The 440,975-nt window shown below is 48.1% G+C and carries 388 protein-coding genes, 7 tRNA genes, 7 pseudogenes and 1 riboswitch; of the genes and pseudogenes, 258 read left to right on the forward strand and 144 right to left on the reverse strand.

Going from position 1 to position 440,975, the window contains the following annotated elements; translation table 11 throughout:
* Nucleotides 1–100 precede the first annotated feature (100 nt).
* Complete coding sequence (gene hemH, locus JYJ62_RS06155; RefSeq protein ID WP_205341336.1) at nucleotides 101–1,120, reverse strand: ferrochelatase; 1,020 nt, start codon at nucleotides 1,118–1,120, stop codon at nucleotides 101–103.
* Nucleotides 1,121–1,244: 124 nt separating this feature from the next.
* Nucleotides 1,245–1,886, reverse strand: a complete 642-nt coding sequence (locus tag JYJ62_RS06160; RefSeq protein ID WP_205341337.1) for a TetR/AcrR family transcriptional regulator — start codon at nucleotides 1,884–1,886, stop codon at nucleotides 1,245–1,247.
* Between the two features lie 89 nt (nucleotides 1,887–1,975).
* Between JYJ62_RS06160 and JYJ62_RS06165 the strand changes: the two genes are divergently transcribed.
* The 16 genes from JYJ62_RS06165 (at nucleotide 1,976) to JYJ62_RS06240 (ending at nucleotide 20,293) form a co-directional block, all read left to right on the forward strand.
* Complete coding sequence (locus JYJ62_RS06165) at nucleotides 1,976–3,076, forward strand: efflux RND transporter periplasmic adaptor subunit (RefSeq protein WP_205341338.1); 1,101 nt, start codon at nucleotides 1,976–1,978, stop codon at nucleotides 3,074–3,076.
* A gap of 5 nt (nucleotides 3,077–3,081) precedes the next feature.
* The gene (locus JYJ62_RS06170) at nucleotides 3,082–6,147 is read left to right on the forward strand and encodes an efflux RND transporter permease subunit (RefSeq protein ID WP_205341339.1); all 3,066 of its coding nucleotides are present in this window, start codon (nucleotides 3,082–3,084) and stop codon (nucleotides 6,145–6,147) included.
* Between the two features lie 71 nt (nucleotides 6,148–6,218).
* On the forward strand, nucleotides 6,219–7,262 hold the full coding sequence (gene waaF, locus JYJ62_RS06175) for a lipopolysaccharide heptosyltransferase II (protein WP_205341340.1): 1,044 nt from the start codon (nucleotides 6,219–6,221) through the stop codon (nucleotides 7,260–7,262).
* Between the two features lie 4 nt (nucleotides 7,263–7,266).
* Complete coding sequence (gene waaC / locus JYJ62_RS06180) at nucleotides 7,267–8,325, forward strand: lipopolysaccharide heptosyltransferase I (protein ID WP_205341341.1); 1,059 nt, start codon at nucleotides 7,267–7,269, stop codon at nucleotides 8,323–8,325.
* Nucleotides 8,325–9,446: a glycosyltransferase family 4 protein gene (locus tag JYJ62_RS06185; RefSeq protein ID WP_205341342.1), complete on the forward strand. Its 1,122-nt coding sequence runs from the start codon at nucleotides 8,325–8,327 to the stop codon at nucleotides 9,444–9,446. Before waaC ends, JYJ62_RS06185 begins: the two co-directional genes overlap by 1 nt.
* On the forward strand, nucleotides 9,443–10,249 hold the full coding sequence (gene rfaP / locus JYJ62_RS06190) for a lipopolysaccharide core heptose(I) kinase RfaP (RefSeq protein WP_205341343.1): 807 nt from the start codon (nucleotides 9,443–9,445) through the stop codon (nucleotides 10,247–10,249). The genes JYJ62_RS06185 and rfaP overlap by 4 nt, the downstream gene beginning before the upstream one ends.
* The gene (locus tag JYJ62_RS06195) at nucleotides 10,249–10,983 is read left to right on the forward strand and encodes a lipopolysaccharide kinase InaA family protein (RefSeq protein ID WP_205341344.1); all 735 of its coding nucleotides are present in this window, start codon (nucleotides 10,249–10,251) and stop codon (nucleotides 10,981–10,983) included. The genes rfaP and JYJ62_RS06195 overlap by 1 nt, the downstream gene beginning before the upstream one ends.
* Nucleotides 10,980–11,729, forward strand: a complete 750-nt coding sequence (locus tag JYJ62_RS06200) for a lipopolysaccharide kinase InaA family protein (RefSeq protein WP_205341345.1) — start codon at nucleotides 10,980–10,982, stop codon at nucleotides 11,727–11,729. The genes JYJ62_RS06195 and JYJ62_RS06200 overlap by 4 nt, the downstream gene beginning before the upstream one ends.
* Nucleotides 11,726–13,168 (forward strand): lipopolysaccharide kinase InaA family protein, encoded by a 1,443-nt coding sequence (locus JYJ62_RS06205; RefSeq protein WP_205341346.1) that lies wholly within the window; start codon nucleotides 11,726–11,728, stop codon nucleotides 13,166–13,168. The genes JYJ62_RS06200 and JYJ62_RS06205 overlap by 4 nt, the downstream gene beginning before the upstream one ends.
* 15 nt (nucleotides 13,169–13,183) lie before the next feature.
* On the forward strand, nucleotides 13,184–14,935 hold the full coding sequence (locus tag JYJ62_RS06210) for a carbamoyltransferase (protein ID WP_205341347.1): 1,752 nt from the start codon (nucleotides 13,184–13,186) through the stop codon (nucleotides 14,933–14,935).
* A gap of 4 nt (nucleotides 14,936–14,939) precedes the next feature.
* Entirely contained in the window at nucleotides 14,940–16,031 is a 1,092-nt protein-coding gene (locus JYJ62_RS06215; RefSeq protein ID WP_205341704.1) for a glycosyltransferase, read from the forward strand.
* The gene (locus tag JYJ62_RS06220) at nucleotides 16,024–16,773 is read left to right on the forward strand and encodes a CatB-related O-acetyltransferase (RefSeq protein WP_205341348.1); all 750 of its coding nucleotides are present in this window, start codon (nucleotides 16,024–16,026) and stop codon (nucleotides 16,771–16,773) included. Before JYJ62_RS06215 ends, JYJ62_RS06220 begins: the two co-directional genes overlap by 8 nt.
* The gene (locus tag JYJ62_RS06225; RefSeq protein ID WP_205341349.1) at nucleotides 16,770–17,657 is read left to right on the forward strand and encodes a DUF6625 family protein; all 888 of its coding nucleotides are present in this window, start codon (nucleotides 16,770–16,772) and stop codon (nucleotides 17,655–17,657) included. Before JYJ62_RS06220 ends, JYJ62_RS06225 begins: the two co-directional genes overlap by 4 nt.
* Complete coding sequence (locus tag JYJ62_RS06230) at nucleotides 17,650–18,789, forward strand: glycosyltransferase (protein WP_205341350.1); 1,140 nt, start codon at nucleotides 17,650–17,652, stop codon at nucleotides 18,787–18,789. The genes JYJ62_RS06225 and JYJ62_RS06230 overlap by 8 nt, the downstream gene beginning before the upstream one ends.
* Nucleotides 18,782–19,663: a glycosyltransferase gene (locus JYJ62_RS06235; protein WP_205341351.1), complete on the forward strand. Its 882-nt coding sequence runs from the start codon at nucleotides 18,782–18,784 to the stop codon at nucleotides 19,661–19,663. The genes JYJ62_RS06230 and JYJ62_RS06235 overlap by 8 nt, the downstream gene beginning before the upstream one ends.
* Before the next feature lie 9 nt (nucleotides 19,664–19,672).
* The gene (locus JYJ62_RS06240) at nucleotides 19,673–20,293 is read left to right on the forward strand and encodes a CatB-related O-acetyltransferase (RefSeq protein WP_205341352.1); all 621 of its coding nucleotides are present in this window, start codon (nucleotides 19,673–19,675) and stop codon (nucleotides 20,291–20,293) included.
* On the opposite strand, the gene JYJ62_RS06245 is transcribed toward JYJ62_RS06240, so the two are convergent.
* Nucleotides 20,265–21,455, reverse strand: coding sequence for an O-antigen ligase family protein (locus JYJ62_RS06245; protein WP_205341353.1), 1,191 nt, complete (start codon nucleotides 21,453–21,455; stop codon nucleotides 20,265–20,267). The genes JYJ62_RS06240 and JYJ62_RS06245 overlap by 29 nt on opposite strands.
* A 462-nt stretch (nucleotides 21,456–21,917) precedes the next feature.
* Between JYJ62_RS06245 and JYJ62_RS06250 the strand changes: the two genes are divergently transcribed.
* Nucleotides 21,918–23,846, forward strand: coding sequence for an acyltransferase family protein (locus JYJ62_RS06250; RefSeq protein WP_205341354.1), 1,929 nt, complete (start codon nucleotides 21,918–21,920; stop codon nucleotides 23,844–23,846).
* A gap of 52 nt (nucleotides 23,847–23,898) precedes the next feature.
* Here the strand turns inward: JYJ62_RS06250 and JYJ62_RS06255 are convergent, their stop codons facing one another.
* Nucleotides 23,899–24,468 (reverse strand): toluene tolerance protein, encoded by a 570-nt coding sequence (locus tag JYJ62_RS06255; RefSeq protein ID WP_205341355.1) that lies wholly within the window; start codon nucleotides 24,466–24,468, stop codon nucleotides 23,899–23,901.
* A gap of 46 nt (nucleotides 24,469–24,514) precedes the next feature.
* On the reverse strand, nucleotides 24,515–25,399 hold the full coding sequence (gene rfbD / locus JYJ62_RS06260; protein WP_205341356.1) for a dTDP-4-dehydrorhamnose reductase: 885 nt from the start codon (nucleotides 25,397–25,399) through the stop codon (nucleotides 24,515–24,517).
* A 183-nt stretch (nucleotides 25,400–25,582) separates the two neighbouring features.
* Here rfbD and JYJ62_RS06265 point away from each other — a divergent pair, with 183 nt between their 5' ends.
* Together JYJ62_RS06265 and JYJ62_RS06270 are read left to right on the forward strand one after the other, a co-directional pair.
* Nucleotides 25,583–26,482 carry a GNAT family N-acetyltransferase gene (locus JYJ62_RS06265; protein ID WP_205341357.1) on the forward strand — a complete coding sequence of 300 codons (900 nt, stop codon included), beginning with the start codon at nucleotides 25,583–25,585 and terminating at the stop codon, nucleotides 26,480–26,482.
* Entirely contained in the window at nucleotides 26,482–27,885 is a 1,404-nt protein-coding gene (locus JYJ62_RS06270; RefSeq protein ID WP_205341358.1) for a PIG-L deacetylase family protein, read from the forward strand. Before JYJ62_RS06265 ends, JYJ62_RS06270 begins: the two co-directional genes overlap by 1 nt.
* A gap of 25 nt (nucleotides 27,886–27,910) precedes the next feature.
* On the opposite strand, the gene JYJ62_RS06275 is transcribed toward JYJ62_RS06270, so the two are convergent.
* The 7 genes from JYJ62_RS06275 to rsxA are packed head-to-tail and all read right to left on the reverse strand — an operon-like array spanning nucleotide 27,911 to nucleotide 34,287.
* Nucleotides 27,911–28,585, reverse strand: coding sequence for a DUF1294 domain-containing protein (locus JYJ62_RS06275; RefSeq protein ID WP_205341359.1), 675 nt, complete (start codon nucleotides 28,583–28,585; stop codon nucleotides 27,911–27,913).
* A gap of 10 nt (nucleotides 28,586–28,595) precedes the next feature.
* Nucleotides 28,596–29,309: an electron transport complex subunit E gene (locus JYJ62_RS06280; RefSeq protein WP_205341360.1), complete on the reverse strand. Its 714-nt coding sequence runs from the start codon at nucleotides 29,307–29,309 to the stop codon at nucleotides 28,596–28,598.
* Nucleotides 29,306–29,950: an electron transport complex subunit RsxG gene (gene rsxG, locus JYJ62_RS06285; protein WP_205341361.1), complete on the reverse strand. Its 645-nt coding sequence runs from the start codon at nucleotides 29,948–29,950 to the stop codon at nucleotides 29,306–29,308. Before rsxG ends, JYJ62_RS06280 begins: the two co-directional genes overlap by 4 nt.
* Before the next feature lie 2 nt (nucleotides 29,951–29,952).
* Nucleotides 29,953–30,984 (reverse strand): RnfABCDGE type electron transport complex subunit D, encoded by a 1,032-nt coding sequence (locus JYJ62_RS06290; protein ID WP_205341362.1) that lies wholly within the window; start codon nucleotides 30,982–30,984, stop codon nucleotides 29,953–29,955.
* Nucleotides 30,985–31,037: 53 nt separating this feature from the next.
* Nucleotides 31,038–33,134 (reverse strand): electron transport complex subunit RsxC, encoded by a 2,097-nt coding sequence (gene rsxC, locus JYJ62_RS06295; protein ID WP_205341363.1) that lies wholly within the window; start codon nucleotides 33,132–33,134, stop codon nucleotides 31,038–31,040.
* Nucleotides 33,131–33,706: an electron transport complex subunit RsxB gene (gene rsxB / locus JYJ62_RS06300; RefSeq protein WP_205341364.1), complete on the reverse strand. Its 576-nt coding sequence runs from the start codon at nucleotides 33,704–33,706 to the stop codon at nucleotides 33,131–33,133. The genes rsxC and rsxB overlap by 4 nt, the downstream gene beginning before the upstream one ends.
* Nucleotides 33,703–34,287 (reverse strand): electron transport complex subunit RsxA, encoded by a 585-nt coding sequence (rsxA, locus tag JYJ62_RS06305; protein ID WP_205341365.1) that lies wholly within the window; start codon nucleotides 34,285–34,287, stop codon nucleotides 33,703–33,705. Before rsxA ends, rsxB begins: the two co-directional genes overlap by 4 nt.
* Before the next feature lie 307 nt (nucleotides 34,288–34,594).
* Between rsxA and JYJ62_RS06310 the strand changes: the two genes are divergently transcribed.
* The 10 genes from JYJ62_RS06310 to JYJ62_RS06355 all read left to right on the forward strand — a co-directional run bounded on the left by JYJ62_RS06310 (nucleotide 34,595) and on the right by JYJ62_RS06355 (nucleotide 42,864).
* Nucleotides 34,595–36,241, forward strand: a complete 1,647-nt coding sequence (locus JYJ62_RS06310) for a HAMP domain-containing methyl-accepting chemotaxis protein (protein ID WP_205341366.1) — start codon at nucleotides 34,595–34,597, stop codon at nucleotides 36,239–36,241.
* A 475-nt stretch (nucleotides 36,242–36,716) separates the two neighbouring features.
* A complete protein-coding gene (locus JYJ62_RS06315) occupies nucleotides 36,717–37,025 on the forward strand; it encodes a DUF485 domain-containing protein (RefSeq protein ID WP_205341367.1) in 309 nt (102 codons plus the stop codon).
* Nucleotides 37,025–38,692: a cation/acetate symporter ActP gene (actP, locus tag JYJ62_RS06320; RefSeq protein ID WP_205341368.1), complete on the forward strand. Its 1,668-nt coding sequence runs from the start codon at nucleotides 37,025–37,027 to the stop codon at nucleotides 38,690–38,692. Before JYJ62_RS06315 ends, actP begins: the two co-directional genes overlap by 1 nt.
* A gap of 236 nt (nucleotides 38,693–38,928) precedes the next feature.
* A complete protein-coding gene (locus tag JYJ62_RS06325) occupies nucleotides 38,929–39,300 on the forward strand; it encodes a DUF6746 family protein (RefSeq protein ID WP_205341369.1) in 372 nt (123 codons plus the stop codon).
* A 118-nt stretch (nucleotides 39,301–39,418) separates the two neighbouring features.
* Complete coding sequence (locus JYJ62_RS06330; protein WP_205341370.1) at nucleotides 39,419–39,856, forward strand: MarR family transcriptional regulator; 438 nt, start codon at nucleotides 39,419–39,421, stop codon at nucleotides 39,854–39,856.
* Nucleotides 39,846–41,267 carry a DHA2 family efflux MFS transporter permease subunit gene (locus JYJ62_RS06335; protein WP_205341371.1) on the forward strand — a complete coding sequence of 474 codons (1,422 nt, stop codon included), beginning with the start codon at nucleotides 39,846–39,848 and terminating at the stop codon, nucleotides 41,265–41,267. Before JYJ62_RS06330 ends, JYJ62_RS06335 begins: the two co-directional genes overlap by 11 nt.
* A 103-nt stretch (nucleotides 41,268–41,370) precedes the next feature.
* Nucleotides 41,371–41,697, forward strand: a complete 327-nt coding sequence (locus tag JYJ62_RS06340) for a BON domain-containing protein (protein ID WP_205341372.1) — start codon at nucleotides 41,371–41,373, stop codon at nucleotides 41,695–41,697.
* Between the two features lie 50 nt (nucleotides 41,698–41,747).
* On the forward strand, nucleotides 41,748–41,945 hold the full coding sequence (locus tag JYJ62_RS06345; RefSeq protein ID WP_205341373.1) for a CsbD family protein: 198 nt from the start codon (nucleotides 41,748–41,750) through the stop codon (nucleotides 41,943–41,945).
* Between the two features lie 406 nt (nucleotides 41,946–42,351).
* On the forward strand, nucleotides 42,352–42,621 hold the full coding sequence (locus JYJ62_RS06350) for a BON domain-containing protein (protein ID WP_232365741.1): 270 nt from the start codon (nucleotides 42,352–42,354) through the stop codon (nucleotides 42,619–42,621).
* A gap of 45 nt (nucleotides 42,622–42,666) precedes the next feature.
* The gene (locus JYJ62_RS06355) at nucleotides 42,667–42,864 is read left to right on the forward strand and encodes a CsbD family protein (RefSeq protein WP_205341375.1); all 198 of its coding nucleotides are present in this window, start codon (nucleotides 42,667–42,669) and stop codon (nucleotides 42,862–42,864) included.
* A 66-nt stretch (nucleotides 42,865–42,930) separates the two neighbouring features.
* On the opposite strand, the gene JYJ62_RS06360 is transcribed toward JYJ62_RS06355, so the two are convergent.
* The 5 genes from JYJ62_RS06360 to JYJ62_RS06380 all read right to left on the reverse strand — a co-directional run bounded on the left by JYJ62_RS06360 (nucleotide 42,931) and on the right by JYJ62_RS06380 (nucleotide 49,620).
* Entirely contained in the window at nucleotides 42,931–43,401 is a 471-nt protein-coding gene (locus JYJ62_RS06360; RefSeq protein ID WP_205341376.1) for an RNA methyltransferase, read from the reverse strand.
* Between the two features lie 140 nt (nucleotides 43,402–43,541).
* Nucleotides 43,542–45,065 carry a fumarate hydratase gene (locus tag JYJ62_RS06365; protein ID WP_205341377.1) on the reverse strand — a complete coding sequence of 508 codons (1,524 nt, stop codon included), beginning with the start codon at nucleotides 45,063–45,065 and terminating at the stop codon, nucleotides 43,542–43,544.
* 190 nt (nucleotides 45,066–45,255) lie between these two features.
* Entirely contained in the window at nucleotides 45,256–46,170 is a 915-nt protein-coding gene (locus JYJ62_RS06370) for an acyltransferase (protein ID WP_205341378.1), read from the reverse strand.
* Nucleotides 46,171–46,318: 148 nt separating this feature from the next.
* Nucleotides 46,319–48,409 carry a phosphate acetyltransferase gene (pta, locus tag JYJ62_RS06375; RefSeq protein ID WP_205341379.1) on the reverse strand — a complete coding sequence of 697 codons (2,091 nt, stop codon included), beginning with the start codon at nucleotides 48,407–48,409 and terminating at the stop codon, nucleotides 46,319–46,321.
* 17 nt (nucleotides 48,410–48,426) lie between these two features.
* A complete protein-coding gene (locus tag JYJ62_RS06380; RefSeq protein ID WP_205341380.1) occupies nucleotides 48,427–49,620 on the reverse strand; it encodes an acetate kinase in 1,194 nt (397 codons plus the stop codon).
* Nucleotides 49,621–49,828: 208 nt separating this feature from the next.
* Here JYJ62_RS06380 and JYJ62_RS06385 point away from each other — a divergent pair, with 208 nt between their 5' ends.
* The 14 genes from JYJ62_RS06385 to JYJ62_RS06450 all read left to right on the forward strand — a co-directional run bounded on the left by JYJ62_RS06385 (nucleotide 49,829) and on the right by JYJ62_RS06450 (nucleotide 60,307).
* Nucleotides 49,829–50,314: an FKBP-type peptidyl-prolyl cis-trans isomerase gene (locus tag JYJ62_RS06385; protein WP_205341381.1), complete on the forward strand. Its 486-nt coding sequence runs from the start codon at nucleotides 49,829–49,831 to the stop codon at nucleotides 50,312–50,314.
* A gap of 215 nt (nucleotides 50,315–50,529) precedes the next feature.
* A complete protein-coding gene (locus JYJ62_RS06390) occupies nucleotides 50,530–51,339 on the forward strand; it encodes an ABC transporter ATP-binding protein (protein WP_205341382.1) in 810 nt (269 codons plus the stop codon).
* Complete coding sequence (gene mlaE, locus JYJ62_RS06395; protein WP_205341383.1) at nucleotides 51,340–52,137, forward strand: lipid asymmetry maintenance ABC transporter permease subunit MlaE; 798 nt, start codon at nucleotides 51,340–51,342, stop codon at nucleotides 52,135–52,137.
* Complete coding sequence (mlaD, locus tag JYJ62_RS06400; RefSeq protein ID WP_205341384.1) at nucleotides 52,137–52,598, forward strand: outer membrane lipid asymmetry maintenance protein MlaD; 462 nt, start codon at nucleotides 52,137–52,139, stop codon at nucleotides 52,596–52,598. Before mlaE ends, mlaD begins: the two co-directional genes overlap by 1 nt.
* A gap of 5 nt (nucleotides 52,599–52,603) precedes the next feature.
* Nucleotides 52,604–53,236, forward strand: coding sequence for an MlaC/ttg2D family ABC transporter substrate-binding protein (locus JYJ62_RS06405; RefSeq protein ID WP_205341385.1), 633 nt, complete (start codon nucleotides 52,604–52,606; stop codon nucleotides 53,234–53,236).
* Nucleotides 53,233–53,547 carry an STAS domain-containing protein gene (locus JYJ62_RS06410; protein WP_205341386.1) on the forward strand — a complete coding sequence of 105 codons (315 nt, stop codon included), beginning with the start codon at nucleotides 53,233–53,235 and terminating at the stop codon, nucleotides 53,545–53,547. Before JYJ62_RS06405 ends, JYJ62_RS06410 begins: the two co-directional genes overlap by 4 nt.
* A 79-nt stretch (nucleotides 53,548–53,626) precedes the next feature.
* Complete coding sequence (locus JYJ62_RS06415; protein WP_205341387.1) at nucleotides 53,627–53,866, forward strand: BolA family protein; 240 nt, start codon at nucleotides 53,627–53,629, stop codon at nucleotides 53,864–53,866.
* A gap of 20 nt (nucleotides 53,867–53,886) precedes the next feature.
* Nucleotides 53,887–55,152, forward strand: a complete 1,266-nt coding sequence (gene murA, locus JYJ62_RS06420; RefSeq protein WP_205341388.1) for a UDP-N-acetylglucosamine 1-carboxyvinyltransferase — start codon at nucleotides 53,887–53,889, stop codon at nucleotides 55,150–55,152.
* A gap of 4 nt (nucleotides 55,153–55,156) precedes the next feature.
* Nucleotides 55,157–55,786 (forward strand): ATP phosphoribosyltransferase, encoded by a 630-nt coding sequence (gene hisG / locus JYJ62_RS06425; protein ID WP_205341389.1) that lies wholly within the window; start codon nucleotides 55,157–55,159, stop codon nucleotides 55,784–55,786.
* A gap of 127 nt (nucleotides 55,787–55,913) precedes the next feature.
* Complete coding sequence (hisD, locus tag JYJ62_RS06430) at nucleotides 55,914–57,227, forward strand: histidinol dehydrogenase (protein ID WP_205341390.1); 1,314 nt, start codon at nucleotides 55,914–55,916, stop codon at nucleotides 57,225–57,227.
* Nucleotides 57,228–57,319: 92 nt separating this feature from the next.
* Nucleotides 57,320–58,375, forward strand: coding sequence for a histidinol-phosphate transaminase (gene hisC, locus JYJ62_RS06435; protein WP_205341391.1), 1,056 nt, complete (start codon nucleotides 57,320–57,322; stop codon nucleotides 58,373–58,375).
* Nucleotides 58,376–58,425: 50 nt separating this feature from the next.
* Nucleotides 58,426–58,968, forward strand: coding sequence for an oligoribonuclease (gene orn / locus JYJ62_RS06440; protein WP_205341392.1), 543 nt, complete (start codon nucleotides 58,426–58,428; stop codon nucleotides 58,966–58,968).
* A 237-nt stretch (nucleotides 58,969–59,205) separates the two neighbouring features.
* Entirely contained in the window at nucleotides 59,206–59,856 is a 651-nt protein-coding gene (gene erdR / locus JYJ62_RS06445) for a response regulator transcription factor ErdR (protein ID WP_205341705.1), read from the forward strand.
* An 82-nt stretch (nucleotides 59,857–59,938) separates the two neighbouring features.
* Nucleotides 59,939–60,307, forward strand: coding sequence for a diacylglycerol kinase (locus JYJ62_RS06450; RefSeq protein ID WP_205341393.1), 369 nt, complete (start codon nucleotides 59,939–59,941; stop codon nucleotides 60,305–60,307).
* Between the two features lie 23 nt (nucleotides 60,308–60,330).
* Here the strand turns inward: JYJ62_RS06450 and metR are convergent, their stop codons facing one another.
* Complete coding sequence (gene metR / locus JYJ62_RS06455) at nucleotides 60,331–61,251, reverse strand: transcriptional regulator MetR (protein ID WP_205341394.1); 921 nt, start codon at nucleotides 61,249–61,251, stop codon at nucleotides 60,331–60,333.
* A 115-nt stretch (nucleotides 61,252–61,366) separates the two neighbouring features.
* Between metR and metE the strand changes: the two genes are divergently transcribed.
* Nucleotides 61,367–63,658: a 5-methyltetrahydropteroyltriglutamate--homocysteine S-methyltransferase gene (gene metE / locus JYJ62_RS06460; RefSeq protein WP_205341395.1), complete on the forward strand. Its 2,292-nt coding sequence runs from the start codon at nucleotides 61,367–61,369 to the stop codon at nucleotides 63,656–63,658.
* A 237-nt stretch (nucleotides 63,659–63,895) separates the two neighbouring features.
* On the opposite strand, the gene JYJ62_RS06465 is transcribed toward metE, so the two are convergent.
* A complete protein-coding gene (locus JYJ62_RS06465; protein WP_205341396.1) occupies nucleotides 63,896–64,741 on the reverse strand; it encodes an ABC transporter substrate-binding protein in 846 nt (281 codons plus the stop codon).
* 88 nt (nucleotides 64,742–64,829) lie between these two features.
* Here JYJ62_RS06465 and JYJ62_RS06470 point away from each other — a divergent pair, with 88 nt between their 5' ends.
* From JYJ62_RS06470 to JYJ62_RS06510, 9 genes and pseudogenes are all read left to right on the forward strand, one after another.
* Nucleotides 64,830–67,472, forward strand: a complete 2,643-nt coding sequence (locus JYJ62_RS06470) for an EAL domain-containing protein (protein ID WP_205341397.1) — start codon at nucleotides 64,830–64,832, stop codon at nucleotides 67,470–67,472.
* A gap of 716 nt (nucleotides 67,473–68,188) precedes the next feature.
* Nucleotides 68,189–68,626, forward strand: coding sequence for a hypothetical protein (locus JYJ62_RS06475; RefSeq protein WP_205341398.1), 438 nt, complete (start codon nucleotides 68,189–68,191; stop codon nucleotides 68,624–68,626).
* Nucleotides 68,627–68,709: 83 nt separating this feature from the next.
* Nucleotides 68,710–69,458, forward strand: a pseudogene (locus JYJ62_RS06480) (SDR family NAD(P)-dependent oxidoreductase).
* A 151-nt stretch (nucleotides 69,459–69,609) separates the two neighbouring features.
* The gene (locus JYJ62_RS06485) at nucleotides 69,610–70,395 is read left to right on the forward strand and encodes a DUF1329 domain-containing protein (protein ID WP_232365732.1); all 786 of its coding nucleotides are present in this window, start codon (nucleotides 69,610–69,612) and stop codon (nucleotides 70,393–70,395) included.
* A gap of 678 nt (nucleotides 70,396–71,073) precedes the next feature.
* Nucleotides 71,074–71,967 carry a LysR substrate-binding domain-containing protein gene (locus JYJ62_RS06490; RefSeq protein WP_205341399.1) on the forward strand — a complete coding sequence of 298 codons (894 nt, stop codon included), beginning with the start codon at nucleotides 71,074–71,076 and terminating at the stop codon, nucleotides 71,965–71,967.
* A 127-nt stretch (nucleotides 71,968–72,094) separates the two neighbouring features.
* Entirely contained in the window at nucleotides 72,095–73,102 is a 1,008-nt protein-coding gene (locus JYJ62_RS06495; protein WP_205341400.1) for a TRAP transporter substrate-binding protein, read from the forward strand.
* 233 nt (nucleotides 73,103–73,335) lie between these two features.
* Nucleotides 73,336–73,764, forward strand: a complete 429-nt coding sequence (locus JYJ62_RS06500; RefSeq protein ID WP_269751406.1) for a TRAP transporter small permease subunit — start codon at nucleotides 73,336–73,338, stop codon at nucleotides 73,762–73,764.
* A 15-nt stretch (nucleotides 73,765–73,779) separates the two neighbouring features.
* Nucleotides 73,780–75,087, forward strand: coding sequence for a TRAP transporter large permease (locus JYJ62_RS06505; protein ID WP_205341402.1), 1,308 nt, complete (start codon nucleotides 73,780–73,782; stop codon nucleotides 75,085–75,087).
* A 22-nt stretch (nucleotides 75,088–75,109) separates the two neighbouring features.
* Nucleotides 75,110–75,601, forward strand: coding sequence for a universal stress protein (locus JYJ62_RS06510; RefSeq protein ID WP_205341403.1), 492 nt, complete (start codon nucleotides 75,110–75,112; stop codon nucleotides 75,599–75,601).
* Between the two features lie 65 nt (nucleotides 75,602–75,666).
* Here the strand turns inward: JYJ62_RS06510 and gloA are convergent, their stop codons facing one another.
* Nucleotides 75,667–76,077, reverse strand: coding sequence for a lactoylglutathione lyase (gene gloA, locus JYJ62_RS06515; RefSeq protein WP_205341404.1), 411 nt, complete (start codon nucleotides 76,075–76,077; stop codon nucleotides 75,667–75,669).
* A gap of 233 nt (nucleotides 76,078–76,310) precedes the next feature.
* Between gloA and JYJ62_RS06520 the strand changes: the two genes are divergently transcribed.
* The 7 genes from JYJ62_RS06520 to JYJ62_RS06550 all read left to right on the forward strand — a co-directional run bounded on the left by JYJ62_RS06520 (nucleotide 76,311) and on the right by JYJ62_RS06550 (nucleotide 83,578).
* Nucleotides 76,311–77,534, forward strand: a complete 1,224-nt coding sequence (locus tag JYJ62_RS06520; RefSeq protein WP_205341405.1) for an aromatic ring-hydroxylating oxygenase subunit alpha — start codon at nucleotides 76,311–76,313, stop codon at nucleotides 77,532–77,534.
* A 101-nt stretch (nucleotides 77,535–77,635) separates the two neighbouring features.
* The gene (locus JYJ62_RS06525; RefSeq protein ID WP_205341406.1) at nucleotides 77,636–78,616 is read left to right on the forward strand and encodes a PDR/VanB family oxidoreductase; all 981 of its coding nucleotides are present in this window, start codon (nucleotides 77,636–77,638) and stop codon (nucleotides 78,614–78,616) included.
* Between the two features lie 38 nt (nucleotides 78,617–78,654).
* Complete coding sequence (locus JYJ62_RS06530; RefSeq protein WP_205341407.1) at nucleotides 78,655–79,530, forward strand: NAD-dependent epimerase/dehydratase family protein; 876 nt, start codon at nucleotides 78,655–78,657, stop codon at nucleotides 79,528–79,530.
* Between the two features lie 37 nt (nucleotides 79,531–79,567).
* Nucleotides 79,568–80,179, forward strand: coding sequence for a hypothetical protein (locus JYJ62_RS06535; protein WP_205341408.1), 612 nt, complete (start codon nucleotides 79,568–79,570; stop codon nucleotides 80,177–80,179).
* A 38-nt stretch (nucleotides 80,180–80,217) separates the two neighbouring features.
* On the forward strand, nucleotides 80,218–81,402 hold the full coding sequence (locus JYJ62_RS06540) for a DUF1116 domain-containing protein (RefSeq protein ID WP_205341409.1): 1,185 nt from the start codon (nucleotides 80,218–80,220) through the stop codon (nucleotides 81,400–81,402).
* Nucleotides 81,399–82,694, forward strand: a complete 1,296-nt coding sequence (locus JYJ62_RS06545; protein ID WP_205341410.1) for an amidase — start codon at nucleotides 81,399–81,401, stop codon at nucleotides 82,692–82,694. Before JYJ62_RS06540 ends, JYJ62_RS06545 begins: the two co-directional genes overlap by 4 nt.
* The gene (locus tag JYJ62_RS06550) at nucleotides 82,691–83,578 is read left to right on the forward strand and encodes an isocitrate lyase/PEP mutase family protein (RefSeq protein WP_205341411.1); all 888 of its coding nucleotides are present in this window, start codon (nucleotides 82,691–82,693) and stop codon (nucleotides 83,576–83,578) included. Before JYJ62_RS06545 ends, JYJ62_RS06550 begins: the two co-directional genes overlap by 4 nt.
* Before the next feature lie 159 nt (nucleotides 83,579–83,737).
* Here the strand turns inward: JYJ62_RS06550 and JYJ62_RS06555 are convergent, their stop codons facing one another.
* Nucleotides 83,738–84,814 carry a substrate-binding domain-containing protein gene (locus JYJ62_RS06555; RefSeq protein WP_205341412.1) on the reverse strand — a complete coding sequence of 359 codons (1,077 nt, stop codon included), beginning with the start codon at nucleotides 84,812–84,814 and terminating at the stop codon, nucleotides 83,738–83,740.
* A gap of 82 nt (nucleotides 84,815–84,896) precedes the next feature.
* On the opposite strand from JYJ62_RS06555, the gene JYJ62_RS06560 reads away from it, so the two are divergent.
* From JYJ62_RS06560 to JYJ62_RS06600, 9 genes are all read left to right on the forward strand, one after another.
* Nucleotides 84,897–85,433, forward strand: coding sequence for a formate dehydrogenase subunit gamma (locus JYJ62_RS06560; protein WP_420042820.1), 537 nt, complete (start codon nucleotides 84,897–84,899; stop codon nucleotides 85,431–85,433).
* 15 nt (nucleotides 85,434–85,448) lie between these two features.
* The gene (locus JYJ62_RS06565; protein WP_205341413.1) at nucleotides 85,449–87,008 is read left to right on the forward strand and encodes a formate dehydrogenase beta subunit; all 1,560 of its coding nucleotides are present in this window, start codon (nucleotides 85,449–85,451) and stop codon (nucleotides 87,006–87,008) included.
* A 1-nt stretch (nucleotide 87,009) separates the two neighbouring features.
* Complete coding sequence (gene fdhF / locus JYJ62_RS06570; protein ID WP_205341414.1) at nucleotides 87,010–89,931, forward strand: formate dehydrogenase subunit alpha; 2,922 nt, start codon at nucleotides 87,010–87,012, stop codon at nucleotides 89,929–89,931.
* The gene (fdhD, locus tag JYJ62_RS06575; RefSeq protein ID WP_205341415.1) at nucleotides 89,912–90,799 is read left to right on the forward strand and encodes a formate dehydrogenase accessory sulfurtransferase FdhD; all 888 of its coding nucleotides are present in this window, start codon (nucleotides 89,912–89,914) and stop codon (nucleotides 90,797–90,799) included. Before fdhF ends, fdhD begins: the two co-directional genes overlap by 20 nt.
* Nucleotides 90,792–91,019 carry a formate dehydrogenase subunit delta gene (locus JYJ62_RS06580; protein WP_205341416.1) on the forward strand — a complete coding sequence of 76 codons (228 nt, stop codon included), beginning with the start codon at nucleotides 90,792–90,794 and terminating at the stop codon, nucleotides 91,017–91,019. The genes fdhD and JYJ62_RS06580 overlap by 8 nt, the downstream gene beginning before the upstream one ends.
* A 345-nt stretch (nucleotides 91,020–91,364) precedes the next feature.
* Nucleotides 91,365–91,793, forward strand: coding sequence for a DUF3429 domain-containing protein (locus tag JYJ62_RS06585; RefSeq protein ID WP_205341417.1), 429 nt, complete (start codon nucleotides 91,365–91,367; stop codon nucleotides 91,791–91,793).
* Between the two features lie 32 nt (nucleotides 91,794–91,825).
* Nucleotides 91,826–93,109: a DUF2254 domain-containing protein gene (locus JYJ62_RS06590; protein WP_269751397.1), complete on the forward strand. Its 1,284-nt coding sequence runs from the start codon at nucleotides 91,826–91,828 to the stop codon at nucleotides 93,107–93,109.
* A 153-nt stretch (nucleotides 93,110–93,262) separates the two neighbouring features.
* On the forward strand, nucleotides 93,263–93,559 hold the full coding sequence (locus tag JYJ62_RS06595) for a 4a-hydroxytetrahydrobiopterin dehydratase (RefSeq protein WP_205341419.1): 297 nt from the start codon (nucleotides 93,263–93,265) through the stop codon (nucleotides 93,557–93,559).
* Between the two features lie 51 nt (nucleotides 93,560–93,610).
* Nucleotides 93,611–94,153, forward strand: a complete 543-nt coding sequence (locus JYJ62_RS06600) for a DUF488 family protein (RefSeq protein WP_205341420.1) — start codon at nucleotides 93,611–93,613, stop codon at nucleotides 94,151–94,153.
* 104 nt (nucleotides 94,154–94,257) lie between these two features.
* Here JYJ62_RS06600 and JYJ62_RS06605 read toward each other — a convergent pair whose 3' ends face one another.
* Complete coding sequence (locus JYJ62_RS06605; RefSeq protein WP_205341421.1) at nucleotides 94,258–94,671, reverse strand: carboxymuconolactone decarboxylase family protein; 414 nt, start codon at nucleotides 94,669–94,671, stop codon at nucleotides 94,258–94,260.
* A 495-nt stretch (nucleotides 94,672–95,166) separates the two neighbouring features.
* Between JYJ62_RS06605 and JYJ62_RS06610 the strand changes: the two genes are divergently transcribed.
* The 4 genes from JYJ62_RS06610 to JYJ62_RS06625 all read left to right on the forward strand — a co-directional run bounded on the left by JYJ62_RS06610 (nucleotide 95,167) and on the right by JYJ62_RS06625 (nucleotide 98,249).
* Nucleotides 95,167–95,910 carry an FAD-dependent oxidoreductase gene (locus JYJ62_RS06610; protein WP_205341422.1) on the forward strand — a complete coding sequence of 248 codons (744 nt, stop codon included), beginning with the start codon at nucleotides 95,167–95,169 and terminating at the stop codon, nucleotides 95,908–95,910.
* Between the two features lie 20 nt (nucleotides 95,911–95,930).
* Complete coding sequence (locus JYJ62_RS06615; RefSeq protein ID WP_205341423.1) at nucleotides 95,931–96,281, forward strand: DUF488 domain-containing protein; 351 nt, start codon at nucleotides 95,931–95,933, stop codon at nucleotides 96,279–96,281.
* 289 nt (nucleotides 96,282–96,570) lie between these two features.
* On the forward strand, nucleotides 96,571–97,359 hold the full coding sequence (locus JYJ62_RS06620) for a zinc-dependent peptidase (protein WP_205341424.1): 789 nt from the start codon (nucleotides 96,571–96,573) through the stop codon (nucleotides 97,357–97,359).
* A 134-nt stretch (nucleotides 97,360–97,493) separates the two neighbouring features.
* Nucleotides 97,494–98,249: a ZIP family metal transporter gene (locus JYJ62_RS06625; RefSeq protein WP_205341425.1), complete on the forward strand. Its 756-nt coding sequence runs from the start codon at nucleotides 97,494–97,496 to the stop codon at nucleotides 98,247–98,249.
* An 84-nt stretch (nucleotides 98,250–98,333) separates the two neighbouring features.
* Here JYJ62_RS06625 and JYJ62_RS06630 read toward each other — a convergent pair whose 3' ends face one another.
* Nucleotides 98,334–99,077, reverse strand: coding sequence for a class I SAM-dependent DNA methyltransferase (locus JYJ62_RS06630; protein WP_205341426.1), 744 nt, complete (start codon nucleotides 99,075–99,077; stop codon nucleotides 98,334–98,336).
* A 172-nt stretch (nucleotides 99,078–99,249) separates the two neighbouring features.
* Here JYJ62_RS06630 and JYJ62_RS06635 point away from each other — a divergent pair, with 172 nt between their 5' ends.
* From JYJ62_RS06635 to JYJ62_RS06645, 3 genes are all read left to right on the forward strand, one after another.
* Nucleotides 99,250–100,419: a TMEM43 family protein gene (locus JYJ62_RS06635; RefSeq protein WP_205341427.1), complete on the forward strand. Its 1,170-nt coding sequence runs from the start codon at nucleotides 99,250–99,252 to the stop codon at nucleotides 100,417–100,419.
* 181 nt (nucleotides 100,420–100,600) lie between these two features.
* Nucleotides 100,601–101,185 (forward strand): DUF1415 domain-containing protein, encoded by a 585-nt coding sequence (locus tag JYJ62_RS06640; protein ID WP_205341428.1) that lies wholly within the window; start codon nucleotides 100,601–100,603, stop codon nucleotides 101,183–101,185.
* 251 nt (nucleotides 101,186–101,436) lie between these two features.
* Nucleotides 101,437–102,012: a YceI family protein gene (locus JYJ62_RS06645; protein WP_205341429.1), complete on the forward strand. Its 576-nt coding sequence runs from the start codon at nucleotides 101,437–101,439 to the stop codon at nucleotides 102,010–102,012.
* A gap of 149 nt (nucleotides 102,013–102,161) precedes the next feature.
* On the opposite strand, the gene JYJ62_RS06650 is transcribed toward JYJ62_RS06645, so the two are convergent.
* Nucleotides 102,162–102,593, reverse strand: a complete 432-nt coding sequence (locus JYJ62_RS06650) for a GlcG/HbpS family heme-binding protein (protein ID WP_205341430.1) — start codon at nucleotides 102,591–102,593, stop codon at nucleotides 102,162–102,164.
* A 218-nt stretch (nucleotides 102,594–102,811) separates the two neighbouring features.
* Here JYJ62_RS06650 and JYJ62_RS06655 point away from each other — a divergent pair, with 218 nt between their 5' ends.
* Nucleotides 102,812–103,345, forward strand: coding sequence for a hypothetical protein (locus JYJ62_RS06655; RefSeq protein WP_205341431.1), 534 nt, complete (start codon nucleotides 102,812–102,814; stop codon nucleotides 103,343–103,345).
* Between the two features lie 226 nt (nucleotides 103,346–103,571).
* Here the strand turns inward: JYJ62_RS06655 and JYJ62_RS06660 are convergent, their stop codons facing one another.
* A complete protein-coding gene (locus JYJ62_RS06660; protein WP_205341432.1) occupies nucleotides 103,572–104,951 on the reverse strand; it encodes a sigma-54-dependent transcriptional regulator in 1,380 nt (459 codons plus the stop codon).
* Complete coding sequence (locus tag JYJ62_RS06665; RefSeq protein ID WP_205341433.1) at nucleotides 104,948–106,468, reverse strand: sensor histidine kinase; 1,521 nt, start codon at nucleotides 106,466–106,468, stop codon at nucleotides 104,948–104,950. Before JYJ62_RS06665 ends, JYJ62_RS06660 begins: the two co-directional genes overlap by 4 nt.
* Before the next feature lie 163 nt (nucleotides 106,469–106,631).
* On the opposite strand from JYJ62_RS06665, the gene JYJ62_RS06670 reads away from it, so the two are divergent.
* The gene (locus tag JYJ62_RS06670) at nucleotides 106,632–107,015 is read left to right on the forward strand and encodes a DUF4168 domain-containing protein (protein WP_205341434.1); all 384 of its coding nucleotides are present in this window, start codon (nucleotides 106,632–106,634) and stop codon (nucleotides 107,013–107,015) included.
* A gap of 132 nt (nucleotides 107,016–107,147) precedes the next feature.
* Here the strand turns inward: JYJ62_RS06670 and JYJ62_RS06675 are convergent, their stop codons facing one another.
* Nucleotides 107,148–108,320 carry an RtcB family protein gene (locus JYJ62_RS06675; protein ID WP_205341435.1) on the reverse strand — a complete coding sequence of 391 codons (1,173 nt, stop codon included), beginning with the start codon at nucleotides 108,318–108,320 and terminating at the stop codon, nucleotides 107,148–107,150.
* Between the two features lie 346 nt (nucleotides 108,321–108,666).
* Here JYJ62_RS06675 and JYJ62_RS06680 point away from each other — a divergent pair, with 346 nt between their 5' ends.
* The 9 genes from JYJ62_RS06680 to JYJ62_RS06720 all read left to right on the forward strand — a co-directional run bounded on the left by JYJ62_RS06680 (nucleotide 108,667) and on the right by JYJ62_RS06720 (nucleotide 127,732).
* Complete coding sequence (locus JYJ62_RS06680) at nucleotides 108,667–109,692, forward strand: universal stress protein (protein WP_205341436.1); 1,026 nt, start codon at nucleotides 108,667–108,669, stop codon at nucleotides 109,690–109,692.
* A complete protein-coding gene (locus tag JYJ62_RS06685; RefSeq protein ID WP_205341437.1) occupies nucleotides 109,689–118,124 on the forward strand; it encodes a GH36-type glycosyl hydrolase domain-containing protein in 8,436 nt (2,811 codons plus the stop codon). The genes JYJ62_RS06680 and JYJ62_RS06685 overlap by 4 nt, the downstream gene beginning before the upstream one ends.
* Before the next feature lie 266 nt (nucleotides 118,125–118,390).
* A complete protein-coding gene (locus JYJ62_RS06690; protein ID WP_205341438.1) occupies nucleotides 118,391–118,987 on the forward strand; it encodes an HPF/RaiA family ribosome-associated protein in 597 nt (198 codons plus the stop codon).
* A 245-nt stretch (nucleotides 118,988–119,232) separates the two neighbouring features.
* Nucleotides 119,233–121,062 carry an ATP-dependent zinc metalloprotease FtsH gene (gene ftsH, locus JYJ62_RS06695; RefSeq protein ID WP_205341439.1) on the forward strand — a complete coding sequence of 610 codons (1,830 nt, stop codon included), beginning with the start codon at nucleotides 119,233–119,235 and terminating at the stop codon, nucleotides 121,060–121,062.
* A 135-nt stretch (nucleotides 121,063–121,197) separates the two neighbouring features.
* Entirely contained in the window at nucleotides 121,198–123,933 is a 2,736-nt protein-coding gene (gene mgtA, locus JYJ62_RS06700) for a magnesium-translocating P-type ATPase (RefSeq protein ID WP_205341440.1), read from the forward strand.
* A 314-nt stretch (nucleotides 123,934–124,247) separates the two neighbouring features.
* Complete coding sequence (locus JYJ62_RS06705; RefSeq protein ID WP_205341441.1) at nucleotides 124,248–125,366, forward strand: hypothetical protein; 1,119 nt, start codon at nucleotides 124,248–124,250, stop codon at nucleotides 125,364–125,366.
* 309 nt (nucleotides 125,367–125,675) lie between these two features.
* Nucleotides 125,676–126,365, forward strand: a complete 690-nt coding sequence (locus JYJ62_RS06710) for a VIT1/CCC1 transporter family protein (RefSeq protein WP_205341442.1) — start codon at nucleotides 125,676–125,678, stop codon at nucleotides 126,363–126,365.
* Nucleotides 126,366–126,526: 161 nt separating this feature from the next.
* Nucleotides 126,527–127,048, forward strand: coding sequence for a nucleoside deaminase (locus tag JYJ62_RS06715; protein ID WP_205341443.1), 522 nt, complete (start codon nucleotides 126,527–126,529; stop codon nucleotides 127,046–127,048).
* Between the two features lie 234 nt (nucleotides 127,049–127,282).
* Entirely contained in the window at nucleotides 127,283–127,732 is a 450-nt protein-coding gene (locus JYJ62_RS06720; RefSeq protein ID WP_205341444.1) for a PAS domain-containing protein, read from the forward strand.
* 171 nt (nucleotides 127,733–127,903) lie between these two features.
* Here JYJ62_RS06720 and JYJ62_RS06725 read toward each other — a convergent pair whose 3' ends face one another.
* A complete protein-coding gene (locus JYJ62_RS06725) occupies nucleotides 127,904–128,269 on the reverse strand; it encodes a thiol-disulfide oxidoreductase DCC family protein (protein ID WP_205341445.1) in 366 nt (121 codons plus the stop codon).
* 361 nt (nucleotides 128,270–128,630) lie between these two features.
* Between JYJ62_RS06725 and JYJ62_RS06730 the strand changes: the two genes are divergently transcribed.
* The 3 genes from JYJ62_RS06730 to JYJ62_RS06740 all read left to right on the forward strand — a co-directional run bounded on the left by JYJ62_RS06730 (nucleotide 128,631) and on the right by JYJ62_RS06740 (nucleotide 130,436).
* Nucleotides 128,631–128,945 (forward strand): high-potential iron-sulfur protein, encoded by a 315-nt coding sequence (locus JYJ62_RS06730; RefSeq protein WP_205341446.1) that lies wholly within the window; start codon nucleotides 128,631–128,633, stop codon nucleotides 128,943–128,945.
* A 214-nt stretch (nucleotides 128,946–129,159) separates the two neighbouring features.
* A complete protein-coding gene (locus tag JYJ62_RS06735) occupies nucleotides 129,160–129,795 on the forward strand; it encodes an SOUL family heme-binding protein (protein WP_205341447.1) in 636 nt (211 codons plus the stop codon).
* A 200-nt stretch (nucleotides 129,796–129,995) separates the two neighbouring features.
* Nucleotides 129,996–130,436 carry a hypothetical protein gene (locus tag JYJ62_RS06740; RefSeq protein WP_205341448.1) on the forward strand — a complete coding sequence of 147 codons (441 nt, stop codon included), beginning with the start codon at nucleotides 129,996–129,998 and terminating at the stop codon, nucleotides 130,434–130,436.
* A 65-nt stretch (nucleotides 130,437–130,501) separates the two neighbouring features.
* Here the strand turns inward: JYJ62_RS06740 and JYJ62_RS06745 are convergent, their stop codons facing one another.
* Complete coding sequence (locus tag JYJ62_RS06745) at nucleotides 130,502–131,155, reverse strand: pseudouridine synthase (RefSeq protein WP_205341449.1); 654 nt, start codon at nucleotides 131,153–131,155, stop codon at nucleotides 130,502–130,504.
* A 241-nt stretch (nucleotides 131,156–131,396) separates the two neighbouring features.
* Here JYJ62_RS06745 and JYJ62_RS06750 point away from each other — a divergent pair, with 241 nt between their 5' ends.
* From JYJ62_RS06750 to thrC, 4 genes are all read left to right on the forward strand, one after another.
* A complete protein-coding gene (locus tag JYJ62_RS06750; protein WP_269751398.1) occupies nucleotides 131,397–131,816 on the forward strand; it encodes an SDR family oxidoreductase in 420 nt (139 codons plus the stop codon).
* A gap of 158 nt (nucleotides 131,817–131,974) precedes the next feature.
* Nucleotides 131,975–132,703 (forward strand): DsbC family protein, encoded by a 729-nt coding sequence (locus JYJ62_RS06755; RefSeq protein ID WP_205341450.1) that lies wholly within the window; start codon nucleotides 131,975–131,977, stop codon nucleotides 132,701–132,703.
* A gap of 96 nt (nucleotides 132,704–132,799) precedes the next feature.
* Entirely contained in the window at nucleotides 132,800–134,104 is a 1,305-nt protein-coding gene (locus JYJ62_RS06760; RefSeq protein ID WP_205341451.1) for a homoserine dehydrogenase, read from the forward strand.
* Between the two features lie 33 nt (nucleotides 134,105–134,137).
* A complete protein-coding gene (thrC, locus tag JYJ62_RS06765; protein WP_205341452.1) occupies nucleotides 134,138–135,547 on the forward strand; it encodes a threonine synthase in 1,410 nt (469 codons plus the stop codon).
* A 280-nt stretch (nucleotides 135,548–135,827) separates the two neighbouring features.
* Here the strand turns inward: thrC and rpsT are convergent, their stop codons facing one another.
* Nucleotides 135,828–136,103 (reverse strand): 30S ribosomal protein S20, encoded by a 276-nt coding sequence (gene rpsT, locus JYJ62_RS06770; protein ID WP_205341453.1) that lies wholly within the window; start codon nucleotides 136,101–136,103, stop codon nucleotides 135,828–135,830.
* A gap of 257 nt (nucleotides 136,104–136,360) precedes the next feature.
* Here rpsT and murJ point away from each other — a divergent pair, with 257 nt between their 5' ends.
* The 7 genes from murJ (at nucleotide 136,361) to JYJ62_RS06805 (ending at nucleotide 145,062) form a co-directional block, all read left to right on the forward strand.
* The gene (gene murJ, locus JYJ62_RS06775) at nucleotides 136,361–137,926 is read left to right on the forward strand and encodes a murein biosynthesis integral membrane protein MurJ (protein WP_205341454.1); all 1,566 of its coding nucleotides are present in this window, start codon (nucleotides 136,361–136,363) and stop codon (nucleotides 137,924–137,926) included.
* A gap of 69 nt (nucleotides 137,927–137,995) precedes the next feature.
* Nucleotides 137,996–138,937, forward strand: a complete 942-nt coding sequence (gene ribF / locus JYJ62_RS06780; protein WP_205341455.1) for a bifunctional riboflavin kinase/FAD synthetase — start codon at nucleotides 137,996–137,998, stop codon at nucleotides 138,935–138,937.
* 19 nt (nucleotides 138,938–138,956) lie between these two features.
* Nucleotides 138,957–141,788, forward strand: coding sequence for an isoleucine--tRNA ligase (gene ileS / locus JYJ62_RS06785; protein ID WP_205341456.1), 2,832 nt, complete (start codon nucleotides 138,957–138,959; stop codon nucleotides 141,786–141,788).
* Between the two features lie 30 nt (nucleotides 141,789–141,818).
* Nucleotides 141,819–142,340 (forward strand): signal peptidase II, encoded by a 522-nt coding sequence (lspA, locus tag JYJ62_RS06790; protein WP_205341457.1) that lies wholly within the window; start codon nucleotides 141,819–141,821, stop codon nucleotides 142,338–142,340.
* Nucleotides 142,333–142,776 (forward strand): FKBP-type peptidyl-prolyl cis-trans isomerase, encoded by a 444-nt coding sequence (gene fkpB / locus JYJ62_RS06795; protein WP_420042821.1) that lies wholly within the window; start codon nucleotides 142,333–142,335, stop codon nucleotides 142,774–142,776. Before lspA ends, fkpB begins: the two co-directional genes overlap by 8 nt.
* 18 nt (nucleotides 142,777–142,794) lie before the next feature.
* On the forward strand, nucleotides 142,795–143,742 hold the full coding sequence (gene ispH, locus JYJ62_RS06800) for a 4-hydroxy-3-methylbut-2-enyl diphosphate reductase (RefSeq protein WP_205341458.1): 948 nt from the start codon (nucleotides 142,795–142,797) through the stop codon (nucleotides 143,740–143,742).
* 198 nt (nucleotides 143,743–143,940) lie between these two features.
* Nucleotides 143,941–145,062 carry a beta-ketoacyl-ACP synthase III gene (locus tag JYJ62_RS06805; protein WP_205341459.1) on the forward strand — a complete coding sequence of 374 codons (1,122 nt, stop codon included), beginning with the start codon at nucleotides 143,941–143,943 and terminating at the stop codon, nucleotides 145,060–145,062.
* Nucleotides 145,063–145,116: 54 nt separating this feature from the next.
* Here JYJ62_RS06805 and JYJ62_RS06810 read toward each other — a convergent pair whose 3' ends face one another.
* Nucleotides 145,117–145,347, reverse strand: a complete 231-nt coding sequence (locus JYJ62_RS06810) for a DUF2798 domain-containing protein (protein WP_205341460.1) — start codon at nucleotides 145,345–145,347, stop codon at nucleotides 145,117–145,119.
* 92 nt (nucleotides 145,348–145,439) lie between these two features.
* Here JYJ62_RS06810 and JYJ62_RS06815 point away from each other — a divergent pair, with 92 nt between their 5' ends.
* From JYJ62_RS06815 to accC, 5 genes are all read left to right on the forward strand, one after another.
* Nucleotides 145,440–145,751 (forward strand): NGG1p interacting factor NIF3, encoded by a 312-nt coding sequence (locus JYJ62_RS06815; RefSeq protein WP_205341461.1) that lies wholly within the window; start codon nucleotides 145,440–145,442, stop codon nucleotides 145,749–145,751.
* Between the two features lie 121 nt (nucleotides 145,752–145,872).
* Nucleotides 145,873–147,156: an OprO/OprP family phosphate-selective porin gene (locus JYJ62_RS06820; RefSeq protein ID WP_205341462.1), complete on the forward strand. Its 1,284-nt coding sequence runs from the start codon at nucleotides 145,873–145,875 to the stop codon at nucleotides 147,154–147,156.
* A 158-nt stretch (nucleotides 147,157–147,314) separates the two neighbouring features.
* The gene (gene aroQ / locus JYJ62_RS06825; protein WP_205341463.1) at nucleotides 147,315–147,752 is read left to right on the forward strand and encodes a type II 3-dehydroquinate dehydratase; all 438 of its coding nucleotides are present in this window, start codon (nucleotides 147,315–147,317) and stop codon (nucleotides 147,750–147,752) included.
* A 28-nt stretch (nucleotides 147,753–147,780) separates the two neighbouring features.
* The gene (gene accB / locus JYJ62_RS06830; RefSeq protein ID WP_205341464.1) at nucleotides 147,781–148,230 is read left to right on the forward strand and encodes an acetyl-CoA carboxylase biotin carboxyl carrier protein; all 450 of its coding nucleotides are present in this window, start codon (nucleotides 147,781–147,783) and stop codon (nucleotides 148,228–148,230) included.
* Nucleotides 148,231–148,247: 17 nt separating this feature from the next.
* Nucleotides 148,248–149,591, forward strand: a complete 1,344-nt coding sequence (gene accC / locus JYJ62_RS06835) for an acetyl-CoA carboxylase biotin carboxylase subunit (RefSeq protein ID WP_205341465.1) — start codon at nucleotides 148,248–148,250, stop codon at nucleotides 149,589–149,591.
* 91 nt (nucleotides 149,592–149,682) lie between these two features.
* Here the strand turns inward: accC and mutL are convergent, their stop codons facing one another.
* The 4 genes from mutL to JYJ62_RS06855 are packed head-to-tail and all read right to left on the reverse strand — an operon-like array spanning nucleotide 149,683 to nucleotide 154,292.
* Nucleotides 149,683–151,560, reverse strand: a complete 1,878-nt coding sequence (mutL, locus tag JYJ62_RS06840) for a DNA mismatch repair endonuclease MutL (RefSeq protein WP_205341466.1) — start codon at nucleotides 151,558–151,560, stop codon at nucleotides 149,683–149,685.
* On the reverse strand, nucleotides 151,560–152,966 hold the full coding sequence (locus tag JYJ62_RS06845; RefSeq protein WP_269751401.1) for an N-acetylmuramoyl-L-alanine amidase: 1,407 nt from the start codon (nucleotides 152,964–152,966) through the stop codon (nucleotides 151,560–151,562). Before JYJ62_RS06845 ends, mutL begins: the two co-directional genes overlap by 1 nt.
* Before the next feature lie 19 nt (nucleotides 152,967–152,985).
* Entirely contained in the window at nucleotides 152,986–153,453 is a 468-nt protein-coding gene (gene tsaE, locus JYJ62_RS06850; protein WP_205341468.1) for a tRNA (adenosine(37)-N6)-threonylcarbamoyltransferase complex ATPase subunit type 1 TsaE, read from the reverse strand.
* Complete coding sequence (locus JYJ62_RS06855) at nucleotides 153,441–154,292, reverse strand: NAD(P)H-hydrate dehydratase (protein ID WP_205341469.1); 852 nt, start codon at nucleotides 154,290–154,292, stop codon at nucleotides 153,441–153,443. The genes tsaE and JYJ62_RS06855 overlap by 13 nt, the downstream gene beginning before the upstream one ends.
* Before the next feature lie 60 nt (nucleotides 154,293–154,352).
* Here JYJ62_RS06855 and queG point away from each other — a divergent pair, with 60 nt between their 5' ends.
* From queG to JYJ62_RS06870, 3 genes are all read left to right on the forward strand, one after another.
* Entirely contained in the window at nucleotides 154,353–155,411 is a 1,059-nt protein-coding gene (queG, locus tag JYJ62_RS06860; protein ID WP_205341470.1) for a tRNA epoxyqueuosine(34) reductase QueG, read from the forward strand.
* A 151-nt stretch (nucleotides 155,412–155,562) separates the two neighbouring features.
* Nucleotides 155,563–156,042 (forward strand): MFS transporter, encoded by a 480-nt coding sequence (locus tag JYJ62_RS06865; protein ID WP_205341471.1) that lies wholly within the window; start codon nucleotides 155,563–155,565, stop codon nucleotides 156,040–156,042.
* 11 nt (nucleotides 156,043–156,053) lie between these two features.
* Nucleotides 156,054–156,824: a class II glutamine amidotransferase gene (locus tag JYJ62_RS06870; RefSeq protein WP_205341472.1), complete on the forward strand. Its 771-nt coding sequence runs from the start codon at nucleotides 156,054–156,056 to the stop codon at nucleotides 156,822–156,824.
* 183 nt (nucleotides 156,825–157,007) lie between these two features.
* Here JYJ62_RS06870 and JYJ62_RS06875 read toward each other — a convergent pair whose 3' ends face one another.
* Together JYJ62_RS06875 and JYJ62_RS06880 are read right to left on the reverse strand one after the other, a co-directional pair.
* Nucleotides 157,008–158,186: a vWA domain-containing protein gene (locus JYJ62_RS06875; protein ID WP_205341473.1), complete on the reverse strand. Its 1,179-nt coding sequence runs from the start codon at nucleotides 158,184–158,186 to the stop codon at nucleotides 157,008–157,010.
* Between the two features lie 73 nt (nucleotides 158,187–158,259).
* The gene (locus JYJ62_RS06880; RefSeq protein ID WP_205341474.1) at nucleotides 158,260–159,102 is read right to left on the reverse strand and encodes an AAA family ATPase; all 843 of its coding nucleotides are present in this window, start codon (nucleotides 159,100–159,102) and stop codon (nucleotides 158,260–158,262) included.
* A gap of 216 nt (nucleotides 159,103–159,318) precedes the next feature.
* Here JYJ62_RS06880 and cysK point away from each other — a divergent pair, with 216 nt between their 5' ends.
* The 7 genes from cysK (at nucleotide 159,319) to tadA (ending at nucleotide 169,252) form a co-directional block, all read left to right on the forward strand.
* The gene (gene cysK, locus JYJ62_RS06885; RefSeq protein WP_205341475.1) at nucleotides 159,319–160,293 is read left to right on the forward strand and encodes a cysteine synthase A; all 975 of its coding nucleotides are present in this window, start codon (nucleotides 159,319–159,321) and stop codon (nucleotides 160,291–160,293) included.
* Nucleotides 160,294–160,371: 78 nt separating this feature from the next.
* Nucleotides 160,372–162,090 (forward strand): bifunctional isocitrate dehydrogenase kinase/phosphatase, encoded by a 1,719-nt coding sequence (gene aceK, locus JYJ62_RS06890; RefSeq protein WP_205341476.1) that lies wholly within the window; start codon nucleotides 160,372–160,374, stop codon nucleotides 162,088–162,090.
* Between the two features lie 111 nt (nucleotides 162,091–162,201).
* A complete protein-coding gene (gene guaB, locus JYJ62_RS06895; RefSeq protein WP_205341477.1) occupies nucleotides 162,202–163,674 on the forward strand; it encodes an IMP dehydrogenase in 1,473 nt (490 codons plus the stop codon).
* Nucleotides 163,675–163,760: 86 nt separating this feature from the next.
* Nucleotides 163,761–165,341, forward strand: a complete 1,581-nt coding sequence (guaA, locus tag JYJ62_RS06900; protein ID WP_205341478.1) for a glutamine-hydrolyzing GMP synthase — start codon at nucleotides 163,761–163,763, stop codon at nucleotides 165,339–165,341.
* A 375-nt stretch (nucleotides 165,342–165,716) separates the two neighbouring features.
* Complete coding sequence (locus JYJ62_RS06905; protein ID WP_205341479.1) at nucleotides 165,717–167,315, forward strand: GMC family oxidoreductase; 1,599 nt, start codon at nucleotides 165,717–165,719, stop codon at nucleotides 167,313–167,315.
* A gap of 739 nt (nucleotides 167,316–168,054) precedes the next feature.
* Nucleotides 168,055–168,459, forward strand: coding sequence for a RidA family protein (locus tag JYJ62_RS06910; RefSeq protein WP_205341480.1), 405 nt, complete (start codon nucleotides 168,055–168,057; stop codon nucleotides 168,457–168,459).
* Between the two features lie 319 nt (nucleotides 168,460–168,778).
* Nucleotides 168,779–169,252: a tRNA adenosine(34) deaminase TadA gene (tadA, locus tag JYJ62_RS06915; protein WP_205341481.1), complete on the forward strand. Its 474-nt coding sequence runs from the start codon at nucleotides 168,779–168,781 to the stop codon at nucleotides 169,250–169,252.
* Nucleotides 169,253–169,256: 4 nt separating this feature from the next.
* Here tadA and mltF read toward each other — a convergent pair whose 3' ends face one another.
* Nucleotides 169,257–170,735 (reverse strand): membrane-bound lytic murein transglycosylase MltF, encoded by a 1,479-nt coding sequence (gene mltF, locus JYJ62_RS06920; protein WP_205341482.1) that lies wholly within the window; start codon nucleotides 170,733–170,735, stop codon nucleotides 169,257–169,259.
* 188 nt (nucleotides 170,736–170,923) lie between these two features.
* On the opposite strand from mltF, the gene purL reads away from it, so the two are divergent.
* Entirely contained in the window at nucleotides 170,924–174,820 is a 3,897-nt protein-coding gene (gene purL, locus JYJ62_RS06925) for a phosphoribosylformylglycinamidine synthase (RefSeq protein WP_205341483.1), read from the forward strand.
* A 230-nt stretch (nucleotides 174,821–175,050) separates the two neighbouring features.
* Here the strand turns inward: purL and JYJ62_RS06930 are convergent, their stop codons facing one another.
* Nucleotides 175,051–175,551, reverse strand: coding sequence for a L,D-transpeptidase family protein (locus tag JYJ62_RS06930; protein ID WP_205341484.1), 501 nt, complete (start codon nucleotides 175,549–175,551; stop codon nucleotides 175,051–175,053).
* Nucleotides 175,552–175,753: 202 nt separating this feature from the next.
* On the opposite strand from JYJ62_RS06930, the gene JYJ62_RS06935 reads away from it, so the two are divergent.
* Genes JYJ62_RS06935 through purT form a run of 4 tightly spaced genes read left to right on the forward strand, consistent with a single transcriptional unit; the run spans nucleotide 175,754 to nucleotide 178,300 of the window.
* Entirely contained in the window at nucleotides 175,754–176,356 is a 603-nt protein-coding gene (locus JYJ62_RS06935) for a CoA pyrophosphatase (RefSeq protein ID WP_205341485.1), read from the forward strand.
* A gap of 25 nt (nucleotides 176,357–176,381) precedes the next feature.
* Nucleotides 176,382–176,915 (forward strand): gamma carbonic anhydrase family protein, encoded by a 534-nt coding sequence (locus JYJ62_RS06940; RefSeq protein WP_205341486.1) that lies wholly within the window; start codon nucleotides 176,382–176,384, stop codon nucleotides 176,913–176,915.
* Entirely contained in the window at nucleotides 176,899–177,102 is a 204-nt protein-coding gene (locus JYJ62_RS06945; RefSeq protein WP_205341487.1) for a DUF1289 domain-containing protein, read from the forward strand. Before JYJ62_RS06940 ends, JYJ62_RS06945 begins: the two co-directional genes overlap by 17 nt.
* Nucleotides 177,103–177,118: 16 nt before the next feature.
* Nucleotides 177,119–178,300 carry a formate-dependent phosphoribosylglycinamide formyltransferase gene (gene purT, locus JYJ62_RS06950; protein WP_205341488.1) on the forward strand — a complete coding sequence of 394 codons (1,182 nt, stop codon included), beginning with the start codon at nucleotides 177,119–177,121 and terminating at the stop codon, nucleotides 178,298–178,300.
* Nucleotides 178,301–178,323: 23 nt separating this feature from the next.
* Here purT and JYJ62_RS06955 read toward each other — a convergent pair whose 3' ends face one another.
* Nucleotides 178,324–179,580, reverse strand: coding sequence for an HlyC/CorC family transporter (locus JYJ62_RS06955; RefSeq protein ID WP_205341489.1), 1,257 nt, complete (start codon nucleotides 179,578–179,580; stop codon nucleotides 178,324–178,326).
* A gap of 12 nt (nucleotides 179,581–179,592) precedes the next feature.
* Nucleotides 179,593–180,393: a cytochrome C assembly family protein gene (locus tag JYJ62_RS06960; RefSeq protein ID WP_205341490.1), complete on the reverse strand. Its 801-nt coding sequence runs from the start codon at nucleotides 180,391–180,393 to the stop codon at nucleotides 179,593–179,595.
* Nucleotides 180,394–180,580: 187 nt separating this feature from the next.
* On the opposite strand from JYJ62_RS06960, the gene JYJ62_RS06965 reads away from it, so the two are divergent.
* The 13 genes from JYJ62_RS06965 to JYJ62_RS07025 all read left to right on the forward strand — a co-directional run bounded on the left by JYJ62_RS06965 (nucleotide 180,581) and on the right by JYJ62_RS07025 (nucleotide 190,722).
* Nucleotides 180,581–181,108, forward strand: a complete 528-nt coding sequence (locus JYJ62_RS06965; RefSeq protein ID WP_205341491.1) for a YceD family protein — start codon at nucleotides 180,581–180,583, stop codon at nucleotides 181,106–181,108.
* A 12-nt stretch (nucleotides 181,109–181,120) separates the two neighbouring features.
* Entirely contained in the window at nucleotides 181,121–181,303 is a 183-nt protein-coding gene (gene rpmF / locus JYJ62_RS06970; protein WP_205341492.1) for a 50S ribosomal protein L32, read from the forward strand.
* Nucleotides 181,304–181,306: 3 nt separating this feature from the next.
* Nucleotides 181,307–182,320: a phosphate acyltransferase PlsX gene (plsX, locus tag JYJ62_RS06975; RefSeq protein ID WP_269751402.1), complete on the forward strand. Its 1,014-nt coding sequence runs from the start codon at nucleotides 181,307–181,309 to the stop codon at nucleotides 182,318–182,320.
* A 131-nt stretch (nucleotides 182,321–182,451) separates the two neighbouring features.
* Nucleotides 182,452–183,390 (forward strand): ACP S-malonyltransferase, encoded by a 939-nt coding sequence (gene fabD, locus JYJ62_RS06980; RefSeq protein ID WP_205341493.1) that lies wholly within the window; start codon nucleotides 182,452–182,454, stop codon nucleotides 183,388–183,390.
* A 13-nt stretch (nucleotides 183,391–183,403) separates the two neighbouring features.
* Nucleotides 183,404–184,147, forward strand: a complete 744-nt coding sequence (gene fabG / locus JYJ62_RS06985; RefSeq protein WP_205341494.1) for a 3-oxoacyl-ACP reductase FabG — start codon at nucleotides 183,404–183,406, stop codon at nucleotides 184,145–184,147.
* Nucleotides 184,148–184,359: 212 nt separating this feature from the next.
* Nucleotides 184,360–184,596 (forward strand): acyl carrier protein, encoded by a 237-nt coding sequence (acpP, locus tag JYJ62_RS06990; RefSeq protein ID WP_151183787.1) that lies wholly within the window; start codon nucleotides 184,360–184,362, stop codon nucleotides 184,594–184,596.
* Nucleotides 184,597–184,697: 101 nt separating this feature from the next.
* Nucleotides 184,698–185,939, forward strand: coding sequence for a beta-ketoacyl-ACP synthase II (gene fabF, locus JYJ62_RS06995; protein ID WP_205341495.1), 1,242 nt, complete (start codon nucleotides 184,698–184,700; stop codon nucleotides 185,937–185,939).
* A 2-nt stretch (nucleotides 185,940–185,941) separates the two neighbouring features.
* Entirely contained in the window at nucleotides 185,942–186,757 is an 816-nt protein-coding gene (pabC, locus tag JYJ62_RS07000; RefSeq protein WP_205341496.1) for an aminodeoxychorismate lyase, read from the forward strand.
* A 5-nt stretch (nucleotides 186,758–186,762) separates the two neighbouring features.
* On the forward strand, nucleotides 186,763–187,806 hold the full coding sequence (gene mltG, locus JYJ62_RS07005; protein WP_232365746.1) for an endolytic transglycosylase MltG: 1,044 nt from the start codon (nucleotides 186,763–186,765) through the stop codon (nucleotides 187,804–187,806).
* A 10-nt stretch (nucleotides 187,807–187,816) separates the two neighbouring features.
* On the forward strand, nucleotides 187,817–188,452 hold the full coding sequence (gene tmk / locus JYJ62_RS07010; RefSeq protein WP_205341497.1) for a dTMP kinase: 636 nt from the start codon (nucleotides 187,817–187,819) through the stop codon (nucleotides 188,450–188,452).
* A complete protein-coding gene (locus tag JYJ62_RS07015) occupies nucleotides 188,442–189,425 on the forward strand; it encodes a DNA polymerase III subunit delta' (protein WP_205341498.1) in 984 nt (327 codons plus the stop codon). Before tmk ends, JYJ62_RS07015 begins: the two co-directional genes overlap by 11 nt.
* Nucleotides 189,426–189,522: 97 nt before the next feature.
* The gene (locus JYJ62_RS07020) at nucleotides 189,523–189,879 is read left to right on the forward strand and encodes a PilZ domain-containing protein (protein WP_205341499.1); all 357 of its coding nucleotides are present in this window, start codon (nucleotides 189,523–189,525) and stop codon (nucleotides 189,877–189,879) included.
* A gap of 54 nt (nucleotides 189,880–189,933) precedes the next feature.
* Nucleotides 189,934–190,722: a TatD family hydrolase gene (locus JYJ62_RS07025; protein ID WP_205341500.1), complete on the forward strand. Its 789-nt coding sequence runs from the start codon at nucleotides 189,934–189,936 to the stop codon at nucleotides 190,720–190,722.
* 153 nt (nucleotides 190,723–190,875) lie between these two features.
* On the opposite strand, the gene cmoB is transcribed toward JYJ62_RS07025, so the two are convergent.
* The 3 genes from cmoB to JYJ62_RS07040 form a co-directional block, all read right to left on the reverse strand.
* Nucleotides 190,876–191,835, reverse strand: a complete 960-nt coding sequence (gene cmoB, locus JYJ62_RS07030) for a tRNA 5-methoxyuridine(34)/uridine 5-oxyacetic acid(34) synthase CmoB (RefSeq protein ID WP_205341501.1) — start codon at nucleotides 191,833–191,835, stop codon at nucleotides 190,876–190,878.
* Entirely contained in the window at nucleotides 191,832–192,575 is a 744-nt protein-coding gene (gene cmoA / locus JYJ62_RS07035) for a carboxy-S-adenosyl-L-methionine synthase CmoA (RefSeq protein WP_205341502.1), read from the reverse strand. Before cmoA ends, cmoB begins: the two co-directional genes overlap by 4 nt.
* Nucleotides 192,576–192,640: 65 nt before the next feature.
* On the reverse strand, nucleotides 192,641–193,540 hold the full coding sequence (locus JYJ62_RS07040) for a DNA-3-methyladenine glycosylase 2 (protein WP_205341503.1): 900 nt from the start codon (nucleotides 193,538–193,540) through the stop codon (nucleotides 192,641–192,643).
* 303 nt (nucleotides 193,541–193,843) lie between these two features.
* On the opposite strand from JYJ62_RS07040, the gene JYJ62_RS07045 reads away from it, so the two are divergent.
* Nucleotides 193,844–194,776: a ketoacyl-ACP synthase III gene (locus JYJ62_RS07045; protein ID WP_205341504.1), complete on the forward strand. Its 933-nt coding sequence runs from the start codon at nucleotides 193,844–193,846 to the stop codon at nucleotides 194,774–194,776.
* 186 nt (nucleotides 194,777–194,962) lie between these two features.
* Here JYJ62_RS07045 and JYJ62_RS07050 read toward each other — a convergent pair whose 3' ends face one another.
* Together JYJ62_RS07050 and pbpC are read right to left on the reverse strand one after the other, a co-directional pair.
* Nucleotides 194,963–196,960, reverse strand: coding sequence for a peptidase U32 family protein (locus tag JYJ62_RS07050; RefSeq protein WP_205341505.1), 1,998 nt, complete (start codon nucleotides 196,958–196,960; stop codon nucleotides 194,963–194,965).
* Between the two features lie 122 nt (nucleotides 196,961–197,082).
* The gene (pbpC, locus tag JYJ62_RS07055) at nucleotides 197,083–199,404 is read right to left on the reverse strand and encodes a peptidoglycan glycosyltransferase PbpC (protein ID WP_232365735.1); all 2,322 of its coding nucleotides are present in this window, start codon (nucleotides 199,402–199,404) and stop codon (nucleotides 197,083–197,085) included.
* A 380-nt stretch (nucleotides 199,405–199,784) separates the two neighbouring features.
* Between pbpC and pilB the strand changes: the two genes are divergently transcribed.
* The 3 genes from pilB to JYJ62_RS07070 all read left to right on the forward strand — a co-directional run bounded on the left by pilB (nucleotide 199,785) and on the right by JYJ62_RS07070 (nucleotide 203,809).
* Nucleotides 199,785–201,479 carry a type IV-A pilus assembly ATPase PilB gene (gene pilB / locus JYJ62_RS07060; RefSeq protein WP_205341507.1) on the forward strand — a complete coding sequence of 565 codons (1,695 nt, stop codon included), beginning with the start codon at nucleotides 199,785–199,787 and terminating at the stop codon, nucleotides 201,477–201,479.
* A gap of 3 nt (nucleotides 201,480–201,482) precedes the next feature.
* Nucleotides 201,483–202,700 (forward strand): type II secretion system F family protein, encoded by a 1,218-nt coding sequence (locus tag JYJ62_RS07065; protein ID WP_205341508.1) that lies wholly within the window; start codon nucleotides 201,483–201,485, stop codon nucleotides 202,698–202,700.
* A 239-nt stretch (nucleotides 202,701–202,939) separates the two neighbouring features.
* Entirely contained in the window at nucleotides 202,940–203,809 is an 870-nt protein-coding gene (locus tag JYJ62_RS07070; protein WP_205341509.1) for a prepilin peptidase, read from the forward strand.
* A 268-nt stretch (nucleotides 203,810–204,077) separates the two neighbouring features.
* Here JYJ62_RS07070 and JYJ62_RS07075 read toward each other — a convergent pair whose 3' ends face one another.
* The 3 genes from JYJ62_RS07075 to JYJ62_RS07085 all read right to left on the reverse strand — a co-directional run bounded on the left by JYJ62_RS07075 (nucleotide 204,078) and on the right by JYJ62_RS07085 (nucleotide 206,082).
* Nucleotides 204,078–204,266 (reverse strand): PA3496 family putative envelope integrity protein, encoded by a 189-nt coding sequence (locus JYJ62_RS07075; RefSeq protein ID WP_205341710.1) that lies wholly within the window; start codon nucleotides 204,264–204,266, stop codon nucleotides 204,078–204,080.
* A gap of 106 nt (nucleotides 204,267–204,372) precedes the next feature.
* Entirely contained in the window at nucleotides 204,373–205,011 is a 639-nt protein-coding gene (nth, locus tag JYJ62_RS07080) for an endonuclease III (protein WP_205341510.1), read from the reverse strand.
* Nucleotides 205,012–205,242: 231 nt separating this feature from the next.
* Nucleotides 205,243–206,082 carry a mechanosensitive ion channel family protein gene (locus JYJ62_RS07085; RefSeq protein ID WP_205341511.1) on the reverse strand — a complete coding sequence of 280 codons (840 nt, stop codon included), beginning with the start codon at nucleotides 206,080–206,082 and terminating at the stop codon, nucleotides 205,243–205,245.
* 195 nt (nucleotides 206,083–206,277) lie between these two features.
* Here JYJ62_RS07085 and rlmF point away from each other — a divergent pair, with 195 nt between their 5' ends.
* Nucleotides 206,278–207,231: a 23S rRNA (adenine(1618)-N(6))-methyltransferase RlmF gene (gene rlmF, locus JYJ62_RS07090; protein WP_205341512.1), complete on the forward strand. Its 954-nt coding sequence runs from the start codon at nucleotides 206,278–206,280 to the stop codon at nucleotides 207,229–207,231.
* Nucleotides 207,232–207,276: 45 nt separating this feature from the next.
* Here rlmF and rdgC read toward each other — a convergent pair whose 3' ends face one another.
* Entirely contained in the window at nucleotides 207,277–208,197 is a 921-nt protein-coding gene (gene rdgC / locus JYJ62_RS07095) for a recombination-associated protein RdgC (protein WP_205341513.1), read from the reverse strand.
* Between the two features lie 500 nt (nucleotides 208,198–208,697).
* On the opposite strand from rdgC, the gene JYJ62_RS07100 reads away from it, so the two are divergent.
* Nucleotides 208,698–208,773, forward strand: a tRNA-Val gene (locus JYJ62_RS07100).
* Between the two features lie 17 nt (nucleotides 208,774–208,790).
* Nucleotides 208,791–208,867: transfer RNA gene (locus tag JYJ62_RS07105), tRNA-Asp, on the forward strand.
* Between the two features lie 190 nt (nucleotides 208,868–209,057).
* Here the strand turns inward: JYJ62_RS07105 and JYJ62_RS07110 are convergent.
* A complete protein-coding gene (locus JYJ62_RS07110) occupies nucleotides 209,058–209,681 on the reverse strand; it encodes a glutathione S-transferase family protein (protein WP_205341514.1) in 624 nt (207 codons plus the stop codon).
* A 354-nt stretch (nucleotides 209,682–210,035) separates the two neighbouring features.
* Between JYJ62_RS07110 and JYJ62_RS07115 the strand changes: the two genes are divergently transcribed.
* Nucleotides 210,036–210,620, forward strand: a complete 585-nt coding sequence (locus JYJ62_RS07115) for a TetR/AcrR family transcriptional regulator (protein WP_205341515.1) — start codon at nucleotides 210,036–210,038, stop codon at nucleotides 210,618–210,620.
* Between the two features lie 417 nt (nucleotides 210,621–211,037).
* The gene (locus JYJ62_RS07120; protein WP_205341516.1) at nucleotides 211,038–212,162 is read left to right on the forward strand and encodes an alkene reductase; all 1,125 of its coding nucleotides are present in this window, start codon (nucleotides 211,038–211,040) and stop codon (nucleotides 212,160–212,162) included.
* A 103-nt stretch (nucleotides 212,163–212,265) separates the two neighbouring features.
* On the opposite strand, the gene JYJ62_RS07125 is transcribed toward JYJ62_RS07120, so the two are convergent.
* The 6 genes from JYJ62_RS07125 to JYJ62_RS07150 form a co-directional block, all read right to left on the reverse strand.
* Nucleotides 212,266–214,266, reverse strand: a complete 2,001-nt coding sequence (locus tag JYJ62_RS07125; RefSeq protein ID WP_205341517.1) for a TRAP transporter permease — start codon at nucleotides 214,264–214,266, stop codon at nucleotides 212,266–212,268.
* The gene (locus JYJ62_RS07130; RefSeq protein ID WP_205341518.1) at nucleotides 214,244–214,681 is read right to left on the reverse strand and encodes a DUF1850 domain-containing protein; all 438 of its coding nucleotides are present in this window, start codon (nucleotides 214,679–214,681) and stop codon (nucleotides 214,244–214,246) included. Before JYJ62_RS07130 ends, JYJ62_RS07125 begins: the two co-directional genes overlap by 23 nt.
* A gap of 43 nt (nucleotides 214,682–214,724) precedes the next feature.
* Nucleotides 214,725–215,759, reverse strand: coding sequence for a TAXI family TRAP transporter solute-binding subunit (locus JYJ62_RS07135; RefSeq protein ID WP_205341519.1), 1,035 nt, complete (start codon nucleotides 215,757–215,759; stop codon nucleotides 214,725–214,727).
* Nucleotides 215,760–215,945: 186 nt separating this feature from the next.
* Nucleotides 215,946–216,470 (reverse strand): GNAT family N-acetyltransferase, encoded by a 525-nt coding sequence (locus JYJ62_RS07140; RefSeq protein ID WP_205341520.1) that lies wholly within the window; start codon nucleotides 216,468–216,470, stop codon nucleotides 215,946–215,948.
* Between the two features lie 16 nt (nucleotides 216,471–216,486).
* A complete protein-coding gene (locus JYJ62_RS07145; protein ID WP_205341521.1) occupies nucleotides 216,487–217,548 on the reverse strand; it encodes an NAD(P)H-dependent flavin oxidoreductase in 1,062 nt (353 codons plus the stop codon).
* Nucleotides 217,549–217,741: 193 nt separating this feature from the next.
* Nucleotides 217,742–218,539, reverse strand: a complete 798-nt coding sequence (locus JYJ62_RS07150) for an SDR family NAD(P)-dependent oxidoreductase (RefSeq protein WP_205341522.1) — start codon at nucleotides 218,537–218,539, stop codon at nucleotides 217,742–217,744.
* A gap of 542 nt (nucleotides 218,540–219,081) precedes the next feature.
* Here JYJ62_RS07150 and JYJ62_RS07155 point away from each other — a divergent pair.
* Both JYJ62_RS07155 and JYJ62_RS07160 read left to right on the forward strand, forming a co-directional pair.
* Nucleotides 219,082–219,351 carry a DUF1778 domain-containing protein gene (locus JYJ62_RS07155; protein ID WP_205341523.1) on the forward strand — a complete coding sequence of 90 codons (270 nt, stop codon included), beginning with the start codon at nucleotides 219,082–219,084 and terminating at the stop codon, nucleotides 219,349–219,351.
* Nucleotides 219,348–219,878, forward strand: a complete 531-nt coding sequence (locus tag JYJ62_RS07160) for a GNAT family N-acetyltransferase (protein WP_205341524.1) — start codon at nucleotides 219,348–219,350, stop codon at nucleotides 219,876–219,878. Before JYJ62_RS07155 ends, JYJ62_RS07160 begins: the two co-directional genes overlap by 4 nt.
* A gap of 19 nt (nucleotides 219,879–219,897) precedes the next feature.
* Here JYJ62_RS07160 and JYJ62_RS07165 read toward each other — a convergent pair.
* Nucleotides 219,898–220,056, reverse strand: a pseudogene (locus tag JYJ62_RS07165) (transposase); the annotation flags it as partial.
* A 380-nt stretch (nucleotides 220,057–220,436) separates the two neighbouring features.
* On the opposite strand from JYJ62_RS07165, the gene JYJ62_RS07170 reads away from it, so the two are divergent.
* The 13 genes from JYJ62_RS07170 (at nucleotide 220,437) to JYJ62_RS07230 (ending at nucleotide 235,282) form a co-directional block, all read left to right on the forward strand.
* The gene (locus tag JYJ62_RS07170; RefSeq protein ID WP_205341525.1) at nucleotides 220,437–221,492 is read left to right on the forward strand and encodes a virulence RhuM family protein; all 1,056 of its coding nucleotides are present in this window, start codon (nucleotides 220,437–220,439) and stop codon (nucleotides 221,490–221,492) included.
* A gap of 894 nt (nucleotides 221,493–222,386) precedes the next feature.
* Nucleotides 222,387–223,913 (forward strand): tyrosine-type recombinase/integrase, encoded by a 1,527-nt coding sequence (locus JYJ62_RS07175; protein ID WP_205341526.1) that lies wholly within the window; start codon nucleotides 222,387–222,389, stop codon nucleotides 223,911–223,913.
* A complete protein-coding gene (locus tag JYJ62_RS07180) occupies nucleotides 223,900–224,373 on the forward strand; it encodes a hypothetical protein (RefSeq protein ID WP_205341527.1) in 474 nt (157 codons plus the stop codon). The genes JYJ62_RS07175 and JYJ62_RS07180 overlap by 14 nt, the downstream gene beginning before the upstream one ends.
* An 87-nt stretch (nucleotides 224,374–224,460) precedes the next feature.
* On the forward strand, nucleotides 224,461–224,670 hold the full coding sequence (locus tag JYJ62_RS07185; RefSeq protein WP_205341528.1) for an AlpA family transcriptional regulator: 210 nt from the start codon (nucleotides 224,461–224,463) through the stop codon (nucleotides 224,668–224,670).
* A 157-nt stretch (nucleotides 224,671–224,827) separates the two neighbouring features.
* Nucleotides 224,828–225,760 carry a PriCT-2 domain-containing protein gene (locus JYJ62_RS07190; RefSeq protein ID WP_205341529.1) on the forward strand — a complete coding sequence of 311 codons (933 nt, stop codon included), beginning with the start codon at nucleotides 224,828–224,830 and terminating at the stop codon, nucleotides 225,758–225,760.
* Nucleotides 225,757–226,968 (forward strand): AAA family ATPase, encoded by a 1,212-nt coding sequence (locus JYJ62_RS07195; protein WP_205341530.1) that lies wholly within the window; start codon nucleotides 225,757–225,759, stop codon nucleotides 226,966–226,968. The genes JYJ62_RS07190 and JYJ62_RS07195 overlap by 4 nt, the downstream gene beginning before the upstream one ends.
* 2 nt (nucleotides 226,969–226,970) lie before the next feature.
* Nucleotides 226,971–227,396, forward strand: a complete 426-nt coding sequence (locus tag JYJ62_RS07200) for a hypothetical protein (protein ID WP_205341531.1) — start codon at nucleotides 226,971–226,973, stop codon at nucleotides 227,394–227,396.
* Nucleotides 227,397–227,454: 58 nt separating this feature from the next.
* Nucleotides 227,455–228,048: a hypothetical protein gene (locus JYJ62_RS15810; RefSeq protein WP_232365736.1), complete on the forward strand. Its 594-nt coding sequence runs from the start codon at nucleotides 227,455–227,457 to the stop codon at nucleotides 228,046–228,048.
* A gap of 373 nt (nucleotides 228,049–228,421) precedes the next feature.
* Nucleotides 228,422–229,888 carry an N-6 DNA methylase gene (locus tag JYJ62_RS07210; protein ID WP_205341532.1) on the forward strand — a complete coding sequence of 489 codons (1,467 nt, stop codon included), beginning with the start codon at nucleotides 228,422–228,424 and terminating at the stop codon, nucleotides 229,886–229,888.
* On the forward strand, nucleotides 229,888–231,048 hold the full coding sequence (locus JYJ62_RS07215) for a restriction endonuclease subunit S (protein ID WP_232365747.1): 1,161 nt from the start codon (nucleotides 229,888–229,890) through the stop codon (nucleotides 231,046–231,048). The genes JYJ62_RS07210 and JYJ62_RS07215 overlap by 1 nt, the downstream gene beginning before the upstream one ends.
* Nucleotides 231,048–232,199 carry a Fic family protein gene (locus tag JYJ62_RS07220; RefSeq protein ID WP_232365737.1) on the forward strand — a complete coding sequence of 384 codons (1,152 nt, stop codon included), beginning with the start codon at nucleotides 231,048–231,050 and terminating at the stop codon, nucleotides 232,197–232,199. The genes JYJ62_RS07215 and JYJ62_RS07220 overlap by 1 nt, the downstream gene beginning before the upstream one ends.
* Before the next feature lie 160 nt (nucleotides 232,200–232,359).
* Nucleotides 232,360–234,870, forward strand: a complete 2,511-nt coding sequence (gene hsdR, locus JYJ62_RS07225) for an EcoAI/FtnUII family type I restriction enzme subunit R (protein WP_420042826.1) — start codon at nucleotides 232,360–232,362, stop codon at nucleotides 234,868–234,870.
* Between the two features lie 40 nt (nucleotides 234,871–234,910).
* Nucleotides 234,911–235,282 (forward strand): hypothetical protein, encoded by a 372-nt coding sequence (locus tag JYJ62_RS07230; RefSeq protein WP_205341535.1) that lies wholly within the window; start codon nucleotides 234,911–234,913, stop codon nucleotides 235,280–235,282.
* Between the two features lie 71 nt (nucleotides 235,283–235,353).
* On the opposite strand, the gene JYJ62_RS07235 is transcribed toward JYJ62_RS07230, so the two are convergent.
* The 6 genes from JYJ62_RS07235 to queD form a co-directional block, all read right to left on the reverse strand.
* Nucleotides 235,354–235,755 (reverse strand): hypothetical protein, encoded by a 402-nt coding sequence (locus JYJ62_RS07235; protein ID WP_205341536.1) that lies wholly within the window; start codon nucleotides 235,753–235,755, stop codon nucleotides 235,354–235,356.
* A gap of 451 nt (nucleotides 235,756–236,206) precedes the next feature.
* Nucleotides 236,207–236,283: transfer RNA gene (locus JYJ62_RS07240), tRNA-Pro, on the reverse strand.
* A gap of 102 nt (nucleotides 236,284–236,385) precedes the next feature.
* On the reverse strand, nucleotides 236,386–236,733 hold the full coding sequence (locus JYJ62_RS07245; RefSeq protein WP_205341537.1) for a YdbL family protein: 348 nt from the start codon (nucleotides 236,731–236,733) through the stop codon (nucleotides 236,386–236,388).
* A 10-nt stretch (nucleotides 236,734–236,743) separates the two neighbouring features.
* Nucleotides 236,744–236,935, reverse strand: a complete 192-nt coding sequence (locus tag JYJ62_RS07250) for a YnbE family lipoprotein (protein WP_205341538.1) — start codon at nucleotides 236,933–236,935, stop codon at nucleotides 236,744–236,746.
* Nucleotides 236,936–236,949: 14 nt separating this feature from the next.
* Nucleotides 236,950–239,088: an intermembrane phospholipid transport protein YdbH family protein gene (locus JYJ62_RS07255; protein WP_205341539.1), complete on the reverse strand. Its 2,139-nt coding sequence runs from the start codon at nucleotides 239,086–239,088 to the stop codon at nucleotides 236,950–236,952.
* Nucleotides 239,048–239,404 carry a 6-carboxytetrahydropterin synthase QueD gene (gene queD, locus JYJ62_RS07260; RefSeq protein WP_205341540.1) on the reverse strand — a complete coding sequence of 119 codons (357 nt, stop codon included), beginning with the start codon at nucleotides 239,402–239,404 and terminating at the stop codon, nucleotides 239,048–239,050. Before queD ends, JYJ62_RS07255 begins: the two co-directional genes overlap by 41 nt.
* 192 nt (nucleotides 239,405–239,596) lie before the next feature.
* Between queD and JYJ62_RS07265 the strand changes: the two genes are divergently transcribed.
* The 4 genes from JYJ62_RS07265 to JYJ62_RS07280 are packed head-to-tail and all read left to right on the forward strand — an operon-like array spanning nucleotide 239,597 to nucleotide 242,209.
* Entirely contained in the window at nucleotides 239,597–239,905 is a 309-nt protein-coding gene (locus JYJ62_RS07265) for a PepSY domain-containing protein (protein WP_205341541.1), read from the forward strand.
* Entirely contained in the window at nucleotides 239,905–240,216 is a 312-nt protein-coding gene (locus JYJ62_RS07270) for a PepSY domain-containing protein (RefSeq protein ID WP_205341542.1), read from the forward strand. Before JYJ62_RS07265 ends, JYJ62_RS07270 begins: the two co-directional genes overlap by 1 nt.
* Nucleotides 240,216–240,890: a response regulator transcription factor gene (locus JYJ62_RS07275; protein WP_205341543.1), complete on the forward strand. Its 675-nt coding sequence runs from the start codon at nucleotides 240,216–240,218 to the stop codon at nucleotides 240,888–240,890. The genes JYJ62_RS07270 and JYJ62_RS07275 overlap by 1 nt, the downstream gene beginning before the upstream one ends.
* A 38-nt stretch (nucleotides 240,891–240,928) precedes the next feature.
* Entirely contained in the window at nucleotides 240,929–242,209 is a 1,281-nt protein-coding gene (locus JYJ62_RS07280; RefSeq protein WP_205341713.1) for an ATP-binding protein, read from the forward strand.
* A gap of 25 nt (nucleotides 242,210–242,234) precedes the next feature.
* On the opposite strand, the gene JYJ62_RS07285 is transcribed toward JYJ62_RS07280, so the two are convergent.
* On the reverse strand, nucleotides 242,235–242,996 hold the full coding sequence (locus tag JYJ62_RS07285) for a sulfite exporter TauE/SafE family protein (protein WP_205341544.1): 762 nt from the start codon (nucleotides 242,994–242,996) through the stop codon (nucleotides 242,235–242,237).
* A 211-nt stretch (nucleotides 242,997–243,207) separates the two neighbouring features.
* Complete coding sequence (locus JYJ62_RS07290; protein WP_205341545.1) at nucleotides 243,208–243,774, reverse strand: Tll0287-like domain-containing protein; 567 nt, start codon at nucleotides 243,772–243,774, stop codon at nucleotides 243,208–243,210.
* Between the two features lie 102 nt (nucleotides 243,775–243,876).
* Here JYJ62_RS07290 and JYJ62_RS07295 point away from each other — a divergent pair, with 102 nt between their 5' ends.
* Both JYJ62_RS07295 and JYJ62_RS07300 read left to right on the forward strand, forming a co-directional pair.
* On the forward strand, nucleotides 243,877–244,485 hold the full coding sequence (locus tag JYJ62_RS07295; protein WP_205341546.1) for a tRNA-uridine aminocarboxypropyltransferase: 609 nt from the start codon (nucleotides 243,877–243,879) through the stop codon (nucleotides 244,483–244,485).
* Between the two features lie 102 nt (nucleotides 244,486–244,587).
* Nucleotides 244,588–244,995, forward strand: coding sequence for an acyl-CoA thioesterase (locus JYJ62_RS07300; protein ID WP_205341547.1), 408 nt, complete (start codon nucleotides 244,588–244,590; stop codon nucleotides 244,993–244,995).
* Between the two features lie 66 nt (nucleotides 244,996–245,061).
* Here the strand turns inward: JYJ62_RS07300 and ychF are convergent, their stop codons facing one another.
* The 8 genes from ychF to JYJ62_RS07340 all read right to left on the reverse strand — a co-directional run bounded on the left by ychF (nucleotide 245,062) and on the right by JYJ62_RS07340 (nucleotide 251,955).
* The gene (ychF, locus tag JYJ62_RS07305) at nucleotides 245,062–246,162 is read right to left on the reverse strand and encodes a redox-regulated ATPase YchF (RefSeq protein ID WP_205341548.1); all 1,101 of its coding nucleotides are present in this window, start codon (nucleotides 246,160–246,162) and stop codon (nucleotides 245,062–245,064) included.
* 27 nt (nucleotides 246,163–246,189) lie between these two features.
* A complete protein-coding gene (pth, locus tag JYJ62_RS07310; protein ID WP_205341549.1) occupies nucleotides 246,190–246,774 on the reverse strand; it encodes an aminoacyl-tRNA hydrolase in 585 nt (194 codons plus the stop codon).
* A gap of 39 nt (nucleotides 246,775–246,813) precedes the next feature.
* Nucleotides 246,814–247,461, reverse strand: a complete 648-nt coding sequence (locus JYJ62_RS07315) for a 50S ribosomal protein L25/general stress protein Ctc (RefSeq protein WP_205341550.1) — start codon at nucleotides 247,459–247,461, stop codon at nucleotides 246,814–246,816.
* 104 nt (nucleotides 247,462–247,565) lie between these two features.
* Nucleotides 247,566–248,507, reverse strand: a complete 942-nt coding sequence (locus JYJ62_RS07320; protein WP_205341551.1) for a ribose-phosphate pyrophosphokinase — start codon at nucleotides 248,505–248,507, stop codon at nucleotides 247,566–247,568.
* An 87-nt stretch (nucleotides 248,508–248,594) separates the two neighbouring features.
* Nucleotides 248,595–248,669, reverse strand: a tRNA-Gln gene (locus tag JYJ62_RS07325).
* A 32-nt stretch (nucleotides 248,670–248,701) separates the two neighbouring features.
* A complete protein-coding gene (ispE, locus tag JYJ62_RS07330; protein WP_205341552.1) occupies nucleotides 248,702–249,601 on the reverse strand; it encodes a 4-(cytidine 5'-diphospho)-2-C-methyl-D-erythritol kinase in 900 nt (299 codons plus the stop codon).
* A 4-nt stretch (nucleotides 249,602–249,605) separates the two neighbouring features.
* Nucleotides 249,606–250,223: a lipoprotein insertase outer membrane protein LolB gene (gene lolB, locus JYJ62_RS07335; RefSeq protein WP_205341553.1), complete on the reverse strand. Its 618-nt coding sequence runs from the start codon at nucleotides 250,221–250,223 to the stop codon at nucleotides 249,606–249,608.
* 4 nt (nucleotides 250,224–250,227) lie between these two features.
* On the reverse strand, nucleotides 250,228–251,955 hold the full coding sequence (locus JYJ62_RS07340) for a tetratricopeptide repeat protein (RefSeq protein WP_205341554.1): 1,728 nt from the start codon (nucleotides 251,953–251,955) through the stop codon (nucleotides 250,228–250,230).
* Between the two features lie 236 nt (nucleotides 251,956–252,191).
* On the opposite strand from JYJ62_RS07340, the gene hemA reads away from it, so the two are divergent.
* From hemA to recX, 9 genes are all read left to right on the forward strand, one after another.
* Nucleotides 252,192–253,457: a glutamyl-tRNA reductase gene (hemA, locus tag JYJ62_RS07345; RefSeq protein ID WP_205341555.1), complete on the forward strand. Its 1,266-nt coding sequence runs from the start codon at nucleotides 252,192–252,194 to the stop codon at nucleotides 253,455–253,457.
* On the forward strand, nucleotides 253,457–254,539 hold the full coding sequence (gene prfA / locus JYJ62_RS07350; protein ID WP_205341556.1) for a peptide chain release factor 1: 1,083 nt from the start codon (nucleotides 253,457–253,459) through the stop codon (nucleotides 254,537–254,539). The genes hemA and prfA overlap by 1 nt, the downstream gene beginning before the upstream one ends.
* A 5-nt stretch (nucleotides 254,540–254,544) precedes the next feature.
* Complete coding sequence (prmC, locus tag JYJ62_RS07355) at nucleotides 254,545–255,384, forward strand: peptide chain release factor N(5)-glutamine methyltransferase (protein WP_205341557.1); 840 nt, start codon at nucleotides 254,545–254,547, stop codon at nucleotides 255,382–255,384.
* A gap of 13 nt (nucleotides 255,385–255,397) precedes the next feature.
* Nucleotides 255,398–256,153: a molybdopterin-synthase adenylyltransferase MoeB gene (locus JYJ62_RS07360; protein ID WP_205341558.1), complete on the forward strand. Its 756-nt coding sequence runs from the start codon at nucleotides 255,398–255,400 to the stop codon at nucleotides 256,151–256,153.
* Nucleotides 256,146–256,940, forward strand: a complete 795-nt coding sequence (gene murI, locus JYJ62_RS07365) for a glutamate racemase (RefSeq protein ID WP_205341559.1) — start codon at nucleotides 256,146–256,148, stop codon at nucleotides 256,938–256,940. The genes JYJ62_RS07360 and murI overlap by 8 nt, the downstream gene beginning before the upstream one ends.
* Before the next feature lie 32 nt (nucleotides 256,941–256,972).
* On the forward strand, nucleotides 256,973–257,491 hold the full coding sequence (locus tag JYJ62_RS07370) for an acyloxyacyl hydrolase (protein ID WP_420042827.1): 519 nt from the start codon (nucleotides 256,973–256,975) through the stop codon (nucleotides 257,489–257,491).
* Nucleotides 257,491–258,039: a CinA family protein gene (locus tag JYJ62_RS07375; protein ID WP_205341561.1), complete on the forward strand. Its 549-nt coding sequence runs from the start codon at nucleotides 257,491–257,493 to the stop codon at nucleotides 258,037–258,039. The genes JYJ62_RS07370 and JYJ62_RS07375 overlap by 1 nt, the downstream gene beginning before the upstream one ends.
* 72 nt (nucleotides 258,040–258,111) lie before the next feature.
* Nucleotides 258,112–259,167 (forward strand): recombinase RecA, encoded by a 1,056-nt coding sequence (gene recA / locus JYJ62_RS07380; RefSeq protein WP_205341562.1) that lies wholly within the window; start codon nucleotides 258,112–258,114, stop codon nucleotides 259,165–259,167.
* A 73-nt stretch (nucleotides 259,168–259,240) separates the two neighbouring features.
* The gene (recX, locus tag JYJ62_RS07385) at nucleotides 259,241–259,708 is read left to right on the forward strand and encodes a recombination regulator RecX (RefSeq protein ID WP_205341563.1); all 468 of its coding nucleotides are present in this window, start codon (nucleotides 259,241–259,243) and stop codon (nucleotides 259,706–259,708) included.
* Between the two features lie 101 nt (nucleotides 259,709–259,809).
* Here the strand turns inward: recX and JYJ62_RS07390 are convergent, their stop codons facing one another.
* Complete coding sequence (locus JYJ62_RS07390; protein WP_205341564.1) at nucleotides 259,810–261,525, reverse strand: proline--tRNA ligase; 1,716 nt, start codon at nucleotides 261,523–261,525, stop codon at nucleotides 259,810–259,812.
* A gap of 184 nt (nucleotides 261,526–261,709) precedes the next feature.
* On the reverse strand, nucleotides 261,710–263,002 hold the full coding sequence (locus tag JYJ62_RS07395) for an OprD family porin (RefSeq protein WP_205341565.1): 1,293 nt from the start codon (nucleotides 263,000–263,002) through the stop codon (nucleotides 261,710–261,712).
* A gap of 244 nt (nucleotides 263,003–263,246) precedes the next feature.
* On the opposite strand from JYJ62_RS07395, the gene JYJ62_RS07400 reads away from it, so the two are divergent.
* Both JYJ62_RS07400 and JYJ62_RS07405 read left to right on the forward strand, forming a co-directional pair.
* Complete coding sequence (locus tag JYJ62_RS07400; RefSeq protein WP_205341566.1) at nucleotides 263,247–263,681, forward strand: HIT domain-containing protein; 435 nt, start codon at nucleotides 263,247–263,249, stop codon at nucleotides 263,679–263,681.
* On the forward strand, nucleotides 263,678–263,881 hold the full coding sequence (locus tag JYJ62_RS07405) for a SlyX family protein (protein WP_205341567.1): 204 nt from the start codon (nucleotides 263,678–263,680) through the stop codon (nucleotides 263,879–263,881). Before JYJ62_RS07400 ends, JYJ62_RS07405 begins: the two co-directional genes overlap by 4 nt.
* Before the next feature lie 94 nt (nucleotides 263,882–263,975).
* On the opposite strand, the gene gap is transcribed toward JYJ62_RS07405, so the two are convergent.
* From gap to JYJ62_RS07440, 7 genes are all read right to left on the reverse strand, one after another.
* Nucleotides 263,976–264,974 (reverse strand): type I glyceraldehyde-3-phosphate dehydrogenase, encoded by a 999-nt coding sequence (gene gap, locus JYJ62_RS07410; RefSeq protein WP_205341568.1) that lies wholly within the window; start codon nucleotides 264,972–264,974, stop codon nucleotides 263,976–263,978.
* A 42-nt stretch (nucleotides 264,975–265,016) separates the two neighbouring features.
* Nucleotides 265,017–265,664: a COG3650 family protein gene (locus JYJ62_RS07415; protein ID WP_205341569.1), complete on the reverse strand. Its 648-nt coding sequence runs from the start codon at nucleotides 265,662–265,664 to the stop codon at nucleotides 265,017–265,019.
* A 258-nt stretch (nucleotides 265,665–265,922) separates the two neighbouring features.
* Nucleotides 265,923–265,996, reverse strand: a tRNA-Cys gene (locus JYJ62_RS07420).
* A 42-nt stretch (nucleotides 265,997–266,038) separates the two neighbouring features.
* A tRNA-Gly gene (locus JYJ62_RS07425) sits at nucleotides 266,039–266,114 on the reverse strand.
* Nucleotides 266,115–266,181: 67 nt separating this feature from the next.
* Entirely contained in the window at nucleotides 266,182–266,742 is a 561-nt protein-coding gene (gene pgsA, locus JYJ62_RS07430) for a CDP-diacylglycerol--glycerol-3-phosphate 3-phosphatidyltransferase (protein WP_205341570.1), read from the reverse strand.
* 40 nt (nucleotides 266,743–266,782) lie between these two features.
* The gene (gene uvrC / locus JYJ62_RS07435) at nucleotides 266,783–268,609 is read right to left on the reverse strand and encodes an excinuclease ABC subunit UvrC (RefSeq protein WP_205341571.1); all 1,827 of its coding nucleotides are present in this window, start codon (nucleotides 268,607–268,609) and stop codon (nucleotides 266,783–266,785) included.
* A 9-nt stretch (nucleotides 268,610–268,618) separates the two neighbouring features.
* Nucleotides 268,619–269,266 carry a response regulator gene (locus JYJ62_RS07440; RefSeq protein ID WP_205341572.1) on the reverse strand — a complete coding sequence of 216 codons (648 nt, stop codon included), beginning with the start codon at nucleotides 269,264–269,266 and terminating at the stop codon, nucleotides 268,619–268,621.
* A 153-nt stretch (nucleotides 269,267–269,419) separates the two neighbouring features.
* On the opposite strand from JYJ62_RS07440, the gene rnd reads away from it, so the two are divergent.
* The 3 genes and pseudogenes from rnd to JYJ62_RS15955 form a co-directional block, all read left to right on the forward strand.
* Nucleotides 269,420–270,544 carry a ribonuclease D gene (rnd, locus tag JYJ62_RS07445; RefSeq protein ID WP_205341573.1) on the forward strand — a complete coding sequence of 375 codons (1,125 nt, stop codon included), beginning with the start codon at nucleotides 269,420–269,422 and terminating at the stop codon, nucleotides 270,542–270,544.
* Nucleotides 270,541–270,834, forward strand: coding sequence for a YcgL domain-containing protein (locus JYJ62_RS07450; protein WP_205341574.1), 294 nt, complete (start codon nucleotides 270,541–270,543; stop codon nucleotides 270,832–270,834). Before rnd ends, JYJ62_RS07450 begins: the two co-directional genes overlap by 4 nt.
* Nucleotides 270,835–271,026: 192 nt before the next feature.
* Nucleotides 271,027–271,164, forward strand: a pseudogene (locus tag JYJ62_RS15955) (hypothetical protein); the annotation flags it as partial.
* A 264-nt stretch (nucleotides 271,165–271,428) separates the two neighbouring features.
* On the opposite strand, the gene JYJ62_RS07460 reads toward JYJ62_RS15955, so the two are convergent.
* The gene (locus tag JYJ62_RS07460) at nucleotides 271,429–271,641 is read right to left on the reverse strand and encodes a cold-shock protein (RefSeq protein ID WP_205341575.1); all 213 of its coding nucleotides are present in this window, start codon (nucleotides 271,639–271,641) and stop codon (nucleotides 271,429–271,431) included.
* A gap of 327 nt (nucleotides 271,642–271,968) precedes the next feature.
* On the opposite strand from JYJ62_RS07460, the gene dcd reads away from it, so the two are divergent.
* Nucleotides 271,969–272,535, forward strand: a complete 567-nt coding sequence (gene dcd / locus JYJ62_RS07465) for a dCTP deaminase (RefSeq protein WP_205341576.1) — start codon at nucleotides 271,969–271,971, stop codon at nucleotides 272,533–272,535.
* Between the two features lie 124 nt (nucleotides 272,536–272,659).
* Here the strand turns inward: dcd and JYJ62_RS07470 are convergent, their stop codons facing one another.
* From JYJ62_RS07470 to JYJ62_RS07490, 5 genes are all read right to left on the reverse strand, one after another.
* On the reverse strand, nucleotides 272,660–274,489 hold the full coding sequence (locus JYJ62_RS07470; RefSeq protein ID WP_205341577.1) for an SLC13 family permease: 1,830 nt from the start codon (nucleotides 274,487–274,489) through the stop codon (nucleotides 272,660–272,662).
* Between the two features lies 1 nt (nucleotide 274,490).
* Nucleotides 274,491–275,285 carry an ABC transporter ATP-binding protein gene (locus JYJ62_RS07475; RefSeq protein WP_205341578.1) on the reverse strand — a complete coding sequence of 265 codons (795 nt, stop codon included), beginning with the start codon at nucleotides 275,283–275,285 and terminating at the stop codon, nucleotides 274,491–274,493.
* A 1-nt stretch (nucleotide 275,286) separates the two neighbouring features.
* Entirely contained in the window at nucleotides 275,287–276,177 is an 891-nt protein-coding gene (locus JYJ62_RS07480; RefSeq protein WP_205341579.1) for an ABC transporter permease, read from the reverse strand.
* Nucleotides 276,178–276,250: 73 nt separating this feature from the next.
* Nucleotides 276,251–277,228, reverse strand: coding sequence for an ABC transporter substrate-binding protein (locus JYJ62_RS07485; protein WP_205341580.1), 978 nt, complete (start codon nucleotides 277,226–277,228; stop codon nucleotides 276,251–276,253).
* A gap of 74 nt (nucleotides 277,229–277,302) precedes the next feature.
* Nucleotides 277,303–280,152, reverse strand: coding sequence for a valine--tRNA ligase (locus tag JYJ62_RS07490; protein WP_205341581.1), 2,850 nt, complete (start codon nucleotides 280,150–280,152; stop codon nucleotides 277,303–277,305).
* A gap of 338 nt (nucleotides 280,153–280,490) precedes the next feature.
* Nucleotides 280,491–280,653: riboswitch (FMN riboswitch) on the forward strand.
* Between the two features lie 119 nt (nucleotides 280,654–280,772).
* On the opposite strand from JYJ62_RS07490, the gene JYJ62_RS07495 reads away from it, so the two are divergent.
* The 8 genes from JYJ62_RS07495 to ribD all read left to right on the forward strand — a co-directional run bounded on the left by JYJ62_RS07495 (nucleotide 280,773) and on the right by ribD (nucleotide 286,882).
* Nucleotides 280,773–281,435: a riboflavin synthase gene (locus tag JYJ62_RS07495; RefSeq protein WP_205341582.1), complete on the forward strand. Its 663-nt coding sequence runs from the start codon at nucleotides 280,773–280,775 to the stop codon at nucleotides 281,433–281,435.
* Between the two features lie 15 nt (nucleotides 281,436–281,450).
* Complete coding sequence (gene ribBA, locus JYJ62_RS07500) at nucleotides 281,451–282,557, forward strand: bifunctional 3,4-dihydroxy-2-butanone-4-phosphate synthase/GTP cyclohydrolase II (protein WP_205341583.1); 1,107 nt, start codon at nucleotides 281,451–281,453, stop codon at nucleotides 282,555–282,557.
* Nucleotides 282,558–282,613: 56 nt separating this feature from the next.
* Nucleotides 282,614–283,090: a 6,7-dimethyl-8-ribityllumazine synthase gene (ribE, locus tag JYJ62_RS07505; RefSeq protein ID WP_205341584.1), complete on the forward strand. Its 477-nt coding sequence runs from the start codon at nucleotides 282,614–282,616 to the stop codon at nucleotides 283,088–283,090.
* Complete coding sequence (gene nusB / locus JYJ62_RS07510; RefSeq protein ID WP_205341585.1) at nucleotides 283,087–283,581, forward strand: transcription antitermination factor NusB; 495 nt, start codon at nucleotides 283,087–283,089, stop codon at nucleotides 283,579–283,581. The genes ribE and nusB overlap by 4 nt, the downstream gene beginning before the upstream one ends.
* A gap of 45 nt (nucleotides 283,582–283,626) precedes the next feature.
* The gene (gene thiL, locus JYJ62_RS07515; protein ID WP_205341586.1) at nucleotides 283,627–284,592 is read left to right on the forward strand and encodes a thiamine-phosphate kinase; all 966 of its coding nucleotides are present in this window, start codon (nucleotides 283,627–283,629) and stop codon (nucleotides 284,590–284,592) included.
* A 13-nt stretch (nucleotides 284,593–284,605) separates the two neighbouring features.
* Nucleotides 284,606–285,091, forward strand: a complete 486-nt coding sequence (locus JYJ62_RS07520; RefSeq protein ID WP_205341587.1) for a phosphatidylglycerophosphatase A — start codon at nucleotides 284,606–284,608, stop codon at nucleotides 285,089–285,091.
* Between the two features lie 202 nt (nucleotides 285,092–285,293).
* Nucleotides 285,294–285,776 (forward strand): transcriptional regulator NrdR, encoded by a 483-nt coding sequence (nrdR, locus tag JYJ62_RS07525; protein WP_205341588.1) that lies wholly within the window; start codon nucleotides 285,294–285,296, stop codon nucleotides 285,774–285,776.
* On the forward strand, nucleotides 285,773–286,882 hold the full coding sequence (ribD, locus tag JYJ62_RS07530; protein WP_205341589.1) for a bifunctional diaminohydroxyphosphoribosylaminopyrimidine deaminase/5-amino-6-(5-phosphoribosylamino)uracil reductase RibD: 1,110 nt from the start codon (nucleotides 285,773–285,775) through the stop codon (nucleotides 286,880–286,882). The genes nrdR and ribD overlap by 4 nt, the downstream gene beginning before the upstream one ends.
* Here ribD and JYJ62_RS07535 read toward each other — a convergent pair.
* Entirely contained in the window at nucleotides 286,879–287,259 is a 381-nt protein-coding gene (locus tag JYJ62_RS07535; protein ID WP_205341590.1) for a putative zinc-binding protein, read from the reverse strand. The genes ribD and JYJ62_RS07535 overlap by 4 nt on opposite strands.
* Nucleotides 287,260–287,604: 345 nt before the next feature.
* Nucleotides 287,605–289,752, reverse strand: coding sequence for a DNA helicase RecQ (gene recQ / locus JYJ62_RS07540; RefSeq protein WP_205341591.1), 2,148 nt, complete (start codon nucleotides 289,750–289,752; stop codon nucleotides 287,605–287,607).
* 154 nt (nucleotides 289,753–289,906) lie between these two features.
* Between recQ and JYJ62_RS07545 the strand changes: the two genes are divergently transcribed.
* Nucleotides 289,907–290,491, forward strand: coding sequence for a YecA family protein (locus JYJ62_RS07545; protein WP_205341592.1), 585 nt, complete (start codon nucleotides 289,907–289,909; stop codon nucleotides 290,489–290,491).
* A gap of 9 nt (nucleotides 290,492–290,500) precedes the next feature.
* A complete protein-coding gene (locus JYJ62_RS07550) occupies nucleotides 290,501–290,899 on the forward strand; it encodes a YbaN family protein (RefSeq protein ID WP_205341593.1) in 399 nt (132 codons plus the stop codon).
* A gap of 30 nt (nucleotides 290,900–290,929) precedes the next feature.
* Here JYJ62_RS07550 and JYJ62_RS07555 read toward each other — a convergent pair whose 3' ends face one another.
* Nucleotides 290,930–291,520 carry a Maf family protein gene (locus JYJ62_RS07555; RefSeq protein ID WP_205341594.1) on the reverse strand — a complete coding sequence of 197 codons (591 nt, stop codon included), beginning with the start codon at nucleotides 291,518–291,520 and terminating at the stop codon, nucleotides 290,930–290,932.
* A 176-nt stretch (nucleotides 291,521–291,696) separates the two neighbouring features.
* Between JYJ62_RS07555 and ffh the strand changes: the two genes are divergently transcribed.
* The 6 genes from ffh to xerD all read left to right on the forward strand — a co-directional run bounded on the left by ffh (nucleotide 291,697) and on the right by xerD (nucleotide 296,419).
* Nucleotides 291,697–293,076 carry a signal recognition particle protein gene (gene ffh, locus JYJ62_RS07560; RefSeq protein WP_205341595.1) on the forward strand — a complete coding sequence of 460 codons (1,380 nt, stop codon included), beginning with the start codon at nucleotides 291,697–291,699 and terminating at the stop codon, nucleotides 293,074–293,076.
* 125 nt (nucleotides 293,077–293,201) lie between these two features.
* Nucleotides 293,202–293,456 carry a 30S ribosomal protein S16 gene (gene rpsP, locus JYJ62_RS07565; protein WP_205341596.1) on the forward strand — a complete coding sequence of 85 codons (255 nt, stop codon included), beginning with the start codon at nucleotides 293,202–293,204 and terminating at the stop codon, nucleotides 293,454–293,456.
* Between the two features lie 6 nt (nucleotides 293,457–293,462).
* The gene (gene rimM, locus JYJ62_RS07570; protein ID WP_205341597.1) at nucleotides 293,463–293,999 is read left to right on the forward strand and encodes a ribosome maturation factor RimM; all 537 of its coding nucleotides are present in this window, start codon (nucleotides 293,463–293,465) and stop codon (nucleotides 293,997–293,999) included.
* A 12-nt stretch (nucleotides 294,000–294,011) separates the two neighbouring features.
* Nucleotides 294,012–294,755, forward strand: coding sequence for a tRNA (guanosine(37)-N1)-methyltransferase TrmD (trmD, locus tag JYJ62_RS07575; RefSeq protein ID WP_205341598.1), 744 nt, complete (start codon nucleotides 294,012–294,014; stop codon nucleotides 294,753–294,755).
* A 48-nt stretch (nucleotides 294,756–294,803) separates the two neighbouring features.
* Nucleotides 294,804–295,157 carry a 50S ribosomal protein L19 gene (gene rplS / locus JYJ62_RS07580; RefSeq protein ID WP_205341599.1) on the forward strand — a complete coding sequence of 118 codons (354 nt, stop codon included), beginning with the start codon at nucleotides 294,804–294,806 and terminating at the stop codon, nucleotides 295,155–295,157.
* A gap of 356 nt (nucleotides 295,158–295,513) precedes the next feature.
* Complete coding sequence (gene xerD / locus JYJ62_RS07585; protein WP_205341600.1) at nucleotides 295,514–296,419, forward strand: site-specific tyrosine recombinase XerD; 906 nt, start codon at nucleotides 295,514–295,516, stop codon at nucleotides 296,417–296,419.
* Between the two features lie 65 nt (nucleotides 296,420–296,484).
* On the opposite strand, the gene fadD1 is transcribed toward xerD, so the two are convergent.
* A complete protein-coding gene (gene fadD1 / locus JYJ62_RS07590) occupies nucleotides 296,485–298,182 on the reverse strand; it encodes a long-chain fatty acid--CoA ligase (RefSeq protein WP_205341601.1) in 1,698 nt (565 codons plus the stop codon).
* Nucleotides 298,183–298,614: 432 nt separating this feature from the next.
* On the opposite strand from fadD1, the gene JYJ62_RS07595 reads away from it, so the two are divergent.
* The 3 genes from JYJ62_RS07595 to speA all read left to right on the forward strand — a co-directional run bounded on the left by JYJ62_RS07595 (nucleotide 298,615) and on the right by speA (nucleotide 302,273).
* On the forward strand, nucleotides 298,615–299,577 hold the full coding sequence (locus JYJ62_RS07595) for an alpha/beta hydrolase (protein WP_205341602.1): 963 nt from the start codon (nucleotides 298,615–298,617) through the stop codon (nucleotides 299,575–299,577).
* Nucleotides 299,578–299,591: 14 nt separating this feature from the next.
* Complete coding sequence (locus JYJ62_RS07600) at nucleotides 299,592–300,062, forward strand: MaoC family dehydratase (protein ID WP_205341603.1); 471 nt, start codon at nucleotides 299,592–299,594, stop codon at nucleotides 300,060–300,062.
* Between the two features lie 297 nt (nucleotides 300,063–300,359).
* Nucleotides 300,360–302,273, forward strand: coding sequence for an arginine decarboxylase (gene speA, locus JYJ62_RS07605; protein ID WP_205341604.1), 1,914 nt, complete (start codon nucleotides 300,360–300,362; stop codon nucleotides 302,271–302,273).
* 83 nt (nucleotides 302,274–302,356) lie between these two features.
* Here the strand turns inward: speA and JYJ62_RS07610 are convergent, their stop codons facing one another.
* From JYJ62_RS07610 to mnmC, 8 genes are all read right to left on the reverse strand, one after another.
* Complete coding sequence (locus tag JYJ62_RS07610; protein ID WP_205341605.1) at nucleotides 302,357–302,770, reverse strand: SufE family protein; 414 nt, start codon at nucleotides 302,768–302,770, stop codon at nucleotides 302,357–302,359.
* Complete coding sequence (locus JYJ62_RS07615; RefSeq protein ID WP_205341606.1) at nucleotides 302,767–303,969, reverse strand: aminotransferase class V-fold PLP-dependent enzyme; 1,203 nt, start codon at nucleotides 303,967–303,969, stop codon at nucleotides 302,767–302,769. Before JYJ62_RS07615 ends, JYJ62_RS07610 begins: the two co-directional genes overlap by 4 nt.
* A gap of 108 nt (nucleotides 303,970–304,077) precedes the next feature.
* Nucleotides 304,078–305,067, reverse strand: a complete 990-nt coding sequence (locus tag JYJ62_RS07620; protein ID WP_205341607.1) for a 2,3,4,5-tetrahydropyridine-2,6-dicarboxylate N-succinyltransferase — start codon at nucleotides 305,065–305,067, stop codon at nucleotides 304,078–304,080.
* Nucleotides 305,068–305,117: 50 nt separating this feature from the next.
* Nucleotides 305,118–305,471, reverse strand: a complete 354-nt coding sequence (locus tag JYJ62_RS07625; RefSeq protein WP_205341608.1) for an ArsC family reductase — start codon at nucleotides 305,469–305,471, stop codon at nucleotides 305,118–305,120.
* A gap of 22 nt (nucleotides 305,472–305,493) precedes the next feature.
* Complete coding sequence (locus tag JYJ62_RS07630) at nucleotides 305,494–305,661, reverse strand: hypothetical protein (RefSeq protein ID WP_205341609.1); 168 nt, start codon at nucleotides 305,659–305,661, stop codon at nucleotides 305,494–305,496.
* Nucleotides 305,662–305,672: 11 nt separating this feature from the next.
* Nucleotides 305,673–308,381, reverse strand: coding sequence for a [protein-PII] uridylyltransferase (locus JYJ62_RS07635; protein WP_420042822.1), 2,709 nt, complete (start codon nucleotides 308,379–308,381; stop codon nucleotides 305,673–305,675).
* A gap of 84 nt (nucleotides 308,382–308,465) precedes the next feature.
* Complete coding sequence (map, locus tag JYJ62_RS07640; protein WP_205341610.1) at nucleotides 308,466–309,248, reverse strand: type I methionyl aminopeptidase; 783 nt, start codon at nucleotides 309,246–309,248, stop codon at nucleotides 308,466–308,468.
* 102 nt (nucleotides 309,249–309,350) lie between these two features.
* The gene (gene mnmC, locus JYJ62_RS07645; RefSeq protein WP_205341611.1) at nucleotides 309,351–311,381 is read right to left on the reverse strand and encodes a bifunctional tRNA (5-methylaminomethyl-2-thiouridine)(34)-methyltransferase MnmD/FAD-dependent 5-carboxymethylaminomethyl-2-thiouridine(34) oxidoreductase MnmC; all 2,031 of its coding nucleotides are present in this window, start codon (nucleotides 311,379–311,381) and stop codon (nucleotides 309,351–309,353) included.
* Nucleotides 311,382–311,515: 134 nt separating this feature from the next.
* Between mnmC and JYJ62_RS07650 the strand changes: the two genes are divergently transcribed.
* The 8 genes from JYJ62_RS07650 to JYJ62_RS07685 all read left to right on the forward strand — a co-directional run bounded on the left by JYJ62_RS07650 (nucleotide 311,516) and on the right by JYJ62_RS07685 (nucleotide 322,665).
* Nucleotides 311,516–312,787 carry a sensor histidine kinase gene (locus JYJ62_RS07650; protein WP_205341612.1) on the forward strand — a complete coding sequence of 424 codons (1,272 nt, stop codon included), beginning with the start codon at nucleotides 311,516–311,518 and terminating at the stop codon, nucleotides 312,785–312,787.
* Nucleotides 312,784–314,247 (forward strand): sigma-54-dependent transcriptional regulator, encoded by a 1,464-nt coding sequence (locus JYJ62_RS07655; protein ID WP_205341613.1) that lies wholly within the window; start codon nucleotides 312,784–312,786, stop codon nucleotides 314,245–314,247. The genes JYJ62_RS07650 and JYJ62_RS07655 overlap by 4 nt, the downstream gene beginning before the upstream one ends.
* Nucleotides 314,248–314,617: 370 nt before the next feature.
* A complete protein-coding gene (locus JYJ62_RS07660; protein ID WP_205341614.1) occupies nucleotides 314,618–315,280 on the forward strand; it encodes a GntR family transcriptional regulator in 663 nt (220 codons plus the stop codon).
* Nucleotides 315,281–315,283: 3 nt separating this feature from the next.
* A complete protein-coding gene (gene smc / locus JYJ62_RS07665) occupies nucleotides 315,284–318,775 on the forward strand; it encodes a chromosome segregation protein SMC (RefSeq protein ID WP_205341615.1) in 3,492 nt (1,163 codons plus the stop codon).
* A 181-nt stretch (nucleotides 318,776–318,956) separates the two neighbouring features.
* A complete protein-coding gene (locus tag JYJ62_RS07670; RefSeq protein WP_205341616.1) occupies nucleotides 318,957–320,117 on the forward strand; it encodes a GGDEF domain-containing protein in 1,161 nt (386 codons plus the stop codon).
* Nucleotides 320,118–320,270: 153 nt separating this feature from the next.
* Nucleotides 320,271–320,915 carry a tellurite resistance TerB family protein gene (locus JYJ62_RS07675; RefSeq protein ID WP_205341617.1) on the forward strand — a complete coding sequence of 215 codons (645 nt, stop codon included), beginning with the start codon at nucleotides 320,271–320,273 and terminating at the stop codon, nucleotides 320,913–320,915.
* 127 nt (nucleotides 320,916–321,042) lie between these two features.
* Nucleotides 321,043–321,300, forward strand: coding sequence for a DUF6489 family protein (locus tag JYJ62_RS07680; protein WP_205341618.1), 258 nt, complete (start codon nucleotides 321,043–321,045; stop codon nucleotides 321,298–321,300).
* Nucleotides 321,301–321,450: 150 nt separating this feature from the next.
* Entirely contained in the window at nucleotides 321,451–322,665 is a 1,215-nt protein-coding gene (locus JYJ62_RS07685; protein WP_205341619.1) for a serine hydrolase domain-containing protein, read from the forward strand.
* Between the two features lie 111 nt (nucleotides 322,666–322,776).
* Here the strand turns inward: JYJ62_RS07685 and JYJ62_RS07690 are convergent, their stop codons facing one another.
* The 4 genes from JYJ62_RS07690 to JYJ62_RS07705 form a co-directional block, all read right to left on the reverse strand.
* The gene (locus tag JYJ62_RS07690; RefSeq protein WP_205341620.1) at nucleotides 322,777–323,403 is read right to left on the reverse strand and encodes a PqiC family protein; all 627 of its coding nucleotides are present in this window, start codon (nucleotides 323,401–323,403) and stop codon (nucleotides 322,777–322,779) included.
* Entirely contained in the window at nucleotides 323,400–325,040 is a 1,641-nt protein-coding gene (gene pqiB / locus JYJ62_RS07695; RefSeq protein ID WP_205341621.1) for an intermembrane transport protein PqiB, read from the reverse strand. The genes JYJ62_RS07690 and pqiB overlap by 4 nt, the downstream gene beginning before the upstream one ends.
* Nucleotides 325,040–326,464 (reverse strand): paraquat-inducible protein A, encoded by a 1,425-nt coding sequence (locus JYJ62_RS07700; protein ID WP_332461633.1) that lies wholly within the window; start codon nucleotides 326,462–326,464, stop codon nucleotides 325,040–325,042. The genes pqiB and JYJ62_RS07700 overlap by 1 nt, the downstream gene beginning before the upstream one ends.
* 233 nt (nucleotides 326,465–326,697) lie before the next feature.
* Nucleotides 326,698–327,183 carry a hypothetical protein gene (locus tag JYJ62_RS07705; RefSeq protein ID WP_205341623.1) on the reverse strand — a complete coding sequence of 162 codons (486 nt, stop codon included), beginning with the start codon at nucleotides 327,181–327,183 and terminating at the stop codon, nucleotides 326,698–326,700.
* A gap of 402 nt (nucleotides 327,184–327,585) precedes the next feature.
* Between JYJ62_RS07705 and JYJ62_RS07710 the strand changes: the two genes are divergently transcribed.
* The 3 genes from JYJ62_RS07710 (at nucleotide 327,586) to JYJ62_RS07720 (ending at nucleotide 328,916) form a co-directional block, all read left to right on the forward strand.
* Nucleotides 327,586–327,771 carry a hypothetical protein gene (locus JYJ62_RS07710; RefSeq protein WP_205341624.1) on the forward strand — a complete coding sequence of 62 codons (186 nt, stop codon included), beginning with the start codon at nucleotides 327,586–327,588 and terminating at the stop codon, nucleotides 327,769–327,771.
* Between the two features lie 141 nt (nucleotides 327,772–327,912).
* Entirely contained in the window at nucleotides 327,913–328,608 is a 696-nt protein-coding gene (locus JYJ62_RS07715; protein WP_205341625.1) for an AzlC family ABC transporter permease, read from the forward strand.
* A complete protein-coding gene (locus JYJ62_RS07720; protein ID WP_205341626.1) occupies nucleotides 328,605–328,916 on the forward strand; it encodes an AzlD domain-containing protein in 312 nt (103 codons plus the stop codon). Before JYJ62_RS07715 ends, JYJ62_RS07720 begins: the two co-directional genes overlap by 4 nt.
* Before the next feature lie 31 nt (nucleotides 328,917–328,947).
* Here the strand turns inward: JYJ62_RS07720 and JYJ62_RS07725 are convergent, their stop codons facing one another.
* From JYJ62_RS07725 to JYJ62_RS07745, 5 genes are all read right to left on the reverse strand, one after another.
* Nucleotides 328,948–331,755, reverse strand: a complete 2,808-nt coding sequence (locus tag JYJ62_RS07725; protein ID WP_205341627.1) for an FAD-binding and (Fe-S)-binding domain-containing protein — start codon at nucleotides 331,753–331,755, stop codon at nucleotides 328,948–328,950.
* Nucleotides 331,752–332,417, reverse strand: a complete 666-nt coding sequence (locus tag JYJ62_RS07730; RefSeq protein WP_205341628.1) for a LutC/YkgG family protein — start codon at nucleotides 332,415–332,417, stop codon at nucleotides 331,752–331,754. The genes JYJ62_RS07725 and JYJ62_RS07730 overlap by 4 nt, the downstream gene beginning before the upstream one ends.
* Complete coding sequence (locus JYJ62_RS07735; RefSeq protein WP_205341629.1) at nucleotides 332,414–333,862, reverse strand: LutB/LldF family L-lactate oxidation iron-sulfur protein; 1,449 nt, start codon at nucleotides 333,860–333,862, stop codon at nucleotides 332,414–332,416. Before JYJ62_RS07735 ends, JYJ62_RS07730 begins: the two co-directional genes overlap by 4 nt.
* Nucleotides 333,859–334,695: a (Fe-S)-binding protein gene (locus JYJ62_RS07740; RefSeq protein ID WP_205341630.1), complete on the reverse strand. Its 837-nt coding sequence runs from the start codon at nucleotides 334,693–334,695 to the stop codon at nucleotides 333,859–333,861. Before JYJ62_RS07740 ends, JYJ62_RS07735 begins: the two co-directional genes overlap by 4 nt.
* 88 nt (nucleotides 334,696–334,783) lie before the next feature.
* Nucleotides 334,784–336,475, reverse strand: coding sequence for an L-lactate permease (locus tag JYJ62_RS07745; RefSeq protein WP_205341631.1), 1,692 nt, complete (start codon nucleotides 336,473–336,475; stop codon nucleotides 334,784–334,786).
* A gap of 299 nt (nucleotides 336,476–336,774) precedes the next feature.
* On the opposite strand from JYJ62_RS07745, the gene JYJ62_RS07750 reads away from it, so the two are divergent.
* On the forward strand, nucleotides 336,775–337,542 hold the full coding sequence (locus JYJ62_RS07750; RefSeq protein ID WP_205341632.1) for an FCD domain-containing protein: 768 nt from the start codon (nucleotides 336,775–336,777) through the stop codon (nucleotides 337,540–337,542).
* 36 nt (nucleotides 337,543–337,578) lie between these two features.
* Here JYJ62_RS07750 and JYJ62_RS07755 read toward each other — a convergent pair whose 3' ends face one another.
* The 5 genes from JYJ62_RS07755 to JYJ62_RS07775 all read right to left on the reverse strand — a co-directional run bounded on the left by JYJ62_RS07755 (nucleotide 337,579) and on the right by JYJ62_RS07775 (nucleotide 343,553).
* On the reverse strand, nucleotides 337,579–338,580 hold the full coding sequence (locus JYJ62_RS07755; protein ID WP_420042823.1) for an amidohydrolase family protein: 1,002 nt from the start codon (nucleotides 338,578–338,580) through the stop codon (nucleotides 337,579–337,581).
* A 250-nt stretch (nucleotides 338,581–338,830) separates the two neighbouring features.
* Nucleotides 338,831–339,484, reverse strand: a complete 654-nt coding sequence (locus tag JYJ62_RS07760) for a peroxiredoxin (protein ID WP_205341633.1) — start codon at nucleotides 339,482–339,484, stop codon at nucleotides 338,831–338,833.
* A 228-nt stretch (nucleotides 339,485–339,712) separates the two neighbouring features.
* Nucleotides 339,713–340,564 carry a universal stress protein gene (locus tag JYJ62_RS07765; RefSeq protein ID WP_205341634.1) on the reverse strand — a complete coding sequence of 284 codons (852 nt, stop codon included), beginning with the start codon at nucleotides 340,562–340,564 and terminating at the stop codon, nucleotides 339,713–339,715.
* 10 nt (nucleotides 340,565–340,574) lie between these two features.
* Nucleotides 340,575–342,059 carry a SulP family inorganic anion transporter gene (locus JYJ62_RS07770; RefSeq protein WP_205341635.1) on the reverse strand — a complete coding sequence of 495 codons (1,485 nt, stop codon included), beginning with the start codon at nucleotides 342,057–342,059 and terminating at the stop codon, nucleotides 340,575–340,577.
* A gap of 348 nt (nucleotides 342,060–342,407) precedes the next feature.
* A complete protein-coding gene (locus JYJ62_RS07775) occupies nucleotides 342,408–343,553 on the reverse strand; it encodes a cytochrome P450 (protein WP_232365738.1) in 1,146 nt (381 codons plus the stop codon).
* 256 nt (nucleotides 343,554–343,809) lie between these two features.
* Here JYJ62_RS07775 and phoB point away from each other — a divergent pair, with 256 nt between their 5' ends.
* Together phoB and phoR are read left to right on the forward strand one after the other, a co-directional pair.
* Nucleotides 343,810–344,499, forward strand: a complete 690-nt coding sequence (gene phoB / locus JYJ62_RS07780) for a phosphate regulon transcriptional regulator PhoB (RefSeq protein WP_205341636.1) — start codon at nucleotides 343,810–343,812, stop codon at nucleotides 344,497–344,499.
* Between the two features lie 24 nt (nucleotides 344,500–344,523).
* Entirely contained in the window at nucleotides 344,524–345,822 is a 1,299-nt protein-coding gene (gene phoR, locus JYJ62_RS07785; RefSeq protein WP_205341637.1) for a phosphate regulon sensor histidine kinase PhoR, read from the forward strand.
* A gap of 52 nt (nucleotides 345,823–345,874) precedes the next feature.
* On the opposite strand, the gene phoU is transcribed toward phoR, so the two are convergent.
* The 5 genes from phoU to JYJ62_RS07810 all read right to left on the reverse strand — a co-directional run bounded on the left by phoU (nucleotide 345,875) and on the right by JYJ62_RS07810 (nucleotide 352,754).
* Nucleotides 345,875–346,621 (reverse strand): phosphate signaling complex protein PhoU, encoded by a 747-nt coding sequence (gene phoU / locus JYJ62_RS07790; RefSeq protein WP_205341638.1) that lies wholly within the window; start codon nucleotides 346,619–346,621, stop codon nucleotides 345,875–345,877.
* Between the two features lie 196 nt (nucleotides 346,622–346,817).
* A complete protein-coding gene (gene pstB / locus JYJ62_RS07795) occupies nucleotides 346,818–347,654 on the reverse strand; it encodes a phosphate ABC transporter ATP-binding protein PstB (protein WP_205341639.1) in 837 nt (278 codons plus the stop codon).
* Nucleotides 347,655–347,686: 32 nt separating this feature from the next.
* On the reverse strand, nucleotides 347,687–349,363 hold the full coding sequence (gene pstA, locus JYJ62_RS07800; RefSeq protein ID WP_205341640.1) for a phosphate ABC transporter permease PstA: 1,677 nt from the start codon (nucleotides 349,361–349,363) through the stop codon (nucleotides 347,687–347,689).
* 33 nt (nucleotides 349,364–349,396) lie between these two features.
* Nucleotides 349,397–351,673, reverse strand: a complete 2,277-nt coding sequence (locus tag JYJ62_RS07805) for an ABC transporter permease subunit (protein WP_205341641.1) — start codon at nucleotides 351,671–351,673, stop codon at nucleotides 349,397–349,399.
* A gap of 112 nt (nucleotides 351,674–351,785) precedes the next feature.
* On the reverse strand, nucleotides 351,786–352,754 hold the full coding sequence (locus tag JYJ62_RS07810) for a PstS family phosphate ABC transporter substrate-binding protein (RefSeq protein ID WP_420042828.1): 969 nt from the start codon (nucleotides 352,752–352,754) through the stop codon (nucleotides 351,786–351,788).
* Between the two features lie 462 nt (nucleotides 352,755–353,216).
* Here JYJ62_RS07810 and JYJ62_RS07815 point away from each other — a divergent pair, with 462 nt between their 5' ends.
* From JYJ62_RS07815 to JYJ62_RS07825, 3 genes are all read left to right on the forward strand, one after another.
* A complete protein-coding gene (locus JYJ62_RS07815; RefSeq protein ID WP_205341642.1) occupies nucleotides 353,217–354,734 on the forward strand; it encodes a diguanylate cyclase domain-containing protein in 1,518 nt (505 codons plus the stop codon).
* A 287-nt stretch (nucleotides 354,735–355,021) separates the two neighbouring features.
* The gene (locus JYJ62_RS07820; RefSeq protein WP_205341643.1) at nucleotides 355,022–355,657 is read left to right on the forward strand and encodes a c-type cytochrome; all 636 of its coding nucleotides are present in this window, start codon (nucleotides 355,022–355,024) and stop codon (nucleotides 355,655–355,657) included.
* Between the two features lie 10 nt (nucleotides 355,658–355,667).
* Nucleotides 355,668–356,588, forward strand: a complete 921-nt coding sequence (locus tag JYJ62_RS07825) for a c-type cytochrome (protein ID WP_205341644.1) — start codon at nucleotides 355,668–355,670, stop codon at nucleotides 356,586–356,588.
* Between the two features lie 139 nt (nucleotides 356,589–356,727).
* Here the strand turns inward: JYJ62_RS07825 and JYJ62_RS07830 are convergent, their stop codons facing one another.
* Nucleotides 356,728–357,108, reverse strand: coding sequence for a BON domain-containing protein (locus JYJ62_RS07830; protein ID WP_205341645.1), 381 nt, complete (start codon nucleotides 357,106–357,108; stop codon nucleotides 356,728–356,730).
* A gap of 207 nt (nucleotides 357,109–357,315) precedes the next feature.
* Here JYJ62_RS07830 and JYJ62_RS07835 point away from each other — a divergent pair, with 207 nt between their 5' ends.
* The 3 genes from JYJ62_RS07835 to JYJ62_RS07845 all read left to right on the forward strand — a co-directional run bounded on the left by JYJ62_RS07835 (nucleotide 357,316) and on the right by JYJ62_RS07845 (nucleotide 360,599).
* A complete protein-coding gene (locus tag JYJ62_RS07835) occupies nucleotides 357,316–357,636 on the forward strand; it encodes a DUF883 family protein (protein ID WP_205341646.1) in 321 nt (106 codons plus the stop codon).
* Nucleotides 357,637–358,665: 1,029 nt separating this feature from the next.
* Nucleotides 358,666–360,066 carry a Fic family protein gene (locus tag JYJ62_RS07840; RefSeq protein ID WP_205341647.1) on the forward strand — a complete coding sequence of 467 codons (1,401 nt, stop codon included), beginning with the start codon at nucleotides 358,666–358,668 and terminating at the stop codon, nucleotides 360,064–360,066.
* 374 nt (nucleotides 360,067–360,440) lie between these two features.
* The gene (locus JYJ62_RS07845) at nucleotides 360,441–360,599 is read left to right on the forward strand and encodes a hypothetical protein (RefSeq protein ID WP_205341648.1); all 159 of its coding nucleotides are present in this window, start codon (nucleotides 360,441–360,443) and stop codon (nucleotides 360,597–360,599) included.
* Between the two features lie 240 nt (nucleotides 360,600–360,839).
* Here the strand turns inward: JYJ62_RS07845 and JYJ62_RS07850 are convergent.
* The 6 genes from JYJ62_RS07850 to JYJ62_RS07875 form a co-directional block, all read right to left on the reverse strand.
* Nucleotides 360,840–360,916 (reverse strand) — tRNA-Met (locus tag JYJ62_RS07850).
* Between the two features lie 98 nt (nucleotides 360,917–361,014).
* Nucleotides 361,015–361,767 carry an SDR family NAD(P)-dependent oxidoreductase gene (locus JYJ62_RS07855; protein ID WP_205341649.1) on the reverse strand — a complete coding sequence of 251 codons (753 nt, stop codon included), beginning with the start codon at nucleotides 361,765–361,767 and terminating at the stop codon, nucleotides 361,015–361,017.
* Nucleotides 361,768–361,939: 172 nt separating this feature from the next.
* Nucleotides 361,940–363,130 (reverse strand): saccharopine dehydrogenase NADP-binding domain-containing protein, encoded by a 1,191-nt coding sequence (locus tag JYJ62_RS07860; RefSeq protein ID WP_205341650.1) that lies wholly within the window; start codon nucleotides 363,128–363,130, stop codon nucleotides 361,940–361,942.
* 69 nt (nucleotides 363,131–363,199) lie between these two features.
* Complete coding sequence (locus JYJ62_RS07865; RefSeq protein WP_205341651.1) at nucleotides 363,200–364,558, reverse strand: NAD(P)/FAD-dependent oxidoreductase; 1,359 nt, start codon at nucleotides 364,556–364,558, stop codon at nucleotides 363,200–363,202.
* Nucleotides 364,559–364,673: 115 nt separating this feature from the next.
* A complete protein-coding gene (locus tag JYJ62_RS07870) occupies nucleotides 364,674–365,846 on the reverse strand; it encodes a helix-turn-helix transcriptional regulator (RefSeq protein ID WP_205341652.1) in 1,173 nt (390 codons plus the stop codon).
* Nucleotides 365,847–365,877: 31 nt separating this feature from the next.
* Nucleotides 365,878–367,176: an MFS transporter gene (locus JYJ62_RS07875; RefSeq protein WP_205341653.1), complete on the reverse strand. Its 1,299-nt coding sequence runs from the start codon at nucleotides 367,174–367,176 to the stop codon at nucleotides 365,878–365,880.
* Nucleotides 367,177–367,335: 159 nt separating this feature from the next.
* On the opposite strand from JYJ62_RS07875, the gene JYJ62_RS07880 reads away from it, so the two are divergent.
* On the forward strand, nucleotides 367,336–367,983 hold the full coding sequence (locus JYJ62_RS07880; protein ID WP_205341654.1) for a hypothetical protein: 648 nt from the start codon (nucleotides 367,336–367,338) through the stop codon (nucleotides 367,981–367,983).
* A 54-nt stretch (nucleotides 367,984–368,037) separates the two neighbouring features.
* Here JYJ62_RS07880 and JYJ62_RS07885 read toward each other — a convergent pair whose 3' ends face one another.
* The 7 genes from JYJ62_RS07885 to JYJ62_RS07915 all read right to left on the reverse strand — a co-directional run bounded on the left by JYJ62_RS07885 (nucleotide 368,038) and on the right by JYJ62_RS07915 (nucleotide 375,852).
* The gene (locus JYJ62_RS07885) at nucleotides 368,038–369,357 is read right to left on the reverse strand and encodes a serine hydrolase domain-containing protein (RefSeq protein ID WP_205341655.1); all 1,320 of its coding nucleotides are present in this window, start codon (nucleotides 369,355–369,357) and stop codon (nucleotides 368,038–368,040) included.
* A gap of 562 nt (nucleotides 369,358–369,919) precedes the next feature.
* A complete protein-coding gene (locus JYJ62_RS07890; RefSeq protein WP_205341656.1) occupies nucleotides 369,920–371,266 on the reverse strand; it encodes a spinster family MFS transporter in 1,347 nt (448 codons plus the stop codon).
* 5 nt (nucleotides 371,267–371,271) lie between these two features.
* Nucleotides 371,272–372,303 (reverse strand): 4-hydroxy-2-oxovalerate aldolase, encoded by a 1,032-nt coding sequence (gene dmpG / locus JYJ62_RS07895; RefSeq protein ID WP_205341657.1) that lies wholly within the window; start codon nucleotides 372,301–372,303, stop codon nucleotides 371,272–371,274.
* A 10-nt stretch (nucleotides 372,304–372,313) separates the two neighbouring features.
* A complete protein-coding gene (locus tag JYJ62_RS07900) occupies nucleotides 372,314–373,210 on the reverse strand; it encodes an acetaldehyde dehydrogenase (acetylating) (RefSeq protein ID WP_205341658.1) in 897 nt (298 codons plus the stop codon).
* Nucleotides 373,211–373,235: 25 nt separating this feature from the next.
* On the reverse strand, nucleotides 373,236–374,030 hold the full coding sequence (locus JYJ62_RS07905; RefSeq protein WP_420042824.1) for a fumarylacetoacetate hydrolase family protein: 795 nt from the start codon (nucleotides 374,028–374,030) through the stop codon (nucleotides 373,236–373,238).
* 24 nt (nucleotides 374,031–374,054) lie between these two features.
* Nucleotides 374,055–374,828 carry an SDR family NAD(P)-dependent oxidoreductase gene (locus JYJ62_RS07910; protein ID WP_205341659.1) on the reverse strand — a complete coding sequence of 258 codons (774 nt, stop codon included), beginning with the start codon at nucleotides 374,826–374,828 and terminating at the stop codon, nucleotides 374,055–374,057.
* Between the two features lie 19 nt (nucleotides 374,829–374,847).
* The gene (locus tag JYJ62_RS07915; RefSeq protein ID WP_205341660.1) at nucleotides 374,848–375,852 is read right to left on the reverse strand and encodes a flavin reductase; all 1,005 of its coding nucleotides are present in this window, start codon (nucleotides 375,850–375,852) and stop codon (nucleotides 374,848–374,850) included.
* 214 nt (nucleotides 375,853–376,066) lie between these two features.
* Between JYJ62_RS07915 and JYJ62_RS07920 the strand changes: the two genes are divergently transcribed.
* From JYJ62_RS07920 to JYJ62_RS07970, 11 genes are all read left to right on the forward strand, one after another.
* A complete protein-coding gene (locus JYJ62_RS07920) occupies nucleotides 376,067–377,497 on the forward strand; it encodes a coniferyl aldehyde dehydrogenase (RefSeq protein WP_205341661.1) in 1,431 nt (476 codons plus the stop codon).
* Between the two features lie 81 nt (nucleotides 377,498–377,578).
* The gene (locus JYJ62_RS07925; RefSeq protein WP_205341662.1) at nucleotides 377,579–379,252 is read left to right on the forward strand and encodes a methyl-accepting chemotaxis protein; all 1,674 of its coding nucleotides are present in this window, start codon (nucleotides 377,579–377,581) and stop codon (nucleotides 379,250–379,252) included.
* A 122-nt stretch (nucleotides 379,253–379,374) separates the two neighbouring features.
* Nucleotides 379,375–380,565: an acyl-CoA dehydrogenase family protein gene (locus JYJ62_RS07930; RefSeq protein ID WP_205341663.1), complete on the forward strand. Its 1,191-nt coding sequence runs from the start codon at nucleotides 379,375–379,377 to the stop codon at nucleotides 380,563–380,565.
* Nucleotides 380,566–380,640: 75 nt separating this feature from the next.
* The gene (locus JYJ62_RS07935) at nucleotides 380,641–382,356 is read left to right on the forward strand and encodes an FAD-binding protein (protein WP_205341664.1); all 1,716 of its coding nucleotides are present in this window, start codon (nucleotides 380,641–380,643) and stop codon (nucleotides 382,354–382,356) included.
* Between the two features lie 10 nt (nucleotides 382,357–382,366).
* On the forward strand, nucleotides 382,367–383,119 hold the full coding sequence (locus JYJ62_RS07940) for a glucose 1-dehydrogenase (protein WP_205341665.1): 753 nt from the start codon (nucleotides 382,367–382,369) through the stop codon (nucleotides 383,117–383,119).
* A 2-nt stretch (nucleotides 383,120–383,121) separates the two neighbouring features.
* Nucleotides 383,122–384,156, forward strand: coding sequence for a ferredoxin--NADP reductase (locus tag JYJ62_RS07945; RefSeq protein ID WP_205341666.1), 1,035 nt, complete (start codon nucleotides 383,122–383,124; stop codon nucleotides 384,154–384,156).
* A 120-nt stretch (nucleotides 384,157–384,276) separates the two neighbouring features.
* The gene (locus JYJ62_RS07950; RefSeq protein WP_205341667.1) at nucleotides 384,277–385,890 is read left to right on the forward strand and encodes a DUF1302 domain-containing protein; all 1,614 of its coding nucleotides are present in this window, start codon (nucleotides 384,277–384,279) and stop codon (nucleotides 385,888–385,890) included.
* Nucleotides 385,891–385,906: 16 nt separating this feature from the next.
* Nucleotides 385,907–387,286: a DUF1329 domain-containing protein gene (locus JYJ62_RS07955; RefSeq protein WP_205341668.1), complete on the forward strand. Its 1,380-nt coding sequence runs from the start codon at nucleotides 385,907–385,909 to the stop codon at nucleotides 387,284–387,286.
* Nucleotides 387,287–387,995: 709 nt separating this feature from the next.
* Nucleotides 387,996–389,186, forward strand: coding sequence for an acyl-CoA dehydrogenase family protein (locus JYJ62_RS07960; RefSeq protein WP_205341669.1), 1,191 nt, complete (start codon nucleotides 387,996–387,998; stop codon nucleotides 389,184–389,186).
* A 9-nt stretch (nucleotides 389,187–389,195) separates the two neighbouring features.
* On the forward strand, nucleotides 389,196–390,344 hold the full coding sequence (locus JYJ62_RS07965; protein WP_205341670.1) for an acyl-CoA dehydrogenase family protein: 1,149 nt from the start codon (nucleotides 389,196–389,198) through the stop codon (nucleotides 390,342–390,344).
* A gap of 10 nt (nucleotides 390,345–390,354) precedes the next feature.
* Entirely contained in the window at nucleotides 390,355–392,028 is a 1,674-nt protein-coding gene (locus tag JYJ62_RS07970) for a class I adenylate-forming enzyme family protein (protein WP_205341671.1), read from the forward strand.
* Nucleotides 392,029–392,156: 128 nt separating this feature from the next.
* Here the strand turns inward: JYJ62_RS07970 and JYJ62_RS07975 are convergent, their stop codons facing one another.
* From JYJ62_RS07975 to JYJ62_RS07985, 3 genes are read right to left on the reverse strand one after another with little or no spacing between them, the layout of a single operon-like run.
* Complete coding sequence (locus JYJ62_RS07975; RefSeq protein ID WP_205341672.1) at nucleotides 392,157–394,283, reverse strand: FAD-dependent oxidoreductase; 2,127 nt, start codon at nucleotides 394,281–394,283, stop codon at nucleotides 392,157–392,159.
* 41 nt (nucleotides 394,284–394,324) lie between these two features.
* Nucleotides 394,325–395,161 carry an alpha/beta fold hydrolase gene (locus JYJ62_RS07980; protein ID WP_205341673.1) on the reverse strand — a complete coding sequence of 279 codons (837 nt, stop codon included), beginning with the start codon at nucleotides 395,159–395,161 and terminating at the stop codon, nucleotides 394,325–394,327.
* Between the two features lie 13 nt (nucleotides 395,162–395,174).
* Nucleotides 395,175–396,524, reverse strand: coding sequence for a spinster family MFS transporter (locus JYJ62_RS07985; protein ID WP_205341674.1), 1,350 nt, complete (start codon nucleotides 396,522–396,524; stop codon nucleotides 395,175–395,177).
* A 231-nt stretch (nucleotides 396,525–396,755) separates the two neighbouring features.
* Here JYJ62_RS07985 and JYJ62_RS07990 point away from each other — a divergent pair, with 231 nt between their 5' ends.
* The 3 genes from JYJ62_RS07990 (at nucleotide 396,756) to JYJ62_RS08000 (ending at nucleotide 404,618) form a co-directional block, all read left to right on the forward strand.
* Nucleotides 396,756–398,636 carry a long-chain-acyl-CoA synthetase gene (locus JYJ62_RS07990; RefSeq protein WP_232365739.1) on the forward strand — a complete coding sequence of 627 codons (1,881 nt, stop codon included), beginning with the start codon at nucleotides 396,756–396,758 and terminating at the stop codon, nucleotides 398,634–398,636.
* Entirely contained in the window at nucleotides 398,633–399,118 is a 486-nt protein-coding gene (locus JYJ62_RS07995; RefSeq protein WP_205341675.1) for an MBL fold metallo-hydrolase, read from the forward strand. Before JYJ62_RS07990 ends, JYJ62_RS07995 begins: the two co-directional genes overlap by 4 nt.
* 85 nt (nucleotides 399,119–399,203) lie before the next feature.
* Complete coding sequence (locus JYJ62_RS08000) at nucleotides 399,204–404,618, forward strand: hypothetical protein (RefSeq protein WP_205341676.1); 5,415 nt, start codon at nucleotides 399,204–399,206, stop codon at nucleotides 404,616–404,618.
* Nucleotides 404,619–404,625: 7 nt separating this feature from the next.
* Here JYJ62_RS08000 and JYJ62_RS08005 read toward each other — a convergent pair whose 3' ends face one another.
* Nucleotides 404,626–405,495 carry a hypothetical protein gene (locus tag JYJ62_RS08005; RefSeq protein WP_205341677.1) on the reverse strand — a complete coding sequence of 290 codons (870 nt, stop codon included), beginning with the start codon at nucleotides 405,493–405,495 and terminating at the stop codon, nucleotides 404,626–404,628.
* A gap of 413 nt (nucleotides 405,496–405,908) precedes the next feature.
* Here JYJ62_RS08005 and hsdR (JYJ62_RS08010) point away from each other — a divergent pair, with 413 nt between their 5' ends.
* The 8 genes from hsdR (JYJ62_RS08010) to JYJ62_RS08045 all read left to right on the forward strand — a co-directional run bounded on the left by hsdR (JYJ62_RS08010) (nucleotide 405,909) and on the right by JYJ62_RS08045 (nucleotide 420,186).
* Nucleotides 405,909–408,335 carry an EcoAI/FtnUII family type I restriction enzme subunit R gene (hsdR, locus tag JYJ62_RS08010; RefSeq protein WP_205341720.1) on the forward strand — a complete coding sequence of 809 codons (2,427 nt, stop codon included), beginning with the start codon at nucleotides 405,909–405,911 and terminating at the stop codon, nucleotides 408,333–408,335.
* An 82-nt stretch (nucleotides 408,336–408,417) separates the two neighbouring features.
* The gene (locus tag JYJ62_RS08015) at nucleotides 408,418–409,893 is read left to right on the forward strand and encodes an N-6 DNA methylase (protein ID WP_205341678.1); all 1,476 of its coding nucleotides are present in this window, start codon (nucleotides 408,418–408,420) and stop codon (nucleotides 409,891–409,893) included.
* Nucleotides 409,894–409,895: 2 nt separating this feature from the next.
* The gene (locus JYJ62_RS08020) at nucleotides 409,896–411,536 is read left to right on the forward strand and encodes a restriction endonuclease subunit S (protein ID WP_205341679.1); all 1,641 of its coding nucleotides are present in this window, start codon (nucleotides 409,896–409,898) and stop codon (nucleotides 411,534–411,536) included.
* A gap of 443 nt (nucleotides 411,537–411,979) precedes the next feature.
* Nucleotides 411,980–413,167, forward strand: a complete 1,188-nt coding sequence (locus tag JYJ62_RS08025; protein WP_205341680.1) for a hypothetical protein — start codon at nucleotides 411,980–411,982, stop codon at nucleotides 413,165–413,167.
* Nucleotides 413,164–415,344: a hypothetical protein gene (locus JYJ62_RS08030; protein WP_205341681.1), complete on the forward strand. Its 2,181-nt coding sequence runs from the start codon at nucleotides 413,164–413,166 to the stop codon at nucleotides 415,342–415,344. The genes JYJ62_RS08025 and JYJ62_RS08030 overlap by 4 nt, the downstream gene beginning before the upstream one ends.
* A gap of 287 nt (nucleotides 415,345–415,631) precedes the next feature.
* Nucleotides 415,632–416,282 (forward strand): hypothetical protein, encoded by a 651-nt coding sequence (locus JYJ62_RS08035; protein WP_205341682.1) that lies wholly within the window; start codon nucleotides 415,632–415,634, stop codon nucleotides 416,280–416,282.
* The gene (locus tag JYJ62_RS08040; RefSeq protein ID WP_205341683.1) at nucleotides 416,279–418,207 is read left to right on the forward strand and encodes a hypothetical protein; all 1,929 of its coding nucleotides are present in this window, start codon (nucleotides 416,279–416,281) and stop codon (nucleotides 418,205–418,207) included. The genes JYJ62_RS08035 and JYJ62_RS08040 overlap by 4 nt, the downstream gene beginning before the upstream one ends.
* Nucleotides 418,171–420,186 (forward strand): hypothetical protein, encoded by a 2,016-nt coding sequence (locus JYJ62_RS08045; protein ID WP_205341684.1) that lies wholly within the window; start codon nucleotides 418,171–418,173, stop codon nucleotides 420,184–420,186. The genes JYJ62_RS08040 and JYJ62_RS08045 overlap by 37 nt, the downstream gene beginning before the upstream one ends.
* A gap of 108 nt (nucleotides 420,187–420,294) precedes the next feature.
* Here JYJ62_RS08045 and JYJ62_RS08050 read toward each other — a convergent pair.
* From JYJ62_RS08050 to tnpB, 4 genes and pseudogenes are all read right to left on the reverse strand, one after another.
* Nucleotides 420,295–420,624 (reverse strand): annotated as a pseudogene (locus tag JYJ62_RS08050) (integrase core domain-containing protein); the annotation flags it as partial.
* A gap of 15 nt (nucleotides 420,625–420,639) precedes the next feature.
* Entirely contained in the window at nucleotides 420,640–420,789 is a 150-nt protein-coding gene (locus tag JYJ62_RS15960) for a transposase domain-containing protein (protein ID WP_420042825.1), read from the reverse strand.
* A gap of 10 nt (nucleotides 420,790–420,799) precedes the next feature.
* Nucleotides 420,800–421,726: pseudogene (tnpC, locus tag JYJ62_RS08055) on the reverse strand (IS66 family transposase); the annotation flags it as partial.
* 205 nt (nucleotides 421,727–421,931) lie between these two features.
* Nucleotides 421,932–422,126, reverse strand: coding sequence for an IS66 family insertion sequence element accessory protein TnpB (gene tnpB, locus JYJ62_RS15965; RefSeq protein ID WP_205341685.1), 195 nt, complete (start codon nucleotides 422,124–422,126; stop codon nucleotides 421,932–421,934).
* Between the two features lie 159 nt (nucleotides 422,127–422,285).
* Here tnpB and JYJ62_RS15815 point away from each other — a divergent pair.
* The 8 genes and pseudogenes from JYJ62_RS15815 to JYJ62_RS08095 form a co-directional block, all read left to right on the forward strand.
* Nucleotides 422,286–422,393: pseudogene (locus tag JYJ62_RS15815) on the forward strand (transcriptional regulator); the annotation flags it as partial.
* Nucleotides 422,394–422,638: 245 nt separating this feature from the next.
* Nucleotides 422,639–424,573 (forward strand): TonB-dependent receptor domain-containing protein, encoded by a 1,935-nt coding sequence (locus JYJ62_RS08065; protein WP_205341686.1) that lies wholly within the window; start codon nucleotides 422,639–422,641, stop codon nucleotides 424,571–424,573.
* Nucleotides 424,573–428,415 (forward strand): cobaltochelatase subunit CobN, encoded by a 3,843-nt coding sequence (gene cobN, locus JYJ62_RS08070; RefSeq protein ID WP_205341687.1) that lies wholly within the window; start codon nucleotides 424,573–424,575, stop codon nucleotides 428,413–428,415. Before JYJ62_RS08065 ends, cobN begins: the two co-directional genes overlap by 1 nt.
* Entirely contained in the window at nucleotides 428,412–428,900 is a 489-nt protein-coding gene (locus JYJ62_RS08075) for a MotA/TolQ/ExbB proton channel family protein (protein WP_205341688.1), read from the forward strand. The genes cobN and JYJ62_RS08075 overlap by 4 nt, the downstream gene beginning before the upstream one ends.
* Nucleotides 428,888–429,196, forward strand: coding sequence for a DUF2149 domain-containing protein (locus tag JYJ62_RS08080; protein WP_205341689.1), 309 nt, complete (start codon nucleotides 428,888–428,890; stop codon nucleotides 429,194–429,196). Before JYJ62_RS08075 ends, JYJ62_RS08080 begins: the two co-directional genes overlap by 13 nt.
* Before the next feature lie 576 nt (nucleotides 429,197–429,772).
* Nucleotides 429,773–430,009 (forward strand): helix-hairpin-helix domain-containing protein, encoded by a 237-nt coding sequence (locus tag JYJ62_RS08085; RefSeq protein WP_205341690.1) that lies wholly within the window; start codon nucleotides 429,773–429,775, stop codon nucleotides 430,007–430,009.
* 109 nt (nucleotides 430,010–430,118) lie between these two features.
* Nucleotides 430,119–430,328 carry a hypothetical protein gene (locus tag JYJ62_RS08090; RefSeq protein ID WP_205341691.1) on the forward strand — a complete coding sequence of 70 codons (210 nt, stop codon included), beginning with the start codon at nucleotides 430,119–430,121 and terminating at the stop codon, nucleotides 430,326–430,328.
* An 87-nt stretch (nucleotides 430,329–430,415) separates the two neighbouring features.
* Complete coding sequence (locus JYJ62_RS08095) at nucleotides 430,416–430,754, forward strand: tRNA-binding protein (protein WP_205341692.1); 339 nt, start codon at nucleotides 430,416–430,418, stop codon at nucleotides 430,752–430,754.
* A gap of 144 nt (nucleotides 430,755–430,898) precedes the next feature.
* Here the strand turns inward: JYJ62_RS08095 and JYJ62_RS08100 are convergent, their stop codons facing one another.
* On the reverse strand, nucleotides 430,899–431,381 hold the full coding sequence (locus tag JYJ62_RS08100) for an HPP family protein (protein ID WP_205341693.1): 483 nt from the start codon (nucleotides 431,379–431,381) through the stop codon (nucleotides 430,899–430,901).
* A gap of 99 nt (nucleotides 431,382–431,480) precedes the next feature.
* On the opposite strand from JYJ62_RS08100, the gene JYJ62_RS08105 reads away from it, so the two are divergent.
* Nucleotides 431,481–432,062, forward strand: coding sequence for a TetR/AcrR family transcriptional regulator (locus tag JYJ62_RS08105; protein WP_205341694.1), 582 nt, complete (start codon nucleotides 431,481–431,483; stop codon nucleotides 432,060–432,062).
* 224 nt (nucleotides 432,063–432,286) lie between these two features.
* On the opposite strand, the gene JYJ62_RS08110 is transcribed toward JYJ62_RS08105, so the two are convergent.
* Nucleotides 432,287–433,771 (reverse strand): PLP-dependent aminotransferase family protein, encoded by a 1,485-nt coding sequence (locus JYJ62_RS08110; RefSeq protein ID WP_205341695.1) that lies wholly within the window; start codon nucleotides 433,769–433,771, stop codon nucleotides 432,287–432,289.
* Between the two features lie 168 nt (nucleotides 433,772–433,939).
* Between JYJ62_RS08110 and JYJ62_RS08115 the strand changes: the two genes are divergently transcribed.
* The 8 genes and pseudogenes from JYJ62_RS08115 to JYJ62_RS08150 all read left to right on the forward strand — a co-directional run.
* Nucleotides 433,940–435,142, forward strand: a complete 1,203-nt coding sequence (locus tag JYJ62_RS08115; RefSeq protein WP_205341696.1) for a benzoate/H(+) symporter BenE family transporter — start codon at nucleotides 433,940–433,942, stop codon at nucleotides 435,140–435,142.
* A 66-nt stretch (nucleotides 435,143–435,208) separates the two neighbouring features.
* A complete protein-coding gene (locus JYJ62_RS08120) occupies nucleotides 435,209–436,384 on the forward strand; it encodes an aspartate aminotransferase family protein (RefSeq protein ID WP_205341697.1) in 1,176 nt (391 codons plus the stop codon).
* A 9-nt stretch (nucleotides 436,385–436,393) separates the two neighbouring features.
* Complete coding sequence (gene glyA, locus JYJ62_RS08125) at nucleotides 436,394–437,671, forward strand: serine hydroxymethyltransferase (RefSeq protein WP_205341698.1); 1,278 nt, start codon at nucleotides 436,394–436,396, stop codon at nucleotides 437,669–437,671.
* A 5-nt stretch (nucleotides 437,672–437,676) separates the two neighbouring features.
* Entirely contained in the window at nucleotides 437,677–438,876 is a 1,200-nt protein-coding gene (locus tag JYJ62_RS08130) for an MFS transporter (RefSeq protein WP_205341699.1), read from the forward strand.
* A gap of 29 nt (nucleotides 438,877–438,905) precedes the next feature.
* Nucleotides 438,906–439,364: a GNAT family N-acetyltransferase gene (locus JYJ62_RS08135; protein ID WP_205341700.1), complete on the forward strand. Its 459-nt coding sequence runs from the start codon at nucleotides 438,906–438,908 to the stop codon at nucleotides 439,362–439,364.
* A gap of 176 nt (nucleotides 439,365–439,540) precedes the next feature.
* On the forward strand, nucleotides 439,541–440,041 hold the full coding sequence (locus JYJ62_RS08140) for a GNAT family N-acetyltransferase (RefSeq protein ID WP_205341701.1): 501 nt from the start codon (nucleotides 439,541–439,543) through the stop codon (nucleotides 440,039–440,041).
* Nucleotides 440,042–440,061: 20 nt separating this feature from the next.
* Nucleotides 440,062–440,406 (forward strand): hypothetical protein, encoded by a 345-nt coding sequence (locus tag JYJ62_RS08145; RefSeq protein WP_205341702.1) that lies wholly within the window; start codon nucleotides 440,062–440,064, stop codon nucleotides 440,404–440,406.
* Between the two features lie 290 nt (nucleotides 440,407–440,696).
* Nucleotides 440,697–440,897 (forward strand): annotated as a pseudogene (locus tag JYJ62_RS08150) (aspartate racemase); the annotation flags it as partial.
* Nucleotides 440,898–440,975: the final 78 nt, after the last annotated feature.

Consider the following 440,975-nt stretch of genomic DNA (forward strand, 5'->3'; position numbering starts at 1 on the left):
CTTTTTTGTTCATCGTCTGTCTATCCTTCCCGTTAGGGGTCAATGATAAACAGTTACACAGATTTAATTACAGTCTCACCACGCTCTATTTATTTCGCTCTTAATCGGTGGTGTTTTCACAGATCTGAGTCAATGCCTGTGCCCAATGTTGTTCGGCATTTAAGCAGGGAATCAGCACAAGTTCTTCGCCGCCAGCTGCGAGGAATTCTTCACGGCCTTCAATACCGAGTTCTTCTAGAGTTTCGATACAATCTGCAACAAATGCGGGAGACATGACCAACAGTTTTTTCACCCCGCGCGCAGCAAGCTCTTTCAAGGTGGCGTCGGTGTAAGGTTCGATCCATTTGTTACGACCTAAGCGTGACTGAAACGCGACTGACCATTGCTCAGGGCGCAGACCCGCTGCTTGGGCAAATAACTCAGCGCTGCGCATGCATTGCGCGCGATAACAGGTATCGAGCACGGCTTGACTGGCGGTGGCGCAGCAGGACTTATCACTTAAGCAATGCGAACCAGTGGGGTCGAGTTTTTTCAGATGGCTCTCAGGTAAACCATGAAAACTTAGCAACAGGTGATCAAAGTCTTTTTGCAACTCAGTTTCAGCGCTTTTTGCTAGAGCTTTGATATAGATAGGGTCAGCATAAAAAGGCTTAACGATATTTAATTTAAGCGCTAAGTTATTCTTTTTAATGCAGTGCTCAGCTTCTTTAATCGCAGTGGTGATCGTGCTGTCGGCAAATTGCGGGTACAGCGGAGCAAAAGTAACTGTTTTAACCCCTTGTTTGGCCAGTTCCAATAAGCGCGTACTAATCGATGGCTCACCATAACGCATGGCTAAGCTGACTGGACCATGTGGCCATAAGGGGCGCACGGCATCGGTTAAACGTTGACTGATGACGACCAGAGGTGAGCCTTCTGGCCACCAAATTGAAGCATAGGCTTCGGCTGATTTGGCTGGGCGGTTGATCAAAATTAAGCCCACCAATAAGCGCCGCAGCGGCCACGGAATATCGATCACATACGGATCCATTAAAAACTGGTTCAGGTAACGGCGCACATCATTGACTGATGTTGAGCGCGGTGAACCAAGATTCGCGAGCAGTAGGGCGTGATCAGACATGGTAAATATCCAGTTCTTGAAAGGCAAAGTGCTGCATTGTAAGGGGTTGCGGCTGAAAAAGAACCCCCTAGCACAGGCAGTCTGAGCGTACAGCTAGAGGCAAATAGTCTGTGTTAAGGCTTTATCAGTGGGCTTGGTAAGCTTTAATAAATAAATCGACGACATCCTCAACATGCTGATGCACATTGGCATTGATACTCTCGGGTTGATAGCCAACCAGCAGTTGTAAATTACGAGTGCCTTTGAGCAAGCTGAAAAAGTGCTCTGCTGCTTGCTTGGTATGGGTGATCTCAAGCTGTTTGGCGTTATTGATGGTGTTCAGCAGTTGCTCCATCTTATTGATAATGCGCAGCGCTGTTGCTTCATAAAATAAGTGTGACAAAGCCGGGTTGCTTAGGGCATGACTAATAATAAGCCGATGCATGGCAAGAGATTCAGGGCTGTCGACTAAAGTTTGGAAGCTATGGGCAATGGCCAATAAACACTCGCGTAGATTGTCGGGAGGTGTATCTGTGGAACTGACAAATAACTGACTCAGTTGTGTTTCACATTTGGCTTCGATGGCTGCACAAAATAAAGTTTCTTTATCAGTGAAATGATTATAAACGGTTAGTTTCGAGACATTCGCTTCTTGCGCGATAGCATCCATGCTGCTGCCTTCATAACCCTGACGTAGAAATAAGACTTGAGCCGCATCCAGAATGGCCGCGCGCTTGCTTAGATTTTTCGGTCGGCCTGGGCCTGCTTTCGGTATTTGTGAGGGCATAGAAAATAAATAGTGAACTGATGAGTGTAGTATTTTACTATACTTCTTCAATCATGTATTCCCGCCGCTGCATTGAAGGTCAATTCGTTATGTCGCATCGCATTGTTTATCTATGTATTTATCTGTCATTGGCTGTGCTCAGTGCTTGCAGCAGTGAAGAACCTGTCGCCAGTATTACGCGTCCGGTGATGGTGGTTAAACCACAACCGTCTAAAGATCTGACGGTAGCTTTTCCTGGTGAAGTGCGAGCACGTTTAGAACCCGAGTTAGCCTTTCGCTTAGGCGGCAAAGTCATTAAGCGGTTAGTTGATGTCGGTGCCAAGGTCACTACTGAGCAAGTCCTCGCGCAACTGGATCCGGAAGATGTGCGCCTGCATTTGGAGGCGATGCAGGCACAAGTATCGGCGGCGCAAGCTAATCTGCAGCTGGTTAAAGCGGAACTGGATCGCTATAAAACGCTGCTGGATCGACAGTTATTAAGTCGGTCACATTACGATAACGCGCAAAATCAATTTAAAGCCGGTGAGGCGCGCCTGCGTCAGGCTCAAGCAGAATTAGATGCTGCAAAAAACCAAGCCAACTATACCCAGTTACGCGCACCTTATTATGGCGTGATTGCGCAAGCACGGGTTGAAGCGGGACAGGTGGTTGCTGCTGGACAGACCGTTTTTGTCTTAGCTGTGGATGGTGAGCGTGAAGTCGCGATTAACTTGCCTGAGCAGGCAATTGAGCGCTTTAAAGTCGGGCAACCAGTTGAAGTGTCATTGTGGTCACAGCCTGACCGGCGCTTTGCCGGTGAAATTCGTGAGATTGCCCCTGCGGCGGATTCGCGCTCACGTACCTATGCAGCGCGGGTAGCTTTTCGCACGGCAACTATAGCTGCTGAGCTAGGGCAAAGCGCTAAAGTCTATATGAGTTCCAGTACCGATGCGCAATACGCTGTGCCGTTATCGTCAGTGACTGCTGAAGTGGGTCAGGCGTATGTCTGGGTGGTTGATCCCCGCACCTCAACAGTACAGCAACGTAGCGTTGAGTTGGGTGCTTTTGGGCAAACACAGGTACCTGTCCTGCAAGGTTTGCAGGGCGATGAGTGGGTCGTGGTGGCTGGCGTGCATCTCTTGCAAGAAGGGCAAGCGGTGCGTCCAGTTGATCGTAGCAATCAACCTGTGTCATTAAGCGCTAAGGAGTAAGACTGATGCGCTTTAATCTTTCTGCTTGGGCCTTGAATAATCGGCCCCTAGTATTATTTAGCATGGTGTTACTGGCTATTATTGGTAGCATGTCGTACCGCACTTTGGGGCAAAGTGAAGACCCGCCCTTTACCTTTAAAGCGATGGTGATCAATACCGTTTGGCCAGGCGCCACTGCTGAAGAAATGGCGCAGCAGGTCACCGAGCGTATTGAAAAGAAACTGATGGAAACCGGTGAGTTTGACAAAGTAATTTCGTTTTCACGCCCGGGTGAATCGCAAGTGACCTTTGTTGCACGTGATTCGTTGAGTTCCAAACAAGTTCCCGAGCTCTGGTATCAAATACGGAAAAAAATCAGTGATATTCGGCATACCTTGCCACCTGGTGTACAAGGTCCGTTTTTCAATGATGAGTTTGGCACCACGTTCGGCAATATTTATGCGCTGACCGGACAGGGTTTTGATTACGCCGTTCTCAAAGACTATGCCGACCGCGTGCAGTTGCAATTGCAGCGAGTTAAAGATGTCGGCAAGGTCGATATTTTAGGTTTGCAGGATGAGAAGATTTGGGTCGAATTATCCAATACACGACTGGCCAGCCTGGGCTTACCACTGCAGGCGGTGCAGCAAGCACTCTCAGAACAAAACAGTGTTTCGGCGACCGGCTTTTTTGAAACTGCGACAGATCGCGTGCAACTACGAGTCAGTGGCCGCTTTGATAGTGTGCAAGAAATTCGAGAGTTCCCGATTCGCGTCGGTGAGCGTACCTTTCGTTTAGGTGATATCGCGCAAGTGCGCCGTGGCTTTAATGATCCGGCAGCGCCTCGGGTACGCTTTATGGGCGATAACGCTTTAGCGATTGCCGTAGCGATGCGTGATGGCGGTGATATTTTAGTGCTGGGTAAAGCCTTAGAGGAAGAATTCTCGCGCTTACAGAATACTTTGCCGCTGGGTATGCAGTTGCGTAAAGTCTCCGATCAGCCTGCAGCAGTGAAAGAAAGCGTTGGCGAGTTTGTCCAAGTCTTGATTGAAGCTCTGGGCATTGTCTTGTTGGTGTGTTTTTTCTCGTTAGGCTTTCGTACCGGCCTGGTGGTGGCGTTCTCCATTCCGCTGGTGTTGGCCATGACCTTTGCCTTAATGCATTACTTTGGTATTGGTTTGCATAAGATTTCTTTAGGCGCGTTGGTGTTGGCGCTGGGCTTGATGGTCGATGATGCCATTATCGCCGTAGAAATGATGGCGATTAAAATGGAGCAAGGGATGGATCGCTTTAAAGCGGCCAGCTTTGCTTGGACCAGTACAGCCTTCCCAATGCTGACCGGAACTCTGATTACCGCCGCTGGATTTTTACCGATCGCTACAGCGCAATCAGGGGTAGGTGAGTACACGCGTTCTATTTTCCAAGTGGTGGGGATTGCGCTGATTGTCTCGTGGATTGCTGCCGTAGTCTTCGTGCCCTATTTGGGCGATAAGCTATTGCCGGATTTAGCACGACTGAAAGCCGCTAAGCATGGCAGTCAAGCAGGCGAGCACGACCCTTATGCCACGCCTTTGTATCAGCGTATTCGTACGGTGATTACTTGGTCTGTAACGCATCGAGTGCTCGTCATTATCGTTACGGTATTGTTGTTCGCCGGTTCTATTTTCAGTTTTCGTTATGTGCCTAAGCAGTTCTTTGCTGACTCTAACCGTCTGGAATTACTGTTGGATATCAAGCTCGCTGAAGGTGCCTCATTAAAAGCCACACAAGCCAGTGTGGAGAAAATTGAAAGCTTGCTGAAAGAACATTCCGGTATTGAAAACTATGTGACCTATATCGGCTCCGGCTCGCCACGTTTCTACTTGCCATTGGATCAACAATTACCCGCGACCAGTTTTGCTCAGTTTGTGATGGTCACTACCAGCCTTGAGGCGCGTGAAGAGGTTCGTTCTTGGCTGATCAGTGCGATGCAAGAGCAATTTCCTGATCTGCGCTCGCGGATTACCCGCTTGGAGAATGGCCCACCTGTAGGGTATCCGGTGCAGTTTCGTATCACCGGCGAGCATATCCCGCACGTCCGTGAGTTGGCGCGTCAGGTGGCGGCGGTGGTGCGCGACAATCCTCATGTTAGTAATGTGCATTTGGACTGGGAAGAGCCCAGCAAAGTGGTACATCTGCAGATTGATCAAGACCGCGCGCGGGCGATGGGTGTTAGCACAGCCAGTATTTCGCAGTTTTTACGAGGTGCTTTATCTGGCGCGAGCGTTGGCCAGTTTCGTGAAGGCAACGAGTTGATTGAAATTCTACAGCGTGGCACGTTAGACGATCGTGAGGACTTAGCCAGTTTAGGCAGTTTGGCGATCCCCACTGAGAGTGGTACCAGCGTCTCCTTGTCACAGGTGGCTAATTTAGAATATGGCTTTGAAGAGGGCGTAATTTGGCACCGTAACCGCTTGCCTAACGTCACCGTGCGCGCGGATATCTATGGTAAGAGTCAGGCGGTAGATGTGGTGCAAGAAATCTTGCCGCAGTTGCAAGCAGTTCGTGAGGCGCTACCGGATGGTTACTTGCTGGAGGTGGGCGGTACCGTTGAGGATTCTGGGCGCGGACAACGTTCAGTGGTTGCCGGTGTACCGTTATTCTTGCTGGTAGTCTTGACCTTGTTGATGATTCAGTTGCGCAGTTTTTCCCGTGCCGTATTGGTGTTTCTCACTGCGCCGTTGGGACTGATAGGCGTCACTTTATTTTTATTACTGTTTAATCAGCCCTTTGGCTTTGTCGCGATGCTCGGTACCATTGCATTATCAGGTATGATTATGCGCAACTCAGTGATATTGGTTGATCAAATTGAAACCGATATCGGTCAGGGACATACGCCTTGGCAGTCTGTCATTGATGCAACTGTGCGACGTTTTAGACCGATTATGCTCACCGCCTTAGCCGCTGTGTTGGCGATGATTCCATTGTCTCGTAGTGTCTTTTTTGGGCCGATGGCGGTGGCGATTATGGGTGGATTAACCGTTGCCACAGTACTGACGTTGTTATTCTTACCGGCACTCTATGCCGCATGGTTTCGTGTGCGCAAAGAGTAAACTACAGGCAAGTGTTGGCTTTTTTATGCCAACACTTGCCGCGCTTGCTTAGATGCTTGAAACTCTGCACTATGAATATATTGATTATTGGCCCAAGTTGGGTTGGCGACATGGTGATGGCGCAGACATTGTTTATCTGTCTGCAGCAGCAACACCCTGATTGCAACATTGATGTGCTCGCGCCTGACTGGAGTCGGCCGATCTTGCAACGTATGCCAGAAGTGCGCCAAGCGCTCAGCTTTCCGCTGGGTCATGGTGTGCTGGATATTGTTGCACGACGTAAAATTGGTAAGCAGCTGTCAGGTCAGTATGACCAAGCTATTTTATTGCCCAACTCATTAAAATCAGCGTTAACACCGTTCTTTGCCGGCATCCCTCTGCGTACCGGCTGGAAAGGTGAGATGCGTTATGGCTTGCTGAATGATTTGCGTATCCTCGATAAACAGCGTTATCCGCTGATGATCGAACGTTTTATGGCGCTGGCTTATTCGCCCGATGCAGAGCTGCCTAAACCTTATCCACGACCGAGCTTACAGATTGATACTGCCGAACGTGAGAGTGCTTTGGCCGCTTTTGCGCTGAAAGTAGGCGATCGCCCGGTGTTGGCGCTGTGTCCAGGCGCTGAGTTTGGTGATGCCAAACGCTGGCCGGCCAAGCATTATGCGGTCGTTGCCGAAGCAAAAATTCGTCAAGGTTGGCAAGTGTGGATTTTTGGTTCGAAAAATGATCACCCAGGTGGTGAAGAAATTCGTGATTATTTGATTCCCGGTTTACGTGAAGAAGTCTATAACCTCGCCGGTGAGACCTCGTTAGCGCAGGCAATCGATTTGATGTCCTGTGCAACGGCGGTGGTGTCGAATGACTCCGGCTTAATGCATGTTGCGGCCGCGTTGAATCTGCCGCTAGTCGCGGTTTACGGCTCTACTTCACCGGAGTTTACCCCGCCATTAGCTGACCAAGTCGCCATGGTCCGCACCGGCATTGACTGCAGTCCATGTTTTGATCGTACCTGTCGTTTTGGGCATTATGATTGTTTGCGTTTGCTTAAACCGACGCAGGTGATTGACGCTTTAACCGATTTAGTGGGTACTCCTCTTTCGCTGCAAGAGTTTTAGTCCAGTGCGTGTATTGTTAATTAAAACCTCTTCATTAGGGGATGTGATTCATACCTTGCCTGCGCTGACAGATGCCATGCGCGCTAATCCGAAAATTCGTTTTGATTGGGTGGTGGAAGAAGGTTTTGCAGAAATCCCGCGCTGGCATCCGGCTGTCGATCAAGTGATTCCTGTCGCGATTCGTCGTTGGCGTAAAAACCTGCTGCAAACTTGGCGCAATGGCGAGTGGCATGCGTTTAAGCAACGTATACACCAGCAAGAATATGATCTAGTGATTGATGCGCAAGGGCTACTGAAAAGCGCGTGGTTAACCCGCGGCTTTAAAGCACCGGTAGCAGGCTTTAATGGTAAAAGTGCGCGTGAGCCACTTGCTAGTTTTTTTTATGATAGAAAAATTGCTGTTGCTCAAGGACAGCATGCTGTTGAGCGTACGCGCCAATTGTTTTCCCAAGCCTTGGGTTACTCCTTACCTTTGGAGATGGGTGCCTACAGTTTGCACCGTGAGCGCTTAGCCACTACCGAGCAGCATGCGCCTTATGTGTTGTTCTTGCATGGCACCACCTGGCCGAGTAAGCACTGGCCACAAGCAGAATGGCGGGCACTGGCGCAGCAACTGTCGGCTGAAAATATTGCTGTACGAATTCCGTGGGGCAATGCCAGCGAAGAAGCACGCGCGCATGCGATTGCCGATGGGCTGTCGAACGTGCAGGTATTACCGCGTCTGAACTTAAGCGGTGTTGCCGCGCAGATTGCTGGCGCGCAGGCCTGTGTCGCGGTGGATACTGGTTTGGGACATTTGGCTGCTGCGTTAGATGTGCCGTGTGTGTCTTTATATGGACCAACTCTGCCGGGACGAGTCGGGGCTTATGGTCAAGGTCAGGTGCATCTCTGTGCGAGCGGCCCGAATGCGGGTTTAGGTGATCGCCAGTTGCCTTGTTTTGATAGTTTGCATGCTGAGCAGGTGCTTATAGCACTGCAACCGTTACTCGCTATGAATGCAGGTATTGCCCAAGCGGTAGTGCATAGTACAGAACAGGCTTTAGCCGATGAGGGCACGCTCTGATGCAGTTAGCGTTTATTCTGTACAAGTATTTCCCTTTTGGTGGTTTGCAGCGCGATTTTATGCGCATTGCTTTAGAGTGCCAACAACGTGGACATCAGATTCGCGTCTATACGCTGATTTGGGAAGGTGAGATTCCTGAAGGCTTTGATGTGCGCATTGGCCCTGATAAAGCCTTTGCTAATCATCGGCGTAATGAAAAATTCTACCGTTGGCTGCAAGCGGATATGCAACAGCAGCCCGTCGATCGAGTGATTGGCTTTAATAAAATGCCTGGTCTTGATGTCTATTATGCTGCGGATGGCTGCTATGAAGACAAAGCACAAACCTTGCGCAATCCACTCTATCGCTACAGCAATCGTTATCGTCACTTTGCTGGCTATGAGCGTGCCGTGTTTGCCGCTGATTCGTCGACGCAAATTTTAATGATCTCTGAAGTGCAGCAGCCCCTATTTGTCAAACATTATAAAACCCAAGCGGAGCGCTTCCATCTGTTGCCTCCTGGTATTGCTAAAGATCGTCAAGCACCCAGTAATGCGGCTGAGGTTCGTGCTGGCTTTCGCTCTGAGTTTAATCTGCAAGATGAACACTATTTGCTGCTGCAAGTGGGTTCCGGTTTTAAAACTAAAGGTCTTGACCGCACCCTTAAAGCTCTAGCCAGCTTGCCAACAGAACAGCGCGAGCGTACTCGTTTGATGGTGATTGGTCAGGATGATCCTAAACCGTTTATTGTCCAAGCGGCTGCTCTCGGTATCTCGAAGCAGGTCAAGATTTTTAAAGGACGCAGTGATATACCGCGCTTCTTACTGGGCGCTGATCTATTAATGCATCCTGCGTATAATGAAAATACTGGCACGGTGTTATTAGAAGCCTTAGTTTCGGGTTTGCCCGTAGTGGTCACTGATGTCTGTGGTTATGCACATTACATTGCCGATGCCGGTTGTGGACAGGTGCTTAGCAGTCCCTTTCAGCAAAAACAACTGGACCACGCTTTGAGTACTATTTTAGCTGATCCGCCTTTGCGTGCACGCTGGTCGGAAAATGCACTGAACTATGCTAAAACAGCCGACCTTTATTCAATGCCACAGCGCGCAGCCGATATTATTTTAGCGGAGTCACCATGAAGCTTAAGTTAGACGAACCCTTTGCCAGCCTCTGGGCAGGACAAGATGCGTTTGTCGCTGTCGAACAATTGCAAGGTGAAGTGTATCGGGAGCTCGAAGCACGCCGTACGCTGCGCACTGAAGTAGCTGGACGTGGTTATTTTGTCAAAATCCACCGAGGCATTGGTTGGGCAGAAATCTTTAAAAACTGGCTGACCGCCAAAGCGCCAGTATTGGGTGCTGAGCAAGAATTGAAAGCCATTGAGCGCCTGCAACAAAGCAATATTGCCACCATGACGGCAATCGGTTTTGGTGCGCGTGGTTGTAATCCGGCGCAGCAGCATTCTTTTATTATTACTGAAGAGTTAGCGCCCACCGTTAGTCTGGAAGATTACTCCATCAACTGGCGTACACAGCCACCTGAGCCACGCTTAAAATGGGCGTTGATTAAGCGTGTCGCGCAAATGGTTGGTGGTATGCACCGTGCTGGCGTCAATCACCGCGATTGTTATATTTGCCATTTTTTATTGCACACCGATCAGCCCATTAGCGCCGACTCGTTTCGATTGTCAGTGATTGATTTGCACCGTGCGCAAACACGTGAGCAAACACCGCAACGCTGGCGCAATAAAGACTTAGCTGCGCTATATTTTTCTGCGTTAGACATCGGTTTAACCCAGCGCGATAAACTACGTTTTCTACGTGAGTACTTTCAGCAGCCGCTGCTGGAAATTTTGCACGATGAGGCTGTGTTATTGGCCTGGTTAGAGAGCAAAGCAGCGAAACTCTATGCGCGTAAAATACGTTATGGAGATGCGTTGTAATGTCGAGTTGGCGTTTGACAGCAGACTATCAAGCGTTGCATGCCGACTTTGGTAGCCTAGAAAAGGTGTTTGCTTTAGACGGTGAGCGCATCACTCATGATCCTTTATCTGAATTGATTCGGGTAAAACGTGACGGTGTTGAGTATTACGTGAAACGCTACCGCAATGCCGGTAAAGGCTTGCGCCGTTATGCTGCCAGACCTCGAATTAAGGCAGAATGGCAAAATCTTAAGCGCTTTGCCAAATGGGGTATTCCAACGGCGGAAGTGATCGCTCAAGGTTTAGAGCGGCAAGCAGGTGCTTTTGTGCGTGGCGCGATGATTACCCGAGAAATCCCCAATAGCTATGATTTAGCTGCCTTAGCCCATCAACAGAGCCCTCTTTTGCAGGATGCTATTTGGGTGCAGCAAGTCAGTGCGCAAGTCGCCCGTGCAACACGAATTATGCATGCACACCACTTTACCCACAATGATTTGAAGTGGCGTAACTTGCTGGTGGATGATCAAGGCAAAGTGTACTTAATTGACTGCCCTGCCGGTACCTTTTGGTGGGGGCCAATGTTGCGTTATCGGATCATTAAAGATTTGGCCTGCTTAGATAAAGTAGCTAAGTATCATCTGCGCAATACTCAGCGTTTACGCTTTTATTTAGAGTATTGTCAGCGCGCTCGGCTTAATGCCCAGGATAAAAAACAGATCGTAAAAATCGTACGATTTTTTGAGGGGCGTGAATGAACGACTTTATTGATCCAGTCATCGCTGATGTGCTTGAACAACATCAACTCAATAGTTTTAGCGCCTTGTGGAATTTACAGCTCGATGCTGTGGATGAGCCTAATACCGAACGTGGTGGCTGGAGTAGTGTTGCGAAGCTGACCTTAGGTGAGCAGACATTTTATTTAAAGCGGCAAATCAATCATTTGACTCGCAGCCTGCAAAAACCTTTTGGTGAACCCACCTTTGCCCGCGAAATGCGCAATATTCAGCGCTATCAACAGTTGGGTATTCCCGCATTGCATGCCGCGTACTTTGCTCAGCGTAAAGAGCTGGATGAACAACGCGCGATATTGATGACTTATGCATTAGAGGGCTGGCAAGATTTAGATTATTGGCAGCAACAATGGCATGAACTGTCGAATCAGAAACAGCAAGGCATTGTGCAAGCCTGTGCCAAACTTGCGCAAACCTTGCACAATGCTGGGCAAATTCATGGTTGCTTTTATCCTAAGCATATTTTTTTACAAGAACAGACCGATGGTTTTACTGCCCAGTTGATTGATCTTGAAAAAACGCGTCCATTACTGTTCGGTCGACGTGATCGGATTAAAGATTTAGAGCCATTATTTAGACGTTCGCGTCATGTTTGGGGTCGAGAGCAAACACAGCTGTTTTTGCTCAGCTATCTGGAAAAACCGAGTCATGCTGCACACTGGTTGCAGCGTTTAGACGCGCGTCGTCGTAACAAGGAGGCGCGTTCGTGAAACTGAGTGCATTAAGCGGTCGTGCCCCACAGTTGCCGCTGACTTTAGCGCTGGATAATGGTCAGCTCTTGGTGATTGAGCAATGGCTGCGTGTTCTGCCTGGGCAGCGTTATGTTGGTAAAGCGCAATGGCAAGGCCGCAGTGTCTTAGCAAAAATTTTGCTTGGCAGCAAAACTGCACGTCAGTTTCAACGAGAGTTGGCTGGCGCACAATTATTGAGCGAACAGCACATCGATAGCGCTAAATTACTTGATGCCCAGCAGCAAGCCGATGGCAGTGCTTATTTGCTATTTGAGTTTATCGACAACGCACAAAGCCTCGCTGCTGCTTGGCAAGAATGCGCTGCCGATCTGCCACTCAGTGAGCAACAAACAGCTGTACTCGGTCGCGCGCTGAGCGCTATTGCGCAGATGCATTTGCGCGGTCTTTGGCAAAGTGATTTGCATCTCGATAATGTATTACAGCAAGGCGAGCAGCTCTATGTCGTCGATGGTGGTGGTGTACAAAGTGAGCAAGCTGGGCAACCGTTATCATCCGACAAAGTGATCAGCAACTTAGCGGTATTCTTTGCACAGTTACCCAGTGCTTTTGATGCACACCTTGAAGAGTTACTGATTCATTATTTAATGGCCAATGGCGAGCATGCCCTGCGTTTAGAAAGCCTGCATAAGCAAATACTCAGCATTCGCCAATGGCGAGTCAAAGATTACCTCAAGAAAGCCGGCCGTGAGTGCAGTTTGTTTAGTGCCAATATCAACCCATTTGGTTTGCGCGTGGTTTGGCGCGCTGCACTCAGTGAACTTGAGTCCTTATTGGCAGCACCTGATGCTGCGATTGCCACAGGGCATATCTATAAAACCGGTGGTGCTGCGACTGTCGCTCGAGTTGAGCAGGATCAACATCAGTTCGTGGTTAAGCGCTATAACATTAAAAACATATTGCATTGGTGTAAGCGTTTTTGGCGTCCGAGCCGTGCTTGGCAGAGCTGGCGCGAAGGGCATCGACTTAGCGTGTTAGGTATTGCTACGCCGCAACCGTTGGCTGTATTAGAAAACAGATGGTGTGGGTTGCGTGGTAGCGCTTGGTTAATTAGTGAATATTGTGGTGAGCAGGATATAATCGACCGCTTGTCTAACTATCAAGACGATGGTGTCGTACCTGAGGCTGAGATCGTCGCGTTAGTTGAATTGTTGAACGCGTTGATTCGTGAAAAAATCAGTCATGGTGATTTAAAAGGTCACAATATTTTATGGCATCAACAACGCTGTTATTTAATTGATTTAGATGCCATGCAACAGCACCACAACATGCGCAGCTTTACTCGCGCGTATTTAAAAGATCGCAATCGTTTATTACGCAATTGGCCGCAAGGCAGTCCGTTGCATACATTACTTGATCAGCGTTTACCGCAGTTGCCCAGCAGCTGCCCTGAAGACTAAGAGGCAAAAAGACCCATGGCACTTACTATTCTCGGCCTATCTGGCGCACTCAGCCATGATCCCTCGGCAGCGTTATATATTGATGGAAAATTGATTGCTGCTGTTGAGGAAGAGCGTTTAGTTCGCGACAAGCATGCAAAAAATCGCATGCCCTACGAATCTGCTAAGTTTTGTTTAGAGCAGGCAGGTATTACCCCTGCCGATGTTGATGTGGTTGCCATTCCTTTTGCCCCGATCAGCATCTTTAGCAAAGCCCGCTGGCATTATGCTCAGCGTTATTGGTATGCGCCTGATCGTGCTTTAGATGCGATTTTAATGGGCAATCGTCGTTACAAACGCTACTACAAAAAAATCCAATGGTGCTTGGAACAGTTAGGTTTTGATCTGAAAAAAGTCAAAATTGAGCCGGTTGAACACCACTTAGCGCACGCCGCCAGTGCCTACTTGTGTTCAGGCATTAAAGAAAAAACGGCGATTATGGGCATTGATGGTAAAGGTGAGTACGCCACAACCTTCTTTGGTTACGGTGAAAACGGCAAAATCCATAAAATTAAAGAATTTTATGATCCTGATTCACTCGGCGGCCTGTACGGTGCAATGACCGAGTTTTTAGGCTTTGAAATGCTCGATGGCGAATTTAAAGTGATGGGGATGGCGCCTTATGGCGACCCTGATATTTATGATTTATCGCGCTTAGCTAAATTTGAAGACGGCGAGTTAGTGATTAACACCGAGTACGCTAACGTTGTCGGTCTACGCCGCTATAAAGAAAAGGGTAAAGGATTCTACTTCACGCCTAAGCTGATCGAGTGGCTGGGTCCAAAACGTGAAGGCGATATTGCCGATGATCCTTATATTCACTACGCCGCCAGCGTACAAGCGTTGTTTGAGAAACTCTCTTTAGAAATGATGGATTACTACCTCGGTGACATTCTTAAAGAAACCGGGCGTATTGCTTTTGCGGGTGGTAGCGCACTTAACGTTAAGCTCAATCAAAAAATTATTGCTCGTGATGAAGTCAAAGAACTCTTTGTTCAACCGGCAGCCGGTGATGCCGGTACTGCAGTCGGTGCTGCGGCATATATTTCACAAAAACGTGGTGTACCGGTTGAGAAGATGGAACATGTCTATCTCGGCCCGTCCTACACTAATGAAGAGGTGATTGCTGCCTGTGCTAAACACCCAGGTCAGCCACAGTGGCAAAAAATCGATAATGTGCCTGAGCATATCGCCAAAATCATGGTCGATGGCAATCCTGTGGCTTGGTTTCAAGGCCGCATGGAGTTTGGTCCGCGTGCGCTAGGTGGTCGCTCGATTATTGGTTGCCCAAGCATTCCAAAAGTAGCTGACTTGATTAACGCACAAATCAAGTTCCGCGAACGCTGGCGTCCATTCTGCCCATCGATGCTGGATACAGTGGCAGAGAAAATGCTGAAAGTGGATCACCCATCGCCCTTTATGACTTTCACCTTTGAAGTCAGTGATGAGTGGAAAGCCCGTGTACCTGAAGTGGTGCATGAGGATGGTACTTCACGTGCGCAAGTGCTGGAGCGTCAATACAATCCGCGCTGGTATGACTTGATGCTTGAGTTAGAGAAGCTTACCGGCAACGGCGTATCGCTGAATACCTCACTGAACCGCCGCGGTGAAGCCATGGTCTGTTCGCCAAAAGATGCTTTGGATATGTTCTATGGTTCAGATCTGCAATATCTGATTATGGAAGATATTTTAGTCGTTAAGGATGATCAGGCTGATGACAGCAACTAAGGCTGTGCAAGCCACTGCAGAGCAATGGGTTCTGCAGTTTAGTCATGGTTATGACGGGCCTTTTCTAGATTGTGCACGTCAGTATGCAGTGCTGTTTAAAGACACTGACTATAAGGTTTGTACAGTGTATTTAACCGGCAAGCCGAGTGATGAAGTAACGCAAGGCAGCGCTTCAGATGACGTTATTTTTTTAAATTACAGTAGCAAGCAAGTGCGAGGTCTCAAACTTGCAGCCATTGCTGACTTTAAGAAAATCGTTGCCAGTCGTAACTTTACGTTGTGTATCGCTCATCGATTTAAGCCGATTTATATAGCATTGTTTGGCTCAAAACTCCCAGTGATTGGCGTGCATCACGCCTTTGGCGATTATAAACGTCGCTCAAGACAGTGGCTGGCCAATCACTTCCGTGACCGGCTACGCTTGCTTGGCGTGTCCAATGCGGTACGTGATGATATGCGCGCCTGCTTGCCCAAGTTTAAATTTGAACATATTCAAACGCTGTATAACCGTATTGATGTTGATGCCGTGCAAGCCGAGCAAGTCAGCCGTGAGCACGCACGTCAGTTGCTTGATTTACCGTTGGATGTCTGGATTGTCGGTAACGTCGGACGCTTGCATCCCGACAAAGACCAAACCACGCTGATCAAAGGCTTTGCCAAAGCGCTGCCAGAGCTACCGGCAGGCAGTCTGCTGGCGATTATGGGTAGCGGTCGCTTAGAGCAACCGCTCAAACAACTGGCGATTGATCTTGGCGTGGCAGATAGCGTGCGCTTTCTTGGGCAAGTACCTAACGGTCGCCGTTATTTTAAAGCATTCGACCTCTTTGCCCTTAGTTCAGACCACGAGCCGTTTGGCATGGTATTACTCGAGGCCATGGCGGCGGATGTACCTGTTATCGCTACCAATTGCGGTGGAGCAAAAGAAGTAGTCAGTGATCCTCAATATTTATTTGAACTGGGCAGCGTTAAAGAACTAGCAGACTTAATGACTCTAATGAGTCAGCAACAGCATAAGAAAATATTTGATTTAAGTGAGTTTTCTGATGACCGTGCCATAGGTCAGTACAGAGAAATAGAGGCTGTGTTTTTTGATTAGTTTTATTAATAAAAAAATTCGACGCTTAATTAAGTCTGTAACAGGTTTTGAAGAAAAACTAACGCAAGCAAATCTAGTTATAAAATTTAGTGGAAAAGAGATTTCCAAAAAAACACATATTTTCATGGAAGAAAAGAGCACCCTCGGCAGAATAGAAGTGGCTTCGGTATCGTTTAAAATAGGGGCATATAGTTTTTTTAGGAGTGGAGTGGTTTCTTCTGATCTAACGATTGGACGATTTTGCTCCTTAGGCGAAAATATCCATATTGGTGTGAATGCACAAGCGCATCCTGCTGATTGGGTCAGTACCAACCCTTTTCAATATGATCAGTCATTTAAGAATACGCCGATACAACTCTCTTATAAAATAGCGCAGAGTGAAACATCCATTGGTAATGACGTATGGATTGGTGAGGGTGTTTTGATTATGGAAGGCGTCAGTATTGGTGATGGTGCTATCGTTGCAGCGAGGGCAGTGGTTAACAGGGATGTTGAACCCTACACCGTGGTTGGCGGTATTCCTGCTCGACTTATAAGAGATCGATTCTCAGAGTCAACTGCTAAAGAGCTGTTAGATACTCAATGGTGGAATTACTCTTTAGACAATATGATTGGCTTTAGCTTTGATAAACCACAAGAGTTTATTAAACAGTTCAATAGGCATGAAATGATAAGAGCTGACTATAAAATATATTCTGTAGTTAGGGGCAAAAGGAATTTAAAAGTAAGAGAGTTCGTATGAGTGATCGTAATAAATTATCAACCATCGCTATACTCATGCCCTATTTTGGGACATGGCCCTTTTGGATCGAGCTATTTATAGAAAGTTGTAGAAATAATGCAACCATTGATTGGTATTTTTTTAGTGATTGCGGTGTTTTAGAGAGCTTTCCTGCGAATGTAAAATATCAAGAAATGAGTTTTGATCAGTACAAGGCGCTCGTTTCTTCTAAGCTCTCAATAAATTTTGAGCCTGATAATGCCTATAAAATCTGTGATATTCGCCCCGCCTTTGGATTTATTCATAAAGAATTAATAGCCTCTTATGATTTTTGGGGATTTGGCGACTTAGATTTAGTGTACGGTGATTTACGCGCTCTCTACACGCGTGAATACTTAAGTAACTGTGATGTGTACTCTAATCATGCTACGCGAATATCTGGGCATCTCTGTATTTTTAGAAATACAGAGAAAATGCAACAGGTGTTTCAGAAAATACCCAATTGGCAAGATAAATTTTCCAATCCCTTGCATTTAGCCGTTGATGAAAGAGCGTTTAGCAAGCTTTTTGTTAAGCATAAGAACTTTCCAAAAAAGACACGGACTCTATTAAAGAGTATATATCCACTTTCACGCAAAGGATGCTTTGTAGAAAACCATACAACACCCAATGGTTGTATCGCATGGAAAGATGGCAGTTATAATTTTCCAAAAAAATGGTTTTGGAAAGAGGGTGTCATTACCAATGATTTAGATAAAGAGGCCTATTATCCATATTTTCATTTTGCGATTTGGAAGAAAAATAACTGGCTCAATCATGATCCTGTTCGGTTAGAAACGATTAACCCAGGCTGTTGCTATGAGTTTTCTGCTGAAGGTATTAAAGCGGTGGTGAGCGGTGAGTAAAATTAAAGTTCTGCAATTACACCCTAGGTACAACATTAAAAAGATTGATATTTCTGATCTGGGAGAGCAAATATTCAAAGCGCTACCTCAAGATAGGTACACTACTGTAAGTGGCTTTTTTGCAGGAAAGCCTACAGGTGAGGAGGCTATCAGTTGTGCCGATCAGTCTATTTATTTTGAGTTCACAGACAAACAGCTTAAAGGCTTAAGAATTACTGCTTTGTGGACGTTGTATAAGTATTTAAAGAAAGAACAGTTTGATGTAGTGATTTGTAATCGATATAAGCCGGTTAATATGCTGTTAACGTTATCGCGTTTTTTGAATATTCCTTTATGCATTGGTATTGTCCATGGCTTTGGTGATTATGACCGTGCATATAGACGTAAACAAGTTAAAAAAAGAATAAGTAAAAGCTGGAAATTTGTAGGGGTTTCTCCTGCAGTAAAAAATTACTTATTGAATTTAAAGTGCGGTTTTACAGAAAAAAATACACTATCAATTACTAATGCGATTGATACTGAAAAAGCTGAAGAAATTATTCTTGATAAGTCTACGGCTAGAGCAGCGCTAAAGCTTGAGCAATCGAGTCAAGTGATCGGGGCATTAGGGCGTTTAGTACCTTTAAAAGGACACGCTAATCTAATAAAAGCCTTTGCATCGATTAGTATGGATTATCCTAATGCACACTTGGCGATTATTGGTGATGGGCGTGAAAAAAATAATCTTCAGAGTTTGATTTTAAACTTGAATCTTGACGGGCGCGTGCACTTATTAGGCTTTCAGCCCGATGCGATAAGGCTGGCAAAAGCATTTGATATTTGGGTTATGCCTTCTTTTAAGGAGGGCTTAGGTTTGGCTCTATTGGAAGGGATGTGTGCGAAACTTCCTATTATTGCTTCTAATGTTCCAGCTATGCTGCCTTTAACCGAGGGCGCGGGCGGTATTGTAATTGATCCTCATAATATTGAAGACATCGCAGCTGCACTGAAGAACTATTTAGATAAAAGCACTCAGGAAAGAGTAGAGCTAGGCCGGCATGCTTATACGTACTTAGTTAATAATCATAGTATAAAAGAGTTTAAGGTGCAGTATCTTGAGCTTATAGAGAATGGATTGAAAAATAATGAGTAATGAGAGCCCTTTGGTTTCAGTAATAGTTTCTTGTTACAATCATGAGAAGTATATTGAAGAATGTATACTTAGTGTTATTAATCAAGATTATAAAAACATAGAGCTTTTAGTCGTTGATGATGGCTCTCGTGATGCGAGTGTCGAGATTATTAATCGACTAAAAGAGACCTATGGGTTTTATTTTTTAGCGCAAAAAAATAAAGGTCTAACTAGAACTTTAAATGAAACAATTGCCAAGTCAAAGGGCGAGTATATTATTCCTTTTGGCTCAGATGATGTCATGCTCCCGCACAGGGTTTCCGCTCAAATTGAATATATTAAAGACAAACCTGAGGTGGGGATTTGTGGCGGTAATATTGAGCTGATTGATTCCGATGGAGTGCTGTATCCGGAAAAAAGACAAAGTCGAGATACGCCTTTTCGTCGATTGAATTTTGAAGATGTTTTTCTCGAAAGAAAGCCTTATGTGCCTGCTACAACCCTGCTCATTAGAAGGGACGCGCTAGAAAAGGTTGGTGGTTTTGATGAGGATAATCGCTTAGAAGATCTTATGATTGAGCTTAAAATAACCAAGGCAGGCTATTATATTGACTGCATTCCAGTTGTTCTGGCTCAATATAGAAAGCATGCTACCAATACCTATAAAAACCACAAATTCATGATTGATAGCATTTTAGACACCTATGCCCGTTTTTCCGATCACCCAGACTATGAGTTTGTTAAGTACAAGTTTTTAAATTCTATGTTTTTAAAAGTAGCGAACAGAGACCGTCGCTTGGCTCGGTCGCTATTAAAAGAGATTCCGTTTAGTCAGTGGAACAAAAAAACTTGGAGAGGCTTGCTTCGGTTGTATTTCTATCCTTTAGAAAAGTGAGTATTTTGTATGCGCCTTTTAAAATATTTCTCTGATAAAAAAGAAAAGAAGAGAATTCGAGCTTTGCCTAAGCTCGAGCGAGGTGTCGCAAAGTTTAAAAACAAATACCCTCGTTATGACATGGGCCGTGGAAGTTATGGTATTCCATTGGTACATGACTGGAAGGAAGGTTCGACTTTAAGAATAGGTGCTTTTTGCTCTATTGCTGAGGATGTGAATATTTTTTTAGGCGGGCATCATCGCTCTGATTGGATTACAACATTTCCTTTCCCCGCTTTTATTAACACTGCAGAGCCTATTGAAGGTTATGCCTTTAGTCGTGGTGATGTTGTTATTGGCAATGATGTGTGGTTATGCACGGGTGCTGTTATTTTGTCAGGTGTGAATATCGGTCACGGTGCTGTGGTGGCTGCGGGTGCTGTAGTGACGAGGGATGTTGAACCTTACTCTATTGTTGCAGGTAATCCAGCGCGTTGTGTACGCTATAGGTTTACAGAGACTGAGCGTCAGGAGTTGTTAAAGTTAGAGTGGTGGAACTGGCCAGAGGCGTTGATTGTACAAGCCGTTCCTCTTCTTTGCAGTGGCGATATTGTTGGGCTACTTACGTATGCTCAACAAGAGAATCTTTAGCTTTTAATTTTTTATTTGTTAATAAAGCCGATATAAAAGCGAGCGGAATCCAAGTTATAAACCAATGCTCTTTAGGCCGAGGTAGTAAGCCTCCTCCTTCAGTCATGCCGGCGGTTATTCCATAGACGAGTAATGCACTGGCTATTACAAATAATACATCTGCTTTATTCTTCCAGCATGCCCAGAGTGCATACATATGCATTGCACACCATAAACTAAAGCCAGCGATACCCGTGAAGTATAAAATACTTAGATGGATGTTGTGAGGTTCACGAAAATTAGTCTCCAGTGAACTTATATAAAAACCTGAGTTTGAATCAAAACCATAGCCAATTATTGGCTTTAGAAGTATTTTGTTTATAGCAATACTCCATAGCTCTGGTCGATATGATAAACCCCTGCTAAGAATTTCCTCTGAATAGAGTATGTATACGAAGGCTAATACTATTGTTGAGAAAAGTATAGTAAGTATTGATTTTTTATTATTTAGTATAAGTGCGATCCATATTACAACAGCAATTAGAGCGACTAAAGGTGTGCGTGACTCTGTCCTGAACGTTGTAATAATTAGTATGCTAGCAAGTAAAAAATAAATAAATTTATAGCTTGTTTCTCTAGATGTTATTGTTATTGCTATAAATAATGCTGAGAATATACCGAATACATGAGAGCTCAATAAAGGATTGCTTAACGCTCCTGTGCCGACAAGACGAGAGTCAGATAAGTGTAAAGGCTGTAAAGCATACAAGCTATAGATTGCTGTTAGAGTAATTGCAAAGCCAGAAGCAATAAATATTTTTAATATATCGTCCTTGTTGTTATTCGTAATTATTGAAAATGAAATAAATAATGATAGTGTATAAATAGATCTTTTTATGGGGGCTGAAATATCATCATGAGTGTCACTCCATAATATAGAGAGAGACGACCATATAGAAAATACAATAAATAATTTTGTTATATTTGATATCTGTCCAATGACTGCTCTAGGGTAAATAGCAGAATGGAAGAGCACAGGGGTCAGCATTAATACATAAAAAAAAGTATGGTAGTTTGATACTTTTGGCAGTATTGGTAAACCGGCCAAAATAAAAAACACCCCTAAAGCTAGTATTTTTTCGAATCCGCCTTCAAGAGTGTTCTTTTTAAAATTGATTGGCATTTTAATTTCCGTTTACTTAACCGCTCAAGCTATTGTTTTCTGACATGTTGTACTGAGTTTTAGGTTGGAGGTATTGGCCGCTCATGTATCATCTTAATGGAGGAGGACGGCATTGTAGTCGTAAGTATATACTGTGGCTGTAGATATTTACTACAAACGCGGTAAGATTCCTGACTAAATTGGTTCAGCCCTTGATGCCATAACTGCGTTGTTGGCGTATGACTAGACCTCACAGCGGATGGAAATGTAAAACACTACGATGAATACGTATACTTAAGCCTTTGTGAAGATTTTTAAAATGAATCCCATCTTACAGATGCTGCGCTTATCATTAAGAGTATTTTGATCTGGGGCTTCTGTTTAGAGATATAGGTAATATATCTTGTAGTATTTTATTTTGATTTAATGTTTTATAAAAATTAATAAATTTCAGATTGTATTTTATAAGCGTTAGGGGATGGCATGAGCGTTACTCTTTTTAGAGCAGAAATTAATGGACTTCGTGCTATTGCAGTGATCTCTGTGGTGTTGTTTCATTTCGGCGTTTCTGGTTTTTCGGGTGGTTTTGTTGGCGTTGATATCTTCTTTGTCATTTCAGGATTCTTAATGACATCGATTGTTATAAGAGGCGTTAATAAGAATAATTTTAATTTTATTGATTTTTACTTAGCAAGAGCTCGACGTATTATTCCTGCTTTGTTTTTTCTGGCTGTGGTGTTGCTTGTTATTGGTTGGTTCTACCTTTCTCCAGATGATTATTTTAATCTCGCCAAAGAAGCGGATCGATCGTTATTATTTTTATCGAATAATTATTTTTTTAAGAAATCTGGCTATTTTGATCCAAGTTCTCATGAGCGCTTATTGCTACATACATGGTCACTATCGGTAGAGTGGCAGTTTTATATTTTATATCCTATTTTGTTGTTGTTTATTTCTAAATTTAGTATTAGGTTGCTGCCTCGTGCTATCTTTGTTTTATTTGCACTTTCTTTTTTTTATTCTGTTTATAAAAGTTATGCAGATCCCAGTTACGCATTTTATATGCTGCCTTCCCGGGCTTGGGAAATGTTTTTAGGTGGGCTCGTATATTATGCTATTACTTATGAACGTTATAAGCTAAGAAAAGAATGGTGTGGCTATTTAGGATTGTTTTCTATTGCGCTCTCTATTTTGATCTATAGCCCTGCCACTGTTTGGCCAGGCGTTGCTGCATTATTACCAACGATAGGTACAGCATTAATTATTTATTCAGGTAAAGATACTTTTATCACCAGTAATTTCTTTTCTCAGAAACTCGGAGATTGGTCTTATTCAATATATCTTTGGCATTGGCCGTTAGTTGTTGCTATCTTGTTATTTGATATCGAACAGACGATAGTGGTTAATGTTATTTTGATATCTTTATCTGTTATTTTAGGTGCTCTGTCTTATTTTTATATCGAGAATCCTACTAGAAAATATTTGACCTCTAATAATCGTTTCTTTGTATTTCTATTGATTCTCATACCTCTTGTGGCTGTCCTAGGTGCAGCGAAGATGATCAGGTATAACAAAGGTGTTATTGATAGATTGCCTGATGAGGTTTTTGCAGTTTTTAATCAAGCTAATAATAAGTTTGATGAGATGAAAAGATGCCAAGCTACAAGAGATAACAGTGACTGTGTTTATGGGGACGGAGATTTAGACGTTATAGTTGTTGGTGATAGTCATGCAATGGCTATAATCGGAAGTGTTGCTAGCACTTTAGAGGAGTCACGAGTCTTAGACTGGACGCAAAGTGGATGCCCGACAATTAATAATATTAAAGCAACCGGAAGCAAGCCATCGAGGTGTAATGATTTTTTATCACCAAGGTTAAATAAATTGTCTGAATATTCAGATATGCCTATTTTAGTCGCGAATAGATTTTCAGCTCACTTTCTTGGCCCTAATGAAAAAACAGAAATAGTTGAATCGCCAGGACTGTATTTAACCCAGCCCTATCATGGTTTTTCAGCGCCCTATATTGATGAAATGTATAGTGGTTATGTTGAAACGCTGTGTGCTTTAGCAGAAAATAATGCTGTTTATGTGCTGAAGCCTATACCCGAGCTTAAGCTGAATATTCCTAATATGATGGGGCGTGCTCTTCTTGTCAGTGGTGAGCAGAAAAGAATTTCTATTAGCTTGGCTGAGTATGAAGAGCGCAATCAAGTCGCGCTGCGCCTCTTGGATGAGGTCGCGAGCAGGTGCAATATCACCTTGCTCGATCCCATACCTTATCTATGTGATGGCGAGCGTTGTTACGGAGATATTGATGGTTTACCAATATTCTATGATGATGATCACTTGAATATGCGTGGGTCAGATTTACTTAAGCCGTTATTTAAAAAAGTATTTTTAAAGGAGTAGCGGTGGAAACTACTGAGTGGATTTCAATCTATCGTTTTAATTTAGATTAAGCCTATTTTAAAATTGTATTGAGCCACTCTTTATCTGCTGCATCCTTGGTCATATGCACAAGGTTTCTTTCTCTTTGCCATTTACTCAGTGGGCGACTTTGAGTTTTCAGATCGGAGATGTCTATTAGGCCGATTTCACCTTGCGGAGTGAGAACGACGTTGCCGAGATGGATAGAACGGAAGTAAACACCAAGGTTATGAATATGTGTGACAAATGAGGCAAAACGCTCAAGTAGATCATCCGGGTATTCGGCTTCGCCATCGCGCAGTTGACGCAAGGTCAGCCCAGGTAACGGATGATAATGCACGGCATCGCGCTTAATACTAGGGATGCGGTAGACCTGAATGATTTTCGGACAGGGAATACCCAACTCTTCCAGTTTTTTTGCATTATCGGCAAAACGCTGAGCATAAGGCCAGATTGCGGCTGAGGTAATTAATCGCTTACGACGAAACAGTTTTAAAAATGTGCCGTCTTCTAAAATTAGCACTTTATCGCCAAAACCATCTTGCTCAATCACTTTACAGTTCGCGCGCAGGGCTAAATAGTCGTTATGGTCGAGCTTTTGCATGCAATGGCCTTAAATAGTTGAACGGAGAATCTTACCTGAAACAGCACTATTGGGCATCTTTGAGTGCGCGTAACATGATGTTCAATTCGTTTTTCCAGTCGCTTTGCGCAATCTTAAGTTGCTGAGAGATTTTACTGTTATCTAGCACCGAGTAAGCGGGACGCTGCGCCGGCGTAGGGTAGTCGCTGGTATTGATTGGCTTTAGTGTAGGGCTGCGTTCAATTAATTTGAGTGCAGAGGCTTGAGTGAAAATCTCGTTAGCAAAATCGTACCAACTGCAGGTGGGTGCGCCGCTGAAATGGTAGGTGCCCCAAATACTGTTACCGCTGGTCTTATACTGCTCAGCAATCTGCCATAGAGCGTGTGCGATGCTGCGTGCTGAAGTGGGACCGCCGACTTGATCGCTAACAATGCTGAGGGTATCCCTTTCTTGACCAAGGCGTAACATCGTTTTGACAAAATTGTTGCCGTGTAGACCGAATACCCAACTGGTGCGCAAGATAATATGGCGTTTGCAGCAGCTAGTAATCGCTTGCTCTCCAAGCCATTTGCTTGCGCCGTATACGCTGCTAGGTGCCGGTACGTCTTCTTCTGTATAAGGCTTAGCGTGTTGGCCGGCAAAGACATAGTCAGTGGAAATATGCAGTAGAGGGCAATCTACTTGCTGTGCTGCTTTCGCTAAATTCTCAGCGCCGAGATGATTGACTGCATGGGCACGCTGGCTATCAGTTTCTGCTTTATCTACTGCAGTATAGGCGGCAGCGTTAATAATGAGCTGTGGTTGTAAGGACTGCAGCACAGCTCTAACTTGTTGCGCATCGCTAATATCCAGCTCACTAGAACCGAAGCCAGATACCTGCCAATCGTGTGGTGCAGAGAGCATCAACTCCTGACCTACTTGTCCTCGCGCCCCGGTAATTAAAACTCGCATAATCGCCTAACCTCTATGAGTCATCTGATGAGCGCTGATCACTCAACTCAGTGGATAAAAGATAAAACAGTTTATCAGAACTGATGTTGCGCTGGGTTAGCTTCAGCCGCGATCGGCGCAAAGCCTTGCGGTGGGCTGTGCTAGAATTAGCTTTTATTGTGCGGCAGTGGAGCCACTGGGATTATGTTGAGCTATTTTCGTCTGTACCGTGAGCATGGCTGGCATCCCATCAGTGCTGAAGAGTATCGCGCGGCGTGGTTACGCTGGGGTGGTAGTGTTGCAACGCATCCTGATGTGGTTGCACGCTTATCTGATTTAGCGGGAGTTGCTGTGCGTTATCTAGGCTGCTCTGAAAAGGGCGAGTTACAGGCGGCGATACCGACTTGGGGGCGGCATTTGGCCTTGGCTAAAGAGGTACTCAAACAACAGAAAAAACGCGGTATGTTTGACTTAGGTAATGCTGAAATTATTCTTCCACAAGCGTCTGACAGCGTGATCGCTTTGCGTCATAAAGCACAGTATGTGTCTGAACTACACGTGCAGCGTATCGCCACGTTGAAAGAACAAAAAGAAGGCCTCGCATTGGCTCGTGAGCCTGAGCAATACAGTAAAAAGTTTCGTTATAATCAGCGTCGTGAACAGCGTCTACTAGAAGAGCAGGGCGGCGTGATCATCTCTGTGGACAGTCTGTCAGCGGCAGAGCAAGCTCAGATCTATACTAAATTATTTGAGAAACGCTGGGGCTTTGCGGTACCGGGTAAAGAGTATCTAGCAGAGGTCTTTAGTCTGCTAAGCGAGTTCATGACCGGCAGCTTTATTACTATTAATGATGTGCCGGTGGCATTTCAAGTGTTGTATCGCGTCGCAGCGCCAGACTGGATCAGTCTTGAATACATCAATGGCGGCGTCGATACGGATTACAACTCACTCAGTCCTGGTAGTGTCTTAAGTTTTGTAAACACGCAAAACGAGTGGCAGTATGCGCGCGAGTTAGGTAAGCCTTTGCGCTATTCTTTCGGCCGTGCAGATCGTGAGTATAAAGACCGTTGGTGCAATCGAGTTGCCGTGTATAAGGTGTCCTAATGTCAGTGCGTAAGCAGCAGTTACTGAAACAACATCGTCGCACTAAGCGCATCGTCATGCTCGCTATATTAGCCGGACTGCTTGTGCTTAGTTTTACTGCGCCACTTTGGCTGTTGCCGCTAGCGTTATTGCTGCTCTGGATTGGGCATGAAGCGTGGTTTGCTGACCATTTATTTTATTCCCCGCAAGAAGACTATCAGTACCGTTTTCCAGAATCGATTCAGCCCATTAAAGTGACTGCGTTAAATGGCCGCTGGCAGTTGGCTGCTGAACTCTTACCACAAGCGCAGCAAGCAACACTCATTGCTAAGGTGCAGATGACCAGTACTTGGTTGGGGCGTTGGTTTGATCCGAGGATCTGTGTCGGCAATGATCAGCAAACCTTTGAGCGCGGTGCGCAAGGTTTGCGTTATCTTAATCTAACGGGACAGGCTGAGGCGTTAGGCGCTGAAGGCTTATCCATACGCGGCCGTTTTTGTACTGTTGCGACAGATGTGGATTTGTATGTTTTTACTCCACCAAGTCCACTGACTGAGAATATAATGATTCTCGCACCGCATGCCGATGATGCTGAGTTGGCCGCATTTGGACTGTATAGCAGTGCTCAAACTGTCAGCATTGTGACGCTGACGCAGGGTGAAATCGAAGCTGAATATTATCAACGTTTAGGCTTATCACCGCAGCAGGCAGCGCAGCTAAAAGGTCGTTTGCGTACGTGGGATAGTATGGCAATTGCGCTGTGGGGTGGTGTGCCGCAAGCCAACTGTGTGCAACTGGGTTATTACTGCATGCAGTTGTCTAATATGGCCAAGCAGCCTGATTTACCGTTTGCTTCTAAGCAATCAGATCAATCCGATATTCGTAGCGCGCGCCAGTTCAACGCTGTGCAGTTGCCGGCTGATACGACAGGTTTGCCAACTTGGCAGAATTTAGTCGCTGATTTAGCGGCGTGCTTAATGCACTTTAAACCTGATGTGGTGGTGATGCCGCACCCGGAAATTGATCCACACGCTGATCATATTGCGACCACGCAAGCGTTATTTCAGGCATTAGAGCAGAGTGACTGGCGGCCGCAGCGTTTGTTTCTGTATGCCAACCATCTTCACGATAATGATCGCTGGCCGATGGGCAATGCCAATACTGGTGTGGCGCTGCCACCGGCGATGCTTGAATTGCCTGCCGATCAGCTGTTTAGCTATGTACTTAGTGAGCAGCAGCAGCTAGATAAAGCTATGGCCTTATTGATGCAACATGATTTACAGCCAGCCCAGCCGTTTAAAAAACGTGTGCGTCGGATGATTCAGCAGCTGTTCACTGGACGCCGTTGGCCGAAGACCGGTGACAATGAGTTTTTGCGCAAAGCCGTGCGCAAGCATGAATTGTTTTGGGTGCGAGAGTTGTAAGCCGTAAGTCTATGCGATGTGGTGATTATAGTGTGCTGCGCAGTTGCTGCAGTAACTGACCACTAAAGCCTAGCTGATCCAGCCAATACGCTTGATGGATTAAAATAATCAACCAGAATACGCCTTGGTATGAAGCTTTTTGGGTTTTGTGGCGCAGCAGTTGTTGCGCTAAGAGAGCACCAGGCCAGCCGCCGAGCAACTCCACGGCATGCAATTGTTTTTCAGGCGTACGCCACTCTCCGTTTTGCGCATTTTGCTTATCGTGCCAGTACTGAAAAATACTGAGCATGCTCATGCCAGCGTAAACCAGTAAAGGCCAGAGTGTACCGTTGCGCTCAAAGAGTTGCCAGGCACCCATCAGTGGTGCCGCGCAGACACCCGTCAGTAGGATCAGTGTGCGCTTGATATTAGGCTGTGCCTGACGTCTTGGCCGATAAGTAGCCTGATTAGGTTGCGCTGCCGTTGTAGGCTTACGGCGTATCGCTGGACGATCAATACTGAGTGCCGCACCGCGCATATGCTCGGCACGTAAACGGTTTTTTTCATCTTTACCGGCAACGAAGAAAACTGTTTCGCCTTGCTGTGGACGCTGTTCGCCGCGCACACTGGAAATATGCACAAAGTAATCGCCATCAGCGCCGCGAATAAAGCCAAAGCCTTTATCGTCATTCCAGCTGCGTAATACGCCTTGTTGTTCCATCTTTGCGACCTTAATCAACCACGCCAGTCACGCGGACACGACGGCTCACAGCAGGCGCTGTAACCTCTGCGGTGCTAGCGATATGTTCAGCATAGTACTGATCAATCCAGTTTTTTAAGGCGATCAGCAGGCCCAATACTAAGAACGCGCCCGGTGGTAAAATAGCCAGTAAAAAGCCTTTGTAGTCTTCAAACACAACAACTTGCCAGTGTTCAGCAATGCTGCCAAATAATAAATGCATATTAGTAAACAGCATGCCAGTCCCCAGCAGTTCACGGGTTGCACCGATGGCGACCAGCACCAAAGTAAAACCTAAACCCATCATCAAGCCATCGTAGCTGGAGCGCGCTATCGAGTTTTTTGCTGCAAAGGCTTCAGCGCGGCCAAGGATCACGCAGTTGGTGGTAATCAGAGGAATAAAGATACCAAGAATTTGAAACAGCTCGTAGGTGAAGGCTTGCATCAGCAATTCAATGCAGGTGGTGAGTGCAGCAATAATCATTACAAAAACCGGCAAGCGCACGGCGTTAGTCACGGCGTTACGGATCAGCGATACTGCGGCATTGGAGCAAATCAGTACCAGAGCCGTGGCGATCCCTAAACCTAAGGCGTTCACTGTAGAATTACTGGTGCCGAGCAGTGGGCATAAACCGAGCAGTTGGACTAAGCCAGGGTTATTTTTCCACAAACCATTAATAGTGATGTCGCGAAATGATGGGTTCATTGGCTCACCTCTGTCGTTTTTAAATGAGCAAATAATTGGGCATGGTTTTGATCAAAATACTGTAAGGCTTTGTGCACAGCAGTAACGACAGCCCGAGGAGTGATAGTGGCGCCGGCGAACTGATCAAAATCCCCCTGATCTTTTTTCACTGCCCAGCCTCGTTCTTCTGGATTATTCAGACTTTTGCCATCAAAGCTTTTAATCCACTGGCTTTTCGCTAATTCAATCCGATCGCCTAAGCCTGGGGTTTCTTTATGATGAATGACCCGCACTCCGCTGAGTGTGCCGTCGGCCATAATGCCAATCAGCAAACTGATGGTGCCGCTGTAACCGTCTGCTGCATTGGCTTGTAAAATCACCGCGGCGGGTTGTCCTTCTACGCTGGCAATATAAGTTGGAGTGTCTGTGCGGTGCCCGAGTAAAGATTCATTGAGGTAAATCACGCTATCAAGCAGCGCATTGTCATAGCTGTGCGCCGGCAAAATTTCACCCAGCGCGCGAATTTGTGCCGCACGTTCTTCTGTAGCAATGCGTGATTCAGTGGATTGTTGGGTGATCGCAACCACCGCTACGGTTACTGCAGCGAATAGCGCTAAGAGCAAACTGTTTTTAATCACTGAGCGACTGATTTCTGGCAGCATTTTTATTCTCCCGTCTTAAAGCCGCGCTTGGCTGTTTGATGTCCATAGGTGCGTGGACGGGTAAAGTAATCAATCGTGGGTGCGCAGAGGTTCATCAGTAAGATGGCAAACGCGACACCGTCAGGGTAGCCACCCCAAGCACGAATAATATAGACCAAGATGCCAACGCCGACGCCAAAGATCAAACGGCCTTGTACGCTGGTGGCGCTACTGACGGGGTCAGTGACAATAAAAAAGGCGCCCAGCATGGTGGCACCACTGAGTAGATGAAAGAGTGGCGAGCCGTGCGAGTCTGAGCCGCTGCCATTCCAAAACACTAAACTCATAATAAACAGTGCCGCGAGCATGCCCACGGGAGCGTGCCAGCTAAAGAGTTTTTTACGTAGTAAAAACAGGCCGCCCAGTAAAAACGAGAGGTTAACCCATTCGCTGCTGTAGCCGGCAAACAGCCCAAAGGCGGGGTTACTGTCCCAGAGTTCTTGTAAGGTTAGATTGCTGTTGGTTTTTAAGCTGTCGAGCACTGTGGCTTGGCTCCAGCCATCAGGCAAGGCTTGGCCAAAAAATACATATTGCAAACCAGCAGCAACATCGATGCTATGCGCGGCAGGCCACGCGGTCATCTCGACCGGGAAAGAAATCAATACCACCACATAACCCAGCATCGCTGGGTTAAATGGGTTCTGACCGAGCCCACCAAATAACTGTTTGCCAAAGACCACAGCAAAACCGCTGGCCACAGCAATTAACCACCACGGCGAGTAGGGTGGTAGTGCTAAAGCTAAGAGCAGGCCGGTGACCAACACGCTGCCATCTTTAAGGAAGAAGGCAACAGGGCGTTGACGTAACGCGAGAATAGCCGCTTCAAAGAGCAGAGCAAAACTGCAAGCTAGAGTAATATTAAGCAGTGGGCCAATACCAAAAAAATAGCTCAGCACAAGAATGCCTGGCACAGCGGCGGCCATCACCAACAGCATAACGCGCTGTGTGCGATTAGCGCCTTTGGCGTGTGGCGAGGTAATGCGAGGCAGAGTCATCGGTGCTCCAAGTGTGCTGCAAAAGCTGAGCGTGATTATACGCCTGCTTGTGATTAATTAAGTTCAGCTAAGCTTTGCTCAGCTTGGGTCAGTTCTGTTTGTAGTGCTGCTAAGCTCTCTGCATCGGCTTCAGCCCGTTCTGCTTTACGCAGCGCAGCACGCTTCATGGCCACTTCAATCTTGGCTTTTTTCAATGCTTGTTCAGCCGCGCTCAGTTCTGGCTTGGCAGCTTTTTCAGTTACGCCAGCGGCTTCGACTGCTGTCGGAGCCGCCGCCGTCGCTGCGTCTAACGCGTGCTTGGCTTGCTCTGCGTTGACGCGTAGTTGCTCAACCTGTGTTTGTAACTCTTCAGTATTATGAGTTGCTAACTGCTTCTCAGCTTTGCGCAATGTGACTTGTGCCATGCTGGCGGCAATTTTTAAGCGTTTTAGATCATCATCTACCGGTTTGCTTGGCGCGGGAGTTGGGGCCGCTGCGTTGATTGCCGCTAGAGCTTGTTTGGCTTGTTCGGCAGTGATACGTAGCTGTTCGATTTGGCTTTTGAGCTCTTCAGTATTATGTGTCTCTAGTTGCTTTTCGGCTTTACGTAGAGCCACTTGTGCCATGCTGGCGGCAATTTTTAAGCGTTTCACATCGTCGTCTGCAGTGCTTGCTTGCTGACCCGCTGCCTCTGCTTGCGCCGCTTTTTTCGCTTGATCAGCTTTAGTCTTAGCTAAACGTTCAGCGCGAGCTTGGCGCTCAGCTTCTTTGCGTTCCTCTTCAAGACGTAAACGTTCTTGGCGGAATTCAAAGCGCTCTTTGGCGTGTTCAGACTTGACTTGTTTTTGCTCCAGCTCGCGAATATCGGCTTTAGCAGCACGATAATATTGCACTAAAGGAATGCTCGACGGGCAGACATAAGCACAAGCGCCGCATTCAATGCAGTCAAACAAGTTGTGCGCTTGCAGTTGCGGATGGTCATCACCGAGGGCATAAAAGTGCAATTGCTGAGGCAGTAAGTTAGCGGGGCATACTTCAGCGCAGTCGCCGCAGCGAATGCAGGGCATCGCTGGGGGCGGTGCCGGTAACTCTTCTGCAGTTGCTGCTAATAAACAGTTGCTGGTCTTAATGATTGGCGCTGAGAGAGCGTTTAAGGTGAAGCCCATCATCGGACCGCCAGCAATCAATCGACTCATTTTAGCCTGTTGTAGACCAGCAAATTCGAGCAGCTCAAGCACCGGTGTGCCGACTAAACATTCAACATTCATTGGGGTTCGTAAGGCTTGCCCAGTCAGCGTGGTAATCCGTGAAATAAGTGGCTTACCCTCAATGATGGCATCATGCACCGCGACAACCGTACCCACGTTTTGACACAAAATGCCCAGCTGCGCCGGCAACTGCGCTGCCGGAACTTCTTTACCGGTGAGAATCTGGATCAGTTGCCGCTCGCCGCCCGATGGATAGATCGTCGGAACGGCAACAACATAGTAATTACGCTGCTGTAACGCAGAACGTACGCAGGCAAGCGCTTCTGGTTTATTGTCTTCAATGGCAATCAGGACGTTTTCTGGCTGCAGAATATGCACCAGAATATCAATGCCCAGCATCAGCTGCGTGGCTTTCTCACGCATTAAAACATCATCAGCGGTGATATAAGGTTCGCACTCAGTACCGTTGATAATCAGGGTTTTAATCGATTGATCAGCTTTCGGTGACAGCTTAACCACGGTTGGAAAACCGGCACCACCTAAGCCGCTAATACCGGCTTGACGAATTTTCTCCAGTAACTCAGCAGCAGTCGCCTCTTTAAAGTTTGCTAGAGGCTCAAGCGGGCACCAGCGGTCTAAACCATCGGTATCAATCACGATGGCGTCGAGTAGCTGACCAGACGTATGCGGGTAAGGTTGTGGGCCGATAAAGCTGACCGTACCCGAGCTGGGAGCGTGCACCGCAGCGCTGATGAAGTGCTTGGAATCCGCGATCAGCTGACCTTTGAGCACGTCATCACCCACGCTGACCAGCGCTTGTGTGCTACAGCCTAAATGCTGCAATAACGGTACAATCAGCTGCTTAGCTAAGGGCGCGGTTTGGATGGGTTGCTGATTAGACAGTGTTTTACATTCAGGTGGATGTACGCCGCCACGCAACGGATGAATAGGCCAAATATTCATTTTAAAGCCTCCCGATCAGTTGCAATCAAAGTGCCGGGAGGTAAGGGATGCTCCCACTTCCAGCTTTGTAAGGTACCCGCGACCGGAATCATATCAATACAGTCCACAGGGCAAGGCTCAACGCAGAGATCGCAACCCGTGCATTCGCTGACAATCACCGTATGCATCTGCTTGGCTGCGCCTAAAATGGCATCTACTGGGCAGGCCTGAATACATTTTGTGCAGCCAATGCACTCAGCTTCACGAATAAAGGCCACCATTTGTGGCTTTTCACCTTCGACGGCATCCAGAGGTTCTGGCTCGACATCGAGTAATTCAGCCAGCGCTTGAATAGTAGCTTCGCCACCGGGTGGGCATTTGTTGATTTTTTCCCCAGACGCAATGGCTTCTGCATAGGGTTTGCAGCCGGGGTAGCCGCATTGGCCACATTGGGTTTGCGGCAGTAGCGCGTTAATTTGTTCAGCAATCGGGTTGCCTTCGACGCGAAAGCGTACGGCAGCAAAGCCTAAGATTGCGCCGAAGACTAAGCTGAGTAAAACCAGTGCAGTGACTGCGATAAACACCATGCTCATAGCTTGATTAAACCACTAAAGCCCATAAAGGCTAACGACATAAGTCCAGCGGTTAGCATGCCAATCGCTGCGCCTTGAAAGGGCTTAGGTACATCAGCGATAGCAATCCGCTCACGCATGGCCGCAAATAAAACCAGCACTAAAGAAAAGCCAATGCCTGCGGCGAAACCATTAACGCTGGCTTGAATAAATGTGTATTCGCTGCGATTAGCATTCAAGAGAGCGACACCGAGGACGATACAGTTGGTAGTGATCAAGGGTAAGAAAATCCCTAGTACCCGATACAGCATAGGGCTGGTTTTATTGACCACCATTTCAGTGAACTGCACTACCACCGCGATCACTAAAATAAAGCTAATGGTGCGTAAAAACTCTAAATCAAAAGGTTTAAGAATGTATTGCTGTACGAGGTAGCTACAAATCGACGCTAAGGTCAGCACAAAGGTTGTTGCTAGCGATAAGCCGATGGCCGTTTCAACCTTTTTGGAGACCCCCATAAACGGGCACAAACCCAGAAACTGAACCAATACAAAATTGTTCACCAAAATGGCACTGACCAAAATAAGTAAGAGTTCGCTCATAGGAGATCGTAGGGGCACAAGGCGTTGTTAATAAGATCCTTATTATCCTGCAGGTCGATATAGCGTACAAGTCGGATTTGTAGCTTCTTTAAGTACTTTTTGATCTAAGTCTATGGTTTCTTGACTGAAATGCCGAAAGTGGCAGTATTTTTCGTCAGTAATGTGACGTTATGCCACGTCTTGCAAGGATCAAGGCATAATGCCATTGGCTGGTTAATAAATACGCTAAGACGCCGATATATTTAATGGTGGTTTGGTTTTTAAACTTGAATTGATGCGCTGTCAAAACTCTGTAAAGGAACACTCTATGCTGAATAAAATATCCCTCAAAGCGCGACTTATCGTGCTAACAAGCATCGCTTTTTTGCTTTTTTTGCTGGTTGGTACTGTGGGCTTGCTAGGGATCAGTACGTTGAATAAATCCTTAGAAAAGGTTTATCAGGAAAATATGGTTCCGGTGAAGTTATTAGATAATATTTTTACCGATATTAATAGCACACGCACTGAGTTGTTATTAGCGTTGCAGCATGCGCCTGACTCGCCTTTTGTAGATTTACATAACCATCCTTTAAGTCAGCATATTGATAATATTGAAAGCAATCGTGCGCGTAATCAGCAGGCGTGGGGACAATTGGATGCATTACAGTTTGCCAGCGCAGAGAAGCAGCAGCTAAAAGACTTACAAGATGATGTTAAGGCCTTGCGCGGACAAGTTGAGCCTGTATTACAAGCGATCAATCAGCAGAATTTTTATTTAGCTAATCAATTGGTTTTAACCCAAGTGAACCCTGCAGTCGCTCAGGTGCGAAAGTCGATGACGCAACTCAGTGATCAGCTGATGAATCGTGCGCAAGAAGAATTTAATTTAGGTGAGCAGCGTTATCAGCAAACGCTAACGTTATTTGCCTTTATTTTAATTATTGGCGGCGCGTTGATTGTGTTGCTGGCTGTGCGGGTTATTTCAAGCATTCAAAATGCGGTTAAGCTGTTGCGTGAAGCCTCGGAGAAAATTGCTGCAGGTGATACCCGAGTTCGAGTGACCTATCCTGGTAATGACGAATTGCGTGCCGTAGCCCTCGCTTTCAATCATATGGGTGAGCGCTTTCAAGCTGCATTGCATGATGTTGGTCGCTCAGCAGAGCAATTGGCCTCTGCCAGTGAAGAAACATCGGTGGTGACAGAAAACACCAGTGAAAGCATGCGTAAGCAGCAAAGCGAAATTTCTCAGGTAGCGACAGCGATGAATGAGATGCACGCAACGGCCAGTGAAGTGGCGCGTAGCGCAAGTCTGGCTGCAGAGGCCGCGCATTATGCTGACCAAGAAGCGATTGTCGGGCGTGATGTTTCACTACAAACCATCGAAGCGATTGAGAGTTTAGCCTCAGCAGTTGAGCATGCTACTGCCGTGATTGAGTCGTTGGCGAAAGACAGTGAAGATATTGGCAGTGTATTAGATGTGATTCGTAGTATTGCCGATCAAACTAACCTGTTGGCATTAAATGCTGCTATTGAAGCGGCGCGTGCGGGTGAGGCAGGGCGGGGCTTTGCCGTGGTCGCTGATGAGGTTCGTACTTTAGCGTCGCGTACGCAAAAATCGACCCAAGAAATTAATGATATGGTCGAGCGCCTACAGCGCGGTGCGGTACAGGCTGTAGATGCCATGGCTACTGGACGTAAGCAAGCCCTAGCAGGTGTTGAGCAAACGCTGAAGACTACCGCTTGTTTAGAGTCTATTGTGAATGCCATTAGCACCATCAATGATATGAATGTGCAAATTGCTAGTGCTGCTGAAGAGCAGAGTGCTGTCAGTGAAGAAATTACTCGCTCGGTGGTCGCCATTAATGATTTAACAACTGAAACCACTGAAGGTGCTTTACAAACAACACAAGCCAGTCATGAAGTGGCGCGTCTCGCCAGTACTTTGCAAGAGTTGCTGAGTCGTTTTCGGACTTAACAAACTTTTCTTTTAAAGCATTCGATGCCAAACCTAGGCGTTGTAGATCGCTGCCTCGTCTAGGTTTGTTTTTCGTTTGTCACTCTTTTATGTGATCTGTATTGCAATTATGTCATTAGATATTGTTATTATTTGTAATAAAAGCAGTGATTTAGACGAAGGTCGGTTGTTCCTCTGCGTCACAATCTTTACATTAGCGGCCCTTGTATACAGCACTTAACAGTTGGAACTGGATGCTGAGTACAATCTTTTTTGCTAAGGATGGTGTTCGAAAGTGTTTTAGGGCTTGGCGTTCTGTGTTTTTTACGCTCATTCCTAAAGTCAGATAAAAATGTCAAAACAATCACAATAAGTGTATGCGCTCAATGCTTAGCGATAAGCGGTATTGGTCGTATCCTGCATGTAAGTGTTAACAATAAAACATGCTCAAGAGTACGTGGCTTTATGCGTGTTCGGTTGAGTAGGAGAAATATCTATGCAAGATACAATTGTTGAGAAGGTGCTTAAGCACCCAAAATATGCTGAGCTGGTTCAGCGCCGAACTCGAGTAAGTATGGCGTTTTTCGCAGTGGCTTTAGTTATTTATTCTGGGTTTATTTTGACTTTGGCCTATATGCCAGAGGTATTTGCACAGCCACTAGGTCCAGATTGGACGATGAGTGTGGGTGTTTTGACCGGGATTTTAGTTGTATTCAGTGCGGTTATTATGATTTCACTTTATGTCTATTTCTCAAACAAGATTTTTGATCCATTGCTGGATGCTATTGTAAGGGATGTAGAGTAATGAAAAAGTTTCTACTGAACACAGCCTTGTTGTCGATGATTGCACAGCCTGCATTCGCTGCAACAGGACAAGCCAATACCTCTGCTATTGTGATGTTCCTAGTGTTTATTGCAGGGACTATGGTTATTACTTGGTGGGCTGCGCGTAAAACGCAAACCACATCAGACTTCTATACCGCAGGTGGTGGGATTACAGGTTTCCAGAATGGTTTAGCCATTGCTGGGGACTATATTTCTGCCGCATCCTTTTTAGGTATTGCTGGTATGGTCTACGTCAGTGGTTTTGACGGTATCATTTACGCCATTGGTTTCCTCTTTGGTTGGCCGGTGGTGATGTTTTTAGTTGCTGAGCGCTTACGTAACTTGGGACGCTTTAACTTTGCTGACGTGACCGCATTCCGTTTAGAACAAACCCCTATGCGTATTCTGGCGGCAAGTGCATCGTTGTTAATTATTGCTCTGTACTTGATTGCACAGATGGTGGGTGCGGGTAAGTTAATCGTGCTGCTGTTTGGTCTTGAGTATAAAATTGCAGTGGTAATCATCGGTACATTGATGATGATTTACGTGTTCTTCGGTGGTATGACGGCGACGACGTGGGTACAAATCATTAAAGCGGTACTGATGCTGGCGGGTGGTACTTTATTAGCTGCTCTTGTATTGATGGCCTTTAACTGGAACCCAGATGCAATGCTGGCTGAAGCAGTTAAAGTACACCCATCGGGTGCAGAGTTGATGGCGCCGGGTGCTGCGGTCAGTAGTAACCCCTTGAACGCACTGTCACTTGGTTTGGCGTTAGCCTTTGGTACTGCAGGTTTGCCACATATCCTGATGCGCTTCTTCACGGTATCGAGCGCAAAAGAAGCTCGTAAATCTGTGATCTGGGCCAGTAGTTTTATTGGCTACTTCTACCTGTTGACCTTTATCATTGGTTTCGGTGCAATTGCGCTACTGGTTCGTCACCCAGAGTTCTATAACAACTTAGATCTCAGTGCAGGCAGCAACAATATGCTGACTGCGCTCATTGGTGGCACTAACATGGCAGCGGTGCACTTATCCAATGCTGTTGGCGGTAGCTTGCTGTTAGGCTTTTTGGCCGCAGTAACCTTTGCAACCATCGTTGCAGTGGTCGCAGGTTTGGCGCTAGCGGGTGCTGCAGCGATTGCGCACGACTTGTATGCCAACGTGATTGCTCGTGGACGTTCAACTGAAAAGCAAGAAATGCGTATTTCTAAGATCTCTACTCTGGTACTAGGTGTCTTGGCTGTACTGCTGGGTATTGTTTTTGAAGATCAAAACGTTGCCTTTATGGTGGGTTTAGCCTTTGCGATTGCAGCAAGTGCTAACTTCCCAGTATTGGTACTATCGATCTCATGGCGCGGTTGTACAACTCGCGGCGCAACCATTGGTGGCTTCTTAGGCTTAACCTTTGCAACACTGTGGGTGGTTCTGAGTAAGACAGTTTGGGTCGATGTATTTGGTAACGCTGAGCCAATCAGTCCGTTCCCTAATCCAGGTATCTTCTCGATCCCATTAGCGTTCTTCTCGATTTGGTTCTTCTCAGTCACTGATAAGAGTGCACGGGCTGTTAAAGAGCGTGATGCGTTCACTGCATTAACTGTACGTAGTCAAACGGGTATCGGTCGTTCTGGCGCGCAAGATCACTAAAACGTGACATTGTGATGGTTAGCTGATCATTACTATTAAAATACCCCGACTGGTTCGGGGTATTTTTTTGCCTTTTAAAAGTTATTGATAAGTCATGCAATATTACCGAGAGAGTGCTGATCAGTTCAGTTGCTCCTGAGGTATTTTGTCACAGGTAGCACTTAATGATAATGATTGCCATTCCGGTAATGCTCTGTTAGTTTTGTCCGCATATTAATTCTCTATCAGGGTTCGTTATGAAAAATATATTTAAAGGTGCAGTGTTCGCAGTGAGCTTGGTCGTTGCGGGAAGTGCGATTGCCGATGAAAGCACGGCGCACTTTAAAGGCTTAGCTGCGCCAGACTTGCAAACTGCAGTCGCTAATTTCTCTGAGTACAATAAGCGTTTAGAAGATGTGCTCAGTGGTGAGTTAACTGATATGGATCTGGTGAAGGTGCATGAGTTGACCTACACCTTGGAAAACGCCCTAGAGAAAATTAATGTTGATTTAGAAGAGCTCGCCAATACGTTAGAAAAAGTACATGTTGCCTCAGAAACCTTTAACCGTGATGCGCTAAAAGAGGCTGCACCAGCCTATTTAAATACTGCACGTATTATCGTTAAGTAAATGCGTGTGATCGCCCGTCTTGTCGTTTGCGCGATATAAGACGGGGTTCTGTTCTAGCAGGTTGTTTGAATATTGGTATACTTAGCCAGCTAAATACTAGCTTGGAGACTGCGTAGCCATGTACGAACAGCACCGTTTTGGAATGCAACTCACGCATTTATCACGCGCATGGCGTGCTGAACTGGATAGACGTTTAGTTGAGCTTGGTTTATCACAAGCACGCTGGTTGGTCTTATTGCATCTCGCTCGTGATAAGCCATTGCCCACACAAGGTGAGTTAGCCTGCAGTGTTGGCGTTGAAAATCCAACGTTAGCGCGACTGCTGGACGCCCTCGAAGCTCAGCAGCTGATTGAGCGCCAACCTGATCTAAATGATCGTCGTGTTAAAAAAATTGCGTTAACACATGCGGCGCGAGATCTTATTGAAAAAATTGAAACCATCGCCACAACTTTGCGCACAGAAATATTTGCCGGAGTGTCCGAAGATGATATCCAGCAGTGCCAAAAGATCCAAGCGCACATGTTGGCTAATTTAGAAAAAATATATGAAGCGTGATCTAGCCAGTCTAAATGCGCGTTTTGGTGCACTTTATCGTGTCTGGTTATTAGGTGTATTAATGCTGGGCAGTATGGTGATGGTACTGTCATCTACCAGTATTAACGTAGCATTGCCGGCGATTATGGATGAGTTTGCCATGGGTCGGCCGTTGGCGCAGTGGTTGGCGACGGGCTTTTTAGCCGCGATGACTTCTGGGCTATTATTGGCTGCTTGGGCGCAAGCTAAGTTTGGTTCACGTTTAACAGTACAGGCCAGTATTGGTTTGTTTGTGCTGTGTTCAATTGCTGCGTTGATGGCTACTGAAGGCTGGCAATTGATTGTTTTGCGTATTCTGCAAGGCGCGTCGGCGGGGATTATTCAGCCACTGGCTACCGTATTGATTTTTCGTGTGTATGCGGGAGGTGGGCGTGGTGCCGCGCTAGGTGTATACGGCCTCGGGTTAATGATTGCGCCCAGTGTCGGCCCTACCGTTGGCGGTTATCTGATTGATCATTTCGGCTGGATGTCAGCATTCTGGCTGCCTTTGCCGGTGTGTTTTGTATTGATGGTAGCGGGGCACTGGCTGTTGCCTGATGAAGGTAATCCAAATGCTAAACGCTTAGATGTGTTGTCATTTGTCACCTTAACTATGGCTATCTTCGCAGGCCTCGCAGCCATTTCTGAAGCACAACGTTATGCTTGGGGTGATTGGCGAGTGACTGCTTTGGCGTTGATCACTGTCGTTTGCAGTGCAATTTTTTTTCGGCGCACATTAAACAGCAAGCAACCTATTTTATCCTTACGCTTATGGCGCTTAGCCGCATTTAGACGAGCCAGTTGGGTGGCTTTAGCTTTGGGCTTGGGTCTTTATGGCTCAACGTATTTAATTCCTTTGTTTTTACAAACTATTAGTGGTTACAGCGCAGGTCATGCTGGGGTTTTATTGTTGCCCGCTGGGATCTTACTGGGCCTTGCGTCTTTTGCCAGTGGTTGGCTGTGTGATCGAATAGCTATTGTTTGGCTGCTCTGCGCGGGTTTGTTTTTATTCGCATTTTCCGCCGTATGGTATGGCATTTGGGGTGCGAGTAGCGGTTTTCTTTGGTTATGTGTGATTGCTGCAGTAGGGCGTATGGGGATTGGTTTGATTATGCCTGCGCTCAGCACCGCTTCGCTGGACAGCCTCACCGTAGATGAGCTGCCTTATGGTGCTGGCGCTGTGACTTTTGTGCGCCAGTTGGGTGGGGCTTTTGGGATTAATTTGTTAACGGTTTTTCTCGAATGGCAACACCACTCTTTGGGTGGTGACTTTGCCGCCGAAACACGAGCTTTTGAGCGTACTTTTATAGTGCTAGGTCTCGCTTTTTTATTAGCGCTATGGCCGGCTTGGCGATTGCGCAAGCTCCCTAAGCCAATAAAGAAAACACATTGACCGCTGGTCATCTTAGTTGAACTAAAGTCCCGTTAAGTCCTCTACTGAGTGTGCATGAATAGTAAGCTAACTTAAGCTTTTCACATGTGCGGAGGACATAATAATGAAAATATCGACCCGTAAATACGCAGGACTCGTTGTTCTGACGGCTCTTTTAGGTATGCCGCTGACCCATGCTGTTGCTAACGAAACCGTGACTGAGGCTCAGGAGGTTATTTCTGATAGTTGGATCACCAGTAAGGTGAAATCGGTTTTTTTAAGTAACAAGAATATCAGTGGCCTGATTATTAACGTTGAAACCGTTGACGGCGTTGTTGCTCTGACTGGTGAAGTACCGACAGCCGTTGAGCGTGATTTAGCAATTGCTAAAGCCAAAGAGATTAAAGGCGTTAAAGGCGTTGCTGCGGATGGCTTAAAAGCTAGCCATTAAGTGCAGCGAGTTTTGAGTTTAATAAATATTTTTTATATACAAGGTGATTTATGAATAAGGATATTTTTGAAGGTAAGTGGACGCAGCTGAAAGGCCAAGTAAAAACTCGTTGGGGCAAGCTCACCGATGATGACCTTGATGTGGTTGAAGGCCATAGCATGTATTTATCTGGCAAGCTACAAGAGCGTTACGGCTTGACCAAAGAAAAGGCTGAAGAGGAAATTGCAGAGTTTCATCGCAAACTGTAATTTTCCAGCCTAAACGGCCTGAGATGGATGTTTAAATACGTTCTTCTCAGGCCGTTTTTTTATATCTTTTTTTTATAAAAGTACAGCCTCTTGGTGGTCTTTAAGCAGCAGTTTTACATTGCTGATTAGTGCTTTGTCTGGCGAGAAAATTGACAGTCCTACTGTTAAATATATACAGCTATCAAGCCCTACTTTTCGTCAGTTATGGACATCTTAGTGGCTTTAATCTATGTGAAAGTAGAATAAAGTATTTTAAAAAATATTGAACAAACAGATTATAGCGTCGTCTATTAAGTGTGCTTATTAAGATAAGCCATTCATAAAAACAATGTGTACGGAGTGCATAACGATGAAAACATTAACCCGTAAATACGCTGGACTTGCAGTTCTAACGGCTCTTTTAGGTATGCCATTAACACACGCAGTGGCCAACGAAACCATGAGTGAAGTTCAAGACGTTGTCTCCGATAGCTGGATCACCAGTAAAGTGAAGTCGGTTTTTTTAAGTGACGTTAATATTAGCGGCTTAGATATTAAAGTTGAAACTGTTGACGGTGTTGTTGCGCTGTCCGGTGAAGTGCCAACTGTCGCCGAGCGTGATTTAGCAATCGCTAAAGCCAAAGAGATTAAAGGTGTTAAAGGTATTGCTGCGGATGGTTTGAAAACCAGTCGTTAAGCTTAGCCAGTTATTAATTAAACTTTTAAAAAACTAAGGTGTTTTATGAATACGGATATTTTTGAAGGTAAGTGGAAACAATTTAAAGGTCAGATTAAAACCCGTTGGGGCAAGCTCACCGATGATGACCTTGATGTGGTTGAAGGCCATAGCCTGTATTTATCTGGCAAGCTACAAGAGCGTTACGGCTTGACCAAAGAAAAGGCTGAAGAGGAAATTGCAGAGTTTCATCGCAAACTGTAATTTTTCCAGCCTAAACGGCTTGAGGAGGGTGTTTAAACGCGCTGTCCTCAAGCCGTTTTTTATTGACTATTTAAAAAGTGGCCCTGAGCGAGTATTGAGGCCTTTCGCCAGGCGGTCGTACAGCACCACATTCACCGTTGCCGCTAAATTCATGCAGCCGTTGGTGGGTATATAGACAACATCCTCACACCAGTCACGGATGTCTTTATCCAGTGAGCCATCTTCAGGGCCGAAAATATACAGCGCTCGATCAGGGTGAGTGTATTCCGGTAATGGACGAGCCCCCTCAACCAGTTCAATCGCGACCGGCGTACAACCTAGCGGTAAAATCTTGCGCAAATCATCAATATTAATCAGTGGCACATCTTGATGGACTTTCTTGGTGTCAGTAATAAAGTCTTTGGCGCGATCGTAGCGGGTGCCAGTATAAAACACGCTATTGACCCCATAACAGCCGGCTGCACGCATGATTGAACCGACATTGGTGGGGGATTTAGGGTTGCTTAAGGCGATGCAGCTGTAACGACGATTGGCCACTATATGCTCACAAAAGATTCAGTTGATACCGCGCCGTGGAGAGTGCTGCTCGACTCGGTATGGGTAAAAAGAACGGAATAAATAAAAAGGCCGAGAGCTGAGTCTCGGCCTGGGTTACGGCGCAACAGTGCTGTTGTGGATTAGTTAATCTCAACCGCTAAGCTGTCGGCAATCTTTTTCTGCCACAGGGCAGGGCCAGTGATATGCACTGACTCACCTGTAGTATCGACGGCAACAGTGACTGGCATATCTTCCACTTCAAACTCGTAGATGGCTTCCATACCCAGCTCAGCAAAAGCCACCACGCGTGATTTCTTAATGGCTTGAGCCACCAAGTACGCCGCGCCACCGACAGCCATCAGGTACACGGCTTTGTTATCTTTAATCGCTTCAATGGCGATTGGGCCGCGCTCAGATTTGCCGATCATACCCAGCAAGCCTGTGCTTTCGAGGATTTGACGAGTGAACTTGTCCATGCGCGTAGCGGTGGTTGGGCCTGCAGGTCCAACCACTTCTTCGCGGACTGGATCAACTGGGCCAACGTAGTAGATAAAACGGCCTTTAAGATCAACCGGTAATTCTTCACCGTTATTGAGCATATCGACCATACGCTTGTGTGCTGCATCACGGCCAGTCAACATTTTACCGTTGAGCAACACCGTTTCACCTGGCTTCCAGCTTTGTACATCTTCTGGCGTAATAGTGTCGAGATTGACCCGGCGCGCTGAAGGACCGGCTTCCCAAACGATATCTGGGAAGGCCGACAAGGGTGGTGCGGCGAGTACTGCAGGACCTGAACCATCCAAGACAAAGTGTGCGTGACGTGTCGCTGCACAGTTTGGGATGATACATACCGGTAAAGACGCCGCGTGAGTTGGATAATCCATGATTTTTACATCAAGGACTGTGGTTAAACCACCCAAACCTTGCGCACCAATACCCAACTGGTTAACTTTTTCAAACAACTCTAAGCGCAGCTCTTCAATACGGTTTTGTGCACCGCGCGCTTGCAGTTCATGAATATCAATAGGGTCCATCAGCACTTCTTTAGCCATTACTGCAGCTTTTTCTGCAGTACCGCCAATACCTATACCGAGCATGCCCGGTGGACACCAGCCCGCACCCATTTCAGGAACAGTTTTCAGTACCCAGTCAACGATGGAGTCAGACGGGTTGAGCATGGCCATTTTGGCTTTATTTTCCGAGCCGCCGCCTTTCGCTGCGACATCAAATTCAACTGTGTTACCGGGCACGATGGAGTAGTGGATCACTGCTGGAGTATTGTCTTTAGTGTTACGTCGCGCGCCGGCTGGATCAGCCAAAATTGATGCGCGGAGGATGTTATCTGGCAGGCCGTAAGCACGACGCACACCTTCGTTGATCATGTCATCGAGGCTCATGCTCGCTCCATCCCAGCGCACATCCATACCAACACGTACGAAAATAGTCACGATGCCGGTGTCTTGGCACAGTGGACGATGTCCGGTAGCACTCATGCGCGAGTTAATCAGAATTTGCGCAATGGCATCTTTCGCCGATGCAGATTCTTCACGCAAATACGCCTCGTGCATGGCTTCAATAAAGTCGAGCGGATGGTAGTAAGAAATAAATTGCAAGGCGTCAGCAACGCTTTGGATCAAATCATCTTGCTTAATAACGGTCATGAAACGCTCCTCTAATGCGAAGGGAACATCAAGTGCTTTTAACCAGCGGACTCGGTGTAGATGAGCAGACAGTAGGTGCGCTAAATTAGGCTCAGCGCACAGTACAGATGCTTAATAAGCCGGTAAGTATAGCGCGCATCACTGCTAAACGAACAGTCACGGACTATCGACTATGGTGGCAAAGAATGTTTTAACGGATTTGATTCATACGTTCGACAGCCATTAACTGCTCGAGTTGTTGATCTTTTTCTTGCCACAACTGATTAACCCACTCTTGGAATTCGGCGCGATACAGCATGTTTTGATCATAACTTTGGCCAATAAATTGCTCAGGGATTGGCATAGTTTCGATGCGCATGACAATGCGTTTGATCTGTCCGCTGAGCAGATCCCATAGTTTAGGACGGCCTTCTGGGTAATACAGGGTAACGTTGACCAAACCATGCAGTTGTTCGCCCATCGCATCCAGCACAAAAGCAATACCGCCCGCTTTGGGTTTGAGTAAATGCTCAAATTGAGAGTTTTGCTGGTCATGCTTTTCTGGGGTGAAACGTGTCCCTTCGAGAAAATTAAATACTGAGACAGGGTTGGTTTTATAGCGCTCACAGGCTTTGCGAGTGGTGGCTAAGTCTTGGCCTTGTTTTTCTGGATGTTTAGCGAGGTACGCTTTGCTGTAACGTTTCATAAAAGGAAACTCCAGTGCCCACCAGCATAGACCAATCACCGGCACCCAAATCAGCTCTTGCTTTAAAAAGAACTTTAACAACGGCAGGCGACGATTGAATTGGTATTGCAGTGCCAGAATATCCACCCAACTTTGGTGGTTACTGGTGACTAACCATGAGTGGGTCAAATCGAGTTTTTCTAAGCCTTCAATATCCCAATCAGTGTGTTGTACTAAGCGCATCCAAAACGAGTTGACTGCAATCCATGACTCGGCAATCCAATGCATGGCGAAACGTAAGCCGCGCTGTACCACAGGGAAGGGCAGGATTAGTTTTAATAAGGCCAAGGCAAAGAGTGGCCAGCACCAAAAGAGGGTGTTTAGAGCCAGCATAAGAGAGGCAATAATGCCCCGTAACAAGGACGGTAGAGAGTGCAGCATATAAGCAATACCTCAAGACAATGCGCCTAGCGCAGCAAGAATCTATTTTTTTGTCTGGATAGGGTTATCGTTTTCGCGGGGGAGTGCAAGTCTTGCGTGATACTCAAGAGTCACTGCGCACTGCGCGACAGTGACTCTGAGAGCGGTGTTACTTCGGTTGGTTGGCAGCTTGAATTGCAGTCAGCGCGATGGTGAAGACAATGTCATCAACCAATGCACCACGTGACAAGTCATTAACCGGCTTACGTAAGCCTTGCAGCATTGGACCAACGCTGATCACGTTGGCACTACGCTGTACCGCTTTGTAGGTGGTGTTACCGGTGTTTAGATCGGGGAAGATAAACACGGTAGCTCGACCAGCAACTAAGCTATCTGGTGCTTTCGAACGGCCTACGCTTTCGATACTGGCGGCGTCATATTGTAACGGGCCATCGATAGGCATATCGGGATTGCGCTCACGAGCAATACGTGTCGCTTCGCGAACTTTCTCTACTTCCGCACCGGTACCTGAATCACCAGTTGAATAGCTGATCATTGCCACTCGCGGATCAATACCGAAAGCCTGAGCTGATTGCGCACTTTGCAGAGCAATTTCAGCCAGTTCAATTGCGCTTGGATCAGGGTTCACAGCACAGTCACCGTAGACCAGTACTTGGTCCGGCAGCAACATAAAGAACACGGATGAAACTAAGTTGTAACCCGGTGCAGTTTTGAGCAACTGCAGAGCAGGGCGAATGGTGCTGGCGGTGGTATGTACCGCGCCAGATACTAGGCCGTCCACTTCATCTTCAGCCAGCATCATGGTGGCTAAAACAACGGTATCTTCCAGTTGTACTGCCGCCAGTTGCGGGGTTAAGCCTTTGTCTTTACGCAGTTCAACCATCGGTGCGATAAAGCGCTGGCGGATAGACTCTGGATCGATAATTTCTAAGTCGGTTGGTAAATCAATACCCTGTGCTTTAGCAATCGCATGCACTTCTTCAGGTTTAGCCAGCAGTACGCAGCGGGCAATCCCTCGTTTTTGGCAAATCGCGGCAGCTTGAATGGTGCGTGGCTCGTTACCTTCTGGCAGAACGATGCGTTTGTTGGCTGCTTGCGCACGTTTCACCAACTGATGGCGGAACGCTGGTGGCGACAACAATAACTCTCGTGTAGTGCTGCAACGTGCAGCGAGCCAGTCTTGATCTAAATGACCAGCGATGTAGTCTGTCACTGCTTTGGCGCGCTCGGTATCACTGATCGGAATACCTTTGTACAAGCGCGTTAGGTTGTAAGCCGTGTCGTATGAGCCAGTAGCAACGCTCATCACCGGTAAGCCGCCTTTAAGGGCACGCTCACCAATATCCATAATGCTTGGGTTGGGCGTGAGGTCGCCGGTTAGCAGTAAACCTGCCAACAGTACGCCATTCATTTCCGCCAAGCTGGTGGCTAAAATAATATCATCGCGGTCACCTGGGCACACCACCAGCACACCAGGTTGCAACAACGGTACGATATTGGCCACGGTGCGCGAGCATAAAATAACTTTTTGTACTCGACGATGTTCAATATCGCCACTGTTGTGCACTTTAGCTTTAATCAGCTGAGCAAAATCACTGGTGCGTGCATTGTTCAGTTCTTCTTTGGCGGCAATGCAGCCAATCAGGTGTAGATCGCCTTTACGCAGGGCTGGTAAATGGCTTTTTAAGCGCTCAATGAAACCAGTAATAGGCGTATCACTGACTTTGTTGATAATTACGCCGAGCACTTTAGGGTCTTTTGTGCCTCCAAACAGTTGCGCTTGCATTTCGATACGATCGGACAGGACATTCAGATCATCGCTGTCTGGCGCACTGACTAAGATAACTTCAGCGTCCATGGTTTTTGCTAGATGTGCGTTGATACGCTCAGCATAGTTGGCTTGGCGCGATGGCGTCATGCCTTCAACAATAATAATGTCGTACTCAGCTTGGATTTGCTGGTGCATGCTGACGATTTCTTCCATCAGCTCATCCAGTTGACCATTACCGATCATACGCTCGACATAGGCCAAAGACAGGGCTTTGGGCTGGCGAATGCCGTGAGCAGCTTCCATCAGTGCGCTGGAGCGCTCTGGGCCAGTATCATCAGGGTGCGGCTGAGCAATCGGCTTAAAAAAGCCGACTTTCAAGCCTGAACGTAATAGCGTTTGCACTACGCCTAAACTAACAGAAGATAAACCAACACCAAATCCGGTTGGAGCAAGTAAAAAAGTATGCATGTATCAAGCGTCCTGTATTAAGCGTGAGCGTCGATTAAAGCCAGTGTTTCAACAGCGATCTGGCGTTCTTCGTTGGTTGGTACAACCAAAACACGCGGATGATTGTCGGCACTGATCATACCGCCTACACCGCGAACACACTTCAGGTTTGCTGCTTCATCGAGTTTAAAATTGAACAAACGCAGGTAATCAAGGGTTTTGCTACGTACTAAGCTGGCGTTTTCACCGATACCACCGGTAAAAATTAAACCGTCCAGTTTAGGCAGTGCGCAGGCCATCCCGGCCAAAGATTTAGCTAAACGGTAGCAGAATACTTCAATGGCTAGTGTTGCACGCTCGTCACCTTTTTCACGGGCTTCGATCAGGGTACGCATATCGTTAGAGAGACCGGATAAGCCTAGTAGGCCACTTTCTTTGGTCAGTACTGTTTCAATGCGCTGAGTATCCCAGCCTAAAGTACGTGCTAAGTGATTGTGCAGGCTTGGGTCGACATCACCACTGCGAGTGCCCATGACTAAGCCTTCCAGTGGTGTTAAGCCCATGCTGGTGTCTAAGCTCTCGCCATTCACCACCGCAGCAGTGGAGCAGCCATTACCCAAATGAGCGGTTAGCCAGCAGCTGTCTTCTACTGGGAGACCGGTCATGGCCGCTGCTTTGCGGCTGACATACATGTGGCTGGTGCCATGGAAGCCGTAACGACGGACGTTATGATCGGTATATAGGTGTTCAGGCACAGCATAGCGATACGCATGTGGCGGCATCGTTTGGTGGAACGCCGTGTCAAATACAGCCACTTGCGTCAGTTCAGGATACAGCGCCATCGCTGCCTCAATGCCGATTAGACCTGCTGGGTTGTGTAATGGCGCCAGTACCGCGGCGCGACGAATCACATCAATGACTTCACGGTTCAACGCAGACGCTTCAGTAAAATGCGCGCCACCGTGGACCACGCGGTGACCAATACCGGTCAATTGGCCATGGCTGGCTTTTTGTACGAGCGGCAGTAAGCGGGCAAATGCTTCTTTATGGTCGGCACCATGCAATTGCGCAACATGCTTTTCATCACCCAATTGCCAGTTAAGAACGGCTTCGCTGCTGCCTAAGCGCTCAGCTAAACCTTGGATCAGAAATTGTTCGCTGTCTTCATTCACTAATGCGAATTTAATAGAAGAACTGCCGCTATTAATAACCAATACGTTTCGAGACGACATTGAAGATCCTTTTACTGCATAAAATGAAAAATTGGATGCGACCCAATGTAACAAAATAAAGGCCGGACCATATATAAGGTTTCCCAATCTTCGTGTGCTAGATAGAGTTAGGTCAAGTACGCATTAGTCTATTTAATCTAAAGTCGCATTACAGCTCAGGTGCAGGTAAACTTTCGCTTACATTCATTTTGATAAAGGTTCTTATTTTATGCTGATCGCCAATCAACACGTTGTCGCCATTGACTACACACTCAGTAACGACGCTGGCGAAGTAATTGACAGTTCTGCTGGTGCGGAGCCGTTGGTTTATTTGCATGGTGCAGGCAATATTATTGCTGGTTTAGAAAATGCATTGCTCGGCAAAACTGTCGGCGATGAGCTGGAAGTAAGCATTGAGCCGGAAGATGCCTACGGTGAGTACAGCGTTGAGTTGATCACCAGTTTGGGTCGTGAAATGTTTGAAGGCGTTGATGAGCTGGAAGTGGGTATGCAGTTCCATGCCTCCGCGCCCGATGGCGGTATGCAAATTGTGACTGTCCGCGATATTGATGGTGATCAAGTCACTATTGATGGCAATCATCCTTTGGCTGGCCAACAACTTAATTTCAAAGTTAAGGTCATCAGTGTCCGTGCGGCGAGCGAAGAAGAGCTGGCGCATGGTCATGTCCACGGTGAAGGTGGTCATCAGCATTAATTGCTAAACTGCGTGCATACACTATAAAAAGGCACTTTAAGTGCCTTTTTTGCGTAAAGAGGCTATGTGAGGGACGGCACTGTTTTGTGCAACCGCTCTCCTTGTCTATTGGGTGTCTGCTCTGACAGTGCTATATTGCTCGGTTTATTGCATGCTAAAACAATGTGCAGATGACTTATGTTTCAGCAAATCTATGTTATTTAGCGGGAGTTTATATGTCGGCTGACGATGCTTTCGCCGTAGAGCTAAAAGCTGTGACCTTTCAACGGGGTTCACGGAAAATCTTTGATAATGTTGATATCCGCTTCCAGCGTGGCAAAGTGACTGGCGTGATGGGTCCATCGGGTTGCGGTAAAACAACATTATTGCGTCTGATGGCGGCACAGTTAAAGCCTGAAAAAGGTGAAGTGTGGGTCAACGGACAGAATCTGCCGAGCTTATCGCGCAGTGATTTATTTGATATGCGTAAGCAATTTGGCGTGTTGTTTCAAAGTGGGGCGCTCTTTACTGATTTAAATGTCTTTGAAAACGTCGCTTTTCCACTGCGCGTGCACACTAAGCTGCCCGAAGAAATGATTCGCGATATTGTTTTAATGAAGTTGCAAGCCGTCGGTTTACGCGGTGCAATTGATCTGATGCCGGATGAGCTGTCCGGTGGTATGAAACGTCGTGTTGCTTTAGCGCGAGCGATTGCTTTAGATCCGGATATTTTATTGTATGACGAGCCCTTTGTTGGTCAAGATCCGATTGCTAAAGGTGTCTTGGTACGTTTGATTCGCTTGCTCAATGATGCATTAGGCATCACCAGTGTGGTGGTTTCTCATGATCTCGCTGAAACCGCGAGTATTGCTGACTATTTGTATGTTCTGGGTGATGGTCAAGTGTTAGGGCAAGGTAAGCCTGACGAGTTAATGAACTCAGACAATCCACGTATTCGGCAATTTATGCAGGGTATTCCAGATGGTCCGGTGCCGTTTCACTTTAATGCTCGCGATTATCGTGACGACTTACTAGGAGGTCGCTAAATGGCGCGCAAGTCGTTATTGGATCGTATTGCATTGCTGGGCCGCTCAGGGCTGGACATCGTGCAAGCGTTGGGCCGTTCGCTGATATTTTTATGGCATGTGTTGGTCGGACGCGGTGGTGCCGGTACGGGTGTGCATTTATTGGTTAAGCAGTTGTATTCAGTTGGCGTGTTGTCGCTGGCGATTATTATTGTTTCAGGTTTGTTTATTGGCATGGTGCTGGCGTTGCAAGGCTATAGTATCTTGGTTGACTTCGGTTCCGAACAAGCCGTTGGGCAGATGGTTGCGCTAACTTTATTGCGTGAATTAGGACCGGTGGTGACTGCATTGTTGTTTGCTGGACGTGCTGGCTCTGCTTTAACCGCAGAAATTGGCAATATGAAATCCACTGAGCAATTGTCGAGTCTGGAGATGATTGGGGTTGATCCACTTAAGTATATTGTTGCGCCACGTTTATGGGCTGGCTTTATTTCGATGCCCTTTCTGGCAGCGATTTTTTCTGTAGTGGGTATTTGGGGCGGCGCTATGGTCGCCGTTGATTGGTTGGGCGTTTATGAAGGTTCGTATTGGGGCAATATGACCAACAGTGTCGACTTTTATAGTGATGTGCTCAATGGTGTGATTAAAAGTGTGGTGTTTGCTTTTGTGGTCACTTGGATCGCTGTATTCCAAGGCTACGACTGTGAGCCAACCTCAGAAGGTATCAGTCGTGCCACGACGCGTACAGTGGTCTATGCCTCGTTAGCGGTGTTAGGTTTGGACTTTATTTTGACCGCTTTAATGTTTGGAGATTTCTGATGCGAATCCGCGCCGTAGAGATTAGTGTGGGTGTGTTTTTGTTGGCAGGTATTCTCGCGTTACTGTTGTTGGCTCTGAGAGTCAGTGGCTTAACCGTTGCCACAAGTACCGATACCTATAGATTGACCGCTCATTTTGACAATATTGCTGGTTTAACCACGCGAGCTAAAGTAACTATGGCTGGGGTGACCGTGGGCAAGGTGGTTGCCATTGATTTTGACACCGAAACCTATACGGGTCGGGTTACGATGGAAGTGCAGCGCAGCGTTAACAATTTGCCAACCGATACCACTGCATCGATTTTAACTGCAGGTTTGCTGGGTGAAAAATATATCAGCTTCAGTGTCGGCGGCGAAGATGACATCTTAAAAGATGGTGATGTTATTTATGATACGCAATCCTCTTTGGTACTCGAAGAGCTGATTGGTAAGTTCTTAATGAATACAGTTAATCAGGATTAATCGTTATGTTGGCTATGTTACGTCATGCTTTACTATTTACCCTGTTAGCCTTTACTGGTATCAGCGTTGCTGCAACGGATGCGCACACGGTGGTTGAGCAAACCACCAATAGTCTGTTGGCTGATTTAAAAGCCAATAAAGATAAATACCGCACTGACCCCACTGCTTTTTATAATGCTATGGACTCTATTTTAGGTGCTGTAGTCGATGCTGATGGTATTTCCAGAAGTGTCATGACAGTACGTTATTCGCGTCGCGCGACACCTGAGCAGATGCAGCGTTTTCAGGAGAACTTTAAACGCAGTCTGATGCAGTTTTATGGCAACGCCTTGTTGGAATACGATAATCAAAGTATCCGTGTACTACCTGGCAGCGTCGCACAAGGCGATCAACGCAGTGAAGTGCGGATGGAAGTGACTGATCATAAAGGTGTTATTTATCCGGTGTCTTACACCATGGTTAAAATTAATAATGATTGGCGTATGCGTAATGTGATTATTAATGGCATCAACCTCGGTAAGCTGTTTCGTGATCAGTTTGCCGAAGCCATGCAGCGTAATGCGCAAGATCTTGATCGGGTGATTGACAACTGGGTTGAGACCGTCGCTAAAACACGTGTTGCGCAGGAGGGCGTGTGAGTCAGTCACAGGCGAGTGTCACTATTGATGAACTCGGTGTTCTGCACATTAAAGGTGTGTTGGATCACAGCAGTGGAGCGCTTTTACGTCAACAAGGCGAAGCCCTAATCCGTGCGAATACGGCGAAAAAATTACAATTGAATTGTGCTGAGGTAGAGAAATCCAGCAGTGTTGGATTGGCTTTATTATTAGCCTTTATGCGCGATGGCGAAAAGTACGGTAAAACCGTTGAAGTGAGCCAATTACCTGAAGATATGCGTAAAATTGCCGAAGTCTGTGGCTTAACCGATATCCTCGGTATTGAGCCCTGATCTTGTCTGTGCAGTAACGACTGAATAAGTGCTAATGTAGCGGCCGCAAAGATGCTGACCGCTGTTAATGAGGTTAACTATGCAAGCTGTAGCAGTAAAACAACTGTTAGAAGAAAAACTATTAAACACACAGGTTGAAGTTGAAGGCGAAGGCTGTAATTTCCAACTGAATATAGTCAGTGACGACTTAGCAACATTAAGCCCTGTTAAGCGTCAGCAACAGGTTTATGCAGTGATTAATCCTTGGATTGCGGATGGCAGTATTCACGCGGTTACGATGAAGTTTTATACTCGCACGGCTTGGGCCGAACGCTCTTAAAGCAACCAAACGAGATTCTAATGGATAAGCTAATTATTAGCGGAGGTCATCGTTTAGACGGTGAGATTCGTATTTCAGGCGCGAAGAACGCTGCGTTGCCTATTCTTGCGGCAACTTTATTGGCCAGCGCGCCGGTGACTGTGTGCAACTTACCGCACCTGCACGATATTACCACGATGATTGAGTTGTTTGGCCGAATGGGCATTGAACCGGTTATTGATGAAAAGCTGAGTGTCGAAATTGATCCGCGCACGATTAAAACGCTGATTGCACCCTATGATTTAGTGAAAACCATGCGTGCGTCTATCTTGGTACTTGGACCGATGGTTGCGCATTTTGGCCAAGCTGAAGTGGCTTTGCCTGGTGGTTGTGCGATTGGTTCACGTCCAGTTGATTTACACATCCGCGGTTTAGAAGCTTTGGGTGCGATCATTACTGTAGAAGATGGTTATATTAAAGCTAAAGCACCGGAAGGTGGTTTGCGTGGCGGTAACTTCTTCTTTGATATTGTCAGCGTGACCGGCACTGAAAATATTCTAATGGCGGCGACTTTAGCTAAAGGCCGCACCACGCTAGAGAACGCTGCGCGTGAACCAGAGATTATTGACTTAGCCAACTGCCTGATCGCCATGGGTGCAAAAATTCAAGGCGCAGGTACTGATACCATTATTATTGACGGTGTCGAAAAGCTGGGTGGCGCGCGTTATCATGTGATGCCTGATCGTATTGAAACTGGCACATACTTGGTTGCAGCAGCGGTTACAGGTGGTCGCGTTAAGCTGAAAGACACTGATCCAACTATTCTTGAAGCGGTGCTCTCTAAGCTGCAAGAAGCCGGTGCAGAAATCACCACTGGGGACGATTGGATTGAGCTGAATATGCACGGCAAGCGTCCGAAAGCAGTCAGTGTACGCACCGCACCATATCCTGCGTTTCCAACCGATATGCAAGCGCAATTTATTGCCTTGAATGCATTGGCGGAAGGTACGGGCACCGTGATTGAAACCATCTTTGAAAACCGCTTTATGCACGCGTTAGAAATGCAGCGCATGGGTGCGAAAATTCAAATTGAAGGTAATACCGCGATTGTCACAGGCATCCCTATGCTGAAAGCTGCGCCTGTCATGGCGACAGATTTACGCGCTTCAGCCAGCTTAGTGATTGCTGCCCTGATGACCGAGGGTGACACTCTGATTGACCGCATTTATCACATTGACCGTGGTTACGAATGTATCGAGGAAAAAATGCAACTCCTCGGTGCGAAAATCCGTCGAGTACCGGGCTAGTCTTATGTTAACTATTGCATTGTCAAAAGGTCGGATTCTGGACGATACCTTGCCGCTGTTAGAGCAAGCGGGTATTGTGCCGACCGAAAATCCAGAAAAAAGTCGTAAATTGATCATCCCTACCACACGTGATGATGTGCGTTTACTGATCGTACGTGCCACCGATGTGCCAACCTATGTTGAGCTGGGCGCCGCTGACTTAGGTGTCGCTGGTAAAGACGTACTACTTGAGTACGGTGGTCAAGGTTTGTATGAACCACTCGACTTACAGATTGCTAAGTGTAAGTTGATGACTGCCGGCCCTGTTGATACGCCTGAGCCAACGGGCCGTTTACGCGTCGCAACTAAGTTCGTTAATGTGGCTAAACGCTACTATGCTGAGCAAGGTCGCCAAGTTGATATCATTAAGTTGTACGGCTCTATGGAGCTGGCGCCGCTAGTGGGTTTGGCTGATAAAATTATTGATGTGGTTGATACGGGTAATACCTTGCGCGCCAATGGTTTGGAGCCGCAAGAACTGATCGCACATATCAGTTCGCGTTTAATCGTCAATCGTGCCTCGATGAAGATGAAGCACGCGGATATTCAAGCGCTAATTAATACCCTAAGTGCTGCGATTAACGCACGACACTGATAGTAATGTCTGCTTGTGTGCTGATGCACACGACCTATCTGCGTCATAGCCGAATTGATCGGGTGCCCGCGCAGAAGGTTTGCTAGTCTGGCGGCGCCCGAATGTTTGTTTATTATAGAGGCCCGCTATGACTGCAGTGACTATTGTTCGACGTTTAAATGCCCAAGATGCAGATTTTAACACCCAACTTGATCAGCTATTAAGCTGGGAAAGCGTTTCTGATGCCAGCGTTAATCAACGCGTACTGGATATTATTGATAATGTGCGTACGCGTGGTGATGCTGCATTAGTCGATTATACCCGTCAGTTTGATGGTCTTGATGTCGCGCAGATGAGTGATTTGATTCTGCCACGCGAGCGTCTTGAGTTGGCGTTAACTCGTATTACTCCTGAGCAACGTATTGCGCTGGAAACCGCGGCTGAACGTGTGCGTCTGTACCATGAGCGTCAGGTGCAAGACTCATGGCGTTACCAAGAAGCTGATGGCACCGTGCTGGGCCAAAAAATCACCCCTCTGGATCGCGCGGGTCTTTATGTGCCTGGTGGTAAAGCATCCTATCCTTCTTCTGTATTGATGAACGCCATTCCTGCGAAAGTGGCTGGCGTACCTGAAGTCGTGATGGTGGTGCCTACCCCGCGTGGCGAAATTAACGAGTTAGTACTGGCTGCCGCGGCGATTGCTGGTGTCGATCGTGTCTTTACCATTGGTGGTGCGCAAGCTGTTGCTGCGTTGGCCTACGGTACTGAAAGTGTACCGCCGGTGGATAAAATTGTTGGTCCTGGCAATATCTATGTGGCCACGGCTAAGCGCCACGTATTTGGTAAAGTCGGCATCGATATGATCGCTGGACCTTCCGAGATTCTAGTGGTGTGTGATGGCAAAACTGATCCTGATTGGATTGCCATGGATTTGTTTTCACAAGCGGAGCACGATGAAGACGCACAATCCATTCTGCTCAGTCCTGATGCGGACTTTCTCGACCGCGTTGAGGAAAGTATGCAGCGTTTATTGCCGACCTTAGAGCGTGAAAGTATTGCCCGCGTGTCACTGCGTGAGCGTGGTGCATTGATTCATGTTGCTGATATGACGCAAGCCATTGAAGTGGCTAACCGTATTGCTCCAGAGCACTTAGAGTTGTCGGTAGAGAACCCAGAAGAACTGCTACCGTTGATTCGTCATGCGGGTGCGATCTTTATGGGCCGTTACACTGCTGAAGCTTTAGGTGATTACTGTGCCGGGCCGAACCACGTGTTGCCGACATCTGGCACCGCACGCTTTTCGTCACCGTTAGGGGTGTATGACTTCCAGAAGCGTTCGTCGATTATTTACTGCAGTCCTGAAGGTGCCTCTGAGTTGGGTAAAACAGCATCAGTTTTGGCGCGCGGTGAGTCATTAACGGCGCATGCGCGATCAGCAGAGTATCGTATTAAAGCGGATTAAAATGATAGTTTAATCGCCCCCAAGGGCGGTTGTTGAGCATTTAAATCGTCAGACATGGGTGTGACGATTGACCCAGTTTAGGAGCGCAACACGTGAGTAAGTTTTGGAGTCCTTTTGTTAATAGCCTCGTGCCTTATGTGCCTGGCGAACAACCGAAGATTGATCGTTTAGTGAAGCTCAATACCAACGAGAATCCTTATGGACCCTCGGCTAAAGCGATCGCTGCGATGCAGGCGCAAATGAACGATGATCTGCGTCTGTACCCTGATCCCAATAGTGATCTACTCAAACATGCCGTGGCTGATTACTACTCGGTGGGTCCGCAGTACGTGTTCGTCGGTAATGGTTCCGATGAAGTGCTTGCGCATGCTTTCCATGCTTTGTTTCAGCATGACAAACCGCTGTTGTTTCCGGATATCAGCTATAGCTTTTATCCCGTGTATTGCGGTTTGTATGGTATTAAACAGCAGGTCGTTGCGTTGGATGAAAACTTCCAAATTCGTGTGGCTGATTATCAGCAGCCTAATGGCGGCATTATCTTTCCTAACCCGAATGCACCGACGGGCTGCTTGTTAGAACTCGATAAGATTGAGCAGGTTTTAACAGCCAATCCTGATTCAGTGGTCTTGGTGGATGAAGCTTATATTGATTTTGGTGGTGATTCAGCGATCAGCTTGGTAAAAAAATACGATAACTTGTTGGTCACGCAAACCTTGTCAAAATCACGTTCCTTGGCCGGTTTACGGGTTGGCATTGCTGTGGGCCATCCTGATTTGATCGAAGGTTTGGAGCGCGTGAAAAATAGCTTTAACTCCTATCCGCTCGATCGTGCTGCTATTGCCGGTGCCGCCGCTGCTTTTGCTGATGCAGATCACTTCCACTTCACCCGCAATAAAGTTATTGCTAGTCGTGAGTGGGTGGTTGAAGCATTAAGTGCGCTAGGTTTTGAAGTGCTACCGTCTGCTGCCAACTTTGTCTTTGCACGCCATAAGAGCCGTGATGCACAAGAGTTGGCTGCGCAATTGCGAGAGCAAGGCGTGCTGGTACGTCACTTTAAACAGGAGCGTATTGAGCAATTTTTACGCATCAGCATCGGTACTGATGAGCAGAATCAAATATTGATTGATGTCTTAAAAAACTGCATTTAAACCACCCGTCTGTCGCGGTGTCGGCAGGTTGCATAACGTTGAGGTGAGCCATGTACAGTGCACAAAACTTAATTTGGATTGATTTGGAAATGACCGGGTTGGATACCGATAATGACCTGATCATTGAAATGGCCACTATCGTGACCGATAGCCAGCTCAATATCCTCGCAGAAGGCCCTGTACTGGCGATTCACCAGTCGGATGAAGTGCTTGCTGGTATGGACGAGTGGAATACGCGTCAGCACGGCGGCAGTGGTTTAACTCAGCGTGTACGTGAGAGTCGTATTACTGAAGCTGAAGCTGAAGCTGAGACCATTGCTTTTTTAGAAAAATGGTTACCGGCCAATGCTTCGCCTATTTGCGGCAATAGTATTTGCCAAGATCGCCGTTTTTTATACCGATATATGCCTAAGCTTGAAGCCTATTTCCACTACCGTAATTTAGATGTCTCAACGGTTAAAGAGCTGGCTGCGCGCTGGGCACCAGAGATTCGTGATGGTTTTAAAAAAGGTGAGGCGCACTTGGCTTTGGCAGATATCCAAGACTCAATCGCCGAGCTGAAGTATTACCGCGAACACTTTATTCGTTACTAATACTCAATATGGCACTATGCCATTGAATAATGAGATTTTTTCTTCGTAATATAAGACCTTTGGCTAGGTTTTCTGTACTATGAGTCGTAGATTGTAAGACAAAATACATTAGCATATATGCTTGTGATTACCTGTATAGACGTGAGGGCGGTACGTTATGGTCTTATATGTGGCCGCTTCGACACTGAACGGTAAGGTACACAGCGCTACTATAATAAAGAAACAGGATCCTAAATGATGGCTGCCTATGAAATACTGATTACAGATGACCACCCATTATTCAGAAGTGCTTTGCGTCAAGCACTGACGCTGAGTTTGGGGAGTGCTGTACGTTTAGTCGAAGCAGAAAATATTGCGCAGCTTGAAAGTTGTTTGCAAGAAAAATCAGATTGGGACTTAGTGTTGCTGGATTTAAATATGCCAGGCGCACATGGTTTTTCTGGGTTGGTGTTACTGCGGGGGCAGTATCCACAAATTCCAGTGATGATGATCTCAGCACAAGAAGAATCTACAGTAATGGCTCGTGCACGTGAGTTTGGTGCTAGCGGTTTTATTCCAAAGTCCAGCGCATTAGAAGATATTCAAAAAGCCGTACAAGTTGTTTTAGATGGCGATGTTTGGTGGCCTGCACAAACAGCTGCCACCGCTGCAGTGACCGCAGACGAAAAAGCTGCCAGTGCAGGCTTAGCTAGCTTAACGCCACAGCAGTTCCGTGTTCTGACGATGGTTTGTGATGGTTTGCTCAATAAGCAAATCGCTTACGACTTAAACGTGTCAGAGGCAACTGTCAAAGCGCATGTTACCGCAATTTTCCGTAAGCTAAATGTACGTACACGTACGCAAGCTGCTTTATTGTTGCAGCAAATGGAATCTATTCCACAAAGCTAAATAGTCCTTACGTCAGTAGTGTGATTGGGCAAGGACGCCATGCTGATGTTGTTCGTTGTGTCACTGCTTAGAAAAGGTATTTATGTCATCGCCATTTAAAGGCCAAGCCGGTGTTCGGCGTATTGTTAATGCTGCTGGCTATTCATGGGCTGGCCTACGTGCCGCGTTTGTTGGTGAGGCTGCGTTTCGTCAACTGCTGTTACTCAACGCTATTTTAATTCCGATCAGTTTCTTTCTCGATGTGTCTCGTGGCGAGCGAGCCTTAATGGTGGCGGTGTGTTTACTGTCGTTAATAATCGAACTGTTTAACTCAGCGATTGAAGCCGCGATTGACCGTATTTCCTTAGAGCGACATCCTCTGTCTAAAAATGCTAAGGATATGGGTAGCGCCGCGCAAATGGTTGGCATGAGCGTCATTGCCGTAGTCTGGGCAATGATCTTGCTGGGCTAGCCACGCATGAGTCTGTAGTGCGGTTATTCTTTAACCGCACTCACACCGGCTAATGTGGTAAATGATGTGTCTTTAGCCGTCAGTAAAAAATCCTTCATAAACGCAGCATCGAGCATATCGGTACGCACCGCTGCATAGAGAGTCGAGAACAGACCGTCTTCACCTAAGCGACGAGCACTGACATAGCCCTTAGAGCTGTATTCATGCATTGCCCAGTTCGGTAAGCAACAGACCCCGCGGCCACTGGCCACCAATTGCATCATCATCACCGTGAGTTCAGAGGTGCGTACTTGTGCCGGCTCGACATCGGCGGGCTCTAAAAAGTGATTGAAAATATCCAAGCGATCGTGATCGACTGGGTAGGTGATCAGCGTCTCATTACGTAAATCTTCAGGTTCTACATAGGCTTTCTGCGCCAGAGGATGCTGTTTTGCCACGGCTAACAGGGCTTCATAAGTAAACAGTGGGATATAGCTGATACCGGTGAGCTCAACAGGATCAGACGTCACCACTAAATCCAGATCGCCACGCGCTAATGCTGGTAACGGCGCAAAAGAGAAGCCTGAGGCCAAATCCAATTCTACTTCCGGCCAAGCATCACGAAACTGATCAATGGTCGGCATCAGCCATTGAAAACAACTGTGGCATTCAATGGCCATATGCAAACGTCCAGCCGAGCCACCTTGTAAGCGCGTAATATCACGCTCCGCCCCGCGCATCAGCGGTAACACTTCATCGGCCAATCTGAGTAAACGTAAGCCGGCACTGGTAAAACGTACCGGTTTGGTCTTACGCACGAACAGTTGCATATCGAGGCGCTCTTCCATTTCTTTAAACTGGTGGGAGAGGGCTGATTGGGTGAGGTGCAGACGTTCTGCTGCCTCGACTAAGCTGCCTGCATCACGTAAAGCGCCGAGCGTCTTGAGGTGGCGAATATCCAACATGAGAATTCCTTAAGTGGCAACATGAATAAAACTATTGATCATCGATAATATTTTGAGTTTGTCTCATTCACGCTCGACCATGACAATAGCGCCATTAACTTAGAGGAGAGCAATCATGGCCGTAGCACATAACTTAGGTTTTCCCCGCATTGGTGGCGATCGCGAATTAAAAAAAGCAGTTGAAGCGTATTGGAAAGGCGACATTAATGTAGACAGTTTACGTCAAGTGGGCCGTGAATTGCGTGCTAAGCACTGGCAGATTCAGAAAGATGCCGGTCTAGACTTAGTACCGGTCGGGGACTTTGCTTGGTACGACCAAGTCTTGACTCACTCACTGACTTTCGGTGTCGTTCCAGAACGTTTTGTTAAAGCGGGCGAAAAACCAACGCTTGATACCTTATTTGCCATGGGCCGTGGTGTTGTAGAGAGCAGTTGTTGTGGCGGTGCTCACGCTCAAGAAATGACCAAATGGTTTGACACTAACTACCACTATTTAGTACCCGAGCTGACTGCAGACCAAGAGTTTTCTTTAAGCTGGGAGCAGTTGTTTGAAGAAGTTGACGAAGCTTTAGAGCTGGGTCACAACGTTAAACCTGTGGTGATCGGTCCATTGACTTGGTTATGGTTGGGGAAAGTGAAAGGCGAAGAGTTTAACAAACTAGACTTACTCGATAAATTACTGCCAATCTATGGCGAAATTTTTCAGCGCTTGGCTGCACAAGGTGTTGAGTGGGTACAAGTTGATGAGCCGATTCTGAGCCTTGATTTACCACAAGAGTGGAAAAATGCGTTTGAGCGAGCCTATAACTTGCTACAACGTGAGCCGATTAAGAAGTTAGTTGCGACGTATTTCTCTGGTCTAGAAGATAACCTCGGTTTAGCCGCAGCATTACCTGTTGATGGCTTACACATCGACCTCGTACGTGCACCAGAACAGTACCCAACGATTTTAGACCGTCTACCTGCTTATAAAGTGTTATCACTGGGTGTCGTTAACGGCCGGAATGTATGGCGCTGTGATCTGGAGAAAGTATTAGAAACGCTTAAGCATGCGCACGAGCGTTTAGGCGACCGTTTATGGGTGGCACCATCCTGTTCATTACTGCACAGCCCGGTTGATTTAAACCGTGAAGATCAGCTCGATGAAGAATTAAAAAGCTGGCTCGCCTTTGCTGTACAAAAGTCAGCAGAAGTGGCCATCTTAGCTGAAGCACTGAACAACCCAGACAACCCAAAAGTTAAAGCCGCACTGGCTGAGAGCCGTAAAGTGCAAGAGAGCCGCGCCAATTCACCTCGTATTCACAAGCCCGAAGTACAGGTGCGTTTAGCGGCAGTTACCGCAGCAGACAGCCAACGTAAATCAGTCTTTGCTGAACGTATCAAGCTGCAACGTGAGCGTTTGGATTTACCACTGTTCCCAACCACCACGATTGGTTCGTTTCCACAGACCGCTGAAATCCGTGGGACACGTTTAGCGTTCCGTCAGGGCAAACTGAACGAAGCAGACTACAAACATGCAATGCAGAAAGAAATCCAGCACGCAGTTAAAGTGCAAGAAGAGCTAGACCTTGATGTGTTAGTACACGGCGAAGCCGAGCGTAACGATATGGTTGAATACTTTGCTGAGCAACTGGACGGCTACCTGTTCACCCGTTTTGGTTGGGTACAGAGCTATGGTTCACGTTGTGTAAAACCGGCGGTGATCTTCGGTGACTTAACCCGTCCGAAAGCGATGACCGTTGAGTGGATTGAATATGCACAGCAGCAGACGAATAAAATCATGAAAGGTATGCTGACCGGTCCCGTGACCATGCTGATGTGGTCGTTCCCGCGTGAAGACGTTTCACGTGAAGAACAAGCACGTCAATTGGCCCTCGCGATTCGTGATGAAGTGGTTGATCTGGAAGCCGCGGGCATCAAGATCATTCAGATTGACGAAGCGGCATTCCGTGAAGGTTTACCATTGCGCAAAGCTGAGTGGAAAAACTACTTGGATTGGGCCACTGAAGCTTTCCGTCTCACCGCCAGTGGCGTACGTGATGAAACGCAGATTCACACCCACATGTGCTACAGCGAGTTTAACGACGTGATCGACTCCATCGCAGCGATGGACGCGGACGTTATTACCATTGAAACTTCACGTTCAGATATGGAGTTGCTAGAAGCCTTTGAAACATTCCACTACCCGAACGACATTGGTCCAGGTGTGTACGATATTCACTCACCACGCGTGCCAGATAGCGAAGAAATGGCTAACTTGCTCCGTAAAGCAGCCAAGCGCATTCCAGTTGAGCACCTGTGGGCCAACCCCGATTGCGGTCTAAAAACTCGCGGCTGGCCAGAAACCAAAGCGGCCTTAGAGCACATGGTGGTCGCCGCTAAGCAGTTGCGTGAAGAGTACGCATAAAGCTTAAATGGGCTGGTCAGGTTGATTCGCTTGGAAATAAAGAAGACGCACAGTTGCGCAAGGGCTGTGCATTTTTTGGCAGGGTAGTGTGCATGTCGTTAGTAAGGTAGACGGCATGCACACTACAACTAATCAGGACCTTATCGGGTGGGGGAGTTGCATCCGTTGTTGCTGAGAGACGCTTAAAGTACTGTCCAGAATGAATGAGAGGGTCACTTGCGCTAGTACGAGGAGAAATTAGCCTTTAATTAATGCAATAGGAAGTAAGTTATTTTTTTGTGCAGCACGCTCAAGACGGCCGTCAATTTTGATTGCTTGTACAAAAATATTAATTCTTTCTAGCCATTCAGGTTGTCCTTTTTTAATGGCGTAAGCGTACTGAGTCTGCTCTGTCGCTTGCTTTGGCGTTAAGAGTTTTGCCCAGTCGTACATTTGCAGCATTTTTTGACCATAAGGATAATCTGTGATGAAGACATCGGCACGACCCGAGCGCACTTCAATCTCCCTTTGACTATTTTGTGTCACCGTCATGAGCTCGGCATTCTTTAAACTCTTGCGCATCGCTCCTTCCATATAAGTGCCCTTTTGCACACAGACGATAACATCAGGCTGATCCATCGATTCCCAGCTTTCAAGAATAGGGTTTGTTTTACTGGCAACACCATACATACTGCTACTTAGATAAGGTTCGCTATACTCGATTTTTTTAGCGCGTTCCTCTGTGATACCTACACCAAACATAGCGATATCGCATCGCTCTTGCTGTAGATCACTCATGAAAACGCCAAAGTGAGTGACGACATATTCAACCTCAACCCCCAAGTCCTTGGCCAGCTCTTGTGAGAGATCGATATCAATGCCTTCTAACTGGCCTGTTTTTTTGTTTTTGTAAGAGATAGAAAAATAATCAGGCCAGATACACACCTGTAATTTGCCCGATTGTTTGATTTTTTGTTCTGTGTCCGACACAGCAAAGGCGTTGTGCTGGAAGACTACACTGATCAAACATGAAAAGATAAAGCTCAGTAGTCGACGATTGAGGCGATTGTTTGTTAAAAAAATAAGTCTGGACTGTCGTCTCATATAGAATACCCACTGCTGATAGTCATGTTGGATAATAATGTAATGAGTTGTTGTATTGCTTCTTTATTCTATGGAATCTATTTGACCTGTGTTAGCTGATATCGTTTCTTTATTGAAAAATGCTGCTTTTCGCCAAAAGTGGGTTTTTCTTGCAGGATTATTCCTTTTGCTCTGTTTTTGGGGGGCACTGCAATATATTGCGCGTCAAGGTGACGCAAGAAGTCTCGCTGAGCAGGATACAAGCAATGCGGTCTTGCTGCATGCGCTTGAAGATACGGTCGTGCGGTCGTTTCAGTCGGTCAATAGCTCAATGCAAACGCTTGCTGAAAGTTTATCTGCACAAGCTTCTAGCTTGGATATTAATAATGTATTGCATGATCAATTACGTATTTCTCTACAGCTCAGAGCAATTGATCTGCTCGATACTGATGGAGTAGTGATTGCGTCTGTAACAAAAAGTAAGGGCAGTAACGGAGCTTATTCTTGTCTTGCTGTGCTTAAGAATGAACCATTGACGGAGTTTGTGCTTGAAACTCCGCGCAAGGGTCGTTACCCCAATGATCCTTTTGCCGCGCAGTCGGCCCATTCTTATATCCCCTTCTGTGTGCCTGTGCGTGATGCACAGGGTCAGTTATCACGGGTGCTGGTCGCCTCAATCAATCCTCAGTACTTTTACAATCTTTTCACCTCGGTTACTGAATCTTTTGGCTCGTATATCCACTTGTATCGCTACGATGGTGAAGAGCTCCTCGCATCGGGTGCAGTTGCGCCTGATTCTGCTTTCATCTTAAAGCGTGTTAAAGGAAAAAGTTGGGGGCAATTTCGTACAACCATTACTGAGCGTGAGTACTTGGTGAGCTATCGCTCGACGTCCTTGTTGCCGTTAATCTTGGTGTTAGTGTCTGATGAAGCGTTAGCGCTTGCTGCTTGGCGGCATGACGAGAGAATAATGCGCTTATTTTTGCTGGTTATTTCAATTATTACTCTTGTTGTGACGTTAGTGATTGCCATCCTACGTGAAAAACGCTGGCAAGCTCTTGGCGATATACACTTGCTAAGCACTGCTATTAGAAGTACGGCGAATGCCGTTTTTATTACGAATAAACAGGGTGAAATTCATTGGATTAACAACGCATTTACCGTGTTGACTGGTTATTCTTTTGCCGAGGTCAAAGGAAAAAATCCTAGGGTTTTAAACTCAGGCTATCAACAGAAAGATTTTTATAGTGCGTTATGGATGACCATTTTGTCTGGTCAAAGTTGGCGAGGCGAAGTCATTAACCGGCACAAGCTAGGCCATACTCTGATGGTTGAGCAGACGATTACACCTATTTTTGATGAACATAATAATATTGAGCATTTTATTGCCGTTCAGGAAGATGTCACTGCGCGTAAAAAAGCTGAGCAAAAAGCTTTGTATATCGCTGATCATGATTCTTTAACCGATTTACCGAATCGACGCTACTTTGAGCGACGCTTACATCAGGACTTTGCAAACTCCGAGCAAATGAACATGGCTGTTATATTTATCAATCTTGATCGTTTTAAAGATGTAAATGACACCATGGGCCATGCAGCAGGTGATGAGCTCTTAATCCATACCACAGCTAATCTGCAGAGCTTAATGAATGACAACTACTTACTGGCCCGCTTGGGTGGTGACGAGTTTGCGATATTAGTCAAAGAAGTAGAGAGCCAACAGCAGTTAACAAGCTTTGTTAGCAAGGTTGTTATGGCTATTACGAAGTCTTTTCATTTCGGTGATGGTGTGTTTAATATCACCTGCAGTGCTGGCGTTGCAATCGGTAATAGCAAAACATCCGATGCATCGAATATGTTACGCCAAGCAGATATGGCGATGTATCGTGCTAAGCATGCCGGTAAAAATACGTTTCGCTTTTTTGATGAGGGGATGGATGCACTGGTAAGACGACGTGTCTACCTTCAGCAACAGCTAGAAATAGCGTTGCGCTCAGAAACAGCCCTTAGTTTGCGTTACCAGCCACAGATTGAGACGACTACGGGGCATCTTTACGGTGCAGAAGCCCTGATGCGTTGGCAGATCGCTGATGGAGAGTGGGTCTCACCGAGTGAGTTTATCGCTCTAGCTGAGGAGACGGGGCAAATCCTAGACATAGGCGTTTGGCTAATGAAGAATTTATTTCAGCAAATGGCCGAATGGAATCGTCGTGGTGTGGCGTTTGGTAAGATTTCTATGAATATTTCTGCACTCCAGCTGGCCAGAGATTCTTTAGCTAAGCGCCTGTTGGGCATGATGAAGAGCTTTTCTATCCCCGTTGCACAGCTCTCTGTTGAAATTACAGAAACAACCCTGATGACCAATTCCGACAGTGTGATGGATAATCTGAAACAGCTTAAACAAGCGGGTGTCAGCTTATCGATTGATGACTTTGGTACGGGCTATTCGTCGATGAGCTATTTAAAGGCGCTTGATGCGAACCAATTAAAAATAGATCGTAGCTTTATTATTGGTATTGGTGGAGACGGTTCTGATGAGCATATTGTTCGTGCGACTATCGCATTAGCACACAATTTAAACCTTAAGACTGTGGCTGAAGGTGTTGATAGTGAAGAGCAACTCGCATTTTTAAAAGCGCTGTCCTGTGATTATATCCAAGGTTATCTTTTCGCTAAGCCTTTAACAGTCGAAGATTTTGAACGGTTTATTGCAGAGCGGCGCCCCAGAGATATAGCAAAGGATAATACGTAAGGTTGTATAAACACGCGGTGTCAATCGCACACGCCGCATAAGGTTAACCAGACACCACTTCAGATAAAATTTCCGCTCTAATATTGCTCTCAGTGCATGATATTCTGTCCAGTTGAATATCAGTGCGTCGCATGATGTCATCGATGCGTAAAGTACATAACACTTCTCCCATCCGAGCCGCAAAGGTTCACGGCGTACGCCATCACCATCTAATGCATTAATCACGCAAAGTGGCACATTCAGCATCCGACCACTCCACAGCGAGCGCGTCGCGGCTTAGTTTCAATAACAAATCGATTGTTATGCGACTAAAATCTAGTGCGTGTCCAGAGGGTTTATTGAGTTGTGTATTCCTTCTTCTTGATGCCGGTCACAGCGTCCTGGCTGACGATAATCACCATCGTTTTGAGAATCATACGTCGTCTGTATGGACGTGGCTTAGCGCGGCTAAAGTCGCTATTCGGCAGTGACTTCTCACTCTTTTATTTGTCTTAAAAATGCGTTTTTTGAGGTTGGGAAGCACCTGAGAGCGCCTTTTAATCATCGTCTCGACAGACGAGGAAATATCGACAAATAAGTCTTAAGTTGTTGACCCTTGCAGGCCGTAGAGCGGGTATTAACCTACCGTTGCTCACTGGGCTGCGCTATGACGCTGGTCGCCATAAATATCTTGTACCGGCGTATTTTAACAACAACGACTGAGGTGTGATGCAACGATGAATAACATGACAACGTGGTTTGAGAACGCAACTAAGTTCTTTCATCAGTGTGAATCAGCCAAAGGCTGGGAAAGTTGTAAGCAGTACGTGGCTGACGATGCTGAGTTTATTTGTCAGTCAGGTACCTATGCCGACGTGCATACAGTTGAAGGTTACGTGAGCAAAATTGCTGAGGTGTACTACGCTATTTTTAGAGAGGGTACCGACTATGTGCTGGAAGACGTCACTCATAATGAGAAGGGCACGATCGCTTTTTTTGGCACCAGTATTATTAAACATACAGGCCCCGACGGCCCAGTGGCACCGACCGGTAAAGTAGCAAAATCACACTTTGCTTATTTCCTCAGCCCTGATGAAAACGGCAAAGTGGCACGGATGATTAAAGTGTACGACGAGGCACAAACGCGCAGTCAATTGGGTTGGCCTGCAAAGTAATTCGTTGTGATCGTCGCAGCCTTGCTCGGTGCGGACTCGTTTGCGTACCGACTTAATAACAACAAGAGAAACTATTGATGACTATGCTTAAAGACAAAGTTGCATTGATTACCGGTGGCGGTCAAGGCGTCGGACAGGGGATTGCTTATGCCCTTGCCGCAGAGGGTGCCAAGGTTGCTGTTGCCGGTCGTACCCTGGCCACGTTGGAAGAAACTTGTGAAGAAATCCGTCGTCGCGGCGGCACAGCTATGGCAGTGATCTGTGATGTGATGAGCCAAGATGATATTGATCGCTGTGTTGCCGAGGTGGTCGAAGCCTTTGGTGGGCTGCAGATTCTGGTCAATAACGCACAGGTTGTACCTTTAGGGCGTCTGCTGGATGTCAGCGATGAAACCTTTATGAAGGGCATTGACTCTGGACCTTTGGCGACTCTGCGGATGATGCGCGCTGCTTATCCGCATCTCAAGGGGGATGGTGCGGTGATTAATCTGGCGTCCTCAGCTGCTGTGCGTTGGGACGCGACCGGCTATAGCCTATATGGGGCAACCAAAGAAGCCATACGCTCCATCAGTCGTGGCGCTGCTTGCGAGTGGGCGTGGATGGGATTCGCGTTAACGTGATTGCTCCGCATGCTTTATCTCCAGGCCTGAAAGGCTGGATTGATAGCAACCCGACTGAAGCAGAAGCGTTCTTCAATAGCATTCCATTGCGTCGCGTAGGTGAGTGTGAAGAGGATATTGGTCGCACCGTGGCTTTCCTCGTCAGTGATAACGCTCGTTATTTAACCGGAGCCACAATACCACTCGATGGCGGTCAAGCGTATTGGGGTTGATACCCTTATCCCTAGCAAGCACTTCATCAAGAGCCTGAGCTCACTTCAGGCAGAGAGATACTCAACACGAGTAACAGGACAATAATAATATGCAGTATCGATATTTACCCAGGCGCTGCCTGGCGATAGCTATGGCGTCAGTAACTGAAAGGTGAGCTGGGGGCGCGTTGCGACTCGTGCGCTGGCACCCGGTAATGAGCCAGGAAAAATTAAGCATACCCGCACAACAGAAAAATCGTCGTACTACATGAACGAAACAATACTGCCATTGCGTGACAGTGGTGAGGTACTCACTGGCTTGAATGCGTGGGACTACAGCACGTCGCCATTACAGAGTTGGCGCTATGATCCTGGCACTCGACGCGTACGACTGTCGCCGGGCTATGGTTATGACATGGTTTATCCTGGTACGGGTGGCTCCATGACTGTTGATGAAGTGAGGATCTATAGTAATAGTGGGCACCGTTACGATTGGAAGATAATCGGCAAGAAGGAACTATACATTCCTTACAATAACTACGGTATTCACTCTGAAAAATTAAAATACGATGACATCCTGAGCACAGGCCACATCAAACCCGAGGTGATGCGCTATGAACTGCATCGTGTTTGGGTTATTCGAGGAGAGCTTAAACCAGGATACCGCCATCTGTATGCCACGCGAGATATCTATGTTGATGAAGATAGCTGGTTTGCCATTATGGGTGACAATTACGACAGTCATGGCGAATTATGGCGCACCTCAGTGTTGAATTATATCCATCTCCCCGAGTTGCAAGGCTGGTTTTCTGGGGTTGGCTTATATCATGACTTGCTGTCGGGCGATTATTTAGCCTTTAACCTGATCAATGAGCGACCCACAGGTTATACGGTAAACAAAGGTGGACTTACTCCAAATAACTTTGGTCCTGATGCTGCTCGCCGTGCAGGCCGCTGATGCAAAATAATACTTAAGTCATAAAGCTAAATAAGGGACGGCTTACTATGTATCCCTTATCTTTAGTTGTATAGCTAAATCAGTATTAGCTGAATAATTAAAAAACGCGCAGTTTCGTAAGGAACTGCGCGTTTTTTAATACTTATTGATGAGTTGCTAAGTGACTAAGCATGAATTCTGCAGAGCGAATAGGTTTAAACTACAAGCATAACTTATCTATTAGCCTATGATTGCCTGAGACGAGTTTTGATCAACCCTCAGTCGAGACATAAAGCGTAATAGCGACGCTGTTGAACAATACATTGTCTGTTAAACACAGCAATCTCAATGCCAGCATCGTTGTGGTTTGACGCAGTCAGAGAACTGATATGGTTAGGCTTCATCTACGTTCGTCTGACCTTGAAGATTGACCTGTGTTCAAGCCTACAGAAAGCTATTTAATTAAGAGCAAAGTCAATCGTTCAGCCATGGGACAGGGGTGCTGCTGGTCCGTTACTACTGATCGCGATCAGAACTGTAAATGCTCCAGCGACTTTAGTTGTTAAGGTTTTAGTGCTGCCTTAAATCGTATGCCGATACCGCCATTACCGCTGTGCTTCTCATTGCTCTAGGCCGCGAGGAAGCAATAAGAATAGCAATGGTTTGATTTGCTTGTATCTGTCAAAAGGAACAAAAACTATGTTACATCTGCCTTTACTTAATGCGTTAAAAACCTTTGTAGTTGCCGCAGGACACCTCAACTTTACTCGTGCAGCAGACGATCTTTTGGTCTCACCGTCAGCAGTCAGTCACCAGATTCGAGTGCTTGAGGACTATCTTGAGGTCAAACTGTTTATCCGCCAGAACCGTGCCTTGTCGTTGACTCCAGAAGGTCTGCGTTTATATCAAGCCCTAAAACAGCCCTTTGATCAGATCGCTCGTGCCATTCAAGATACTGTCCGTAATCGCGATTCTGATTCTTTGCGCATAGCCCTGCGGCCGTTTTTTTCCGGTGGCTGGCTGGCGCATCGACTGAATGGCTTCTGGGGCAAGTGGCCGCAAATTAGGATTGATCTGATTCACACCATTAAAATAATGGACTTCAATACGGAAAATATTGATCTTGAAATTATCTGGGGCAAGGGTGATTGGCCTGACCTACAGTCTCATCTGTTAGTGCCAGGTAATTTGACACCGATTTGCAGTGCCGAATTCATCAAGGAACAGGGCCGTCCCTCCACGCCGGCGGATCTAGCTAAATATGTCCTCATTCATGACGAGGACCATTCTGCTTGGGATGCTTGGGTAGAGAAAGCCAACGCTGGCCCAGTGAATTTATCGGCGAACTTGACCATTGATGACACTAACGTTCGATTACAATCCATCCTTAATAATCAGGGCATTATGCTGGGGTGTCCGACTCTTTTGAAAGCATACCTTGCCGACGGCAGATTAGTGCAGCTCTTTGACATCTGCTTAGATACGTATTCGTACTATCTGGTCTATCCGAAAGACCTACAACTAACTAAAAATATGCAGATTTTTGTGGACTGGTTAATAGCCGAAGCGGGTATTGAACAAACAATGAGGTGAACTCATACAAGCGTGAGTACAGCTTCATTCTTGTTGTGTTTGTTTGTGACAATATATAAAAAAGCCGTGAGTGTTCATCACTGCTTTCTAATTACAATAATTATGCGCAAGCGAGTGGAGAAAAATAATGATAAAAACAACAAGTGCTATTTTAGGTCTTTCGCTAACTTTGTCCTTGACCCATGTCAATTCCGTAGTCGCGGCTGAAATGGTTTGGGATATGCCAAACGAATATCCATCAACCTCAGTCCAAGGACGAGGAGATAAAACCTTCTCGACGCTGTTGAAAGAGAAAAGCGCTGGTCAAATTAAAATTTCCCACCACTTCGGTGGTGCTTTGGGTTTGAAATCCAAAGATCAGCTGGATGCGGTAGGTGATGGTATCGTTCAGGTTGCTAATACCTTTATTCCTCCACTGGGTGGCGTTGATCCGATTTTCTTATTGTCATCTCTGCCGTTTCTGAGCTCTAACGCTGATGAAGCGCGTAAATTGTTTGACGCTGCTCGCCAGGACTATGATCGCGTACTCGCCAAGTTTAATCAGCGTTTGTTGTATTCTTCTCCATGGCCATCAAGTGGTATCTGGGGCAAGGAACCACTGGTGAGCCATAGCACTATCGATAACCTGAAAATGCGCACCTACGATGCCAATGGCACCATGGTGTTCCGCAGTATGGGTTCCGCACCTATCCAATTGAGTTGGGCCGATATTGTTCCACAGTTAAGTACGGGTGGAATTAATGCGGTACTGACCTCTATTGAGTCTGGACTGAGCTCTAGCTTCAACGATTACGTCACGCACTTCACTGCGATTAACTACGACAGCACCATCAATCTGGTTACGATGAACAGAGATGTTTGGGAGGATTTGACTCCGGAACTGCAAGCAGCAGTAACCGCTGCAGCCAAGGAAACCGAAGACCAGCTGTGGAGTAATGCCAATGAAGTTATCCGTAAAAGCTATGAGGAAGCAGAGCGTCGCGGTGTAACAATCGTGAGCGAGGTTCCAGAAGATTTCCGTAAAGAAATGAAGGATGCAGCAATTCCTGTCATTGAGTCTTGGACTAAAAAAATGGGTCCTAATGGTCCTAAGATCCTAAGCGCTTATCAAGATTCTATCAGCACTGCTCAATAAGCTTAGAGCCTGATGTGACTCTGGATAAGATTCGTCCAGTCTGCTGTTAATGGCGGGAGAGTCGAGTCCAGAGCGCATCAAAATGATCTTTTGTGATTGTTAATAAACGGGATGACCAAGTTATGAATAATCTCTTTATGAAATTCTTATGCACATTTGCATCTGGATTTTCTGTTGTTGCGAGTCGGCTTTCAACGGCTGGGGCCATTGGCGCTGTCATCCTTATGATCGGGATGACTTTGCATATTATGACAGAGATAGCACTTCGATATTTCTTCAGTACATCGACTTACGTACTGGATGAGTTTGTTGGTTATGGTGTTGCCGCCATGACCTTTTTAGCCTTGGGTCATACCTTTGAAAATAATGTACTGATCAGAGTGAACTTTGTCCTGCTTAAAATTCGTAGCAACATTCTACGTAAATTAGTAGAAATTAGCTGCGTGGTCATTACCTTGGTGATGTGCTCTTTCGTAGCCAGCTATTTCTGGAAAAGTGTAAGTCGTAACTTTGAGCGCGGTTCAACCAGTGAAACGATTGCTCAAGTCCCATTATGGATTCCTGAATCATTAGCCTTAATCGGTCTGATTATATTTGTTATTCAGATGTTGGCTTATGTATTGCGCTTGGTGTCTGGCAGCAAATTAATGTCTGAACAATAAAAAAGGTAAATGACTATGGACGTTCTATTAAGTATGGGCTTCATGCTGTTGCTGATTATACTTTTCCTTGGTCTTGGGATTTGGGTGTTTTCAGGGTTAATACTGGTTTCAATCGTTAGTCTGGCAGTCCTTGTCGACTTTCCGATGGACCGTATTGGGATTATTGCCAAATCTATTATGTGGCGCAGTTCCAGTGCTTGGGAGTTGTCAGCTATCCCGTTATTTATATGGATGGGCGAGATTATTTTCCGTACGGATATCTCCGACCGTCTGTTCCGTGGTTTAGCGCCATTGGTGCAATGGATGCCGGGCCGTCTTCTGCACACTAATATCTTGGGTTGTACGTTGTTTGCGGCGGTGAGTGGTTCTACATCGGCGACCACTGCTACGGTTGGGAAGATCACCACCTCTGCGCTGCGGGAGCGTAACTACAGTCAATCTCTGTCTATTGGTTCGCTGGCCGGTGCAGGTAGTCTTGGCTTGTTGATTCCGCCTTCAATCGTCATGATTATTTACGGTGTGATGGCTGAAGTATCCATTGCCAAGCTTTTCGCTGCAGGTATTTTGCCTGGATTGCTGGTGGCGTTTGTTTACTCCATGTACATCATTATTCGTTGTGTTATTAATCCATCGTTGGCACCCCGAGATGCTGAGCCGTTTAGTATTAAAGAGTGCATCAATGGATTGGGTAACCTGTTTCCGATTGTCGTTCTGATTGTAATGGTGCTGGGTAGTATTTATGCGGGTATCGCTACGCCATCAGAAGCCGCAGCAGTGGGTGTTGTGGTAACTATTCTGTTAACGGTTTTCATGCGCAGCTTCTCATGGAAAATCATCATTGACGCAGCTATGGGTGCTATCCGTACGTCTTGTATGGTGTGTTCTATCCTGATTGCAGCGGCACTGTTGTCAACCACCATTGGCTATTTGCATATTCCTGCTCAGTTAGTTGTGCTGATTGAGGGTATGGGGCTTTCTCCGTACGGACTGTTGCTGATTCTAGCGTTATTCTATGTCGTTCTTGGTTTCTTCCTGGATGGTATCTCTATCATCGTAATGAGCTTACCGATCACTCTGCCGCTGATTTTGTCTGCAGGCTTTGATCCGATCTGGTACGGCGTGTTTCTTGTATTGATGATTGAGTTGGCGCAGATGACACCACCAGTAGGGTTTAACCTGTTTATTCTTCAAGGACTAACGGGCGAACCAATCGGCACTATTGTGAAGGCTGCATTCCCGTTTTTCTTGCTGATGTGTCTCGTCGTTTTGCTGGTCAGCTTGTTCCCAAGCATTGTTCTGTTCTTACCGCAGCTGATGTCATGATGATCAATAGAGGACAAACCTTATGAATATGCCAAAAATTAACACGGTGCTGTACACCACATCTCTCGGCCCCTATACACGGCATGTGTATCGTTACGCGCTACAGTTGGCATACATTAATAATGCCGAGTTGATTATGTTACATATCATCAAACCTGTTGGGCTTATGGGTGAAGCGCTGATTAAGGAGTATTTACCTGCAGAGCTTATTGAAGAGGTTCATGATAAAGGTGTGAGTCGAGTCATGGAGAAAATGAAGGCACGAATTCATGACATCATGAGCGACGAAAGTAAAGAAATGGATCGATACAGCGGAGTGGTTATACGCCAGCTTGTGGTAACCGGACGTTACGATGAGACGATTCTGGAAGTTGCTGTCAATGAGGGGGCGGATGTGATCGTGATGGGCAGCGAAAACCGTGCCGGCATGCAAAGTGCTAAAACACAGCGCGTGATTCGAGGTTCAAAGATCCCTGTGTATGTTGTGCCGACAGGAAAACATTACCCGCAATAAAAATATATTCTGAATACGCACAGTGACAACAGTATAAAAACAGCGATCATTGATCGCTGTTTTTTTTATTGGGATATAGGCTCGTTTAACTCGATGATATAACCGTCTGGATCATAAATAAAACCTAGCATACGTGTGCCGTGGTTCATCGGTTTAGCCGGGCTGCGGATAGTAACCCCTTCCGCTTCGAGGTAGGCCATTGCGTCTTTTACGTTATCAACATTAAAAGCAATGTGCCCATACCCCGCGCCTTTTTCATAGGGTGCGTTGGTGTCCCAGTTATAGGTCAGTTCCAGTGTCGTGGTTTCATTCTCAGGACCATAGCCAATAAAAGTGTTGGTGAAGCGGCCTTCTGAATACTCATTCTGCCGTAAAACTTTCATACCCATAATACGAATATAAAAATCCAGAGACTTTTCCAAATCAGATACCCGAATCATGATGTGATCAAGTCGGAACAGTTGCTTTTTACTCATAGTCTGACAGCCATTTCTTGTTAATTATTCGAGACTTACGGTACCACAATCTATTTGTGAGCCAATATCGATGCATGCTGAGGTTTACTCACTCAGCCTTGAAATCTACTTGCTTCTCCATGCGTCGACGCTCTGACAATATGACATATGACAAGAATGAACGTTGTTAAGAGCCATCTGGTTGTGAAAAAAACTAATAAGAAAGCGTTGATCCTCACGGGAGTTTAATTGATATGAATATTAAAAAAACAATAAGTCCGATTCCAATGGAAGAGTTCAATATAAGTTATCCTGACGAAAAAGGTACGCCAATTTTTTCTTTGCCTCCTGAGTTGTATTGGTCTAAAGAGTTTTATGAATTTGAGTTAAATGCTGTTTGGCGCAGTGACTGGATTTGTGTTGGTCGCGCGAATGAAATTCCTAATGCGGGTGACTACAACACTATTACCATTGGCAATGATCCGTTGATCGTTATTCGTGATCGTAGTGGTGCTGTCAACGTAATGTCTAACGTGTGCCAGCATAAAGGCATGTTGATTCTTGAAGGTCGTGGTAATACCCGTCGTCTGCAGTGTCCATTGCACGCATGGGTATACAGCACTAAAGGTGATTTAGTTACAGCACCAGGTTTGAGTGATGTTGAAGAAGATTTCGATGTAAAAGACGTGTGCTTGCCCAAGATTCGCACTGATATGTGGGAAGGGTTTATTTTCATAACCTTTGATGAAACGATTCCATCGCTGCAAGATCGTTTAGGCCATCTGGGTGAGCAGATCAAAAACTATGGTTTGGCAGAGATGCGCGGTCCAGAGCCATTGGAAATGCAAACCTTTGACTGGAACTGGAAAATTTTCAACGACGAGTGCTACCACTGCGGCTATCTGCATGCCTCATCGTGGGGAGAGATGTACCCGCTACCGCCTTCAGCAGTAGACGAGGCCTCGATTTATAACGATGGCTCAAAAGGTATCGTTTCGTATGACTTGCTCAGTACTCATATCGATGCAGCACCGACCAATACAGGCACGATTCTGCAGCCACCATTACCAGGGCTGACGGACGAAGAGCGTAAGCGTCTCAGTTATATTACCGTCGCACCTAATATGTTTATCGTCGCTATGCCCGATAAGGTTAAATATTTTATCTGGTTACCTGCGGGTCCAAAACAGACCTTTTACGGAGTTTCTTGGTTGTATCCTGAAAGTACTCTAGCGCGCGATGATTTCAAGAAAAACTACGAGCAGGAACATACCGACCTGTGGCCGGTTATGGAAGAGGATCTGTTTGCGTGGAGAAGAACTCAGGCCGGAATGGAGTCTAGTTTTGCTACGCGCGGTCGTCTGACGTCTAAAGAGCAAGTTATTCATCGACTACAGAAGTGGCTGATTGATAAATACCGTGCTGAGGATGCGGCTGTACGAGCGCAGGACACTTCTGCATCAGCCAAGGTTGGCTAACAAAGCTATTAAGCAGGCTCGTTTAATCTGCGAGTCTGCTTAATTGTTACCCCCAGAATCAATGGTGTCTTTGCAGTGTTTACGGCACCCGGAGTGTGTTTATGGCTAATAACAAACAAATCACAGTCAAAGTGGCTGGCCGAAAACAGCTGAACGAAGACATTGTCGGATTAACGCTGGTTACTCTAGACGGTTCGCCACTACCGGACTGGAAGCCTGGTGCACACGTTGAAGTACAGCTGAATACAGGCAGCGGTACCGATCAGGACGCCGTTATGTTGCGTCACTACTCTTTGTGCGGTGACTACACCTGTACGGATAACTGGGAGTTGGCCATTTTGCGAGAGCAAAAGGGTCGTGGTGGTTCCCAATATATTCATGAAAAAATCAAAGAAGGGGATGTGGTTCAGGTTTCTATACCGCGTAATCATTTCCCTTTCAAATCTGATAAAAAAATACTGTTTATCGCCGGCGGTATTGGTATTACCCCGATTCTACCGATGATTCAACAGGCAAATAACGAAGGTCTTGACTGGCGCCTGGTGTATTTATCCAGAGAACGTGGCCGTATGGTGTATCTGGATCGATTTACCGGATACGACAGCAGTCGGATACGTCTGAACGGCGATGTTGAAGATGGTTACTGTGATCTGAATGAATTGTTAAGCACTTGCGATTCGGAAACAGCCGTCTACTCCTGTGGTCCGAAACCATTACTCGATGCCTTGGAAAAAATTCATGCTGAACAGAAAGATGCTGGCTGGAGTTTAACCATTGAGCGTTTTGCCGCCAGCGATGCCGCGCTTGACCAGAGTGGTTCTTTCGACGTAGTGATTAATAGTACCGGCGAGCGTATTCATATAGCGGAAGGGCATTCTATCCTTGAGACCTTGAGAGATAAGGGCATCAGAATAAAGTGTTCCTGTCGCGATGGTGTGTGTGGCACGTGTGAAACCGGCGTGTTGTCAGGCATTCCAGATCACCGTGACTCTGTGCTCTCTGAAGAAGAACGAGCGGACAATAATTACATGATGGTCTGTGTATCGCGAGCGTTTACCGACGAGTTGGTGCTGGATCTCTGAGGCCGGATGTACGTAATGAATTATCTGGAGAAAAACTAATGTCAATTAAGCGAGTAGTAGTAACCGGTGGATCTGGCCGGGTTGGCAGTTACGTCGTGCGCCAGCTATTAAAAGATTATGACGTGGTGATTGCCGACCTAGTGGCTGGTAATGCAGAGGCTGAATACGTTCAAGCCAACGTGATGGAACTTGATGAGTTGCGAGCTGCTTTTAAAGGCGCTGATGCTGTAGTGCACTTGGCTGCGATTGATTTTGACTGGAAGGCGCCAGACGAGCAGTACATTAATATTAACGTGCGCGGTACTTGGCACGTGCTGCAAGCTGCTGCTGAGATGGGCGTTAAAAAAGTGGTGCTGTGTTCTAGTATTTCTGCCTGCGGATTGTCCGAGATGCGCATTGACTGGACGCCGGAGTATCTGCCGGTAAATGAGCGTCATGACAATAAGCCTGTACAGGCCTATAGCGTTAGTAAGCTGGTTATGGAGCAGATGGCGAAGAGCTTTGTCGACGGTACCGATATGGACGTTATCTGTTTACGACCTCTTGCTGTGGTACTGAACGAAACGCTTGATGATTACATTAAGTTCGTCGACGCTGCTGATCGCCATTGGCTTTTTTACTATGTGACTGGCGAGGATGTTGCGAGCGCATTTGACGCCGCATTGAAAACTGAAGGATTGCGTTACGGGACTTTCTTCCTGAGTGCCGACGATACCTCACACCCTAAGCCAACTCTAGAGTGGTATCAAGACGTGATCGGACCATTGCCAACCATTGCTAATCCGCGCTTGTATCAGCAAAACCCACGAGCATCTATTTTTAGCAATCGTGATGCTAAAGAACTGTTGGGCTGGCAGCCAACGTCCAATTTTGATGAGTTACGAGCCCAAGCAAAGAACAGTCAAAATAAGTAACTAAGAATTATTAATAAAAATGGTAGGAGTATCTGAAATGAAATCTATACGTACTGGTAAAGTCGATTGGACCGGTGATAACCCCTTCATTTATATGAAAACCGATCCCGAAGGAGATTGGACATCATTGTCTGTATATTTCCGTATCGCCGCATCGGATTACGGTCGTGGCGAAGCTATTATTGTTCTTGAAAACCCATATCAGCTTGAAGATGCCAACGCCATTCGCGTATGTCTGACTGATAACCTGGAATTGTCTCGTTATTTGGTTAAAGACTTCCTCTCGCACTTCGCATTATTCCGTAAAGCCGTTTCTTTGCAGAACATGGAATACATTGCAGACGCTACCTTTAAGACCGAAGCAGACTATCCGAAGCAGCATATCGAATCGGCTCATTCCACGAGCAAGAATATAACCGTTAACCTGGTCTGGGAAGGTCTTAACGAGCCATTTGCTGTGGCGTTGCCACCGGCTGAGACGCAGACGGGTAAGCATGAAATGTTCTGTGTGTTCCAAGCTGCGAGCAGTGCTCGAGTTGAGGTGAATGGAAAAGCGCTGGAAGGTCAGCCAATAGAACGTGACTTCCTTGATCGCCGTGCTCTTTCAGCTGCCTTGGCGAGCAGTGAAAGCTGGGTGCAGATGTCCTGAAACCTTTTATCTAACTAATAACTATAGGTATAACAATAATGTTAAATAATCGTGCTGATTCAGTGGCGTTTGACAAAGTTGCAGCGTGTGAGCCGCAATGGATAGGTTTGTGCCAGGTGCAAGATATACTGGGAAAAACGGGTAAAGTTTTGTTGCACGCTGGGCCTCCGTTCAGTGATGTAGAGCATATTCCAGAGCCGGTTTTAAACTCACTGTGTATCGGCGCGATTTACGAAGGCTGGGCCGCAGAGCGGTCTGACGCCTTGGATCTGATTATGAGCGGCGCGATTACGGTTGCCGCAGCACAAGATCACAATATTGTTGTACCGTTAGCCGGTGTGGTATCGCCCTCTATGCAATTGTTGGTGGTGAGCGATGCCCGTAACCCCGAGGCACGTAAGTATTCAGTGTTTAATGAGGGCATGGTGCATTGCACCCGTTTGGGTGTAATGAATCCGCAACTGCCCCGTCATTTGACCTGGCTCAATACCGAGTTTGCGGATTGGGTCGGTAAGCGTTTGCAAAAACCGATGCTCTTGTTGCCGATTATTAAGGCAGCTTTGGCGCAAGGGGATGATTGTCATGGCCGTACTATGGCCGGATCGGCATTGATTGCTACCGAGTTGCGACAGCAGTCAAAGGATGCAATCCCTGACGATATTGATGCATTTTTAAACGAGTCACTCGCCTTCGCGCTGAATGTGTGGATGGCCGCATGCAGCCTGATGATGGCTGCTGCAGAAGGTGTTGCCGGATCTTCGCTGATTACGCGTGCTGGCGGTAACGGTATTGAGTTTGGTGTTCAGGTAGCCGCGCAGCCGGGGCAGTGGATTATTACTGCCGCGCCTGCTCTACAGGGTGCTATTGAAGCTGCTCATGCTGGACGCACAGCACTCGGCGCGATTGGCGACAGTGCGGTGGTGGATTTTATGGGGCTGGGCGGCCAAGTGTTGAATACCGCCGAGCAATCCTTTGCGAATCTTAAAGCATACTTACCAGACGATGCGTTGACGCGGCCTGAAAAAGTATTATCAGGCCCTATCACGGGTTTTGGTGGGCGTGCTGGTGCGACTAATGCCCGTTCGGCTGCGGCCAATGCCAGTAGTCCTCTTATTTTGTTAGGCATGATTGAAACAACAGGAGAAGCTGGTCGAATTGGTGGCGGAGTCGTCGATATTCCTGCCGCCTTTTTTGAGCAGGTGCTGAGCGAGGCAGGATTATGACAGACAAACTCTTGAATCAACTCAGCTTGGTCGAAGCCATTAAAGCTATTGAAAGTGGTGACAGCACTGCAGAAGCGATTATTAATGCCTGCTACGATCAGATCGACGCTCGAGAGCCACAGGTTGCTGCATGGCAGTATTCGTTAACGCGTGAGCAGTATTTGCATGCGTACCATGCCAATGAAGCCTTCTTTAAAGGCAGTCGTCTGAAAGGTTTGCCGGTGGGTATCAAAGATACAATTGATACTGCTGCTATGCCGACTGAAATGGGCTCTAGGCTCCATGTAGGACGCCAACCGGTCGACGACGCCAGTTGTGTAGCGTTGCTTCAGCAGGCTGGTGGTGTTGTGCTAGGTAAAACTGTCACTACCGAATTTGCCTATTTTCAGCCGGGCGTGACGGCTAACCCGAAAAACCTTGGACACACACCGGGCGGATCATCCAGTGGTTCGGCGGCGGCGGTTGCCGATTATATGGTTCCTGCGGCTCTCGGGTCGCAAACCGCTGCTTCAGTGATTCGTCCAGCAGCCTATTGCGGTACCGTTGGTTACGTGGGCAGCTACGGAGAGTTTTCATCCCGAGGTATCCAGCCACTCTCGCAATCGTTAGATTCACTGGGGGTTTTCGCACGCTCGGTGGATGACATCGTGTTGTTGCGTTCGGTATTGCTGAGTAATACCGATGTGAATAGCGATGAGCCGATGAAGCCTAAGCGCATTCTGGTCTGTCCTGGCAGTAATGTGGGAGATACTGATGAGGATATGAATGCGGCAATGGCTGAGCTGGTTGCGCAATTACAACAGCAAGGTATCGAAACCCCAGAACTGGACAGTTGCGATCTGATCAAACGTTTAGTGGGTAACCATGAAACGGTTATGGCCTATGAGGTGTACCGTAATCTAGCAACTGAACGCCAACACCCAGAAACCTTAAGTGAGTCTTTCTGCGGTCTGTTGCATGAAGGTGCCAACATTTCACGAGCTGACTACCTTGCGGCGTTGCTTAATATTAGTAAGACTGCACGTTGGTTGTGGCATCAAGATCCAGATATCGACGCCATCCTCGCTCCCGCAGCCCCCGGAGCTGCGCCAGTAGGATTGGCCGCTACCGGTAAACCTTATATGAGCCGCCCTTGGCAAGCGATGGGTTTGCCGGTGGTTACTTTACCGGGTCTAACCAACGCAGCAGGATTGCCACTGGGTGTTCAGCTTATTGGCAAAGCCCGTGATGATGATTCGTTGTTGCAAACGGCGCGTTGGCTTCAGAGCCATGTTAAAGGACTGTCACTATGAGTATCTCTCGGGAAAAGCTCAGAGCAGTACTTGAGGGCAGTGTGTGCAGTCCTTGTGCGTCGGTATTTGATCCGTTATCCGCTCGAATGGCAGAAAATATTGGTTTTAATGTTGGCATTCTTGGAGGCTCGATCAGTTCGTTAATGCAACTGGGAGTTCCGGATATTTCCCTACTGACGCTGAGCGAACTGGTCGCTCATGCTCAACGTGTTTGTCGTGCGTCTGCATTGCCGGTGATCGTGGACGGTGATAGTGGTTACGGTAATGCTTTGAATGTCACACGATTGGTGCAGGAACTGGAGTTTGCTGGCGCCGCCGGGATCACCATTGAAGATACGGTTTTGCCCAGCCCCCATCATCCTCTAGCGTCTATGGTTTCGGTTGCGGAAGCGACCTGTAAGCTCGAAGCCGCGTTAAGTGCTCGGCAAGATAACAGTATGGTGGTGATTGCCCGTACACCAACCGACGACAGCCAGCCATTGACTGCGATTCTTGGGCGTGTGAAAAGTTATACCCAAGCCGGAGTTGATGCTATTTGTGCCTTCGGTCTGACCAACCCCGCAACGTTAGCCGCTATTCGAGAGGTAACGACTGTACCGGTTATGATCATCAGTTATGGTGATAATCAGTTAGGTGGTTACGACGCATTAGCGGCGCGTGGTGTGCGGGTGTATATGCGTGGTCATACGCCTTTCGAGAAAGCTGTCAGCGCGACCTATCAGTCCTTACTTGATACCTATAAGGAGCATTCAGCGTTAGCTGCACCCACACTCATCGATAAGCATATTATTTCTACTTTTTCTCATCGAGATCATTTTGATCAGTTGGCTCGGCATTATACGGGTCCAACAGCGGCAGACTCTTTAGTGAGCAACACTAGATAGGACTTGCATTGGCGTTCTGGATTATGAGCAAAAATGTGTTCATAAAACGTACTCCAAGCTTTTAAGGCGTATGACTTTGTTGAATAAGAACACTGTACATTTAAAGCACTCATCAGGGCATGATCAATACAAAGGTTCTGGCGTTGTTGTGCTGAACACTCAGGTGTCTTCGGCGATGAGTTGCTCAAACGTAGTGATCTCACCAGGGTTGTCAGGTGCGTAACCGGCAATGTTGCCGATGCGTTCAATAAAAGGCTGTGAGCGTATTAGCTTGAGCAGTGGTGCGAGTGTATCGGCTGGCAAGCGATCTTTGCGGAACAGTAATAAATAGTGTTCGCGAGCCAGTTCGATAAAATTGAGACCAAATTGGTCGGCAGCTGTTTGGATACCAAAACCCACATCAGCCATACCCGAGGCCACAAATGCAGCGATTGCCGTGTGGGTATACTCCTGTTGTGACGAGCGGTTGATGCTGTCTTCGCTTAGGCCTTGTTGTTTGAGCAGTAGGTTGAACAGGAGACGGGTTCCTGAGTCGCGATTACGGCCAATAAAACTCAGTCGTGAAGCACTTAAGTCTTGCAAGGTACGCACATCGTCATGACAGCCCTTGCGTAACATCAGCCCTTCACTGCGGGTGACAAAGCGGATCACCTGATGTTGGTTGTCGGCAAGAAAATGTTGATAGTGACTGAGAATCTGCTTAGCTAGGAGTGGGTCGGTGGGCACATGGAAGCTGGCCAGGTCGCACTCGCCACGGTTCAGTGCTGATAGAGCCTCTTTAGGGTTGCGGTACTGTAGATTGATTTTGATCTGTTCAGAAAATTCTGGCAGCAGAGCAACGGAATAGCCGTGACTGGCGTGTAAACGCAGCATCGGCTGAGTACCAACCATCAGCTGGCGTATCTGATCATTCAGCTCGGAGGCCATGCTCTCAAGTTCTGGTCCCAGACGTGCTTTGACTCGCTGATCTGCCCACAGTAGTTTTTCACCCAGAGTGGAAAGAGTCGAACCATGACCTTTGCGCATCTCAACGAGGGGTAGACCAAAGATATCGGCACCACGTTTAAGGAGGTTCCAAGCATGGCGGTAGGATATTCCAGCGGCTGCTGCTGCGTGGGTGAGTTTTCCGCTGTCACGAATGTTTTCTAGCAGATGCAACAATATCGGCTCGAAGAGTTCATCGGTATCGGTTCGGAAAATCCATGCAGGAGATATGGTCAGTTTCTTGTTATGCATGATAGTTCATATTCCGTGGCTGTGAATGAGGTGCTAACTTAGCGCCATTACTGTATCAGAATAAAAATAGGTAGGAATAGATATGCATATGTCAGAGAGCGTTAGCCATCAAGTGGCCGCTATGCCCGTTACCGGCGGTGGGGATTGGAACCCTGACATGATCCGGCATGAAGTGTCTGCATTGAAACACAAACCCGGTGCTCTTTTGCCCATCCTGCACGCCATTCAGGACCGGATTGGTTACATACCGGAAGGCGCGGTACCAATTATTGCGCAAGAGATGCAGCAAACCCGTGCTGATGTGCACGGTGTCATTAGCTTCTATCACCACTTCCGGACGCGTCCAGCCGGTAGCCATGTCTTGCAAGTCTGCCGTGCTGAAGCTTGTCAGGCCCGTGGTGGTCGCGCTCTGGAAAGCCATATTCGGGAGAAACTGGGTGTCGATTATCACAACACCACTGCTGATTATGAATTTACTCTTGAGCCGGTTTACTGCTTAGGAAATTGTGCTTGTGGACCGTCAATCAGTGTGGATAACACCGTTTACGGTCGTATGAGTCCACAAAAATTTGATCAGTTAGCGGACAGACTGACCACTACCGTTATCGAGCTGAAATAAGCGCAGGAGCAAACCATGACAATAACAATTTATGTGCCCTGTGATACTACTGCCCTGTCTTTGGGTGCTGATCAAGTCGCGCAACAGATCCGCGATCACGCGAGCAAACAGGGGACTGACATCAACATCATCCGTAACGGTTCTCGCGGTTTATTTTGGCTAGAACCGCTGGTGGAGGTCATGACGGCTGAGGGGCGTGTTGCCTACGGCCCGGTAGAGCCAGAGCAGATAACAGAGCTGATTGCAGCCGGCATGCTTGAGGGTAAGTCTGGGCATCCACTGTATTTAGGCGTGATTGAAGATCACCCTTATCTGAAGCGACAGCAGCGCCTGACTTTTTCGCGCATTGGTATTACTGACCCTGTTTCTCTTGAAGATTATCTCGCCCATGATGGCTTTTCCGGTCTGAAAAATGCCGCTACCTTGACCCCGCAGGGCATTGTCGATGAAGTGAAGACCTCCGGATTACGAGGTCGTGGTGGTGCAGCATTCCCTGCAGGTATCAAATGGCAGACCGTGCTGAATGAGCCGCACAATCAACAAAAGTACATTGTTTGTAACGCTGACGAGGGCGACTCGGGTACTTTTGCTGACCGCTTAGTCATGGAGTGTGATCCTTACATGTTGATTGAGGGTATGGCCATCGCCGGTCTGGCAGTGGGTGCTACTCAGGGCTATATTTACGTGCGCTCTGAGTATTTGTTATCGCAACAGATGCTCAACGAAGCCATTCGTCGTGCCGAGGCTGCCGGTTATCTTGGCGATAATATCTGCGGTAACGGCCGAGCCTTTCATCTTGAGGTGCGATTAGGCGCAGGCGCGTATATCTGTGGTGAAGAAACCTCTTTATTGGAAAGCCTAGAAGGTAAGCGTGGATTGGTGCGCTCGAAACCGCCATTACCCGCGATCAAAGGTTTGTTTGGCCAGCCGACGGTCGTCAACAATGTCCTGTCGCTGGCGGCGGTACCCTTCATCATGGCTAACGGCGGTAAAGCCTATGCTGATTATGGCATGGGCCGCTCCCTTGGTACGTTGGCTATTCAGTTGGCCGGTAATATCAAACAAGGCGGGCTGATTGAGTTGGCTTTTGGCGTTACTCTGCAAGAAGTTTTGCAAGATTTTGGTCAGGGTACGTTCACTGAGCGACCCATGCGAGCCGTGCAGGTTGGTGGTCCGTTAATGGCTTATATGCCTGAAGAACAGTGGGACACGCCGATGGATTACGAAGCGTTCGCCAAACTGGGCGCTGGTATCGGTCACGGTGGTGTCGTGGTGTTTGATGACACTGTGGATATGGGTGAGCAAGCCCGTTTTGCGATGGAGTTCTGCAGCGTTGAATCCTGCGGAAAATGCACCCCTTGCCGTATCGGCTCGGTGAGAGGGGTGGAAGTGATTGATCGCATCCGCGCCGGTGAAAATCGTGATGATAATCTGGAGCTTCTGGCTGAGCTGTGCGAAACGATGGTGGACGGCTCGCTTTGTGCTATGGGGGGGATGACGCCTTTCCCAGTGCAGAGTGTGATGAAGTACTTTCCCGAAGACCTGATGGCCAGCCCGCGCCCAGTGGAGGCATGATATGTTGCATTATTATAATCCGAACACCCAAGATTACCAGCCAGGCACAAGCGCTCTGAACCCTGATTTTGACTATGGTACTGCGGCCAGTGTCTCGCAAACTCTGGTCTCGATTGCCGTTGATGGCCGTGCGATTACCGTTCCAGAAGGCACCTCAGTATTACGTGCCGCGGCACTGGCGGGCATCAATATTCCCAAGCTCTGTGCTTCTGATAATCTCGAAGCTTTCGGTTCCTGTCGTCTCTGTGCGGTTGAGATTGAAGGCCGTCGTGGCTATCCAGCCTCCTGCACCACACCCGTGGCGGAAGGCATGGCAGTCACCACACAAACTGGAAAATTAGCAAAACTGCGCCGCAATATTATGGAGTTGTACATCTCTGACCACCCACTAGACTGTTTGACTTGCCCAGCCAATGGCAACTGCGAATTGCAAGACGTGGCCGGGGTGGTGGGTCTGCGCGAAGTGCGCTATGGCTTTGAGGGTGAAAATCATCTGCATGCTGAAACTGACAGTTCCAATCCCTATTTTAGTTTTGATCCCAGTAAGTGCATTGTATGCTCCCGCTGTGTGCGAGCTTGTGAGGAAGTACAGGGCACTTTTGCTTTGACCATCGAAGGCCGAGGCTTTGCTTCAGTCGTGTCGGCGGGGCAGAGTGAAGACTTTATGGACTCCGAGTGTGTCTCGTGTGGTGCCTGCGTACAGGCTTGCCCGACCTCATCATTGATGGAGAAAAGCGTCATCGATGCCGGTCAGCCCGAGCATAGCGTCGTCACCACCTGTGCTTATTGTGGTGTTGGTTGCTCGTTCAAGGCTGAGATGAAAGGTGATCAGGTGGTGCGTATGGTGCCGTACAAAGGCGGCGACGCTAACCATGGACACTCCTGTGTTAAAGGCCGCTTCGCCTTCGGTTACGCCACTCACAAAGATCGCATCAAAGAACCGATGATCCGCGACTCGATTAATGACCCGTGGCAAGTCGTGTCTTGGGATGAAGCGTTAACGTTTGCGGCGAACAAGCTCAAAAGCATTCAGGCCCAGTACGGCCGTGAAAGTATTGGGGGTATTACGTCTTCGCGCTGTACTAACGAAGAAACCTATCTGGTCCAGAAGTTAGTACGGGCAGCATTCGGCAACAACAATACCGATACCTGCGCGCGGGTTTGTCACTCACCTACCGGTTATGGTTTGAAAACTACGCTGGGTGAATCTGCGGGTACGCAAACATTCGATTCAGTCATGAAAGCTGACACCATTGTGGTGATCGGTGCCAACCCCACCGATGCACACCCCGTATTCGGGTCACTGATGCGCAAGCGTTTGCGTCAGGGTGCCAAGTTGATCGTGATTGATCCGCGTCGTATCGATGTCCTTAATACGCCGCATGGTGGTGAAGGTCTGCATCTGGCCCTGCGTCCAGGTACCAACGTAGCCATTGTCAACGCGCTGGCCTATGTGATTGTCAGCGAAGGGCTGGAAGATCAGGATTTTATCACCAGCCGTTGTGATAATGAGGCGTACAACACATGGCGTACGTTTATCGCTGAAGAGCGAAATTCACCAGAAGCGACAGAAGGGGTGACGGGTGTACCGGCAGAAAAAGTACGCGAAGCAGCGCGGATTTATGCCCAAGCAGGTAACGGCGCGATCTATTACGGCCTTGGCGTGACCGAGCACAGCCAAGGTTCGACCATGGTGATGGGTATTGCTAATCTGGCGTTAGCCACCGGTAACATTGGTCGCGAGGGCGGTGGTGTTAACCCACTACGTGGGCAGAATAACGTGCAAGGTTCCTGTGATATGGGCTCCTTCCCGCATGAGCTGCCGGGTTATCAGCATGTCAATGATTCAGAGGCACGTCATCGCTTTGAAGCAGTCTGGGGCGTGACTATTGACGACGAGCCAGGTCTGCGTATTCCGAATATGTTTGATGCAGCCATTGCTGGTACCTTCAGAGCACTGTATGTACAAGGTGAAGATATTGCTCAATCAGACCCTAATACGCATCACGTCGAAGCGGCGCTGAAATCTCTCGACTGCCTGATTGTGCAAGATATTTTTCTCAACGAGACAGCCAAGTTCGCTCACGTGCTGCTGCCCGGTTCGACCTTCTTGGAGAAAAACGGTACCTTTACTAACGCCGAACGTCGCATTAACCGCGTGCGTAAAGTGATGCAGCCGATCGCTGGTATGGAGGACTGGGAAGTCACTATGGCGTTGTCCAATGCCCTCGGTTACCCCATGCATTACAATCATCCATCGGAAATTATGGATGAAATTGCTGTGCTGACGCCGACATTCACTGGTGTCAGTTACGATAAGCTGGAGCAATTGGGCAGTATTCAATGGCCTTGTAATGACGAGAATCCAGACGGTACACCCACCATGCACACGATTGATTTCCCTATCGGTAAAGGTCGGTTTGCAGTGACTGAGTACTTGGCCACTGAGGAACGCGCCACGCGCAGGTTCCCATTGCTGCTGACGACTGGACGTATTCTGTCCCAGTATAACGTCGGCGCACAGACTCGGCGCACCAGTAATAGCGATTGGCACGAAGAAGATCTGTTGGAACTGCACCCTAGCGATGCTGAGTTGCGCGGAGTAAAAGACGGTGATTGGCTGGGTATCAGCAGTCGCGTTGGTCATACTGTATTGCGTGCCAAAATCAGCGAACGCATGTTACCCGGGGTGGTTTACACCACCTTCCATCATCCGGGTAGTGGTGCCAACGTGATCACCACCGACAACTCAGACTGGGCCACGAACTGCCCTGAGTACAAGGTGACTGCCGTGCAGGTGGAAGTTGTTAGCCAACCGTCGGAATGGCAACGCGATTTTAAGAGCTTCGACAAGCGCCAGCAAGCGTTGTTGGCACCGGCCATGCAGAATAGGGATAACGCCCATGCAGCATCTCTTAAATAACGTGGAACTGGCGACCATGGCCACTGCACCCACGGGCGACAGTTTACCGTCGCCCGTGTGTGAGCTACCGGTGGATGTGCGTGGTGGCATTCAGGACGCACCTTCTCATGACCGCGATAGCATCGCCGAAGAGATCCCCGTGGCTATGGTTTACAACGGCGTATCCCACGCGGTGATGATGGCGTCGCCTTGCGATCTGGAAGACTTCGCTATGGGCTTCAGTCTGACTGAAGGTATTCTGCAGCGCCCAGAGCAGCTGTTCAGTATTGACGTGCAGCCGCAGGATCATGGTATCGCCATCAATATGCATATCGCTGGTGATTGTTTCGTGCGTTTGAAAGAACAGCGACGCAATATGACCGGCCGCACCGGTTGTGGGCTTTGTGGCACCGAGTCTCTTGCTCACGTGGTACGAGCCATACCTCAGGTCGCGCCGCAGCCGCTACCGTCTGATGAGGTGATTCAGCGTGCTTTGCGTCATTTGAAAAAACATCAACCCTTGCAAATACAGACTGGTGCCACCCACGGTGCGGCGTGGTGCACTAACGATGGTGAGATTGTATTGGCGCGTGAAGATGTGGGTCGCCATAACGCCTTAGACAAGCTGATCGGTGCGCGCATTGCTGCACAGGCTGATCAGCCCTTTGCGCAGGGCTTTGCGCTGATTTCCAGTCGGGCCAGTTTTGAGATGGTGCAGAAAAGCGCCAGTGTCGGTATTGGCACCTTAGTCGCGGTGTCTGCGCCTACCGCATTGGCTATCCGTGAGGCCTGTCATAGTGGTATGAATCTGATCGGCTTTGCCCGGCTCGGGCGCCACGTTATCTACACCCAGAGTGGTGAGTGTTCTGAGGAGAACGATTGTGAGTGATCAGCAACTAAACAACTTAATTAAAATGCTCGAGCAGATCATTGCCAATAACCTGCACCAGGGTGACAGCGAACACGTTGCGGCGGTTGCTGCTGACCACCTGCACAAGTTTTGGGCGCGCAGCATGAAGCAAATAATTGTTACCTATGCCAATGAAAACCCCACAGGACTGTCCGCCATCGCTAAACGGGCAATCGCGCAACTGGATGTTAAAGTGTAAAACTATCCAGTCTGTATGTTGGGCATCATAACCGAGTGCCAGTGCGTTATGATGCCCAAAAGTCATAGAGGATCGATGCGATGATTTCTTGTGGTCAGCATGACCCGCTAGAAATAGTGTGCATGTTTCGATTTTCTACTCAACGAACGATGAGGTCGGCTGTGGTTATTGAGCCTGTGAGCCGAGCCTGTAAATAACTCTATGTAACTCGCCATTTGTGCCTGCTTCCACTCACGACGTCAATGCGTCATAAAATAAAACAATCTCATTCATTTGCTTGATTGCTTGGGCACGCTGCAATCAAGTACGCTGCGATAACTGAAGAGCTTCGCTGAGTGTGACCTTATGAGCCATTCAAACTTGATTAAATTGTTGACCTACTTGGGCACCTCTCCATTCTTTTTAGCCATTTACATCAGCATATCCAATCAGCTCTTTTTAGGCGTTGATGGTACTCAATGGTTCTTAACCTATGGATTGGTTATCTTAAGTTTTATGGCCGGCACCTTGTGGGGCCAAGTGATGAGGGATAGCCTCAAGGTTAAACGCATTGCGTTGGCTACCAATGCTATAACACTGGCTGCTTGGTTTGCCTTTCTATTAGCTGCTCCGTCTATCGCATTACTGATCGTCGCGTTGGGGTTTATCGCGCTTTATGTGCTGGAGTTATTTGTGCTGAGTCATATCAGTCGGCCTGATTATTATATTGGCTTGCGATTAAGAGTGACTGCGTTAGTGTTGGTTGCGCATGGGGTGATGTTCTTGCAGGTTTAAGGCGGTTACCATTGATAATCGAGGAAGGAAAAATGGGTGATCGATTAAGGTTTTTTATAAACCGTATACGCGAACGGTTATGGATTAAACCGCTTGTGATGTCTGTGTTGTCAGCCGTTATCGTATTCCTTGTAAAGGTATTGGATATTGAAGAAATCGGTCAATTTGTTCCGAGAGTGACTCAAGACTCCATAGAAACATTGCTGACGATTCTCTCCGGCAGTATGTTGATGATCGCCACTTTTGCCGTCGGTTCGATGGTTGCTGCCTATTCTTCTGCGAGTAATAACGCGACACCACGTGCGTTTTCTTTGATTATCTCCGACGACGTTTCCCAGAATGCTCTGTCCACCTTTATTGGTGCTTTTATCTACAGCGTTGTCGCACTTATTGCGATGAAGAATGGTTACTACGGTACAGCTGGACGTTTCGTACTCTTTGTTTTGACGGTGCTTATTCTCATCATTGTGATTGTGACCTTTGTCAGGTGGGTTGATCGTATTGCTCGGCTTGGGCGGCTCAAGGGAACAATTAATAAGGTTGAGGCGGCAACCGCTTCCGCATTTAAGCGCAGGCGTCACGCACCCACTCTGGGCGGTGTGCCTGCTTGGCGACAACCTACGCATGGCAGTCAGGTTATTTATGGGACGACCATTGGCTCTGTGCAACAGGTCAATGTTACGGCCTTACAGGCCTGTGCCGAAAAACTACAAGTACGCATCACTTTGACAGCTTTGCCGGGTACATTTTCCGCTCCGGGACGGGCGTTAGCTTTTATTACTCGAGATTCTAGCGGCGCGGCGGATCTCGATATCAGTCAGATCGCCAAAGCTTTTCTTATCGGTGATGATAGAAAATTTGAGGAAGACCCTCGTTTTGGTCTGGTTGTTCTTTCTGAAATCGCCGGACGAGCTTTGTCACCCGCGGTGAATGATCCAGGCACCGCAATTTACATTATTGGCGTTTTTGTGCGACTTTTTGCGTTGTGGTGCGAGCCGATTGAAGAAGGTGACCGACAAGAGGGTGACAATGATCGCGTCGAGGTACCGGAGATATCTGTACAGGACATGTTTGATGATGCCTTCACCGCCATCGCTCGTGACGGAGCCAGTACCGTAGAAGTAGCGGGTCGCCTGCAAAAGGCATTTGAATCACTGGCATTTGTTGGCGATTCTGCGATGCGTGATGCCGCACTGCGTCATGCCCGTATGGCATTGGCCAGAGCAGAAAAAGCCTTGCAACTTCCCGAAGACCTGCAGATCGTAAGAGAACTGGCTGGTTTTGCTAATGAAGTTCAGCTGCATGAGCGACTGTAATGGCTGCTCTCACACTGGCGTAAGTCCGCAGAGCTTGGCGATCTAGGCTCGCTTGTTTATTGAGAGAGGCGGCTGAGCTGTTGCACTGTAGGGGTATGGACGGTGCTGAGTGGATGGTCTATAGGTTGATTGGATGGTTTTTAGGAGATTGCTATGATCGAAAAATACAGTCAAAGCGCGATAAGTACGGCGCTTAAAGAGCTCAATAAAGAGACTGATAATTCGTGGAGTATTAAGGACGAAAAGTTATTCAAAGCGTTCAAGTTCTCTGATTTTGTCTCAGCATTTGCTTTTATGACACAAGTAGCGTTGCTGGCGGAGAAGGCCAATCATCATCCGGAGTGGAGCAATATCTATAACAAGGTATTTATAAGTTTAACCACCCATGATGTTGGTGGATTATCAAAGAGAGATTTTGAGTTAGCAGATGAAATATCAAAATTAATTTAACCATAGACTCAACTGCGCTGACAGAGTCTGCGTTTACTGAGGAGCGAAATAATGCTTCCTTTTTATACCGTAGGTCATTCGACACGCACGATCGAAGCGTTCGTCGAACTGCTGCAGGCCGCCGATGTGACACTTGTCATCGACATCCGCACAATTCCAAAATCTCGTACCAATCCACAATATAACCAAGACAGGTTACCTGAGCGCTTGGCCGCGTTCAAAATCGATTATGAATATATAGCAGAGTTAGGCGGTCTGCGTAGCAAGAGCAAAGCGGTTCAGGCAGATTTAAACGGTTTTTGGAATAATCAGAGCTTTCATAATTATGCTGATTACACGCTGACGGAGCCGTTTCGTAACGGTCTCGCACAGGTGATTCGGTTGGGGCGGCAGCAGCGCTGCGCGATGATGTGTTCCGAGGCGGTGTGGTGGCGTTGCCATCGACGAATCGTTGCCGATCATCTGCTTGCGCGTGGCGAGAGCGTCTTTCATCTGGTGGGTAAAGACAAAATTGATCCGGCAAAACTAACTGAAGGTGCACGAGTCGAGGATGATGGTGCGGTGATTTATCCGGCTGATACAACAGAAAAGTAAGCGATTGAAGACCGCTCATGACTCGTCATTATCTGCTTAACTCAATGCGCGCCTAACACACAGAACGCCAACGGCAGAGCACCGTTGTCGCCTGTCTGTTTTTTCTATTTAAAGGCTGATGTATCAACTGTTATGCCTTGCTCTTTGAAAATCTCTTTGGCAACGCTTAACGCATTCAACACGCTGGGGAATCCGGTATAGGGGATCAGGTGCATTATGCAACCGACGATCTCCTCCGGTGTTAAGCCGACTGTCAGCCCTGTCTTAATATGCATCCCAACTTGAGGTCGGCCTTGAGCAACCAGTGCTGTAATAGTAGTCAGCACTTTTTGTTTGTTGTCCAAGCCTGGGCGTGAATAAATTTCGCCAAAAGCAAACTCAACAACATATTTGCTTAAATCAGGTGCAATGTCTTTAAATGCTTCACCGATATCCATTGCGCCGGTTGGATTATCATCAGGTGAGGCGGTCAACTCTTGAATTTTGTTGATGCCTTTTTGGTACAGATCGTCTGCCACTTTAAAGTTTCCCCTGGTTTTTTGATTGTGATGCTGAAGAGCGTGGTTAAGGCTCGATCAGTCAATGCTGATCAGCAGACTACCTAAAAAATATGCGCTTTTATAGGGTCGAGGATTTAAGCATGCCATGCTGACCCATCGGATAGTTAAGTTGAAAGATGTTGGCTGACGCACAGCCCGCTTATTCGTGGTTTTTTCTTGAGCCATGTCACTGAAGGTTACTGGGTTGATATTAATCAAGTGAGCGGCGTGCTGAGTACAGAATAAATCTATCTTCTCTTGAGTTTTCTCTGGGTTTGCAGTACTTCTATTCTTAGCAGTACAGTAAAAAAACCTCGGGAAGACAGCTGTCTCAGTAGAAAGGGTTGATACACCCTCAGCTGGCTGCATTTCCCTCAGGTCAGTTGCACTATTAATGGCTCGCAAGGCGTTCAGACCGGTTTTACCGGTTGGCTTGGTTCAATGTTCGGTCGCTTTGTAGGCTATAACTACAACATGAGCAAAGAGGATTTGACCATGCCAGTCTATACCGTAAAATTAGTAAGCAGAGAAGAAATCGCTGATGGAACCATGGCGTTCTATTTTGAAAAGCCGCAAGGGTTTAGCCATAAAGCAGGCCAATATGCTGATCTCACTCTGATCAATCCTAGCGAAACCGATTCTGAAGGTAACATTCGTACCTTTACCCTGGCGAATGCGCCTTATGAAGATGCGCTAATGTTTGCTACGCGGATGCGAGATAGCGCATTCAAGCGCGTATTAAAAACCATGCCGCTTGGCACTGAAATCACCTTAGATGCTCCGCACGGTTCGTTTACTCTGCACAATAAAGACAGTGTTCCCGCTGTGTTTCTTACTGGTGGCATCGGACTGACGCCGGCTAGAAGTATTATTCTGCAAGCCGCACGGGACAAACTTGCGCATAAGATCTTTCTCTTCGACTCCAATAAAAGACCGGAAGATGCCGTGTTTTTAGATGAGTTGTTGGACGCCCAAAAGACCAATCCCAACTACACCTTTGTGGGCACGATGACGCAGATGGATAAATCAAATTGCGCTTGGGAGGGAGAGACGGGATTTATCAACGAAGACATGCTGTTGAAATACATTGATGATCTGACGGTTCCCATTTACTACCTTGCCGGCCCGCGAGCAATGGTGCATGCGATGCTGGAAATGCTGATGAAAGCCGGTGTCGACGACGACAATATCCGCACTGAGGAGTTTTCCGGCTATTGAGGTTAAGTTAGGGGTGTGACATGGACATCAAAATAAAACGAGTCTATGCCGAGCCGAGCGACGAGGATGGGCGGCGCATTCTCGTTGATCGGCTTTGGCCGCGAGGTCTGACCAAGGAAAAAGCTCGTGTTGACCTGTGGCTCAAAGAGATTGCGCCCAGTACCGAACTGCGTAAATGGTTTGCTCATGACCCAAGCAAATGGGACGAGTTTCAGAAACACTACCTAAGCGAACTTAAAGAGAATAAAGACGCCATCCAAGCCTTAAAAGACGCGCTGAAAAAAGGCAGAGTTACCCTGGTCTATGGCGCCAAGGATCAAGAGCATAACGATGCAGTGGTGATCCAGAAAAATAGCGGGTTATTTACTTAGTCAAAGAACGAGGTACCTACAAAAGATAGGCGAAAGTTTAGGTCTGCTCCCTGGTAACGAAGGTCGCTAAGGTCGAATATCATGTTCAGTGGGCTTGTCCTGCTCTCCATGGACGCTTTAGATTGCCAGCTCGCGGCGCATAAGTAGCCACAGTCAAAACACTAACGATGATGCTCATCATCTGCGCGCCGTTGTTTGCCTGAACATTAAAAATGAGTTGCTATATAGTTCACTCAATCTGAGTTCTGTCATTTTGACTGTTAGGCAATCTACTGGGTGCGAGTTAAATATGTTTAAGCGATTTCGTAATTGGCGAGAAAACAAACGTATTAAAAAAATGGGTTTTACTGCTGAACAGTGGGAAACAGCCATTGCTGACTGGCCGGTAATGCAGCGCTATCAGGGTGCCGAGCGGGATCAGTTGCGCGATATGAGCTTACGTTTTTTGGCGCGCAAAAGTTTTGTTGCCGGCGGTGGGTTTGAGTTTACCGATGCCATGTGTTTGAAAATTGCCACGATGGCCTGCGTGCCTGTTTTACGGCTTGGCTTAGATTGGTACGACCGTTGGTATACGGTGATTCTTTACGAGGGAGGCTTTGTACCCAATCGCCCTTATCGTACTAACGATGGCATCGTGCATGCTAAAGGACCTGGCTTGAGTGGTGAGGCGTGGTTTCGAGGCCCTGTGATTTTTTCGTGGGATGCGGTGTGTAATAGCGGTGCGCATGTTAGCTTTGGTAAGGCCAGCAATGTGGTGATTCATGAAGTAGCGCACAAGCTCGATATGCTGCGGGATGGTGCTAACGGCGCGCCGCCCATGCACCCTGATATGCGCTCTGGTGAATGGCACGCTATTTTTACTGCAGCATGGGATCGTTTGCAGAATGACTTACAGCAGAATCGCACCCTACCGATCAATGATTACGGCCTGACCAGTCCGGCAGAATTTTTCGCAGTATGCAGTGAAACGTTTTTTGAAGCGCCCAAGCATATGCAAGAGCATATGCCTGAGGTTTATCGGTTGTTATGTCAGTTCTATCGCCAGCAGCCAGCAGCCAGCGCCGTTGCTAGCGCCTAATATATAAGCCGCAACATACTATAAATGCGCTGCTGAATGAGCAGTACTAAGTGTTTTTTTACAAAGACTATCCTTCCTCTTGTACTGGTGTTCGCTTTACTCTACATGTGATGGTGATTTCTAAGGAGCGCGCTGTGAATCTAGGATTTGAGGCAGCATTTTGGGGTGGTGTCGGGGGTGGTGCGCTGATCCTCGGCGCAGCGATAGGTTATCTGGTTACCGTGCCGACCCGCGTGATTGCCGGAGTGATGGCGTTTGGTAGTGGAGTTTTGATTTCTGCTCTGTCGTTTGAGTTGATGGCCGAAGCATTCAATGGCGCAGGGATAACAGCGACGGCAGTAGGGTTTCTATTGGGAGCAGTCTTTTATGCCTCAGCAAACCGGGTGCTGGTTATTTATGGGGCAAAACATCGTAAGCGCTCAGGGACACAGCAACCCAGCGAAGAAGAAAAGCCTGGTAGTGGTGCGGCCATCGCGATAGGTGCCTTATTAGATGGGATTCCTGAATCCATCGTGATTGGTTTGAGCATTTTGCATGGTGGCGCGGTCAGTATCGCGGTCGTGGTGGCTATTTTTTTATCGAATATTCCAGAAGGGCTGTCAAGTTCAGCGGGGATGAGAGCGGCGGGGCGGCCCGCTTTTTTTGTTTTCGGTATTTGGTCGGCAATTGCCGTGACCTGTGGTGTATCTGCATTCGCAGGCTATGCTTTGTTTGATCAGTTTTCGCCCTTTGTTATTGCCTTAACCACGGCTGTGGCAGCCGGTGCCATGCTGACTATGGTGGTTGACACGATGATTCCGGAAGCTTTTGCAAGCACCCACAATTGGACGGGTTTGCTTGCCGTTTTAGGGTATTTAACATCATTTGCTCTATCAGCATTAAGTGCTTAGTGTGCTGAATAAGGTTGGCTGGTTAACGCTGAGTTGCTGGTGTGAGCGTTAGACTGGTAGAGGCTTATGAAGTGTCAGTCGATTTTAAATCTTTACGCAGGTGAAAATGGCATTGCCAGAGGTCTTATTCCAAGGAATGATTTTCTCATAGTCATGCTCAAAAATTTGCACGTCAAAGTAAGGCGTCAAGATCTCTAGTAACTCAGCAAAGCTGAAAGCGACCATGGGATGTTCGTCATGCCATATCTGCGTGTCTGTAATGGTTGTTTTTTCAATGCTAACTTTGAGTGATTTTTTCTCGCCATCACCGCAGTAATGCCAACCTGAGCTGAAAGTGAACAGATCGTCTTCTTGCTGAGCGCGATGTTTTACAAATAAGGTATTGTCGATTTTGTCCTTGTCGACCACATTGAAGCAGAAAACACCATCCGCTTTTAATGCGCGATGGACGCTGGCTATACATTCTTTGAGTTTTTCAATGCCATCGCTGTAATGGATCGAGTACAAGAAACAGGTGATTAAATCCAATGGCTCAGTGACGTTGAAAGTACTCATATCTTGCAATGAGAAAAGCGCTTCAGGGCAGCGGGTTTTGGCAATGTCGAGCATCGGCTGATTGATATCAAGGCCATTACTTTGATAGCCAAAATCAATGAAGTAACGGACATGCGGACCCGTGCCACAGGCTAGATCAAGATGAGTATTTCCGCCGTTACCAAAGATCTGGTGCAGCCTGCGAATAGAGTGGCTTTGAGCTTGGTAGTCGATACCAGCACACATTAAATCGTAATAGCCTGAAAGATCGGTATACAGCGCGTTGGCGGACATATGAGCCTGGATTTTTTAATTGAAATATTTTGGGTGGCGCATAGTAAGCTAATCAGTATATTTTGCTAGATAAATGTGATTTTTAGCAGAGCATTCTGAGTAACGTTGTGCAGCTTCGTATACTCAAAGTCGTTACTGTCAGTAATAAGTATAGGAAAACAAGGAGATATATATGTCACAGGATCGTTTTACAGAGGTGACAACGCAATCGTGGCTCAGTCGGATTGGCGGTGCGATCAAGGGGATCTTGCTGGGTCTCATCTTATTTGTTGTCGCCTTCCCATTGTTGTTCTGGAATGAGGGACGAGCTGTTACCACCTATAAGACCCTGAAAGAGGGTGGTAGCATCGTGACCAGCGTCGCCTCCGATAGCGTTGATCCTGCCAACGCAGGGCGTTTAATTCACGTGACCGGGTTGGCTGATACTGAGACCCGCCTGACCGACCCAGTGTTTGAGGTGTCAGCCAAGGCGCTGAAACTAAGGCGGACGGCTGAAATGTATCAGTGGAAGGAGGACTCAAGTAGCGAGACCACTAAGAAACTAGGTGGTGGCACAGAGACTGTGACAGAGTATTCCTATAGTAAGACCTGGTCTGAGCGATCGATTAACTCCGATAATTTCAAGAAATCTTACGAACACCCAAATCCCTCTTCCATGCCGTATACCTCAACACAGCAAACAGCCGATAGAGTCACCCTTGATGCTTTTACCTTGTCACCCTCGCTGGTACGCAGTATTGACAGCTTTGAACCCTTGGTACTCGGCAGTGATACAGCGTTGCCTGATACGATCAAAGAAACTGGCCAATTGTACGGCGCAGGATTTTATATTGGTGCGGATTCTACTCATCCGCAGGTGGGTGACATGCGAGTGAGATTCGATAGGGTCAAGCCTGTGCAGGTGAGTGTGATTGCAAAACAGGTGGGCAATACTTTTGAGCCTTACGTTGCCAAAGCAAGAGGATCGATTGAGCTTCTACAGATCGGTGTTCACTCTGCTGACGCTATGATTCAAACGGCGCAAACCAACAACACCATGCTGACTTGGCTTTTTAGGTTAGCTGGTTTCGTTTGTATGATGATAGGGCTCAATTTATTTCTCAGGCCACTCTCTGTTGTCGCCGATGTGCTGCCTATTGCTGGCACCATTGTTGGTGCTGGGGCAGGTCTTATTGCGTTTCTAGTGGCGGCCCCTGCATCGCTACTCACCATCGCCATTGCGTGGATATTCTACCGCCCGTTGATTGCTATCATTCTTGTTGTCATCGCTGTAAGTTTGATGCTGGCGCTCAAAGGTAAACTGAAAACGGCCAAACCAGTAGCCAAATCGCTGGCGTCATGAGGCTGGTGAATAGCGCCGCTGACGCGCTGTACTCACAGCCTTATCGTTCGAAGTAGAGGATAACAAGCACACGACGTCTGATTTTAACTCAGTAGAGGTTAAGGACGATTTGAAAAAACCATGATGCGCCAAACAGCAGTATCATGTTTGCCTGTATCAGCTAATAAATCGTGGAAATAAAATGCAAGAAACACCAAAGTCAGATGATATTGTGAATGACAAGGCAATCGTGACTGCTGTACGGCAGTGGGTTGAAACCTTAGTAGTGGGAATGAATCTCTGCCCCTTTGCCAAGCGTGAGTTGGTCAAGAATCGCGTACGCTTTATCACTACAGCAGCAACAACCGCAGAGCAATTGCTGCATGCATTGCAAGCAGAATTAGAATTGCTCAATAGTGATCCGGCCATTGAAACCACGCTGCTGATTCACGCACAGGTGTTGCAGGACTTTTACGACTTCAATGACTTTCTAGACGATGCCGATAATGTCTTGATGGAGATGGGCTTGGAAGGTGTTTATCAGATTGCCAGCTTCCATCCAAATTACCAGTTTGGTGGTACAGCGCCGGATGATGCTGAAAACTATACCAACCGTTCTCCTTATCCCGTTTTGCATCTTATTCGCGAGGCGAGCCTTGAGCGAGTTATTGCTGATTACCCTGATGTCGACGGTATTCCCGAACGAAACATCGCGTTAATGAATGAATTAGGAAGAGACAAACTGCAAGCATTGTTGCAATCGTGTTTAAGCCATAAAGACTCTTAGAGCGTGTCTCGGGTTGTAGAGTTGCTGCAAATGCTTAGGTTCGGCGGTGCGTCTAACGAGTATTTTTTGAGAGTCTGCAGCGAAATAAAACATCAGAGCTGGGTTGGTAATGAACATTTTTAATGTCTTGCTTACAACTAATGAGTGCGATAAAGCCGTTTCAGCCGCTTGGTTTGAATGTTAGTCTCGAAATCCAGCAATGTGCTCATAAAGACATGCTTGCTATAGGCTAGTCAAAAGGAGAAATGACTATGAAAAAAATATCGTTAGTAATGTTAATGCTATTGGGTTTATCACCCTGTGTATTTGCCGATTGGGAGTTGCTCAATGATGAGTCTTCTCTACATTACGTTTCAATTAAAAATTCAAAGGCTGGAGAAATTAATAGCTTCAAGACGTTAGCCGGCTCGGTGAGTGACAACGGCACGGTATCTCTTACTATTGATTTGACGAGCCTTGAAACCAACATACCGATTCGTAATGAGCGCATGCAAGACATGCTTTTTCAAGTGGGTGAATTTGCTGAAGCACATATCAGTGGCATGGTTGATCTGGCTCGAGTGTCAAAGCTTGAAGTGGGTGAAACTTACCGAGATTCAATTACTCTCAAGCTATCATTGCATGGCGCTGCTAAAGACGTGACCAGTGGTGTACAAATCACTAAGCTCGCGCATGACAAAATGCTGGTCAGCTCATTAGAGCCCGTTCTGGTTAATGCGGAAGATTACGGGCTAGCGGAAGGTATAGAAGCGCTACGTGTAGTCGCAAGCCTACCAATCATCAGTACAGTGGTGCCAGTGACCTACAGTCTAGTGTTTGAGCAGTAGAGTACGTCATAGTCATTAAACGGACAGCAATAGCTGTGTTATGTGCTCGATAGGGTGCATTAAACATAGCTATTGGCGTCCGCTTATTGATAGGCATTCGCCATATAATTAGAGCATGGCGCAGTTGCCTGTATTGTGTAACGTAAGGCTTAGGATTGATCAGCGCCTATCGCTGCCAGCCCCGCTTGAGCGCAGATAGTATCCTGTTCTTCCGATGCTCCGGAAACGCCAATACCGCCGATTAATTCGCCAGCACTTCGAATCGGTAAGCCCCCAGCAAAAATAATAAGCCCTGGTTGCGCGGCGAAGCCGAGCTTCATTGCTTCATTGTCGCCGCACACCTTCATCCAATCACCCGTTGCAAAACCAAACCCTGCCGCAGTATGAGCCTTGTCGATGGCAATGTTGATCGACTGCGGAAAAGCACCCGGCATGCGCAGGAAAGCCATGAGGTTACCTGAGCCATCAGTGACAGCCACATTGATACGCACACCAAGCTGAAGCGCTTCTTGAATGGCAGCCTCCACGGCGCAATGGGCAGCTTGCCAACTGATCGTAGATTGAGGGATTGAGAGTTTCATTGTTTTGGGTTCCTTGCAAAGTGAGTGTGCTGAGCAGTTATCAAGCTAGGTCACAATGACATTGAGGTCAAGTCATCAGCCGCCGGAGGATAATTCAACAGCCTGATTGAGTGAGTGCAGGGCTCTTAACAATTGCGTTGAAATTGATTACACGCATCGTCAAACTCTGCGTAGTCATGCTGTAATGCATCATTCGCAATAGAGTTGAGGGTTAAGCAATGCGTGCTACTAGAGATCACTTACAGGCTGACATCGAACCACATTTAAAGATACAGGGTACGACCGTGCCAAGGACAATTGCTTATACCTTTATCGCTTCCTTCCTAGCACTGGGACTGACTGCTTGTAGTGAAACAACAACTCAAGAAAGAAATTTATCCGCGGTGGTCTCATATTATGCTGAGCAAAAATTCCCCGAGTATAAATACGTTTTTACCGACTTGAATGGTGATGGTGTCAACGATGCGATTGTCTTACTGCAAGGCAGGAGTTGGTGCGGCTCTGGTGGTTGTGCAATGCTGGTTTTGAAAGGTGAGGGCGAGGGTTATCGCGTCGTTTCTAAGAGCACGGCGACGAGAGAAGCAATTCGTGTCTCTGGCTCCAGCAGTCAAGGCTGGCGAGATATTATTGTGCACAGTGATGGTGCGGAAAAATTACTGCAATTCAACGGTATAGGTTATCCGTCAAACCCTTCTATGTTGTCCACAGCGTCGCAAGAGCAGCTTGATGCAGCGCAGATCGTTTTGCAGTAAAGTCATGTCTGTATGTATTGCTTAGTACAATGTGAAAAGGATGCAGGCTTTAGAGTGCCTTAGCTTAATCGTTAAATCTTAGGGAAAAGTATTATAAAATATTTATGGATTAGCAGTTTTTTAGGCACTTAGGGTTATATTTGGGATGCGCAGTCAGATATGGCTATGGCTATGGCGCTGGTCGGTGCTGTTTTCGCTATTATTAAGAGGGATAGTCCTTTTGTGACTACTCTATCCAGCGATATAAGGTGCGTCGTGTGATGCCTAAAATATCTGCCGCACGGCGTTTATTGCCGTCAGCGGCGGCGAGGACTTGATGGATATATTGGCGCTGTAGCGTTTCTAAACTGGGTAGCGCTTCAATATCGACTGTTGGGCTGGGCAGTATCGACAATGTAGCATTACTGCTTGGCAGTGCGGCTGTGTCTGTGTGCTCACGAATACGTTGCGGCAGATGCTGAATCTCGATTAAAGAGGTATCACAAAAAGTGGCGGCACGCTCGACTGCGTTCTGCAGTTCGCGCACATTCCCTGGGAAACTATAGTGCTGCAGCATAGTGAGTGCCGCATCGCTAAAGCCTTTGATATTTTGTTTTTGCTGTGCATTAAAACGGGTTAAAAAGAACTCTGTAAGCTGCTGAATATCTTCACCACGAGTACGCAAGGGTGGGACTTGCAAAGCAAAGGTTTCTAAACGATAAAATAGATCTTCGCGAAAACTACCATCGGCGACAGCCTCGGTTAAGTTGCGATTGGTCGCGGCGATAATGCGCACATCAAGCTGGATTTCGTGATCACTACCGACTGGGCGTACTTTGCCATCTTGCAGAACGCGTAGCAACTTGGCTTGCAACGCTAAGGGCATTTCACCCAGCTCATCCAGTAATAAACTACCGCCATTGGCTTGCTGAAATAAACCCGCGCGCTGTGTGCGCGCACCGGTAAAGGCACCCGCAGCATGACCAAAAAACTCACTTTCCATTAATTCGCTGGGGATACCGCCGCAGTTCACCACCATATACGGACCATCGCGGCGGCTGCTCTGATCGTGCAACGCTCGGGCTACCAGTTCTTTACCGGTGCCACTTTCGCCTTGCACTAAGACGGGGCCGTCGGCATCAGCAATTTGCCGTATGTGCTGAAACATCTGTTGCATGGCTGGGCTCTGACCGATCATGCCATTAAACTGTTTAACGGCGAGCAAGCTTCGATAATGCCGTACTTCGCTGCGCAGCTTTCTATTGTCTAGCAGGCGGCTAACAGTGAGTAAAAAATGATCCATTTCTAACGGTTTGGTTAAAAAATCATCCGCGCCCGCTTGCAAGGCTTTGACCGCTTGCTGTACTGAACCAAAGGCTGTGATGATCAGCACCGCCGGTGGCGATTCTGTTGTAGCAAGGTTTGTTAGGAGGCTCAAACCATCAGCGCCTGGCAGGCGTAAATCACTGATCAGTAAGTCTGGCGCTTGGCTTACTAATAGTTGCTTACCTTGTTCCGCGTCGCTGCACGCAATGACTTGATAGCCTTCAGCTTCCAGCTCTTCTTGCAGTAATTCGCGTAAGCCGCTGTCATCTTCGACCAGTAATATCGTTTCAATCTGACTCATAATTGTGTGTCCTTGTTGCTGGCGGCGAGTGGCAAAGTGACGCGCACTTCACAACCGCCTTGCGTCCGGTTATTAAGGCTTAATTGACCGTTATGTTCTTCGATGACAGTGCGCACAATCGCGAGGCCGAGGCCGGTGCCTTCACCGGGTGACTTGGTAGTGAAAAATGGTTCCAGCAAAGTATCCAGTGAAAACTCTGCAGATAAGCCTGGGCCATCATCGGTGACACAGATAGTTAATTCTGTCTGATCGGCGCTGGCTGTTACACCTATACTGCTGTTAGCGGCCTGCATGGCGTTGCGAATTAAGTTAAGTAAGGCCAGCTCTAAACGGCCGGCATCGCCATGCAGCGTCGGTAAGTTCTCTGGAATATCGGCTATGAGCCTGCGTTGGCTCGTTTCTAGCTCAGGCTCAATTGCAGCGATAACATCGGTGATTAATTGTGCTGGAGCCAGCTCTCTGGCTTGAGTTGAGGCGGGGCGACAGTAATCTAACAATTGTCGTACGGTGCGGGTCAGTCGATCAACCTGACTGCGGATACCACTGGCGTGACGCAATGCCTGCTCATCTAGCGTTCCAGAGCGCTCAAGCCGTCTGGCACGTCCATCGATCACGCTTAACGGCGCGCCAAGCTCATGCGCAATGCCTTGCGCCATACTGCCGATCGCGGCCATTTTTTCATTGTCTTTTAACTGCGCGAGTAATTGTGCTTCTGCTGCGCGGTGGACATCTAACTCACGATTGGCGCGCTCAATGCTGTCTAACATCTGGTTTAAACCTTGAGCAATACTGGCCACTTCACTTGGGCCTTCCAGTGCGGCGCGATAGGCTAAGTCACCTTCAGCTACTCGTTGCATATGCGCGAGTAATTTGTCGACATAGCGTCCTATACCACCGTAATGACCCAGCAAAACTGCCGCTAGAATGCCCAGACTAAATATTCCCCAGACCAGCCAAGCAATAACAGTGAGTTGATCGAGTGCTCGGCCAAAATCACTGGCTTTTCGAGTAATTTGAATGAAGCCTTGAGTTTGGTCGCTGTTATCAAACAGGGGTAAGAAGTGTGAAAATAAGCGGCGTCCCTTAATTCGACTAAATGCTTCTTGTCCCTCGCCGGTCCTGCGAATACGTGCAGGAATGGCTGAGTCGGTCAAATCGGTTTGAGTGACACCTGCTGAGGCAATACGATTGCCATCTACATCAAACACCGAGGCACCATACACTTCGCCTAACACAAACACCGAGCTGAGGGCTAAATTCACCGCCTCCATGTCCCGGTTATTCAGTGCGGTGCCGACGGGCAAGCTAATTGCACGGGCGATTAATTCTAAGTCGTTCTTTAAACGCTGCTGCTGAAACTGATTGGCTTGATCTAAACCAAAGCGAATCCCTAATGCAGTGAGCAGCACCAAAGGCAGCACCACAAACAACAATAACGTGCGCTGTAGACTGCTAAGCCCAATAAAAGGCCAGAAGGATGTTTGTGTGTTATTTCTGAACGTATATTTTTTGCTCATGTGTAATATTTATACATTTTAATCGCCCTAGGTAAAGGTTAAACGTCTCTTAAAATATAGGGAATCTATTTTTATTGAATTAAATCAGTAAGTTACGGAAAATATAAAAACTTGGCATGAAACGTGAGTGGTATTAAGTACTTCAAACGAAAGGAAAGCATTAATGATTGATCTTAAAAAGCTAGTCGCCGCCGTTTCATTTGTAACCTTAGGCTTAAGTGCTTCTGCAGTGATGGCGCAAAATGCTGCACCGGCATCCGCAACTGCCGCACCTGCTCAGCAACAAGGGCAGGAAACAATCAGTGATGCTGAGCTTAAAAAATTCATCAATGCCAGCACCGAAGTATCGCGAATCCGTGAGGACTACACTGAGCGTTTTAATAGAGCAAAAGACCCAGCGATAGCGCAGAACTTGCAACAAGAAGCGCAAGATAAAATGCTTAAAGCGGTGGATCAGTCTGGTTTAGATGCGCAGACCTATAACATCCTATCTGAGCGCATTCAGACTAGCCCCGAGCTGCAGCAACGGGTGCAAAAGCTACAATAAGATAGCTTTATAAAGGTGTTCTGCGAGAGGTTGAAGCCTTGCGTAAAAACCTTAGTTAATGTTTTTCCGGAATAGGGTTTTATACCTTTATTCCGGAAAATGTCCGTCTGGCCCGCGCATTTGAATGTGGGTTTAGCCCTTCACCACGGCCAAAGGCTGCAACTCAATTTGTACGTCGACCAAGTCGGTTTGGTTGCGCATCACTTCATCAATATCTTTGTAAGATCCGGGTGCTTCATCCAGATCTTTACGGCTACGAATGGCATGCAAAATGCCACGATCTTTGAGCGCTTTTACTTCTTCTTTTAAATCCAGCTTTTTACGGGCCTGAGCGCGGCTCATAATGCGTCCGGCACCATGCGCACAGGATTCAAATGACTGCGCTTCGCCTTTGCCGGTTACCAGAAAAGAGCGTGTACCTTGCGAGCCAGGAATCATGCCCCATTCACCTTGGCGCGCTCGCGTTGCACCTTTGCGATGCACAATCACCATCTCGCCAAAGTGTTGTTCTTCGGCGGCAAAGTTGTGCGGCTTATTGATGAAATCGGCAAACTCGACTTCAGGCAGAACCTCGGTAAAGGCTGCTTTAGCTCGCTCCATCATTAGGGTGCGATTGGCGAGGGCAAATTCCAGACAATAGTTCATTTCATTTTTGTACAACTCAAAATACTTAGAAGACTCGGGAAGGTAAGCCAGATCATTCGCGACATCCTCGCCGGCTGCCTTATTTAGTTTTTTGGCTACTTCATTGTAATGATTGGCGACGGTAAAGCCGATATTGCGCGAGCCTGAGTGGATCATAATCCAAATATAACCATCGGAGCCTTGCTGGATCTCGATGAAATGGTTGCCGCTGCCTAAGGTACCAACTTGATACAAAGCGTTGTCGTATTCTTGCTCGACGATGGGCAATTGACCGGTTATTTTCGGCATCCACGCTGAGTCTTGAGGGGTTTTGTGGCGCTCAAAGCCAACCGGAATAGTCTCGCGAATGAGCTTGATGATTTCTTTTAGATCAGTGCTGTCGATCGCGTGCAGATTAGTTCGTAACGAACACATGCCGCAGCCAATATCGACACCGACCGCGTTGGGTATGATTACGCCCTGGGTGGCAAGAATAGCACCGATAGGCATGCCATAACCCTGATGAGTGTCGGGCATGATGGCGATATGCTTAAAAGCAAAGGGCAAGTTTGCAAGGTTACGTGCTTGTTCCAGTGCGCCTTCGTCGATTTGTTCTTCTTTCAGCCACAGCTTTATTGGTAGTTTCTCTGTTGCAATAGTCGCTTTTTGATTCGGGTGCATAACATCTCCATGTTGTACTCAGAATGAGCCTTTACACTGTTATTTAATGAAGTCACTACCGCTGCGCAGGGAGCAAATTTATCTTTTTAGAGGGGGATGAGTTCTTGCTGGCGGGCGTAGCTAATCTTTCGCGAAGTGTTGGACAGAATCAACCATTGATCGGGTGTTTTACAGTTAATCAAGTTATTCATTAAGGTTAAGTGTAGTGTTATAGAGGCTGCCAGCAGTATGCTGAGTATGCTGAGTATGGTGAGTATGGTGATACAGTTGGTTGCGTAAGGCGGTAGCCTTCGCGTTGGGCAGGATTGCCGCACGATAATAATTGTTTACAAGGAGGTATAATAGTATGTCTGAATCTGAACTTTGTAATCAGCAAACAACCGATCCGCTGCGCACGAGCCAGCTTGCTGAACAGTCAAACCTTCGACATGTTCTTGCCTGCGTCGATACAGCACCCTGTGCCGACATTGTATTAGCACACGCCGCAGCGGTGGCAAAGGCCGTCGGTGCCTGCATGACCGTGATCCACGTGCTTCAGTCATCACCAGCCCAGGAGCCGATGGATCCGGTGGAGTGGAAGCAACGTCATTGTGCTGCGACTGCGTATCTGCATGAGCGGATGTTGCGCTGTGCTGATCTTCATGCTGATGTGGTTATTTTGGCGGGCCCCCCCGCCGAGCGTATCAGTACATGGGCGCACGATAACGCAGTAGACTTGATTGTGTTGGGTCGAGGAGGAGAGGACCATGGGCCTTTCGTCGGGCTGGGTGACACCGCACGTCGAGTTGCTGAGGTCGCTGGTGCATCGGTGCTGCTGGTTCCAGCAATGCAAGCCAAGGACTCACCGATACGCTATCGCAAGGTGTTGGTTCCGCTCGATGGCTCATCTCGCTCAGAATGCGTCTTGCCGCTTGGCCTAGGGATTGCCGCTGTGCATGGCGCAGAAGTCGTGCTCGTGCATGTCGCTCCGAATGTCGACCTTATTGAATCAAATCTGCTCAACGCGGAAGCTATCGCCTTGCGTGATCAGCTCTGCAGTCATAATGAGCGCGCGGCTCGACAGTACTTAGATTGGCTACGATCTCGACTGCCTTCGCCGTTGACAACTGGTACGCGCTTATTACCCAGTGGCGATGCACGCCGTGCGCTGGCCCATATTGCCAGCGAAGAAAACGCTGATTTAATGGTTCTTTCTGCTGCGGGCCGAAGCGGGCATACCGACATGACGGTTGGCAGTGTTGCTGATTATCTGATCAATCGTATTGGTATCCCTGTGTTGCTGGTGCGGCAGCATAAACGCAATCTGCCCAGAGGGCACAGAGAACAATGTCACGCTATGGATGCGCGATTGCCGAACCAAGGAATCATATGACGCAGACTACAATGCCATTGCACGACACCACCGCAGCAGACAGTAGATATGCACGTGAGGCTGCTGAACTTCGAGCACGTCATGACATCGTTATTGGTGTGCCTGAGCCCGCCTCCGCTTGGCAGAATATTTCCGCTCTCCTACCTTGGCTAGATAATGCGCATGGCTATTGTGTTAAGCCGTTGCCACATTTGACCAAGGCTTCGGAGTGGTTGCTCGATAACGAGTTTCAGTTACGGCGTGCCGTTCGCCAGGTACGTGAAGATCTACCTGCTTCGTTTTATCGACGCTTGCCGCGACTTGCCTCACCTGAATACCACGGCATTCCCCGTGTTCTAGCACTAGCGCGAGGGATGCTCGAGATTGCCCAAGTACACATTGGCTTTGCCGGAACCGTTGATTTCGTCAACGCTTATCAGTGTGAGGGGCCGCTAACGATCGCCGAACTTTGGGCGTTCCCAGCGATGTTGCGTCTTGCTTGCTTAGAAGAACTGGCGCAATCATTTTCCGAGCTGTTGCCCGAACTTGCGCCTCCATTTACACTTATCCCACGCTCCAGCTTTCACCCAGCGCTTGATCCGACGGAAAGTGTTTCACGGGTGATCTCTGCCCTTGTAGCAATTTCGAACACACCGTGGAAAACCTTCTTTGAACAGGTTAGTCATGTCGAAACAATTCTTCAGGATGATCCTGCGAATGTTTATGCGGCGATGGATTTCGACACACGCGACCGCTATCGCAAGGCGGTCGAAGAAATTGCTGCACACGCACCAGCCTCCGAATGGGAGGTTGCCAGCGCTGCACTGGAACTGGCGCGCGAGCATGCAGGCACGCGTCGCGCCGGACATATTGGCTGCTGGTTAGTCGCCGAAGGACGGACGCAGCTCGAGCGTAAGGTTGGTTTTCGTGCCGGCTGGCGCGCGAGCTGGCGTCGCTTAATGATGGCTCATCCGGGGAAAAGCTATGCGGTCGCACTGACAGGTTTTAGCCTGGCAGCATGGCTCTTTCCTGTTGTTCTGCTGCTTGTGTTCGATGCGAGTGTGCTTGCCTGGGTAGCGGGACTTGCGTTGTCGCTCGCACCAGCGATGATTATCGGGGTCACATTTACCAACTGGCTTGTCAGTCGAACTGTTGCGCCTCGAGTGTTGCCCAAATACGATGTTGAAAAGGGACTGCAGCCAGGCTGGGAGACAGCGCTGGTGATGCCGATTATTCTGCGTCAGCAGTCTGAGGTCGAATCGCTGCTCGAGCGGCTGGAAATGCACTGGCTATCGAACCCAGATCCGCTGGTGCGTATGGCGCTGCTGAGTGACCTTGCTGATGCCGATTCAGAGCACATGCCTGACGATGCAGCAGTGGAGTCTGCTCTTGTCGCGGGCATCCGCCGCCTGAATGCGCGCTACGCCGAACATGCACCGTTTGCGCTTCTTCATCGCCGGCGTCATTGGAATGCTGCTGAAGGCCGCTGGATGGGTTGGGAGCGTAAGCGTGGCAAGCTTGAAGAACTCGTCGGTCTTATGCTGGGTCATCAGTCTGATGTCTTTGTTCTATGCGAAGGCGATATCGATACACTCTGTCGAGCACGCTTCGTGGTCACGCTCGATGCCGACACCCGTGCCCAGTCGAATAATATCAACCGGCTGGTGGGTACGCTGGCGCACCCGCTGAACCGTGTTGAGTTCGATCCGCTCACTGGCAAACCAACACGCGGCTATACTTTTATTCAGCCACGGGTTGAGATTTCCCCCGATGCTGGTGACCGCTCGCTGTTTACTTATCTCTATTCGGGAGATACCGCGATCGACATTTACAGTCGTGCGGTGTCGGATGTCTATCAGGATCTTTTCGGTGAAGGGATATTCACCGGTAAGGGTGCGTTCGACGTTGCTGCATTTTATCAATGCCTGCACGGTCGCGTGCCGGAAAACGCAATTCTCAGCCACGACTTGTTCGAAGGGCTGCACGGTCGTGCCGCGCTGGCCAGCGATATTGTTTTCTACGAGGAATTTCCCTCCAATTATCTCTCTTACGCGCGGCGCGCCCTGCGTTGGATCCGCGGTGATTGGCAGCTTACTCCTTGGTTAGGTGGCAATGTACCGAGCAGTGACGATCAACCTGTCCCCAGTCGGTTTTCAATGCTTGATCGTTGGAAAATGCTCGACAACTTACGCCGAAGTCTGACTGCGCCGATGCTTATCGCTTTCGCGACGGCCGGATGGTTGCTGTTGCCGGGCCAAGCTCTGATTTGGACGGTTCTGGCTGTTGGTGCGCCGGCTGCCTATCTGTTCATCGACCTGATGACCCGTTTGCTGCATACACGTAAGCCCGGTGGGCGGCGCAGCATACTCTATCCGCTGGCTGAACAGGCCGGGCGCTGGCTGTTGGCGGTGGTTTTTTTGGCACACGAAGCCGCGGTGGCGTGTGAAGCGATCGCATGTGCTCTGTGGCGCATGCATGTCTCGCACCGAGATATGCTGGAGTGGACGTCGGCGGCCCATTCCGCTGCAGAAGTATCGCAAACGTGGCACGGTACTTGGCGCGAAATGGCTGCTGCACCGTCATTGGCGGTGATTATTGCTGTTATTCTCGGCTTGTTGAACCCCGTTGCTTTGGCAGGAGCGGCACCGTTGCTACTGTTGTGGTTCGTCTCGCCGCAGATTGCTTGGCTGATCAGCCGCGAGCGGCAACTGATATTAGAAACACTGGGCAAAAAAGACCGACTTTACCTGCGTTTGATTGCACGACGCACGTGGCTGTACTTTGAAACATTCGCCGGTCCCGACGATAATTGGCTGCCGCCCGACAACTATCAAGCGGCTCCATACGAAGACATTGCCCATCGTTCCTCACCAACCAACGTCGGCATGCTTTTCTTAGCGGCACTGACCGCCTGGGATTTAGGTCATATCGGGCGACGTGATCTTGCTGCACGTATGGCTGCCGCATTGGACGCCCTTGATCGGCTGGAGAATCATAACGGTCATACCCTTAACTGGTTCAATACCAGAACACTGGAATCGCTTGAGCCGCGTTACATTTCGACGGTTGATAGCGGTAATCTGGCGGTCAGCCTACTGACATTATCCGCCGGTTGCCGAGAGGCCGCCGCCGGCTTAGGACTTTTACCTGCACGTTGGGACGGTCTTCAAGATTCACTCCATTTGCTGCGCGAAGCCGTAGCCGTTTTGCCTAAGATCGACCGAGATGTCATTACCGATGATCTTAATGCTATCGTCAAGCGTTTGCCTGGCATCCGCCGCACCTCGCAAGACTGGTGGCCCGCATTGCTGCAGTTGAGTACGGATGACTGGCAAGCGGTGCAAGCACATATTGTTAAGGTGTTAGAGGCTGGTATCGAAGCTGACACCGATGAAATTCATCTGTGGCTCAAACGTACTGATCACCACTTGATGACCATGCGCCGGGATCTTGCTGCACTGACACCTTGGCTGGCTCTAACTGAGTCAGCACCATCTGCTTTAAAAGACGTGTCAACGTTGCTTGAAGCGCTGCCCCGAGCCGATGCTTCTTTCGCTCAGATGACGAGCAGTATCGATGGTGCACGCCGTGCTCTGGCACAATTGGCTGCCGTTGACGTGAAGAGTCAATCCTGGATCGCGGCGATGATGGTGGCGCTCGACAGTGGCGAGAGCGCTTGTCGAGAGCTTCATGAGAGCTTCCTGGAGTGCGCGATACGAGCAGAGACACGTGCTTTCGCCATGGATTTCCAACCGTTGTATGACGAGGAAAGCAGTACCTTCTTTATTGGCTACAATCTCGACTCTGATCATCTTGATCAACACCATTATGATCTATTGGCGAGCGAGGCACGACTGGCCAGCTATTTTGCAATAGCCAAGCGTGATGTCCCCGTTAAGCACTGGTTCCACTTGGGTCGCCCCATCAGCCGAACGGCTGGAGCACTGACGATACTGTCGTGGAACGGCTCAATGTTTGAGTACCTTATGCCAACTTTGCTGTTGCCGAGTGAGGCGGGGCGACTTCTCGGTCAGAGTGAGCGTGCCGCGGTTGCGGTGCAGCAGCGCTATGGCGAGAAGCTTGGTTTGCCTTGGGGGGTTTCGGAATCCGGTTTTGCCGCCCGTGACGACTCGCATCACTACCAGTACCAAGCGTTTGGCGTCCCTGGTCTTGGGCTGAAGACCGGTTTATCTAAAGACTATGTCGTCGCGCCCTATGCTAGCGCTCTGGCATTAGCCATTGTGCCCATTGCTGCGACGTCCAATTTGCGTCGTCTGGACAAACTTGGTTTACGTGACCAATACGGTTTTTTTGAGGCGGCCGATTTCACCCCAGAGCGGCTACCGATAGAGGGCAGCTTCTCGCCGGTGCGCTCTTATATGGCTCACCACCAAGGGATGATCAGTGCTGCGATCGGTAATGCGTTGAACAATAATATTTTGATCAAACGCTTAGGTCGCGATCCGCGCATGCGCGCCACCGAAATGCTCTTGCAGGAGCGTGTGCCATGGGAGTTTCCACCTGAGCAGCCAACCGAAACCGATGAGATGACTGCTGATCTGACTCGTGTGCCGACACCCGCTTTACATGGTTGGGCAGCGCAGGATCCGACCAGCCCACAGCTGCATGTGTTGGGTAACGGCAATCTGGCCGCTTGGGTCAGTGATGCCGGAGACAGTGCGTTATGGTGGCGTGGTCAAGCTTTGACTCGCTGGACGGGAGATGCCATCCGTCGCTGTGGTGAGTCGCGGATTTATCTTAGCGAGCGTGCCAGCGATGCGATCTGGTCGCTCGGTGTAGACCACTCCAACCGGTTACTGGATACCAGTTACCATGCTCACAAGATCGATTTTCAAGAGCGTAGAGAGGGTCTATCAACCAATCTTGAAATCGTCATTGCACCTAACGATGACGTGGAAATACGCCGCGTTACGCTCTCCAATGAGAGCAACCGCGTGCGCGAGTTGGATGTGACAAGTTATGCTGAGGTGGTGTTGGCGCCAGCCGCCAGTCATGAGCGGCACCCTGCTTTCAGTAAGCTGTTTATCCATAGTGAACGTTTAGAGGAGCAGAATGCGTTGCTCTTCAAGCGCCGTTCCCGGCGTCCTGACGACCGTCCGCCAGTCGTGCTGCATAGCATTCTGTCGACCGATGCGGCGGTTACCTTGGCAGGCTACGAAACTGACCGCCGTTATTTTCTTGGCCGTCACGGTGATCTAGAACGACCACTGGGTGCTGCCGAAACGCTGGCTGATTCGATTGGTTGGACGCTCGATCCGATTATGGCGTTGCGCGCGCATGTTGTTCTTGCGCCTGGTGCGCAGGTACGAATTGATTTTGTCACGATTGTGGCTGGCTCACGGGAGAAAGTGCTCGCAATTGCTGAGCGCTTTGCAACTGGGCCGGTTCTTGACTGGGCGACTGAAGATGCGCGGCGTACGGCTGCACTTGAAGCGCAGCGTCTAGGACTGGATTCACGCACGCTGGCTGAGGCGCAGGCTTTATGCCGTGACTTGGTTTTCCCGCGAACGCCTCCAGTTATGTTGGCCGCTGCCTCGAGTGCTGCGCTTCCTGCTCAGCCTCATCTTTGGAGTATGGGGCTGTCTGGCGATTTGCCAATCGTGCTGGTGCGAGTCGTCGATAAGGCCTATGTGTCGCTGTTGCCAAGTATTATTCGAGTTCACCGTTGGTGGCAGCGGTGTGGCCTTCAGGTCGACCTAGTCTTTCTACAGGATGGTGTTTCAGGCTATCAAGAGCCGATTCGTGACTTGCTGTACAGCGCTCTGCGTGCAACCAATGTGCCCGAAGGGCTGGGAGGCAATGGCGGTGTTCATCTGTTGGCAACTGAACGGATTGGTGCGCTTGAGCGTCGCACACTAGAGGCAACAGCGCGGGTCACGCTCGATGCAGCGGCTGGATCACTGGCGCTGGCGACAGCACCCGCGCGACCTGAACTCAATCCATTGCCTCTCTTTCAGCCATTGGGAGCATCCGTGCCCGAGCCGCTGCACCTGCAGCCATTGTCACGACCTGATAATCTTATGTTCGATAACGGTCTGGGCGGTTTTGCTCCTGAAACAGGTGACTACACCATCCATCTCGATGATGGGCGTGTGACGCCATCACCTTGGTGCAATGTACTCGCCAATGAGAGTTTCGGCACGATTGTCTCGGAAGCAGGACTGGGCTTCACTTGGTGTATTAATAGTGGTGAACATCGTCTCACCCCATGGTCGAACGACCCAGTGCTTGATCCGCAGACCGAGGCACTTTATCTGCGTGATGAAGAAACTGCTGAGATCTGGACGCCGACTCCGCTGCCTGCGGGTGGCGATGTTTCTTGTCAGATCCAGCATCATGCTGGTGCCACGACTTGGTTGCGCAACGCAGAAGGACTCGAACAGCGTCTTACTGTGTTTGTTCCGCCTGAGGCACCGGTTAAATTAGCACTGCTGAGTCTGACCAACCCCGGCGATCGCGGGCGCCGCTTCACGGTCACTTACTATGCTGAATGGTTACTAGGCTCGATGGTCAGTGCGTCGCGACCGCATCTGGTTTGCGGCTTTGATGCCAACAGTCAGGCGCTGATCGCGCGTAATGACTGGAACCCTGAGTTCGGCCAGCGCACCGCGTTTCTTGCCGCCAGTCGCACACCACACAGCCTCAGTTGTGACCGCGCGGCGTTTCTTGGGCAGCAGGGTAATTCGGCACGGCCGGCTGGCCTAGAGGCTTGGAGTCTCGATGGCATGCTCGACAACGTCGCTGATCCCTGTGCAGCATTCCAAGTTCATATTGATTTGGCGGCCGGGGCGACCGAAGACGTTGTGTTTGTACTGGGGGAGGGCCGCGATTCAGCCGAAGCCGCGCAACTTGCCAAGCATTGGGCGAACGTTGAGACGGCTAAACAGGGCTTAGTCGACAACGCTGCCGTTTGGCAACAGCGACTCGGCGTGGTGCAGGTCAGTACGCCGGATCCGGCTTTTGATCTGATGATTAACCGCTGGTTTATCAACCAGACCTTTGCCTCACGCGTATTGGCACGGGCTGGGTTTCAGCAAGCGGGTGGTGCCTTTGGTTTCCGTGATCAACTTCAGGACATGATGACGCTGCTGTTTATCGAGCCGCAACGGGTGCGTGCACACCTTCTAGAAAGCGCCTCGCGCCAGTTCGAAGAGGGTGATGTGTTGCACTGGTGGCATCCACCGTTAGGACGCGGAGTGCGAACGCGTTGTTCAGATGACCTGCTGTGGTTGGTTTACGCCACTGGCCGCTATGTTAAGGCGACTGGCGACAGTTCTGTTCTTAATGAAAAGGTTTCATTCCTATCGGCACCGCCATTGGCAGACAGCGAGAACGATCGTTATGCGCCGTTCGAGCCGGGTGAGGAAAGTGGCACATTGTTCGAGCACTGCCGACGAGCGCTGGATCGTGGCGTTACTGCAGGCGCGCATGGTTTACCGCTGATTGGTATGGGCGATTGGAACGACGGCATGGACCGTGTTGGCAGTGAGGGGCGTGGCGAAAGCGTATGGCTTGCTTGGTTCGCCGCAGATTGTGTTGACGCCTTCGCCGATCTTGCTAGCGAGATTGGCCGCAAGGATCTTGATGACCTCTGGCGGCCACGTGCCGATGATTTACGTCGAGCAGCCGATGCTTCCGGCTGGGATGGCGGCTGGTATGCGCGAGCCTTCGACGATGAGGGTTTGCCATGGGGCTCGAAAGATTCCGAAGAATGTCAGATTGACAGTATCTCGCAGTCTTGGGCAGCGCTGGCTGGCGGACTCTCGCCTGAGCGCTCGGTTACCGCTGTCAACGCGGCAACCGAGCGCTTAGTCGATCGCGATGCGCGACTGGTGCGTTTACTGACGCCGCCATTCGATCAAACCCTGCGTGATCCAGGCTATATTCGTTCTTATCCACCGGGTGTCCGAGAAAACGGTGGACAGTACACCCATGCTGCAGCTTGGTTGGGCTTAGCTCATGCGCGGCTCGGTCATGCTGATCAGGCGTATGAAATATTTGACCTGATTAACCCCATTCGGCGCAGTGATAGCCTCGAGGGCGCTGAGTTATACCGTGGCGAACCCTATGTTCTCGCTGCCGATATACGAGGTGCGGGAGCAGGCATTGGTCAAGCGGGCTGGACGTGGTATACCGGCGCTGCCGGTTGGAGTTGGCAGTTGGCCGTTGAAGGTATTCTTGGTCTCAGCTTGCAACGTGGCGCAGTTAAAATCGCACCGCAAATCCCTACCAGTTGGGGTGGTGCAACGGCTCGAATCAACGGCCCAGATGGCGTACTGATTATTACGATTGAGGATCCTGAACGTATCGGCGCGGGGCAGGTCGAACTTAAGGTAGACGGACAGTCAGTGGCAGGTGATTGCATTACCATCCCGACCGATGGAACTGAGCGTCATGTTATCGCTCGTCTGCGGCGGCTGGCGGCGGATTGATCAACAATACGTACTGTGAGTTGTTGCGGCTCGCTCTGCTGGAACGACCCGCAACTGTATTTCAGTTTACCAGTGAGAACTGGAGGTTGGACTTGGTTAAAAAAGCTGTTTATGCTCATAGTGCTCATGGAGAGTGGGATGGTACGCTTTACCTATGTGCAGTCACTTGCCAGTAGGACTTTGTTCTTCTTGAGTTTGGGTCGGATTGATGCGCCGCCCGCTGTTTGTATCCTAGCTGCGTCGACGTTTTTCACATGAGGTGAATTATGCAGGTACCTTTAGATATTACTTTTAGAAACGCTGAACGTTCTGATCCAGTGGAAGCTGTTGTTCGTGAGCGTGTTGATAAATTAGGCCAGTATTTCGACCATATTATATCCTGCCGAGTGACGTTGGACGTACCCAATCGGACCCCTAACTACGACGTCCTTAATCACCGCGTCAATGTTGAAATAAGTGTTCCAGGCGAAGAGTTGGTGGTTTCAAGTGAACCAAACGAGCACGAAAATTTTAATGATATTTATGTGACGATCCGCAATGCCTTCGATGCGGTGGAACGACAATTAAAGAACTATGCGGCACAACTGAAAGAAACGCGAGTGTCACAGGAAGACTCGCCCTATGCCGTCGTCAATAAGATGTTCTTAGATAAAGGTTATGGTTTTTTAATGACGCCGGACGAGCGTGAAATTTACTTTCACGAAAACAGCGTATCGACGCCCGGCTTTGATAAACTTAATATTGGCGATACGGTTCGCTTTGTTGAAGCGCGTGGAGATGATGGCCCGCAGGCTAGTCTAGTTAAGAATTTAGGACGTGACAGCGCGAATATTTACCCTTCTCCTCCGCCTGAAGTTCTCTAATAGCAATTATTTATCATGCAAATGATTCTCCTCAAAATCTCAAGCTTAGGGTTACGGGTTTTGAGGAGGATCTGTCTATGTTTTTTTGAAAAAACCACTCTATAACCCAGTTATCAGCGTCTCCTGACTATCTATAAACGCTCAGGCGTGACAACCGCGCAGTGTTTTAGAATACTTTATTAGATGTTAAGGTTTTATAGGTTACGGCTATGTGATTCTGGCCAATGGCTTAATGGAGATACAACATGAACCGTGGAACCCAAATCAACCTTTGGTACGTTCTTTTTGCTGTTTTGGGCGTGGTTTTTCTGCGTGATATATGGGTGCAAACGCAAACGGTTGAGTCAATTCCTTACAGTCAGTTTGAAGCCTATCTGGAACAAGGTGCGATCGAAAACGTCATGATTGGCAGCAGCACGATCAAAGGTACGTTTAAGTCGGCACACAATGGCAAAACCGGTTTTGTTACCACCCCCGTTGCGCCAGAGCTGGCTGAGCGTTTAAACGCAGCCGATGTGACCTATGCTGGCGCGGTGGAAAATACTTGGTTTACCACCTTATTGTCTTGGGTATTACCGGCTCTGATTTTCGTCGGAATTTGGATGATCTTGATTCGCCGCATGGGTGCTAAGTCGGGCATGGGCGGGATGATGTCGATCGGTAAAAGCAAAGCTAAGGTGTATATCGAGAGTGACACCAAGGTGACTTTTGCTGACGTGGCGGGCGTGGATGAGGCTAAAGCCGAGCTGCAAGAAGTGATCGACTTTCTACAAAGCCCGAAAGAATACGGCAGTCTCGGTGCACGTATGCCCAAAGGGATTTTGCTCGTTGGACCCCCAGGTACCGGTAAAACGCTCTTAGCTCGTGCAGTCGCTGGTGAGGCTCGGGTGCCTTTCTTTTCTATTTCTGGCTCAGAGTTTGTCGAGATGTTTGTCGGTGTCGGCGCTGCCCGCGTACGAGATTTATTTGAGCAAGCACGTAAAGCCGCACCGGCAATTATTTTTATTGATGAACTGGATGCGCTGGGGCGTGCGCGAGGAGCAGCAACGGCGCAAGGCGGCAATGAAGAGCGCGAGCAGACACTGAACCAATTGCTGTCTGAGTTGGATGGCTTTGATCCGGGAGAGGGTGTGGTGTTGTTAGCAGCGACCAACCGTCCAGAAATTCTTGATCCAGCGTTGCTGCGTGCCGGACGTTTTGACCGACAAGTACTGGTTGATCGTCCTGATCGTGCCGGTCGAGTACAGATTCTTAACGTACATATGAAAAAAATTGTCCTCGATGCGCAAATGGCGTTGGATGATATTGCTGCATTGACCACTGGGTTTTCCGGTGCTGATCTGGCCAACCTCGTCAATGAGGCGGCGTTGTTGGCTACACGTCGACGCGGCAAAGTGGTGACGATGGGTGATTTTACTCATGCAATTGAGCGGATTGTTGCCGGTCTAGAAAAACGCAACCGCCTGATTAATCCGTTCGAACGCAAGATCGTTGCCTATCACGAAATGGGCCATGCGCTGGTCAGCATGGCTCTGCCGGGAATTGATAAAGTACATAAAGTGTCGATTATTCCACGCGGCGTTGGTGCCCTGGGTTATACCATTCAGCGTCCTACTGAAGACCGTTTTCTGATGACGGAAAGGGAGTTGCGCGACAAGATTGCCGTGCTGATGGGTGGGCGTGCAGCAGAAAAACTGGTGTTTGATCATCTCTCAACAGGTGCTGCTGACGACTTAGCGCGCGCCACCGATATCGCCCGCTCCATGGTGGCGCGTTATGGTATGGATGCGACTTTGGGTGGCGTCAGTTATGAGACTGAGAGAAGCAACTTTCTCGGTGGCAGCGCTCCAGCATACTTTGAGCGCAAGTACAGTGAGGCTACTGCTGAAGCAATGGATGCGGCGGTTCGAGACTTGCTGCAGGAGGTCTCCGCACAAGCACTAAAAATTTTAATCGACAATCGCGATATTCTGGAAACAGCTGCCAGCCGATTGTTAGAAGTGGAAACACTAGATGAAAATCAACTTCGTGAGCTGGTTGGAGATCTGCGGCCTGCTGCAGCTACAACGGGGTAGGTGCTAAAGGAGTAGTGATTCGAATGCTTTTTAGAGTGAAAGGATTGAGGCGTAATTGTGTAGTAACGATGCTGGCATGCGGTGTCATTGCGCACATATTAAGTAGCGGATGGGTTTAGCAGGGAGCGCGGCAGTATGAGTTTTTTCCAGCGATATTTTGAACGCTATTTAGCCGTACGACAAAGCAAACATCTGTTTCGTCGTCGTACTATTCTTGATTCGGTGGCGCGAGGTAAGCGCAATAGTCACCTGTCAGATAAGTTAAACATCCGCCTAGCAACTCAGGCGCGCGCTGCTTTGCCAGAGTTGCTGGCGCAGCTAGGCACTTCGGAGCAAGGACTGAGTGATGCGCAAGTTGAGGTGCTTCAGGAGCAGTACGGCCCTAACGAGGTGGAGCACGAAAGCTCTGTGCGTTGCTGGCGATATCTTTGGTTGAGCTACAACAATCCGTTTAATTTGCTCTTGACCTTGCTGGCCTTAGTGTCAGTACTGACCAAGGATATGCAGGGTGCTGTGGTGATCAGCGTTATGGTGGTACTAGCTACCATGATCCGCTTTTATCAGGAGCGTCGCTCTAATCAAGCCGCGCAGGCACTTAAAGAGCAGGTGAGTAATACCGCCAGTGTCAGACGCCGCTCTGCTGTGGCCGTCGAGCCCAGTAGCCGTCATCTACTTGGCGATACTGTCGAAATTTCCATGAAAGAACTGGTTCCCGGAGACATTGTGCGCCTGTCGGCGGGCGATATGATTCCAGCGGACTGCCGAGTGATAGCGGCAACCGATTTGTTTCTAAGTCAGTCAGCCATGACGGGAGAGTCGTTACCGGTAGAGAAGTTTGCTCGCGCCAAATCTGCGACTGATTCTGCGTTGGAAATGGATAACCTGGTGTTTATGGGCACTAACGTTATTTCTGGTATGGCCAGTGCTGTGGTGTTGGCCACCGGTAACAGCACTTATTTTGGCACCTTGGCCACGCGGGTCACTCGTGCAGCCACTGCGGATGACATTAACGCCTTTCAGTTGGGTGTGAATAAAGTCAGCTGGTTACTGATCCGCTTCGCTTTGATCATGGTGCCGCTGGTGCTGTTTATTAATGGCTTTAGCAAAGGTGACTGGTCCGAAGCATTATTGTTTGCCTTATCAGTGGCGGTTGGATTGACACCGGAAATGTTGCCGATGATTGTCACCTCAACCATGGCCCGCGGAGCGGTGGTGCTGTCACGGCAAAAAGTCATCGTTAAACGCTTGGATGCGATTCAAAGTTTTGGTGCTATGGATGTGTTGTGCACCGATAAAACCGGCACGTTGACCCAGGATAAAATTGCTTTGGCTCAGCATATCGACGTTGCAGGTAACCAATCCGATGAGGTGCTGGGCTTTGCCTATCTCAATAGTTACTTTCAAACGGGCCTGAAAAACTTGCTGGACCATGCAGTGCTGGATCATGTCGAGCTGAAAACCGAGCTGGATGTGGTTCGTGATTACCGCAAGATCGATGAGATCCCCTTTGACTTTGCCCGTCGCCGTATGTCGGTGGTGGTGTCTGAACGCGAGCAGCATCATGAGCTGATCAGTAAGGGCGCGGCGGAAGAGATGTTCGATATATGCACCCATGTGCAATATGGTGGTCAAGTCTATCCATTGGATGAGAGTCGGCAGGCGCGCTTTAAAGAGGTACTGCGTGAGCTGAATGAAAGTGGCTTGCGCGTGATCGCAGTCGCCATGAAAGAGATCCCGCCGGAGCAAACAGTCTACTCAAAAGCTGACGAGTCAGGTTTAACCTTGGTGGGCTATATTGCTTTTCTTGATCCGCCGAAGGAATCTACCGCACCGGCGCTGCAAGCTCTGGCAGAGCATGGTGTTACCGTCAAAGTGATCACTGGCGATAATGAGCTAGTAGCAGCTGAGGTATCACGTCAAGTGGGGCTGGAGGTTAAAGGTCTGGTGTTGGGTTCACAGATTGATGCGATGAATGATGAAGAGTTAGCGCTTGCGGTAGAAAGCAATACGATTTTTGCTCGCATGTCGCCGCTCAGTAAAGAGCGGGTGGTCCGCTGTCTACGTGATCTAGGCCATGTGGTCGGGTTTATGGGCGATGGCATCAACGACGCACCGGCACTGCGCGCTGCTGATATCGGTATTTCCGTGGATGGCGCGGTGGATATCGCCAAGGAAGCGGCAGATATCATCTTGCTGGAGCGCAGCTTAATGGTGCTCAAGGATGGTGTGATTGAAGGCCGTAAAACCTTTAGCAATATGCTCAAATACATTCGCATGACGGTCAGTTCGAACTTCGGTAACGTGTTTTCAGTGCTGATTGCCAGTGTCTTTCTGCCGTTCCTACCAATGCTGCCGCTGCAGTTGCTGACGCAGAATCTGCTATATGACATTTCGCAGATTGCTATTCCCTTCGATAACGTTGATGAAGAAGAAGTGCGTCAGCCGCTGACTTGGAATGCCGATGGTGTCGGCCGCTTTATGCTGTTTTTTGGCCCGCTCAGTTCGATATTCGACATCATCACTTTTGCGATAATGTGGTACGTGTTTATGGCCAATAGCGTCGAAAATCAGGCGCTATTTCAGTCGGGTTGGTTTGTCGTAGGCTTGCTGACGCAAACGCTGATTGTGCACATTATTCGTACGCCAAAAATGGCCTTTATTGAAAGCCGCGCATCGGCATCGTTAATCGCTGCAACACTGGTGATTATGGCAATGGCTATTTTCCTACCGATGGGACCGTTGGCTGGCTACTTTAAGATGCAGGCTCTGCCGTGGTCTTACTTTATTTGGTTGTTTGCCATCGTGGTTGGTTACGTCGCGCTGACCTCCTTAGTGAAACGCTACTATATCCGCCGCTTTGGTTGGCATTGAGCGCGCTTTTCTACACAATCGCCCGCTAGCGTCGGGTGAGGCTTGGATCGTTAACCAGCAAAACTGAGGATGACTGATGCTATTAGAGATAGTCGCTGCAAATTAGAGACTAATATTATTTAAATGATTTTAAGTTTAATAAAAACAATGAGGTCTGTTTGATAGGGTCGCTAGATTTTTAATGTGCATATATATAATAAGACCATTAGCTGCCGTCATACTTAAACTGGTACAGCTTTCGTTTATATAGCGTGGCTATTTATTATGCGCAGTTCTGGTACAGTCAAGGCTCTATAACTTGCAGGAGGCTTTTTATGTATTATGTTGATATGCCAAGCGCCGAAGAAATTGGTGCCCTCAACCTCGTTCGTTCTGATGCGAGTATCTCGATTTATTTGCCGACGACTCCGGTTACTCGTGACATCGAGCAGAGCCGGATCAACCTTGGCAATCTAGTCAAGAAGGCCGTTACTCAGCTTGAAGCTGCGGGTTTCGATAAGCGAAGAATTGTATCGCTGCAAGAACAGTTCTCTGATTTATTAGCCGATGATGAGTTTTGGGATCATCAGGCCAATAGTTTGGCAATTCTGGCCACGCCTGAATCACTGCGTACCTACCGCATGGCGAATAAGATCAACCCTGCTGTTGAGGTGTCTGATCGTTTCCATCTGAAGCCGCTACTGCGTGCGATTACCTTTCCGCATGCTGCGCATATTTTGGCTCTGTCAGAAAACGCAGTACGCCTGATTGAAGTTTCTGCAGATATGCCTGCCCGTGAAATTACTGTACAGAATATGCCGACAGATGCGGCGACTGCTGGTGGTAAGGCGGTTAATAAAAACTACACTGGGACCGGACACCGACATGGTTCGCAGGGAGAAGGTTTTTATCTTGCACGCTATGTGCGCAAACTTGATGCAGCGCTGCGCCCTGTTCTGATGGGATCTGATCTGCCGCTCATTTTGGCAACAACCAAACAGCTGGAAGCATTGTTCCGTTCGTTGAGTGTCATTCCTGCGCTGTCCAGAACTATCTCAGGCAACCCTGAACACTTGACTGAGTCTGATTTGGCAAGTGCGGCACGACCTGTACTCGATGCTCACTATGCAGAGAAAATTCAAGACTTCCATCGCTTGTTTGAAGAGCGTACCGGTCAGCAGCGCACAACGACGGATATTACCGATGCTGCGCGACTGGCGACCTTCGGTGGTATCGACAGACTTCTGGTCGATATTGACGGCGTAGTTGACGGCACGATTGACGATGAAACAGGAGTTGTTTCTTTTGCTGCTGAGGGCAATGCGATTAACTACGGTATTGTCGATGAAATCACCGGTCGCGCACTGCGCTCAGGCGCTAAGGTTATGGCTGTGCGTAAGGCTGATATCCCTGGTGGTCACGACTTAGCGGTGATCTCGCGCTATCCAATCTAAGGACAAGATAAATAACTGAGATTTTCTTGGCGTTCTGCTTACTGTTGTCATTCAGTCATGAGACTTAAGCAGGGCAAACTGGCTCGCCATGCTGGTTATTGGCTTAGTGTTTAAATAGTTGATCCGTAAACTGAACTAAAATAAGCGCGCAGAACCGAAAGGACTGCGCGTTTTTATATTGAGCTATTAACTGCGAATATATCTAGAGAAACTGATGGTATATATTTTATTACTTGAATGAAACTGGGCTTGTCTGATATATGAAATACTAATCAATATATCAAACTTTCTACTGCACGGTGAGACGGTATGGGACACAGCGAAGAACATAAAACGCATCGGACCGGCTGGCTGCGCGCGGCGGTGCTTGGGGCCAATGATGGCATCGTTTCCACTACCAGTTTGGTGTTAGGCGTTGCCGCTTCTGGAGCGAGTACGCAAACCGTTGTGATTGCTGGGGTCGCCGGTCTCGTTTCAGGGGCGATGTCGATGGCTGCTGGCGAGTATGTCTCTGTCAGCTCCCAAGCTGATACTGAGCGTGCCGATCTGGCGCGTGAAAGAGAAGAGTTGGCAACGAATCCTCAGCATGAGCACGAGGAGTTGACATTGATCTATATTGAACGTGGTTTGGAGCGGACGCTAGCATCCAGTGTCGCTACGCAACTGATGGCGCATGATGCGCTCGGTGCACACGCTAGAGACGAGCTTGGTATTTCCGCTACGCTTACGGCAAAGCCGGTGCAAGCAGCATTTGCTTCTGCTGCCATGTTTGCTGCGGGAGCTGCGTTACCATTATTAGTCGTGCTAATAGTGCCGAGTGCTGCGCTGATGTGGAGCCTCGCAGGCAGTGCTTTGTTGTTCCTTACGCTATTGGGTTTTCTGGCGGCGTATGCCGGTGGCGCGCCTTTGCTCCCATCAGTATTGCGTGTCTCTTTTTGGGGGGCAATCGCTATGGGTTTGACCACCGCAGTCGGCACACTTTTTGGAGTGACGACATAAGAAATGTCTTTTCATAGGGTTAAGACGAAATAGTTTTATCATACCGCTTAATTTGGGCGTTATATTTTGATAAGGATAAGGAAATATTTCTGATAAATATGAAAACTCTCCTAAATAAACAGAGCCAAATAACTGAGCAGGCATTAGCAGCAATCGCTCACATGCCAACGAAAAGTCTGCCAGTTTTAATCAGTGACGATTTCATGCAAGGGTTAACTGATGCTGACTTTATGCGTATTGCCGTGCTCCTTGCGCAAAAGAGTTATGACGAAGGAGGCTGCCCAATTGGCGCGGTCATTGTTGATAACTCAAGTAAGCAGATCGTCGGCAAAGGGCACAACACCTTGGTGCAAGATAACCATCCCTATAACCACGGCGAAACCTCTGCGATTGGCGATGCTGGGCGCATCGATTTTAGTAAGACAACGCTGTATACCAGTTTAAGTCCATGTGTCGTGTGTGCGACGCTGCTCTATATGCGAGGATTGAGTCGTGTGGTGGTTGGCGATATAACCAATGCTTGCGGTACTGAAACATTGTTGCGGGAAAAAGGTGTACAGGTTGATATTTTACAAGACCAGCAAGGCATAGCGCTTTATGCGCATTTCCGTTCTGAAAAACCTGAGCAGGACTTAGAAGACTGGCAAGGTCTGAGTGCTGTAAAAAATAAGATTAATCTATAATGACTAGAGTATTACGCTCACTATTATGCCCTCAAACTCAGACTGAATGAGTTGCTTGCTTGTCTAGTTTTTGCGACCTAAGCGGTCTATTGCTACTGCGGTAAACTCCGCAGCCTAAGCTCCACTGTGGAGTCTAAGAGGGTATAAACTTTAGTCTATAAAACTCCGCTTTCACTGCATAAGAGCGTTTAGTTTTGCTAGGGTAAATGAGAAAACTTGCCGATAGGAGTTGAGATGACAACAACAAAAAATCCTCACGAGCTAGCCAGTTGGTTGGTTGCGCAATCGCCCGATGCGACGATTTATTCAGACAAAGAAGGCCTTGTGCGCTTGTGGAATGCTGCGGCGGAAAAAATGTTTGGTTTTTCTGCTGAACAAGCCTTAGGTCAAAGCTTGGATATTATTATTCCCGAGAAACTACGTAAAATGCATTGGCGGGGTTTCGATGCCGCGATTGCTGCCGGCGTGACCAAACACAGCGGCAAACCTATGGCAACCAAAGCGTTGCGCGCAGATGGCAGTGAGTTCTACACGGAAATGGGTTTTGCCTTGATTATGAATGATCAAGGCGAGGTCGTTGGTACGGTGGCGCAGGCTCGAGACATCACTGAACGCTATGAAAAAGATCGAGCTGAACGCCAGCGCCTGCGCGAGAAAGATAAGCCTGCTGCCGATCCGGCCTAGAGTCGTCAGTTAACCTGAAGTGTTGATCGGGGCGAGATTCAATACGCAGAGTATCTTGAGTCGAATTCACAGTGTCATTGGGCTTTTAGTAGGCGCAATTACGCTGTCATTGGCCGTGGTTAAATATTAACTAATAATTGGCGAGTAGAGCTGGACGGTATTCTCTACAATTCAAATTCGCGATCCAAGTCTACGTGCGACCCAGCGATGGTACAGCCAAGCGAGAGTAGGGCGGATCACCGGCAAGGCGATCAACCATGCCAGCGGTTTCAGCAGCGTAACTCGAGACATCAACAGAATATAAGCATCCATTTCTCGATGTACTGTACCTTGCGCATCTTTAACGTGTAGCTCGCGCAGGGCTTTGTTTGGATCAATACCTTGCTGACGCAGCTCATCATCTCGTCCGGTAATATCCAACCATTCAACGCTATCGCCTGTTTTACCTTCAAGCTTTTCATACCAGCGTCGATCGCGGATGCAAACGGAGCAAGCACCATCATAAAAGACGGTGAGCTTTCCTGAAAATATACTCATTGAATACCTCCTGAGATACCGTACGCTTTATCAAGACTCTAACATAACGTCACTTTTTCAGTTGATTGAAGTATTTGCTGGCGGGCCTCATTTTGATTGAGGTGTTTCCAGGGAGCGTCTTCGTAGCCAAAATTAAGACAATCAAATAGTAAAGATAATGATATAATATGTTTTTAGATTATTGATATATGTCAACTAACGAAAGTCATTGACACCATAGTAAAATACATGCTTTATTTTACTATGCATTTGGATCTAGGCTTGTTTCGATCTGCTATTTAGTGTGAGCTTTATACTGCAGATTAATAATAGATCGGTGCTCGATAATCCTAATATAACTACAAAGAAATGAGGGAATATCATGGACAATCAAAGCCGTCGTAAATTTATGCGCAATAGTTTAATCGCTATCGCCGCTTTGCCTTTAGGGGCGAGCCTTCTGTCTCAACGTGCCTTCGCTCAAGAGTTGACGCCGCTTGATCCATCTGCGCCTCAGGCTCAGGCGTTGCATTACGTAAAAGTTGCCGCAGAAGCCAGTGACAATGCTTCATATAAAGAGGGCAGTAAGTGTTCAGGTTGTATGTTCTTCCAAGAAGCGAATAATGGCTGTCAACTGTTCCCGCAAAGCAGTGTTGAGCCCGAGGGTTGGTGTCAGTCTTGGGTGCAAAAGGCCTAAGCACTGTCAATCGCTTGATATCAATAGAAAGTCGAGACAGGTTATCTTGTCAGCGCTGTCTCGACTTATCTAAATACATTTTCTGTATGGCTAGGGCGGTGCGAAATACCTTTGTTTCTAGCAATAATCAAGCCCTGAGTCTTAGAACGCTTGTACTGCTATGGGTTTGCGAGTAAATCTGTAGGCTCTAGCCGCAACTTAAGGATGAGCTCGTATGACGTACCTGCAGCAAACGATTATGGCTGTGTTCTTGATGGTTTCTGGAGTTCAGAGTGCTATGGCTGCAGAAGAAGCGAAATACACTGTGGTCCTCAAGGAGCAGAACTTTGAAGTGCGCGCGTATGAGTCGCATGTTCTTGCTGAAACCTTAGTGGAGGGTGGCTTTGCCAGTGCTGGTAATAAGGCGTTTGCTCGGTTGTTTAAATATATTACCGGTAACAATATATCCCAGCAAAAAATACCAATGACTGCGCCGATAACCCAAGCGGTTGACAGTGAAAAAATCGCTATGACCTCGCCGGTGAGTCAGCAGCAAGTCAATGGTCAGTGGGCGGTCAGTTTTATGATGCCAGCGTCCTCTTCGCTGGAGACGCTTCCTCAACCTAAAGATCCGCGCATCGTCTTGCGTCACGTTCCTGCTCAGCATATTGCCGTGGTGCGTTACTCAGGCGCATGGCGTGAGAAGAGTTATCAAAACAATAGTGATGCGCTGTATGCCTGGATAAACAAAAAGGGTTTTAAGCTGGCTGGCGAGGCGCAGTGGGCGCGTTATAACCCACCGTTTACCCTATGGTTCTTAAGACGTAATGAGGTTTTAGTACCTATCGACATACCGCTTGCCTCTCAGTAGAGACAAAAATATCAGCGATATTGTAGTTGTCGTCTTATTGTCTTATTGATAAGACATCGCATACCCTCTGTAAAACTCTTGAGAAGCGTGTCACAACAACAGCTTTAACGTACTTTTTATCAACAGCCACACTACAACTGGTTGCAGCATAGTAATAGTATTAAAGCTTATATTTTGGGCTTTGATCAAAAGGAATTGTTATGCGCAAAGTAATGCTTGTCTTCATGTCTCTTATGCTAGCTGCATGTTCATCGCTGTTAACGCCTAGGCCGGTTGACAGTGAGTATTTTACTACTCTTGGTGGCAGCTTTCTAATGACGTTGGGGAAAAATCCAAGCAAAACGTATGGGGTTAATCTGCTGATTAAAAAGGATCTGCCAGACAATACTTATGCTGTGATTGAATTTGAAAATCCAGAAAATAAAACGCTTCCCTATATCAGCGAAGGGCCAATTGAAGAAATCAAAAATATATTTGCAGGACATTATAAAAATGTATTAGTGCTGACGTCGCCTCACGTTACAGGCATAAAGCCGCATACCAATTACGGCATCATTATCAGTCTCTACTCAGATGAAAGTAAGCAAGAACTCGTGACTAGGCATCAACAATGGGTCAGTTCTTCTTATATTAGTGATTGACTTTTTATGACGAATACGACGCGAAGGTCCGGCTGTTTAATAAATCGCGCTACAACGCCTAGCATCTAGAACAAGGCAACTTCCTCTGCCGTCAGCACGCGGCTTTCACCGGGAGCAAGATCAGTATCGAGCCTTAAGGTACCCACTTGCTCGCGGTGCAATTGCTCTACATTGTTACCAATCGCGGCAAACATCCGGCGAACTTGATGGTAACGGCCTTCATGTACATGGACTAAGGCTTCGCGCTCATTGAGTATTTCCAGCAGGGCTGGTGCGGTTGGCTTATCTTCACCCGTTAGTTGTAAACCTGCAGCAAAGGCGCTGATATTGTCTTCGGTGAGCGGTTCTGACAGCCACGCATGATAAATTTTCAGGCATTGCTGTTTGGGTGACGTGATGCGATGCGACCATTGGCCATCATCAGTAATCAATAACAACCCTGTGGTGTCGAGATCTAGCCGTCCAACTGTATGCAGCTTGTTGATGTTGGGTACATCTAAATAAGTAAATATGGTTCTGTGCCGTGAGTCATGGTTAGCGCAGACACAATCAAGCGGTTTATGCATCATCAGGTACGTCGGTCCTATAAGCTCAAGTTGCTCATCATTCCACATCACTTTGGCTGCGCTCGACACTTGCAACGCTGCTTTTTTCTGCACCACACCATCGATGGTCACCTCGGCACGTTGTAGTGCCTTGGTAGCTTCTTTCCGGCTCATGCCAGTTGTTTCAGATACAAATCGATCAAGCCGCATGGGGATCTAGTCTTCTCAAGTCAATAATGTCGGTATTATAACGCACCCGCCGCGTGCTTATCAGCTTGCGTGTTAAATGGACTCTTGATTAATAATACGCTTGGCATCGACCGATACCGACTTACAGCGAGTATCCATATTTTAGTTAACAATGCTGGTGGTGGGGCGGGGAAAGAAAGCCCGTTCGAAATCACCCTAGAGCAATTTGAGCGACCGCTTCAAATCAACGTGTTTAGCGCAGTTATGTGCGCCGCATATGCAGGAGGCAGGTTACGGTTCGATTATTAATATGTCGTCGATGAATTCGGTTAATAAAAGTCCTGCTATCAGCGCTTATGCCGCTTCAAAAGCTGCGATCAATCACATGACCGCCAACCTCGCTCATGATTATGGTTCTGTGATTCGGATCAATGCGGTTGGACCGGGTGCGGTGAGAGCCGGCGCATTAGCGACAGTGCTGACGCTGGAAGTTGAGGCGCGTATGCTGGCGCGCACGCCGATTAAGCGCCTCGGTGAGCCAGAAGATATTGCCGGTGCGGTACTTTATTTTGCTGCACCAATCTCGCAGTGGGTCAGTGGGCAAGTACTGTTCGTTAATGGTGGTGGTGTGCAAACGTTAGATTAAGTGAGAAGGTTTGCCTGCGCATCAATACTCCGTTGAGGGCATGCAGATGCGCAGTGCTGTGGGTGGTTCAATAGGTTGCAGATTAACGAAATTACGCTTAAATAAATGCAATTGTGCTACCCTTGCAGCCTTTTAAATATTCATTCAAGGTTGGCAATATGCTGCGCTTACGATGGTTAGGGCTGTTATGCGGATTCGCTTTAGTCGGAGCTACGCAGGCTAATGATGCTGAGCAGATTGTTCGGCAAGCACTGCTGTCGATACAGCCCGACTTACCTATTGAAAAAATTACTGTCAGTCCGATGCCGAACTTGTATCAAATCGAGTTGAAAGGCGGTCGTTTGCTCTACGCCAGCGCTGATGGTGAGTTTTTGTTACAAGGCAACTTGTTTCAAATACAGAATGGCCAAGCGACAAACCTAACCGAACAGGTTGAACAGCTCGCCATTGCTAAACAGATCAATAGCATCCCTCTAGATGAGATGGTCGTGTTTGCTGCGCAGAATACTAAAACGCATGTTACCGTATTTACTGATACCGATTGCGGCTACTGCCAGAAGCTGCACAGTGAAGTAGCAGAGCTTAATAAGCTCGGTGTAGACGTTCGTTACTTAGCTTTTCCGCGCCAAGGCGTTGGCAGTCATGGCTACGAAACCTTGACCAGTATCTGGTGTGCTGATGACCGTTTAGATGCTATGGATCAAGCTAAAGCACGCCGTAGCGTACCAAAGAAAACATGCAAGAATCCGATTGATAAGCAGTACGCTTTAGGGCAAACAGTCGGTGTGCAAGGTACGCCAACTATAATTTTAGCCAATGGACAGATTATTCCTGGCTACCAACCTGCGCAGCAATTGGCTGCTCAAGCATTAAAAGCACAGCCCTAGGTTGACCGACACCGATAGGCTTCGTACAGTGCAGTATTTTGCCGCTCATACTCTGTTGGGCGGGTTTATTTTATTTGACGATGGGGACGATGCAGCGTGAAACCAGTTAAAGTAGGGATCTGTGGTTTAGGCACCGTTGGCGGTGGTACTTTTAATATTCTCAAGCGTAACGCTGAAGAGATTACTCGGCGCGCAGGCTGTTCGATTGACGTGGTCCAAGTGGCTTCACGTGCTGTCAATCCGCAATGCGATACCAGTACTACTGAAGTGACTGATGACGTATTTGCCATCGTCGATAATCCTGAAATTGATGTGGTCGTTGAGCTGATTGGTGGTGACACCCTCGCCAAAGAAATCGTGTTGCGTGCCATTGAAAACGGTAAACATGTGGTTACCGCTAATAAAGCGCTGATCGCTGTACACGGTAATGAGATTTTTGCCCGTGCCCGTGAGAAGGGTGTGATGGTCGGCTTTGAAGCGGCTGTGGCTGGCGGTATCCCAGTGATTAAAGCCATCCGTGAAGGTTTGGCAGCCAACCGGATCAATTGGTTGGCGGGGATTATCAATGGTACCGGTAACTTTATTCTCAGCGAAATGCGTGAAAAAGGCCGCACCTTTGAAGATGTTTTGCAAGAAGCACAAGCATTGGGTTATGCCGAAGCCGATCCAACCTTTGATGTGGAAGGTATTGATGCCGCGCATAAGCTGACTATCTTAGCTTCAATTGCTTTTGGTATCCCGTTACAGTTTGACAAAGCTTACACCGAAGGCATTACTGAGCTGACCACTGCTGATGTCAATTACGCTGAAGCATTGGGTTATCGCATCAAGCACTTAGGTGTGGCGCGTCGTACTGATTTAGGCATTGAGTTGCGTGTGCATCCAACTTTGATCCCTGCTGACCGTTTGATTGCCAATGTGAATGGCGTGATGAATGCGGTAATGGTTAATGGTGATGCTGTCGGTAGTACCCTGTATTACGGTGCTGGCGCAGGTATGGAGCCGACGGCTTCTGCTGTGATTGCTGATATTGTTGATGTCGCGCGTTCCATGGCCTGTGATCCTAAACACCAAGTGCCCGCATTGGCGTTCCAATCTGACGCTTTATCTGAGCATCCAATTTTGGCGATTGATCAGTGCGAGAGCGCCTATTACCTGCGTATCCAAGCGAAAGACCACCCAGGTGTGTTGGCGCAAGTCGCGAGCATCTTATCGGTGCGCGGTATTAATATTGTATCGATTATGCAAAAAGAAGCGGAAGAGTCAGATGGTTCAGTACCGATGATTCTGTTGACACACCGCGTGCAAGAGCAGCGTATTAATGATGCTATTATTGCTCTAGAAGCGCTCGAGACTGTACAGACGCCAGTGGTGCGTATTCGTGTTGAACAGTTGGGTTAATTTCAAGTTAAGCGATTACAAAGGTTGTTACTTATGCGTTATATAAGCACGCGTGGCCAAGCTCCAGCGTTGAATTTTGAAGATGTATTATTAGCCGGTTTAGCCAGTGATGGCGGTTTGTATGTGCCAGAAAACTTGCCGCGCTTTACCGTGGAAGAAATTGCCTCTTGGGCTGATTTGCCCTATCACGAATTAGCCTTTCGGGTGATGCGCCCCTTTGTTGCGGGTTGCATTGACGATGCTGATTTTAAAGCGATTCTCAAAGATACCTATGGTGTCTTTGAGCACAGTTCAGTGGCACCTTTGCGCCAACTCAATGGTAATGAGTGGGTGTTGGAGTTGTTCCACGGCCCAACCTTAGCCTTTAAAGACTTTGCTTTGCAGTTATTGGGCCGTTTACTGGATCACTTCCTCACCAAACGCAATGAGCGTGTGGTGATTATGGGTGCCACTTCTGGTGATACTGGTTCGGCGGCGATTGAAGGCTGCCGTCGTTGCGACAATGTCGATATTTTTATTCTGCACCCGCATCAGCGTGTGTCGGAAGTGCAGCGTCGACAAATGACCAGTGCGCTGAGCGATAATATTCACAATATTGCCATTGACGGTAACTTTGATGATTGCCAAGAGATGGTCAAAGCCAGCTTTGCTGATCAGTCGTTCCTTAAAGGCACGCGTTTAGTCGCGGTGAACTCGATCAACTGGGCGCGCATCATGGCGCAGATCGTGTACTACTTCCACGCGGCAATTCAGCTCGGTGGCCCGCAGCGCTCTGTTGCATTCTCAGTGCCGACCGGTAACTTTGGCGATATTTTTGCCGGTTACTTAGCGCGCAATATGGGTCTGCCGATTAATCAGCTGATTGTTGCTACCAACCGTAACGATATCTTGCACCGCTTTATGAGTGGTAATCGTTATGACAAAGATACCTTGCATCCAACACTGTCGCCATCGATGGATATTATGGTGTCGTCGAACTTTGAGCGTTTACTGTTCGATATGCATGGTCGCAATGGCGCTGCAGTGACTGAATTGATGGATCATTTCCGCGCCACTGGTGAAATGCGAGTGACCGATGAGCGTTGGACTGAGACTCGTAAGTTGTTTGATTCATTAGCAGTTGATGATGAGCAAACCTGTGCGACCATCGCGCAAGTGTATAAAGATACCGGTGAGTTGTTAGATCCGCATACGGCGATTGGTGTACATGCTGCGCGTGAGTGCCGTCGTAGCTTATCCACGCCAATGGTGATCTTGGGTACAGCGCATCCAGTTAAGTTCCCAGAAGCAGTCGAGAAGGCTGTGCCAAGTGCCAGCCCACGCTTGCCAGCGCATATGGCTGACTTATTTGAGCGTGAAGAGCGCTGCACGGTCTTGGCCAATGACTTGGCAACAGTGCAAGATTTTGTCAGTCAGCGTGGTAATCGTGGTAAGCCTTTATAGGTTGTATTGTTAAATAATAAACCCCAGGTCAGTTCATAGGCTCTGGGGTTTTTTTATGTCTAAATACAGCAGGGTAATATCAACGGATATTGTTTGTGCGTGGGTTGCCGGTTGTTAGAGGTTGTTGGCGGACAGTCAAGATATAAGCGGGTGGTATTGGTGAGTGAGCTGAAGCGGGAAGCGCGCCTGACGCTGAGTTGTAGCAGAAGTTGTATTGTTATGAATTTTAGACAATAAAAAACCGGCCTAAGCCGGTTCTTTATTAAACATGCTATCGCAATTAAGCGGCAGCTTGACTCAGCGTTTTGATGTGCTGATTCAGGCGGCTTTTGTTACGAGCAGCTTTGTTTTTGTGGATGATGCCTTTATCGGCCATACGGTCGATAACAGGAACAGCCAATTTGTAAGCAGCTTGTGCTTTTTCTAAATCTTTAGCTTCGATGGCTTTAACTACATTTTTGATGTAGGTACGCACCATAGAACGTAGGCTACCATTATGGTCGCTACGCTTATCAGCCTGTTTAGCGCGTTTTTTGGCAGAAGGGCTGTTGGCCACGTCGTACTCCTCGAAAACTTTTAGTTGAATGTATCAAAATAGGCCGCGAATGATGCAGCTAAATTAATGGATTGTCAAGTTGCTGTTTTCGAATACACAGAGAAACACTTTAAGAGTGCACAAATTTATTCGCACAGCAAGTTACCGCGCATAAGTATACGCAGACGAAGTGCAGAATGCATGCTTTCTCTGCAATCTTTATGGTATCCCCTTGAGCAAGCGACTAAACTTGTGCGCTTAATTTGGAAGAGTGCACCATGAGCAACGCTGCTGATACACCAACAAAACTAAAAACCTCCAGCCTTTTACGTTCCAGTGCAGTGGTCAGCGTGATGACATTGCTCTCGCGTATCTTAGGTATGGTGCGCGATATGGTGGTTGCTAGCTACTTTGGCTCAGGCGCATCAGCGGATGCATTCTTCGTCGCATTTAAGATACCTAACTTTTTGCGCCGCTTATTTGCTGAAGGTGCTTTTGCCCAAGCCTTTGTGCCAGTGTTGTCCGAGTATCGAGAGCAACGCTCATTCGCCGAGGTTAAGCAGCTGGTGGATCGTACCGCCGCTATGTTGGGTTTGATTTTAACCGCACTCACTGCCTTGGGTGTGGTGATGTCGCCGTATTTAATTATGTTATTTGCCCCTGGCTTCCACGATGAACCCAGTAAAATGCAATTGGCCGGTGAGTTGCTGCGCATTACCTTTCCGTATTTATTGCTGATTTCGTTAACGGCATTTTGTGGCGGGATTCTGAATAGTTACGGTCGTTTTGCGGTACCGGCCTTTACTCCAGTGCTGTTGAATATCTCGATGATTGGCGCGACGATATTTTTAACTCCTTACTTTGCTGAGCCGGTGATGGCCTTGGCCTGGGGTGTGTTTATTGCCGGTGTTGCGCAGCTGTTATTTCAAATGCCATTCTTGTGGAAAATGCGTTTGTTACCACGACCGCGAGTCGTGGCCGATGATCCTGGGGTAAAACGGATCATGCTGCTGATGCTGCCGGCCTTGTTTGGTGTGTCGGTCAGTCAGATCAACTTGCTCTTGGATACGGTGCTAGCGTCGTTCTTGCAGACAGGTAGTGTCTCTTGGCTGTACTACGCTGATCGTTTATCGGAATTACCTTTAGGTGCGTTTGGTATCGCCATTGGTACAGTGATTTTGCCGGCGTTATCGCGCCATCATTCCACCGCTAAACCTGAAGAGTTTTCCAACACCATTGATTGGGCGCTGCGTATGGTGTTGCTGGTCGGTGTGCCTGCGGCGTTGGCCTTGGCTATTTTAGCTGAGCCTTTGATTGCGACATTGTTCTTCTATGGTGCGATGACCGCGACGGATGTCACTCAAGCGGCAGGAGCATTACAAGCCTATTCACTGGGCGTGCTGACCTTTATGTTAATTAAAGTGTTGGCGCCGGGCTTCTTTGCCCGTCAGGATTTAAGAACGCCGGTGCGCATTGCCATTATTTGTATGGTGGTCAATATGGTGCTCAACCTAATCTTGATTTGGCCGTTACAGCATGTGGGTTTAGCATTGGCGACCTCGTTAGCCAGTATGCTTAATACCGGTTTGCTGTTGCGGGGTCTGTACCGTGCTGGTGTGTATAAGCCTGCGCCGGGTTGGACGCTGTTTATTTTACGTTTATTGGCTGCGTGTGCAGCGATGTTAGCGCTAGTATTGTGGCTCAATGAGCCGAGTAGTGAATGGTTTGCGTGGGGCTGGCAGCGTCGCGTCTGGGAAGTGACGTTGTTGGTGGCTGGCGGGATTATAGTGTTTGCGGTTACCTTGTTCGCCAGCGGCATTCGAATGCGTCATCTACGCCGTTAAATGGACTAAAGGTGCGTCAATGCCTTTGCTGTGGGTATAATCAGAGTCTTTGTTGGCAAGATATAAAATATGCAGTTGGTTCGCGGTTTACACAATGTCTCTCCAACACATCATGGGTGTGTTGCCACTATTGGTAATTTTGATGGTGTCCATCTTGGACATCAGGCGATATTAACGCGTCTGCGTGATAGTGCCGCGCGTCTTAATTTACCCAGTTGTGTGATTGTTTTTGAGCCGCAGCCTCGGGAGTTTTTTAATCCTGAGACAGCGCCAGTACGGTTAACTCGATTGCGCGATAAACTGCAGTTGTTTCGCGACGCGGGCATTGATCAGGTTTTATGTATTGCTTTTAATAAACGCTTTCGCCAGCTCAGTGCCGAAGATTTTGTCCAGAGCGTACTGATTGATGCTCTAGGTATTCAGCACTTGCAAGTCGGCGATGATTTTCGTTTTGGCTGTGATCGCGCCGGCGACTTTACATTTTTACAAGACGCAGGGCTGCGCTGTGGTTTTAGCGTGGAACCCACTGCTACGGTAGAAATCGACGGTCAACGAGTGAGTAGCACTTGGCTGCGCGCTGCTTTGGCGGATGCTGACTTTAGTTTGGCGCGGCGCTTGTTGGGTCGACCTTACAGTATTGATGGCCGTGTCATGCATGGTAAACAATTGGGACGCACCTTAAACGCACCGACTGCAAATGTGCAACTTAATCGCCATCGCGCGCCTTTGCATGGTGTGTACTTAGTTTCAGTAAAACTGCACAGTGGGCGACAGGTGCCTGGAGTTGCTAATATAGGCACACGCCCAACTGTGGATAGTGGACAAAAAGCACATTTAGAAGTGCATTTATTAGATTTTTCTGGCGATTTATATGGCCAGCACCTTGCTGTTACGTTCCTGAAGAAGATACGTAATGAGCAGCGTTTTGAATCACTGCCTCAACTACAAGAGGCAATTGCTGCGGATATCGCGCAGGCAAAAACACTTTGGCAGCATTTTCACACCCTTTAATGAGTGACTTGGAACCAACATGACCGACTATAAAGCGACGCTTAACCTGCCGAAAACGGCATTTCCGATGAAGGCAGGCCTCCCCACCCGTGAACCGCAAATGCTGGCGCACTGGGATAGCATTAACCTGTATCAGAGAATGCGTCAGATTGGCGAAGGTCGGCCTCGTTTTATTCTGCATGATGGCCCTCCGTATGCAAACGGCAATATTCACATTGGTCATGCGGTGAATAAAGTCATTAAGGATATGATTGTGCGCAGTAAAACCCTTGCTGGTTTTGATGCGCCGTATGTGCCCGGTTGGGACTGTCACGGCCTACCGATTGAACACAAAGTTGAAGTCACCCACGGTAAAAACTTACCGGCTGATAAAGTGCGTGAGTTGTGTCGTACCTATGCTGGTGAGCAGGTTGAAGGTCAAAAAGCTGAGTTTATTCGCTTAGGCGTGGTGGGCGACTGGGATAATCCGTATAAAACTATGGATTTTGCCAACGAAGCTGGTGAAGTGCGTGCATTAGCGAAAATGGTTGAAGGTGGTTTTGTTTTTAAAGGTCTGAAACCCGTGAACTGGTGCTTTGACTGCGGCTCGGCCTTGGCTGAAGCGGAAGTTGAATACCAAGACAAACGCTCAGAAGCCATTGATGTGGGCTTTAACAGCGCTGATTTAGTCAAGCTGGCACACGCCTTTGCCTTGCCAGACATTACTAAAAACGTACAAATCGTGATTTGGACCACTACGCCATGGACTATTCCAGGTAACCAAGCACTGAACGTGCACCCCGAAGCAATTTATGCGCTGGTCGACGTCGGCGATAAAATTTTGCTGCTGGCTGATACGTTGGTTGAAGAAAGCTTGGCGCGTTACGGCCTCGAAGGCGAAGTGATTGCTCGTGCCAAGGGTGAAGCTTTAGAGCTTTTAGAGTTTAACCATCCATTCTATGAGCGTGTCGCGCCAGTTTATTTGGCGGATTATGTTGAGCTGGATGCCGGTACCGGTATCGTTCACTCTGCGCCTGCTTATGGTGAAGATGACTTCTACACCTGTAAACGCTACGGCATGAGCAATGATGACATTATCAGCCCAGTGCAAAGTAATGGTGTCTATGTGACCGATCTGCCATTTTTTGGCGGTCAGTTTATTTGGAAAGCTAATGCCAGTATCGTTGAGAAGCTTGCAGAGGTGGGTGCATTACTTAAGCATGAGACGATAGAGCACAGCTACATGCACTGCTGGCGTCATAAAACTCCACTGATTTACCGTGCTACGGCGCAGTGGTTTGTTGGTATGGATAAACAACCCGAGCAAGGTGAAACTTTACGTGTTCGCGCATTAGCGGCCATTGAGGAAACAGAGTTCACTCCATCTTGGGGTAAAGCCCGTTTACATAATATGATTGCTGGCCGTCCAGACTGGTGTATTTCCCGTCAACGTAACTGGGGCGTGCCGATTCCATTTTTCTTGCATAAAGCCACTGGTGAGCTGCATCCGCGCACAGTCGAATTGATGGAAGAGGTGGCGCAGCGTATTGAAAAAGCAGGCATCGAAGCCTGGTTTAAACTGGATCCAGCTGAGTTGCTGGGTGCCGAAGCGGCTGATTACGATAAAGTCACCGATACTCTTGATGTCTGGTTTGACTCCGGTACTACGCACTGGCACGTGTTACGTGGTTCGCACCCATTAGGGCATGAACACGGGCCGCGTGCTGACTTGTATTTGGAAGGTTCAGACCAACACCGCGGCTGGTTCCACTCATCCTTGCTGACAGGTTGTGCGATTGATGGTCACGCGCCCTACCGTGGTTTGCTCACTCATGGTTTTACCGTGGATGAGAAAGGCCGCAAGATGTCTAAATCGTTGGGCAACGTTGTCGCGCCACAAACCGTCACCAATAGTTTAGGTGCTGATATTTTACGGCTGTGGGCTTCGTCTGCAGACTACTCTAGCGAAATGGCTGTCTCTGACACTATTTTGCAGCGCAGTGCTGATGCTTACCGCCGGATCCGTAATACCGCGCGTTTCTTATTGTCGAACTTGGATGGTTTTAATCCAGCGACCGACTGTGTGCCTGCTGAGCAAATGATTGAGCTGGACCGTTGGGTGGTTGATGCTGCAGCGCGTTTGCAAGATGAAATCACTCAAGCCTATGACGAGTATCGTTTCCATAATGTCTATCAAAAAGTGCATAACTTCTGCGTGCAAGAGTTGGGTGGTTTTTATCTAGATATTATTAAAGACCGCCAATACACCACGGGTGAGAACAGCTTGCCACGTCGTTCGTGCCAGACTGCGCTGTACCATATTGCCGAAGCCTTGGTGCGCTGGATTGCGCCAATCTTGGTGTTTACTGCCGATGAGATTTGGCAGCATATCCCCGGTGAGCGTAATGAATCAGTGATCCTTAATACTTGGTATGAAGGCTTATCGCGTCTGCCGGCCGATAACACATTAAGCAGCGCTTACTGGACTGAGCTGATGGCGGTTAAAGTTGCCGTCAATAAAGAGTTAGAAAATCAGCGTAACGCCAAAGTGATTGGCGGTAACTTGCAAGCGCAAGTGACGCTGTACGCGGATGCGACGTTGGCGGAAAAACTCAATCGTTTAGGCGATGAACTGCGCTTTGTACTGATTACCTCAACCGCGCAAGTGGCTGATTTAGCCCAAGCCCCTGTCGATGCAGTGGACACAGAACTGGAAGGTCTAAAACTACATATCAGTAAGTCTGAACAGCCTAAGTGCGCGCGTTGCTGGCACCACCGTGCCGATGTTGGCTCAGTCGCAGCACATCCTGAGGCTTGTGCGCGTTGTGCCGATAACCTGGATGGTAAAGGTGAAGTGCGTCACTATGCGTAACTTGTACGTGACCGATGGGAGTGCAAGCTAATGGCGGCACGTTTTGGCAAGCTGGCGTGGCTCTGGATCAGTCTAGTCGTGATTGCGGCAGATCAGATCAGTAAGCATTGGTTTGTCGCTAATCTTAATATGTATGAGCAGATTGTGCTGATTCCCGATCTGTTCAGCTGGACCTTAGCCTATAACCGTGGCGCGGCGTTTAGTTTTTTAGCCAATGAAGCCGGTTGGCAGCGTTGGTTTTTTGCCGTGATCGCTTTGGCGGTTAGTGTGGTGTTAGTGGTTTGGCTGAAACGACTTAAGGCCAATGAAACGTGGCTGGCGATTGCTTTAGCGTTGGTCTTAGGGGGGGCGATTGGTAATTTATATGATCGCGTCGTCTTAGGACATGTGGTTGATTTTATTTTAGTGCACTGGAAAACCGAGTGGTATTTTCCAGCTTTTAATATTGCCGATAGTGCTATTACGGTGGGCGCCGTGATGCTCGCGTTAGATATGTTTCGCGGCAATAAACCAGCAAACAATGCTGTAACTGGAGCGCAGAGCAATGAGTGAACAACGTATTGGACAAAACAGCAAAGTAACCTTGCACTTTGCTTTGAAGTTTGACAGTGGTGATGTGGTCGATAGCAATTTTGACAAAGATCCCGCGACCTTTACTATTGGTGATGGCAGCTTATTACCTGGTTTTGAGCGAGCCTTATTTGGCCTTAAAGACGGCGATCAGCGCAGCTTTGAAATCCTCCCAGAGCAAGGCTTTGGCATACCCAATGAGCAAAATGTACAGACTATGCCGCGTAGCCAGTTTGATGATATGGAGTTGGATTATGGTGTACTGGTGATCTTTAAAGATGCCGCTGGCGGTGAAATGCCTGGCGTGGTTAAAGCCTTTAACGATCAACAAGTGACCATTGATTTTAACCATCCGCTAGCCGGAAAAGTCATCACCTTTGATGTGGCAATCATTACGGTGCAAAACAGCACCCTGTAACTGTAGAAGGCGGTATTGATGCGCATTAAACTAGCAAATCCACGTGGTTTCTGTGCCGGTGTTGACCGAGCCATTGAAATTGTTAACCGTGCGTTAGAGGTTTTCCAGCCGCCGATCTACGTGCGTCATGAAGTGGTGCACAATAAGTTTGTGGTTGAAGATTTACGTGCACGTGGTGCGGTATTTGTGGAGGAACTGGATCAAGTACCGGATGACAATATCGTTATTTTTAGTGCGCATGGTGTCTCTAAAGCGGTGCGCGATGAAGCCGAACGTCGTGGTTTGAAAATCTTTGATGCGACCTGTCCGTTGGTGACTAAAGTGCATTTGGAAGTTGTGCGCTATAGCAATGAAGGACGTGAGTGCGTGTTGATTGGCCATGCTGGTCACCCAGAAGTAGAGGGCACCATGGGGCAATATGACCCGCGTCATGGTGGACATATTTATCTGGTGGAAGATGAGGCCGATGTGGCGACTTTGCAGGTCAAAGTACCTGAGTGCTTAGCCTTCGTTACGCAAACGACTTTGTCGATGGATGATACCAGCCGTGTTATTGATGCCTTAAAAACACGCTTTCCAGCAATCAGTGGACCACGTAAAGACGATATTTGCTATGCCACACAAAACCGCCAAGATGCAGTCAAGGAACTGGCGAGCGTCTGTGATGTGGTTTTAGTCGTTGGCAGTCCTAACAGTTCGAACTCCAACCGCTTGCGCGAGCTCTCTGATCGTATGGGCACACCAGCCTATTTGGTTGATGGTGCCGAAGATTTAAAACCTGAATGGTTTTCTGAGCATGCTGTGGTTGGCGTCACTGCTGGTGCTTCAGCGCCAGAAGTGTTGGTGCAAGGGGTGATTGAGTGTTTGCGTGGCTGGGGTGCGCAAATGACTGAAGAGTTGGAAGGCCGTCCGGAAAATGTCACTTTCTCCATGCCCAAAGAATTACGTGTTGTCGCTGTTGATTAGTCAACAACGACACGTCTCAATGTCGAGCAGAGAGAAGTATTGATCGCTGCCTTTTGACGCGCTTTTAGCGTCGTCACTCAAGCTTTTAAAGCGTGACGATGTCAGTCTATACTGTATTTTATTGATTAAGTGTTGCCTGCGGATATTGGGCAGCGTCAACACCGCCGCACGCTGCGCGGCTTATCTCGAGGATTGACCATGAAGAAAGTTGTAATCAGCGGCACAGGCCTATTTACCCCTGCCCAAAGTATTTCCAATGATGAGTTGGTTGAAGCGTTTAATGCTTGGTCTCAGCAATTTAACGCTGAACATGCGGCAGAAATTGCTAGCGGTGAAATTGAAGCTAAACCTGAATCAAGTTCAGCCTTTATTGAAAAAGCTTCGGGAATTAAAAGTCGCTTTGTGATTGATAAAGCGGGCATCTTAGATCCTCAGCGCATGAGACCACGGATTCCTGAGCGCTCCAATGATGAGTGGGGGATTCTCTGTGAGATGGCTATGGTTGCCGCTAAAGAAGCGTTGCAGCGCTCGGGTCGCAGCGCCGCTGATATTGATGGCGTTATTGTTGCCTGTTCAAACTTGCAGCGTGCTTATCCTGCCGTCGCGATTGAAGTGCAAGCCGCTTTAGGTATTGAAGGTTTTGCCTATGATATGAACGTTGCTTGTTCGTCGGCGACCTTTGGTATGCAAGCGGCAGTCAATGCTATTCAAGCCGGTCAAGCGCGTGCAATCTTGATGGTCAACCCTGAGATTTGTACGGGTCACCTGAACTTCTGCGATCGTGATAGCCATTTTATTTTTGGCGATGCGTGCACCGCCGTGATTTTAGAAGACGCAGAGCTTGCGCTGTCTAAACATCAGTGGGAAGTTGTGAGTACTAAGCTGGTGACTCAGTTTTCCAATAATATCCGTAATAACGCTGGATACCTCAATCGTTGTGCTGACGAAGGCGTTGGCGCCGTTGATAAGCTATTTGTGCAAGAAGGCCGTAAAGTTTTCCGCGAAGTTTGCCCAATGGTTGCCAGCTTAATTGCTGAGCACCTAGACAGTAACCAAATTGATGTACAAAACGTGCAGCGTTTTTGGCTGCATCAAGCCAATCTGAATATGAATTTGCTGATTACTCGTAAGTTGTTGGGTCGTGACGCAAGCGCATCTGAAGCGCCAGTGATTCTAGATACCTATGCCAATACTAGCTCAGCAGGCTCAGTGATCGCGCTGCATTTACATCAAGATGATCTGAGCGCCGGTGCGATTGGTGTGCTGAGCTCATTTGGTGCTGGCTACTCAATCGGCAGTGTTATTTTGCGTAAGTGCTAAAAAGTATCATAACGCCTGCCGTCACTTGAACTGCAGGCGTTGTTATACTGGCTTTTAAGCGAGCGTCTTGATGCGTTTAGCAACAATTCTTTGTATACGCGGCGCACCAAGCATAATCAGGGTGAAAGCGATCGGCCAAGCAATATAAAAGGCTCTAAACCAGCGCAGTGTAAAGCCCTCGCTAATACCCGTATTCGCCCAAGTAATCACAAAAGTCATTGCTGTTACCATATAGATCGACATCAAAATAGCAAAAACCAGTGGTGCAAAGCGCGGTGCTATCACAGGGTTACTCTCCAGGATAAATTTGATTCGATTATAGAGCGTTTTTGTACAATACTCATCCATAGACTACGCGTACAGCTATGGAGAAGGTTATGTACAGTTTGTTTTTTTATGTTCCTGAAACGCATTTAGAAACCGTTAAAGCCGCTGTATTTGCTGCTGGTGCTGGCACTATTGGTGATTATAAACACTGCTGCTGGCAGGTGCTCGGCCAAGGACAGTTTCAACCGATGGCTGGTAGTCAGCCGTTTATAGGGCAGCAAAACCAGTTAGAAAAAGTCGCTGAGTGGCGCGTTGAGCTGGTGGTTGATGCAGCGCATATTAAATCAACTGTTGCTGCTCTTAAGGCTGCGCATCCCTACGAAGAGCCGGCTTATGCAGTGCATTCACTGGACTGTTTTTAGCTGCACTGTCACCTAAACGTCATGTTTTAGTCACCCAGTTGTCATCAGCCCTTGCCAATATCCCCTGTAACACAATGCCTTACACCGCACTGTGTTTTTGCCAATATAAGGGGAGTTCTCAATGATTTGCACGCAAAAAAATGCAGGTGCCTACAGCGCTTCTGCTGCTAGTGTTCTAGCTCTACTGGTTTCAGCACATGCTTCGGCAGGCTCAGTGATAACCGATGGCCCTGATATCACTATCAAAACCAAAGGTGGCTTTGAAGCGGCTGCGGTTGATAAGTCTTTTTCATTTAAGTTGGGCGGTCGTATTCAAGCTGACTTTGACCAGTTTGATGGTATTTATACGAAGAACGGTAAGAGCGCTAACGAGGCGTATTTTCGTCGAGCCACGTTAGAGTTATCCGGTAATGCTTACCATCATTGGCAATATGCTTTTAAGCTGAATTTTGCCGAAGACGGCAGCAGTAAGTGGGATGAAGCTTCTATTGCTTATGCAGGCTTCAAGCCTGTGCAGCTAAAAGTTGGTCGTTTTGATCCTGATTTTGGTTTGGAAAAGGCTACCAGTTCTAAGTGGATTAGCACCATTGAACGCTCGATTATTTATGACGCGGGTGATTGGGTTAATGATAAGCAAGACGGTATGGGCGTACAGGTGAGTGGTACCGTCAGCATGTTTTATGGTTCGGCTGGCATCAATCGAGCTAAAAACAACGAAGACGCCAATGGCAATAACAATAATACCTACAATCTGCGTGGTGTGATTGCACCCATGGCTGAGGCGGGTAATGTTTTGCATTTTGGACTGAGTTATGCGCAGCGTAGTACCGAGGACTTTGATGGGCGTATACGCTCACGCCTAGGGGTACGCGGCACGACTGAAGACACTAAAAATGGTAACCGTCCAACGTTTGCCAGTAGCAGAGCGGGGCAGTTTGATAATGATAGTGCTTGGGGCTTAGAAGCCGCGTATGCGTTGGGTCCGTTCTCGGCGCAAAGCGAATATTTGCGTCGTAATATTACTGCAAAATCAGGCTCGATAATGAAAGATCGGCAGGTGGATGGGTATAACGTGCAGCTTGCCTATACTTTGACCGGTGAGGCGCGCGGTTATAAGTTGGCGGGGGGGAAGTTTGACAGTATCAAACCGAGTAACAAGCACATCGGAGCCTGGGAGTTGGTGTATCGCTACGATCATTTAACCGTTACTGATGCTGACCTGGATACCTCTGGCCGTTTTTATGACACTAAAGCTAAAGTCCATACGTTGGGTATGAATTGGTATGCCAATGACTCGATAAAAGTATCGGCAAACTATCTAACAGTGAATGCTGATCAAGTTGCCAATGCGGCCAATGATGACAGTGGTGATGGCATCAGTTTGCGTGTGCAATACGTCTTTTAACGGTGCAATAGTGCTGTAGTCGATGATCCTCCTTTTAACCTCGCTTTGGCGGGGTTTTTTATTTATATCAATAAAATCTGCTTTTTTATATGCAATTGCTGACAATGCCTGCAAAAATAGGCATATTCATTCTTGATGTTTTAAGGTTAGAATTTTCGATGGCTTCTTTTTTAGTTTTGCATGGTCCTAACTTAAACTTATTGGGTACGCGTGAGCCAGACGTGTATGGCGCAACAACCCTAGAGCAAATCAATCAAGGTTTGGTTGAGCAAGCACAGGCTGCGGGGCATCAGCTGTGTTACTTACAAAGCAACGCAGAATATGTGCTGATTGAGCGTATTCATGCCGCTCGTGATGAGGGAATTGACTGTATTATTATTAATCCAGCGGCTTTTACTCATACCAGTGTCGCATTGCGTGACGCGTTGCTTGCTGTGAGCATCCCATTCTTTGAAGTGCACCTCTCTAACGTGCACAAGCGAGAACAGTTTCGTCATCACTCCTACTTCTCTGATGTGGCGGTGGGTGTGATTTGCGGTCTAGGTGCTAGCGGTTACCGTTTCGCTTTAGACGCAGCATTTGAACATATTAAATAATAACCTCTCAATTTTGGAGTCAAGGTCGATGGATATTCGTAAAGTTAAAAAACTCATTGAACTGCTAGAAGAGTCTGGCATTGATGAATTAGAAATCCACGAAGGCGAAGAGTCTGTTCGCATCAGTCGCCACAGCAAACAAATTGCGCAACAACCTATTTATGCGCCAGCGCCACAAGCAGCTCCTGCACCGGTTGCAGCACCTGCAGCAGTTGATGCAGCACCTTCTTGCCCTAAATACAATGGCACCGTTGCGCGCTCACCAATGGTCGGCACCTTTTACCGTGCAGGGTCACCGGACTCTGAAGATTTCGTAACTGTGGGTCAGACGATTAAAAAAGGCGATGTGCTATGCATCGTTGAAGCAATGAAAATGATGAACCACATTGAAGCAGAAGTCGGTGGCGTGATTGATTCTATCCTAGTCGATAATGGTCAGGCGGTTGAGTATGACCAACCCTTATTCACCATTGTCTAACGACCTAGGAGTTTACAATGTTGGAAAAAGTCTTAATCGCTAACCGTGGTGAGATTGCGCTACGTGTTTTACGCGCCTGTAAAGAGTTGGGAATTAAAACGGTCGCGGTGTATTCCACTGCAGACCGCGAACTGATGCACTTATCCTTAGCTGATGAGACCGTGTGCATTGGTCCAGCGCCAGGTGCACAGTCGTATTTGCATATTCCGGCTATTATTGCCGCCGCTGAAGTGACTGGCGCTACCGCTATTCACCCAGGCTATGGTTTTTTAGCTGAAAATGCTGACTTTGCTGAGCAAGTTGAAAATTCTGGCTTTACCTTTGTGGGCCCGAGTGCTGCAGTGATTCGTATGATGGGTGACAAGGTCGCGGCTAAAGCAGCGATGATTGCCGCCGGTGTACCTGTCGTGCCAGGCTCTGAGGGCGCATTGCCTAAAGATGAAGAGCAAGCTTTAGCGATTGCCCGCGAAGTCGGTTACCCAGTTATCATCAAAGCCGCTGGCGGTGGTGGTGGACGTGGTATGCGTGTGGTTCATAAAGAAGAAGACTTGATTCGTGCGGCGACTTTAACGCGCAACGAAGCCGCGCAATTCTTTGGCAACCCAGTCGTGTATTTGGAAAAATACCTCGGCAACCCACGTCACGTTGAGATTCAAATCTTAGCTGATGGCCAAGGCAATGCGATTCATTTAGGTGACCGTGATTGTTCTTTGCAACGTCGTCACCAAAAAGTGATCGAAGAAGCACCGGCACCTTTTATCGATGAAGAAGCACGTCAACGTGTCTATGCACGTTGCGTGAAAGCCTGTATCGATATTGGTTATAGCGGCGCGGGTACCTTTGAGTTCCTCTACGAAGACGGCAACTTCTACTTTATTGAAATGAATACCCGTATTCAGGTTGAGCATCCGATCACTGAAATGATCACCGGTGTTGATCTTGTTAAAGAAATGCTGAGTATTGCCTCGGGTAATAAGCTTTCTATTAAGCAAGAAGATATCGTGATGCGTGGCCACTCGATTGAGTGCCGGATTAACGCAGAAGACCCTGATAACTTTATGCCAAGCCCCGGTAAGGTGAAGCACTTCCATGCGCCTGGTGGTAATGGCGTACGCGTTGATACTCATCTATACAGCGGCTACAGCGTGCCACCAAACTATGACTCGCTGATTGGTAAGGTCATTACTTGGGGCGCAACACGTGAAGAGTCGATGGCACGTATGCGTAATGCTTTGGATGAAATCATTATTGATGGCATCAAAACGAACGTACCGTTGCACCGCGATTTGTTGAATGACAAAGGTTTCTGTAAAGGTGGGGTGAATATTCACTACCTTGAGAAGAAGCTAGGCATGCAGTAAGTCGAGTGTCTTAACAAAAAAGCCGATCTTTTGATCGGCTTTTTTGTATCTGTAAAGTATGTCATCGAGTGGCTTAATTTGCGTGGCAGATTTAGCGACCGCGCAAGAAGAGTTTATCCAGTTCATCCATACCCAGCTGAGTCCACGTAGGGCGGCCGTGGTTGCATTGTCCGCTGCGTTCAGTGGTTTCCATGTCGCGTAGGAGGGCGTTCATCTCTAGCAACGTTAGGCGGCGGTTGGCGCGCACCGCGCCGTGGCAGGACATGGTTGCCAGCAGTTCATTGGTATGCGCTTGAATTCGATCGCTGCTGCCGTATTCCATTAAGTCAGATAAGACATCACGCACAAGTTCGGCGGCATCGGCTTGCTTGAGTAGGGCCGGGATCTGGCGAATCGCTAGGCTTTCTGGTCCTAAGCCTTGCAGTTCAAAACCCAGCTGGGTAAACCATTGCGCATGTTGTTCTGCACAATCGACCTCGCGCTCACTGAGCGCGAGAGTTTCTGGTACCAAGAGCGGTTGACCGCGTAAACCTTCGTTAGCCATCGCAAGCTTCAGACGCTCGTACATCACCCGTTCATGCGCTGCATGCATATCAACTAGAACAAGGCCCTGTTGGTTTTCCGCGAGAATATAAATACCTTTGAGCTGAGCAATGGCAAAGCCTAACGGTGGGATTTCTTCTTGCGCTGTTTCAGCTAAATTATCCAAAGGTTGGGCGAATGCTTGATAAGCCTCCTGATATTTCTCGGGCGCGCGTGTCGGCTGCATCGGCGGCTGACCGTAACTGCTTTTGCTAAAGCTAGCCGGTTGCGCATTGGGTTGAAATGCAGGTGCAGGGCTGGGCGTATTGCTCAGTGGGATATGCCCTTGTGGACCAAACTCGCCGGCGTCTAAACCGCTAACGGCAGGCTGCGCATGCAGGTTGAGGGTGCTGGCTGGCTCCAGTTTATCTTCCGGGCGTACATCGGCAATTGCACGATGCAGTGTGCCGTATAGAAAATCATGCACACTGCGGTTTTCCCGAAAGCGTACTTCATGTTTGGTGGGGTGTACGTTGACATCAACCGTAGCGGGATCTAATTCTAAGAACAGTACAAAAGCCGGTTGACGGCCACCGTACATCACGTCGCGGTAGGCTTGACGTATGGCGTGGCCGACTAATCGATCGCTGACCACGCGGCCATTGACGTAAAAGTGTTGCATATCGGCTTTGCTACGGGAAAACGTCGGTAAACCCACCCAGCCCCACAGGTGCAAACCATTACGCTCAACATTAATCGGCATGGCTTGTTCTAAAAAGGCATCACCACACACCGCAGCAATACGTCGTGCTTGCGAGACTTCATCATTCGCTGGGTGCAGGGCAAGAATGCTTTTGCCGTTGTGGCGCAAGTGAAAAGCGACATCGAAACGTGCCAGTGCCATACGCTTGATCACATCTTGTAAATGATCAAATTCGGTTTTTTCAGTACGCAGGAATTTTCGTCGAGCAGGCGTGTTAAAAAATAAATCACACACCTCAACTGTGGTGCCAACCGGATGCGCAGCGGGTTGTACACGTGGATGCATATCTCGGCCTTCCGCTTCCACTTGCCAGGCTTGTTCGGCGTCGGCGGTGCGTGAGGTCAGGGTCAAGCGTGATACGGAGCTGATTGAGGCGAGTGCTTCGCCACGAAAACCGAGACTGGCAACGCCTTCTAAGTCTTCTAAGATAGCAATCTTGCTGGTGGCATGCCGAGCCAGTGCCAGTGGTAGTTGATCAGAGGCGATGCCATGACCATCATCTCTAATTTGTAAGCGCTTAACGCCGCCTTGTTCAACCTCAATATCAATGCGCTTGGCACCGGCATCGAGACAGTTTTCTAACAGCTCTTTAGCAACTGATGAGGGTCTTTCGACAACTTCACCGGCGGCTATTTGGTTAGCTAAGCGCGGGCTCAGTAGATGAATGGCACGTACGTCAGTCATTATTGTCCTGCTAAAGTTGTGGCCGGTATGGAGAGGATCTGACCTATTTTCAGAGCGTCACTGCTGAGTTTGTTCGCGCTGCGCAATTGTGCAAGGCTGATTTGGTAACGCTGTGATAATAAAGCGACAGTTTCACCGGAGCGCACCACATGTTCACGTGGGCCAATAGCGAGTTTGCCTGAATCGCGCAGCCAAGCAACATAGCTACCTGGTGGTGGGTTTTGTTGGAAAAATTGGCGAATACCCGAATGAATAGAGCGTGCTAAGGTTTGCTGATGACTTCTATTGGCGAGCTTTTTCGATTCACCCGGATTGCTGATAAAGCCTGTTTCTACAAGGATAGATGGCATGTCTGGCGATTTGAGTACCATAAAGCCTGCCTGCTCCACACGCTTTTTGTGCAGCGGGGTGATGCGGCCCATATTGCTCAGTACTTTTTGGCCGACATCAAGGCTTGAAGATAAAGATGCCGTCATCGACAGGTCAAGCAACACGCCGGCGAGCATGGCGTCTTTATCATCTAACTTAACATTGCCCGCACCGCCAATTAAGTCGGAACGGTTTTCACTGTCGGCCAACCAGCGTGCAGTCTCTGAGGTAGCGCCACTGTCGGACAAAGCAAACACTGACGCACCAAATGCAGCCGCCCGTGGTGCTGCATCAGCGTGAATAGAAACAAATAAGTCCGCACCTTTCTTGCGGGCAATTTCGGTGCGACGACGCAGTGGAATAAAGTAATCACCGGTGCGCACCAGTTCTGCTCTAAAGCCTTTTTCAGCATTGATTTGTCGTTGCAGTTCTTTAGCAATCATCAAAACCACATTTTTTTCACGTATACCACCAGGCCCTATAGCGCCTGGGTCTTCACCACCATGGCCAGCGTCAATAGCAATCACTACATCGCGTTTGCTCGAAGCGGGTAGTCGTGAGAGTTTACTGGGCAGCGAGGCTGCTGGTGCGCTAGCCGGCTGACGCACGGGGTTATTAGCCATAGGCGCTGTAGTGTTAGGTACGCTATCAAATAAGTCGACGACTAGGCGGTGACCGTATTGCTGATTTGGCGTTAAGGTGAAACTTTTAGGGCTGACTTGTGACGATATATCGAGAACAATACGTAATTGATCTGGACCTTGGCTACCGGTACGTACTTGTGTGATGGGTGATTTACCACCGGTTAAACTGTTCAGTTGGGTCAGTAACTTGGCTTGCTTGATATCAATAACGATACGGTCTGGCGCACTGAGGGTAAAAACACTGTGCTCAACAGGACCAGTGAGATCAAAAACTAGGCGAGTGTTATCCGGTGCACGCCACAGGCGCACACTGTTAATTTGGCTCATTGCAAACGCTTGTAAAGGTAAGACAATACAGACAACTAAAGCAGCTAGTAACGATTGTATGCGCACGGGTATCCTCACTATATGTTTAAGTTAGAGTTGCCAAAGCAACGCACCAACTTTTGCCGCGTGTACTGAATGGTAATAGTCGCACAATTCGCCCCGTATTATGAGCTTTTATCGTGATTTCGAGGTCAGGTTGCGGTAAATAGCCTTTACCTTGCTGGGGCCATTCGATTAAACACAGATCATCGTCGGCAAAGTAATCACGAATTCCTAAGTATTCCAATTCTTCAGGATCGCTTAAACGGTAAAGGTCAAAGTGCCATACACGTAGTTCACCGATTTCATAAGGCTCGACTAAGGTGAACGTTGGGCTTTTTACTGGCCCCGAATGCCCGAGACCACGTACGATGCCGCGAGATAAGGTGGTTTTTCCGGCACCTAAATCGCCCTCTAGGAACAAGACACCATGCCCTGCGGTTTGTTCAGCCAGAGCATGACCCAGTCGCGTCATTGCCTCTTCATCCTCTATATATAACTCTACGCCTGACATGGACTGTGTTCCTCTAATAGTTGTCGAATAGCTTGGCACATGTCGCTGGCCACTAGACCGCGGCCTTGGTTGGCCAGTTGCTCGCCAGCACAGGCATGTAGCCAAACGGCTAAACACGCTGCTGAGTCAGCCGTTAAACCTTGCGCTAAGAGCGCGGCAATCACTCCGCTGAGTACATCACCAAAACCTGCACCTGCCATGACTGGATGGCCACGCTCAACACAGGATAGCTCACCGGCCGGCGTCGCAATCAGTGAGTGATGGCCTTTCAGTACGGTAACTGCATTATAGCGTTGCGCCAGCGCCAATGCAGCTGTGCAGCGATCCGATTGGACCTGTGTTGTGCTTATATTGAGTAAGCGTGCGGCCTCGGCGGGGTGCGGGGTTAGAATGCAGTGTTCAGGCAGGTGACAGAAACCTTGAGCGAGCAGATTGAGGGCATCGGCATCCCATACTTGCGGTATGGTCTGTTGCGCGGCGCAGCTGAGCAGTGCGCGCGACCAAGATGACTGACCTAAACCTGGACCGACGACGAGGACGCTGGCGCGTTGTAAGGGTGCGCGCAGCTCAGCGCTGGAGCGTACAGCGCAACTCATTACTTCCGGTAAACGGTTTAAAGCCGCACTAATATGCTGCTCACGAGTGGCCAAGCTAACCATACCGGCACCGCAACGTAACGCTGCTTGTGCGCTGAGTAAGCCCGCGCCACCCATACCTAAATCGCCGGCAATCACTAACACATGACCCAACTGGCCCTTGTGCGTATTCATTGCGCGTGGAGCAAGGCGTGTAAGATTATCAGCAGATATACTGCGCACTGGCTTATTATGAGTCATCATTATTTGCACCAATGGTTAATCAGTAAGTAATAGTATAACAATTTTTAGGGGTGGAGTTGAATGTCATCGGCGCAGATTGATCTGATTGCACTTACCGCATCGATTCGTGATTGGGCTGCACAGTTAGGTTTTCAGCAGCTCGGTATTACCGATATCGATCTGAGTGACGATGCTGCGCGGCTGAAGGCTTATTTAGACGCTGGCTATCATGGTGAAATGGCCTATATGGCGGATCATGGCAGTATGCGCTGGCGCCCTGCGGAATTGGTGCCGGGTACCGTGCGGGTGATTTCTGTACGCATGGATTATCTACCTGACGATACGCAAATGGCGCAGCTGTTGGCGCAACCTGAACAGGCCTATATCTCGCGTTATGCGCTGGGGCGCGATTACCATAAGTTGATCCGCAAGCGTCTACAGCAGTTGGCGGAGAAAATCACTGCAAGCATCGGTCCATTTGGCTACCGCGCTTTTGTGGATAGTGCCCCTGTATTAGAAAAACCGCTGGCGCGCAAAGCGGGGCTGGGCTGGGTAGGGAAAAACACCCTGATCTTAAATCGCCAAGCCGGCAGTTGGTTTTTTCTCGGCGAGTTATTTGTTGATATACCCTTGCCAATCGATACGCCGAATGATCGTGATCATTGTGGCAAATGTACCGCGTGTTTAGAGGTATGTCCGACCCAAGCCTTTGTCGGTGCGCGCGTATTAGACGCACGGCGTTGTATTTCCTATCTGACCATTGAGCTCAAAGAGGCGATTCCTGAAGAGCTGCGACCGCTGATCGGTAATCGTGTATTTGGTTGTGATGATTGTCAGTTGGTCTGTCCATGGAACCGTTTTGCTAAGCCCACCCAAGAAGATGATTTTCAGCCACGACATGCTTTAGATAACAGCAGTTTAGCGGAGTTGTTTATGTGGACTGAGGAGCAGTTTTTGACCCGTACCCAAGGTTCGCCGATTCGCCGTACCGGTTATGAGCGTTGGCTGCGTAATCTGGCGGTGGGTTTGGGCAATGCACCCTCGACCATTCCTGTATTGGAAGCACTTAAAGCGCGTCTTGAGTACCCTTCGGAATTGGTCCGTGAGCATGTGCGCTGGGCGTTGCTGCAGCATCAATAGGTCGTTGTTCTGGGCAGATTGTCTTGCCAAACAAACGACGTCTGACTGACACCTGTGCTGAATTCAGGCATGGCGTTGTCGACTCAAGCTAAATATCTTAAAAATCGTTATGATAGGTGTCTCTTTAAACCTTCTAGTGCTTTGAAATATCATGACAGAAAACGATTATCAGCTGGCTTGGGGCATTTATGCCGTATCTGCTTTGGGCTGTTTGCTTGCGTGTTTTTATTTTACTGGATGGATGTGGCGTTATTTGCGTGAGCCGTTGCGCGTACTGGCCGCCATTATCTTATTTACGCCAACAGTGGTTGACCCTTCGCGTGATTTTTATGCGCCTGCGATTGCGATGACGGTGATGGATCTGTTGTTTAAAGTCAGTAATGACGCGTGGCGTTCAGTCGCTGACTTATTGATTTATGGTGCTATGGTCTTTGCTGTGTATGCAGTATTTATTATGTTACGAGTGCTGTTGACGCGCAAGAAGCGCAAAGCCCATAAAGACTCTCAACGGCAAGGCTCTGCGCATCGGGATTCATCGCAAGAACCAGAGCTGGAATCTGAGTTAACCTTGCAGCAAATGCTCAATTTAGAACGAGATAATCAGCCCGCTGCTCTTGTTGCGCGCCGCTAGGAGACGATGTTATGTGTGAGTTGCTCGGGATGAGCGCCAATGTCCCAACCGATGTGGTATTTAGCTTTACTGGGTTGATGCAGCGCGGCGGACGTACTGGCCCACACCGTGATGGTTGGGGGATTGGTTTTTACGAGGGGCGCGGTTTGCGCTTATTTCAAGACCCGCAAGCCAGTGCTGATTCGGAAATTGCCCGCTTGGTGCAGCGTTATCCGATTAAAAGTGAAACGGTCATTGGTCATATTCGCCAGGCCAATGTCGGTATCGTCAGTTTAGCCAATACTCATCCTTTTATGCGCGAGATGTGGGGGCGTAATTGGTGTTTTGCGCATAATGGGCAGATGGCTGATTTTACTCCGTCTGTGGGGATGTATCAGCCGGTCGGCGATACCGATAGTGAAGCAGCTTTTTGTGATCTTTTAAATCGTTTGCGTGCTGCGTGTAGCAGTGAGTGCAGCATTGAACAGTTGTTACCGGTCATTGTGGCAGCGTGTCAAGAATACCGTAGCAAAGGTGTATTTAACTGTTTGCTGAGTAATGGTGATTGGTTGTTTAGTTTTTGCAGTACTAAGCTGGCGCATATCACCCGCCGCGCACCTTTTGGCCCAGCGACCTTAAAAGATGCTGATATGAGTGTGGATTTTCATGCGGAAACCACGCCCAATGATGTGGTGACTGTGTTGGCCACTGAACCGTTGACTGACAATGAGCGCTGGACCGTTTATGCGCCGGGTGAATGGCGCTTGTGGCGTAATGGCGAGACTGTTGCACAAGGTTGTTAGTTTTTTCTTTATTTGATCATCGCGTATGACGCAGCGCACTAGTATCACTCTTCGTCCCGCCCCAAGTCGGGCGCTACGCCATCCATGGCGACGCTTACCGTGACACTAGCACGCTGCTTGTTGACCTATGATGTTGTTGTCCAGTTCGCAGAAAAAACAGCACGACATGTACAGAACTGATTTTTACTTCGCCAAATACCGCATACCTTCTTCCAGTCCTTCAATGGTCATGGGATACATTTGATCCTCAATCAGCTCACGAACCATTTTGGTGGATTGGGTATAATCCCAGACGTTTTTTGGATAGGGGTTGAGCCAGATGATCTTTTTAAACTTGTGCATAAAACGCTGCATCCAGACATAGCCCGCTTCATCATTCCAGTGCTCAACGCTGCCGCCAGGTTGGGCTATTTCGTAAGGTGACATAGAGGCATCACCGACGAAAATCACTTTATAGTCGGCACCATAGGTGTTCAGCACATCTTGCGTGGCGATACGTTGTTCGAAACGGCGTGAGTTGTTTTTCCATAAACCTTCATAGATAAAGTTATGGAAGTAGTAATACTCCAGATGCTTGAACTCAGTTTTACACGCGGAAAACAACTCTTCACTGATTTTCACGTGTTCATCCATTGAGCCGCCAATATCAAATAGAATTAGCAATTTAACCGTGTTGCGGCGCTCGGGGCGCATTTGGATATTGAGTAGACCGCCATCGCGCGCGGTATGATCAATGGTGCCGCTGAGATCAAACTCATCCTCAGCACCTTGGCGGGCAAACTTACGCAAACGGCGCAGAGCCACTTTAATATTACGCGTGCCAATTTCGACTTGATCATCCAGATCTTTATACTCACGTTGCTCCCAGACCTTAACCGCCTTACCTTGGCGCTCGCCATCATTGCCGAGGCGAAAGCCTTCAGGATTATAGCCGCCGGAACCAAAGGGGCTGGTGCCACCGGTGCCAATCCATTTGTTACCGCCTTTATGCTTACCTTTTTGTTCTTCCAGACGCTGTTTAAAGGCTTCAATCAGCTTATCAAGGCCGCCCAGTGATTTGATTTGTTCACGCTCTTCAGGGCTGAGCGAGCGTTCAAACTCACGGCGCAGCCATTCATCCGGAATTAAAGCCTCAATATGCTGGTCGAGGTTCTCAATGCCTTTGAAGTAGGCGGCAAAGGCGCGATCAAACTTGTCGTAATGGCGCTCATCTTTAACCAAAATCGCTCGGGCTAAATAATAGAACTCATCCATATCGGCAAACACGATGTTGTGTTTCAGCGCATTGATTAAGTCCAACAGCTCGCGCAGCGAAACCGGTACTTTCGCGGCGCGCATTTCATTAAACAGATTAAGCAGCATGGCTACAGACCTCTTCGGTAAAAGGTGCAGCGGGATAGCTTAAGCAGGCTAAGCTCCCGTGCAGCACATGTGGTTAGCGGTTGCGGCGGCTCATAAAGGCCAAACGCTCCAGCAGCATCACATCTTGCTCATTTTTAACCAAAGCACCGGCCAATGGTGGGATCGCTTTGGTGACATCGCGTTCGCGCAGCACTGCTTCGCCAATATTGTCGGCCATTAACAGTTTTAACCAGTCAACCAATTCGCTGGTTGACGGTTTTTTCTTCAGACCTGGCACTTTGCGCACATCAAAAAACACATCCAACGCTTCACTGACCAAGGACTGGCTGATATTGGGGTAATGCACATCGACGATTTTTTGCAGCGTGTGACGATCGGGGAAGGCAATGTAGTGGAAAAAGCAGCGGCGTAAAAAAGCATCCGGCAGCTCTTTTTCATTATTGGAGGTAATGATAATAATGGGGCGGTGTTTGGCCTTAATGGTTTCATCGGTCTCGTAGACGTAAAATTCCATTTTGTCGATTTCTTGCAGCAGGTCATTGGGGAATTCAATATCAGCCTTGTCGATTTCATCAATCAGCAATACGACTCGCTCGTCTGCCTCAAAGGCTTCCCACAGTTTGCCTTTATTAATGTAGTTACGCACATCATGAACTTTGTCAGCGTTGAGCTGTGAATCGCGCAAACGGCTGACCGCATCATATTCGTAGAGACCTTGATGCGCTTTGGTGGTCGATTTAATATGCCAAGTAATTAAGCGGGCACCAAAGGATTCCGCTAGCTGCTCGGCTAGCATGGTTTTACCCGTGCCGGGCTCACCCTTGACCAGTAGTGGTCTTTCTAGGGTAATCGCGGCATTGACCGCCAGTTTAAGATCATCTGTTGCAACATAGGATTGAGTACCAGAAAACTTCATAGCAAACCTCTGCACGACCTGCGCGTTATTGTTGTAAGTAAAATGAGTAAATGGGTCTAATTAGGTGGCTTACTATACCTTGCTCGCCTTGAATTTGTGAACGGAAGAGCTTTTCGAGTCATTATTTGCGCAATGACTCGTGTAAATCAGACTGGACGCTAGGCGCGCAGGGCTTTACGCTCGTAATAATAAAAATCATTAATTGAGGAATTACCAATGAGCCGAATTTATGTCGATAACGCCCAGAGTGTCGGTAACACACCTTTAGTGCAGATCAATCGCTTGGGTCCAAAAGGCGTCACCATTCTTGCTAAAATAGAGTCACGCAACCCCGCTGGCTCAGTGAAGTGCCGTATTGGCGTCAGCATGGTGCAGGCTGCTGAAGCATCTGGTCTACTTAAGCCTGGTGTGACCATGGTTGAACCCACCTCTGGTAATACCGGTATAGGCTTGGCTTTTGTTGCGGCCGCTCGTGGCTATAAGTTGATCTTAACGATGCCGTCATCAATGAGCTTGGAGCGGCGCAAAATTCTTAAGGCCTTAGGTGCAGAGTTGGTGCTGACTGAGCCTGCTAAAGGTATGAAGGGTGCGATTGACAAAGCACATGAGATTGCCGCGACTGATCCGGCAAAGTACTTAGTCCTGCAACAGTTCGATAATCCAGCTAATCCGGATGTGCATGAGAAAACCACCGGCCCAGAAATTTGGCGTGATACCGATGGAGCTGTCGATGTTTTAGTCAGTGGTATCGGTACTGGTGGTACGTTGACCGGTGTTTCGCGTTATATTAAAAACACCTGTGGTAAGCCTATTCTTTCAGTCGGTGTCGAGCCAACCAACTCGCCAGTGATTAGCCAAGTCTTAGCCGGGCAGGAAGTTGCACCCGCGCCGCATAAAATTCAAGGTATTGGCGCAGGTTTTGTACCTAAGAATCTTGATTTAAGTATGCTTGATCAGGTCGAGCTGGTCACCGATGACGAAGCTAAGCAAATGGCACTGCGCTTGATGCGTGAAGAGGGTATTTTGTGTGGCCTATCTTGTGGCGCGGCGATGGCTGTCGCAGTACGCTTGGCGGAGCACCCTAATATGCAAGGCAAAACCATTGTCGTGATTCTGCCGGATTCGGGTGAGCGCTATTTGTCGAGCATGTTATTTGATGATCTGTTTACTGAGCAAGAGCTGGCGCAATAAGGTAATAAGGGTTATTAGCTGATGCATACGGCAGACGGTTTACAGTTATGCCGTATATCTATTGATGGAGTATGACTGATGGCGATTGATTGTCCGGCTGTTGCTATAGCACGACAAATTTTAGATGGGTTTGATGACTATCGAGAGCAATTTCGTAAAATCACTAATTTAGGCCGTGAGCGTTTTGAAAAAGCTTTATGGCAAGACATTCAGGATGCTTCAGCTGAGCGTATTCAGCTGTATAAAGTCTGTGTCGAGCAGACCCAAACGTTCTTACGTGAACAGTATGGCGATGACGTGTTGCTTAACATTGGATGTTGGCCAGAGATTAAAGAATCGTATATCGGTCAAATTGATTTGCGCCTTGATGATGAGCTTTCCGAAACCTGGTTTAACTCAATTTTTAATAGCTTATTCAGTCATGATTTAATCAGTGATAAGTGCATGTTTGTGCACAGTACTCGACCTGAGCTACGCAGTAATGACGCCCCTATGCAGATTCGTACCTACCGGCCACAGGGTGATCTGGCTGCGTCTTTGCGACAAATCAGTGAAGACTATCGCTTCGCTGTGCCCTACGAGAATCAAGAGCGTGACTTGCAGCGTCTTGAGACGCAATTGCGCGCCAGCCTGCCAGATTGGGTCTGTAAAGATCCCGAGCTTTGTATTGAACTGTACAGCTCCCGTTTATATCGCAACAAGGGCGCGTATTTGGTCGGGCGGGTCTTTACTCAAGATGAGCAGTGGCCATTGGTGATGCCTATGCTGCACCGCGAAGGGCAGGGTATTCGTATGGATGCGGCGATTATTGATGAAGCCGAGGTTTCGATTATCTTCTCCTTTACCCGTTCCTATTTTATGGTACGAGTGGCCTATCCTGCTGAGTTTATTAGTTTCTTACGGCGTATTTTGCCGCGTAAACATATTTCAGAGCTGTACACCTCGATTGGCTTTTATAAGCAAGGTAAATCAGAGTTCTACCGGGCCCTGATTGATCATCTAGATAGCACTGATGATCAGTTTGTGATGGCTGCTGGGGTGCGTGGGATGGTAATGAGCGTCTTTACTTTGCCCGGTTTTAATACGGTATTTAAGATTATTAAAGACCGTTTTTCACCGTCCAAAAGCGTGACTCGAGACACCGTGATTGATCGCTATCGGATGGTGAAATATGTCGATCGTGTTGGACGCTTGGCGGATACCCAAGAGTTTGCTGATTTCCGTTTTCCCTTAGCTAAATTTGATCCTGAATGCTTGCGTGAGCTGCTAGAGGTGGCTGCCTCTACAGTGGAGGTGCAGGGCGATGAGGTTTTAGTGCGTCACTGCTGGACTGAGCGGCGTATGATTCCGCTGAATATTTATTTAGATAACGCCAATGAGCAGCAGATCAGCGATGCTTTGGAAGAGTACGGGTTGGCCATTAAACAGTTAGCAGCAGCAAATATTTTCCCCGGCGACATGCTACTGAAAAACTTTGGCGTCACTCGACATGGTCGCGTGGTGTTTTATGATTATGATGAAATCAGTTATTTGACCGAAATAAACTTCCGAAATATTCCAGAAGCGCGTTTTCCAGAAGATGAAATGTCAGCCGAACCCTGGTATTCAGTGGGCCCGCATGATGTTTTTCCAGAAGAATTCCCACGTTTTTTATTCACCGATCCAAAACAGCGTAAACTGTTTAAAGAGTTGCACGGAGACTTATTTACCGCCGCGTATTGGCAAGGGTTACAAGAGGCCATTCGCCAAGGCAAAGTGATTGATGTTTTTCCGTATAAACGTAAAGAAATTGAATGATTACGCCCTGCAAGCGCCGCTTTCGTGTGTTTGCAAGTTTAGTCGTTGAGAAGCCTAACATTGCGCGGTATAATACCGCGCTTCCAATTTTCCCGTTCGGGAGCGTGCAATATGCTGCGTATCAGCCAAGAAGCTCTGACCTTTGATGATGTATTATTAATCCCCGGTTATTCCGAGGTCTTACCCAAAGATGTCAGTTTAAAAACCCGTTTGACTCGGGGTATTGAACTCAATATTCCATTGCTCTCTGCAGCAATGGACACCGTTACTGAAGCCCGTTTGGCCATTGCTATGGCACAAGAAGGCGGCATCGGTATCATTCATAAAAACATGACAGTTGAACAGCAAGCAGCTGAAGTGCGCAAAGTAAAGCGCCATGAAACTGCGATTGTGCATGATCCTGTCACTGTGACGTCACAAACTAAAATCATTGATTTGCTAAAGCGTGCTGATGAACTGGGCTTTTCAGGCTTTCCAGTGCTGGATGCTGGTAACCAGTTGGTCGGTATCGTGACCGGTCGTGATCTGCGTTATACGCCGAATGCCGGTGACACTGTTGCCGCGATTATGACGCCGAAAGAACAGCTGATTACTGTGCAAGAAGGTACCGGACTCGAAGAGATTAAAACTAAATTGTATGAGCACCGCATCGAAAAAATGCTGGTGGTCAATGACAAGTTTCAGTTACGTGGCATGGTGACGTTCCGCGACATCGAAAAAGCTAAAAGCTACCCCTTTGCCTCGAAAGACAACCAAGGTCGTTTACGTGTCGGTGCCGCAGTCGGTACTGGCGCTGATACTGCTGAGCGTGTTGCCGCGCTTGCCGCAGCGGGTATTGATGTGATTGTTGTTGATACCGCTCACGGCCACTCTAAAGGTGTGCTGGATCGCGTGCGTTGGGTTAAGCAGAACTTCCCAGAAGTGCAAGTGATTGGCGGTAATATCGCTACTGGCGCTGCGGCTTTAGCCTTGGTTGAAGCGGGTGCTGATGCGGTTAAAGTCGGTATTGGTCCAGGTTCAATCTGCACCACACGTATTGTTGCGGGTGTTGGAGTGCCACAGATTTCAGCGATTGCTAATGTCTCTGCAGCGCTTGCAGGTACCGGTGTGCCGATGATTGCTGATGGTGGTATTCGCTTCTCTGGCGACTTATCGAAAGCGATTGTGGCAGGTGCTGACTCGGTGATGATGGGCTCAATGTTTGCCGGTACTGAAGAGTCACCAGGCGAAATTGAATTGTTCCAAGGCCGCTCTTACAAATCCTACCGTGGTATGGGCTCGTTAGGCGCCATGGCGCAAGCGCAAGGCTCATCCGATCGCTACTTCCAAGACACCAGTGGCGGTGCTGAGAAGCTTGTCCCTGAGGGCATTGAAGGTCGTGTGCCTTATAAAGGTTCAATGTCAGCGATTGTCCACCAGTTGATGGGTGGCTTGCGTGCTTCAATGGGTTACACCGGCTGTGCCACTGTTGAAGAGATGCGTACTAAGCCTGAGTTTGTACGTATTACCGGCGCAGGAATGGCTGAGTCCCATGTGCATGATGTGCAAATCACTAAAGAAGCACCGAACTATCGAGTCAGCTAAGCTGTACTCATATTCGTTAGACAAACCGCCGTATTGAGGCGGTTTGTCCTTTCATAAGTTTATAAACTGTTATTGAGACTTATCCCATGGCTGCTCAAGATATTCATGCCCATCGCATTTTAGTTTTAGATTTCGGTTCACAGTACACTCAGCTGATTGCGCGTCGTATCCGTGGTATTGGCGTGTTCTGCGAAATTCACCCGTATGATGTCAGTGAAGATGTTATTCGTGCGTTTAATCCGCGCGGAATAATCTTGTCCGGTGGTCCTGAGTCGGTGCATGTCAATGACAGTCCACGTGCGCCACAGTTGGTGTTTGATCTGCAAATTCCAGTGCTAGGTGTGTGTTATGGCATGCAAACCATGGCGCAGCAGTTGGGTGGCGAAGTACAAGGCTCGAATGTGCGTGAATTTGGTTCTGCGCGGGTCAATGTGGTGGCTGAGAACGCTTTGTTAGATGGTTTACGCGATGCTGCAACGGCGCCCTCGCCAAGCGGTCTTGATGTGTGGATGAGTCATGGCGACAAAGTCACTGTATTGCCAGAAGGTTTTACTACCATTGCCAGTACTGACAGCTGCCCGATTGCCGGTATGGCTGATGTCGCCCGCCAATACTATGGCGTGCAGTTCCATCCTGAAGTGACGCACACCACGCAAGGTGCCGAGATTCTAAGTCGCTTTGTCTTGGATATTTGTGCCTGTGAAGCGTTGTGGACACCGGCTAATATTGTCGAAGATGCAATTGCTAATGTGCGTGCACAAGTTGGTGACCGCAAAGTATTACTTGGCTTGTCGGGTGGTGTTGATTCGTCAGTGGTTGCCGCTCTATTGCACCAAGCGATTGGCGATCAATTGACTTGCGTGTTTGTTGACCATGGCTTGTTGCGCTTGCACGAAGGCGACCAGGTGATGCGTATGTTCGCTGACAATATGGGTGTTAAAGTCATCCGTGTGGATGCTGAGCAGCGTTATTTAGATTTACTCAAAGGCGAGTCAGATCCAGAAGCTAAGCGCAAAATTATTGGTCGCACCTTTATCGAAGTGTTTGATGAAGAGGCGAGCAAGTTAGAAGGCATTGATTTCCTTGCGCAGGGTACGATTTACCCTGATGTGATTGAATCAGCCGCGATTAAAAATGGTAAAGCGCATGTGATCAAATCACACCACAACGTGGGTGGCTTGCCAGAAGATATGAAGTTCCAGCTGGTTGAACCGCTGCGCGAACTGTTTAAGGATGAAGTGCGCAAGCTCGGTGTAGAGCTGGGGCTGCCGCACGATATGGTTTACCGTCATCCATTCCCAGGTCCAGGCTTAGGTGTGCGTATCTTGGGTGAAGTGACCAAAGAATATGCCGACTTATTACGACAAGCCGATCATATTTTTATCGAAGAACTGCGTAAAGCGGGTTGGTACGATAAAACCAGTCAAGCTTTTGTGGTGTTCTTGCCGGTTAAATCAGTGGGTGTCGTGGGTGATGCACGCCGTTATGCGTGGGTTGTGTCATTACGCGCGGTAGAAACCATCGACTTCATGACTGCACGTTGGGCACATTTGCCTTACGAGTTGTTGGAAACTGTTTCAGGTCGCATCATCAATGAAATCGAGGGTATTTCACGGGTGGTTTACGATGTCTCAAGCAAGCCGCCCGCAACGATCGAGTGGGAATAATTCCAAGTCAGTTATTAGCTGGTACTAACCCACATTTAAATACACTTAAGCCCATGCTCTCATGGGCTTTTTTGTTTTTGCAGGGCTTGGTTGGCTGCAACGTTGCAAGCGTCGTATCGTGACTTTAGGCGTGGCTATTTTGCGCTGAGACTACTCCATTTGGGTTAGCTGATCGAACGACTATGCTTTAGCCTTGAAGCATGAGCCTAAACAGCGTTTAGGCTGGGCAGCAGGGATGAGGCGGGCAGACGGAGCTGGAACTACAGCGCACAGTTGGGGAGTCAGCGCCTCGGCCCGATCACTTAAAAATCTGCAGTGTAGCCCTCGTTATTTTAGCGAGGGGTAAGCAACTGATCGAGGCAAATAAGAATAATTATGGCAATTCGAGCTGAGTATGATTTTATTGTTATCGGCGCTGGATCTGCGGGCTGTGTACTGGCCAACCGGCTCTCAGCCGATCCGCAGTACAAGGTCTTGTTGCTTGAGGCTGGCGGTGCAGATAACAGTCCGTTGATTCACATGCCTGCTGGCTTTTTTGTGATGCTGCAGAGCGGCAAGAATAGCTGGAACTATGTAACGGCGCCGCAGAAACATCTCAATAATCGGGTGCTAGATGACCTACGCGGTAAGGTATTGGGCGGTAGTAGTTCGATCAACGGTATGTGCTATAGCCGTGGTGCGCCGGAAATCTTTGATCTGTGGGCAAGTCTTGGTAATTCAGGCTGGTCATATAAGGATGTGCTGCCTTACTTTAAGCGTGCTGAGAACTATGAGCACGGTGAGACTGAGTTTCATGGTGGTAACGGCCCACTGCATGTGACTCAGGCGAAGATCAAAAATCTGGCGCAGTTAGCGTGGCTGGACGCGGCGCAGCAAGCAGGCTTTCCTTACAGTGACGACCACAATGGCGCGAAACCCGAGGGTTTCGGTCCCTGTGACAGCACTATCAAGAATGGACGTCGGATCAGTACCGCAGTGGCCTATTTGAAACCTATCAAAGGGCGCGTAAATCTACATATTGAGACGAATGCGCATGTCACTAAGTTGCTACTGGATGGTTTACGCGTCGTTGGCGTCGAATATCTTCAGTCCTCCGAAACTAAGCAGGCCTATGCGACACGCGAGGTTATCTGCAGTGGCGGTACCTTCCAGTCACCGCAGTTGCTGATGTTATCTGGGATCGGTGATGCGGATCACCTGCGCTCGGTCGGGATTGAACCTGTTGTCGACTTAAAAGGTGTAGGGCAGAACCTGCATGATCATGTCGGTACTTCGGTACAAATGACCTGTCCCTTGCCCGTGACCGATTACAAACTGGTGAGCAGTAATGTAGCTAAAGTGACTGCCGGTATTCGCTATCTCTTGACCCGTGGCGGCCCTTTGGCCAGCAACAGCATCGAAGCAATCGCCTATTTGCGTTCTGCTGCTCCGGGTCATGATGAACTTGATCTCAAGTACTATCTGGTACCGATACTTACTGGCAGAGGTGAGCCTGCTAAAGAGCATGGGGTGACCAATCTGGTTATTTTGACACGACCAGAAAGCCGTGGGCAATTACGCTTGCGTTCAGCTGATCCGCTGGATAAACCGATCATTGATGCTAATTATTTGGCCGACGAGCGTGATCGAGACGTGCTACGACGCGGTGTTAGAATCGCCCGAAAGATCTTTGCGCAACCGGCCTATGATCGCTACCGTGGTAGAGAGTATCTTCCCGGAGCAGAATGTACGAGTGACGAGGATCTTGATACGTTCTTCCGCGACACCTGTCATGTTAACTATGAGGCAGTCGGTACCTGCAAAATGGGCCATGACGAACTCGCAGTAGTGAACGATAAGTTGCAAGTGCATGGCATCGAAGGGCTGCGGGTGGTTGATGGCTCGGTGATGCCGAGAATTACCACAGGCGACCCCAGTGCGACGATTATTATGATCGCGGAAAAAGCTGCTGATCTGATTCTTGAGCTGGCATGAGCTTAAACAGGGATGAATCAACAACAGACAGTGGAACTGGTAAGAGCTTGCGGGTGCTTAGGCGCAAGAGGTTGGCTCTAGCCGTTCACTGTGCTGGCGATACGCTCCAGACGATGCCGGACAGCCTATAAAAAACTGGGCATAGTGTTTTTTATGGCATTTGCAGCCGATCGATGCCTAAATTGCTGCAATACAAACGCCCGATACAGTGTATCGGGCGTTTTGACTGAAAAGGCGTCAACCTATTTCAGGTCTAGGCACGAGGTCGTTCTTATGGAGCGGGTTAATGCCTGTTGAGTTGATTAAGCAAGATCTGTCTTCAGGTCGAGCGAGACATTCGCTGATAAGAATTTCCTCTCCCTAGTTCTAGCTGGTTGCGTGGTATCAAATATGTATACGGCAGCAACCATGCCAAGCTAGGATAATTATCCTATGTTATTGATTTATAAGATATTTTGTTGTTTGTGAATAACGGTCAAATAGAGCTAGTATTCCAATGTGGACTATATAATTCATTTGAGAAGGCTACATTCTGCGTTTTCTTGGTTTGCCATGTGACTGTGTGATGACTCTTTCATTTGTTGTGGCAGGTTTTCATTCTGAAACATCACAGCTGGTTATGACCGTCTTGTATTGAGGCGAAACTCATATAAAACAATCGCTTGAGCATAACCGTTGATCGCTGGCTCAGATCTTGCTCTGTCTTGCTTGAAATACTATCTTGTCAGGAGTGCGAGTTATGTCTGAAAAAATGCAACGAATCCGTACCGCTATTGATCCTTTTGAGTCCTTTGCTATATCTCAGGCCATTGCCGTGGGTGAATGGTTGTTCGTATCAGGTCAAGCGGCGCTAAATGATCAGGGTCAGTTGATTGGCGAAGGCGATTTCCAGGCTCAAGCTGAAGCTGCTTTCGATTGCTTGGCCAATGTATTAGCTGCGGCTGATTCAGGGCTAGAGGATGTGGTCAAAGTCACCTTGTTTCTTACCGATATAAGTTATTTTCCGCAAGTCGTTGAGCTTCGTAAGCGTTACTTCAGCAAACCTTATCCGGCCGACACGATCGTCGAGGTAAGTCAGCTCGGACTGCCAGCATTAATGTTTGAGATCGAAGCCATCGCTGTGCGAGGAGCAGGAATTAAATGATGGCAGGAGAGGTTCGTCTGAGCAGTTATCTAAGTGGGCGTTCGCATAGACCTGGGTTGTACTCATGACTCAATCAGCCTTATGAAGCTTTATTTTCTGCGGCGATCTGGAGAGAATCCGTATACACTTCATCCATTCAGCGGCAAGAAAAGATGATTGATAGGGCATAGCAGGTAAACTCTGGAATGAGGGGGTATCTGTTGTGTAAGTGAGCCCTATTGTAGATGGAATGATTCAGCTTTAATTGATTTGAATGACTGAACTATAAGCGGCGAGCCTCAGCGATGTGGTTCGCCGTTTTCTTATCTAGAGAAGAACTATGATGCAAGAACATGATTGTCAGCGGATACAGGATGAGCTGTTTATGCGTGAAGCGTTACGCTTAGCAGAGCAGGGTGCGGTTTTGGGTGAGGTGCCAGTGGGTGCGGTATTGGTGCAAGATGGCGAGATTATTGGTCGTGGTTTTAACAGTCCAATTAGTAGCAACGATCCCAGTGCGCATGCTGAAGTTCAGGCGATCCGTGCTGCCTCCATTCAATTGCAAAATTATCGCCTGCCGGACACCACGCTGTATGTAACCCTAGAACCTTGCCACATGTGTGCTGGTTTAATTGTGCATGCGCGCGTTGCTCGAGTGGTCTTTGCCGCTAATGAGCCGCGTGCCGGTGCGTTAGAGAGTCAAGGCTGCTTCTTTTCTCAGCCGTTTTTGAATCATCATGTCGAAATGAACGGGGGCGTGCTGGCGCAGGAGTCAGCACAAATGCTCAGGGCGTTTTTTAAAGCGCGGCGCTAAACTTTTATTTTGGGAGAATAACGGCCGGATCGGCAGGTGCTGTGTTGTTATCCTGCGGTTCTACGCCAGGCACATGAGTGGTGCCGCTGATGATGTTGGTACCTTCGATTTGTGGTTGAGTCACCCAGGTTAAAATATCGTAATAACGTCGGATATTATTGACGAAATGTACCGGTTCACCGCCGCGCGCATAACCGTAACGGGTTTTGCTGTACCACTGTTTTTGCGCCAAACGCGGCAGTATGGTTTTAACATCCAACCATTTGTTTGGATTGAGCCCTTCAGCTGCGGTCAATTTGCGCGCATCGTCAAGGTGACCCATGCCAACGTTATAGGCGGCGAGAGCAAACCAGATGCGGTCGGCTGGATAAATACTCTCGGGGAGTTGTGAGATCAATAAAGCAATGTAACGTGCGCCGCCTTGGATGCTTTGTTTGGGGTTGAGACGATCTTTGACGCCCATGGCTTGTGCGGTACGTTGGGTCAGCATCATTAAGCCGCGCACACCAGTTTTTGAGGTGGCGGTCGGCAGCCAGTGCGATTCTTGGTAGCCCATTGCCGCCAGTAAACGCCAGTCCACAGCATGCTCTTTGGCCGCATCACGGAAGGCTGTTTCATAGTTGGGTAGACGTTGTTGCAAGTGCCGAGCAAAGGCATAGGCGCCTACATAACCGAGGGTGTCGACGTGCCCGTAATAACGCTCGGTCAGACGCTGCAATAGCCCCGATTGTTTAGCGCTGTCTAGAAAACGATTAATTTCATTGAGTAGGCTGACGTCATCGCCAGCGGCCACCGCCCAACTCAGTTGATGGTGACTTTGTAAGGTAAAACCCACGCGGATATTGGGAAAGTACACTTGGTTCATGGCGACTTGGTTGGAGTTGACTAGAGTCAGGTCGATCTGTTGCTCGTCGACCATACGCAGCAAGTCAACACTCTCGACTTGATCAGAGACAGCGTAGTCCAGTTCTGGATAGTCTTTTTTTAGAGTTTTTAGGTTGTCTTCGTGAATGCTGCCTTTAAGAGCCAGCACGCTTTTCCCAATAAGATCCTTTGCTTGTTTGGGGCGCGGATTCTTTTGGTGGTAAATAATTTGTGATGAAACGTCTAAGTAGGGATCGGAAAAACGCGCAGTGGTTAAACGCTCAGGACTCGAAACTAAGCCGGCGGCGGCGAGGACAGGACCGTTTTCAGTGCCTAGGCTACTAAACAGCTGATCGATATTGTCAGCTGTATCAATCTTTAACTCGACGCCAAGTTGCTTAGCAAAGTGTCTAACCAGCTCATACTCAAAACCGGTATCACCATTGCGGTCTCGGAAATAGGTGGAGGGGCTATTACGGGTAATAACATGCAAGGTTCCCTGCTCTTGAATACGCTCAAGAGTTGTTGGTGGTTTGCCGCAACCGTTTAGCGCAATAAGCAAGCTAGCTGCGCAGCTCAGCAGAAGACAGCGAATGGGGGCGAGTGTCAGTGAATGCATGGGCGCAGTATACGCAAATGCAGGTTACTCCAGCAAAGAAAAGCAGTTGCGAGCGCTGACCGTTGTTCTCAAACAAGTTTGCGTGTGTTGCAATAAATGTCTAAACGGCAGATTTGGATGGTTATTTGTTGCTATGCGGACTAGAATATCCGCCCATTTAATACAACTTTTTCGAGGCTGTCACGACGATGCTGATCTTGCGCGGCGCTCCTGCCCTTTCTGCTTTTCGCCACGAGAAACTTTTTGAACAATTACGTCAGAAGGTTCCCTCTGTCAGCGGTTTGTACGCTGAGTTTGCTCATTTTGTTGAGGTTTCAGCTGCGCTAAGCAGTGAAGAAGGCCAAGTCCTTAGCCGTTTGCTGAAGTACGGCCCGAGTGTGCCAAGCCAAGAGCCAAGCGGACGCCTGTTTTTAGTGGTGCCACGTTTTGGCACTATTTCGCCGTGGTCCAGTAAAGCGACTGATATCGCTAAAAACTGTGGTCTGGCCAAAGTACAGCGCATTGAGCGCGGCATGGCGTATTACATTAGCGGTGATTACAGCGATGCTGAAACACAGTTGATCGCAGCTACGTTACATGACCGTATGACTCAGTTGGTCTTGGGCGCGATGGAAGAAGCCTCAGCTTTGTTTAGTCATGCACAACCGCGTCCATTAGCGGTGGTTGATGTGCTGCAAGGTGGTATCGAAAGCCTTGAGAAGGCTAACCGTGAATTGGGCTTGGCGCTGGCTGAAGACGAAATTGAATACTTAGTCAGTAACTTCAAAAAACTGGGCCGCAATCCACATGACATTGAGTTAATGATGTTTGCTCAAGCGAACTCTGAGCATTGTCGGCATAAGATCTTTAATGCTAGTTGGGATGTTGATGGCCAAGCGCAAGAGAAATCTTTATTTGCGATGATTAAAAACACCTTCCAAATGAACAGTGAAGGTGTGTTATCAGCCTATAGCGATAATGCTTCAGTGATTGAAGGCTTTACTGCTGGACGTTTCTTCCCCGATTCAGTGACGGGTGAATATGCTGCGCATCAAGAGCCGATTCATATCTTGATGAAAGTTGAAACCCATAACCACCCCACTGCGATTGCGCCGTTCCCAGGTGCTTCAACCGGTTCCGGCGGTGAGATTCGTGACGAAGGTGCTACGGGTCGCGGTTCTAAACCGAAAGCGGGTTTAACTGGTTTTACTGTCTCTAACCTCAATATTCCAGGCTACATCCAACCGTGGGAAGTCCCGTACGGCAAGCCGGAGCGCATTGTCACTGCTCTGGATATCATGCTTGAAGGCCCGCTCGGTGGCGCGGCGTTTAATAATGAGTTTGGTCGTCCGGCTATTACTGGTTATTTCCGTACCTTTGAGCAATCCATTACCACGCCACGTGGTGAAGAAGTTCGTGGTTACCATAAGCCGATTATGTTGGCGGGCGGACTCGGTAATATCCGCGCCGAGCACGTGCAGAAAGATGATATTGCCGTCGGCAGTAAATTAATCGTACTGGGCGGCCCCGCCATGTTGATTGGTTTGGGTGGCGGCGCAGCATCATCGATGACCACAGGTACTTCATCAGCTGACTTAGACTTTGCTTCAGTGCAGCGCGAAAATCCAGAAATGGAGCGTCGTTGCCAAGAAGTGATTGACCGTTGCTGGCAGTTGGGTGCCGATAACCCGATTAGCTTTATTCATGACGTCGGTGCTGGTGGTTTATCCAACGCCTTTCCTGAGTTAGTCAATGATGCAGGCCGTGGCGGTATCTTTAACTTGCGCAATATTCCTAATGACGAGCCAGGCATGAGCCCGCTGGAAATTTGGTGTAATGAGTCGCAAGAGCGCTATGTGATGGCGGTCAAGCCAGAGAATTTAGAGCGTTTCGCGGCGATTTGTGAGCGTGAGCGTTGCCCTTATGCGGTAGTCGGTGAGGCGACTGAAGAGCGTCATCTCACCGTCGCTGATAGCCACTTCGGTAATAATCCAGTGGATATGCCGCTTGAAGTCTTGCTCGGCAAGCCGCCACGCATGCACCGTACAGTGACGCGTGAAGAAGAGCTGGCTGATGGTTTTGCTGATGCGCAGTACAGCTTAAAAGAAGCAACGGATCGTATTTTGCGCCACCCAGCCGTGGGTAGCAAAAGCTTCTTAATCACTATCGGTGACCGCAGTGTTACTGGCTTGGTCGCCCGTGATCAGTTTGTTGGTCCATGGCAAGTGCCAGTGGCGGATTGTGCAGTTACCGCGAGCAGCTTTGATGCGTATGTTGGTGAAGCCATGGCGATGGGTGAGCGTACGCCGCTTGCCGTCTTAGATGCGCCTGCATCGGGTCGGATGGCAGTGGGTGAGGCGGTGACTAACCTGGCAGCTGCACGTATTAACAAAATTTCTGATATTCGCTTATCAGCCAACTGGATGGCCGCAACCGGTCACCCAGGTGAAGATGCACGACTGTATGACACCGTGCAAGCGGTCGGTATGGAGTTGTGTCCTGCGCTGGGGATTACTATCCCAGTGGGTAAAGACTCAATGTCGATGAAAACCAGCTGGCAGGATGAAGGTGTTGATAAATCAGTCACTTCACCGCTGTCGCTGGTGATCACCGGTTTTGCGCCAGTGCCAGATATCCGTCAAACGCTAACTCCGCAATTGCGCCTAGATAAAGGTGATAGTGCATTAGTGTTGATTGATTTGGGCCGCGGTCAAAATCGTTTAGGCGCGTCGATTTTTGCCCAGGTCTACAGTCAGATTGGTCAGCAGACGCCCGATGTCGACAGTGCTGAAGACCTCAAAGCCTTCTTTGCTACGATTCAAAGTCTCAATGCTCAACAGTGTTTATTGGCCTACCATGATCGTTCTGATGGTGGCTTGTTCACTACAGTATTGGAAATGGCTTTTGCCGGTCACTGTGGTTTAGATATCAACCTTGATGCGTTGAATATCACGGTTGAGCAAGTCAATGCGACCTTACTCTGTGAAGAGTTGGGTGCTGTGGTGCAAGTGCTAAGCAGTAATCTTGATGCTGTTGTGGCTGCCTTTACGCAAGCCGGTTTAGCTGAGTGTGTGAGCGTTATTGGTCGCCCAGTTGCTGGTGATGCAGTGAAAGTCAGCCTCGCTGGCCAGAGTGTCTTTAGCGGTGAGCGTCGCTTGCTGCAACGTACTTGGACTGAAACCAGTTATCAGATTCAGCGTCTGCGTGATAACGCTGAATGTGCCGAGCAGGAATTTGAGGCGTTGCTGGATCAGGAAGACCCAGGTTTATCCACCAAGTTGACCTTTGATATTAATGCTGATATCAGCGCACCCTATATCAAAAAGGGCTTGCGTCCACGTGTTGCTGTACTGCGTGAGCAGGGTGTTAACGGTCATGTGGAAATGGCTGCAGCCTTTGATCGCGCCGGTTTCACTGCTGTCGACGTGCACATGAGTGATGTGTTGGCCGGACGCGTTGATCTGGAAACCTTCAAAGGTTTAGTCGCTTGCGGTGGCTTCTCTTATGGTGACGTATTAGGTGCCGGTGAAGGTTGGGCTAAGTCTATTCTGTTTAACAGCCGTGCTCGTGATGCGTTCTCAGCGTTCTTTGCTCGTGACGACAGTTTCACTTTAGGTGTATGCAACGGTTGCCAGATGCTCTCCAACCTTAATGAGCTGATTCCAGGTTCAGAGTTCTGGCCGCGTTTTGTGCGTAACCATTCTGAGCAGTTTGAAGCCCGTGTGGCGATGGTTGAAGTGCAGCAATCAGCGTCGATTTTCTTACAAGGTATGGCAGGTTCGCGCATGCCGGTAGTGGTTGCGCACGGTGAAGGGCATGCCGAGTATGCCAGTCAAGATGCTTTGCTGGATTCGGATGTATCGGGTTGTGTGAGTCTGCGCTATGTTGATAATTACGGCAAAGTGACGGAGCGTTATCCAGCTAACCCAAATAGTTCGCCAAAGGGTATTACCGGTTTAACCAACCGTGATGGCCGTGTGACTATTATGATGCCGCACCCTGAGCGTTTATTCCGTACAGTACAAAACTCTTGGCACCCAGATGAGTGGCAAGACGATGGTGCATGGTTACGTATGTTCCGCAATGCTCGTGTTTGGGTTGACTAAGTCAGCTTGCTAACAGCCACAACGCCGCTGCCAGTCAGCGGCGTTGTGCTATCTGGATGATGTGTTTGTTGTTTGCTGTTGTACATGTCGTGCTTCGGGGTAGGTGTTTCTCCGTCGATGAACCCGTCCGAGGTTCAGCTCTGGCGCTACGCCGAATTGCACCAGGAAGGCGCATTGAGGGAAGAGCGGCATTAACACAGTACGGCATGCGCCAATCATGCTTTTGCTCTTTAAGGGCGAATCTCAATTAAAGTGCCGTCTTTTACGCTGCTCCAGACTTCCTGCATATCAGGATTGGTTAAAGCGATACAGCCTTCGGTCCAATCTAAGGTGCTAAAAAACCATTCTGGATACTCTTCGTCGTTAGGTGTGCCGTGCAGCATAATCATACTGCCGGGTGGTAAGCCGGTTTCTTCCGAGCGTTTAAGGTCATTGGCGTTTGGATAGGAAATATGCATGGATAAATTAAAATTATTACTGTGCTTGCGCCAGTTAATCCAATACAAACCTTCAGGAGTGCGTTGGTCGCCCTCGTATTGTTTGGGGCCCGGTTTTTTACCCAGAGATACACGATAGGACTTTACCACTGTACCGCGATGCATTAAATGCAAAGTGCGCTCAGATTTAACCACCAGAACCTTGTCAATATGAGGTGCAGTCGTGCTGTTGGCTGAGTTGGCGTGGGTCAGAATAGGTAACGCGAACAACAGGGCAATAAGTAAAGTACGCATAAAAAATATTCCGAAATATACCTAAAGCTACAGCGGGTCTAGGCTGAGTACGTGCGGCAGCTATTCTAATGGCTTTATCTGTGACTTGCGATCTGTTCGCGATATATTAAACGCATACTTTTGGTCTAGCAGTGGATAAGTCACTTGGGTGCAGCGCAGGGTTCTGGCATGATGAATAGTCATCGAGGTGTAGAGCATACCTATGTTAAATAATGTTGCACAACGTATACAGAGTTACTCTCCGCGCCCTTTGCTGTTGCCGCCGTATGCGCGCGAAGCAGCAGTACTGATGCCGCTGACCCGCTCTGAAAATCCAGAGTTGGTATTAACTTTGCGAGCACAGAATCTGTCGACGCATGGTGGTGAGGTCGCTTTTCCTGGTGGTCGTCGTGATCCTGAAGATTATGATTTGATTCGTACCGCTTTGCGCGAAGCGCAAGAAGAAGTCGGTTTAGCGCCAGACTTGGTTGAAGTGGTGGGACCCTTGAGTGAGTTGGTTTCGCGCCATGGTATTAAAGTCACACCCTATGTTGGTTTTGTTCCGGATCGTCTTGAATATCAAGCGAATGCTGGCGAGATTGCTTCAGTGTTCTCAGTGCCGCTCGAGTTTTTTACTACAGACCCGCGTGACTATACTCACCGTATCGATTATTTGGGCCAGACTTGGTATGTGCCGAGCTATCAGTTTGGAGACTATAAGATCTGGGGGTTGACCGCGGTAATGGTGGTCGAGTTGGTGAATCTGGTCTACGACACGCAGATTGACTTGTTTGAGCCGCCGCAGTTGCGTAAAAAAGAGCTCTAAATAACAACTATAAAAGGAATGACTGATGAAATACCGTTTAGCTGATAGTCGAGTTGATGCTCATCCAGAGAGTTGGATTGCGCCTACTGCCGCAGTGATTGGTAAAGTGCGTTTGGATGCTGGAGCCAGCGTTTGGTTTAGTGCCGTATTACGTGGCGATAATGAATTAATCCATATTGGTGAGAACAGCAATGTTCAAGATGGCACAGTAATGCACACCGATATGGGTTGGCCATTGACCTTAGGTAAGGGTGTTACTGTCGGCCATAATGCGATGTTGCACGGCTGCACGGTGGGTGACCATAGCTTAATTGGAATTGGTGCAGTGATTCTTAATGGTGCCAAAATTGGTAAGCATTGCATTATTGGTGCCAACAGCTTGATCCCTGAAGGCAAAGAAATTCCTGATGGCAGTTTGGTGATGGGCTCACCCGGTAAGGTCGTGCGCGAGCTGACTGAGCAGCAAAGAAGTATGCTAGAAGCCAATGCGTTGCATTATGTGCATAATGCTCAGCGTTATGCCAAAGAGTTACAGGTCGATAATGACGATACCCCCTAAGCCGCGTGAGAAACCGATCAAGTCGCCCTGCATTAGCCTATGCGCATTAGATATCAATGATATTTGCATGGGCTGTCAGCGCAGCGGCGAGGAGATCAGTCGCTGGGGCACTATGAGCAATCAGCAACGCCGCGAAGTGCTTGAGCAAATTGAGCGGCGCGCTCGCCAGCAAGGTTTACTGAATTAATCAATGAGGATATGCAATGCCCCGTATAGGAACGCCGCTCTCTGCTAGTGCAGTGCGTGTTTTACTTTGTGGCTCAGGTGAGTTGGGTAAAGAAGTTGCCATTGAGTTGCAACGCTTTGGTGTTGAAGTGATCGCGGTTGATCGCTACGCTAATGCTCCCGCGATGCAAGTGGCGCATCGCAGTCACGTGATTAATATGCTTGATGATGCCGCCTTACGTGCGGTGATTGAGTTGGAGCAGCCGCACTATATCGTCCCTGAGATTGAAGCGATTGCGACTGCCACTCTAGTGGCTTTAGAGGCTGAAGGCTTTACGGTGATCCCAACTGCACGTGCTGCACAGTTGACCATGGATCGTGAAGGTATTCGTCGTCTTGCGGCGGAAGAGCTGGCGCTGCCGACTTCACCCTATTGCTTTGCTGATAATTACGCTGAATATTGTGCAGGTGTCGAGCAGGTCGGCTATCCGTGTGTGGTTAAGCCGTTGATGAGTTCGTCTGGCAAAGGACAGAGCGTGTTGCGCAGTGCGGCCGATTTAGAGTCTTCTTGGCGGATTGCCCAAGAGGGTGGGCGCACCGGTGCAGGGCGGGTGATTGTTGAAGGCTTTATTGATTTTGATTATGAGATCACCTTGCTGACGGTGCGTCATATTGATGGCAGCAGTTTTTGCCAGCCGATTGGTCATTTGCAAGAGCGTGGTGATTACGTTGAGTCGTGGCAGCCGCAGGTCATGAGTGCTACTGCGTTAGCTGAGGCGCAACGTATCGCACAAAGCATTACGGATGCCTTAGGCGGACGTGGTGTGTTTGGTGTTGAGCTGTTTGTAAAAGGTGATCAGGTCTGGTTCAGTGAAGTATCGCCACGTCCGCACGACACGGGTTTAGTGACCTTGATGTCGCAAGATTTATCTGAGTTTGCTCTACATGCGCGGGCTATTTTAGGTTTGCCGATTCCGGCGATTCGACAAATGGGCGCGACTGCGTCAGCGGTGATTTTGGTTAAAGGGCATTCCACGCAAACAGGCTTTGCTGGTTTGGCGCACGCCTTACAAGAGCCGGATACTGCACTACGCTTATTTGGTAAGCCCGCCGTGGAAGGTGAGCGCCGTATGGGTGTTGCTTTAGCGCAGGCCTCAACTGTTGACGCTGCGCGTGAAAAAGCGTTGCGGGTGGTGCGTAACATCAACGTTGAGTTGTAATAGCGAGAGTAGAAGTCACTGGGTTACTCGCTGCTCCATAAGCGTGCGCGACTGACCCGGTTATCTTTGATCTCTAGAGTTTCTAAATAGTAGGGGCCGGCCTGGATGCAGACGGCGCCTTCCGGAATAAACTCGAGAATCTCGGTGATTAAACCGTTTAGAGTTTTTGGTCCATCGCTGGGTAATTCCCACTCCAGCGCTTTATTGATATCACGAATATAGGCTGCACCATCAATGGTGTAGCTGCCGTCACTGAGTTGACGGATTTCTGGAGTTGCGCGTCTGTCATGATCGCTAAACTCGCCAACAATCTCTTCAAGAATATCTTCCAAGGTCACAATGCCTTCTACGTCGCCGTACTCATCCACCACAATGCCGATACGACGTTTATGTTTTTGGAAGTTGAGTAGCTGGGTAGAAAGCGGTGTGCTTTCCGGTACAAAATACGGATCGCTGCAGGCTTCTTGTAGGTCATCATGAGTGAGCTTGTTAAGGGTCAGTAAACGAGCAATTTGGCGCATATGAATCACGCCAATAATCTGGTTGATATTCTCACGATACAGCGGCAAGCGTGTATGCGTAGTGGTACGCAGTTGCCAAATGATTTGATCTAAGTTGCTATTGAGGTCAATGCCGAATACTTCATTACGCGGAATCATAATGTCATTGACTGTGACATTTTCCAGGTCAAGGATGCCGAGCAGCATATCTTGGCGATTGCCGGGTAACTCTTGACCTGCTTCGCGCACTACGCTGCGTAACTCTTCTGTCGATAGACTTTCAGATGAATGGTGGCGCGTATCAATGCCAAATAAGCGCAGTAAGCCATTACTGATGGCGCCTGTCAGCCAGACAATGGGGTATAGCGGTGTCATCAATAGCAGAATTACTCGGCTAGCGGGGAAGGCAATCAGCTCCGGGCGCAAAGCAGCGAGTGTTTTCGGGGTGATTTCACCGAAAATTAGAATCACAATGGTCAGGGCTGTGGTGGCTATGACTACGCCAGCATCCCCCCACAGTTCTACTGCGATAACTGTGGCGATGGATGCGGCGAGAATATTTACCACATTATTGCCGACTAAAATCGTACCCAGTAAGCGATCTGGCGTGCTGAGGAGTTGTTGTGCGCGTTGTGCGCTACGGTTTCCTTCGCGGCTCAGGTGGCGCAGTCTGTAGCGATTTAAGGTTAATAGGCCCGTTTCCGAGCTGGAGAAAAACGCAGAACAAATAATCAGAAAGAACAGCAGGCCTAATAGATAGCTGATGTGCATATCGTCCACAAGCAAAGAGCCTCAAATAACTAAAATAAATTCACGGACTAATTTGCTGCCAAAGTAGGCCAGCATCAATAGGAAAAAGCCGGCTATTGTCCAGCGAATGGCTTTATGTCCGCGCCAGCCAAGCTGATAGCGACCCCATAAGAGGATGCCAAAAACCAGCCAAGCGATGCACGATAGCAAGGTTTTGTGGACCAAATGTTGAGCGAATAAGCTATCAAGGAACATCCAGCCCGTCACCAGTGACAAGGACAGTAGTAACCAGCCAGCCCATAAGAAGCCAAACAAGAGGCTTTCCATGCTTTGCAGTGGCGGGAAGTGCTTAATTAAGGTGGAGACAGGGCGCTTGCGCAACTGTTGGTCTTGAATGAGGAGGATCATTGACTGAAATACAGCAATGGTGATCATGCCGTAGGCTAGGATGGAAAATAGAATATGGGCCAAGATGCCCGGCGCTTCATTGATCGGCTGCAGATGACCTTGCGGTAAAAACTGTGAGCAGATAACAGTGGTTGCGCCTAAACTGAGTAGCGGTAATAACAGTATGTGTACTGGCATGCGGGTTAAGCACAGTAGGACTAAGCCAATAATGGAAAAGGCGATTAAGCTGGATGCATTAAATAGGCTTAAAACTAGGCCTTGCTCTGACAGTAGCAGGGTAAATAGATGTATACCGTGCGCAGCAAAGCCAATTAAGGTCAGGCTGGTCACCAGTACCTTATTAAAGGGCGCGCGCCGCCATAAGCAGTTCACCAAGTATAAACAGGTCGCGCCATAAAAAAATGCAGCCAATAGACTAGAAAACAGAGTGGACATAAGACCTTATAAAATAATTTCTATAGATTGAGTTTGGCATATAATACATCAGCGTAGAAACAATATTTACTTTGCTGCGCTGTGCGGTTCAATGTTCCCAACCTTTTATGAGCTAGGCAATGATTGATTGAGCTAAAGGACAATATCCTTTGACAGTTGCCAAGTCTATCCATAGAATATCGCGCCTATGATAAATGCACCGATTCCTCCTCACGTTGATCCGCGAAAACTTGCAGATCGTGGTATCACCTTAACCGGTGACGTTCCTCTATCTGATTTTTCTAGGGTCTGCGAATTGCTGACAGACACTTCCGGACTTGTTCGGGTAGCGTTTGAGTTTAGCCGCGACGAGCAGAAAGTAGCAGTAATGCAACTTAAGCTTGAATCGGAGGTTAGGATGATTTGCCAGCGTTGCTTGGATGAAGCGGTCATACCTGTCAGTGGTGAGTATCTATATGCCATTGTTGTACCTGGCACAGAAGAAGCACACTTCCCGCAAGGGTATGACGTACTTGAAGTAGGTGAAGAGCCTTTGGATGTATTGGCATTGATTGAGGATGAGTTATTACTCGCTTTGCCCATTGTCCCGATGCACCCGCCTGAAGAATGCCAGCAACCGGCTGGACTCATCGAGTCCGAGACGAGCAAGAATGCGGTTAAAAGGTCCAACCCATTCAGTGTATTGGCGCAATTAAAGCGTGACCCAAACGTTTAGGAGTTAATAATTATGGCTGTTCAGAAAAGCAAGAAATCCCGTTCCGCACGTGACATGCGCCGTTCACACGACGCACTAACCGCAAGCACTTTGACTGTAGAGCAAAGCACTGGCGAAATGCGTTTACGTCACCACGTATCACCAGAAGGTGTTTATCGTGGTCGTCAGGTGATCGCGAAGGATTCTGCTGAGTAAACCTTGATAGGTTCAGCGATAGCGGTTGATGCAATGGGCGGGGACTATGGTCCCCGTCTTGTTGTTTCTGCGTGTATAAAAAGTTTAATAGAGCATCCTAGCCTGCGTTTAGTGTTGGTGGGAGACTCGACCCTCATTGAGTCTGTTCTGGCTCAGTGTTCTCCAGTGGATCGTTCGCGGCTGACAGTACAGCACGCCAGTGAAAGTATTTCCATGACTGATCTGCCTGCGCATGCCTTGCGCCATAAGCCCGACTCATCCATGCGTATTGCTTTGCAATTATTGCGCGATAAACAGGTGCAAGCGTGTGTCAGTGCTGGTAATACCGGCGCTTTAATGGCGTTGGCTAAGCATATACTGAAACCTTTAGCGAATATTGATCGACCCGCCATTATGACAGCTTTGCCGACCTTGATCGGCGAAACACATTTGCTGGATTTAGGTGCTAATGTCGATGTCAGTGCGCAGCAATTAGTACAATTCGCTTTAATGGGCTCAGCTGCGGTGCAGATTCAAGGTATTGATCACCCGCGTGTTGCGTTGCTTAATGTCGGTAGTGAAGCCAATAAAGGCAATCAACAGGTTAAGCTGGCTGCTGCAGAGTTACAGGCGATGCCGCATATCAACTATATTGGCTACGTGGAAGGTGATGGTGTTTTTCGCGGTGATGCTGATGTGGTGGTCTGCGATGGTTTTGTTGGCAATGTCTTGCTTAAATCCAGTGAAGGTTTAGCTACGATGATTGCCGCGCGGATTAAACAGCGCTTAGGCCGAGGTCCTCGTGCATGGTTATTGGCGTGGTTGGCGGCACCCTTGTTAAAGGTCTTGCGTTCAGAGCTGGCGCCAGAGCGTTATAATGGCGCCTGCTTGCTAGGTGTGGACGGTGTCGTGGTGAAAAGCCATGGCAATGCCTCGCAAGAAGCATTTCAGGCTGCTATTAGCGTTGCCTATGTTGCTGCGCAAGGACGTTTAGCACAACGCTTGCAGGTGCACTTGCAAGGATTAAACGGCGTTTAAGTACAGAGTAAATCAGCTAGAATGTAGCTAAAGTGTGACGGATGGATAAGGCTTATCATCCAATAGTCGGTTTGTTATTCGCTTCCTATGCGTGGCAAACTTCCTTTGTTGAATGACAGGTAATGATAGTTATGAAGGCTTCTCTTGCGTTTGTATTCCCTGGCCAAGGCTCTCAAGTCGTTGGCATGTTGGCAGACATTGGTGCTGCAGAGTCAATTGTGCTTGATACCTTTGCTGAAGCATCCACTGCTTTAGGTTATGACCTCTGGGCGTTAAGTCAGCAAGGCCCAGCCGATGTATTGAATCAAACTGATAAAACTCAGCCCGCTATTTTAACCGCGTCGATTGCGTTGTGGCGTTTGTGGCTAGCAAAATCAGCGGCGCAGCCTGCGTATGTTGCAGGGCACAGTTTAGGTGAGTACTCCGCTCTCGTCGCCGCTGGTAGCTTGTCTTTAGCCGATGCAGTGCGCTTAGTTGAGCGCCGCGGTCAATTAATGCAAGAAGCAGTGCCTGCTGGTACAGGTGGTATGGCGGCTGTTTTAGGTTTGGATGATGCTGATGTGCAGGCTGCCTGTGCAGAGGCGGCGCAAGGCGAAGTGGTTAGCGCGGTTAATTTTAATGCGCCCGGTCAGGTTGTTATTGCTGGTGCGGCGGCTGCAGTTGAGCGTGCGATTGAGGCGTGTAAAGCACGTGGAGCTAAGCGAGCGATTGCCTTACCGGTGAGCGTTCCTTCACATTGTGCTTTGATGCAGCCTGCTGCGCAGCAGTTTGCAGCCTCTTTAGCCGCAATTAAATGGCAGCAGCCAAAAATTGCTCTAGTACAAAATGTCAGTGCTGAAGTCGTGACTGATTTGGCCGTTTTAGAACAAAATCTCTTGGCTCAATTGTACAGTCCTGTGCGCTGGGTCGAGTCGATGGTGTGTTTAGCTGCGCAGGGTGTTACTGATGTCGTTGAGTGTGGTCCAGGTAAAGTCTTATCTGGCCTCAATAAGCGCTGTATTAAAGGCGTAAACACCTATAATTTAGAGACCCCTGAAGCATTTGCAGCAGCCTTAGCTGCGCAGCTTTAATATGGAGATGATAATGAGCTTACAAGGTAAAGTCGCCTTAGTCACCGGCGCCAGCCGTGGTATTGGTCAAGCCATTGCTCTGCAGTTAGGCGCACAAGGTGCCACTGTTATTGGCACTGCTACCTCTGAGAAAGGTGCGCAAAGTATCAGTCAAGTCCTACAGGATAACGGCATTCAGGGTACTGGTATGCTGCTTAATGTCTGTGATGCTGAGTCTGTCGCTGCGACACTTGAGCGCATCCAGACTGAGTTTGGTGCGCCACTGATTTTGGTCAATAATGCTGGTATCACTCGCGATAACCTGATGTTGCGGATGAAGGATGACGAATGGTTCGATGTTATTGACACCAATTTACACAGCTTATACCGCATGTCTAAAGCAGTGTTACGCGGTATGACTAAAGCACGTTGGGGTCGAATTATCAGTATCGGCTCAGTGGTAGGTGCAATGGGTAACGCAGGTCAAGTAAACTATGCTGCAGCGAAAGCTGGTCTGGAAGGTTTTGGTCGCGCTTTAGCGCGTGAAGTGGGCTCACGCTCAATCACCGTGAATGCTGTGGCCCCTGGGTTTATTGATACCGATATGACCCGTGATTTACCTGAAGCGCAGCGTGAAGCATTGTTGACACAAATTCCATTAGGGCGTTTGGGGCAAGCTCAAGAAATAGCTAATGTGGTAGGTTTTCTTGCTTCAGAACAGGCGTCTTATGTCACTGGAACAACGATTCCAGTGAATGGCGGCATGTATATGAGTTAAAATGACTGTTATTGTGACCAAAGCATCGTATTTTGAGTCATAATTGCAGTTTGGAATATTAGAAATATTTGTGCGATGCCTGATGCAGCGCACAAATAGATCAAATAAGTGGTTCGCAAAGGGCGAGCAGTTCGCTTAAAATGCGCAAACCCTTTTATACAAAGCGGCAGCTTGAGTTGCCCAGTTTTTTCCATTTAGGAGTGATACACGGTATGAGCACTATTGAAGAACGCGTTAAAAAAATCGTTGCTGAGCAATTAGGTGCCAAAGCAGAAGACGTGACTAACAGCGCATCTTTTGTTGATGATTTAGGCGCGGATTCATTGGATACAGTTGAGTTGGTAATGGCTCTTGAAGAAGAGTTCGAGACTGAAATTCCTGATGAAAAAGCTGAAAAAATCACTACTGTTCAAGAAGCAATCGACTACATCAACGCTCACGCGCAGTAATGTAAACGGTTACTTTGCAACAGCGAAAGCCGCGCGACTTTTTATGAGCTGTGCGGCTTTTTTTTGTACAGCAATTTTTACATTAACAAGAGGTTGTCGCCATGTCGCGTAGACGTGTCGTAGTTACCGGGATAGGCATGCTGTCCCCACTAGGTGTTGATGTCGCGCAAAGCTGGTCAGGCATCCTAGCTGGTAAAAGCGGTATCAGTTCGATTGAACATATGAACGTTGAGGCTTTTTCGACGCGTTTTGGTGGCTCAATCAAAGGTTTTGATATTGAACAGTATATGCCGGCCAAAGATGCACGCCGCTTAGACTTGTTTATTCAATATGGTTTGGCTGCGGGTTTGCAGGCTATGCAAGATTGCGGCCTGGAAGTGACTGATGCCAACCGTGAACGCGTTGGTGTGGTGATGGGTTCCGGTATTGGTGGACTGACCAATATTGAGAACACTAGCAAAACGTTAGTCGAGCAAGGCCCACGACGTATTTCGCCATTTTTTGTGCCCGGTTCAATTATCAATATGATTTCCGGTGTTCTGTCGATCCAGTTGGGCTTACAAGGTCCTAATTATGCGATTGCGACAGCCTGTACCACAGGTACGCATTGCATTGGCATGGCCGCACGTAATATTGCTTATGGCGAAGCCGACGTGATGTTAGCGGGTGGTGCTGAAATGGCAGCCTGTGGCTTAGGTCTTGGTGGCTTTGCTGCTTCGCGTGCACTGTCGACCCGCAATGATGATCCGCAAGCGGCAAGCCGCCCTTGGGATGCCGAGCGTGATGGTTTTGTCTTGTCCGACGGTGCTGGTGCGGTGATTCTTGAAGAGCTTGAGCATGCCAAAGCGCGTGGCGCCACCATCTATGCAGAAGTGGCAGGCTTTGGTATGAGCGCTGATGCCTACCATATGACCTCTCCACCGGAGAAGGGCGATGGTGCGGCGCGTTGTATGGCCAATGCGTTACGTGATGCCGGTATGCGTCCTGACCAAGTGCAGTATGTTAATGCGCACGGAACATCGACATTGGCGGGTGATTTGGCCGAAGTCAATGCGCTAAAAACTGTGTTTGGCGATCATGCGCAGGCTTTAGCTGTGAGCTCAACTAAGTCAATGACTGGGCACTTATTAGGTGCTGCCGGTGCGGTTGAAGCGATTTTCAGTGTTTTAGCGATTCGTGATCAAGTCGCGCCGCCGACCATTAACTTGGATCAGCCGGGCGATGGTTGTGATTTAAACTTTGTTGCCAACCAAGCACAGCCGATGAAAATTGATGCCGTCTTGTCTAACTCCTTCGGTTTTGGTGGTACCAACGGCTCGCTGTTATTGCGCCGGTACAGCTAGACGTGCAAGCCTGGATTAACGGTCAGCCCGCAGATTGTATTGCGCTGGCTGACCGTGGTTTGGCTTATGGTGATGGTCTATTTGAGACCATTAAAGTTCGCAATGGGCGCGCGGCTTTATTGGAGCGACACTTAGCCCGCTTGCACGAAGGCTGTCAGCGCTTACTGATTCCTTGCGATATGTTGGCGTTACGTGACGAGTTGTTGGCTTATATGCAGCAGCTGGGTAACGGTGTCTGTAAATTAATCTTGACCCGCGGTGTCGGCCAACGTGGTTATGGCATGCCAGATCCTTGTCTGCCGCAGCGAATACTGCAAGCGTCAAGTGTTCCACAATGGCCTGTTGCTCATCAGCAGCAAGGTATCCAACTGTTTGCCTGTCAGTTGCGACTCTCTGCACAGCCTCTATTAGCTGGATTAAAGCATCTCAATCGTTTAGAGCAAGTCTTGGCACGTGCCGAGTGGTCAGACCCTGCTTATGCAGAAGGTTTACTGCTGGATAGCCAAGAGCGTGTGGTTGATGGGGTGTTTAGTAATATTTTTATCGTCCGTGATCAGCAATTGATAACGCCTGCGCTGAATCGTTCAGGTGTGGCCGGGGTGATGCGTGCTGAGCTGTTAGCACGTGCCGCCGCTGCAGGTGTTGCTGTCCAGATTGCTGATATTTCATTGCAGCAATTGCAACAGGCTGATGAGGTTTTTACCTGCAATAGCCTCTACGGTATTTGGCCGGTATGCGGCTATGCAACACAACACTGGTCGATCGGACCTGTGACTCGTAAACTGCAGCAACTTATTACAGATTTAGTGGATGAATAGCCGTGTTGCGTAAGTTATCGATTGCTTTTATGAGTGGCTGCTTGTTTTTGGCAATAGCGGTTGCTGTGTTGTTTTGGATGCAGCGTGAAGTGCTTGAACAGCCTTTACAGGTTGACGGTGAATACCTGCTTAATGTCCCCGCGGGTAGCACACCCAATGGCTTGCTGTTGCAGTTGCAGCAGCAAGGTGTGTTGCATGGCGCTTTTTGGCTACGTTTAAGTTGGCGTTTGCAAGGCCATGTGCAGCCTTTGCATACAGGCGAATATCAACTGAGCCCCGCGATGAATGTCGCACAGTTACTAGAGAAGTGGCGCGTGGGTGATATCTTGCAATACCGCGTGACACTGGTAGAAGGTTGGAACTTTAAGCAAGTACGTACGGCTTTAGCACAACAAGAGAAATTACAGCACACTCTTGGTGAGGTCAGTGACAGTGAGTTGATGCGTCAGTTGGATCAAGCCAATGTGCATCCTGAAGGACGTTTTTTTCCTGATACCTATAATTTTATCCGTGGCCAAACTGATTTAGATATTCTGCGACAAGCCAATCAGCGCTTACAGAAAGTGCTGGCCGAAGAATGGACGCAGCGTGCCGATGATTTGCCGTACCGTAATCCCGATGAAGCGTTGGTGATGGCCTCCATTATTGAAAAGGAAACTGGAGTTGCCCACGAGCGCGATGAAATTGCTGGGGTGTTTATTCGCCGTTTAGGTCTTGGCATGTTATTGCAGACGGACCCAACGGTTATTTACGGTATGGGGGAACGTTACCGCGGTAAAATCACCCGTGCTGATTTACGCCAACCAACGCCTTACAATACCTATGTGATTGCTGGCCTGCCGCCAACACCGATTGCGATGGTGGGGCGCGAGGCTATTCATGCCGCGCTGCATCCCAAAGCCGGCAAAAGCTTGTACTTTGTTGCACGTGGCGATGGCAGTCATGTGTTTTCTAATACGCTGGCGGAACACAATAAAGCTGTACGTGAATATCAGCTTAAGCGTCGTGCTGATTACCGTTCCAGTCCAGCCCCAGTGACAGCTCAATAAGGACCTTATGATGCGTGGATTGTTTATTACTCTAGAAGGCCCTGAAGGTGCAGGTAAAACCACTAACCGCGCCTACCTCGCTGAGCAGTTACAGGCTCAGGGTTTTGCTGTGGCGTTAACGCGTGAGCCCGGCGGTACGGCTTTAGCCGAGCAGATTCGCGCTATTTTACTGGCTCCGCATGATGAAATCATGGCGGTGGATACTGAATTACTGCTGATGTTTGCCGCCCGTGCACAGCATTTATCACAAGTGATTCTGCCGGCTTTAGCAGAAGGTAAAATCGTTATTTGCGATCGTTTTACGGATGCGACCTATGCCTACCAAGGCGGTGGCCGTGGCTTGGATTGCTCACGCATTGCTCTACTAGAGCAGTTTGTACAAGGTGATTTGCGTCCCGAGATAACACTGTTGTTTGATTTGCCGGTGGCTGACGGTATGGCGCGAGCTGTCGCTCGTGGGAAATTAGATCGTTTTGAACAAGAGCAACACGATTTTTTTGAAAAGGTTCGTCAGGCTTACTTGCAACGTGCCAGTGATGATCCAGAACGGTTTCGCTTAGTGAATGCCCAGCAGACTTTACCTGAGGTACAAAAAAGCCTTGATGTGCATCTGCTAGAAATTATGGACCGTGCACGTGAGCAGTAAGCTGTACCCGTGGCAGGCCGGACTCTGGCAGTCGTTAGCCGGGCGCAGTCAGCAAGCGCATGCTTATTTGTTGCATGGCCCAGCGGGTAGCGGTAAGCGTGCCTTAGCTGAGCATTTTGCGGCCTTTTTGCTCTGTAAAGCATCGCTGCAACAGCAGCCGTGTGGACAATGTACCTCCTGTAAACTCTACGCTGCCGATACCCATCCTGATTTGGTTAGGCTGGAGCCGGAAGAAGAGGGCAAGGGTATTTTGATTGCCAGCGTACGCGAACTGGTCGCGAAGATTTTACAAACCTCGCAGCAAGGGGGCCGTAAAGTGGTGATTGTTGAGCCGGCTGAAGCAATGACAACCGGATCGGCCAACGCTTTATTAAAAAGTCTTGAAGAGCCTGCAGGTTCAACCGTTTTCTTGTTGATTAGCCATCAGTTTAGTTTTTTGCTGCCGACTATTAAAAGTCGCTGCGTGTTACAAGCCTGTCCGCTGCCGAACGAGCAAGAAAGCGTGCAGTGGTTACAGCAACAATCCGAACTCAACGAAGAGCAATGCCACACCGTGCTGGCTCTTGCGTCAGGTTCACCGCTGAGTGCGCAAAAACTGTTGAACGCTGATGTATTGGCTATTCGCGAGCAGGTGGTCAGTGGGGTTAAGCAGTTATTTAAGCAGCATAGCAGTCCCAGTGATTTGGCGCTGGCTTGGGCTAAAATGCCGCCAGAGTTACTCTTCGAGTGGTTTTGTCAGTGGGCGCAACTGATCCTACGTTATAAAATGACTGAAGATGACAGTCAGCTCGGCTTGGCAGATATGAGCGTGGTATTAAAACACGTGGCACCAAGGGCGCCGTTAGCGTTATTGCTAGAGACTCAAGACTGGTTACTTGAGCATCGACAAAAAGTATTGCGGCGTGTGCCATTACGTGCTGATTTGTTGCTAGAAGGGCTACTGGTTCGTTGGCAAGCATTGTTGCCGCGCTGATTGCGTCTATCTGTGCGTATAATGACAACAACGCGCTGGCTTGTGATTGCAACCAGACACTCGAAACAGACCGTTATTGACGTGCAAGGAAGGTGCTATGAGCTTACCCCCGACTGTGAGTCCGAGTAATAGTATTTTATCGCTGACCATTAAAGATAAATCCGTGCTCTATGCGGCCTATATGTCCTTTATAAAAAATGGTGGTCTCTTTATCCCGACTGGCAAAGAGTACAAACTCGGTGATGAAGTATTTATGCTGCTTAACCTCATGGAAGAGCCGGAAAAACTTCCACTAACCGGCAAAGTCGTCTGGGTGACTCCGCGCGGCGCACAAGGTAACCGTGCCGCTGGAATTGGCGTACAGTTTAATGAAGACGACACTGAAGCCCGTAATAAAATTGAAACTTATCTGGCTGGTGCACTGAAGTCAGATCGACAAACACATACCATGTAGCTGCAGCGCCTGAATAATGACGTTGCATAAACACTTTTAACAACGGTTCCCCCCATGCTTATTGATTCACACTGCCATCTCGACCGACTTGATTTGACTGCTTATAACGGCTGTCTCGACACCGCACTGCAGGCTGCCCGTGACCGTGGTGTGGGCCACTTCCTCTGTATCGGTATCAGTGTTGAGAATGCGCCGATCGTGCGTGCTTTTACTGAGCGCTATGCCGATGTCGATTGCTCAGTCGGTGTGCACCCACTGGATTTAACCCGTGGTAGTGAGCCAACCATGCAATGGTTGCTTGATGAACTGCAGCATCCTGGTGTGGTCGCAGTGGGTGAAACAGGTCTGGATTATCACTATCAAGCAGAAACGGCGCAGATGCAGCAGGATTCGTTTCGCTTGCACTTAGATGCGGCGCGGACATGCGGCAAACCCGTGATTGTGCATACCCGTGAAGCCAAACAAGACACCCTCGACTTATTACGCGAAGCAGCGTTACCGCAAGCTGGGGTGATGCATTGTTTTACCGAAGACTGGCCGATGGCTAAAGCTGCGCTGGATTTAGGTTATTATATTTCGTTTTCAGGCATCGTGACGTTTCGCAATGCTGAGGCGTTACGTGAGGTGGCGCTACAGGTGCCCAGTGATCGTATTCTAGTGGAAACAGATTCACCTTACTTAGCACCGATTCCACACCGCGGCCGACCTAACTTCCCCGCCTATGTCGCTGATGTCGCGAAGTTTGTCGCTGAGTTACGCGGCGTGCCCTATGAGGAGCTTGCCGCGCAAACCACAGAGAACTTTAAACGCTTATTTCCGTTGGCGCGTGTACAAACCAGCTAAATCAATAATTAGTTAAAGGTTGGTGCATGCCGTACTTCGGTATAGGTGTTTATCCGCCGATGAGCCCGTCCGCGGTTCAACTCCGGCGCATAGCTGGCTCAATCATTGAGCGTGAAGTATTGAAAAAATCACGCATATCCTAGTGGTAAATGATTAAGGCTTACGCGCCACTATCACCGCGCGCATTGGCGCCGGTAGGCCTTCGACTGTTTTGCGGGGATCTTCAGGGTCGAGGAATTCTTCTAGTGAGTGGTATTTCATCCAGTCGGTGGAGCGTTGTTCGTCAATGGAGGTGTGGCTGACATCCACGCAGTGCACATCGATGAAGCCGGCGCGGCGCAGCCAGAGTTCTAAGGCGGCGACTGAGGGGAGAAACCAAACATTGCGCATTTTAGCGTAACGGTCTTCGGGGACTAGAACTTGGTTGCAGTCGCCTTCAATCACTAAGGTTTCCAGCACCAGTTCACCGCCATTGACGAGGCAATCTTTCAGCGCTAAAAGGTGATCAATCGGCGATTTGCGATGATACAGCACGCCCATAGAAAAGACCGTATCAAAGCCTTCTAGTTTGGCCGGTAAGTCTTCTAGGGTGAAGGGCAAATGCCAAACGGGCGGTGCGTCGAAAAAGCGCCGCATCGCCTGAAATTGACAGAAAAATAACCAGTTGGGATCAACCCCGACTACGGTCTTTGCGCCGGCGCCGAGCATGCGCCACATATAGTAACCATTACCGCAGCCGACATCTAAAATACGCTTACCACGTAAATCAAGGTGCGGACTGACGCGATCCCATTTCCAATCGGAACGCCATTCGGTATCGACATGCAGATCAAAGAGATGAAAGGGGCCTTTGCGCCAAGGGATTAATCCCTGCAAAGCCGTGTGCAGCTGCTTACGCTCAGCATCGTTGCAGGACCCGTCTAGGCGAAACTCGCTAGTCAGTTCGCGGGAGGTTGGAGTTAAAGCGGGTAAGGCCTCCACCGCAGCCGTCCAACGCGGTAAATCACCGTGGCTGATGGTGTATAAATCATCAAACTGTTGCTGTATGCCGCGTGACCACTCTTTTAGGGGTGTGCTGGCAAGTTGCTGGACGAGCGGGGAGAAATCAATCATGGGATGGCAATCAACGAGGCAAAGTTAAAACACTGGAACCACACGACAACCTTGCTGAAACCAGCGCTGTATAAACGCTCACGGTGTTCTTCAAGGCTGTCAGGTAGCATGACTTTTTCAATGGCGCGGCGCTTTTGTGCGATTTCCAGTTCGCTGTAACCATTGGCGCGTTTAAAGGCCAAGTGCAAATCATTAAGCAACTCATGCTCAGCGGGATCATTAAAGCGTAGTTTTTCTGACAGCACTAAAGCGCCGCTGGGCAGTAAGGCATGGTGAATATTTTGCAGCAGCTCTAAGCGTTGTTCAGGTGCAATAAATTGCAGGGTGAAGTTCAGCGTGACTAAAGAGGTGGGCTGCAAAGGCAAGGTCAGAATGTCTGCCTCTATCACCTCCACCGGTAACAATTCTTGGAACATCGCATCTTGCGCATTCAGGTGTTCACGGCAACGCTCAACCATCGCCGCAGAATTATCGACAGCAATAACTTTGCAACCACTGTGGCTGACATGGCGACGCAGCGCTTGAGTCACCGCGCCGAGTGAGCAGCCTAAATCGTACAGAATGCTATTGGCTTGGGCGAATTGTGCGGCCAGAACGCCGGTGTTTTCCACAATGGTGGGATAACCGGGGACTGAGCGCTTAATCATATCGGGAAAGACGCGCACCACATCTTCATTAAAAGTGAAGTCGGGGACTTGCGCGAGCGGTGTATTAAAGATGCGATCAGGGGCGTGAGTCATGGGCTTGAACAGACAAAAAAGAAAGCCATTATGCCACATCTGGCGTGGAAAAATGGCCGCTACGTTTAACCACTAAAACCTTGTGAGTGCCAGAGGTGCGCGGCAACTAGTGCGCGCCAAGGCGTAAACTGCTGCAACCACTGCTCCGTTTCTGCGGCGCTAAGGCTGTCGACATTGAGCAGACGCTGCAGATTACGCCGCACCGCCGCGTCACCATGTAAGGAGCCGTCCAGCCACGCAAAACCACGCATCAACGTATAGTTGACTGTCCAAGGACCAATCCCCGGGATGGCCAGTAAGTCAGTACGCAGCTGCTCAATATTGCTTGCATCAACTTGGCGGGGAAAGGCGAAGGTTTGGTTGCTTAGCAGCTGGCTGATCTGGGCGATGGCGCGGGCTTTATTAAATGACAGACCAACACTGCGCAGTTGTTCAATCGAGACGTGCGCGACACGCTGAGCATCGGGATAGCACCACAGACCAGAGCAGTGTTGCACACCGGTTAACTCAATAAAGCGACGGCGCACATTGAGCGCAGCGGCGACACTAATTTGCTGCCCCATAATGGCCCAGCTGACCGCTTCAAAAGGGCTGCTGGTTTGTGCGACCCGCAAGCCAGGCTGTTGGCGTAATAATGCCCCTAGTTCAGGATGCTGTTGATGCTGCTTAATAAACTCAGCCGTGGGTTGCTGAAGACCTAGGAAAGACTCCAACCACTTCGGCCAGTCGTTTTGCGTAGGAGCAGGGAGGCCTTGATTCGCTGCAAACTGCAGCTGCGCGCATGCCTGTTCTGGGGTGAAGTGGATGCTTAAACAGGCTGGCTGATTCTCCCACATGAGGCCTTTTTCCAGTCTGTCAACACTCACGCGCTCGGCCAGTTGCAGGCTGTCACGTTGATGAAAACTTAGGAAGTCGGCGACATGGTAGTCCGTCGGCAAGGCAACAGTGTGGGTTAAGACCGTCATGACAAAGACCGCTACTGAGAGTGTGTGATATCGACAATATACGCATTTATTCGCCAAATTGTAGGCCCAGGAGTGCTATTGTGCAGCCCTGTTATGCGGATTTCCTTGCTTACGCCCTTTGGCCTATAGCATACAATGTGTCGTCAGGCTATTGTGGGGCGTCACAGCTGGAACAGAATTTGAGGCTTGGCCGCCAGCAGAACACGTGCAGTAATGCGCGTATTTTTTTATCTGACAGTGACTCTTAAGTCGAGCGCTGGGTTAGCGGTCATCTAAGGCGGCTTTTAACGTGGAAGATGCACGATGATTGGCATACGCAGTATTGCAAGTTACATCCCGGAAGACAGAATTGATAACATCGCGCAAGCGCAAAGCTTTGATCGCGATGCTGAGTTTGTTAAGAATAAATTAGGCACAACGACATTGTCTGTGAAAGCAGAGAATGAGGAAACCTCCGATTTGTCGGTGCGAGCAGTGCAAAATCTGTTGGCGAAGAACCCCGATTTAAAACTTGAAGATGTGCAGGCACTCGTCGTTGTCACGCAAAATGGTGATGCTGAAGGTCTGCCGCATACTTCAGCTATTGTTCAGCACAAGTTAGGTTTGCCACTGCATGCAGCGTGCTTTGATGTATCGCTGGGTTGTTCGGGGTATGTCTATGGTTTGTATGTGCTGAAAGGCTTTATGCAGGCTACAGGTTTGAAAAATGCCATTTTAGTCACAGCCGATCCGTATTCGAAAATAGTTGATCGCGCTGATCGTATGACCACGCTATTATTTGGTGATGCAGCAACCGCGACTTGGATGACTGAAGATCCGGTCTGGGAGCTGGGGCCTGCCCGTTTTGGTGGTGATGGTGGTGGTGCTGACTATCTGGTGGTTAAAGATGGCTGCTTTCATATGAATGGCCGCCAAGTGTTCAACTTTGCTAGTTTGAAAATCATTCCGCATATGCAAGAAGTGCTGGATGAGTTGAATATGAGCATGGATGATGTTGATGCCATTTGTTTGCATCAGGGCAGCGGCGCAATTGTCGATGCGATTGCTAAACGCCTTGGTGACAACGGCACTAAAGTGCTTAAGGATATGTTTGGCGCGGGGAATACCGTGTCATCATCGATTCCGATGCTGCTTGAGCATTATGGCTTTGATGGCCAGTGGAAGAATGCTTTGCTATCCGGCTTTGGTGTCGGCTTGTCATGGGGATCGGCACTGTTGGTACGCCACGAGGGTTAACTCTTCTTGCTATTAGCGACGAGTTTTAGTTGACCTTATGTGCTTGTTTTATCTGGGTCTGGCGCTGTATGTAACAGTGCCATTGGCCAATGGCACTGTTAGTGACGAGAGTGTTAGCGAAGAGACTGTACGGCTGAATATTGTTGGATCTTACAAGGGGGTATGTTCCCCCTCTGTATTTTTCCTTTAGCGCTTAATGGTTTTCATTAAGTCTTCAGGGCTGATGTGGCCGACGACAGCGGCGTTAGTTTGCGCACTACCGAGCTGCGGCATATTAAGGATATGACCTTTCATCTTGCCGATGATATGCATTTCACAGGGTTTGCAATCGAACTTCAGCGTGAGCACTTCATCGCCATGAATCAGCTGCATATCACTAACTTTGGTGCGCACGCCGGTGACGCCTTTGGCTTGCTTCGGACAAAGATTAAACGAGAAACGCAGGCAGTGTTTGGTGATCATCACTGGCACATCGCCGGCTTCTTCGTGCGCCTCATAGGCCGCATCAATCAACTGCACACCATAACGATGATAAAAAGCGCGGGCTTTTTCGTTGTAGACGTTAGCTAAGAAGGTTAGATGCGATTCAGGATAGACTGGCGCTGGATCGCTGACCGGCTTGCGGAAACCTTTTGGATGCGCCGCTATACGTGCGGCAGTCAGTGCTTCAATGGCATCCCGACGCAAATTTTTCAATTGTGAATTAGGCACAAACCACGCCTGTTCAGCCTGCACATTAATCTTCTGCGCATGATAAATCGTCGTGCCCAGTTTACTCAGGGTGTCTTTGATTTGTGCAATCGCTTGCTTGGTATCACTGGCCAGGGTAAAGGGGCCAGCCTGTTGCATGCTGACGCTCACACCTTCTTCACTGGTGGCAATAAGGGTCAGCTGTTGCTCATCAAGCTGCACTTGCCAGTCCACTAACACACGGCGTTCGGCGGATTTCTTTTGCAGCGCTTGCTGCCAGTTATGATCCATATTGCGGTTGAGCTGATAGGGCGGGCGCAGTTCTTTTAACTCGGCGCGCATATCATTCGGCACCACGCGGTACTGACGAATCATCTGCCCATCTTGTTCATATTCGCAGACTTGTTGCACGGTATTGGCGCGAAAGCCGATTACTTCACGTTTATATAAGACGTTTAAACCATCGCCATTGGCCAGTGGTTCGCTGGTTTGTACGCTGATATCGTTTCTGCCAATGCCTAAGATTTCACCGACTGGCAAACCAATAAATTTCGGTGAATCAAACGCGCCAATATCGACTTTACGATCACTGACGAAATAATCCGTGCTACCACGGTGGAACGTTTTATCGGGATCTGGGGCAAAAAAATGTTCGGTAAAGCCACTGGAAGAGCGTGCTAGCTCAGGACGTTCCAGTAAGATTTGATCAAGCTGCTGACGATAATACGCCGTGATGTTTTTCACATAGATCATATCTTTGTAGCGCCCTTCAATCTTAAAGGAGCGTACGCCAGCATCAACCAAATCACGCAAATTAGCGCTTTGGTTATTATCTTTCATCGACAACAGGTGCTTGTCGTACGCCACCACGCGGCCTTCATCGTCTTTTAAGGTGTAGGGCAGGCGGCAGGCTTGTGAGCAATCGCCACGGTTGGCGCTGCGTCCGGTTTGCGCATGGGAAATATTGCACTGGCCGGAGAAGGCCACACAGAGTGCCCCATGAATAAAGAACTCAATCGCTGAATCAACATTCTGACTGATCTCACGAATTTCTTGCAGGTTCAGTTCGCGAGCCAAAACTAACTGCGAGAAACCTGCTTGCGAGAGAAATTTGGCTTTTTCTAAAGTGCGAATATCGGTTTGCGTACTGGCATGCAATTCAATCGGCGGCAGATCCATCTCCATCACGCCCAAATCTTGCACAATCACTGCATCAACACCAATGTCATACAGCTCACAGATGAGTTGTTGCGCAGGTTCCAGTTCGTCATCATGCAAAATAGTATTGATGGTGACAAACACCTTGGCATGAAACAGATGAGCAAACTCCACCAGCCCAGCAATATCACTCAGGCTGTTGCTGGCGTTATGCCGTGCGCCAAAACTCGGTCCGCCAATATAAACCGCGTCGGCACCATGCAAAATGGCTTCTTTAGCAATAGTGGCATCGCGGGCAGGACTGAGTAACTCAAGGTGGTGTAGAGGTAGAGACATAGTTTTTAAGGGTTCAAATATAAAAAAGGCTGAGCAGCACGCGGCACGATCTTAGGATCGAGGCCAGGCAATACATTAGATGGGCGCAGTTTACCACAGGGTAACGCCAGACTGGCAGACCATCAGTCGACCACAGAGAATTGTACGCTGCCGGTTTGCCCTGTTTCATCGAGAACGCTGAGCTGATACAGACCTGCTTGCTTAAACACATGATCAAAGCCTGCGTCATTTTCAGTGTTAAGCAACGGCCGACCATTCAGGTACCACCACTGCCGCGCACCGCCTCCGAGGCTGGAGAAATGCAGGCGCAGTTCACTGGCTTGCCCCGCAGCACGTTGTAGACGGTCGCCTTCACTCACGCCAACAATTTGCATAGGCTCGCTAGACATCAATAGCGGCGGCGGGCAGCTCGGATCAATCGCAGGTAAACGAGAACGCCGTTGTTCGGCCAATGGCAGCCAAGGTTCTAATGCGGCGGGCCATAACGCCAGCCGTTGCGGTTGTGCATCGGGGCAGTTTTTACCGACACGCAGCCCTTTTTTATTCAGCCAAAGCAGTGGTTGCAACTCACTGCTAAATGGCTCACCCATGGTTAATGTTGGCGCAATGGTGCCATTTAGCGTCCAAGCGAAACGCAAGCGCCGACAGTTATTATCGCTGCGCGGCAACACTTGACCTAATGGCCAACAAATAGCGGCGACACCGACTGTGGTCGGCTGTGGGTCGGCTCGATCAGCTTTACCACTTTGTCGGTCGCGATGATTTAACACATCATGCACTTGCAACAATAACGGTGTGGCCGAGGCTAAACCAAATTGTCCCGGTACCGGTGTGCCATCCGGGCGACCAATCCACACGCCAATTAAATAGCGCGAACTGACGCCCACCGCCCAAGCATCACGAAAGCCATAGCTGGTGCCAGTTTTCCAGGCCAAGGGCGCACGCTCGACCAGCTGTGCGCGTGGATCTAGGTCAGGGCGGCGCTGTCCGGATAAAATCCGTCGCACAATCCACGCGGCCCCGGCTGACATTAAAGGCTTCTCTTGCAACGCTTGGTGTGGCTGAAAACGTAACTGCGCCACTTTTCCGTGACGAGCAAAGGCACTAAAACCGCTGACAACATCCTCTAAGCGGCTGCCCACCCCACCTAAAATTAACGCCAAATTAGGCTCTGCGCCGCGAGGTAATAACAAGGGTATACCGGCATTACGCAACTCGCCGGTAAAACGCTTAGGACCATAGGCTTCTAATAGTTGCACTACTGGCAAATTCAGCGAGCGGGATAACGCTTGGCTAACCGATACCGGGCCACTAAAACCTTGTGAAAAGTTACCGGGACGATAATCCCCGGCATGGCGTGGTACATCTTGCAGCAATGACTCCGAATGAATTAAACCCTCATCCAGCGCCAGTCCATATAAAAAAGGTTTGAGTGTGGAGCCCGGCGAACGCACGGCTTGGATCATATCGACATGGCCAAAACGCTGGCTATCTTGTAGGTCTAACGAACCCAAGTAGGCTTGCACTGCCATGGTCTCGTGCTCCACCACGATAATTGCTGCCGAGGTGCGCTCGGGTAAACGCGCACGCCAACCCAGCAACATATCTTCCAGACGTCGCTGCAAACTGGCATCGATGGTGGTTTCAATGGCTGCGGGACTCTTGGCATGATTCAAACGACGTGCCAATAACGGAGCCAAGGCGGGTTTATGGCGCGGCGCTAGCCACACCGGTTCTTGCAAGGCATCATTAATCGCCGCCTGTGGCCAGACTGCAAACTGCGCGAGCCTCTGTAGGATTTTATCGCGCGCTGCTTGTGCTCGCTGAGGATGTCGATCAGGACGTAAACGGCTGGGTGCTTGTGGCAATACCGCTAACAATGCAGCTTCGGCGCGACTTAAGGTTTTTGGTGCTTTACCTAAATACGCCCAACTGGCCGCTGCCACACCTTCTAGGGTACCGCCAAAGGGCGCACGATTGAGGTATAAGGTGAGAATTTCATCTTTGGATAAGTGCCATTCCAACTGCGTCGTCCGCCATAGCTGACGCAATTTACCGCGCAGCGTACGGGGATGTACATCAAGCAAGCGTGCGACCTGCATCGATAAAGTACTGCCACCCGACACCACGCGTCCGCCTTTGAGGTTTTGCCACGCCGCTCGGGCAATGGACAGCGGATTAATCCCTGGATGTTGATAAAACCAGCGGTCCTCATAACCCAGCAACGCTTCAATATAGTAGGGCGAGACCTGATCAATCTGCACTGGATAACGCCAGACACCCTTATGATCAGCAAAACGCCACAAAGGCGTCCCGTCCTGTGCCAACACCACGCGCGCCATATCGTCTTTAGGTAGAGGCAATGGGTCAACAGTATCGGCAAGCCAGAGCAGGGCACAGAGCAGCACAACACCGCCACCGAGCCAGCGCCATGTATGCTGCAAATGCCAACCAAACCTTCGCCCCACCTGCACCACCCTAAAAGATTAATAATTGCTTAAAGCTAAGCATAGCTACAGACTGAGCAGTTTAATCTGAAATAGAGTTGCTGGTGTAAAAGAAGGGTGAGTCTTTACGCGCGGGGGTGGGATTTAGGCGTATTTACTGATCAGTTCCTGCACCTGCAGACAAAATTTGTAACTTATAGTTTTATAGAATGGCAGGTCTTTGTCAGTGACTAGAGTATTGTGTTGGTCAAAATTATTTTGCGGCAGACGGCTCGCAAATATCTGTATAAAAAAGTCTAGAGAGTTTGGCGGTTAGGGGCGTTCTAGGCTATAAGTAGCCTTATTACACTCAATAACACTGCGTGCAGGCAAAAAGCATGAATGATAGCGTTAATTTAACTGGACTGGCCCGTCAAATAGTCGACGCCGGCCTTCTCGACGAGAAGAAAACGCAGGATGCGGTGCTGCAGGCCAAGCGTAACCAAACGTCTTTGGTCTCTTGGTTGGTACAAAATAAATTAGTCAAAAGTCTGCCTTTAATGGAACTGGCGTCGGCGCAGTTTGGTGTTATCTACCTTGATTTAAACGCGGTCAATCCAGATGTTTTTCCTAAAGAGTTAATCAGCGAAAAACTTGCCCGTCAGCACCGTGTATTGCCGCTCTATAAACGAGGCAGCAAGCTCTATGTGGCGGTTTCTGACCCAAGCAGTTATCAGGCGCTGAAGGATATTCAGTTCAGCACTGGGATGACGATTGAGCAGCTCTTGGTGGAAGATGAGAAGCTGGGGCGTGCCATTGATAAACTCTATGAGTCAGCAACAGGTGGTCTGGATGGCATGGATGATGCCGAACTGGATAGTTTAAGTTTAGAACAAACTGAAGCTAAAGGCCCGTCGCAAGGTGACGAGATTGATGAAACGCCAGTAGTACGTTTTGTTAATAAAATGCTGCTCGATGCGATTAAAGGCGGCTCTTCAGATTTACACTTTGAACCCTATGAGAAAATCTACCGTGTGCGCTTTCGTACTGATGGCGTGCTGCATGAAGTAGCGAAACCGCCCGTACAGTTGCGCGATCGGATTTCTGCACGCTTAAAAATCATGGCCAGTATGGACATCTCTGAGCGCCGTAAACCCCAAGATGGGCGGATCAAATTAAAGGTCACGGCTAATAAATCCATCGACTTCCGGGTCAATACCTTGCCGACGCTGTGGGGCGAGAAAATCGTGATGCGTATTCTCGATTCCAGCAGCGTAAAAATGGGCATTGATATGCTTGGTTATGAAGAAGATCAAAAACAGCTGTATTTAGAGGCGCTGCACCAGCCGCATGGGCTGATTTTGGTCACCGGGCCGACAGGCTCGGGTAAAACTGTTTCTTTGTATACGGGCTTAAGTATTCTCAACATGGTTGATGTCAATATTTCTACCGTTGAAGACCCGGTGGAAATTAACCTTGAGGGGGTTAACCAAGTCAACGTTAATCCTAAGCAAGGCATGGACTTTACCACGGCATTGCGCGCTTTTTTACGTCAAGATCCTGATGTGATTATGGTCGGTGAAATTCGGGACTTGGAAACTGCTGAGATTGCGATTAAAGCCGCGCAAACAGGACACTTGGTGATGTCGACATTGCACACCAATAGTGCTGCAGAAACGTTGAACCGTTTGCGTAATATGGGTGTGGCCTCTTTTAACTTGGCAACCTCTTTGACCTTGATTATTGCTCAACGTTTGGCGCGTAAACTGTGCAGCTGTAAGCAAGAAATTGTCGTGCCGGATGAGGCGTTATTACACGAAGGGTTTACCCATGAGCAGATTGGTACCTTTAAAGTGTATGAGGCTAAAGGTTGTGAGAATTGTAATGCCGGTTATAAAGGCCGCGTGGGTATCTACGAGGTGGTGAAAACGACGCCGGAGCTGCAACGGATTATTATGGCCGACGGCAACTCGATGGAGATTAGCGCACAGATGCGCAAAGACGGCTTTAATAGTTTGCGTACGTCGGGGTTACTGAAAGTCGTTCAAGGTATCACGAGCCTTGCCGAAGTTAACCGTGTCACTAAGGACTAGAGCATGGCTGAAAAAACTCCAAAAACTAATATGTACAAATGGGAAGGCAAGAACCGTCAAGGCTCGGCGATGTCTGGGCAAATGCCTGGACAAGACGCTTCTCTGGTTAAAGCTCAGTTGCGTAAGCAAGGTATTAATCCCACTAAAGTGCGCAAAAAGAGTTTTGATATATTTAGCGCTGGCAAAAAAATCAAGCCGATGGACATTGCCATTTTTACTCGGCAAATGGCTACGATGATGAAGGCCGGTGTACCTTTATTGCAGTCCTTTGACATTATTATTGAAGGGTTGGATAACCCGAATATGCGTAAGTTGGTGGATACCTTGAAAAACGATGTGGCCAGCGGTAATAGCTTTGCAACGTCATTGCGCCGGCATCCGCTGTATTTCGATGATCTGTATTGCAACTTGGTCGAGTCGGGTGAACAGTCCGGTGCTTTAGAAACCTTGTTGGATCGTGTCGCAACCTATAAAGAAAAGACAGAAGCGTTAAAAGCGAAAATTAAAAAAGCGATGAACTACCCGCTGGCGGTGATTGCGGTTGCTGTGATTGTGACAGCAATCTTGCTGATTAAAGTGGTGCCGCAGTTCCAAGAAGTATTCGCCAGTTTTGGCGCAGAGTTGCCGGCCTTTACCTTGTTTGTGATTGGGGTTTCAGAGTATATCCAGCATAGCGGTTGGATTATCGTGCTGGTTTTTGTGGCTGCAGTGTTTATCTTGAGACGGATGTACCGTACGTCGAAGAAGTTTCGCGATGGTTTGGATCGTGCTCTGCTGAAAGCACCGATCTTCGGCAATATTATTTATAACTCATCAGTCGCACGTTTTGGCCGGACTTTAGCGACGACATTTGCCGCGGGTGTGCCTTTGGTTGAAGCTCTGGATTCGGTGGCTGGCGCGACAGGTAATGTGGTGTTTAAGGAAGCCGTGATGAAAATCAAGGCAGACATCTCCGGTGGTATGCAGTTGAACTTTGCCATGCGCAGTACTGGCGTGTTTCCGTCGATGGTGTTGCAGATGACCTCGATTGGTGAAGAATCCGGTGCTCTGGATGAAATGTTGGATAAGGTGGCGACGCACTACGAAGCAGAAGTTGATAATGCTGTGGATGGCTTAACTGCTTTGATGGAGCCGCTGATTATGTCAGTGCTTGGAGTGTTGGTCGGCGGTTTGATTATCGCCATGTACCTGCCGATCTTCCAGTTAGGCGCGGTGGTGTAAAAGGCTTGCTGTAATCTAACGGGTGTATTTGCCGATTGTTTACGCTGTGTTTATGCGCTTGTGTAGGCGCTGGCCATACCTGTGCCAGCTGTCTGCTGATCTCTAACCATTTGGTAAATACCTCGGCAAAGATTACAGCCCATATGACCGCTTGATAACACGATATTGTTGAACATGGCCTATGTCGTATGACATGGGCCATGTTCTGACAGGGGCTTTGAATTTTGCACGGTGTGTTTATGGATATTATTCAGTTTTGGAACAGCAATATTGTAGTGTTTGCCTTGAGTGCGGCTGTTTTGGGTCTTTTGGTGGGCAGTTTTTTAAATGTGGTGATTTACCGTTTACCTAAGATGATGATGCGTGATTGGCGTCATCAAGCGCGTGATGTGCTGGAGATGCCAGTAGAGGAAAGTAAAGAAACTTTTAATTTAATACTGCCTAACTCTCGCTGCCCGCACTGCAGTCATGAAATCAAACCGTGGGAAAATATTCCGCTGTTCAGTTGGTTGTTTTTACGTGGCAAATGCTCAGCCTGCAAGCAGCCCATTAGTATTCGTTACCCACTGGTGGAACTGGCCTGTGGCGTGCTATCAGGTGTGATTGCTTGGCACTATGGCGTTAGTTGGGACACCTTGGCGATGTTGGTGCTGACGTGGGGGCTGTTGGCGATGAGCTTGATTGATGCTGACCATCAGCTGTTACCCGATGCGTTAGTGTTGCCGCTGTTATGGCTGGGGCTGATCCTGAATAGCTTTGGCTTATTTGTGAGCTTATCCGCTGCCGTGTGGGGCGCTGCTATAGGCTATATGAGTTTATGGTCGATCTTCTGGCTGTTTAAGCTGGTGACTGGCAAGGAGGGCATGGGCTACGGTGATTTTAAATTGCTGGCCATGCTGGGGGCTTGGGGTGGCTGGCAAATCCTACCGCTGACAATTTTACTGTCCTCAGTGGTGGGGGCGGTATTAGGCGTTATTATTTTGCGTTTGCAGCGTAACAGCATTAGCAATCCGATTCCTTTTGGACCTTATTTGGCTCTGGCCGGATGGATCGCTTTAGTGTGGGGCGATGAGATTACTAGCAGTTATTTGCAGTTTGCTGGGTTTTAATGTGATTGCGGTGATGCGGTGTGTGAATGGCATGCCTAATCAGCCGTAACGCTTGTAGGGATGAGTGACTGTTTGCTGGGTTGTTAGCTGTAGGAAAGAGACGTAGGCATAACCAACACCTGCCGGAGCGCCTTCGGCAGAACTATTATTACCGGTCAGTACATGTCGCGTATGACGCAATAGAACCGTATTGAGTGATAAAACACTAAGCGTGCTTATCTACCGCTAAAAGCAAAACGAGCCCGTAGTGGGCTCGTTGGCGGGTGCGTCAGTCTAAATCAAAATCATACTCTGCCAATTCTTTACGTAATCGGCGCTCCTCAAGCATGTTATCAATCACACGACGCTTGGTTAGATTGGTCTTCGCTGCCTCAGCAGGCGCTTCATCCTCAATCTCTTCAGCATCTTCTGCAATGAAATCATCATCATCTAATTCTAAATCTTCTTTACTCATGATTAGAGCCTCGCGCACGGGAGTTTCCGTTGGCGCACCTTATAACCATAAAAAAAGAAATGGTAAAAAAGATTTTTTCAATAGGTTGTTAGTATTTCAATTGTAAAAACTAATCGTCAGAGGTTTTCTGTTTAAACTCGCACAAATCTTCAATCCGACAACTGCCACAACGCGGCTTGCGCGCCTGACATACATAGCGTCCATGCAGGATAAGCCAGTGGTGCGCATCCAGTAAAAACGCCTTAGGGACAAACTTCAGAAGTTTCTTTTCCACCTCTAAAACAGTCTTGCCTGGAGCGATGTTGGTGCGATTGCTGACTCGAAAAATATGAGTGTCGACTGCCATCGCCACTTGGCCAAACGCAGTGTTGAGTACGACGTTAGCGGTTTTTCGGCCGACACCGGGTAGTGCTTCCAACGCTTCACGTGTTTCGGGTACTTGGCTGTTATGCCGTTCAATTAATAAACGACAGGTTTCTAACACGTTTTTAGTTTTGGTCGGGTACAGGCCAATGGTTTTGGTATAGGCGCACAAGCCTTCGTAGCCAAGCGCGTACATGGCTTCTGGGGTGTTGGCTACAGGGAACAACTTATCAGTGGCTTTATTGACGCCAACGTCGGTGGCTTGCGCAGAGAGGATCACCGCAATCAGCAGTTCGAAGGGTGAATTGTAGTTAAGCTCTGTTTCAGGCTTGGGGTTGTCTTCTTGAAAGCGGCGAAAAATTTCGTAGCGTTTGACGGCATTCATTGGGCAGACTCAGTCAAAATAAAATCAAAGGCAGAGTGATAGGTTAATAAAGGGATGATACAGGTTTTGTGCTAGAGCTGTTTTGTTGGCTGTTTGCGTGATTAGGCGGGGCTGATAAGCAGCGGCCGCAGGGGTAACCTTTGCAGAGGTCGTAAGGGTATGTCGACCTAAAGGCCGACATACCCTGTATGCCTTTTGCTTCATTGACAACAGCGTGCGCTAACTAAGTTTCTATTCTGCTTGTTGGCTGATATGCACAGTGCGTTGTGGGAAGGGGAAGCTGATGCCCTCACGGTCGAAGCTTTCTTTCATTTGTTCTTGGATGCTGAAGAATACACCCCAGAAGTCGGCACTTTTAGTCCACATACGCAGCGATAGATTGACTGAGTTATCGCCCAAAGACACTAAGTGAACGATAGCTGCGGGGTCTTTGAGTACACGTTCGTCAGCGGCCGCGAGGCCCAAGAGGATGGCGCGAGCTTGTTTAATATCGTCGCCATAGTCGATACCGACGTTAATATCGACGCGACGGGTCGGTTTGCGCGAGTAGTTGGTGATGCTGCCGTTGGACAGTGCGCCGTTGGGCAAAATAATGGTTTTGTTGTCGGCGGTACGTAGCAGCGTGTGGAAAATTAGAATGCTTTCAACCGTGCCACCAACGCCTTGCGCTTCGATGTAATCACCGGCGCGGAAGGGTCGTAAAAACAAAATCAGCACGCCACCGGCAAAGTTAGCGAGGCTACCTTGTAAAGCGAGGCCCACAGCAAGGCCTGCAGTGCCGATGAGGGCGAGAAAGGAGGTGGTTTGTATGCCTATCATGCTGGCGACGCTGAGCAGCAGGAGGATGCGTAGCATGGCGCTGAACAGTGAGCTTAAAAACCCGGTCAGCATAGCATCGGCTTTGCGTTGTTGCAGGAAGTTGGCCAGTCCGTTGGTGATACGGCTGATCAACCACCAGCCGATGGCAAGGGTAATCAGTGCGAAGAGGATATGACTGCCGTGTTCAACCAGCAGAGGTAGCCAGTTCGCTTTGGTCTCTTGTAACCAGGTTTCGATAGTGCTGTCTTGCATAGGAACTCTCTATTTTTCTCGGTGTGACGGTCATTTTACAGAGCTGGGTCGAGGATGAAAGTGTTGTTTTTGTTGGTCGAGGTGTTGGTTTTGTAATTGTAGATAGGCAGCGCTGATTGCCATGTTGCACGTTCGGTCGATCTTTGCTTGCTGCTATACTGCGTTTTTTAATGATTTCAGTAAGGGTTCTTGTTTATGAGCACACAGCCTGCAGGCGCATTGTTGCATCCGCGTAACCGTCATCAAGGCCGTTATGACTTTGCTGCGTTGATTGCTGTTGAACCGCGTTTAAAGGCTTTTATGATCATTAATCCGTATGGCAAGGACAGCATCGACTTTGCTAACCCTGCCGCGGTACGTGTGTTTAATGCAGCCTTATTGAATCAGTTGTATGGCATTAAGAGTTGGCGTATTCCAGACGGCTATTTGTGTCCGCCGGTGCCGGGGCGTGCTGATTATATTCATGGCTTAGCAGATCTGTTGGCGCTTGACGCTCAAGGCGAGATTCCGCAAGGCGCTGATTTTACTGTGCTCGATGTGGGTACGGGTGCGAATTGTATTTATCCGTTGTTGGGACAGCATGATTATGGCTGGCGTTTTATTGCCAGTGATATTGATCCACAGGCGTTGACTAGTGCAGCTGAGACGCTGGCAGCGAATGGTTTGGATAAGGTCATTGAGCTGCGCTTACAAAGTGATAAGTCAGCTTTTTTTAAAGGCGTGTTGCGTGCGGATGAGCGGGTGATCTGTACCTTATGCAATCCACCTTTTCATAGCAGTGCCTCTGAGGCGACGAGTGGCAGTGAGCGTAAGTGGCGTAATTTAGGTAAGCAGGATCCACAGCGTAAGTTGCCGACGCTGAACTTCGGCGGCAAGAGCAATGAATTGTGGTGTAAGGGTGGTGAGCTGACTTTTGTGCGCAATATGATCAAGGAAAGTAAAGACTACGCAGCGCAGGTATTGTGGTTTACCACCTTGGTGTCGAAATCGGCGCATATTCGTTTGCTACAACGCGTGTTGAAGCAAGTCGGAGCTGTGGATGTGCAAGTCTGCAGTATGGCGCAAGGACAGAAACAAAGCCGGTTTTTGGCCTGGAGTTTTCATAGCGCTGAACAGCGTAAGAATTGGTTGGTTACTGCGAAAAGCTAGGATTCGCGGGCTGCTCGCCCGCGAATCCGTTAATTGCTGGGTGAGTTAAATCCCTTGTGGGATTTCTTCGCCGCCGAGGGCTTCGAGCAGTTGTGGAATAAACTCCACAAAGGTCAGCATCATCAGAATAAAGCTGGCATCAAATTGACCGGCTGCATCATCGCCGCCGTCTTCTTCTGCTTGATCAAGCAATAGGTCTTCGAAACGCAGGCGCTTAATAGTGAGCTTGTCGTCGATTAAAAAGCTGAGCTTATCCTGCCACGCTAAAGTCAGCTGAGTCACCAGCTTGCCGGCAGCTAAGTGCATTTGAACTTCTTCGCTGGCAAGGTCTTCGCGTTTGATGCGGATAATACCGCCGTCTTCGGCGCTGTCGCGTAATTCACACTCGTTGGTCAAGACTAAGCCGTGGCTGGCTTGGTGTTGTTTAACCCAGTCGGTAAAGGTTGCAGTCGGCGCGACTTTAACCGCGATAGGGCGTACTGGTAAGCTGCCGAGTACTTCACGTAAGGTTGATAACAACTCTTCAGCACGTTTAGCACTGGCAGTATCAACCAGAATCAAACCTTGTGCTGGCGCGATAACCGCGAATGTTTTGGAATGACGAATAAAGGCGCGAGGCAGAAGCGCTAAAGTGACTTCATCTTTAATTTGATCACGTTCTTTTTTGTAAACTTTACGGCCTTCAGCGGCTTCGATTTCATCGGTTTTTTCTTTAACGGCATCCCGTACAACGCTGCCTGGCAGCATACGCTCTTCAGTACGCGCGCAAATTAACAAGAATCCTTGGCCGCTGTGTACTAGGGGGGCGTCTTCGCCTTTACCAAAGGGGGCAACGAAACCATAGGTTGATAGTGTTTGGCTGCCGCAAGGTAAAGCAGGCTTAGCGGCCAGTGCAGTTTCTAAAGCCTCTGCTGTTAAGGACGTATCTGATGTTAAGCGGTACATCAGTAGGTTACGAAACCACATAAAAAACTCCAAAATTAACGTAAAAATTATACATGCAGCACGTGGCGTGCAAGAAATAGCGCTTGGCGATCAATCACCGAAGACGTCTAGGTAGTAAATAAGCTGTATATAATATCAGTGATTATCTGCTTAGGGCAGGCCGTGAGGTTAAAAACAGATGAGCTGTATTAGAGTGTCTGTGTTGGATTTCTCGACAGCCAAGAAGATAAGCAGGTCGCAAAGTATAGGGCCGTTATCGAGCAAACGGCAGTGTAAATATGCTGTTTTTCGGATTTTGCTGATATTGACACTGCCATGTGACAGATTTATAGGGTCGACTTTAATCCGTCTTATTGTGCGGGTTGGCGGTTAAAGAGTCGGTGTTCTAAGCGTTGCGCAGTTAAAAGTAGATGATTATTCGAAGTTTTGCTAAGTCCTTGGATTGATTATGAAAATAAATCAATTTAGGACTTGCCAAAAGCTATTCTAGTGTCTAATATACGCACCACTTGAAGACACAAGGGTGATTAGCTCAGCTGGGAGAGCATCTGCCTTACAAGCAGAGGGTCGGCGGTTCGATCCCGTCATCACCCACCAAGTCTTTTAAGTATCGCGCAGTGGTAGTTCAGTTGGTTAGAATACCGGCCTGTCACGCCGGGGGTCGCGGGTTCGAGTCCCGTCCACTGCGCCATCTTACGAAAACCCGTTAAGCCTTCAAACGCTTAACGGGTTTTTTCGTTTCTGGGTAGAAAAAGTCCTGTCCCACTGTTTCTAGATCAGCTGCTTCTTGCGCAGCAAGTCACAGTGAATCTTCAGTGATGGAGGTGGAGTACGGGCTGGTGTAGCTGCCAAAATTCCCTATAGGTATCCTGGCAGCGCTGTTATTCGCTTGCTTCTATGCGCATTGCTTTTTGATAGCTGCTTAGGCTTTCAAGATTTTCAATATAGCTTTTAATGTGTGGGTATTTGCTGTCACATTTCAGCATTTGCAGTGCGCTTTGCACGACAAAACCTAGCATAAAATCTGCTCCAGTCAGACGCTCGCCGACTAAGAACGTCTTGCCGTCTAAATGATCATTTAAATAAGCAAAGACTTTAACAAATTCTATTTCAGCGTAGCTGTCGAGAAATTTTAGCGAGGTCCCGCATTTGCTTTCATACTGATTGAACACTTTTAGTAAGAACGGCAGCATCGCCGAGCTTTCTGCAAAATGAAGCCACTGTAAGTAGTCGCTGTATTCCGCCGATAGTTCATCCGGTGCCAACTGTGGTGCGAATTTTTTAATCAGTAACTCTACGATCGCGCCCGACTCGGCAATCACCTTGCCATCGAGTTCAATGACCGGTGACTTGCCAAGAGGATGAATCGTTTTCAGTGATTGCGGTGCTAAGTGCGTCGTTGCATCACGCCTGTAGATGATAAGTTCATACGGCTGACCTATTTCCTCTAATAACCAGAGGATGCGGATGGAGCGTGAGGCATTGAGATGGTGAAGTTTTATCATGTTGCTAATTCCTTCTGGGCGATCACGCCGAGTCTTGCTATACATTGTTGATGACTTGCACAGGACGCTCAATGTTTTAGCGATTGGCTGCTTGGTCCGAGTAAATTGCATTGTATGTTGCAGATATGCGACCAGTCTACTAATTTATAATTATGTAAAAATATAGCTGTCTATGATCATCTGTATGCATAGTTAAGCCTTGTCTCAGGCCTAGAAAAAGACAGTGAACTGTTATTGCCGTGCATTCAAGAGTGTAACGAAGACGACAGGGTTGGGCGGCTTGAGTAAAGAGTTGTTATAATAAATCCTACTTATTTGCCTTATTGGCTGTCTGGTTTTTGGTGTCTTATCCTGATGAAACAAAATTACGCTAATACTCGTCAACAGTTACTCGATACGGGTCACCGCATGATGGTGGTCAAAGGGTTCACTGGCGTAGGGCTTAATGAAATTCTGCAAGCTGCTGGCGTTCCTAAAGGCTCGTTTTACCATTATTTCAAATCCAAAGAGCAATATGGGCAGTCTTTGCTTGAAGAGTATTTCCAGAGTTATCTGGCCGATATGGATCAACGTTTTTCTGCGGCCGATGTTAATGCGCGTGAGCAGTTGATGGGTTACTGGCAGAAGTGGTTGCAGAGCTATTGTGAGCCGTGCGATGAGCAAACTTGTTTGGCAGTTAAGTTAAGTGCCGAGGTTGCCGATCTCTCAGAGGCTATGCGCCTCACTTTGCGTGATGGTACGGATCAGGTGATTGCACGCTTGATAAGCTGTATTGAGCAAGGGCAGCGTGAAGGGTCCCTGCCAACAAGTAATGCTCAGCAAACAGCTACCGCGCTTTATCAGCTCTGGCTAGGTGCCAGCTTGTTAAGCAAGTTGCATCGTAATAATCATCCGTTAGAAAGCGCGATGATAACGACTGAAGCGCTGCTGGCAGGCTGATTTAGCTTGCTCGATGGCTTGGCTATCACTTAGGCCAAGCCAAGCTCAATAAGATGATTTTTTATCTGTTTTTGCCAGCGATACATCTCTCCGTGTTTTTTTTCTTATTCCTTAAAGCACTCAGTTTACTCATTTTTTATGCGTGATAAGAGTGCCGCCTTAAGGTGTTATATGTGCTTTATATTAATCTAGACGACTGGTCTATTTTGATATATAGTGCGGCCACAAACACATTCAACGTTCCCAACAGCGAGTACAGACTCGCTGTTGGGAACTAAGACTGCAGGCCGTTATTGGCTTTCAGTTCGCGTTGACTGGGTTAAAAATTTATACTTTTTAATAGACGACTAGTCTATTTTAAGTGTTTGCTTTGACATGTATAACTCGACGTATCGTTGCGTCATTAGGAAATAAAAAATGAAAAATGATAGCTTATTTCAGCCGCTCACACTTGGACGTCATGTTCTGCACAATCGCATTGTGCTACCGCCTTTAACGCGCTCGCGTAGCAGCCAGCCTGGAAATATCGCTAACGAGCTGATGGCAACCTATTACAAGCAGCGAGCGGGCGCCGGATTTATGATCACCGAGGGCACGCAAATCGAGCCGCGCGGGCAAGGGTATGCGTGGACGCCAGGTATTTACAATCAAGCACAGATTGACGGTTGGCGCACAGTCACAAAGGCGGTGCATGACGCTGGTAATATTATTTTTGCTCAGCTGTGGCATGTGGGTCGTGTTTCTCATACCTCACTGCAACCTGAGGGTGCTGCGCCGGTCGCGCCGTCAGCGCTTGCGGCGAATAACGTTAAAGTGTTTATTGAAACTGGGCCGGGTGTCGGGGCTTTAGCAGATCCTTCCGTGCCTCGAGCATTAACCACTGCAGAAGTTAAAGAGTTGGTGCAGCTGTATGCACAGGCGGCTCGAAACGCATTAAGTGCGGGCTTCGACGGCGTGGAAATTCACTGTGCGAATGGCTATTTGGTCAATCAATTTATTTCTGAGCACAGTAATCAGCGCGAAGATGAGTACGGTGGCTCGCTGCAGAATCGTTTACGTTTTCTGCGAGAAGTTGTCACGGCTGTTGCTGAAGTTGTCGGTGCGGATTGTTTAGGTGTGCGCTTCGCGCCATTGTTTGCCAGCACCGAAGAAGATCGAGTTTATATGGGGCTCGTTGAAGCCGATCCGCATACGACTTACATCGAAGCGATTAAAGTTTTAGAAGAGACAGGCATTGCTTATTTGTCGATTGCTGAAGCAGATTGGGACAATGCTCCAGAATTGCCTGCAGACTTTCGTCGCGCGGTTCGGCAGACCTTTAGTGGTTGTATTATTTATGCTGGCCGCTATACCGCAGAGCGTGGCGCAGAAACCTTAGCGGCTGGCTTGGGTGATTTGATTGCCTTTGGTCGTCCATTTATTGCCAACCCCGATCTACCGCAGCGTATTGCTAATGATTGGCCGCTAAACACAGTTGATCCCACAACGATGTATGGCGGCACGGCGCAGGGCTACAGCGACTATTCAGTGTACCAAGAGTAATGAGTCCACGACGGCAGTCGTTATGACTGTAACGCTCGACTAGAAGCTTCATATCGAAGCTTCTAGTGTTCTTAGAGTTGACCCAGAGAGGAGAGTGAGCTTTTTAGACTCTGCTGGCTTGCTGTTTATTGGTTTGTGAGATATTCCAAGCGATGACCGAGCCAACGATAACAACCCCGAGTATGTCGGTGAGAGTTTCTGGAACAATCAACATAAAGGCACCCGCCGCTAAGATAATGCGCATCAATGGATTAAGTTGGCTTTTAAAGTAGCCCTCAACCGCCGCACTTAAAGCGATAATGCCAATGATGGCTGTCACCGTTACGCTGGCAATCACCCAAAAGCTTGGTAATGGGAATTCTTTACTGGTGACTAACGCATTGGTGGTATCGAGCATTAGCATTGCTGGGTTATAGACAAACATAAACGGCACAATAAAACCGGCCAAGGCCAGCTTTAACGACTGAAAACCGGTTTTCATTGGATCGCCGCCAGCAATTCCCGCACCGGCAAAAGAGGCCAAAGCCACCGGCGGGGTGATGTTGGCGAATAAACCAAAATAGAACACAAACATGTGCGCGACTAAAATTGGAATATCAAAGTTCGCTAGCGCCGGTGCAGCCATAGTTGCAGTAATAATATAAGCTGGGATAGAGGGTAAGCCCATACCCAGTAGCATGGAGGCCAGCATGGTGAAGAACAGGGTCAAGAATAATGAGCCTGCGCCAACGCTCATAATAGCTGAGGTCAACACGCTACCAAAGCTGGTTAAGCTGACTACACCGATAATAATACCGACCAGCGCACAGGCAGACATCACCGCCAGTGATTGGCGAGCACCATCAGCCAATGCCTCAAAAATATCGGCAATCGACATACGCGTTGATTGACGCAAGCTGCTGACAATAATAGTCAGAATAATAGTGTAAAAAGCCGAATAGCTGACCGGTACGTTATTAAACAAAAGGACGACTAAGCCAATAATAGGTAGCAGTAAGTGTCCACGCGCTTTTAGCACCTCTTTAACTTTCGGTAAGTCTTCTTTTGGGATGCCTTTTAAATTGTCACGACCGGCACGAAAATGCACTTGGGCAATCACGCCCAGATAATATAAGAGCGCTGGTAGCAGTGCGGCGAGAGCAATGGTGCCATAACTGACACCAGTGGTTTCCGCCATAATAAAGGCGCTGGCACCCATGATGGGCGGCAAGATTTGTCCACCGACCGAAGCACTGGCTTCAACTGCACCAGCAAAGTTTTTGTCATAGCCAATTTTCTTCATTAACGGGATGGTAAAGGCACCGGTACCGACCACGTTGGCTACGGCAGTTCCGTTGATACTGCCCATAAAACCACTGGAAATCACTGCAACTTTTGCCGGTCCGCCTTGTTTATGGCCGGCTAAGGCGAGAGCTAAATCGTTAAATAATTGCCCCATGCCAGATTTTGCTAAAAAAGCGCCAAACAAAATAAATAAGAAAATAAAGGTAACCGAAGCACCAATCGCCGAGGAGAAAATACCTTCTGTTTTTAAGTACATTTGTCCAAAAATATCGCCCATATCAAAAGGACGAGTCATTAGACGGTCAGGCATAAACTCAAAGCTGCTGATAAACGGGTAGGCTAAGAAAATCAGCGCTAATAAAGGTAAGCCCCAGCCCATGATGCGTCGAGCGGACTCAAACACCAGCAGCACAGTCATCATTGAAAAGATAATATCTGCGGTGTTCGGAATACCGCCGCGCGTGGTGACAATATTTTGGTATTCCATAAAGAGATAGATCGCAGATGCAGCACTACCGATAAAGAGCAGCCAATCGAGCCAGGATACTCGAGTACGGCTTGAGGTGTTAATCGCCGGATAGAGTAAGAATATCAGGCACAGCCCAATGCTGACGTGAGCACTGCGCTGTAGTAACTCAGGCATTGGGTTGTAGGTGATATACAAGTGAAAAAGTGAATAAATAACGGCTAAAGCAAAGACAAAATAGCGTGTTTTAGCATCTGCAAAGGTACGCAAAGCAGAGGATTTATCAAACTTTTCTAATAATGCTTCTTGTTGCGCTGCATCAATTGGGGCATCAAGGTCTTTCGAAGTAGTCATCACAGGACTCCTGTGTAAAATAGTGCCAACGGGGTACCTGCATTACCTGAATCTGAATTTCTGCATAATCATTGAAATCTTTAAAAAGGGGCCAGACACCCAGTTTGGTCAAAAGAGTTGATTCAACATTACGCGAAATAATCCAGTTTATACGGGGTAGTAAACGGTCAATTTGATAGTGCAGCCAGCCATCTTTACTGGTTATCGCACCCTCAATACTTGGGGTGCCGGCACCGAAGGTTTTGAAGTGCGAGGTTGTCAGTAAAAGTTGCTGATTGGCAGTTTGGTAGCGCTCTTGCCAAAGCTCTTTTTCTACCGAATGAATCCACTGCAATGTAAAAGATTGCTCTGTTAAAGCACATTGAAAATCTGTACTGGAAACCTGTAAAGAGGCAATAGGGCGACTGATAATCATCAGACTGAGCGCTGTGATAGCGCTCAGTCCAACGAATACGTACTTATTTAGACGCTTGCTCAGCATAGTACTTCTTAGCACCTGGGTGCAGCGGAGCAACTAAGCCTTTTTGAGCGTTTTCAAGGGACACGTCTTTCATCGCTTGGTGAGAGTTACGTAAGTTATCGATGTTTTCAAAGAAGGTTTTAGTCAGTTTGTAACCATCTTCTTCGCTTAGGTCTGCACGAACAATCAGTGCGTTCATAATGGCTGCAGTTGGAACAATCTCAGTATTGCCGTAGGTTTTAGCTGGAATGTCCAAGGCAATAAAGTAGCTTTGATCTTTGGCAATTTTTTCAATGTTTTCTGGAAGAATCGAAACCATTTGCAGATCAAAACCTTGCTCTAGTTCCATCAGCGCTGCGTTAGGCAGACCACTGGTTAAGAATGCGGCGTCAAGTTTGCCGCCTTTTAACGCATCTGCGGCTTCTGCGTAGCCTAAGTAGTCGACTTTAATATCGTTATAGGTAATGCCGTGACCATTAAGAATATTACGCGCGTTTACTTCTACGCCGGAGTTTTGTGCGCCGACTGCGACGCGCTTACCACGTAAGTCTTCTAAGGTTTTAATGCCTGAACGCTTCGATGTTACCACTTGTACATAGTTAGGGTAGAGCGCAGCGATTTGTTGGACGTTTTCAATTTTATTTTTAAAGCTGTTGGTGCCCGCTAATGCATCGCTGAGTACGTCACTCATAACAAAGGCCATTTCGACTTTGTTTTGGTTCATCAGGTTAATATTTTCGACTGATGCACCGGTGGTTTGGGTTTTAGAGTTCACACCGTAAGTTTTATTGTAAATCTCACCCAAGGTCGTCGCGATAATATTGTAAGGACCTGATGCGCCGCCGGTAGCAATGGTAACAAAACGCGTTTGCATTTTATTGTCTGCTACAGCTGGTGCGTTGGTGTTGGCTTCAGTTGTTGGGGTGGCTGACGTAGCTGGGACTTTGCTGGGCTCTTCTTCAGACGAGCACGCAGTTAAAAAGACAGCAAAACAAAGACTGGTGAGTACGAACTTAGCCGGGATATATTTCATAGGAGTATGTCCACCTTGGGTTTTTATAGTTTTATGTAATGGGCCAATCAATTACAGCCCATTGCACGAGCAAGTAATTTTTACTGCCTTATAAGAATCAGTATCAGTCACAAATAAGAAAAAGACCACAGTCAATGGTTTCTTTTTGGCCGCATACTACGAAGGGCGTACTTTTATATGGATGTATCAGGATGTTGGGTCACGCTCTCTGCCGCAAATGCTCTCTGTAGTCGGTAAGTTTTTGAGCATCCACACATCACAACCACCGTGCAACGTGCCTGCTAAAGGCTGATCGAGATGGATAAAACCTAGGCTTTCATACAAAGCAATGGCGCTTTGCATGCTGCTTAAGGTATCTAAATAACACTGTTGATAGCCTTGCGCTTGGGCAAAGGCTAAACAGGCTTGGGTCAGTGCTTTACCGATGCCCAGTCCTTGGCTGCTGGGCAGTAAAAACAGTTTTTTTAGTTCAGCAATCTCACGATAGTGCAGAAAAGGCGCGATACCTGCGCCGCCAACCACATGCCCATCAAGCAGCGCGACCAAATATTGGCTGCGCTGCTCGGCTACGTAGTGTTGGCTCATGCAGGTCACTTCGGCATCTGAGGGACCAAAGCCTGCCCCGATGGCGCCATATTGTGCGCCGACCTGTTGAATAATCCGGCAGATATCTGCATCGTGTTGCGCTTGGATAGGGACGATCTGATACATAGCTTTGCTTTCAACCTCAGTAAGTGCCGCCCTGTTGCCATTCTGCAACCAATTGTGCGACCAGTTCAGCTGCCGGCAACTCACGCGCTAGCGGTGCCGATTGTCCTGCCCAGAACGGTGCAAAGTCATTGCAGCCCTGTTGGCTGGCTGCTGCATTTAAGGCTTTGCTGGCGCTGTAGGTGGCTGGATAGCCGGGCAGTAATGCCTGCTTGTCAGCTAACTCCGCATGAAATCTATTGACTAAACCCCGTGCCGGACGACCGGAAATCACTGCGGTGACATCAGTTTCATAAGCGCGACTGCTTTTTAATTGTTCACGATAGGCCTGATTAGCTGCTGATTCAGGGCATAAGATAAAGGCAGTACCCATTTGTGCTGCGCTGGCGCCCATCGCCATGACCTGGGCGATGGCTTGACCATGCATAATGCCGCCGGCAGCAATCACCGGTAACGAGCATTCTTTTTTTAACAATTGCAGCAAACTGAACAATCCGAGTTTTACATCTTGCGATGGATCAAATACGCCGCGGTGTCCACCGGCTTCATGCCCTTGAGCAATCACGCCATGCAGTCCTGCTGCGCAAATCGCTTGAGCTTCAGCCACATTCGTCGCGCAGCCTAACAACTTAATGCCGGCTTGTTTGAGTGCTTGAATAACAGCAGTGCTGGGTAAACCAAAATGGAAGCTAACTACGGGTGGACGTTCCTCCAGCAGCATCTCCAGCATGGCTGGGTTATCAATAAAGCTAGGAACGCCTGCCGACATGTGGCTGGGTGGCTGCGCTGAAAATTCAGCAAAATAAGGCTGTAATAATGTCAGCCACTCTTGCTCACGCGCGGGGTCACTGAGCGCGGGCTGATGGCAAAAGAAGTTAACATTGAAGGGCTTAGTCGTCGCTTGTTGTAGTTGCTGAATCTGCTCACGAGCTTGCTCTACGTTGCAATTACCTAAGCCCAGCGAGCCCAGTCCGCCCGCATTGGAGACTGCCGCCGCTAGCGCTACCGTCGAGGTGCCAGCCATTGGGGCTTGAATAATGGGATATTGAAGCGCTAATTCAGAGAGTAGAGCATTGGGCATGATTAACTCCGAGCACATCCAGCATGGATGCATGTTAAGGGTGGACGATAAAAAATTATACGCAGTGCTGTGAAGAATAAGCCCAGGCAGGTGCTTTAATACAGCAAAAAACATCTCGCTCACTGACCGTAGGCTAGCGTCAGAATATAGACCGTGGACTGAATCAGCCAATGCGTATGATCAATTAAGCTGATTAAGCACCCGCCAGCCAAGGCACGCCGTTGATATGACTGCCACCATCGGCAAACAGCGTATTACCGGTCAGGTAGCGGGCATCGTCGCTGGCTAAAAACGCGGCAACCCCGCCAATATCTGCCTCAGGATCACCCATGCGACCCATCGGGTTGAGCTTAAGCAGTTGAGCGGCGTTGTCTGGTTGAGCTGCGGCAAATTTCTCATAGGCTTCAGTGCGGGCGGCGGGGCAAATAATATTGCAGCAAATCTGATACTGCGCCCATTCACGTGCGGCAGTACGGGTCAGTGCGCGCAATGCTTCTTTGGCGGCGTTGTAGTCAACGGTGTAAGGGTGGGCATTGACGCCATTGAGCGAGGCTAGATTAATAATTCTGCCCCAGCGCTTATCACGCATATAAGGAAAGACCGCCTGCATGGTCCAGAGTGCGGCCATATAGCCAATATTAAAGGCGTGCGCAAAGTCCTCGTCGGTCTTGTCCTCTACTGCGGTAAACGGCCTTGCACCACGACGCGCCGCCCAAGCGTTATTGACCAGAATATCGACTGTGCCAAAGGTGTTGACCGTGTGTTTAACCATGGCCTGAACTTGCGTCTTATCGCACATATCAACTTGAAAGGCTGAGGCCGGTACGCCAAAGTCTTGCTGTATGGCTTGGGCAACGGCATCACCAGTATCTGCGTTCATTTCAGCAATCACCACCGAGGCACCATCTGCAGCCAAACGCCGTGCAATACCTTGACCAATTCCAGAACCTGCGCCTGTGACGATAGCGACTCGATTTGCCAGTTTTTTCATTGCAGTTCCTTATTGTTATGGGCTTTTTTTATTGAGGGTTTTGCGATTTTTTGTGTCAGCTTCACTTTAAACCAGCTGCTGCTCAGATGATATGCACACGATTGTTAAAGCCTCTAGTGGAGAATCTCTCCATCAGGTCGATTAGCGTAGTGTAGTGGGGGATTGATACCGCCCCTATGAAGCTCGCCGCTTTGAGAGGGATAGGAAATAGAGTGATATGCCAAACTGTGACGGTGCAGACCTCATGGTCTTTCTTGTTGGTAAATGTCATCACGGCAGGACTTAGGTTTTGGTAGCTGTAATCTGGCGAGAGAGATGAAAGTTCAATTTTGAACGTCTTGAGAGGCTCAGTTTTCGAAATGAAATCGCAATACCAATACCGCGGCCTCACATCCCCAGTCGGGTCAGGTTTTGAGTGGCTGGATACAACTTGCACAGGCTGTTTTTATTGTCCGGCAGTTATCCGTACAGATTGCTTGTATCTATGGTTTGTACTACTATCTCTGCATCGTACGGAATCTATACGTACAAAGGAGGTTGAAATGGCAACTGCACGATTAGACATAAGGCTTGATGAAGAGATTAAAGTTAAAGCTGAAAAAGCCTCTGCGCTGCTGGGCTTAAAAAGCTTAACTGAATATGTAGTCAGGCTGATGGATGAGGATTCAACACAGGTGATTGCTCAGCACGCAAGCATGACTGTTGAAGATAATATGTTTGATCAGTTTATGGCAGCCTGTGAGCAGGCTCAGGTACCGAACAAAGCTTTGTTAGAAGCCGCAGCCTTTACCAAGGCGAGTGACTTTAAATGAGTTGGTCAAAGACCTTTGAAGAGCTCAGTAAATCCAAACATGACCGCGACTCTTTTGACTGTGATGAGAGTGAGCTGAATACTTTTATTCAAACTCAAGCAGCCAAACACATGCAGGCCGGTATCAGTCGTACCATGGTGTTACCTGGCACTGCGCCGTTGCTCAATCAGAAATATCCGATCTGTGCGTTTTATAGTGTTGCGCCCAGCTCGATTCGCCGTGAGACATTACCTGCTGCATTGGCTAAAAAACTACCTCACTATCCCATCCCAGTATTTTTACTGGCACAGCTGGCTGTCCATAAAGAGTTTCATGGCAGCGGTCTAGGCAAAGTGAGCTTGATTAAGGCGCTGGAGTATTTGTGGGATGTGAATGCGCACATGCGAGCCTACGCTATCGTTGTTGACTGCCTAACGGACTCGGCTCAAGGCTTCTATCAGACGTTTGGGTTTCAGGTGCTGTGTGAGCAGAACGAACGAGTGCGTATGTTTTTACCGATGAAAACTGTGGGGCCGCTGTTTGGATAGTTGATGTATGAACTGCATCTAAATGCGCCATCATTGAAGTGTTCATGCCACCAAACTTGGCACGCCACTTGTAGAAGGTTGCGTTGCTCATGCCATGCTCGCGGCACAACTCTGGAACAGGCACAGCGTTTTCAGCTTGCTTTAAGACTGAGAGAATTTGGCTGTCGGTAAATCGTGATTTTTGACCGCTGCGCGTTACTGCGCTGCATGCAGAATCTCCTTGCGTATATGTAGAGGCAAAGCAAAGACTTTAGTCGTCAGTTATGCTTATTCTGCTGAAATTTTTGAAGAGTTGTTACAAGCGTCAAAGCGCAATACTGATGTGAGCACTGCATTGGATGCTATTTTCTTACAGATAGATGATGAGGATTTTGCGTCTAGGTGTATCGCTATTGCAGCCTTAAAAGAAAGGCTCACATGGATTACCGCCTGAGCTAGTCAGGGCTGAAGGCCTGCTAAGCATGCTGAAGGGCTAGGTTTGATTGGTATAAAGAAGCAAGCGGAACCCCAAGTGTTGCTGGTTTTTCTTGGTTGAAAGAAGCTTTTGGGAAAGAATAAATGAGCAATGAATTGACAGAAGTTAGCGACCTCTCTAAAGGCCGGTTTTTAATCTACCAGGCCGAAGATGGCGAGCTAAAAATAGATGTGCGCTTAGAAGAGGATTCGGTTTGGCTGACTCAGCAGCAAATCGCGCAGCTTTTCCAAAGCTCAAAACAGAACATAAGTCACCACATTAATTCAATCTACGAAGAAGGAGAGTTAGCACCAGAGGCAACTGTCAAAAAATATTTGACAGTTCGCCAGGAAGGCAGCCGTGAGGTAAAACGACTTCTGGATTATTACAATCTAGACATGATTATTTCCGTTGGCTACCGTGTTAAAAGCCGCGTTGCTACACGCTTTCGTATCTGGGCCACTCAGCAGTTATCCGAGTTCATCAAGAAAGGTTTTTTGTTGGATGACGAGCGCTTAAAGAATCCTGATCAACCGTTTGACTACTTTGAAGAGCTTGAGCGGCGTATACAAGATATACGTACTTCTGAAAGCAGATTCTACCGCAAGATCACTGATGTTTACGCGCTGAGTATTGATTACGATCCAACACAGGATATAAGCATCAATTTCTTCAAGACAGTACAAAATAAAATGCACTGGGCTATAACCGGTCAAACTGCAGCAGAGATTATCCATAACCGTGCTAGAGCAGATAAACCTAACATGGGCCTCACCACCTATCGTGGGGCTAAGGTGCGTAAGCAGGATGTCAGTACCGCCAAAAACTATTTGAATGAAGATGAGTTGGCTGCGCTGAATAACTTGGTTGAGCAGTATTTGATTTTTGCTCAAGGCCAGGCAATGCGTCGAGTGCCTATGACTATGCAGGATTGGCTTAAGAAGCTGGATGGCTTTTTGATGATTAATGATCGGGATGTTCTTAACCATGCAGGAAAAATCTCCCATGAAATCGCTAAGCAATTAGCCGAAACCGAATACAGTAAGTTTCATACTCAGCGGCAAACGCAAGCAGCTAACGCTTTAAGTGATTTTGATAAGGTCGTTCAGCAAATCGAAACCTCCAGCGCAAATGGAGACCATGACAAGGATGACCGCTAAAAAGAGCCGTATTCAAACTGGGTAACAACATGCTGCGCAGACTGAGCCGTGAGCTGGTGATGCTGTATTGGAAGGTTGGTCAAGGTGTTTTACAGCGCTGAGCTGATATCCATGTGTGCTTTTGCTGAAACATAGCCAGATTAAACAATTGTCCAGCAGGCTGTTGGACAATCACCTTGGTGCATAATTTAGAGTTACATACCAGCCTGCCTAGTATCGAGAAAATAGGTAAGCGTCCGGCAAGCCCATCTTGAGCCTGACGGCCTAGCCGCTAAGATAGTTGCCGCTAGACCGGCCAAGGTAATTGTCGCTTAATAAGTTATGTATTGATAATCAGCTCGCGCAGCTCATTTAGGTCATGAGGCTGGATGAATGCAGAGCATAGTTGCTGCAGATTAATTAATGCTTGGGTAGCTATACCCATATGGATTAGTGCTTCTGCTGCTGTATTTGCTGAAAATGTAGTGGCATAGTGGGGAAGCAATAAGAGCTGCGTAAGTCCTACGTTTTTAACGTGGCTACAGTTTTAAGGGAAGGCAGGAGAGGGTAGGTCGAATTGAGTAGCGCTGACTCTAGGGTTCTGCGATTTTATATATGGGGTAAAAATGGAAGATAATAAAAAAGGGTTACAGCTATTAACTGTAACCCTTTGATTTATATGGTCGGGACGGAAAGATTCGAACTTTCTACCCCTAGCACCCCATGCTTTTAGTGGTTGTATTCTATTGGACGCTAATAAACCTTATTGGTATAGTGTAATCCTTGTTTTTAAAGGGCTGCAGAGCTTTTTGTCGTCCAGAGACGTTTAATGGGAACTAACTATATCTAGTGTTTCTGTCTAGTCTGGTGTCTAGTCTAGGAATTGATAAAACACTTTTGAAAAAGGATTTAGCTATGGCTACCAGATACCCCGAGCCTGATAAGAAAACCGGTAACAAACGCGCAAACTGGTCTGTCACTGAGTTGAAAAATATTCCGCAAACATGGAAAGGCGATCACTTAAATGATGGCGGTGGCTTACGTGGGCATGTTCGCGTAAATACCAGTAACGAGGTTACTGTCAATTTTCAATACTCATTCCGCTTTGATGGTAAAACACGCTGGTTTTATTGCGGTACTTTCCCAGAGAGCGCAATTAGCGATATACGTAAAAATAGAGATAAGGCTAGGGCTTTGGTAGCTGATGGTATTAATCCAACAGAAAAGCGCCAAGCAAAACGTATCGAAGCACAAGCCGCGATTGCCAAAACGATAGCAGATGAGAAAAAAGAAAAGGCCGCAGCATTAACTGTGGCTGATTTATTCGAGCAGTGGGTAACAGTCGAAAGTGGCGTAAGACGTGAAGATGATAACGCGGCGGTAATTCGTGCTTTTAAAAAGGATGTGTTGCCCAGTATTGGCAAAATTAAAATAAGCGTATTAACCGCAGATGATCTACTGAAAATGCTCAAGGCAATCAAAGATCGAGCACCCGTAACAGGTGATCCTCAGCGCGGGTTAAACAGAACTATTGATATTGTTCATAACGATGTAGGCCAGATGCTGAGGTGGGGTGAAAAGCGCCAGCCGTGGCGCAGGCTGATGATTGAAGGCAATCCAATAGATTTAGTTGAGCCTAAGCAGGTATTACGTATTCAGGATGAGGGCTATCAAGAGGTCAGGGAGCGTGTGTTAAGTGATGATGAAATCAGAGAACTGAAAACTATTTTTGCTAAGCTAGAGAACGACTACAACGACTTGCCCAGCGGTGAAAAGTACAGCGGTATCAGGCCGGTAAATAACCGTGTTCAGTGCGCAACATGGTTATGCCTAAGCACGATGTGTCGCATTGGTGAACTACTGCAAAGCGAATGGCAGCATGTCGACCTAAGCGCCGGTACTTGGTTTATACCGGCTGCCAACACAAAAGGACGTAGAGGCCAGCGCCGTGACCACCTTATAAATTTGTCTGGTTTTGCTACAAAGCAATTCAAGCGCCTCAAGGCAGAGACAGGCCATACGCCTTTCTGTTTTCCGTCACGCGATGAGCAAAGCCATGTATGCCTGAAAACCGTCAGCAAGTTGATTGGTGATCGTCAAACCATGTTTAAGAATCGCAGCAAGCCGCTATCAGGTAGGCAGCACAACGACACCTTGGTTTTATCTGCTGGCGCTAATGGCGAGTGGACACCGCACGACCTACGCCGCACTGGTGCAACTATGATGCAAATGCTTGGAATTGCACCTGAGATTATCGACCGCTGCCAAAACCATGTAATCGAAAGTAAAAATAAGTCAGCAAAGCATTATCAGCAGTACGACTACGCTAAAGAGAAAGCAGAGGCGTGGCATAAATGGGGTGAGCGGCTAGAGCAGATTTTAAGTGCTAGCAATATTGTGCTGTTTCGGGTGGCTAAAGGAGTAAGAAATGAGCAGCGATGAAGGTAAAAAAACGTCTCGTGTTTTTGATCCGGATTTAATGTTAATGGTTGAAGAAGTTGAATTATCTGAAGAGACGGCTAAAGAAGTGCTACTGGAAATAGCCGAATATCTTGGTCGAGGAGAAGCATTACCTATCGGTGTAAGTGAGTGGCTAGCAGGGGCTATTGAGGGGGCGCTGAATTCTCCAGTGAAGTATGTTAACTCCAATAATTTAAACAATAATGATGTTGGAAAAGCGCTTCTGATAGCTTTAGGTTTGCACTCAAAGTACAACCGCCCAAGTGTTCATGATGAAAGTGTGTTCAGCTTCATGAGTGACTACATCGATAACTATGGTTGCAGCCAAACAAGCGCAGCTAAAATAGCGGCAAAACAGTTCAGTATTAGCGTAAGTAAAGCACAGCGTTCCTATAAAAAAATTACCGAGGTGCTTAAAGCGGCGGGGCTTATACCAGATTAAATCGTCCAAAAGGAGTCCACTCCTTATAGACAGTTTTGAGTCTTACTATCCATAACCAGTCAATAAGCAACATTAGGAACTGGTTATATGCACACAAAATCACAGCAACACTTACCCCGCCGTATTCTGCGTTTACCCGAAGTCACACACTCCACGGGTTACCGCCGCAGCAGTATCTATAACTTCATCAAAGAAGGCACTTTCCCTAAAGCAAAGAAGCTTGGCCCGCGAGCTGTGGGTTGGGACTCGCATGAAATCCAAGAGTGGATTGATGCAAGGCTAGAAGGGGAAGAGTGATGGCGAAAATAAAAAAAGCCACCCTCCGACCAAGAAAAGTGGCTCTTCGTGAAGCTTTACAACATTTTAAGTATACAGCAGTCTTGTTGGTTTTTGCAGTTAGGGTGCTTCCGTTTGCTCTTGTTTTGATTGCGTATGCAGTCAAGGCGGTGCTGTCATGAACGAATTGTTGTTCGTAACTTATGCGCTGCAATACCTTGATTCGCATGATAGGAGTACCTGGGTCAAAGCAGCTATGGCGCTTAAGTCTGAGTTTGGTGAAGCTGCTTTTCATGCTTGGAATGACTGGAGTAAGCAGGCTGATAATTATAAAGAGAGTGCTGCGCTAGCAGTCTGGAAAAGTTGCAAATCGACTGGCGGGGTTGGTATTGGCACGCTGTTGTATTTAGCTCGTGAAAATGGCTGGCAACCAAATAATCAGGCCGCAATTGATCCTGTTGAGTTTGCTGCTCGCAAGCTAGCAATCGAGAGCGAGCGTAAAGAGGCAGAAGCATATAAATTGCATCGCCAGAAACAGGCTGCAACTAAAGCGCAGTATTTATGGTGCAAATCAGATACTGCAAGTGCTGGTCATTCGTACCTGCTGAAAAAAAATGTTTCTCCTCTTAACCTGCGCCAATCTGAAGGCGTTCTTCTTGTACCTTTGTCCGCCAATGGTGTGCTGATGAATCTACAGCGTATCTATCCTAATGGTACTAAGCGCTTTTTGGCGGCTGGCAAGGTACATGGATGCTACTCAGCTATTGGTCATATTAAGGCGGGGCAGCCACTCTATATATGTGAGGGGTGGGCAACAGGTGCAAGCATCCATGCTGATACAGGACATGCTGTAGCTTGCGCGATGAATGCTGGGAATTTATTAAGTGTTGGTCGCCAGCTTAGCCTTTGCTATCCAGACAGCATTCTGATTATCGCTGGCGATGATGACCGTAATACTGAAGCTGAGGGTAAAGGTAATCCAGGAGTTGAAGCTGCTACTCAAACAGCTATTGCGCTGGGCTGCGCTATGGTGCTGCCTGCGTTTCCTGCTGATGCTCCACTGGAGTTGAGTGACTTTAATGATCTTGCCCAGTGGAGGGCTTCACGATGAGCATCAAGCCTACATCGCTGATACCGAGGCCAATCTATCCGATGAGGCCATCACCGTTCCGATTTGTCGCCGCCTGCGATATGCCAGTTAACCCTGTTGCATGGCTGATTAAGGATTATATCGAGGAGGATGCCCTCGCTGTCATGTATGGGCCGCCTGGTAAGGGTAAGTCGTTCATCGCCTTGGATATGTCTTGCTGCATTGCAAGTAATCTCTCTTTTCACGGCCATAACGTAAAAGCTGGAGCCGTATTCTATATCGCTGGCGAAGGGCATAACGGTCTTGCTCGCCGTTTGAGAGCATGGGCAGAGCTCAATAACACTGATATGCCGAGGGCATTATTTGTTTCGGAAGCGCCTGCAGATCTCGCTAGTGAAGCTAACGCTACTAAGGTGATGGAAGCCGTTCAGCAACTTGCTGACGCTAGTGGCAAAACACCTGTGCTGATCGTGATAGATACGCTTGCCAGAAATTTCGGAGGTGATGAAAACAGCGCCACTGATATGGGAAATTTTATCCGTAATGCCGATGCTTTACGTCGATTATGGAAGGCGACTGTTCTTATTGTTCACCATAGCGGTAAAGATAGTGATAGAGGAGCGCGGGGGTCATCGGCCTTAAAAGGTGCTGCTGATGCTGAGTATGAAGTTGGACGTAATGACGCAGATCAGATCATTCGCTTAACTCCGCGCAAGATGAAAGATGCGGAAGAACCGGCACCACTCGCTTTTGAGTTGGTTAGTGTGCCTGTGCTTGATGACTCAGGAGTTCTGGTCGGGGGTGCTGCGCTAAGAGTCGCTGAGTACACAGCTCATGCGCCTGTAACTGCAAAGCTGGGTAAGCAACAAAAAGCGGCGCTTGATGTGCTTGAGCAGATGCATGCAGAGACTGCAGCACAACTTGATAGTCAGGGTTTAGAAGAGCAGTCCGTAGAAATATTGCTGGAGGACTGGAGAAGCAGGTGCTTGGAAGCTGGTATGCCTCGACAGAGATTCCACGATGCAAGGGAGACTTTGACTGAGCGCGGTCAGATTCGCGTTGACGGTGTACACGTAAGTATTGTCCGTCCGTTGCCACCTCTCTTAGAGAAACCAATGCGGACGGACAAGCTAAGCAATACAAATAACGGACAGAACGGACAACTATCGGACGATAAACGGACAGATGCTTCTCAGGCTAGCCAGCAACCTGAGTACGAGGATTTCTGATTATGAGTTTTTTAGACTACTTAAAAAGCTCTGGTCTGACTGTTGAAGTAGTACTAGATAAGCTACGAGTGTCGCCTGCTGAGCTGATTACACTCGAGATTAAGCAGTATATTTTGACCAACAAATCAGCACTGTTAACCGAGTTAACCTCTGCCGATGACAAGGCCGATCCAATCGAGCAGCTTCCACCCGTAGATGATGGGGTGAGTACATTAACTACTATTACAGAACAGCCTCATACAGCCGTTACGACCTCGCTAGGCTGGGTCCATGCTCGAGATAAGTACCTTGGGCATTTAATGGGTTGTCGTCTCAGTGATGTTGATACAGGCCGTTGTTGCCATGCACCGACAAATCGTTATTGTGCTATTGGCGCTGTTCTCCGTCAGCAATACAACGACACGCCAAAGGAGCCAGCGTCATGGTGAAATATATCGATGAGTTGACAGGTTTTTTACTCGAATTACAAAACTTTGGAGGTTTTTAATGCAGCAAAATTACAGCATTGAATTGCAACGCAAGGAAACCCAAGCACAAGCCTTAGCCCGCACTGTTACAAGCCCTGAATGCCTTAGCGCCTCGGTACTGACAATCTGTCAGAACATTGAGCATACGCAAGTCAATGAGATGATTGATCAACTGAAAGCGCAGTCTGCTGCCATACACAACGATGATTTATCACGAGCGGAAAGCATGTTGATTGCTCAAGCACATACGTTAGATGGGTTGTTTGCAAAGCTAGCCAGCCATGCGTTGACCAGCAATGAACTTGGTAAGCTAGAGCGTTATATGAAGCTGGCGCTCAAGGCGCAAAGCCAAGCACGTGCAACACTGCAAACACTTGGTGATATTAAAGCACCCAAGCAAATCGCATTCGTGAAGCAAGCCAACATCGGCAATCAAGTACAAGTAAACAACACCACTACTGCTCACGCGCGCACGCGGAAAAAACAAAAAGAGCCAAACGAACTATTGGAGGCACATCATGGCGAACGGCTGGACACCCGAACGAAGAGCAAGACAGGCAGAGTTAATCAAACAGTGGCAACCATGGAAAAAGAGCACCGGGCCGATAAGTGAAGAGGGGAAGGCTAAAGCCTCAATAAATGCTTGGAAGGGTGGTGTAAGACCTCAGTTGCGGGAGGTGTCGAAGGTGCTCAGGAAGCAAGAACAGTTCCTTAATGATTTGCTTTAGCTGCTGATCGACAGTCCTCTATGCCAGTTGTTAGTAATCTTTTGTTATAGTTATGTGATTTCAGCGCCAGCTACACTCCTTGTATTACTGCATGCCGTATTAACTGTTACTCCAACGAGCACGATTAGATGCTTGGTTTAGCGTAAGGGGTTAAACGGTTACAGAGAGCAAAGCCTATATCTTCGGCTGAGCTAGAAATACAAGCTGCGCTGGCGCTTATGCCTCTCACAGCAACACTTCAGGGATTACCACACCAGTATGTTTGAACAAACTTTTAAAAATATCGACGATATCTTTCACAAAGATGCTGGCTGTTCCAGTGAGCTGGATTACGCAGAGCAAAGCTCTTGGTTGTTGTTCCTTAAATATCTGGATGACTTGGAATACGAGAAATCTCTTGAAGCAGAGCTGATGGATGAGCCCTATCAGCATATTATTGATAAGGACTTTCGTTGGAGTGCTTGGGCTGCGCCAAAAGATGCCAATGGCAAGCCAGACCATAATAATGCGCTCACTGGTGATGATCTGATCGACTTTGTTGATTTTAAACTGTTTCCGTACCTTAAATCTTTTAAGCAAAAGGCTGATCGCCCAGACACCATCGAATACAAGATCGGGCAGATATTCAGTGAGCTGAGAAACAAAATTCAAAGCGGTTATTCCCTGCGTGATGCGCTAGATAGAATTGATGAACTGCGTTTTCGCTCGCAAGAAGAAAAGCACGAGCTGTCGCATCTGTATGAAACCCGCATTAAAAACATGGGCAACGCCGGGCGTAACGGTGGTGAGTACTACACGCCGCGTCCATTGATTCGCGCCATGATTGATGTACTTCAGCCAAAGATTGGCGAGACCGTCTATGACGGGGCAGCAGGGTCGGCAGGCTTTTTATGTGAAGCCTATGATTACTTGCGCCAAGGTGGTCGTGAGCAAAAGCAGCTCTCTTCTAGCGACTTAAAAACCCTGCAAGAAAAGACTTTCTTCGCCAAAGAGAAGAAGTCACTGGCCTATGTGATTGCCATTATGAATATGATTCTGCATGGCATTGAAGCGCCCAATGTGATGCACACCAACACCCTCGCGGAAAGCCTGCAAGATATTACTCCAAGCAATCAGCACGATATTATTCTGGCTAACCCACCCTTTGGCGGTAAAGAGCGCAAAGAAGTACAGCAGAATTTCCCGATTAAAACCGGTGAAACGGCCTTCTTGTTTATGCAGCACTTTATGAAGATGCTGAAACCCGGTGGCCGCGCAGCGATTGTGATTAAGAACACCTTTTTAAGTAATACCGATAATGCGTCAGTGGCGCTGCGTAAAGAGCTGCTGGAGAACTTTAATCTGCACACCGTTTTAGATTGCCCAGCCAAAACTTTTTTAGGTGCTGGGGTTAAAACTGTGGTGTTGTTCTTCACCAAAGGCGAACCCACGCAAAAAGTTTGGTACTACCAGCTTGATCCTGGCCGCAGCCTTGGCAAAACCAACCCGCTGAATGACAAAGACTTGGCCGAGTTTGTTGAGTTGAAAAAGACCTTTGCCGAGTCTGAAAAATCGTGGTCGATTAATGTGACCGATATCGACCCAAGCACTTGGGATTTATCGGTTAAGAATGCCAATGCACCGGAAGCTGCAGCCCTACGCGAACCTGAAGAAATAATTGCTGAGATCATCGCGCTAGATACAGAAAGTGCCGCGATTTTGGAAAGTATTCAGGAGTTGTTGTGATGGAGTGGCCAACCGTTAAGCTAGGCGATGTATGCAAAATTGAAAAAGAACAGTTTCGAGAAGGTAATCTACCTTATGTTGGGCTTGAAGATATTGAGGGATTTACTGGGCGTTTTTTAGGAGGATTAGACCCTAGGGCTGTAGCAAGCTCTACGTTTAAGTTTTCTAGCAGCCATGTTCTTTATGGGCGCTTGCGACCTTATTTAAATAAAGTGCTGGTGCCAAACTTTGAGGGGCACTGCTCATCCGAGATATTCCCATTAAAACCAACAAGTCAGTTGAATAGAAGTTACCTGTATTATTGGCTTTCAAGTGACCGGATTGTAAGCGCCATTAATGAAACCTGCACTGGCGCAAGAATGCCTAGAGCTAATGTAAATACAATCTTAACCTTTGAAATCCCACTGCCGCCTCTTCCTGAACAAAAACGCCTTGTCGCCATCCTTGATGAAGTCTTTGCCGATATCGAACAAGTCCGCGCCAAAACCGAACAAAACCTTAAAAACGCCCGCGAGCTTTTTGAAAGCTACTTGCAGCAAGTGTTTAGCCAGCGAGGGGAAGGGTGGAAAGAAACGGTACTGGGGGCATTGGGTAAGGTATCTATGTGTAAAAGGATACTAAAAAAGCAAACTGCCGTTTCAGGTGATATCCCATTCTATAAAATTGGAACTTTTGGACGAACAGCAAATGCTTTTATTGGTAATGATATATATCAGGAATATAAAGAAAAATATTCTTTTCCAAAGAAAGGAGATATTTTGATTTCAGCGGCAGGCACTATTGGAAGGCGAGTTATTTATGACGGGCAACCTGCTTATTTCCAAGACTCAAATATCGTTTGGATTGATAATGATGAAAAAATGATATTAAACAATTATTTGTATCAGTTTTATGGTGTCTGTGATTGGAATCCATCTAAAGGAGCAACTATATCTAGGCTCTATAATGATGATTTAAGAAAAATTAAAATTTCTTTTCCGAGCATATCCGAACAAAAAGAGTTAGTTGTTAGGATGGTGGCTCTTAGTGAGAAAATTAAAACAACTCAAATAAACTACCAGAAAAAGTTAGAAAAGTTAGACGAACTCAAAAAATCCATCCTGCAAAAAGCCTTTTCCGGTGAGCTCACCCAAAAGAACAACCAAGGAGCGGTCGCTTGATGATGCGCCAAGAGCCAATAAAATTCGAAGCGTTCAGTGCTGGCGAATGGATTCAACAGTATCAATACAAAAGCTTTGCACCAACACTGATCAATCGCGAATGGCTCTGGCAAGATCCGGTCATTAATACGCTGCTGGAAAAAGCTTCGCGCGCGCTAGCTGAGCTAGATGCCTTTACTTTGATCGTGCCGGATGTGGATTTGTTTATTCAGATGCACATCACTAAAGAGGCCAACACTTCCTCGCGTATTGAAGGCACGCAAACGCAGATGGATGAAGCCGTAATGGAAGCCGCCCAGCTTGCGCCAGAAAAGCGCGATGACTGGACTGAAGTGCGCAATTACGTGCAAGCCATCAACGATGCCATTGCCGAGCTGGAAACACTGCCGCTATCCAATCGACTGCTCAAACACACCCATGCAATCTTGATGCAGGGTGTGCGAGGTGAGAACAAAACTCCCGGTGAGTTTCGTACCAGTCAGAACTGGATTGGTGGCAGTGGTTTAAACGATGCAGCTTTTGTCCCACCGCATCAGGATTTAGTGCTCGATTTAATGAGCGATTTAGAACAGTTCTGGCATAACGAAAACATCAATGTGCCGCAGTTGATTCGTATCGCCCTCAGCCATTATCAGTTTGAAACCATCCATCCGTTTTTAGATGGTAATGGCCGTATTGGTCGCCTGCTGATTACGCTGTATCTGGTCGATAAAGGCTTGCTGAGAAAACCATCGCTGTATTTATCTGACTTTTTTGAACGCAATCGCAGTAGCTACTACGACGCCTTGACCCGTGTGCGCGAATCGAATGACCTCATCCACTGGGTAAAGTTTTTCTTGTCTGCAGTGATTGAAACGGCTAGTAAGGGTAAAGAAACCTTCCAAAGTATTTTGCGGCTACGCCAAGAAATGGATACGTTAGTGCTTGGCATGGGGCGGCGCGCTGAAAATGCACAACAGTTGCTGAGTCAGTTGTATAAGCGTCCCTCTACCACGGTGCACGATGTTTCTGAGTTGCTAGGCATAAGCTCTACAGCGGCAACAAACTTAATCAAACAGCTGCAGAGCGATGGCGTACTGCGTGAGATAACAGGCTATCAGCGTAACCGTGTGTATTTGTTCGAGCGTTATATCACGCTATTCGGTACATAAGCTTGGGTATGGTTTTTCTTATCCCGCTTTAACCACCCTAAAGTTGGATATGGTTTTTCTTATTCCACTTTAGCCTTCTTAAAGTTGGATATGATTATTTATATGTAAGACGCAGCGGGTTTTCTTACACAAGGATTTTTAAAGGACTAATTAAATGGCTATGAACGAAGCCGATACGCGCGCGAACTTAATTGACCCCAAACTGATTGCTGCAGGCTGGGGGCAAATTGAGCACAGCTTTATTCGTCGTGAAGTGAACATCACTCAAGGCCGAATTATCGGCGGCGGTAAGCGCAGCAGTCCGGTTATTAGCGATTATGTGTTGGAGTACAAAGGCCATAAGCTGGCTGCCGTTGAAGCTAAAAAAGAAAGCCTCAGCTACACCGAAGGCGTGCGCCAAGCGAAGGATTACGCCAGTCGCTTACAGTGCCGTATCGGTTATGCAACCAATGGCCATCTGATTTACCAAGTGGATATGCTGAGTGGTAAAGAAGAACTGGTTGATCAGTTCCTGAGCCCAGAAGCCTTGTGGCAGCTCACGTTTGCTGAGCTAGATGCCCAAGTACCTGATTACGCTGCAGTATGGCGCGAGCGATTTGCTAAGATTCCGTTTGAAGTCAAAGGTGACTGGCAGCCGCGTTATTATCAAGAAAATGCGATTCGCAACACCCTTGAGGCCATTGCGCAGGGTAAGCAACGCATCTTGCTCACTTTGGCCACGGGCACTGGTAAAACCTGTATTGCCTTTCAGACCGCTTGGAAGTTATTTAATAGCCGTTGGAGTTTGAACGCACAGAAAGACCCCGATGCAGCGCAAAAACGCCCGCGTATTTTATTTCTTGCTGACCGCAATATCTTAGCCAATCAAGCCTTTAATGATTTCAGCGCCTTTGGCGAAGATGCGCTGGTGCGTATTGATCCCAGCGAAATTAAAAAGAAAGGTACAGTACCGAAAAACGCCAGCGTGTTTTTTACCATCTTCCAAACCTTTATGAGTGGCGGGCAAAACGAAGCGGGTGAAGATACACCGTACTTTGGTGACTACCCACAAGACTTTTTCGATCTGATTATTATTGATGAGTGTCACCGCGGTGGAGCCAATGATGAAAGTTCGTGGCGCGATATTCTTGATTACTTTGCACCTGCGGTACAGCTGGGTTTAACCGCTACGCCTAAGCGTACTGGCAACACGGATACCTATAATTATTTCGGTGAGCCGGTGTACAGCTACACCCTCAAAGAAGGGATTAACGATGGGTTTTTAACGCCGTTTAAATTGATACCCATTGTTGGCACCATGGATGAGTACGTTTATACGCCAGGCGATGGCGAAGTCATTAAGGGCGATCCAGAGCCAGGTCGAGTGTATAAAGAGGGCGACTTTAACCGGGTTATTACCATCCCAGCGCGTGAAGAAAAGCGTGTGCGTTATTGGATGGATATGTTTAATCCTAAAGAGAAAACCCTCGTCTTTTGCGCCACGCAAGAACATGCAGGCATGGTGCGTGATTATGTTAACCAGTACGCCGTTGAAAAGGGTTGGACGAGCAACAGCAACTACTGTGTGCGTGTTACCGCCAATGATGGTGCAGCCGGTGATAATGATCTCAAGACCTTTCAGGACAACGAGAAAACCATTCCGACGATACTGACCACATCACGCAAGCTGTCTACAGGTGTCGATGCGCGTAACGTACGCAATATCGTCTTAATGCGTCCGTGCAACAATATGATCGAGTTCAAGCAGATCATTGGCCGTGGCACGCGCATGTATGACGGTAAGGATTACTTCACCGTCTATGACTTTGTAAAAGCCCATTACAATTTTGCTGATCCAGAGTGGGACGGTGATCCGTTAGAGCCAGAAACCTGTAAGACGTGTAATAACAAACCTTGTAGCTGCCTTAAAGAGCCTTGTGAACAGTGCGGATTTCACCCATGCAATTGCCCTAAGCTTTGCGTTGTATGCAGTGCCGAGCCTTGTGAGTGCGAAGAGGGGGCTTGCCAAGTCTGTGGTGAGTCACCTTGTTTATGCAAACAAGACGCTTGTGCAGACTGTGGTATGCAGTCGTGTGAGTGCGCGCGTGCAGAAAAAATCATTATTAAATTAAGTGACGGAAAAACCAGACAGATCAAACATATCTCGTCGGCCATGTATTGGAGCCCTGACGGTAAGCCGATTACTGCGAAAGAGTTTATTGAACGGATGTTTGGTGACTTGCCGCAGTTCTTTACCGATGAATATCAGCTGCGTGCAATATGGAGCGATCCAACCACACGCGAAAAGCTGCTGGAAGACTTATCAGAAGCAGGCTATGACGATGAGAAGCTGGACAGCATGAAAGAGCTGATTGATGCCAGAGATAGCGATGTGTATGACGTGCTGGCGTATGTCGCTTATACGGCTGAAACCCGTACCCGCAGCGAGCGTGCGCAGCGTGCTAAGCCGCTTATTAAGAAAGCCTTTGCCAACTATAAACAACATGAGTTTGTGGACTTTATTCTAGATAAGTACGTTGCCGATGGCGTAAACGAGTTGGCTGCTAAAAAAATGCGCAGTCTGATTGAGCTGAAATACAACACCATCAGTGATGCTGCAAGCGAGCTCGGTTCAACGGCTGTTATTCGTGAAACCTTTATTGGTTTTCAGCAGTATTTGTATAGTGAGTAGGTTGTAAGCCTTTTTAATAACTAGGGATTTGGAATTGATCATGGCAGAAATAATGACTAAGGCTGAAATACATGACTTCGGTATTGAGGTGGTGGTTGGTTATCTGCAGGGTGAGGGGTATGAGATCGTAGGGGGTAACGCCGACTTATCTATGAACCCTCAAATCGTTGCAAAGAAAGAAGGGCAGCTACAGTTTATAGTTGTTCGGACTGACTGCTATCCCGCAAAGGGCATCCTAGATGCTTCAAGCAAGGCACTATGTATTAAGCATGCTTTAGGGGCTGATGCAGTTTGCTATTTTGCTAGCGTGGGTATTGCTAATGCGTCAGGTGCAGATGATGCTGAAATGTCTCTGCCGGTAAAAGGCGCTGGCTTCCATATCTCATTTAGTGGTTTAGAGCGTTTTAGCTGATGCCAGTCTCAATGAAATAGTGCACTGAAGCAAATCCCGGAAGATGGGTAAGGTTGGTAGCGGCTGCATTATCATAATGATGTGCGCTTTGCAATTTCACCGACAAGCTTCGTGCGAACATTACTCTCCCAGTCACGTACCCATAACTCTACGTATGCCTTGGTGTCTTCTACGCTCATTAGTGGATCAAAATCGTTAATTGAAAAGGCTATCATATTAATATTTAGCTCCACTGCCTCGATAAAACTCCCGCTTAGTATTGTGTACCAGTCAAGCTCCCATGAATGATCAACAAAATAATTATAGACTGAGTCAGACTCTATGTAAGGTCTGAATTCAAAGGGGTCATTGCTTTCCAGCAAGTACTCAGCGGCTGCGTTGATTACCAGACGAGTGAACTCATTCGTATCCTTGGAGGCCCAGTCTGTTATTCCGAGATCATTAAGTAGTTGAAGGCTTTCACTTAGCTTCATTGGGCATCCTCAACATGGTGTGCAGTAGGGTCTATGGGGAAAAACTGGAAGGCAATAAAAAAGGGTTGCCAGAGTAGCCTGCTTGCGTCGAGACAAAGGGTTATGTCGGCTGCATGGGGTTCAGGAGTTAGCGCTAGTGATGTTGAGCGTATTTGGTTAGAGCACAAAAAGCTAGCAGTAGCTTTAAGAGCGAGAGCATCGATACAAGTCACCAACTGTGATGACGCTGGATGCTGGAATAATCATAGATACAGTCGTGTTGCAGGAACTGCTTATATTCGCCAAGACAGTCGAGAGTATCACGACATTAGCGGCGGGTAGATGGATGGTGAAAGCTGTCTAGCAGGATTCTCTGTATAGCCCAGTGTCTAGTCTAGAAAAAAACAAACACTTGGTATTAAAAAAGGCTTACGCCGGTCTGACGTAAGCCTTTGGTTTTACTAGGGTAATTTGGTCGGGACGGAAAGATTCGAACTTTCGACCCCTAGCACCCCATGCTAGTGCGCTACCAGGCTGCGCTACGCCCCGACGGTGTTTTCATGCTGTGGCTGAAAACGAAGCAAACTATACCCTAAGCGTTTGAATTCTGGAAGGTTATTGGCGAAAATTGTTTATCAATAGTGTTATTGATTACTTTTTAAGCCATTTTCCGTTCAATTGGATATATTGACCAGGCTGCGTTTTCTCCAGCGCTTTCTTACCGGCCATGGTTTCGACGTCAGACAGCTGAATGTTGTTGTCCTTTGCTAAGCGTTGGTATTCCGCACGGCGGGCATCATTAATCAGGCGAGCAACTTCAGCGGCGTTACCTTGTGCTTGTACCACGCCTAAGTAGCCATTGGGCTGTTCACCGAGTAACCCTGCTGCTTTGGCTGGGCTGAGATTACTCATGGCGTCGTTTAGATCCATGGCGAACACTGCTGTACTAAGGAGGCTGCTGGCCAATAACAAAGGCATTAAAAATTTACGAAAAGTCATACTGTGCTCCTTAGAATAAGCCACTGGATTCATCGAAAAGACTATCAAGTTCTTTATCAACCTTGATATAGATTTGGTGCTCAATCTTTACGTTGAGATTAATATTGATCGGTTCATTGGGCATGGCTAATTGCACGGTTGGGGTGCAAGCAGTGCTAAATAAAGCGAGTACAAAAACACTTAAAAATAGGCTTGTTCGCATAGATGCCTCCTAAATTAACGTTTTTCGAGGCGCTCTCGAACACGTTTTTGAATAATCTCGCTGACTTGACCGCTCAGCTGAATGCTAGCCAGTAAGGCGGGAATGTCTTCTTCTAAATTAATGTTTAAATGAATGGGACGTCCTTTTTCAACACCTGGATTTTGCCCCTCTAAACGAACATTGAGTAACAGCTTACCGGATTGATCATAACTTAATCCGCTACTTAACAGACTGAAGTGGAAATCTTCCAAAGCGTCAGCCACTAAACGCATCGCCGGGTTACTTTGTCCTAGAGCGTGAATCTTCTCCGATTGAAACTGTAGAACACCGGGTTGTCGCGCCTTTAATTGGCCCGCTTCGATGTAGAACTCGCCGCTCGCAAAGTGAATCGGTAGCTGACCATCGATGGTAGCGTTACCGGCCAAGCCTTCTGCAGGATAGACCTTGAGCAGCTCTTGCAGTTCCAAGCCTTGCACCTGTAGCGGTAAGGTTTGCGGCTGTTGCAGGTCAAATTTTTGCGTCTCGAGCCAAACGCTACCATTGAGTAGATTGGCTTGCACTCTTTGCCAGTCGGCTACGCCTTCTAAAAGATTATCGAGCTTAGCTTGGTAATGCGCATTTTTAATCTGAATCTGCCCTAAAAGAATGCCTGGATTAAGCTGCTCAATCGTTAAGTTAGGGATGCCAAGCTTAAGTGTCTGCCCAGAGAGTTGGCCGCTGAATTGAAACTCAAGATTTTTCATTTCGCTACGATTGACAATGCCGCTCAGTCCACTGGCGCTGCCATTGATCGAGACTTTGAGTGGGCCAGTATTAGGTACGGTGAAATCGATTTGACTGCGCAAACGGCCGCTATTAAAAGAAATCAGTTCAGGCCAATCTTTCAAGGTTGTTTGTAGAGGGTTACCGGCTTTAAAGAACACTTCTTTTAGCGTAGCGCTGCCTTGTATCGAGTGCTCTAGTAGACGAATCTTGCTGGCCAGACTCAGCCCCTGTTGGCCGGTTAGATCGCCGGTTAATTCGAGTTGCGGTAATTGACCGCTCAGTGTGCCGTTGAAATCCCAGTCTTGTGTGTGCAGTTGCTCTGCGCTGAGTTGTTCGATATGCGCTTTGAGTGGGCTGTGCACTTGTAGCTGTTCCGGTGCACTGCTACGACCTTGTATCGTCGAGCCTGCGAGCTGCACTGTTACTTTTTGTGCCTGAACGATATCAGGCAATTGTAGCTTATGGATCTCTAGACTCGATTGCTTGTTGAGGCTAACGGTGAATTTTTCAGCATCGGCATGCGCGGTAAAGTAAGCGCGTACCTGCAGTTGTTTAGCACGTACGGCAGGCAGCGTTAATGCATCGAGCTGGATAAAAAGTTGTGCATTTTTTAGCGTCCCTTGCCATTCGGGTATTTGCTGTAGATCCAAAATACCGTTGAGTTGAAAACGCATGGGGCCTTCGCTGTGTAGATCAACTGTCAGTCGTTGCTGGCCGTTAGCTGTATCTTGATGGTCTGGGTGGGTGGTGATTTGCGCGCTGAGTTGTGTTGGCTGGAACTCAGTAGGGATGCTGTCTAGCCAAGCGCCTTGCGGATCTTTTAAGGTGAGCTGGCTGTGAATAAATGTAGGCTGCCAGAGCAAGCCTTGGGCGCTGGCTTGTAGATTGAGCGCGCCTTGTAAGTGGCCAAGTCCAGGTAGGTTGGCGTCAATGTTTTGCAGTTCAATATGCTGTGGTAACCATTTGAGTAACGCTTCAGGCATGGCCTGGTTAGCGCTATCGGTAGCTGTTTGAGCACCGCTTAAAGGCCAGTACAGCTGTAAACGTGATGCTTGTAAGCGCTGAATTGGGAAGGTTTGCCAAGCCCAGTTAAGGCGCAGATTGTCGATTTGCAGTTGATAGGGCGGTCCATCATCGCTGGGAAGCGTCAGTTGCAGTTGGGAGACACTAAAGCCATTGCGCTGCCACTCTGGGTTGTGCCAATCAAAATCAATGCCTTGTTGTTGCAATAACCAAGGTAGTGCGTGCGGTAGAGCGAGCACTGCGGCAATCAGTAGTAAAACAATGAGCAAGCCAACACGCAGTACACGCCCAAGCCATGATGGTTTGGGCGTGGTGGTTGGCGGCTTACTGACCGCTGTACTCACAGCCACTGGTGCAGGTTTCATGGATACGTACCCGTGATAGTTCGGGAATAAGCGGTTTCATTTGCTGCCAAATCCAGACCGCCATGTTTTCACTGGTGGGGTTTTCTAAGCCGGGAATATCATTCAGATAGTTGTGATCCAAACGTTCATAGGTCGGCTTAAATAACGCTTTGATTTCACTAAAGTCGCGAATCCAGCCGGTGTGGGGATCAACTTTGCCTTGCAGGTACAGCGCTACACGAAATGAGTGACCATGCAGACGGCCACATTTGTGTCCTTCAGGGACATGCGGTAAGCGGTGCGCTGATTCGAAAGTAAACTCTTTAAATATTTCCACTGGGGTGTCCGCAATAATCAATTTTGATGAGTTCAGTTTAGCAGGTCTGCCTCGCTACAGGGCGTACGCTGGTTTGATTTCATTGCTCACTGACGACTGTTTTTTAAGTTTCAGTTAAGTTGCCCTCTGTAGCTTATGCAGTGTAGACACAAAATAACTTTGTGTTGAACTACTTCGAAAGAGTAAATAATCATGAAAAAATTAACCGCTTTATGTGTATCAGCTGCTCTAATGATGGGTGTCGGTCTAGCTCAGGCTAAAGATGTTAGCCCTGCGAAAATCCTTGAGCTGAGCACCTCAGGAGCAATTTTATCTTTTGAAAAGCTCGATCAGGTAGCATTGGCACAATATCCTAATGCAAGCATACTAGAGACAGATCTTGAAGAGAGTTATGGACGCTACATCTATCAAGTTGATTTGCGTGATGAGAAAGGTCAGAAGTGGGAAGTTGAGATGGATGCAACAACTGCAGAAATTCTTAAAAACCAACAGGATGACTGATGCTTAAAAGTTCCCGATCTGCTTATTTGCTTGCACTCTGGCTGGCTTGCGCCGGTCAGGTTGTGGCGCATGATTTAAGCCATGATGAAGCATTACGACTGCATAAAAAAGGCCAGATTCTATCCTCGCAAACATTTATTGAGCGCGCTTTAGAGCGTCATCCTAAAGCGCGTTTATTGGAGTTGGAATTGGAAAAGAAACGCGGTCGCTATATTTATGAGGTTGAATTGCTTACTGTGCAGGGACAGGTTAGAGAACTCAAATTTGATGCCAGTACTGGTGAGTTGTTAAAAGACGAAGAGGACGATTAATGCGTCTATTATTGGTTGAGGACAACGTGGCTTTGGCTGATGAGCTGTGCGCAGGACTGCAGCGGTTAGGCTATGTCGTGGATTGGCTCACTGATGGTCGTGATGCTGCGTATCAAGGTGCGGTGGAACCGTATGATTTAATTATTTTAGATTTAGGTTTGCCCGGATTGCCAGGGCTTGAGGTGCTGGCACGATGGCGAGCTGCAGCAATCAGTACGCCTGTATTGATTTTAACCGCCCGCAGCGCATGGAGTGAACGTATTGATGGCTTAAAAGCCGGTGCTGATGACTATCTTACCAAGCCTTTCCACCACGAAGAATTGTATTTACGAGTGCAGGCTTTGTTACGACGCAGTCATGGTTTTTCCAACCAGAACCAGTTAAGTGCTGAAGGACTGCATTTGGATGAAGCTCGACAAATGGTACACAGCCGAGGTGAGACGATAGAGTTGACCGGTGCTGAGTTTCGCTTGCTACGTTATTTTATGTTGCACCCTGGGCAGGTGTTGTCGAAAAGCCATTTGGCTGAACATTTGTACGATGGTGAAACTGAGCGTGACTCCAATGTGTTAGAAGTTCACGTCAATCATTTACGCCGTAAATTAGGTAAGGCCGTGATTGAGACACGTCGCGGTCAAGGTTACCGCTTTGCTGGTTGTGAGGCGCAACTGTGAGGCATTCGATTCAACGGCAGCTAACGTTCAGTTTGGCCATGCTGTTAATTGTGATGGGATTATTACTCTCTCAAGCGGGCTTATGGGTTGTTGACCGAGGTTTACGTCAATACACGCAGGATAATTTACAGACTCAAGCGGAAAGTTTATTAGCGGCGCTGGTCAAGGGCCCGCAAGGTCTTGAGTTAAATAGCCGTCATCATGATGCGGTATTTTTAAAGCCCTTTTCTGGGCAGTATTTTATTATTGAGTTTAACCAACAGCGCTGGCGTTCACGCTCCTTGTGGGATTTTGAGCTGCCAGATGTTGAGCATTTAGGCTTTTCTGAGCAACTTAGGCCAGGGCCGGAACAGCAGCAATTGTTAATTTATCAGGGCGATTATCGACGCTATAAAACTGATATTAAAGTGACTGTGGCGCATGATTACAGTCCCGTTTTAGTCAGTTTTAAACAGGCACAAATTATTGGTGCGGGCTTAGGCTTGTTAGCGTTACTGCTGACCTTGTTATTGCAGCGATTACTGGTTCGCCGTGCTCTAAAACCGCTGGAGCAGACGCGAGTACAAATTGAACAATTACAGCAAGGACAGCGCAGTCAGTTGGAGCAAGAGACCCCGATTGAGTTGCAACCTTTAGTGCAGCAGGTCAATCGTTTACTCGCACATACTGAAGAAACGTTGCAGCGCTCGCGAAAAGGCTTGGGTAACTTGGGGCATGCCTTAAAAACACCTTTAGCGGTGTTAGTGAGTCTGTTGCAGCGTGAAGAATTACAACGCCAGCCTGAGTTGTTGGCGATCATGCAAGAGCAGCTTGAACATATTGCACAACGGATTGCCCGTGAGTTAACGCGTGCGCGTTTGTCCGGTGAAGCCCTGCCGGGTGCATTCTTTGATTGTGCTGAGGAGCTGCCGAGTTTATTTCAATTGATGAATCACGTGCATGGTGATGTGCTGACTTTAGATTGGCATGCCACGCCAGAGTTGCGCTTACCGTGGGAGCGTGACGATATTCTGGAGATGTTAGGTAATCTGCTGGATAACGCCTGTAAATGGGCTGACAGCAGGGTAGAGCTGAGCATTGAAAAACGTGGAGAGGCCTATTGTGTCTGGGTTGATGATGATGGTCCAGGTATTGAGGAGAGTCAGCGCGAACAGGTGCAACGGCGCGGCTCGCGTTTGGATGAGCAGAGCGTCGGACATGGTTTAGGCTTGGGTATTGTTCGCGATATCGTCGAGACACTACACGGCACTTTGCAGCTACTTGATAGCCCTTTGGGTGGCTTACGCGTTGAAATCTGCTTACAGTCAAGTGTTAAATAGGCGCTAGTGTATGCTTAAAGCCTTGTTACACCGCCGCCGTGAAGAGTTTTTGTGCTGCTAGCGATAAGCTGACTGAAAGCAGCATAATCGCAAAAATACGCTGTAGCATCGGGCCACCGAGACGAGTGGCTAATTTATTACCCAGCAAGACGCCGCAGGCGCCACCCATCGTTAAGCCTGCCAATAGTTGCAGTGGTGGTTGCGCAGCACCAAGGTACATTAAGAAGCCAGCGCCGGACACTAGAGCAATCACTGCCATTGAGGTGGCTGTTGCAGCGAGCATTGAGAGAGGGCTGAACCAGAGCAGCGCTGGCACAATTAAAAACCCACCACCGACACCCATCAGTCCAGACAGCACGCCGACCCATAAACCAATAAAGACCAGCATGCCTCGATTCATTGGTTTTTTCTCTGACTCTTCTGGCAGACTCGCGTTGCTCCACATGCGCCATGCTGACCACAGGACCAGCACACAAAAGCCTAATACCAACCAAAACTCACTGATTAACTGACCAAGCTGTTGGCCTATCCAGCTGCCAGGTAAGCCGCTGGTTGTCAGTAAAACTACGGGTGTTAAGTGCACATCACCTGCTCGCCAACGGCCTATGGCACCAATGAGTGCGGATAAGCCCACAGCACCCAAGCTCACGCCTATTGCATCGCGTAAGGGCAAGTGCAGGCTGAGCAATAAAGGCAAAGCCACCAGCGAGCCACCCGCACCGGTTAAGCCTAAGAGGGTGCCGAGTAATAAACCAATGCCGAGGGCTTCGTAAATGAGGTTGTCCAAAGGGGATTGTCCGTACTCAAGGTGGGTAGGTGTTCAGTGTACGGTGTTCAGCGAGCTGGGTAAAAAGATCTATAGCAATTTTATGTCTGTTGCACTGCTGGGTACATCTAACGACAAAAGACCAACGGCTCAAATTGCATTAATAGCAGAGAAGGTTGACTGCGAGTGTCTCGAAAAATTCTCCCTTCAGTGGGTGAAGGGAGAATGCGCATTACTGTTTTTCGCCAAGGTAGCGTAAGGTGAAAGCACCACGGATATCACCGACCGAGTAACCACGCGCTTGATCATTGGGATACTTAGCATCTAACGCCGCAGCAATTTCAGGTTTAATACCGTTACCATGACAACCTAGGCAGCCCTCTTGCAGTGGAATAGCTTTCATTAGGCGAAACTGGCCATCTACGGTTTCGGCGTAACTCATAGTCTTAGCGTCTTCACCCTTGGCCGCCCGCTCAGCAAACTGTTCAAGCACGCCACGTTCCCAATCATCAGGAATATTAGCGTCGCTGCGAGTTTTTAGTGATGTCCGACCGATCTTCCATTGGTCAGTACTGTGCTGGTCAGCGATTTTTGGTGCTAAATCTTGGCAGGCATCAATAGCAGCGCTTGGGCCGCCATCTTCTTTAGCTTTTTGCACGGTATCCATCAGTTGTTGAGCAAAGGGTGGAATTAATGCAGCAGCTTCTTGTTTAAGAGCGTCGGATTGAGTTGCAGCACTGACACTGTGCGATAGAATTGCGGTGCAGAATAGGGCGCATAAGGTGGGTAGTGAGCGCATGGCGAACTCCTAATATAGATACGTTGTCGATATAATGTTTATACACTTTACACTGAAATTTTGAGGTTGTACTTATCATTTATCATCCTAGATGTCGCAGCTATGACGCTTGAACGCACGGGGCGACAACGCTGTCAGCGTTGCACAAGGCCGCTTGCTCACTGTTTATGCAGCTTGATCCCTCATTTACCCAGCCAGACGCGGATATTGTTGGTACAACATCCTGATGAAGTAAAGCATGCTTTAAATACGGCACGCTTTGTTAGCTTGGGTTTACAAAATGCAGAACTGATTATTGCCGAAACAATTGCTGATCTTCAGCAGTATCTCCAACAGCCTGGTTATCGGGCCTGTGTATTGTTTCCCGGCGAGGAGGCGCAAGAGCTGACCGCCTATCAAGCTAATCAACTGCCTTTGTTGTTGGTGGTGCCTGATGGCACCTGGCGTAAAGCGCGGAAGATTTTGTACTGCAATCCATTGCTGGCGGAGTTACCTCGGGTGACCTTGCCCGCTGGGCTGCGCAGTCGCTACCGTTTGCGTAAAGCGCTCAGTGCTGAGGCCTTGGCGACAGTGGAGGCGGTCAGTTGTGCATTGAGCATCCTTGAGCCTGATGCTGACTTTAGTGCGCTCTTGCGACCTTTTGAAGCACTGATTGAGGGGCAAATTGAGGCGATGGGGGCTGAGGTGTATCAGCGTAATCATGTAGACTGAAAATGATAAGCGAGCATGTGCCCCTGAGCTTTTCAGTATCAGCCAGCACGGCTGCGTTAGTCTATCCTGCGCTGTTTGCGCCTCTGCTGAGGATCATAGTCGATGAATTTTCATACTCGAAAATGGATTAAACCGGAAGACTTAAATCCCAATGGCACCTTATTTGGTGGCAGTTTATTGCGCTGGGTGGATGAAGAAGCGGCGATTTATGCCATTGTGCAATTGGATAATCAACATGTGGTAACTAAACGTATTTCTGAAGTGAATTTTGTTAGCTCGGCCAAGCAAGGCGATATCATTGAGTTGGGCATTACCGCGACTGAGTTTGGTCGCGCCTCTATTACCTTGCGCTGTGTGGTACGCAATAAAATCACCCATAAGGAGATACTGCGGATTGAGCGTATGGTGTTTGCCAATATTGGGCCTAATGGTAAGCCTGCTGCGCACGGTAAGACGGCAATCACGTACGGCTATGAGCGCATGAATCAGCAGCAGGTTAAAGTAGGCTAGAGTTGGATGGGGATTGATTATTTACGCAGCAAGAGCGCATGCGTAAATAATCAGATGACGCGAGAATTATACGTTGAATCTAAAATGCATCACATCACCGTCTTTGACGATGTATTCCTTGCCTTCTAAGCGCCATTTGCCTGCTTCTTTGGCGCCGGCTTCACCCTTATATTGGATGAAATCGTTGTAAGCGATCACTTCTGCGCGGATAAAGCCTTTTTCAAAGTCAGTGTGGATCGCTGCAGCAGCACGTGGTGCAGTTGCGCCAACTTTGGTGGTCCATGCGCGAACTTCTTTGACGCCGGCGGTGAAGTAGGTTTGCAGTTCTAGCAGTTCATAGCCTGCACGAATCACGCGGTTTAAACCTGGCTCTTCAAGACCCAGTGCTTCGAGGAACATATCTTTTTCTTCGCCGTCATCGAGCTCAGCAATTTCCGCTTCGATTTTGTTACACACTGGTACCACTGGCGCGCCTTCTTCTTCGGCAATCGCGCGGACGATATCCAGTAGAGGGTTGTCTTCAAAACCATCTTCAGCAACGTTAGCGATATACATGACCGGCTTAATGGTCAATAAGTGAAAGCTACGCACATGTTGTTTTTCATCTTCGCTCCAGCCTTTTAGCAGTGAGCGTGCTGGTTTGCCTTCGGTGAAATGGCTAATTAGTTGCTCAAGCAAAGCTTTTTGCGCAACCGCATCTTTATCACCACCTTTGGCGTTACGTGTGACGCGTTGCAGTTGTTTTTCGCAGCTATCAAGGTCAGCAAAAATCAGTTCAAGATCGATGATTTCAATGTCACGTTTAGGATCTACAGAGTTAGATACGTGAATAACGTTCTCATCTTCAAAGCAACGTACGACGTGAGCAATCGCATCGGTTTCACGAATATTGGCTAGAAACTTATTGCCTAAGCCTTCGCCTTTGGAAGCGCCAGCAACCAAACCTGCGATGTCCACAAACTCCATAGTCGTGGGCCAAACGCGTTCAGGTTGCACAATTTCAGCCAGCGGGCCTAAACGAGGATCGGGCACAGGCACGATGCCAGTGTTTGGCTCAATGGTGCAGAATGGAAAGTTTTCGGCAGCAATCCCAGATTTAGTTAAGGCATTAAATAGAGTCGATTTGCCAACGTTGGGTAAACCCACGATACCGCAGTTAAATCCCATGATGAGAGTCCCTCGGGAGAAAAAGAGTCAAGCCTTTTGGCTGTGTAGCTGCTGCATTGCGCGGGAGAAATTACCGTCAAGAAGGTCAGGCAGTACGCCAAGGGCGAATTCGATGCTGGTGTTGGTTAGTTCTTGCTCGCTGCGTGGTGCTCGGCTTAATACATAGTTAGACACTTGGCTGCTGTGTCCAGGATGGCCAATGCCAATACGCAAACGATGAAAATTCTTTTGATTGGCGAGGCTGGCAATAATATCGCGTAAGCCATTATGCCCACCGTGTCCGCCGCCCAGTTTGAGTTTGCATACACCTGGTGGCATATCCAACTCATCATGTGCGACCAAAATCTCTTCGGGTTGAATACGGAAGAAATTGGCCAGTGCAGCAACGGCTTGACCACTACGATTCATGTAGGTGGTCGGAATCAATAAGCGAATATCACGGCCTTGATGGTTTAGTTTTCCGGTTAAACCAGAATACTTCTTATCAAAGCTGAGGTTGACACCATACTTTTCAGCAAGGCGCTCAACAAAAAAAGCCCCCGCGTTATGCCGGGTCTGGTCGTATTCTGGGCCTGGATTACCTAAGCCGACGATCAGTTGCACAGCATTCACTACGGGAGCTCCTTGTCTTACAGGTTAAGCTGCGAGAAATTACTTCTCTTCTGCTGCACCTTCAGCGGCTGCATCTGCAGGCTGATCTTGATCTTCATCTTCTTCAACGTTTACGCGAGCAGCGTGAACGCTTGCAACGGCAATGTTGTTGTCGTGCGCTAGAGCGGTGAACTCAACACCTTTAGGTGCAACGAGGTCTGCTAAGTGAACGATTTCACCAACGTTAACGTTGAGCATGTCAACTTCGATAGCGTCAGGTAGGTCTTGTGGTAAGCAGCTGACTTCAAGCTCAGTTGTCAGACGGAAGATATCACCACCGCCAGTTTTAGCACCAACACAGGTTTCTTCGTTCAGCAATAGAACTGGAATCATAGCTGTTAGTTTTTGACCGGCAACAACACGAATAAAGTCAACGTGCATTACAAAGCTTTTTGCTGGGTGACGCTGCATTGCTTTGATCAAAACGTTTTCTTTTTTACCGTCGATATTCAGCGCAAGAATGCTGCTGTAAGCGGCGTCGTTCAGTAACAGTTTAGCTACTTCACGTGTTGCTAGGCTGACTGATGCAGGTGCTTGTTCGCCACCGTAAATAACAGCAGGGATCAAGTCCGCGTTACGACGTAGGCGGCGGCTCGCACCTTTCCCTAAATCGTTACGCGCTTGGGCGTTAAGTGTAAATTCGCTCATGTGTATCTCTCCAAAAAAACAACAACGCCCGTCAACTTGCGACCAGTGACGAGCGGGGTTGTTGAAGCCTAAATATAGTTAGGCGGTTGTTGATTGCACAATGTTCAACGGAACATCGCGCTAATCGATTCTTCATTGCTAATACGGCGTACAGCTTCAGCAACCACTGGGGCAATGTCGAGTTGACGAATGCGCGAGCAGGCTTGAGCAGCAGCAGATAGCGGAATAGTGTTAGTCACCACAATCTCATCAAGCAGTGAGTTTTCGATATTCTCGATTGCTCGGCCGGATAAAATAGGGTGTGTGCAATAGGCTAATACTTGTGATGCGCCACGCTCTTTTAAAGCTTTAGCAGCAGTACATAAAGTACCGGCTGTATCAACCATATCGTCAACGAGAATACAGGTACGGCCTTCAACATCACCGATAATATGCATCACTTCTGATTGGTTTGCTTTAGGACGACGCTTGTCAATAATAGCAAGGTCAACGCCTAGAGATTTAGCCACAGCACGGGCGCGAACAACACCACCAATATCCGGTGAGACAATCATCAGGTTCTCAAAGCGCTGAGTGTGGATATCATCCACTAACACTGGGGAACCGTAGATATTATCAACAGGGATATCGAAGAAACCTTGGATTTGGTCAGCGTGCAGGTCAACCGTAAGTACGCGGTCAACACCAACACCAGAGAGCATATCAGCAACCACTTTCGCGCTGATCGCAACACGTGCTGAACGCGGTCGACGGTCTTGGCGAGCATAGCCGAAATAAGGAATCACAGCAGTGATGCGCGACGCTGAAGAGCGACGGAATGCATCAATCATAACAATGAGTTCCATGAGGTTGTCATTGGTCGGTGCGCAGGTTGGCTGAATTAAGAATACATCCTTGCCGCGTACGTTCTCATTGATTTCCGCACTGACTTCACCGTCAGAGAATTTGCCGATCGAAGCATCACCCAGTGGAATATATAATTGGGCTGCTACTCGTCGAGCGAGGTCGGGGTTTGCGTTCCCCGTAAAGATCATCATCTTGGACACGCGCAGTACCTGTTACTGAGGGTGGGCCTGACGAAAAAAACCTTCGTAACTTCGCGATCAACGCGAAACCACGAAGGTTTCGTAATGTGGCAGGGGCGGCTGGATTCGAACCAACGCATGGCAGGATCAAAACCTGCTGCCTTACCGCTTGGCGACGCCCCTGTAGAGTTGTACATTTTAATAATGTAGAACTATCAGTTTTCAATTAAGTTTTGCAGTGCTCGGTGCAACATCGAAATGTTTGCGCCTTGTGCTACAAAGCTTGGTAGAGACTCTGAAATCTGGGTTGCTATGTTAACAGCTTGTTGTTCGTTTGGGAAGCCCCCAAATATACAACTTCCAGTTCCAGTTAATCGAGCATCAACATATTTGTTAAGCAAGATCAACGCGTTACGAACCTCTCTGTAACGCATCTCAACTACCGCTTGGCAATCATTGTGACCGCCTTGCTTGAGAACGGTGCGTATATTAGTCACGGGAGTATCGCGTGTCAAGCACTGGTCTGAAAATATTTTCGCTGTGCTGATCGAAACAGGCGGCACAGCCACTAAATACCACGGTTCGGGCAAATCTACAGGCTGTAATTTTTCTCCGATACCTTGCGCAAATGCCGCACGCCCCATAACAAATACCGGTACATCAGCACCGAGACTTAGACCTAATTCAGCAAGTGAATCTAAAGACTGTTGCGTGCGCCATAGATAATTAAGGCCGACGAGTGTCGTTGCCGCGTTGGAACTGCCGCCACCAATGCCGCCACCAACCGGTAGTTTTTTATCTAACCAGATATCTGCGCCCAGCTTGGTTTTACTCTGTGCTTGTAATAAGCGCGCGGCACGAACAATTAAATTATCGTCGTGCGCAACACCTTCGATTGCGCTGTGTAAAATAATTTGCCCATCGTTACGAGGGCTGAAATGTAAGGTGTCAGCGTAGTCGAGGAACTGGAAGAGTGTTTCCAGTAAGTGATAACCATCAGCGCGCCGACCGACGATATGCAGCATTAAATTGAGCTTAGCTGGTGCGGGTAGGCTCAGTGGTGCCGAATCACGGCTTGATTGCTGATCAGCGCTATTTAAAGTGTCTTCTTGCATGCGATTACTGACCCAGTTGCCGGGCTTGCCATTCTTTAACGACCAACGTGATATTGAGACCGGCACCACTGAGCTTAATCCGCTCGGGTAGCCGTATACCGTTTTCAGTACGGTAGCTTAAGTACTCAATCTGCCATTGATCCTGTTCAAGTTGTGCCAGCAGGCTGTTGTTGTCGAGTTGTACTCGGCTTTTACTGTGCGGGGAGGGTAGGCCTCGCACCCACCAGAGTAGGTTTTTTACCGGTAAGCTCCAGCCCAGTTGCTGCTGCATTAAATCTTCAGCAGACTGCGCCTGGTATGTGCCGCGGTTCGCAATGTCTAATGTGACTGCACCTTGACGACCGGTTAAGCGGGTTGAGCCTTGGCCAAGCGGGCCTGACAGGCGAATATCAAAATAATCTTGACGTTGCAGCCAGAATAAGACTGCGCTGCCAGATTCGCGTTCACTACGGATACCCAATTTGCCGCTGATTTGCCATGCATCTAAAGGCGCAACCTGTTGCTTGTGAGTTTGCCAAGAATCAGCTTTACCGTTGCCGCTGAGGTGCTCTTTTGTCGCAAACTGACTGCAGCCGTTGAGTACAAAGAGCAGGCTCAGTAAAAAAACACTGGAAAGACGCATCAGTTTAGAGGTCCTTGTTGGTGAGTCGTTGTAGGGTTTCAAGAAGAGTAGGGTTACTTGGCTCGGCTTTCAGCGCTTGCTTCCAAATACGCTGGGCTGCATCTTGCTTGCCTTGTTGCCATAACACCTCGCCTAAGTGCGCGGCAACTTCAGCATCTGGAAAGGCACTAAAAGCTTCGCGTAGCAGACGTTCAGCAGTCTCTAGATCGCCAAGGCGATAATAAACCCAGCCTAGGCTATCAGTGATTGCAGCATCGTTTGGCTCGAGTAAATGTGCTTGCTCGATGAGCTTGCGCGCTTCGTCTAAGCGATCAGTACGATCGGCAAGGGTATAACCTAGGGCGTTTAGAGCCATCGCGTTGTCAGGGTTTTTGTCAATAATAAGACGCAAATCCTCTTCGAGTTGCGTTAGGTCGTTACGTTTTTCAGCAATCATTGCGCGTGTGTAGAGCAGGCTTGGATCGTCTTTATAATGATTTAACGCTTGATTGATACGCAGCCACGCAGTCTCCACTTGGCCTTGAGTGGAGAGACCTTCAGCTTCAATGAGATACAGTTGAATGGCTAGGTCCGCACGCATTACACGCTGTAATTCGAAGTGAGTTGTCACTTCCTTAAGTCGGTCATTGTTGAGCAGTAGAGTGACAATACGCTGTTGGGCGGCAAGGTAGTTGCTTCCTGATTGTATTGTGTTGTAGGCAGACAACGCTTGCTCGGTGTCTTCTAACTCTTCAAATACTCGGCCTAAATTGTACTGCGCAGCAGAGCTATGGCTGCCTCGTTCGATGAGGTCTTCAAGGTATGCTTGTGCTTCAAGCCACGCCTCTAAATCCATATTAATTAAGGCCAGTGAGAAGCGCAGGTCATCGTCATCAGGTGATTGTTGTAACAGCTCTATAAATTCGGCGCGCGCCTCTTCCAGCTGGTTAAGTTCAATCAATTGGCGCGCGTAAGCCATACGTAAACGGCTGTCGCCTGGGGTTTTCTTTAGAGCGCTACGCAACAAGGGTAAAGCTTCTTCACCGCGATTGAGCTGGCTGAGTAAGCGTGCTCTTAAGAGCGTAGTGGCAATCACAGTGTATTTTTTAGGTTGATCTTCCAGCAGTTTTAGAGCGTCTTCGCTGCGCTCATCTTGATTGAGTAAAATGGCTTTGCTGAAGACCAGTTGTTGGTTATAGGGGTGCTTTACTAATAAGCGGTCAAAGCTTTGCAGCAGCGCGTTGCGCGTTTTGCTGTCAGACTGGGCAGCCGACAACGCAAGAAAATCAAATTGCGTTTCGCCATTACCCAATAAAACTTTTTCCATACGTTGCATGGCTTCGTCATAACGCTTGGCTTGTGCCAGTTGAATCGCGGCAGAGCGTTGTGCTTCTAAGTCATCCGGTGCAGCATTGGCCCAAATCAGGGCGCTACTGAGCGCGCGTTGGTCTTCGCCAAGGTATTCAGCAATGCGGAAAGCACGCTCAGCAACCCCAGGGTCGCCGGTGACTTGAGCTTGCTGGCTGTAATTCTCTGAAGCAATATCAAAGCGATCACGCTGTCCGGCAATTTCCGCAGAGAGTAAACTGATTAAGGTCTCTGGTGAGAACTGCGCACTAGTACTTTCCGCGACGCTGGTTTGTGTCGCGATGGGCACAGCTGTATCGTTCACCGGTAGATTGCTATCTGACGGCAGGGCTTGGCAGCCGGATAAAATAAAACTGATTGAAATAACACTAAAATATTTATTCATAGGTACAAGCTAAGACAAGTTAGAATAGCTGCATCATGACACAAGCAGCGTAAAGGCGCGCGACACTCTAAGTTTATGCGTTGAGTTAAACGCTTGTGCTGTGACCGTCTTCGCATGTGATAGTCTAAAATATATGCTTTTTCTGACACTTTGTGTTGTGTTTTGTTTGGGGAGGTTGTTCTGAAGGCTTTGAAGTAGGACAATTGCCCGCTTTGAATCCCCTTTAGCGACGATGCATGGCTTTTATAGCACTTGGAATTAATCATAAAACGGCGTCAGTGGCGGTCCGTGAGCGCGTGGCGTTTAGCCCTGAACAATTAGTTGAGGCGTTACGTCAGCTGTGTCGAGTCGTGGGCAGTCGAGAAGCCGCGATTTTATCGACCTGTAATCGTAGTGAACTCTATTTAGAAATGGAGTGTGCACAGCCACAGGCAGTACTGGATTGGTTGGCTCGGTTTCATGATGTGCCCGCTGAAGACTTACAAGCCTGCGCTTATGTTCATCAAGATGACCAGGCTATTCGTCATATGATGCGTGTCGCCTGTGGCTTAGATTCTTTAGTGCTTGGCGAACCACAAATTCTTGGGCAAATTAAAACAGCTTATGCTGTGGCACGAGAGGCCGGCACACTTGGACCTTTATTAGGGCGCTTGTTTCAAGCCACCTTTAGCACCGCAAAAACGGTACGTACCGATACAGCGATTGGTGAAAATCCAGTCTCTGTGGCTTTTGCTGCAGTCAGTTTAGCTAAGCAAATTTTTACCGATTTGAGTCATAGTCAAGCCTTGCTAGTGGGGGCTGGTGAAACCATTACGTTGGTTGCACGACACTTATATGAGCAGGGCGTTAAAAATATTGTCGTAGCGAACCGAACCTTAGAGCGCGCGACGTTATTGGCCAATGAGTTTTCTGGGCAGGCCATTGTTTTGTCGGATATCCCCGATGCTTTAGTGAACAGCGATATTGTCATCAGTTCCACGGCCAGTCAGCTGCCTATTTTAGGTAAGGGCGCAGTCGAGCGAGCGTTAAAACTCCGTAAGCATAAGCCGATTTTTATGGTTGATATTGCCGTGCCGCGCGATATTGAACCGCAGGTTGGCGAGTTGGATGATGTCTACTTATACAGCGTCGATGACCTGCATGAAGTAGTAACAGAGAATTTAAAAAGCCGCCAGGGCGCAGCCAAAGCTGCTGAAGAATTGGTGGTGCAAGGTACCGCTGACTTTATGCAGCGCTTGCGTGAGCTTGAGGCTGTGGATGTCTTGCGCGCCTATCGTCAACAAGGTGAACGTTTGCGTGATGAAGAGTTGGCCCGTGCGCAACGAGCGTTAGCCAATGGTGCGTCACCCGAAGATGCACTGGCTGCTTTGGCTCGAGGCTTAACTAATAAGCTGCTGCATGCTCCTAGTGTGCAATTAAAACGTTTATCTGCCGATGGTCGCTGTGAAGCGCTGGCAGTTGCGCAAGAATTATTTGGTTTAACAACAGGTGACTCGAATTAATGAAAGCGTCGTTAGTCAATCGTTTGGACCGCCTGCAAGAGCGCTATGAGGAACTCACAGCATTATTAGGCGATGCACAGGTGATCAGTGATCAAAATAAATACCGCGCCTACTCCAAAGAGTATGCTGAGGTTGAACCTGTGGTAGTGGTTTTTCAAACGTGGCGCAAAACTCGCAGTGACCTTGAGGAAGCCCAGGCTTTACTCAAGGATGCGGATCTTGATGTGCGTGAGATGGCCGTCGAGGAAGTGGCAGAATGCCGCGCATCCTTATTGACCATTGAAGCTGATTTACAGCGCTTGATGTTACCTAAAGACCCTAACGACAGCCGTAATATATTTCTTGAAGTCCGCGCCGGAACGGGTGGTGATGAAGCGGCTATTTTTGCCGGTGACTTGTTGCGGATGTATTTGCGTTACGCTGAACGCCAAGGCTGGCGGGTGGAGATTCTCTCTGAGCACGCAGGTGAACATGGTGGTTATAAAGAGGCGATTGCGCGCGTAGAAGGTGCCAATGTGTATGGCCGTTTGAAGTTTGAGTCCGGTGCGCACCGCGTACAACGCGTGCCGGAAACTGAATCGCAAGGTCGTGTGCACACCTCGGCTTGCACCGTGGTGGTCTTGCCTGAGCCGGATGAGCAAGCTGCGATTGAAATCAATCCAGCCGATTTGCGCGTGGACACCTACCGCGCCTCTGGTGCTGGCGGTCAACACATTAACAAAACCGATTCGGCAGTACGTATTACTCACTTGCCGAGTGGCATGGTGGTGGAATGCCAAGAAGAGCGCTCGCAGCATAAAAACCGCGCCCGTGCCATGGGTTGGTTGGCGGCCCGTCTAGAAGATCAGCAAACCAGTGCTGCCGCGCAAGAAATGTCTGCGACGCGTAAATCATTGGTCGGCAGTGGTGACCGTTCAGAGCGTATTCGCACCTACAACTTTCCGCAGGGGCGGGTCACTGATCATCGTATTAACCTGACTCTGTACTCGCTGGCCGATGTCATCAGTGGCAGCTTAGAGCAGATTATTGATCCGCTATTGCTTGAGTACCAAGCTGATCAGCTTGCCGCGTTAGGCGATTAATGGTAATGAAACGCATTGATCAGTTGTTGGCCTATGCTGCGCAGATTGATTCACCTACCGCGCAGCTGGATGCTGAACTGCTCTTGGCTTTTGTCCTTGATAAACCACGCAGCTACCTTTATACCTGGCCCGAAAAAACGGTCAGTGAGCAGCAGTCTGCAGCGTTTATGATGCTGTTTGAGCGCCGTCAGCGTGGCGAGCCCGTCGCTTATTTATTAGGTCGTCAGGGGTTTTGGACACTGGATTTACAGGTGGCTGAACACACACTGATTCCTCGCGCCGATACAGAACTCTTGGTTGAGGCTGCTTTACAGCTCGCTGATGCACAGAGCGCGTTACAGGTGTTAGATTTAGGCACTGGTACTGGTGCTTTGGCGCTGGCTTTAGCCAGTGAGCGAGCGCAATGGACAGTAACCGGCGTGGATCGTATCGAATCAGCGGTGGCTCTAGCGCAAAGCAATCAGCGTCAATTACAGCTGAATAATGTTACGTTTTTGCCCAGCTCTTGGTTTAGTGCGCTGGCTGGGCAGTGTTACGATTTAATTATTAGTAATCCGCCCTATATTGCTGATAACGATCCGCACTTGCAGCGCGGCGATGTGCGTTTTGAGCCTCTGAGCGCCTTGGTGTCTGGCCCCGATGGTTTAGATGATCTGCGTCTGATTATTGCCCAAGCTCCGGCCTATTTAAGCGCCAATGGCTGGTTGTTGTTGGAGCATGGTTTTGATCAGGCTAGTGCTGTGCGTGAGTTGCTACAACAAGCAGGCTTTGTTGATGTCAGTAGTCGGCGTGACTTATCAAAGCATGAAAGAATCAGTTTAGGGCGTCTGCCATCCTTGTCTTAGGTCGTCATACTCCATGTTAAATGATGAAGAATTACTGCGTTACAGTCGACAAATCCTCTTAAAGCAAGTGGATGTGGCTGGCCAGTTACGTTTAAAAAACAGCAAAGTATTGATTGTTGGCTTAGGCGGACTCGGTTCTCCGGTTGCCCTATATTTGGCTGCAGCAGGTGTTGGTGAGTTGTATTTGGCTGATTTTGATAGCCTTGATTTATCTAATTTGCAGCGACAAATAGTGCACGACAGTAGTGCTTTAGGTGTTTTAAAAGTGCAGTCAGCACAAGCTCGTTTGCAGGCTTTAAATCCGCAGATTGCTGTGCATACCATCAGTATTAAGCTCGATACAGATAATTTACCGGCAGTGTTGCAGTCGGTCGACGTGGTGGTTGATTGTACTGATAACTTCACTATTCGAGGTCAGCTCAATACCGCTTGTTTTGCGGCTAATAAGGTTCTGGTCAGTGGCGCCGCAATTCGTAGTGAAGGGCAGATCAGTGTTTATGATCCGCGTAATGCCGACAGTCCGTGTTACCACTGCGTGTTTGGTGAGGGTGAAGAAGAAGGACTGACCTGTAGCGAAGCTGGGGTGTTGGGTCCGTTGGTAGGCTTGATTGGCAGTTTGCAAGCGTTGGAAGTTTTGAAGGTTATTGTTGGTTTCGGTGAGCCTTTGATCGGACGGTTGCTGTTAGTTGATGCTTTGAACAGCCATTTTCGTGAGTTGAAAACTCGCCGTGATCCGCACTGTGTTGTTTGCGGAGTGCGGCATGAATAAGCAGGCCGCGATCGGTGTGTTTGATTCGGGTTTGGGTGGTATTTCTGTATTGCATGAAATTCGTCGATTGCTGCCTGTTGAATCGCTGATTTATGTCGCTGATAGCGCTCATGTCCCTTACGGTGAGCAAACCGCAGAGTTTATTGTTCAGCGCAGTTTAGCCATTAGTGCGTTTTTGCTGGCCCAGCCGGTTAAGGCTTTAGTAGTTGCGTGTAATACTGCAACGGCAGCTGCAGTGACTGAGTTACGTCAACGTTGGCCGCAGGTATTGATTATCGGCATGGAGCCAGCGGTCAAGCCAGCTGTGCAAGCCTCTCCTTCTGGTAAAATTGGTGTTTTAGCCACAACTGGCACGTTACGCAGCGCGCGTTTTGCAGCCTTGTTAGAACGCTTTGCCAGTGATGTACAAGTGGTTACACAGCCTTGCCCGGGCTTGGTTGAGTTAATCGAGACAGGTCAGTTAAATACTCCGGCAACGCGCGCGCTGTTGAGCGGTTACGTTGAGCCTTTATTAACAGCGGGCTGTGATACGCTCATTCTTGGCTGCACACATTACCCCTTGGTCAGGCCTTTGCTGCAGAGCTTGGTGCCAAGCCATGTGCAACTGATCGATACCGGCGAAGCGGTTGCCCGGCGTTTACAAAATGAGTTAGGTAAGCAGGGCTTGCTAGCCGACTCGCAATTACCAGTGGACTGTTTTTATAGTAGCGGTGATGTGCACAAAATAGCAAAGACCTTAGCGTCATTGTGGCCTACGCCGCAGCCTGTTCTTGCACTCGGCTTTTAAATAATAAAAAACCTATTGAAGGAGCGGGAAAAATCATGCGATTACTAATAATGAGTGCTGTCACTGCATTAGTGTTAGGTCTAAGCGTACAGCAGGCTTCTGCTGTCGACCTGACTGCCGCAGTGGGACGCACTGAAAAATCAACGACAACATTGCGTATTGGTTTGCAAAAAAACTTCCAATCACGCTGGTGGCAAAGTGATGTGGGTGCATTAACTGGGTATTGGGATGCGGGTTATACCTTCTGGAAAGGTAATAAAACCTCTGATAACCACAGTCTGTCCATTAGCCCAGTGCTGGTTTACGAGTTTAATGCGGATGTCTTTAAGCCGTATGTAGAAGCGGGTGTTGGCGTTTCATTATTTGAAAATACCCGAATTGAAAGTCGCCGTTTAGGCAGCTCTTTTCAGTTTGAAGATCGCCTTGGTTTTGGTCTGCGTCTTTATAATCAAGCGCTTGGCTTGCGGGTGACTCACTATTCTAATGGCAGTTTAAAAAGCCCCAATGATGGTATTGAAGTGTACAGCTTGCATTACCGTATGGCTTTGTAATGAATCACGAACATAGTTTTTTTATTACTGACCTCGCCGAGCGTTTGGGGCAGAAGTTGCTTGCTGAACAGGCTGCTGTGAGCACCGCCGAGTCTTGTACCGGCGGCGGTATTGCTGAAGCCATTACTCGGATAGCAGGTAGTTCGGCATGGTTTGAGGTCGGTTTTGTCACCTATTCCAATCGACAAAAAATACGAGTGTTACAGGTGGCTGAAAGTGATTTGCTGCGCGATGGTGCTGTCAGTCAGCCGGTGGTTGAAAGCATGGTGCGCGGTACGCAACAGCTTTCTGGTGCTGAGTATGCTGTCGCTGTCAGTGGTGTGGCAGGTCCTGGCGGTGGCAGTGCCGAAAAACCAGTAGGAACCGTATGGTTGGCTTGGGCGCAGGGCGCACAAGTGCAATCGGGTTGCTGGTGCTTTGCTGGAGATCGACAGGCCGTTCGTCAGCAAACTGTGCAAGCAGCGCTGGCTGGTCTATTGTGTTTGGTAGACGGGCAAGCGGCAACAACTTGGCAGCAATGGCTAAATAAACATTTGCCTAATCAATAAAGACTGTGGATAATGCTGGTTAGTTATCCAGTATTTAGAGCTTTAAGCTCACTTGTATTATGAGGATCTGTAATGGACGAGAACAAGAAAAAAGCTTTAGCAGCTGCGCTTGGTCAAATTGAGCGTCAGTTTGGTAAAGGTGCTGTCATGCGCATGGGTGATCATGAGCGTGTTGCTATTCCTGCGATCTCTACCGGATCCTTAGGCTTAGATATTGCGCTCGGCATAGGTGGCTTACCCAAAGGCCGTATTGTTGAGATTTATGGCCCAGAATCTTCAGGTAAAACTACGCTGACTCTTTCAGTCATTGCTGAAGCGCAGAAAGTCGGTGCGACTTGTGCATTTATTGACGCTGAGCATGCGCTGGATCCAGAATACGCCGGTAAACTTGGCGTTAATATTGATGATCTCTATGTGTCGCAGCCGGATACCGGTGAGCAGGCGCTAGAAATTGCCGATATGTTGGTGCGTTCTAATGCCATGGATGTGATTGTCATCGACTCCGTTGCTGCATTGGTACCTAAAGCGGAGATTGAAGGCGAGATGGGTGATACCCACGTTGGTTTGCAGGCACGTCTGATGAGTCAGGCGCTGCGTAAAATCACCGGTAATATCAAAAACGCCAACTGCTTAGTGATCTTTATTAACCAGATCCGCATGAAAATTGGCGTGATGTTTGGTAGTCCTGAAACGACTACCGGTGGTAATGCGTTGAAATTCTACTCATCAGTGCGTTTAGATATTCGCCGCATTGGTGCAGTAAAAGAAGGCGACGAAATTACCGGTAACGAAACTCGGGTTAAAGTCGTTAAAAACAAAGTTGCCGCGCCTTTCCGTCAAGCTGAGTTTCAGATCCTCTACGGTAAAGGTATTTATCGTAATGGTGAAATTATTGATCTGGGTGTGCAGTTGGGGCTGCTGGAAAAAGCGGGCGCTTGGTACAGCCATCAGGGCACTAAGATTGGTCAAGGTAAGGCCAACTCTGCACGTTATTTAGAAGAGAATCCTGAGCTATGTAAAGCGCTTGAGCAGCAGATTCGTGATCAGTTGCTAGCACCTGCCGCAGGCAGTAACAAGCAGCCAGCAGTCGAAGAGATTGTTGAAAAAGCTGACAAAGCTGAAAAATAATTAAGCAAACGTTTATTGATCGACAAAACGGCATAGTGCAACGCATTTATGCCGTTTTTTTGTGAGGCCTATTATGTTAGACACTCCCGTTTCTATTCGTCGTGCCGCTATGAATTTGTTAGCACGACGTGAGCATGGGCATGTTGAGCTGGCGCGTAAACTGCGTCAACGTGGTGCTGATGCAGAGATGATTGAGGTGGAACTGCAGCGTTTAACCGATGATGGCTTATTGTCAGAACAGCGTTATCTCGAAAGCTATATTCGTAGTCGTGCCAATGAGGGGCGTGGGCCGATGCGTATTCGTGAAGAGCTTACGCAGCGTGGCTTAGCGCGTGGTGATGTTGATCACGCGTTGAATGCTGCTGGTATTGATTGGGATGAGCGTTTGTATGAGCTATGGCAGCGTCGTTTTGACGGATGCAGTGTCGATCTAAAAGAGAAAGCAAAGCAAAGTCGGTTTTTGGCGCAACGCGGTTATGCTGTGGATTCAATTCGTCGTTTACTTGATGGACGAGGTGATTTCCAAGTCTTTGATGACTAGTACCTTGCCAGCGTGTTCTGCTGGGCGCTGTAATTACTGTCTTGCTCTGTCTTATGGCAACAGCTTAGCGCTACCTATCGTAGCGCTAAGCTGTATAGCATTTAAGCGCGCAACTGACTGCTGATGACGTCTAATGCTTGCTCAATAGCAATATGCTGGCTTTCAGTCTCACGGCGGCCTTTGTACTCTAAAGTACCTTCTTTCAGGCTGCGCTCACTGATTACAATGCGCTGTGGAATACCGATCAACTCCATATCAGCAAATTTAACGCCCGGACTGGTTTTCTTATCACGGTCATCCAGTAGTACGCTAAAGCCCGCCGCTGTTAATTGCTCATAGAGCTTATCGGTTGCTGCTTGCACTTCAGGATTGTCGTACTTCAGCGGCACAATAGCGACATCGAAGGGCGCTAAAGCAGCTGGCCAGATAATACCGCGCTCATCATGGTTTTGCTCGATCGCAGCAGCGACTACGCGTGATACGCCGATACCGTAGCAGCCCATAGTTAGGGTGGTTGGTTTACCGTTTTCGCCCATTACGGTGCAGTTCATTGACTCGCTGTATTTAGTGCCCAATTGGAAAATATGGCCCACTTCAATACCGCGTTTAATTTCTAGCACGCCTTGGCCGTCTGGACTTGGATCGCCAGCCACTACGTTACGTAGATCGGCGACTTCAGGTAATGCTAAGTCGCGCTCCCAGTTTAGACCAAACCAGTGCTTGCCATCTTGGTTAGCGCCTGCAGCAAAGTCGCTGATAAAAGCAACTGAGCGGTCAATAATGCAAGGAATGGCTAAGTCTTTAGGGCCTAGTGAGCCAGGGTTAGTGCCGCACGCCGCTAAAATATCAGCATCGCTAGCGAACTCTAAAGGATTGGCGACAGCGGGGTGGTTGGCTGCTTTGATTTCATTCAGGCTGTGATCGCCTCGTACTATCAGTGCTACTAAGGTGTTTTCTTTAGCGCCGCGCACGATTAAGGTTTTGATGGTTTTTTCAATAGCAATAGAAAACTGTTCGGCTAATTGTTCGATGGTTTTTGCGTCAGGCGTGTCCACGATGCGTGCGTCTTCCGTTGCTGCAGCACGGCTACTTTCGCGTGGTAGCGCTTCGGCTTTTTCAATATTAGCGGCGTAATTGGAGACAGTGCTGAAGGCGATATCGTCTTCGCCTGATGCGGCTAATACGTGGAACTCATGTGAGCCTGTACCACCAATCGAGCCAGTATCGGCCTCAACAGGACGGAAATTTAAGCCTAAGCGCGTAAAAATGGTGCAATAGGCTTGATGCATACGATCGTAGGTGTCTTGCAGAGAGGCTTGATCAGTATGGAATGAATACGCATCTTTCATAATAAATTCACGACCACGCATTAAACCAAAGCGAGGGCGGATTTCATCACGGAATTTAGTTTGAATTTGATAAAAGGTCAGTGGCAATTGGCGGTAGCTGCTCAGTTCGTTGCGCGCTAAATCAGTAATGACTTCTTCATGGGTTGGGCCGACACAGAACTCACGTTGATGACGATCTTTTAAACGCAGTAATTCAGGACCGTATTCTTCCCAGCGTCCAGATTCTTGCCAGAGTTCAGCCGGTTGAATTGCGGGCATTAATACTTCTAAAGCGCCTGCAGTGTTCATCTCTTCGCGAACCACTGCTTCTGCTTTGCGTAGCACACGCAAGCCGAGTGGTAGCCAAGTGTATAAGCCCGATGCAAGGCGGCGGATCATACCGGCACGCAGCATCAGTTGGTGGCTGATCACCACCGCATCGGCTGGGGTTTCTTTTAACGTGGAAAGTAAATACTGGCTGGTGCGCATGGCTAAAATCTACATTAGAAAGATGAAGGAGGGCGTTATTGTAGCGCATTTGACTGAATAGGGCGTGCTGCTGCGCTGGCAAATTATTTGCACAAAATAGAGCGTTGGTATTTTGTAGAGCCTGAAAACAAGAAACCCAGCCGAGGCTGGGTTTCTTGAATGATGCAAGTTTACCGCTTAAGCATTACAGAATGCTTAGTGGGTACTCAACAATCAGACGTACTTCGTTGATGTCTGTGTAGTTAGCTGCATCGTTTGCACGGTAGGTCGCTTGACGTACGCGGAAAGATAAGTCTTTCGCTGCGCCGCTCTGCAGAACGTATTTTGCTTCAGTATCACGTTCCCAGTTCTTACCGTTGTTGCGGTTACCATTTTCAATATTGGTACCACGTACATAGCGAGTCATAAAGCTTAAACCTGGAACACCAAAGGTGGCCATATCTAAGTCATAACGTGCTTGGAAAGATTTTTCACCGCTTTGTTCGAAGTCGTGGATCTGAACGCTGTTGGCTAAGTAAACAGCGCCACCACCGTCATAACCGTACTCGTAACCATTGTCATTGCCGCCAGTTGAACGCTGGTGAGCAACGGTAAAGGTGTGGGCATCAAGCAATGTGTAAGCCGCTGCTAAGCTCCAAATATTGTTGCTGTCTTTGCTGCTAGGTGCATCTTTGTTCTTAAACTTCGTGTTGTACATATTGAAGTCAAAGTTAAGAGATTGCTGCTCAGCTAATGACAATGTGTAGTTTACATTGGTGTAGTGCTTTTTAGCTGTACGCTCACCAGCACCTTTGTGACCTAAAGAAGCGTCTGAGTAGTAGTACGCTGCACTTAAATCATCGTTGAGGTTGTAACGACCACCGACTAAATCTAATGAGCGCAGATTGCCATCAAGATTGCTGTCTTGGCTGGTTTGTTCTTGCGCTGATAAAGCAGTGAAGTGACCCGCATGCAGCTCAAGGTTTTCAATTTCGTTACTGGTAACTAAGAAGCCTGTAGTGCTTTCTGGCAATAGACGTGAGTCGTCAGTTGACAGCACAGGTAAATCTACAAACTGCTGGCCGTATTTCAGTGTTGTGTTAGAAATACGTGCTTTAACTGCACCACCGGCTTGGCTGTAGTTGTCTTGTGCTTTGCCGTTACTGTGCGTTGGGAACTGACCGTTACCGTTACGGCCACGTCCTGAATCCAGTTTGATGCCTTGTAAACCAAAAGCGTCAACACCAAAACCAACAGTACCTTGAGTAAAGCCTGACTCGTAAATAGCTTTTAAGCCTAAGCCTAAGTCTTCACGGTAGCTTTGAGTGCCTTTAGGTGTGTTGCGGAAGTCACGGTTAAAATAAAGAGTACGCGCATGCGCATTTAGGCTGCTGTCTTCAATAAAGCCGTTTGACTCTGATTGCTGGCTAGCAACTGCCATCTGTGTGCTTGCTGCGGCTACTGCTAGGGCAATAACGCTCAACTTAATCATTTGCATGAATAATGCTCCTCGATTGATTTTGATGATTGCTTTGCCTGCAAACATTTGCCGGCAGGACTTACACTATTAATCGGTGCATATTGTAGATGGATTTATCTGTTGTTGCGAGACCCGAACGTTGTTCATTCAGCAAGCATTCAGAAATTTGTATGTTTTTCAGCCGTTTATTTATTAAATGTTTATAGTGTTAATGATAATTAAGTATGTGTCTTGATTTAAAGCAATCAGATGGGGTTTATATATGTTCGAGCTGGATAAGCGCTTAGCTGACGATACTGTCGTTCTGGGTGACTTTGTCTTGAGTCGTGTCTTACTCATGAATGATAGTCGCTACCCGTGGCTGATTTTAGTGCCTCGCTGTGCCGCAATGAGTGAGTTGTTTGAATTGAGTGCCATTCAGCAGCAGCAACTGTGGCAGGAAACAAGCGCTGTTGGGGTGGCGTTAAAGACGATGTTTCAGGCCGATAAAATTAATATTGCTACCTTGGGTAATGTGGTAAAGCAGTTGCATATGCATATTGTTGTGCGCATGCAAGAGGATGAGGCGTGGCCAGCGCCAGTTTGGGGGCGGGGCGTCGCGCAACCTTATACTGTTGAGGCGCTTGCGCAAATCAGTGCGCGTTTACAGGATGCGTTGGCAGATTATTGGCTAGCAGATAATAAGGTGGGTGTATGAGTTTAGAACAACGGATGGCTGAACTTGAAATGCGTCAAGCGTTTCAAGATGACACTATTCAGGCGCTCAATGATGTGATTGTTGAGCAGCAATTGCTATTGGCGCGCATTGAGCGACAGCTTGAGCTGTTGGCGCAGAGGCAGAATGATTTGCACAATCAGTTTGATGAAACTCCGAATGATCCACCACCGCATTACTGATTATTGTCTCTAAAGCAATGGTCATGTCCTGCTTCGCAAGCGTGTAGAGTGCTGGCGAAGCAGTGCTTTAACACTTGGCAGTGCATAGCAACTGTTAAATACCACGCCAGCTGGTCAGTACGTCAAGCATCCGATTGGAAAATGCCCACTCGTTGTCATACCAAGCCAGTACTTTAACCAATCTGCCTTGCGCACGAGTTTGTGTTAGATCGGCAACGCACGACACGGGATAGCCATTAAAGTCGCAAGACACCAGTGGCTGTTCGTTGCATTCCATCACGCCTTGTGGGAGTTGTGCTGCTCCTGCGCTAAGAATTTGATTGATTTCGTCTGTGTTGGTCTCGCGCTCAGCAATAAAACTTAAATCCACTAATGACACGTTTTTCGTTGGAACGCGCACAGACATGCCATCTAAGCGACCTGCCAGTTCAGGTATCACCAAGCCAATGGCCTTAGCTGCACCGGTGCTAGTGGGGATAATGGAGCTGGCGGCTGCACGAGCGCGATAAAGGTCTTTGTGACTTTTATCGAGTAAGTTCTGATCGTTGGTATAGGCGTGCACCGTCGTCATCATGCCCTGTGCGATACCTACTGCGTTATGCAGTACTTTGGCCAATGGCGCTAAACAGTTGGTGGTGCAAGACGCATTGGAAACAATTCGTTGATCGTCCAGTAAGTGATGATTGACGCCGTATACCACTGTTAAATCAGCGCTATCCATTGGATGCGCTAACAAGACGCGACGTGCGCCAGCTATTAGATGCTGTTCCACTTGCGGGCGCTGCTTCATCCTGCCGGTACACTCAAGTACCACATCGATACCCAGTTCCTGCCATGGCAAAAGTGCGGGGTCAGCTTGATTGAGTAGGCGAATGGACTGATCGCCAATGATTAGGTTGTCACCCTTGAGCTGTACGTTATGTGCAAAGCGCCCAAAGGTTGAGTCGAAGCGTGTCAGGTGGGCTAGGGTATTAGCGTCGCCTAAATCATTGATGGCAACGATCTGTAGTTGAGTGTGCAGTCCGCGCTCAAACAGTGTGCGCAGTATATTGCGGCCAATCCTTCCGTAACCATTAATTGCAATTCTTAGCATTGTTATGTCCCTTTATAGTTGGCTTGATATATGGCGCACTATTTAGTCACGCAAAGCGCCGAAAGCAGCACAGCCGTTAAATGACTGTTGATTCCATTGTAGCTTAGCGTATAGGTGATACACCGTGCCGCTTATGCTGTCTATGCATTGCTGTGGCGTGATCCATAAGTTTAGGTTTTGGTTATTAGCTTGGCTGCTGAGATGGAAGCGCCCATCAGGCAGTTGTTCTTCAAGATAAGGCAGCACAATAGCGGCTTCGCCAATCTGATTAAAAATCAATCCGCGTGGAGTTTGTAAGATTGACCAAAAAGGTTCGTTGCCGCTGGCTCTAAGCTGTAAGCGAGCAAAGTCTGGATCGCTACAATCATGTCCTTCGGTTTGTAAGCGATAACGCTGTGTTGGAGTAAAGCGCTGTTGGGCCCTGTCGAGATGGCCACTTAGGTCGGCAAAAAAACCATTTGGCGCTGCAGTAATCAGCGCAATCAGTTCTCGATCGAGAGCTGATGAGGAATTTATAATATAGAAATCTTGACTGGCGCAGGGTTGGAATACCCACTGACCTTGGCTATGAGTTATCGTGCCCTGCATACGCTGAGCTGGCTTCGCAGAGGGTGCTGAAGGCGTTAAAAATTGACAAGCGCTAAGAGCTAGCATCAGAAAAATTAAGCTGATAATACGGAAATGGCGCATAAGATCGAATTCCATAGCAGGGAATAAATGATGAAACGTTATTATTGTATTTTAGGCTTAATCTACACAAGAGTCCTCTTTCCAAGGCTGTGTGGGGTTGGCTAATAAAGCGTATCTGCACGAATAGCTTACAACTGTAACCTGCATTTGCTACATATATAAGGCGCGCTGTTATTGTATTTTGCGAGGTGCGGATGCGGCTTTAGAATTTTAAGTTAAAAAAAAGCCCCTATGCATTGCTGCTAGGGGCTTTTAATTTGGAGGCCGAGGTCGGAATCGAACCGGCGTTGACGGATTTGCAATCCGCTGCATGACCACTCTGCCACCCGGCCTAAACGAAAATGCCGCACGAAGCGGCAATTTCGATGACAATTTGGAGCGGGAAACGAGACTCGAACTCGCGACCCCGACCTTGGCAAGGTCGTGCTCTACCAACTGAGCTATTCCCGCAATGTCTTGGTGACGGGCGCTATTCTAGCGAATTAAAATATTCCGTCAAGCCTTTTTTCAAAAAAAGTTAACTATCTTGTTGATTTGTATGTAAATGCGGCTTGGCAGCGCGCAGATACTGAATCATGGACCACAAGGTCAGTACTGCAGAAACAATTAATAAAGCATAGCCGCTGATCACCCATGCATTAAATGCTGGCGGGTTGGCGAGTAAAATAATCAATGCCACCATTTGTGCTGCAGTTTTCCATTTGCCAATATTAGACACTGCAACTTGTGCGCGTTCACCCAGTTCGGCCATCCATTCGCGCAATGCTGACACCATGATTTCGCGGCAAATAATAATAATTGCCGGAATAGTCAGCCAGAGATTGGTGTGTTCGGCGACTAGGAGTACTAAGGCGACCGCAACTAGAAGTTTATCGGCGACTGGATCAAGAAAAGCCCCAAAAGGGGTGCTTTGATTGAGGCGTCTGGCTAAATAGCCGTCGAGCCAGTCAGTAAAGCTGGCGAATGCAAAAACTGCGCTAGCAGCCCAGTAGCTCCAAGAGAAGGGCAAGCAAAACAAGAGAATAAATACGGGGATCAGTGCCACGCGCATTAAAGTTAAAATATTCGGAATATTCATTAAGTAATTCTTTTCTTGGCAAAGAATGAAAGGGGGTAGTTTACGCTTGGTGTAGCGCACTATATATAGACTCGGCAAGAGTTTTGCTGATTCCGGGTGTTTTAGCAATTTCATCAACGCTGGCGCGTGAAAGTTCTTGTAAGCCGCCAAAGTACTTTAACAGTTCGCGACGGCGTTTTGGACCCACCCCAGCTATACCTTCGAGTACCGAGGTGCGGCGTGTTTTACCGCGACGTGCGCGGTGCCCTGTAATCGCAAAACGGTGCGCCTCATCACGGATTTGTTGAATTAAGTGCAGTGCAGGTGAGTGATCGGGTAAATTCAGTTGAGTGTCAGTGTCATTGATATATAAGGTTTCAAAACCGGCTTTACGAGTGACGCCTTTGGCTACTCCTAATAGTAGAATCTGGTCGATTTTCAATTCGGCAAACACTTCGCGGGCCATATTAAGTTGGCCTTTACCGCCATCGACTAACAGTACGTCGGGTAGCTTGCCTTGGTTTTCTAAGGCGCTACTGAGGCGGCGGTACAATACTTGACGCATGGCCGCATAGTCATCACCTGCGGTAACACCTTCAATATTGTAAAGACGATAATCAGATTTACGCGGTCCCTCGGGTCCAAAGACCACACAGGAGGCGACCGTTGCTTCGCCGCTGGAGTGGCTGATATCAAAACATTCTAAGTGAGCAGGTGGCTCGGATAGATCCAGTGCGTTGGCTAATGCTTTAAAGCGTGCTGCCATCTGTGTGCGGTTGGCTAAGCGCGTTTGTAACGCTTGTTCGGCGTTGGTCATCGCCAGTTGTTGCCAGCGTGCGCGGGTGCCGCGTACGCGATGCCGAATACCAATGATATGACCGCATTGCTGAGCAATGGCTTCGGCGATAGCGGGCCAGTCGGCGTGTTCGCTGCTGACGATCAGCTCAGACGGAAAGTCGCGGTCTTTGCTGCCTAAATAATATTGCGCAGTAAACGCCGCTAAAATATCAGCGCTGTCTTCTTCAATGGCCACTTGCGGAAAGAAATTATTACTGCCCCGTACGCGGCCATCACGCACGCTAATGACATGCACGCTGGCCCCGCCAGCGAGTGCAGTTGCCGCAATAATATCGACATTACCGTGCCCGCCTTCCATGCTTTGTTGATCTTGCACGCGGCGCAATAGAGCGATTTGATCGCGTGCCGCCGCCGCCTTTTCAAACTCGAGCAGTTCTGCGGCATGCTCCATGGTATGAGTGAGCTCATCGGTTAAAGCACTGCTGCGACCTTCTAGAAACATCACCGAAAGACGGACGTCTTCGGCGTATTCAGCCGCATCAACGAGACCGACACAGGGTGCTTTACAACGTTTTATTTGATACTGCAGGCATGGCCGACTGCGATTGTTGTAAAAGCTGTCTTCACACTGGCGCACTTTAAATACTTTTTGTAAAACACTGAGGCTTTCACGGATTGCACCAGAGCTTGGATAAGGGCCAAAATAGCGGCCATTGGCTTTTTTACTGCCGCGGTGGATACCTAAACGTGGAAAGTCGTTGGCCGAGACAATGACATAAGGGTAGCTTTTGTCGTCGCGTAATAAAATATTATACGGTGGGCGCCACTGTTTAATCAGCGTTTGCTCAAGCAGTAATGCTTCCGTCTCATTGGCAGTAATAGTCAGTTCGATGCTGGCAATTTTCGCCACGAGTGCTGCAGTTTTAGGCGCATTAATTGTGCTTTTAAAATAACTGCTAAGCCGCTTCTTAAGATTTTTGGCTTTGCCGATATAAAGAAGTTGTTGGTCGGCTGAGAACATCCGATACACCCCAGGATATTGGGTGCAAGAACGTAAAAAAGCTGAAGCATCAAAAGGCTGAGTTGTCATTGGCTAAACTTATCGGTTGGAATTTTCAACAAGATTGTGACGTACTGCTAACAAGGCCAGTTCAACGTCATTTTCAATATTAAGCTTTTCAAAAATACGGTAGCGATAAGTGTTGACGGTTTTTGGTGATACACAGAGCAAGTCAGAAATCAGTTGGATTTTTTGACCGCTGGCGATCATCAAAGAAATTTGCATTTCGCGCTCAGATAACTGATCAAATGGGCAGCTTTGCTGATTAATATCACAGGATTTAAGCGCCATTTGCTGGGCAATGCTTGGGCTTAGATAAGGTTTTCCATCGGCAACTTGGCGAATAGCGCGGACTGTTTCATCGATGCAGGCCCCTTTGGTCAGGTAGCCACTTGCGCCAGCTTGCAGTAAACGGGTAGGGAATGGCTCATCCTCGCACGCGGATAGGGCAAGAATTTTGATCTCAGGGTAACGTTGTTTGATTTTTCGGGTCGCTTCTAGACCACCAATACCGGGCATACGTATATCCATCACTACCACGTGAGGGCTGAGCTCCCCTGCCATGCTATAGGCTTGTTCGCCGCTATTGGCTTGGCCTATGACATCTAAATCATCGATATCGCTGAGCATTCGGGCAATGGCGGTACGTACTAAGTCATGGTCATCAACTAACAACAGTTTGATCAAGGGCCACCTCAGCATTGAGTCAATTGAGCGATTGTACCGCTCAATATATGTAATACAAGAGTAGCATAATGCTGTGGGGTGGTCGCGACAGTTGTGTGTTTAAGCCGCGCTGACAATTGTATACTGCTGCTGAATTTTAAGGAGTCACCCCTTTTGAGCATAAACATGAATTGGATTAGCACTGATGCTGAATTAGCAGAGCGCTGTCTGCATTGGAATACGTTAGCCTTTATTGCGTTAGATACTGAGTTTATCCGCGTTGATACGTTTTACCCAATTGCTGGCTTGTTGCAGGTTAGTGATGGTGACTGCACCTATTTGATCGACCCTTTGTTGGTGAATGACTGGCAGCCCTTAGCGGATGTCTTTAATAATCAGCAGGTGGTTAAGGTGTTGCATGCCTGTAGTGAAGATCTTGAAGTCTTTTCATTGTTGATTGGAGCATTGCCTGCGCCGTTGTTTGATACGCAAGTGGCTGCTGGGTATTTGAATCTTGGTTTTTCCATGGGTTATTCGCGTTTAGTCCTGCAGTTGCTTGATGTTGAGTTACCTAAAGGTGAGACGCGCTCTGATTGGTTGCAGCGACCACTCAGTGATTTGCAGGTATTGTATGCGGCGCAAGATACGGCCTATTTGGTTGATGTGTATCGAGCTTTGACTCAGCAGTTGTCTGCGCAAAAGTATGCTTGGGTTCTGCAAGATGGTGCATTTTCGATAGCAGCTTCGGCACAAGAGCCCGAACCTTATGAGTTCTGGCGTACAGTGAAGCTGGCCTGGAAATTGGCCCCGCAACAATTGATGATATTGCGTGAGTTGTCGGCGTGGCGTGAGTTGCAGGCACGTGAACGTAATGTGCCGCGTAATCGTATTATTCGGGAGACTACCTTGTGGGCTTTGGCGCATGAGCAACCTACTGATATGGCGCACTTGGCCAAGCTTGAGGATATGCATCCGCGTATTTTACGTAATGAAGGTGCGACGCTATTAAATATTATTAAGATGGCGAAGCGTTTGCCTGAGGAGAGCTGGCCGGCAGCTTTGCCTGAGCCTTTGCCAATTGAGGCCTCTAAGGTGCTAAAGCGTCTGCGTAAGGTAGGCTTAGAGCGAGGCTTGGAGCTGGATATTGCGCCGGAGCTGATGCTGCGTAAGAAAATACTGGAAGAGTTGTTGCGTACAGGTTACCCCGATGGTCCTTATCACTTGCCAGATAATTTGCAAGGCTGGCGCCGTGAATTAATGGGCGATGCCTTATTAAAGTCTTTGGAGGATGCGCAGTGAAGCGAATTTGTTCGGTCTACCATAGTTCTAAAAAAGCCGGAATGTACCTGTATGTGTTGCGTGCGGATGCATTAAAGCGGGTTCCTGAGGCGTTGCTTGAGTTGTTTGGTGCGCCCAAGCATGCATTTGACTTGGTGTTGACGCCGACGCGTACCTTGGTGCGTGAGGATATTATCCAGGTGCTGAAGAATCTTGATACGCAGGGTTATCATTTACAGATGCCGCCGCCTGAAGACGATTATCTCGTGCATTGGCCTGAGGAGTTGCTGCGCCGCAATGATGCGATGTGATCTGGGCGTTAATTAGGTTTTTGAGGCTCGCTAGAGTGGGCTCTTTTACTTGTGATGTTTTTTGCCGGTAGGATCGAATGTATATTAGTTCTGAAGAGATTCTCTTTATAACCTAAAAGTATATGTTTTGACTTTTATACGCTTTAGGCATATTATGGTTGACCATAAACGTTTGAGGAGGTTGTGGTCGTCATGCGTATTAAAGGTTCTAGCACTCGTGCGAAACCAGCAGAAGCAGTTACTTCACGATTAACACTTGAAGAGCAAACTGCTGCCTTTTTAAAGAAAGGTGGAGAGATTGAAGAGGTTCCCCGTGGGTTAAGTGGGCAACAGCAAGTCAGTTATTTCCGTCGTTCAACAGCTGAGACTCGAAAGCCAGCAGAATTGCCTGGTGAAAAAGCTGCTGTAGAAAGTTAGACTGTTTGGATGTATTGATTAAAAGTTTTACTGCGCGTCACTGATAAGGCTGTTTAGGTCTTGTAAGTGGCGCGTTTTTATTTGTGCATGGTTTATTTGTGTCAACGGAAGAGGCGGGGATTGCTGGTTTTTAGGCATAAAAAAACCCGCCGAAGCGGGTTTTTTAAGAAACACAAATTATGAAATAACTTGTACTTCTTCAGCCTGCATACCTTTCTGGCCGCGAGCTGCGACGAAAGATACGTTCTGGCCTTCTTTCAGGCTTTTGAAACCGTCGCTTTGGATAGCGCGGAAGTGAACGAATAAATCGTCACCTGACTGAGGAGTGATAAAGCCGAAGCCTTTTTCATCATTAAACCATTTAACTACACCAGTTTGGCGATTAGACATTGTATGTCTCCTTGAACGAAGTAAAATTATACTTGGGCTGAGCCCAAGGTGATACTGAGCGCAAGGAGTTACAGGAGTCGTAGCAATGATTGGATCGAGATCTAAACATATATTGATTCACGTACACAAGCAGCAGCAGTGAGATGAACTGTACCCTTTTTTCACCGAAGTGCCAACATTATTTTACTATTTATCCAAAAAGCTAAGTTTTATTTTTTTAAACCATCCTTTCTGCGCTTATCCTTTACTGTGTCAACTGGTGGCTTATGCAGGTAAACTAACGGTAGATTTTTACGATTAAGTAACCAGAATTTTAGGAAGGTTGGCATGAGCATAAAATCCGATAAGTGGATTCGTCGTATGGCGCAAGAGCACGGCATGATTGAGCCTTTTGTAGAGCGTCAGGTGCGTACTGAGGGTGCTGAGCGCTTGATTTCGTATGGTGTATCCAGTTATGGCTATGATGTGCGCTGTGCTGATGAGTTTAAGGTGTTTACTAATCTGCATTCGGTGACGGTGGATCCAAAAAACTTTGATGAGAAAAGTTTTGTCGATGTGAAAGGTCCGGTGTGTATTATTCCGCCAAACTCTTTTGCGTTGGCGCGCACGGTGGAGTTTTTTCGGATTCCACGTAATGTACTGACGATTTGCTTGGGTAAAAGTACCTATGCGCGCTGTGGGATTATTGTCAATGTGACGCCACTTGAGCCTGAGTGGGAAGGTCATGTGACTCTTGAGTTCTCAAATACGACGACGTTGCCAGCGAAAATCTACGCTAATGAGGGTGTGGCGCAGATGTTGTTTTTTGAGTCGGATGAAGAGTGCGAAGTGTCCTATAAGGACCGTGACGGTAAGTATCAGGGCCAGCGTGGCGTGACTTTACCGCGAGCTTGATTAAATTTAGGATGGTATAAACGGTAGGCTGAGTCATCAGTCTGCCGTTTTTTATGTCTAGCGTTTAAATTTTGCATGTTTGTGCATGTGCTGTTTTGAAGTTGTTGTGTTGTTGAAGGTATGGTTAGAGTGGAAACAGCACAGGTACCAGAATCACACTGGTGAGCATCACGATAACGGTGAAGGGCACGCCGATGCGTACGAAGTCGCTGAAGCGGTATTGGCCAGGACCGAGCACTAGAGTGTTAACCGGTGATGAAATTGGCGTCATAAAGGCGGCTGAGGCGGCCAGGGCGACGATCATGGCAAAGGGCGCGGGTGATGCTTGCATGGCTTGCGCGCTGGCAATGGCAACGGGTGCCATTAGTACTGCGGTGGCGGTGTTAGAAATGAATAGACCGATAAGCGCTGTGGCAATGAATAAAATAGCCAAAATCATCCGTGGCCCTGCATCACCAAACAAGCTTAGTAAGACCTCTACGGCTAAATCAATCCCTCCGGTCTTTTGTAAGGCGAGGGCAAAGGGCAGCATACCAACGATCAGAACAATACTTTGCCAATGAATCGAGCGGTAGGCGCTGTCCATATCGATGCAGCGAAAGGCGCCCATCAATAAGCAGCCGATTAATGCCGCTAGCACATTCGGGACGAGACCTGTGACCATCAGAATGACCATTACCGCTAAACTGAACAAGGCGTGTGGCGCTTGGCTTAGCGCTGGAGCAACGTCATCGACTTCAGCAGGCAAACTTAGGACTAAAAAGTCACGATTATGGCCTTGCAGCTTGCGAATATGCTGCCAGTTACCTGCGACTAACAGGGTGTCACCGGCTTTGAGTTTTTCATCAACCAGCAGGCCATCTAAAGCCTGTTGGTTACGGCGCAGGCCGATAACATTCAGTTTACGGTGGCTACGAAAGCCGAGCTCTTGAATGGTTTTGCCTGCTAGACGTGAGTCAGGTGGCAACATCACTTCGGCGACACCCAGTGCGCGATGGTGGTCGCTAAAATAACTGCTTTGCATGGCAACGGGTTCGACACCCAGCTCGTGGTAGGAGTTGAGCAGGTCAATCGTGGGGCTGACTAAGTCAACGAGCAGTACATCACCGGCACGTAACTCGGTACTGCCGGTAGCGCCGAGTAAGATGCGGCGAAAGCGTCTTTGGCGTTCGACGGCAATGACATTAATGCCGTATTGTTTACGCAGTTGTAGCTCGTTTAGTGTTTGTCCGGTCAGTGTTGAATTGGTGCGCACGCGTAGGCGACGTTCGCGGCCGGCTAAGCGATAGTCACGCACCAGATCGGCAATATTATGACGCGGTTCACCTGAGGCTTTTTGACTATCGGCACTGGCTAGCCAATGCCGAGTGAGCAACATATAAGCGATGCCTAGCACTAAAACAGTTAAACCGATGGGGGCAAAGGCGAAAAAACTAAAACCTGCAAAGCCTGCGCGAACCAGTTCGCTGTGCACCACCATATTGGGTGGCGTCGCAACCAGCGTCAACATGCCGCTGATTAAACCAGCAAAGCTGAGGGGCATCATCAGGCGACTGGGGGCAATGTTCAGGCGTGCGGCAATGCTTAGTACCACTGGAATAAAAATCGCCACCACGCCGGTTGAGCTCATCACCGAGCCAAGCCCAGCAACGGTCAGCATCAGTAAGACGATCAAACGAGTTTCACTGCTGCCAGCGCGGTGCATTAAACGCTCACCGAGTTGATAGGCAATTCCCGTACGCACCAGACCTTCGCCGATAACAAAGAGCGCAGCAATCACCACCACACTGGGGTCGCTAAAACCGGCCAGTGTTTCTTGTACTGTGAGGACGCCGGTCAATGGCAGTGCGACAATCATCAGGAGCGCCACCACGTCCATACGTGGCTTATTGCGTACAAACAATACTACTGCACAGAGTAGCAGGAGCAGCACCAAACCCAGTTGCAGGTTCATATCAACTCAGTAGCAAGGCGTCGTCAGCCAGCTTTTCGCCGCGGACTTTTTCAAACATGGCGAGTAAATCAGGCACATCTAGGCCTTTGCGCTGCTCGCCGCTGACATCCAGTACCACTTGCCCTTGGTGTAGCATAATAGTGCGATCACCAACATCCAGTGCTTGGCGCATGCTGTGGGTGACCATCATGGTGGTCAGTTTTTTTTCGGCGACAATACGTTGCGTCAGTTGTAAAACAAAATCAGCGGTGCGCGGGTCTAGTGCGGCCGTGTGCTCATCCAATAATAAAATTTGTGATGGGCGCAGTGCTGCCATTAATAAACTGACCGCTTGACGTTGGCCGCCAGACAGCAAGCCAATGCGGTCATGTAAGCGATTCTCTAAACCGAGACCTAGGGTGGCTAAGTGCTCACGAAAACCCGCGCGCTGCGAGGCTTTAACCGCGCGGCTCAGACCACGACGCTGTCCGCGCTGTTCAGCTAATGACATGTTTTCTTCGATAGTCAGGTCTTCACAGGTACCGGCCATCGGGTCTTGAAACACTCGTGCGACTTGCTTGGCGCGCTCCCAGACGGGCTGGTTGGTGACGTCGCTATCATCAATAAGAATACTGCCGCTATCGATGCCTAAATCCCCAGAAATAGCATTCAGAAAGGTTGATTTACCGGCGCCGTTGGTACCAATGACGGTGACGAATTGCCCGGTTGGGATTTGTAATGACAAGCCACATAACGCACGTGTTTCAATCGGCGTGCCAGGGTTGAAGGTGATGTGTAAATCATTCGCTTTAAGCATCTTAAACCCTCTTGCGTCGAGACATGCGCTGTTTAATCAGTGGGATGACCAAAGCAAAGGTCACCAGTAATGCCGTGACTAAGTTGAGGTCTTGCGCTTGTAGACCAATAAAGTCGCTGTTCAATGCTAAAGCAATAAAGAAGCGATAAACAATCGCGCCCAAGATCACCGCTAAAGTAACTAGGAATAGTTTGCGCGAAGGCAAAATACTTTCACCAACAATCACTGCTGCAAGACCAATCACAATGGTCCCGATGCCCATGGAAATATCCGCACCACCTTGGCTTTGTGCAAAGAGCGCACCGGCTAAACCAACCAGGCCGTTGGAAATCGCCATACCTAAAATCACCATGGCGCCAGTATTAATACCTTGTGCACGCGCCATTCGAGGGTTGGAACCGGTCGCGCGGATCGCTAGACCTTGGCGAGTAGAGAAATAAGCATCAAGGGCCAGTTTGGCGAGTAATACGACAATAATCAAAATAACAGGACGAGCAATATAATCGATCAGCCAGCTCGGTTCGAGGATGGTGAAGACGGTGGGTTCCATGATTAATGGAATGTTAGGCTTGCCCATAATGCGTAAATTGATTGAGTAAAGGGCAATCATCATCAAGATGCTGGCCAGCAAATCCATGATTTTTAAATGCACATTTAAAATAGCCGTGATCACGCCAGCACCGGCACCTGCGAGTGCGGCGAGTGCTGTGGCTAGAAAAGGATCCATTCCGTTGGAGATACATAACGCGCCAACTGCGCCGCCCAGCGGGAAGCTGCCGTCAACGGTTAAATCAGGAAAGCGTAATAAGCGGAAGGAGATAAACACCCCGAGTGCCACTAAACTAAAGATCAGACCGATCTCAAGGGCACCAAACATTGAAAACAGGGACATGGGTAGGTTGACCGAAGGCTAAATAAAAATACCCCGAGCGCTATAGGCGGCTCGGGGTGCGACTGGATCTATCTTAACGAATCACTTCAGCAGCGCTATCAATCAGTTCTTGTGACAGCGTCACACCCTGCTTTTCAGCGGCGCTGAGGTTAACAAATAATTGAATATTTTCACTGGTTTGCGGTTTGATATCGCCGGGCTTTTCACCGTTTAAGATACGTACCACGATGCGTCCAGTCTGTTGGCCGAGTTCGCGATAGTTAACACCTAAAGCAGCAATCGCGCCACGCTTCACACTGTCGGTGTCAGAGGCAATTAACGGTATTTTCATATCGTTACCGACTTTCACTAAGGCTTCATAAGCGGAGACCACGTTATTGTCGGTGTTAGTATAAATCACATCGACTTTACCGACTAAACTGCGCGCCGCTGTACCCACGTCAACTGAGCGTGGTGCCGCCGCTTCAACTAAGGTTAGGTCGTATTGCGGCAGGATTTCTTTAAGGGCTGTAACCACAGCGACAGAGTTGGCTTCACCTGGATTAAATACCATACCGATACGCTTAGCGTTGGGTACGATTTTCTTTACCAGTTCCATTTGTTTGCTGAGTTCAAGTACGTCAGAAACACCAGTGACGTTGGTGCCGCTGGCTTCCCAGCTTGGCGTCAACTGGCCGAGTACCGGATCAGTGACCGCGGAGAACACAATAGGAATATTTTTAGTGCCAGCGACTGCCGCCTGTGCTGATGGTGTCGCAATCGCAACGATAGCATCGGGTTGATCGCCAATAAATTTACGGGCAATTTGTGCCGCAGTGCCGGTATTACCTTGGGCGCTTTGATATTGCCATTTTAGGTTTTTGCCTTCGTTGTAACCAGCCTCGTGCAGAGCATCCAATACACCGTCGCGCACTGAATCGAGAGCAGGGTGTTCAACAATCGCGGTGACTGCCACGGATTTAACCGGTTCTGCTAAAGCGCCAAATGATGCGCTCATCGCTAATGTCAGTGCGCTGAGCGTGAGTAACGCTTTTTTTGATAAGCGGGTCATGTTTGTCTGCCTCTTATGGGGGATTGTGGCAGTATGCCAGCCAATCCCCAATTCTTGTATAGGTGTTGATCAGTTTATAAGCTGGCGATACGCGTATGTTGCTCGGTTAGGCGCGCTAATGCTTGCTCGAAATCAGCTTGCTTCGCGCGTTCTTTGTCAATCACATCGGCTGGCGCTTTCGCGACAAAGCCTTGATTGGAGAGCTTGCCCGATACACGTTTAATCTCACCGTTGAGGCGTTGCATTTCCTTATCCAGGCGCGCGAGTTCTGCCTGGGTATCGATTAAACCCGCCATTGGTACCAGAACTTGCATCTCACCCACCAGTGCTGTGGCTGACATCGGTGCTTGTTGTTCAGCGGCTAACAATGTGACTGACTCAAGCTTAGCCAGCTTGTTCAGCGTGACACTATTAACCTCTAAACGGCGCAGATCTTCTGCAGTCGTATTACCCAGGTACAACGGAATCGGTGTGCCTGGGCCAATATTCATTTCTGCACGGATATTACGCAGAGCCAGCATCAACTCTTTCAGCCATTCGATATCGCCTTCAGCCTGCGCATCAACGGCATCGCTAGCGCTGGCAGGGAAGGGTTGCAGCATAATGGTGTCGCCGGTTTTTCCTGCCATGGGTGCAATACGCTGCCAGATCTCTTCAGTAATAAATGGCATAAACGGATGGGCTAAACGCAACGCTGCTTCCAGTACGCGCACCAAAGTACGACGTGTGCCGCGCGTACGTTCGATTGGCGCTTCTTTATCCCAGAGCACGGGTTTGGATAACTCCAAGTACCAGTCACAATACTGATTCCAGATAAACTCATACAGCGCTTGCGCGGCGAGGTCGAAACGGAAATTATCCAGTTGTCGTGCCACTTCAGCTTCAGTGCGTTGCAGTTGCGAAATAATCCAGCGATCGGCTACAGTCAGTTCGACAGGTTGCTCATCGAGGCCGCAGTCTTGTTCTTCGCATTGCATCATCACATAACGTGCAGCGTTCCAGATTTTATTGCAGAAGTTGCGGTAGCCTTCGACGCGACCCATATCAAACTTCACATCACGACCAGTCGAGGCCAATGATAAGAAGGTAAAGCGCAGCGCATCGGTACCATAACTGGCAATGCCGTCAGCAAACTCTTCACGTGTTTGCTTCTCAATGGCTTTGGCCATTTGTGGTTGCATCATGCCACTGGTGCGTTTCTGCACTAATGACTCAAGGTCAATCCCGTCGATAATATCCAGAGGATCCAAAACGTTACCTTTGGATTTGGACATCTTCTGTCCTTGACTATCGCGAACGAGGCCATGCACATAGACAGTTTTAAATGGAATTTGCGCTGTACCATCTTCATTTTTCAATAGGTGCATGGTCATCATAATCATGCGCGCGACCCAGAAGAAGATAATGTCAAAACCGGTCACCAATACATCGGTAGGGTGGAAGGTTTTTAAAAAATCAGTTTGTTCTGGCCAGCCTAGGGTTGAGAAGGTCCATAAGCCGGAGCTAAACCAAGTGTCCAGTACATCATTGTCCTGACGTAGAGCGATATCGCCAAGATCGTGTTTTGCACGTACTTCAGCTTCATTGCGACCGACATAAACATTCCCAGCTTCATCGTACCAAGCAGGAATACGGTGTCCCCACCACAGTTGGCGACTGATGCACCAGTCTTGAATGTCGCGCATCCAGCTGAAATACATATTTTCGTATTGCTTAGGCACAAACTGAATACGGCCATCTTCAACCGCAGCAATAGCAGGCTCTGCTAAAGGTTTAGTCGATACATACCACTGGTCAGTCAACCAAGGTTCAATCACCGCGCCGGAGCGATCGCCACGTGGTGTTTTTAACGCGTGATCATCAATGCTAACCAGTAACTCTGCCGCTTGCAGTGCAGCAACAATCTGTTTACGTGCTTCAAAACGATCCAAACCGGCAAACTCGGCAGGCAAACTGCTATCCAGTTGGTTATTAACCGTGCCATCGCTATTGAAGATCTGTGCCGATGCTAAAATTGCAGCATTCTGATCGAGAATATTGATCAGTGGCAGATTATGGCGTTTGCCCACTTCATAGTCATTGAAGTCGTGCGCGGGGGTGATTTTTACACAACCGGTACCAAACTCAGGATCACAGTAGTCATCGCCCACAATAGGAATGCGGCGACCGACTAGGGGTAGATCAATAAAGGAACCAATCAGCGCCTTATAGCGCTCGTCTTCCGGGTGTACGGCAACTGCGCTATCACCCAGCATGGTTTCTGGACGCGTAGTGGCAACCACTAAATAGTCTTGACCTTCGGCGGTTTTCGCACCATCGGCCAGCGGATAGCGCAGATTCCAAAGGTGACCTTTCTCATCGTGGTTTTCCACTTCGAGGTCGGAAATGGCGGTATGAAATTTAGGGTCCCAGTTTACTAAGCGTTTGCCGCGGTAAATCAGTCCGTCTTCATGCAAGCGCACAAAAGCTTCTTTAACCGCCTCGGACATTCCATCATCCATGGTAAAGCGCTCACGCGACCAATCCACCGAGCTACCCAGACGACGAATTTGACGGGTAATCGTACCGCCAGATTCTTCTTTCCATTTCCAGACTTTGTCTAAGAAGGCTTCGCGGCCCAAGTCGTGGCGGTCAAGGCCTTGCGCAGCTAATTGGCGTTCTACCACCATTTGCGTGGCGATACCTGCGTGGTCAGTACCGGGCTGCCAAAGGGTGTTACGGCCTTGCATACGGCGGTAACGAATCAGCGCATCCATAATGGCATTATTAAAACCATGACCCATATGTAAGCTGCCAGTGACGTTCGGCGGCGGAATCATAATGGTGTACGGTTGACCAGAACCTTGGGGCGCAAAGTATTGATTGGTTTCCCATGACTGGTACCAAGTGGCTTCAATGGCGTGCGGCTGATAGGTCTTATCCATAGTGCGGCGGGACCCCTAAATAGAATACGGCTAATCGGAAAACCGCAAAGTATACCGTCAAACGGGCTTTGGCCATAGGTTAAGACCGATGATTTACTAATAAAGTGACCTTTTAAAGCTGTTGAGTCAGATTGTGGTGAGTTTGCTGTATTGATTTCAAGAGGGGTGCGCAGCTGATAAAGCGTCGATTGTTGCTTGTCCGCTCTAAGGCTGTAATACATTCGGTTGCTCTACTATTTGGTGACAGCTAGGCTTTGTGCATAGCAACTCCAGCCAAGCCGTGCAGTGCAGTCTAATATGTGGTAAAACGTATAGCGCCACCCTACTAAAGGTGTTGGTGACGTTCTCAGGGCGGGGCGAGATTCCCCACCGGTGGTAATTGCTTAATAAAAGCATAGCCCACGAGCGCTTGGTTACGCTGGTGCATAAGGTAAGCAAGGTCAGCAGACTTGGTGAGATCCCAAGGCCGACGGTTACAGTCCGGATGAAGAGAGAACGGGATCCGTTACCGTGCATATCTTGCACGGCACACTCCCATTCGATCAAAAATAGCCTTGTTTGATAGTAAACAGGAGATCGACACAGACGAGTCATATCAATTCGTTATGTGCGGAGGTTTTATGTTCACAGGAATAATCGAATCGATAGGTCGTATTCGTAGCATGACCCCGAAAGGTGGTGATGTGCGCGTACACGTGTCCACAGGAAAGTTAGATTTAACCGATGTAAAGCTGGGCGACAGCATTGCTGTTAATGGTATTTGCTTGACCGTAGTAGAATTGCCAGGTGATGGCTTTTGTGCGGATGTTAGCCGAGAAACTTTGGCACGAACGGCCTTGGTTAACTTAAAAAGCGGCAGTCCAGTCAACTTGGAAAAAGCTTTATTGCCGACCACTCGTTTAGGCGGGCATTTGGTCAGTGGCCACGTTGATGGTGTTGGTGAAGTATTGTCACGCAGCGAAAATGCACGGGCGATCCAGTTCTGGGTACGTGCACCGAAAGAGCTGGCGCGTTATATCGCCATGAAAGGCTCGATTACCGTGGATGGCGTGAGTCTCACGGTCAATGGCGTCAATGGCAGTGAGTTTGAATTGACCATTGTTCCGCATACCTTGCAAGAAACCATTATGGCCGACTATCAAGCAGGGCATTTAGTTAATCTCGAAATTGACTTAATTGCTCGCTACCTTGAGCGCTTATTGCAAGGTGAGCATGCCGCTGAACCGACCAGCCACGCCATTACTGCGGGCTTTCTCGCAGAGCATGGCTTTATGCGTTCTTAATTGAAGGGTTATCTCGTGTCATTAAATACTATTGAAGAAATTGTTGCAGATATTCGTGCTGGCAAAATGGTCATCTTGATGGATGATGAAGACCGCGAAAACGAAGGTGATTTAATTATCGCTTCTGAGTGCGTCACTGCCGAACATATTAACTTTATGGCCAAGCATGCGCGCGGCTTGATTTGTATGCCGATGAGCGTTGAGCGCTGTGAGCGTTTAGGCTTGCCGTTAATGGCGCAGCACAACGGCTCAGGTTTCGGTACCAAGTTTACTGTTTCGATTGAAGCGGCAGTTGGCGTTACCACCGGTATCTCTGCGGCTGACCGTGCGCGTACTGTGCAAGCTGCCGCGGCCAAAGATGCAGTTGCCGCTGATATCGTCAGTCCGGGCCATATTTTCCCATTGATGGGGCAGGTGGGTGGTGTCTTAGCTCGTGCGGGACATACTGAAGCTGCTTGTGATTTAGCGCGCTTGGGTGGCTACGAGCCAAGTGGCGTGATCTGTGAAATTATGAATGATGACGGCACCATGGCGCGCCGTCCTGAATTGGAAATCTTTGCCCAAGAACACGGTATTAAAATCGGTACTATTGCTGATTTGATTCATTACCGCATGATGAATGAGCGTACCATTGAGCGTGTTTCAACACAGATGCTTGATAGTGAGTTGGGTAAATTTAATTTAGTTACTTACCGTGAGTCGACTGCAGGTGATGTTCATTTGGCACTGACTTTAGGTACTATTAGCCCTGAAGAGCCCACCTTAGTGCGTGTTCATAATATGGACCCGCTGCGTGACTTATTTATGGTTAAGAATGACGGTCGATGGAGTTTGCGTGGTGCCATGGCCGAAGTGGCTAAAGCAGGCAGTGGCGTCGTATTGTTATTGGGTAACCAGATGACTGGCTCCAGCTTGCTTGAGCATTTAGAGCGTCAATTAGGTAACGATGGTGATGTGAAAGCCACCAAAACGTCGGGCACCTACAGTACTGTAGGTGCGGGTTCGCAGATTTTGCGTGACCTTGGTGTGCGTAAAATGCGCTTATTAAGTACGCCAATGCGCTTTAATGCCATATCCGGATTCGACTTAGAAGTTGTAGAATACCTGCAACCGCAGGATTAACTGTTATTGGAGCGGCAGCTAGCGCCGCTCCTTCGCTCTTTATTAGGATGAAAAACATGACCTTGAAGACAATCGAAGGTACCTTTATTGCCCCACAAGGCAAGTTTGCGCTGGTTGTTGGCCGTTTCAACAGCTTTGTTGTAGAAAGCTTGGTTGAAGGCGCAATTGATACATTAGTACGCCACGGTGTCAGCAAAGATGCAATTACCGTGATTCGTGCACCAGGTGCTTTTGAGCTGCCTTTAGTTGCACAAAAAGTTGCTGAGCGTAAAGAGTACGCGGCAATTATTGCTTTAGGTGCAGTGATTCGTGGTGGTACCCCGCACTTTGAATATGTTTCAGGTGAGTGCACTAAAGGTTTAGCACAAGTGTCTATGCAGTTTGGTGTACCGGTCGCCTTTGGCGTATTAACCGTTGACTCGATTGAGCAGGCGATTGAACGTTCAGGTACTAAAGCAGGTAACAAGGGTGTGGAAGCAGCGCTATCAGCGCTGGAGATGGTGAGCCTGCTTGCGCAGCTGGAGGCCAAGTGAGCTTAAATAACGACGACTGTCGTGATAACCCACCGCCGCGTGCTAAAGGTCGGATTGCCATGCGCCGTGTTGCGCGCACCTTGGCAATGCAAGCGTTATATCAGTGGCATGTGGCTGGACAAAACTTGAATGAAATTGAAGCGCAGTTTCGCGTGGATAATGATTTCAATGGCGTCGACGGTGTATATTTCAATGAGATCTTACGTGGCGTGCCAGGTAAGAAAAGTGAAATTGATGCACTGATCGAGCCTTATCTTGATCGTCCGATGCACGAGCTGGATCCGGTTGAGTGGGCTATTCTACGTTTAGCGACATGGGAGTTGAGTACGCGTATTGATGTACCTTACCGTGTCGTGATTAATGAAGGCATCGAGTTGGCCAAAGTCTTTGGCGCAACCGATGGTCATAAGTACGTCAACGGTGTACTGGATAAATTAGCCCTGCGCTTGCGCGGAGCAGAAATTCGTGACGCTAAACTCAATAAAAACTAAGTCGATGCTGCGCTCGCCACGCTTGAGCACGGCGAGTGTTGCTTGATGAATGAATTTGAGTTGATTCAACATTTTTTCACCCGCTCTGCCTGCGCGCAGGGCGGTGAAAATATCTCTTTAGGTATTGGTGACGATTGCGCACTGCTGCATATTCCTGCAGAGCATCGTTGTGCAATATCCACCGATACTCTAGTCAGTGGTATTCACTTCCCTGAAAACGCTCCCGCTTTTTTACTCGGTCAGCGCGCTTTAGCCGTTGCCGTCAGTGATTTGGCAGCGATGGGTGCGGTGCCGATTGGCTTTACCTTAGCGATTACTTTGCCGCAGATTGATGCCGACTGGTTGCACGCCTTCAGTGAAGGTTTAAGCGCTATGGCACAGCGCTGTGCGATTGGCTTAGTGGGTGGGGACACCACGCGCGGTCCGCTAGCGATGACTGTTACGGTGATGGGCGCAGTGCCTAAACATCAGGCGTTATTGCGTTCAGCTGCGCAAGAGGGTGATCTACTCTGTGTCAGTGGCCCGCTAGGTGCTGCCGCCGCCGCAGTGCCTGTGGTGTTGGGTGATATTGATCCCCAAACAGTTTCGGCAGCAACCTTACAGCAGTTATTGGCGGCGTACTGGTCGCCACAACCGCAGCTGGCGCTGGGGCAATATTTGCGCGGCACAGCCCATGCTGCTCTAGACATTTCCGATGGTTTATTAGCCGACTGTGGGCATATCGCTAAAGCGTCCAATCTCTGTCTGCAGATTCAGCAAGCACAAGTGCCAGTCGCTGCTGCAGCACGCCAACTGTTAGGCGATAGTGCTGCATTACAGTGTGCACTCAGCGGTGGTGATGATTATCAGCTGGCCTTTACGATTGCGCCGAGTGGGTTAATGCTCCTGCAGCAACACTTTCCTGATGTGCGGGTGATCGGTCAGGCTTGTGTCGGTACAGGCGTACAGCTCTTAGATGAAACCAGGCAATCGATTGCTCAACTGCACAGTGGCTATCAGCATTTTGAATAAGGATATAGAACCCATGCGCGCACCTAAAGTGTGGAGCAATTTCTGGCATTTCCTAGCCTTTGGCTTTGGCACAGGGTTGGCTAAAAAAGCACCCGGCACCTGGGGTACACTCGCAGGCTTAGCCGTGATGCCGTTGCTGTATATGCTGCCGCTCGCAGGGGCTTTAGTGTTTATCGTCGTGGTGAGCCTATTCGGATTTTGGCTGTGCGGTCGAGTCGCTGATGATTTAGGCGTACACGATCATGGCGGTATTGTCTGGGATGAGATGGTGGGTATCTGGATGACGCTGATCCTCTTGCCCAATACCTGGCAATGGTGGGTGCTTGGTTTTGTTCTATTTCGCGTGCTGGATATTGTAAAACCTTGGCCCATTTCATTGCTTGATCGTCATATCGGTGGCGGCTTGGGCATTATGCTCGACGATATGCTCGCAGGTCTGATTGCTGGCGCATTATTATATGCGCTGTGGTCGGCAGACTTGGTGCTGTTAGCCAGTTGAAAACAGTCTTTTAAGCAGCGTGCAACCTATCGATCATGCTGCTTATTTAGCGTTTAATGCGTGTCTTTAAACCTTTATCTGACGGTGCCTTGAGGCATGCTTAATATTTAGCATCCTCTGGTATACGACTGCTAGACAGTTTTGCTTACGAGAAAGATAGGCTACTATCCGTATCTATGTTTTTAATAAGCGATCAGTCCGTATGTATTGTCCTTTCTGTGGCGCCAATGATACCAAGGTGATTGACTCGCGCTTAGTCGCGAATGGCGATCAAGTGCGCCGTCGTCGTGAATGCTTACTGTGCGAAGAACGTTTTACGACCTTTGAAACGGCTGACTTAATCTTGCCGCGTCTGATTAAGCAAGATGGCAGTCGCCAACCTTTTGATGAGGATAAGTTTCGTGCCGGCATGTTACGTGCGCTGGAAAAGCGTCCGGTCAGTTTGGAGCGTTTAGAGGAAGCTGTGGCGCGAATTAAACGTAAATTGCGCGCGACGGGTGAGCGTGAAGTGCAATCTTTGGTCGTCGGTGAGCTGGTGATGAATGAGCTGAAAAAGTTGGATGAAGTCGCCTATATTCGCTTCGCCTCAGTCTATCGCCGCTTTCAAGATCTCAACGAGTTTCGTAAGGAAATCGATCTGATGGCTAGCAGTTCAGCCGACGCTAGTAATAGCATAGACGAATGAACGATCAAGTCTATATGGCGCAGGCCTTGCGCCTCGCTGAGCAGGGTCTCTACAGTACTCATCCGAATCCGCGTGTGGGTTGTGTGGTGGTTGCGAACCAGCAAGTGGTCGGTGAGGGTTGGCATGTGCGTGCCGGCGAACCGCATGCTGAAGTGCATGCGTTGCGCCAAGCAGGAGCTCTAGCTCAAGGCGCCACTGCCTATGTAACGCTGGAACCCTGCAGTCATCATGGCCTGACACCGCCGTGTGCAGACGCTTTAGTGCAAGCAGGAGTGCAGCGCGTGGTGATTGCGATGCAAGATCCTAATCCGCAGGTGGCTGGGCGGGGTATTGCCCATTTACGTGCTCAAGGTATTCAAGTTGATCTGCTGAGTGGCGAACTCAGCGTTGCCGCGCGGACATTAAATTGTGGTTTTGTGAAGCGTATGGAAACAGGCTTGCCTTTTGTACGCTTAAAATTAGCGATGAGCTTAGATGGCCGAACTGCCATGGCCAGTGGCGAAAGTCAGTGGATTACCGGCCCTGCTGCGCGTGCTGATGTGCAGAGTTTACGTGCGCGCTCCAGTGCGATTATTACCGGTGCCGATACGGTGATCACTGATAATGCCCGGCTCACCGTGCGTGCTGATGAATTGCTGGTGAGTGCCGAGCAGCGTGATTTAGCTCTGTCGCGACCACCGTTGCGCATTGTGCTTGACGGGCGTTTACGTGTGCCGACGGATGTTGCGTTTTTCACTGCAGGGCCGGCTTTAGTGGTTACCCATCAATGTCCGCCCACTCATACGGCAGAGATCGAATACCTGCAGTTGCCGGAGGTTAACGGATATGTAGATTTGCAGGCATTATTGTATGAGTTGGCGCAGCGTGGTATCAGTGAGCTCATGGTTGAAGCAGGTCCGCGATTGGCTGGCGCCTTTGTTCAAGCTGGTCTGGTCGATGAACTGTATATCTATATGGCAGCCACTCTGTTGGGGTCAAGCGCGCAGCCATTAATGCAGTTACCGATTGATCTGATGGCCGATGCGCTGCCTTTACGCATCGTTGAGATGCGCGCGTTAGCTAATGATTGGCGAATTATTGCGCGTCCAGTGACTCATGATGCTTAGGCGTATTGAGATAAACGGTCGCTGGCTATAATAGCGCTTAATTCTGCAAATAGTTCGTCAGCTTCTGCTGGCGAACAGTCTTCACCATAACGCTTACGCAAACCAAAGTCGCTGAGGGTGATATGCACATCTGCTTGTACATGATGTCGGGCTAAACAGGCTTTGGCGCAATGTAGGTTGCAACCATCAATCGCTAAAATAGAGCGCGCTGACTGGGCTTTTTTAACCAGTGCTTTTACATCGCCACCGACTCCGGCAATGCATGACATCTCTGCGAGGCCTGCACGATCAAGACGTACTGCCAAGGTGTTGGCTAGCTGAGCAACGTTTGAGCAGCCTGAGCAAGAATAAATTAGAGGGAGTTGCGCACGGGACATGTGAAACCTCTGCTTCCCAGGGCATGGAATAGCAGTGTTGCATGTCATAAAAAAATGCGCCTTGATGAACATCAAGGCGCATAAAATCCAGTACATTCATATACTGTTTCAAGAAGTAGCGCTAGAAAGTTAAACGACGCGCAAACGTTGCAAATTGAACACGTACCCGGGAAGGTTGTGGGTTATTGCAATGCTGGCGCGACATTTGCAGTATTCAAGAAACGCATGGGTTATGACTTGATGTAGATCAATGAAGGGTGTGACAAGTTGCCACATGAGTTGAATGAAAGGGATAAAGGTGAGTGTAAAGGAATGTCACTCACCCTTAAAATCCTAAGCCCGTATTTACAATATGTCAGAAAACTCAGCTTGTAATGCTGCACGCACGCAATACAACACACCTTCTTCAATCTGCGGAGTGAATTGCTCAGCGATACTAGCGACGCTGGGTAGCTCGCCATCACTTTGTAAAAAAGCATCCTGAATGTCGCCCAATACCTCTTCGGGTAAATCCAGTGCTTGCTCCAAGCTTAATAAATTACCAGCAATGGCTTGTGCCATCAGGCTGTAGATGTTTTTTAGGCTGCACTGCATGTGCTGGGCAATTTGCTCGGGAGTCATACCGCTGCGTGCTAAGGTCACCAGTTGGTGACGTAAGTCTTGGTTGTTTGGCGTGCTCGGCGCGGCGCTAGGGTTGTCCTGCTGGTTAAGCACTTTTAAAAAGGCGACGCCGTAGCGTTCCAGTTTACGTGCGCCGACGCCACTGATTTCTGCCATATCAGCAAGATCTTCGGGCTGCTCGCGAAGCATTTCTAGCAGAGTCGAGTCAGGGAAAATGACATAAGGTGGCACGCTGTGTTCTTCCGCCAACTGGCGGCGTAAGGTGCGTAAAGCTTCCCACATCTCGCGCTCGTCGCTGCGTACCAACTGGCTGGCTTGACTGGCGCTGCGTGTTGGTTTTGTTTGTGGAGATAGATCGCGACGCAGTAATAATGTGGTTTCACCGCGTAATAACGGACGGCAGGTTTCAGATAAGCGTAGACCACCAAAACCGTCGACATCGACATCAATTAAGTTGCGTGCAACCAGTTGACGGAACAGTGAGCGCCACTGGTGGTCATTCAGTGCTTTACCAATAGCAAAGACACTCAGATGTTGATGGCCTAGCGCGCGTACGCGATCATTTTCACGGCCTTGTAACACATCAGATAAATAACCGACACCATAGCGCTGACCCGTACGGTGGATAGCCGAGAGTGCTTGACGCGCGGCAGCGGTGGCATCCCAGGTCTCGATGGTATCAATGCAGTTGTCGCAATGGCCGCAGGGTTGCGGTAGGTCCTCATCAAAGTAAGCCAGTAAGGCTTGGCGGCGACAGCGGGTTTCTTCACACAGAGCCAGCATTGCTTCAAGCTTGTGCTGCTCAACGCGTTTATGCCGTTCATCGCCTTCTGAGTTGCTGAGCATTTGTTTCAGCATCAGTACATCTTGTAAGCCGTAGACCATCCACGCATCAGCCGGTAGACCATCGCGTCCAGCACGACCTGTTTCTTGATAGTAGGCCTCTAAGGATTTAGGTAAATCGAGATGCGCCACAAAACGTACGTTAGATTTATCAATCCCCATGCCAAAGGCAATAGTTGCCACCATAATCAGGCCTTCTTCATTGAGAAAGCGTTTCTGGTTCGAGGCGCGTAATTCATTGTCCAGGCCCGCATGGTAAGGCAGCGCGGGAAAACCTTTGCTGCTCAGGAACTCAGCGGTTGCTTCAACACTTTTGCGCGACAAACAATAGACAATCCCTGCATCACCTTTGCGTTGTGCTAAAAAATCGAGTAGCTGCTTGCGTGGGTTATCTTTCGGCGTAATACGGTAAAAAATGTTCGGTCGATCAAAGCTGGAGAGAAAGCATTCGGCTTTTTGTAAGTGTAAACGCTGAGCGATTTCTTCCCTGGTGCGAGTGTCAGCGGTTGCTGTTAGAGCAATACGCGGCACATTCGGAAAGAGTTCAGCGAGTTGACCCAATTGCAGGTACTCGGGTCGAAAGTCATGCCCCCACTGCGATACACAGTGGGCTTCGTCAATGGCGAATAAGCTGATCGGTAAATGCTGTAAAAATGCCAGCATGCGCGGTTGTACCAAGCGTTCTGGTGCAAGGTACAGTAGCTTGATTTCATGTCTGCGCAAACGATCAGCGATCTCGCGTTGCTCGTCGGTGCTTAATGAGGAATTGAGTGCCGCTGCGGGGATACCCAGCTCTTCAAGGCTGGCTACCTGATCTTGCATCAGGGCAATCAGTGGCGAAACAACCACGGTTAAGCCATCGAGTAATAGTGCTGGTAATTGATAGCATAAGGATTTCCCGCCGCCAGTGGGCATCAATACTAGAGCATCGTTTCCAGCGCAGATACGCTCAATAATTGCTGACTGATGACCGCGAAACGCATCATAGCCAAAAACACTTTTTAGCGTCTGTAACGCCTGATTATGCATGCCATTCTCCAAATCCAGTTGGGCATTATACGCGTAAATCAGTTTAGATCTTAATCTTTAGCTGTCTAGGGTGGTAACATCGAGCCAATCCCTAGCTGTTATTGCAGAGCTAGACTACAATCAGAGTTCAATTCATTTTTTATGGTAATCACGCATGTCACTCGCAGAGCAACAAACCCGACTGCAAGCTTTCCTCGATGCTGACGAACTGCATGACGAGGCGCTTGATTATATTGCCGCTCATGGCTATTTAACGGCACTGTCTATTTGCCCTGAGGTGGTACCGACCGAAGAGTGGATTGATGCCTTATTTGCTGAGGTCCCACAGTACCGTGATGCGGCAGAAGAAGCTGATATCACTGCAGGATTGTTACAGCTTAAAGCGCAGATTGAGCGTCAATTAGCCAGTGACGATGATATGGTCCTACCATGTGATTTGGATTTAGGTGAAGAGCCAGACGATTCTGACCTGCGGGGTTGGTGTGTCGGCTTTATGGAAGGCATTTTCTTGCGCGAAGAAGTCTGGTTTGAAGACGCTGAAGACGAAGTCAGCGAGCTGTTGCTACCGATTATGGTCGCTTCAGGCTTATTTGATGAACAGCCGGATTTTGCCGAAATTGCCAGCAACTACGATCTAGTCGACAGCATGGTTGAACAGATTCCTGAAGTGCTGACAGCGCTGTTTTTATTATGCCAAGCACCTGAAGAAAAACCGGTGCTACTCAAGCCACGTCATTAATCGCTTGTAATGCATGAGCCACAGCAGCGGCAGGCACGTAGTGTTACGTTACGTTATTTGCTGTTTGCTTGTGGTTGTCTAAGTGTTGTTTTGGGCGTGATTGGTATTTTCTTGCCAGTTTTGCCCACCACCCCTTTTCTGTTATTAGCTGCCGCGTGTTTTGCGCGCAGTTCTAAACGCTTTTATCTGTGGCTGGTCATGCACCCAAAGCTTGGGCCTTGGGTTCGTGATTATCTCGATGGCCAAGGTCTGCCGCTGAAAGGCAAAATCTGGGCTTTAGTCTTGATGTGGACGAGCATCAGTTTATCCATGTGGATTGTACCCTTGTTCTGGGTACGTATCTTTATGTTGGTCAGTGCCATCAGCGTCACCGTCTATATCCTTAAGCAGAAAACCCGCGAACTATAAGAGGTTACAGGTCTTCTTTACCTCTATGACTTAAGGCACGGCAATACCGCACAGGTTAAGCATATCGCACAGGCGAATCAGTGGTAGACCGACTAAGCTGGTGGCGTCCGCACCCTCAGTCGCGCAAAATAAACTGACACCTAAGCCTTCCGACTTAAAACTACCGGCACAATCAAACGGTTGCTCCAGTGCTATATAGCGTTGAATTTGATCCAAGCTAAGTGTGCGAAAGTGCACAGTAAACGGCACGAGATCGACTTGTTGCATACCTGTACGTGTATTGAGCACGGCCAGTCCGGTTAAAAATACCACGCTGCGTCCACTGGCGGCGCTGAGTTGTTGCGTGGCGCCTTCAGCGTGTAACGGTTTGCCGATGATCTGCTGATCGAGTACCGCCACTTGATCTGAGCCTATAATAATATGCGCAGGGTATTTCTCTGCCAAAGCATGTGCTTTACGCAAAGCTAAGCGCTGCACTAATGCCTGTGGTGTTTCATTGCTTAGCGGGGTTTCATCAATCTCAGGACTGTGGCACGTGAAGGGCAGTTGCAGGCGTGCCAGCAGTTCGCGGCGGTAGCTTGAGCTGGAGGCCAGCACGATGGGTGGTAAATTCGATGGCATAACGTCTCCTTATTAATAGCGACAGTTTAACGCAACTGCACACAGGACGCTGTCGAGTCGCACAGGATCGGTTATACTCTGCCGATTCTAGTAACAACCGCTGTGCAACAGTTTATTTTATAGATGAGCGTAATCAATGCTGCTCGCTGTTGCTGCACCCATGTTGAGGGCTTTGTATGTTCGACAATTTATCCGATCGCCTTGCGCAGACGCTACGCCATGTCACTGGTAAAGCGCGTCTGAGCGAAGACAATATCAAAGACACTCTACGTGAAGTGCGCATGGCGTTGCTTGAGGCCGATGTGGCCTTGCCGGTGGTGAAAGATTTTGTTAATTCGATACGTGATCGCGCGGTCGGTACTGAAGTATCGCGTAGCCTGTCGCCGGGCCAAGCCTTCATTAAGATTGTTCAGGCTGAGCTAGAAAGCTTAATGGGCGAGGCCAACGAAGACCTTGCGCTGAATGCGGCACCGCCTGCAGTGATTTTGATGGCGGGTTTGCAGGGTGTGGGTAAAACCACCACTGTGGCGAAGTTGGCGCGCTTCTTAAAAGAACGTAAAAAGAAAACGGTGATGGTGGTCTCCGCTGACGTTTACCGTCCTGCGGCGATTAAGCAGCTGGAAACTTTGGCCAGTGAAGTGGGCGTAACCTTCTTCCCCTCCGATATCAGCCAGAAACCGCAAGACATCGCGATTGCAGCGATTAAAGAAGCCAAGCTTAAGTTTATTGATGTAGTACTAGTGGATACCGCCGGCCGTCTCGCCATTGATAGCGAGATGATGGCGGAAATTGCGCAATTGCACGCAGCGATCAACCCGGTTGAGACGCTATTTGTGGTTGATGCGATGACCGGTCAAGACGCGGCCAATACCGCCAAAGCCTTTAATGATGCGCTGCCGTTGACCGGTGTGGTACTGACCAAGGTGGATGGTGATGCCCGTGGTGGTGCGGCGTTGTCCGTGCGCGCCATTACTGGTAAGCCGATTAAGTTCTTGGGTATGGGCGAGAAGACGGATGCCTTAGAGCCATTCCATCCCGATCGTATTGCTTCACGTATTTTGGGTATGGGTGATGTTCTCAGCTTAATTGAGCAAGCTGAACAAACCATTGATAAAGAAAAGGCTGACAAACTTACCAAGAAACTGAAAAAAGGTAAGGGTTTCGATCTGGAAGATTTTCGTGATCAGCTACAGCAAATGAATAAAATGGGCGGCATGGGCGGCCTATTAGAAAAAATGCCCAATATGGGTGGGATGAATTTATCGCAGATGGGTGGTGCCCAAGGCGCTGCTGAAAAACAGTTTAAACAGATGGAGTCGATTATTAATTCAATGACTCCTGCTGAACGTCGTGACCCTGAAATTATCAGTGGTTCGCGCCGTCGTCGTATCGCCATGGGTTCAGGTACTCAGGTACAAGACGTGGGACGACTGATTAAACAACATAAACAGATGCAAAAAATGATGAAAAAATTCAGCACCAAGGGCGGTATGAGTAAGATCATGCGCGGCCTTGGCGGGATGATGCCTGGGGCAGGCGGGATGCCCAAGATGTAAACACGCACTGGAGTGCAAAATAGCCCTATGCAAAGGGCGGGATAAACCTTAGAATATGCGGCCTTTCGGGCCATGCATGTTCTTGGTTCGTTTTGTTTGTAAAATACTTAAAGGAAAAAACTTTAATGGTAACTATTCGTTTGGCTCGTGGTGGCTCTAAAAAGCGTCCTTTCTATCATTTGACTGTAGCTAACAGCCGCAATGCTCGTGATGGTCGTTTCGTTGAGCGTATTGGTTTCTTCAACCCAGTTGCAACTGGTGGTGAAGTAAGTTTGTCTGTTAACCAAGAGCGCGCTACGTATTGGTTAAGCAAAGGTGCACAACCTTCAGAGCGCGTTGCGCAACTGTTGAAAACTGCATCTGCTCAAGCTACTGCTTAATTGACTATGAGTAAAATACCTCCTGCAGCAGATGAGCTGGTCGTACTCGGCAAAATCGGTGCAGTGCATGGTGTGCGTGGCGAAGTAAGAGTGCATTCTTTTACTGAACCCATGGAAAACCTGCTTGATTATCCGGTTTGGCAATTGCGCCGAGACAATGAGATTAAGCAAGTTAAGTTGGCCAGCGGACGTTTACAGGGTAAAGCGCTTGCAGCAAAAATCGAAGGCTTAGATGATCGTGAAATTGCGCGAACATTGACTGGCTATGAGATTTGTGTGCTACGCAGTGAGTTGCCTGAGTTAGCTGATGATGAGTTGTACTGGCATCAACTTGAAGGTTTAAAAGTGATCAATCAAGACCAGCAGTTGTTTGGTATTGTTGACCATTTACTTGAGACTGGCGCGAATGATGTCTTAGTTGTTAAGCCGTGTGCTGGCAGCATTGATGATCAAGAGCGTTTGCTGCCGTATACGCAGCAGTGTGTACAGTCAGTTGATTTGACAGCAGGCGAGATGCAGGTCGAATGGGATGCAGATTTTTAATGAGTAAATGCTTTGCGCGTTGAAGTTATCAGTCTCTTTCCTGAGATGTTTGCTGCGATTACTGAGTACGGCATTACCAGTCGTGCAGTAACGCAAGGGTTGTTAGAGCTTAATTGCTGGAACCCCCGAAGCTTTACTGAGGATCGACACCAAACAGTGGATGACCGGCCTTTTGGTGGTGGTCCAGGCATGGTGATGAAGATCAAGCCTCTTGAGGATGCATTAGCTGCGGCTAAGCAATCGATTGGAGGGCCGGCTAAGGTTATTTACCTGTCGCCGCAAGGCCGTCAGCTTAAACAAGCCGCGGTCAGCGAACTAGCCAAGCAGGATAATTTAATTCTGATTGCGGGTCGCTATGAAGGCATTGACGAGCGTTTTATTGAAACCTACGTCGATGAAGAGTGGTCAATTGGTGATTATGTGTTGTCTGGCGGCGAGCTGCCGGCGATGGTGCTGATTGATGCTGTAACGCGGTTGCTGCCTGGGGCATTAAACCATGCAGATTCCGCACAAGAAGACTCTTTTAGTGATGGTCTTCTCGACTGCCCGCATTACACGCGACCGGTTAGGTATGCAGGCAAAGACGTTCCTGAGGTGCTACTTAGTGGTAATCATGAACATATCCGGCGCTGGCGATTGCAGCAAGCCTTAGGGCGTACTGCAGAGCGTCGCGCTGATCTTCTGGATAGCCGCTCGCTTTCTGGAGAAGAGAAAATGCTGCTAGACGAGTATTTTCGTCAGCAGAACGATAGTTAATTAACGTATCGATGGTAAATCATCAGGATTTGCCTTCAGGAGCACAGAATGACGAACAAAATTATTCTTCAGCTTGAAGCTGAACAAATGACTAAAGAGATTCCAGTATTTTCTGCTGGTGATACTGTAGTTATTCAAGTTAAAGTAAAAGAAGGTGAGCGCGAGCGTTTACAGGCCTACGAAGGTGTTGTAATTGCTAAGCGTAACCGTGGTATCAACAGTGCTTTCACTGTTCGTAAAATTTCTAGCGGCGTAGGCGTTGAGCGTACGTTCCAAACTTACAGCCCACTGGTTGACAGCATTACTGTTAAGCGTCGTGGTGATGTTCGTAAAGCGAAACTGTACTACTTACGTGCTCTGTCTGGTAAAGCAGCGCGTATTAAAGAAAAATTGGCACGTTAATTCGTCCAGTGTTTCAAAACAAGGCAGCCTACGGGCTGCTTTGTTGTTTCTGGGGTATATGAAATTATTTTTACTGCACGTTGATAGGCCGCTTAGGTTTTTTTAAGAGCATTGTGTCTAATAACACGTGGCATGCGTACTTCGAGATAGCTGTTTTTACATCGATGAACCCGTTCGAGGTTCAACTCCGACGCTGCGCCCGAATTGAGTCAGGATGATTCGTTGAGGGAAGAGCGGCACTCATGCGCTACGGCACGTACGTATTCTGCTCGATGCGTGTCACCGCATCCCTGCGGTGCTCATTAACCCTTTATACTGCCTGTAGTGTTTACTGGTCGAGATAAGGTGTTGTTTAGATGACTACGGATGTGCAGCTTGATTTGTCGGCGTTAACGCGGTTTTTAGATGCGGCGTGGTTGCAGCGTGGACTGGCTGATAATACGCGCATGGCGTATCGCAGTGATCTAGAGCAGTTTGCGCAGTGGTTGCTGCTGCGTGGGCAAACCTTGCAGCAGGTACGACGTGATACCTTGCTGGACTATTTAAGCTGGCGCTTGGAAACAGGCTATAAGGCGCGCTCCAGTGCCCGGTTTTTGTCGGGTGCGCGTGGTTTTTATCAGTACTTACTTGAGGAGGGATTGATTATTGATAACCCAACTCTGCAGGTCGAACTGCCGCAGGTTGGTCGTTCATTACCAGACACCTTATCCGAAGCGGATGTCGAAGCATTATTAGCAGCACCCAATGTTAAGGAGGTGCTGGGCTTGCGTGATCGCTGCATGTTAGAAGTGTTGTATGCTTGTGGTTTGCGGGTGACTGAGCTGGTCAGTTTGACCTTGGATCAGCTGAATATGCGTCAGGGTATTGTGCGAGTGATGGGTAAGGGCTCTAAGGAGCGCTTAGTGCCTTTGGGCGAAACAGCTTTAGATTGGTTGGTGTTATATCTGAAAGACGGGCGCAGAGAGCTTCTCACGGCAGCTGCCACGGATGTCTTGTTTCCCAGTCAGCGAGGTCAGCAGATGACGCGACAGACATTTTGGCATCGAATTAAGCTGCATGCCAAGGTTGCGGGAATCACTAAACCATTATCGCCGCATACCTTGCGCCATGCTTTTGCCACGCATTTATTGAATCATGGTGCAGATCTGCGTGTGGTGCAGATGTTGCTGGGGCACAGTGATTTATCAACGACACAAATTTATACCCATGTGGCGCGTGCGCGTTTACAAGCGATTCACAGCGAACATCACCCGCGAGGGTAGTGACTTAGCATCGATTAAAGATTGTATTAAAAAGGCCTCTATGCGAGGCCTGATTAAGTGAGTTGTCAGTGGTTGGCTGTTGCCGCAAGTTTTTTGAGCTCTTCATCGCGTAGTGCGCGGCGCAGTATTTTACCGACGTTGGTGGTTGGGAGTTCATCGCGGAACTCAACTTGACGAGCAACTTTGTAACCGGTCAAATTACTGCGCATATGTGCAATAACCTGCTCTTTAGTTAGACTCTCACCAGGGCGTACGACAATAAACACTTTGATTGCTTCGCCTGACTTATCATCAGGGACACCAATTGCAGCACTTTGTAAGACGCTTGGAAGTGTGCCCAATATATCTTCGATTTCATTCGGGTAGACGTTAAAACCTGAGACCAAAATCATATCTTTTTTGCGGTCAACAATGCGGATATAACCATCTTCTTGAATCACGGCAATATCACCCGTACGCAGCCAGCCGTCCTCGTCTAACACTTCTTTGGTGGCATCTTCACGCAACCAGTAACCCTTCATGACTTGCGGGCCTTTGACGCAGAGTTCACCGATTTCTCCGAGTGCTAACTCATTGCCATCGTCATCTATGATTTTACACAGCGTTGAGGCCACAGGAATACCAATGGTACCCAATTGTATTTTTTGAATGGGGTTAACAGTGGCAACAGGACTGGTTTCTGTCATACCGAAACCTTCACAAATTTGTGCGCCTGTGACTTGTGTCCAGCGTTCGGCAGCGGCAATTTGTAGCGCCATACCACCAGAAATAGTCATTTTTAAGTTAGAAAAGTCTAAGTTACGGAAGTCTTCGTTGTTGCACAGCGCCACGAATAGCGTATTGAGTCCGACAAAACCGGTGAACTTGTTCTTTTTTAAATCTTTAATCATGCTTGGCAAATCACGTGGGTTGGTGATCAGCAAGTTGTTGTTACCGGTCATCATCATTGCCATGCAGTGAAACGTAAATGCATAGATATGATAAAGCGGTAAGGGCGCGACGATGGTTTCAGTGCCATGCCCTAAGTTTGAAGCCATCATGGCTTGTGCTTGCAGCATATTGGCGATTAAGTTGCGGTGGGTCAGCATCGCGCCTTTAGCAATACCCGTTGTACCTCCCGTGTATTGCAGAACGGCAACATCACCTGAGTCAGGATTGATATTGCGCGCTGCTTTTTTACTGCCCAGAGCCAGTACGTCATTAAGTTTAAGCGAATTAGGGATATGAAACGCAGGTACCATTTTTTTAACGTACTTGACAACGCTGTTGACCAGCAAGCGCTTAAGTGGCGGTAGAAAGTCTGCAACTTCAGTGATAATGACCGTTTTAACATTGGTTTTAGGTACAACAATTTCAGCTAAATGGCCCATGTTCGCCAAGCATACGAGTGCTTTTGCGCCGGAATCATTGAACTGGTGTTCCATCTCGCGAGTGGTGTACAGAGGGTTGGTATTGACTATCACTAAGCCTGCGCGAATTGCACCAAATACCACAACAGGGTACTGCAAAAGGTTAGGCAGCTGTACCGCAATGCGGTCACCCGGTTTAAGATCAGTATAGTTTTGCAACCATGCAGCGAAGTCCCCAGAGAGCTTGTACAGATCACCATAGGTGATCGTTTTGCCCAGATTGGTAAATGCAGGTTTGTCAGCAAAACGCTGGCAGGACTCTTTCAATACCGCTTGAATATTCGGGTATTGATCAGGATCGATTTCGGTGGGAATACCTTCAGGGTATTTGTCCTTCCAGAAGTTTTCATTCATGCAAGTCAACTCCTAAGCAGCAGCTCATGTTCGCCTTATGAAAGTGTTTAACAAAAACACACTATAAATAGACAACTTTTAAGCGCAGATGGGGTTTAAGTCCACCTTGCGATCCAGTTTACGGTGAAGAATGTCTACCTGTTACACGATTCTATGCTTAAAAGTCACTGAATTGCGTGCTCTTGTCAATCATCTCACCAAAGGCGTGTTTTTAATGATTAATTTTTGCTTTGCTTTTCTTATTTAATAGCAAACAACTGAAGGTTAGCAGTTTTATAAATACGCCACCAGCACAAAGTTAGCCTTTCTGGTCACTTTGGTTACTAAATAATTATTCTGGTTCTGTTTTTGTACTTCTATGCAGGCAAACCTCCCAAATTTTTAGGATAGGCACTACAATAGAACGACGCGAGCATCCAGGAGGAGGCTATCATGCGCCATGAAGCATTCTGGTTAACGACCAATGACGAAACAGAGTTGTATGTTAATCACTGGTCAAGTGAAGGGTCACCTGTTGCCATTGTTATGATCGCCCATGGATTGGCTGAACATAGCCAGCGTTATGCACGATTTGCACGTGCGCTGTCTGATCAGGGGATCTCGGTTTTTGCACTTGATCAGAGAGGTCATGGCCGGACCGCTGTACAGGGTACTCTAGGGTATTTTGCTGAGGAGAAGGGTTGGGACTTAGTTGTTAATGATCTGTGCTGTTTAAATCATCATGTCCGGGTTCGCTACCCTAATACGCCTATTTTTTTGCTTGGACACAGCATGGGTAGCTATGTGGCCTTGACCTATTTAATGCAGCACAGTTGCAGCTTGCAGGGCGCTATTTTATCCGGTTCCAATTACTTTAAAACATCACTACGTTATCGTACGGCTATGGCACTCGCGCGTTTTGAGCGCTGGCGTTTAGGTGGCAAGGGCCGCAGTGCTTTGTTAGACAAAGTGGTTTTTTACCCTTATCAGCGTGCAGTAAAAGGACGTCGTACCAATTGGGATTGGTTGACCCGTGATAGTGAGCAAGTGGATGCGTATATCAAAGATTCCTTATGTGGTTTTACGTGCACCACGCAATTATGGCTTGATCTACTCGGCGGCTTGCAGCACATTACCCCAGTGCAAAACATGGTACAAATCGATAATAACCTACCATTGTTGATTATTGGTGGCGATGCCGATCCGGTTAATCATGGTCATCGTCTGATTGATTTAGCTAATGCTTTACGCGAATCAGGTAATCGTGCGGTTGATATTCGTATCTATCCGCGGGCACGCCATGAAGTTCTACAAGAAACCAATCACTTAGAAGTAACTGCTGATATTATTCAATGGCTCAATACTGCCTTGGTGAATCAGCGCGAGATACTACCACCCATACCACCTAAAGCTTGAATTGGAGAAACCTTATGACGCAAAGTACCAGTACCCCTTATGAGAGTTTAGAGGTGGGTCAAAAAGCTACATTTAGTAAGCTTGTTACAGAACACGATATTATGTTATTTGCCAGTATGTCCGGCGACCGTAACCCAGTTCACCTTGATGCAGAGTACGCTGCGGGCACTATGTTTAAAGAGCGCATCGCGCATGGCATGTTTAGTGGCGCATTAATCAGTGCTGCGGTGGCTTGCGAATTACCCGGACCTGGGACGATTTATCTGGGCCAGCAAATGGAGTTTAAATTGCCGGTTAAGATTGGTGATGAGTTGACCGTACAATTGGAAATTCTAGAGAAAATGCCAAAATTTCGTGTGCGTATTGCTACTCGTGTTGTTAATCAGCGTGATGAAATCGTGGTTGACGGTGAAGCGCTGATCATTGCACCGCGCAAAGCACAAGTTGTTGAGTTGACCGAACTGCCAAGTTTCGTCGCTCAGTAAGTCGTTAGATTGACTGCGAGATGGGTTTGTTGCAATGACAACACAACAAATCTATCCGCCGAGAGATGATCCGTTTTGACAAATAGTCCTCCTTACTCGTAACAGTATCTTTGCAAACACCACACATGCTCAACACGTGCCTCGTTGGTATGCGTGGTAAGCGCATCTGCAGCGGTCAACACCATTCAAAGTATCCCCCGCAGCCTGTTACCTTGCGCCACTGCCGATTAGCGCCTAGTCTTAATAAATATTAATCAATAACTTAACATTGCATATAAAAGCACCCAAGGAGTACGCATGACCTCACGACGCACCCGTAAAGACGATGGTAGTCAATGGACAGTTGCTGACAGCCGCAGCGTATATGGCATACGCCATTGGGGCAGTGATTATTTTTCAATCAATGAAAGCGGTCGCATTATGGTGATGCCAAAGCGCGAGCAAAGTATCGGCATTGATTTGAGTGCAGAAATTGAAAAACTCCGTTGCAGCGGCCTACAGTTGCCCTTACTGGTACGTTTTCCAGACATTTTACAAGACCGACTGCGCCGCTTGAGTGCCGCGTTCGCGAGCGGCATTGAAAAGTACGATTATCAGAACAGCTATACACCGGTTTACCCGATCAAAGTTAACCAGCAAGAAGCGGTTATCGAAAGCATTATCGCCACTGATAACGTCAATGTTGGTTTAGAGGCCGGTTCAAAGCCTGAACTGCTTGCCGTGCTGGCCCTTGCCCCCAAAGGCGGCACCATTATTTGTAATGGTTATAAAGATCGTGAATTTATCCGTCTAGCCTTGATCGGCCAGCGTCTGGGCCACAATATTTTTATTGTGATCGAGAAAGAATCCGAAGTTAAACTGGTCATAGACGAAGCCAAAGAACTCAATATCATCCCGCAAGTGGGCCTGCGTGTGCGCTTATCGTCACTGGCCTCGAGCAAATGGGCTGATACTGGTGGCGAGCGGGCAAAATTTGGTCTATCCGCTGCACAGTTATTGCGCGTGGTTGAGCAGTTTCGCACAGCGGGTATCGAACAAGGTATCCGCCTGTTGCATTTTCACATGGGCTCACAAATTTCTAATATTGCCGACTACCGTAAAGGTCTGCGCGAGGCCATTCGCTACTTTGCTGAGTTACGTGCGCTTGGTTTGCCTGTTGATCATATTGATGTGGGCGGTGGGTTAGGTGTCGATTACGACGGTACCCACTCACGCAATGCCAGCTCGATCAACTACGACATGGAGGACTACGCTGCCACTATCGTGAGTATGTTGCGTGAGTTCTGTGATCGTCTTGAGTTACCTCATCCGCATATTCTTTCTGAAAGCGGCCGTGCACTGACTGCACATCATGCTTTATTAGTCGTCCAAGTCACCGATGTTGAAAAGCATAACGATGCGGTACCTGAGTTGGACGCTGAGGCTGAATACCCAGAAGCTCTGCAAGAACTGATTAATTTGCTGGATGAGAATGATCCGGAAACGGTTGCTGAGAGCTACTGGCGCGCCACGCACTTTATCGGTGAGGTCAGCTCACAATACAGCGCTGGAAAAATCAGCCTCGTGCAAAAAGCCTTGGGCGAGCAATGCTACTTCGCTTTATGCCGACGTTTGCATGAGCAGCTTAAAGCTCGTCAACGTTCTCACCGTGTGGTTCTTGATGAGCTTAACGATAAACTAGCGGATAAATACATCTGTAATTTTTCGGTCTTTCAAAGTCTGCCTGATACCTGGGCGATTGGTCAGATTCTGCCGATTATGCCTTTGCAACGATTGGATGAAGAACCGTTACGCCGTGCTGTTTTACAAGACTTAACCTGTGACTCAGATGGTAAAATCAAGCATTACGTCGATGAACAAAGCATCGAAACCAGTATGCCTGTGCATGAGTTACGTGAAGGTGAAGACTACTTGTTGAGCATCTTCTTAGTGGGTGCTTATCAAGAGATTCTTGGTGATATGCATAACCTCTTTGGTGATACCGATTCGGTGAATTTGTATCAGCGCGAAGATGGTAGCGTCTATCATGACGGTATTGAAACCCACGATACCATTGAAGATATGTTGCGCTATGTACACTTGTCACCGGAAGAATTGATGACGCATTACCGCGATAAAGTCGCCAGTGCTGCCATCACGCCTCGTGAGCGAACTCAGTTCTTAGATGCGTTACGTTTGGGCTTAACCCGTTCGTCGTACTTAACGCCTTAAGCGATCGATCACCCTCACACTGATAGGCTTCAATTAGCTTAGCGGTGTGAGGGTGACCGCTGATGATGTAAGTTGGCAGTGCGTTAGTTTTGAGCCAGCAACGCTTGCATTTTTAGCAATACTGCAGTTAAGCCGTTACTGCGTGAAGGCGACAGCTGACGACTTAAGCCCAGCAGAGCAAACCACTCCGCCACATCGACCTCGACCATTTGCTTGGCATTTAAGCCGGTAATGCGCAGCAACAACAAGGCCAATAAACCGCGTAATAAACGTGCCTCACTGGCGACTTGAAAGCATAGCGGATCGGCTTGCTGATCCAGCAGCAGCCACACTCGAGTTTCACAGCCATGCACTAAGTTGTCTGGGGTGCGTAGCGCTTCGGGTAACTCATCGAGCTGCGCGCCCCATTGCAGTAATAAGCGTGCGCGCTGTTCCCATTGCTGGCAACTTTGAAAATCATGCACTGCTTGTTGCGCTGCGCGACTTAAACCACTCACTGCAAAATCTCCAAGGCTTGATCCAAGGCGCTAAAAAAATGTTGTATATCATCACCATTGTTATACATGGCCAGTGACACCCGCAGCGCTCCAGCTAAACCTAAACTCTGCAACAACGGCATCGCACAATGATGTCCAGCACGCACCGCCACGCCTTGTTCGCCGAGTAATAGAGCTAAGTCCGAATGATGTATCTGCGGTGCATTAAAACTGATTAGCGCGCAGTTGGGTGAACCAATGATTTGCATGCCGCGTTCTTGTAAACCGGTTAACACTGCGGCATGTAAGCGCGCCTCATGCTCGGCAATCGCTTGGCTATCCAAGCTTTGTAACCAGTCTAAGGTGGCGGCAAAGGCAACAATATTGGCAGTGCTGGGGGTGCCAGGTTCAAAGCCTAAAGGCGCAGGCAAAAACTCCGCCTGTTGGTAATCGCACCGACGCACCATTTCCCCGCCAAACTGCCAATGGCGTAAAGCAGTCACTGCATGCTGGCGAGCAAACAACACGCCGACGCCATCGGGTCCGTAGAGTTTATGCGCCGAGCAAACAAAAAAATCACAATCCAACTGTTGTACATTCGGGCGCTGATGGACTGCCGCTTGCGCGCCATCAATAACAGTCCACGCACCTGCTTTTCGCGCAGCAGCCAGCAGGGGTTGCAAAGATTGACGGTGGCCAATCACATTGGATAAAGCGCTGATCGCCACTACTTTACTGCGCGTTGAAAGCTGGCGAATCGCGTAGTCGATATCCAAATGGCCATGCTTATCCATGGGTAATACTTTCAGAGTTAAATCGCGCGCTCGCGCCAACTGCTGCCACGGTAACAGATTGGCATGATGCTCATAGGCGCTGATTAGAATTTCATCACCGGCCTGAAAATGGTGGGCTAAGGCTTGGCTCAGCAGATTAATGCCTTCAGTGCTGCCCTTGGTGAAGATCACCGTATCGTTTGCATCGGCTTGCAACCAATCAGCAATACTGCTGCGTGCCGCTTCAAAGGCGCGAGTGGCGCGTTCACCCGGTTGATGTTGAGCACGGTGCACATTGGCCACGCCTTGCTGATAATACTGACTCAGGGTGTCGATCATTACTTGCGGTTTTTGCGCAGTGGCGGCGCTATCCAACCACGTCTGTTGTTGCTCGGCTAAAGCAAGAATACCGGGGAAAAATTGACGCCAAGGGGAGGGCAGAAACATTGCGAGAATATCCACTACATGGGAGCAATAGAATGAATAAAAAGACGTTATATAAGCTGGCGGTGCCCACTAAAAGTGACCTTTAGCGTTCGCCGCCAGCCTAGTCAATTAAGCCTTATTGATTAAGCATTCTACGGCACCGGTTTCCGGATTACGGTAGAAAAATAAATCATCTTGTAAGGCTAATTCATTAGCAGTAACGGTTTTTAAGAATGTCTTGTTACTGTCCAAAACACTCACTTGCGTGTCACCGGTGAGCCATAAACCAGCTTCAACGATGTTACGGTTACCCAGTGAAATACCCACACCAGCATGGCTATTGATCACACAGTGATGACCCACACTAATCAGCGGGTGCTGAGCAGTACTGGCCATTGAGCAGCCGCCTTGCAGGGTTGAGTCAATACCAATCAGTACGCCAGAGGCGATACAGCCATCAATGGTGCTGGCACCCTGGGTACCGGCGTTAAAGTTGATTGAACCTTCGTGCAATACCACGGTACCTTTACCCACATAAGCACCTAAACGTACGCGTGCAGCATCAGCAATATGGATGCCTTTGGGCACCACGTAGTCAGTCAGTTTAGGGAGCTTATCCACCGAGAACACTTCAAGCATACGGCCTTTAATGCGTTCTTCAAGCTGCAGCTCCGCCACTTCGTTGATATCAATCGCACCGCGATTGGTCCAAGCAACATTGGGCAGCACTTTAAATAGGTCGGTTAGATTAATCTCGTGCGGCTTGCATAAGCGATGCGAGATTAATTGTAGTTTTAAGTAGGCCTCGGGCACAGAAGTCGGTTGTGAGTCGTGCTCTAAAACACAGGCAACGGTAGGCTTATGGCTTTCTGCCAGACGTACTAAGAGCGCGCTTTGCTCCGGAGCAATATACTTAAGGGCATGGGCTAAATCAGAGGCCATGGCAAAGTCGAAATCAATAATTTGATTGCCACCGTTATAGCCTAAAATTGTTTTAATGCGCTCTACAAAGACGGCGCTGGGGTGCAATAAGGGCTTAGGGAAAAACACTTCTAACCATTGCTCTGTACGGTTGCGAGTGCCGACGCCAAAGGCGATGCTAAATAGAGATTGCGACATGAAAACTCCTTATGCGTAAGTGATTCTGAAAGCCTTGCAGAGTATGCAACCTAACTATTAAAAGCGGCTTGATACAACTCGGGTTTAAAGCCAATCAAGGTGCGCTCGCCTAGATCCAGTACTGGGCGTTTGATCATGGATGGCTGTGCCAGCATTAATGTGATGGCTTTGGTTTGATCAAGATCGGTTTTGCTGACGTCATCAAGTTTGCGAAAGGTCGTACCGGCGCGATTAAGGATTTTTTCCCAGCCATGCTCATTGCACCATTGCTCTAAGTGCGCTTGATCAATCCCCGCGCTTTTATAGTCATGGAATGCATAGCTTTGGTCATTTTCATCCAACCACATACGGGCTTTTTTCATCGTGTCACAGGCTTTAATGCCATATAGGGTTAAATCGCTCATAAAAAAACCTCCTTAAAAGCGTTTAAGAAATAGCTAAGTTAACGCGATAGACAATCGAACCAAACATGCAAAGCATGCCAAACATGAGTAAGGCAATACCCCAAGAGCGCTCTCGCCAGTTGTAACCAAAGGCTAAACAAAACATACCTATGGTAATTAAGGTCGTCATGACGTTAAGTGGGTTATCCATACAATTCCTAACTAATAAGCATTTGATAAATGAGTGACTGTACCGCTGGCACCGGTTGAAAGTTGCGCAATCATGCTTTCTTGCAAGGCATGACAGAGCTCTGGATCAGATAGCGGTAAACCTTCGGCGTCGGTGATAAAGAACACATCTTCCACTCGTTCGCCCAAGGTGATGATTTTTGCGTTAACCAAGGCCAAATTGAACTCAAGGAAAATTCCGCCGATGCGCGCCAGTAAACCTGGGCGGTCAGGAGCGATCACTTCGACCACGGTATACGGTCGCTGTGCATCATTGTGAATAGTGATTTGCGGCGTAAAAGAAAAATGCTTAAGTTGGCGTGGCACACGACGTTGAATAATCGCTGGATAATCTTCTGGGTTACGCAATGCAGCAGTTAATCCTGCACGGATTTGCTGAATCCGTTCTGGATCATTGCCGATACGGTCGCCATTAGCATCTAAAACAATATAGGTCTCAATGCTGAAATGGCCTGTGGAGGTCATAATTCGAGCATCTAAGGTGCTGAGATCCAGTTGATCGAGAGTCGCTACCGTTACTGCGAAAAAGTCATGACGGTGTGCACCATAGACAAAGATCTGCGTGCCACCATCGTATTCACGCTGTGTGGTTTCGCGTACTAGAACCAAGGGGTCGAGGCTGTTGCCATGTTGTAAAATAGCATCAGTATGCCAAACGATATCACCTGCGGTATGGCGTAAAAAATAATCATCGCCTAGCTGACTCCAGATCTGCTCGACGGCATCAGGATCGGCACCCTCTTCGGTGAGCAAGCTGAGTGCCGTCGCTTGACGAGTGGTGATTTGCTCTTCACGCTCCAGTGGGTTTTCTAAACCACGGCGTAAGGCGCGACGAGTTTCACTGTAGAGTTGACGCAGTAATTGTGCGCGCCATGAGTTCCATAGCGTTGGGTTGGTGGCGTTAATATCCGCCACCGTCAGCACATATAAGTAATCCAAACGGGTTTGATCACCGACCAGCATGGCAAAGTTATGGATTTCTTCTGGATCGGAGATATCTTTGCGTTGTGCCGTCACTGACATCACTAAATGACTGCGTACCAGCCATGTAATTAAGCGTGTGTCCCATGATGGCAGTTGGTGTAATTTACCAAAGGCTTCAGCGATCTCGGCACCTTGCAGCGAATGATTGCCGCCGCGACCTTTGCCAATATCATGAAATAAACCGGCTAAATAAATTAACTCAGGCTTAGGCAAACGACCAATAATCGCGCTGGCTAATGAGTATTTTTCAGCAAAATCTGGGTGACGTAATTTGCGCAAGTGTTTAATTAAATTAAGCGTATGCGCATCGACGGTATAAATATGGAATAAGTCATGCTGCATCTGGCCGACGATACGACCAAACTCAGGTAAATAACGGCCTAAAATACCGTAGCGATTCATTCGCCGCAGATTCATGTGCACGCCTTCTGGGCAGCGAAATAACTCTAGAAATAAGTCGATATTACGCTTGTCATGACGGAAATCATCATCAATTAAATGACGGTGATCACGCAGCAAACGAATGGTTTGCGAGCGCACACCCTTGATTTCTGGATGCTGTGCAAGCAGGACAAACACTTCTAAAATGGCCGATGGCGTATCGCTAAATACATACGGATTGCAGGCTTCAAGATAGCCGCCACGAATGCGAAAACGCTCATTAATCGGCGTCGGCAATTCAGTACTATCACTGCGCAGAATAGTTTCTTCAAAGTACTGATTGATCAAATCGGAGAGCTGCGAAATACCCATCACCACACGGTAGTATTTCTGCATAAAATGCTCGATGGCTTGTTTATTATCATCATCGGCATAGCCAAACATATCAGCGATTTTGCGTTGGTAATCAAGTAATAAACGGTCTTCATTACGTCCAGCGAGCATATGCAGGGCGTAACGGACTTGCCATAAAAAAGCTCGAGCTTGCGCCAATAGACGGTATTCACCTTCGGTTAAAAATCCCGGAGCTTCTAAGCTACTTAAGGTGCGCATACCAAAGCGGCGGCGAGCGATCCACATAATGGTTTGCACATCGCGTAAACCACCCGGCGAGCCTTTAACATTAGGCTCAAGGTTATATTCGGTATCGTTATATTTATTATGGCGTTCGCGCTGTTCAGTGTGTTTACCGATAAAAAAATCTTCACTGGGCCACATATATTGCGGGCCAATGCGTTCACGCATGGCTTCTAATAGCGTCTGTTCACCCAGCACTAAACGGCTTTCCAGCAAGTTGGTCATGATGGTTAAGTCATTGCGCGCTTCTTCTGCGCATTGCTGTACCGTACGTACGCTATGACCGACTTCAAGACCAATATCCCAGAGGAAGGTTAAGAAGGCGGATATACCGGTATGCAGGTGCTTGTGGTCTTCATGTTCCAGCAGTATCAGTAAATCAATATCGGAGTGCGGGTGCAGTTCGCCACGGCCATAGCCGCCGACCGCAATTAAAGCGACACAGCATGAACCTTGTAGCCACGTCTGTGCATGCCACGCATGCTTGAGCAGTTGATCAATAAACCACGCCCGAGCATGCACCACATCATGGATATCCTGTTGATCTAAAAAACGCTGATCCAGCACCATCCGTGCATGTTCAATGGCACTGCGAAAGCAGGCTAAGGTATTGTTGTCTTCGGCCAGTTTCTGCTGGAAGGCATCTGCATCAAAGAGTTCATTATCTAAGGGCAACAGCATTGACACCTCGCACAGTACAACGATTATTTAGCCTGATAACTGTCGTTTTAAGACGGTTAAGCGATCGATCAAACAGTTTCGCGGTTAAGCAGACGTGACGGGAAACGTTTCGTCTTTACGCAAGGTGAACACTTCATAACCATCGGCGGTCACTACTAAGGTGTGCTCCCACTGTGCGGTTAATTTGCGGTCTTTAGTGATCGCGGTCCAACCGTCGCCGAGTAGACGAGTTTCTTTTTTACCTTGGTTGATCATCGGCTCAATGGTAAAAGTCATGCCTTCTTTAAGCTCTAAACCAGTACCCGCTTTACCGTAGTGCAGTATTTGTGGCTCTTCATGGAACACCGTACCAATGCCATGGCCGCAGTATTCGCGCACTACAGTAAAGCCGTTGCTTTCCGCATGTTGCTGAATCACCGCACCAATGTCGCCGAGGCGTGTACCAGGGCGGACAATTTCAATGCCTTTATACAAGCATTCTTGAGTGACACGGCATAAACGCTCGGCCCACTCAGGGGTTTTACCCAGCATAAACATTTTGCTGGTATCACCAAAGTAGCCGTCTTTAATCACCGTGATATCAATATTAATGATATCGCCATCTTTCAGCGGCTTGTCGTTAGGAATGCCATGACAGACCACGTGGTTGATCGAGGTGCAGATCGACTTAGGGAAGCCGTGGTAATTAAGCGGTGCCGGAATGGCCTCTTGCACATTGACTATGTAGTCATGGCACAGAGTGTTGAGTTCGTCAGTGGTCACGCCAATTTGAACGTGTTCCTCAATCATCTCTAGCACTTCAGCAGCCAAGCGGCCTGCGATGCGCATTTTAGCGATGTCGTCAGGAGTCTTAATAGAAACGGTCATGCAATCCTCTAAGCGTAGATCACGCAGAAGTAAACAATAGAAGCGGCAATTCTAGCAGAAATCCATGATTCTGTGCGCTGTACTGTGCCTATTGCGGCATTTTCAAGGTTGATTACGGATCAAAGTGCGCAAGGCAAAACGATTCGGGTGACATTGCTGGGCTAGATCTAGAGGCAAGGGTAATGGCTCAGCACAGATCCATGCGCTGAGTAATTCCGCCGCGAGCGGTGCGCTGAGTAAGCCTCGTGAACCATGTGCGCTGTTGACATATAAACCGTTGTGCCAAGGGCAGCTGTGTTGCAGTGGCAAACGGGCATCTTTGCGTAGATCGGCATAAGTTTGCATAAACGCGTCATAGTCGGCAACAGGACCGACTAACGGCAAGTAATCAATGCTGGTGCAACGAAACGCAGCATGGCCTTTGAGTGTGGCAATATCGATTGTTTCAGGGGCGTAGTGTAGTTTAAATGAGGGCGCTAACTCATGCAGTAAAACCAAGTTACTGCGGTGCTCCGCCAACGTTGCTTCCTGGCTGTCTTCGCCAAAGTTAAAACTAGCGCCGATGGTGTGGGTGTGGTCACGGGCAGGGGAGATATAGCCATTGGCGCAGATCACGCAACTGATGGCTTGGCTGGCCTTTGTTGCCGGTAATTGCGTGGTTTGCCCACGCACGCGACTGAGTGGCAGGTGTTGGCTTTGTGCAAATTGCGCGACATTAGCAGCGTTGCACAGCACCACTATTGACGCTGTGGCGATCAGGGCGTTATCAGCATGTACCTGCCACTGCTGATTATCTTGGCTCAGAGACATTGCCTGCTGTGCACTTTTTAGCGTGATTAGCGGATGTTGACTGAGAACCTGGCACAGCGCTGGTGGATGGATCCAGCCGGTCTCCGGATAAAATAAACCACCTTGCTGCAATTCTATTCCAGCCAGTTGACTGGCCTGCTCGGCGCTGACCGCATGCAATATAGATTCAGGGAAATGCGCGGCGAGGCTGTCTTGACGCTGCTGTTCTTTCTGATTAAACGCCAATTGTAAAATGCCGCAGATAGCCCAATCGTTTGGACTCAGCATAGCTGACGCTGTTGCGCTGGTATTGCTGGACTCGACACTGCGAGCCGCCAGCAAACGGCGGGTGTAACCAAAACCTGAGAGAATAAAACGTGATAAAGCCGTGGCATGTGCAGAGAGTTTTAAATACAAAATACCTTGTGCATTGCCGGAGGCTTCTTGAGCGATTTTATCGTGCTGCTCAATTAAGGTAACCCGCCAGCCCCGCGCGGCAAGGCTAGCTGCACTGGCACAACCGGCGATGCCTGCGCCGATGACAATGGCGTGACGATGCTCGGCGGCGAGGGGTATGTGTTTGGGGCGGGCAAACCAGGGCGCAGACACTTTGCTGGGTTTATCAGTCTGCTCTGTTGGCTGAAACGACCCTGCGAGCATCTCGCGTTTATGGCCATAACCGGGTACGCGTTGCATGGCAAAGCCAACGGCAATTAAGCCGCGACGGACAAATCCTGCACTGGTAAAGGTGGCCAGCGTAGTTCTGTGCGTGGCCAGTCGCGCCAGTTGCGCAAACACTGGCTCGTTCCACATCTCAGGGTTTTTTGCTGGAGCAAAGCCATCGAGAAACCAGGCGTTAATTTTCCCATCCAGTTGTTGCAGCATGTCCAGTGCATCACCAATTAATAAGGTCAGGCTGATACGCCCATGGTCCAGTTGGATATGTTGAAAACCACTATGAATAGCAAGGTACTGTTGCAACAGTTGCTCACTGAGTTCACTCAACTCAGGCCATAACGCTAGAGCTTGAGCTAAATCGCGGTACTGTAACGGGTACTTTTCCACGCTAATAAACTGTAACCGCGCACCTGCCGGGGCATGCTGATTAAAACACTGCCAAGCACAGAGAAAATTTAACCCCGTACCAAAACCGGTTTCGCCGATGACAAAGGTTGCGCCATTCTCCAGCGCAGCAAAACGTTCCGCGAGTTGGTTATGATAAAGAAAGACATGCTGTGCTTCAGCTAACCCAGAAGCTCTGGAAAAGTACACATCATCAAATTGGCTGGATAGGGGTTGACCTTGTGCATCCCAATTTAACTGTGCGTGATCAATAGCGGTCATGGCGTAGCCTTACTTAATTAAGCCGATAAAAAATCTGTTGTGCTCTGTTACGAAAGGGCGGCATGCTTTTTGCAGAACTCATCTTAGACCAGTTGTTGTGACTGATTTTTGACGTTTTAAGTTGAGTACTTGCTATGACCGCTCCGTTAACCACCCAGCAGAGTCGATTAAATTCCGTTGACGATGATGCGCCGGCAGTTGTCGAGCTGCAAACACAGCTTGCGCAGTTTACCCGCTTGAGCGAGCAGTTTGCAGGCTCTTTGCAGTCGATGCAGGCGCGTTATGTACAAGTGCAAGACGAATTAGCGCAGGTGAGCGCCCAGCGATTGCAAGAGTTGGCAGAAAAAGAACGTTTGGCGCAGCGCTTACAACAGATTTTAGATGTGCTGCCCGGCGCAGTGGTGATTGTTGATGGACATGGCTTGATTAAAGAGGCGAATCCAGCCGCGATCAATTTGCTGGGCGTGCCACTGCTCGGCGTGCTGTGGCGCGAGGTGATTGTGCAATGTTTTGTGCATCGCGCCGATGATGGTCATGAAGTGTCTTTGCACAATGGCCGACGCGTCTCGATTGCTTTGCAGGCGCTGCCCGGTGAGCCGGGACAATTGATTTTATTAACCGATATGACCGATACCCGCCGCTTACAAGCTGAGCTGGCGCAACATGAGCGTTTATCGGCACTCGGAAAAATGACCGCAGCGTTAGCCCATCAAATTCGTACGCCGTTGTCCGCGGCGATGCTCTACGCCAGTCATCTGACTGAAAAGACTTTAAATCCTGAACTACAACAGCGCTTTGCCGGACGTTTACAAGAGCGTTTGCATGAACTGGAACGGCAAGTGCGCGATATGTTGTTGTTTGCCCGTGGGCCTTTACCACGCGAGCAGCGCAGCAGTGTTGCGCAGTTATGGCAGGCGTTACAGGAGGCTGCCGAGCCACACTTGGAGATCCATCGACTGCGTTGGCAGTGTGATGTTGTTGACTCTGCACAGGTTGGTTTGTTGTGTAATCAGGACGTTTTGCTGGGTGCGTTGCTCAATTTATTGCATAACAGTGCGCAATCAGCCACGCAACCGGTGGCGATTAAAGTGCATGTTTATCAGCGCCAGGGCACTTTGCGCTTGGTAGTTAGCGATAACGGTGACGGTATGGATGCGCAGCTGCTCGAGCACGTGCAAGAATCGTTTTTTAGCCGTAAGAGTAATGGCACTGGCCTCGGTTTAATGGTGGTGCGCGCGGTGGTACAAGCGCATCAGGGACGTTTTGTGTTGCGCTCGAAAGTGGGGCGTGGCACCTCGGCATTGGTTGAACTGCCATTACTGGCTGATTTTGTTGAACAGTGTGAGGCGCCAGTTGCTGCCTCTGCGCATAACAGTGCGCCTGTGCTCGCTGGAGACTATTTATGACAGTGCGGATTTTATTAGTTGAAGATGACCGCTCACTGCGCGAGGCGTTAGAAGATACGCTGGCATTAAGTGGTTACGATTGCGTAGCCGTGGCAGATGCTCAGCAGGCGTTGCATGCGCTCAATCAACAAGTATTTAGTTTGATGCTCAGCGACATCAATATGCCGGGCATGGATGGCCAAGATTTACTGCGAACAGTGAATGCGCGCGTGCCGGGAATGCCGGTGGTATTGATGACTGCTTACGGTGATGTGCAAGGAGCGGTGCAGGCAATGCGTGAAGGGGCGGTGGATTATTTATTAAAGCCGTTTACCGCGCAGGCTTTGCAAAAAGTGCTTGAGCGTTATGCCGTTGGTTTGGTTGCGGTGGACGATCAGCCGGTTGCTGAGGATGTATCGAGCCAGCAGTTATTGGCACTGGCAACGCGTGTCGCGCAAAGTGATTCAACAGTGTTATTGACCGGTGAATCAGGCACCGGCAAAGAAGTGTTGGCGCGTTATCTGCACCAACAATCGCCACGTCAGCAGCAGCCTTTTGTGGCGATTAACTGTGCGGCGATTCCTGAGAATATGTTGGAAGCAACTTTATTTGGTCACGAGAAAGGTGCTTTTACCGGCGCAATCACCGCGCGTCCGGGTAAGTTTGAGCAGGCCAATGGCGGGACTTTGTTGTTAGATGAGATTTCTGAAATTCCTTTGGCGCTGCAGGCCAAGTTGTTGCGCGTCTTGCAAGAGCGTGAAGTAGAACGAGTCGGCGGTCGCCAGCTTATTCCTTTGGATGTGCGGGTGATTGCCACCAGTAACCGTGATTTGCCCCAAGCGGTGGCAGCTGGTGAATTTCGCGAAGATTTGTTTTATCGAGTTGCGGTTTTTCCTTTGGCTTGGTTGCCGTTGCGTAAGCGGGTGGCGGATATTGTGCCACTGGCTAAGCGTTTGTTGGCGGTGCATGCGGCTAAGCAGGGGCGTAAAAGTGTGCGTTTTTCTGAGTGCGCGCAACAGGCTTTACTGGATTATGCCTGGCCGGGTAATGTGCGCGAATTAGATAATGTGGTGCAACGGACGTTAATTTTGCAGATGGGTGAATTGTTGTCTGCGGAAGATTTGGGTTTGTATGCTTTTGCTTTGTTGGGACGTTCAGCGTCAACGCCGGTGTTGCCTACCCTGAGTGATCGAGATGTTGCGCAAGAGCCTGCGACTAATGTGAGCAAAACTGCATCTGCCGAAACATGGGTCGCGTCTGCTACTGCTGCACCAGCGGAGGTGACTGAGTCGTTGCCGGCAGCTGAGCTTGAGGATGATGTGCGTCGGCATGAATTTCGTTTGATTGCACAAGCGTTGCAAGCTGAACAAGGTCGTCGCGAGCGAACTGCACAACGCTTGGGTATCAGCCCACGAACTTTGCGTTACAAGTTGGCGCAGATGCGCGAGTTGGCCGAGTTTCGCGCGTTGCTTGAGGGCTAGCGCCTATTATGCAATACGCCACGCAGCGGATTATTAACAGAACAATAAAAAACATCCGGTATAGTTGTGCGCATGCGGTACTGCGCAAGTGTCGTTCTTCTCTCAATGCGCCGTCCTCGCGCAATTCGAAGGCTACGCCAGCCATGACTACGCTTGCCACGTGACTCGCGCGGTACTCATTGAACAGTGATGGTGTTTGCCAGTTTTTGCTAGGGCTGTAGTGCGCTAGCCATCAAGCTCGATATTGATCCAGGTTTTATGCAATTCTTGTTGTGCAGGGTGAGAGTTGTGCGGGATTAATCCACAGCGCTGTAGTTGGGTTTTTTTGTTACACTGCGCGGATATTTTTAAGCAGAATAATGAGCCAGGTATGTTGCGACACAGTGCTGGCGGTTTAACCCAGAGTCTTGCTGATGCACTGGCGCAGCGTATTATTAGTGGCGAACTGCCGGCTGGTTTTGCGCTGCGAGAAGTGGCGATTACTGAGAGCTATCAGGTCAGTCGTAGCTCGGTGCGTGAAGCGTTGTTATTGTTGCAGCGCCGTTACTTAGTCGATATTTTTCCGCGACGTGGTGCGCAGGTTCGCGTGTTGACCGCACAGAACGTGCAAGATCTGTATGACTTAAGCACCGAGTTATATATATTGCTTGGCACCTTACTGGCGCAGCGTTGGCGCACTCAAGGGCAATTGCTGCCTTTTCTAGAGGTGCGGCGGGCCATGCAGTTGAGTGTGCAAAATAATGATGTTGAAAGTTTTATTAAGCATTGTTTTGCGGTGGTTGATGTAGCTGCGCCGGTTGTTAATAATCTTTACTTACAGCAAGCCCTGGGCAATGTTATGCCGGCGGTGAGTCGTACTTATCATTTGGCTTTCAAGCAGCGGAGCGCTGAAATGGGGCAGTTTACTCGTATCTTTGATCAGTTATTGGTCGCCGTGCAGGCGCGCAAAGTTGATCAGATCCGCCTGCTGCTGCAGTCTTATGCGCAAAAGAATTGCCAGCTGGTACTGCACGTTTTGTCGGAAGAGCACTGATTTATGCGTCTGAAGTGCATCCGCTTAGCGGGCTTTAAATCTTTTGTTGATCCCACCACGGCCAGCTTTCCAAGCAATATGACCGCTGTGGTTGGACCCAATGGTTGTGGCAAGTCCAATATTATTGATGCAGTGCGTTGGGTGTTGGGCGAAAGCTCAGCGAAGAACCTGCGCGGCGAATCGATGACGGATGTGATTTTTAACGGCTCCAACACCCGTAAACCCGTCGCACAAGCCAGTATTGAATTGGTGTTTGATAACAGCGATGGCAGCTTGCTGGGCGAATATGCCAGCTACGCGGAAATCTCCATTCGCCGCCGCGTCACCCGTGAAGCACAAAGCACTTATTATCTAAATGGCGTGAAGTGTCGCCGCCGTGATATCACCGATATTTTCCTCGGTACTGGCCTTGGCCCACGCAGTTACGCAATTATTGAACAAGGGATGATTTCCCGTTTGGTCGAAGCGCGTCCTGATGATTTACGCATTTTTATCGAAGAAGCGGCGGGTATCTCTAAATATAAAGAGCGCCGCCGCGAGACTGAAAACCGTATTCGTCGCACTCAAGAAAATCTTGAACGCTTATTGGATTTGCGTGAAGAGTTAGGACGACAAATTGAGCGCTTGCAACGGCAAGCGCATGCTGCGCAAAAGTATCAAGAATACAAAGCCGAAGAGCAGCGCTTAACAGCCCAGCTGACCGCGTTACGTTGGCAGCAACTGAATGTTCAAGCTGGCGAACATGAAGCAGTGATCGCTGAGCAAGAAGTGGCCTTGGAAGCCTGCATTGCGCAACAGCGCCAAGCCGATGCGAAAATTGAATTATTACGTGACGGTCATTATGAGCTTTCAGATTGTTTTAACCGTGTGCAAGGGCGTTTCTATGCCATCGGTGCCGATATCGCCCGCCACGAACAAAGTATTCAGCACGCCCAGCAACGCTTACGTCAGTTACAAGATGACTTACAAGACGCCGAACGGGCACGCTTAGAAACCGAAAGCCATTTGGCCAGCGACCGTCAGTTATTGACTCAGTTAGAGCACGAGCTTGCGCTGCTGAGTGAGCAAAATGCTGAAGCAGAGCTCAATGAAGAATGCTCGGCGGCAGCGTTTATGCAGGCTGAAGATAACATGCAAGACTGGCAGGAACGTTGGCATAGCTTCACCCAGCAAAGCGCGCAACCGCGTGCTGAAGCCGGCGTGCAGCGCACGCGGATTGAGCAGCTTGAACAAAGCAGCCAACGCTTAAACAGTCGCCAACAACGCTTACAAGACGAGCAACAGAGCCAGCAAGAAGATCCGTTGGCAGAGTCGGCGGATGAGCTGGATGAGCGCGTTGAGCAAGCACAAGCGCATCTTGATGAGTTATCCGCCAGCCAACAATTGCACGCGGCGCAGTTGCACGACACGCAAGAGCAATGGGCGGAAAAGAATCAACAACAGCAACAAGCACAAAGCCAGCTGCAGCGCTTGCAAGGCCGCATTTCTGCATTAGAAGCGCTACAACAAGCGGCTCTGAACCCTGAACAAGGCGTACAAGAGTGGCTGGAAACTCAGCAACTGCAACAGCAACCACGTTTGCTGGAAGGCTTGCGAGTTGCTGCCGGATGGGAGCTGGCCGTTGAAACGGTGTTAGCCGCTGATTTACAAGCGGTGCAAGTCGATAGTTGGGTAGACCTGCAGCTCGACGGCTTACACAATGGTCATTTACGTTTGGTCAGTGATAGCGCTGCAGTCGCGCCGGTTAACAACAGTTTATTAAGCAAGGTCTTGGCGTCTTCGCTGGATGTGTCACCATGGTTAGCCAGCGTGTATGCCGTTGAAACTTTAGATCAAGCGCTAGAATTACGCGCGCAGCTAAACAGCGGCGAAAGTGTCGTCAGCCAAGACGGTTATTGGTTGGCTGCGCACTTTTTAACCGTGCAACGTGGCGATGAAAATAACACTGGTGTGCTGGCGCGTGCGCAAGAGTTGGACGAGTTGCTATTAACTGTTGCCGAGCTAGATGAGCAACAGCAGCAATTAGATCATCAGTTGCAAGATCTACACAGCGCACGCCACAAGGTGCAAGAACAGCTCGAACAATTGCGACGTGATGAGCAAGCAGCGCATCGAGTCTTGAGTGAATTAAAAAGCCAGCTCTCGGCCAAGTTAGCCCGTGTTGAGCAACTACAGTTACGCCGCAGCGCGATTAGCGCCGAACTGGACGATGTCAGTGAACAGCAGCACATCGAGGTAGAACAGCTCGCTGAGGCACGCTTATTACTGCAAGATGCGTTGGATAACATCGCCGCCTCCGAGCAACAGCAACAGCAGTTGCAGGCTGAACAAAATCAGTTGCGCACTCATCTGGAACAGTTACGCCAGCAAGCGCAGCAGGATAAAGATCAGCGTCATCAATTGGCATTGCGCATCAGCACGCTGACCACGCAAAAGCAGTCAACCGAACAGGCCTTGCAGCGTTTAGCGCAGCAATGTGCTCAAGCCGATCAGCGCCGCGAACAGCTTAATTTAAACCTGCAAGAAGGCGAGTCGCCGATTGATGAGTTGCGCGCGCAGTTGCAAGAGTTATTGCAGACGCGCTTAGCCATTGATGATGAATTACGTGCGGCACGTACTGCGCTAGAAGATGCCGACACGCACATGCGCGAAGCAGATAAACAACGCAGCCAAGCTGAGCAGCGTGCGCAAGGTGTGCGTGAACAGCTGGAACGCCAGCGCTTGGCTTGGCAAACCTTAAGTGTGCAAAAAGATACGCTTAATCAGCAGTTGCAAGCCCTCGAATTGGATGTGCATCAGCTTCTGGAACAACTTCCTGTCGATGCCGAAATCAATGCTTGGCAACAACAACTCAACGCTGTCGCCGCGCGCATTGAGCGTTTAGGCGCGATTAACTTAGCCGCGATTGATGAGTATCGCCAGCAGTCTGAACGCAAAGCGTATCTGGATGCGCAAAACGATGATCTAGTAGAAGCGCTGGATACCCTCGAAAACGTGATTCGTAAAATCGATAAAGAAACTCGCAATCGCTTTAAAGAAACCTTTGATTTAATTAATAACGGTTTGCAAGAGCTGTTTCCTAAAGTATTTGGCGGCGGCCATGCCAGCTTAGAAATGACCGGCGATGATTTGCTCAGCACCGGCGTGGCAATTATGGCGCGGCCACCGGGCAAGAAAAACAGCACCATTCACTTGCTCTCCGGTGGCGAAAAAGCACTGACCGCGCTGGCGCTGGTATTTGCCATCTTCCAACTCAATCCTGCTCCTTTTTGCATGCTCGATGAAGTCGATGCCCCTTTAGACGATGCTAACGTGGGCCGCTATGCGCGTTTAGTGAAAGAAATGTCTGAGAAAGTGCAATTTATCTACATTACCCACAATAAAATCGCCATGGAAATGGCTGATCAATTACTTGGTGTCACTATGCTAGAGCCAGGTTGTTCACGTTTGGTAGCGGTGAATGTCGAGGAGGCGGCGGCGCTGGCGGAGAGTTAAAGAAGTGGTGAAACTCCAAGTTTATTCTACAAAGTACTCTAGCTGGTAAGTATTCATGTGTGGAAAAGACTTTTAAGTGCAAGTGCGTATGTTGGTGAGCAATGTTAAAATTGACCACGCTAGGGTTTACAACTCATAATCATTCTTCAATGTTTTTAAGCAAAATGGATAATAATAAAATATGCTTTTAGACATTCACACACTGTTGGTTGCGGTGGCATTGGTCACGGCATTTTGCGCAGGCGCCAGACTTTTACTTTGGCGGATGCATTTGGCTATCCCGGGGTTGGGTCTTTGGGCTTTGGCCGGTGTTTGTAGTGTCATTACGTTTAGCTTGATCTTGCTATATGGGATATTTTATTGGCCGCCAGCTTTATCCATCGCACAATTATTTATAATCGTTGCTCTGGGTCTAAGTTGGGAGGGTTTTCGACGCTTCCTTGATAAGCCGCCCTTAACACCTTGGTTGTTGGCAGGTGTTGCGGTGATTGGGTTAATTTGGCTTGTAATAGCACAAGCTCAGTATTCAGTTGCAGCCAAAGCCGCCAGTAATGCTGTTCTGGTGGCGGTGTTATCGATAGTGATTGCCCGTGTTTTACTCCTATCGCCGCAACAAAACACACCTGCAGTACGTGTTACCGGATATGTTTATGCGATCAATGCCGCAGTTTTTTTGTTACGCGCGGTTGTCGCCCATCAGCACCCAGAAATAGCCGATCCAGTGGACCCCAACGGCGTTGCGGCGTATATGCTGCTTTGGTTGTTATGCTCGATTATTGCTATCACGCTTGGGATGGTCTTGATGACCGCTGAGCGCCTCCAAGCAGATCTCAACAACCAAGCGAATCATGATCCCTTAACCGGTGCACTTAATCGACGCTCCTGTGATTTGCTGTATGACAAGGCCATCGCCCACGCTCGGCGCCACCAGCTCCCGCTAAGCGTGTTAATGATGGATCTCGATGAGTTCAAAAAAGTGAATGACTACTTAGGTCATTCGCTTGGTGATAAAGTTTTATGCCGGTTCGTTGCTGTCGCGCAGAAAATACTGAGAGAGGACGATACGTTTTGTCGCTTTGGTGGTGAGGAGTTTGTCGCTGTATTGCCAAACACTTCCGCTCAAGCAGCCTTGGCTGCAGCCAATCGATTGCGTAACGCCTTTGAAATAAACTCAGCTTTAATAGAAACTAAAAAGCGTCATCAGCCCTTTACGTTGACTGTCAGTATTGGGATTGCCGAATTGCAAGCCGATGAGGATTTCGAAAGCCTTCTGCGCCGTGCCGATAGCGCTTTATATCTGGCCAAAGATAATGGCCGTAACCGTTGCGAGATTGCGGTATAAAGACTTCTTAAGTCTCGGCCAGTTTATAGTGATTTAATCGGCTAAGAGGACTTTATAGCCTAGCGCAAAGCCTGAGTAGCATAAGAATTCAGCTTCAGTTAAGCGCGACCAGTGATAATTTTAGTTTCAGATTATCCTTGTAAGGAATTTAAAATGGATACCCGAGGCTTGCTTGATCAACTACTAGGCGCCGGAAAATCATTACTTAACAAAAGCGGAGTGACCACTCCCGACGGGAACATCAGCGACTATGGCAAGGGCGCGGCTACGGGGGGATTGATTGGTCTGCTGCTGGGCAGTAAAACAGGTCGCAAGCTGGCGGCTTACGGCGGTCTTGCCGCTTTGGCTGCTATGGCGTGGCGTGCTTACAATAAAAAGCCCTCCGCAGCGACCTCTAGCGTCTCGCCGCTATCATCGGTAAACAGTCAGACTGAGAGTCGAGTCGTACTGCGTGCGGTTTTGGCGGCGGCGCGGGTTGATGGTCATATCGACAAACGTGAACGTGCTCTGATCGATCAAGAGATTGCTCGCTGTGGTGGTGATGCGTCGTTACGAACCTGGATAGAGACGCAGCTGAGCGCGCCGCTGGACCCGCAGGCGATTGCCAGCGAAGTAGCGGGAGACCCGCTACTGGCCAGCGAAGTTTATCTCGCTAGTGTGTTGGTGATTGGCAGTGCCGATTTTCTCGAGCGTAGCTATCTTGACCGCCTTGCCGAGCATCTCAATTTGGATGCAGAGCTGCAACAGCGCCTAGAGAGTGAAGCGATTAGCGGTCAAGTCTATTTAGCCGCGCGCTAGGGGTATGGCAAGCCTAGTGACGACATGAGTCGCTCAGCGTTGGTAATTTTCCCGCGTATTACCGACTGCCTCAGCAAACCTGTTAGATTAAAACTGATGCTTTAATTTAAAACAAAAGGTAATGCACATGAAAATTACTATGGAAATAGATATGAGCCCAGAAGAAGTCAGAAAAGTGATGGGCCTGCCTGATGTTGAACCCATGCAAAAGGAATTGATGGCAAAGATGCAGGAGAAAATGAATACCTATGTCGATGAAATGAGCGATCCTGAAATGTTTATGAAGCGCATCATGCCGATGGGCATACAAGGTATGGATCAGGTTCAGGAGTTCTTTTCGCGCGTTGCTAATGCGGCTGCAGATAAAAAAGACAATAAGTCTTAGGGTGAAAATGCTTAAAATGAAGGGTCGATACCGGCCTATCGGACGTCATTCCGATAGGCTCTGAGTGCTTATCCAACTTTATGATCGCTCGTATTATTGGACGACTCTGCAGTTAATGCTTGATAACTCATCCGACAAGGCACTGTCTCTATGACCGAATTCAAACCACTTGCTGGTCTATCATTGGATCGACTTCGCACTATTGAAAGCCACATTGATCGCCACTATATCCAACCTGGAAAATTGCCCGGTACCCTGACACTGGTTGCCCAGCGAGGTGAGATTGCCTATATAAAAGCGCAGGGGATGATGGATGTTGAGCGCAATAAGGCGATGTGCCGAGATACTATTTTTCGCATCTATTCCATGACCAAGCCAATCACCTCTATTGCCATGATGCAGCTTTACGAGCAAGGGCGGTTTTTGCTGGACGATCCGGTGCACCGCTATATTCCGGCATGGAAAAATCTGCAAGTTTACAAAAGTGGTGTCTACCCTGATTTCATCACCACACCTGCAACCCGCGTCATGACCATTCGTGACCTGCTCACGCATACGTCAGGACTGACCTACGGGTTTATGCAACGCACCAACGTGGACGCTGCCTATCGCCAATTGGGGCTTGATGGTAGCGAGGGTTTAACCTTAGAGGCACTGGTTAGCCAGCTGGCGGAACTGCCGTTAGAGTTTTCACCGGGTACGGCCTGGAATTATTCCGTTGCTACGGATGTGTTGGGTTATCTGGTGCAAATACTGGCCGATCAGCCCTTTGACGAGTATCTACGCGAGCGTATCTTCGAGCCTCTGGGTATGGTCGACACCGGCTTTCAGGTGGCTGATGCTCAGCTTGAACGTTTCGCGGCCTGCTATCAGTATGAGGCTGGCAATCAATTCAAGCTGCAGGACGATCCAGCGATATCGCCTTTCCGCCGCAAAGGAACCTTTCTGTCTGGCGGCGGTGGGCTGGTCTCGACTATTGACGATTATTTCCATTTTGCCCAAGCGCTCTGTCAAGGAGGGGCGTTGCAGGGACAGCGGATTATTGGTCGCAAAACACTCGAGTTCATGCGCAGCAACCACTTACCCGGTCATCAAGATTTGCCCAGTCTCTCCGTCGGATCGTTCAGTGAGGCACCTTACGCTGGGAGTGGCTTTGGCCTAGGCTTTTCGGTAAAGACTGACGTTGCTAAATCTCAGATCAACGGGTCGGTTGGCGAATACGGTTGGGGTGGTATGGCGAGTACCAATTTCTTTATCGATCCGGTCGAGGAGCTGGTGATGATTTTCATGACGCAACTTATTCCCTCATCGTCCTACCCCATCCGCCAAGAATTGCGGGCTATAGTGAATGGCGCGTTGATATAAAAGGTACCATTGCCTGGTTGCGGTTTATATCAATGCGCTTTTGTTTAGCATCTGAGTCAATCTTTTTTACTGCGAAAACAATACTTACAGCCTCAATAAGTAACGCGCTTATTAGCGACTGCCCAACGTATCTTCTGCCAATGCGGCGGCCAGTTGTTCACTCACTTGATCCCACGCGGCTGCTAAGGTGCGCACGAGGGCCGGATAGCCGTCGGCGAGTAGTGGCTGCACAATCTTAAAGTTTTCTTGCTTGAGTAACTGGCCATTCTCGTCTAACAACAGCCATTGGCCTTGGACTAGCGCACTGCCGTCATAACGTCCTTGAAAACCATTGACGCTGACTCGGATTTCCCGCTGCGCTAAGCCCGCTTGCAGTGGTTGTCCTTTAGCGATGATTTGCGCGCGCGGCAGGCTTAATGTGAGTCGCTGCTGTAGCTGCTGTTGTAATTGGATAGCGATGTCTTCGGCCCAGAGGTGTTGCTGCGCTTGATGCACTTCAATATCATTCAGTGCCATCACTATCCCAGCATTATCCAGTAAGCCTGTCAGGCGAATGGGAGCGATAGCCACAGCTAAGGCGCTGGAATACTGCTGCTGCGGAGTGCTGGCGGGCAATATATAGGTGCTGGGCTGAACCGTTTTGCTGGCACAGCCGGCAATCAGCAATAGGGTGACTCCTGCGAGTAGAGCGCGCGAGCCAGTTAATGCGACTCGGTTAATCAGTGCACAAAAACTCATGGTTTAGCCCTCGGTTGTGGGTCTTCAGTGAGTGTCTTATTGAAAATAAGCGCATTAGGTTGATTGCTTAAGGTGCGGATCACCGGCTGCATCTCTTGCATAAGCTTTTCTAGACGAGATAAGCTTTGCGTCAGTTCATTATAGCCTTGTGAGTCGGGTGCAAATCCGCTCAATGTGTCGCGCAGCTGGCGTATGCTGGCATCGATATGCTTGGGCATCTGGCTTATGGCAGGATCGGCCAGCAGTTGATCGACCGAGGCGGCAATGCTATTTACCTTCTCCATGGTCTGTTGCGTGCTGACCAGCGTTTTGTCCAGCGAGGCTATAACCGGCTCAACGTTGAGATGATTCAGCTTATCCAGCAGGTTAGAGACCTTTTGCTCGATTTGTGCAAAACCGGCCGAGATGGTTGGGAAAACCGGCAGCTCGGCAAAGCTCATCGGCTTAAATGGCAGCGCCTCTTTATAGAAGTTAAGATCCACAAATAAAGCACCGGTCAGCAAGTTGCCAGATTTAAGTGTGGCGCGCATACCATGTTTAACCATCTTGTCGAGTCGGCTGGCCCATGCCTTTAGATCGGTGTCTTGCGACTCGTCATTGTCAAAACGTTGTGGCTCAATGCGGATCAGTACTGGAATTGCAAAGCGGCTCAGAGAGTCGGGTTGGGGGGCAGTAAAGTTCCATGGCACACTGATTACTGTTCCGATGCGTACGCCTCGATACTCGACCGGGGCATTATCACTTAAGCCACGCACCGTATCATCGACCAACAATACATACTCTAAATAGTCATTATAATGGCCTTCTTGGGCACTTTTTTCGTCACTAAATAAGACATAGTCGGCATCTTCTTTGGCTTGACTGCCCATGGGGGAATTGCTGGCGACGCCAAAGGTGATACCGCCACTGATTAACGACTCTAATGACGCCATATTGACGCTAAACCCTTGTGAGTCTAATGAAATGTCGAGCCCAGAGGTGGTCCAAAAGCGGGTGTTGCTGGTGACTAAGATTTCATACGGTGATTGAATATAAAGGCGGTGGTGCATTTCGCGCAGTTCAGGATCAAAGCGGCTGTCTTCCACTCGGCCAACGGTGTAACCCTGGTAGGAGACGGCGTCACCAATACGCACTGAGCTACCCACATGGCTGGTTAAGTTAATCCGTAGACCCGGTGCATCAGCTGGGGCAATGGGAGGGTTTTCTAGCACGGTAAACTCATCTTGTTTCTCTGTACTGTTGCCCGGTAATAACTGAATATAAGCACCGGACAGCACAGTCCCTAAACCACTCACGCCTTCAAGGCCGATGCGCGGTTTCTCCACCCAAAACTGGGTATCTTTATTGAGCATCTCGTCGGCTTGCGGGCTCATGCGGGCAATCAGCACGGCGTGCTTGAGATCCTTAGATAGACTGACCTTTTCGATTTTACCGATTTCCACGTTGCGGGTTTTAATCAGGGTTTTGCCGGCTTCGATGCCTTCTGCAGTCTCTACGGTCAGCGTAATGGTCGAGCCTAAGCGGCTGAGGTTGTCATAGAGCATCCAAGCACCGATCAATAAAGCGACGATAGGCACAATCCAGACGGGAGAAAAAGAGCGCTGAGTCCGCCTTAGAGCATGGGTAGGTTCCGACATTATAAGTGTTCCTTGGCTGAAGAATGAGGCCGTTGTATTGAGGGCGCGGTGCTTGAGTCAGTGGTGTTGGGGTTCGGTTGCCAAATGCTGCGCGGATCAAACATCATCGCCGCTAACATGGTTAATATGACTACCGAGGTAAAGGCCAGTGCGGCTGGACCAGGGGCAATAGATATTAAGTCGCCGCTGTAGATCAGCGCCACCAAAATCGCCACGACGAACACGTCGACCATCGACCAACGACCAATAAACTCGGTAATACGATATAAGCGGTTACGGGTTAAGCGACTCATGGGCTGTTGTTGTCGTTGCACGACAAAACATAACCATAATAAAGACAGCATTTTCCCGACCGGCACAACGATACTGGCAATCAGGATCACTAAAGCTATCGGCCAATCACCACTTTGAAAAAACAACAGCACGCCGGCTAAAATCGTTGACGGTTCTGTGCTGCCTAACGAGGTGGAGATCATAATGGGATATACGTTCGCCGGTATAAACATCACTATGGCTGCCCCGAGTAAGGCCAGCGTGGTTTGTGTATTGACGCCCTGATAAGGATGCAGTGGTTCGTCACAGCGCTCACAACGCCCACCGGCAGTAATAGGGTTAACCAAACCGCAAGTGTTACAACCGGTCAGACCTTGCGGAGCGGCGGCCTGACCTAAGAGGCCGCCGGTTGGCGCCATAGGTGTCGAGTCGAGTGCTTGCCATAACCAATCGCGGTCTACGGATTGGCTGGTGAACAATAACAAGAGCGCATAGCCACACACTGTCCAAAAGGATAAGCCCAGCTCAACCTCAGCCATACCAACAATTTTTATCATGCTCACTAGAGTGCCGATCACAAAGACATCGGCCATCATCCACGGCGTGACATAGTTCAACATGCGCGCGAGGAGTGGGCTTTTCGGTAATGGCTGACCGCGAATAATGCCGACACACAGCCAGCTCAGTGCTGTTAAGTACAGTAGCGGCAAAATAAGCACGGTGAGCAAGATAATCAAAGCGACCAAGGATTGATTAAAACTCAGCAAGGAAGACACCGTCTCCGAGAGTTCAATCCCATTGCCGAACCCTTGCAGACTAAAGCCCAGAAAAGGAAACGACAGCGACAACCCCAGCATAATGAGAGTCGCAATGGCCAAGGCTAGACTGCGCTCAGCCGCATTGGCCTGGCGGCGTACCAAGGTGTGATTGCAGCGTGGACAGTCAGCTTTCTCTCCAGTCTTCAGTGGGGGCAAGGCCAGCAATAAGTCGCATTCGTGACACACTCTGAGGCGGCGCCGAGAAACGCTGCTCGAGTCGGCAGATCCTCTAGGGCAGGCGTGCGTATCTTCTGTTAATAAAGGGCTCGTCAATCGTATGTTTCCAGAGTATGGACAGTCAGTCAGGCGTATTAGGGCAGTGTCACTCTGCACTTTACTTGCACAGGTTTTTTATACTGCGGGTATTATCCGGTGTTTTATAGATCAATGACATAGGTAAGACGACAAGTGACTGAAAATGTCCGCATCTAGATGCGGGCCTGCGCAGTTGCGGTTGTCATTAAATCTGGGTAACGATCTATCATTACTTTCCTAACAGAAAGGATAAAGCATTACTTATTGCATCAAAAAAGAGAAACTAAAGTAGTGTTTTACGTTCGTTTTTCTCATTCTGCTTTTGCATCTTCTTTTGTGTTGCTGCGGTTCGACTCGTCGGCAGTTGCCAGCGGGCGAACCCGGATTTTCCAAGAGTCCGTTGCCTTGACCTCAATATAGAAGCGGCCGCCCTCGTGCATCCTGATTTTGCCTTCACCTGGGCCTGAGCTATATGTATTCACCAATTCGCCGCTATCGGCATTGAAGACATACACCACAAAGATCACGCTGGCGCTGTGAAATTCAAGTTGGAAGCCTTCCTGACTTTCAAAAATGGGTGTGTTTTCGCGACCGTTGCCATGGAAATCAAAACTAAAATAGTGGTCAACTGCGTGGTCGTAACATGCCAGTCGCGCTTTGTCTTCAGTATGCAGGCGACAACCGTGCAACGCTGTAATACCTTCATCGCCGACTGCGCTCTCTGCTGCTGACGTTGCGTCGACGACTGTCAGCATCAGCAAGGCAGCAGTGAGGGCACAAACCAGTATTTTGCTCATAACCTTATCCCCAGTTGTTGTGCCTGTTGTTGTATTGTTGTCATTACAAAGCACCATCGATAGCAGGTAAATCCAACCATGGGGGGGATTCGCTGAGACCAAAGTTGCGTACCTGCTAGAGATTTCTGTCGAGAGCGTGCGTGCGCTGCAACTGGAAAGATTGAAGAATGATTCAATCCGTGTTTAATAACGTACAGCAGAGCATGCTTGTTCTTTTTGTGCTGTGCCAAGTTAGCAAAGGTTATACGAGGTATTCTCTTGAAAACGGCTAGGAACATAGTGTTCTTTTGGGGAACTGTTTTTGTATTTCTGTTTGGCTTTCCTATTGTCGGGATTCTCTGTGCACTGCAGTTATCCTCTTGGTTGGGCTGTGAGCTATCCGCTAGGGGCGCGTCTGTCTGCATGTTATGGGGATGGGATATAGGTGAGCGTCTGTATGTGTATGTCATTCCTATGATCGGCTCACTGCTTACGCCTATAGCTTTAGTCATGGGGTTTTGGGATGTTTTGCTGGCCTGGGCTGCTCTGGTGGTACTCTTGCATATGCTGTGGCGCAACAACGTTAAGAACGCTAACAGCACACTGTAGTGCGTGCTCGGTGCATGCGCTTTTGCTAGGCTATTGCGTAGCCGTATTTTTAACAGATGCTATCTACGCTTTCTGTATTTAGCTCTCAGCTGGTATTTTCCGCTAGACTAGCGGTTTAAATATCCTGCAGTTGTTACTTTTATGAGTGCTTTATCTTCGTCCAATGGCCAACGTTTTTGGCTGGGCGCTTTGCATATTATTCCGCTGTGCTTAGCCGTATTCCCTTGGGGCGTATTGACGGGATCCATGGCGGTGAGCCAGGGGTTTACGCCGCTACAAAGTATTGGCTTGTCGGTGTTTTTATTTGCTGGGGCTGCGCAGTTGGTCACCATCAGTATGGTGGCGGCGGGCAGTGGCTTTGTCGCCATTTGCTTAACCATTCTGGTGATTACCGCGCAGCATTTACTCTATGCGCTGATTTTGCGCGAGCATGTTTCAAGTCTGCCGTTAAAAAAGCGCCTGCCAGTCGCCTTTTTACTGACCGATGAGTTATTTGCCTTAAGTGTCGGCAAAAAATCCTACGACTTTGCTTATTTAATGGGCGCAGGTTTATGTTTTTATTTGGCGTGGATTGGCTTTACCCTGATCGGTGTCGTGCTAGCTGCTTCAGTGCCTAACCTTGCTGACTACCATCTAGACTTCTCGATTGTCGCCACTTTTATCGCTATTGTCGTGCCGATGATTAAACGTCTCAGCAGTTTAGTGGGTGTGGTGATTGCGCTGATGCTGTCGTTAGTGCTCAGCAGTTTAGCGGTACCCGGTGCGATCGTTATTGCCGGGCTACTGGGCATGCTCTGTGCCGTGGGCGTGGCGCGTTGGCGCGGTGAAGCGCTATGATTTGGTTACTGATTTTTACTCTCGCCGGTATTGTGTTTTTCAACCGTTACTTGCTGCTCGAACCGCGCTTGCCGATTCGTTTGCCGAACGTTGTTCGTCAAGCGCTGCAGTATTCTGCACCGTGTTTATTGACCGCGATTTGTGGGCCGATTTTGCTCGGCGATACGGGTTTAAGTGGTTTAGCCAGTAACCCTTATACCTATGCGGCGCTGTTCAGTATTGGCTGCGCGTTAGTGATTAAAAGCATGCTGCTCTCAGTCTTGGTCAGCTTAGCTGGGTTTTATACGCTGCTGTATTTGCTCAACTGAGTGGCGTCAACCGCCACCCAGTTCGTTCAGCTTACGGCTTAGCAGTGCTGACTTTATCGACTAAATACACTAGATGTTGATAGCTGAGATCGCTGTAGCTACTCAGACCTACTTCACAGGTGCGGCTGGTCGAGAAACCGGCACTGCAGCTGCCCACTTGTGTGGCTAAATCGCGTAAGGCATGCTCATTCAGGGCGGGCAGGGTGAAGCCTTTATCACCGGCAAAACCACAGCAATGAATCCCTTCTGGTACGACAACCTCTTTGGCGCACTGCTTGGCGACGGCTAAAAAATTATCGGCTTGATTCAGGTGTTGAGTGCTGCAGGTGATATGCACTGCGATCTTACTTTCCAGAGGCTTAAGTTCTAAGCGCGGCAGCACTTCTTCGCGCAGAAAACGCACTGAATCATAGATCTTTAAACGTGGATCGCTCAGGTCTTTGAGCAAGCGTAAGGTGCACGGACTGGTATCCGAATAAATCGGGTCTTGGCCATTACGGCTGGCGCGCAACAACATTAACGCTAAATCATTGAGTTTATCGGCGGCTTGTTGTGGATAGCCTTTGGAAGCAAAAGGTTGTCCGCAGCAGTTGCCCGCCATACCTTCAGGATAAATAACCTGAAAACCGGCTTTTTCTAGCAGCCGTTGGGTTTTCTCGCGCAGCGGTGTTTGCTCAGCATCTAGATGTGCAGGACCCATCACTTGCGAGACGCAGGAGGAAAAATAGACCACCCGCGGCTTTTTAGATGACGTGATGCTGCTGATCTCTGCGGAAAACTTGACCGCGTGTGGCGTGGCGGTTAAATACACCGGTACTTGGGCAAAGCGCTGGTGCAGTTGTAATGACCAACGATACATACGTGGCGCACCGAGTACTTTACGTGCCAATTCTGCAGCGGTCAGCGCCCAACGAGCGACACCGGCTGCTTGCGCAAACGAGCGCGCCAGGCGCCGTGCTGTATCAGGATGCTGAGCTTGATTAGCGCGTAGTTCGCGGACTAAATCACCGGTATTAATCCCAACTGGACAACGCTGCGCACATAAACCGGTGGCCGCGCAGGTGTCGATGCCGTGGTACTGATAGCGTTCTTCTAACTCGGAGGTATCAATGCCATGACGTTTTTTATCTTGGATATCCCGCCAAGCTACGATGCGCTGACGTGGCGATAAGGTTAAACCATGGGCAGGGCAGACCGGTTCGCAAAAACCACATTCAATGCACTTATCAATCAGCGGGTTGGCAACCGGCATCGGTTTAAGGTTTTTCAGGTGAATCTCTGGATCGTCGGAGAGCACCACATCTGGATTTAAAATGCCTTGCGGGTCGAGCAAACGCTTAATGCGCCACATCAGTTGATAGGCATCGCTGCCCCATTCCAGTTCAACAAAGGGTGCCATATTGCGCCCAGTGCCGTGCTCAGCTTTGAGTGAACCGCCAAACTCGACTGCTACCAGTTGACTGACCGCTTGCATAAAGGCGCGATAACGGGCGATTTCTGCAGGCTGATCAAAGCGCTGGGTAAAGACAAAGTGCAAATTACCTTCGAGAGCATGGCCGAATAGAATCGCTTCGTCATAATGATGCTCATCCAGCAGCGCCAGCAGACGATTAACCCCTGTCGCCAGATGTTCTAATGGAAAGGTGACATCTTCAATAATCACTGTGGTGCCATTTTCACGCACGGCACCGACCGCAGGGAAGGTGTCTTTGCGCATCCGCCAGAGCAGCTCATACACCGCAGGATCTTGGCTAAAGGCAATATGCTGCTCTTTCGGAAAGTGTTCGATGGCGCTGTTGATCTGCTGCAGTTGTTGCTCGAGCAGTGTGTTATCGGCAGCACACGACTCAATCAGCAGCGCGCAGGCTGAGCTACCCAGTTGCTCAATCCAGTCCGGCATACCGGCCATATGTTGCACACTGCGTAGGCTGCGTCGATCTAATAATTCAACTGCGGAAACAGCGTGTTGTTTGAGTACCACGACGGCTTGGCAGCAGGTTTCTACATCATGGAAAACGACTAAGGCGGTGGCTTTGTGTGGATAGTCGGGCACGGTGTCGTAGGTGACTGAACTGATAAAACCCAGCGTACCTTCGGAGCCAACCATTAAATGGGTGAGAATATCCAGTGGGTCGCTGAAATCAATTAAGGCATTTAGCGACAGGCCAGTGGTGTTTTTTAAGCGGTATTTGTGTTTGATCTTGGCTGCCAGCTCGCTGTTATCGCGCGTTTCTATGGCTAACTCGCCAAGCTGCTCTAATAGCTCAGCGTGACTGTGCCGAAAACGGCTGGCGCTGGCGAGGTCAGCACTGTCGAGCACTGTGCCATCCGCCAGTACTACACGCATATCGGCTAAGGTTTGATAGCTATTTTGCGCAGTACCGCAACACATGCCGCTGGAGTTGTTGGCGACAATACCACCAATTTTAGCTGCGTTAATCGAGGCCGGATCAGGGCCGATTTTACGTTGTAAATGCGCTAAAGCTTGATTGGCATGCGCACCAATCACCCCAGGTTGCAGGCGAATACGCTGGCCAGCATCGAGGATTTCTTTGTTATTCCAGCGATCACCTAAGACGATCAAGACTGAGTCGCTGATCGCTTGTCCGGATAAGCTGGTGCCAGCGGCGCGAAAAGTTACAGCTACTTGATGGATGCTGGCTTGTTGCAGGATAAACACCACTTCGGCTTCAGCTTCGACGCGGATTACCAGTTTCGGGATCAAGCGATAGAAGCTGGCATCAGTGCCAAACGTCAGGGTCGATAGCGGGTCAGAAAAACAGCGCTGCGCTGGAATCTGTTGCTCGATAGCACTGAGAAACGCTGCCGGTAAACTCATGCGTCCTCCACGATCAAGACGATTAAATCTTTCGGACCGTGTGCGCCATAAGCTAGGACTTGTTCAATATCCGCTGTTTTTGATGGGCCAGAAATGAGCAGTAAATTACTCGGCATCGGTTTTGGCCAATGCTGCTGAGCTTGATAGAGATTGTCATAAATCTGGCTGGCGTTCAGTAAAGCGATATGCAACGGCGGCACTAAACTCATTAAGCGCGGCTCATCTGGACTGGGCTGCACCACTAAGGTGCCGGTTGCGGCAATACCTGCCAAAGTGCCAGTAAAGCTGGCCGGAACATCATCAAACAGCTCGCGTTTCCACTCTTCAATTGGGCGGTCATAGGCCAACAATTGCAAAGGCTTTTGAGTGGCTTGGCTGTAAGCGCTGAATGCTTTTCCGTGCGCAGTTGCCGGCGCTATAAGCAGCTTGTTCACTTGACGCGCGGCTAATAAATCACTGAGCAACTCAGGCCATTCGCTGTTATTGGTCAGCAGCACTTCACTGTGTACGGCAGTCATCAATTCTTTGAGACGAGTGACACGCTCGGCGATGCTATAGCGCCAAGGCTCATCCACCAATGACGAGTCAAACGGATCAGCGATCGGTGTAGTACCGAGCAGACTGCTGCGTAAATCAGCTAAAATCTTATTTCGAGCACTCATGATTTTTTCTCCAAATGCTGTTTGGCTAATTCATGCAAGCTGCGCGTAGCAGGTTTGGGAGCGCTATGGTTTTGCGTCCATGGGCCGAGGTTTTTTGGCGTTAAGCCACCGAAACGTGTCGCCATAAAGGTGCCAGTTTTATACAGCCAAGGCAGGCTATTAAAATACTGCCAGCCTTTCCATAACAGCCGCTCTTTCGACGAATAACGACTACCTTGGCCGTCCATCACCTGACCGGGCTGCTGTGGTGGCTTAACATTTTCTTCGCGCAAGCGGCGTAATAATGCAGGAATTGGAATCTTCACCGGACAGACTTCACCACAAGCACCGCATAAGGATGAAGCAGAAGGATGATCGGGAGTGTTTTCTAAGCCGAGTAAGTGCGGTGAAATAATCTTGCCGATGGGGCCTGGGTAGACTGTGCCATAGGCTTGACCACCAATGCGGGTATACACCGGGCAGTGATTCATACAGGCGCCGCAACGGATACAATTGAGCGTTTGCCGCAGTTCGCTGTCAGCAAAGGCTTGGCTGCGGCCATTATCGAGCAAAACCAAATGCACTTCTTCCGGGCCATCCAGTTCACCGGGCTGGCGCGGGGCAGAAATCATATTCACATAAGTGGTAATGCCTTGACCCAGCGCCGAGCGGGTCAGTAACGACAGCAGCGGCACGGTGTCTTGTAAGTTGGCGACGACTTTTTCAATTCCGGTCACGGCAATATGCACCGGCGGTACTGTGGTCGACATTCGGCCATTACCTTCGTTTTCGACCAACAACAAAGTGCCAGTTTCGGCGACAGCAAAGTTCACTCCAGAGATACCAATGTCAGCATGAAAGAACTTTTCGCGCAAAATGCTGCGAGCTGACTGAATCAAGCTGTCGACATCATCAGTGTAGGGTATCGCTAAGCGGTGCTCGAATAATCGACCGACTTGCTCAGCATTTTTATGAATGGCCGGCATAATAATGTGCGTGGGTTTTTCATTATCCAGCTGAATAATGTACTCGCCCATATCCGACTCAAGCGCTTCAATACCGTGTTCAGTGAGGTACTCATTCATGGCCATTTCTTCACTGACCATGGACTTGCCTTTGATCACCTGTTTGGCATTACGCGCCTGGGCAATCTTTAACACAATTTCGTTGGCCTCGGCGGTAGTACTGGCCCAGTGCACTTGAATGCCTTGCTGGGTTAAATTGGCTTCCAACCGTTCCAGTAAATCCGGCAGTTGCGATAAAGCGCTGGCACGGACTTTATTACCCAGCTCACGTAGGTTTTCTCGTTCATCTTCGTCAGGCATCGAGATGATGCGCTTACTGATCAATGAGTCCATGGCGCTGCGCATATTGTGGCGCAATTGCTGATCTTTTAACGACAGACGTGCATTGGCTTTTAGGTTGCGCGAGGTGATATCGACGGCGTGGATGCGCTGACTGTTCATAGGCTCGGCTCCTGTTCAACGTGGGTACGCTGCCATAAAAAACTAGCGAGATGTTGGCCCAATAAAGGATTATTTTGTTTCTCAAAGGCGCCGTTGATATTCAACAAACAACCGCAATCAGCGCTGACCACTTGCTGCGCGCCACTGGCAAGTAAAGATTGGGTTTTATCGGCAACCATGGCCCCAGAAATATCAGGCATACGCACAGAGAAAGTACCACCAAAACCACAGCATTCGCTTTCGTGGTCATGTTCAACGCGTTCAACTTGGGCTAGCTGACCGAGCAAGGCACGCGCATGCAGATGGGTATTCATTTCGCGTCGTGCCGAGCAGGAGGTGTGCAGTGCGACTTGCAAGGGTGCGCCATGATCAGCGAGTTGGACTTTACAGACATGTAATAAAAACTCAGCCAGCTCATAGGTGCGTGCGGCGAGATTTTGCACCTGGGCCAGCATCTCCGGTTCGTCTTTAAATAAGTCAGGATAGTGCTCACGAAACATTCCGGCACAAGAACCTGAAGTGACCACGACCGGCCAATCGTTGGCAAAGAGTTTTAGCTGTGAGCGCGCGACTTCACGAGCCTGATCGGTATAGCCTGACGTGTAAGCCGGTTGCCCGCAGCAGCTTTGCCCTTGCGGGAAATCGACGGCGATGCCTTCGCGTTCTAACAAGTAAATCGCATCCATCCCCGCTTCAGGAAAAAACAGATCCACCACACAAGTGCCAAACAAATATACCTGTGCGGGTTTGTTAGCAGGGTAGGTGCGCGCTGGTTTGCGTGGTGGTGCAACCCGAGTTTCTTGAGGTGCGGCGTTATAAAATTGATTGCTCATAGTCAGCTCCGGCGGCGTGAATAGGGAAGCGCAAGCGGGTCAAACATGCACTCAGTGTACGCATGTCTGACTCGTTTCGAATATAGCGTTAAGGCATTAAAGGGTCACTGACCCCTAGGACATTCACGGCAAATAACACAATCAGTCCGGTGAAAAACACGTAGTACAAGGTCGGCCAAATGGTTTTTCTTAAAGTTGAGCCTTCTTGCCCGAGTAAACCTACAGTAGCAGAGGCGGCAACGACGTTATGAATGGCAATCATATTGCCGGCTGCGGCGCCAATTGCTTGACCGGCAACAATGATGGCGGTGGAAATACCGAGGTTCTCGGCCACGCCAAACTGGAACTGGCTAAACATCATATTGCTGATGGTGTTTGAGCCGGCAATAAAGGCACCAAGCGCACCGATACTGGGAGCGAGCAGTGGGTAAATGCCGCCGACGCTGTCGGCAATAAAGCGCGCCATAGTAATCGGCATACTCGGAATATCTGCGGCATTGATACCGGAGTTAATCAGAATGCGCACCATTGGCACGGTAAACAGCAAAACAAATCCCGCACCGATTAAAATGCGACTTGATTCGCTTAACGCAGAACGGAAACGCTGCCACTGCATTTTATGTAAAAAGTATGCGCTGCAGGCGACAAACACTAAGATGCCACCGGGCAAATACAGCGGCATAAAGTCAGCATTGATACCCGCTTCACCTAAGATATTAGGAAACTTAATCACTACGGCTTTCATCGCGCTACCCACGCTGGGGAAGACACGGCTGATGACTAATAATAAACCGACTAAAACATAGGGTAACCAAGCTAACCAGCTACTCATCGGCTTGCTGGTCACGTTGTCCAGTTTCATTTCAATCGAACCCAACCACTCGCTCGGCCATTCTTTGGCTGGGGCAAAGTCCCACGTGGTTTTTGGCGTGAGGAAGTTAAAGCGTGCGGCGCTGGTAACAATCGCTAAACCGATTAAACCGCCTAACAATGATGGGAACTCTGGGCCTAATAAAATTCCGGTTGCGGCATAAGGAATAGTGAACGCTAAACCAGCAAATATTGCGAATGGGATAATTTCTATAGCGGCTTTCCAGCTTTTCTCTTTACCAAAAAAGCGCGTCAGCATTAACACCATAATCAATGGGATGATAGTGCCCACTATCGCGTGAATAATAGCGACTTGATTGGTAATCAGTTGGAGAAAACTGGCCCAGTCTGAGCCATTAGCTAAGAGTTGCGTACCAACGGCTTCGCTGTCTAAACCACTGGTAATACCAATGATGATCGGTGTGCCGACCGCGCCGAAGGATACCGGGGTACTTTGCACGAGCATGCCCAACATCACCGCCGCCATCGCTGGAAAACCGATAGCCACCAAGAGTGGTGCGACAATCGCGGCTGGCGTACCAAAACCTGATGCCCCTTCAATAAAGCAGCCAAATAGCCAAGCAATAATAATGGCTTGCACGCGGCGGTCGGGGCTGATGGTCATAAAACCCGTACGAATCGACTGGATCGCACCAGAATGTTTTAGAGTGTTAAGCAGAAGAATAGCACCAAAGATAATCCACAAGACTCCAGCGGTAATCACCAGTCCTTGCAGGGTTGAGGCTAACACGCGATTAAAACTCATCTGCCAAAAGGACAGCGCAATGGCTGCCGTCATGGCGAATACCAACGGCATCGCATGCTTAGCAGGCCAACGTAAACCAATCAGCAAGATGGCGGCGAGTAAAATCGGTGAAAAGGCTAATAGAGCCAGTAAACTAGACGGCATCGTGCAACTCCAATAGCTGCTCTATGCAACTGGCAGGATAAAAGGCAAAGGTAGACATATTTGACATGGTTGAGGCCCTTCGATGTTGTTGTTTTTATACAATTGGTAAGACCAGTTGACAGTCTGGTGTTTTTAGTTAAATACGCTAGGCGTTATCTGTCAAATAATTTGTTTGCTACTTTAGTCGAGAGTGACTGTTTGCGAGGGTTCTGCAAGCGCGTTATACGCTGCTGAAAAAAAGGCTTTGTGTTAGCCTAGAACATCTTAATCGGCTGTTTTAGTAAGGTAAGAAGAGCGCCATGAGCTTTGCACATATACAGCAGCGCCGTTTGTCGGATGACATTGTTGAGCAGTTGGAAACGATGATTTTGGAAGGCACCTTGCAAGCCGGCGAGCGCTTGCCGGCCGAACGTAAACTGGCGGAGCAATTTGGTGTCTCGCGTCCGTCGTTACGTGAGGCAGTGCAAAAATTAGCGGCTAAAGGTTTAGTGATCAGTCGCCAAGGGGGTGGCAATTACGTCAGTCAAGACGTGGGCACCACCTTTAGTGATCCATTGCTAGCTTTGCTGGCTAAAAAGCCTGATGCGCAAAAAGATTTACTCGAGTTTCGCCACACGCTGGAAGGTGCTTGTGCTTATTATGCCGCGCTGCGCGCCACGCCAGCCGATCATGAGCGTTTAGACATAGCTTTTGCTCAGCTCGAAGCCTGTTATGCCAGTACCGATAGTGCATGCCGTGCCGAAGAAGGTTTGGCTGATGCGCGTTTTCACTTAGCGATTGCTGAAGCCAGTCACAATGTGGTGTTGCTGCACACGATTCGCGGCTTGTTTGATTTGTTACGCGGCCATGTGGTGACCAATATTGGCGGCATGTACACGCAACGCAGTGAAACCCGCGATATGCTCATTGAACAACACCGCGCACTCTATCAAGCCATCAAGTCTGGACAAGCGGAGCAGGCGCGGCATGTATCCAATCAACATATTGAGTATGTCTGCGAGGTCTTGGCTGAGGTTGATGAGGAACAGTTGCGCTTACAGCGCTCAGAGCGTCGCAAGCGCATTTAAGCGCTGGCTGACGCACTGCTGTGACAGTTTTGCTGCTTAAAGTTTAGAACTCTGGCGCGGTAAAAGTTTAAGAAAATTATCTTCCGCGATCGCCTGTGCTACTTCTGCAGGCAGCGCTTCTAACACCGGTTCAAAACCTTGCATGGTCTCGCCCAAATTATCAAAGCGACCGACCACATCACTGCCCAGCACAAAACGATCTGGGTAGTCTTTAAATAGTTTTAACCACTTAGGATTAGGTTTACCTTGCTCATCGATTAAATAGGGTTCAATCAGCGTCCACGATAAATCAATATAGAGATTGTCGTGTTCTTTGAGTAAGCGCTGGATCAGTGGCAGTAAAAAATCTAACTCTTCTTGGTGACGATGCAACTCCATACTGGTACCGGCATGTGCCCAGATAAAACGCGTTTTTGGATTTTTACTGAGCGCGTCTTCTAATTCCTCAAGGTATAGAGGGTTGCGCTCGCGCTTCGAGGTGATATTGCTGTGCAGTAAAATCGGTAAATCAAACTCCGCTGCGACGCGATAGACTTTCATCATCGCTTCGTTATTGGCGCGTGGCGTATTGCCGTGCATCAATGCAGTTACGTCATCATGACGGGTAAAAACCTCGCCTATGCCTTGCCAAAATCCAGGGTTCATTTGTAGAGTACGGCGAATATGTGCCGCAGAGTTTTTATCGTTGGCATTAAAACCCGATAAAAAAGGGAAAAAACGCTTTTGCTGTTCAGGTTTTAGCTGTTGTATTGCGTGTAAGACATAGGAGTCAGTGGCGCTATACCAATACAGGGCAGCGTCATCGCCGGCGTAATAGCGGGGTTTTTTAGGCTCGTCTTCTTGCCATTTTTTAGCCACAGGAATACCCATAATGGCCGCGTGACTGATGTTGCCTTGATCCATTGCCTCGAGTAAAGCTTGCATGCCTTCAGACTCTTGAAAGAAGTCGACATAGTGTAAATGCCCGTCAATATAGCTGCGCGCATGCGCCAATGGATTGATTAGCAGCAATAAAGCAGTAAGAAAGACTCTCAGCACAATAGATAACCTTTTAATAACAACTGTAAAGATCAGACGTGGGGATTGGCGCAGAGTTCGTTTAACTGAGAGAAGTAAATAGAAGACGATGCATCTCAAGTGGGAGCACCGTCGATAACATCTGTTCTAATGGGTATAGTTCACGGCCTTATAGAGCAAAAACTCCAGCACCGTTATCGATGCTGGAGTTTAGCGCCACGCAGCATAACTTCTAAGAAGTCACACTGGATTGCCCCTCAGGGCCAGCGTTTTACAACTGCTTGGTGCAGTAGTAGAAATCAACGCACTCGTACTCACCTGACTTAACACGTTCGTCAGCACCGGCAGCAGTCGCTGAAGGTGGAACAATCACGCGATCACCAGGTTTCCAGCCTTCTGGCGTCGCAACGCCGTGTTCGTCGCTGGTTTGCAGTGCATCCAGTAAACGTAAAAACTCATCAATTAAACGGCCGTTGCTCATTGGGTAGTACACCATCGCGCGCAAAATACCATTAGGGTCAATGATAAAGGTGGCACGCACCGCTGAGGTGTCTGCCGCACCCGGGTGGATCATGCCGTAGGCGCGGGCCACATCCATTTTCAGGTCAGCAATAATTGGGAATGGAATCTCCACACCAAATTTTTCTTTAATATTACGCATCCAAGCAATGTGCGAGTGATGGCTATCAATAGATAAACCTAATAGCTCACAGTTACGAGCGTTGAACTCAGGCGCCTTTTTAGAGAAGGCAATAAATTCAGTGGTACACACTGGGGTAAAGTCAGCGGGGTGTGAGAACAGCACCAACCACTTGCCTTTATAGTCATCTAAGCATTTTTCACCATCTGTAGTCGGTGCTTTAAACTCTGGTGCGCGTTCGTTTAAACGTGGTAAACCGTAAGCAGCAGTATCAGTCGCTTGCATGATGTCTCTCCTGGGGTGTTTGCTTAACTTAGATACAATTTAACATTATTTTAAATATAATAAATTATTATATATTAATTGGCGTTATAGCTTTTTGCTATTGATTAGAATGCGCTTGAGTTTCGGCTAGGCGGGGCTAAGAGGCTGAAGTATTTGAGCTGCTGAACTCTATCTATGCATAGAGTTCAGCAATGTAGCGCTAGGTGTGAAGTGGGCAGAACGCAATTATTACTTGACGACTAAAATAGGAATATTGCAGTTTTCTAACATTTTTAGTGTGTTACTGCCGATAAAGAACTGGCGTAAGCGTGATCCAGAAAATGCGCCCATCACCAACATATCAATGGCCTGAGTCTGCTGATAGTCGAGTAGTTGCTTAGCAATATCGCCTTCTAAATAGCGAGTTGTCACGGTAAAGCCATCAGTTGTTAAGCGCTCAGCGGCCTGTGCAAACTTTTCTTCTAAATCAGGTTGTTTGTTTTTGATCGTTACCAAATGACAGTGTAAACCGCGTAATAAATCACTGGCCAAAATACGCTGCAGAGCGAGGTCGGTTGTTTCACGGCCGTCGTAAGCCAGCATAAAACTTTGCGGCTGGATAAAATCATGCGGCGTAATTAGCACGGGCGTATTAATTTGACGGAGCAAACTTTCAACTTGTGTGCCTAAAACAATCGTTTTTTTATCTGTGTGTGTGCCTGAGTGCCCAATGATAACTAAGCGTGCCGTGCTTTCTAGCGTTAACAGATTGTCAATAAACTCACCGTGACGCTGGACGGTTTCTACTGGGCTGCAGCCTGCTTCTTGTGCTTTGCGTTCAGCCGTTGCTAATAATTCTTTGCCGAGCTGTAAAGCCACTTTGGCGCGCAGTTGATCTAAGGTAGCTATTTCGCTGAGCAGTTTGGAGCGCGCACCTAGGCCAATAGCGCCGGAGAGATCATTGCTGTCAGGTATCTGCTGTTTTTCAATACTGTGTAAAAAAAGCAGCGGGCTATTAATCTTTCCCGCCACCCAAATGGCAGCATCTTGCACGCTGGTCGACCAAGTTGATTCATCAATGCAGGCTAGAATTTTTTGCATAACGCAGTCCTTAATGGTCACTCATTAGTTTTTCAATCGTTCGGCTTGAGTTGTGCGTGCCAAACGTATCAATCACTGTTTTGCTGGCTTCATTGCTGCCAATGATGCTGACGTCTGCGCCAAGACGTTGGTATTTAATGACGATTTGATCCAGCGCAGCCACTGCGCTGATATCCCAAAAGTGTGCATGGGTTAAATCAATGATGACTTTATCTGTTGCGTAGGAAAAATCAAATGCGGCAAAGAGCTTTTCTGCTGAAGCGAAAAATACTTGGCCGATGACTTGATAGTGTAATTCAGAGCCTGTTTGCTCTTGTTTGACGATCATCAAACGACCAATTTTATTGACGAAAAATAGCGCCGACAACAGCACGCCAGCCAATACACCCAGCGCTAGATTATGGGTGCTCAGCACTACAGCCACGGTACTCAGCATGACAATATTGCTAGAGATTGGATGCTTTTTAAAGTCTTTTACAGAGCTCCAAGAGAAGGAACCGATCGACACCATAATCATCACGGCAACCAAAGCAGCCATCGGGATCTGTTTAATCCAGTCGCTGAGAAAAACCACCATAATCAATAAGAAAAAGCCGGCACAAAAAGTTGATAAACGGCCACGACCGCCCGATTTAATATTAATCACCGACTGACCAATCATCGCGCAACCGGCCATACCGCCGAGCAAGCCTGCACCAATATTGGCGATACCTTGGCCTTTACACTCTTGGTTACGGTTGCTTTTGGTGTCGGTTAATTCATCAAGAATATTGGCGGTCATCAGTGATTCTAGTAAACCAACAATGGCGAGGCCGACAGCATAGGGCAGGATGATGGCGAGTGTTTCTAGAGTCAACGGCACGTCTGGCCATAGAAAGATGGGTAATGTATCGGGTAATTTACCCATGTCACCGACGGTGCGGACATCTAAGCCTAAGTAGATCGCCGCAGCGGTCAAAGCAACAATGCATATCAGTGTGGAGGGTATGCTTTTGCCGACTTTAGGGATCAGTGGAAAGAGATAAATAATCCCTAAACCCGCCGCTGTTACCGCATAGACATGCCAAGTGACATCGGTCAGCTGCGGCAGTTGTGCGATAAAGATCAGAATCGCCAGAGCATTGACAAAGCCTGTGACCACTGACTTGGAGACAAAACGCATCAGGTTGCCGAGCTTTAAATAACCGATCACGATTTGCAGCACACCGGTTAACAGGGTGGCCGCTAATAAGTACTCGAGGCCATGCTGCTTCACTAGAGTCACCATTAACAGCGCCATCGCACCGGTCGCGGCTGAGATCATACCGGGTCTGCCGCCAACAAAAGCAATAATGACGGCAATACAGAAAGACGCATACAGGCCAACTTTAGGATCGACACCGGCAATAATGGAAAAGGCGATGGCTTCAGGAATCAAAGCGAGGGCGACAACTAGACCTGACAAGAGATCGCCACGGATATTAAAAAACCATTCATTGCGCATATTTTTAAACATAATTTATCCATGCCGCTGACGGCGTACTGCAGTCAGGCTTAACGAGCACTGAAACCTATCAGTCTAAGTTTTAGTAGGTAGAGGGCTAGCGCTGAGCGAGAGTGAAATGCTGCAGCTCAGTAGCGGGTAACGCGTGCATTTTAGTAGACCAATTTTAACAGGTCGATGGTCTGATGCGTTGTGCAGTTGCTTGTGCAAAAACAGGCGTAAGTTTAGCAGACTAGGCGCTCGATTCAATTGTTGTTCTGCGGCTTATGGATGTTTACGCTTTTTATGTCGTACTGATGATCAGTGTTTAGCATGAGTTAGCGGCATGCGGGTGTAAGGTATTATTCGCATACAACGAGCTTAGCCCAATATCACCGGCACATTTTGATAACCGCCTAGCGGAGGTTGTTCGCGTTGCAACGACTGATCGGGTGCCAGCGTAATGCTGCTGGTACACGCCAATAACGCTTGCGTGGCAATTCTGAGCTGCCACGTGGCCAGCAAGCGGCCAGGGCAGACATGTTTGCCAATACCGTAAACCAAGTTGTCCGCCGCGTGAGCGTGCGGAGCGAAAGTGTTATCGGCAAATACTGCGCTATCGCGGTTGGCTGAAGTCCAGTTCAATTGTACCCGAGCGCCGCTGGGTAATTGATGCTGACCTAGAGTGACAGGGCAGGTGGTGACGCGCCGGTTCGATACGAAAGGATCATCAATTCTCAGGATTTCATCAATTACTGCTTCCAGTTCAGTATCGGAGGCGCGACTCAAAGAGCCGATTTGCTGAGGATGCTGCAGTAGAAAGGCGACGATGACCCCAACACATAAAGCGATAGAGCCTAAATCACCGCCAGTCCAGTTGCGTAAAATAGACACTAACTCGGCTTCGCTTAATAGGCGCCCATCAACCTGCTCGCGGCACAAACGGCTGGTGAGATGATCCGCTGCGGCAAGGTCGTCGCTACTACGAAGCGGGCGAATGATGGACAGAATAATGTCATCAAAGTCTTGCGCAACCTGCGCCATTTTAGTGCTGTTTTGTGAGCGAGTAGCGCGGTGATTATCGCGCATCCATTGCAGCAGTTTCGGCTCTAATGCCGCAGGCCAGCCTAGCCAAGCGCACTGTGCGCGTACAGCAAATACGGCGCCAATGTCGCTGACGGCATTTAACGCGGTATTTTTAGGTAATGAGCTCATCAGTTCTGCTGCGATTTTTTTAAAAACCGGCAGGTAAGGGCTGAGAGCTTCACGACTCAGATGACGCTCGATGACTTCGCGAAAAAGGCGGTGTTGGTGACCATCGAGGCCATTAGGTACTTGTAAGAAGCGCGAGACCTGACTGGAAAAACGCGTGTCATCTAAAGCGGCGGCTTTTATATCGGCGTGGCGTAGCAGGATCCAGTCACCCGCTTCGTTTTTTACCACGTCATGTTGCTGACGCAGCGCATCGGTGAGCGTGCGTAAATCGCTATTAAGATTGGATACCTCGTTGGACAGATAAATAGTCATAGTCGATTCTTCATCAAAAGGGCATAGATATGTGCTGATCCGAAAGACAAATTTAGGGCAAATAGGTGGATATGGCGCTGACGACGATCAAGAATAATTAAGGCAGATTCTATCTGGCTGGGAAGCAGAGCATCCATAGCGCTATGGATGTCAGAGCGTATACTTAAACGGGTAAATACGTCTTGTCATCATTCTGTCATTTACAAAGGCTGTAATACGCATGACATAATTAAAGTGTGGACGATAGGATTAACCCATGACCGAGAAAACTGTGCTGATTGTTGATGACGAAGCGGCGATTCGGGAGATGCTTAGCGTTGCTTTACACATGGCCGGCTACCAGTGTTTAGAAGCGCAAGACGCGCAGACCGCGCACGCTTTAATCGTTGACCATCAGCCTGATATTATTTTGCTCGATTGGATGATGCCAGGCGTTAGCGGTATTGAATTAGCACGCCGCCTGAAACGTGATCCCGCCAGCGTTGATATTCCAATTATTATGCTGACCGCGCGCAGCGAAGAAGATAATAAAATCCAAGGCTTGGAAGCAGGTGCCGATGATTACATCACCAAACCTTTCTCGCCGCGCGAGCTGGTCGCACGCTTAAAAGCGGTGTTGCGACGTACGGCTAGTGCTGGTATTGATCAGCCGATCGAAGTGGAAGGCTTACGTTTAGACCCCAGTAGTCAACGCGTTAGCTCAGGAGACAGGGCGCTCGATATTGGCCCGACCGAGTTTCGTTTACTGCAGTTTTTTATGACCCACCCCGAGCGCGCCTACAGTCGCAGTCAATTACTTGATCAAGTTTGGGGGGGTAATGTCTATGTTGAAGAGCGTACGGTTGATGTGCATATTCGCCGTTTACGCCTTAATTTAGGGGTAAAACATAAGCACCTCGTGCAAACTGTGCGCGGTACCGGTTACCGCTTTTCAACCAAGGTGTAAACAGCTAATGGTCGGCCGTTCGTCATGAAACTATTGTTGCGAAAAGAAATACTGCGCCTCGTGGCGTGGCTGCTGTTAGGTGCAGTGCTGGGTTATTACTGGGATCAGCCGGCGCTGGGTGCAGCCGTTGCACTGTTAGTTTTACTCGGTCAGCATATTTGGCAATTACAGCGATTAGTGCGCTGGCTGCAAGCACCGCATGAGACGCCTCCTGAGGCTCAGCGACTCTGGGGCGAGGTGTTTGATGGTATCTACCATTATCAGCGTCGCCAAAAAGCTGATCAACAACAGTTGGCACAACTGCTTGAGCGTATTCAGGATTCGAGCCAAGCGCTGCGCGACGGTGTCGTTATGATTGATCATAAGGGTGACCTCGAGTGGTGGAATCATGCTGCAGAAAAACTCTTGGGTTTATCCGAAAGTAGCGATCGTGGACAACCCATCACCTACTTACTGCGCCATCCACAGTTTGTTGATTATTATGAAAGCCAAAACTATCAAGAACCCTTGGTACTGCCATCGCATCTCAATGAAGAGCATTTTTTAGAATATCAAATCACTCTCTTTGGCGAAAATGATCGTCTATTGTTGGTGCGCGACTGCAGTAAAATGAAAGGCCTCGAACGTATGCGCCAAGACTTTATTGCGAATGTCTCACACGAGTTACGCACACCGCTCACCGTGCTTTCTGGTTATTTAGAAACCTTCAGTGACTATGCCGAACAGTTGCCGACGCACTGGCAACGTGGCTTAACCTTGATGACCCAACAATCGGCGCGAATGGAGCACCTCGTCACTGATCTACTGACGCTCTCGCGTTTAGAAACCAGTGATTTTAAAGCCGAAGCGGAGCCGATCAATGTCGCTGAGTTATTGGCGGCGATTCGTGTCGATGCGCTGGCGCTATCTGGTCAGCAGCATCAAGTGCTGGTCGATGCAGATACGCAGTTGTATCTGCGTGGTTCAGCTAATGAGCTACGCAGTGCTTTTTCCAATTTGCTGTTTAACGCGGTGAAATATACGCCGCAGGGTAGCTGCATTGAACTGCGTTGGTATCACGATTCAGATGGTGCTTACCTCGAAGTAAAAGATGATGGTCCCGGAATTGATAGCAAACACTTAGCCTTTCTCACTCAGCGTTTTTACCGGGTCGACAGTAGCCGCTCCAGCCAAACCGGCGGCACAGGCTTGGGATTGGCGATTGTTAAACATGTGTTGTTACGCCATCAAGGACGCTTAGAGATCAGTAGTGTTGCAGAGCAGGGCAGTTGCTTTACCTGTCGTTTTCCACTCAGTCAAACCTTGCTGGGTCGTGCAGCGTAAGCCGTTATCTCGATCGCGCTTACACTGCATTACTAACGGGTTGATTGAGCGCTTAGTCAGCCGCTTGAGTCGATTCTCTGCGTAGGGCAATCGCCGCTTCGATTTGATCGATTTCGCGATAACGCACATCTTTGCCTTCAACCAAATAAATCACATATTCAGCCAAATTACTGGCGTGATCGCCGACCCGCTCTAATGAGCGTAGCACCCACATAATGCTCATTACTTGCGAGATCGAACGTGGGTCTTCCATCATAAAAGTGATCAAAGCACGTGTGGCTGAGCGGTATTCTAAGTCGACATTTTCATCTTCACGCAATACCGCTAGCGCCTGAGTACTGTCAAAACGGGCAAAAGCATTCAGTGCATCTTGCACCATCTGCCGCACATGATTGCCGAGATGGCGTACTTCAATATAACCGCACGGCGAAGCACCCTCCTCGGCTAATTTTAAAGTAGCACGCGCAACTTTGCTGGCTTCATCACCAATGCGCTCTAAATCAGCGGTGGCACGAATTACGGCCAAGACTAAACGTAAGTCCGACGCGGCCGGCTGACGGCGGGCAAGAATTTGCGTGCAGTATTCATCAATGTCTAACTGCAGTTGATTGACTTGGGCATCTTTGCCACGCACCTCGCTGGCTAAACGCGTATCGCCATCCAGTAACGACTGCACCGCATCCTTAACTTGCTGCTCAACCATACCGCCCATCTCTAGCAACTGGCTGCGGATTTCTTCCAGTTCTTGATTAAACTTCTGAGAAATATGGGTGCTATGTGCGTCTTGATTAATTTTCATAAAATGGATCCACCTGTGGCTTAAGTTCTTTATTTCAGCCGAACATGCATCGCGCTGACGTTAACTGCAGATTGCATTTCTCTTGTAGGAGGAGGCCATGCCTCCGAACAGCGGCGTACGCTTACACATGTTGTACGTCCCGGTTAAGTGCTATCGCAGGTATAGCCCGCTCTTACACAAGTGTTGCAACGGCTTCTTAGCCGTAACGTCCAGTAATGTAGTCTTCAGTCTGTTTGTTGGCTGGGTTAGTAAACAAGGTATCGGTGTTATCAAACTCCAGCAGTTGGCCTAAATACATAAACGCGGTGTAGTCGGACACGCGCGCGGCTTGCTGCATATTGTGGGTGACGATCACGATGGTGAAACGATCTTTTAAGTCGTTAAGCAACTCTTCGATTTTCAAGGTGGAAATAGGGTCCAGCGCTGATGCAGGCTCATCCAGTAGCAACACTTCTGGTTTGACCGCGATGGTCCGAGCAATCACCAAACGCTGCTGCTGGCCACCGGACATACCCAGCGCCGACTCATGCAAGCGGTCTTTGCTTTCATCCCAGATCGCGGCAGAACGCAGCGCCCATTCCACGGTTTCATCTAATAAGCGCTTATTCTTAATGCCTTGAATGCGTAAACCATAGGCGACGTTTTCATAAATGGTTTTCGGGAACGGATTGGGCTTTTGAAATACCATGCCAACGCGGCGGCGCAAATCGGCAACATCCACGCCTTTGGCGTAAATATTATGGCCATCAATCGTCACTTCTCCTTCAATACGTACGCCATCCACCAAGTCATTCATCCGATTAAACGAACGTAACAAGGTGGATTTACCGCAGCCCGATGGGCCAATAAATGCGGTAATGCGTTTTTTCGGAATTTGCATAGTGATGCCATTCAGCGCTTTGCTAGCCCCGTAGTACAGGTGCATATCTTTTACATCAATACAGGGCGTTTCATTGGCCAAGCTCAATTGCTGCGATTGCCGTCCGAGTGCGCTGAATTTCATCGCATGTGAAGCGGTTGTGGTCGAGTTCATGATGGCTGCCTTTTTATAAAATAAATCATCAATTACATATCCAGCGCACGGAATTTCTCGCGCAGACGGTTACGAATACCAATCGCGGTCAGGTTGAGCACCGCAATGACCACCACCAACATCAAGGCTGTGGCATACACCAAGGGGCGTGCGGCCTCGACGTTAGGGCTTTGAAAGCCAACATCGTAAATATGAAAACCTAAGTGCATAAATTTGCGTTCTAAGTGCAGGAACGGTGCATTAATATCCAGCGGTAAGTTTGGTGCCAGTTTGACTACACCGACTAACATCAGCGGTGCGACCTCACCGGCGGCGCGCGCTACTGCGAGAATCACCCCAGTCATCATCGCTGGACTGGCCATCGGAATCACTACGCGCATTAGCGTTTCAAATTTTGTCGCACCTAAGGCCAACGAGCCTTCACGCACTGAACGTGGAATCCGTGACAGACCTTCTTCGGTGGCGACAATCACCACCGGTAGTGTTAGCAACGCTAAGGTTAACGAAGCCCACAATAAACCTGGGGTACCAAAGGTTGGCGAAGGTAAAGCTGGGGCATAAAACAGCTGATCTAAACTGCCACCCAAAAAGTAGACAAAAAAGCCTAAACCAAACACGCCGTAAACAATGGATGGCACACCGGCGAGGTTATTCACGGCAATGCGAATAATCCGTGTGATCAGCCCTTGGCTGGCATACTCACGTAAATACACCGCAGCAACCACTCCGAAGGGGGTGACGATCAGCGACATAATCATCACCATCAACACGGTGCCAAAGATCGCTGGAAAAATACCGCCCTCGGTATTGGCTTCACGCGGATCATCGGAAACAAACTCCACCAGTTTGAGAATATAGTGCTGAGTTTTCTCTAATAAGCTCAGCGAGTTGGGCTGGTACAGGCGTACGATTTCACTAAAGTTAACCTCTTTTGCCTGGCCATCTGCTGTCATTAACATCAAGGTATCGCGCTTGAACGGCGTATACAGCGCCATCAGTTCGGCTTCTTGGTTGGCATAATCGGCTTGCAGCAGCGTTTTTTCAGCGTGCAGTTGCGCTAGGTTTTCCGCTGTATTCTGGCCCTTGAGTTGCAAGCTGCGCTCTTCTAAACGCAATTGTTCTAACGCATAGTTAATCGCACCAATCGCGCCGCTCTCTAAACCTTTAATTTTCTGATAAATCACCGTGGCGCGCTCGGCTCTGCGTAGTACCTCATCCCAGAGCTGGTTTTCAGCTGGGCTTTGCTCAGCAATTAATTTTCCATTTTCTTTAATACCAACAATGTAGCCATAGAAATTACCCCATTCGCGTCGCTCAAGGGCAATGGCTTGTTTGGGGTACTGCAGGTCACTGAGTTGATGCTCTAAGACCCAGCGAAAGTCCGAACCATAGACCTCACGGTTGCCGACTTTAATCAGTTGCCGATCGAGAATCTGTAGCCCTTCAGGCACCGGCAGCCCAGCATTACGAATCTGCTCAGCGGTGACTTGCTCACGCTGCACCCGCTCACCGAGCACCGGCATCTGTAGGCCTTGGCTATCGGTATATTTGTACTCTTGCAAACTGGCCGGCCAAAAATGTACCAAACCACGCGAGGCAATCACACCGAGTAATCCCAACACCAACACCACGCTGATCGCTACCGCACCGGCATTCAGCCACACCCAAGGGCTACCACTGGCGACCCATTTTTTCAGCGAAACCTGCATATTGTTTGCTCCCAAACCTGTATCAATGCTGTATTAAAGCGTGCTGTATTTTTTACGCAGTCGTTGTCGCACCAGATCCGCCAAGGTGTTCACCACGAAGGTAAATAAGAACAACACCAAGGCTGCCAGAAATAAAATGCGGTAATGGCTGCTGCCGAGTGCTGACTCGCCCATTTCTACAGCGATATTGGCCGCCAGAGTGCGCATGCCTTCAAAGATATTGGCATTCATAATTGGCGTATTACCGGTCGCCATCAAGACAATCATGGTCTCGCCTACGGCACGGCCCATACCAATCATCACCGCTGAAAAGATACCGGGGCTGGCGGTGGGTAATACCACTCGAACCAAGGTTTGCCAAGGCGTTGCCCCGAGTGCTAAAGAGCCATGGCTCAAAGATTTCGGCACACCAAATAAGGCATCTTCAGCAATTGAATAAATCGTTGGGATCACCGCGAAACCCATGGCAAAGCCCACCACCATGGCGTTGCGTTGGTCAAAATCAATGCCTATATCATTACTCAGCCAATTGCGCATATCACCATCAAAAAACCATAGCTCTAGCGGCTGGCTTAAGCTGAAAGACAACCAACCCAGCAGCGCCACCAATGGAATCAAGATCACCACATGCCAACCCTCTGGGATGACATCACGCAGACGGTCCGGTAGCTGTGCCCAAGCAAAAGAAAACGCCATAATGCCCAGTGGGATGATCAGTAGCACCGCAAACACGCCGGGCAGGTGGGTTTCCATAAAGGGTGCTAAAAACAAACCGGCAAAGAATCCTAAAATAACCGTCGGCAAGGCTTCCATCAATTCAATCACGGGTTTGATTTTGCGGCGTACAGCAGGTGCCATAAAGTAGGCGGTGTACATCGCGCCACACACAGCCAGCGGCACCGATAGCAACATCGCGTAGAACGCCGCTTTTAGTGTGCCGAAAGCTAGCGGTGTCAGACTGAACTTTGGCTCAAATTCGGTAGATGCTGAAGAAGACTGCCAAGTGTATTGTGGTTCGCTATAGCCTTCGTACCAGACCTTGCCCCACAGTGATTTCAATGAGGTTTCTGGATGCGGGTTGTCGATGGCATAACGATGGAAAACACCTTGCGTGTCCTGCATGAGTAACATGGATGCACGCGGGGCTAAGGCGGCGAGTAAAGGTGCGCCGCTCAGTAGTGGTTGATCAATGGCTTTCTTTTCTGCGGTGGTATTGAAAATGCCCACGCGGCCCGTGCTATCAATCGCCACAAAACCTTTGCGGCGTTGCTCGGCTTCCAAGACTTTAATCGGCGCATCAGCTAATTTCAACGTGCGGATTTTAGTCAGCTGCTGCTGATTATGCTCATCACGCACCATAAAAAACTGAGTGATCTGCCCTTGTGAATCACCGACTAACAATGATTGCTGCGCCAGTTGAAAAACCATCTGCGTCACCTGTTGTCCTGGAGCAACCAAGGGCAGGGTGTGCAGCAGCTGAATATTTTGCAGATCTCTGGCGTTATACACATCCAAGCGCCCGCTGTGATGCAGAGCAAAGATAAAGTGGTGATCGGGGGCAATCAGTAAACGCTGGTACAACGTGCTGCTGGGAAAATCGATAGGCTGCAGAGTTTCTTCTACTTCACCGCTGATAAAGTCAGTGCGCTGGCGCAACAACGCCATCACAATTTGTCCGTCACCGACCAAGCCAGCCAGTAACATGCCATCCGGGGATTGTTGTTGGGTAATCGCAGTCAGCGGTCGTTGTTGTGGATCCAGCTGCAAGGTCTTGCCGTTAAACAATTGGGTGACCTGCGGCTTAACCCCTAAACGTTGCCCTTCGCTATCAAAGGCGACTTTAAAGGTGGTCGCCACGGCCAATGCTTGGCCATTACTCAGACCTAGCAACAAGGTGTCATCGCCGGGCGTTTTGACCTTTAGACTGGTAATGGTCGCGTCAGGCAGCGCCAGTTGTTGCTCGAATAAAGGCTCGCCGTTTTTCGCATTGATAAAGAGTAACTGACCGCTTTCAGTCAGCAACGCGGCAATTTCATTCTGCTCTTCAGTAAACATCGTGAGGATTGTGCTGGAGCGTGCTGGCTCAGACAGTGCAAAACTACTTTCTTGCTGGATACTGGCGCTTTTAAACAGCGGCACCACTTCATAGAGCAGATAAAAGAAAATCAGCGTGATGGCGGCGATCACACTCAAACCTCCGAGCGCAATCGCACGTTGTGCAAATCTATCTTTCCAAGCACGGAATTTACGACGAGCGCGAATACGCGGGCTGTTTAACTCCTGCTCGAGTAGCGACGATATATCCTGCATAGCCTGACCCTTGAACGAAACGTTGCATGCACTTTAAGACGTTTGTGTGACAGTAAAATGACAAATAGAAAAAGGGGCCTAAGCCCCTTTTTTGTATCGACCTAAGATCTATCTATAAATCGAGATCTTTATGCAGACGCGCAACCACAGCTGCTGGCAATGGCACGTAACCATCGCGGTTCACCACTTCTTGGCCTTGCTTAGATAACATCAACTTAACAAACTCACGATCTAGCGGTGCTAAGGCTTGATTAGGGCGTTTATTGACATACACATAGAGGTAGCGTGACAGTGGGAAACTACCCGAAGCAGCCTGTTCCGGTGTGGCTTCGATAAAGGCTTCGCCCTCTTTAGTTGCCAAAGGCACTGCGCGTACAGATGAGGTGCGATAGCCAATGCCAGAATAGCCAATCGCGTTCAAAGACGACGAGACTGACTGCACGACTGAGGCTGAACCTGGCTGCTCATTGACGTTGTTTTTAAAGTCGCCTTTGCATAAGGCGTTATCTTTAAAGTAGCCATAAGTCCCTGATACCGAGTTACGACCGTACAGCTGAATCGGACGCTCAGCCCATGCACCGGTTAGGCCTAAATCACCCCAGCGGGTAATATCCTTGCCAGTACTGCAACGACGCGTTGACGAGAAAATAGCATCCACTTGCGCAATCGTTAGCCCAGCAATCGGGTTGTCTTTATGCACGTAGACGGCCAAGGCATCAATTGCTACAGGGACAGCCGTCGGGCGGTAGCCGTGGCGCTCTTCAAAGGCTTGAATTTCGCTGTCCTTCATCATCCGTGACATCGGACCCATATTCGCCGTGCCTTCGGCCAGGGCTGGCGGTGCAGTAGAAGAGCCTGCAGCTTGGATCTGAATATTCACATTGGGATAATTCTTTTTGTATTCTTGCGCCCACAACGTCATCAGGTTCGCTAACGTATCTGAGCCGATACTGGTTAAATTGCCTGAAATACCACTGGCACGTACATAGTCGGGCAGCTCTGCATCCACCGCAGCGCTGACAGATAATGTTGCGAACGCTGTACAAAGACTGAGCGCCGTAGCAAGTGCTTTCATTTTCACGGTCATAGATAACTCCGATTGATTCACCAAGCTGAACTGGCACATCTGTACCAGCACGGAAGCCTGCGCCATCCGATGACTGCATACTAAGGGGCTTAAATGACAGTTTAATGAAACCACGTTGCTACGTGTCAGGTCAGTCGGCTAAAGGGCTGAAAGAATTAAATCAGTCGCTAGATTACACCGTGCTTTCTTGAATAATTTTCTTGCGAGAGCAGGATTTGAACCTAGACTCTTCGAGTTATGATTGGCTAAGGATGTTCTTGAGTCGCTCTTTTAGATGGTTTTAAGAGCATGCTTTAGAGTCATTTTGGGCTGGATGTGGCCGCTATCAGAATCAGTACACCTCTTAGATATTTTTGCTAATATCAACTCATTTAGGCTTGTATACATAATTGTTTATATATCATTCTATATGCTGAGGTCATCACTTGTGCTCGTGATTCTATTGGGAAAAAACATATGAACTCAAACGACAAGCATGTATTACGTCTATTGGTTGACGATTATTTACGTATGTATGCCACCCGTAATGGTGACCCCATAGACTATTTCAGCGAAGATTTTTCGGGCTTTACCTGTGATGGTGATTTTCTAGTCAAAAATTGTGAGAACTGGCTTACTGTTCCACACCCTGGTTTTACTCAGGTCAACGAGCCTCTGCGTATTGAGCGCAAAGAATTGCTCATTCAATCTCTAACAGAGGCTATCGCTGTAACAACGGGTTTGCTCACTGTTCATCTGCCGATCGGAGAACAAGCCCCACTCGTCAAAACTGTTCGTTTAGTGTTGATATTTCGCAAGGAATCGAGCGGCTGGAAAATTTCTCACAGCAGCCATTCGATCCCATATGACAACATTAAAGATAGCGACGTTCTAGCGCTGTGGGAGCTCGAGCAGCGTAATCAGATGTTAGAAAAACAGATTGTCGAACAAACCAAACAGCTCGCTGAGATCAATAACCAACTCCAGGTTACTAATGAGAAACTTGCACAAACGATTGTAGAAAACCAGCACGCGCAAGATGACTTGCGCAAAAGCGAAGCTCATTTCCGCATGATGACTGAGAATGCTGTTGATGTTGTCTGGAAGCTGGATGCTGAATATCGCTTCACTTATATCAGTCCCGCTGATGAAAAACGCCGCGGCTACAGCGCTGCTGAAGTGTTAGGTCACCACGTCTTTGAAATGTTTGATAGCGAGGGAATTGCATCAATCAAAAGGGCCGCCCAACAAAGGCTGGCGGCTGAAGCACGGGGGATACCACTAACTGACGTCACATTCGAAGCGAGACATAGATGTAAAGATGGCCGCTGGATATGGGGGGAAATATGCTACAACCCCGAGCTTGATTCTGAGGGTAACGTGATTGGCTTCTATGGTATCTCTAGAGTCATAACTGAGCGCAAGCAGATCCAAGACCAAGTGCGTCAATTGGCTTTTTACGACCCGCTAACTAAGTTGGCGAATCGCAATTTGCTTAATGATCGTTTGAGCCACGCCATGGCTGCCAGTAAGCGCAACGCATGCTATGGCGCACTGATTTTTCTTGATCTGGATAATTTTAAACCGATTAACGACTCTCATGGCCATATTGCTGGTGATGTCTTGCTGATTGAAGTGGCGCAACGCTTGAAACAATGTGTGCGTGAAGTTGACACGGTTGCCCGTTTTGGAGGGGATGAATTTATTGTTGTACTCAGTGAGTTAAGTACAAACGAAGCGCTCTCGTATCAACAAGCACAGGGTGTTGCAGAGAAAATCCGCATTTCTCTGGCAGATCTTTATCAGTTGACGGTTAATTATGATGGCAAGGTCAGTACCGCTATCGAACACTCATGCACGGCGAGTATCGGCGTCGTATTGTTCTTGGGGCAAGAGGTCGGCATTGAAGATTTATTCAAACACGCTGATACGGCGATGTATCAGGCCAAAGACAGTGGACGTAATGCCATACAGTTTTACAAACCTGCAGAGTAAGGACCCTGTGATGACTACGAGCGAGTTGCAACATGAATAACACAAAGTCAGTGCTCCTGAAATACTAGGCACAGTGTCAGTTAATGAGGCCAATGGTCTAGCTAAAGGTTTACTAAATAACTTTAAGTTCTTAGACTATACTAACTAAGTCTAAGGCGTTGAGCTGCTATTAATAAAAACTAAAAAGCTTATCGAGTCAAAGCAAGCGTCGTATGTCAATGGATCGTTCACAAACCTTATTACACACTGCATCGCAATTCATTTTGTAACTTGCGAGGAGATACCCTATGCGTGCATTTAAACACCTGATTTATGGTGGCTTATTAGCTGCTGCTATCAGTCCAGCAATGGCTGATGACGGTGAGAAAATCTATAAACAAGGCGGCTCTCAACCGGGCGCTTTAGCGTGTGTCACCTGTCACATGCCCGATGGTAAAGGTATGGATGCCGGTGGCTTCCCTAAAATTGCTGGTGATTCGGCAGTGTATTTATCCAAGCAAATCCATGACTTTAAAAAAGGCTTGCGTGAAAACGCGATCATGCTGCCTATTGCCAGCGCATTAACTGAAGAAGAAATTAAAGCCGTCACTCAATACATGTCGAGTCTTGATAAGGTGCAAGTACCTGAAATCACTCGCGCAAAAACACCTGAGGGTTTAGGTGAGCAGTTGGCTATTCGTGGTGACTGGAGCCGTTCTATTCCTGAGTGTGTTGCGTGTCATGGGCCGGGTGGTGTCGGTGTTGGTGATACGTTCCCACCGCTGGCCGGGCAGGGCGCAAAGTACTTGGCAGCTCAGCTGCATGCATGGCAGCAAGGAACTCGTAAAAACGATCAAAACGATTTAATGGGCCATATTGCGCGCTCACTCACCGAAGAAGAAATCATTGCCGTGGCTGATTACTTTGCTGGTCTTGGTAAATAAGGAGCAAACCATGAAAAAATTATTAGTCAGTATTTTTGCTCTAACCGCTATCAGCACTGCTATTGCGGCACCTATTGCAATGGAAGATCAGTCGCAATTAAAGCCTGCTCCGTCCAAAGCAGAGAGCGAGCAATATCACCTGCCTCCATTAGAAGCGGACTTGCCGGATAATGCTTTTGGTGTAATGGTGCGTAAAGGTCATGCCATCTTTGTTGACACTAAGCGTCAAGTGCCAGAGTTGGTGGGTAACGGGTTGAACTGTGTGAACTGTCACCTCGATCAAGGCCGTCTAGCAAATTCTGCACCGATGTGGGGCGCGTATACGATGTACCCTGCGTATCGTAAGAAAAATGACAAAGTAAATACTTATGCAGAGCGCATTCAAGGTTGCTTCCAATTCAGTATGGATGGCACACCGCCTGCCGCAGACAGTGAGACAATGACTGCACTGACAACATTCTCCTACTGGTTAGCGACCGGTGCCCCTTCAGGGGTGAAAACACCAGGAAGTGGCTATCCTGACGTTGCACAACCAGAAGGCGGTTATGACATTGCCAACGGTAAGAACATTTATGCTGAGCAATGTGCTGTTTGTCACAGCGCTGATGGTTTAGGCCAAAAAGTAGGGGAAAACTACGTATTCCCACCGCTATGGGGTAAAAGCTCATTTAACTGGGGTGCCGGAATGCACCGCATTAACACGGCAGCATCTTTCATCAAAGCGAATATGCCTTTAGGTAAAGGTGGCACCTTGAGCGATAAAGAGGCATGGGATGTTGCGGCATTTATGAACAGCCATGAACGCCCACAAGACCCACGTTTAGTGGAGGGTGACATTGAAAAGACTCGAGTTAAGTTCCACGCGAACGATGGTGTAAACCTCTATGGCGAAACAGTCAATGGCGTGTTAATCGGTCAGGGTGTTAAGTGACTGTCTTAATCAGCTAAGAGACAAAACTGCTGCATAAACACCCCAAGAGCTTGGCTAATCAGCCGGCCTCTTGGGGTTTTTTTATGTCTAAATAATACGCGAGTACTTTAAACGTCACTGCTTGCGATTAAACGACTCTTTAATTCCGGATTTTCAATTCGTCAGAGTTGACACTGTTAACACCTGGAATTGCTTTAGCTTTACTAATTGCCATCTCGCGTTGTGCTTCTGTAGAAACCTCACCTGATAATGAAACGTCCCCGTTCTCAGTTTTCACGACAATGGCTGTATCACGAAAGTCTTTTTTATTCGAGAAGCTTGAATTCACTTCGTTCGTAATCGTGCTGTCTCTAGACATATCATGATCTTTACCACTGTCTGGGTCTTGTTCCGCACCAAAAGGGCTAGGGCTATCTTGACGTGAGGTGCCTACGTCATTGGCAATTGCGAGTGTTAATGACATGCTCAAGACCGCTGTCAGCACAAAAAGACCAGCATTTTTAGAGTTTATTATTTTCATCTTCTTATCCTCTGAACATATTAAAGCTACAATAATAGCTTCTGTCTTTGTTTGCTTTAGAGAAAAAAATATAATTTTGGTTCAAACTAGCCGATGAACGGTTATTAGTAATACTCCACATGTAATATGCTTAGTTTTAAAAGTTGACAAAAATATCTATTTAAGTTTAGTGTAAGCTACGTTGTTCTAAAAAAGAGGATACAAATAATGGCTAAGCAAACTACAAATATAAGTAAAAAAGATAATCAGTTGTCGACAGATTTTAAAGCTCTCGTTGCTGATACTGAGCAATTATTAAAACACTCCGCTGAACTGACTGGTGACAAAGCTGAAGAGCTACGCGGACAGATAAGTTCTAGCTTGCAACGTGCACGTGACGCGCTCATTTCAACAGAGCAGGCTGTGCTTGAACGCAGTAAAGAGACGCTTCATGACGGCGAAGAATACGTTCGTAAGCACCCCTTAAAAGCCTTAGCTATCGGTACTGGAATTGGTTTTCTATTAGGTTTACTGGTGTGCAAGCGTTAATGGTCATTAGTGAATAAATACGTTATTGAAACACCTTATGGGCGTAGTTATGAGTGTGGGTAGAGTTGAGAGATAAAATAACTGTTATACGGATTGGATACAGAATTTATTAAAAGTTTTCTGTATAGGTTGTGATATCTATTATTTATATTTAAATATTATAAGGCGGCTTGATGAAAACCTAGATTGGTATTCATCAAGCCGTTTATTGAATGTTAAAGTATTTATAAGTCATCTTGCTTTTTAATACGTTAATAAATCCAGTTGCAAAAACATTGATAGATAATTTATAAACTATTAGTCTTGATATTTTTAACACCTTCACTGCTTCAGATTTATGAGTCGTTATAGTGCGTTGTACTCATGTAGAAACCATCACCTGATAGCCGGCATCTCGCATTCTTCTTGTCATAGGTATAAGAGTTTTTGTCGGTAGAGTGAACAAGGCGTTCAACATGATGCCTTTTGAAAAAGGTACGTGCAGGGCTCGGAGCTGCTTTATTGCTGCTGGGAGCAAAAAGCTATAGGCATAAAAAAACCCCTAACTTATTTAAAGTTAGGGGTTTAGTATCTGGTTGCGGGAGCAGGATTTGAACCTACGACCTTCGGGTTATGAGTTCGTAACCATCGTATACGTCTCTAATGTACATAAACCCACACCTCTTGCTAATCAAGGGCTAGCGGCTAGCCTAACCCTTCACCACTGATTTACAAATCTTTATAAGTTAGAAATATTCCTCACGAAATTTTAGCTGAATTTGTACATATTCTCGGGCAATGCTCATGACTGTCGCCCGAATTTGGGTGCTATTCACTCGATTAATGATCGTCCATTTAGGTCGTCAGGCGCTTATGTTGTGGAGGCGTTAATCTATCGATGGTTAGGTGATAAGCTGTTCGTACTGCACATATATGAGCAGTGTCATGGCCAGCTAATAGACACGTATAAAGAAGCAGTATGGGTCGCTTATTGTTACTGGTACTTCAATTCTCAGCCGCCACCACCCAGATGAGTCAGGAACCTCCTCAATGAAAGAATCACAACAGACCGAGTTTAAACGTCAATGGAAAGACGAATGTCTTAAATGGATCAGCGCATTTGCCAACGCAGAAGGTGGTGTTCTGATGGTCGGTTATGACGATCATGGACAAGTGGTTGGCGTCGAAAAGGCCAGTAAATTGTTGGAAGATATCCCCAATAAAATTCGCGACATACTTGGCATCGTTGTGGATGTGAATCTCAAAATTACTGACGACCTAGAAGTATTACACATTCAAGTACCTGCTTACCCCTATCCAGTGAGCTATAAGGGTGAATACCATTACCGTAGCGGTAGCACTAAGCAAGAACTTAAAGGTGCAGCACTGGACCGCTTTCTGCTTCGCAAACAAGGTTTGCATTGGGATGCCGTTCCTTTGCCAGGGCTTGAAGTCGGCAGCCTAGATACCGCTACTTTTAAGAAATTTAGCGAGCTGGCGATCAACAGCCAGCGTTTGCCAGCAAGCATCGTCAATGACAGTCTCCAGTTGCTACTAGAACGCTTACGCTTAACTCAGAATCATTACTTAAAACGCGCTGTTGCTTTACTGTTTCATCCTGACCCTGAGCGGTTTGTTACAGGCGCATGCATTAAAATCGGTGCTTTTGGCGTTAATGATGCTGACTTGCTGCATCATGATGAAGTCGTCGGCAATCTGTTTACCCAGATTGAAAATACCATCGAAGTACTCAAGCTTAAATACTTAAGAGCCTTAATTAGCTATGACGAGCTCTACCGCAAAGAAAGCTATCCTGTTCCTCTGGCTGCTTTGCGTGAAGCTCTTTTAAACGCTGTAGTTCATAAAGATTATGCAAGCGCAACCGCTATTCAAGTTAGTGTGTATCCTGACAAGCTCATGATTTGGAATCCCGGCCATCTGCCAGAAAACTGGACGCTAGATAAGCTGATGTCCAAACATGCGTCATGCCCATTTAACCCAGATATCGCCAACACGTTTTTTCGCGCAGGCTTAATCGAGTCGTGGGGGCGCGGCATAGAACGCATTATTGATACGTGTAAGCAGGGAAACTATCCCGCGCCAAAATGGCAGCTTGAGCCTGGTGGATTATGGGTTATTTTTGAGTTTCCTAAAGCGTATGTCCGCCAACTCATAGATGAAACCGGACAAGCTACCCCACCAGTCACCCCACCAGTCACCCCACCAGTTGCAACCTTGTTAAAACTACTGGCTGACAAAGGCGAGCAAGGTAATGCTGAGGTTCGTGAGGCTATGCAGCTTAAGGACCGCAGACACTTACGCGATCACTATATCAATCCCGCATTAGAGCAAGGGTTAATTGAATACACTCTGCCTGACAAGCCTACTAGCTCTAAGCAAAAGTACAGAATTACTACGCTGGGTATGAAACGTTTAAATAATAAAGTGTAGGAGCAGTGCTTAAAACGTTGATTGGCTCGATCAGTCATGAGCGCAAAGCTATTATTTCAACACTCACTAATAGCTTTGAAGGCTGCCTAAAGCTTGAGTTTTGTACCTAGCTGATTCAAGCGCATAATATTATTACGCCGCTGCTCACTACCATAGCCGTGACGCGGGTATTGAGTACACCATTGATCTAAACCAACGCTTTGCCGCGATAGACCGCATAACCAAATAATATGATTTGTGAATTTGTGAATTTGTGAATTTGGGATGGTGAGGCGAGCAAATATCACTACATTGAGTTTAAAGCTCCCTTTGCCAATACAAACCAAGGCGTGCTCATGCAAAACGCTGCTTATAACTATTAGTATATGTCGCACTTGAAAGCTTCAACAGAGTTAGTGGCTACAGGCAGTGCTATCATTATTGGTGTGGATTTTTTAGACAACCCAGCAGTTGTTGGTGTCCAAGATGCTCCTGTCGATTCGCATCCTGCGCCGGATCCAACGATCCCGCTCAACGCAGTGCTGATAGGGTAGCCACTGGCAATACCAAAGTAGTTTATCCACCCGCGTAAATATTGGCTGAAGGCACGTGAGAAAACAGCAGTGCCCCAAGAAGACTTACGGTCAAAATCCGTCAAAGCAAAAAACCTGAAATTTCAAAATGGGCACGCCCAGGGCACGGTTTGGGCACGGAGGCTTTTTAGACGGCTTTAAAGCACGGAATTACAGGCATAAAAAAAGCCCTAACTCATTGAAAGTTAAGGCTTTTAAAATTGGTTGCGGGAGCAGGATTTGAACCTACGACCTTCGGGTTATGAGCCCGACGAGCTACCAGACTGCTCCATCCCGCGCCGATAAGTATACGCACTTTTCGAGATGTGTCAAAACTTATTTTAAAATCAATCGTTTAGCAGTGATTTTATTTACGACTTGAGGTGATAAACAATCTTTATGCGGTTAGAGAGCCGCCGTTTAAGGGTAATACTTGCCCTGTGACCCAGGAGGCTTCTTTAGAAGCAAAGTAGGCGACACCTGCACCAACGTCGTCTGGACTGCCTGCGCGCGGTACAAAACAGGTTTTCTTAGCCAGCGCATCAGAGTCCCAGTTGTTCATGGTGCCAAGCGATAAGGCATTGACGGTGATACCTGAACGACCCGTTTCTGCTGCGAGATGGCGAATAAAGCCAACCGCTCCGGCTTTTGATGCGGCATAAGCAGCAATACCCATGGGTAAGCCCGCGCGCCATGATTCTGAGGTGATGGCAATTACCCTGCCGTAACCGCGTTCGACCATGCCCGGAACGGTTGCATGACAGGCATTCATCAGACCAAACATATTAAGGTCAACAAATTTTTGCCAATCATCGGGTGTTGATTCCAGAAACTTTTTGTAGCCCATACCATCGGTGGGTACGCCGGCGTTGGACACCAGAATATCGATAGCACCGATTTCTTCAGTCACTTTAGCGACCATCGCGGCGACTTGCTGATAATCAGTAATATCGGCGGGCGCAGCAAAGGCGTCAATACCTTCTTTACGCAGTTCAGCAACGGTTTCTTCGGCGCGTTCAGCATAAAAATCATTTACTACCACTTTGGCGCCGAGGCGACCCAGCATTCGCGCGATACCAACACCCATGCCGCGACCCGCACCGGTGACCAGTGCGATTTGTCCTGTTAATCCGAATATTGTCTGTGACATTAAATGACTCCGTATTGTTTTTAGTATGGATCATGAATGACCACAATTTGTCAGAGTCAATAAATACTGCATCGTCCGTTTGAGTATTCAATAAAAAAGCCCCGAGCGCCTCATCGGCAGTTAGGGCTTTTATTGTGATGATACAATGCATGAACTGGATCAAAGCGGGCGATCAGTCCTCAAGAAAGCCTCTTTTTGTAATGCATTCATCTGAGATAAACAGTGAGCCGGAGGCTTTGGCAAACGCCTTCACAAAGCTTTCTGGATCAACACAGACTTCAGCCGCTAATATGCCGTTGCCTGTCACTTCACCGCGGATAAGTGCTTCAATAAATAAGCGTGCGCAGGTCGGTGTTGGATCGTTGGAGACGCCAGAGGAGGGGTCGGACATAGGGATATGGTATTCAACGACGCTGTTAACCTTGCTGCCGTTACGTTCGCCTTCAACCTCAACGCGGAACGCGACACTGCGCGGTAACTGGCTCAAGTCGACACTCATGGCCTCTTGACTGGCGGGGCTGGGCAGGTAATTGGAAATAAATTTAAGCGGCGATAGATCAATACCTTCGATCGGATCGTTGTTGGCAAAACCTAAATCGATAAATGAACGCCAGATATCGTTACCCGCATTGGGGAAGAAGCCGATGCGGTTACTGACCTGTTGCAGACCTTTAATAAAGTGGGGCAAGGTGACTGTTTCACCGTGTCCGATATAGAAGCCTGGCATGCTGCCGAAGGGTTCTTTATAGGGAATATCACGACGGCCGCCCCAGCCTTCTTTCATCACGTATTGGCCATCTTCAAACTGGGTTTGCTCGCCACTGGTGATATGCATCATATGGTCAATCACGGCAGGAGAGAACATGCTAGGTACAAAAGGTACGATGGTCGATAAATGGATGGCGGTGGCTGTATCCATCGTATTGACTAGCATTTTGGCGACAACGTTAGTTAGGCCTGGGGTTGAGCCACAACCAATAATAATCTTGATCCCCGCAGCTATGGCGCGCTGATTATAGTCACCTTTGAATAACAACTTATCAGCGACGTCATGGTCGTCATTAACATCAATATAGTTCACTTTGGCGCTGATGGCTGCTTCAATAACGGGTACTGCACTGCGATAAAAAGGTCCGGCAGCATTAAAAATCAGGTCGACGCCGTCTAGTGCGCTATCTAGACTTTTTCGGTCGTTGTAATCGACTTTGATCGCGCTGACGTTCGCCCCTAGATGAGCCGCTAATTGTTGCGCCGCCTCGAGATTAAAGTCCGCGACGGTATAGCTGATATCGGTATGCAGAGGTACCAGTTGGCGCGCCACGTTACAACCAACATTACCGCAACCCAGTAGTAAAACTTTCATGTCACTTCCTTTTTTATTATTAATGATTGTTTATTATTAGAGCCACGCTAGATCACTCAGACTGATTGTTTAGGTCAGATCAAAACGGTCGGCCAAGCGTGCTATCGGTATCAGCGTGCGGCGTATTTTGGTTTGAAACAGTCCAGGGAAGCGTACCGCTTGAGGCTTTTCTATAGGCAAGACGCAGTCATCCAGACGACCATCAGCAAGCGCATGAGCCAAGCTCATCCCCATCATCGGTCCTAAAAGATTGCCCCATGAGCCAAAGTTCATCAGCGCATGCACACCGTTGGCGACCTGATACAGCTTGGGATAGCACTTATCGTAATGATGCGATGAGTTGGCAGTCATGCCAGTCCAGTACGACTCCATGCTGATATTGGCGTGGCGAGTCACAGGAAAAGTGCGGTGTAGGTAACGTAGAAAGTAGGCAAAGTACTGATCAGCCTGTTGGGCGCGACCCATACTTGGAATCGTCGCAGTGATCAGACGGTTACGATTATCAATCACTAGGGGATACAACCCAGCCGGGTGTTGTGATAACACCACCCGAGCAGGATTAATGCTGGCTAATAGATCGTCTGGTAGCGGACGTGTCGCTAGACCGCACGCCAGCAAAGGGTACTGAGTATGTTGCAGTTCAGGAAAAAATTTATTGCCGCTGTGACCGTTGGTGCAGATGACCACTTGTGCAGCAGTGACACTGCCGGTTGCCGTACGAACACGCCAGTGAGTACCCACTTTATCGCACGCCAGTACACGTGAGTCGCCGTACACCTGGGCACCGAGTGTGAGCGCGGTGTTGACCATGCCGTTAGTGAATAAGTAAGGATTCACTTGCCCGCCTTCGCGCCAGTGTAAACCGTAGTTATACACGTCGGTACCGAGCATGTGTTTTAGTGAGTCAGCGCCGAGGATATCGATAGCGTAACCATGCGATTGCCACAGCTTAGCTTTTTGTTCGAGTTCAGCATGGGGTTTTTTAGCGGCTTCAATCAAACCATTATCATAGACGTCAGCGCTGATGCCATGCTTGCTGCACAGATCAAAAATAATATTGCGGTTACCGGTAAAATAATCAGTGAATTTCCGGCCACCGTCTTTGTGCGCCTGCAAGGGTTCAAAGGAGGCAAGGTAAGGTTGAATATGGCCCGCGTTACGACCCGAAGCTCCAGCGCTGGGTTGCTGCGCCTCGAGCACAACGACTTTTATACCACGCTCGGCCAGATGCAATGCCACTGAAGAACCGGCTAAACCGGCACCGATAACCACAACATCGGCAGTGATATCGTCTGTTAATGGCGCATATTGAGTGGCCGGTTGCTCAAGTGGCCAGCCACTGTAATTAATCGGCATTGCACCGGCTTCATAACTGGCTGCTGATAGCGCTTGTGCACCCTGAGACTCTACGTATTTTTTCCAGGCCAATGTCCTGTACCTCGATAGCGGATAAGAAATAGCTGACCACAATCGGTGCTAGCCGTGCTGATTCCATCCTACTCAGGGCTTGGGGTACTTCGCTAGTACCAGTTGGCACCAGTGTTTAGCGTAATAACGCGAAGCTCTTGCAGACCAAGCGTACGAGGTCACTTTGACCTCTAATATCAAGCTTGGCATAGATGCTTTTTGAGTAGTTGCGCGCGGCTGATACGGCAACGCCCAGTTGTTCTGATGCTTCGCTAATGGTACGTCCAGCGGCCAGCAGCAGAGCCAGTTTGCCCTCTTGCGGGGTGAGGCCGAAGAGGCGGGCAACTGAGGCCCCGGTGCTTTCATACTTTTCGACCGAGCCTACGATTCGAGCATTGCCCAACTCGGCAAGGTAAATAATCACGTTGGGGACACGTTTACCTTGGTAGTGGGCGGTGAGTGGTGCCGGAGCAACTAATACACCGAGCAGCATGCCATCTGCTAGGCGCACTCGAATTAAACGTTCATCGTCGTCGCTGTTATTCGGCAAGGCTCGTATACTCATGGCATGGCTGACGGCTTGATTGAGCTCATACTGTGTGTGTTTGTCATGCAAGATTAATTGTTGCTGGGTGATGGACAGTCCACTGGATTGGTTAATGATGTCTTGCGCGGCCTGATTGGCGCAGAGTACTTTAGTTTGACCATCCAGCATTAAACAGCCTAAAGAAAGATGGTCTAAGCTGGACTCATAAATAGCTTTTTGCGTTTCTTGCCGTTGCAGTCTGACATACAGACCCAAAGCTCGAGATAAATGAGGCGACAGCACGCTGAGTAATTCAAAGGCGTGCTGGTTAAATGGCTGACACGCCGTTTTGTCGTCCAGTACGATATCAACCCAGCAGCGCATTGCACCTGAAGATTCGCTAAAACAGGTTCTCAGTGAGCCTTGAATACCAAGATCAGCAAAGTACTCCGCACATTCGCTACCCACCATCGACGCGTCAATAGCGAGTATTTGTCCCGGCGCGAGGTGTTTGGGTTGTAATAACTCTATATGAGAAAAACGCTTGCGGTAGCTCATCTCTGCTGCCTGCCAATCGGTTTGATCATTCGGCGCAACGGCCATCACTTGGATGTCATGAGAGAGCTCCGGCGAGTGATGTAAGGTGATCGATACTGCTTTCGCTCCCAGCGTCTGGCGCAATCTGTCGGCAAAACTATACCAAGGCGAAGCCTCGTTGATGGACTCATACATAAGCCCAACCAGATCCAGCAGAGTACTGCTATCGTGTTGATCATGCTTCACCGTCACCTCCTTGATAAGCGCTTTGCGCAGTCTACTCAGTGATACTGATAGGGATACGTTTAGGTAGAAAGGCTAGAGGGATTAGCGCTGCAATCATGCATGCCGCACACAACATTAAAGCTGTAGAGTAGTTGCCTGAGGTGTCCAATAAATAGCCAATCAGCTTTGGACTAAACGCGGCACCCACACCGGCAATGAGGTTGCCAATGCCGAGTAAGGTCCCAAAGTTGCGTTGGCCGACGGTTTCTTCCATCAGCATCGGTGATAGCTGATTGACTAGGTTAAAGGTAGCGCCCCAAGCAACGGTGAACGCGACTATAGCAGCGAAGCCAAATGAAGGGTCATTACCGAGTAGTAAGGCGAGAATACCAAAGCCGCCGATAGCGAGGCCAATCATCAGTAGAGGTTTAATATCCCACCGACTGCTTAAAATGCCGAAGGTAAAGCTACCTAAAAGTCCTGCCACGCTTTTAAAAGCAAACATAGTTGCCGCTTCTTGTAGGGAATAACCAACGGATATCAGGTAGGGAATCACATTGACAATAATACCTAGAGTACTCAGCGTGGTGAGTATTTGCAGACCGACCCATAACCAATAACGCGGCATACGCATTGCTTTGCCGATGGACTGACCGCTGAGTCTCTGTAGATTATTGTGCGTGTTACTACTGGGTAAAGGTTGTTTAGGCAGGCGCGCTAGCCACAGCAAGATCGGTACACAAATTAACAGTGCGAGGCTGGCAATAAACTGCATCGCCACGCGCCAGTTATACAACTCAGTGATGTGTGTCAGTAGCATTGGAAAAATCATCGATCCGATAGAGCCGCCAGAGAGCATCAAACCTAAGGCTAGTCCTTGATGTTTGAGATCGATCCAGCGCATCACTAAGGCGATAGACGGTATATAGGTTGACGCGCCGACGCCGGCACCACTCACCGCCATGGCGAGGGTAATGCTATTTATATCTTGGCTGATCGATGCTAAAAAATAGCCTAAGCCCATCAGTACGGCACCCGAACTCATCACCGCTCGTGGGCCGATACGATCAAGTAACCAACCTGCTAAAGGCATGGCTAAGGTCATGGTCAACATAAAAGCAGAAGCAATATTGGCGCTTTCTTCGTTCGTCGATAGGAAGGTCTTGGTTATCGGCGGAATGAAAACTCCGAATGAGTTTAGGATGCTACCAAAAAGAATACATAATGATATCGCCATTCCGGCAACGACAATCCATGCTTGACGCTGATTGGGATACACCTGTGTATGTTGTGCATCTGTTGCCGTTTCACTTGCTGTAGGTTGCGACGCTAACTCTGGCGAACTGGTCATGGTGTGTGCTCTTGGCTTATTGTTATTAAAAAGCGTAACTATTACTTAGAATCTATTGCAGGCAGGCGATGAGCATCGTCCATTTAGGTTAGCTTGTGTGAGAGTTTGCGATTTAAATAGACGTATTTGCTCTTTGACTGCCACATAGAAAGGTTACGCATGAAATCTATTTCTCTGCTTACACGACGCAACGATCTCTCTGCGTCTGCTTTTAAACGCTATTACGAAGACATTCACTGCTGGTTGGGGATGCAACATTTTCCGTTTACCCGCTACACCCGCAATCATGTTGCAGTGGAATCTGCGGCGCTGGATTTTGATTGCCTGAGTGAGTTCGGGATGGATCCCGGTTTTCGGGGTGGTGATGTGATGCGGTCACGCTCGCGCGCCTTGATGGTGGATGATGAGCTTAAATTTATGAACCCTGAGCGTATTCGAGTAGCGACTGTGCGTGAGCAAACACTGCTGGGTGTTACTGACGATACAATGGGCTGTCCACGCTACTTGTTACTGTTTCAGCGTGCTGATGCAGATTTAGAGAACTATCAGACGGCGGTAGAGCAGGCTGCCAAGGAATGGGTGGCCAAGTTATCTGGGGTGCGGCATGCAAGCTTAGATCTGCGCGTCGCCAATGCACAGAGCGAGTTTCCTTACGATGCGTTGTTGTGGTTGGCTATGGATGATGAGAGTACAGCAGTACTGCCACAACTGGGCGAGCTGCCTGGTTTAGTAGCCGTTACTGCGGTCACTACGCATACCACGCCAGAAGCGACGTTGCGGGAGAACTTTGAGGCGTATTTGCCTTAGTTAGATTGTTTTATAGCGATGAGCAGACACTGTGCTCATCGCTATTTGATTATTTTATTTCATTAGATAATCAGCCACTGCTTGATAGGCGGGCAGTGAGGTGGGATCGCTACCAGCGTTAGCTGCTTGCGGGTGAGAAGCAAAGCGCACAATGACCATCTCTGCGCTAGGGTCGATATAAATGGTTTGGCCATGCACGCCACGTGCGGCATAGGCTTGGTTAGCATTATGGAAGTGCCACCACATGCTCTGGTAACTGCCGTTAGGCATACTGCTGTAGCCGGCTTTAGTGAACAGCTTAGGGTCGCCACCGCGGCGAATGTTTTTGATCGCTGCGGCAGGCACTATCTGCTCGCCATTGAGTTTGCCGTCGTTGAGCATCAGTTGGCCGATACGAGCGAGATCACGTAAGCCCGCACTGAGACCACCACCGGCAAAGGGCGTACCAATCGAGTCAATGGTGAAGTTAGCTGATTGTTCAGCGCCGATCGGTTGCCAGATACGCTCTGATAACAGTTCAGTCACAGACTTGCCGGTGTTGCGGGAAATGATCCAACCTAAAGTATCGGTGTTGATAGTTTTATAGGCAAAGGCTTTGCCGTGCTCGCCTTCGGCCTGAACGGTTTGCAGGTACTCAAAGTAACTGCGTGGGCCTTTATAGTCGCCTGGTTTTGGCATTGAACTGGCGGCTTGGGAATATTTCCAGACATCCGCTTCAGGGTCAGAATAGTCTTCGCTGTATTTAAGACTGGTGGTCATATTCATAATTTGCCGCACAGTCGCACTGCCAAATGCGCTGCCTTTTAATTCGGGAACCAAATCACCAGCCAGTGCATTTTCATCCAACTGGCCTTCGGCAATCAGGGTTTCTGCGAGCAGGCCAATCAAGGATTTAGTCATGGACATCGACGCATGTAGGCCTTGCTCATCTAGGCAGCCGTCGTAACGCTCATACACTATTTTACCTTTGTGCAGCACAATAACACCGTCGGTTTTATTGACGGTGAAGGCCTGCTCCCAGGTCATGCTGTCTTGCGTACCTGTTGGTGTAAAACTGACGCTGGCCAGATCTGCATCGAGTTGGTAATCAAGATTCACCGCGGGTTTCAGGCCGCGATGCAAAATCTTAGTGGGTAGCAATTCCTGCATGTGGCAGACGGTCCAGCGCAGCTTTTCACCGGCAAAGAAGTCGGCATCGGAGTTGCGAATAATACGCTCAGGCGCGGGAGGGAAGCCTGTCATCCATTGCGATGAGGGCTGATCAGCGTTGGCTTGTGCAGGTGTTTCAGCTTGCGCTAAGCCGTGCAGGGCGAGGCTGGCGCACACTGGAATCAACCAGCGCTGTGATAGCGAGTGTTTGGTTTTATGGTTCATCACGCGTCCTTTATTGTTGTTGTGCCGTCATGCGAGCAGATGCAGGTTTAGCAGATTCATCAGCAAACTCATCGTCCATTTGAATAAACGCTTTGCTATATCCCTAAAAGTAAGCAGCCCCCGCTATGCATGCACAGCGGGGGCTGTTGGACTTATTTACGTGTTAACTAGCGGTATGTTTGGCTTCAGCACGTATCACGGTAATAGCACGGGGACAGTGAGCATCGTTGGCAGGGTCGTTCTGCTAGCGCTAGGGTGACGCGATTGCCTCGCACATTGAAACGCACGACTATTTCTTTGGGTCGGTTCTCGCCATCAGTCGTGGCTCAGAATGAGCATTGTCGTCTGCCGTTCGGTTCGTGGGTGCGCGCGGTGATGATAATTTTTGTGCTTTCAGCGGCCAAGCGTACAGGATGGCATCTTGCTAGCGTTGTTTCGATTCTGCTGATTCTTCTGGTCAGTCCCTTATTAGTGGGGGCCGCCAGTGAAGGTGCTTTGCTTGTTTAGCTGACAGACATGCCCGCATCGGTTAGTGCGGGCATGTCTTGGTATTATCCGCAGTTTAGTGTGCTTGAGAGCTTGCAGTCTCTGCAGTTGCTGTATTTCTTCCTAGGTGGAGCCACGGTTTAGTGCGCAATAGCGACCAGAGCATTAGCACTGGGATGATCACAGTGATACTGACGATAATCAGTGCGTAGCGTAAAGATTCTTCACCAGCATAGGGAATCAATGCATCACTGAGTGCACCGGTGACTAACGGACCCAGTCCCACACCACATAAGGTGGTAAACACGGTCTGCAGCGCGAAAGCGGTGGCGCGCTGCCATTGGCTGACCAGTTGTGACAAGAGGTTGAAGGAGGGCGCAACCCAAAACACCGTGAAAAAGCCTGAAATAGCACACCAGATCATCGCGCTGGGTATTGGCACACCGGCTAGATCAAAGGCTATGCCGGCCGGCGTAAGAAAATAGGCAATCATGGCGGCAGTTGCGACAACGTGGCCGATGATCGGGATGCGTACCAGCCACGCGCGGTTGTGTGCGCTCAGTCGATCTGTCAGCCAGCCACTGAATAAACTGCCGATAGCAGCCGCTAGACCAGTAACGATACCTGCCAAGATACCTGCGTGCTGCAATGACAATTCATGCGAGCGCACCAGAAAGGTAGTGTTCCACATCGCAAAAGAGAAAGCACTGAAGGTGGTAATGGCGCTGGCACCAATCAGCATAAAACAATCTTTATTGCGCAGCAGTTTCAGCGCCGCTTGGATTAAACTTTCTCGAGGTGGTTCTGTACCGCCACCGCTATCCCATTGACCGCGAGTGGGCTCTTTGATCAGCAGCCCGAAAATCAGTGACATCAAGATCAGTGGTGTGCCAATGGCATAAAAGCCAGTACGCCAGCCATAGGTGTCGATGACCCATGCCCCTAAACTAAGGCCAATAATACTGGAAAGGGTCGGCGCACCGGTAAAACAACTGATCGCCAGTGAGCGCCGGTGTGGGGGGTACAGGTCAGAAATTAGTGATAATGAGGTAGGTGTCACCGGTGCTTCCGCCGCAGCCACCAGCATTCGTGCAAAAATCAGCATCCAGAAACTGATAGCAAAACCGCACAGCAAGGTTGCGAAAGCCCAAAGACCTAGGCTAATTGCTAGCACTCGTGTGCGGATATGCCGATCGGATAAACGACCGGCAGGTAATCCTAAAAAAGCATAGACGACCGCGAAGGCTAAGCCGGAGATCAACCCCATCGCTGCATCGCTGACGTCGAACTCCTGCTTAATCGGTTCGATCATCACCGACATGATCTGGCGGCCCATAAAACTTCCAGCGTAAGTCACCACTAGAAGTGCCAGAAAGCCATGGATACGCCACCCGAGTGGACGACTGCCGGTCTGCTTTTTCATAGGCGTTAAGCCGATGCCTGGCGCTGTTTTAGCAGCGTTAGCGCAGTATCTTCAATCATATCTTCCTGACCGCCGACCATGCCGCGGCGACCCATTTCTACGAGAATTTCACGGGCTGAGACGCCATATTTTACTTCGGCACGTTTTGCGAACAACAAGAATGAGCCATACACACCGGCGTAACCCATCGTTAATGCATCACGGTCGCTACGGATCGGGAAGTCCATAATCGGCACCACCAAATCTTCAGCCACATCTTGAATGCCAAACACATCGACACCGGTCTCAATGCCCATGCGATCACAAACGGCAATTAACACTTCCATCGGAGTATTACCCGCACCCGCACCTAGGCCTGCGCAAGCGGCATCAATTCGAGTGGCACCTGCATTAATGGCAGCAATCGAGTTGGCGACACCCATCGACAGGTTGTGATGACCGTGGAAGCCGATTTCAATATCATCACCTAACGCCGCGCGGATTGCTGACACCCGTGCATGGATATCATGCGGTAGCATATAGCCAGCTGAGTCGGTGATGTAAATGCAGTTGGCACCATAGCTTTCCATCAGCTTAGCTTGTTTGGTCAGGCCTTCAGGGCTGTTCATGTGCGCCATCATTAAGAAGCCAACAGTGTCCATGCCGAGCTTGCGTGCTTCAGTGATGTGTTGCTCAGAAACATCGGCCTCGGTGCAGTGGGTGGCGACACGAATGGTGTTGACGCCCAAGTCTTTGGCCATATGTAAGTGTTCAACCGTTCCGATACCCGGTAACAGTAGCGCTGAGACTTTGGCATTTTTCATCAGCGGAATCACCGCCGAGAGGTATTCTTCATCGGAGTGCGCAGGGAAGCCGTAGTTCACCGAAGCGCCGCCCAGTCCATCACCGTGAGTGACTTCAATCAATGGCACACCAGCGGCATCCAGTCCTTGCGCGATGGCTTTCATTTCATCGAGAGAAATTTGATGCTGCTTGGGGTGCATGCCGTCACGCAAGCACATGTCGTGAACGGTGATTTTTTTGCCTTTAAGGTCCATAACAGTCTCCTTAAGCCACAGTCTGAGTGAGTAATTTTTCCGCGAACATTTCTGCCGTACGTGCAGCCGCTGCAGTCATAATGTCGAGGTTGCCGGCGTACTTAGGTAGGAAATCGCCAAGGCCTTCTACTTCCATAAAAATCGACACGCGATTACCGTCAAAGACAGGGCCGTTGACCAAGGTATAACCCGGAACGTATTTCTGTACTTGCGCGATCATGGCGTGAATGGATGCAGTGATCGCTGCTTGATCCGGTTCGCCTTCGACTAAGCAGTGCACGGTATCGCGCATCATCAGCGGTGGCTCCGCTGGGTTAATTACAATAATGGCTTTACCTTTTTTCGCGCCGCCGACTTTTTCTACGGCGCTAGATGTGGTGCGGGTAAACTCATCAATATTCTTACGTGTGCCCGGGCCAACTGATTTAGAGGCCGCAGTGGCAATAATCTCCGCGTATGCGACGGGCTGTACTTGTGAGACCGCTGCCACTAATGGAATCGTGGCTTGACCACCGCAGGTGACCATATTGACGTTCATCGCGCCGCTGCTTAGGCAATCATCAAGGTTGACCGGTGGTACACAGAATGGACCAATCGCTGCCGGCGTAAGGTCGATCATCAACACGCCTAGCTCGTTGAGCTTACGGCTGTTTTCTGCGTGTACATAAGCTGATGTCGCGTCAAAGGCGATACGGATATCGTCTTCTTTGATATGCGCCAGTAAACCATCAACGCCATCAGCGGTGGTTTTCAAACCCATTTCTTTAGCGCGCAGTAAACCTTCAGAGGTGGGATCAATGCCCACCATCCACACCGCCTCAAGAAAATCACTGCGTTGGATCTTGTACAGCAAATCTGTGCCGATGTTACCGGGGCCAATAATGGCGCAGCGAATTTTTTTACTCATAATAGTGTGATCTCCGATAGTTGACTCAGTCGGTAAACGTCAGACTGGCAGAGCCGAGTCCGCTAATGTTCATTTCGATACGGTCACCCGCTGTCACTGGAACAAGGGGGGCCAGTGCACCAGACAAGATGATTTCACCTTTACGGAACGGGATGCCCAGTTTGCCTAGGGTGTTGGCTAACCACGCCACCGCTTCGCACGGGTGACCTTGTACAGCGGAACCAAGGCCGCTGCCGGCCGGCTCACCATTCTTGGTCATGGTCAGTTCGACATTGGCTAGATCGACGGTACGTGGGTCAATGCGTGCAGAACCGAGAGCAAAGACACCGCAAGAAGCGTTATCGGCAACGGTGTCTTCAATAGCAATCTTCCAGTCACGGATACGTGAATCAACGATTTCAAAACAGGGCACAACATATTCAGTGGCGGCAAGGACATCACTGGCGGTTATGCCAGGGCCGTTGAGATCTGCTTTAAGAATAAATGCGATCTCACCTTCCGCGCGCGGCTGCACCAAGCAATGTTCAGCTTTACTAACGGTGCTGCCATCTGCGACTTGCATCGCGTCGGTTAGAAAACCAAAATCAGGCTGGTGGACATTGAGCATGTCTTGCACCGCTTTTGAAGTGACGCCGATTTTTTTACCGATCAGCTTTTGTCCAGCAGCCTCGCGACGCTGGAGAAACTGCAAAGAGATTTGATAGGCCTGCTCAAGCGTTATGCCGGGGTAGCGTTCGGTCAATGGCGACAGGCTGGTGCGCGACTGTAGCGCTTCAAAAAGTTCGTCACCGAGTTTTTTAATCACTGTTTCGTCAATCATGATGATGCCTCTCAACCAGAAGATTTAGCTTGGGAAAACGCTGATGCCAGCACCACCGTCAATATCCAGAATCTTGCCGGATACCCAGCCCGATGCCGGTGACGCGAAATACAAGGCTGCAGCAGAAATATCTTCAACTTCGCCGAGGCGTTGCAGAGGTGTATTTTTGGTCATAATCTCTTTCACTGCGGCTGGCATCACCTTATCCAGAGCATCAGTCAGGATCGGACCAGGAGAGATGGCGTTGATGCGAATTTCTGGGGCGAAATCTTGTGAGAGCAGCTTGGTCATATGCACCAGAGCTGCTTTTGCTGTGCCATAAGCACTGAAGTTCTTCTGAATATAGTTGGCGGCAACCGAGCTGATATTAATCACATTACCGCCGCCTGCTGCACGCATATGTGGCACGCACAATTGAATCAGGTGGTACGCGGTGGTCACGTTGAAATTCAAGAGACGATCAAGTTCTTGCCAAGGCATTTTTGCCGGATCGTTGGGACCGCCGCCGCCGGCATTATTGACCAAGTGAGTGACCTTGCCGAACGCTGCAAGGGCTTCTTGTACCAGCGCTTCGCGGTTTTCAGCGTTGGTGACGTCGCAGGCTACGGCAATCGCTTCACCGCCGTTGGCTTTGATTTCGTTGGCTACAGCTTCGACGTCGCTGAGGGTGCGTGCGGCGCAAACAACTTTAGCGCCGGCTTCAGCATAGGCCAAGGCAATGGCGCGGCCGATGCCTTTGCCTGCGCCAGTAATCACTGCAACACTGCCGTTAAGACTGAATCGGTCAATCAGACTCATGTTTTATCCCTTCTTGTTATTATGATGCGGTTTTTTTAGCGTTATTTTCTTCTTTGGTCGCCCATAAATCTGGCAGACCGAGATCGGTTGCCTTAATCAGTCGTTTGAACAAAATTTTCAAGGCTTCAACGTCACCATGTCCAATCTGCTTGGCGATCTGCTCTTCCACTGATTTAGCTACAGCGATTTGCTTCAGTGAGGCGTCGCGACCGTTGGCGGTTAAAATGTAACGGCTATCACCATTTTTCTGTACCAGCACGACATAGTCTTGCGCTTGCAGGGCTGTCATTTCGGTGGTGCTCACCTTGCCGCCGGTGTATTCGACAAACTGATTGATCTCTTCAAGAGTCAGACTGTCTTGAATACTCAATACCGACAGAATAAAGAACTGCTGCTCATTGAGTTGCTGGGTTTTCAATACGTTCTGCAGGGTGGCGACCATTTGGAAATGTGCACGACCTGCGAGGTAACCCAATAGGTCTTCGGTATAGCTGCATTCTGGTGTTGGTGCCGCGCTGAGTTGCACACCTTCGCGTGGTTTTCTGGCTGCTAGAGCGTACAGACCGCTTTGGAAAGCCAGTGGTGGCAATTCTGATTTATCAAAACCCAGCACTTCGCCAACAAAAATCATGTGATCACCGCCTTCATAAATAAAGGCAGTACGGCAATTAAAGCGCGCGGTGCAATTACGTAGCAGTGGGATATTGTTCATCCCTGCTTCCAGGTCCAGTCCTTTGAACTTATCTTCCCCACGTGAGGCAAAGCGTCCTGACAACGCTTCTTGCTCGGTTGAGAGAATGTGCACGTTCCAGTGCTTGTTGTTGGTGAAGGACGATAGGCTCATGGCTGACTTATCAAGGCTCCACAATACCATCGGTGGATTCAACGAAACCGAGTTGAAACTGTTCGCCGTAATGCCAACAGGATCACCGTTTTCGGCCCGCGTAGTGATAATCGTAACGCCGGTGGTAAATGTGCTCAGTGCTGAGCGAAACTCTTGTGGGTCAAAGCTGGCTTTGGCCATAGTGAAGCACCTCGTTTAGTCATGCTATGTTGACTTAATTATCAAGTGCGGGCATGGGTTAAACATCGTCTCTATGGACTACCGTTTGTTGGCGGTGTAAATGCAGTAAAATCAAGGGTTTTTGCGGCTATCGTCCAAACAGACGAAGCGACTTAAGAGGCTTGCTTCTAAGCTAAAATTTAAGACCAAAAAATAAATACAATAAGGAGAGTCCATGAGCGCTCAATTAGAAACATCACAACAATTGTCTGACTTACTTAAGCAGCACCGAAAAGCTACAGACGAGCAAGGTGTGGTTGACGTCGCAACGCGTAAACGCAGACTGCAAACGGCGATTGATGTACTGGTTGATCATCAGCAGGCCTTGTGTGCTGCGATGGACGCCGATTTCGGTGGGCGCCATCAGGGTTTCAGTCTGATGAATGACATTTTGGGTTCTCTCGGTTCACTGAAGCACGCTCGGGATAACCTTGAGCAATGGCTCGGATCTGAGCAGCGGCAGGTTTTTTCTCCTTATGATCAAATGGGTTCGCAAGCCTGGGTGCAATATAAGCCTAAAGGTACGGTGGGGATTATCGGTACCTGGAATGCGCCTATTTTTACTTTGTTTAGCCCGCTGGCCTCGGCGTTATCGGCGGGTAACCGTGCGGTGCTAAAGCCTTCAGAGGTCGCCCCAGAAACCGCTCGCGTGCTAGCCAAAGCTATCGCTGAGTGTTTTGATCCGATGGATGTTGCGGTGATTACTGGTGGCGTCGAGATGGGGCAGGCGTTTGCGGGTATGCCGTTTGATCACTTGGTGTTTACTGGTAGTACTGAGGTTGGTAAGAAAATTATGCGGGCGGCCGCTGACAACTTGGTGCCGGTAACATTGGAGTTGGGCGGTAAATCACCGGTGATTATCAGTGAAACGGCTGATATAGCTGAAGCTGCGCGCCGTTTGGCGATTGCCAAAGGAATGAATGGCGGTCAGTTGTGTATTTCTCCTGATCTGATTTATCTGCCGGTGGCTGCCCGTGATGAGTTTTTACAGGCTTTTTGTGCAACCTATAGCGCACTCTATCCGACTATTGAGAATAATCCAGATTTTACCGCGGTGATCAATGATCAGCATCTGGCCCGCGTGGTTGGCTATGTGGCGCAGGCACAAGAAGAAGGTGCTGAGGTTATCTATTGTCCGGATGTGCCGATGCCAACGACAGGGCGTAAGCGTCCGTTGAGTATTGTGATCAACCCCGCATTACTGGCCGATATCATGCAAGAGGAAATCTTTGGTCCGGCGCTGGTGTTGCTGACCTACAGTGATATCAAGCACGTGGTGCAAGAAATTAACAGTGGTGGACGGCCATTAGCGCTGTACTACTTTGGCCAAGATGAAGCAGAACAGAATTATGTGCTGGATCACACGTTATCAGGCGGCGTCACTTTGAATGATGCTTTGATGCATGCGGCGATGGAAGATGCGCCGTTTGGTGGTGTCGGAGCGTCAGGCATGGGCCATTATCACGGTCGTGATGGGTTTCTGCAGTTTAGTCATGCGCGTACCGTGTTCCGTGGTGCACCCGTTGACCCGCGTGGAGAGTGGGGCATGTTGCCGCCGTTCTCAGAGCATTTCACGGCCGCCATGGCTTCGCAAGTGACTCGCTAATAAACGTCAAGATATTGAACCCGGGTACTACTGTCGTGTGCCCGGGTTTTCTTCGTTGTAGTGTCACGCTGGGGACCCATTATGTTGCACTATCTATTCCGTCTGACAATTGCGAGACGCCTGCTATTTTGGGCTTTTCTCGCTACTGCTCTGTTTTATAGCGCCGTTTTATTAGGCTGGTACGGTTTGCAATCGTCCCGCGATAGCCTGCGTGAGATCTATGATGAACATCAGGCAGCGATGATGCTGACCGTTGAGATTGATCAGCTCTTGAGTCAGAACCGCTTGTTTCTGTTGTTAGCATTTCACTTTGACCCCAAGGGTAATTTATATCTTGCGCATACTAAGGCTCTAAACACCTATCTGGATGAAATCCGTAATAACAGCAAAGCGATCGATGCGTTATCGGCTCGCCTTACGCAAACGCCGATGACCGCTGCGGAAGTGGTGTTATTGGCTGAGTTTGCTGAACACTACGGGGTTTGGTTGGACGATCTTGAGGCCATGCTGGAGTTGCTAGAGTTGGAAGATTTTGGCGAACGTGGCATGACGCTGTTTCTACAAGTCGGTGCTCCAGCCGGTGAGGCAGCCAGCGATATTCTGTCGCAGTTACTGCTCAGTCAGCGTGAGAAGACCTCTGCCGTGACGGTCGCTGCCGAGCAGGATTATGATCGTACCGTCACTCTTTATATCGGACTGGCATTGTTTGGGTTGATTGCTGGCACCCTGACCGGCGTCACCACGTTACGACGGCTGCGTCTGGGTTTCGCTCAGGTCACTGAGTTTGCAAGAGCCATTGCTGATGGTGATTTGTCTTTGCCGTTGCCGATCAGTGCTAACGACGAAATTGGTCAGTTGCTGGAGGAGCAGGGGCGTATGCAGCAGGGCTTGCAAGAGTTAGTCGGGCAAATACATAAGCAGGTTGCTGTGCTCAGTCGTTCGGCCGAGGCACTCACTGCGGATGCGCGCAACTCTTCGGATCTTGCCGCTCAGCAATCCTATGCGTTAACCAATATATCAGCGGCGGTGGAAGAGCTTTCCGCTTCCATTAGTGAGGTGGGGCGTCATGGTGATGCCGCGCGCGGCATTGTGCAGGTCGCCGCCGATCGTTCCTATGACAGTGAAAGCTCAATTGCGCTGATGGTTGAGGAGTTGCATGCCATGTCGGCAGCTGTCGGTAAAACTGCCGAACAGGTGCAGGAGTTGGAAACCTTCTCCAGTCAAATTGACAGTGTGATTCGCGTGATCAATGAGGTGGCTGAGCAAACCAATCTTCTCTCTCTGAATGCTGCGATAGAAGCGGCCCGAGCGGGTGAGCAAGGGCGTGGTTTTGCGGTGGTGGCTGGCGAGGTGCGCGGGCTGGCTGAACGAACTTCGGCGTCAACGGTAGAGATTACCCGCACAGTGCAGCAGATTCAGCGCGCGACGCGTAAGGCTGTCACGGATATGCAGGACACGGTTGCTCGAGTTGATGCTGGCGTTGGCAGTGCTCACCAGGTCAGCGCAGCAATACGCGATATACGTGCCGGTACCGACGATATTATCAGTGCCGTCAATGAGATTAGTGAGGTGTTGAATAATCAGGCGCAGGCGACTCGAGAGATTGCCGTAGAGGTGGAAAGTGTTAATTCCGGTGTTAGCGATATGTCGGACAGTGCCATGCGCAGTACCGATTCGGCTGAGCGACTGACGGCCATGGCGGCTGAGTTGGAGGGCCAGGCAGGTCGCTTCCGATTAAGTGAAGCGACGACTTGAGTGTGAGGTTGGCTTGTTCGCTTATTTCTAGTCCAGTTTGACGATGAGGGGGCGGTGGTGTGCGCTGATAATCGTAAAACATTGAAAAACAATATCTGCGTAAATCACCGAGAGAACTAATTATGGCTATCGCTCATAAGAAAACTACAAAAGAACTCGAGCTCATCGAAAGTGCGCGCAAAATGATTCCAGCGTTAAAAGCGCGCTCTACTCAAGCGGGACACGATCTTAAAATTCCTGATGAAACCATTGCCGAAATGCAAAAGGCAGGTTTATTCAAAGCAATGCAACCTAAGCGTCATGGTGGCTTTGAAGTTGATCCACGTACATTCTTTGAAATTCAAATGGCACTGGCAGAAGGCTGTATGTCGACCGCGTGGATTTATGGTGTGATGGGTGTGCACCCATGGCAGTTGGCGCGTTACCCTGAGCAAGCTCAGCAAGATGTCTGGGGTGTAAGTCAAGACACCTTAGTCGGCTCAACTTACATGCCAGTGGCGAAAGTGACACCGGTTGAAGGTGGCTATCGCATCAGTGGTCGCTGGGGTTTCTCCAGTGGTTGTGAGCATTGCGAGTGGACCTTGTTGGGTGGTATTTTGCCGGCCGATGAGAATGGCGAAGGTATGGAGCACGGTACGTTCCTCGTGCCTTTATCTGATTATCGTATTGAGCGTAACTGGGATGTTCTCGGTCTGCGTGGTACCGGTAGTCACGATATTGTTGTCGATGATGCTTTTGTCCCTGCACATCGTGTCCAGCGCACCAATAACAGCTCACCAGAAGCCACGCCAGGTCTGAAAGAGAATACCAACCCGATCTTTGCGATTCCGTTTGCTCAGGTCTTTACTCGTGCGGTCTCCAGTTCAGCGTTAGGTGCCTTGCAAGGTGCCATTAACGAGTTTTGTGACAATGCCGCTAAGCACATTGGTAAGCACGGTGCGAAGACGGCTGAAGATCCAGTCGCACAGGATACGGTTGCCGATGCAATCTTAACCCTCGATATGCTGAAATTGGTACTGAACCGTAACTACGGTGAGCTGTTGGAAATTGCTGGCAAAGGCGAGATGCCCGATGTAGAGATGCGTTTACTGTATCGCTACCAGTCAGCGTATGTGACCAACACTTGTGCTGAGAAAGTCAGCATGCTGCTCAGGTCGATGGCAGCGTCTGGACTGTATAAGACTAATCCAGTCGAACGTATCTTCCGTGATATTCATCAGGCTCGCGGTCATATTGCTAATAACATGGCGGCTTATGCACGTGCTTATGGAACAGTTCAGCTAGGTTTACCTAACCCTGATCCTTACGTTTAAAAGTGTTTCCGTCGCGCACTCTAAGTAGCGCGACGGTTTTTGCTTTCCAACTCCGTGATTAAGATAGGTGTGTAGATGACTGATCAAAGTGAATTTAATACAGATTATGATCTGGTAGTCGTGGGTTCAGGTGCTGGAGCCTTAACCGCTGCGATCACTGCTCAAGCACAAGGCTTGCGTGTGTTAGTGGTCGAGAAAACGGATAAGTACGGCGGTACTTCAGCGTTATCAGGTGGAGGTATCTGGATCCCATGCAACCATCACTTTAAAGCCAAGGGTGGTAACGACACGCCTGAGAAAGTGTGGACTTATCTGAAGAACGCTATTGGTGATGATATTGATGAGCCGCGTGTGCGCACCTATATCGATAAAGCACCGGAGATGATTCAGTGGCTGGAGAATAACTCGCGTTTACGTTACGCAGTGGCCGAGAAATACCCTGATTATTATCCGCATTTGGATGGCTTTTTACCCGGCGGCCGCACCCTTGACCCCGAGTTGTTTGATATCTCTGCGTTAAAAGATGAGCTGCCTAATTTGCGTCAAGCATCGCGTGGCAACTTATTGATGGGCAAAATCTCATGGACAGCCCGTCAAGCACATGTGGCGATGTCCAAATCGCCCGGCTGGCGCTTGATGCTGATGTGGATGATGCTGCGCTATAAGATGGACTTTATGTGGCGTAAAAAAACCGGCGAACAACGTGATCGCCGTACTGCTTTAGGTAACGCGCTGATTGCCAGCTTGCGTGCCACCTTGATTGATAAAAACATTCCCCTATGGCTCAACACTAACTTTGTTGAGTTGATCGAAGAAGATGGCCGTGTTTGCGGTATTGTGGTCGAGCGCAATGGCCGGCAGCAACGTATTCGTGCCGATAAAGGTGTGATTTTAGCCTCGGGTGGTTTTGAGCAAAACCCAGCGCTGCGTGAAAAGTATCTGCCGCAGCCGAATAAAATTGAGTGGAGTGCAACACCTGAAGGCGCAAATACCGGGGTTGCTTTAGAGCAAGGCCAGAAACTCGGCGCAGCCACAGCCTTATTGGATTGGGCATGGTGGACACCTTCGTTTTTAGTACCAGGTGAAACTAAAGCCCGCGGTGTGTTTGCTGAGCGAGCTTTCCCAGGCGCGATTGTGGTGAACAGTTTAGGCAAACGCTATGTCAACGAAGCGGCTCCGTACCTTGAGTTTGTCACCTCGATGTATGCCGATAATAAAGTCACTCAAGGCAAAACCTTCCCAAGTTGGGTCGTGTTTGATGCCAAGTTCCGCTTTAACTACGCCATGGGCCCATTAATGCCAGGGCAGATTATGCCTGATATGCGTCTGCGCAAAGAGTGGTTGAATAAGCTCTACTATAAAGCCGACACGCTGGAAGAATTGGCACAAAAAATTGGTGTTGATGTTGCTGGTCTAAAAGAAACGGTTAAGAAAATCAATCACTACGCTGAAACGGGTGTGGATGAAGATTTTGATCGCGGTGGTAACGTGTTTGATCGCTATTACGGTGATAGCAACGTGAAGCCCAACCCATGTTTAGCCCCCGTCGCCAAAGGTCCGTTTTACGCGATGCCGATTCAAGGCGGTGATATTGGTACTAAAGGTGGCCTGCTAACCAATAAGCATGCACAAGTCGTTAAGCCAGATGGTCAGGTGATTAAAGGCTTGTATGCGATCGGTAACACCTCTGCTTCGGTGATGGGTACCACCTATCCTGGTGCGGGCGGTACCTTGGGTCCAGCGATGACCTTTGGTTACATTGCTGCGTTAGATGCCGCTGCACAAAAATAAGGAAAACAGTATGAGTAAAAGACTGTCTGGAAAAGTAGCGATCGTCACTGGCGCTGCCAGTGGTGTTGGTGAGGCGGTGGCACGACGTTTTGTCAGTGAAGGTGCGCAGGTGCTGATGACTGATCTTAATGAGGTTGATGGCACACGTATCGCTACAGAAATCGGAGCAACCTTTGTGCGGCACGATGTGACCGACCCGCAAGGTTGGCAGCAGGTGGTTGAGCGTGCTGTTGATGCGTTTGGACAGCTGGATATCTTGGTGAATAACGCCGGTATTTTGATTGCAGGTGACATCGAAGAGTCCAGTTATGAGGACTGGAAACGCTTAATGACCGTCAATGCCGACAGTGTGTTTCTGGGTTGCAAGAGCGCGATAGCCGTGATGAAAAAACAAGGCGGTTCAATTATCAATATGTCGTCCATTGCCGGTCTGGCCGGTAAGGAAGATTATGTTGCTTATGGCGCGAGTAAAGGCGCGGTAGCGGCATTAACGCGAGCGGTTGCTGCTGACTGCCGTCTTAAGCGTTATCGCATTCGCTGTAACTCTGTGCATCCAGATGGTGTTCTTACGGCAATGACGCGTGCGACTTATCCAAAGGGTGTTGACCCTGAGATGTTAACCATTGACAAAGATCCGATGAACCGGGCCTGTCGTCCTGAAGATGTTGCTAACGGTGTTCTTTATCTGGCCTCAGATGAGGCCCGTGCTGTTAACGGCATTGAATTGCGGATTGATAGCGGCCAATTTGTAATGAGTATTTAACTATGAGTCTACCCAGCTACCATGAGCTACGTGTTGCTTCGGTCATACAGGAAACCCATGACGCCTGCTCATTTGAGTTTGACATACCCGATGAGTTAATGACCGAGTTTAAATATCGGCCTGGCCAGTTTCTGACGCTGCGTACACCTTGGGAGGATGATTGGTTACCGCGTTGTTATTCGTTGTCTAGTTCACCTTATGAAAATGAACGCCTGCGTGTCACGGTTAAGCGTGTCAATGATGGTCGCGGTTCGAACTGGCTGTGCGATAACGTTAAAGCCGGCGATACGCTGCAGGTGTTAAAACCTGCGGGTGCGTTTGTCCCTAAAAATCTGGATGCAGACTTTCTGTTGTTTGCTGGCGGCAGTGGTGTAACGCCGGTCTTGTCAATTCTGCGCTCAGCTTTAAGTCAAGGCCAAGGCCGTGTGCGCTTGGTCTACGCCAATCGTGACGAGCAGTCGGTTATTTTCAAGGGTTTACTGCGTGAATTAGCGGTTAAACACCCTCAGCGCCTGCAAATTATTCATTGGCTGGACTCTGTACAAGGGCATACATCACCGCAACATTTGGCGCAATTTGCCGAAGGTTTTGCCAAGCCGGAAATCTTTGTCTGTGGCCCCGAACCGTTTATGCAATGTGTTGAACAGGCAGCGAAAATCGCCGGCATTGATGGCAAATCAGTGCATGTTGAGCGCTTCGTGTCACTGCCAAGTGAAAGCGAAGGTGGCTTTGAGGCGATTGTCCAGCATGCCGGTTCCAGCGCAACTCACTTGACGGTAGAACTGGATGGTGAAACTCGAGAAATTGAGTGTGAGGATGGCGAAGTGCTCTTGGCGGCGATGCTGCGTGAAGGCATTAAGGCGCCTCACTCCTGCTTGGTCGGATCGTGCGCAACGTGCATGTGTACATTAGTCTCAGGTGATGTTGATCTGTTGGCGAATGATGCGCTGGATAAAAACGAACTTGCCGAAGGCTGGACCCTTGCTTGTCAGGCCGTTGCGACCTCAAGCAGGGTACATTTAAAATTTCCTGATTAGAGACGGCTTAAGCATGGGCGTTGCAAAGCGCCTATGTCTCGTCCGTTTGCAGGATGCTAGCGCTCAGCAGTGAAAGATATTGTTGCCTACCGTAAGACGGAATAATAAAAAGGAACAATAATGATGAACTGGCATGTGCTGCGAAAAGCTACACCTATAATCCCTTTAAGACGACTGTCGTTGGCTATTGCAGCCATTACTTGCAGTACTTCTGCGCTGGCTTTGCCGACGCTTAACTTTGAAAATGGTTTAAGCATACAGAGCCAAGTGACGACTAACTACACGTTATCGGCTCGTACGGGCTCGGCCAACTCGGCTTACCTGAAAGACTCTAATAATGATGACGGTACTCGTAACTTCAATGAGTGGGGTTTAATTAATAACCGCGTCAGTGTGTTTGGTGAAGTCATTGCTCGCTATGACAACGTGGGTGCTGTCGTACGTGGCAGTCATTTCTATGATGATGTTTATCATCAAAGCAACAGAAACGATTCTCCTGGTACGGTCAATAAAGCCGGTGATCACCGCCAGTTTACCAGTAAGACCAAGGATCGCAGTGGCGGTGAGCCGCGCCTGCTAGACGCTTATGTGTTTGGTGACTTTACTCTAGGTGATTCCAAATACCTGTCAGTGAAGGCTGGCCGACATTTGGTTGCGTGGGGTGAGAGTCTATTCTGGCCTAACATCAGTCAGGGTCAAGCGCCTGTTGATGCCACCAAATTTAACGTACCGGGTACTGAAGCCAAAGATGCTTACCTGCCTGCGGGTCAAGTTTCTTTTAACCTCGCGTTGAATCAGCATGTAACCTTTACTGGTTTCTGGCAATACAAGTGGGAAGAAACCCTGCTCAATCCAGTGGGTGATTTCTTTGGTTCGGACTTTTTTGGTCCAGGATCTGAGCGCTTTTTAGCACCAGATGGCAGCGTTCTGGCCACGTATGGCGGTACGAAAAAACCTGGAGATAAAGGGCAGTGGGGGCTAGGTGTCCGCTTTAATCCGGACTTTAATACCGAAATCGGTGTGTATCATTATCGCTACCATGACCGCACACCGTCATTGTTTTTTGATTTCACCGGTAATACTGATTACAGCTCAGCACCTGACCTGAAAGCGTCTGGAGCGGGGACTTACCAGTTTAAATATTTTGAAGATATCAAACTGACAGGTGTCAGCCTAAGTACCAAAATAGCCGACGCAGTTCAGGTCGGTGGTGATATCAGTTTGCGTGATGGTGCTGCTGTTGTCCTCGATAATGGCGCAGCAACCACAGGTAAGGTTGTGCAAACCAACCTGAACGCCATCTATGTGATTGGTCCTTCTTGGTTGTCGCACCAAACCACCTTGATGGGTGAGTTGATGAATCAGCGCATTCATAGTGTTGATACGCTGCATGTTACGGGAAGCTTCGCCGATGGTAGTTTTGATCGCTATAAAGGCGCACAAACTAAATCAAGCTCCTTGTTTGGCGGTGGTATCTATATGGATTACCCAAGCTTCGTCCAAGGTTGGGACTTAACCACGTCTGCAGTATGGACGCAGAATATTGATGGCAGTGGTATTCAGGGCTTTGGTCGTGACGAGAAGCGTTTGACTCTAGGCGCTGACTTTACTTACAAGCAAAACTTCGCAGTGGGCGCCACTTTAGTTAACTTTCTATCGTCTGCCAATGTTAACCAGGGACGCTTGATGGCCGATCGCGACCACTTGGCTCTTAACCTCAAATACACATTCTGATAGCCTCGAGGGTATTATGTTTTATAAATATGCTTTGAAAAGTCTACTGTATATTTCAGTAGCAGGTGGTTTGCTGGCCGGTACGGCTCAGGCCACTACTGATGCAGAAATCCAGCGCTTAGGTAAAGATCTGACGTGCGTTGGTGCGGAAAAAGCGGGTAACGCTGCGGGTACCATTCCTGAGTGGAGTGGTAAATGGTTGGGTGCGCCTGAGCATGTTGACTTCAAAGGCACTGGCTATCACCCGATTGATCCTTATGCCGGTGAAAAACCTTTGTATGTTATTACTGCAGACAATCTTGCGGAGCACAAAGATAAGCTGTCTGAAGGGCAGCTCGCGCTGTTCGCTAAGTATCCAGATACCTTTAAAATGCCGATCTACCCATCGCATCGTGATTTCCGTTTCCCGGATTCAGTCTGTGATGTGACTCTGAAAAACGCTAAAAGCGCCAAGCTGGTTGATGACGGTGAAGGTATTGAAGCCACCACGGGCGGTATCGCCTTTCCGTTTCCAAAAACGGGTTTAGAGTTGTTGTGGACGTCATCCTTCTTTACCTACCGTCCTTGGAGTGAAGAGCTGGTGTCTGACAATATGTATGTATTGGCCGATGGCAGTCGTACTCACGGGCAGTTAAAATCCGCTAACTTAGCCTTATTTCTTAAGCCTGGTAACGAGGGACCCACTACAGGACCTTCTGCGTACTTTCTCAACGTAACGAACTTACCACAGCGTGATCGTGGTGAAGTGAATACTGGTCTTGAGTACTTTAACCATAAGAAAGAACCCCGTCAGAGCTGGCGCTATGATCCAGGTACCCGTCGTGTACGTCAGGCACCTGAGTACGGTTATGATATGCAGTTCCCAGGCAGTGGTGGTTCTATTACTGTTGATGAAGTGCGTATCTTTAACGGATCGGGTGTGCGTTACGATTGGGACATTGTTGGCAAAAAAGAAATATATGTACCTTACAATGCCTATGGTATTCACAATCAGGACATTTCCTATGACGAGTTGCTGACCAAAGGGCACGTTAATCCAGATCACATGCGTTACGAGTTGCATCGAGTTTGGGTGTTGGAAGGCAACATTAAAAAGGGCTACCGCCATCTGTATGGTAAGCGCCGGATGTATGTTGATGAAGACAGCCTGTTGATGCTGATGGGCGAAAACTTTGATGCTCGTGGCCAATTGTGGCGCACATCGATGATCAACTACTTCTATGCGTATGAGGCCAAGACGTGGCAAGCCGGTGTCGGTCTGTACCATGACTTGCTGGCAGGTTCATACCTTGCATTCAACCTGGTAAATGAGCAGAAATCGGCTTATACACTGAATACTGGGAAAATAAAGGCAGGTAACTTTGGACCTGAGGCCGCTCGCCGCTTAGGACTGTAAACTGCGATGATATAAAAAGCCGCCTGTTCATTCTCGTCAATGAGCAGGCGGCTTTTTTGTTGCTATGAATTGAGTTTTTTTAGAATCAATATGGCTGGTTGTTCTTTTTATGACTGATTGGTCTGATATTTTTTAGGCTCTCATTCTTTGGTCTAGTGCGATGCGGGCAGGTATTTTTCAAATTAGTCCGTTTAGATGAGGTCATGGGGGATTGCCGAGAGTACCTTTGAGTTGAGGTAGAAAGTTGTGGGTTACAGCTAAGACCTCACATAAGCTTATGACGAGCGAATGTAGCGGAGGAAATAATGAAAATAAAAAAATTGACCGTTGGATTTATTGTAGCTGGGTTTTTTCTGACTCTAAGTGCCCCTATTGCGCTGACGCCTACGGGCACTACATCTATGGCACAAGTCTGTGAGGTAAACTCTATGCAGTGTGCAGCGCCACAGTACCTATCAGCTACGTACTTTCCCTTACAAAACTGGTAAGTGCTTAATGACAACATAATGGCGGCTGAAGCGTGGTACGTCGGTGTTAAAATTGACGTGTCCGCTTCAGTAGCTATTCTGTAAGCGTGCTGTTTTAAGCTTTGCTTTATTCGTGTATCCGTACGAGGTAAGCGGCTTAGCAATACCTTTATGGTTATTAAGATAAAAATAATAGATCGGGCTTAGTGTCCGTTAACCTTGTGTAAAAAGCGGGAATACCTATGAATAACATAGAAGAGTTCCGCCACAATGTGCGTGAGTGGCTGGAAGAAAACTGCCCAGTATCCATGCGTGGGCTGATGCCAGCTGATGAAATGGTCTGGGGCGGACGTGAAATAGAATTTAAAAATGACGATCAGCGACTCTGGTTTGAGCGCATGCGCGACAAGGGCTGGTTTTGCCCAAGTTGGCCGCTGGAGTACGGTGGTGGTGGTCTTAGTCCTGAAGAGACCACGGTGCTGGAAGCTGAAATGCGTAAACTGCGCTGTCGTCCTCCGCAAATCAATCTCGGTATCTGGATGTTAGGACCAGTACTGCTTGAGTTTGGTACTGAAGAGCAAAAGTGTGAGTTATTACCGCCCATGGCACGTGGCGAAATACGTTGGTGCCAAGGCTTCTCCGAGCCCAATGCTGGCTCTGACCTTGCTAGTTTACAAACTGCTGCACGCGTTGATGGTGATCACCTCGTGGTTAACGGTACAAAGATTTGGACATCCTACGGTGACAAATCAGACTGGATGTACGCTTTAGTTCGTACCGGCCCTAAAGAGCCTAAGCATGCCGGTATTAGTCTGATTGTGTTGGATATGAAGTCTTCCGGTGTCACCCCGACCCCCATCGATCTAATCAGCGGTAAATCCAGTTTCTGCCAAGTATTTTTTGACGATGTGCGAGTGCCTAAAACTCAGCTGATTGGTGAAATCAACGAAGGTTGGGCGCTGGCCAAGGAGCTGTTGGGGCATGAGCGCCGCGCCATGTCTAAGTTCAGTGAAATCAGCCTGCCAACACATTTTAGTTTGCTCGAAACCTTATTTGAATATTTACCTGAGCCTAAAGAACACAGTGACATCGCCTTATTCCAACGCGCTATAGCGCTGCGTATGGATGAACACGCTTTTGAGCTGACTCAACGTCGCTTAAATGAAACCGCTCGAGCGCGCCAAGATATCTCATCAATGGTGTCGATTCAGAAGCTGGTGCACAGTGAGCAGGAAAAAAATAAATTCGAAGTGTTGCTGGACGTGATGGGGCGCAGAGCCTTGGGTTGGCAAGGTGCTCCCTTTAGCGATCAGCAATTGGCGCTGACCAATACTTGGCTGAACGCTTTTTCACAAGCGATTGCAGGGGGTACCTCTGAAGTTCAGTTGAACGTGATTTCCAAGCGTGTCCTTGGACTTCCGGAAGGAAAATAGGAGGTTAATGTGAGTCTGGTCTATAACGAAGAACAACAACAGCTGGACGACAGTGCGCGCGATTTTTTAGCGGCGCGCTCGCCAGTGAGTGAACAACGACGCATACGAGATCAACAGCTTCCGGAAGGTTTTGATACGAGTGTTTGGCAGCAAATGCTCGAGTTTGGTTGGGGTGGTATTGCGCTGCCTGAAGCCTATGGAGGTTTGGAGTTTGGCTTCCAAGGCTTTGCTCCAGTCTTTGAGCATATGGGCCGTAATCTCGCTGCTGCACCTTTATTGTCATCGATCGTGCTCTGTGCCTCTTTGATTGATGAAGTCGGGACTGAGGCGCAGCGCGCTGAGTTACTGCCGGCTTTGATTGAAGGACGGCAGCGTTTTGCTTTGGCCACCCAAGGCCAAGATCGTTTTCGCCCAGAGCACCTCGATGTTGACGTGACGGAGCAGGACGATGGATTTTTGTTGGGTGGTGAAGATTTATGGGTGCTGGACGCACAGCAGGCTGATGCACTGCTGGTGGCTGGACGTTTGATATCAGGTGAGACGGCGTTATTTTTAGTGCCTGCTGATGCGCAAGGCTTACAGATTGAGCCCATACATTTACTTGACTCAAGAAATCATGCACGCGTGTCATTGCATGCTGTGCAGTTACCAGCGGCAGCGCGTATTGGTTCAGTTGATGCGCAAGCGCAGCTCGAGCGTGCTTTGGATCGTGGTGCCGTTTGTATTGCAGCAGAATTGCTGGGCGCGACTGCAGTGATGTTTGAAATGACCATTGAATACTTGAAAACCCGTACGCAGTTTGGTGCGGCTATTGGTAGTTTTCAGGCGCTGCAGCATCGTGCGGGTTGGATGTTAGTTGATCTTGAGTTGGCGCGAAGTGCAGTGATGGCGGGTTTTGAAGCGCTCAATGATGATTCCCTCAGTGTTGAAAGTCGTCAGCAAATCGTCAGTCTGGCGAAGTGGAAAGCGGGTGAAGCAGCGCACAAAATAAGTCGTGAAGCAGTGCAGATGCATGGTGGTATCGGTGTTACTGATGAATATGATCTGGGTCTGTATCTAAAGCGCTCACGCGTGGCTCAAGTATTATTTGGCGACAGTGACTTTCATTGTGAGCGGTATGGTCGGATGGCGCAGCAGTTGTTTGCTGAGACACATTAAGGGAACAGTAATGATTAGTGAACAAATTAATGGTTGGCGTCAAGCGTGGGGCCAGTTAATCCATGAGGCGTCACCTTTTGCAATAGTAAAGAACCAGCAGGGTATCCCTGAGTTCTCCAAAGCTCCAGTTAATCTGGTTGAGGCGTTGCAACCCGGTCGACAGCATGGCGATAAGCCGTTTGTCAGATGGCAGGGGCAGAGCTACACCTATAATGAGTTTTTTGCTAAAGCTGATAAAATTACTGCAGCACTGCAAAAGGATTTGTCGGTTGGTAAAGGTGATCGTATTGCGATTGCAATGCGTAATCGTCCGGCCTGGATGATCTCCTTTATGGCCGCTATCCAGGTCGGTGCGATTCCGGTACCCATTAACAGCTGGAGCACCGCCGACGAGTTGTTGTATGCCATTAAGGATTGCGGTGCGCGCGTGGTTTTTTGTGACCCGCAGCGTTATGAGTTGCTCAAGGACTTGGGCGATGAGATCACCATCGTTGTGGCTGATGAAACGCCGTTAAGAACAGGTGATCGCAGCTGGGCCAGCATGCTGATATATGAGCCAGAAGAGGCCGTGCTGGCCAGTCCTGATCCGCAAGATCCTGCGTTGATTTTGTATACGTCAGGTACTACAGGCCAAGCGAAGGGTGTTGTCTCCAGTCACAAGGCGGTTTGTCAGGCATTGTATGCGTTGGATTTCCAAGGAACATTGGCCTATATGACCTCTGAAGAGCGGGTTCGGCCGATGCTGGAGTCGGGGCTACAACCCACTATGCTGTTGGCCTATCCGATGTTTCATGTCAGTGGTTTATTGTCGCAATTTATGAGTGCTCTGCGCAGTGGCCGTCGTTTGGTAATCATCTACAAGTGGGATGTGGATGACGCGATCAATACCATTCGCGATGAAAAAGTCACCCAGTTTGCTGGCGTGCCGACCATGATGCAGCAGTTGATTCACAGTGAACGTTTTGCCAGTTCAGACACTGATACGCTGTTTGCGCTGGGTCTCGGTGGTAGTGCAGCGTCTAGGGCGTTGTTGGATAAATTGCTCGAGAGTAAGCCGATGGCGCTGTCGGGCAATGGTTACGGCATGACCGAAAGCAATGGTATCTGTGCTGCCCATGGTGGCAACCAGTTTATGGCGTTTCCTGAGTCGGTGGGCTGGCCTTTACCTTTGGTTGAGATCATCATCGGTGAAAGCCCTGATCAGCCCGTGCTAGCCGGTACCAGTGGTCCTATTTGGCTGCGTACTTCAGCGTTGATGGACGGCTATTGGAATAAGCCCGAAGAAACTCAGCAAGTCATGAAAGATGGTTGGTTTTTCACTGGTGACGTAGGTTATCTTGACGAGAATGGCATGCTGTACATCACCGACCGGATCAAAGATATTATTATTCGCGGTGGCGAAAATATCTCTGCGGTTGAGGTTGAGCACTGCATTTGTGAGCATCCAGAGGTTGAGGAAGCCGCTGTGTTTATGCTGCCTGATGCTAACTTTGGTGAGACAGTGGGGATGGTAGTGCGTACCGCTACTGATGTCAGCGAAAAAGATTTATTGGCTTTTATGGCGCAGCGCTTGGCTGCTTACAAACTGCCAGAGCGTATGTGGTTTGCTGAGCAGTCTCTGCCACGCAGTGCTACAGGTAAACTGCTCAAAGCACAGGTTAGAAAAGAGTTTGCGAACCTTTAGCTCTAATGATCAGTAATCGGTTTGCATCTTTATGATGCAAGCTGGTTGCGCTGTTACTGTGGTCATTTTATAGAACAACAGATACAAAAAACGGCGATTAATCGCCGTTTTTTGTTGTCAGTCATCCGTTACAAACTAAGTGCTGCATTGGTACCGCTGCGCAGTGCGCCTTCAATATAGCCAAGTGTGTCGCAATCACCGATGCTAATGGCGTTAAAACCTTGCTGGTTAAGGCTGGTGGCCAAGCTGTGATCAGGACTGGCGCCAACGGCCAATACCACCGAGTCGGCTGCAACACTGTGTTGCTGGCCGTCTTTATCCTGGTAGTTGACCTGGTTTTTATCGATCGAGGTGACTTCACAATGTGTCAGCATTGCTACGTTGTGATCACTTAGATTGTCCAGCACACGCCAGCGTCGCACAATTGATAGCTCCGCACCTAAGGAAGGGCTCGGTTCAAGTACAGTGACGTGACGCCCACGCTCGATTAGAAACTCAGCCAGCTCAAGTCCGACTAAGCCACCACCGACAATCACCACTTTTTTACCCAATGGCATCCATAACTTAGATAGGCCTTGCAGAGCATCACGACTGTTGGTAGCACCACTGAGGCTACCGGCTTTCATCATCGTGCGTTGGGTCAGTGACAGTTTGTTTTTGGCGATTTCATCAGCACGGTCACCGGTCATCAAACGGCGTAATTCATCACCACTCCAGACATGTTTCATCTCGGCACCTGGAATGCTTGGCGCATCGCGCTTCGCTCCGGTGGCAACAAACACCTGATCAGCATGCAAACTGCTGAGTAACTCGGCAGTTGCGGCAGTGTTGTAACGGATATCAATGTCCAGTGCTTTAACTTGTGCGGTCAGGTTATCCAGTAAGACGCCGTTTTCTGGATAGGCCAAGGCAGCAAAAAATAATGTGCCCCCTAGTCGGTTACTGCGTTCAATCAGCGTGACTTTATGCCCACGCTGTCTCGCGATGCGTGCGGCTTCCATGCCTGCTGGACCGCCGCCGATGATTGCGACATGTTTATTCTGTGTGGCTGGCAGTATAACTTTTTGAAATTCCTGCCCAGTAAAAGGGTTGGCTGCGCACTTGATACGTTCGTTAATAAAGATTTGACTGACGCAGACATAGCAGTAAATACAGGGACGAATGGTCTCAGGTTTACCCGCAATTAATTTATTGGGTAGTTCTGGGTCAGCCAGTAATTTACGGCCCATGGCAATAAAGTCACACTGGCCTGCAGCGATGGCTTTATCACCAACATCCGGCTCAATTCGTCCCAGTGCAATCACTGAAGTGTTGACCACCGATTTAATCTGCGCCGCCCAATCAAGATAACCTGCAGGTTTTTGTACCAGTGGTGCATCGGTAAACGCGGAGCCTCTGGTAATGGTGGCGTAGGCTGAGACAGCAATGGCATGCATGCCGTCTTCGTCAGCAATTTGGGCAACTTTTTTCGCTTCTTCTAAAGTGATGCCGCCTTCAGTATGCATCTCATAGGCATCAATACGTACCCATACACCAAAGGTCGGGCTGACTCGTGCGCGTACCGCTTGCATCACTTCACGTAGAAATCGTACACGGTTCTCGAAAGAGCCACCGTACTCATCATCGCGCTGGTTATGGTAGGGCGAGAGGAAACCGGCAATAATGTAGTTGTGCGCGGCATGAATTTCAACACCATCAAATCCGGCCTTTTCCGCTCGCTCAGCGGCAGCGGCAAACCACTCGACCATTTGTGCAATATCGTTTTTATCCATGACGCGGATGACGGGGTTGCTATCGCGTCGTTGCGAACTAATAAATTTACCCAGCTCTTCCTGAGTCAACGATGACATGATGTTGTTTTTGGTCATGCGCGGTATGGATGGAACCCACAGATCGCGACCTTCTGATAAATCCCGTGCGGCGACTTTGCCAGCATGCTGGATTTGCATGGCAACTTTGGCGCCATGCTTATGCACTCGTTCGGCCAGTTTGGCTAAACCGGGGATGTACTTATCGTCAGAAATCGCACACTGAAAAGGCTCTGCAGTCCCGTGAGGAAAGGCAATGGAGACCACCCCCATAATAATCAGGCCTGCGCCACCGGCTGCACGCGCCTCATAGTAGGCTTGCATTTGTTCAGTGCAATAACCGTCCGGATCCGAAAAATTGTCGCCCATTGGCGAGAGAATAATACGGTTACGCAGATCAATTGGGCCGAGTTTTCCAGGGCTAAGCAGATGTTTGTATTGGCTCATTATTGTTTTCCTGCCGTGTACCATTAAATTGAAAAAATCGCTTACTCAGCGTCGAGCAAAAAATTCAGACACTGACGATTAAACAGCTGTTGGTGTTCGACTTGTACCCAATGCCCGCAACGGTTTAGTAGGGTAAAACGCGCATGCGGTGCGTTTTCTAGAATTTTAAAGGTACCGCTGACTGGATTAAATAGGTCATTGGTGCCCCAGAAACCAAGAATCGGGCATTTAATTTCATGCAGACGTTCGGTCATGTTGGGCACCAGCATGGTGCTGAAAAGATTAGCCGGTTGCGTGACAGCAACTGCGGCACGCTCTTCTAGAATACTGTCTTGTAGCTGGCTGCTATCAAATAGCTGTAAGGTCATCACTTGGCGCATTTGCTCTACGCCCATCGGGCCTTGGCCGTACACTTCGACCATGCGTTTAATGCCTTCCATTTCGAAGTAGGTTTCACGCTCTTCAACGCCGCCGGGGGCCATCAGTATCAGGTTATCAACACGTGTAGGGTGATCTAAAGTATAACCCAGTGCAATCGCGCCACCGAGCGAGTTACCCAGCAGTGTGCAGGTTTTTATGCCGATGTTATCCAGTAATAATTTTAAATTCTCAACAAAAAATGCAAGATCATAGTTCACATCTGCCGGCTTATCTGAGCGGCCGAAACCTGGTAAATCAAGAACGATATTACGAAAACCAGCATTATCAAAGGCTGGATAGTTGCCCTTGAAGTTACTGAAGCCACTGGCGCCAGGGCCTGAACCGTGTAACCAGACCACAACCGGTCCGTCACCAATATCAAGATAGTGAAGCGTCAAACCGTTATCGAGTTTGGCGTATTTCCCGACTGGAAGTGGGAGGTCTTTGGTTTTGCTCATGGTGCTTTTCCTTTTAAGAGATGGCAGGCTTAGTGTCGTGTGCCATATTTATATGTGTTGTGCTTGCTTGCTCAGTTGCCAGCATTTGTTTACGGTATTTTGGAATGGCACTGATCAAGAAGAGGCAGGGAATGAGTAGCAAGCAGGCAGAGGCAACCAAGGCATAGCGCAAGGCTTCAGCGCCAATTGAGCTGTAAAGCAGATCGCTGATTATGCCCGCGACAACTGGACCCAGTCCTGCTCCGAAGAGGGTCACGCTCATAAAAAATAGCGCGGTGCCTTGTGCGAGTTTGTTGACGGGTAAAATACGAGTCATGGCGCTGAAGCAGGGGACTGTCCACCAGACACCGAAAAAAGCGAAGCCCATATAAAATAAGAAGCCGGTGGGTACCGCAGTACTGCCGATCATAAAAGCAGTGCCTGCTGGCCACAAGTAGAAGGCCATTGCCAACGGAATACTGAGCGCGGTACCGAGTAACGCGGTGCCCAGCTGCCAGCCTGGATCTTTGGCGGCTAGGGTATCGGTGACATAACCACATACCAGCGTGCCTAATACCGCGAGAACACCGCCACCAATTCCCATCAACATGCCGGCATCTTGAATGGTGAGTTGATGTGAGCGGATCATAAAGCTGGGTGTCCACATCTGAATGGCATAGCCAGTAATAGCGGCTGCACCGCCGGTCGCAATAATCTGCCAAAAACCCGGTATGCACAACAAACTTTGTGCCGTGCGCAACATACCTGCTTCAGGTACGCCAGGGGCTGTGGCGACAATAGGTTTTGGTGATTTAACCGTGAAGGCTAAGATAAGACCGATCACAATACCGGGAGCGCCAACAATAATAAAAGTTGCACGCCAACCGTACATCTCTGCCAGTACACCACCAAAGCCAATACCCAGTACTGCGCCGAGCGCTGGGCCAAGACCAAAAATAGCTAGCGCGCGCGCTCTGAGGCGAGGCGGGTATAGCTCAGAAATCATGGCAACTGAGGGTGCACCGGCACCCGCTTCACCTACAGCGACACCGATACGTAGTAGTACCAGGACCATAAAGCTGCCAGCGAAACCGCTGAGCATGGTCAGGATACTCCAAGCGATACAGGCGATGGCAATCACCGGCTTGCGGCCAATACGGTCAGAGAGTCGACCTAGAGGCAAGCCAAAACCTGTGTAGAAAATAGCAAAAGCAACGCCAGTTAAGAGGCCGATCATGGTGTCCGAGGCACCAAATTCAGCCTTGATCGGCTCGATCAGTACGGAAATAACCAAACGATCGATGTAGCTCATTACATAAATTACTGCCAGAAGCATGAGGGCGTAGTGGGCGTGTCCTGCCACTTTTTCTTTATTGTGGGCCATAAATGTACATCTCTTATCATTATTGTTGAGCGTCGCTAATCATTGCCGTCTGCCTTGGTAAACGACATCGTCCATTTAGACCACTTGGTCAGTTGCCAATTTATACAGTGGATTTAGTCTTTACGGACGATGCTCCCTCTTGTGGCCTTTCATAATCTAATTCAACGTTACTTGTACTGCCTGCCCTAGACACTGTCTGCAAGGCTGGGTTGGCTAAGACAAATTTGACTCATGATTGGGGTGCATATGCTCGGCGTTGACTCATACGATAAAAATAAAAATAATGATCAGTCGGTTCGCGTTCCCGCAGTGGATCGGGTTCAACAGAAACATGATCTGCGTTCATCTATTGCTGCACAAATTAAGCCAAGTGATCTATATACGCTGGGGCAGCGTATTGAAGATACGGTGGATAAATTTTCCGAACGCCCATTTCTAATCTACGGCGATCGTACTTATACCTATAAAGAAGTGGATGAGCGCGTTAATCAGTACGCTAATACGCTTGTAGCGCGAGGTATTCAGCCCGGAGATGTGTGTGCGGTAGCGTTAGAGAACCGTCCGGAATTATTCTTTTGCTGGTTTGCTCTTGCTAAAATCGGTGCAGTTTCAACGCTGGTTAATTACCATTTACAAGGTAATCCACTGATTCACGTATTGCAGGCGACTCGCACTAAAGCGGTGCTGGTTGGCGAAGAGTGCATTGTACCGTTTCTCGAAACGCCTGAAACTCAAGAATGGCCGCAATGGCTGATTCCCGATGCTGAGAATCCTGCTGCTGTCGAGACACTCGCTAACTTCGATCGTGAGTTTTCAGTCGAAGTGGAACAGGCCTCAAATGCGCGACCTGATGCGGCCTTACGGGCGGGTATTCGCGCCGAAGATGACATGCTCTACATCTTCACGTCAGGTACCACCGGTTTACCTAAAGCTGCGCGTTACAGCAATATGCGCTGGATGACCTCGGGTGATGTGATGGAAGTCACCTTGGATACTGACACCAATGATGTGTTCTATTGCTGCCTGCCTTTATATCACGGTGCTGCCGCGACGTCGGTCGGTTCCACTGCATTATCGTCAGGGGCTTCGATTGTTATTCGTCGCAAATTCAGTGCCAGCCGTTTTTGGACGGATGTGCGCACCCATGGTGTAACGGTCTTTCAGTATGTGGGCGAGATTTGCCGTTACTTGCTCAATCGCCCTGAAGCTGAAGAAGAAAAAAACAACTCACTGCGCTGTATGCTGGGTGCCGGTTTAACCGCCGACAGCTGGCGTCGCTGGATCAAGCGTTTCGGTGAGCTAGATGTCTATGAAGGCTGGGGTTCAACAGAAGCCAATACCGCTACCATCAATCTTGATAACTATATTGGTTCATGCGGGCGAATACCTGACTGGAACAAAACCAACTTGCGTTTGTTGCGTGTCGATGAAGAAACACAAGCTCATGTGCGCGATGAAAACGGTTTTTATGTGCATTGCCAACCAGGTGAGGTGGGTGAAGCGGTAGGCTTTATTGTTGACTCTCCACATATCGGTGCAGGCCGTTTTGAGGGCTATACTTCTGCGGCGGCGACTGAGACCAAGATTTTAAGAAATGTATTCCAGACGGGTGATGCGTGGTGGAGTTCAGGTGATTTGTTGCGTTATGACGAAAATGGCTACTGCTATTTCGTTGACCGTGTCGGTGATACCTTCCGTTGGAAAAGTGAGAACGTATCAACCCAAGAAGTGGCTTCAGAATTAGGTGATTTCACCGGTATGGAGTTCATTAATATTTATGGGGTGGCCGTCACTGAGCATGAAGGTAGAGCAGGCATGGCACTGGTGGTTATGCAGCAGGGCCATGAGTTTGATCCGCAAGCGTTTTATAATTTTGTTACTGAGCGCTTGCCGCACTATGCTCGTCCCGTGTTTGTTCGAGCCGGCTCGCACGCCGATATGACCACAACCTTTAAGCACCGCAAAATTGATTTACAGAAGCAGGGTTACGATCCCAGTAAGTTTGCTGACACGCTGTATGTCAAAGATGACAGTGCTGCCACCTACAGTCTCTACAGCGACGAAGTCCTCGCTAGAAATGCGCTGCTACCTTTTGTGGATGGTGATGCATGAGCTATTACTCAACTCCAGACGAGCAAAAATACCGTGAGTTGAGTTTCCCTTGGGAAACGCCACCCGAGCGTGGTGATTGGCAGACAGTCGCTGAGGGCGTTATCTGGTTACGTATGCCCCTGCCGTTTGGTTTGGATCATATTAACTTGTACTTGCTACGTCACGATGACGGCTGGGTGATTGTCGATACCGGCTTAGGCACGCAGCAAACCCGCGATGTGTGGGAGCGTGTTTTTGCTGAGGTTATGCATCATGCGCCGGTCAAAGCGGTGATTGCCACGCACTTTCATTATGACCATTCCGGCTCATTAGGTTGGTTGGCCGAGCGCTTTAAGTGCCCGGTGTATATGACACGCGGTGAGTATCAAGCGCTGTTTGTCAGTCCTTCAACTGGCGACGGTATGGGCTGGCAAATGAGCCAGTTTTATCGCCACAGCGGCATGCCTGATGGTTATGAGACGGATGATCCTGCGCCACTTTAAAAGTCTCTACTTGCCATTAAATGACTCTAATGCATATGATAAGGCGCTTTGAGCCATATTTCAATTGAGCCATTAGAGACAATCAATGACTAAAGACGTCGAACAGAATTGGCACAGAAATTCTTCTACTGTTGCGAATGAATTGACCGTAAGGCTCGGTGAGCCCTTCGCTGAGATCTGTTTGTGGGCTGTTGAGCGAGAGCTTGAGTTACCGCTCGAAGTCGGCTACCGCATTCTTGGCTTAGATCCATTTACGGTCGGTATTGGAAATCTAGTCAAGGAGCTCAGTCATCCAGAATCAAAGTTAATCACTAGTGAGTGGGAAGCAAATCCAGTTGTTTATGAGTTACAAAAATTCACCCAAGCTGTAACAACCGATACTAATATTTCTAGAAAATACGCCAGCATTTCCCACCTAGGTGGAGTGCGTAAAAACCGTAGTCAATTCAAAATTTACCCAACCAAAACCTTCTTACTGACACTTGTAACAAATCCACTCGCAGATACTACCGCCGAAATCACTTATACCGATAGACGTCGTCTGCGAATTTGGTTGCTGATCCAAGCTGCAAGCCGTCTACTGGAGTTCGGTTATTCCGCAGATAAAAGTATTAGTAATGCTGCTCGATTTTTAGTCATTGATGCGACTGATGATAATTGGACACTGATTGATGATTTGTTAAAAAGAGCAAGAGGTCAGCTCGGCAGCATTCCCAACACTTATGAGCGGTTCACTACTGCTTTAGCTAACGCTTCACATTTCATTAAGAATGATTCAGTCAGTCTAGGTAAAACAGCAACACAATTTCTTAACGCAATAAATACTGTTGCGAATGGTGAATGTAGGGAGATTGAGGCCAGCGCGACTGACTCTGGAAGATCGACACGCTTCAAACCTCTAATGCCAACTATAGTTGACCGGTTTTTTGGTAAAGACCTAGAAGATGACAGTATCCCAATCATCTCACCTAGTGATGAAGGCTCTTTATTTTATTTTACAGACGTCGACCCGACTGATAGCGCTGCTCAACAAATCGTTAGCTCTGGTAGTGTCTATATCCAAACAATGGAGTTATCCCACTATTTACCGTGGAGCTGGGAGCGTGTACTGCCTGTTGAGTCGAAAATATTAAAGGAATGGCTTCACACTCAATTACACTCCACTGATACGGTTGATAGAACAGGCGGCGCTTTGGTGTGGCTGGCTATGCATCTATCCAGATCACTAGTACTGATTGAGCGGATGAGTATTGAGAGTAAACTGACAGATGAGTGGAGTTTCAGTAATGATTTTCATCTTCTTAAGCGCACATCTCCACGGCGGCGTAGCTCGTGGCGGCCGGATGAGTCAGTACGGCAACAGGTCAATGCATTTCGAGATGACTTAACAGTCTCAGTACCGCAATTAATTAGAGATATTTTACAAACTGCTGCCAGCAATGCAGTCGAGTCCCCTCAAATAGTTGGCAGACTTTGGCAGGCTGTATCATCACAAAAGCTAGACACGTGGTTTAACGAGCAAGCCAGAAAACACTTCCCCCGATTAACAAGCGCAAAGCTCGCTAACTACCAATCGCAACAGTTGTTTGATGCAACTGGTGAGTTTCATTTTTCTCGTTTATTAACGTCTCATCCAAGCAGCGCTTTGCCGGGCGGCTGCAGTTATGCAGACTGGGATATCAAGGCCATTGAAAAAGGGTTGCAGTTGCCTGTTGTGGAGTCAGCAAGTGATGAGTCCGACAGCAAAAATATCATGGGTAGCCTACTTACCCCAGTTGAATCAGTACTGACTGAAGAAATCGAGCGCTGCAATGCGAGCCTCCAGCAGGCATTTGGTAAAGGCCTTATCCAGCAACACAATGCATTGGCTCAGTATGTTGTTATGGCGTTATATGCCGCAACAGGTGCTCGGCCACTGCGCGATCCATTTGAATCCGCTCAGCATTTTTCCCTCCAGTACAGATGCGTATTTATCAATGATAAAAATGATGAAGGTTTGCATAACGGAAGGCTGGTGCCTTTGCCAGAAGGTGTCATCACATTACTCACTTACTATCTGGACTTTTTGAGCCAGTTGGGTCAACAGATTGCAACGCATCGCACTGAATTGGCGCTACAGATATCTAATCTTACTGATGGACGTGAGGCCAGTGTGCCGCTCTTTTTTCTGCTCGATGACAATCTACGCTGGCACTCGATGTCGGATGCTGCCCAGCTTGATTGCTTGCTGTTTGAATGGCTACTGCCTGCTAATTTGTTTCGTCATCGTTATTCACAACGCCTCCTTAAAGAAGGTGTTGACCCTGAAGTTATTGATGGCTGGATGGGACATGCAGAGCGAGGGGCAGCCACCTATAGTGATTATTCAATTCGGTGCTGGGAAACTGATGCCGTAAATTATCAAGCAGCGTTAGAGCGCGCTTATAGCGTACTGCCTTTTGCTACCCCGGCAGAAATGCAAGAGCTACCGCCACTGCTTTACTTACCTATAAAGGATACGGATTACTCAGAGCCCAAAGTCTTTGGTCAAAAAGAGCGTGCCCGTTTCAGATGGCGACGTATAAAAACAGCAATAAGAGAGGCTCGTGCTGATATCAAGCTTTTTCTTAATAATAGGAAAATACAGGATATCGGTGATAATGACTTGCTGCTTCTGAGCACTCGAATGTTATTGCGTGAGAATCGCCTACCGCATCCTATGGCAGCTATTCGATTTAATATATTCATTAAAATGCTACAGAAGTCGGAGGCTACTTCCAGGCAGGCAGTTTCAGGAATTGCTAAGCGTAGGCTATTCAGCAAGCGCTTGGTTGCAGTCCGTGACGAGCGCACACTTATTACACCATCTATAACTCGTGCACTTGAACTTTATACACAGCTTTTTACATGGGCTACAGCAACCCGTAAAAAAGTATTAAAGTCTGGGTTATCTAAAGGACGTGCGTTGTGTGTAGGCTCATTATTGATGGCGGTTGAGAAACGTCTTGGCTATAAGCTACTTTTAGAGGATGTTGCGGCAGGACAAAATTTTCGACTACTTCAAAATCAACGTTGCTACTTTCTTGAATACAGCGAGCTTCTGGACGCTGATGATTTTTCGACAGCTGTTCAACGCCATGAAATCAGCTATAAAGTAGCCAGTCTAATCGCTCACGGAGTTCACCAAAAAAAGATAGTAGACACGCCACAGCCCAGCCAAATAAACGAACTCAAGGCTTTACTCGAAATATACTCTCTGGACAATCCAGCTAGTTGCGACCCTAAAATGGAAGAGTTGTTGAGTTGGCTGTGCAATATTGTTAATCAAGCTAATCTAGTTCAGCTACCAGGCATTCTTGCCGCTGCACTTAGTGAACGAGCTCCACCCACAAGCTCGTCATTGCGAGATTACGAGCGACTACTGAACGACCGAGTTTTGGATCTTCCAGCCCACTTCACGGAGACTTCTGAGTGGCCAAGTCATGTCATGCCTAAAACACGCGATAAGGCTCCTGACAAACAGTCACTGCAGGGGCAAGCTAAAGAGTTTTCAAAGAGTATTGCCACAGCGCTGCAGGCGTATGTTCCTGCGCAAGCACGTCAATGTGCCAAAAATATCAGATCTATTTGCGATGGATACCACGGACAGGTCAGTTCCAGCATGTTGCTGCTTGGCTATTGGATCGCTGACCTTGCTGCAAGTGGAAAAGCAAAAAAACGTAAAAATCTTGTTCCTTATGCGCTCAACTCCTTGAGCACCTACTTAAGCTCGCTGTCGCCAGCATTTCGCGATCTTCTATATGAAGTGGACCTTGTTGCGCAGGATAGCGAAGAGATAACTGAACTGTGCGCGCAGATGCTTGATTATAAGAACCAATCGTCAAGGCATGCTGATTATTTTGGTAAGAGACTGAAAGACTTTTTCCGCTGGGCTGCTCGCTTTGGCGTGGCCTCACCTGAGTGGACCGAGCTGGACCTTGAAAGTGGCTACCGTACAGTCAGCCCTGGTCTTATTTCCGAGTCTGAATATCAAACATGTATAGAGACTGTTCTGTCAGACAATACGCTAACTCAGGATGAGCAGTTGATATTGGGCTTCGTCCTACTTACAAGCTATCGGTTTGGATTGCGAGCTAAAGAGGCTGTCGGTATGCTGCGCCGTGATTGGTGTCAGCATGGGCGGCATAGCTGGGTGCTGGTACAAAGCAACCAGTACCGCACCCTAAAAAGCAAGGCTAGCCGGCGAGCAATACCGTTATTGTTCAAACTTTCAGAAGGCGAGCAAGATATTATTGATCGCACATTAGGCAGGTATACAAGTATAGCTGGCAAACAAAACAATCGACCGGTCCTATGCGAGGCGTCTGGCGATAATAATGGTCAGCCGGTGCTTACAAGTCTCGAACCACGCATTTCTGGAGCCCTGATCAGGTTGCTGCGCAGCGTTACTGGTAATCCTCTGCTGGTTTTGCATCATTGCCGGCACAGTTTTTACAATAGAATCTCTTGTGCATTATTTGATTTACAAAATCCGCTCGCTGAAAAGCTAAGCAGTGCATCTGAAAATGATTCGATCAGATGCACCATTTTAGGACCAAACAATCAACCATCACGGCGCAGTGCTGTTGCGATAGCGCGTTTAATGGGGCATAAATTTCCGAGTACAGGGCTGAAAAACTATTTTCACTTAGCGACTGAGTGGGCAGATCAGTTAACACCAGTGATTCACACGCGGGCTCACAAAATCGTGAGTGTTTTACAGGTGTTTGAGCAAGCGACGGTGTTAAAAACCAGGGTACAAAATATAGCTGATACGCTTAACTATCCTAACCTTACGCTTATGAAAGCACTGCAGGTGCTGCGGCTTGTTTCTCTTGGTATGGGTTACGAGAGAGCTGGAGAGCTGATGCAGGTCAGACCTCTACACATTTCTAGGCTGCAAGGTATTATTTTTCAGACAAATGCTCGTATGAGATTCAGCTCAAAAGCTGACAAAAACATCAAAATAAAAGGCGAAGACTTTCCAAATGCATTACTCGAATCACTGTCGGATGGCGCGTGGCAGCGGCTGCTGCATCGTGCTGAGGAGTTGAAAGATGCGAATGTATGCGAGGCAAACGAGGAACCAATAAGTCTTGACGAGCTGCCTTGCTTAATCAGTCCTAATAGGCATATTTTGATGGAGCAGCCGGCACACTACAGTTTGATTAGGCGAGTTGTTGAACTATTTGAAATACCAAACAAGCAATATCAGTTTGTTGTGAAAAACAACCGGCCTATCGCCCAACAGCGTATGGCCGCAGCTGGGTTCAAGGTGGTGACAGAGCATGAAGCGGAGGTGAGACTCGACGGCTTTACCATGTTTATATGGGAACGTAATAGTCAATATCGGCTCGATGATTATGGCGGACTTGTCCTTACTCGTTCAGCTAGTGGAGTTATCCGTAATTCGTACGAGCTCGTTATTGCTGTTTTAGCTGTTGGCTTTTTGATGCAGCTTGTAAGCAAGTCTGGAGCTTAAATACAATTTAGTCAGTTAGTTCTAACTTAAAAGCCTCAAGGTCCTCCATGCTGGCCTTAGAAATATCCTTCAGATAAAAACGGATTCTGCCTTTAGAGTCAGTTTTTTCATAACTAACAACTTTTACCAACGGACTACTATTAGCAAAGGCCGCTGATGCTGTTTTGGTGTGGCTATCTTTTTCAGCGATAAACTCTCTTGTTGGACCACTGGCGAGCTTGTTTGTAGCGCCAACACGCCTTAGGAAAACTAGCATTTCTGAGCCTTTGGCACCATCAGAATGAGCAAGAAAAACCTCATCATTCTTGATGCCTGCTGACTGCGTTACTGGAGACTTAAAAGTTCCTTGAACTGGAATCTCAATCGTTTTTTCTCCGGAGAGTAGACATACAAACGGCTTGCTAATCGACTTACCCCTGTATTTGTTAATAAAATTATTACTATATTCGTCGATTAAATCACTCTGTGCAGGTGTGAATATCTCAGGTTTATCGGGACTGTTTGTGGCAAAAATATCACCGCGATTGCTCAATACGCTCTCAATAAACCTCACAACTACAGAGTGCAAAATGCTTTTAATGTCGTCACTGATATCATCAGAAGATTCAGGCTCCGCTAAGATTGAAATATTTAGCGGAACATTATTGTAGTCTTCGGTGTTGACAGTACTATCAAGCCGAATGGCTATACCATGATCAATATAATTCTCATCGAGATAGTGCGTGAGGAGATTGATAACTTGAGTGCAGATTGAGTCGAGGTCAGAGTTTTGAGCTAGCTTGCCGTTCACTCTATAAGTGCTTTCGGTGATATGCGTCAGCACATTATCAGCCTCACGAAATATAGCTAGCGTAGTAATTTTTTTGGTTTTATTCATGGTTTCCAGTGTCTTATAAAATTGGTTGGACCACAGAATCGCTAATTTTTGAGTGCTGCGCCAATCTTCAATTGTTACAGTATGTGTTTTTGCGAAACCCCCTGCCCATGTCGTGCGTACGACTATTTGTATGGTTTTAGTAGCGATTTATCGACAAATTTCAGAGCTTTAAAAAAGGATTTTGAAGAAATAAGTTGACATTTGTTTTCCGTTTAATTTTCTATGAGCGCTTTGTCAAGTCCTATTAAATGTATTGATTTGGAAGCCTGTGGACCCCACCACTAGCAGCTTTCAATGCCATTAACAGTTGCATATCAGTTGCTTGTTTATGCCCAGTGAGTACTTTTAGCCACTGCATGTTAAAGTGCCACTCATTAACAGCGTTAGACAGGAAGCCCTACGCCATGGCTGGTATCGATAAATCCAAACTCACCGAAGCTGACATCATCAGCAAATTCATTCTCCCTGCCATTAAAAAATCAGGCTGGAACGATATGACGCAGATTCGTGAAGAAGTGAAATTGCGCGATGGTAAGGTGATTGTGCGTGGTCAAATGGCGGCGCGGCAGACGGTGAAATCAGCTGATATTGTCCTCTATCACAAGCCTAATTTGCCGCTTGCCGTGATTGAGGCTAAAGCGAATAAGCATGAAGTTGGTAAGGGTATGCAACAGGCTTTGGATTATGCCAGCTTGCTTGAAGTGCCTTTTGTCTTTGCTTCGAATGGTGATGGCTTTATTTTTCATGACAAAACTAATACCCAGCACATCGAAACTGAGATCGCTTTAGCCGACTTTCCTTCACCAGCTTATCTGTGGGGTAAGTACTGCCAGTGGAAAGGCTATACGCAGGCACAGTTGCCCATCATCACTCAGGATTATCACGATGATGGCAGCGGTAAAATGCCCCGTTACTACCAGCTGCAAGCCATTAATAAAACCATTGAAGCCATATCGAGCGGCCAAGATCGCATTCTGTTAGTGATGGCCACTGGTACCGGCAAAACCTACACAGCGTTTCAAATCATCTGGCGCTTGTGGAAAGCGCGAAATAAAAAGCGCATTTTGTTTTTAGCCGACCGCAATATCTTGATTGATCAAACCCGCATTAATGACTTCCAGCCCTTTGGCACGGCGATGACCAAGATTGAAGGCCGTAAAGTTGATCCAGCCTTTGAGATTCACTTGGGTTTATATCAAGCCTTAACCGGCCCGGAAGAATCGCAAAAAGCCTTTAAGCAAGTAGGGTCTTATTTTTTTGACCTGATTGTGATTGATGAATGTCACCGCGGCAGTGCTGCAGAAGAAAGCTCATGGCGTGAGATTTTAGAATACTTCAGTAGTGCCACCCAAGTGGGCTTAACCGCCACGCCGAAAGAAACCGAAGATGTGTCCAATTCGGATTACTTTGGCGATCCAATTTATACTTACACTTTAAAGCAAGGTATTGAGGATGGCTTTTTAGCACCTTATAAAGTGGTGCGTGTGGACTTGGATATTGACCTGCAAGGCTGGCGTCCGACCAAAGGGCAGACCGATAAGCATGGCGAGCTAATCGATGACCGTATCTACAACCAAAAAGACTTTGACCGCACTCTAGTGATTGATGAGCGCACCGAGCTGGTAGCAAAAACCATTACCAGTTACCTGCAGCGCACCGATCCTATGGCTAAGACCATCGTATTCTGTAATGACATTGATCATGCTGAGCGCATGCGCCGTGCTCTGATTAACTGCAATCCTGAGCAAGTGCAGAAAAACGACAAATATGTGATGAAAATCACCGGTGATGATGAGCTCGGCAAAGCGCAGTTGGATAACTTTATTAATCCTAAGCGTGCCTACCCAGTGATTGCCACCACCTCCGAGTTGATGACTACAGGTGTGGATGCACAAACCTGCAAGCTAATTGTGCTGGACCAAAACATCAAATCGATGACTAAGTTCAAGCAAATCATTGGTCGTGGTACACGTATCAACGATAAGTACGGCAAGCTGTGGTTTACCATTCTTGACTTTAAAAAAGCCACAGAGCTGTTTGCCGATGAGCGTTTTGATGGTATTCCCGAGCGCATCATGACGGTTAAGCCTGAGCAAATTAACGAAGACAGCGATGAGCTTGAAGAAATCGTACACGGTGAGTCCGACGAAGAGCTGGATACCACGTGTGATGCTGAGCAAGCTGCTGAAGAAAACGGGAGTTACACTTCACCAGCTGGTGAGGGGAATAGCGGTCCGTTTGAAACGGGTGAAGGTGAACCTGTTAGAAAGTATTACGTCAAAGGTGTGCCGGTGCAAATAATGGCGCAGCGTGTGCAGTATTACGATACCGACGGCAAACTGGTGACTGAATCATTCCAAGATTATACCCGTAAAACCTTTACCAAGCAGTTTGCCAGTTTGGATGATTTTACTAAGCGTTGGCATGAGGCCGACCGTAAACAAAGCGTTATTGATGAGCTGGCCAATGCAGGCATTATCTGGGAAGCGCTGCAAGAAGAAATCGGTCAGGATATGGACCCTTTCGACCTGATCTGTCATGTGGTTTATGATCAACCGCCTTTGACCCGCCGTGAACGTGCAAACCAGGTTAAAAAGCGTAACTATTTTACTAAGTATTCAGAAACGGCCCAGACCGTGCTTAATGCCTTGCTGGATAAGTATGCTGATGCCGGTGTGGAAGAAATCGAAAGCCTTAATGTGCTTAAAGTGCAGCCGCTTGATCAGCTTGGCACGCCCATGGAGATCGTTAAGCAAGGCTTTGGTACTAGGCAAGACTATCAGCAGGCCGTGAGTGAGCTAGAAGCTGAGATATACTGGTTACCACCCAAGCAAGCTTAAGTTACAGAGCCAAGAGTTTATGTATTCAAGCCCCGTATCGGGGCTTATTTTATGCGTTATACCTATTTGAAAGAGAAACAGCATGTCGATCAGTTCCGTTATCAAATCTATTCAAGACATCATGCGTCAAGACGCGGGTGTTGATGGTGATGCTCAGCGATTGGGCCAATTATCGTGGCTGCTTTTTCTTAAAGTGTTTGATGCGCAAGAAGAAGCGCTAGAGTTTGAGCAAGATAACTACACCGCACCCATTCCAGAAAAGTACCTCTGGCGCAATTGGGCAGCCGATGCTGAGGGCATGACCGGTGACGAGTTGCTGAGCTTTATCAATGACCAGCTCTTTGCCGATCTAAAAGACCTTGCCGCACCAATTGATACCAATCCACGTGGCTTTGTTGTGCGTCAAGGCTTGAGTGATGCCTACAACTATATGAAAAACGGTACCTTACTGCGCCAAGTGATTAACAAGCTTAATGAAATCGACTTTACTCGTTCCGGTGAGCGTCACCTGTTTGGTGATATCTATGAGCAGTTGCTGCGTAACTTACAAAGTGCGGGGAATGCCGGTGAGTTCTATACGCCGCGTGCCGTCACCCGTTTTGTTGTAGACCGAGTTGCTCCTAAATTAGGCGAGCGCATTATGGATCCCGCGTGTGGTACGGGTGGCTTTTTAACTTGCTCGTTTGATCATGTTAAAAAAAACTATGTGAAAACAGCTGACGACCATAAAACACTGCAGAAACAGATTTTAGGCTTTGAGAAGAAGCAGTTGCCGCATTTACTTTGCACCACCAACATGATGCTGCATGGTATCGAAGTACCGGTGCAAATACGTCATGACAACACGCTAAGTAAGCCCTTATCCAGTTGGGATAGTGACATTAATGTCATCGTCACCAACCCACCCTTTGGCGGCACTGAAGAGCACGGTATCGAAAAAAACTTCCCCGCTGACCTGCAAACTCGTGAAACCGCAGATTTGTTTTTACAGCTGATTATTGAGCTGCTTGCTGATCAAGGCCGTGCTGCTGTGGTTCTACCTGACGGCACCTTATTTGGCGAAGGAGTTAAAACTAAGCTGAAAAAAATGCTCACCGAAGAGTGTAATTTGCACACCATCGTCCGTTTACCCAATGGCGTGTTTAACCCCTATACCGGTATTAAAACCAATCTGCTGTTTTTCACTAAAGGCCAGCCGACGCAAGATATTTGGTTTTATGAGCACCCATACCCAGCTGGGGTGAAGAATTACAGCAAAACCAGACCGATGAAGTTTGAAGAGTTTCAAGCAGAAATCGACTGGTGGGGTCATGAAGCTGATGGCTTTGTCAGCCGTGTTGAAAATGAACAGGCGTGGAAAGTCAGTATTGACGATGTGATTGCGCGTAACTTTAATCTTGATATGAAAAATCCGCACCAAGGTGAAGTTATTAACCATGATCCTGATGAGTTACTCGCCAGCTATGCAAAGCAACAGCAGAGCATCAGTCAGTTGCGTGATCAGCTTAAGGGCGTGCTGAGTGCTGCGCTCGCAGATAGCTCGGCGCAGGGCGAATAGTCATGAGTAAAGTAGAGCAACTGATTACTGAGCATATTGATATCTGGACCAGCTCAATTTTAGCCAAGTCCACGGCAGGGCGTGGTAGTAATAAAAAGTATGAACTGTACGGGATTAAAAAACTGCGTGAGCTGATTTTTGAGCTAGCTATACGTGGCAAGCTTGTACAGCAAGACCCCAAAGATGTATCAGGCAGCGCATTACGTGATGAGCTAGTTTCTGAAAAAAAAATGCTTGTTAAAGAAGGGAAAGCCAGAAGATCGAAAACACTTCCTGCAATTACCAATCATGAAAAACTTTTTGATTTACCAGAAAACTGGCAGTGGGTTAGAGTCGCTGACATTGGTAACGTTTTCAATGGAAATAGTATTAGTTCGAATATAAAAAAAAGTAAATACTCAACTTTTTCAGTTGGAATGCCTTATATAGCAACAAAAGATGTTGAATATGGGTTTGATTCTCTAAACTATAATAATGGAATAAATATTCCACACGATGAACCAAAGTTTAAAGTTGCACATAAAGGTGCAGTGCTGATATGTGCAGAGGGCGGTAGTGCAGGAAAAAAATGTGGGATAGCTGAACAAGACATATATTTTGGAAATAAACTTTTTGCTAATGAGTTGTTTTCAGGTGTTTTGCCTAAGTATATATTAACAGCCTATCTTTCTCCTACTTTTTATGAGCATTTTTCTGAACTTATGACAGGCATAATAGGAGGGATTTCTTTAGCTAATTTTATGATGTTACCCATTCCGTTGCCGCCAACAAATGAGCAGCTAAGAATCGTTTCAAAAGTTGATGAGCTGATGCTGCTATGCGATCAATTAGAGCAAGAAACCGAATCCAGTATTGACGCTCATGCCACCTTGGTCGATGTCCTATTAGCAGCCCTAACCGATAGTGCCGACACCAATGAATTGGCACAAAACTGGGCCAGATTATCTGAATATTTTGATATACTTTTTGTTACAGAGCAAAGTATAGATGCGTTATCAAAAAAAATTTTAGAAGTCGCAGTAAAAGGGATGCTTACCAATACAATAAATGTGCGTAAAATACCTCTTAAAAAACTTTTGTCATTTGGCCCTAGAAATGGCTTCTCACCAAAAGAAGTTAATTATCAAACAAGTAATAAGGTTTTAGCGCTAGGGGCAACGACAACAGGAAGATTGCTACTAGAGAAAAGTAAATATTTTGAATATGAAATACCGTGTGACTCTCATTTATGGTTATCTAAAGATGATATTTTAATACAGCGAGGTAATGCAGCTTCTTATGTTGGCAGCAGTATTCATATTGAAGATAAGGTCATAGGTTATATATATCCAGATTTAATGATTAAAATCCGAGCTTCCGATGAGGTTGATACAGAGTATTTATCGATTGTTCTTTCATCTCCTGCATCTCGCGAATTTATGTGGGACAGGATGACAGGAACATCGGGAACTATGCCAAAAATCAATCAAAAAACAGTTGAGTCTGTACCTATACCTCTGCCTGACTTAAAGAACCAGAGGCTTATAGTGTCCATAGTCAGCGAGTTAATGGAAATCTGCGAACAGCTAAAAATCAATCTACAACAGTCACAAGAAACCCAAGTCCAGTTCACCGATGCTCTCGTCGATCAGGCGCTTGTGTAGCTAGCTTTTGCACATATAGATAAGAGTGAGCCGACAGCCGCTATACAGTTAATCAATCACTCGGTACCGTACACAGGCATTTTAGTAAAAATTATTAAATTAAAAAGGGAAGAATAATATGAGAAAATTAGCAGTAGTCGCAGTACTTTTCTTATGTGGAGTAGGTATCGCTCAAGCAGACAGTTACTGCGATGGTCAGCCTGGCACGGCCTATAACAATATTGTTGGAACTACTATCGGCTCAGACGGCAGCTCATCCAACCGCATCGGCAACACGACAATCCATTCAAACGGCACAGTCTGCACCCGCGTTGGGAATTCTACGATTTATAATTGAGATAGTCATATCGTAATTGATACTTGAATATCTAATTCACTATCGTATTTTGTGGTATGCCCTAAATTTTAAATAATTATTGGTAGATTTTATCAGGAGCTACATATTGATCAACTTCCCTAAAAGCATAACGATTGAAGCCTGCGAAAAATTTATCAACAAGTTAAATTGCAACAGTGATGCTCTTCAGCTACCAGTCGATACAACTGCTCCCGCATTTGGTGGTTTAGCTAGCGCCATTCAAGCCGTCAATACTTGGGCGAGAGTAAGTTCAGCTTCTAGACTCGAATTGCGCAACAGTAAAACAATCGATGTTATAAGTGATGTCATAGTCAGGCCGCATAAATTCTCTGCCTCTATGATGGCACGATCAATTGTTTTAGATAATACACCTACACAAGAGATTCGTTCACAGATTAACTACCTTGCGAAGCAGGCTATAGAAATGCAATCTCAGCATCAGCATGGTCAGCAGTACGGTAGGCTTTGCTGGTTTAGCTTCGTCGATCATAGTTCCAAAGCTTTTGATCCGAACTTTTATATTAAAGAAAATAGTAGTAAGCCTACTCTCCGTCAGCCAGAACAGTTTAAAGCTATTATTAAAGCCATGGCTGAAAAGGCAATTAGTATATCTGGTGGAGCAAAAGCTCCTGTAGATGATGATTTGGATCATTTAGGTAGAATATTTTATGAGCTATTTCTAAATACTCATGAGCATGGCAGTAGAGGTGAGGCTCGCAGTGAATGGCTTAAGCCGGGCATGCGTATTATTTATGCTCAGGGGATCAACCTTACTGAGGCGGGTGAAAAAGGTATCACTCAGCAGCAACCAGTACTTTCAGAGTATGTAGCCTCTCTTGAAGAAAAACTAGGTATTCAAGGCAATCGCCGCTTTCTTGAGCTAGCAATAGTTGATTCTGGGCTGGGGTATTGTGGCCGCTGGTTGGCCGATAATCCATTAGACGGGCCTACAGGTGGACTATCTCTCCAGGACGAATATGGGATATTTAAAAAATGTTTTAATTTCCGTAACACATCAACGTCACGGAACAATAAAGGTAATGGCTTACCAGTGGTAATGGATCGGTTGACCAAGCTTAACGGTTTCATGCGAGTTCGTAGTGGCAGGTTATCTCTTTACCGTGACTTTGTAGCATCACCTCAAGCTCAAGATAATGCCTGCGAGTTTTTTGATTGGTCTACTCAGTCTATTGCAAACGAGTCCATCTCGGAAATGAGTAAGGCCGCAGGCGTCGCCATCAGCCTCCTTATTCCTTTGGAGGCAAAGGAATGAGTAGCCTGTTTTCCTTTAGATTTTCCGAGCCGGACAGTGACCAGAAAAGCAGCCTTTTGATTTACTCAACATCGAAACCAAAACTGGACATGTTGGCTAGAGTTTTAAAGCAAGAAATTGAGAGCAGTCTCCCTCCTAAGAAGGTCTATTTATTATCGCCTAGTAAATGTGAAATGACTAAGCAGCAGTGCCAAGATGATGCTGCGTTTTTAAGTGAATATGACGCATATGTAGGCAGCATAGATTCACTTTTTTGTGTCAGCGCTGACTCATTAGGAGTACTGGCTTATTGTGATGGAAATAAGCTTTCAGAAATTTTAAGCAATGAAATTCTACAGCAAGGAATGGACTTTCTTTTTAAAAAACATGCTGGCTTGATTGTTTCGAATCATAGTTATCACTTTGTTAAACCATCTGGTGACCATTGCGATAAGTTTATTAGAGCCTCTAATCTTCTAGTTTCGAGTACTGAGGTTTCATTTCTAGCTACCTCGCTTTTGCCTTACCTGAAAAGCAATATTAAACGTATCTATGTAGATACTTCATCGATTTCTTTTTTGGTAAGTATTGCGCTGGGGTTAACCGACAAGTTTTCTCAATCCCAACCGATTATTGTGAGCTTTGAATCATATGCTGCACTTAATGAGCTGTACGATTTCGTAGAGGATGAGTTTAGTCTGGTATTGGTATCAGCTACTACAAGTGGGTCACTTGCCAAACGCTTATTAAGCCAAACTAGGTTTGGAGTCAATCAAGTAATTACATTGTTTCATATGAATCTTCCTAGTGAGCAGATTGGCATTTTTGATATTTCATCTGCTGCTTTAAAAGGTATTATTTCAAAAAAAGCAGAGGATTGCCCTTTTTGTAAGTTGGGATCAAAGCAGATACGCATAGCTGGGGATCAATTCCTTCCTGAAAATCCAAAGCATGATCAATTAGTGATTAAAAAAGCAGATTTTGGAAAATCCAGACTAGATTTTTTTAAGATGTTTGCAGCTAACGGTGTATTAAAATGGAATGTACTCGCTAATTCTAGCGAAGAAATTGCTGAACATTTTTTTATTGACGTAGAGCATGCAATACAGCTAGATGAGGAAATGCTAAATACGCAAATATTAAAGAACATAAAACGATATGCTTCTAGAGATTTGGCCACTGTCATCACATTCAACGATGCGGGTTCTAGTAAGTTTAAAGAAAGCATAGAAAAATATTTGAGCGAAGATACTAATTCAATTAAGTGGCTAGATGCGAATAGTTTTTCAGAGTCAGATGTGCGTGGTACTGCATCAGTTCTAGTTGTTGCTGGTGCAATAACATCTGGCCGCAGCCTTTTGTCTATTTCGAGAAAACTTCGCTGCATACACCCGTCAGCATCCATCGTCTATTTTGTTGTATTCTCCAAATTACCTAATCAAGCAGATTTTTCGCAGCTTAAAACAGATTTAGTCCAAGGTGGACATGAGTTAGTAGTTCTGCTGAAATGTCCCGTTCCTCGCATTAAAGGGCATACGAAGACAGCCTGGGATTATGAGCGTGACCTATTGCAGCCCTACAGTATGGAAGATCCTTTGGGTGAAATGGAACATCAATTACCTGCGATACTTGCGAGCCGTTATGCTTGTATTAATAACTCTAATTACAACTCAGATGATCTTTTTTTACCGGATTCTGAGGGCAAGTCTCTTAAATTACGTAATACATTCGCATTTTGGTCCGACCTTGGCTTTTCTGAAGATAGACTTAAAGAAGCGGCGCAAGCAGATGTCTATTGGACCATTCAATGCGTGCTTCATGACTTACGTAATCCAAATGAAAGTGGTGGGCTGGCCTCCACTTATCACACAACATTAATCAGCCCTGCCAATTTTGATCGATATAATGACGGTGTTATACAGGCTTGTCTTTTGAGATCAGCTCTTCCAGTAGAACTTGATTATCGCGTTGACCCTGCATTCAGTCGACGAATGACTGATGTGATTTTATCGGTGATTAACAATTGGGATAATGAGCAGGGAGAAGCTACATTAGAGTTTTTGATGGCTCTTTGCTCGCAACGCCTACGGCTAGTAAAAGAGCATCTGAGTGAGGTTTACAGGCTTAAGTCAAACGAAATGAACGATGAGATAGTATTTCTTTTCGAGCGTTTAGGTGACTTACTGAGGGCTCAATAACACCTACCATTTACTGTTTATCCGTTTTAAACCGCTATATTTGTTAGGTGTAGTTACTCTTGACCGTACTTTTAACTGTACAGAAAGTATTAGAATATTAAAATACTATTTTTTGCTGGAGGATATGATCAAAGCTAATACTCGGTATTTAAAATTTTCTCAATCTATATAGTGTTTGAATGTATGTAGGTGTTTGTATTCTATGAAGGAGTGGCTGGCCTTGGGTGAAGTATTAGCGAGCACATATTATTACACCATCCTCTTTACGATTATACAGAGGGCTGACTATGACTTTAGTACCTGTAGCCACTGACCGCCAGAGCGCGGTTCGTTTACTGGCATGCATAGATGCAGGCAGCAAGTCTGTGGCCGATCAATCATGGGGAGTAGATGTTGTAGCAGTCCTCCATGGACAAGCAAAACTTCAGGCTTTGGACTTTTGGATGCGTAATCCAGATTATTTAGCAAACGAACTGATGAACGAGTTTGAGAAAAATGGGGATACTGCGTTAATACAGCTTGCTGAACAAATATTTGAATCTCGCGAACCAGATCTTCGTAGACTGCCTATGATTCGCTATCACTTTGGAGCTTTTGAACCCTTGGATAATGCTTTGGCTATTCTTCGAGCGACTGGTCTCATTAAAGTACGACGAGTAGGTATGCCGGGAAAGATTCGGGAGCACCTTTACCTACTAACCAGTCGCGGGCGATCTTCTATGAACGAACTAGCCTCAGCTGCACCAGAAATTGCTTGGTACAAGGACCGCGCTAACGTGGTTGTAGCTATTGCTGGCGACGTTGGTGGTAAGGTTTTGAAAGATCGTCAATATTTACAACAAGAGTACGCTTCGACGGAGCTAAAACACTTGATCGCTCCTGTGACTGATCGTGTTAGGGCACGCTTGAAGCAAATCCAACAAGGAATAAAAATATGACGCAAGGATGGATTGAAAAAGTTGCCGAAAGTGCGGAGGTTTCCATTTCGGATGCGGCAAAAATGTTAACCAAACGTGGTATTTACCCCGATCGACCACTGCGTCCAGCTCGTAGTCTTGTTGTAACTCGCATCCTGTTCAAAGGAGAAAAAAAAGGTCAGACCATAGGGAGGGTCGAGTTCGATTGGTCTGGACTATCGGCAGGAGTTTGGGCCGTAACTAGCCATGAGAATTTGGTTGGCAAGTCTACAGTGCTTGAAATTCTGTTGTGGTGCCTTCGTGGAGAACCGAAAGGACTTCAAGATGATGTTCGTGGTTGGTTGGAGTGGGTCCTTGTTGGTTTTGAGGTTGATGATCAACGCTATATCGTTGAGTTTACAGTACTAGACAAAAAACCGACAGGAACCCTATCACGCTTACGCCCCGACGGTGTGTCCGATGTGCTTGATCAATTCAGCTCTGATCAAGGGTTTTCCGAAACTATGTCACGGTTCATGATGGTTACCTTGGATCTAGACCCGGTACCGTCGCGTCAGGGTAATAAAGACTACAAACAAACAATTATTCACGGGTGGGCTGCTCTTTCGGGTGCGCTATATTTCGGCGGAGATCACAAGTTACTTCTCGGCGACATACCATGGAGTGGGCTTCCGGCACGAATGCTTCAAATGTACGTAGGATTACCGTGGGCAACTACCGTTATGCAGGCGTCCACTGCGAATAAAGAAGTTGAGCAAGATCTGACCCACTCGACGCGTACTACATCCGAAGCAGCAACGAGAACGGCGCAGGCAAGAACTCGAATTGAAGCAGATCTAAAAACTGCACGCCAGACACTAGTTGATGTATCAACGGAAAATGAAACCGCTGATAAACTGCAAGAAATTGCTAAGGAAATTCCTCGCTTATCTGCAATTGCATTAGAAATAGAGCAGAGTGTTGCCGCCGCAGAAACGGAACATCAGCTCCTTAAACTGGTAGCGAACGATGATGAGCGCAGGACGCGTGATTTACGGGAGGATCTTGTCGCAACTTTGTTCTTCAATGGTTTACAGCCGACTTGCTGCCCACGTTGTGATTCAGCAGTGACCAGAGACCGCCTCAAAAAAGAAAGTTCCCAGTTTAGTTGTTCCTTATGTTCAGAGCCAATCCCAGAAGATCAACTTGAAAATGCAAGTGATGCTATACAAGACGCTGAGCAACGATACACTCAATCCAAATTAGCGTTGGGCCATAACAAGACTGTGCTGCTTCGCCTACGTGGTGACTTGCAGAATGCGCAAGAAAACCTGAAGCAGGTAAGCAGTGCGCTAGTTGCCGCGACTCAAAACGATTCTTTCACCAATCGCCGAGAGGCAGAGTTAGCGGTCGCAAGACTTGAAGGTGCGCTACAAGAGTTACAAGTTCATCCAGCAGAACTCCCTATTCCAAATGATGCGCTATTGGTCAAGGCCGCATTGGTAGAGGCGGATGCAGCTTTCAAGTTGCAGCGTGGCGATATTCTTGATCGTCTAAATGAAGAGATTCTTCGGCTTGCTGTTTCATTTGGAGTGTTACGACTGGAGAAAGTACAACTGAACTGGGTAGCCCAAATGAGACTGGAAAAGGGAGGAGAGTCTACATCTTTTAGTAAACTCACAACGGGCGAACGACTGCGGCTACGAATCGCTACAGCCATCGCTTTGCTTCGAGTAGGGTATGAACGAGGTGTCGGGCGGCACCCAGGGTTACTGATTATTGATTCTCCTGGGGCGGAAGAGACGAGTGGTAGTAACCTTGCCGCATTGCTTAGTGAACTCAAACAAGTTGCCCAAGAAACGCCAGGCCTGCAGATATTGATCGCAAGCGCGGATGCTCCTGCGGTCGTGCCATCCCTAGGGAAAGATAGATGTCGAATCGCCGCGCGAGGAACGTATTTGTGGTAACGCACGGATTAATAGAAACATCCGTATCTATTATCGCTACAATTGAAACGCAAATTCGCGCTGATGCTGCAATCACTGTTGAAAAGTTAGGTGGTGTGGCAGCAATGGCCGCGGAAGCAGACGCATTGCTCAAAGCTCCTTATTTAGATGTGCTGGTTTTGCTTGCAGCCACGGCGGGCCCAGATGATTGGGCAACTTTGGATGCTTTAACTCTCAGGGGGTTTCAAGAAAGTAGTCACGTCCTTCCGTTTCGTGACGCTACTAATATCCTTATTGAAAATAAGGTGCTGCGTACGCGGATAGGTAAAAAACTGCAGCCTATTTTTGTGCAACGTATTAATGAGCGGCAAGATAATAATAGTGGTCTAATCGCTGCTTATGCTCTTGAGGCATTGTTCCGACTTTCTTTAATAGGAACTATTGATAAGTATCAAACACTTGGAATAATGGCTGGATTAGGTTCTGAAATAAATGGCCTCTTTGCACAGCATGCCGCAAAACTGACAGGCGCTGCATTTCATGTCTGGAGAGAGAGCGACTTGCTTGATACTTTGGGTCGGCTACGCATTAACGAAGATGCAGAAGGTGAAGCTGAATTTGAATTAGGTTTGGTTTACTTGGTGCGAGCATTAGAAAAAAACTCACTGAGAGAAATATTGGAAGGCCTAGAGTTCTCACAAACTTTCTTTTTTAAGGCCCTGCAGACGGATGAGCGTCGCTCTGACGCCATTGCATATTTTTCGTCTATCGAATTAATAAAACTATTTGCTACCGACGCTCCGGCAAAAGACTTAAGCATTCATTTGAGAGCACTAACTGAGGCCATTGCAGATCGGAGTAGGCTCTTGCAAATTGGCAGCCTTCCATTATGGCTTAAGCCGCGCCAAGATCGCGACATACAGTGGGTGAAACTGCTTCGTGTCTTGGAGAGTATTGCTAGGAATTTGGAGCGCCCAAGCTGGCTCAATGCTTGGACTATAATGACTCAATTGCTAGCTGTTTACGATGCTGAGCACACGATTTTTGCTTCTGAAGGACTTAATATGCTATTTAGGCCTCGCATCGAAGCAGCTTTTATTAGAGAGAAAGGACTTCTTAATCATCTTGACGAACTTATGTTCGACCCTTGCTGGCAAAGAGCCCACTCAGGGGCGTCTAAAATGCTACGTGCACGCATTGATGAGCTTAAAAAAGGTGGGGGGGAGTTTAAGGGGTTAGGAGAAGCGGCACAATACCCGTTGCTCCAGCAAGCTCTCCAAGACGACTCAGAAATTGGGAATCTTCCAGCGGAGATTGCTGAGCAACTAGAAGCTGTACTTGGCGAGCGAACTAGAAAAAACGATAAAATTGCTCACCCCATCGTACAAAAAATTCTATCTGAACTTCGTTCTGCTCTAGTTCAGTGCAGCGACTACAAAGGCATTATACAGGACGATTTTGATGATCTCATCCTTCAGGTAATTCTTTTTTGCAAGGATAGACAAGATGCAGGCCTAAAGGAAATGGGTGCTCGAGGAGAGTACCTGAGAAGTGGGAAAGCAACCGAGTTTCAATTTCAAGCTGATTTGCGTGAATGGTTGGCCGGTAATTTTTTGAGCGGTGATATTAGGTCTGAGGTAGAAGGTGTTGCGACAGGTCGTGCAGACATTTACGTTGGGTTCGGCGCGCATCGGTTTACTATTGAGTTGAAGCGTCATCATGGAATGGTTAATGGAGGTACAGTAGGCAAGTACATCGGGCAAGCCGGCTCGTATCAGGGAACCAACGTCAAGCTGGGAATGCTCGGTATCTTAGAGCTTGCAAAGCGTGACGGGCCTCCTGCAAGTCTTGAAGAGTGTATTTGGTACGAAGCTGATATTCCGAGTGGTGCGCAAGTAGCGCGCCATCTTGTGGTATTCCGTGTGCCAGGAATGCTCCAATCACCTTCGACGTTGTCAGTTAAACCTCGTAAGTTTCAGTCAAATGAGGGTAAGGCCTAAGCATTAAGAACAAAGGTGGAGCCTTGCTACACTTGAGTATATGAACGCCGTCTGGCAATATTGTAATCTAATAATCTCCTCATTTATAACATGGATCAAAAGTAGACATCAGGCCACTATGGCCAACTTTTCTTTAGGGGTAATGCCACAAAGCCCCATATTAGGTCGCTCGTTATTATAGTGCCAGAGCCATTGAGTCGCATGATCTTGAACTGTGTTAACGGCAATGCTCTCAAATAAATACTGTGCGAGCCAGTCATAACGAACAGTACGGTTGTTGCGTTCGATATAAGCATTTTGTTGCGGATTGCCAGATTGAATAAAATCCAACTTAATATCGTGCTTACTTGCCCAAGTTCCTAGTTTTCCGCTGATATATTCGGGTCCGTTGTCACAGCGAATTGAGCTAGGTTCGCCTCGCCATTCAATAACCTGATCGTAAGCGTCCGCCCATCACACCTTGCTAAGGATAACCGGCGTCCAATTGTGCGGTAGTAACGCATCAATAGCGTTGTTCTTCTGCGTCGGTAGTCTTGTCAGCACATCTTTTAAATAGGCGTATGGATCGTGCCCGTTTAGTTTGGCGGATTGGATCAGCGTCATGACTGCAGCCGCCCAGAAGGTTGCGCGCGTGTTCACCGGCTCGGGTCGAGGCGAAGGTGTAAACAACCGCTTTCAGATCTGAGAACGGCGTGGTGTAGTAAGCCCAAACGTAGGCTTTGTGGGTCTTCTTCTTGCCTGGAGCCAGCATGTTGACCGGCGTTTCATCGGCGTGCAAAACGCTGTGTTCTAACAAGGTGCTTCTTAGTGCATCAACCAACGGCTGCAGATGCACACCGCAAGTCCCATCCCACTCTGCCAGAGTAGAGCGTGGAATGGCAAAGCCAGCGCGAGCAAAGATGTGTTCTTGACGATACAGAGGTAAGTGATCTGAGTACTTGGCCACCAGCACTTGAGCCAATAAGCCTGCAGTAGGGATGCCTTTATCAATGACTTGAGCAGGTACAGGCGCTTGGATTAGCGTTTCACACTGTGCGCAGGCCAATTTACCGCGAATATGGCGCTCTACTGTAAATTCACCCGATACGTAATCCAGCTTTTTACTGACGTCTTCGCCAATACGCTTAAGCTGGCAACCGCAGTTGCACTAGGTGTTTTCTGGTTCGTGATGAATCATTGTACGAGGTAGCTCTGCGGGCAAAGGCGCTCGTTTGGGCTGCTTTTTAGGTTGCGCCGGAGCGTCTACGACAGTGAGCTGAGCCAGCTCCGCTTCAATGGGAGCAAGATCGCTCTCAACGAGCTCATCCAACAGACTGCCTTGCAGCACATTAAGATGCTCGCTGCGCTGAGCGTATTTATGACGTTTCAGAATGGCCAATTCATGGCTCAGTTTTTCGATGACTGCATCACGATGTACGATTACTCGATCTTTTTGATTGAGTAATTTTTCCTTAGCGTCCAGCTCTCTGCCGATCAACTCCGTGGTTAAGCTTCGGAGTTGATCGGCAGAGAGCTGGTTAAGATCAGGATATTTTGACATGCCAAGCAGTATGCCAAAACGATGATTATCGTGACGATTCGCCATGTTGATGATGGCCTGAGAAGCCGGTTTATGGTTACAAAAGAGAGATAACACCAGCTGCACCGAGACGATACCAAGGCGGCCCTTGAACCAGAGCGGTCAGCTGCTCATCGGTCAACTGCAGTTGCTTTCCACGCCACGTTTCACCCCAGTGAAACTTGCCTCAGTTCAGCCGACGAGCACAGAGCCAGATACCCAAACCGTCATGAATCAATACTTTCATTCGGTTGCCTCGTTTATTGGCAAACAGAAAAGCACAATGCGGCCGAGTCGAACCAAATACCTGAACGACACGTGCCAAACGCAGTATCTCGCCCAGCCCGCATATCCAGAAGCTCTGTTGCCAACCAGATTTCATCAATGCGGATCATTGCAGCAGGCTACGTAGAAACAAGCTTCGAGTCGGAACTCAGTGCTAAAATTACGCTTTGGTTTTGTTTTCATACTGCCCCTAATTGCTTCCTGGTGCATAGTAGCACCTCTAATTAGGTGGCCAAATTCACTACGCCACTACAGTGTTGAGCGTGGGGAAGTGAATATTACGATACAGAAGCTTTACGTTATTGCTGATTTTCTTGCATGCGATCCATCCAAATCGCTGCCTGAGTTGGCTGATGTAAAATAGGATTCAGCTATATACTGTGTGATCTACAGTATTCTCATCACGGGGATCCTAAACTTTGAGTACTCTGCTGCTTGTTAGATTTCGTCATCAATAAGACTCAACAGCCTTATTCCCTCTACATTACACAAAGATATTACACCCTACCGCTCAACGCATTACTCTTGATGCTTTAAATATAACTTTACTTGGTTACGTCTTCACCTGTATAAAATGCAACAATATAACGTAACAGGAATGTGTTTATAATGAGCTGTTTCAAGAACATTGGGCTGTACGGAGTGTTGGTATGTCAGGCTGGCTGGGCATTTGCGAACACTGCAACCGATCTAGGCGTCGTTGTAATTAGTGCTACAACAACTGAGCAAGACTTGAGTAATGCGCCTGCCAGCATCAGTGTCATCACCCAACAAGCATTGCAAAAGCGTCCCGTTCAAGATTTAAAAGACGCGCTGAGTGGCGTTAAAAGTGTGCAGTTTAATGGTGTTGGAATGTCACGCCGAGGAATCAGCTTACGCGGTATGCCGAGCGAACATACCCTTGTGCTGATTGATGGTAAGCGCATTAACCCTTCAGCCGGCGCTATTGCACACTCTGACTTTGATTTAAACTGGATTCCCCTAGCCACCATTGAACGTATTGAAGTAGTGCGCGGCCCTATGTCATCGCTGTACGGTTCGGAAGCATTAGGTGGGATTGTCAATATCATCACTAAAGCGCCAAGCGAAGACTGGACCGGCACGTTACGCCTAACTGGACAACGCCCAGAACAACACGGTGGACAGCAACATCAGCTCAATGGATTCATTAGTGGGGCGCTGATTCCTGACCGGTTGAGTCTCTCCTTAACCGGAGAAGTGCAGCGTCAGCAAGAAACACCATTCAGCAAAGATAAGCGTTTATCTGATTTAGAAGGCAACGACAATCATCATTTAGGTATGGCGCTACGCTGGCAATTAGATCCGACACAGGACCTAACTTTTGACTACAGCCAAGGTCGTGAAGAACGCTGGCGTAATACAATAACGGCAGGCAAAGTCATTTCAGAATATGAATCGACAGATGTCTTAAAGCGTCAACAAATGTCCTTAACTCATGATAAAGACTGGTCCTGGGGGCACACTCAAGTTCGCGGCTATCGTAATCAATTGCAACGCGAGAACCATCGCAGCGCAGGACAAAAATCCAACGATCCGCAAAAAATCATCGGCAGCGTCGTTGATGGGCAAATCACCTTTGATCCTTTTTATCAGCATCGCTTAACCGTGGGCAGCGAATGGCGTAAAGAAGAATTAGAAGATCTCTCGGTGAATAGCCATGGACAGGATCAAGCCATTCACCGTGCTGTATTTCTACAAGATGAGTGGCAGCTGGCACAAGATTGGTCGCTTACGTTGGGCAGCCGCCTTGACCAGCATGAAGCTTTTGGTTGGGAACATAGTCCGCGCGCTTACCTTATGTATCAATTTAACCCTGACTGGCAAATGCGTATCGGAGCCGGCCGTGGCTATAAAGCACCGTCATTAAAACAACTGTCGGCCTCTTATAACAGTATCGGCGGAGGTGGGCGTTTTACGATTTATGGGAACCCCGATCTACAGCCAGAGACCAATACTACCTATGAGTGGGGAGTGGAATACCAGCAAGACGCTTTTACCTTTGGCACAACCCTTTTTGAAAACCAGCTCAATGATTTGATTCACACGCGCTGTACTGCTAATTGCGGTCAACGCGGACGTGAGCAACGCACTTATGAAAATATTGATCAAGCACGGATTCGCGGACTGGAGTTAGAGATGAACTGGGCCTTTCACTCTGATTGGCAATGGCATGGCAACTATACCTATTTGGATGCCAAGAATAGAACAGGCAAACACCGTTTAAGCGATCGCTCACGGCATCTCCTGAATAACACCCTGCAATGGCAATTAACCGAGCAACTCAATAATCAGTTACGTCATGAATATATCGGCAGCCAACTCACCGGCAGTCTTGATCAACAATATGAGTTACCTTCCTACCATTTACTGCATTGGGATATGAACTATCAATTGTCAAAAAATACCAGCGTACAAGCAGGTGTTAGTAATTTATCCAATAAGCGTTTAAGCAACAGCAATGAACAGTTCGATTATACCGAGCCAGGACGCAGCTATCATCTCAGCATACAGGTGGGTTTCTAATGCGTTATTGGTTAGTGATTGGATTATCTGTACTCAGCGGTCTGGCCTATGCCACGCCAAAGGTCACCATCGTGGCCAGTGCTTTTGTGCTGGAGCATAAGTTCGAGCAGTTGCGGGCTATCGCAACTGCTCAAGATGTCCAGCTGGAGGTGCTGCGCCCTGACAGCCATACACAAAAAAATCAGGTGTTGCAGCAGCTTAACAGCAGTGATTTAGTCATCCTAGATACCCCACGGCCCAATGATTCAGAGCGGATAACCGAGTATCTAGCGGATATGGCTTGGCAGCGTCAGCAGCCTTGGATGCAAGTGGGTGGCGGGCGTCCGCAATACGATGGTTTGCCTAAAGAGCTGGCTCAGTTCTGGCTGGATTACTATGCTTATGGCGGTGTAGAGAATATGCAGCAACTGTTTGCCAGCCTAGTTAAACACAGTAAAAATCAGCCGGTACTGACCTTGCCCGAATCAAAAAAAATACCACTGCAAGGCATTTATCATCCCCAAGCTGAGCAGTTTTTTACTGAGTTAGAGGATTACATTACCTGGGCTGAGCAACGGTATACAGCACCCCGTGCACTGGTGGCTTTTGCTATTAACGAGCAGCAAATCAGCGACATGCAAACCTCTGCCATCGATGAATTGATTCAGCGCAGCGAAGCGCAGGGATTGTTACCGGTTGTCTTCTGGTTTGATAGCGAACAAGCGACCGTTTTAACCGATTTTTTTGCTAAACATAAACCCCGCGTACTTATCAATATGCAGCATATGCAAAATGGTAATGCGCGCTTGCAGGAATTCGCAGCGCTCAATATTCCTGTGTTACAGACGCTAACCTACCGTGATGGCAATGAACAACAATGGTTGCAAGCCGATCAAGGCATACCTACTCGCACTATTGCGCCTTTTTTAAGCGTGACAGAAAGCTGGGGGCTCAGTGACCCGATGGTGATTGCTGCAGTGGAAGATGGGCGTGTGACCTTAATGGCAGCACAGATTGACAGCGTGCTGCACAAGGTCAATCAGCTGATTAAGTTACAGCAGTTGCCCAGCAGCGATAAAAAAATCGCACTGCTATTTTGGAACCACCCCATGGGTGAGAAAAACATTGCCGCATCGCATTTAAACGTTCCGCGTAGCCTAGTAGAAATCACACAAGCTTTAGCCCAAGCCGGATATACGGTGAAAGCACAAAGTGAAACGGATTTTATCGACATTGCACAACAGCTTTTAAGCGGTGTTTACCACCCGGAAACCTTACCGGACTTATACAAGCAAGGTTTGGCGAAAACACTGCCGCTTGCTGACTATCAGCAATACCTAACCACACTACCTGAGGAAGAACAGCGTGCGTTAGTCGATCGCTGGGGGCCGGCGCAAAAGCACTGGGCACTGCACTCGATTGATGGTCAATTACAGTTTGTATTTCCTGCAATTGATCTTGGGCATTTAACGCTATTGCCCCAACCCTCCCGAGCCGGCGATCCAGAGGCGTTCTATCATGATACAAAAGTCCCACCTGATCATATCTACCTCGCGGCATACCGCTATCTAAATCAGCAGTCTATAAATGCCATTATTCACTTAGGTACACATGGCACACAAGAATGGTTGCCCGGTAAAGATCGAGGGCTCTCAGTTACTGATTATCCCTTTTTAACCGTGGGCGATATCCCAGTATTTTACCCTTATATTCAGGATAATATTGGCGAGGCCATTCAAGCTAAACGCCGCGGTCGTGCGGTGACTATCAGCCATCAAACCCCGCCCTTTGCACCCGGCGGGCTCTACGACGAGCTACGGGATTTAAACCAGCTGATTGAGGAATATCAACAATTAGAGCTCGGTGCAGCACAGCAACAAACACAGAATAAAATAATTGCGTTAGTCACTGAGCTCAATCTACATCAGGACATGCAGTGGCAAACGAGTCAATTAGCCACTGAATTTGCAGCCTTCTTAGCCCAATTGCATGATCACTTACAGCTGTTAGCGCAAGAGGCTATTCCTTTGGGATTGCACACCTTTGGTGAGCCTGCCTCAGTCCAAAACCGCCTAACCACTGTGATGCAACAACTTGGCGGGCCCTACTATGCAACTCTAGAGGTTGATGCTCAGCAAGTGTTTGCAGTTGAGGCTGAGCAGATCACTGAGTCGCGACCCTACCAAGTATTAGCCGACTACATTTTAAATAAAAACGTACCGCAAGATGCATCATCCGCCCTGTTAACACTGCTGCAAGACGGTGCAAGTAACTTTGAAAATCTCTCAGACCCACAAGAGCTGCAAGCCTTACTTAATGGTTTAGCAGGCGGTTTTGTCTTGCCTGGAACAGGTGGCGATCCGGTTCGTAATCCACAAGTGCCCAGTGGCCGTAATATCTATGCTTTTGAAGCTGATAAAATCCCCACACAATCAGCATATAAGGCTGGGGGAACAGCATTGCTGGAGCTGCTTAAACAGCATCAACAACAGCACTCTGGCAGTACTCCAAAGAAGATTGCCTTTAGCTTATGGTCATCCGAGGCTTTACGCCATTTAGGTGTGGTAGAAAGCCAAATCTTACATGCCTTAGGCCTGCAACCACGCTGGGATCAAGGTGGCCGTCTTATCGCTTTAGATATTATTCCACGCCAGCAATTAGGTCGCCCGCGCATTGATGCCGTAGTCCAAGTCACCAGTGTGTATCGAGATCAATTTGATAGCTTTATGCACCTACTCGCTGGGGCCATTGAGCGCCTCAGTCAACTGGATGAAGATGACAACCCTATCGCACAGCACAGCAAACTGATTGAGCAGCAATTGCTCGATAACGGTGTGCAAAAGGAACAAGCCAAACAACTGGCTCAGATCAGATTATTTAGCAATCAGCCCGGCGATTACGGCACAGGCGTCTCTAAGCTAGCGATGGCCTCAACCGAGTGGGAAGACGATAGCGTTTTAGCTGAACAGTTTTTATCACGCATGCAGTACGCCTATGGAACTCAGCACTGGGGCGTTGCTTTAGCGGCAACACAAGGCAACTTATTTTCCCAGCAGCTTAAGGGTACTGAGCTAGCAATTATGTCACGCTCATCCGAGCTCAACGGTGTTCTCTCGACCGATCATCCTTTTGAGTTTCTAGGAGGCTTATCTCGCGCTATTGAATTTATAGATGGGCAAGCCCCCGATTTATATATTGCGGACTTACGTAAAACTCAACCCAAAATAACCAAGGCAGAACGATTTTTAGCTGATGAGTTACGCAGCCACTTTTTAAATCGGCAATGGATTGCCGCAATGCAAGCAGAAGGCTATGCAGGCACATTAGAAATACTCGATACCATTAACAATGTGTGGGGCTGGCAAGCTATGAATCAAAATATGGTGCGAGCGGATCAATGGCAAGAACTGCATGAAACCTTTGTTATGGATAAGCGCGATTTACAGCTTAACGAATGGTTTGAGCAGCATAACCCCAGTGCTCAAGTCCAACTCGTCGAGCGTTTAATTGAGGCGATTCGTAAAGGCTACTGGCCAGCCGACGAACTCACTCAGCAACAGTTGGTTGAGCGCTGGCAGGACTTAACAGAACTCACTGAAGAGTCGAATGGCGCACAACTGACTCGCGATTTTATCGATGAATTAGCGCTCGGATTTGGTTTGACTGCACCCACCACCACTCCAGGCAGCAGCCAAGCTGGCGAAACCGTTACGGGACAGCTACTAGAACCTATCCCTGCCCCATCAAACCCTACCACCCCATCTTTATGGAGCTATATATGGCTGCTGTTGCTCGCTGTCTGCGCAGCAGGAGCCATGTACCAGCATTATAATAACCAACAACGCCAAGGTGCTAAATCATGAATGCCCTAGAACAGAGCATGTATCAACTGTCCCATGTGTTTTTATACCCAGTATTACTGTTAATTATTTTATCTTTAACCTACGCGCTCTTTGCACTAGGCGCTTTTTTATGGGAAGCATGGCTACGCCAGCGAAAACGTTACACTTCAGTCTTACTCTCTTGGCAGGCAGAACATGGAGGAAGTAGCGATGACTTGGAACTGTTTATTTTAAAGCAATTGGAGTGGCTGCGTATTACCACGCGCAGTACCCCGATGCTGGGTTTAATTGCGACCATGATCCCCATGGGCCCTGCAATGTTGGCGCTCACTGAAAGCAACATTGATGGCGTGGGTGAAAACCTTGTGGTGGCCTTTAGTGCAGTAATTTTAGCCTTATTGAGTGCCAGTATAAGCTTCTTTATTTTAACCATCCGCCGACGATGGTTGTTGCAAGAGTTACGCCAATTTGAATGCTTGTCACAGGAGTCAGCATGCGCTTTTTAGAGCTCGATGATGCCGAAGATCCGATTGTCTCAGTGGTGAACTTAGTCGATCTTTTTTTAGTTATTATTGGCATTTTAATGATCGTTATCGTCACCAACCCTCTGAATCCATTGAAGCAAGGGAATGTTGTGGTGGTTGAAAACCCTGGAGAAGCTGATATGCGCATCACTGTTAAAGAGGGTAAAGAAATTACTCAGTATGAGTCGACAGGTGAAATTGGCCAGGGACAAGGAGCCAAAGCTGGAGTTACGTATAAAATGGATGACGGGCGTTTAATTTACGTGCCTGAATCATAAATATAGAATATTTGTTCGTATGACGCTGTTCAGTAAAATCGATTTAATTAGCGCATACGACACGAACTCCACTGATTCGGTGCTAACACATTTAAAACACAATCTAGCGTATTAGTGACAGTGATATCAGGTGCGCCATTATAATAAATTTTAGGCTTTTTATAGTCGCGCGGCGCACAAATCTGTGCCGAGCGCATTAGCCTCAGTATTCGATCACACCAGCATTTGAGAGCTGCCTGAGCAAGGTCAAGATTGATGTTGTGCTGATAGCTTGAGTTTACACACGCACAACCGGCGGGCGTCGCCGATGAACTATGAAAAGCAGTATTTTATGAATCTAAAAAGTGTCTGAGAAAGTCAGGCCTTATCAGTTGTCGTGATCGGTTGAATGCGCCTGTTTTCAATGTAAACAAATGTGGTGTATATAAAACAAACATGTTTTTATTTACTCTTTTATAAGAGATGTTCGACCATACCGTTGTGCGCTATGCTTTATAAGAAGTAATTGCAGCGGAAAGCCACTGACTTGCGCATACTTTTTTGAGCAGAATTTTATATTTCTAAAGGATATTAATAATGGCATTCTCTGAGCCAGAAAAAGCTGCATTATTAAGTGTAAAAGGGGTTGGGCCTACTGTGATTAAGCGGTTTGAAGAAATAGGGATTGATTCCTTCAGTAAGTTATCAACTTATAATGCAAAAAATATTGCCGAAATGGTGGCTTCAATGCTGAGGACTACCTGCTGGAAGAATAGTCCTCAAGCCTTGTTAGCTGTGGAGTCGGCTATTGAAAAAGCGAAGCAGGGCTTGTAATGGCTTGTGCTCACATAATAAGCCATGGACCATTTTTGACGATCAAACGCTCGCAAGCGTGCACTCATACGCTAGGCGTTATGCAGTATCGAGGATTTGAGGTTTATATATGAATAATGCTAAGGCGGATGCGGCACTCTATCTTTTAACAGGTCTCCTTCAGCGTCTGGAAGTTGATCGCCCAGGAATGCTTCAGGAAATGATTGAAGGTGTCTCAAGTGATCGTGCTTCACTTCGGGAAAATACCGAAAATAGACAACATATTGATAAAGTATTTGATGAGGCTATGGCACTGCTAACTCGTGCCAACATTGCATAGTCAGTCGCACAGTACGCGGCCGTCGAACACTATTGGCGTCACGCCGCGATGGTTGGCGTTATGCGCATAAATCGTACAAGGTGAGTTATGGAATATATTGATTGGAGCGACTTTCAGAAAGTCGATATTCGTGTTGGAACCATCGTCGATATTGAGGATTTTCCAGAGGCTCGGCGGCCTGCATACAAGCTAAAGGTGGACTTCGGGCATGAGCTGGGTATTAAAAAATCTAGTGCCCAGATTACAGCTCTATATACAAAAGAAGAGCTGCTCGGTAAGCAGGTGCTAGCAGTAGTAAATTTCCCGCCAAAACAGATTGGCCCCATTATGTCTGAGTGTTTAGTTACTGGTCTGCACCGCCCTGATGGTTCTGTAGTGCTATCAGCTGTTGATATGGAACTACCTAATGGAACAAGGTTGGCATAACAAGTTCTAAATGGTTTCGACTGGAAAAAAGTCTGACTTCCACCGGATTCACTAACGCTTGCGGTATAACGAGTGTTATGCAAATGAGCAACTGGCCTCGGCATGAATGCCGTTCCAGCTGTTCAAGTCGGTTGGTAATGCCGCTTAAAACCATCGCTTCGGATATTGTTTCCCAGAAATAACTCTATGGTATAGCACCCCAAACACCACAATCAGAATAGCTCCTGCCGCAACAGGCATCAATAGGAAATCCCAGTGTTCACCCGCGAGCATAACAACTAGAGGATTGGCCCCTGCTGGGGGGTGAGTGGTATTGGTTAGCATCATCAAGCTTACCGCTAGCCCTACTGCCAACCCTAAAGTCCAAGGGGTAACGCCCACCAAGGTTGCCACGGAAAGCCCAATCGCAGTGGTTAACAGATGTCCCACGATAATATTTCTTGGCTGTGCTAATGGACTTTCGGGCAACCCAAAAAGAATCACCATGGTCGCGCCAAAGGGAGCCATTAACCAGACGGAGGACTGAACTGCGCTACCTAAGCTGCTTAGAGCGGTAATACACAGCATTGCCCCAAAGCCTGCTAACAAAGGGACAAAATGACGTGAAGTGATCAAACGTTGATACATAAGGTTATATCTCGCAGTAGACAGAGTGGTCTACCATGATAGACAGACTGTTCTACCTGTGTCAAGATTCAGCTATATGGTCAAGATGTGTGGATAGTTATGGATAAGAAAGAGTTGCTAGTTCGTACCGCCTTTAAATTATTCTATATTCACGGCATCCACGCTGTGGGTGTGAATCTAGTGTTGGCAGAGTCCGGTATAGCCAAAAGAACGCTTTACCATCACTTCCCCAGCAAGGAGCATCTAATAGAAGCGGCAGTTCGTCATCGCGATCGTAGTTACCATGCATGGCTTGTATCTAGACTAGACGCTGTGCCTGCTGGCAAGCCCGCTTTACTAGAATTATTTAATGCCTTGAATGATTGGTTTCACAGTCGGGTGCCAGATCTCGACCACTTCAACGGTTGCTTCTTCATCAATGCTAGCGCTGAATTCGGTGACCGAGACAATGCTATCCATCAGGCTTGTGCTGAACACAAAGCTGGTATATCGGCGCTGATTCGAAAGCATGTTGACGAATTATCCCTTCCAGATGGAATAATAGTGGAGATTACAAACTTGGTTGTTCTACTTAAGGAAGGATCAATATCGCTGGCTCATGTTCAGGGAAATCTTGACGCAGCGTTGGAAGCTAAAGCAATACTGGAGAGTGTTTTACAAGGCCGTATTGCTGATAAGTAAGTTGGAAGGAGGCTTCAGGAAAGGCGTAGCCAATTGAGAACAGCCTCAACCTTCATGCAAGCGTATCGGGCAACGGAAGGGAGTCTAGCATTGCATAACAACACCGACTACACGGGTGCTCTTCACCCGGCTTTGCTCTGTAAAGGCCAGAGGGTCATCTGTTGAGCGGTATTGATGCTTGATACGATATAGACTGTAGCTCCATCAAGACACAGAGCATTCAACTAATCCATATTATCTATAAATATCTTTTTTATTACGCGTATAGCAAGCTCCATTTCACGTTCTGTATAGGCTGCAAACCCAAGTAGAAATCCTGTCTGCGTCGGTGTGGTGATGTACAGACTAGACAAGCCCGTTAGTGCAATTCCTTTTTGTTTGGCGTGCTCTATAACCACTTTCTCACTGATTCCGCATATCAGTACACAGGGCATTTGCATGCCACCTAAAGGTGGTAGTGGTTCAAGAAAATCTTTAAGGTGCGCACGCACGAGCTGTTCAAGTGTTATTAAGCGTTTGGCATAGACTTGACGCATTTGCCGAATATAGGCTCCGAAGTGACCATTCTCAATAAAACGAGCCAAGGTTAGCTGGGAGATTGCCGCCGTATGCCCATCTTGCAATGTTCTTGCAGTGGTCATCGGGGCGACGAGTTGTGTTGGTAAAATCATGTAGCCAATGCGTACACCAGGAAAGACAGACTTGGTAAAGGTACCGATATAAATGGTGCGCTGGTAAGGGTCTAAACCTTGCACGCAAGCGGTTGGTTTTCCCGCGTAATGAAACTCACTGTCATAATCATCTTCAATGATCCAAGCTTGATTGTGTTCAGCCCACTCAATTAATTCTAAGCGACGCTCAAGCGATAATGTCGCGCCTGTAGGGTATTGGTGCGAGGGTGTTAAAGACACTGCTTTTACTGGCGTGGGGTGCTGTTTTAATAGGTCAACACGTATGCCGTGCTGATCTACCGGAATAGGCACAGGGATCAGCCCAGCTGCCTTAAAAGCTTTACGAGCACCTTGATACATAGGGTTTTCAGTAAAAATATGATCACCTGCATCTAATAAAAGATGTGCACATAGGGCGATGGCTTGTTGCGAGCTGGTTAAAATTAAAATCCGTTCTGCTGTTGCATGAGCGCCACGTTCTAAATTCACATAGTGAGCAATGGCATGCCGCAGTTCTTTAGTGCCTTGCGGATCGCTGTGCTGTAATGCTTTAAATTGATACTCTCGAATCACTTGTCGCCCTAGACGCTCCCACAGCGGCAGTGGGAATAGGTGTGTTTCAGGGATGCCCGGAGCAAACGGGCGTGGTGTTAATGCCTCTCTAACCCCTTTATTGTTGAGCATACCTTGCCCGCGTTTGCTTAACTGAATGACTGGCTGTTCTTTAGGTTGTGTAGCGATTTTGCACTTGGGTTTATGCAGTTGCGGTACCTCTGCTACAAAGCTGCCGCTGCCAACTTGGCGTTCAATATAGCCCTCTGCATGCAATAAACTGTAGGCATTTTCGACCGTATCACGTGAGACATTAAGCGACAGAGCTAACGCACGAGAAGCGGGTAAGGGATTACTTGCTGGCAATGCGCCATCCAGTATTAGCTGACGTAGTGCCCGCTGAATGCGCAAATACAACGGGTACTTTGCATAGGAGGGATGCAACAGCGCTGCTTTGACGGACTCCAGCTGTGAGTGCTTAAACAAATGGTATGCCTATCATCTATTAAATGGATGGTCACATCATGCCAAACTATGCGTATAAAACAACTCTTCTTCGCGCGACTTGCGCGATTTAATGGTGGTGCCTTCTGAGCGTCTTAGCACGGATATGCTGAATGTTTAAAGGCTAAATGCCGTTTAATAGGATGAGTTGTGAGTACATCAGTAGTGAAAAAAAACAAACTTACGGATTACTGGAACCCAGTAATTGCTGGACTGGTTTCTGTCTTGGTCAATTACGGTGGGACCTTTATTTTGGTTTTCCAAGCCGCTCATATTGCTGGCTTAAGCCCAGAGTTAACCGCTTCTTGGGTTTGGTCAATTTCAATTGGTGTTGGGATTACTGGGATTGTATTAAGTTGGCGCTACCGCGAACCCATTATCACTGCATGGTCTACCCCAGCCGCGGCATTCTTGGTTGTCGCTTTAGCCTCAACGCCTTATGAACAGGCGATTGGTGCTTACCTTATTTCCGCTTTGGCTTTTCTTATCCTTGGTCTTTCAGGTTATTTTGAAAAAGTGATTCGACTGATTCCGTCGAGTATTGCCTCGGGTTTATTAGCAGGGATTCTCTTGCAGTTTGGCATTAATGCGTTCTCTGGGATGACGCTTGAACCTGTTCTGGCAACTTGCTTAATTGTTGCTTATTTACTCCTTAAACGTGTGACTGCACGGTATGCAGTGGTTGGTATTTTAGCTCTGGGCTTAATACTTCTACTTCTTCAAAATCGTGTAGATTTTTCTGGAGTTGAGTTGCAGTTTGCCGTTCCTATATTCACAACGCCATCGTTCTCATGGCATGCATTGTTGAGTGTCGCGCTGCCGTTGTTTTTGATTACTTTAACCGGTCAGTACATGCCAGGCATGTTAGTGCTCCGCAACGATGGCTTTAAAACCAGTGCCAACCCCATTGTTGCTCTAACAGGGCTCGGCTCGTTGCTTATGGCTCCTTTTGGTTCACACGCTTTTAATATTGCCGCCATTACTGCTGCGATCTGCACAGGTAAAGAGGCGCATGAGGAACCTTCAAAACGTTGGATCGCAGGTATTGCAGCGGGTGTGTTCTATATTTTGGTGGGGTTATTCGGCGTCACTTTAGCAGCTGTGTTTATGGCGTTACCCAGCACCTTTATTACCACGCTAGCAGGACTGGCCCTGTTAGGTACGATTGGCGGCAGCCTCACCAGTGCATTGTCAGACGGCACAACGCGTGAAGCTGCGCTGATCACTTTTTTGGCTTCGGCTTCTAATATTCAACTGCTGGGAATTGGCGGGGCTTTCTGGGGCTTGTTAATTGGGCTGATCGCCTATGCCGTATTGAATGGGCGAGTATTCGATCGTCTATATAAAAAATAAAACCATGGCAGTCAATCGTGCAAAGAGTAAATAAATAGCCGTTTAATGTCCAGTGGAGCAAAAACAATGAACGCAAAGCAAAGCTATTTAATGCCTACCTATACCCGTCAGAATGTTTCTTTTGTTAGGGGTGAAGGTGCTCGACTTTGGGATGAGCAGGGGCGAGAGTATTTGGATGCTATTGCTGGCGTTGCTGTAACAAATTTAGGTCATGCGAATCCTGAAATTACAGCGGTCATTAGCCAGCAAGCCAGTTTATTACTGCACACATCGAATATGTTTGGCATTCCTTGGCAAGAGCAATTAGCGCAAAAGCTCTGTTCTTTGGCGGGTATGGAGCGCGCTTTTTTTTGTAATTCAGGTGCTGAAGCGAATGAGGCAGCCTTGAAAATAGCACGCTTACATGCCCGTGTAAGAAACATTGCTAACCCACAGATTGTGGTAATGAGTAATAGTTTTCATGGGCGTACTTTAGCAACCTTAGCCGCAACTGATAATCGAAACGTGCAGCAAGGATTCGAGCCGCTGATGGGAGGTTTTATTCGTGTGCCTTATAACGAAATAGAAGCCTTGAGAGATCTTGTTTCTAACAAGTCCATTGTCGCGGTGTTATTAGAGCCAGTGCAAGGGGAGGGAGGGGTTCATTGTGCGTCACCAACTTACCTGTCTGCTGTACGTCAATTGTGCGATAAGCAGGATTGGTTGCTGATGATGGATGAAGTGCAAACAGGCATGGGCCGTACAGGCCAATGGTTTGGCTTTCAGCATGCGGACATAACTCCAGATGTGATTACTCTAGCGAAAGGTTTAGGTAATGGTTTTCCTATAGGTGCTTGTTTGGCTCAGGGCAAAGCAGCACAACTTTTCGCTGCAGGATCGCATGCGTCTACTTTTGGCGGAAACCCTTTAGGGTGCCGCATTGCATGCCAAGTAATTGACATTATGCAGCGCGATCTTATCCCGCAGAAAGCGGCCCAACTAGGACAGCAATTATTAGCGGGCTTATGCCGGCAGTTAAAAGGCCATCCAGATATTTTGGCTATTCGTGGCATAGGTCTAATGGTAGGTATTGAGCTTAATTACCCCGCAATTGACTTGGTGTCACGTGCACTAACTGAGCAGCGTTTACTTATTACTATTACCCGCAAACAAACGATACGTTTATTGCCAGCTTTGATCTGCACTGCAGAACAAGTCGACGATATTGTTTTTCGCATCAGTCGCTTGCTGGCCACTTGCTAAGGAGTCTTTATGTACGATTTATCAACAACACTTGAGCAGTTTGACCATGACTTATTCATGGCTGAACAACATGAGATAAAACGACAGCAAGAACATGTGGAGTTAATTGCATCTGAGAATTACGCAAGTCCTTTGGTGATGGCAGTACAAAGTTCTGTTTTTACCAATAAATATGCTGAAGGCTATCCGGGGAAGCGCTATTACAGCGGTTGTGAATATGTAGATATTGCTGAGAGCTTAGCTATTGAAAGAGTGAAGCAGCTATTTGAGTGTGATTATGCCAATGTGCAACCGCACTCTGGGGCGCAGGCTAATGCTGCAGTTTTTCTAGCATTATTAAATCCTGGTGATACCGTGATGGGCATGAACCTTGCCCACGGGGGGCATTTGACGCATGGGAACCCATCGAACTTTTCAGGTAGGCAATATCATATTGTTGCGTACGGCGTAGACCCCGATACAGGGCTGTTAGATTACGACGAAATGGAGCGTATAGCTTTAGAGACTAAGCCTAAGCTACTTATTGGAGGGTTTTCTGCTTATTCACGCAAAGTTGATTGGGCATGTATGCGAAGAATTGCTGATCGAGTAGGCGCTATCTTTTGGGTTGATATGGCTCATGTCGCCGGTCTTGTAGCGGCGGGAATCTATCCGAGCCCTTTACCCCATGCGCATGTAGTGACAAGCACCACACATAAAACATTGCGTGGTCCACGAGGAGGATTGATCTTAGCAAAAGGGCAGAGTGAGGTGTTTTATAAAAAGCTGAACTCGGCAGTGTTCCCTGGCATTCAAGGTGGACCGCTCATGCACGTTATTGCTGCTAAAGCAGTCGCCTTTAAAGAAGCATTAATGCCTTCTTTTAAAAACTATCAAGAACAAGTCGTAAAAAATGCTCAGGTAATGGCGTCGATTATTAAGGGTAGAGGCTTCAAAGTCGTCTCTGGTGGGACAGATAACCATATGTTCTTAATCGATTTATCAGCTAAACCCTATACAGGTAAAGATGCAGATTTAGCGTTAAGCCGAGCTTACATAACGACTAACAAAAATACTGTACCTAATGATCCACGCTCACCTTTTATTACCTCAGGTGTGCGTTTGGGCACGCCAGCTATAACTACGCGAGGGTTTCAAGAGGACGAGTGTAGAGTGTTGGCCCACTGGGTCAGCGATGTATTAGATGCATTGGAACTTAATACATTAGATGAGATTGCGCCTAAGGTTGGGGAGCAAGTGGTCGCTCTGTGCCATAGATTCCCAGTGTATCAGCAAGGCAATCAATAGTTTTTATGCATAAAAAACTATTGATACAAGTGTCGATGGCTCACTTAGTCAGCCATTTACACATTATGACAATCCCAGCTTTGCTGCCGATATTGCCACAAGTTATGGGTGTGAGCTTTATACAGTTAGGTATGGCCATTGGTGTATTTAATGTTGTCTCAGCGTTAGTGCAGGCGCCACTAGGCTTTATGGTTGATCGTGTTGGTGCTAAGGCAATGTTAATTGGTGCCCTAATTGTAGGCTCACTGAGTTTTGCATTGCTTGGTATCTGGCCTACTTTTCCGATGCTATTGTTGGTGATGTGCACTGCTGGACTGGCTAATGGTGTTTACCATCCTGCTGATTATGCTTTACTTTCACAAAGCATGGAGCCGGAGAGAATGGGACGAGCATTTTCCATTCACACCTTTGCTGGTTTTACAGGAGCGGCACTTGCACCGCCTGTTTTGTTGGGTTTGGCGCAACTGATTGATATACGTTGGGCGTTTATCTTTTCAAGTGGAGTGGGAATTATAGCGTTATTTTTATTTCTATTGAGTACAGATCTATCGGCTATTGAAGAGCCAAATTTTCAAACAAATAAAGACAGTGAAAAACGACCTCTAGCCACGCCTATAATTCGCTTTGTGAGTTTTGTTATTTTATTTATGTTGCTAAGTCTAAGCACTGGTGCGATTGAGAAGTTCTCAGTGTCCGCCTTGGTTGAAGGCTTTTCAGTGCCACTTTTATTAGCAAACCAAGGTCTTACTGCATTTTTATGTTTTAGCGCGTTTGGAGTTCTAGTTGGGGGTTACTTAGCCGATCGAACAGCTAGGCATGGATACTTAGCTGCAGGAGCTTTCTTCTTGGCAGCTTTTTTAGTAGTGCTTATAACCATTATCGAACTATCAAGTGTAATGCTAGTTATATTGCTTGGTTTGATAGGTTTTTTAACAGGTCTAGTTGCCCCGTCGCGAGATATGCTAGTTCGTGCTGCTTCACCAAAAGGAGCGGAAGGCCGAGTTTTTGGCATTGCGTCTACTGGATTTAATATTGGAGGAGTACTAGGCCCCCTTTTTCTAGGTTACTTATTAGATCTTAACTTGTCGAAAGGAGTTTTTTGGTCAGCCGCTGTATTCATGATGTTGACTTCAGTTTTGATGTTGTGGCAGGAGTATCGCAATATAAATCAGCTCATAACGACACCAGAAGAAGTTTCCATTTAAAGTGATATTTAATTTATTGGGTATATAAAATGAAGAAAAGTTATATTTCTGTTTTGATCGAACCAGTCCATGCTGCAGATTATGAACGGTGGATTCCATTATGGTTGAAATATCAAGAGTTTTATAAGGTTTCTATCAGTGAGGAAACAACATTATTAACATGGGGCCGTTTTTTAAATAATAATGACAAGGTTTATTGTGCAGTGGCAAGGTCATCTGAAGAGATTGTAGGTTTTGTAACCTATTTGTATCACCCTTCTACTTGGGCTATTAATGATTTTTGTTATCTAGAAGATCTTTACGTAACACCTGAGGCTAGAGGGTTGCATGTGGGGAGAAAACTGATTGAATTTGTTCAAGCACAAGCGCGAAAACAGGAGTGTGCACGCTTATACTGGCACACACAAGAAACGAACTTGCCAGGACAGAAACTGTACGATTGGATAGCCGAGAAGCCAGGTGTTATTGAGTATAGAATGCCCCTGTAATTATTCAGTAGATTTTAAAGGTTATGGCTGGAGCATCCCAAGCATATGCTCTTAAGTATTAAAGTCTATTAACTCGAGCATAATCTATAGTTAGCCGTGCTTTTGGAGTTAGATTGTCTTATGCTGATATGACATGAAGCATTATTCAAAGCCCAGTAAGTCGCAAGGAGAGTGGAGTGTTTGAGATAGTAAGAGCAGTCTTTCCCGATGACTTAAAGGATGTTCTGGATCTGTATCGTGAGTATATTGATAGCACCTCGGTTGACCTTTCTTTTCAGGATAACGAACAAGAGTTTAACCTGCTGCCTGAAAAATATAGCTTTGAAGAATCAAAGATTTTTTTGCTGAAAAAAGACAGCAAGTCTATTGGGTGTGCGGCATTTCGGAAGTTGGATGATGCGGTCTGTGAGATGAAGCGAGTTTATATTCGACCAAGTGCACGCGGTAGCAATCAAGGCGCTAAACTGGTTGACAGGGTGTTGCAAGAGGCTGTGATCAGTGGATACAAAAAAATCTGCTTAGATGTTCTGCCTGAGTTCAAAACCGCCTTGAGACTATATAAATCATATGGTTTTGTTGAGCATTCCCCTGTAACGAATAATCCTGTTCCAGGAACACATTTTATGGGCTTGAATTTAGAGGGCTATAGCAAGAAACTGCAGCGGACAAGCCGTTGAATGAGGCGATAGGAGTACTCGTGAACTACAACAATCGAATATTTTGTGGGAAATCCAATTCAGCTAACGGTGAGGTCAGTGAATCGACACGTTTTTATTACTATCAAAACGCAGATCGCGTTTGGGCTGATTATTCTGGCGGTGAGATTGTAAGTGGGCATCTTCAAGGGAAGGTATTTGCCGATGGCAGCCTTGAGTTTATGTACCATCACGAAAATATTCACGGTGAGTTGATGGCTGGTAAATGCTGTTCAATACCTCATCAGAGTCCAGATGGAAAGCTGGTTCTCAAAGAAAGCTGGCAATGGTTTACTGGGGATCAAACGACAGGAACATCAGAACTTGAAGAAGTTGTTGAGTCCTAACAAACACCATAACATTCGCTCCTGAGATCGCTGGACTCGCAACAAGTGGCTTGCCTGTTTGGCTGGCGTTAAATTTTAGGTGAATCATGGAAGCATCTTCGAAAGCAGTTTGGTCGAATTTGGACGAGTGGTCGGAAAATTATATTGGCGTTAAGGTTGGGTTAAAAGACGAGATAGCAGCAAATGCTAGTGCAATGTCTCAATTTTTTAGCTAACAAGTCGTGGAAGGTAGGCAGCTGTTAGCCCACGCTTAACTTTGCGTTATATTGAGACTTTTCTTGGGATGTATCATGAAAACAATCGGTCTTTTAGGTGGTATGAGTTGGGAAAGTACAGTTGGATATTATCGAGCAATCAATGAAGGGATTAAAGATTCTCTTGGTGGTTTACATTCAGCAAAAATTGCTATGTATAGTGTCGACTTTGATTCTATTGAGAAGTTACAACAGAGTGGTGATTGGGAGGGTACCGCAAAAATACTTTCTGAAGCTGGAGACTGTAATTAAATCTGTGTAACTGTTTATCATTGACCCCTAACGGGAAGGATAGACAGACGATGAACAAAAAAG

Source organism: Denitrificimonas caeni (assembly GCF_905120345.1).
In the GTDB taxonomy this organism is placed as follows: Bacteria; Pseudomonadota; Gammaproteobacteria; order Pseudomonadales; family Pseudomonadaceae; genus Denitrificimonas; species Denitrificimonas caeni_A.

What these genes read in the sequence shown, in the direction of transcription:
- hemH (WP_205341336.1), bottom strand. Translation starts at nt 1,120, where the DNA reads ATGTCTGATCACGCCCTACTGCTCGCGAATCTTGGTTCACCGCGCTCA.
- JYJ62_RS06160 (WP_205341337.1), bottom strand. Translation starts at nt 1,886, where the DNA reads ATGCCCTCACAAATACCGAAAGCAGGCCCAGGCCGACCGAAAAATCTA.
- JYJ62_RS06165 (WP_205341338.1), top strand. Translation starts at nt 1,976, where the DNA reads ATGTCGCATCGCATTGTTTATCTATGTATTTATCTGTCATTGGCTGTG.
- JYJ62_RS06170 (WP_205341339.1), top strand. Translation starts at nt 3,082, where the DNA reads ATGCGCTTTAATCTTTCTGCTTGGGCCTTGAATAATCGGCCCCTAGTA.
- waaF (WP_205341340.1), top strand. Translation starts at nt 6,219, where the DNA reads ATGAATATATTGATTATTGGCCCAAGTTGGGTTGGCGACATGGTGATG.
- JYJ62_RS06185 (WP_205341342.1), top strand. Translation starts at nt 8,325, where the DNA reads ATGCAGTTAGCGTTTATTCTGTACAAGTATTTCCCTTTTGGTGGTTTG.
- rfaP (WP_205341343.1), top strand. Translation starts at nt 9,443, where the DNA reads ATGAAGCTTAAGTTAGACGAACCCTTTGCCAGCCTCTGGGCAGGACAA.
- JYJ62_RS06195 (WP_205341344.1), top strand. Translation starts at nt 10,249, where the DNA reads ATGTCGAGTTGGCGTTTGACAGCAGACTATCAAGCGTTGCATGCCGAC.
- JYJ62_RS06200 (WP_205341345.1), top strand. Translation starts at nt 10,980, where the DNA reads ATGAACGACTTTATTGATCCAGTCATCGCTGATGTGCTTGAACAACAT.
- JYJ62_RS06210 (WP_205341347.1), top strand. Translation starts at nt 13,184, where the DNA reads ATGGCACTTACTATTCTCGGCCTATCTGGCGCACTCAGCCATGATCCC.
- JYJ62_RS06225 (WP_205341349.1), top strand. Translation starts at nt 16,770, where the DNA reads ATGAGTGATCGTAATAAATTATCAACCATCGCTATACTCATGCCCTAT.
- JYJ62_RS06235 (WP_205341351.1), top strand. Translation starts at nt 18,782, where the DNA reads ATGAGTAATGAGAGCCCTTTGGTTTCAGTAATAGTTTCTTGTTACAAT.
- JYJ62_RS06240 (WP_205341352.1), top strand. Translation starts at nt 19,673, where the DNA reads ATGCGCCTTTTAAAATATTTCTCTGATAAAAAAGAAAAGAAGAGAATT.
- JYJ62_RS06245 (WP_205341353.1), bottom strand. Translation starts at nt 21,455, where the DNA reads ATGCCAATCAATTTTAAAAAGAACACTCTTGAAGGCGGATTCGAAAAA.
- JYJ62_RS06250 (WP_205341354.1), top strand. Translation starts at nt 21,918, where the DNA reads ATGAGCGTTACTCTTTTTAGAGCAGAAATTAATGGACTTCGTGCTATT.
- JYJ62_RS06255 (WP_205341355.1), bottom strand. Translation starts at nt 24,468, where the DNA reads ATGCAAAAGCTCGACCATAACGACTATTTAGCCCTGCGCGCGAACTGT.
- rfbD (WP_205341356.1), bottom strand. Translation starts at nt 25,399, where the DNA reads ATGCGAGTTTTAATTACCGGGGCGCGAGGACAAGTAGGTCAGGAGTTG.
- JYJ62_RS06265 (WP_205341357.1), top strand. Translation starts at nt 25,583, where the DNA reads ATGTTGAGCTATTTTCGTCTGTACCGTGAGCATGGCTGGCATCCCATC.
- JYJ62_RS06270 (WP_205341358.1), top strand. Translation starts at nt 26,482, where the DNA reads ATGTCAGTGCGTAAGCAGCAGTTACTGAAACAACATCGTCGCACTAAG.
- JYJ62_RS06275 (WP_205341359.1), bottom strand. Translation starts at nt 28,585, where the DNA reads ATGGAACAACAAGGCGTATTACGCAGCTGGAATGACGATAAAGGCTTT.
- JYJ62_RS06280 (WP_205341360.1), bottom strand. Translation starts at nt 29,309, where the DNA reads ATGAACCCATCATTTCGCGACATCACTATTAATGGTTTGTGGAAAAAT.
- rsxG (WP_205341361.1), bottom strand. Translation starts at nt 29,950, where the DNA reads ATGCTGCCAGAAATCAGTCGCTCAGTGATTAAAAACAGTTTGCTCTTA.
- JYJ62_RS06290 (WP_205341362.1), bottom strand. Translation starts at nt 30,984, where the DNA reads ATGACTCTGCCTCGCATTACCTCGCCACACGCCAAAGGCGCTAATCGC.
- rsxC (WP_205341363.1), bottom strand. Translation starts at nt 33,134, where the DNA reads ATGAATATTTGGCCTATTCATCCGTTGCGTGGCGGCGTACATCCACCT.
- rsxB (WP_205341364.1), bottom strand. Translation starts at nt 33,706, where the DNA reads ATGAGCATGGTGTTTATCGCAGTCACTGCACTGGTTTTACTCAGCTTA.
- rsxA (WP_205341365.1), bottom strand. Translation starts at nt 34,287, where the DNA reads ATGAGCGAACTCTTACTTATTTTGGTCAGTGCCATTTTGGTGAACAAT.
- JYJ62_RS06310 (WP_205341366.1), top strand. Translation starts at nt 34,595, where the DNA reads ATGCTGAATAAAATATCCCTCAAAGCGCGACTTATCGTGCTAACAAGC.
- JYJ62_RS06315 (WP_205341367.1), top strand. Translation starts at nt 36,717, where the DNA reads ATGCAAGATACAATTGTTGAGAAGGTGCTTAAGCACCCAAAATATGCT.
- actP (WP_205341368.1), top strand. Translation starts at nt 37,025, where the DNA reads ATGAAAAAGTTTCTACTGAACACAGCCTTGTTGTCGATGATTGCACAG.
- JYJ62_RS06325 (WP_205341369.1), top strand. Translation starts at nt 38,929, where the DNA reads ATGAAAAATATATTTAAAGGTGCAGTGTTCGCAGTGAGCTTGGTCGTT.
- JYJ62_RS06330 (WP_205341370.1), top strand. Translation starts at nt 39,419, where the DNA reads ATGTACGAACAGCACCGTTTTGGAATGCAACTCACGCATTTATCACGC.
- JYJ62_RS06335 (WP_205341371.1), top strand. Translation starts at nt 39,846, where the DNA reads ATGAAGCGTGATCTAGCCAGTCTAAATGCGCGTTTTGGTGCACTTTAT.
- JYJ62_RS06340 (WP_205341372.1), top strand. Translation starts at nt 41,371, where the DNA reads ATGAAAATATCGACCCGTAAATACGCAGGACTCGTTGTTCTGACGGCT.
- JYJ62_RS06345 (WP_205341373.1), top strand. Translation starts at nt 41,748, where the DNA reads ATGAATAAGGATATTTTTGAAGGTAAGTGGACGCAGCTGAAAGGCCAA.
- JYJ62_RS06350 (WP_232365741.1), top strand. Translation starts at nt 42,352, where the DNA reads ATGCCATTAACACACGCAGTGGCCAACGAAACCATGAGTGAAGTTCAA.
- JYJ62_RS06355 (WP_205341375.1), top strand. Translation starts at nt 42,667, where the DNA reads ATGAATACGGATATTTTTGAAGGTAAGTGGAAACAATTTAAAGGTCAG.
- JYJ62_RS06365 (WP_205341377.1), bottom strand. Translation starts at nt 45,065, where the DNA reads ATGACCGTTATTAAGCAAGATGATTTGATCCAAAGCGTTGCTGACGCC.
- JYJ62_RS06370 (WP_205341378.1), bottom strand. Translation starts at nt 46,170, where the DNA reads ATGCTGCACTCTCTACCGTCCTTGTTACGGGGCATTATTGCCTCTCTT.
- pta (WP_205341379.1), bottom strand. Translation starts at nt 48,409, where the DNA reads ATGCATACTTTTTTACTTGCTCCAACCGGATTTGGTGTTGGTTTATCT.
- JYJ62_RS06380 (WP_205341380.1), bottom strand. Translation starts at nt 49,620, where the DNA reads ATGTCGTCTCGAAACGTATTGGTTATTAATAGCGGCAGTTCTTCTATT.
- JYJ62_RS06385 (WP_205341381.1), top strand. Translation starts at nt 49,829, where the DNA reads ATGCTGATCGCCAATCAACACGTTGTCGCCATTGACTACACACTCAGT.
- JYJ62_RS06390 (WP_205341382.1), top strand. Translation starts at nt 50,530, where the DNA reads ATGTCGGCTGACGATGCTTTCGCCGTAGAGCTAAAAGCTGTGACCTTT.
- mlaE (WP_205341383.1), top strand. Translation starts at nt 51,340, where the DNA reads ATGGCGCGCAAGTCGTTATTGGATCGTATTGCATTGCTGGGCCGCTCA.
- mlaD (WP_205341384.1), top strand. Translation starts at nt 52,137, where the DNA reads ATGCGAATCCGCGCCGTAGAGATTAGTGTGGGTGTGTTTTTGTTGGCA.
- JYJ62_RS06405 (WP_205341385.1), top strand. Translation starts at nt 52,604, where the DNA reads ATGTTGGCTATGTTACGTCATGCTTTACTATTTACCCTGTTAGCCTTT.
- JYJ62_RS06415 (WP_205341387.1), top strand. Translation starts at nt 53,627, where the DNA reads ATGCAAGCTGTAGCAGTAAAACAACTGTTAGAAGAAAAACTATTAAAC.
- murA (WP_205341388.1), top strand. Translation starts at nt 53,887, where the DNA reads ATGGATAAGCTAATTATTAGCGGAGGTCATCGTTTAGACGGTGAGATT.
- hisG (WP_205341389.1), top strand. Translation starts at nt 55,157, where the DNA reads ATGTTAACTATTGCATTGTCAAAAGGTCGGATTCTGGACGATACCTTG.
- hisD (WP_205341390.1), top strand. Translation starts at nt 55,914, where the DNA reads ATGACTGCAGTGACTATTGTTCGACGTTTAAATGCCCAAGATGCAGAT.
- orn (WP_205341392.1), top strand. Translation starts at nt 58,426, where the DNA reads ATGTACAGTGCACAAAACTTAATTTGGATTGATTTGGAAATGACCGGG.
- erdR (WP_205341705.1), top strand. Translation starts at nt 59,206, where the DNA reads ATGGCTGCCTATGAAATACTGATTACAGATGACCACCCATTATTCAGA.
- JYJ62_RS06450 (WP_205341393.1), top strand. Translation starts at nt 59,939, where the DNA reads ATGTCATCGCCATTTAAAGGCCAAGCCGGTGTTCGGCGTATTGTTAAT.
- metR (WP_205341394.1), bottom strand. Translation starts at nt 61,251, where the DNA reads ATGTTGGATATTCGCCACCTCAAGACGCTCGGCGCTTTACGTGATGCA.
- metE (WP_205341395.1), top strand. Translation starts at nt 61,367, where the DNA reads ATGGCCGTAGCACATAACTTAGGTTTTCCCCGCATTGGTGGCGATCGC.
- JYJ62_RS06465 (WP_205341396.1), bottom strand. Translation starts at nt 64,741, where the DNA reads ATGAGACGACAGTCCAGACTTATTTTTTTAACAAACAATCGCCTCAAT.
- JYJ62_RS06475 (WP_205341398.1), top strand. Translation starts at nt 68,189, where the DNA reads ATGAATAACATGACAACGTGGTTTGAGAACGCAACTAAGTTCTTTCAT.
- JYJ62_RS06490 (WP_205341399.1), top strand. Translation starts at nt 71,074, where the DNA reads ATGTTACATCTGCCTTTACTTAATGCGTTAAAAACCTTTGTAGTTGCC.
- JYJ62_RS06495 (WP_205341400.1), top strand. Translation starts at nt 72,095, where the DNA reads ATGATAAAAACAACAAGTGCTATTTTAGGTCTTTCGCTAACTTTGTCC.
- JYJ62_RS06500 (WP_269751406.1), top strand. Translation starts at nt 73,336, where the DNA reads ATGACTTTGCATATTATGACAGAGATAGCACTTCGATATTTCTTCAGT.
- JYJ62_RS06505 (WP_205341402.1), top strand. Translation starts at nt 73,780, where the DNA reads ATGGACGTTCTATTAAGTATGGGCTTCATGCTGTTGCTGATTATACTT.
- JYJ62_RS06510 (WP_205341403.1), top strand. Translation starts at nt 75,110, where the DNA reads ATGAATATGCCAAAAATTAACACGGTGCTGTACACCACATCTCTCGGC.
- gloA (WP_205341404.1), bottom strand. Translation starts at nt 76,077, where the DNA reads ATGAGTAAAAAGCAACTGTTCCGACTTGATCACATCATGATTCGGGTA.
- JYJ62_RS06520 (WP_205341405.1), top strand. Translation starts at nt 76,311, where the DNA reads ATGAATATTAAAAAAACAATAAGTCCGATTCCAATGGAAGAGTTCAAT.
- JYJ62_RS06525 (WP_205341406.1), top strand. Translation starts at nt 77,636, where the DNA reads ATGGCTAATAACAAACAAATCACAGTCAAAGTGGCTGGCCGAAAACAG.
- JYJ62_RS06530 (WP_205341407.1), top strand. Translation starts at nt 78,655, where the DNA reads ATGTCAATTAAGCGAGTAGTAGTAACCGGTGGATCTGGCCGGGTTGGC.
- JYJ62_RS06535 (WP_205341408.1), top strand. Translation starts at nt 79,568, where the DNA reads ATGAAATCTATACGTACTGGTAAAGTCGATTGGACCGGTGATAACCCC.
- JYJ62_RS06540 (WP_205341409.1), top strand. Translation starts at nt 80,218, where the DNA reads ATGTTAAATAATCGTGCTGATTCAGTGGCGTTTGACAAAGTTGCAGCG.
- JYJ62_RS06545 (WP_205341410.1), top strand. Translation starts at nt 81,399, where the DNA reads ATGACAGACAAACTCTTGAATCAACTCAGCTTGGTCGAAGCCATTAAA.
- JYJ62_RS06550 (WP_205341411.1), top strand. Translation starts at nt 82,691, where the DNA reads ATGAGTATCTCTCGGGAAAAGCTCAGAGCAGTACTTGAGGGCAGTGTG.
- JYJ62_RS06555 (WP_205341412.1), bottom strand. Translation starts at nt 84,814, where the DNA reads ATGCATAACAAGAAACTGACCATATCTCCTGCATGGATTTTCCGAACC.
- JYJ62_RS06560 (WP_420042820.1), top strand. Translation starts at nt 84,897, where the DNA reads ATGCATATGTCAGAGAGCGTTAGCCATCAAGTGGCCGCTATGCCCGTT.
- JYJ62_RS06565 (WP_205341413.1), top strand. Translation starts at nt 85,449, where the DNA reads ATGACAATAACAATTTATGTGCCCTGTGATACTACTGCCCTGTCTTTG.
- fdhF (WP_205341414.1), top strand. Translation starts at nt 87,010, where the DNA reads ATGTTGCATTATTATAATCCGAACACCCAAGATTACCAGCCAGGCACA.
- fdhD (WP_205341415.1), top strand. Translation starts at nt 89,912, where the DNA reads ATGCAGCATCTCTTAAATAACGTGGAACTGGCGACCATGGCCACTGCA.
- JYJ62_RS06585 (WP_205341417.1), top strand. Translation starts at nt 91,365, where the DNA reads ATGAGCCATTCAAACTTGATTAAATTGTTGACCTACTTGGGCACCTCT.
- JYJ62_RS06590 (WP_269751397.1), top strand. Translation starts at nt 91,826, where the DNA reads ATGGGTGATCGATTAAGGTTTTTTATAAACCGTATACGCGAACGGTTA.
- JYJ62_RS06595 (WP_205341419.1), top strand. Translation starts at nt 93,263, where the DNA reads ATGATCGAAAAATACAGTCAAAGCGCGATAAGTACGGCGCTTAAAGAG.
- JYJ62_RS06600 (WP_205341420.1), top strand. Translation starts at nt 93,611, where the DNA reads ATGCTTCCTTTTTATACCGTAGGTCATTCGACACGCACGATCGAAGCG.
- JYJ62_RS06610 (WP_205341422.1), top strand. Translation starts at nt 95,167, where the DNA reads ATGAGCAAAGAGGATTTGACCATGCCAGTCTATACCGTAAAATTAGTA.
- JYJ62_RS06615 (WP_205341423.1), top strand. Translation starts at nt 95,931, where the DNA reads ATGGACATCAAAATAAAACGAGTCTATGCCGAGCCGAGCGACGAGGAT.
- JYJ62_RS06620 (WP_205341424.1), top strand. Translation starts at nt 96,571, where the DNA reads ATGTTTAAGCGATTTCGTAATTGGCGAGAAAACAAACGTATTAAAAAA.
- JYJ62_RS06630 (WP_205341426.1), bottom strand. Translation starts at nt 99,077, where the DNA reads ATGTCCGCCAACGCGCTGTATACCGATCTTTCAGGCTATTACGATTTA.
- JYJ62_RS06635 (WP_205341427.1), top strand. Translation starts at nt 99,250, where the DNA reads ATGTCACAGGATCGTTTTACAGAGGTGACAACGCAATCGTGGCTCAGT.
- JYJ62_RS06640 (WP_205341428.1), top strand. Translation starts at nt 100,601, where the DNA reads ATGCAAGAAACACCAAAGTCAGATGATATTGTGAATGACAAGGCAATC.
- JYJ62_RS06645 (WP_205341429.1), top strand. Translation starts at nt 101,437, where the DNA reads ATGAAAAAAATATCGTTAGTAATGTTAATGCTATTGGGTTTATCACCC.
- JYJ62_RS06650 (WP_205341430.1), bottom strand. Translation starts at nt 102,593, where the DNA reads ATGAAACTCTCAATCCCTCAATCTACGATCAGTTGGCAAGCTGCCCAT.
- JYJ62_RS06655 (WP_205341431.1), top strand. Translation starts at nt 102,812, where the DNA reads ATGCGTGCTACTAGAGATCACTTACAGGCTGACATCGAACCACATTTA.
- JYJ62_RS06660 (WP_205341432.1), bottom strand. Translation starts at nt 104,951, where the DNA reads ATGAGTCAGATTGAAACGATATTACTGGTCGAAGATGACAGCGGCTTA.
- JYJ62_RS06665 (WP_205341433.1), bottom strand. Translation starts at nt 106,468, where the DNA reads ATGAGCAAAAAATATACGTTCAGAAATAACACACAAACATCCTTCTGG.
- JYJ62_RS06670 (WP_205341434.1), top strand. Translation starts at nt 106,632, where the DNA reads ATGATTGATCTTAAAAAGCTAGTCGCCGCCGTTTCATTTGTAACCTTA.
- JYJ62_RS06675 (WP_205341435.1), bottom strand. Translation starts at nt 108,320, where the DNA reads ATGCACCCGAATCAAAAAGCGACTATTGCAACAGAGAAACTACCAATA.
- JYJ62_RS06680 (WP_205341436.1), top strand. Translation starts at nt 108,667, where the DNA reads ATGTCTGAATCTGAACTTTGTAATCAGCAAACAACCGATCCGCTGCGC.
- JYJ62_RS06685 (WP_205341437.1), top strand. Translation starts at nt 109,689, where the DNA reads ATGACGCAGACTACAATGCCATTGCACGACACCACCGCAGCAGACAGT.
- JYJ62_RS06690 (WP_205341438.1), top strand. Translation starts at nt 118,391, where the DNA reads ATGCAGGTACCTTTAGATATTACTTTTAGAAACGCTGAACGTTCTGAT.
- ftsH (WP_205341439.1), top strand. Translation starts at nt 119,233, where the DNA reads ATGAACCGTGGAACCCAAATCAACCTTTGGTACGTTCTTTTTGCTGTT.
- mgtA (WP_205341440.1), top strand. Translation starts at nt 121,198, where the DNA reads ATGAGTTTTTTCCAGCGATATTTTGAACGCTATTTAGCCGTACGACAA.
- JYJ62_RS06705 (WP_205341441.1), top strand. Translation starts at nt 124,248, where the DNA reads ATGTATTATGTTGATATGCCAAGCGCCGAAGAAATTGGTGCCCTCAAC.
- JYJ62_RS06710 (WP_205341442.1), top strand. Translation starts at nt 125,676, where the DNA reads ATGGGACACAGCGAAGAACATAAAACGCATCGGACCGGCTGGCTGCGC.
- JYJ62_RS06715 (WP_205341443.1), top strand. Translation starts at nt 126,527, where the DNA reads ATGCCAACGAAAAGTCTGCCAGTTTTAATCAGTGACGATTTCATGCAA.
- JYJ62_RS06720 (WP_205341444.1), top strand. Translation starts at nt 127,283, where the DNA reads ATGACAACAACAAAAAATCCTCACGAGCTAGCCAGTTGGTTGGTTGCG.
- JYJ62_RS06725 (WP_205341445.1), bottom strand. Translation starts at nt 128,269, where the DNA reads ATGAGTATATTTTCAGGAAAGCTCACCGTCTTTTATGATGGTGCTTGC.
- JYJ62_RS06730 (WP_205341446.1), top strand. Translation starts at nt 128,631, where the DNA reads ATGGACAATCAAAGCCGTCGTAAATTTATGCGCAATAGTTTAATCGCT.
- JYJ62_RS06735 (WP_205341447.1), top strand. Translation starts at nt 129,160, where the DNA reads ATGACGTACCTGCAGCAAACGATTATGGCTGTGTTCTTGATGGTTTCT.
- JYJ62_RS06740 (WP_205341448.1), top strand. Translation starts at nt 129,996, where the DNA reads ATGCGCAAAGTAATGCTTGTCTTCATGTCTCTTATGCTAGCTGCATGT.
- JYJ62_RS06745 (WP_205341449.1), bottom strand. Translation starts at nt 131,155, where the DNA reads ATGAGCCGGAAAGAAGCTACCAAGGCACTACAACGTGCCGAGGTGACC.
- JYJ62_RS06755 (WP_205341450.1), top strand. Translation starts at nt 131,975, where the DNA reads ATGCTGCGCTTACGATGGTTAGGGCTGTTATGCGGATTCGCTTTAGTC.
- thrC (WP_205341452.1), top strand. Translation starts at nt 134,138, where the DNA reads ATGCGTTATATAAGCACGCGTGGCCAAGCTCCAGCGTTGAATTTTGAA.
- murJ (WP_205341454.1), top strand. Translation starts at nt 136,361, where the DNA reads ATGAGCAACGCTGCTGATACACCAACAAAACTAAAAACCTCCAGCCTT.
- ribF (WP_205341455.1), top strand. Translation starts at nt 137,996, where the DNA reads ATGCAGTTGGTTCGCGGTTTACACAATGTCTCTCCAACACATCATGGG.
- ileS (WP_205341456.1), top strand. Translation starts at nt 138,957, where the DNA reads ATGACCGACTATAAAGCGACGCTTAACCTGCCGAAAACGGCATTTCCG.
- lspA (WP_205341457.1), top strand. Translation starts at nt 141,819, where the DNA reads ATGGCGGCACGTTTTGGCAAGCTGGCGTGGCTCTGGATCAGTCTAGTC.
- fkpB (WP_420042821.1), top strand. Translation starts at nt 142,333, where the DNA reads ATGAGTGAACAACGTATTGGACAAAACAGCAAAGTAACCTTGCACTTT.
- ispH (WP_205341458.1), top strand. Translation starts at nt 142,795, where the DNA reads ATGCGCATTAAACTAGCAAATCCACGTGGTTTCTGTGCCGGTGTTGAC.
- JYJ62_RS06805 (WP_205341459.1), top strand. Translation starts at nt 143,941, where the DNA reads ATGAAGAAAGTTGTAATCAGCGGCACAGGCCTATTTACCCCTGCCCAA.
- JYJ62_RS06815 (WP_205341461.1), top strand. Translation starts at nt 145,440, where the DNA reads ATGTACAGTTTGTTTTTTTATGTTCCTGAAACGCATTTAGAAACCGTT.
- JYJ62_RS06820 (WP_205341462.1), top strand. Translation starts at nt 145,873, where the DNA reads ATGATTTGCACGCAAAAAAATGCAGGTGCCTACAGCGCTTCTGCTGCT.
- aroQ (WP_205341463.1), top strand. Translation starts at nt 147,315, where the DNA reads ATGGCTTCTTTTTTAGTTTTGCATGGTCCTAACTTAAACTTATTGGGT.
- accB (WP_205341464.1), top strand. Translation starts at nt 147,781, where the DNA reads ATGGATATTCGTAAAGTTAAAAAACTCATTGAACTGCTAGAAGAGTCT.
- accC (WP_205341465.1), top strand. Translation starts at nt 148,248, where the DNA reads ATGTTGGAAAAAGTCTTAATCGCTAACCGTGGTGAGATTGCGCTACGT.
- mutL (WP_205341466.1), bottom strand. Translation starts at nt 151,560, where the DNA reads ATGACTGACGTACGTGCCATTCATCTACTGAGCCCGCGCTTAGCTAAC.
- tsaE (WP_205341468.1), bottom strand. Translation starts at nt 153,453, where the DNA reads ATGTCAGGCGTAGAGTTATATATAGAGGATGAAGAGGCAATGACGCGA.
- JYJ62_RS06855 (WP_205341469.1), bottom strand. Translation starts at nt 154,292, where the DNA reads ATGATGACTCATAATAAGCCAGTGCGCAGTATATCTGCTGATAATCTT.
- queG (WP_205341470.1), top strand. Translation starts at nt 154,353, where the DNA reads ATGTCATCGGCGCAGATTGATCTGATTGCACTTACCGCATCGATTCGT.
- JYJ62_RS06865 (WP_205341471.1), top strand. Translation starts at nt 155,563, where the DNA reads ATGACAGAAAACGATTATCAGCTGGCTTGGGGCATTTATGCCGTATCT.
- JYJ62_RS06870 (WP_205341472.1), top strand. Translation starts at nt 156,054, where the DNA reads ATGTGTGAGTTGCTCGGGATGAGCGCCAATGTCCCAACCGATGTGGTA.
- JYJ62_RS06875 (WP_205341473.1), bottom strand. Translation starts at nt 158,186, where the DNA reads ATGCTGCTTAATCTGTTTAATGAAATGCGCGCCGCGAAAGTACCGGTT.
- JYJ62_RS06880 (WP_205341474.1), bottom strand. Translation starts at nt 159,102, where the DNA reads ATGAAGTTTTCTGGTACTCAATCCTATGTTGCAACAGATGATCTTAAA.
- cysK (WP_205341475.1), top strand. Translation starts at nt 159,319, where the DNA reads ATGAGCCGAATTTATGTCGATAACGCCCAGAGTGTCGGTAACACACCT.
- aceK (WP_205341476.1), top strand. Translation starts at nt 160,372, where the DNA reads ATGGCGATTGATTGTCCGGCTGTTGCTATAGCACGACAAATTTTAGAT.
- guaB (WP_205341477.1), top strand. Translation starts at nt 162,202, where the DNA reads ATGCTGCGTATCAGCCAAGAAGCTCTGACCTTTGATGATGTATTATTA.
- guaA (WP_205341478.1), top strand. Translation starts at nt 163,761, where the DNA reads ATGGCTGCTCAAGATATTCATGCCCATCGCATTTTAGTTTTAGATTTC.
- JYJ62_RS06905 (WP_205341479.1), top strand. Translation starts at nt 165,717, where the DNA reads ATGGCAATTCGAGCTGAGTATGATTTTATTGTTATCGGCGCTGGATCT.
- JYJ62_RS06910 (WP_205341480.1), top strand. Translation starts at nt 168,055, where the DNA reads ATGTCTGAAAAAATGCAACGAATCCGTACCGCTATTGATCCTTTTGAG.
- tadA (WP_205341481.1), top strand. Translation starts at nt 168,779, where the DNA reads ATGATGCAAGAACATGATTGTCAGCGGATACAGGATGAGCTGTTTATG.
- mltF (WP_205341482.1), bottom strand. Translation starts at nt 170,735, where the DNA reads ATGCATTCACTGACACTCGCCCCCATTCGCTGTCTTCTGCTGAGCTGC.
- purL (WP_205341483.1), top strand. Translation starts at nt 170,924, where the DNA reads ATGCTGATCTTGCGCGGCGCTCCTGCCCTTTCTGCTTTTCGCCACGAG.
- JYJ62_RS06930 (WP_205341484.1), bottom strand. Translation starts at nt 175,551, where the DNA reads ATGCGTACTTTACTTATTGCCCTGTTGTTCGCGTTACCTATTCTGACC.
- JYJ62_RS06935 (WP_205341485.1), top strand. Translation starts at nt 175,754, where the DNA reads ATGTTAAATAATGTTGCACAACGTATACAGAGTTACTCTCCGCGCCCT.
- JYJ62_RS06940 (WP_205341486.1), top strand. Translation starts at nt 176,382, where the DNA reads ATGAAATACCGTTTAGCTGATAGTCGAGTTGATGCTCATCCAGAGAGT.
- JYJ62_RS06945 (WP_205341487.1), top strand. Translation starts at nt 176,899, where the DNA reads ATGACGATACCCCCTAAGCCGCGTGAGAAACCGATCAAGTCGCCCTGC.
- purT (WP_205341488.1), top strand. Translation starts at nt 177,119, where the DNA reads ATGCCCCGTATAGGAACGCCGCTCTCTGCTAGTGCAGTGCGTGTTTTA.
- JYJ62_RS06960 (WP_205341490.1), bottom strand. Translation starts at nt 180,393, where the DNA reads ATGTCCACTCTGTTTTCTAGTCTATTGGCTGCATTTTTTTATGGCGCG.
- JYJ62_RS06965 (WP_205341491.1), top strand. Translation starts at nt 180,581, where the DNA reads ATGATAAATGCACCGATTCCTCCTCACGTTGATCCGCGAAAACTTGCA.
- rpmF (WP_205341492.1), top strand. Translation starts at nt 181,121, where the DNA reads ATGGCTGTTCAGAAAAGCAAGAAATCCCGTTCCGCACGTGACATGCGC.
- fabD (WP_205341493.1), top strand. Translation starts at nt 182,452, where the DNA reads ATGAAGGCTTCTCTTGCGTTTGTATTCCCTGGCCAAGGCTCTCAAGTC.
- fabG (WP_205341494.1), top strand. Translation starts at nt 183,404, where the DNA reads ATGAGCTTACAAGGTAAAGTCGCCTTAGTCACCGGCGCCAGCCGTGGT.
- acpP (WP_151183787.1), top strand. Translation starts at nt 184,360, where the DNA reads ATGAGCACTATTGAAGAACGCGTTAAAAAAATCGTTGCTGAGCAATTA.
- fabF (WP_205341495.1), top strand. Translation starts at nt 184,698, where the DNA reads ATGTCGCGTAGACGTGTCGTAGTTACCGGGATAGGCATGCTGTCCCCA.
- tmk (WP_205341497.1), top strand. Translation starts at nt 187,817, where the DNA reads ATGCGTGGATTGTTTATTACTCTAGAAGGCCCTGAAGGTGCAGGTAAA.
- JYJ62_RS07020 (WP_205341499.1), top strand. Translation starts at nt 189,523, where the DNA reads ATGAGCTTACCCCCGACTGTGAGTCCGAGTAATAGTATTTTATCGCTG.
- JYJ62_RS07025 (WP_205341500.1), top strand. Translation starts at nt 189,934, where the DNA reads ATGCTTATTGATTCACACTGCCATCTCGACCGACTTGATTTGACTGCT.
- cmoB (WP_205341501.1), bottom strand. Translation starts at nt 191,835, where the DNA reads ATGATTGATTTCTCCCCGCTCGTCCAGCAACTTGCCAGCACACCCCTA.
- cmoA (WP_205341502.1), bottom strand. Translation starts at nt 192,575, where the DNA reads ATGACTCACGCCCCTGATCGCATCTTTAATACACCGCTCGCGCAAGTC.
- JYJ62_RS07040 (WP_205341503.1), bottom strand. Translation starts at nt 193,540, where the DNA reads ATGACGGTCTTAACCCACACTGTTGCCTTGCCGACGGACTACCATGTC.
- JYJ62_RS07045 (WP_205341504.1), top strand. Translation starts at nt 193,844, where the DNA reads ATGATTGGCATACGCAGTATTGCAAGTTACATCCCGGAAGACAGAATT.
- JYJ62_RS07050 (WP_205341505.1), bottom strand. Translation starts at nt 196,960, where the DNA reads ATGTCTCTACCTCTACACCACCTTGAGTTACTCAGTCCTGCCCGCGAT.
- pilB (WP_205341507.1), top strand. Translation starts at nt 199,785, where the DNA reads ATGAATGATAGCGTTAATTTAACTGGACTGGCCCGTCAAATAGTCGAC.
- JYJ62_RS07065 (WP_205341508.1), top strand. Translation starts at nt 201,483, where the DNA reads ATGGCTGAAAAAACTCCAAAAACTAATATGTACAAATGGGAAGGCAAG.
- JYJ62_RS07070 (WP_205341509.1), top strand. Translation starts at nt 202,940, where the DNA reads ATGGATATTATTCAGTTTTGGAACAGCAATATTGTAGTGTTTGCCTTG.
- nth (WP_205341510.1), bottom strand. Translation starts at nt 205,011, where the DNA reads ATGAATGCCGTCAAACGCTACGAAATTTTTCGCCGCTTTCAAGAAGAC.
- JYJ62_RS07085 (WP_205341511.1), bottom strand. Translation starts at nt 206,082, where the DNA reads ATGCAAGACAGCACTATCGAAACCTGGTTACAAGAGACCAAAGCGAAC.
- rlmF (WP_205341512.1), top strand. Translation starts at nt 206,278, where the DNA reads ATGAGCACACAGCCTGCAGGCGCATTGTTGCATCCGCGTAACCGTCAT.
- rdgC (WP_205341513.1), bottom strand. Translation starts at nt 208,197, where the DNA reads ATGTGGTTTCGTAACCTACTGATGTACCGCTTAACATCAGATACGTCC.
- JYJ62_RS07110 (WP_205341514.1), bottom strand. Translation starts at nt 209,681, where the DNA reads ATGATAAAACTTCACCATCTCAATGCCTCACGCTCCATCCGCATCCTC.
- JYJ62_RS07115 (WP_205341515.1), top strand. Translation starts at nt 210,036, where the DNA reads ATGAAACAAAATTACGCTAATACTCGTCAACAGTTACTCGATACGGGT.
- JYJ62_RS07120 (WP_205341516.1), top strand. Translation starts at nt 211,038, where the DNA reads ATGAAAAATGATAGCTTATTTCAGCCGCTCACACTTGGACGTCATGTT.
- JYJ62_RS07125 (WP_205341517.1), bottom strand. Translation starts at nt 214,266, where the DNA reads ATGACTACTTCGAAAGACCTTGATGCCCCAATTGATGCAGCGCAACAA.
- JYJ62_RS07130 (WP_205341518.1), bottom strand. Translation starts at nt 214,681, where the DNA reads ATGATTATCAGTCGCCCTATTGCCTCTTTACAGGTTTCCAGTACAGAT.
- JYJ62_RS07135 (WP_205341519.1), bottom strand. Translation starts at nt 215,759, where the DNA reads ATGAAATATATCCCGGCTAAGTTCGTACTCACCAGTCTTTGTTTTGCT.
- JYJ62_RS07140 (WP_205341520.1), bottom strand. Translation starts at nt 216,470, where the DNA reads ATGTATCAGATCGTCCCTATCCAAGCGCAACACGATGCAGATATCTGC.
- JYJ62_RS07145 (WP_205341521.1), bottom strand. Translation starts at nt 217,548, where the DNA reads ATGCCCAATGCTCTACTCTCTGAATTAGCGCTTCAATATCCCATTATT.
- JYJ62_RS07150 (WP_205341522.1), bottom strand. Translation starts at nt 218,539, where the DNA reads ATGAAAAAACTGGCAAATCGAGTCGCTATCGTCACAGGCGCAGGTTCT.
- JYJ62_RS07155 (WP_205341523.1), top strand. Translation starts at nt 219,082, where the DNA reads ATGGCAACTGCACGATTAGACATAAGGCTTGATGAAGAGATTAAAGTT.
- JYJ62_RS07160 (WP_205341524.1), top strand. Translation starts at nt 219,348, where the DNA reads ATGAGTTGGTCAAAGACCTTTGAAGAGCTCAGTAAATCCAAACATGAC.
- JYJ62_RS07170 (WP_205341525.1), top strand. Translation starts at nt 220,437, where the DNA reads ATGAGCAATGAATTGACAGAAGTTAGCGACCTCTCTAAAGGCCGGTTT.
- JYJ62_RS07175 (WP_205341526.1), top strand. Translation starts at nt 222,387, where the DNA reads ATGGCTACCAGATACCCCGAGCCTGATAAGAAAACCGGTAACAAACGC.
- JYJ62_RS07180 (WP_205341527.1), top strand. Translation starts at nt 223,900, where the DNA reads ATGAGCAGCGATGAAGGTAAAAAAACGTCTCGTGTTTTTGATCCGGAT.
- JYJ62_RS07185 (WP_205341528.1), top strand. Translation starts at nt 224,461, where the DNA reads ATGCACACAAAATCACAGCAACACTTACCCCGCCGTATTCTGCGTTTA.
- JYJ62_RS07190 (WP_205341529.1), top strand. Translation starts at nt 224,828, where the DNA reads ATGAACGAATTGTTGTTCGTAACTTATGCGCTGCAATACCTTGATTCG.
- JYJ62_RS07195 (WP_205341530.1), top strand. Translation starts at nt 225,757, where the DNA reads ATGAGCATCAAGCCTACATCGCTGATACCGAGGCCAATCTATCCGATG.
- JYJ62_RS07200 (WP_205341531.1), top strand. Translation starts at nt 226,971, where the DNA reads ATGAGTTTTTTAGACTACTTAAAAAGCTCTGGTCTGACTGTTGAAGTA.
- JYJ62_RS15810 (WP_232365736.1), top strand. Translation starts at nt 227,455, where the DNA reads ATGCAGCAAAATTACAGCATTGAATTGCAACGCAAGGAAACCCAAGCA.
- JYJ62_RS07210 (WP_205341532.1), top strand. Translation starts at nt 228,422, where the DNA reads ATGTTTGAACAAACTTTTAAAAATATCGACGATATCTTTCACAAAGAT.
- JYJ62_RS07215 (WP_232365747.1), top strand. Translation starts at nt 229,888, where the DNA reads ATGGAGTGGCCAACCGTTAAGCTAGGCGATGTATGCAAAATTGAAAAA.
- JYJ62_RS07220 (WP_232365737.1), top strand. Translation starts at nt 231,048, where the DNA reads ATGATGCGCCAAGAGCCAATAAAATTCGAAGCGTTCAGTGCTGGCGAA.
- hsdR (WP_420042826.1), top strand. Translation starts at nt 232,360, where the DNA reads ATGAACGAAGCCGATACGCGCGCGAACTTAATTGACCCCAAACTGATT.
- JYJ62_RS07230 (WP_205341535.1), top strand. Translation starts at nt 234,911, where the DNA reads ATGGCAGAAATAATGACTAAGGCTGAAATACATGACTTCGGTATTGAG.
- JYJ62_RS07235 (WP_205341536.1), bottom strand. Translation starts at nt 235,755, where the DNA reads ATGAAGCTAAGTGAAAGCCTTCAACTACTTAATGATCTCGGAATAACA.
- JYJ62_RS07245 (WP_205341537.1), bottom strand. Translation starts at nt 236,733, where the DNA reads ATGACTTTTCGTAAATTTTTAATGCCTTTGTTATTGGCCAGCAGCCTC.
- JYJ62_RS07250 (WP_205341538.1), bottom strand. Translation starts at nt 236,935, where the DNA reads ATGCGAACAAGCCTATTTTTAAGTGTTTTTGTACTCGCTTTATTTAGC.
- JYJ62_RS07255 (WP_205341539.1), bottom strand. Translation starts at nt 239,088, where the DNA reads ATGAAACCTGCACCAGTGGCTGTGAGTACAGCGGTCAGTAAGCCGCCA.
- JYJ62_RS07265 (WP_205341541.1), top strand. Translation starts at nt 239,597, where the DNA reads ATGAAAAAATTAACCGCTTTATGTGTATCAGCTGCTCTAATGATGGGT.
- JYJ62_RS07270 (WP_205341542.1), top strand. Translation starts at nt 239,905, where the DNA reads ATGCTTAAAAGTTCCCGATCTGCTTATTTGCTTGCACTCTGGCTGGCT.
- JYJ62_RS07275 (WP_205341543.1), top strand. Translation starts at nt 240,216, where the DNA reads ATGCGTCTATTATTGGTTGAGGACAACGTGGCTTTGGCTGATGAGCTG.
- JYJ62_RS07280 (WP_205341713.1), top strand. Translation starts at nt 240,929, where the DNA reads ATGCTGTTAATTGTGATGGGATTATTACTCTCTCAAGCGGGCTTATGG.
- JYJ62_RS07290 (WP_205341545.1), bottom strand. Translation starts at nt 243,774, where the DNA reads ATGCGCTCACTACCCACCTTATGCGCCCTATTCTGCACCGCAATTCTA.
- JYJ62_RS07295 (WP_205341546.1), top strand. Translation starts at nt 243,877, where the DNA reads ATGACGCTTGAACGCACGGGGCGACAACGCTGTCAGCGTTGCACAAGG.
- JYJ62_RS07300 (WP_205341547.1), top strand. Translation starts at nt 244,588, where the DNA reads ATGAATTTTCATACTCGAAAATGGATTAAACCGGAAGACTTAAATCCC.
- ychF (WP_205341548.1), bottom strand. Translation starts at nt 246,162, where the DNA reads ATGGGATTTAACTGCGGTATCGTGGGTTTACCCAACGTTGGCAAATCG.
- JYJ62_RS07315 (WP_205341550.1), bottom strand. Translation starts at nt 247,461, where the DNA reads ATGAGCGAATTTACACTTAACGCCCAAGCGCGTAACGATTTAGGGAAA.
- ispE (WP_205341552.1), bottom strand. Translation starts at nt 249,601, where the DNA reads ATGCAAGAAGACACTTTAAATAGCGCTGATCAGCAATCAAGCCGTGAT.
- lolB (WP_205341553.1), bottom strand. Translation starts at nt 250,223, where the DNA reads ATGCGTCTTTCCAGTGTTTTTTTACTGAGCCTGCTCTTTGTACTCAAC.
- JYJ62_RS07340 (WP_205341554.1), bottom strand. Translation starts at nt 251,955, where the DNA reads ATGAATAAATATTTTAGTGTTATTTCAATCAGTTTTATTTTATCCGGC.
- hemA (WP_205341555.1), top strand. Translation starts at nt 252,192, where the DNA reads ATGGCTTTTATAGCACTTGGAATTAATCATAAAACGGCGTCAGTGGCG.
- prfA (WP_205341556.1), top strand. Translation starts at nt 253,457, where the DNA reads ATGAAAGCGTCGTTAGTCAATCGTTTGGACCGCCTGCAAGAGCGCTAT.
- prmC (WP_205341557.1), top strand. Translation starts at nt 254,545, where the DNA reads ATGAAACGCATTGATCAGTTGTTGGCCTATGCTGCGCAGATTGATTCA.
- JYJ62_RS07360 (WP_205341558.1), top strand. Translation starts at nt 255,398, where the DNA reads ATGTTAAATGATGAAGAATTACTGCGTTACAGTCGACAAATCCTCTTA.
- murI (WP_205341559.1), top strand. Translation starts at nt 256,146, where the DNA reads ATGAATAAGCAGGCCGCGATCGGTGTGTTTGATTCGGGTTTGGGTGGT.
- JYJ62_RS07375 (WP_205341561.1), top strand. Translation starts at nt 257,491, where the DNA reads ATGAATCACGAACATAGTTTTTTTATTACTGACCTCGCCGAGCGTTTG.
- recA (WP_205341562.1), top strand. Translation starts at nt 258,112, where the DNA reads ATGGACGAGAACAAGAAAAAAGCTTTAGCAGCTGCGCTTGGTCAAATT.
- recX (WP_205341563.1), top strand. Translation starts at nt 259,241, where the DNA reads ATGTTAGACACTCCCGTTTCTATTCGTCGTGCCGCTATGAATTTGTTA.
- JYJ62_RS07390 (WP_205341564.1), bottom strand. Translation starts at nt 261,525, where the DNA reads ATGCGCACCAGCCAGTATTTACTTTCCACGTTAAAAGAAACCCCAGCC.
- JYJ62_RS07395 (WP_205341565.1), bottom strand. Translation starts at nt 263,002, where the DNA reads ATGCAAATGATTAAGTTGAGCGTTATTGCCCTAGCAGTAGCCGCAGCA.
- JYJ62_RS07400 (WP_205341566.1), top strand. Translation starts at nt 263,247, where the DNA reads ATGTTCGAGCTGGATAAGCGCTTAGCTGACGATACTGTCGTTCTGGGT.
- JYJ62_RS07405 (WP_205341567.1), top strand. Translation starts at nt 263,678, where the DNA reads ATGAGTTTAGAACAACGGATGGCTGAACTTGAAATGCGTCAAGCGTTT.
- gap (WP_205341568.1), bottom strand. Translation starts at nt 264,974, where the DNA reads ATGCTAAGAATTGCAATTAATGGTTACGGAAGGATTGGCCGCAATATA.
- JYJ62_RS07415 (WP_205341569.1), bottom strand. Translation starts at nt 265,664, where the DNA reads ATGCGCCATTTCCGTATTATCAGCTTAATTTTTCTGATGCTAGCTCTT.
- pgsA (WP_205341570.1), bottom strand. Translation starts at nt 266,742, where the DNA reads ATGAATATTCCGAATATTTTAACTTTAATGCGCGTGGCACTGATCCCC.
- uvrC (WP_205341571.1), bottom strand. Translation starts at nt 268,609, where the DNA reads ATGACAACTCAGCCTTTTGATGCTTCAGCTTTTTTACGTTCTTGCACC.
- JYJ62_RS07460 (WP_205341575.1), bottom strand. Translation starts at nt 271,641, where the DNA reads ATGTCTAATCGCCAAACTGGTGTAGTTAAATGGTTTAATGATGAAAAA.
- dcd (WP_205341576.1), top strand. Translation starts at nt 271,969, where the DNA reads ATGAGCATAAAATCCGATAAGTGGATTCGTCGTATGGCGCAAGAGCAC.
- JYJ62_RS07470 (WP_205341577.1), bottom strand. Translation starts at nt 274,489, where the DNA reads ATGAACCTGCAACTGGGTTTGGTGCTGCTCCTGCTACTCTGTGCAGTA.
- JYJ62_RS07475 (WP_205341578.1), bottom strand. Translation starts at nt 275,285, where the DNA reads ATGCTTAAAGCGAATGATTTACACATCACCTTCAACCCTGGCACGCCG.
- JYJ62_RS07480 (WP_205341579.1), bottom strand. Translation starts at nt 276,177, where the DNA reads ATGTCCCTGTTTTCAATGTTTGGTGCCCTTGAGATCGGTCTGATCTTT.
- JYJ62_RS07485 (WP_205341580.1), bottom strand. Translation starts at nt 277,228, where the DNA reads ATGACCCGCTTATCAAAAAAAGCGTTACTCACGCTCAGCGCACTGACA.
- JYJ62_RS07490 (WP_205341581.1), bottom strand. Translation starts at nt 280,152, where the DNA reads ATGGATAAGACCTATCAGCCGCACGCCATTGAAGCCACTTGGTACCAG.
- JYJ62_RS07495 (WP_205341582.1), top strand. Translation starts at nt 280,773, where the DNA reads ATGTTCACAGGAATAATCGAATCGATAGGTCGTATTCGTAGCATGACC.
- ribE (WP_205341584.1), top strand. Translation starts at nt 282,614, where the DNA reads ATGACCTTGAAGACAATCGAAGGTACCTTTATTGCCCCACAAGGCAAG.
- thiL (WP_205341586.1), top strand. Translation starts at nt 283,627, where the DNA reads ATGAATGAATTTGAGTTGATTCAACATTTTTTCACCCGCTCTGCCTGC.
- JYJ62_RS07520 (WP_205341587.1), top strand. Translation starts at nt 284,606, where the DNA reads ATGCGCGCACCTAAAGTGTGGAGCAATTTCTGGCATTTCCTAGCCTTT.
- nrdR (WP_205341588.1), top strand. Translation starts at nt 285,294, where the DNA reads ATGTATTGTCCTTTCTGTGGCGCCAATGATACCAAGGTGATTGACTCG.
- ribD (WP_205341589.1), top strand. Translation starts at nt 285,773, where the DNA reads ATGAACGATCAAGTCTATATGGCGCAGGCCTTGCGCCTCGCTGAGCAG.
- JYJ62_RS07535 (WP_205341590.1), bottom strand. Translation starts at nt 287,259, where the DNA reads ATGTCCCGTGCGCAACTCCCTCTAATTTATTCTTGCTCAGGCTGCTCA.
- recQ (WP_205341591.1), bottom strand. Translation starts at nt 289,752, where the DNA reads ATGCATAATCAGGCGTTACAGACGCTAAAAAGTGTTTTTGGCTATGAT.
- JYJ62_RS07545 (WP_205341592.1), top strand. Translation starts at nt 289,907, where the DNA reads ATGTCACTCGCAGAGCAACAAACCCGACTGCAAGCTTTCCTCGATGCT.
- JYJ62_RS07550 (WP_205341593.1), top strand. Translation starts at nt 290,501, where the DNA reads ATGCATGAGCCACAGCAGCGGCAGGCACGTAGTGTTACGTTACGTTAT.
- JYJ62_RS07555 (WP_205341594.1), bottom strand. Translation starts at nt 291,520, where the DNA reads ATGCCATCGAATTTACCACCCATCGTGCTGGCCTCCAGCTCAAGCTAC.
- ffh (WP_205341595.1), top strand. Translation starts at nt 291,697, where the DNA reads ATGTTCGACAATTTATCCGATCGCCTTGCGCAGACGCTACGCCATGTC.
- rpsP (WP_205341596.1), top strand. Translation starts at nt 293,202, where the DNA reads ATGGTAACTATTCGTTTGGCTCGTGGTGGCTCTAAAAAGCGTCCTTTC.
- rimM (WP_205341597.1), top strand. Translation starts at nt 293,463, where the DNA reads ATGAGTAAAATACCTCCTGCAGCAGATGAGCTGGTCGTACTCGGCAAA.
- rplS (WP_205341599.1), top strand. Translation starts at nt 294,804, where the DNA reads ATGACGAACAAAATTATTCTTCAGCTTGAAGCTGAACAAATGACTAAA.
- xerD (WP_205341600.1), top strand. Translation starts at nt 295,514, where the DNA reads ATGACTACGGATGTGCAGCTTGATTTGTCGGCGTTAACGCGGTTTTTA.
- fadD1 (WP_205341601.1), bottom strand. Translation starts at nt 298,182, where the DNA reads ATGAATGAAAACTTCTGGAAGGACAAATACCCTGAAGGTATTCCCACC.
- JYJ62_RS07595 (WP_205341602.1), top strand. Translation starts at nt 298,615, where the DNA reads ATGCGCCATGAAGCATTCTGGTTAACGACCAATGACGAAACAGAGTTG.
- JYJ62_RS07600 (WP_205341603.1), top strand. Translation starts at nt 299,592, where the DNA reads ATGACGCAAAGTACCAGTACCCCTTATGAGAGTTTAGAGGTGGGTCAA.
- speA (WP_205341604.1), top strand. Translation starts at nt 300,360, where the DNA reads ATGACCTCACGACGCACCCGTAAAGACGATGGTAGTCAATGGACAGTT.
- JYJ62_RS07615 (WP_205341606.1), bottom strand. Translation starts at nt 303,969, where the DNA reads ATGTTTCTGCCCTCCCCTTGGCGTCAATTTTTCCCCGGTATTCTTGCT.
- JYJ62_RS07620 (WP_205341607.1), bottom strand. Translation starts at nt 305,067, where the DNA reads ATGTCGCAATCTCTATTTAGCATCGCCTTTGGCGTCGGCACTCGCAAC.
- JYJ62_RS07625 (WP_205341608.1), bottom strand. Translation starts at nt 305,471, where the DNA reads ATGAGCGATTTAACCCTATATGGCATTAAAGCCTGTGACACGATGAAA.
- JYJ62_RS07630 (WP_205341609.1), bottom strand. Translation starts at nt 305,661, where the DNA reads ATGGATAACCCACTTAACGTCATGACGACCTTAATTACCATAGGTATG.
- JYJ62_RS07635 (WP_420042822.1), bottom strand. Translation starts at nt 308,381, where the DNA reads ATGCTGTTGCCCTTAGATAATGAACTCTTTGATGCAGATGCCTTCCAG.
- map (WP_205341610.1), bottom strand. Translation starts at nt 309,248, where the DNA reads ATGACCGTTTCTATTAAGACTCCTGACGACATCGCTAAAATGCGCATC.
- mnmC (WP_205341611.1), bottom strand. Translation starts at nt 311,381, where the DNA reads ATGACCGCTATTGATCACGCACAGTTAAATTGGGATGCACAAGGTCAA.
- JYJ62_RS07650 (WP_205341612.1), top strand. Translation starts at nt 311,516, where the DNA reads ATGACCGCTCCGTTAACCACCCAGCAGAGTCGATTAAATTCCGTTGAC.
- JYJ62_RS07655 (WP_205341613.1), top strand. Translation starts at nt 312,784, where the DNA reads ATGACAGTGCGGATTTTATTAGTTGAAGATGACCGCTCACTGCGCGAG.
- JYJ62_RS07660 (WP_205341614.1), top strand. Translation starts at nt 314,618, where the DNA reads ATGTTGCGACACAGTGCTGGCGGTTTAACCCAGAGTCTTGCTGATGCA.
- smc (WP_205341615.1), top strand. Translation starts at nt 315,284, where the DNA reads ATGCGTCTGAAGTGCATCCGCTTAGCGGGCTTTAAATCTTTTGTTGAT.
- JYJ62_RS07670 (WP_205341616.1), top strand. Translation starts at nt 318,957, where the DNA reads ATGCTTTTAGACATTCACACACTGTTGGTTGCGGTGGCATTGGTCACG.
- JYJ62_RS07675 (WP_205341617.1), top strand. Translation starts at nt 320,271, where the DNA reads ATGGATACCCGAGGCTTGCTTGATCAACTACTAGGCGCCGGAAAATCA.
- JYJ62_RS07680 (WP_205341618.1), top strand. Translation starts at nt 321,043, where the DNA reads ATGAAAATTACTATGGAAATAGATATGAGCCCAGAAGAAGTCAGAAAA.
- JYJ62_RS07685 (WP_205341619.1), top strand. Translation starts at nt 321,451, where the DNA reads ATGACCGAATTCAAACCACTTGCTGGTCTATCATTGGATCGACTTCGC.
- JYJ62_RS07690 (WP_205341620.1), bottom strand. Translation starts at nt 323,403, where the DNA reads ATGAGTTTTTGTGCACTGATTAACCGAGTCGCATTAACTGGCTCGCGC.
- pqiB (WP_205341621.1), bottom strand. Translation starts at nt 325,040, where the DNA reads ATGTCGGAACCTACCCATGCTCTAAGGCGGACTCAGCGCTCTTTTTCT.
- JYJ62_RS07705 (WP_205341623.1), bottom strand. Translation starts at nt 327,183, where the DNA reads ATGAGCAAAATACTGGTTTGTGCCCTCACTGCTGCCTTGCTGATGCTG.
- JYJ62_RS07710 (WP_205341624.1), top strand. Translation starts at nt 327,586, where the DNA reads ATGTTATGGGGATGGGATATAGGTGAGCGTCTGTATGTGTATGTCATT.
- JYJ62_RS07715 (WP_205341625.1), top strand. Translation starts at nt 327,913, where the DNA reads ATGAGTGCTTTATCTTCGTCCAATGGCCAACGTTTTTGGCTGGGCGCT.
- JYJ62_RS07720 (WP_205341626.1), top strand. Translation starts at nt 328,605, where the DNA reads ATGATTTGGTTACTGATTTTTACTCTCGCCGGTATTGTGTTTTTCAAC.
- JYJ62_RS07725 (WP_205341627.1), bottom strand. Translation starts at nt 331,755, where the DNA reads ATGAGTTTACCGGCAGCGTTTCTCAGTGCTATCGAGCAACAGATTCCA.
- JYJ62_RS07730 (WP_205341628.1), bottom strand. Translation starts at nt 332,417, where the DNA reads ATGAGTGCTCGAAATAAGATTTTAGCTGATTTACGCAGCAGTCTGCTC.
- JYJ62_RS07735 (WP_205341629.1), bottom strand. Translation starts at nt 333,862, where the DNA reads ATGAACAGTCAGCGCATCCACGCCGTCGATATCACCTCGCGCAACCTA.
- JYJ62_RS07740 (WP_205341630.1), bottom strand. Translation starts at nt 334,695, where the DNA reads ATGAGCAATCAATTTTATAACGCCGCACCTCAAGAAACTCGGGTTGCA.
- JYJ62_RS07745 (WP_205341631.1), bottom strand. Translation starts at nt 336,475, where the DNA reads ATGCCGTCTAGTTTACTGGCTCTATTAGCCTTTTCACCGATTTTACTC.
- JYJ62_RS07750 (WP_205341632.1), top strand. Translation starts at nt 336,775, where the DNA reads ATGAGCTTTGCACATATACAGCAGCGCCGTTTGTCGGATGACATTGTT.
- JYJ62_RS07760 (WP_205341633.1), bottom strand. Translation starts at nt 339,484, where the DNA reads ATGCAAGCGACTGATACTGCTGCTTACGGTTTACCACGTTTAAACGAA.
- JYJ62_RS07765 (WP_205341634.1), bottom strand. Translation starts at nt 340,564, where the DNA reads ATGCAAAAAATTCTAGCCTGCATTGATGAATCAACTTGGTCGACCAGC.
- JYJ62_RS07770 (WP_205341635.1), bottom strand. Translation starts at nt 342,059, where the DNA reads ATGTTTAAAAATATGCGCAATGAATGGTTTTTTAATATCCGTGGCGAT.
- JYJ62_RS07775 (WP_232365738.1), bottom strand. Translation starts at nt 343,553, where the DNA reads ATGACTATTTATCTGTCCAACGAGGTATCCAATCTTAATAGCGATTTA.
- phoB (WP_205341636.1), top strand. Translation starts at nt 343,810, where the DNA reads ATGACCGAGAAAACTGTGCTGATTGTTGATGACGAAGCGGCGATTCGG.
- phoR (WP_205341637.1), top strand. Translation starts at nt 344,524, where the DNA reads ATGAAACTATTGTTGCGAAAAGAAATACTGCGCCTCGTGGCGTGGCTG.
- phoU (WP_205341638.1), bottom strand. Translation starts at nt 346,621, where the DNA reads ATGAAAATTAATCAAGACGCACATAGCACCCATATTTCTCAGAAGTTT.
- pstB (WP_205341639.1), bottom strand. Translation starts at nt 347,654, where the DNA reads ATGAACTCGACCACAACCGCTTCACATGCGATGAAATTCAGCGCACTC.
- pstA (WP_205341640.1), bottom strand. Translation starts at nt 349,363, where the DNA reads ATGCAGGTTTCGCTGAAAAAATGGGTCGCCAGTGGTAGCCCTTGGGTG.
- JYJ62_RS07805 (WP_205341641.1), bottom strand. Translation starts at nt 351,673, where the DNA reads ATGCAGGATATATCGTCGCTACTCGAGCAGGAGTTAAACAGCCCGCGT.
- JYJ62_RS07815 (WP_205341642.1), top strand. Translation starts at nt 353,217, where the DNA reads ATGAACTCAAACGACAAGCATGTATTACGTCTATTGGTTGACGATTAT.
- JYJ62_RS07820 (WP_205341643.1), top strand. Translation starts at nt 355,022, where the DNA reads ATGCGTGCATTTAAACACCTGATTTATGGTGGCTTATTAGCTGCTGCT.
- JYJ62_RS07825 (WP_205341644.1), top strand. Translation starts at nt 355,668, where the DNA reads ATGAAAAAATTATTAGTCAGTATTTTTGCTCTAACCGCTATCAGCACT.
- JYJ62_RS07830 (WP_205341645.1), bottom strand. Translation starts at nt 357,108, where the DNA reads ATGAAAATAATAAACTCTAAAAATGCTGGTCTTTTTGTGCTGACAGCG.
- JYJ62_RS07835 (WP_205341646.1), top strand. Translation starts at nt 357,316, where the DNA reads ATGGCTAAGCAAACTACAAATATAAGTAAAAAAGATAATCAGTTGTCG.
- JYJ62_RS07840 (WP_205341647.1), top strand. Translation starts at nt 358,666, where the DNA reads ATGAAAGAATCACAACAGACCGAGTTTAAACGTCAATGGAAAGACGAA.
- JYJ62_RS07855 (WP_205341649.1), bottom strand. Translation starts at nt 361,767, where the DNA reads ATGTCACAGACAATATTCGGATTAACAGGACAAATCGCACTGGTCACC.
- JYJ62_RS07860 (WP_205341650.1), bottom strand. Translation starts at nt 363,130, where the DNA reads ATGAAAGTTTTACTACTGGGTTGCGGTAATGTTGGTTGTAACGTGGCG.
- JYJ62_RS07875 (WP_205341653.1), bottom strand. Translation starts at nt 367,176, where the DNA reads ATGACCAGTTCGCCAGAGTTAGCGTCGCAACCTACAGCAAGTGAAACG.
- JYJ62_RS07880 (WP_205341654.1), top strand. Translation starts at nt 367,336, where the DNA reads ATGAAATCTATTTCTCTGCTTACACGACGCAACGATCTCTCTGCGTCT.
- JYJ62_RS07885 (WP_205341655.1), bottom strand. Translation starts at nt 369,357, where the DNA reads ATGAACCATAAAACCAAACACTCGCTATCACAGCGCTGGTTGATTCCA.
- JYJ62_RS07890 (WP_205341656.1), bottom strand. Translation starts at nt 371,266, where the DNA reads ATGAAAAAGCAGACCGGCAGTCGTCCACTCGGGTGGCGTATCCATGGC.
- dmpG (WP_205341657.1), bottom strand. Translation starts at nt 372,303, where the DNA reads ATGGACCTTAAAGGCAAAAAAATCACCGTTCACGACATGTGCTTGCGT.
- JYJ62_RS07900 (WP_205341658.1), bottom strand. Translation starts at nt 373,210, where the DNA reads ATGAGTAAAAAAATTCGCTGCGCCATTATTGGCCCCGGTAACATCGGC.
- JYJ62_RS07905 (WP_420042824.1), bottom strand. Translation starts at nt 374,030, where the DNA reads ATGATTGACGAAACAGTGATTAAAAAACTCGGTGACGAACTTTTTGAA.
- JYJ62_RS07910 (WP_205341659.1), bottom strand. Translation starts at nt 374,828, where the DNA reads ATGAGTCTGATTGACCGATTCAGTCTTAACGGCAGTGTTGCAGTGATT.
- JYJ62_RS07915 (WP_205341660.1), bottom strand. Translation starts at nt 375,852, where the DNA reads ATGGCCAAAGCCAGCTTTGACCCACAAGAGTTTCGCTCAGCACTGAGC.
- JYJ62_RS07920 (WP_205341661.1), top strand. Translation starts at nt 376,067, where the DNA reads ATGAGCGCTCAATTAGAAACATCACAACAATTGTCTGACTTACTTAAG.
- JYJ62_RS07925 (WP_205341662.1), top strand. Translation starts at nt 377,579, where the DNA reads ATGTTGCACTATCTATTCCGTCTGACAATTGCGAGACGCCTGCTATTT.
- JYJ62_RS07930 (WP_205341663.1), top strand. Translation starts at nt 379,375, where the DNA reads ATGGCTATCGCTCATAAGAAAACTACAAAAGAACTCGAGCTCATCGAA.
- JYJ62_RS07935 (WP_205341664.1), top strand. Translation starts at nt 380,641, where the DNA reads ATGACTGATCAAAGTGAATTTAATACAGATTATGATCTGGTAGTCGTG.
- JYJ62_RS07940 (WP_205341665.1), top strand. Translation starts at nt 382,367, where the DNA reads ATGAGTAAAAGACTGTCTGGAAAAGTAGCGATCGTCACTGGCGCTGCC.
- JYJ62_RS07945 (WP_205341666.1), top strand. Translation starts at nt 383,122, where the DNA reads ATGAGTCTACCCAGCTACCATGAGCTACGTGTTGCTTCGGTCATACAG.
- JYJ62_RS07950 (WP_205341667.1), top strand. Translation starts at nt 384,277, where the DNA reads ATGATGAACTGGCATGTGCTGCGAAAAGCTACACCTATAATCCCTTTA.
- JYJ62_RS07955 (WP_205341668.1), top strand. Translation starts at nt 385,907, where the DNA reads ATGTTTTATAAATATGCTTTGAAAAGTCTACTGTATATTTCAGTAGCA.
- JYJ62_RS07960 (WP_205341669.1), top strand. Translation starts at nt 387,996, where the DNA reads ATGAATAACATAGAAGAGTTCCGCCACAATGTGCGTGAGTGGCTGGAA.
- JYJ62_RS07970 (WP_205341671.1), top strand. Translation starts at nt 390,355, where the DNA reads ATGATTAGTGAACAAATTAATGGTTGGCGTCAAGCGTGGGGCCAGTTA.
- JYJ62_RS07975 (WP_205341672.1), bottom strand. Translation starts at nt 394,283, where the DNA reads ATGAGCCAATACAAACATCTGCTTAGCCCTGGAAAACTCGGCCCAATT.
- JYJ62_RS07980 (WP_205341673.1), bottom strand. Translation starts at nt 395,161, where the DNA reads ATGAGCAAAACCAAAGACCTCCCACTTCCAGTCGGGAAATACGCCAAA.
- JYJ62_RS07985 (WP_205341674.1), bottom strand. Translation starts at nt 396,524, where the DNA reads ATGGCCCACAATAAAGAAAAAGTGGCAGGACACGCCCACTACGCCCTC.
- JYJ62_RS07990 (WP_232365739.1), top strand. Translation starts at nt 396,756, where the DNA reads ATGATTGGGGTGCATATGCTCGGCGTTGACTCATACGATAAAAATAAA.
- JYJ62_RS07995 (WP_205341675.1), top strand. Translation starts at nt 398,633, where the DNA reads ATGAGCTATTACTCAACTCCAGACGAGCAAAAATACCGTGAGTTGAGT.
- JYJ62_RS08000 (WP_205341676.1), top strand. Translation starts at nt 399,204, where the DNA reads ATGACTAAAGACGTCGAACAGAATTGGCACAGAAATTCTTCTACTGTT.
- JYJ62_RS08005 (WP_205341677.1), bottom strand. Translation starts at nt 405,495, where the DNA reads ATGAATAAAACCAAAAAAATTACTACGCTAGCTATATTTCGTGAGGCT.
- JYJ62_RS08015 (WP_205341678.1), top strand. Translation starts at nt 408,418, where the DNA reads ATGTCGATCAGTTCCGTTATCAAATCTATTCAAGACATCATGCGTCAA.
- JYJ62_RS08020 (WP_205341679.1), top strand. Translation starts at nt 409,896, where the DNA reads ATGAGTAAAGTAGAGCAACTGATTACTGAGCATATTGATATCTGGACC.
- JYJ62_RS08030 (WP_205341681.1), top strand. Translation starts at nt 413,164, where the DNA reads ATGAGTAGCCTGTTTTCCTTTAGATTTTCCGAGCCGGACAGTGACCAG.
- JYJ62_RS08035 (WP_205341682.1), top strand. Translation starts at nt 415,632, where the DNA reads ATGACTTTAGTACCTGTAGCCACTGACCGCCAGAGCGCGGTTCGTTTA.
- JYJ62_RS08040 (WP_205341683.1), top strand. Translation starts at nt 416,279, where the DNA reads ATGACGCAAGGATGGATTGAAAAAGTTGCCGAAAGTGCGGAGGTTTCC.
- JYJ62_RS08045 (WP_205341684.1), top strand. Translation starts at nt 418,171, where the DNA reads ATGTCGAATCGCCGCGCGAGGAACGTATTTGTGGTAACGCACGGATTA.
- JYJ62_RS15960 (WP_420042825.1), bottom strand. Translation starts at nt 420,789, where the DNA reads ATGACGCTGATCCAATCCGCCAAACTAAACGGGCACGATCCATACGCC.
- tnpB (WP_205341685.1), bottom strand. Translation starts at nt 422,126, where the DNA reads ATGAAATCTGGTTGGCAACAGAGCTTCTGGATATGCGGGCTGGGCGAG.
- JYJ62_RS08065 (WP_205341686.1), top strand. Translation starts at nt 422,639, where the DNA reads ATGAGCTGTTTCAAGAACATTGGGCTGTACGGAGTGTTGGTATGTCAG.
- cobN (WP_205341687.1), top strand. Translation starts at nt 424,573, where the DNA reads ATGCGTTATTGGTTAGTGATTGGATTATCTGTACTCAGCGGTCTGGCC.
- JYJ62_RS08075 (WP_205341688.1), top strand. Translation starts at nt 428,412, where the DNA reads ATGAATGCCCTAGAACAGAGCATGTATCAACTGTCCCATGTGTTTTTA.
- JYJ62_RS08080 (WP_205341689.1), top strand. Translation starts at nt 428,888, where the DNA reads ATGCGCTTTTTAGAGCTCGATGATGCCGAAGATCCGATTGTCTCAGTG.
- JYJ62_RS08085 (WP_205341690.1), top strand. Translation starts at nt 429,773, where the DNA reads ATGGCATTCTCTGAGCCAGAAAAAGCTGCATTATTAAGTGTAAAAGGG.
- JYJ62_RS08090 (WP_205341691.1), top strand. Translation starts at nt 430,119, where the DNA reads ATGAATAATGCTAAGGCGGATGCGGCACTCTATCTTTTAACAGGTCTC.
- JYJ62_RS08095 (WP_205341692.1), top strand. Translation starts at nt 430,416, where the DNA reads ATGGAATATATTGATTGGAGCGACTTTCAGAAAGTCGATATTCGTGTT.
- JYJ62_RS08100 (WP_205341693.1), bottom strand. Translation starts at nt 431,381, where the DNA reads ATGTATCAACGTTTGATCACTTCACGTCATTTTGTCCCTTTGTTAGCA.
- JYJ62_RS08105 (WP_205341694.1), top strand. Translation starts at nt 431,481, where the DNA reads ATGGATAAGAAAGAGTTGCTAGTTCGTACCGCCTTTAAATTATTCTAT.
- JYJ62_RS08120 (WP_205341697.1), top strand. Translation starts at nt 435,209, where the DNA reads ATGAACGCAAAGCAAAGCTATTTAATGCCTACCTATACCCGTCAGAAT.
- glyA (WP_205341698.1), top strand. Translation starts at nt 436,394, where the DNA reads ATGTACGATTTATCAACAACACTTGAGCAGTTTGACCATGACTTATTC.
- JYJ62_RS08130 (WP_205341699.1), top strand. Translation starts at nt 437,677, where the DNA reads ATGCATAAAAAACTATTGATACAAGTGTCGATGGCTCACTTAGTCAGC.
- JYJ62_RS08135 (WP_205341700.1), top strand. Translation starts at nt 438,906, where the DNA reads ATGAAGAAAAGTTATATTTCTGTTTTGATCGAACCAGTCCATGCTGCA.